We start from the raw sequence: 445,151 nt of genomic DNA, 5'->3' as shown, positions 1-445,151 counted from the left end.
GACGCCAATTGTTTCGCTCTGTCCGAGGCCGTCGACGGGGCAGGGCAGGGAGCGCGCGTGGTGTTCGGCGTCATTCTCGGCACCGGCGTCGGCGGCGGCGTCGTCGTCGACGGCAAGGTACTTACGGGACGCAATCGCATCGCCGGCGAATGGGGCCATACGCCGCTGCCCTGGATGACGCCCGAGGAATATCCCGGCGCGCGCTGTTTCTGCGGCCACGACGGCTGCGTCGAGACTTTCCTCTCCGGCCCCGGCCTCTCGCGCGAATACGCGCGGCGCGCGGGCGGGGCGGCGACGGGGCAGGAGATTGCGGAGCGCGCCGAACGCGGGGAGGCGGCGGCGCTTGCAGCGCTCGACGCCTACCAGGACCGTCTTGCCCGCGCGCTCGCCATGGTGATCGACGTCCTCGACCCGGACGTCATTGCGCTGGGCGGCGGCGTTTCCAACATCGAGCGGCTTTATGCCGGATTGCACGAACGCGTGGCGAGACACGCCTTCACCGATGCGCTCGACACGAGGATCCTGCGCAACCACCACGGCGACTCGGGCGGCGTGCGCGGCGCCGCCTGGCTGTGGCGGTGAAAGGGGCCGCCTTTCAATCTCCCGACTTGGCGTGTAAGCGAATGACGACGGCGCATCCTTCGCGCCCCTTGATCTTAGGAGCCTCCCTCGATGGGCGCCTCGGGCGACGTCGCCAACGCAACCAAGAAGCTGGCCTTCCTCTCCTCCGGCACGCCGGAGGCCGAGGAGGCGCGGCTGCGGCTCGTCGAGAAATATGGCGATGTGCCGCCGGAAGAAGCCGACTGCATCGTCGCGCTCGGCGGCGACGGGCTGATGCTGCGCACGCTGCACAGCTACATGGATTCCGGCAAGCCCATTTACGGCATGAATCGCGGCTCGGTCGGCTTTCTGATGAATCAGTATCGCGAAAGCGGGTTGCGCAAGCGCATCGCCGAGGCCAAGGCTTCGATCATCCATCCGCTGCTGATGCACGCCACCAATGTGCACGGCGATGAATTTTCCGCCCACGCCATCAATGAGGTCTCGCTGCTGCGCCAGACCTCGCAGATCGCGAAGCTGCGCATTCTGATCAACGATCAGGAGCGCCTGCCGGAACTCATCACCGACGGCGTGCTGGTGTCGACCCCGGCCGGGTCGACGGCCTATAATCTTTCGGCGAACGGCCCCATCCTGCCGCTCGACGCGCCCTTGATGGCGCTCACGCCCATCTCTGCCTTCCGCCCCCGCCGCTGGCGCGGCGCCTTGCTGCCCGACGCGGCGAAAGTGCGCATCGAAGTGCTCGAAGCGGCGAAACGTCCGGTCTCGGTCGTCGCGGACCACGACGAATTCCGTGACGTCGCTTATGTGGACGTGGAGATGGACCAGGGCGCCAATCTCGTCCTGCTGCATGATTCCGGGCATTCGCTGGAAGAGCGGATCCTGCGCGAGCAATTCGGCTATTGAGGAGCCCCGGCAAGCGTGTCCGAGATCGAACCTTTCCGGCTGCATATCTTCGTCTGCGCCAACAAGCGCGACGGCCGTCCCGCCTGTGAGGATCACGGCGCCAAGGCGGCGCTCGCCCAGGCCAAGGAGGCCCTGAACGCGCTGCCCGCCGCCGACCGCGAAGGCGTCCGCCTCTCCGCCGCCGGCTGCCTCGGCCGCTGCGCGCACGGGCCGGTGGCCGTGGCCTATCCGGCGGGGGAATGGATCAGCTATGCGTCGGCGGAGGAGCTGACGGCGTTCGTGCTCCGCGCCGTGAAGAAGGACTGAAGGGTCGCTTCACGCCGCCTCGCGCAGCTCCGCGTCGAAAGCGTCGAGGTCGATGAGCGGCGCCCGCGCTTGCGTGCCCGCAATCGCGACGGCGGGCATGACCTCGGGGATGTCGGCTTGCGCAGCGAGGCGCGCGGTTTCGAGGCGCGCCTGCTCCAAAGCCGCTTCGCGTTGGAAACGCCGCAGCAACGCTTTCAGCCGATCGAGCTCGCCGTTGTCGATCGCGGCGCAGGCGGCGAGCACATGCTCGATCAGAACCAGCGACAGCCGCGCGTCGCTGTGAGGCGCCATGGCGTGGTCGCGCTGCGCCTCGAGCGCGGCGCGAAACGCCGGGAGGAATTTTTCCGGCAGGCCGGCGCGCGCATAGAGCGCCGCGAAGCCGGCGCCGCGGAAGTCGCGCAACAGGCCCGCGACCTTCTCCTCGCGCAGGCCCGATAATTCTGTCAGCGTCGCCTCGAAGAGGTCGCGATTGCCGGAGAGAAGCGCGCGCAGGACGAGACTGGCGGTGAGCTGGCCGGAGGCGCAAAGATGCTGCACGAGTTCGCGCACGCCGCGGCGGCCGTCCTGTTCGGCGGCGTCTGCGACGATGACCACATTGGCCTTGTCGCGTTCCTCCTGCGACAGACGTTCGGCGCGCGCTTGCGTCAGCCAGCCGCAGTCGACGACGAAGGCGGAGAGGCTCGCGGCGGCGGCGTTGACGAGAGCGTTGCGCACGGTCGCCGGCAGCCAGGGCCGCGACAGCAGCGCCTCGCGCATTTCGCCGTCGTCGCCGAAACGCTCGACCATGCGGCAAAGCGAAAACGCCGTGATTTCCGCGCCAGGGTTGACTGCGAGCGAGATCGACGCCTCGCGCGCGCCGATTTCCGCCAGCGCGGCGCAGACGCTAGAGGGCACGCGGGCGCGCAGGGCGATGGCGGTTTGCGCGAAAACGTCGCCGATGGCGGCGCAGTCGATGAGTTCCGCGTCGGAGAGCAAAGGCGAGCGCGACAGGATCGGACTCGCGACGTCGGACTGATCGCAGGCGAGGGCGGAGACGAGCGCGCGCGGCGCGTCGACGGCGCTCGCCAGATTCTCGGCGAGCGCGCGGCGCACCAGCGGAGAGGAGTCCTCGGCGAGCGATGTCAACGTGAGTTCGGCTTCGCGGCGTTGCGAGGAGTCGAGGTCGGCATAGAGATAGGCGCGGGCCAGCGCCCCGGCCGCTTCCGCGCGCTGGGCGGCGTTGGCCGTCTGCGCCCAGGACAGGAAATGACGCATGATCATGGAAAGCTTCCCCGTAAACGCCACAGTCAAGGTTAAGGGATCATCTGCGTTTATGGTAAATGCGCGGTTTAAGGGCGTGTCGCCTTGCCCAGGGGCGGCGCGGTGACGCGTTCCGTTCTGGTTCTATCGGCGGACAGGCGGAAGTCCGCGATCGACGCGCTGTCGAGTGGGGCGTCGGCGCTGTTGCTGCGCCTCGGGCCGGCCGGCGGCCTGGCCCGCGACGAAGCGCGGGATTGGGCGCGGGGCTTCATCGAGGCGGCGCGCCGGCGCGATAATCGGCCCGACATCTACATTCAGATCGCCGGATTGCGGAGCGAAGACTCGGAGGAGGACGTCGCGGCCCTTGCTATTGCGGGGGTCGACGGATTTTTCCTCGAAGGCTGCGAAGGGCGTGTCGACGTCCAACAGCTCTCGGTGCGGCTGGCGGCGCGGGAGGCTGAGGCGGAGCTGGCGCCCGGCGCGCTCCGCATCGTCGCCCTCGCCGCGCAGACGCCGGCGGGCGTGTTCGCTTTGGGCGATTATGCGGGCGCCTCGTCGCGCCTCGCGGCGCTCGCCATGGACGACGCGGCGCTTCCCGCGGGCGCGGCCGCGCGGGCGATGGCGCGCACCCTGCTGGCGCTGGGCGCGGCGGCGGCCGAGGTCGGCGCGCTCGACGCCGCGCCGACGTCGCGAGGCAGCGCGCTCGAGGCCGCCTGTCAGAGCGTCCGCCGCGACGGCTTTTCCGGCCTCGTCACCGCCGCGGCCGGCGAGATTCCCGTCATCAACCGGGTGTTCGGCGGACCGTGATCGACAAATGGCCACGATCGCGCGCATAGAGGGAGCCATGAGCAACGTGAGAGTCCGAGCCGCCGGTTGGCTTCTCGTTTTGGCGCTGCCGCATGTAGCGGCTCCTGCGCTGGCGCGCAGCGGCCATCCGCCGGATCAGAATGCGCCCCCGGCGATGGCCAAGGCTCCCAATGCGGAGGGGCTCGGGACCTTGCGCCTGAGCGCGACCCTCGGGGCCGCCGATACGCAGCCCGTGCGCAGCGGCATGGTCTGGCGCGTCTTTGAGGAGGCGGTTCAGGCGGACGGGTCGCACAAGCTCGTCGCGCAATCGGAGGAGGCGACGCCGACCTTCTCGCTGCCCGACGGCGCCTATATCGTCCACGCCGGCTTCGGCCTCGCGGGCGTCACGCGGCGCGTCGCGATGGACGGGCGCCATGTTTCCGAGCGCCTGCCGCTCAACGCCGGCGCCCTGAAGCTCGTCGACATGCTGGGCGAGAGCAAAATCCCCCCGCAGCGCCTCTCGATTTCGATCTATGTGCCCGAGCGCGGCAATTCCGAAGCCAAGCTCGTTCTGGCCAACGCCAAGGGCGACGAGGCGATCTGCCTGCCGGAGGGCGCTTATCACATCGTGTCGACGCTGCTCGACACGACCCAGGGCGCGCAGGGCGGCAACAACGCCACGAACTCCGTGGTGACGGCCGATCTCAAGGTGCCGGCGGGCAAGCTGATCGAAGCCACGCTCAAACACCACGCCGCGACGATCACCTTAAAGCTCGTCAAGGCGCCGGGCGGCGAGGCGCTGGCGAATACCAGCTTCTCGATCCTCACCCCTGGCGGCGACGTCATTCGCGAGCTCATCGGCGCCTTCCCTTCGCTCGTTCTGGCGGAAGGCGAATATGTCGCGATCGCCCGCCACGAGGGAAAGACCTATCAGAACACCTTCCGGGTCCAGTCCACCAAGGACGCCGACGTCGAAGTCGTCATGAAGGACGACAAGTCGCCCGAGGAAGCGCCGCAGTAGCGCCTCGCTCACAGACTCAAAACTCTCCTGGCGCCTCGCCGGCGTGGCGCGTTGGCTCCAAGCTGGCTGCGCAACATGGCGCCGGGTGGCTCTTTGGAACTGGCGCCTTCTGTATATATTTTAATCATTGTGATTGCGATCTAATCGTTCGCTGCACAAAATTGCAGCCTCTTGGTTGCCAAATAAACAGATTAGCCAAGGATTCGCTCATGTCGTCTTTCACTTTGCGCGGCCGCGCCGCGTGTCTTGCTCTTCTGTCTTGTGTCTGCCTCGCCGCCCCGGCGACTGCGCAGGGGCGCGATCACGGCGTTCGGCGCCCAGCGCAGCAGGAACGCGATTTTTATGCGACGGTTCCTGCGGGCGACGCCCACATTACTCCCGCCGCCAGCCATGAGTGCTTCACCACCAGCAGCCCCATGGAGGCCACGAAAGGAATCCGTCACTGGAGCGGCCGCTGCTGATTGGATGAGCGGCAAAAAAGAAAGTCGGCGACGACGTCGCCGACTTCTTTGTTTTCGTTGGTCCCCGTCCGTAAGCTCAGAGCAGCGAGAAGGGGATGATCACGTCCATGTTGAACATGCCCTGCGAACGGCTCTGGCCGTTGCCGTTGGGACCATTGATGCCGCGGAAGAAGGGCGTCGTGCCGTTCACGGCGGTGTCCCAGCGGAACTCCGGACGGATGATCAAGCCGGTGATGATCGGCAGTTTCGGCAGCTCGGGGGTGATCGTCGTGCCGATCGTGAGCGCCAGATAGCTGGTGCCGACATTCGCCGGACGGAAGATGCAGGACGGGCAGAAGAAGCCGTGCAGCGCATTGATCGCGTCGAAATAGCCCGGATAGGCGGCGACGAAGAAGTTGTTGGCGTCGCGATAATATTCGACGCGGCCATTGACCTTGAAGATGTCGTTGACCTTGTACGACGCATATTGCGCGATCGCGTAGGACTCGGCGCCCTTGGGATATTGCGGGAGATAGGAGAGCGCGGTCGTCGGAAAGCCGGTCGGGGCGACGAAGTTCGGGAAGAACTGATCGTACAGGAAGTACGAATTCTGCGGAACGCCGCCGAGCGCCGAGGCCGGGTTCCAGCCGCTTTCGCGGTTGAAGGCCATGTCGGTGATGAGCGTCAGATTCTCCGTCACCTTCCAGGTGGTGGTCAGGTTGGCGTAGGTGCGGTTCGTGGAATTGGGGTTACAGACGCAGGCGAAGGGCGTGTTCGGCCAGGAAGCGATGGGCAGGCCAAATCCCGGATTGTACGGACCGCCGATCTGCTTCGGATTTTCGGGACCGGTGTGGACGATGCCGAGAATGGTCAGATTGCCGTCGAGCAGGTTGAGGCCGAAACCGCCGTGGAAGGACGGAGAGGCGTTGTTGTCGCCGGGCCAGCCGATGAAGGTGTTCACGCCGGTCGTGACGCCGGCATAGACGTCGAGCCAGTCGCGGACATGCGTCGTGGTCATGACGCCGGTGTGGAGGAAGGGCCCGAAATTGAAGATGTAGGAGTGGCTGTAGAAGAGGTTGTCCTTGGCGTACATGACTTCGGCGCCATTGTACGTCGGGAAAATGCCCGCCTTCACGTCGATGCCGCCCTGCGACAGGAAGGTCTTCCAGGGCAAATGGGCCTGAACGTTCGCCTCGAGCGGACCGATCTGGGTGTCGGTGTGCATCCAGTATTCGGTCGTCCCGGTCAGATGGTTGTAGCGCATGTCCTCGCCGAGCTGGACCTGCGCCTTGAAACCGAAGTCATAAGTGTCCGACTTCGGATCGAGCGGCCGCTGCATCGTGACCACGAGGCCGTTGAAGGTCGGCTGGTTGGCGTCCGACGTGTAGAGATGGCCCCAGTTCCACTTGTTGAAGGGCTGGTTGAAGTTCATCGCGATACCGCCCTCGACGTAACCGTCGATCGTGAGCGTATCGAGCCAGGCGGGCGGCGGCGGCGGCGGCGCTTCGGGCGCCTTCTTGGTTTTCAGATCGGCCGCCAGGGCCATGCTGGCGGCGAGGGACGCCGCGGTCACGATGGGGAGGTAGTACCACTTCATGCCAGGAACTCCGGTATCGGGAGGCGAAGACTGCACCGATAACAACGCCACCTCGGTCTTGCTTCAAGCTCATCTCGGGCGCAAATGCCTATTCCTTAGGCAAAACCGCGGGTTCCGGACATTTGTCTTCTCGAATGTGGCGCCGATGTCACATTTTGATCGGCTCCAGGAGAACTGTAACTTTCCAATTGGTTAACCATACGAGCACGAAGTCCCGCATTGCGTGTATCGCCAGGCATGGCGCCTGCTCGGAGTGATTCGGACGTCCCGCCTGCTTGCCGAAGCGACGCCGGAGTCCAACTTTCTTAAGGCGGCCGCGTTCACGACGGCTCGGAAAGAGGGGGTAAATGTCGCAGGATGAAGAAATAATCGGTCCCGACTTCGCACTTGGGATCGCTTCCGGCGAGGTTGCGGAAGGGGCGCCGATGCGGGGGCATGTCGCCGGCAAGGCCGCGATCATGGTGCGCAAGGGCGGCGAGGTCTTCGTCGTCGGCGCGTTCTGCACGCATTACCACGGGCCGCTGGCGGAGGGGCTCGTGGTCGGGGAGACGATTCGCTGCCCCTGGCATCACGCCTGTTTCAGCCTGCGCAGCGGGGAGGCCGAGCGCGCGCCGGCCTTCGACGCGCTGGCGCGCTGGCGGGTCGAGCAGATCGAGGGCATGATTTTCGCCCGCGAGCGGATCAGGACGGCGGCCCCCAAGACCGCGCCGGCGCGCGCGCCGGGGAGCGTCGTCATCGTCGGCGCGGGCGCCGCCGGCTTCGCCGCGGCGCATGCGCTGCGCGCCGAGGGCTATGACGGGGCGATCGAAATGGTCGGCGCGGACCCCGCAGAGCCCTATGACCGCCCCAATCTGTCCAAGGATTATCTCGCCGGCTCGGCGCAGCCCGATTGGCTGCCGCTGCGCGATCCCGCCTGGTACCGCGACAACCGGGTCAGTCTGCGCCTCGGGCGGCGCGTTCTTTCGCTCGATCTCGCGCAGCGCCGCATCCTGCTCGAGGGCGGCGAGGGCGTCGGTTTCGACGCCGTGCTGCTCGCGGCCGGGGCCGACCCGGTGCGACTGCCCATTCCGGGGGCGGACGCGTCGCATGTTCATTATCTGCGCAGCCTCGCCGACGCCGACCGCCTCATCGCCGCGGCTGCCGGAGCGAAGCGGGCGGCGGTCATTGGCGCGAGCTTCATCGGGCTCGAAGTCGCCGCCTCATTACGCGCGCGCGGGCTCGAGGTCCATGTCATCGCGCCCGAGGCCGTTCCCATGGCCCGCATTCTGGGGCCGGACCTCGGGGCCCATATCCGCCGGCTTCACGAGAGCCACGGGGTCGTCTTCCATCTCGAAGACACGGCGACGGAGATTGGCGCTGACGCGCTGACCTTGAAGAGCGGCGGCTCGCTTGCGGCGGATGTCGTCGCCATTGGCGTCGGCGTCCGACCGAACATCGCGCTCGCGGAAGCCGCCGGCCTCGCCGTCGACAAGGGGGTGCTGGTCGACAAATATCTGGAAACGAGCGAGCCTGGCGTCTATGCGGCGGGCGACATCGCCCGCTGGCCCGACAAGATCACCGGCGAGCGCGTTCGGGTCGAGCATTGGGTCGTGGCCGAGCGGCAGGGCCAGACCGCGGCGCGCAACATGCTCGGGCGCCGCGAGCGCTTCGAGGCGGCGCCCTTCTTCTGGTCCCAGCACTACGATCAGGCGATTTCCTACGTCGGCCATGCGCCGGCCTGGGACCGGGCGGAGCTGTCGGGCGATCCGGCGGCGGGCGATTGCGCGGTGACGTTCTATGCGGGCGGCCGCAAACTCGCCGTGGCGACGCTCGGACGCGATCTCGAAAGCCTGCAGGCGGAAGTGGCCTTCGAACGGGCGATTGGCGCGCTGTAAGAGGGTGTGCGGGGCGCGGACCAGGTCCGCGCCCTTTCCTTTATTCGAAACGGCCCGCCGCATGGCCGAGCATGGTGTAGACCTTGCCCGCGTCGCTCGTGAGCAGATCGAGCGCCTTGCCGCCGTCGCGGTCGCCGCGGCTCGTCTCGAGCAGCAGCTCCTCGAAGTGGCGCACGTAATGGTCGAGCGTCGCGCGGAACTCCGGGTCGAGCCGGTAGCGGCGACGGATCTCCTCGAAGGTCTGGTGGCCCTGCGCCGTATAGAGGCGCCGCCCGAACAGGCCGCCCTTCTCGCCGCGCTGGTAGCGCCGCCATAGTTCGGCGACGGCCGCATTGTCGACCATGCGCGCGATGTCGAGCGTCAGCCCGTCGAGCGCTCCGGCGCCGGCCCGCGCCGGACGTGGCCCGCGGCCGCTCTCGTCGCCCTCCTCGCGCGAGGCGCGGGCGAGGAGATCGCTGAGCCAGCCGCCCTGCGTGTCCCGCCCGGCGGCGACGTCAGCCGCGCGCGGCGCGGGGGCCGGCGCCGGCGCGGCGACGCGCGGGCGGGGCGGTTCGGCGCGGGGCGCTTCATAGGGGCGGCGCGGGGCCGGGGCCTGCTCGGCGACGTCATAGACGCGGCCGGAGCGCGCCACGAGGTCGGTGAGTTCGTTGAGGGCCTTCACCTGATCGCCGACGACGCGGCGCAGCGCCGAGGCCTGTTCGGCGGTTTCGCGCGGCAATTCGACCGCCCCCCGTCGCACCTCGTCGCGCGTTTCCTCGAGCTCGCGATGAATGTCCCTCGACAGCGCGCGGATCTCTTCCGCCGTCGACTGGAAGCGCGCGCTCGCGTCGCCGAAGAGGCGGTTGATCTCGTCATTGGCCTTTGTGAAGGCGGCGCGCAGCGATTCCTCGGTCTCGGCCCTCTGGCTCTCCGCGGCCGAACGGAGATCGGACAGGCGCGCCTCGACGAGCGCGGCCGTCTCGCGCGTGGTCGCCGAGAGGGCGCCGCCGACGGCTTGCGAGCGGTTCTCGATGGCGCGGAACGCTTCCTCCATCTTCGTCGTGAAGTCGGCCATGACGGTTTCGACTTCGGCGCGCTTGCCGTCGACGAGGGCCATGACGCTCTCGAGCGAGCGGCGGCGGGCGTCGAAGGCCTCGTCGAGCGCCTGCTGGCTCCTGGCGAGCTGAGCGGCGCTCTGGACGAGCGTTTCCTCGCGCTGGGTCAGCGTCTCGACGATGTCATGGGCGCTGTTGACCGTGCCGCTTGCGGCTTCGTTGATCTTCTGGACCTGGCTGGAGACGTCGCGGATCGCCGTTTGGAACTCGGCGAGCCGCGTGCCCAGCGCGCGCTCGAGCGCGACGAGATTGCCGCCCGTCTTGTCCATGATCCCCTGCAGCGAGCTGTTGGTCTGGTCGAGCTTGTCGAGCACGGTCGGCAGCTCGGCGCGGATCTTGTCGTTCATGGCGATCAGCGCGCCGATCGAGTGTTGCGCGCCGGCGTCGAGGACGGTGGTCAGCGACGCCGCCGAGCGGTCAATGGCCTGCGCCAGTTCGTCGCGCTTGTCGCCGAGATGGCGAACGATCGCCGCGCCCCGCGTCTCGATCGTGTTGGCGATCAGCTCGCCGACGCTCGTCAGCTCATGGGTCACGGCGCCGCCGCGGTCGCCCAGAGTGGCCTCGATCTGCGCCAGCCTGTCGTCGAGCGCGCTCTGGATCTGCGTCAATCGGGAGTCGAGCGCGCCGCTGATCTCGACGACGCGTTCGGTAAGGGCCTTGCCGAGATCGCCCGTGCGCGCATGCAGCGTCGTGTCCAGCGCGCGCCGCGCATCCGACAGCGTGTGGTTGATGTCCGCGAGCCGCGCCCCGATCGACTCGATGACGCCCCTGCCACGCTCGTCGATCTCCGACGAGACGGCTCCGAGGCGTTCGACGACGTTCTTCTCGAAGAGTTCGATGCGCCCGTCGAGCGTGTCGGCGAGATCCTTGGCGCGCCCGCCGAGAGTCTCGTTGATCTCCGACGCCTTGGTCGCCAAAGTCTCCGCGATCTCGGAAGAACGCGACAGCAGCACCGAATCGACGTCCTTGATCTTCTCATCGAGGCTGCGCACGACCTCGCGGCCGCCTTCGCCCATCACGCGGGCGACCTGCAGCGCGTGGCTCGCGAGCGAGGCCTGCAGCCGCTGGCCGCCGGCGCCGAGGCCGGCGTCCATCTGCTTCACGAGCGCCTCGATGCGCTCCGCCGCCTCGCGGGTGCGGGCGTCGCTGACGCTCTCGAAAGCTTCGATCTTGGTCGCCATGGCGGAGGCGATGTCGATCGCCCGGGTCTCGAGCTTCTCGACGAGTTGTTCGCCCTTCTCGCCGATCGTGTGGTCGATCACGTCGAGCTTGGCGCTCACGTCGCTTGCAAGCCTGCCGACCTCCTCGCTCAAGCGCGAGAAGGCGGAGACCGCGGTGGCGTCGAGTTCGCTGACGAGCTTGGCGCCGCGCACCGAAATCGCCTGGTCGAGCGATTCGAGCCGCGTGTCGATCTCATGCGCGAAATGACGCGAGTTGTCGCCGATGCGCGAGGCGAACTGGTCGACCTGCTCGGAGAATTTTTCAGCGAAGACGCCGCCGTTGACGCTCATGGTCTGATCCAGCGCGTCGAGCTTGGCGTCGAGCGCCTGGGTGAGCTCCTGCGATTTCTCGTCGAAGCGGTTGAGCAGGCGGTCGGACTGGGCTGCAAGGCCCTCGACGAGCTTGCCGCCGCCGGTCGTCACCGCGCCGTCGAGCGCGCTCAGCCGCGCTTCGATCTCCTCGGCGAAGTGGCGGGAATTGTCGCCGATCTGCGCGGCGAGATGCGTCGCCTGCGCCGCGATGCGGTCGACCAGCGCGCCGCCCTGTTCGGCGATGGCCTGGTCGATGGCGTTGAGCCGATCGTCGACGCTTGCGACGAATTTTTCGGTCTGGGCGCCGATGCGGGCGTCGGCGTCCTCCGTCCGCTCCGCGAGGCTTTGCACCAGCTCCGTGCCGCGGCCGCCGATGACTTCTTCGATGACCGTGAGCCGTTGCGCCACGTCGTCGGTAAGCCGCGCGGCGTGCGCGGCCACGCGGTCGGCGATCTCTTCGCCGTCGCGCAGAACGGCGCTTTCGAACTGGCCGAGCTGCTGGCCCAGCGTCGCGGTGATGCGGTCGCCGTGTTCCGCGAGGGCGACGACGACGTCCTGGCCCTGCGCGACGACGGAATTCTCGAAGGCCGCGAGGCGATCGGACAGAAGTTCGTTGAGCCGCTCGCCCTGGGTCGAGATCGCGACGACGGCGTCGCCCGCCGTCGTGGCGAAACGTTCGTGCAACCGGTCGGAATTGTCGGCGAGCGCGGCGCTCGCCTCTTCGACGACGCGGTGCAGATTTTCGCGCAGCGCGGCGCCATGCGACTCGAATTCCTGCATGGCGCGTTCGCGCGTCGTCTCCATTGTCTGCGCGACGAGCATGCCGGCCGTCTCCAGCGCGGTCAGGCGCTCGCCGAGCAGCTCGTCGACGCGATGCGCATGTTCGGCCACGATGGCGGCGACGTTGTCCCCGTGGCTCTTGACCGACTCCTCGAAGCTTCCGACTCCGGTCGCCAGCGTGCTGGCCACGCGGGCGCTTTCCTCTTCGAGGCGCCGCGCCGTTTCGGCGTTCGCCTGCTGCACGGCGTTCTCGAAGGCGCGCAGCTTTTCGGCAAGGTCCTCGCTCGACGAAAGCGATTGGTTGAGCACGCGCTCGGCGATCTCCGCGCCCTGCCGCAGGAAAGTGTCTTCGAAGGCGGCGAGCCCCCTGGCGAAGGCGGCGTTGACCTCGTCGCTCTTCGAGGAGATGCGGTCGGCGGCGTCGCCGCTGTGGCGGGCGACGGCGTCGGCGAAAGCTGCGAGACCCTCGGTGATGGCGGCGGTCGCCTGATCGCCGTGCTGCGCGACGCGCGCGGTGACCGCTTCGCTTTGGCGCAGAATGGCGTCCTCGAGCGACGCGAGGCCCACGGAGAGATTGGTCAGGGCGCGGTCGCCCTGTTCGGCGACGCGCGTTGCGGCTTCTTCGCTCTTGCGGGCGACCGTCTCTTCGAGCGTGGCGATCTGGCGGGCGAGTTCGCCCGTGGCGCGCTCGCCATGCGTCGACACGAGGCTCGCGACTTCCTCGCTCTTGTTGACGATGGCTTCTTCGAGCGCGGCGATCTGCCGCGCGAGTTCGCCGGCGGCGAATTCGCCGTGGGTGGAGACGAGCGCCGCAACCTCTTCGCTCTTGCGGGCGACGGTCTCCTCGAGCGTCGCGATCTGCCGGGCGAGCTCCTCGGCGGCGCGGCCGCCCTGCGTCGACATCAAGTCGGCGACCTGCGCGCCGCTGCGGGCGATCGTCTCCTCCAGCGCGGCGAGTTGCCGCGACAATTCATTCGTGGCGCGCTCGCCCTGGGAGGCGACGACCATGGCGACCGTCTCGCCCTGGCGAGACACGCTCTCTTCGAAAGCGGCGAGACGATCGGCGAGCAGGGCGTGCGCGCGGTCGCCTTCGGAGACGACGCGGGCGGCGATGGCCTGACTCTGCTGGAGGACCGCGTCTTCGAAGACCGAAATGCCGGTGGCGAGATTGGAGAGCGCGCGCTGCCCATGTTCCGTGACGCGGGCGGCGATCGCCTCGCTGTGGGCGCCGACCTCTTCGGTATGCGCCGCCATCGCGTGCTGGAACGCGGCGAGCCGCTCGGCGAGGGTCTCGGCCGACCGCTCGCCCTGATCGGCGAGGCGGGCGCCAAGCTCCTCGTGGCGCTGCGCGAAAGCATGTTCGAACCGGGCGACCTGATCCGATAGCGCGGCGGCGGCGTTCGCGCCGCTCTCCGTCACGCGCAATGCGATGTCCTCGCCCTGCTGGGCGACGGCGGCCTCGAGCGCCACGATGTGGCGGGCGATGTCGCGGGCGGCGCGCTCGCTCTGCTCGCTCACGCGCTCGGCGGCCTGCTGCGTGCTCTCCGAGAGCGTCGCTTGGAAGGCGGCGAGCCGCTCGCCGAGCGTGGCGTCGAGCTGGCCGCCATGTTCGGTCACCCGAGAGATCATTTCTTCGCCGCGGGTGAGCACGACGCGCTCGAAATTGCCGAGCCGCTCGGCGAGCGTCTCGTTGACGCGATCGCTATGCGCGCCGAGCGCCGAGACGGCGTAGGCCGCGAGGTCGGCGAAGCGATCCTGAATCGTCTCGCCCTGGTTGGCGAGCGCCGCGGCGGTCTCGTCGATCGTTTTGGAGAGCGACTCGCGCAGCGTCTGGCTGCGCTGCTCGAATTCCTGCTGAGTCCTGGCGTTGGCGTCGTCCATGGCGCCGAGAAGGCGCGTTTCCGCGCCCTCGAAGACGGATCGCGCCTTCTCCACCTGGTCAGCGACGCCCGTGGTGAGCCGTTCGGCGGTCTCGGCGAGCGATCGGTCGAGCGCGCCGCCGTGCGTCGTCACCGCCTCCTGAATGGCGCCGCCAGTTTCGGCGAGACGCGCGATCAGCGCGTCCCCCTGGCTGCCGACGGACTCCGTCAACGTCGTTCCCAGCGTTTCGAAGCGTTGGACGATCTCGGCGCTGCGGGCGCTGAAGTCGGACGTCGCCGCCTCGCTCGCCTTTTGCAGTTTCTCGCTGACCTCGGCGACGCCGTCCGTGAAGCGACGGCTCACATCCGCCGAGGCCCCGCCGATCTTCTCCGCCACGGCGTCGCCCGTCTCGGTCAACACGCTGATCACGCGCCCGCCATGCGAAGCGAGGGTGGATTCGAAATTGTCGCCGGCTTTCTCGAGCGACAGCTTGATCTCCTCGCCTTTCGAGCCGAGCGAGGACGTGACGCGCGCGCCCGCCGCGCTGACCGCCTCGGCGAGATGCGCCGAAGTGGCCGAGAGCTCCTGCGAGAGGGAGTCGCGGGCGCCGTAAAGCGCATTGCGGGCGTTGTCGGCGTTGACGAGAATGGCCTCGCGCTCGCGGGTCAACTCGTCGATGAGAAGGCGGATGCGGCGCTCGTTTTCCGTATAGGAGCGTTCGAGATTCGACACCTCCGTGCGCACGATCACCTCGAGCTCGCCGGCGCGCGCCAGCGCGCGTTCGATGCCGTCGCCCATCGACGCCGCCTCGCGGCGGATCGCCTGCGACAAGGAGACGACCTGCTCGGTGGCGATGGTTTCGGGCTCGATCAGGCGGATGGCGACCTCCGTCATGGAGTTGGCGATGAGCCGCATTTCATGCGCGCGCCGCGCCATCAGGCCGGTGATGAACAGAAAGATTGTCGGGCCGACCAGCGCCGCAATGGCCAAGATGGGCTTGGGCGCGAGCAGCGCGCCGTCGGCCTCGATGATCTCGCTTTGATGAAAGTAGACATAGAAAATCCAGCATACCGCCCAGAGCGCGATGGAGGCGAACGTCATCCCCATGATCGAGCGGTTGGGCGGAATTTGCAGCGCGGCGCGCAATTCGCCGACGGTGCGGCGATCGTCGTTGGCGGGCGCGATCGGCGGCCCGATGAGCGAGGCGGGCTTTGCGGGCTCGCGCGCCTCGGTCTTTCGGGACATTGATTGGGCGATGCTGGGCTGAGCGGGGCCAGGCGCCGGCTGCGGGGCAGGGGGCGTCCTGGCCGGCTCGTCGGCCTTGTCGAGGGCCGCGGTCCTGGCTGCGCTCGTCGCCGGCGCGGCGTCATCCGCCGCCGGCGGCGCGCCGAGATCGAGCGCCTCCTCGATCGCAGACAGAGCAGCCGAGGCCGCGTCCTGAATTTTGCCCGATTTCGACATTCGACGATCTCCGGGCGGCCAGCCAAGCGCAGCCGCCCTCTGCTGCGCGCCGCACGGGCGCGGAAAGGATTAACCAAACATTACAGCCCCTCACCCGCAATGGAAACACAAGCCTCAGACGTAATCGGAAACTTCGTTAACGCGGCTTTCAGGACTTACGCGCGAGGCTGAGCGTCCCGGCCTCTCGACCTTGCCGGCAGGCATGCCACATATGCTTGTAAGCTCGGCGATTTTTAGGAGCGGCAGGCGCGGGGGCAAAAGCGGAGCAACTGATGGCCAACCTGGCTGCTGTCAACCTTTCCCTCAATCACCGCAGCGGCGACCCTAACCCGCCCGAAGCCGTTCTCGATCTCGTCTGCCTGTCGCGCCAGACCTTTGGCGATCACGCGCTCGAGACGGAGCTGCTCGCCCTGTTCGAGCGGCAGGCCGCGCAGCTCGCTACGCGTCTCGCCGCGCCCCGGAGCATGGGCGACGCGGGGGCCCGCATCGATCTCGCCCATATGTTGAAAGGCTCGGCCCGGTCGGTCGGCGCCTTCGCGGTCGCCGCGGCGGCGGAAGCCTATGAGACGGCGCTGCGCGCGGGCGATCCAGGCGAGGCCGCGCTGTGCGACAGGCTTCTCTGCGAGATCGAAGCGGTGCGCGCGGCGATCGCCGATTTGCTTTAAAGGGGCCGGAAGAGGACTCAACGAAGCGGCGCGCGCCTTAGCCGCCGCCCGCGGGTTGCGCGTCTTCCCCGCTTCCCCCCGGCGCTATCCGCCTCGCAGGCCTTTCGCGCAGAGACTTGGAGAGCTGCTCCAGCGACGCCGGCTTGGTCAGATGCGCGTCGAAGCCGGCCTCTTTGGTCTTGGCGCGGTCCCGGGCTTGTCCCCAGCCCGTCAGGGCGACGAGCGTCGCCGTTTGTCCGGGGGCCGTCCGCCTGATCCGCCGCGCCGTCTCGAAACCGTCGACGCCGGGCATGGCGAGGTCCAAAAACACCAGTTCCGGCGAGAAATCCTCAACGAGGGCCACGCCTTGGGGGCCGTCATAGGCGACGCGGACGGTTGCGCCGAGACTCTCGAGAAGCAGTTTCAGACTATCTGCGACGTCTCGCTCGTCGTCGATCACCACGACCCTGGCCGCGTAAGGCGCGGGCGCGCGCTCCGCCTCGGGCGAGGGGCGCGCCGTCGCCTGCGGAGCAAGCGGGAGGGTGATGACGAATTCGCTGCCGGCGGCTGGCCCCGCGCTGAACGCCTCGATCCTGCCGCCGTGGAGTTCGACGAGCTTGCGCGAGAGGGCGAGGCCGATCCCAAGGCCGCCTGATTTGCGGTCGCCGTGGTCGACCTGCGTGAAAAGGTCGAAAACATGCGGCAAGGCGTCGGCCGGGATGCCCCGGCCGTTGTCGCGCACGCGAATGACCGCGTCAAAGCCTCGCCGTTGCGCCTCAATCTCGATCAGTCCGCCTTCCGCCGTAAATTTGGCCGCGTTGTTGACGAGATTCGTTACGGCCTGGGACAGGCGCATGGGGTCGCCGTCGACAATGAGCGGCGGATCGTCGTCGATGCGCGTGACCAGCCGGCGCCGGCCGCTCTCGATCTGCAGCAGGGTGGATTCGAGCGCGTTGCGCACGACGGCGGCGACCTCGGTCGGCTCCCTGCGCAGCTCGATCTTGCCGCTGTCGATGCGGGAAATTTCGAGGAGATCGTCGACAAGCTTGACGAGGTGGACGACCTGGCGCCCCATCATGCCGAGCAGGGCGACGTCGCGCGATCCGCTCTCCTGGGCCCTCCTCTTCAAAAGCTCCACGCCGTAACTGATCGGCGCAAGGGGGTTTCGCAATTCATGCGCGAGCGTCGCCAGAAATTCGTCCTTGCGCTTGCTGGCGGCCCGCAGCGCATCCTCTGTGCGTTTGCGTTCGGTGGCGTCGCGATTGGCCTCCAAAACGAGCTTGCGCCCGCCGGTCTGGATCAGCTGCTGCCGGCTCTCGACGCAAATCCTGCGGCCGTCCTTGCTGATCTGCTCCAATTCGCCGGCCCATTCGCCCGCGCTCAACAGCCTTGCTTCGTAATGCTCCCGGCTCGCGGGGAAGCGCGTTTGCAGCAATTGGTGGCTGGACCACCCGAAGGCTTCACCGCTGGAATATCCGTAGAGATGCTCGCATCCGCGGTTCCAGGTCTTGATCCCGCTGTCCCAGTCCCAGACGAAGATCGGGTCGAAACAAAGATCGACCAGCCGGGATTGCTGCTCGAGCGCCTCTTCCATCCGCCGGTGTTCGGTAATGTCGATGGCGACGCCGCCGGTCCCCTGGATCGTCCCGGATGCGTCCTTCATGGGGAATTTGCTGACCAGCGAATAATGCAGAACGCCGTCGGCGTGTTCGAGCGTCTCGATGGTGACGACGCCGGCGTTTCTCGCGATTGCACGCTGATCGTTGCTGCGGAACGCCTCGGCCGTCTCGGCGTCGAAGAGGTCGACGTCGGTCTTGGCGTAAATGTCTTCCAGGGGCTTTTGAAATGCGGCCTCCGCAGCCTCGTTGACGTAAACGTAGCGGCCTTCCGCGTCCTTGATCCAGGCGAGGCCGGGAAGATGGCGCATGAAGCTCGCAAAACGCGCCTCGCTTTCACGCAAGGCGTCTTCCGCGTCCTTGATTTCGGTGATGTCCGTGTTGATGCCGAACCATTTGATGATGCGCCCGCCGTCGTCCTTCAGCGGGACAGCGAGCGTATGGAACCAGCGATATGCCCCGTCATGCCGACGGATCCGAAAATCGACGGAGAGATCCTCGCCGCGCGTGTGCGCCGCGCGCCATTGCGCGGCGGTCCGCTCGAGGTCGTCCGGGTGCAGCCGGTCGAGCCATCCGTAACCGAGCTGGGCCGCTTCCGGAACGCCGGTGTAGGCGATCCACTGCGGGCTGAGATAGTCGCAGGGGCCCTCCGGCGCGCAGGTCCAGACCAATTGCGGCAACGACTCCACGACCTGCCGGAAACGCCGCTCGCTTTCGCGCAGGGCCGCGTCGCCTCTGCGCCGCTCCGAGACGTCGCGCAGGACGCCGAGAACGGCGTTGCGTCCCCGACGCCGAATGCGCCGCGCCGAGAGCTCGGCGTCCAGCCGCTCGCCATTTTTGTTGAGGATGCGCAGAGGATAGCGCTGGGGCGGTTCGGGGCCGTCGCCGACGCCCGCCTCGTAGCGGGCCGTCCAGAGGGGCAGGAACTCCGGCGCAATGACGCTTTCGAAAGGCAAGCGCTCAATCTCATGCGGCGCATGGCCGAGCATCGCCGACAGCGTCGGATTGGCGAAGACGAATCGGTCATCCTGCGCAATGAACACGCCGTCGCCGAGGGCGTCGAGCAGGGTTCGGCAAAAGGCCTCTCTTTCGTCTGCGTCGGCGCCTTGGGGCGCTTCAAGCTCCACAAGCGATCCGAAATAGCCGAGAAAGCGCCCGTCGGGCGAGAAGCGCGGCGTTCCGGCGGCGCGCGCCGCGCGATGGGCGCCGTCGGCGCGCCGCACGCCGAGCGGCAGGCGAAAGGGGGCCGGCGCCTCGGCGCTCAGCGCCTTCTCCAACCCCGCTCGATCGCCGGGATGGATCGCCTTCAGCCACCCGAGGCCGAGCGCCGCCTCCGGACTTTGTCCCGTGAACGCCAGCCAGGCCGGATCGATGAAGGTCCAGCGGGCCTCGCTGTCCGTCATCCAGCTCGCGGCCCAGACCTCGCAGGCGTCCATTCTTCTTCCCAAGCAGCTGCTCTATCGTGAAGATATCGGCGCGCCGCGCGAAGGAAAGCCCGGCCGGGCCTTCTCCGCCGTCGACGCCGACGTCACGCCTCAGAACGGGCCGATCGGGAAATATTTCAGATAGAGTTCGCCGAGCGCGCCGCGCCGGTCGAGCTTGGCGAGGGCGTAATCGAGGGCGCGGCGCAGCGGCTCATTGCCCTTCTTGACGGCGATGCCGACGCCTTCGCCGAAGAAGCGCGGATCGGTGAAGGGGCCGTCCTTGAAGACGCAGCAGCCCCCGGCTTCGGCCCCGTTGAGCCAGAACGACAGGCTGATGGCGTCGCCGAAGTGCGCCGACACCTTGCCGGTCTTGAGCGCGTTGCGGGCGAGCGCCGGCGTTTCGAAGGCCACGCGTTCGGCGCTCGGATAAAAGGTCTTGAGGAACGCCTCATGCCGCGATCCGGCGACGACCGCAACCTTGCGGTCGCCGATCGCCTCCGGCGTCGCGGCGGTCAGGGTGGTGTCGGCGAACATGGCGAAGCGGCCGGGCGTGAGAAAATAGGGGGCCGTGAAGTCCGCCTGCTTGCGGGTCTCGTCATTGATCGCGAGCGAGGCGATGACGGCGTCGGCGCTGTTGTCGTCGAGCCCGGGGACGAGCAGCTCCCAGCTGCGCCGCTGGATGGTGCAGGGCGTCTCCAGCTCGGCGCAGATCGCGCGCGCGAGATCGACGTTGTAGCCGGCGAGCTGCCCGTCGGCGAGGAGGAAATTGAACGGCGGGAAATCGTCTTCGGTGAGAAAGCGGATTTGCCGGATGCGGGAGAGGTCCGGCTTCTGCAGCGGATGATTGGGGTCGAAAAAGGACGGGACGGCCGTCTCGGCCCGCGCCGGCGCGGACCCGGCCGCAAACGCCAGCAGACAGGCGGCGAGGACGCTCAGGCGAAAACGAAGCACGGGCGCTCCCTCAAAGATAAATGCACACCCAACCGTGGGTTGCTTGCGACAAAGCCGCCGACAACTAATAGTTAAGGTTCAGCAGCATTGCGCGCCATCAGAGTTTTATTCATGTCCGAGGCGTCGGTCGACCTTTATTACGCCGAACCTTCGCTCCGGCCGCGGGAGGAGGGGCAAGGCCCCCGCCGCCGCACCCTGGGTAACGCGCCGGTAGCCCCGGTCCGCCGCGCCCCGGGCCGCGCCGAAACGTCGCCGCGTCCGCCCGCCGTCGAAATCGCCTTCCTGGCGAAATACGGCGTGCCGCTCGACGTGCTCCACTACGCGACGACTCTCGCGCGACGACAGGGGGTCTCGGCGGACGCGGCGTTGCTCGCCGAGGGGCTCGTGGCGGATGAGGTCTTCTACCGAGCGCTCGCCGACCATCTGGGCGTCCCGTTCCTCGAGGCCGGCATCGAGCTCCCGTTGGGCGCCGCCGTCGGGGCCGAACGAGGCTATGTTCCCCTGCGCGGCGAAAGCGACGGCCCGCGCTGGCTGTTCGCCCCGGTCGGCGCCGAAATTTTCAGGCTGATGAGCGTCGTCCGCGCGGCTCGGGGACGCGCGCTCTTCGCTCTGACGACGCGGACGCGGTTCATCGAGGCGCTCCGGGACGCGCTGGCGGGCGAGGTCGCGCGGGCGGCGAGCCTGTCGGTCGAGCGCGTCGACCCGCGGCTTTGCGTGCGCCGTTCGCTGCGGCGCGGCTCTCTCGCGGTCGCGACCGTCCTGCTCTGCACGGCGATCGCCTGTCTCTTCACGCCTTGGGCGGGCCCCCGTCTTCTCGCCGCCTTGCTTCTCGCAGGGGCGTTTCTAGCGGGAATTGTCCTCCGTCTCTGCGCCTCCTGGTCGAGCATTCGGGCGAGCGACCGCGAGGTCGCGATCGAGGAGGCGCAGTTGCCGGTCTATACGGTGGTGATCGCGCTCTACAGGGAGGCGGCCGTCGCCCGCCAGCTTTCACGCGCCATCGACCGCTTGGATTATCCGCGGGCCAAGCTCGATGTAAAATTCGTCGTCGAGCACGATGACGAAGAGACGCTTGCAGCCTTGCGCTCTTATCCGCCGCGCACGCCGCACGAGATCGTGGTCGCGCCGCCAGGGGCGCCGCGGACAAAACCCCGCGCCCTCAACATCGCCATGCCGTTCGCGCGCGGGTCCCTGGTCGCGGTGTTCGACGCCGAAGATCTTCCCGACGCGCGCCAGTTGCGTCGCGCCGCCGCGCACTTCCACCACGCGCCGCCCGAACTCGCCTGTCTGCAGGCGAGCCTCGTCATCGATAATGGCGGCCTCAACTGGATGACGAGGCTGTTCGCGCTCGAATACGCCGCTCTGTTCGACGTCTTCAACAAGGGACTCGCGGCGCGCCGCCTGCCGCTCTTCCTTGGCGGCACGTCGAATCATTTCCGGCTCGCGGCGGTGCGCGAGATCGGCTTCTGGGACGCCTATAACGTCACCGAGGACGCCGACCTCGGCCTGCGTCTCCTGCGCGCCGGTTACGAGCTGCGCATGTTCGACTCGCACACCTTCGAGGAGGCGCCCGCGACCTTCCGGGCGCTGGTGAAGCAGCGCGCCCGCTGGCTCAAGGGCTGGATGCAGACGGCGCTCGTGCATTGCCGCCATCCGGCGCGCTTTTTCGCCGATCTCGGGCCGCGCGGGGCTTTCGCCGTGCTCGCCATGTTCGCGAGCGGGATTATGGGGCCCCTGTTCGGGCCGCTGCTGACCGCGCGGCTTCTTTACGACGCGCTCTTCGGCGCCTTGCTCGCGCCCCGCACCGGCTTCGAGACGGCGTGCAGCGCGCTCTGGTGTTTCGTCGCCGTCTCCGGCCTCGTCTCGCTGCTGGCGCCGCTGCTGCTCGGCGCCCGTCGCCGCGGCCTCTTCGGCTTTTGCGGCGCCCTGTTCTACCTGCCGCTGTGGCTCCTGATGTTGAGCCTCGCCTGTTGGCGCGCGTTCTTCGACTTATGGCGACGGCCCTTCCATTGGGAAAAGACCGAACATGGATTGACCCTGCGCGGCAAGTCGGACGACTTCGGGGAAGACGAGCCGCCTTTCGAGGCGCTCGGCGCGCGCGGAATTGATGCGGCAGTCTTCCCGTCCGACCCCTTGGGAACCCCATTCTGGTGGACCGAGACGCCGCCGGATGACGGGGCGAGGCGAGCCGAGCCGCGCTTGACTGAGCCTCCGGCATGACGGATTCGCCCCCCTTCAGCTTCGACAAGGCTTCGGAAGCCCTGGGTCAAATCAAGGCGGCCAGATCGCTGAAGGACTTCGAGGACGTCTTTTTGAAGATCATCGGTGAGATCGGCTACCGCTATTTCGTTTTCGGCGGCATTCCCGAAGACGGAAAAAATCTCGGCGCCTGCATCGTCTCCATGCATATGCCGCAGGGATGGGACAAGCTCTATTTCGATTTGGGCTTTGTCGACGTCGACCCCGTCCTGAAGCGCTGCGTGGCGTCGCCCGATCCGTTCTTATGGGCGGACGTTGTGGCGGGGCTGAGCGTGAATTCGCCCGAATACGCCTTCATGCGCAAGGCCGAGGAGCACGGGCTGACCCATGGCGTGTGCTTTCCCGTGCATGGCGTCAACGGGCTCGAAGCGGGCGTCTCGCTCAGCGGCGGCGCCAAGGCGCCCAGCACGACGGAGATGCGCAACCTGCATCTCTTTTGCCTTTACGCCTTCAACAAGCTGAAGTCGATCGCCAAGGGCAGCGCGATCAGCGTTCCCGCGCTCACCAAGCGCGAACGCGAAATCCTGCTGTGGAGCGCCTTTGGAAAGACCAACCGGCAGGTCGCGGAGATTCTCTTCCTCTCGGAAAAGACCGTCGCCACGCATTTCAAAAAGATCATCAAGAAACTGTCGGTTCAGAACAAAGCGGAGGCCATCGCCCTCGCCTTGCGCGCCGGCCTCATCCCCGGTTAGCGGCCCCGGCGCCGCCCTTTGTCGCGCCAATCTCGCTGACGAGCCGCTTTCGATCCTGCAAGGGAATTCGCGACGCCGCCAGCACCAGCGCCTTCATGCAGGGCTCTTCCAGAAAATAAAGCAACATCATGGATTCCGCCGCCACATTGACGGCCGCTCCCAGCGCATGTCGCGCGAGCGTCATGTTTGGGCTTGGCTCGGCGTCGTCTGAAAGGTTGCTCAGCAACCGCGTGAGGGTCAACTCTACGACCGTTCGATCCTTAAGCTGCTTGTTGGCGGATGAGAAAGGTTTGGCGGGCTCGGGATTATTCATTTTCTCAGTGTGCTCTGGGCGCGGTCCGTTCAGCCGGTCCTTCGAAAAGTTCAAGGGGGCGCCAGCTGAAAAGGGCGCCGACGCATTGGTTGTGAACGGCGCTTTCGAGTTATTGGCGTCACCGCCGCTGCACGGAGTTCGGATTGTAATAGATTGTATTCAAGTCGATTTTACCATACCCGGAAAAGGGTATTTCGCGCGGCGCGCCCAGCCGCGATTCTGCGAACCTCCAAGCCTCCCGGCCTTAAAAATCAGGCGAAGAGCCACTGCTTGAGCAGGAAACCGGCGCTGAGCGCCTTGCTGTAATGCTCATGCAGCGCGGTATGGGTCAGCCCCGCGCGCGGCAGGTCGCTTTTCTTCAGGCGCCGGAAGAATGGAATGACGACATCCTCGAAATTGCCGACCGTATATTTGCCGCCGTGCCGGTCGGCGACGCGCTCCGCGACATTGGTGAAGAGCAACATCAGCGCCTTGAACAGCGCCGGATTGGCGATGTTATCGTCGATGTCGTGCAGACCCAGCCCGTGCCGGCAGGCCCGCAGATAGGCGTTGAGCACGGCATAGACCTCTTCCGGCGGCGCGCCGACGAACGCGCCCTTGATAGAGCGCAGGCCGGCATTGAAGGTGACGCGCGAGATCATGCCTTTCTTGCGCTCGGCCGGGCTGAGCAGGTTGGCGAGCGCGCTGTCCTTGCGCGTGTGAAACAGGTCGAACACATTGTGGAGCAGCGCCTCCGTCTCGCTCTCGACTTCCGAGAGGCGGCGGATGTCGAGCAGCAGCTCATTGGGCACCGGCCGCTGCTTGGTGTTGATGTCCATGAACAGGCGGCATTCCTGCGCGCGGCTGAGCCTGTTGTAAATGACGACGGGCACGCTCACCGAAGATTTGGCGAGCTTGAAGCCGTAGACGCGATGCTGGCCGTCGATGATGAGAAAGGCCTTCTTGTCCTTGCGGAACGCCAGCGCGCCCGTCTCCTTGTCGTAGGTCAGATGCGCCCGCGCCTGCGCCGAGAGCACGACGGCGCCGGGCACCGTGCCGAAGCCGGCGTCGATATAACGGGCGATGGATTTGGCGCGCTTTTGGTCGAGCAGGCGCTGGAAGCCGTCGATCGGATTGTCGACGCGGGGCTCCACCATGCATGTCTCGGCGAGCAGATCGCTCGGCAGCACGAGGGAATAAAAACGATGCTTGCCCTGGGCGACGACGAGCGCCTTTTCGCAAACCGTCTTCGCCTTGGCGCTTTCGCGGTCCGGCGACAGCGCGGCGGCGTCGTCGGCGAGGGGGGAGGAGTCGGCGAGATCGCCCTGCGGGTCCCGATCCATGTCTGTCCATCCTATCGCAGCGCGAACTTGACAGCGTTCGCGGAAGCTGACTCAGACGAATCAAAATCGGCACTCGCCGAAGGCTAGGCGCGAATTGGCGATCGAACAAGCGTTTAAGCCCGCAGCGTGAGCCAGGCCAGCCTTGGGCCTTCCTTTGGCGGCGAGGGGGATGTAGATAATGCGACAGGCGGCCCGGCGGGCTGGAGGCGCATCGCCCATGTGGTCGATCATCAGGTCGCTTCGGCGAGTGACAGGACAGCCGCTGACGCGGCGCTTCAACAGAAGATTTCGAATGAACCGTTACGAACGCACCCCCCAACCGGCCGGCGAGGCGGAAGTCGAATATCTCGACGGCGAATATCGCGTTCGCAAGCCGGGCGCCTATGTGCGCTGCGCCGTCACCGGCGAGCCGATCCCGCTCGAGGATCTGCGCTACTGGAACGTCGATCTGCAGGAGCCCTATAGCGGCCCGCACGCCAAGCTCATGAAGCTCGGGCTCAAGAAACCGGATTGAGACGCGCCCGCCGCAGCGCATCGGCGAGAACGGCCGCCAGCGCCCCGGCGTCGGCGAAGACGAGGTCGACCGGAAGGACGTCAACGTGAGGCGCATCCTTGGGCAGACGGACGGCGTCCTTCTCCGTCGTCACGAGACAAGCTTGGCTGCGGCGCGCCAACCCGGCAAGAACCGCCATATCGCGTCTGCTGAAGCGGCGATGGTCCGCGAAGGAGCGGCGCGCGACGATCTCCGCGCCGATGCTTTCCAGGCTCCGGAAAAATTTTTCCGGCCGCGCGGTTCCGGCAAAAGCGACAACCCGTAGGCCGGCGAACTTTTGCGCCGTCGGCGGCGTGAGCAACGCGGCCGGGAACGCCGGTCTTTCGGCGATCGCCGCAAGCCGAGCCCCCGCCGCGCCGTCGCCGATGACGAGCAGCGCGTCTGCGGCGTCGAACTGAGCGGCAAGCGGCGCGCGCAGCGGACCGGCCGGCAGGCAACGGCCATTGCCACCGCCGTAGTCCGCGTCGACAACGAGAAGCGAGAAATCCGGCGCGACGCGCCGGCTGTGGAAGCCGTCGTCGAGGATCAACGCCGTCGCGCCCATGTCGCGCGCCAGTTCGGCGCTCGCCGCCCGGTCGGCCCCGACGATGGTCAGACCATGGCGCGCCAGCAGCAGCGCCTCGTCGCCCGTCTCATCGACAGTGGCGGCCGCGTCAACGACGAAGGGGGCTGCGCGGATGTTGCGCCGTCCGTAGCCGCGCGTCAGCAGGGCCGGGCGCTCCCCCTGGGCCGCGAGCAGCGCGGCGAGCGCGATCACGGTGGGCGTCTTGCCGTCGCCGCCCGCCGTCGGTCCGCCGACGACGATCGTCGGCAAAACGGCGCGGGGCGCTGCGCGTCGCAGCCGCCGCTGCGCGATCGCGCCCGAGAGCGCGCCAAAAGGCGCCAGCAGACGCGCGGCCGGGCCGTCGCCGCGCCAGAAGGCGGGCGCGCGCAGCACGGCTCATCGCCCCGCAATGGCGACTTGCGCGAGGAAAGGTTCGACCGCGGCGATGATGCCGCGAGCGGCGCCGCCGAGTTTCTCCACCGTCTCGACGCCGGCGCGGCCCATGCGCCGCATGCGCGCGGGGTCAGAAAGGAGATAATGGACCGCGCGCGCCAGCGTCTCCGCGTCGGCGACGCGCGCCGCCGCCTTCGCAGCGGCGAGCTCGTTATAAACCTCGCTGAAATTGTCGACATGCGGCCCGAACAGAACCGCACAGCCGAGCTTCGCCGGCTCGATCGGGTTCTGCCCGCCCCCGGGCATAAGCGACTTGCCCATGAAAACCACGCCGGCGCTGCGGAAGACGAGCCCGAGCTCTCCCACCGTATCGGCGACATAGACGCCGATGTCGCGGCGCGGTTCGCCGTCGCGCGTGCGCAGGCCGACTGCAAGGCCGCGCGCCGCCGCGAGCTCCGCGACCGCGGCGCCGCGTTCGCGATGGCGCGGCACGACGATGGTCAGAAGCGACGGGATTTTCCGAGCAATCTCCGCATGCGCCGCAAGGATGATCTCTTCTTCGCCCTCATGGGTCGACACTGCGGCCCATACCGGACGGCCGCCGATCGCGCCGCTGAATTCGGCCAGTCGCGCCGCGTCGGCGGGGGGCGGGGGCGCGTCATATTTCAGATTGCCGGCGATGCGCACGCAGGGCGCGCCGAGCGCAATGAAGCGCGCCGCGTTTTCGGAATCCTGCGCCAGGCAGAGATCGACGCCGCCGAACAGCTTGCGGGCGGCGCCCCGCAGGCTCTGCCAGCGCTCCGCGGATTGGCGTGAAATCCGGGCGTTGGCCAGAACGAGCGCAATGCCGCGCCGATGCAGCGACGCGACCATGTTGGGCCAGAGTTCCGACTCGGCGAAGATGGCGATGTCGGGCCGCCAGTAGTCGAGGAACTGCTCGACGAATTGGGGGGCGTCGAGCGGCATATACTGGTGGAAGGAGCCGGCCGGCAGCCGTGCGGCGAGCAGCCGCGCCGAAGAGACCGTGCCGCTCGTCACCAGCACTTCCGCGCCGCGCTGAATGAACCGCTCGATCAGCGGCAGCAGGGAGAGCGATTCGCCGAGGCTCGCGCCATGCAGCCAGACGAGGCGCCCCGGCGGCCTGTCGCGCGAGGCGAGGCCGAGGCGCTCGTCGAGCCGGGCCGGGTCTTCCTTGTCGCGAGAGGCGCGCCAGTTGAGCGCGGCCCCGGCGAGGGGCGTCAAAGCGATGGTCGCCAGTCGATAGAGCTTCAGAAGCGGCATGATTCCCGTTCGTTTGACCCTGGCCGCGCCTTGCGCCAAGGCCGCGGGCGCCGGCAAAGGGGTTCCCTCCCGCCCCCGCCGAAGGGCCTCACTTATCGTGCCGAAAGCGGGCTGAATTTAGGAAAGCGCCTGCCTGCTTGTCTGATTTCAGAGCTTGTCGTGTTCCGGGTCCAGCAACTTGTAGAGGTGCACGACGAAATAGCGCATATGCGCATTGTCCACGGTCGACTGCGCCTTGGCTTTCCAGGCGGCGAGGGCGCTGTCGTTGTCTGGATAAATGCCGACGACGTCGAGCTTCGACGGGTCGCGGAAGGAAACGCCGTCGAGCGTCTCGAGCTCGCCGCCGAAGACGAGATGCAGAAGCTGCTTTTCCTGTTTCGGGGGCGTCGCATGCTTTGTCATGACCACTTTATTCCTTTCGAAACGGTCCGGGCGATGGCGAGAGTTTCCTCAATAAGCGGCTTGGGCGCGGCCACCAGCATGCCGCGTTTCGACGAGCTGCGGTTATAGGTGAGCGCGCCACCCTCCACCTCGGCCAGCGCGACCCCGGCTTCGCACAAAATGACGTCGGCGGCGGCGATGTCCCAGTCGCGGGCGTTGGGGGAAGAGATCACGAGGTCGTGACGGCCCGCGGCGATGTCGACGAGGCGCAGCGCAAGGGACGGCGTGCGCGGCGCGAGCGCGATGTTTTGGGGCAAGTCGGCAAGCCGCGCATGCAACGGACGCGGCGCGATCGCGAGCGCGCCGGCAAGCGATTCGCGAATCCGCGGCCCGAGCCGCTCGCCGTTCAAGAAGGCGCCCTGTCCGCGCGCGGCGGTGAAGGTCTCTCCCCGCGCTGGCGCGTGCACCACGCCGGCCGTCGGTCGGCCGCCTTCGATCAGCGCGATCGAGACGGCCCAGCGTTCGTCGCCCTGCGTGAAGGCGTTGGTGCCGTCGATGGGATCGACGATGACAATGCTCTCGCGCGACAGCCGCGCGTCGGTATCGGCCGTTTCCTCGGAGAGCCAGCCGGCCTGCGGCGCGAGGCGGCGCATCGCTTCGAAGAGAAAGCGGTCGACCGCGAAATCGGCCTCCGTGACCGGCGAACCGCCGCCCTTGTAGGAAATGGCCGCCGCCGTCCGCGCGCCGCGCCTGAAATAGCCCATGGCGATGTCTCCGGCTTCGCGCGCGACATCCTCCAGGCGGGACAGGAAGGCGGACAGATCGGATTGGGCGAGGGGCATCGAATGAAGCAGTAGGGGAGGCGTCGCGCGCTCGCAAGCCGGTCCGGGATGCGAATTGCCGACAATTTGAACAATCGCCTTTCCGGCTGCTTCACCCTGAGGCCGCAATCCAGTCGGAAAAGCAATGGTTTATGTGCAATTTACCGTGCTTGTTAGCAACTTGCGGCGCCTCCCCGCGCAAAACTTCGTCTCATCAGGGCGAGCGACGCCCAAGGGCAGCGGGGAGAAAGACATGTTTGACGCCGGTCATGCGAACAAAAGCGAGGAAGCGCTTTTCGTGCAGCGCGACTGGCGGGCGGATGGCGGGTCGCGCCGCGTGCGGGTGACGCTCCGCGACATTCTCATCGCGCGGCGCTTCGGCGGCGTGAAAATGAGAATCACCGTCCCGGTCCCCGCCTATCGGGGGGTGCTGCTCGAAGTCGCGGCGGGGGCGGCCGGCGCGCCGCGCTATCGCCTGCTGCTCGCCCATCGCGACCGCGATCTCGATGTGGTGCTGGGCGAGACCCAGGACAGCGCCGCGGCCGCCGCCGACTGGAAATATTGGGCCGCCTGGCTCGACTTGCCCCGCCTCGCGGCGGAGAGCGAAGACGCCGCGAAGGCCGGCGCCCGTGAAATTGCCCCGCCGCCGCGCCGCGGCGCCTCCTCGGTTCGCCGCCGGCGTCCGCGCTTCCTGGCCTTGCGCAAGGGCGGCGACGCCCGCCGCATGGCCGAGATTTTCGCCGGCGAGCGCGAGATCGCCTGCTACGAGTGAGGCGGCTTAGAGTTTCTCTTTCAGCTTCTTGGCCTCCGCCTCGACGGCGCCCCACGCGCTCTTGAGCTTGGTCATGAAGGAGCTGCTCGGCTCCTTCTTGCAGTCGTCGATAATCATGGGAACGACCTTTTCCGTTCCTTCGATGTCGACGACGCCGCCGGGCTTGCCGCTCTTGGCCTTGGCGGTCGCCCAGTAGATCACTTTCGGCTGGAAGTCGCCTTCTACGGCGAGGAACTCCTCGCAGCTCCAGTTGGAGACGGGCTTCTTGGCGTCCGCCTGCGCGGATTGAGCGCAAAAGGCGGCGACGGCCAGGACGAGATATCGCAGCTTCATGAAAGGCTCCTTCAAATCTTGTCTTTCCAAAGAGCGCGCCCGCCTCGCCAGCTCAGGCGAGCGACACGCTCATCTAATGAGTTTAGGCGCTTCGTGGCGAGATTGCACGGGAGCGGCGCTCCCGCGACGTCACGAGCCGCCTGGCGCGTCGATCTTCGTCCCCGGCTCCTCGGCAGGCGTCGTCTTCTTTTCAACCTGCCCCGATATGGTGACGCGCTCCGAAAAGGCGAAGAGCACGGTCGACAGCACGAACGTCAGATGGATGGCGATGTAATAAGTGAGGTCGCGCTCTTCGAATTTCGGCACGTCCATGAAGACTTCGAGAAGCTTGATCGCCGAGATGGCGACGATGGTGGTGAGCAGGTTGAGCTTGAGCTGCGGAAAGTCGATGCCGCCCATCCAGTTCGGCCAGCCCTCGCGCGGCGTCGCCGGCACGCCCGAGACGAAATTTTCATAGACCGAGATGGTGACGATCATGACGAGCGCGCCGGTGAGCGTCAGGTCGATGAGCCCGAGCAGCTCCAGGATGATCCTGTCTTCGGTGCTGGAGCCGATGGAGAGCAGAATGCCGAGGACGTGGCGCGCGGCGTTCACCATGAGCGCCAGCAGCCCGAGCGTCAGCATCACGAAGAAGGGCGCCAGCAGCCAGCGGGAGAGAAACAGATAGTGCTCCAGCAGGCGCTTCAGCATGTCGGCCTCTTTGGCGCGACATGCGCCCCGCGCTTATCAAACTAGGCGCGGGGCGCGAGGGGGCCATCCCAAACCGTCGTTGCGCGCGTTTCAGGAGACGACCTTGTCGAACCCCTCCCGGATGAGGTCTTCCTTCAGTTTGCGCCCGATGAAGACGAGGCGCGACTCGCGCGGCTCGTTCTCCCTCCACTCGCGCTGCAGGTCGCCGTCGAGAATCATGTGCACGCCCTGGAAGACGAAACGGCGCGGTTCGTTCTTGAAGGCGACGATGCCTTTGCAGCGGAGAATGTCCGGCCCTTCCTGCTGCACGAGCTCATTGAGCCAGGGAACGAAGCGTTCGGGATCGACGTCGCCCGGATGGCGAAGGGAGATCGACTGCATCTCCGTATCGTGGATTGCCTTCAGATGGCCATGGCTGTCGTGCTCGTGGTGGTCATGATGCGCGTGGCCATGATCATGGTGGTCGTGGCCGCATCCGGGGCCGCACGCGTGATCATGATCGTGATGGTGGTCGTGACGATCATGGTCATGGCCGTGATCATGATCATGGTCCTCGGCCTCGAGGAAATTGGGTTCGATCTCCAGAATGCGCTCGAGGTCGAAGGCGTTGCGCTCGAGCACGGCTTGGAGCGGCACATCCGCCTTCACGGCGCGATGCAGCGTGGCGTAGGGGTTGATGCCCCGGATGCGCGCTTCGATTTCTTCGAGCTCTTGCGGCGTGACGAGATCCGTCTTGTTGATAATGACAACGTCGGCGAAAGCGATTTGCGTCTTCGCTTCCGGCGCGTCCTTGAGACGGTGACTGAGCCATTTGGCGTCGGCGAGCGTCACGACCGCGTCGAGCCGGGCGGCGTCCTTTACGTCGGCGTCGACGAAGAAGGTCTGGGCGACGGGGGCCGGATCGGCGAGCCCCGTCGTTTCGACGATGATGGCGTCGAACTTGCCGCGCCGACGCATCAGCCCCTCGATGATGCGAATGAGGTCGCCCCGCACGGTGCAGCAGATGCAGCCGTTGTTCATCTCGAAGACTTCTTCGTCGGCGCCGACGACGAGGTCGTTGTCGATGCCGATCTCGCCGAACTCATTGACGATGACCGCGTAGCGGCGGCCATGCTGCTCGGTGAGAATGCGGTTGAGGAGCGTTGTCTTGCCAGCGCCGAGATAGCCGGTGATGACGGTGACGGGAATCTTGTCGCTCACGGAAACATTCCTGTGTCTGTCGAAGCCGCCTCTCCCTCCCCTGCTGAGGCAGAAGTGAGGACGCGCGCCGATAACGGTCGCGATCTACCCGTCACCGGCGCAAGCGGGAGAGGGGCGGGGAGGGGCTTAGGGCCTCAAAGCTTTGGCCAATTCTCTAACATTGTGGCGCATCATGTCGATATAATTTGCGCCGCCTTCGCCGGGGCCGGACAGCGCGTCCGAATAGAGCGTGCCGCCGATGCGGGCCCCGGTCTCCGCGGCGATGCGCTTTGCGAGCCTGGGGTCGGCGATATTCTCCAGAAACACAGCCCCGACCTGATTTTGCTTCACGGCCTGAATGATGCGAACAATGTCGCGGGCGCTGGCCTCGGCTTCGGTCGAGACGCCCTGCGGGGCGATGAAGGCCACCCCATAGCGCGCGGAGAAATAACCGAAAGCGTCATGGGTCGAGACGACCCGGCGCCTGTTCTCCGGGATTGCGCCGAGCGTGTCGACAATCTCTCTGTCGAGGGCGTCGAGCCTGACGAGATAGTTTCCCGCGCGACTCCGGTAGGCCTCGGCGCCGGGAGGATCCGCGGCGATGAGGGCGTCGCGAATTTCGCCGACGTAGATCTTGGCGTTGGCGACGTTCTGCCAGGCGTGGGGATCCGTTCCCTCTTCGCCGGCGCGCGACGTCACGCCGTTCCCGAGCGTCACGACGGTCCCCTTGCTCTTGGCCGCGGCGATGAGGCGGTCGAGCCAGCCCTCGAAGCCGAGCCCGTTGACGAAGATGACTTTCGCCTGGGCGATGCGCCGCGCGTCGGCCGGCGTCGGCTGGTAGACATGGGCGTCGCCGTCGGGCCCGACCAGGGTCGTCACGACGACGCGGTCGCCGCCGATTTCCTGAACGAGGTCTCCGATGATGGAGAAGCTCGCAACGACGGGAAGCTTCTCGGCGTCGGCTGCGGCCGGCGCCGCGAGCGTGGCGAGAAGCAGGCCCAAAATGCAGCGGCGGGTGGGCATGAAACGTTATCCTTCAAGATGCCGGCGAGGGCGCTTCAGGCGAAGCGCGCCGCCGGCGCGTCCGAAAATCAGCGAGCCGAGATAAATGAGGCCAGCGGCCAGGATGATGGCCGGGCCGGTCGGCGCGCCGGTCTCGTTGGAAAAGACCAGCCCGGCGTAAACGCAGGCCATCGCGAGGACGGCGGCCAGCGGCAGGGCGACCGACAGCTCATGCGTCCAGAGCCGCGCGGCGGCGGCGGGCAGCATGATCAGGCCGACGGCCATCAGCGTGCCGAGCGCCTGAAACCCGGCGACGAGATTGAGCACGACGAGCGCGAGGAAAAGGAAGGGGACGAATTCGCCGAATGGCGTCGTCTGGCGCAGGAAAAGCGGATCGAGCGTGTCCATGACCAGCGCGCGGTAGAAGAGCGCGAGCGCGACAAGCGTCAGCGTGGAGACGCCCGCGAGCATATAGAGCGACGCGTCGTCGAGGCCGAACACGGAGCCGAACAGCACATGCAGGAGGTCAACGCTGGAGCCCTTGAGCGACACCAGCGTGACGCCGAGCGCGAGCGAGACGAGGTAGAAGGCCGCCAGCGAGGCGTCCTCGCGCAGCGTGGTGAAGCGTGAGGCGGCGCCGGTCGCGAGCGCCACGACCAGGCCGGCGACGAGGCCGCCGAATGTCATCGCCGGCAGCGACAGGCCAGCTACGAGATAGCCGACGGCGGCGCCCGGCAAGACCGCGTGCGACAGCGCGTCGCCGGCAAGCGACATGCGCCGCAGGATCAGAAAGACGCCGAGCGGCGCGCCCGAGACGGCAAGCGCCAGCGCCCCGACGAGCGCGCGGCGCATGAATTCATAATCGAGGAAGGGCGACACGAAGATCTCAGTGAACATGCGCCGCGTCCTCGTCGCGCAGACATTCGCGCGCCTGCCTGTCATAGGCTTCGGACATGGCGCGCGCCCGCGCCAGATTGTCGGCGCAGAGCGTCCCCTGCGTCTCGCCCCAGGCGATGGGTTCGCGGGCGAGCAGCAAGGTTTGCGGAAAGGCGCGGCGCGCGAGGTCGAGCTCGTGCAGCACCGCGACCACCGTCCGCCCCTCCGTGCGCCACTGCGCGACGAGCGCGAGCAGATCCTCGGTCGTCGACTCGTCGATGGCGCCGAAAGGCTCATCGAGCAAAATCAGCCGCTGATCCTGCACAATGAGGCGCGCGAACAAAGCGCGCTGCATCTGGCCGCCGGAGAGCGTATCGATCGGCCGATCCTCCATGCCGGCCATGCCGACGCGGTCGAGGGCCGCGTCGGCGCGGACCCGCTCCGTCGCGTCGAGGCGCCCGAAGAGGCCGATCCGCCGCATCGCGCCCATGGCGATGAAATCGCGCACATTGATGGGAAAAGAGCGGTCGACCTCGATGAGCTGCGGCAGATAGGCGACCTCCCGCGCGGATAATCCTGCGCGGTCGATGCGGCCGCCGAGCGGCGGCAAGAGCCCCGCCAGCGCCTTCAAGAGCGTGGATTTGCCCGCGCCGTTGGGACCGCAGACCGCGAGCGCCGCGCCTGGCGCAATCTCGCCGTCGAGATGATGAACGGCGGGGCGCCGGTCGTAGCCCAGCGTGAGATTGACGAGGCGGACGGACCCCGGAAGGGCGGCAACGGTCAATGGAGCGCCCAATAAACTCCCGCCCAGAGGAGGGCGATGACGAAGGAGACCCCGGCCAGACGCGCGCCCGCCGAGGCCTCGAGCGGCGACAGGCGGTCCTGGCGTCGGCCGGATTGGCGCAGATGCGCATGCGCCGGACGCGTCAGCGCTTCGCCGCCGGCGTGGTCATGGGCGTGGCGATGGCCTCGGGTGGTCGCGTCGATCATGTCAAACGTTATAATATAACGCGACGCCAGAACAAGGGCCCCGGCGCTCCTGGCCTTGGCCACCATTTTTGACGCTTCGGGCGGGGGAACGACGCTTCCGCCATGGACAGGGCGCCGCGACTCTGGTATCTCCCCAGCACGGGTCAGGCGCTCCGCAAGCGCCCGGAGACCTGTTCCCTATTTGGACAGCCTGGCTCCAGACAGCCTGCCAGGCCGCCCCACAGAAAGCAGGATGGTTTCGTGCAAGTTCTCGTTCGCGACAACAATGTCGATCAGGCTCTGAAGGCGCTGAAGAAGAAGATGCAGCGCGAAGGCATCTTCCGCGAGATGAAACTGCGCGGCCATTACGAGAAGCCGTCCGAGAAGCGCGCCCGCGAGAAGGCCGAGGCCGTCCGCCGCGCCCGCAAGCTCGCCCGCAAGAAGCTGCAGCGCGAGGGTCTGCTGCCGGTGAAGGCCAAGGCCACCGGCCGCTAAATCGTATTTTTGCCGTTTGGTGAACGCTTTTTTAACGCCCTGGGCGGCAAAGAACGGACTCGTTTGGAAGCGTTGACGGACGAGAGGGTCTAAAGGCATGGGCTTTCGCCTAACGGCTTGCCGACGGGTTTTGCTCGGCGGCGCGGCGCTGTCTGTGCTTGCGCTCGGCGGCTGCGAGACGGCGAGCGGCATTCGGCCGCCGGGCCGCGGCATCGCGGAGATCGCCGACACCGACCCCAAAGCAGCCTCCGCGAATATCGAATCGCTTTCCGAAGTGATCCGGCGCAACCCCACGAGCGCGGAAGCCTATAATACGCGCGGCGTCGCCTATGCTCGCGTCGGCTCCTTTCAGGAAGCCATCGCCGATTTCACCCAGGCGACGAAGATCGATCCCAACAACGCCGCCGCCTACACCAATCGCGCGCTCGCAAGCCGTCAGGCGGGACAGAACGAGGCGGCGCGCGCCGATTTCGACCGCGCCGTTCAAGCCAATCCCAACCATGCGCCGGCCTATGTCGGGCGCGCCAATCTGTTGCGCGCGCAGGGCAATCTCGATCAGGCGCTGTCCGACCTCGACACGGCGATCCGCCTCAATCCCGAGAACGCCCAGGCTTTCCACGCGCGCGGGCTGATCTATCAAAAGCGCGGCGACAACGCCCACGCGGTCACGGATTTCGACAACGCCATCGACCGCGATCCTTTCGCGGCGGCCCCGTATCAGGCGCGCGGCGAGAGCTTCGTGGCGCTTGGCAAATATGACAAGGCGATCGAGGACTTCAACGCGGCGCTCAACGTCGACAACAAGAATTCGCTCGCCTGGGCCTGGCTCGGCCTCGCCTATGATAAGAGCGGCAATCGCGCCAAGGCGGTCGACATTTATCAGCGCGCCTTGCAGCTCGATCCGCAGCAGCAGATCGCCAAGCAGGGACTGCGCGGCGGTTAGCCGGCGGGCGCCCCTCCCCTCTCATAGGAAAGCTTTACGACGGGCCCCGCGGCGCGGCCGTCATTGTCGGCATTCATCGCTCGGCAATGACGGTCTGAGGGCCTTGCAATCAAGCCTGGGTCTTGATGCCGATGAAGGTGCCGCGCATGTCGGTATGGTAGTAGCCTTCCGTCATGCTTTTGGCGATGTCCTCGCCGAGACCGTCGAATTGCTCGAGCACCAGATCGAAGCCGGCGTCGCGGATGGTCTGGAGAAGATATTCGCGCTGTATCCAGAACGACCGCGTGTTGTCCCAGGACGACCAGCGATGCTCTTCTCTTTTGCGGAAAGAATCCTTATCGAGAAATTCGGCGAACCAGCGCCCCGGCACGCCTTCGTTTGTCGTCAGCGGCGAGAGATTATGGATCGGATGCTGGATGTCGTAGGTCGCGGCGAAATGCGTCTGAAAGATTGCGATCCGGCTCGTTAGCGAGGAAATCATCTCGATGAATTTCCGCGGCTGTTCGAGGTGATACAGCAGACCGCAGCAGAACACGCCGTCGAACTTGCCGTATTTGCGCAGGTTCCAGGCATTGTCCTTGACGAAGGTAAGATTGGGCAGATCGGTTCTCGCCTTGACGAATTTGCACGCGGCGAAGTTCGATTCCCGCACCTCGAGGCCCGTGACCGAGAAGCCCAGTCTGGCCAATTCGACCGAATATCCGCCCTCGAGGCAGCCGAGATCGGCGAGGCGAATGTTTTCCCGATCTTGCGGGAAGACAGTCGTGAGAATGCGCCGCGCGGCGACGAACCAGGGAACCTGATCCATCGGCGTTCCGTCAGGCTTCGTATAGGTTCCGTCATCGAGACGAATATTGTGCGCGGTAAAGGTCGGGACGCCGGAATCCTGGCCCTGACCGATCCATTTACGAAGACTGGAGAGTGACAATTTTTCTGCCCGCTTATTGGATTAAGTCGCCGAAACTAGCAGAGGGGCAGAGCTCGAGCAACCTGACCCCCGTCGGCGGGGCGCGGCGCAACCTTGCAGGGGGCGAAGCAACGTCTGCTATCCGCCATGTTTCTCGCGGTCGCGCTGATCCTCGCGCCATTGGCGGTAGAGTTGAATCAAAAAGGCGACGACCAGGACGATCGCCGCGCCGCCGATGGACAAACTGCGCTCGAGAGCCGCGTGGTCGAAGCCATGCAGCGTTTCAGCGACGGCGGGGTCGGTCGCGGCCATGTCCCCCGCGACCCAGCCCAGGAGGCCGGCCCCCGCCCAGACCAGCGCTGGAACCCGCTCGAGGATCTTGAGCAGGAAGCCCGCGCCAAACATCACGATCGGGACAGAGAGCGCGAGGCCGAAGACGATGAGATAGGTCGAGCCCCGCGCGGCCGCGGCGATCGCGAGAACATTGTCGAGCGACATCACGGCGTCCGCCATGATGATCGAGATGACCGCGCCCATGAGATCGGGCTTGGCCGCCACGTCCGAATGCTCGGTCTCGTCGATGAGAAGCTTCACCGCAACAAGGAGCAGAAGGAGCGAGCCGAAGACCTTCAGATAAGGAATGCTCATCATCTGCACGACGAGCAGCGTGAAGATGACGCGCAGGATCACGCCGCCGAGCGCGCCCAAGAAAACGCCCCAGCGCCGTTGCCGGACGGGCAGGCTGCGGCAGGCGAGGGCGATGAGAATCGCATTGTCGCCCGACAGCAGAATATTGATCCAGATGATCTCGAGGACTTCCCAGCTGATCGTGAGTTGCGAGTCCATGGAGTCCTTTCCCGGCTGCGGCGCGCGCCGACTGCATTAGCCTGTTTCGCCCCGGGGCGAAAGGATGCGCCTCTGTGAGCCCTTCGGCGTCTGCGGCGACGGAACATTTGCGGCGAAGATTTGTTCACTTGGCTCAGCGGACCTCGTGAAAGGTCCGGCAGTCGGTTTTGAGGAGGCGACGATGGGAATGGCGACGCAAAGCGGCAATCTGATCTCCAGCGAAAACGTCGAAGGCACGGCCGTTTATGACCCCTCCGGCAACAAGATTGGCCAAATCGATCATCTGATGATCGACAAGGTGTCGGGGGTCATTCGCTATGCGATCATGACCTTCGGCGGTTTCCTCGGGATCGGCGAAGGCGAGCATCCGCTGCCGTGGAAGGCGTTCAAATATGACACGAACCTCGGCGGTTACGTGACCAACGTCACCGAGGATCAGCTCAAGAACGCCCCCGAATATACCGATCAGAGCTGGACGGACCGTGACTGGGAGTCGCGTCTGCATCAGCATTTCGGCTCGCGTCCCTATTGGGAGGAAGGCGGCGCCGGCATGGGCTCGACGAGCACGCAGTCGGGTCGCGGAACCGACCAGACGGCCGGCTTCTGATAGACGGACCCAAGGGCAGGGCCGCCGAGAGGCGGCCCTGCTTTTGTACGCGCCGGTTTCGTCGTTGCGGAGAGACGTTCGCGAAGAAGGTTTTGCTCTAACGTAATGCGACCGCGCAGTGCTCGCGGTTGCAGATCTTTTGAACGCACTGCGACCGCGCAGTGCGCCGGTTGCAGGTCTTTTTAACGCAATGCAACCGCGCAGTGCGCCGGTTGCAGGTCTTTTTAACGCAATGCAACCGCGCAGTGCGCGGTTGCATGTCTCGTGGCTCCGGCGGAGGGCAGGGGGCCGGTCTGCAGAATTAATCAGCAGGGGCAGCGGCAGGAACCGCCGCTATAACCGTAATAGGCCGGGTAGGCCGGGTAGGCCGCGCCGTACGTGCCGCAGCCCATGGCTGGGTAGCCAGAGCCCCAATAGCCATAACCGTAGGGAGACGTGGCTGCGCCGAGCGCCAGTCCGCCGAGCAGGCCGGCGCCGAGGCCCAATCCCAGGCCGCCGCCGTAGCCCCATCCGCCATAGCCCCAGCGCCCGTAACCCCAGCCCGGACGGAATCCGCCGTAGCCCCAATGCCGGCCCCATCCGCCGCCCCAGCCATAGCGCCCCCATGCCGAGGCGGGCGTTGCGACCGCCAGCGTGCTGACGAGCATCGTGGCGGCGAGTGCGGTCGTAATCATCTTGCGTGTGTTTGTCATCGCTACGTCTCCAAGGGTTGTTGTCGGACAAAGCCCCAGGGCCACCCGTGCAACGCGAGGTCATTTTTCTTGTTCCGGCGCGTCGAAAGCTCAGAGACTGACAGCCGCCTGCCCTCGACGGGCCAGGATCGCCGCGCGCCAATGACTTGCGGCGCAGAAAATTTTTCTTGGTTTTTGCGCCTGACGCGAAGGCGCCGATCGACGCCTACGATGAGGCGCCGCGATCGAAGCTGACCTCGAGCGCGCGTCCGTCGTGTCCAGTCACGCGCGCCTCGATCATGCTGCCGGCGGGAACCTCCGGCGTATGCGCCAACGTGAAATCGGCCGCGCGCGCCATGCCGCCGCGTTCGACGAGGAGGCGCAGGGTCTTGCTCTGCTGGGCGTCGAGATGGCGCGCGAGGGCCTGTTCGCCACTTTGCCGCAGCAGCGCCGCACGCGCCTTGGCGACGTCGTGCGCAACCTGCGGCATGCGCGCCGCCGGCGTGCCGGGGCGCGGCGAAAAGGGAAAGACATGCAGATGCGTCAGGCCGCAGTCGTCGACGAGCGCGAGCGTCCGCGCAAACATCTCTTCCGTCTCTGTGGGAAAGCCGGCAATGAAATCGGCGCCGAAGACGATATCGGGCCGCGCCGCGCGCAGCCCCTTGCAGAAGCGGAGGGCGTCGCCGCGCAAATGGCGCCGCTTCATGCGCTTGAGAATGAGGTCGTCGCCAGATTGCAGCGAGAGATGCAGATGCGGGCAAAGACGCTCTTCCTCGCTGAACGCGACGAACAGCTCCTCATCCGCTTCGATACAGTCGATCGACGAGAGGCGCAGCCGGGCGAGATCTTTGACCGCGCCGAGCAGCAACCGCACGAGCCCGCCGAGCTTCAGCCCATCGGCGTCGTAGCTCGTCAGATCGACGCCGGTCAGCACGATCTCCTGCTTGCCTTTCTCGACGAGCGCGCGGGCTTGGGCGACAATTTCCTGCGGCGCCGCCGACCGGGAAGCGCCGCGCCCCGCCGGAATGATGCAGAAGGTGCAGCTGTGATCGCAGCCGTTCTGCACGGCGAGGAAGCCGCGCGTGCCCTCCTCCGCCGTCGCCGCACGCGTCGCCGGCTGTTCGGCGATGACGCGCGAGACTCCCGACATCGCTTCGAAGCTTTGGGGATCGATGCGCGCCGCGCAGCCGGCCACGACGATCTGCGCCTGCGGCCTTTCCCGATGCAGTCGACGTATAGCCTGGCGCGCCTGTCGCGTCGCTTCAGCGGTGACGGCGCAAGTATTGACGATGACGGCGTCGGCCGCGCCGGCGTGTTCACGCGCGAGCGCTTCGGAGTCGACCATATTCAGTCGGCAGCCGAAGGTGAGGGTCTCGACTGGGCGCGCCGGCGCGTTCACCTCGCCGCATCCTCGAATAGCGCGGCCGTGAGCCGCGCCTCGAATTCGAATTCCACCGGCCCGGTCATCAGCACGTGATTGTCGGCGCGCCAGTCGATCGTGAGGTCGCCGCCGGGCAGCCCCAGACGCGCGCGCCGCTCGCTCAACCCGGCGCGCACGGCGGCGACGAGCGTGGCGCAGGCCGCCGATCCGCAGGCCTGGGTGGCGCCCGTGCCGCGCTCCCAGACGCGCAGCAGAATGTCGTCGCGCGCGAGGATCTGCGCGAAGGAAATATTGGCGCGCTCGGGGAAGAGCGGGTGGCGTTCGAGCCTTCCTCCGAGCGTCTCGAGCGCGACGGCGCGCGCGTCCGGCACGAAGAACACCGCATGCGGATTGCCCATGCTGACGGCCGAAAAATGCGGCGGCGCGCCTTCGACCGGCGGGTCCAGCGCCACGGCGCGGGTGTCGGCCTGCCGCGCGAGCGGGATCTCGCGCCAATCCAGCCGCGGCTCGCCCATGTCGACGGTGAACAGCGTCTCCGCCTCGCGCCGCGTCTCGATCCGGCCGGCGTCGGTTGCGAGCAGGAGCCGCTCCTTGCCTTCCTTTGCGAGCGCATAGGCGACGCAGCGGGTTCCATTGCCGCAGGCGCCCGAACGCGAGCCGTCGACGTTGTAGATGCGCATGAAGGCGTCGTCGCCCTCGGCGCGCGGGTCGTGCACCGCCATCAGCTGGTCGAAGCGCAGGCCCGGCGCGGCCGCGATGGCGCGCGCCTCCTGCGGCGCGAGCACATGGTCGAGCCCGCGCAGGTCGAGCACCAGAATTTCATTGCCCGCGCCGTTCATGCGCAGGATCGGTCGATTGTCGAGCGGATGCGGCATCGGTCCTTCCAAAGGCGTCTCGTATATAGAGACTGCGCCGCCCAAGGGCTACTTTGACAAACGCCGCTTTGCCACGCCCACACCTCTGTCGCATTTTCGCGCGAGGAAGGCAGGCGATTCGCGGCGTGGAAGGACGCATCGAGACATGGACGAGGAACCCGGTCTGATCGACAGCTTGCGGACGCATTGGCGGTCGCTGGCGATTTTCACCTTGCTCGTCGCGACGGCGGCGATCGTGGCCGAGCGTCGGTTCGCCGCCGGGCCCGAGGAGGGGCCGGAAAAACCCGCCGCCGCCGCACCCGAGGCCGCAAAGCCAGACGCCGCCGCGCCGCAGGACGAGGCGGCGAAGCCCGCGACCCCCGACGCCGCGCCCGCCGTCGCGAGCGAGACCGTCATGGTCGACCCCCGCCCCGCAGCGGTGCTGAAGGGGCAGGGCAAATGGGAAGGCGCGGCCAAGACGCTTTCCGACGCCATCAAGAAGCTCAACGCCGCCGTCGCCAAGGCGGGATTGACCGCGAACGGCCGGACGATCGCCGTCTTCACCAAGACCGACGATACAGGTTTCACCTTCGAGGCCATGGCCCCGTTGAGCGCGGCGCCGGAAGGCAAGCCGAAGCTCGCCGATGGGGTGGAGATCGGCTCTTCGCCCTCCGGCAAGGCGATGAAATTTCAGCATCGCGGCGCCTATGACGAGATTGACGCCACTTATGAGGCGATCGCCGCCTATCTCGACGAGAAGGGGCTCGACACCAAGGATCTGATCATCGAGGAATATCTGAATGATTTCAAAGGCGAAGACGCTGAGGTCGACGTCGATATCTACGTCTTTGTGAAGTAACTGGGGAGCCTGCGCGCGATTCGGGCCAGGGAGGGGAGCGGGCGGATGCGGCCCTGCGGGGCATTGCTCGCATCTCGCGGAATCGGCTAAGCAGCAACGGCTCGGCCGAAAGGACGGCCGCGGGTCGACATCATGCGCATATTCCGACTTTTCTGCCTTTTCGCGTGCCTCGCCCTCACGGACGGCGCCGCCGAGGCGCACGCCATTGTCCTGAACTCGACGCCGCGCCCCGACGCGACGGTGAAGGGCGAGAGCATCGCGATCGAAATCCGCTTCAATAGCCGGATCGACGCGGGCCGCTCGCATATCAAGCTCGTCAAGTTGGACGGCGACGTCGTCTCTCTGCCGCTCGCCAATTCCGCCTCCGAAGACACGTTGCAAGCGACGGCGACCGGGCTCGCGCCTGGCGGCTACCGGCTGCACTGGCAGACGCTCAGCCCGGATGGGCACATCACGCAAGGCGACATACCGTTCCGGGTCAGCCGCTGACATGCAGCTGTTTATCGAAATTTACGGCTTTCTCAGCGTGGTTCTGCGCGGCTTTACCCTGGCCGCACAGTCAGTTGCGGTCGGCGGGCTCGCTTTTCTGCTGATGCTGGTCTGGCCGCTCGCCGGCGCGCTCGGCGCGTCGGGCCCCGTGCTCGAGCGCCGCGCTCTGCGGCTGGTTTTCCTCTCCGCCTGTGCGCTGCTCGCCGCTGAAGCGCTCGCGGCGGCGGCGCTCACCCTCATGCTGGCCGGCACGCTGGAAATCCCCATCGATCAGGCGGCCGAAGCGCGCGCCGTGGCGGTCGATCTCATGGCGGCGGTTCTCGGCGCGGTCATCGCGCTCGCCGCCTGGCGCGCCCGGCGCGGGGGCGGGGCCATCCGTTCGGCCGCGCCGGTGCTGGCGGCGCTACTGCTCGGCGTGCAGGCCGGCGCCACCCACGCCGTCAGCCAGTTCGAGGGCGCCGTCGCGCTCGCCGCGGCCGAACTGCTCCATATGGGCGGGGCGGCCGTCTGGATCGGCGGCATCCCCTATTTTCTGATGGCGCTCACCGACGTAACGGACCCGACCGCCCGCGCCAGCGTCGCGCGGCGCTTCTCGCTCATGTCGGTTGGGGCTGTCGCGGCGCTGCTCGCCGGCGGCCTGTTGATGGCGGTCTACTACGTCGGGACGCCGCGGGCGCTCTACGGCACCTCCTATGGCGTGATGCTCACCGCCAAGATCACGCTGCTGCTCGGCCTGCTGTTCCTCGGCGGCCTCAATTTCCTCGCCGTGCGCAAGTTGAAGAACGAGCCGGCGGGCCCGCTTCTGCGCACGCGCCGTTTCGCCGAGACGGAGATCGGCGTCGGCCTCACGGTCATTTTCTGCGCCGCGTCGCTCGCCTCGCTGCCGCCGGCGCGCGACCTCCCCAACGATCGGGCGAGTTTCGCGGAGATCGTCGACCGGCTGGAGCCGCGACTGCCGATACGGCTGGATAGTCCGGATTTCGAGGCGCTCTCCGCCGCTCTGCCGCCCGAGGCGCTGAAAAACCTGCCGCCGGGCGCCCAGCCGCCGCGCTCGCCGGCCGACATCGCCTGGTCGGAGTATAATCACCACTGGGCGGGGCTTTTCGTCGTCGCCATGGGCGTGATGGCGCTCCTGGAGCGCATGAGCCGGCGCCTCGCGCCCGTCATGCGGCACTGGCCGCTGGTCTTTCTCGGCCTCGCGGGCTTCCTGTTTCTGCGCGCCGACGAAGCGGTCTGGCCGTTGGGCCGGCTCGGCCTCATCGAGAGCCTGCGCGATCCGGAGATTGCGCAGCACCGGCTGCTGACCCTGCTCATCGTCGCCTTCGGCCTCTTCGAGTGGCAGGTGCGGCTCGGGCGCATCAAGGCGTGGTGGGCGGCTTATGTCTTTCCGATCAGCACGGCGACGGCGGCGGCCTTTCTGCTCACCCATTCGCACGCGCTCAGCAATCTCAAGGAAGAGACCCTGATCGAGATCACCCACACGCCGCTCGCCCTCGTCGGCGTCGCGGCGGGCTGGTCGCGTTGGCTGGAGTTGCGGCTCGATGGCGAGGCGAAGAAGATCGCCGGGCTCGTCTGGCCGGTGGCCTTCATCTTCGCCGGGCTGATGCTGGTGTTTTATCGCGAAGCCTGAAGGCCCGCCGAAAAATCCGTCCAGCGCTCCGACGGCGCCGCTCCGAAGGCCACGCGGAACGCCGCGTCGAAAGCCTCGCCGCTTTCCAGACCCCGCATCAGCGCGAAGAAGGCGCGGCGGTCGCTCTCGCGCAGCCAGCCGATGAAGAGCGCCGCCTGCCGATAGGCGAGACGCTGCCGGAACGTGCGCAAATCGCAGCCCGCGTCGCAGGGGGGCGCGGCGGCGAAAGGGATCGACAGGAAATTGGTCCAGGGGGACTGATCGAGAATTATCGCGTAGCCATGACGGATCGCCTCGCGCGCCTCGGCGTCGCTGACGCTCTCCGCCGCGCCGCCGTCGGAAGCCAGCACCGCGAGCCCTTCGGTGAACCAGTGCGGCGGCCGCGGCGCCTTGCGCGGCCGCCAGCCGAAGAAATGCACATGCGAGAGCTCATGCGTCAGCACGCTGGCGAGGCGGTCGCCTTCGCTCTTGCAGAGCGTTGGCGACAGCACGGCCCGCCCCGCGCGGGACACCCCGGCGACCTTGCGGTCGTTCAGCCCATTGGCGCGGGCGTAAGTCTCGAAATCGTCGTAGACGCCGACGACAGGCGGTCTTGCGAAGGGGCGCCCGTGCTCGGCTTCGATCTTGGCGACCGCGCGGAGAAGGACGGCCGCCACGGCCTCGGCGCAGGCGCGCGCCTGCGGCTCATAGTGCACCCTTGCGTCGCCGGGGAGCGCGGGGAGATCGGCGGGGTCGTTGAACTCGGCCAGCAAGGCGGCGCGCAGTTGCGGCTTTATGGCGAGCGAGAGGAGGACGGCCGCGACGAGGGCGAGGGCGGCGGAGGCGAGGATTTTGAAGACTCCCGAGAGCGTCATCCCTCGCCTCCTATGCCGCGCTTCAGTCCGAGGCGTTGTCATCCGGGCGAAATTCCAGAAGGTCGCCGGGCTGACAGTTCAAAACCTCGCAGATTTTTTCCAGCGTATCAAAGCGCACGCCCTTCACCTTGCCTGATTTCAGCAGGCTGACGTTTTGCTCGGCGATGCCGATCTGCTGCGCGAGGTCGCGCGAGCGCATCTTGCGTTTGGCGAGCATGACGTCGAGGTTGACGATGATGGGCATCAGACGATCTGCGCGTTTTCGTCGGCGATTTCGGCAGCTGTCTTTTGTATATGCGCAGTCGCGAGAAGGCCAAAGAGCAACAGGAGCAAGGCGAGATCGTTTGGAATGAGATAGACGCTCAAGATCCGCAGCTTTTGACCGGCGGGAAAATGCAGAGTGAGCAGGACGGAGAGCAACGGGCGCGTTGCAATGTCCAAAGATTGCGCGACGATGCCGAAGAGTGCGGTGCGTCGTAGCCAGAGCGCCGAATCCAGCACGAAAATGCGCCCGTCGAGATAAAGCGTGAACAGACGCCACGCGCTATAGCAGGCATAGGCGGCCAGCAGCCATATGACGAATTGCACGGCAAAGGCCGAGGCCTGCTGCCAAGGCTCGATCTGGGACAAATCTTTGTTCAGCATATGCCCATGATGGGCGTCGATGGCCGCCACGTCGCTCCAATAGGCGGCGAGGCCGTAGAGCAACCATAGTGCAAAGATCACGGCGGAAAAGCGCGTGGCCTGGCAAATCCAGCCGATGCGCCGACGCAGCGCGGTTTCCAATTCGCGGGGGGTCGGCTGAGAGGAGAGGGGAAGCGCCTCGATCATTTTGAGCCTCAGGAAGGAAGGAATGCCCGTTCAGTCCAAGTTGACACATGAATAATTTAATGTAAAGCATTAAAATATTCGTTTTCAGAATGGAGTCTGCCGATGCGATCGAGCTTGTGGCTGTCCCGATTGATATCTGGCGTCGGCCTTTTCACCCTTGCGGGCTGCATCCCGATTGCAACGCAATGGAAGCTGCGCCATTTCAACCCGGCGACCGCCGACATCGCCCAATTGCGCGTCGCCGTGCGGCCGCCGGCCTGGGCCACGGCGACGCCGGAGAGAACGGTTCTTGCCGCGAAATACGAGTTCGCTGACGGCGGCCCGGGGCGGACGCTCGACATCCATCTTCGCCGCGGAGCGCATCCGGAAGATCGCGTCGCGCTCGAGCGGCTCACGCCGGCCGCTGAGTCGCTCGTCGTCTACGAGGCGGCGGCCGCGGATCTCGTCGCTATCAGGGCCTTTCAAGCGGAAATCGGGAAAGCCGATCAGGGCGGCCGCCACGGTCGCGGCGAGGCGACGGTCGTCGGCAGCCTCGCCTGTCGAACCGCCGATATCCCGGAGGGCCCAATTCTGGTCGACGCCTATATCCACGCCAGCGACGAGCTTGGCTGGCTCCCGCTCGCTGAGGCGGCCGATCTCAAGGCGTATATGCCGGCGAACGAAAACGTCGAGGAGCGCGCGCCATTTTGCGAGAAACCGGCCGGCCGCGCGGCGCGCTGAGACGCCCCCTCTCTGTCCCTCTCCCGCGTCGACGGGGGAGGGGTGGGAAGCGGCCTTACGCCGCCTTCGCCTTCTCCATCATCTCGACGAACCGCTTGAACAGATAATGGCTGTCCTGCGGGCCGGGCGAGGCCTCGGGGTGGTGCTGGACGGAGAAGGCCGGGCGGTCGGTGAGCGCAATGCCGCAATTGGAGCCGTCGAAGAGCGAGCGGTGGGTCTCGACGGCGTTGGGCGGCAGGCTGTCGCGGTCTACGGCGAAGCCGTGGTTCATCGAGACGATCTCGACCTTGCCGGTGGTGAAATCCTTCACCGGATGGTTCGCGCCATGATGGCCCTGCGGCATTTTTTTCGTCTTCGCGCCGACGGCCAGCGCCATCATCTGATGGCCGAGGCAAATGCCGAAGGTCGGCACCTTCGCCGCCAAGAGGTCGCGGATCACGGGCGCCGCGTATTTGCCGGTCTCGGCCGGATCGCCGGGCCCGTTGGAAAGAAAGACGCCGTCGGGATTGAGCGCCAGAATCTCCCGGCTCGTGGCCGTGGCGGGCGCAACGATCACCTCGCAGCCCTGATCGGCGAGCAGGCGCAGAATGTTGCGCTTCACGCCATAGTCGATGGCGACGACGCGGAACTTCGGCTGGCCGTCGCGCGCGCCATAGCCGGCGCCCAGACGCCAGGGCGTCTCGCTCCAGTCATAGCGCTCCTTGGCGCCGACCGAGGGGACGAGGTCCATCCCGTCGATGCCCGGCCAGGCGGCGGCCTTGGCCTTGAGCGCGGCGAGGTCGAACCTGCCGTCCGGCGCGTGGGCGATGACGGCGTTGGGCATGCCGCGCTCGCGGATGAGCGCGGTCAGCGCGCGCGTGTCGATGCCGTAGAGCGCGACGATCCCGCGCTGGGCGAGCCAGTCGGCGAGCGGCGTATCGGCGCGGAAATTGGAGGGCTCGGTCACCGGCTGGCCGAAGATCGCGCCGACCGCCCCGGCGCTTTTTGCGAGGTCGACCGTCTCGATGTCCTCGTCATTCGCGCCGACATTGCCGATGTGCGGGAAGGTGAAGGTGACGATCTGCGCGGCGTAGGAGGGGTCGGTCAGGATCTCCTGGTAACCGGTCATCGCCGTGTTGAAGCAGACCTCGCCCACGGCCTCGCCCACGGCGCCGAGGCCATAGCCCTCGATCACTTCGCCGCTCGCGAGCACCAGCACGCCGGTATGCACCGGCTTCGTCCAGCCATTGTCTTGATCGAGGGTCATCGTTCCGTCCGTTGCGTTCGGCGGGCGGCCGCTATTGACAGCCGCCCGGCCGCGCGTCATGCCCGCGCTCGACGCGGGCATCCATGTCCGGTGATGTCGTCACCGCGATGCGCCGGCCCGTCGGCGTGGATGGCCGGGACGAGCCCGGCCATGACGCTTTTAAGAAATTTCACAGCCAGGTGGATGTAATCCATCCGCCCCCCAAATGGAAACCCTATGCGCGAGAAGATCACACAGGACTTGAAGGACGCGATGAAGGCGGGCGACCGCGCCAAGGTCGACGCTTTGCGGCTCATCAACGCGGCCCTGAAGGACAAGGACATCGAGGCGCGCGGCTCGGGCAAGACCCTCTCCGAGGACGACGTGCTGGCGCTTCTGCAGAAAATGATCAAGAGCCGGCAGGAATCGCTCGACATCTACGAAAAGGCCGGTCGGACCGATCTCGCCGAGAAGGAAAAGGGCGAAATCGCCGTGATTTCCGCCTATCTGCCGCAGCAGCTCTCGGAAGCCGAGGCGGCCGAAGCGGTGAAGGCGGCGATCGCCGAGACGGGCGCCGCCTCCATCAAGGACATGGGCAAGGTCGTGGCCGCGCTCAAGGCGAAATACACGGGCCGCATGGATTTCGCCAAGGCCAGCGCCGCGGTGAAGGCGGCGCTGAGCGGCTGATCAGCCCTTCAGCCAGTCGCCGAAGGCGAGCCACCAGGGCGTCGTCGAGACGATGAGGCGGAGCGGCTGCATGGCCAGAATGAAAAGCCCGCCAAAGAGATAGGCGGGGTGGACGCGCCGCCGCGACGCGAAATCGTAGACGATGCAGGCGATGACGAAGAGATCCTGAAGGCCGAAGGAGGCGAGCGGCCCGCCGAGCGCGAAGACGCCGGGAATGCGCGCGATCGCCGCGTCGAGCATGGCGATGCTCGCGAGCAGCATCAGCCGTTTGTGCGTCTCGCGGCGCTTGCGCAGCAGAAAGCCGGCGCCGGCGAGAATCGCGAAAACGGTGATGCCGAAAAAGGGCAGCACCAGGAAGGAGCGCGGATCGAGCCCCGGCGGCGTGTGGTTGGTGCGGATGGCGTGAACGGCCGCCATGACGCCCAGGACGACCATCACGGCGGCGAGACCGAAGCCCGCGAGGCCGAGCCTTTTATGCAGCGCTGGCCTGTCATTGGCGATGAGCGACGCCTGCACGAGGAAAATCACGTACCAGGACGCGAAGGCCGCGCCATGCAGATGCAGGAGCGGCGGCAGCGGCGGCGCGCCGGAGAACGTCTTGAGGAAGAAGGTCGGCGCGAAGCCGACAAAGACCGTCACGGCCATCGCCGCCGCCATGGCCGTATAAAACAGCTTGTCCTTATTCGTTGTCGAAAGCGTTGAGGATGAAGTCGCCGCCGTCATTTGCAGCCCCCCTTATGGCGCATGAACGGGCTTCACCCTAAGATGTTGCCGGCTTGAGCTGAATACGTAATCTCCCCGAGCGCGCGCCTGCTAAGCGCCTCCCCACAGGGCGTAGAAATGATGCGGCGGCCCGCGACCCGCGCCGAGGTCGAGCGCCTCCGCCGCCTCCAGCGCGCCCTCGAGCCAGACTTTGGCGGCGGCGATGGCGTCGATCAGCGGCGCGCCCTTGGCGAGGCCGGCGGCGATGGCGGAGGAGAGGGCGCAGCCCGTGCCATGGGTGTGGCGGGTCTCGATTCGGCGGCCGTGGAACAGCCTGGTTTCGCCCTCCGCGACGAGGACGTCGACCGGATCCCCCGCGAGGTCGCCGCCCTTGACCAGCACCGCCCGGGCGCCGGCCTCGATCAGCAGGCGGCCCTGCGCCGTCATGTCCGCGACGTTGCGGGCCTGCGGCGTCTCGGTGAGCGCTGCGGCCTCGAAGACATTGGGCGTGACGAGCCGGGCCAGCGGCAGCAGGGTCACGAGCAGCGCGCGCTCGAGCCCGGCGGCCGCGAGGCTCACGCCCTGGGTCGGGACCAGCACGGGGTCGAGCACGAGGTTTCGCGGCGCGTCTCCCAGCGCCGCGGCGACGGCGGCGGCGATCTCGGGCGTCGCGACCATGCCAATCTTGATGGCGTCAGGGCGAATGTCCGACATCACGGCGGATATCTGCGCCGCGACAATATCGGGCGCCAGCGGATAGGCGGCGACGACGCCGCGCGTGTTCTGCGCCGTCAGGGCGGTGATCGCCGCCATGCCGTAGCAGCGGAAGGCGGAAAAGGTCTTCAGATCCGCCTGCGCCCCCGCGCCGCCGGAAGGATCGGAGCCGGCAATGGCGAGGAGCTTCGGAATTTCGCTCAAACCGGCTCCGCTCCTCCGTCACTGGCTCAGCTGTGCAGTTCTTTCCCGCCGGGCCAGGCAGGCTCCTTCTTCTGCTCGTAGTCGCTATAGGCCTTTTTGAGGCCGCACAAGACTTCCGCCGAGGTCTCGAACATCGCCTTGAGCTGCGGCTCCTCGACTTTCTCGATATCCTCGCGCAGCCGGTTGATCGTCTCCTGGAGATGCAGGGACATGTCCCGAATGCAGTGGTGCGGGTCGCTTTCGGCTTTGTTGGTCATGGCACGGCTCGATTTGTGTCGAAGTGCGTGTTCAACCCCGGAGCCGGCGGCGGCGTTCCCCGCTCTTCTCGCGCGCGGGCGCAGGAGACAGGATTGGCGGGTTCCTCCTCTCCCGGCTTGCGGGGAGAAGTCGGGTGAGCGGCCCGGGGGTGAGCCGGGCAAGGAGGCAAGGAGGAAGAGTCGTGAGTTTGGCGCCGCGCGGCGCGCGCTCCTTTGAGACGATCGAACTCGGCGACCTGCACAGGCTGGCCTCCGTCGCGCTCGCGCGGATCGACGCCGCCTTTGCGAAGCGCCCCGCCAAGCGGGCTCTTTACGAAGGCCGTCTCCTGGGGGTCTGCCTGTGTCAGGGCGCCGCTGATCACTATGTCGACCCCGTCTCGAGCCGCGGCGTCCATGATTTCGATCTGTGGGCGTTCTTCGCGCGCCCCGTCGGCGGCAAATTATGGAACCGCAAGCCCTTCACGGCGGATTTCGGCCCGTCGAAATTCGGGCGCAGCCCGCTCGATCCGGCGCGATACGCAGGACGGCGCGTGGATGTTCTGTGGCGCGACGTCACGGTTATCGCCGAGGAGGCGCCGGCGGCGTCGCTGCGTCGCTATTTCGAGGAGCCGCGCACGGCGAGCGCGCGAGCGCTGCGGCTGAAGGCCGCCGTGCTGGTCTTGCCGGAACATTCCGCCGGCGAGGTCCTGTGGCGGCCGTAGAGCTACCCCTTCGGCAGGGTCAGCAGCCCCGCCGCGCCATCCTCCGCGCCATAGAGCAGCCGCGCGCCTTTGGCGTCCCAGGCCAGCGCGCTGATGCGGGCGTTTTTCGCTCCTTCGGCCGGCTTGCGAATGAGGATCTCCGAGCCGTCGGTGATTCGCGCGAGCATCACCAGCCCGTCGTCGAATCCGATGGCGACGACCAGCGCGCCGGGGTGGAAGGCGACGCGGGTGACCGGGACATTGGCGCGAACGCCGCATTCGCGCGGCGTCTGGCCCATCGGCCCGTCCTTGCCCGTGAACGGCCAGATGATGCAGGCGTCGGCGCCTGAGGTCGCGAGCCATTTTCCGTCATAGGACCAGGACAGGCTGCGCGTCTTGCCCGGATAGCCCGCCATGCGCATGTGCTTGCTGTCGGCGAGCCGCCAGCCATGCAACGTATTCTCCTGCATGGAGGTGATCAGAAAGCGCCCATCCGGCGAGACCGTGGCGTCGAGATGCGAGCCGCTCCAGGTCAAGACCTCGGGCTTGCCGGCGTTCGGGAACCACAGCGTCGCGCCATTGTAATGAGCGGCGGCGAGGCGATAGCCCTTGGGGAAGAAGGCGAGGCCCCGGCAGGTCGACGGCAGATCGAGCGACTTGACTTCACCCTTGGCGGAACGGGCACGGGCGTTGCGCCCCACGGACCAGGCGACGGCGCCCTCCTGGAGAGCGACCGCGTCGATCCATTTGCCCTGTTCATCGGCGAGGGTTTCCGTCGCTCCCGAGGGCCCGGTCGCGACCACGCGTCCGTCATCGCCGCCCGTGATCAGGCGGCGCCCGTCGCTCGCGGCGACCAGTATGGCGGCGTCGGGATGGGCGGTCACGAGGCGGACTTCCTCCGCTTCCCCGAGACGGATGACGCCGTCGGCCAGCGCGAAGGCCGGCGCGTCGCCGAGCCAGGCGCCGGCGACGACCGGCTGGCCGAGCGCGAGCGGCTCGACCGCGGAAGTCAGCGAAGGATAGTCGGCCAAATTTTCTCTCTCGTCAGGCGGCGTCGTCGGCCGGGGCCGCGCCAAAGCCGATCGGCACGACCGGGCGGCGCTTGCGGAACTGGCCGCGCATTACCAGAGCGAAGGCGATGGCGTCGAGCCCGGCGAGGGTCAGCCACCAGAGCTGCTGGGCCGCCGGGCCGAGCAGGCAGATGACGAAACCGGCCCCGATCCCGCCGAGCAGAAAAGGCGCAAGCGCCGGGCGGGCCTCCCCGACGAGGAGGCTCGCGCGGGCCAGCACGAGGGCCAGCGCGAGCGCGCCGACCGCGCCGAGATCGAACCAGATCTGAAAGACGAGGCTGCGCGGCGTCATGGCGGGCAGATAGCCGCCGAGCATGCCCCAGGTTGCGGCGCCGAAGCCATGGCCGAGCAGGGTGCGCCATCCGTCGCTGGCGATCATCTGACCCCAGAAGGCAAGATAGCGGAAAAAACCCTGGGCAGGGTCCGTCCAGACCGCATGGGCGCCGAGCGCAGCCAGCGGCGCGAACAAGACGATCGCCGTCATGAGACCGGCGAGGACAACCGACATGGTTCGCGCCCGGCCGAAAGCCGCGGCGAAGACCAGCGCGCCGCCGAACAACGCGGGCAGGGCGTTGGGAGCCCCCGCGAGACCGCAGGCGACGATGGTCGCAAAGCCCAGGGCGCCCGCCCAAAACCAATGGCCGCGCACGGCGAGCGCGCCCATCCCCGGCCAGACGAGCAGTGCGAGGCCGAGGCCTGCGCGACCGAGCGGGCCGACGTCGAGAATGTCCTCGACCGTATATTTGGGCGCGAGCAGCAAGGTCACCGCGACAAGCGCCAGCGCCGCCGCGCCCACGCCGATCGGAAGCAGATTGAGATTGGACGTCTTGGTGCGCAACGGCATGAGTCCCGCCGCCGCCGCGACCAGCAGCATCGTCCCCGCCGCTTTGGCGAAGCGTTCGGCCGATCCTTCGAACGGCGTCCAGATCAGCGACACGCCCGCCCATATGCCAAGCAGGAGCGCCGCCCAGACAGGCGGCGACTGGAACAAGGCGCGCAGCGAGCCGCCCGAGCCGCCGTTGGTATGGGACAGCATCGCGGAAACCAGCAGCAGCGCCGCGCCGATGGGCAAGAGGATATATACGGTCTGGCGCGCCAAAATCGGCGCGGGCAATGCGATGACGAAGAGCATGAAAACGCCGAGCCGAAGCAGGAGGCGGGCAGCCTCCTCGGCGGGGTCTTCGGCGGGTCGTCTCGAAAAGGTAATCATGCCAATCGCGCCCGTGGGGCTCTGCAATTTGTCCTTCTCTTCAGATTAGACCGATTCCACCGCGGGCAAGTGTGCTGCAGCGCAAAATTCTCACGGCGACGCCGCTTTTTGGGGAAGCTGTGTCTCTTTTGCCCATTCGTCGCGGACCGTGGGCTCTGGCTCCGAGCCGGCGCGTTCTTGCAATGCAAGGAGGCGTTCGGGCGCGAGCCGCGCCAGGGCCCAGACGGCTGCGCCGCGAATAAGCGGATCAGGGTCGTCGAGCAGCCGCTCCGCGGGCGCGGCGAGCGCCGGGTCGCCGCTGTTGCCCATGGCGATCAGCACATTGCGCAGGAAGCGCCCACGGCCGATGCGCTTGATCGGCGAGCCGGAGAAGAAGGCGCGAAATCCCGCCTCATCGAGCCGCGCGAGGTCTCCGAGCGGCGGACTTTCCAATTCAGGCCGCGCCGCAAGCTTCGCCTCCCGCGCGGTCTGCGCGAATTTGTTCCAGGGACAAACGGCGAGGCAGTCGTCACAGCCATAGACGCGGGCGCCGATGGCGGACCTGAAGGGGCGCGGAATCGGGCCTTTGTGCTCGATCGTGAGGTACGAGACGCAGCGTCTTGCGTCGAGCCGATAAGGTCCGAGAAAGGCTTGCGTCGGGCAGGCGTCGAGGCAGGCGCGGCAGGAGCCGCAATGATCGGGCTCGGGCGCGTCGGGCGCGAGGTCGAGCGTCGTGAAAATGGCGCCCAGAAACAGCCAGGAGCCGAAGTCCCGCGACACGAGGTTGGTGTGTTTGCCTTGCCAGCCGAGACCCGCGCTCTGGGCGAGCGGCTTTTCCATCACGGGCGCCGTGTCGACGAAGACTTTCACATCGCCGCCGCCCCCGCGTTTCAGCATGAAGGCGGCAAGCTGCTTGAGCCGGCCCTTGATCACGTCGTGGTAGTCGCGGTGGCGCGCATAGACGGAGATCGCGCCCGCCCCCGGGGTTGCGAGGGCGGCGAGGGGGTCGGAATCCGGGCCGTAATTGACGCCCAGCATGACGACGCTTCGCGCCTCGGGCCACAACGCCTTCGGCGCGGCCCGTCGGTCCGCGGTCTCCGCCATCCAGGCCATGTCGCCATGGGCGCCCATGTCGAGCCAAGCGCGCAGCCGCAAAGCGAGTTCGGGCGCCGCCTCGGCGGCCGTAAAGCGGCAGGCGTCGAAGCCAAGCGACAGGGCGTGGGCGCGGATCGCGCTTTCGAGGTCCATTGCGGCGAATATAGCGCGAACCGCCGTTTGCCGGCCTTCCCGAATGGCGGGCTTAGAAGTCCAGCAACGCGTAGACGGGGCCGGGCGTCATGCCCGGCGCGCGATCGGCGAGCAGCGGCCGAAAGGCGGGGCGCGACTTGATGCGCTGATACCAGTGTTTCGCCGCCTCGTCCTCATCCCACGGCGCATCGCCGACGTAATCGACGCAGGAGAGATGCGCGGCCGCGGCGAAATCGGCGTAGGACAGGCGATCGCCGGCGAGCCAGTTCCGATGGCTCGTGAGATAGCCGATATAGCGCATGTGATGGCGGATATTGGCGCGCGCCACGCGCACGAGATCCATGTCCGGCGCGCCGCCCTGCGGCGAGAAGCGCTTGTAGACTTTCTCCGTGACCAGCCAGCCCGAGACTTCCTCGAAGAATTTGACGTTGAACCAGTCGACGAGACGTCTCGTCTCGATGCGGGCGAGCTTTTCGGTCGGCAGCAGCCGATGCGGGCCGCGCCCGTCGCCATAGGCCTCGTCGAGATAGTCGGCGATGACCCCGCTCGTAACGATGGCGCCGTCGTCGTCGACGAAGACCGGCGTGCGTCCCGCCGGATCGAGAGCGAGGAATTCAGGCCGCCGGTCGAAGGGGCGTTCCTCGATCAACTCGGCGGCGACGCCATATTCGGCGAGAATCAGCCGGACAAAGCGGGAGTGCGGGCAGAGCGGGTAATGGTAAAGAAGGGGCATGAGGCCTGTTCGCGGGGGCGCGGGACGGCCGCGCTCGGGTTCTAGTAAGGTTGAACTGGACTAGCGCTCTTTTCCGCCACATGGAACCATGCGTCGGCGGAAATCGCGCGGCCACGCAACGGAGCGGTAGCAATCGAAGAACTTTGCCAAGTTTTTCTTAAGGACCGAGCCTAAAACCGCAAGCCGGCTGTTTTGCGGCCTTTATGGCGCAGCTCAAGGATAGCTCATGATTCGTCTTGTTTTCGTGGTTTCGCTCATTCTCGTCGGTTACGCTCAAGCTGAGTCCCTCAAAGATTCGGTCCCCAATGTGGCGGTCGTCGGCGAGGCGGCCGAAGACGTCGCGCCGGACCGGGCGATCCTGCGCTTTGGCGTCGTGACCGACCGTCCGACAGCCGCCGCCGCCGCCGCCGACAACGCCGCGGCCGTGACGGCGATCCTCGCCGACCTCAAGTCGCTCGGCGTCGCCGACGCGGATGTGCAGACGGAAACCGTCTCCCTCGCGCCGCTCAATCCGGACGAACGCGACGCCAAGGGCAAGCTGCGGCCGGCTCAGGGCTACCGCGCGAGCAATATGCTCACGGTCTTCGTCAAGCCGGTGGACAAGGCGGGCGACGTCATCGGCCGGGTCATCGACAAGGGGGCCAACAGCGTCGAGGGGGTCGACTACGATCACTCGAATGTCGAAGCGAAGCGGGACGACTTGCGCGCCAAGGCCGTGAAGGACGCCGAGCGCCGCGCGCGCATCTATGCGGAGGCCGCGGGGCTGCGTCTCGCGCGGGTGATCGAGATTCGTCCGCTGTCGGACGAGCAGCCGATCGCCTTCAAGGCGCGCGTCGCAGCCGCTCCGCCGGCGGCCTCCGTTCCGCTGCGGCCCGGCGCGCAGCGCATCAGCGAGCGCGTCTCGATCATCTGGGCGCTGGGGCGTTGATGAAACGGGCGGCGCTTTGCCGTGCAGATTGCGAGAAATAACAGCGCGGCGCCTAGCGGCTTGCACGCCATTCGGGCGCTGCGCTGCAGCAGTCGCGCTGTAAAATGCGTTGGGCGATAGGCAATGGCCATATCGGGCCATATCGCCCGCACATGTGAGGCCGCCCATGGCGAACGTCATTTTTTATGAAAAGCCCGGCTGCGCCAGCAACGCCAAACAGAAAGCTCTGCTGATCGCCTCCGGCCATCGGGTCGACGCCCGCGACCTTTTGCGCGAACCCTGGAGCGCATCGAGCCTCCGTCCCTTCTTCGGCGAAAAGCCGGTGCGGGAGTGGTTCAATGCGGCGTCTCCACGCGTGAAGTCGGGGGAAGTCAATCCGGATCGCGTCAATCCGCAGGAGGCGATCGTCATGATGATCCTCGATCCCGGCCTAATCCGCCGTCCGCTGATGCGCATCGGCGACCACTGCGAGTCGGGCTTCGACCCTGCCCAAGTGCGCCGCTGGATCGGACTCGAGCCGGAGGCCGAGGGGTTCACCGACCGCTGCGCCATGGACGCGGCCTGAGGCTTTCCGGGGCCAACTCTAGAACGGAACAAAGGCGACGTCTCACGGATTTCTTTTCGGAAGGGAAGCAAGAGACGAGAGCCGATGCTGCTTGAGCATATCGATTCAGAGGTCATCCGCGAGGAGAACGGCTTTTCCTTCTCCATGCGGGTCGCCGGTACGCAGCAGACAGTCCGCGTCTTCGTCTCCGACGAGGCGCTCGAGGGCGACTTCGGCGTTCCCGAAGAAGAAGACGAACTGCGCGGGCAGTTCGACTCGGACCGCCCGGAGCTCGAGTGCGTCGCCAGCGAGAAATACAGCCTCGGGCGCGTCGCCGCCGACGGCGTCGTCGCCATCACCCTCGCCGACGTGATGAAATTCATCGAATAAGCCGCTGTCCGCGCCCGAACTGTCTACACGGCCAAAAAAGCGCTTGCGTCGTAGTCTAGTCCAGCTATAGACTTTGTAAGTCTTATAGATGGAGTGGTTAGCATGGCTAAGGCTAGGGAGGGGCTTATTTCGCTTCTTCGCATCGCGATGGTCGCCGGCGTCGGTTTGGGCCTGCTTGGCGTTGCGTCGGCGCAGGCGGGGCAGACGCTGCTGAACGTGTCCTATGATCCGACCCGAGAGCTCTACAAGCAGATCAACCCGGCGTTCATCGCCGACTGGAAAGCGAAGACGGGCGAGACGGTGGAAGTCCAGGCCTCGCACGCCGGGTCCGGCGCGCAGGCGCGCGCGGTGATCGACGGTCTCAACGCCGACGTCGTGACATTGGCGCTCGCCGCGGACATCGACGCCATCGCCAGCAAGAGCGGCAAGATTTCTGCGGACTGGCAGAAGCGCCTGCCCAATAACGCGTCGCCCTATACGTCGACGATCGTGTTCCTGGTGCGCAAAGGCAATGCGAAGGGGATCAAGGATTGGGACGATCTCGCCAAGCCGGGCGTCGCGGTCATCACGCCCAATCCGAAGACGTCGGGCGGCGCCCGCTGGAACTTCCTCGCGGCCTGGGGCTATGGGCTGAAGAAATTCAATGGCGACGAAGCGAAGACCAAAGACTTCCTCAAGGCGATCTTCCGCAATGCGCCCGTTCTCGATACGGGCGCGCGGGGCTCGACGATCACCTTCGCTCAGCGCGGTCTCGGCGATGTGCTGATCGCCTGGGAAAACGAGGCTTTCCTCGCTTTGAAGGAATTCGGGCCCGACAAATTCGAGATCGTCGCGCCGAAGCTCTCGATCCTTGCGGAGCCGCCGGTTGCGGTCGTCGACGCCAACGCTGAGGCCAAGGGCAACAAGAAGCTCGCGGAGGCCTATCTCGAATTCCTCTACAAGCCGGAGGCCCAGGCCATCATCGCCAAGAATTTCTATCGCCCCGCGCATCCGGAAGCGGCCGCCAAGGAGGATTTGAAGAAGCTCCCCAAGATCGAATTGATCACGATCGACAAGACCTTCGGCGGCTGGGCCGCCGCGCAAAAGAAGTTCTTCGCCGACGGCGGCGTCTTCGACGACATCCAGAAACAAGAGCCGGCGAAGTGACCTCCCCGACCTTCGCAGGCCGTTACGCTCGGCGCTTCACAGCGCCGAGCGTAATTCCAGGTTTTGGCCTCACCTTCGGCTACACGATCCTTTACCTGGGACTCGTCGTGCTGTTCCCGCTGGCGACGCTCGTGTGGCGCTCATCGGGGCTGGGGCTCTCCGGGCTTTACCAGATCGCCACGGAGCCGCGCGTCGCCGCGGCGCTGCACACGACCTTTTTGATGTCTTTCCTGGCGGCGGTCGTCGACCTCGTCTTCGGCCTGATCGTCGCCTGGGCGCTCACGCGCTACAATTTTCCCGGCCGGCGCCTGTTCGACGCCTTCGTCGATCTCCCCTTCGCCCTGCCGACGGCGGTGGCGGGCATCTCGCTTGCGGCGCTCTATGCGCCGAACGGCTGGTTCGGCGCGCCGCTCGCGGACGTCGACGTCAAGATCGCCTTCACGCGCTGGGGCATTCTCGTGGCGCTGATCTTCATCGGTCTGCCCTTTGTCGTGCGCACGGTGCAGCCCATTCTCTCAGAACTCGAAATCGAGCTCGAAGAGGCCTCGGCCACTTTGGGGGCGTCGCGCGTCCAGACAGTCGTACGCGTTCTGCTGCCGCCGCTGGCGCCGGCGCTGCTCACCGGCTTCGCGCTCGCTTTCGCGCGCGGGGTTGGCGAATACGGCTCGGTGATCTTCATCTCCGGCAACATCGCCTATGTGTCGGAGATCGCGCCCTTGCTCATCATCGTGAAGCTCGAACAATACGACTATGCGGGGGCGACGGGCATTGCGACCATCATGCTGGCGATCTCGTTCGTCGCGCTGCTTGTCATCAATCTCGTCCAGGCTTGGAGCCGAAAGAGGTTTGGCTATGTCTGAGGCGGTGGTTTCTTCTCTCGCAGCGCCGCAGCGGCGCGCCACGGCGCGGCCTGTCACACAGGACGCGCCCTTGGCGCGTTACGCGGTGATCGGAATTTCAGTCGTCTTCCTGCTGATCTTCCTCTTTGCGCCGCTCGCCGTCGTCTTTACCGAAGCGCTGAGCAAGGGCTACGCCGCCTTTGTCGAAGTCTTTCGCGAACCCGACGCCATTGCGGCCGTAAAACTGACCCTGTTCGTCGCCGCCATCGTCGTGCCGGCCAATCTGATATTCGGATTGGCGGCCGCCTGGTCGATCGCCAAATTCTCATTTCCTGGAAAGAGCCTGCTCATCACGCTCATCGATCTGCCGTTTTCGGTGTCGCCGGTCGTGTCGGGCCTGATCTATGTCCTCGTTTTCGGCGCGCAGGGCCTGTTCGGCAAATGGCTCACGGCGCATGGCGTGCAGATCATCTTCGCCGTGCCCGGCATTGTGCTCGCCACCATTTTCGTCACCTTCCCTTTCATCGCGCGCGAACTCATCCCGCTGATGCAGGAACAGGGGACTGTCGAGGAGGAGGCGGCGCTAACGCTCGGCGCCTCCGGATTCAAGACCTTCCTCACCGTGACGCTGCCCAACGTCAAATGGGGCCTGCTCTATGGCGTCTTGCTGTGCAATGCGCGCGCGATGGGCGAATTCGGCGCCGTGTCGGTCGTATCTGGACACATTCGCGGCCTCACCAATACGATCCCTCTGCAAGTCGAGATACTTTACAATGAGTACAACAATGTCGCCGCTTTCGCTCTCTCGGTCCTTCTGGCGAGCCTTGCGCTCGTCACCCTTGGGCTCAAGACCTTCCTCGAATGGCGCCACGCTGACGCGCTCGCCGGGCGCGTCAGGCGCCATTGAGGCGCATGGCGTCGCGATTCGCATCGAAGGCGTCGAGCAGGATTTCGGCGCCTTTCCGGCGCTGCGCGACGTCAGCCTCGACATTCGGCCGGGCGAACTCGTGGCGCTGCTCGGGCCCTCCGGCTCCGGCAAGACCACGCTGCTGCGCGTCATCGCCGGACTGAACACGCCCGATCGGGGCCACGTCTATTTCGACGACAAGGATGCGACGGCGCTTACCGTGCAGGAGCGACGCGTCGGGTTCGTCTTCCAGAATTACGCGCTGTTCAAACATATGACGGTCGCGGAAAACATCGCCTATGGCCTGAAGGTGCGGCCGCTGCGCTCGCGGCCGGCGCGGCGCGACATCGCGGCGCGGGTAGAGGAGCTTCTGCGCTTCGTCCAGCTCGACGGGCTCGGCGGCCGCTATCCCGCGCAGCTCTCCGGCGGACAGCGCCAGCGCGTGGCGCTGGCGCGCGCGCTGGCGATCGAACCGCGCGTGCTGCTGCTCGACGAGCCCTTTGGCGCTCTCGACGCCCGCGTCCGCAAGGATCTGCGCCGCTGGCTGCGCGACGTGCACAAGGAGACAGGGCTCACCACGGTTTTCGTCACGCACGATCAGGACGAAGCGATGGAGCTCGCCGACCGCGTCGTCGTGCTCAACGAGGGGCAAATCGAGCAGATCGGCACCCCGGCCGAACTCTACGACCAGCCCGCGTCGCCCTTCGTGATCTCCTTTGTGGGCGAGGCAGTCGCGCTTCCGGTCATGATCGCAGCCGGGCACGTGAAGTTCGGCAATCGGGAGCTGCATATCGACACGCATGGCTTGCGCAGCGGTCCGGCGCGCGTCTTTTTCCGCCCGGCCGATATCGCCGTCGCCAGCAGCGGCCAGGGCGAGCTCGAAGGGCGCGTCGAGAGCTTGCGCCGCACGCCGGCGGGCGTGCGCGCGCGTATCGCCATCGACGGCTATGACCAGACGCTCGAGATCGATTCCCCGCTCGAAAAGGCCGCCGCGCCGGGCGACCGCGTGCCGCTCACGCTCGCCAATGCGCGTATTTTTCCGGCGCGTGAAGAAGACTATATCGACGCAGGGGAGGGCATTTGACGGCCGCCGCCGAAGCCCCTTGCGAGGAAGCCATCTCCTCGCCCGACTGGAACTCGGATCTCTATTTGAAATTCGAGGAAGAGCGGACGCGCGCCGCACGCGATCTGCTCGCGCGAATTCCTTATTGCGAAACAAGAGCCGTCTTCGATCTTGGTTGCGGTCCGGGCAACAGCACGGAATTGCTGACGCGGGGGTTTCAGGGCGCAGACATCGTCGGCGTCGACAAGTCCGACAATATGCTCGCCGTCGCCCGCGCGCGGGTGCCGGTCGCGCGCTTCATCAAGGAAGACATTGCGCATTGGCGCCCGCCCGCGTCGGCCGACGTTATCTTCGCCAACGCCACCCTGCATTTCCTGCCGGATCACCGCAGCGCGATCGAGCGTCTGGTCGAATCGCTTGGCCCCGGCGGACGACTCGCCGTGCAAATGCCCGACAATACGTTCGAGCCGTCGCATGCGGCGATGCGCATGGTCGCCGCCGACGGCCCCTGGGCGAATCGCCTCGTGCCGGTCGCCAAATCGCTCACCGTCATCGGTCAGGCGGAGGAGTATTATGATTTGCTGGCGCCGCTTTGTCGGTCCATCGACATCTGGAAGACGGTCTATATTCACCCGCTCGAAGGGCCGGATGACGTCGTCCAATGGTTCGCCGGGTCGGGCCTGCGGCCGTTTCTCGATCTGCTGAGTGCGCCGGAGAGCGCCGATTTCCTCGCACGCTACCGTGAGCGATTGGCGCAGGCCTATCCCCGGCAGCCGAACGGCAAGGTGCTGTTGCGCTATCCGCGGCTCTTCTTCGTCGTGCAAAAATAGCGGGGCGAGGGACAGAGTGTTGCTTTCCCGCAACGACGAGCAGTTAAGTTCATTTAGTCCATTAAATCGCTAGACAAGGACTTGTTCGTAGCGTTGATTTGACCTCAGTCAGGCTGGCGCCGCGGCGCGACCTCGTCGGCTGAAAGAAAACCAACAAGCGAGAATTCCTCCCATGGCAAAGTTGCGACATTTGAAACTCGGCGTGGCTGTTGCGGCTCTGGCGGTGTCGACCGGCGCTGTGCGCGCAGAGGATCAGAAGGCGTCGCCCTCTGTCGCGACGAAGACGGAGTCCGCCGCCGGGAAAGGCAAGCAGTCGGACGCGACGCGCGGCGAGGCGAAAGCGGATCAAAAAGGCGTGGCCGCCAAGGGCGACGGGGCCAACAAGGGCGACGGGGCCAACAAGGGCGACGCCGCCAAGGGCGACGCGGCGAAGGGCGACGGGGCCAAGGGCGCGGCGGCGAAGCCGGGCGACGCCAAGCCAGAAGAGAAGAAGAGCTATTACGTGCCGACGCGCGGCTATCGCCTCGAGCCGCAGCCCGACATTCCGCCTTACGTGCGCAATCTCGGCAAGACCTATCCGCAGTTCGAAGGGATAGACTGGCTCAACGTCGGCCTCGATTCGCGCGTGCGGTTCGAATATCGCCAGAACGACTATCGGCCCTGGACCGACACGACCACTTATCCGCCGACGTCGCAGCGGCGCTATTTCCCCAATTCGCTGTGGCTGTCGCGCACGCGCGTTTATCTCGGCATCCAGAATATCCTCGATCCGTTCCGCGCCGTGGTCGAGTTTCAGGATTCCCGCGCCTTCAACAGCATCTATCAGCTGCAGGGCCAGGAGATTAACCAGACTGATCTGATTTCGGCCTATGGCGAACTCTATTTCAAGGACGCCTTCGGCAAGGATCCGCGCGGCAACGATCGTCCGCTCACGGTGCGCGCCGGCCGCTTCCACTTCGAACTTCTCGACCGCCGCCTCATCGCCGAAAACGAGTTCCGCAACACGACGAATAATTTCGAAGGCTTCCGCGTCAAGGTCGGCAAGAAGGACAACGACTGGGACCTCGACAGCTTCTTCATGCGGCCGGTGGTTCGGCTGCCCTATCAGTTCGACCGGCCCGACTGGCAGAACTGGGTCTATGGCAGCGTGTTCAGCTTCCGTCGCTTCTCGGAATACGTCACCGTCCAGCCGTATTTCCTCGGCCGCACCCAATATGGCGACCCGTCCAATCCGTCGAATGCGCTCAAGACCCATCGCGAGACCTATGCGCCGGGCGTGCGCATGTATGGCGTCATCGGCAATTTCGATTACGACTTCGACATCAACAAGCAGTTCGGCTCCTTCGGGCGCCTGCAGACGGCGGCGCCTTATCTCGGCACGAACACCTCGATCCAGATCACGCCGACCTTCATCAACCAGGTCACCTCGCAAAACAGCGTCGAAGTGACGGTTCCGCACAACGCCTTGGCCTGGGGGCTGGAGCTCGGCTACACTTTCTCCGAGCACCCCTGGAAGCCGCGCATCAGCACGGTCTATGTCTATGGCTCGGGCAACGGCAGCCCGTTCAATTACTCGAACAGCAATTTCGATATTTTCTACGGCTTCAACCAGCCGTTCTCGCGCAACGACTATTTCGCCTGGAACAACATCAAGGACCCGAAGGTCCGATTGGAGTTCACGCCGGCGAAGAACCTGCAGATCGACACGGCGTTCAGCGCCTATTGGCTGGCGAGCCCGGCCAACGCCTGGGACCGCGCCAATCTGTTCGCGCCGCTCGGCAACCGGGGCAATTTCCTCGGCACGGAATTCGACATCCGCGCCCGCTACAAGCTGTCGCAGTTCATCAACATCACGGCGAGCTATGCGCGCTTCTGGCCAGGGTCGTTCACATCGAGCTTCGCGCCGCCGGTGGCGTTCCAGCAATGGCCGGCGCCTTATTCCAACGCGGCCTTCGGCGTCACCCAGACCGGCACGACCTGGGGCCTGACCTCGAAGCCGACGGACTTCTTCTATCTGGAGGCGACGGCCAACGCTTTCGGCGACGGCCAGCCGATCACCAAGGATCCGGTGACGCAGCTTTGGGGCGCGGTGGGCCCGGGCGGCAAGCCGTTGGCGCCGAGCTGGCGCGACGTCTATGTGGGCCTGAACGGCGGCGGCGCCTGGTCGAACCCGACGACGCGGACGGTGACGGGCGCGACCTCGCAGGCCGTCGCCAGCAATCCGGTCGCGGCGGCGTCGCGGCTGATGGATGGCGACAACCAGCTGGCCGGCTTCATCGGCGGCCTGCAGCTCGGCGCCAATTGGCGCTTCGATCCGGGCGTCGTGGCGGGCGTCGAGGCCGATCTGCATGGCGTGTCGGGCAACACCGACACGACGATGCAGGGCTCGGTGATCGCCGTCGGCAGGCCGACTTATGTGAACTACGGCCAGCGCACCGCGACGCTGAACTATCTCGGCACCATCCGCGGGCGGCTCGGCTTTTTGCCGACGCCGACGCTGCAGCTCTATGGGACCGGCGGTCTGGCCTATGGCGGGGTGATTTCCAATACGGCGCTGTTCACCGCGCCGAACGGCAATCCCGCGGTCTCCAATTGGACGCTGTCCAGCGCGCAATTCACCGACTCGCTTCTCGGCTGGACGGCGGGCGGCGGCGTCGAATGGATGTTCATGCCGAACTGGAGCGTGAAGGCCGAATATCTCTATTACAATCTCGGCGACGCGACCGCGACCGGCTATAACGCGCTGCGCTACACCGGCTCCAATGTCGGCCTGCCGAACGTCGCCTATAATTACGGCCTGACCACCCGCACCAAATTCGACGGCAATCTCGTCCAGGCCGGAATCAACCGACACTTCGATCTGTTCGCCGAGCAGTGAGCCGCGCGCGAGGGCCTGCGCGATCTGCGCAGGCCTCTTCGCCGCTTTAGGTCGTCTTATCCCCGAAACCGCGTTGGCGCAGAAGCGGCTCCGCAGTCGGCATCCGACCACGAAAGGACGTATAGGCGTCGGCGGCGTCCTGCCGACCGCCGGCCGCATAAATAAAGGTCTTGAGCTTCTCCGCGACATCTGCGTGGAAGGGGTCGCCCGTCTCTTTGAAGGCTTCGAAGGCGTCGGCGTCGAGCGCCTCCGCCCAGAGATAGCTGTAGTAACCAGCCGAATAGCCGTCGCCCGAAAAGATGTGACTGAAGTGCGGCAACCGATGCCGCATGACGATTTCCTCCGGCATCCGGATCTTTGCGAGACTTTCCCGCTCGAAGTCGCCGACGCTGACACCCTCTGGAAAGCTTTGGGCATGAATGTCGAGATCGACATAAGCGGAGGCGCAGAACTCCACCGTCGCGAAGCCCTGATTGAAATGCCGAGACGCGGCGATGCGCTGGAGGAGATCGTCGGGCATGGGCGCGCCGGTTTCGGCGTGCCGCGCGAACTGCTTCAGGACGGCGGGCTCGAGAAGCCAATGTTCGAAGAGCTGTGAAGGCAATTCAACGAAATCGCGCGCGACGCTTGTTCCCGAGACCAGAGGGTAAGTGACGTCGGACAGCATGCCATGCAGGGCGTGTCCGAACTCGTGGAACAACGTGCGCGCGTCGTCGAGACTCAACAGCGTCGGCTCGCCCTCCGCGCCCTTGGTGAAATTCATGACATTGACGATGATCGGCCGCACCTCGCCATCGAGCTTGTGCTGCGAGCGGAAGTCCGACATCCAGGCGCCGCTGCGCTTCGAGGGCCGCGCGAAATAATCGGCGAGAAACAGCGCCACATGACGGCCGTCGCGGTCGAGGGCCTCGAAGGCGCGAACGTCGGGATGATAGAGATCGAGCCCTTCCTGCGCGACGAAACGCAGGCCGAAAAGTCTCTCGGCGACATGGAAGGCGGCTTCGATCATCCGATCGAGCTGAAAATACGGGCGCAGCGTCGTCTGGTCGAGATCGTAAAAATCCTTGCGAACGCGCTCCGCGTAATAGCGCCAATCGTGGCCCGCCACTTCGAAGTTGGCGCCTTCCGCGTCGACGAGCGCCTGAATATTGGCGCGCTCTTCGGCGGCGCGCGCCAGCGCCGGCGTCCAGACGCGATCGAGGAGATCACGCACCGCTTCGGGCGTCTTCGCCATCGTGTCGTCGAGCTTGTAATCGGCGAAGCTCTCAAAGCCCAGAAGCGTCGCGCGCTCTTCGCGCAATTCGAGAATTTCGCGGATGACCGCAGCGTTGTCAGTCTCGCCGCCGCTTTCGCCGCGGCGCGTCCAGGCGCGATAGACGATTTCGCGCAGATCGCGGCGGGCCGAGCTTTGCAGAAAGGTTTCCGCGCTTGAGCGCGCGAGGCTCACCGCATATTTCCCCGGCGCGCCGCGCTCGATCGCGAGCCGCGCGGCCGCCGCGCGAAAATCGGGCGAAAGTCCATCGAGGTCTTCTTCGTCAAGAAGCAGCAGCCAGGCCGATTCATCGGCAAGGACATTCTGAGAGAAGCTGGTGGAGAGCGTTGCGAGCCGCTCCATGATCCCCTTGAGCCGCTCTTTCTGCTTTTCGTCGAGCCTCGCCCCCGCGCGCACGAAGTTCTTGTGCGTGAGCTCCAGAACGCGACGCTGCTCGGCCGTCAAGCCGAGGTCGGCGCGCTTTTCATGGAGCGCGTCGACGCGCGCGAACAGCGCCTTATTCATGGAGATTTCGCTCGCATGCCGCGACAGCGCGGCCGCCATCTCCCGCTCGCTCGCCTGCAACGCGGGGTTCGTGTCCGTCGCCGTGAGATTCCAGAAGACCGAGCCGACGTCGGTCAAAGTCTTCCCGGCGCGCTCCAGCGCCTCGATCGTATTTTCAAAGCTGGGCGACTCGGGATTTTGCGCGATGGCGTCGATTTCCGCCTTGTGACTGGAGAGGGCGACGTCGAACGCCGGGCTGAAGTCTTCGCTCTTGATCGCGCCGAAGGGCGGCAGTCCAAAAGGCGTGTCCCAGGTCGTCAGCAGCGGATTCGTGGAGTGCGGCATGGTCTTTCTCGGAAAGGCGCGCGCGCCTCGGGCGCGCAGGGGAAGACGTGGCGGTTTTTTTGAGGAAACTTAAAACCAGTCTTCGAAAGAAAAAGGCTCGAAGCCTTCGAGCTCCATTTCGATCGCGAAGGAAACGCCTCTGGAAATGAGCTGGTTGGCGAAGCCGATCCCGGCGACGGGCGTCGCGTGGGAGGACGACAGCTCCGCCACGGGCTCCCCTTCTATCACCGCCTGCTCCTTGCGGGCGATGCCGAGGACGCGCCCAGCCATCGGCGCCAGAACCGGAACGTCGCCGACTAAGCCGAGCGTGGCGCCGGGCTGTACGGCGGCGCCGATGGAGACATCCGCCCGGAAGAGACCAGCCGCCGGCGCGAGGACGTCGCGATGCTCGGGCGCGGCGGGCCGTCCGCGATTTTGCGTCGCCGCGCCTTTGCGACGAATGCCGCCGGGGTCGGGACCCTCGGTTTCAACGACGAGGTCGCAATCGCGACCGGGGAGGAAACCGGCTCCAAGTCCGATCGTGAGTTCGGCGTCGTCCGGGGAAGCGAGCGTTACGGGCTCTTTGTCTTCATGGACGGCGACGACGACGTCCCACGGCCAGCGCTCCAGCGCATCCGAATAGCGCCCGCGCAGGAGCGGAATAAACTCGCGCGTCCGCAGGCCGAGCTGGAATTCGGCGTTCACGTCGGCGCGCCGCGCCTCGACCCCATCGAGCAGGGCGTAGCCGTCGTACCAGGCGTCGGCGAAGCTCATCCGTCGGCGAAGCATGAAGGGCGCGGTCGCCCGGTAGAGGCTGACGGCGTAGCCCTCCGCAAAGAGGCGGCGGGCCACGGCCGAGGCCGTTTCGCCAATCCCGCAAACCAATATGCTTCTGTCGTTCGACATTGGCCGCTCCCGCCGACCCGTTACGCAATGCTACGTCATATGGGCGAAAAAGCCCACATAAGGATGCGCGTCGGACAGGCCGACGCCCGACTGCCGCCAACGGGCGCAAGGGAGCAAGTAAGGCGCCAGCGAAAGAGGCAGCCTAACGAAAACGCCCCGCCGTTACATCCACGGTCGGGGCGCCTCTTGTGTCAGCGTCTCCGCCGACTTGTCAAAAGGCTACCCGACTATTTGAGCAAAATAAAGGCGCCTGACACGTCAAAAGTCAGCCTCCCGGCGGCCGGCTGATCGCCCAGACATAAGCGGCGACGGCGGCGACGTCGGCGTCGTTCAGGTCGGCGCCGCCCCTGGGCGGCATGGGGCTTCTGAATTCCCTGGGTTGGCTCACGCCTTTGGCGATCACGTTGCGGATCGAGGCGAGGCTGCCGTCGCCCCATAGCCATTTGCCGCGCGTGAGATCGGGACCGAGCGGGGAGCCCTTGCCATTGTCGCCGTGGCAGCCCGAGCAGGTTCCGCCAGCCGCATGGCCGTTGAAGATGCGCTCGCCTTGCGCGACGTCGGCGTCGCTCGCGCCGGCCGGCGTCGGCAGCTTGCGTCCTTCCATGTGTCCGGCCTGCGGATTTGTTCCCTCCGGCGGCCCGGCTTCGCGTCCGGCGGTTTGCGCCGGCGCCGCTGGCGCCGCTTCCACCCCGGTCGTCGCGACGTCGCCATGGAAGGTGATGCGCCAGATGCGTCCGACGACGTCGTCCGAAACATAGAGCGCGCCATCCGGTCCGACGGCGACGCCGGAGGGACGATGCGCGGCGCCGCCCGGATCTTTGTGCGAACCGGCGAAACCGTCGGCGAAAACCACGTAGTCGCCCGTCGGTTGGCCGTCGGCCATGGGCTGGAACACGACATTATAGCCGCCCTGCGGGGCCGGCGCGCGGTTCCACGAGCCGTGAAAGGCGATGAAGAGTCCCCCGTCATAAGCGGTTGGAAACTGTCCGCCACGGTAGAGGGCGAGAGCGTTGGGCGCCCAATGGGCCGGGAAGGCGGCGAGCGGGCCCTGCTTCTCGGCGCAGATTCCAACGGCTTTGCCGCCATCGTCGCCATATTCCGGCGCCAGTACGCGCTTTTGCTGCGCGCCGTCGTAATAGCATTCGGGCCAGCCGTAATCGGCGCCTTGTTTCAGCTCGAGCAATTCTTCGGCAGGCAATTCCGGGCCCTGCTCGGGCCTGTAGAGTTTCGGCCAGTTTTCGGACAATTGATCGCGGCCGTGCTGCGTGACGAAGATGCGGTCGCCGTCGACGGCGATGCCCTCGCCATTGCGAATGCCCGTTGCAAACCGCTCGTTGGGCGAAAACTTCTGGTCTCGCTTCTTTGCGTCGTAGCGCCAGACGCCGGCGCGCGTTTCGAGCTCCCGGCAGGGGACGAGGCCCGGGGATTCGCGCATGCGGTTTTGCGCCTGGCAGGAATTCGTCGCCGAAGCGGAATCGAGATAGAGATTGCCCCGCGCGTCGATGGCGAAGGGATGCATGGGATGATCGCCGGTGAGCGGCAGACCGGAGACGACGGTCTCCGGCTTTCCTGACGGCGCGATCTCGCCTTGCGGAAGGCTGTAGCGCACAATCCTGTCGCCTTCTTCCGCGTAAAGCCCGCCGTCGTAAAGGGCGACGCCCGTGCCGCCGGAGCCGCCGCCGACGGGCGTCTCGCCAAAGCGTTTGACGATCTCGGCGCGGCCGTCGCCGTCGCCGTCGCGCAAGGCGACAAGGAAGCCGCCGGCCGGGGGTCGGGAGCGCCCGTAGTAGCGTCCGCTCCAGCTATTGACGTAAACGACGCCGTTCGGGGCGACCGCCATGTGGCGCGCGTGGCCGAGGCGGTCCGCGAAGATCGTGGCGCAAAAGCCGCGCGGCAGGGTCAGCCCGGCGTCGCCTCCCGGGCAGGCGGCGGCGCTCGGCGCGGCTGCTGACGGCCCCGCGGACAGCGCCAGCGCCAGGGCCGCAAACGAGACGGCGCACAAGGCGCCTGTTGAGCTTCGCCGCATGAGCGCCTCCTGCTTGTCGCGCGCCCTTTGAATTAGGGCGCCATACGGTCGCAAGGAAGCAGGCGCGGGCCTTTCCGTCAGCCTTCGCGGCGATCGAGATGCTCCCGCACCGCGATGACGACGGATCCGAACTCGGTCAGAAATTCGGGGTCGCCCCACAGGCATCGCTCCGTGGCCATGAGATAGCGCAGCTTCTCGATGAATTCGGCGTCGCTTCGGCACGGGCGCATGGCGACGTCATAGCGGGCGATGTCCTCCTCCCGGCTGGCGTTGAGAAAGCCGTCATCGTCCTCGTGCGTCGCTTCGAACTTCTCGAAGGCCGCGCGATGCGCCTTGATGACCTTGGAAAGGCCAGACGAGAGAGATGGGATCATCGGCGCGCTCCTTTCGCTGCCCCTCCCGGAATTATGGGGCGGCGTCGGACGCCCGCCGCTCTTCGGTCGCTTCACGCGCCTATTTTCTCCGAGGCGGGCGGGGCGGCGAGGTCGCGCCACAGCGACGCCAGCGCCGCCATGATGGCCGGTCCGAGGAAAAGCCCCAGCAACTGGAAACATTCGACGCCGCCCAGAATGCCGAGCAGAACCCAAAGAAAGGGGATTTTCGTCTCGCCGCCGATCAGCGCCGGGCGAACGAAATGGTCGGCGACGAAGACGACGATCGCGCCCGTGATCGCGATCATGGCCGCCTGCGCCGCGCCGACGCTCACGGCGGCGACGAGCGCCGCGACGCCGATGGCGATCGCTGCGGCGAAGGGGATCATGGCGGCGAAGGCGGTGAGCGCGCCGAGCAGGATCGGGTGCGGCGTCCGCGTGAGGACATAGCTTGCCGTCATGATCAGGCCTTCCCCGAGCGCGACGAGCACCAGCCCATTCAGCGTGCCGCGCACCGAAACGATGACCTGCCCCGCGAGGCGTTCGCCGCGCGCGCCGAAGAGTTTGCGCGAGGCCACGCGCGATTGGCCGATGACGCTCTCTCCAGAGCGGAAAAGGAAGAACAGCGTCAGCAGGCAGACGATGAACAGCATGGCGCGGCGAAAGGCGTTGGCGCCGAGGCCAGCTCCGACTTCGCGCGCCGAGGCCGTGTTCAGCTCATGGAGAAGCTCCGTCGCCCAGCCGGCGTGGGAGAGATGCGCCGCCCACCATTGAGCGACCCAGGGGCCGGCGTAGGGAAGGCGCGCGAGCTGTTGGGGAACGGGAAGCCCGGCGTCTCCCGCCGCTCGGACGTAATCGATGAGCTGACGCATTTCGACGAGCGCGTCGACCGTCAGCGTCGCGATCGGCGCAAAAATGACGACGCCGACGAGCGCCGTACACAGGAAAGCCGCCGCTTCGGCGGAGAGATGCGCGCGGCGCCGGAAGCGCAGATAGAGCGGCCACAGCGCCACCGCGAAGACGAGCGCCCAAAGCAGCGCGTGAAGATAGCCGGAAAGGACATAAACGCCGGCGGCGAGCAGCAGGACGCAAACGATGGCGGAGGCGACGGTCTGCCGCCACGACATGGGTTCAATCTGGCGCCTCGACGCCGCTTCCGCTTCCATCGCGTTCGTCCTCTGTGAATGTTCCCCCCGAAGGTCGCAGAAACGGCTTCGCTTGCCCAGCGGCGCGCTGGCGCCTGACGGACGCGCGACAGTCCATTAAACTCGGGCGCGATGGACCCGACTCCGATGGAGGAACCAGGAACCGGCGAGCCGGCCGACCCGCCGCGGCCGCGCAAGATCATTCACGTCGACATGGACGCCTTCTACGCCTCCGTCGAGCAGCGCGACAATCCGGACTTGCGCGGCAAGCCCGTCGCCGTCGGCGGCGCGCGGGAGCGGGGCGTGGTGGCGGCGGCGAGCTACGAGGCGCGGCGCTTCGGGGTTCGCTCGGCCATGCCCTCGGTCACCGCGCGACGGAAATGTCCGGAGCTGATTTTCGTCCGCCCGAGATTCGACGTCTATCGGGAGGTTTCCCTGCACATTCGCCAGATCTTCGCCGAATATACGCCGCTCATCGAGCCGCTCGCGCTCGATGAGGCCTATCTCGACGTCACCGACAATCTCAAGGGCATGTCGTCGGCGACTGAGATCGCAGAGGAAATTCGCGCCCGAATCCGCCGCGAGACCGGGCTGACGGCCTCCGCCGGGGTTTCCTACAACAAGTTCCTCGCGAAAATCGCGTCAGACCATCGCAAGCCCGACGGGCTTTTCGTCATTACGCCCCGCATGGGTCCGTCTTTCGTGGAGACGCTGGAGGTCGGCCGGTTCCATGGCGTCGGACCCGCGACGCGCGACAAGATGAATCGGCTCGGCATTGTCGCCGGCGCCGACCTCAAGGCGCAGTCGATGGCGTTCCTGGAGCGCCATTTCGGCAAGGCCGGGGGCTATTATTATTGGATTTCGCGGGGCGTCGACGCGCGTCCCGTGCGCGCCAACCGCCTTCGGAAATCCATCGGCGCGGAAAATACTTTTCTGGAGGACATTTTCGACCTGGCGGCGGCGCGGGCGGCGTTGGCGCCGATCGCCGACAAGGTCTGGCGCGCCTGCGAGAAGAACCGGATCCGCGGCCGCAGCGTCACGCTCAAAGTCAAATACGCCGATTTCCGGCTCATCACGCGCACGCGCACGGGCGCGGCGGCGGTCGCTTGTCAAAGCGAATTCGAGGAAATCGCTTTCGCTCACCTCGAACCGATCTTCCCGACCGCCAGGGGCGTGCGTCTGCTGGGCCTCAGCCTGTCCGCGCTCGAAGGGGAGGGGAGCGCTACGCCGCGTCAGCTCGCCTTCGACTTGAGCCCGGATTAAGGCGACGGCTGAGGCCTCATCCCAAAGCATGAAGCGGCGACGCGGGACGCGCCGCCGCAGGCTTGTCCTATTCTTCGAACACGCCTTCCAGCGCGTAATGGGAGATGGTCTTGCGGTTGGCGATCAATTCGTCGACCGTCGGCTCGCCCTTCAGCGCGCGCGAGATGGCAAGCTTCGTCGCCTCGTAATTGGTGCGGTAGAGATCCCTCTTGTCGAGGTTCTCGTCCGTCGCGCAGCGCGGGTCGAGCCAGATCATGATGATCATGCAGAGTTCGTTCGCCTGCGTCTTCGGAATGATCCCTTCCGCGACGCAATCGACGATGGCGTCGGCCGTCGCCGCCTGCACCACGCCGCCGAGCAGCTCGACATAGGCTTCGGACTTCACCGTCATCTTGGTGGTCATCATGGTCGCGGGGCGAACCTGCTGGTTGAGGTCGCGGATGACGAACATGCGCGGATGGCCCGCGACCTGCCCGGTCATGGCGGCGAAGGCGTGTCCGACCGGCCCCTTCACATTCCCAATCAGCACTTCCGGCATCGCGTCCGTATATTGCCCCTCCGCCGCGAGAACCGTCGCCTCGCCCGTCGCCAGCCAAATATCGCTCATGCTGCGTTCCTCATTGTTTTCCGATGCGCGCGCATAGCATTGCGCGTCGTCGCAGGAAAGCCGGCGCGGCTTCAGGGCTCCCGCGCGGCGGTCGCGGCCGCCTTGCGGCCGACGAGCGCAGCGAGCGTCGTCCGCTCGCGGTCGAGCGCGGCGAGAAGGCCGGCCTTGAGTCGCGCGACCAGTCCCGGCCCCTCGTAGACGAGCGCCGAATAAAGCTCAACGAGGGTCGCGCCCGCCTCGATCTTGGCGAGCGCGGTCTCCGGGCTGTCGATCCCGCCGACGCCGATCAGCGGAAACTGGCGTTCGACCCGCAGAAAGGTCTGCGCGAGCATATAGGTGGAGAGGGCGAAGAGCGGCGCGCCCGACAGGCCGCCGCCTTCGGAGGCTTGAGCGGCGCGCAGCGTCGCGGGCCGGGAGACGGTCGTGTTCGAGACGATCATGCCGTCGACGCGCCGCTCGCGCGCCACGCGCACAATGCCGTCGAGTTGCTGCAGAGAAAGATCCGGGGCGATTTTCAGCAGCACAGGCCGTCGCACGGCGGCGGCGTCGCGGGCCGCGATCACGCGCGCGAGAAGGTCGGAGAGCGCCCCGGGCTCCTGCAAATCCCGCAGGCCCGGCGTATTGGGCGAACTGACGTTGATCGTGAAATAGCGCGCCACTTCCGCAAAGGCCCTGACGCCCGCGACATAATCGGCGACGCGGTCCTCCGCCTCCTTGTTCGCGCCGATGTTGACGCCGACGAGGCCCGCGGGCACGCGCCGAGAGAGACGCGCCAGCGCCGGCCCGTGTCCCGCATTGTTGAAGCCGTAACGGTTGACGACGCCGCGGTCCTCGACGAGACGGAAGGCGCGCGGACGCGGATTGCCGGGCTGCGGGCGCGGGGTCAGGGTGCCGACCTCGACGAAGCCGAAACCGAAACCGAGCATGGCGTCGGCGACCTCGGCGTCCTTGTCGAAGCCCGCCGCGAGGCCGATCGGATTGGGGAAGTCGAGCCCAAAGGCGGAGACGGCGAGGCGGGGATCGTCGCTTTGGGGCGCACGCGCCGGGAGAAGCTTCAGGCCGGCGATGGTGGCGCGATGCGCGTCCTCGGCGTCGAGCAGGCGCAGAAAAGGCGAAGCGAGACGGAAAGGATCAATCATAGCAGGCCCGTGAAGTCATGGCGCCCGCTCCGCAGCGGCAGCGGCGCGACGCTTGTGACGGCGTCCAGAGACAGCGGGGCGTAGAGATGCGGGAACAGCGCGCCGCCGCGGGAGACTTCCCATTTCAGCGTCGGGCCCAACCTTTCCGCCGTGACGGCGACCAGGAGCAAATCGGTCTGCCCGACGAAATGCCTGGCGGCGGTTTCCTGGGCCTGATCCGCGGTGGAGAAATGGATGTAGCCGTCGGCGAGGTCGACGGCGGCGCCGCGATAAACGCCAACGGTCTCCGCGGCGCGCCATTCGGGCGCGGAGACGATTTTGTAGATGAGCGTCAACGTCGTTTTGCCCCTTCCGTCTCCCTCCCGCGCGAGCGCAGGAGGACGACGCGCCGTTTTCGTGTTCCGCTCTCTTCGCGCATCGGCGTCAAAGGGTTGGAGCGGGGATCACTCCGCCGCCCTGGCGCTCGCCGCCTGCTTTTCGGCCTTGCTCGGCAGGCGCGCGATCATGGCGATCAGCGCGCGGTCAGAGAGCGCCACCAGACGCTCGCCGCGATTGAGCCAGGCGACGACGTCCTCGATCGTCTCGGCGTCGGCGATCTTGGCCTCGGCGACCGCCCGATCGGCGGTGATCGCGCCGCGTTGGCGCGGCTTGCGCGTCGGCAGCCAGGCTTCGTGCAGCGCCCGCAGCTCGGGGTCGGCATGGAGGGCGGTAAGGCCGTTGACTTCGTCCTCCTCCGCGCGCCCCAGCGCCTTCGAGAGCGCCTTGCCGCGCTTGGCGATCGGCGGCGTCGTCGTCTCTTCCGGCGTGACCAGCACGCCGGCGCGGCGAAAGACGAGGCCGAGCCAGCGCTGGCTGGTGAGCCAGGAAATCGGAATGGCGAGGATGAGGCCGGCAATCGTCGGCGACATCCAGGCGACGAGCGAGGGCGAGATCAGAAGGCCCGCGACGAGACTGAGCGCGCCGAGCGCCACATGCGAGCGGTGGCGGCGCACGATGTCGATGAAGGGCACGGAGCCGTCGTCGCGACGCTGGGGATCCCAGCCGGTGTCGAAGCCGAAGACGATATGCACGACATGGCCGGTCTGGATCAGCATCATGATCGGCGCCAGCAGCGCCGACAGCACGATCTCGAACAGGGTCGAAATCAGCAACATGAAAACGCCGCCCGAGCCCCTGCGCGTCTCCGGCTCGTAGATGGCGACGAGCAGGCCGAAGAATTTCGGCGCGAGCAGAATGCCCATGGTCAAGGCGAAGAGCTCGAGCGAGCGCTCCGCGTCAAATCGCGGGAAGGTCGGGAAGAGCGCGAATTCGCTCGTGAAATATTCCGGCTTGAAATAGCTCGCCTGGAAAACGATCACGATGCCGACAAGGAGTTGCAGCAGCCACAGCGGCGATGTGAGATAACCGAAGATGCCGGTCAAAAAGTGCTGGCGAGATGCCCAGCTGAGCCCCCGCGCGAAGAGCACGCGCGCGTGCTGGAGATTGCCCTGGCACCAGCGCCGGTCGCGGATCGACAGGTCGATGAGCGAGGGCGGGCTCTCCTCATAGGAGCCGCCGAGCGTCGGCATCATATAGACCGCGTAGCCGGCGCGGCGGATCAGCGCCGCCTCGACGAAGTCGTGCGACAGAATATGGCCGCCGAACGGCGGCCGGCCGCGCAGATCCGGCAGGCCGCAGTGGCGCGCGAAAGCCTCGGTGCGGATGATCGCATTGTGTCCCCAGTAATTGCCGTCGCGCCCCATCCAGCAGGAGAGGCCCACGGCGATCACCGGCCCATAGATGCGCGCGGCGAACTGCTGCACGCGGGCGAAGAGTGTGTTGCGGTTGATGATCAGCGGCAGCGTCTGGATGATGCCGGAGTCGGGGTCGGCCTCCATCGCCGCGGCGAGGCGCACGATGGTCGGGCCGGTCATCAGGCTGTCGGCGTCGAGCACGACCATATGCGCATAGGCGCCGCCCCAGCGCGAGACGAAATCCTCTATATTGCCGGCCTTGCGGCCGACGTTCTTCTCACGCCGGCGATAGTAGATGCGCGCCTTGGGGCCGAGCCGGCGGCGGATGCCGATGAACGCCCGTTCCTCCGCGACCCAGACGTCGGGATTGGTCGTGTCCGACAGAAAGAACCAGTCGAAATGCTCGCCCAGGCCCGTCGCCTGCACGTCTTCGTAGATGGTTTGCAGCGCCGCGAAGACCCGGCTCGGCGCCTCATTGTAGATCGGCATGACCACGGCGGTCTTTTTAGCGAGCGTCGCCGGCAGCGCGGGGGCCGGCCGCTTGGAGAGAAGCGCCGCGAAGCCGACGACGGCGCTCGCGAAACTCAACGCGATCCAGGAGAAATTGAGCACGAAGAGCGCCAGCAGCGCCCATTTCAAGGTCGTGACGCCGCCGACGTCGATGACCTTGTACATCTGCCAGCCGCCGTAAACCGTCAGCGCCAGGCCGCCGCCGAACGTCACGAGACGCGCGAGCCAGGGCGTCTCCCACAGCTGCGGGGCCAGCGGTTTGCGAAACTGCCGGCTGTCATATTTGTAGAGGTTTTGCGCAGGCATCGACAGCCGCTGCTCGATGGGGGTCGGCGGGGCCGCGGCAGGGTCGATATTGTTTTGCGCCGGGGGAACGGCGTCGACGGGCGCGAGTGTCAGGGAGTCCATCTATAAAGCCAGGTTTCGCTGATCGGCTCCTCGTCCGCGTGCAGGACGAGGCGCATTTCGCAGTAGTTCTCGCCGGCCGGGTCGAGGTCGAATACAACGCGGCACGTCTTCGCCTGCGGATTGAGAAACGTGCGAACGTTGGTGGCCGATCCCGGAGAGGTGGTCAAGGCGGCCGAAAGTCGCGCGGTTTTTTGCGGATCGGCAAGAACCTCGCCCGAAAAAACGACAATAAAACGGCGTCGCTTCAGGCCCGGCAAATGACCCGCCCGCGAGTCGACGGCCGCCGCCATGGGCGGCCGGCTCGGCGGGTCCCAGCACCAGAACTGCCGATAGGCGAACGTCGCGGCGCCGCCGCCGACCAGGGGCGTCTTCGGCCGCCAATAAGCGACGATATTTTCGTTGTTCTCGGATTCGGACGGGATTTCGACGAGTTGCATCGCGCCCTCGCCCCAATCGCCGAGCGGCTCGACCCAGAGCGACGGGCGGCGCTCCCAATGCTGGTCGTCGTCCTGATAGTCCGCGACGTCGCGTTTTCTCTGCAACGCGCCGAAGCCCTTGGGATTGACGTCGACGAAGGACGAAAATTGCAGCTCCTCGCGATTGGAGACCGGCCGCCACAGCCATTCGCCCGCGCCGGTGAGCATCTGGATGCCATTGATCGCCGCCGCCATGGGCCGCAGATCGTTGTTGCGTCGCCGGGAGTCGAGGGGCGTGTGAAGCGAGGCCGCAGCGAAGCCCGCAAGCCCGTAATGATCGACGTTGGTGCGGGAAAAGAGCGTCAGCTCGGTGTCGATCAGCGTCGCCTCGCCGGGGCGCAGGGTGAAGCGATAGACGCCGGCGACGCTCGGCGAATCGAGCAGCGCGTGAATGACGAGCGCATTGTCGCCGAGCGTCGGCCTTTCGATCCAGAACATGCGGAAGGCGGGAAATTCCTCGCCGCGCGGATCGGCGGTGCGAATGGACAGCCCGCGGGCGGTGACGCCCAGATTCTGGCCAGCCGCCACGGCGCGATAAAAGCTCGCGCCCTGGAAGATCGCGAGTTCCGCCTCGCCGCCGCCGGGCGCCGCGTGGAGCACGCGAAAGCCCGAATAGCCGAGATCGGGCAGTTTCTCCGGAATCTTCAGTCCGCCATAGTCGAAACGGTTCTGGTCGTAGGCGATTTTCGTCGCGGCGCCGTTCTCGACGACGAACAGGTCGACGGCGGTCGTGAAAATATTGCCGCGGTGCAGCGGCTCGATGGAAAAACCCTTGTTCTCTCCAGTCCATAGCGCCGAGCCGGGCTTCGTCTTGATGCCGACGAACTGTTCATAGGAGAGGCTGGCGAATGGCTCGCGCAGATCGCTTGGCGGCGGCGCGTAGGGCTTGGCGGCGAGCGCGCGCGCCAGATCGACGATGAGCTGCTGGGAAAAGGGCGCTGGAGCCGGCGGGGCCGGCGGCTGGCTGGGCTGCGCCTGCGCGACAGCGGGCGCGAGGCCGGAGGCGAGAGCGCCGAAGGCCGCTTTCAAGACATCTCTTCGTTCAAACATTGAGCAACCGGGAGCGGGGTCGGGGGGCGGCTTTGTCGCGTCTTTCCTCTATAGAAGAAAATCGTGGAACCGAAAGGGCATTGTTCCGGCGCGCGGCGTTGCGGGTCGGCCCTTGCCCTTGCCCGCTCGAATCTGCAACAAACAGGCCGCCGACCGCGCGCCTTCGCCGCAACCTCGAAACCAAAGGCCCGTAATGCCGAGCCAGCGCAAAGCGCTCGCCGTCGTCCTCGCCGCGGGCGAGGGGACGCGCATGAAATCCGACCAGCCGAAAGTGCTGCATCAGGTGGCGGGACGCTCCATGCTCGCCCATGTGCTCGCCGCCGTCGCCGTCGCCGGCGTCGAATCGGTGGCCGTCGTCGTCGGCCCTGGCCGCAACGACGTGCGCGACGAGGCCTTGCGGCTCGCCCCGCATGCGCGGGTCTTCGTGCAGGCGGAGCGGCTCGGCACGGCCCATGCGGTTCTGGCCGCGCGGGAGGCGATTGCGGACGGCTGTGACGATCTTCTCGTGCTTTTCGCCGACACCCCGCTCGTCACCGGCGCGACCATCCTCGCTCTCCGTGCGGCGCTTGCGGAGGGCGCCGGCGTTGCGGCGCTGGGCTTCGCGGCGGCCGATCCCTTTGGCTATGGCCGGCTGCTGCAGGACGACTCGGGGCGCCTGCTCGCGATCCGCGAGGAAAAGGACGCAAGCGACGCCGAGCGCGCCGTCCGCTTGTGCAACGCCGGCCTCATGGCGATCGACGGCGGGAGCGCGCTCGACTGGCTCGGCCGGATCGGCGCCGCGAACGCCAAGGGCGAATTTTATCTGACCGACGTGATCGAGATCGCCCGCGACGCGGGGCGGACGGCGCAGGTCGTGCGCGCCGAGGAGACGGAAGTGCTCGGTGTCAACGACCGCATTCAGCTCGCGCAGGCGGAGGCCGTCGCCCAGAACCGTCTGCGCCGCGCCGCGATGGCGGCCGGCGTGACCATGGTCGCGCCGGAGACCGTCTTTCTCTGCGCCGACACGGCTTTCGGCCGCGACGTGCTGATCGAGCCGCATGTCGTTATCGGGCCGGGCGTCTCCATCGCCGACGGGGCGGTGATTCATGCCTTTTCGCATCTCGAGGGCGCGAGCGTCGGCGCCGGGGCGACGATCGGCCCCTATGCGCGGCTCAGGCCGGGAGCCAGGCTGGCCGAAAAGGCCAAGGTCGGCAATTTCGTGGAAATCAAGAACGCCAACGTCGCGACGGGGGCCAAGGTCAATCATCTGACCTATATCGGCGACGCGGACATTGGCGCGAACGCCAATATCGGCGCGGGAACAATCACCTGCAATTACGACGGCTTCTTCAAATACCGGACCGAGATCGGCGAGAACGCCTTCATCGGCTCCAATTCGGCGCTGGTGGCGCCGGTGAAGATCGGGGCGGGGGCCTATGTGGGGTCGGGCTCGGTCGTCACCAAGAACGTCGCCGCGGACGCCCTCGTCGTGGCGCGCGGGCGGCAAATGGAGAAGGCTGGCTGGGCGGCGTCGTTCCGCGCCGCGCAGGCTGCGAAGAAGGCGGCGAAATAGACCGCCGGTTGCAATTTCGCCGCAGCCGCGCGCTTGTTGTCGTTCCGCCGCGCGCTCCGGCGCCGGGATGGCGACGCTTTTGTGGGTTTTTTGGAGGCTGCCATGTGCGGAATCGTCGGGATTTTAGGAAAGGGCCCCGTCGCCGGGCAGCTCGTCGAGGCCCTGAAGCGGCTCGAATATCGCGGCTATGACTCCGCTGGCGTCGCCACGCTTGAAGGCGGCGGCCGGCTCACCCGCTTGCGCGCGAGCGGCAAGCTCAAAAATCTCGAGGAAAAGCTCGCAGCGACGCCGCTGGCCGGCGCGATCGGCATCGGCCATACGCGCTGGGCGACGCATGGCAAGCCGACTGAGAACAACGCGCATCCGCACGCCGCGGCCGATCGCGTTGCGGTTGTCCATAACGGCATCATCGAAAATTTCCGGGAGCTGCGCGAGGAATTGACCGGCCGCGGCCATAAGTTCGCGTCGGAGACGGATTCGGAGGTCGTGGCCCATCTCGTCGCCGAGCGGCTCGCCGCGGGCGACGCGCCGGAGGCGGCGGTCGCGGCGGCGCTCAAGCGGCTCAAGGGAGCCTTTGCTCTGGCCTTTCTCTTCGACGATCAGCCCGATTTGCTGATCGGCGCGCGGCGCGGCTCGCCGCTGGCCGTGGGCTGGAGCGCGGACGGCGCTTATCTCGGCTCGGACGCGTTGGCGCTCGCGCCTTTCGCCACCTCCATTGCTTACCTGGACGAAGGCGACTGGGTGGCGCTGCGCCGCGACGGCGCGCAATTTTTCGACGCCGCCGACATGCCGGTCGAACGCCGCCGCCTGCCGCTGACGCCGGGCTCCTTCCTGGTGGACAAGGGCAACTATCGCCACTTCATGGCGAAGGAAATCCACGAGCAACCGGAGGTCGTCGGCCGCACGCTCGCCCATTACCTCGACCTCGCGGAAGGGGTCGTGCGCCTGCCGTTCGAGTTGAATATCGATCCGAAGTCGCTGTCGCGCGTGACGATCTCGGCCTGCGGCACCGCCTTTTACGCCGGCCTCGTCGCCCGCTACTGGCTGGAGCGCTTCGCCCGCCTGTCGGTCGAGATCGACATCGCCTCGGAGTTTCGCTACCGCGATCCGCCGCTTCCCGACAACGGGCTGATGATCGTCGTCTCCCAGTCCGGCGAGACCGCGGACACGCTCGCCGCGCTGCGCTACGCCAAGGAGCATGGGCAGCACATTCTGTCGATCGTGAACGTCGAAACGTCGACCATCGCCCGCGAGAGCGACACGGTGGCGAAGACCCTCGCCGGGCCGGAAATCGGCGTCGCCTCCACCAAGGCCTTCACCTGCCAGCTCGCCGTCTTCGCCTGCCTCGCTTTGGCGCTCGGCCGGGCGCGCGGCGTCCTGACCAAAGAGCGCGAGCAAGAGCTCGTCGCCGAACTCGTCGCCGCTCCCGGCCAGATGGCCGAGGCGCTCAGTCGCGAGGCGCAGATCGAGCCCGTCGCCCGCGACGTGGCGCGCGCCTCCAGCGTCCTCTATCTCGGCCGTGGCCCCTCGTTTCCGCTCGCCATGGAGGGCGCGCTCAAGCTCAAGGAACTCTCTTACATCCACGCCGAGGGCTATGCGGCCGGAGAGCTCAAGCACGGCCCCATCGCGCTCATCGACTACGCCATGCCGGTGATCGTGCTGGCGCCGCCGGACGCGAGCCTGGAGAAGACCGTCTCGAATCTCCAGGAAGTCGCGGCGCGCGGCGGTCATCTCATTCTGATCGGCTCGCCGCGCGCCCGCGACGCGGCGGCGGCGGAGCTGGCGGGCTATATCGAGATGGCCGAGTCGGTCGCCGGTCCCTTCGCGGCCCTGGTCTACGCCGTGCCGGCGCAGCTCCTCGCCTATCACGTTGCGACGTTCATGGGCAAAGACGTCGATCAGCCCCGCAATCTGGCGAAGAGCGTCACCGTGGAGTAGGGGCGGCCCCCGTCGACGGCAGACGGGCGCCCGCCATTGACAGCGCCCCGCCCAAACTGGTCTATGCGGGGCCAATGCGGCCGCGCGGCCGCGCCAAAGCAAAGGACGTCGACCCGTTGCTCGCATCCATCCCGCCCGCCTATGTCGCCCCCTTCGAGCGGGCCTGGCGTCACCGGGAGCTGATCCGCGCCGTGGTGCGGCGCGAATTCATCTCACGCTTCCGCGGCTCGCTGCTTGGCCCCGCCTGGGCTGTGCTCTCGCCGCTCATCATGCTGCTCACCTATACGGTGCTGTTCTCCATCACCGTGCCGCAACTCTCCGCCGGCATGAGCGTGACGGAATACGCCAGCGGCATCTTCATCGGATTGATCGTCTTCAACCTCTTCAGCGAACTCGCCTATCGCGCGCCGATCCTGCTCCACGAGCATGTGAATTTCGTGAAACGCTCGATTTTTCCAAGCGAGACCATCGCCTGGACCGCGACCATTCGCGCCTTCACTTACGCCGGCGTGGCCTTTGCCGTTTACGTCGCCTTCCGACTGGTTACCGCGGGAACGCTGCCGCTGACGATCGTCTTGACGCCGCTGCTGATCGTTCCCTTCGCGCTGTTCATTTTGGGCGTGGTCTGGTTTCTCATGGCGCTCGGCGCCTTCACGCGCGACGTCGCCCATATCATGGCCTCGATCGTGCCGGTGCTCATGTTCGCGACGCCGATCTTCTACCGCCTGGAGCAGATCGACGCGATGTCGCCCTCGACAGCCTATTGGCTACGCCTCAATATTGTCGGAGATTACATAGAAATGATGCGCGCCCTGGCGCTCGACGGGCGTCTGCCGAATATTTTCGGCTATCTTATCGTCGTCGCCGTCTCCTACGCCATCTTCCTGGGCGGCTATCAGTTCTTCATGCGCTATAAATCGGTCATCGTCGATGTCATCTGAGCCCTCCATCCGCTGCGCGGGCATCGGCAAAGCCTTCCAGCTTTACGCCCATCAGAATGATCAATTGAAGCAGGTCCTCTTTGGTCTGTGGAAGAAATTCTACAGGGAAAAATGGGTCCTGCACGACGTCAATTTCACGGTAGGCAAAGGCGAGCGGGTCGGCATCGTCGGCCGCAACGGCGCGGGCAAGACGACCCTGCTGCAGATTCTGTGCGGCATCACCATGCCGACCAAGGGCGTTTTCGAGGTCGATGGCCGCATCGCGCCGATCCTTGCGCTCGGCTCCGGTTTCGACGGATTATTGACCGGGCGCGAGAACGCCCGCATCGGCGCCGCCATCCTGGGCCTGTCCCGCAAGGAGGTCGATGCGCGGATCGAGGACATCGCCGCTTTCGCCGACATCGGCCCCTTCTTCGAGCAGCCGATGCGCACCTATTCGATGGGCATGATCGCGCGCGTCGCCTTCGCGATCTGCGCCCATGCGGACGCCGACGTGCTGATCGTCGACGAGGCGCTGTCGGTCGGCGATGAAATCTTTCAGCGCAAATGTGAAAGATATATTCAGGAATTCAGCCGGACCGGCACAATCCTGATGGTCTCGCACGACCTCAACTTCCTCGAAAATCTGTGCGACCGCGTGCTTTGGCTGGAAAATGGCGTGGTCCGCGAGATCGGCGCGCCCGCCAAAATCATCGCCGATTACCGCGCCGCGATGATGTCCGGGCAGCCTGCTGTTGTTCAGGCGAGTTGACCAAAAAAAATAGCCCGGCGTGGCCGGGCTAAGTCTGGCTTGAAAGAGAGCAACGACTCGCGTCAGGCCGCCTTTCGGCTGTCTGGGCGGTCCATCTCGGCCTGCCACAGCGACAAGACCGCCAGGGCGATCGCCACGATAGAGGCCATGGTTTCGCGTCGCATCGCGTCGGGCGGGAAATCGACCTTGAACGCGCGCTCGATCGCGACCATCAAACGCGCCGCATCGAAAGACGTCATGCCGAGGGCGTAAAGATCGGCGCTCGGGGTCAGCTGCGCCGCCGGAACGTCTAGGCTCGTCTCTTCCTCGATCAAGCGCTGAATCGTTGCGAACATTTTAGCTCTCCGCGCCGCTTCCGAATTTCCATGCTGTGACGGTAATGGAGCAGAGGGCGGGAGGCTGTGCGGGGCCGCACGCGTCGCGTGGGTCTGGGATGCGCCGATCAGGCGATCGGCGCGGCGTAGCCCGGCGCCGTCGAGAAGTCTTCGACGCGCCTTGGCCTCTGGCTGTAACTCAGCCGCGCGATGAGCCAGAGCGAAACGAAAATTTCCGCAGCGAGCAAGGCCAGAAGGAGAAGCGCGAACCAGGCGTTCACGCGCAGCAGCGATTCCAGCGCCACGAGATAGACGATATGCGCCGCCGGGACGGCGACGATCGGGAGACTGCCCGACGCGCCGCGCCGCCCGGTGATATTGCCGAAGGCGAGCGTCAGCGCGATGGCCAGAAGCGTGTGGGCAAGAGCGAGCGCCGGCACGCCGAACCGCTTGGCGGCCTCCGCCATCCACTCGCCATATTGTCGGGGGTCGGCTTTCGCCGTCGTGCGATTGGCGAGGAAGGCGAGGCCGGGGAGTTCGTAAACGCCGCGCCAGCCGCGGTCGGGAAGCGCGCCGTTGCCCTGCATCGGGAGCGCCATGGCGTATTCGTCGAAGTTGGCGATGCGCACCTCGCCGCCGGTGATCGAGCGGGTCTGAATGCTGCCGTTCGAAAGCGCGATGATGACGCCGGCCTCGTTGCGGCGGAATTCCGCGCGCGCCGCGGTGATCGTTTCTTCCTGCATTTTCTCGACCGAGAGCTGCCGCAGGAAGAGGTTGGCCGCGATGTCGGGCGTAATCCAACGTTCGATATAGAGAGTCTTGCCGCCGGAAGAAAAGCTGTAGAACCGCGCCGCGTCGAGCATGCGATGATTGAGCGAATTGCGCACGACGTTTAGCACGTCCTGCATATTGCTCGCATAATGCGGCGCGACGAAATTTGCGAGGACATAGCCGAGGAAGACGATGACCGCGGCGAGGCTCAACGCCGGCCGGCAGATCGCCCAGGGCGACAGGCGCAACGCGTACATCACGGCGATCATGCCCTCGCTCGCCATGCGCGAGAATTCCAGCGCGGCGGCGACGCCGATGGCCATGGGCAAAGTGACGAAAGCCACCGTCGGCGTCACGCCGACGAGGGCCGGTATGACGAGCCCGCCGCGCACGGCGGCCGGCGGCAGCTGATACAAAAGATAAGACAGAACGACCGGAACCGAGAGCGCGAGCTGCACGACGAGCACGGAGAAGCCGACGCGCTTGAGAAGATAGGAAAACAGCAGGCGGGGCATCGCCTAAGGCTCTCTCTTCGTCGTCATCGCGCCATCCTGCCGCGTCATTTCTTGAAACGCGCCCATGCAGCCTTCGAATATTCCGTCCAGGCGGGGTCGAAGACGCCGCGCGCGGGCAGGGCGGTCGCGCCCGCCCAATGAGCAAAATAGATTTCCTTGCCCTCGTAATCGAGCGGCTTGCCGTCCTTGAAGGTCACCCCCGGCGCCTTGTAGAAGCTTTCGTGAGACGCGCCGGGCACGACATGGGGCAATAGCTCGATCTTGAGCCCGCGGCGATGGGTGACGAAATTCACGAGCGGCTGCGCGAAGAGCTGGCCGCGTTTGCGGACGTCGTGGAAAATCTCCGAATCCGCCTTCATCGTCTCGATGAAATTGGAAAGCGTCAGATATTTGTTGGACGTGACCCAGAAGCCGTCGTTGAAGAGCAGCACGTTGTCCAGGAAAGGATATTTGCTGCGCCGATCATTGTAGACGTATTCGAAGCTCGGCGAGGCGACGATGAATTCGGTTTTCCCGGCCTCGAGCCTGCCGAAGATCGGCGTGAAGTCGCGAAACAGGATCACGTCGACGTCGACATAGGCGACTTCGTCGAGCGGCAGAGCGAGCGCCTGCAGCTTGCGGAGGCGGCGGCGATTACTGTTGAAGATCCCGGGGTAGAGCTCATGGGAGAGCTTGTCGATCTCGACCGGCTCCTCGGCGACATAGGTCGCGCCATAGAGGTCCGCCGCGCGGCGGGTCATTTCGACATTGTCGTCGTAGGGGATGAGATAGAGGGGCAGCGACGAATTGGTGTCGCGGTAGCTCTCGAGGAACGGCAGCAGCCAGTCGATGATCTTGTCGTTGCCGACAATGGCGACGCCATAGCGCTTTTGCGGGGCGGCCGCGCCGGCCTCGGCGTCGGGGGCCCGCAGGGGTGGATTCGGGAGACGAAGGCTCATATAGGGGGGTGTACTTGTAAAATTCGGGCAAAAGCAAGGGGGCGGACGATTGGTCGAGATTTCCGAGGCGCCGCCGGGCGATGCGCCGCCCCTCGGCAGGCCGCTTTTGGGAAAAACGGTCGCCGTCGTGCATGCCGCCTGGCACAGTTGCGGCAGTTATCAGGTCAATGTCAGCCAGATCGCCGCCTATCGGGCGCTCGGCGCGCGCGTCCTCTCGATCGCCATGATGGACGACATTGGGGCCCCGCCGCTGAAGGGCGGCCGCTGGCCGGCCTATGTCGCCGCGACGCAGGGCGTCGGCGCCGACCGGCGGTTTTATTCCGGCGCGCCCGTTTCCGCGCTCGCGGGGCGGCTGCTGATCGACGGCTGGTGGCGGCTCATCCATGGCGATCAGGCGAGCTGGCTCGTTGAACTCGCCAAGCGCGCGCCTTTGCCGGAGGGTTTCGCGGACGAGTCGGTCGACCTCATCCACGCCAATCATTATTTTACGCTTCCCTTCGTCGAAACTTTGAAGCAGGGCCGCCGGATTCCAGTGCTGCTGGAGACGCAGGACATTCAGGCGCGCCAATATGCGCTGCGCAACAAGGGCGGTTTCTTCATCCCGCCCTATGCGACCTATGACGACATGTTGAAGATCGAACTCGATTGGATGCGCCGCGCCGATCTCTGCGTGCATCTCAACGAGGAGGAGGACCGCGACTTCCGTCGACTGCTGCCGGAGGCGAGGCATCGGCTCATCTATCCCGCCGTGCCGGAGGCGCCGCGCGCGCGCGGGCGCGACATCATCATCGTCGCGAGCGACAATTACGCCAACTATTTGAGTCTTCGCTGGTTTCTTGAGAATGTCGCGCCGCGCGCGGCGGGCGCCAAAGTCGCCATATACGGAAACGTCGACGGCGGCGTGAAGCGCCGCGATCCGGCGCTCTACGAGTCGCACCGCCCGCTGTTCAAGGGCCGCGTCGAGGATATCGGGGCCGTCTACGCCAACGCCGGCTGCGTGCTGTTGCCGACGGTTGAAGGGCATGGCCTGTCGATCAAGGCCGTGGAGGCGCTTTCCTGCGGGGCGCCGCTGGTGGCGACGCCGCTCGCTTTCCGCGGCATGAATATCGAACCTGCGGCGCTTTCCAACGTCGCGCTCGCCGGGGACGCCGCGCAATTCGCTCAATATTGGCAAGAGGCGCAGGCGCGCGCGGATCGAGGCGAAACGCCGCCGCTCGCAAGCGATACGCGGCGCCTCTACGAGGAGGCGTTCAGCCCGCAGGCCTATGCGCGCACGCTCGCCGCGGCGCTTGACACGATCACGGCATGAGCGGCTCCCCGCTCGCCGGCCGGCGCGTCGCGCTTCTGCATCCGGCCTGGCACTCCTGCGGCACCTATCGCGTCGTGCTCGGTCAGATCGCCGCCTATCGCGCCCTCGGCGCCGAGGCGTCGCCCATCGCGATCAGCACCGATCCGGGGTTTCTCCCGCAACGGCGCTGGCTATGGCGTTCCTTTCTGACCGCTACCCCCGAGCTCGAGGGGAGCCCGCGCCATCTCGGCGGCGCGCCGCTGCATGTTCTCTTCGAGCCAGGCTTTTTCAGAGGAGTCGTCTGGCCCTATCTGCATGGCGACCAGGCGGCGATCCGCCTCGGGCTCGTCTCCCGCGCGCGGTTCTCGCCGGGGGTCGAGGAGGCGGAATATGACCTTGTCCACTGCAACCATTTCTTTCTGATGCCGGCGGCGCGGCGCCTCGCCCGCGGTCGCGCGCCGATCCTTTTGGACACCCACGACCTTCAGGCGCGGCAATTCGCGCTGATCAATGAGCGCATGCCCTGGTTGCGCCCGCGCGTGACCTATGAGGAGATGCTGGCGCAGGAGCTCGCCGCCATGCGCGGCGCCGACCTTCTCCTGCATCTCAATGCGCGGGAGGCGGAGGAATTTCGCGGCCTTCTGCCCAAGAAGCGACACGCGCTGCTCTATCCGCCGACGCCGCCGGCGCCCACCGGACCGGGCGGGCCGGACATTGTGATCGTTTCGAGCGACAATACGGCCAATGTCGAGAGCCTCATTTGGTTCCTGCGCGAGGTGGCCCCCCGGGCGCCGGGCGTCGAAGTGAAGATCGCCGGCAGCGTCGCCGATGGCGTCAGGGCGCGGGCCGGCGAGCTTTATGCGGCTTACAAGAACTGGTTTCTCGGACGCGTCGCGGAGCCCGGCGCCGTCTACGCCGGCGCCCGGCTGGTTCTGCTGCCCACGATCGGCGGCACCGGCCTTTCCATCAAGACGGTCGAAGCCATGTCCAGCGGCCTGCCGCTGATCGCGACGCCGCAGGCCTTGCGCGGCATGGACGACGCAGCGCTGGCGCTCCCGGGCGTCACGATCGTCGAGACGGCCGAAGCTTTCGCCGCCGCGCTCAGCGCCGCCGCCGTCGCGCCGCCCCCTTCCGATTCGCAGCGCGCCTCGAGCGCGGCCAGGGCCTATTACGAGAGGCGTTTTTCGCTCGCCGCCTATCGGGCGGGGCTGCAAGCCCTGGCTGCGCCGCTGATGGCGGCCGTCTCGTAAACTCTCTCCCCTCGATTTCAAGCACTTGCGCGCGACTGTGACCCGGCCGCAACGCTGCCGCAAAATTGGCCAAATGGGTGGCGCCGCAGATTTCGCCTTGAAAGGTCGAGTGTTAATTTGACGACTGAGTTTTTTCGATGCTGCGCCGGGGACCGGGCGGCCTTGCTGTTGGAGAGATGATCAAATGACTTTCAAGGCTACGGTTTTTGGCGCGATCGCGTCGCTTGTCGCCGTCGGCGCCGCTGTCGCCGCGGATCTGCCCAGCTACAAGGCTCCCCCGCCGCCCCCGCCGCCGGCGGTGTTCGATTGGACGGGCTACCACTTCGGCGTGAGCGGCGCCTGGGGCGGCGGCTCCGCCGGCTACAATTCCAATATCTCCGCGCTTGGCTTCGGCGGCATCGCCGGATGGACGAACGTTCAGTCGTCCTATGACACGAGCGGCTATCTCGTCGGCTTCCAGAGCGGTTCGACCTGGCAGCTCCCCAATAATGTGGTTGTGGGCTACGAGTCGGAGTTCAACTACGCGGACGTGAACTCTAACAACGGCGGCGTATGGGGCGACACGCTGCGCAGCAATCTGCGCTGGTTCGGCGCCGAGCGCCTGCGTTTCGGCTACGCCTTCGGCCGTCTGCTGCCCTATATCACCGGCGGCCTCGCCTATGGCCAGTTGCACACCACTGGCGTTTACAGCTTCGCGGGCATTCCCTTCCCGACCTCGGTCAGCCATTGGCAGGCCGGCTGGACGGTGGGCGCGGGTCTCGAATACGCCGTTCTCAACAATATCAGCGTGAAGGCCGAATATCTCTATACGAGCCTCCAGGGCAACTTCGGCTCAAGCTTCGGCCCGCAGGCCTATCGCACCTTCGTCGGCTCGGGCTTCGACACGCATATCGCCCGCATCGGCATCAATTACAACATCAAGAACTTCGGCGCTCTGATCGGCATGCCCAACCTGGGGCTGTAAGGCTCGGACCGCCGCAGAAAATCGAAAGCCCGGCTCGCCGCCGGGCTTTTTTATTGCGCTTTTCCCGGTCTCGACGCCGCGCGCCGATGCGTTATTCTTCTGCTCATGATCCGACAGTCGCCGATCATCCCGCCCGCGGCCAATCTGGCGTTGCTCACCGAGCGCTCGCGCGAGATTTTCAGACAGCTCGTCGACAGCTATCTCGCGACCGGCGAGCCCCTCGGCTCCCGGCAATTGTCGCGTCTGCTGCCGATGACCCTCTCGCCCGCCTCTGTCCGCAACGTCATGCAGGACCTCGAGGAGCTGGGCCTGATCTATGCGCCGCACACCAGCGCCGGCCGTCTTCCAACCGAGCTCGGGCTTCGCTTTTTCGTCGATTCCATGCTCCAGATCGGCGACCTCGCCGACGCCGAGCGGGTCCGCATCCAGGCCGGCGTCGAGGCCGCCTCCAAGGATCGTGATTTCGAGGGCGTGCTGGCGGAGGCGACGAGCCTGCTTTCGGGCCTTACCCGGGTCGCCGGCGTCGTCGCCGCCACCAAGGAGAATGTGCGCCTCAAGCAGATCGATTTCGTCAGGCTCGAGCCGGAGCGGGCGCTCGCAATTCTCGTGGCCGACGACGGCACGGTGGAAAACCGCGTCATTCCGGTGTCGCGGGACCTTCCGGCGTCGGCTCTCGTGGAGGCCGCCAATTATCTCAACGCCCGCATCACCGGGCGCACGCTGGCCGAGGCGCGCGAAGGCATAGAGGCGTCGCGCCGCGCCGCACAGACTGAGCTCGACGAATTGACGGCCCGGCTCGTCGAGGCGGGGCTTGCGAGCTGGGCCGGCGCATCCGGCGAAAGCCGCCAGTTGATCGTGCGCGGACAGGCGCATCTCCTCGAGGATCTCACCGCCGCCGCCGATCTCGAACGCGTGCGCCTCCTCTTCGCCGATCTCGAAACCAAGACGGGCGTGATCGACCTTCTGGAGCGCGCCGAACAGGGCGAAGGCGTTCGCATCTTCATCGGCTCGGAGAACAAACTCTTCTCCTTGTCAGGCTCTTCTCTGGTGGCGGCGCCGCTTCGCGACAGCGAGCGTCGCATCATCGGCGCCCTCGGCGTGATCGGGCCGACGCGACTCAATTATGCGCGCATCGTGCCGATGGTGGATTACACGGCGAAGATCGTCGCCCGCGTGGTGGGCGGCGCCTGAAGAGTCGCCTGCAAAGCCAAGCTCAAGACCGCATAACCGCCGCGCCGCCAGCCGCGTCGCGATCATTTGCCGCTACGATTCGAGGCGTTAATAAGATTTACTGTGAAGCTTATGTTATTTGCGTCACAATAAGGAGCGATATCCGGCGCCCCTGTGACGGGTCGAAATTACGCGCAACCTTCTGAAAGAAGGAGCTAACAAGCGCCGTCTTCAGTATTTTTGACTTGAGCTGAGCTTATTTACATGTTGAGATTTTGCCGCAATCTTCTTCAATAAGGCGTCGAGGAGCGCTACACCCATCCGTTAGCGTATCGCGGAGGCATAAATGGACTCGCTGGATCTCGATCAGGTCGTCGACGAAATCATTCCGAGAGGCGATCAAAACTCGAAAAACCTGCGTCCGGTCGATTTGGCTCTCCGCCAGTCATTGCACGGCGGCGACGAGGCCGACGCGGCGCTTGCGCTCGTTTCCGAAGCGGCCGAGGCGATCCGCAAGCTCGAGGAGCAATCCGCTCAGGCGGTCGCGCGCGCACATAACGCCGCGAATACGGTGATGGAGAAATTGGAGCGCACGGTCGCGCGCGCCGAGCGCGCCGAGGCGGGGTTGCGCCAGGCCGAGGCGGAGATCAACGAACTTACCGCCAGCGCCATGCAGGCGCACAAGGATCTGGAGATGCTGCAATCGCTGCTGGCGTCCAGGGAAGCCGATCTTGCGGCGATGGAGCAGCGCGCGGCGTCTGCTGAAAAGCGCGCCGATGAGGCCAACGCCTCCATTCAGCGCATCGTCACCGCGATCCGCACGCAACTTCCCGTCGCCGCCAGCCTCGGCGACGGCCAGGGCGCTGACTGAGCCGCCGCCTGGCGCGCGACGACGCCTCGATCGCGCGCGCCAGTCTGCAGCATGAAAGCATGAATATTCCCCGGCCCTATCGTGACAGTCGCGACGACGAGCGCGCCTTTCACAAGATCCGGATTGCGTCGAGCGGCAGTGCTCAGACGATCAGCGACAGCGTCTTGCACGACATGGCGACGCTCGACTCGAAAAGCGCCGCTCTCCTGCAATTCATCTCCGTCGTGCTTGCCGCGCTCACCTTTTCGCTGGGCCTCGTCGATGGCGGCGCACCTTACGCACATGTCATTCGCGCGGGCGTTTTTGCCTTTATGGGCGTGTTCGGCTTCGCCGCATGGGCCGATTTGCGTTGCCTCAAGTCCATCGGCCCGGCGCGGCTGATCTATATGCAATCGGCCGAAGAATTCGAGAACGCGATGCTGACGGAGATTTCCGAGCGCCGCGACAAATATCTGCTGTCGCTGCGCGTCACCGAAATCGCCTTCATGCTGCTCGCGCTTTTCATCTTGCTCTGGGTGCTCTTCGCCGCGCGAGCGCATTCTATCTTCTAGACTTCCAACCATGGCCGAGAGCGCCGCCCGCTCCGTCCCTTTCCAGTAGGTCATAGGCCAAAAGGATAAGTATCTGGCGCTTCATGGGGTCGACCGCCCGGCAGCGGCGTCACGGCCTGCGTCTCTTCGAACCAGACATAGGCGTCGAACTGTTCTGCCAGAACAGCCTCGAAGTAATGGCTGAGGAACTCCGTATCCGGACGGTAGACGACGCCGATCGCGCGCTCGAGCATAGGTTCGCTCAAGACCTCCGCGAGAGAGCGTTTGCGCGGCTCGCGCCAATTGGTGAGCGATCGTTGGAGTCCGCTCCTGCGAAAAGCGTATTCGTAACTATCTTCGCGCGCCGGCAGCACGGTCTTGATTTCCATCGGATGGTCCCAGTCCGACGCCGCGGCGACCGAGCCGCGATCCGTGCCGAAGCCGATGAGCGCGGCGTCGTCGCCGAACGCCGTGCGGCAGAGTTCGCCAATGTTGAATTCCCCCGCCCAGCCCATCGCGGTCGCCGCTGCATTGCCAATATGGGAATTATGCGCCCAGACGACGGCTTTCGCGCCGGGTCCGCGATGCTTCAGCAGCGCCTGGAGCGTGTTGAACATGTGCCTGTCGCGCAAGTTCCAGGATTCGCGCGATCCGCGATACATCAGCCGATAATATTCTTCCGCGGCGCGCACGACTCTTGCGTTCTGCGCGGCGTCGAAAAACGCTTCGCCGTCGCTTCGCATGTAATCGAGCCGCCTGGAGAGCAGGCCGATAAGCTGCTCGGTCGCTTCGTCCTCGCAGGGCTTTTGCTGACCCCGCAGGACGGCGCGCCCGTAAATGGCGGGCGCGTCCTGCCATGGCGTGAGGCAGGCGTAGCGTCGTCGGGCGGCCTTCGCCGCCTCGGGATCGACCTGATCGAGATAGTCGACGACGGCGCCGATCGAGGCGCCGAGGCTGTAAACGTCGAGACCGTGGAAAGAGACGCGGCTTTCGGCCGGGCGTCGCGCATTGTGGTCGCGCAGCCAGTTGAGAAAGTCCATGACTTCGACATTGCGCCACATCCAGGTCGGGAAGCGGGCGAAGGCCTCGGCGGAATCGTCTTTCGGCGCATGATGGCGCACATAGCGGTCGATCCTCGCCGCGTCTGGCCAGTCGGCTTCGACGGCGACGATGGCGAAGCCGTGGTGCGCAACCAGTTCACGCGTAATGGCCGCGCGCGCCCGGTAGAACTCCGAAGTGCCATGCGTCGCCTCGCCGAGCAGCACGACGCGGGCGTCGCCGAATTTTGCGAAGAATCGTCCGAAGGCGTCGGCGCGCTCCGGGGGTGGGAGAGACTCGCTCTCGCCGATGAGGGCGTGCGTCACGGCCGAGCGGATGCTTTCACGGTTCAAGGCGGCCATCGACGTCTCCTTGAAGAAAACGCGCAAGCGTTCATTTAGGCGGACGCCTCGAAACAACCACCTTGCGCAGACTATCCGAACGCCTGCGTGATATCTGCAAGGAGATCATTGGCGTGCTCTATGCCGATCGACATGCGTATGAGCGACGGCGTAATCCCGATCTCGCGCCGCGCCTCCTCGCTCAAGCCGGAATGGACGGTTGTCGCGGGATGGCAGATGAGCGACTCCGTGCCGCCGAGGCTGACGGCGAGCTTGAAGATTTGCAGACGGTTGAGAAAGGCGAAAGCTTCCGCCTGGCCGCCGGCGACGTCGAACGAGAAAGTCGATCCCGCCGACTTGGATTGGCGCGCCATCAGCTGACGGGCCGGGTGGTCGTTTGCCAGGAGAGGCGGGTAATGCACGCGGGCGACTTTTGGATGTTCCGACAAGAAACGCGCCACGATTGCGGCGTTGGTCGCCGCACGCTCCATGCGCAGCGATAGCGTCTCGAGGGAGCGCGTCAGCATCCAGCAGGAGTGCGGATCGAGCTGCGTGCCGATGGCGCTGCGCATGGTGCGCACGGGTTTGAGATCGGCGGCCGAACCGATGATTGCGCCGCCAATGAGATCACTGTGACCTCCCACATATTTGGTGAGGGAATAGAGCGACAGATCGGCGCCATGCGCCAGCGGCGACTGGAACACGGGCCCGAGAAGCGTATTGTCGCAGCAGACGATCGGCCGCACGCCCTGACGATGTCCGATCTCCTCGGCGATCTGACGCACGAGCGCGATGTCGACCAGACTGTTCATCGGGTTTGAGGGCGTCTCGATGAAAATGATGGCGATGCGGCCTTCGGCGCTGGCGCGTTTCGCCGCGGCGCGGATATTTTCCGCGTCGAGCCCGTCGGTGAAACCCACGCCCTTGACGCCCAGAGGCGCGAGCGTTCTGGCGATAAGAACTTCCGTGCCGCCATAAAGCGGCCGGCTGTGCAGGACAATCTCGCCCGGCCGCACATAGGCGAACATCAGCGTGGCGATCGCCGCCATGCCGGAGGCGAAGACAAGCCCCGCCTCGGCCTTCTCGTGGATGGCGAGGCGATCCTCGACGATTTCGAGATTGGGATGATTGAAGCGCGAATAGACGAGTCCTGGCGGCGCGTCGGCGGGAAGCGGCTGCCGCCCGGCCATATAATCGAAAAAGTCGCGACCCTGCTCGGCCGTCTCGAAGACGAACGTCGAGGTGAGAAACACCGGCGGCTTGACCGACCCCTCGGAGAGGCTCGGGTCGTAGCCATAGCTGAGCATCAACGTTTCGGCCTGCAGCTCATGCTCGCCAATCTTGGACTTGTGATAACGCGGAGTGGCCATGTCTGGTCCTTTCCGGCTCGAGATCGGTGTGTTTGAACCAAATAAATAGCGCCGACTGCGGCAGGATCATTCGCCCGCTTCAGGGCTTGGACTTGTCCACGCGAGCGAATTGGGGCAGTTTCCCCGTCCATCCAAAGCCCCTTCGGCCCCTCCGGAAGAAACACACGATATGCAGAAGACGAGCACATCGCCGCGCGTGAAAATCGCCGCCCTTGTTTTCAGCGTGGCGATTTTTTGCGCAGCGCTCGTTGGAGTCGATCTCCTCATCTCCCGCCTTTCGCCGACCGGCGTCAATGAGCTGGATGCGCAATTGGGCTGGCGGCTCAAAAAGAACTTGATCTACAAGCGCGAAAAAACTGCGCTGAGCGGCCGCAAGTTCGACGTGACTCTGACAACTGACCCCTTCGGGACGCGAACCTACGGCGCCAATCGCGACGCCCCGGTGAAAATTCTCGTGCTCGGCGATTCCTACACAGGCGAGCCCTACGCCTCCGACGATCAGATGTGGTACGCGGCCTTCGTGCGCCATCTTGCGCGCCTGACCAATCGGCCGCTCGACGATTTCTATGTCGTCGCGGCGGCGTCGGGGGGCTATGGCACGTTGCAAAGCCTGTTGCTTTCCGACGAGGTCAAGAGTTTCTACACGCCGACGCTGCTGGTTCACCAGTTTTGCGACAATGATTTCGCCAACAACAGTTTCGAACTCGAACGGAAGTCCATCGTTCTCAATCAGTGGATGCTCAGGCCCTATCTCGCCAAGGATCGGCAAACGATCGTTTTCCACGAGGAGACGCTGGCGCGGCTCTATCGCTCGATGCTGTTTCGTTCGTCGCTCTTCGGACTTTTCGACAGGGCGCTGCAGGTGTCCCTGTCAAATCATTACGGCGGCTATCTGATGATTTCCCAGAAAGACAAGGACGCCTATTTGAAGGAACTGCGGGCCACGACCTATGATCCCGAGGCGATTGATCTGACCCGTTTTCTGCTTGCAAAAATACGCAAAAACTTCGAGTCGGCGCCGGCGTTGCTCGTCGATTGCCCCATCGAAGATTCGACTTTCAACGGTATCTGGGTCGACGTCGCAAAGGCGGCCGGCTTTGTTCCGATTACCGCGCCGTCCGATCGTCTCGTCGACGCGAGGACGCGCGGCGAAGCGGATCTCTTCGGCGCCGATGGGGCGCATCTGTCGGACCGGGGCAATGAGGAGATGGGGCGCATTCTGGCCGAGTCGGTGAAAGAGCTGGGGGTGCTCGGCGGCCAATGAGGCGAGCGGGCGCGAGGCGCGTCGCTTATTTTCGCTCAATCACAAGACAGCCGATGTCGTCGGCCTGTTCTTCGCCCTGCGCGAAATCGTCGACCGCGGTAAAGACCCGGGACATCAACGCGGCGGGCGCCAATGCCGGCTCAGCTCGAACCGTCTGCACGAAGCCGCTCTCGCCGAACTCCTCCTTCGCCGCATTCATCGCTTCGGTGACGCCGTCCGTGACGAGGATCAGTCGATCGCCCGGTTCGAGCTGCGCCTCGGCCATACGCGCGACGCAGCTTGCGTCGATCCCGAGCGCCGCGCCAGTCGACAGGAGGCGCGTGAGAGCGCCAGCTGACGAGACATGCGCCGGCGGCACATGTCCGCAATTGGCGTAGCGCAACGCGCCGGTGCGCAAGTCGAGGACGCCGAAAAAAACGGTCGCGAACATGGCGGCGTCGTTCTCTTCGCAGAGCAGGGCATTCGCGCGATTGACGATCTCGCCGACATCCTGCCGGTCGCGGCCGAGCGTTCTTAGAAGCGTGACGACAATCGAGGCGAAAAGACTCGCTGGCGTGCCTTTTCCACAGACGTCGCCGATCGCGAAGGCGAGCCTGTCGTCGTCCAGCATGAAAAAATCGTAGAAGTCGCCGCCGACCTCGCGCGCGGGCCGCATGCGCGCCGCGATCTCCATATCGGAGCGGCGGCGGTTGATCGCCGCGTCCTTGGGAAGAAGCGATTGCTGAATGAGCGCGGCGCTCGCCATTTCGTCCTCGCGGCGCCGTTTGCGGACAATCTCGGTGGCGAAGCGGCGGAAGGCCGCGGCGAAGGTCGCGAGGGCGGGCGGCGGATTGCCGAGATCCTCGAGAATGCGGCTGTCGAATTTGCGTTGCTCGAGCGCGGCGAGCGCGTTGGAATAAAGCCCGAGCGCTTCGTTGACGGCGCCGAGCTGACGGCCGAGCTGCTCCAGCGCCTTCAGCAGAAGCTCGGGCGACTGGCGCCCGAGTTCGAGAAGCTCGACGCGTCCGATCTCATAGAGGCGCACGGGCGTCGCCGCCGTCATGCTCGCCGTGCGCGGCAAGCCGGCGAGGGCGCCGATTTCGCCGATGAGCCGTGGCGCCTCCAGGATGGCGAGCGGCGCGGCGCCATAGGCCGTCTCCGCAAAAACTTGCACGGCGCCCTCATCGAGAAAGAAGGCGGAGTCGCTCTGATCGCCTTGTCGCACCAGCGTCTCGCCGGGCTGCAGGTCGAGCTTCCGTGCGCTCGCGACGAGGCTCCGGATCGCGTCGCGCGTCGCGCCGTCCAAGAGTTCGAAGGGATTCGCGCCCGGCTGCGTCATGGCTCGGCGCCTTCGATAAATTCGAGGACAACGACGTTTGCGTCTTCAAGCCGGTTGCACTCGATGCGATCGGCGAAGCGCCGGACAAGCGAGACGCCCCAACCGCCTGGCCGCGATTGGCTTAGGGACGGATCGCTCCTCCTCTCCGGCGCGTCGAGAAGATCAAAGGCTGCGCCATCGTCCTCGAGGCGCAGACGAAGCCTGTCGGGGAGGCGATCCAGAGCGATAGCCACCGCCAACAGCTCTCGCCCGCCGTGGTTCATGGCGTTGACGAGAAGCTCTTCTGCGCAAAGCTGCGCGCCGAAGGACTGCCGCTCCGTCGCGCCGAGCGCGCGCGCTTCAGAGGCGATCCAGGCGACCGCCGTCTGAATGTCTCCGGCCGCGAGGCTGAAGCCGGCGCGCCGCGTTTGAGGAGCGTCCGTCAAGACGCCTCCTGCGTTTCGGCGTCGCCGCCGATCAGGGTCGCCATGGCGAGCGAAATGAGCGCGGCGAGCGACAGGTAGAAGGCGGGCGCGAGCGGATTGCCGGTGATCTTGGTAAGGAAGACTGCGACCATGGGCACCGTTCCGCCAAAGACCGAGAGCGAGAGATTATAGCCGATCGAGAGGCCGGAACATCTTACATGCTTGGGGAAGGCCTCGACGAGAAACGCGGGGCTCGCGCCATAGCCCGACATGAACAGCGCGAAGGCGCATTGTCCAAGCAGGATGGCGCCGAGATGCGGGACGCTCATCAGCCGGAAGAGCGGCCAGGCGAAGAGCGCGAGCCCGAGGGCGCCGGCCATCAGCACGGGCTTGCGGCCGATTTTATCGGAGAGCGCGCCGGCGAGCGGCGTGAAGATCAACATGAAGAAGATCGCGATGCTGTTGAGCGTCAGCGCCGTGGAGGCGGAAAGATGCTGCTGTTCCTTGAGCCAGGTCGAGACATAGACGAAGCAGAGATAGAAACCGACGCCGTTGCCGAGCGTGAAGCCCACGACCTTGAGGATGGTGCGCCATTGCGTGCGGAAGGCCTCGAAAACCGGCGATTTGCGCGCTTCTTCGGTCTGCACGATCGCTTGATCGGGCGGCAGGCGGCGGCGAATGACGAAGACGACGAGGCCGATGAGCAGCCCCGTAAAAAAGGCGAGGCGCCAGCCCCATGAAGCGGCCGCCTTCTCCGGCAGGAACGCCATGAGCGCCGCGCCGACCGCGGAGCCGAGCAGCAGACCGCCGAGCGCGCCGAAGGGCGCGAAGCTGCCGACAAAGCCGCGCCGGCTCGCCTGCGCTTCCTCGACCAGCAGCACCATGGACGTCGTATATTCGCCGCCGACGGCGAGACCCTGCGCCAGACGCAACAGGATCAACAGGGCAGGGGCCGCGAGGCCGATCTGCGCATAGGTCGGCAGGAGCGACATCAGCAGCGTCGGGATGATCATCAATATGACCGAGCCGACGACGGCGGCGCGACGGCCGAGGCGGTCGCCGACATGGCCGAAGAGCAGCCCTCCGAGCGGCCGGGCGATAAAGCCGACGGCGAATACGCCGAAAGAGGCGATGAGCGAAACGGACGGATCGTCGGAGGGGAAGAACTGTGAGCCGATCGCGGCGGCGAAGAAGCCATAGACGCCGAAATCGTACCATTCCATCACATTGCCGGCGAGGCCGGCGATCACGGTCCGGCGCTCGGCGGCGCGCGTCTCGAGATTGACCTCATGCGCGGTGCGCGCGATCTCGCCCCCGATCAAATCCATGCGCGCGATCTGGCGGATGCGCGGCTTGACCCTTTGTAACTCCTTTGGCGTCAGAATGCGCTCGAAGACGAAACATGCGTCCGCGAGCGACGTGAGCGCGACGTCGGTCGGCGACGGGATATCGTCATTATAGAGCAAAGCGAGGATGCGCTTCTTCGCCTCCGGCCTTTCCTGCCCCTCGACCACAGGATACCGCCGCCCCTTGAGCACCCAGAGAAAGGCGTGATCGCTCTGGCGCAAGACGCCGCGCGCGCAGAGGTTGGAGAGCGCCGCCCGGCGCATCGCCGGCGCGTGGCGGGACAGGCGCGTGATCCAGCCCTGCGCGCTGAGACGCTGCGGCTCGGCGGCGATCTCGGCGAGCGCCGTATCGAGCGCCGCGTCGCCGGTGGACGCGGCGTCCACGGCGTAGACGCCGTCGAGATCCGAATCGATACGCCCGCGCAGCGCAAGATCCATCAAGGCCGCGCCGGCGATTCCACAATTGAGATAGATTTCCGGCACGCTGTCGAATTCGCCGCCGCTGTCCTCTAAGGTGAGAAGCAGAAACTCCTCGATCAGGCTGATCTGCGACACGGAGACCGGGCTCCCGGCGCGATCTACGGCTATGCTCATGTCTGCTCCTTGAAAAGAACGTCCCCCGCTGGACGACCGGCGGGGAGAGGGTCTAAAGCTACGGCGGCGTCCGATAATAAGTGCCGGTTGCATAACCGTCACCGGGGAAATGTAAAAATGGATTTGACCCATGAGCTTTCGAACGGCCTGCGCGTGGTCAGGCCGATGAGCCGTATCGACAGCGGCACGGCCGCGGCTTTCGAGGAGCAATGTGCGGCCTTGCTCGACGACGGCCCCCACAAGGTCGTGGTCGATTTTTCGCAAGTGGAATACGTCAGCTCCGCGGGGTTGAGAGCGCTCCTCATTGCGGCGAAGAAAGCAAAGTCGCTGGGCGGCGCGCTGACGCTTTGCGGTCTGCGCGGCAATGTCAAAGAGGTGATGGCGGTAAGCGGCTTCGACGTTATTCTCGGTTCGCATCCGAGCGTTCAGGAAGCTGCGGCGGCGCTCCAAGGCTAGGACTTTCCGCTCGATGACGCCGTCCGGCGCGTTACCTCTTCGAGACGATGAGGGAGAGAGGATGGACTGCGCCGGGAGTTCGCTGCTGACCGATCTTTATCAGCTGAAGATGGCCGAGGCCTATCTGACGCAAGACGTCGTCGAGACCGCCGTTTTCGAATTTTTCGTCCGCCGGCTTCCGCCGAGCCGGGGCTTTCTGGTGGCGGCGGGGCTCGAGCAGGCGCTCGCCTTTCTCGAAACTCTCAGTTTTTCCAAAGAGGATATCGACTGGCTCGCCAGCACCGGGATGTTCGGCGCAGCCTTTCTCGAGCAGCTTGCGGCGTTCCGCTTCACCGGCGACGTGCACGCCATGCCCGAAGGTACGGTCTTCTTCCCCAACGAACCCATTCTGCGCGTCACGGCGCCTCTGCCGCAGGCGCAGCTCGTCGAGACGCGGCTCATCAACATCCTGCATCTTCAGTCGCTGATCGCCTCGAAGGCGGCGCGCCATGTGCTGCTGGCGCAAGGCCGGCAGCTCGTCGATTTCGGCTTGCGCCGCGCCCATGGCGCCGAAGCCGGGTTGATGGCGGCGCGCGCGAGCTATCTCGCCGGCTATGACGGCACGGCCACAGTGCTCGCCGGCAAATGTTTCGGCGTGCCGCTCTTTGGCACGATGGCCCACTCCTTCATCCAGGCTTTCGACGACGAGAGGAAGGCTTTCGAAGCTTTTGCGGAGAGTCATCCCGACGATCTCGTGTTGCTGCTCGACACTTACGACACGGAAGCCGCGGCGCGGAAGCTCGTTGCGCTGGCGCCGGGCTTGGGCGCGCGCGGCGTAAGCGTCAAGGCGGTTCGTCTGGATAGCGGCGATCTCGTGGCTTTGTCGAAAAGCGTGCGCGCGATCCTGGACGCAGGGGGATTGAAAGACGTCCGCATTCTCGTCAGCGGGGGACTCGATGACGCGGACATTCGCGCCATCATCAAGGCGGGCGCGCCCGTCGACGGGTTCGGGATCGGCACGAGCCTCACGACCTCTTCCGATGCGCCCGCGCTCGACTGCGCGTATAAGCTCGAAGAATATGCGGGCGTGGCGCGGCGCAAACGCTCCAGGGGCAAGGAGACCTATCCCGGACGCAAACAGGTGTGGCGGCGTTTCGGACCGGACGGCGGAATGTGCGGCGACGTGATTTCGCTGGAAGACGACACGCACGAAGGCGAGCCTCTGCTGCGTTCCGTGATGCGGCAGGGCCGTCGGCTTGCGCCTACGCCGTCGCTCGCCGAAAGCCGCGCGCGCGCGAAGGAAAATCTCTCAAAGCTTCCTGTCGCCTTGCAGCGGCTCGACGCCGCCGCCACCTACTGCGTCGACATTGGCGCGGCGTTGCGGGCGTTGGTCTCCGAAGTCGATCGCCGCACGGAGGGAGGGGCGTCTTCATGACTCACAAGGTCGGCGAGAACGACGCGCTCCTCGTCGTCGACGTGCAAAATGATTTCTGCCCCGGCGGCGCGCTGGCGATTTCGAATGCCGACGAAATAATCCCGCGCATCAACAGGCTTGCCCACGCCTTTCCCCATGTCGTTCTGACGCAGGATTGGCATCCGCCCGGGCATGTCTCGTTTGCTTCTGCGCATCCCGGCCGGAAGCCGTTCGAAATCATCGACCTGTCCTACGGCGAACAAGAGCTTTGGCCGGATCACTGCGTGCAGGGAACGTTCGGCGCGGCCTTTCATCCCACGCTCGCAATCCCCCATGCCGAACTGATCATGCGCAAGGGATTTCACCGCGACATCGATTCCTATTCGGTTTTTTTTGAAAATGACGCCAGGACGCCGACGGGCCTTGCCGGCTATTTGCACGAGCGCGGCCTCACGCGCGTGTTCATCGCGGGGCTGGCCTTCGACTTTTGCGTGCGCTTTTCAGCCGAAGACGCGACGCGTCTCGGCTTCGAGGCCGTGATCGTCGAAGACGCCACCCGCGCCATCGACAGCGACGGGTCGCTCGCCCTTGCGCGCGAAAGCCTCGCCGCCTGTCGTGTCGCCTGCGTCCATGTCGAGGCGTTCGCGCGTCTTTGAGGCCTATCCTTTCACGCAGATCATGGGCCTGAGAAAGGCGACTTTCTTGGCGAGGCCCGACGCTTCCGCCGAGTCGACGACGGCCCCGACATCCTTATAGGCGCCGGGCGCTTCCTCGGCGACGCCGCGCATCGAGGGGCTCTTGACGATGATCCCCTGCGCGCGAAGGTCGTCGACGACCTGCCGGCCGCCCCACATCCGCGTCGCGGCGTGGCGGCTCATGCGCCGTCCTGCGCCGTGGCAGGCGGAGGAAAAGGCGCGCTCTTCGCTCGTCGTCACGCCCGCGAGGACAAAAGAGCCCGTCCCCATGCTGCCGCCGATGAGAACGGGTTGGCCGAAGGCCCGCAGCGTCTCGGGCAGCCGCTCGTCGCCGGGACCGAAGGCGCGCGTCGCGCCCTTGCGATGGACATAAAGATCGCGCGTCCCGCCGTCGACCGTGTGCCGCTCGACCTTGCAGGTGTTGTGCGAGACGTCGAACATCAGCGGCAGTTCCCCGTGCTGGAAAAAGCGGGCGAAGACCTGCCGCGTGAGATGGCCGATGATCTCGCGATTGGCGAGGGCGCAGTTGATGGCCGAGCGCATCGCGCCGAGATAGCGGCGCCCGAGGTCAGACTTGATCGGCGCGCAGGCGAGCTCCCGGTCGGGAAGCGCAATCCCGAGCGCCGGCGCCGAAACCGCCATCTCGCGCAAGAATTCCGTGCCGATCTGGTGGCCGAGCCCGCGCGAGCCGCAATGGATGGTGACGACGCATTCGCCGCGTTTCAATCCATAGCCCTCGGCGACGACGGGATCGAAAATGTCGACGACTTCCTGAACCTCGAGATAATGGTTGCCGGAGCCGAGCGTGCCCATTTCGCGGCGCTGACGCTTGCGCGCGAATTCGGAGACTTCGGCCGGATCGGCGTCAACGGCCCGCCCCTGCTCCTCGATGCGTAGAAGATCCTCTTCCCGTCCGAACCCCCGCTCGACGGCCCATCTGGCGCCTCCCGAGAGCATCGCCGTCATTTCCTGATCGTCCAGGCGAAGCTCGCCCTCGGCGCCAAGACCGACCGGGATATGTTCATAGAGCGCCGCCGCGAGATCATCCTGGACAGCGTGGATCTGATCCGGCGTGAGCCCCGTGAGATGGGTGCGCACGCCGCAGGACACGTCGAAGCCCACGCCCCCCGCCGAGACCACGCCGCCCTCGTCCGCGTCGAAAGCGGCGACGCCGCCGATCGGAAAGCCGTAGCCCCAATGCGCGTCGGGCATGGCGTAGGCGGCGCGCGCCACGCCGGGAAGTTTGGCGACATTGGCGATCTGCTCCAAGACCTTGTCGTCCATTTCGGAAACCAGCGTCTCGGCTGCGTAGATGATCGCCGGCGCCCGCATCCCGTCACGCGGCGAAAGCCGCCAGGCGGATTCGGACAGTTTCTCGAGTCGGGAAATATCCATTTCTGCCCCTCTCGCGCTCGCTTCCGCCTAGACGTCGACCACACATTGTGCGCGCCACTGGCCCGGCGAGTCCTCCGCCACGGCCAATTCGGTGAAAGTTGCGCCTTTGGGCTCGACAGCCGGCGCGTGGCGATCTCTCGAGACGGCTTCGCCATGAGCGCGCGCCGTCAGACGGCCCTTGCCGATTTTTATGTCGAAGGTCCCGAAAATCATCCGCCGCTCCGCCATTTCGAAGATCAGGGCGTTGAGCCAGTCGAGGAACAGCAGATCGAGGCTCGGCGCCTCCCGTTCGATCTCGACCGTCTCGGCGCCGCGCACCAGAGCGGGGTCGGTGATCGCGGCGACGAGCGCCAGCGCTCCCTGCTCGAAAGCCTGCGCCGGCGTCGCGCCGAAACCCCGGATCCCGAGGTCGGCGTCATGCGGGAAATGCTCCCAGCGCTTGCTCGGGGCGGGCGGGGAGGGGATCGCTGGCGGATCGCTCATAACGGCGCGCCTCCGGTCGCCGGAGCAATGGTCGCGCACAAAACCGGCAGGCGTCAATGCACGCCCAAGCGCTCCCGCGCGCAGCTGGAAAGCGCTCGACGCCCGCACCTGGAAAGCGCTCGAATTGCAATTTTTCTGGCTATGAATTAGCTGTCCCGCCAGCTTTTAGACGGCGGCCGTTCTGATCCCGACAGGCCGCGATCCGGGGTCCTATGCTCCATGCTTGATTTAAGAAGTCCTCTCAAAGTATTAAGCGCAATTCTCGTTGCGGCTGTTCTTGCGTGGGCTGGCTATGCATTTATCGAAGCGAACCGCCATCTTGTCCTTTACGAGGTGTTTCTCGTATTCCTTCTGTTTTCTTACTTCGTTGTTGTTCTCCGCGGCGGCTGGCGCGACGTCGCCTTGATATGCGCCTCGCTCGCCTTCGGGATCGTGGCCATCGAAGTCGTTTTGTGGCGGATGAACAATTCGCCCACCACCTTTCGCGAGAAAGGCAGTTGGGGGATCAAGGGCGAACTTGGCTTGAGTCCGATCCGACCCGGCGTCATTCATGAGAAGAAAATCGCCGCCAATGGGGACGTGATCTTCGACGTCTCCTACACGATCAAGGACGATTTGACGCGCAAGGTCGATTCGGCGCAGGGGCCGCTCGTGGCCTTCTTCGGCGATTCTTTTACCTATGGCGCGGGCGTGAACGACGGCGACACGCTGCCGCAGATTTTCGCCGATCTGACCAAGGGCGCCTATCACGTCGTCAATTTCGGGGTTTCCGGATATGGGCCGCAGCAGACGCTGCGCGCGCTGGAGACGGACCTCTATCCGGTCCTCAAGGAGAACCCGCGTCTGTTCGTCATCCAAACGGCGCCCTGGCACGCCTTCCGCACCTCTTGCAAGGCCGACAACGCCTGGTTCGGGCCGAGCTACGAACTGGAGAATGGCGAACCGGTCTATCGCGGCTCCTGCGCGTCGCGGCAGTCGACCTTCAGACGGGCGATGACGACTCTGCTGCGTTGGACGGAGGCCTATGACCATTTCATTGGTCAGCGCGAAAAGCCGGTCGAGCCTCAGGACATGGAGCTCTACATCGACATCATCGCCAGGGCGGCCGACATCGCCAAGCAGAAATACGGCGTGCCGACGATCGTTCTCTACCTGCCGGACGATCTTTCCAATCCGCGCTACCATTTGGGGCCGTCGATCACCAACGCCGTGCTCATGGAGCGGCTGCGCCAACGGGGCGTGAAGGTGGTGGATTTGATGATTGATGTGACCGCCTATCCCGGTCAGCAGCTCATCATCCCCGGCGACGGCCATCCCACGGGACTTCTCAACCGGATCTGGGGCGAGCGCCTGCGTGATTACGTGGCCTCGGAATTCACGTCCGTCGCCGCGGACGCAAAATAGGCGAGGCCCCGCATATGACCCGCTCTCTCCCCCTCAAGACCTCGGCCGCTCTCCTTCTTGCGGGAGCCGCAATTTTCGGCGTCCTCAATTTCGTGCAGCCGTCTCGCTACGTGGTTCTTCTGATCGTGGCGATCGTCTTCGCGACGTTTGTCTATTTCATCGCCATTCTGCGGGGACGCTGGCGGGACGCGGCGCTGCTCTGCGCCACGCTCGCCTTTGGCTTCGGAATCATCGAAGTCGTGTCTTTGCATCTCGGCGGCTTTGCGACCACCTACAAGGACCGAGGCAGCTGGGCGCGGGTGGGCGAGCTCGGCTGGCGGCCAGCCCGCCCGGGGCCGATCCACGAAAAGAAGATCGCGCCCAACGGCGACGTCGTTTACGACGTCGTCAACACCATCGACGAGAATCTGACGCGTAAGGTCAACTCGGCTGCGGAGGGCCCGACGGTCGCCTTTTTCGGAGACTCCATGACCTTCGGCGCGGGCCTCAACGATAATGAGACCCTGCCGCAGGCCTTCGCCGATGTGACTGACCGCCGTTTCCGCGTGCTCAATCTTGCCGTGACCGCCTATGGCCCGCAGCAGTTTCTGCGCGCGCTGGAGATCGGCGAGCACGACGCACTGCTGAAAAAGGACCCTCGCCTGTTCGTCATGCTCACCGCCCCGTGGCATGCGGGCCGGACCTCCTGCAAGGAGCGTAACCAATGGTACGCGCCGCGCTATGTCTTCGAAAACGGAGCGCCGGTTTATCGCGGCTCCTGTGCAGAGGCGGCGTCGGGCCTCTTCGGCGCCGCCCGCGCGCTGCTGCGCTCGACCGAAATGTTCCACTACTTCTTCGAATCCCGGGAGCCGCCGATCGAGGAAGCGGATGTCGATCTTTACGTCGCGGTTCTGGGCAGGGCGGGGGAGCTTGCGCGCCAGAAGTATGGCGCTGAGACCTTGATCATGTATCTGCCGGACAATGTCGCGTCGGAGCGTTACCGGCTCGGCCCCGCCTATGGAAACGACGCCATCATGGAGAAGCTTCGCGCCGCCGGCCTGCATGTCGCCGAGGTCAAGCCGATTGATCCCGCGGCGTACCCCGGCCGCCCGCTGTTCATCCCGGGCGACGGCCACCCGACGGGTCTTACGGATCACATCTGGGCCGAGCAGATCAGGGACGTTGTGATGAAGGACTTCGCCGCCGCCTGGCGGTGACGAAAGGGCGAACAAGGGCCAGCCCCGACCGTTAGGTGGGGGCGACGCGGTTCGAGTCTGACGCCGCGACGCCTCATCCTTGGGAAGAGCGCATGGCCGAGATTTGGGACGCGATCATCGTCGGCGCGGGGCCGGCAGGCCTGAGCGCCGCGCTCTATCTGGCGCGTTTTCGCCGATCGACGCTCGTCATTCACGACGGGCGCAGCCGGGCCGCCCAGATTCCGCTCACCCATAATGTGCCGGGCTGCCCGTCGGGCGTGTGTGGCGAGCGGCTTCTCTCGAGAATGACGCGCCATGCCGTTGAATATGGCGCCGCCCTCGTGGGCGCGCATGTCGAAAGCGCGTCGATCTGCGACCGCGGTTTCGCGCTTCGCTCGAACGATGGAACAGGGTGGTCATGCCGGGCGCTCGTCCTCGCCACCGGCGTCGATCAGAACGACGTGCCGATCGAAGCGCGGGCGCGTCAGGCGGCGATCGACGCCGGCGTGTTGCGCTATTGTCCGATCTGCGACGGCTATGAGCATATTGGCCAGCGCATCGCCGTCATCGGCTGCGATCGGCAAGGCGCGGGGGAGGCGCTGTTCCTTCGGCGATACTCCGCCGACGTCACGCTGATTCCCAGACGCTACGCCGATCTCGACAGCGCGATCTTGCAGAAGCTGCTCGACTCCGGCGTGCGCGTCCTCAAGGCCCCGGTCGCGCGCTTCATTTTCCGAGAGCGCGAAATGAGGCTGCAATTCCAGAACGGAGCCGGCGAAGCCCATTTCGACGTTGTTTATCCCGCGCTCGGCTTGCATCCACGCTGCAAGCTGGCGACAGAACTCGGTCTCGCCGTGGACGACGCAGGCGCTTTAGGCGCTGAATCCATATTTGGCACGAAGGTCCCGGGCCTTTACGCCGCGGGGGACGTCGTCGCCGGCCTCGACCAGATCAGCGTCGCCATGGGGCACGGCGCCATCGCGGCCACAAAAGCGCATAATTGGCTGCGGGACCAGGACGGCCAGGCGCTCGAACGCTGACCCCAGCCTATGCTTCCGGGTCAAGGGCGTCGGCGACGGCGTCCTTTTTGCGCTGGGGCAGCTGTTTCATCGTCAGGATGAAGGCCGCAAGCGCAAAGCAGATGGCGTTGGGCGCGATCAGCGCCCAGTCGCCGCGCAGGACGCCATAAGACATCCACAATGCGAAGGCGGCGACCGTCAAGACATACATCTTGCCGGAGATCGACTCTGTGTCCCTCGTCTTGATGATCTTCCAGGCTTGCGGGGCGAAGCTCGCCGTCGAGCAAATGGCGGCGGCGGCCCCAATAAAGCCAGCGACGTCCATGTCCGCTCCTTTCGGCCAATGGCGCATGAACGACAGCGGCGCGCTCGATGTTCCAGCGGCCTGGACGCTCTCGGAACCAGCGCCCGCGACATCGGTTCTGCGTTGGGGGAAGAACCTTCGAAGAGGGAGGCGGAAATGGAACGCCGCGCCATAGCAGAGCTTGTCGGGACGGCACGAGTCTATGGACCCGAGGAATTGGAGTGGGCCGTGCGCCGGCGCAGGCTGGAGCGTCTCGCGAGCGTGCTCGAGTCGACGCGCGAGCCGGTCAAGCTGTTTTCAACGATGGAATGCTATCCGAGACGGGAGCGTCTGACGCTTCGGATGGAGCATTCGCCGCTCGCAGTCGCTTACCACGATGCGCAGTTCCGCCGGGAAGGCCTGACGGGCGATAGCGTCGGCGAAGGCATGGCCTTCTTCAACTTGTCCATGCGCGAGGCGCATGCGCTGCTGTGCGATTGCGGCTACGGCGGGTTTTCGCTGCTGCGCACGCCGCTCTCCAGCCTGATCGCCCGGCGCGCAAGAAAACTTGCCGCCAAGCGCAATCTCGCCGAGTGGCGTGAATTGGCGGCCTCCTGGATGGATGCGGCGACGTCGCGCCTCTCGGCCTGGAAGAAGCACACCGCTTGATCAAGATCAGCCGATCCGCCTTGCCGCCAGCATGAGCGAAGGCTTAAAGGGCTTCCGGGAATCGCTTCCGGAGGCCTTTTTCTTTCGGTCTATTGCTAACGACTGGCGACAATTACGCTTGGCTGTCTGGGCGCTCTGGTTTTCTCTTCGAAAATGCCCTATGAAGCCGCGGTTCCGTAAAGCGGTCGGGAAACCGCCTTTGGGAGGGAAAACGAATGCGAAAGCTGTTGCTGTCGGCTTCAGTGGGTATCCTCGCTCTTGTGACATCGGGTCAGTCCTACGCGCAGAAGTGGCAGCTTACGCCGGAAGATGCCGCGAAATACGCGCCTCCTGCTCCTGCCGCGACCGCGCCTGCGCCGGCCGCCTCGACGTCGGCCGCGACGTCTTCGGACGAGCTTCTCGCTTTGCAGAAGGACCCCAAGCAGTGGGTGTCGCCGACGGGCGACTACGCCAATGTCCGCCACTCGGCGTTGAAGCAGATCACCGCCGACAATGTGGCGAAGCTGCAGCTCGCCTGGCAGTTTTCGACGGGCGTTCTGCGCGGCCACGAGGGCGCGCCGCTGGTCGTGGGCGACGTGATGTATCTGCATACGCCGTTCCCCAACATCGTTTATGCGCTCGATCTGAAGGATCCCGACCACAAGATCCTCTGGAAATACGAGCCCAAGCAGGATCCGTCGGTCGTGCCGGTGATGTGCTGCGACACGGTCAACCGCGGCCTCGCCTATGGCGACGGCAAGATCTTCCTCGCCCAGGCCGACACGACGCTCGTCGCGCTCGACGCCAAGACCGGCAAGCTCGTCTGGTCGGTGAAGAACGGCGATCCGTCCAAGGGCCAGACCTCGACCGCCGCTCCGCATGTGTTCAAGGACAAGGTCTTCGTCGGCATCGCCGGCGGCGAGTTCGGCGTGCGCGGCCATATCACCGCCTATTCGGTGAAGGACGGCAAGCAGGCGTGGCGCGGCTACTCGATGGGCCCGGACGCCGACACGCTGATCGACCCCGACAAGACCACCCATCTCGGCAAGGTCGTGGGCAAGGATTCGGGCATCTCGACCTGGCAGGGCGACCAGTGGCAGACGGGCGGCGGCACCACCTGGGGCTGGTATTCCTACGACCCGGAGCTGAACCTCGTTTATTACGGCTCGGGCAACCCCTCGACGTGGAACCCGGTGCAGCGCCCGGGCGACAATCGCTGGTCGATGACGATCTGGGCGCGCGACCTCGACACCGGCAAGGTGAAGTGGCTCTATCAGATGACGCCCCACGACGAGTGGGACTATGACGGCATCAATGAGATGGTGCTGGCCGATCAGCCGATCGGCGGCAAGACGGTCAAGACGCTGGTTCACTTCGACCGCAACGGCTTCGGCTATACGCTCGACCGCACCAACGGCGATCTGCTGGTCGCCGAGAAATACGATCCGGCGGTGAACTGGGCGACGAAGGTCGACATGGACAAGGCGTCGCCGACCTATGGGCGTCCGCTGGTCGTCGACAAATATTCGACGCAGCACAATGGCGAGGACACCAACACGCAGAACGTCTGCCCGGCGGCGCTGGGGTCGAAGGACCAGCAGCCGGCGTCCTACGACGCGGCGACGGGTCTGTTCCTGGTGCCGACGAACCACGTCTGCATGGACTATGAGCCGTTCCGCGTGAGCTATACGGCGGGCCAGCCTTACGTCGGCGCGACGCTGGAGATGTTCCCGGCGGGGCGGGTTCTCGGCGACGGGACGAACCACACCGGCAATTTCATCGCCTGGGACGCGAAGGTCGGCAAGATCGTGTGGTCGAACAAGGAGCAGTTCTCGGTTTGGGGCGGGGCGACGTCGACGGACGGCGGCGTGACCTTCTACGGGACGCTCGAAGGGTATCTGAAGGCGGTCGACACCAAGACCGGCAAGGAGCTCTACAAGTACAAGACGCCGTCGGGCATCATCGGCAACGTCATCACCTATGAGGCGGGCGGCAAGCAGTATGTGGCGGTGCTGTCGGGCGTCGGCGGCTGGGCGGGCATCGGCCTGGCGGCCGGTCTCTCCAAGTCCAACGAGGGCCTCGGCGCGGTCGGCAATTACGCCTCGCTCGCCAATTACACCGCGCTCGGCGGCGTGCTCAGCGTGTTTGCGCTGCCGAACTAAACGGCAAAGCAGGCCCGTAAACTAACAACCGGCGCTCGGCGAATTCATTCCGCCGAGCGCCGTCTTTGTAACGAGGAGAGAAAGTATGAGATCGTCGCTTTTCGGGGCGCTGGCCCTGGGCGTCATGACCTTTGTGGGAACCTCCGCCATGGCCGAGGCGCCCGGAGACCCCAAGGCCGTCAAATCGACCGACGGCAAATATTTCGACGCCAAGGGCGATCCCACCTATAACGTCGCGGCCGACGGCACGGTGGACTGGTACACCTTCTCCGGCTATCGCCGCTATCACGCCGAATGCCACGTCTGCCACGGCCCGAACGGCGGCGGCTCGACCTACGCCCCCGCGCTGAAGGATTCGGTGAAGCGCTTCAATTATGCGGAATTCGCCGGCATCGTGATCGGCGGCCGTCAGAACGGCAACAGCGTCATGCCGGCCTTCGCCGACAACAAGAACGCCGTCTGCTACGTCGACGACCTTTACGTCTATCTCCGCGCGCTCTCGACCGGCGCCATCCAGGCCGGCCGCCCGGAGAAGAAGGAAGCCCGTCCCGAGGCCTTCGCCAAGGCCGAAGCCGAGTGCATGAGCGCCAAGTAAGCAAATTGGCCCGACTGCGGCGCAGCCGCAGTCTGGCTACTCGTATAGCTGACGTTTACCGCTTTCGAATTCTTGGGCCTCGGCTCGTCAGCCCCGGTCGCTTTCTCTGATCATATGCCTGAGCATGAACCCGACGGCGTAAGAGAAAATAGCGCCGAAGAGGCCGAGAAAGGCCGAGTTTACATATTTTGGCTGGAGACCTTCGGAAAACATACGCGCGATCGATACGCCGATGAGCAAGACGAAAGGCGCGGCGATGGCGATTCCGATCCAGTAGACAATGGTCCCGATTTGTCTTGGCATTTTGGTCTCCAACCGATCCCTAAGCTTATCTGTCGAGAAGGCTTTCTCCCCAGCGCAGTTCCCGCCATTCGACGCGCTTTATCGGCCGCGCGCCGCCCCTGGCTTCGGCGGGGGCGAAACAATCTTCCAGGCGCGGATGTTATCCGATGGTCTCCAACCATGGGAGGGACGCTCATGCACGTCCAGGAAATGATCAGTGCGCACCCCGACGTAAAGGGTCAGGTCAATGACGCGCTCATCCGCTGCATCGAAGAGTGCTACGATTGCGGCCAGTCCTGCCTGTCCTGCGCCGACGCCTGCCTCGGCGAGCAAGACGTGAATCAGCTGAAGCAGTGCATTCGCCTCAATCTCGATTGCGCCGACGTCTGTTTCGCAACAGGGGCCACGGGCGCGCGGCGCACGGGCTCGAATGAAGAGCTTATCCGTTCGATGCTGGAAACCTGCGCGGTGGCCTGCCGCCTCTGCGCGGAAGAGTGTGAGAAACACGCATCTCGTCACGAGCACTGCAGGGTCTGCGCCGAATCCTGTCGGCGCTGCGAAGAAGCCTGCGAAGGCGCCGTTCGCACCATCGGCTTCCGGCATTAGCCCAGAAACGCCCAGCGGGGATGGCCTCTCTCCCGGTCAGCCCCGCATCGGGCGCCGCCCTACGTGATTCTCCCGATTGGCCTACCACGTCGACGCATGACACTCTGGCGCAAAGGCGTTGCGTTCCGGGGGGAGTTGCATCATGCGTCTTGTGCTTGTCGACCATGGCGGCGAGCGCATCCGGGGCGATTCCGCTCGCTTTGCCGCGCGCTCGCCCGAATGGGCCGAATGCACTTTCCGCGAAGTTGGCGTCGCGAAGCTCTCCTTGATGGCGGCCCGCCTGTTGGACGAGAGCGAAGGCCGGTTCAGCTGGCGCTATCAATATTCATCCTTCGGACCGGCGCGTCGCGGCGGCGGTTACGATGTCTTTTCGTGCAGCGACGACCTCGATGAGGCGCCGCCGGCGCATTTCGAGGACATTTCCAACGTCATGTGCGAGTGCTTCTACGTCGGCCACGTGCACTGCATCCCGCCTGTGATCTCGCTGCATTCGCGACGGCGCGCGGCGAAAGCCGCCCATTCCGACGGTGGCGCGCCGCGGCCTCGCGTTCACGCATCCCGGCGCTAACCGACCCTTGGCGCCGAAGGCGGGGCCGCAGCGATCTGCGGGCGGACCCGCCGCAAGGGCGTCAGACGAAAGCCCGCCGCAATCAGGCAAAGCAGAAGCAGGCCGATCAGCACCGGGGCCCTTGTTTCCGACACGCTGACCAGAATGCCGATGACGCCGATCAGAAAGGCTGCGGCGACCAAGTTCGAGAACGGCCACAACGGCGACCTGAACGCGGGAATGGGTTCGCCCTGTTCAGCGAGCCGCCGCCGGAATTTGACATGCGTGTAGAGGATGCTCAGCCAGATCAAGATGCCGATGAAGGTCACGGCCGCGGTGAGATATTCGAAGGCCTGGGCCGGCGTAAAGTAGTTCAAGCCGGCGCCCAGGAACAGAAAGACGACGGTCATCAGCATGGCGCGGATCGGAATGCCGTTCGGCGCAATGAAACTGAACCACGCGGGGGCCTGCTGCGCTTTCGCGAGCGTGTAGAGAATCCTGCCGCTGCTGAAGATTCCGCCGTTGCAGGAGGAGAGGGCCGCGGTCACGACGACGAAATTGATGAGCCCCGCCGCTTTCTCGAGCCCCATGCGTTGGAATACCTGCACGAAGGGGCTGCCGTCGACGCCGATCCGGTTCCAGGGAAAAATAGCCAGGATGACGAACAGCGCGCCGACATAAAAGATGATGATGCGCCAGACGAAGGAATTGATCGCCATCGGAATCGTCGTCTGCGGGTTTTCAGCCTCGCCGGCGGCGATGCCGATCATTTCGACGCCGACATAGGCATAAACGACCATCTGCATCGAGAGCAGGCAGCCGGCGACGCCCTCGGGGAAAAAGCCGCCTATCTGCGTCAGATTTGAAAGGCCGACAGGCCCCCATTCGCCAGGGAAGCCGAAGATAATGACAAAGAGGCCGAGCCCGATCATGACGAGAATGGTCGCGACCTTGATGAGGGCGAACCAGAACTCGAACTCGCCGAAGACGCGGGCCGTGAAGAGATTGACCATCCCCATCATCGCAATCGCGGAGAAGGCCCAGATCCATTGGCCCGAACCCGGAAACCAGTATTGCATGTAAATGCCGACCGCCGTGACCTCGGCAATCGCGATGATCGTCCAGTAGAACCAGTATCCCCAGCCGACGAGATAACCGAGAAAGGGGCTGACATAGTGGGAGGCGTAGGCGGCGAAGGACCCCGTCACCGGATGATAGATCGCCATCTCGCCCAAGGCGCGGAGGATGACGAACACCATGGCGCCGGCGATGAGATAGGCGAGAAGGATCGACGGCCCGGCGACTTTGATGGCGGAGGCGGAGCCGAGGAACAGGCCCACGCCAATCGTGGAGCCGAGCGCAAGCAGCCGCATCTGCCGCACGCCGAGACTGCGTTTGAAGCCGTCGTGATCCTGATCCATGAGCGGGTCTCTATATTTCTTGAAAGGAATAGAAAGCGTCTGGAAGCTTGGCGATTGACGCGCGCCAAAGTTCAGTCAACTTAAGCGAGCCGCGACGCGTCGGCTAGACCATACCGAGCATTGGCCGGGGGCGGAGCCGGCGACGCGCGCCAAAGCGAGGAAGCGGCCATGTTGCAGCGCAGGCTCGGAGCCCATGGTCCGATCGTCTCGGCGGTCGGCCTCGGCTGTATGGGGATGACCGATCTCTACGGGCCGGCGGATCGCGCGACGGGGCAAGCCACGATCCGAGCGGCGATCGACGCCGGCGTTTCATTGCTCGATACGGGCGACTTCTATGGCATGGGAGAGAATGAACTGCTGATCGCCGAGGCCATCAGGCCGTTTCGACGCGAGCAGATTTTACTGAGCGTCAAATTCGGCGCTTTGCGCGATCCGGGCGGAAAATGGATGGGCGTCGACGGTCGCCCGGCGGCCGTGAAGAACTTCCTCGCCTATTCCTTGAAGCGCCTTGGGGTCGATTACATCGACGTCTATCGTCCCGCGCGTCTCGATCCTTCCGTGCCGATCGGAGAGACGATCGGCGCCATCGCCGACATGGTCAAAGCTGGTTACGTGCGTTTCATCGGGCTCTCGGAAGTTGGATCGGAAACGCTGCGCCATGCAGTCGCCGTCCATCCGATCGTCGATTTGCAAATCGAGTACGGTCTATTCTCTCGCGATATCGAGACGTCCATCCTCCCGCTGTGTCGTGAGCTCGGCGTTTCGATTACCGCCTACGGCGTCCTCGGCCGCGGGCTTGTCGGCGGAAATTGGACGGCGGACCGAATGATCTCCGCCGATGATTACCGCGGCGCCGTCCCGCGTTTTCTCGGGCCGAATGTCGAGAAGAATCTCCGGCTGGTGGACACGGTCAGAGGCGTCGCCCAGGCCCACGACGCCACCGTCGCCCAGATTGCAATCGCCTGGGCGTTGTCGCGCGGCGCGGATATCGTGCCGATCATCGGCGCCAGGCGGCCGGAGCAACTCGTCGACGCGGTTGCGGCGCTGCGCGTCGAACTCGGTCCAAACGAGGTCCAGGTACTCGACGCCATAGCCGCTTCCGTTTGCGGAACGCGCTATCCCGCTGCCCAATTGGCCCATCTCGACAGTGAAAGAGGTTAGGGACCTCGTCCCTGGCGTTGATCGCGCGGCCGCAGGCGGGGGCGGATCTTTGGGAGGATACGGGAGCCCAATGAACCGCCCCACCGCAGCCGCGAGTCGCCACAGCCGCCACGCCGGCGCAGGTTACATTGCTGCGCAGGCTAGAAAGTAACGCCTCGGCCTTGCCGAAAAATTTCCCATCGGTGTCTGAACGGCCCGCGCTCGGGACGCGACGGGGCAGGAACGGCCGCGCGCGACAGCGCCGGAGCGTCGCGATTGATCGGTGAAAAGATCAAGAGAAAGATGAGCTTGGCGTTTCGCGCCCATCGCCTTTTCCGCCTCCGCTGCCCAGTCAGCATTGTTTCCGCAATATTTCAGCGCGCGGAGCCTCGGCGGCTGTCTGTGCTCGTGAGCACATCGCCGACCGCTGCGCCCGTGCGAGGCCACCGTTGGGGCTGGCCGCTTGCGAGCGGTTCGGCTGGGCGGTCCGTCGTTTCCCTCATTCGGCGGGCCGCCTTCTCTTGAAAGCGGTGCTTGGCGCTGCGGCGTCAGGAGGCGCGCGGCAGCCAGAGGTCGACCGACGTGCCTTTCCCTTCGGCGCTCCTGAGACGCATCGCGCCGCCCGACTGCGCCACGAAGTCCCGGATCATCGAAAGGCCGAGGCCTGTGCCAGATTGTCCGCTCTTTGTCGTAAAGAGCGGCTCCGCGGCGCGGTCGAGCGTTTCTTTGTTCATGCCGCAGCCGGTGTCCGAGGCGGTCAGCCGGACATAATCGCCCTTGGTCAGAGCGGGAAAATCCGGAGCCTCCTGCTCGACCCGCTCCTCGACGACCTCGATTGTAAAGGCGCCGCCACGCGGCATTGCGTCTCGCGCATTGGTCGCCAGGTTCACCAGCGTCAGCTCGAGCAGGTGCGGCTCGACCATGATTGCCGGCAGCCCGGGAGGCGCGTTCAGAACACAGACAATGTCGGGCCCCAGCGAATAATGTAAAAGCTGCCGCATGCCCTCGAGCAGCTCGGGGATAGAAACCGGCTTGGGCTCAAAATCTGTGCGCCGGGCGTAAAGGAGCAGTCGCCCGGCCAGATTTGCGGCCCGTTCTGCGGTTGCGAGGGCGTCGAGCGCATGGGCCTGGGGCTGCCCTTTCAATTGCCTCTGCAGCACGCGCAGGTTCGCCATGATGACCGCCAGCACATTGTTGAAGTCATGGACGACCGTGCTGGTGAACTGGCCGATGCTCTCCATTTTTTGCGCCTCGAAGAGTTTCGCCAACGCCTCCTTGGCTTGCGCGGTTCGCTCTTCGACCTGACGCTCGAGGTCCGAATTGAGACGGCGCAGCCGTTCTTCGCTTTCCCGCAGCCGCTCTTCGACCTTGCGGTATTCTGTAACGTCCACCTCGACGACGACGCCGCCGACGATCCGTCCTTGAGGGTCGACGATCGGAGCTGAGTTGTTGAAGAAGAAGCGTCGCTCCCCGGTCTGGAAGTGTTCGGACTGCACGAGCTCGTTGCGAACCACCTCGCCCGTTCGCAAGGTGCGGGCCATCGCCCATTCTTGCGCCGTCAGGCGTTGGCCGGAGTGCGGCCAATAGCCCACCCAATCAGAGTAGCCCTCCCAATTCGCGGTGACAGGCGGGGCCCCCCACAGATCGCGGCTGGCGGCGTTGTCACGAATGATCTTGCCATGGGCGTCTGCGATGATGACGCCAACTGGCAGCGCATCGAGCACGGCGTTGAGCATGGATTTGCTCAGCTCTCCATCGTTGTCAGCCTCGAGCTCGGTCATTTGTCTTTCTGAGTTGGTCAAGAGCATGCTTTTAAAGCAGCATAATCGGGGCGACTTGTCTGCTCACAAATGAACATAAGGCCGGGGAGCGCGGTTAACGCCTAACTAAAGGTCAGAAGTCGCACGCTGGTGGAGAATGGCTACCAATCCCTGCGCCGGTGAGCAGGAGGGCAACAATCTGCTGCGCGCCCTCCGCCCAAACGATCTGGCGTTGCTTACGCCCTATCTAGAGATCTGGTCGGGCGCTCGCGGCCAGGTCATCTACAATCCCGGCGACGACGTCACCCATGTCTATTTCCCCTGCGGCGCAAGCGTCGCCTGCTTCTTGACGCCGCTCCCGGAGGGAGAGCTTATCGAAGCCGCCCTCGTGGGCCGAGAAGGCGCGATCGGGGGCGTGGTGAGTGAAGGAAATCTTCCCGCCTTCGCCCGCGCCGAGGTGCAATCCGCGGGTCAGTTTCTGCGGATGCCGATCAAGCGGTTGGACGCGGCGAAGCGGTCTTCGCCTGCTATCCGCACCCTCTTCGCGCGCTACGCTGACTGCCTGCTCGCCCAGGTGTTTCAATCAGTCGCCTGTAACGCCGCGCATACGATCGAACAGCGAACGGCGAAATGGCTGCTCGCCGCGATGGACCGCACCGGCCAGGAGAAGCTTGCGCTCACGCAAGATCAATTGGCGGGAATGCTCGGCATTGGCCGCAGTTATCTGACCCGCGTGGTCAAACCGCTGCGGGAGAGAGGGCTGATTGATACGGGACGCGGAATGATCCGGGTGCTCAATCGCAGCGCGCTCGAAACCGTCTCCTGCGGGTGTGACGAAGCATGGCGGCGGCATTTTGGCGTCGCGCTGCGCGGCGTCTATCCCGGTCCCCGCGATTAGGGTGCGAACTCCAGAGGGTTTGGGAAAGAATGTATCAGCCGCCGAGGCGCGCGTCTGGCGCCGGACGTTTTTGCGGCGGGAACAGGCCGAGCGGATCATCGATCCACATCACCGCTATCCCCTGGCGCTCGGCATAGGACAACGCCTGCAGGAAAGCGTCCGCAACCGGCAAGCGCTCCGGAAAGGCGTCCGGCGCGGGACTTCTTCCGAACACCTCAATGGCGACCCGGGCGAAAATGGACGGCTCGGCGTTCGCGTCGCGGCGAATATGCAGGGCGATAATGGGCCCATTCGGCAGGGCGCTTCGGTGTTCGACAATCCTGATCACGCGCCTCTCCACTATCGCTTCAGCTCTTCAGGGAAATTATAGGCGGGTGGCGCGTCTGAGAAAATCGCAGAGATGATCGACGCGCGGGCCCATGGCGTCGATCCAGCCCATCAAACTTGCGACGCCATGCACGACGCCGTTCCAGACATGAAACTCGAGCTGAGCGCCAGCCGCGTCGGCGCGCGCCGCCAAAGATCTGGAATCGTCCAGCAACGGATCGAACTCGCAGGCCGCGACGTAGAGCGGCGGCAGGCCCGTCAGCTTGGCGAGTAGCGGAACCGCGAGCGGATTTCGCCGGCTGGCTTCATTTTGAAGATAGTCGTTGAGGTATCGACCCATGTCGGCGGAGCCAAGAAAATATGCGCCGCCGCCGTAGGCGCGATGGGACGGCGTTTCGAGGTCCAGGGAATAGGCGCCGTACAGCAGCGCGGCTGCGCGGATCGGGCTGTCGCCGGCGTCGCGCAGCGCGAGGCAGAGAGCGAGCGCGAGGTTGGCGCCGGCGGAGTCTCCAATGACGGCCAATCTGCTTGCGTCAACGCCGAGGGTCGATCCCTCGGACGCCGCCCAGCGGACGGCCGCGATGCAGTCGTCCAGCGGCGCGGGAAAAGGATGCTCGGGCGCGAGAGCATAGTCGACGCTCAGGCACCGAAGACCCGATCTTTGCGCGATCTGGCGGGCGAAGCCGTCATAGGTGTCGACGCTCCCCATGACCCAGCCGCCGCCGTGCAGCAGAATGACCGTTGGCGCCGGGGCGGCGGCGCCTGGATCATAGAGTCTGATCCGCGCGCGACCGCTTGGGACGCTGATCGTGCGCTCTTCGATATGCGGGAGCGCGGGGGCGCCTGCGCCGAAGAAAAAGGACAGGCTGGAATTGATCGTCCGAAGTTCGCCCGGCGAAAGCTGCGCCGGAGGGGGCAGTCCCTTCAGTCGCGCATAGATCATGCGCAGGACGTCGCGCAGTTGTGGATCGAGCGGGCGCCATGCCGGCTCGAATTGCGCGAGCCAGACGTCGGTCGCCGGTCGATCGCCTGCATCGCCGGACCAGGCGGCGCGGTCGCCCGTCGCCTTGGTCGGGTCTTGGCCTGGTGCGCTCATTCGATTCTCTTTCGCGAAAAGCATAACAACAAAATCATTAGCGGGGGTCGCGGCCTTGGACCAGGCTTTGCGTTTCTTTGCCTGGGACGCGCCAAAAACATCGCATTTACAGTAAGCGGCGATCTCGTTTAGTCCTGCTGCTCCTTCCACTAAACGCGGTGACCCTCACGTGACTATTCCCCCGATCGACCCCTGGGTCGCTGCTGGCGTTGTCTTATCGACAGCCTTGACCGACGCCGTCTATGTCTTTTTCAATGCGGCGGTGTCGATGCGCCGCCGCTATGCAGCGGCCGGCTGGAGCAGCACCTGGTACGTGCTGTCAGCCTTCGCTGTTATCAGTTATACGTCGAACTGGGCCTATGTTCTGTTCGCCGCGCTCGGCGCATGGATCGGCGGTTTCTTTTCCATCACGGCGCTCGAACGCTTTGCGCCGCTTCCGCCGCACTATCGTCGAGACAGGAAAGACTAAGTAAGTTGAAGGCGCGCGGCCTTATTTCGCTTGGCTTTGCATTTGCCAACTGTAACGGTTTTAGAGCAGAATTGAGTACATCCGGCTCCTTCGGTTTCGAAAGGATTGCCTATGAGAAATTTTTTATTGGGCGTGGTTGGTCTCACGCTCTTCGGCTTCCTTGTTTTGTGGATGCTTCCGCCGCTTCCCGGCGCCTCGCGGAAAACCGACGATGCCGAAGCTCGCGCGCCCGCGCCCGCGCCGGCGGCGACGCCGCCGACCCCACATGTTGCAGAGACTGTTGTGACTCCCGCTGTCGCGCCGCCGGCGGCTCCGATTGCGGAAAAGCCGGCGCCGATCCCGGCAGAGCCTGCCTCGCCGTCGCCGCCGACCGCAATGGACACACCCGCCGCTCCCGAGCCCGCGCCCGCGCCGTCGGTGACCCCTGCAAAGCAGGCCGCGCCCGCTTCGAGCCAAGCCCCCAAAAGCCGGATGACAAGAGAACCCGCCAGGCCGAAGCCCGCGCCGGTTGCAAGGAAGGCGACAACCGCCTCGCTTGCAAAGAAGCCTGCGCCGTCGAACCCGGGGAAAAAACCGAAAGGCCGCTGACCGCCTCGCGCTCCCGGCCCGGCGGCGACACAGAAGCGACAACCGGTTAAAGCGCTACAATGTCAACCTAAACTGGGCTAGGGAACTCCATTCACACGGGCGTCTCCTAGCAATCGAGCTTCGCCCCGAAAGCCGTTGGCTGAAAGCGTTATAGTTCTAAAATTGGAACGGTTCACCAACGCTAACGGGACAGGCACAATTGGGTTGGCGGGGATTTGCGGGCAGCAAGAGAGGCTGAACTGGAGTGGTGCGTATCGGCAGTTGCAGTCTCGGTTGGAGCGGAGTTCCCAGCGGGTTCACCGGAATAACCGGCCTCAGAGACGGTTGTATTGCGAGTTGAGCAGAAGCAACGCCACAGGTTACGACGAGAGCAATAGAAGCAAGAAAGAGTGATTTCATGACGAAATCCTCCAGGTGATGGATGATTCCAAGTTCATATAAAGGGGGGTTGTCGCCACATGTCAATTTTGATGTCGACAATCTCACCTTTTCCGAATCTGCCTTGGTGGTTTGCTACAGTTTGCCGCTGGCATCTTGATCGCATTGGCCGCTGGGTGGTGGGCGCCACCAGACTCGCAAATAACGGCGCGACGGAGCGGCAACTAAACGCGATCTACGGCTGGGCCGACGGCTCGCAAGAGTCGGCGCGCTACAGCCAAAAGGCCGACCGGAAACGACTCGTGCGGGATGGAATGGCCAAGTTCGGAGAGAACGAAACAGGGTTCTATGGAGCACCCGTCTCCCCCGTGCGGACGGGAGACCTGAAAGCAAAGTAGAATCAATGCCTGTATTTTGCATTGGTAGGCCGGGAGGGACTTGAACCCCCAACCAGTCCGTTATGAGCGGCGGAACATAAAACAAAATGGCGGAAAACAAAGGGTTTTGGCGCAATCTAATTGAGGAATGTTCCGTTTTTGGTCCCGTGTTTCTTGGGCGTTTCTTGGGCCGACGCGCTGTTGCCACCCGAACGAGTGTGCGCGTAAATACGCCCTATATCGCTGCGCTTTGGGATTTTGAATTATGAAAAGAACCGGCATTTTTATCTCGGCCGTCGCGCTAGCCGGAACCAGCACGGCGCTCGCCGCTCCCATAGATCAGGTGGCGGTTCCGGCTAGCGCACCCGCTTGCGCTCAGTCCGAGAACTTCCCGGCGGCCGACGCAATCGGCGGCATAATCCTCTTTTCCTTTATCGCGGGGCTGGCGTGGGAGCGCTGGCTCGTCCCGTTTGTGCAGCGGGCCTTCCGCGATCAGAACTGACCATAAAACGCGAAAAGCGCCCCGCGCCCGGCGCGAACCGGGGCGGGGCGGTCAATCCTTCTTCTGCCCGTCTCTGGGCGGCGGCTGCGCCAGCCTCACGACGAACATGTGCATATTGTTCACCCGCTCCTCAAGGCGGGCCTTACCGACCTCAAGCGCCGTCACATCCCGCCGCAGGGCGTCAATCTCGGCCCGCATTGGGGCATAGGTCAGCGCGACGAGCCCGGTCACGAGGAGCGACACGCCCCCGACGATGATGGTCGCCCACGGCTGCGTCAGGCACGGCTTGCGGGCTTCGATCATTTCCCCTGCCTGCATCTGATCCGCGAGAACTCTCCGGGCCCGACGCCATTGACGCCTGCCGTTGCCGAGATGGCGCCGACGCCGCAGATCACCGGCTCGACGCGGGTCGAGATGACCGCGCGCGCCGTCGCCTCGGTGCATGCATCGCGCGGCAGATCGCCGGCGCAGATCAGGATCACGACGAGCGCCCCGTTCAGCATGCCGTTAATCCAGGTGGAAAAACTTGAGGCCATCGGGCCAGACCTTGGAGACGAACCAATAGATGAACCCAGTCCCGAAGACGCCGACTGCGACGATGAACAGCTTCTCGCCGCCGGCATGGGTGCGCTGGCGAAGGCGGTGGACGAATTTAAGATCGTCCCGCAAGGCGTCGCGCTTTCTCGGGTCCTTACAATCGACGCCGAAGGTGAATTCAATCTTGTGGGCCATCGCCTCGCGCATGATCTCGGGGAGGGTGACCGATGCGAAGCGGTCCATTACGTCCTCCACGATTTCCTTTACGTCTTCCTTGGTCAAATCATTGCTCATGGTGGCGCCCCTCCCCCACACCGAAAATTAACGGTCCGTGGCGAGACTCGCCGCAACCGTCCTGAATGTCCTGTATTCTGGATGGCCAGAGACGTGCGGAGGCCGCGAACCCCCGCGCGTCTCGCTTCTTTAAGCGGCCGGAACCGGCGCCGCCGGCAATGCCGCTTCAACCGCATCGGCGAGCGCATGGGCGCGGTCGATCTCAGCCTGCACGGCATCGGAAGATTCCAGCGCCGCCAGTTTCGCTTCCATCTCGGCGTGGAACCCAAGCGCCGTGTCGCGCTGGATCTGCATCTCCCCGACCACGGCGATGAGCCGCATCACCACGTCGGTCAGGCGGGTGTTCGCCGCCTTGAGGTCGTCAATCTGGGCCATGGTTTCCGTCTCCTGCCTCTCGAGCGCGTCCAAGCGCCGGAGCACGTTGAGCCGCTGCGCCAGCGCGGCGAGGCGCGCGATCGCGGCGGCGATCATTCCTGGGCGTCCCCCGCCGGCGCATTGGCGCGCACGACGTCCTCGTAAAAGGCGACGCAGTTGTCGGCGCGGGCTTCAGCCCGAATGGCGGCGCCGCGGTTCTTGAGGGCGAAGACGCGCAGGTCCTCGCCGGTAATGACCTGGGGGAGGCCCGCCTTCTTCGCGCAGGAAGCGGCCAAGGGAGGGAGATTGGCCCTAATGACGGGCCGATCGGTCGAAACGCTGCACCCGGCGAGCGAAATCCCCATCCACAACGCAGCGGGCAGCAGGGCCATTCTTCGGCGCATCGGCCGGCTCCTTCTTTGCGATTTCAGCCTGCAGGCGATCGATCTCCGCCTGCATGGCGGTTTGCGCCTCGGCGTCGGCGGAAAGGCGGGCTCGGTCGCGCGCGGCGAGCATGGCGGCGGCCTGGACCTCTCTGGCGCGCTCTTCGAGTTGCGCGCGAAGCAGAGCGGCTTGCGCAGCCTCTTGGCGCGCCTGACAGCCCTTGGCGGCCCAGTGGTAGCCGTAGGCGACCCCGACGACGGCCGCGACGACGGGCAGGCCGAAGCGCGAGACGGCGAATTTACATGCGGCGAGGATAAACTCGATCAAAACGCCCATCAGGCGCACCTCTTCGTCAGCATGGGACAAACAGCCCCTCGGTCAGGAAGCCATGCCAATGGCTCGAGCCATCCGCGTTCAGGCACATGATGCTGGGGCGGATCGTGAGCGCGTCATCGGCGCCTGTGCGCGTCCAGCCGTTCTCGGCCGGCGGCGCGAACCGCACCCCAAAGAGCTGGCCGCATCCGCACGGGCATCGAAAGTTCATGCCGCCGATCTCTCCTGTGGCGCGGTCAGACCAGAACTTGAAGGAGCCGGCCGGCGGGAGAGGGTCGCCGAAGATGGAGTCGACTTGGACGGCGGGGACGGCTGGCATTACTCGCCGCCCTGCCATTCGCTGGGGTAGATCGGCGGGCGCTGCCCATGCGCTTCTCCGGCCATGGCGACGGGAATGGATTCCCCGTTCGGCAGCGGCACATAGGCGCTCGTGGCGCCGTCATCGAAGACAACCCCGTCGAGCACGTTCCCCGGCTCCGGGTTGTCGTAAAGCACCTGGTCGCCATAGACGCCCGTGGCGGCGTCGTCGAGGCGCGCAGCCTCAATCTGCTTCTGCGCCTTCCACAGCCACCAGCCGAGATACAGGGCCACGCCGAGCAGCGCGACGATCGCAACCACCTGCCAGTGCACCCCGAGAGTGGCCACGGTCGCTTTTCCGTCCGCAACCGACGCGGCCACACCGACGACTTGCTGCGCGGCGTCATTGGTCTGCGAGAGAAGCCCTACGGCGCCTGCGCCTGACAGGCCAATGCCGGCGATGCTGCCCTTGCTCGCTTCGGTCGCCGCGATGGTGCGCGAGCCGGCGGCGAGCAGATCCTTCCGCGTCACAACCTTGGTGCGCGCAGCCTGAAAGTGCATCCCGTCACAGGACCGACCGGACCAGCGCCCGCCCCATTCCCAGCCCTCGGCCTCGAAAGCCTTCACCACGGCGAGCGGTCCGGGCTTGCCGAAATTTGGCCGCGCGTTGCCCATGGCGTTGCGCGCTGGGTCGAGGTCGATCGCGCAGCCGTAGGAATGCATCGAAAGCGTCGCCCCGCCGCGCTTGTTGCGAAAGACAAAGGACCCCGCGAACTTGCTCGCGCCCCAGCTGTCCACGACGTCCTGCCGATGGCCAGCGGCGTCCCAGATGCGCGCGAAGACGCGGCGAATGGACTCGGCGCATTTGCGATGCACGCGGACGCCCTTGACCGGCGTGGAACCGTAATAGAGCTGGAATGGCGCGGCGACGACGACGAGGCTTTCGGCCTCCCATGCCGCGCTTGCGCGCCCGCCGGCGCCGCGCGGGTTGCCGTAGAAAAGATCGCAATCACGCTGAAGCGGCCAATTCATTTCGAACTCCGAGTTGAAGAAAGCGCGCCGCGAAGCCGCTTAAATGCCCCGCTGGCGAGCCCAGCGGGAATCCCGATCAGCGCGCCAACCAGCGCGGCCGACGCCTCATAGATCGCACCCATCTCAATCCTCCTCGGTGTAGAGGCTAAGAATCCACTCGTTGAGCGCCGCCGCGATCAGCGCGCCAAGCAGCGCAAGACCGGCGAGCAGTCCTTCGATCCTGTCGCGCGTGGAGGCGGGGACGGCGGCAACCTCGCGCCGCCCCAGCGTCTTGTTCTCAGACCGCGCGTCGATCCACTGCAGGATGATACGACGGATGTCGTCGTCCGAGACATGCGCGCGCACCGTTCGCAGATTGCGGTCGATGTCTCGGATCGAAGCGCCGTCGCGCCAAAGCGACACGACCACGCGCTCGATGATGCGACGCGAGGCCGTGCGGGGCATTACGCCACAGCGCGCTGGAAAGCGCGCACGACAAGCATGCCGGCGGCAAGAACGCACGTCGCGAAGAGTTGGAACATCCCGATATCCGCATCCATTTGCGCCTCCTATTGCCTGCGCAGCCCGATCAGGAAGGAAAGCAATACGCGCGCCGCGCTGATGGTGAAGACGACTCGAAAGTAGAAGGCGGGGGGACCGTCCGGATTAGTTCGTCGCGCCATCGAGCACGATGAATGAAAGCACCGGTTGCTCGTTATTGTTGCCGGGGTTGAAGACCGTGATCGTCGCCGAGCCGGAGCCGATCTTCACGCCGAAATAATAAAGTCCTGTCGGGCTGCCCGCGATATTGATGAGAAGCAGGCTCGTCGACTTGATCTTGTTGTTCGTCAGCACGAAGCTCTGCCCTGCAGACGAGCCCGCGCCGCTGAACAGCGTGATCTGACCCGCCACAGCGTTGAGCGTCACGCCGGTCGTGCGGCTCGTAGCCTGCGATACAGTGCCGCCGGCGCCCTGGCCGGTGATGTAGCCGAGATTGCCCTTGGCGAGAACGGACTGATCTTGCCCGATGTAGAGCGCGTCAGCAGGGGTAGCCGTCGTATTCGGCGTCGTCGCGACGACGACGCGCGAACCCTGAGCGGTCGAAGACCAATTCTCTGTCGCCTCGCCGCGCACAGAGGCCGGGTTCGTTGCATAGGCCGCGCCGCCGGATGTGTAATAGCCGGAAAACTCCATGCGGCCAACGACGTCGCTCGACACAACGGCAGTCGGGGCTGCTCCGGTTCCGTTCGCCCGTCGGGCGCGCAAAGTCGGAATGCCGCCGAAGCCGTCGACGACAAGCATCTGGTAGGCGTCGGCGTCCTTGCCCACGAGGCGCTGAATGTATCCGCTCGGCGCTGATGTCGGCGACGCCGCCGCATTGTAGTTAAGGGTGTATGGGGCCGAGAGATAGGTCTCAATCGTCGCGCCGAGGCCTCGCGCAGAAGCGAGCGAGACGTTCGCGCCATCGGCAAAGACGGTATTAAAGCCGGTAGCAATCGCGCCCATTTAAGCCTCGTCTTTTTAGATCGTGATTGAGACGGAGGAGCCCCAATTACCGGGCGTCCCGTTATTCGGAATCCAGCGCGCTTGCACTGTGACCGTTGTTCCTTGGGCCAGAACTGGCGTCTGAACCGTGAATTGTGAGATGAGGACATTGACCTGCTTCCAGGTCGTGCCGCCGTCTGTCGAATAGCGCGCGTCCCACATCAAGTTTGGATCGACAACAAGATAATCGAAATTGATTGCCGTGCCGCCGCCGTAGCCCGGCACGCCGCCGATGGCGGTTCGCTGTGCATAGTCGATCCGGACCGCATATCCGTCGTTCGTGTCGTCGTAGGCAACGGAAAGCCGCGCAACCGGAGTCGGAAGTGTTGGCGCCTTTACAACCTCGAAATTCTTCACCGGGTCGGGCGGGGGAAGCTCGTCAACATAAATGTCGTCGTGGACTTCGATCAGCTCCGCGTTCCACTCCGCGAGGCTCTCCCCTTGAGATATAGAGAGGACGCGGAATGTGCCGATGAGATCGAGCATCGCGCTATTGAGCGCCACGTATCTCTGCCCCGCTGCAAGGATGCCGCGCGCCCCGAGCCGCACGACAAGCCGCCGCCTCCTGTTCCGCCGCTTGATGTAGCGGCGGACCATGCGCCACGCCTGCGACGGAGACGGACAATATTCAAGCTGAATGTCTTCCGTCCTGCGGCCGATCTTGGCGACCGACTCTGCGTCCTGGTAGATCGGGGCCTCGATCGGCGAATAGCGCTGGCGCGGCTCGGTGTAGGTGATGTGGATGTAGTTTGTCTCTTCAGACAACGGCAGCCCGAAGTCTTGTTGGACGGCGGAGATGTCCGTGTCCGTGAAAGTCACGTTCGCCGTCTCAGCCTTCCCGATCCACATGTTGAAAAGGCCGTTTTGATCGATCCCGTAAGATCCATCACAAACAGCCATGATTTTGGCGAGCACGTCGCGTGGTTCGAGATCGAGCGAAACATTGGCGCTCATACGCGCGAATGGCTCGTAGCAGATGCCGCCGTTGCCGAAATTGCGGATGAAGCAGGCCACCAGCCTATCGCAGTCATCGGCTGCTTCCGCAATGCTCGCCCAATTGATCCCGCGGATCGCAGTCGTGCCGTTGTGGATCATGCGGTTTACGTAATCCGCCGCGATCAGCGCCGGGTTTTCGCTCCACATCCACGTCGTATTGTAAATCGAATACTCGCCGTTCTCGTGCTCCGTCTGGCCTGGGTCGCGCGGATCATAAACCGGCGCACCGCGATAGACGAAATTATACATCGGCCAGTTGTTCGGATAATACTTCTGCCGATCAGCGCCGTTATAAATAGCGGGGAACCACGCCCATGCGTAGAAGCAGGTGCAGCCTTTCCCAAGGTGATGGTCATCCCAATAGTTGAGCATACCCGCGTCGGCGATGGAAATCCCGAAATAGGAGCCGGAAGGCTGGAACTTGCTCAGCAAATAGGACTGCGCGCCCGCCGCTGTTGCGTTCTGGACTTCCACAAAGGTCAGGGGGCCGACTACCGGGCCGACGCCTGACCATTGCACCCACTTCATGCTCGATGTATTCGGACCCCAAATAGTCGTTGTTGGAACAGGGCCCATGTTGGTGGAGAAATCTAGCCAATCAACAGACTCGTCGTCGCAGGTTATAATGTCGATGCCGGTAATCGGGCCATCGCACATATAGAACCCGTAAGTCAGGCTCGTTTTCGCCGGGCCTGCCTCTTTCCAAAAACTCACGCCGGGGTTCTGGACGCGCCCGTAGGAGATGATGCGCGGGACGATGGGGTGATCGACAGTCACCTTGTAAGTCGGGGGCGGAGACTGGATCGAAATGGGCTGGTCGCCGCCGCGCTTCTTTTTCCCTGAGACATATTCGACGCCCATGCGCGCCATTGTCATGGCGAGCGCGACGGGCTGCATTCCGGGGATAAACGATGCAACCATCCCGAAGACGCCGAGGATCGGCGAAACGATTTTAGACACGCCAAGCCTTTATGATCTTCGGGTTTTTGTCGATCAGCACGCGCGAAAAGCTCCGGGTCACGAAGACATTGTTCTCGTCGAGAAGGCCAAGCAGCGGCTCGCCGCCCGGTTGGCCCACCAGCGCGACGGCGCCAGGGCAGGGTGCGCACGGATAAAGTCGGAGGCGCCGACACCAAAGGTAAGTGCCCGCCTCAACACCAAACCGCCGCCAGTCGCGCAGAATAGCCCGCATAGTCGGCGCACCTTCTACCCCGTGCTGGCGCAGCCATTGTGCTACGAAATGCGCGCAGGGGCCGCTCAGACCACATTCGCGCGCGAAGACGATCGGGCTCAAAACGTAACCACCGTTTTCTTCCAGCCGATGCGCTCGAATATCTTGTCGCCGGGGTAACGCGCCTGCTGATCGGCGTCCGAGACAAGATTGAGCGGCGGAATATGCTTGCCACCGAAGAGCGGATCGGCGGGGATGCTCAGCGTCACGGATCCAGCCCCGCCGTCGAAAGCCAAAGATGCGCTTCCCATCTGGTAAGTCTGAAGCAGGTAGGGGAGATCGATCGCCTGGGCCGTCGTCTGATCGAAGAGCAGCCAATAGACTTCGACCGTCCCGCCGAGGATCTCCGCATTGCTGTCCGCAACGGCGCGCGAGAGCGCTGAATAGAAGGACGCGTAGCCTGGCCCTTCGTTGTTCTGCATGACGCCGGAGATCGTCAGTTCCAGAGGCGCCGTTACGGCCTCCGCGCCGCATTGGACGCCGTTAACGCCGCCGAGTTGCCCGAGGCCGCGCCAGACCTGCCCTACGTTATCCGTGAACGTGTCGCCCTGGCAGAGATAGACCGTCTCGCTTTCAAGCTCCATTTTCACGCCGTAGCAGGCGCGGATCATGTGGCCGGCGAGCATCGCCTGCGCGGCGGTCGAGAAGAAAACGGCCGGTTGCGACATTACCAGCGCGCCTCAATGAAATCGAAGCTGCCGTAGCCGAGTTGTCCAAACTGGACGTCGGGGTCTGCGCCATCCGAATTTGGGTCGAGGTAGCAGAGGCAGCGCGGATCGTCGATCTCGACCTTATCGCCGCTGGCATAGGCCGCACGCGTCGGCGGCCAGATCGTCCAAGTCGTGCCGTCGATCTCCTCAAGGAGATGCAGCCGGCCGCCGAGCTCGAAATAGTCGCCGGCTACCAGCGGCGCGACCGAAGAGTTGGTCACGCTGATCTGCGTTGCGCCCGCCGAGCAGGAAGCCGCGAGCACGCAGTCATATGTGGACTCCGCGAGGTAGTAGGGCCCGGTGAAGGTCCACGTCCCGGCGCCCGTGAAACTGCGCAGCGTCGGCCGCGTGAGTCCCGCGAGGACGTAGGGGGCGTGGTAGAAATCAAAGGGGCTGACGTAGATCGGTTTCAGCCCGCCCTTCAGTGCCGCGAGCAGGGCCCTGAACTGTCGATAGCGCCGGCCTGTGAATGCCACTTCCCCGTAGCGGATGCGCCAGGAGCCGGCTGTCGAAACTATCGTCTGCGGGCGGCCGGAGAGGACCGGCGCGCCCGTCAGCGCGGGACGGTCAATGATTGCCTGCACTCGGTTCGGGCTCAGCGCGGCCGGCCAAAGTTTGACCGTGGAGTCGCGTTGCGCGGTCATTTAGGCGCGCCTCCGTTCCTGGTCCGCCATCATGCCCGGCACGCGCGATACGGCGCGGGCGATCTTCCGGTCCACAGAGATCATGATCTCGCCGTCCGACATCTGCCGCGCGCTGACTTCTACCCCCGAGGCGTTCTGGTTGATGGTGATCCGGGCGCCGCCCCCGCCGCTCATCTCGACGGGAATGCGCCCGGAGGGGACCGGGACATAAGCCTCTGGAGTCGAGCCCTCGCCGAAGAGGGCAAGCTGCGGAGAGTTGGCGACGCCGCCGCCTGCATACTTGCGCAGCGGGACAGGCCCCGCGCCCGTCATGATGCCGCCCTCGGCGAAGGGCCAAAGGCTCTTAAAAAAGTCCCAGATGCCGCCCGCAGCCTTTCCAAGGCCCTCCGCTCCGCCGAGTAGATCGCCCGCGCCAGAGACATTCACGCTCGCGGCGTTAACATTCATGGTCTGCGTCTGGACTTCCTTGCCGCCCAAACCGAACATGCTGGCGATGCCGCCGAAGATGCCGCCGACACCGCCCGTCTTATTGTCCATGCCGAACATCTTGGCGAGCGGCCCAGAGCCCGTCAGCACCGCGTCGATCGCGCTATCCCCGAAGCTGTCGAGACCCTTCTTCAGCGCGTCGCCCGGCTTGCCGCCGTGGATGATGTCCTTCAAGGCGCCGGAGACCGTTCCCGCCGCGGCGGAATAGGCTTCGTTGAAGTTCTTGACCTTCTCATTGAGCTTTTCCTGCTCCTCGCGCGCAAGGCGCAGCGTCTCGGCGAGATTGAGGACATTCTGCTTATGCTCTTTGCTGGCGTCCGCGCCGAGCTTCTCAAGCCAGTTCTCTTTCTCGATCTCCCATTGAACCTGCTTGTGCGCGTCGCCGACTGCGTTCACGAGCCGGATCTGCTGCTGGAGATCGGCAATCGTCTTGTCGTATTTCTCCTGCTCCCGCTCGGTCGCGCTCTTTCCGCCGCCCTTCTTCGTGTCAGGAAACATTGCTCGGGACGCCCCGACGCTTATGGTTCCTGGGAGAGGCGTCGCCGCCGGGCTTCCCGCCTCTGTAGGTTGCAGAAAGCCAGTGGGGGATTTCCAGTCCGGAATAAAACTGCGAAGGTAGTTGTAGAACTGGCCAGCCCCAGACACCGCATCCGCAAAGGCGGATTTGATGCCGATCCACGCCATTTGAATATCCGCCGATAGCACTTTTATGTCGGAGAAAGCGCGAAGCATCTTCTCGTCGACTTCCGCGTTAGCGGAAGCCAGTTGCCGAGAAAGAGCCTCGGCGCTTGATGCGGCCGAATCCAACGCGTCAGGGGCTTTCGTCAAACTCTTGATAAAAGAGTCCATGTTGTCGGCGAGAAGACGCCCTTGGTCTTCCCCGAGAAGGCGCTGCGCGAGATCCATTCCTTTCTCGCCGCCGAGCTTCTGCGCCTCTTGTCCAATTGCGCCAATCCACTCCCGGAACCCGCGCGCCTTGTCGATCGCAGGCAAAGCTGCGGCGTCGAATTTCTTGAAGAATTCCAGCACGTCGCCGGAATTGCGCTTGAACTGCTCGAACTGCTTCGACGCCGAGGCAAGCGCAGAGTCTGTCTCCTCAGACGTCAGGCCTGCTCCCGCTCCCACACCGCGGGCGCCGACGATCCCAGAGGTGCCGATTCCCGTTCTGCGAGCCTGAGAGCCTAAAGCGGTCAATTTGCTCTGCGCCATCGACGCGCCGACCTCGATCGCTGCGAAAGCGCCGACGGCCGCGGCGCCGAAGAGCCGCATCGGCGTAATCATGCTCGCAAGGCTGCCGCCGAGGGCCTTCAGACCCGACATGAAACCGCCCTGCCGCGAAGCAAGGATGTCAAACATCTGCACGCCCTGCTGGGCAAAGATGGTCATCGCATGCTGGCCCGAATAGAGCCCAACGGCGACGTCCTGAAGCTGGCGCGAAAAATTCACCCACTCGTGCGTGCGAAGAGCGCCCTGGTTATCGTTGAACGCCCGGGTGTGGCGCTCAGTCGCCGTCGTCAATGCCTGGAAGTGCTTCGCGGCGAGTTCCGTATTCGCCATGCCCTGCCGCTGCAACGCCACGTAGGTCCGCGCCACCTGCTCGAGCTGGTGCATGGACTTCGCCTCGGCGTCGAGAGCGCGAACCTGCTTTTCGGCAGCTTTCATCGCGCTCTCTTGAGACTTGGTGAGCGTGTCGGTTTGAGCGATTGCCCGCTCAAATCCTTCCGTCTTCGCGCGGAGGATCAGCTCATTAACGACTTGTTCCGCTGCCGCCATGCGACCCCATTCCTCCGGACTCTTGCTGCCGCGCCTTTATGCCCGAAAACAGCGCCGATACGCGCCCGACGTCTGACACGGGAATGTCCGTTTCCTTGCGTTCAGACCTAACCGCGATCTCGTGCAGGATAGCGTCGTCGATCTTGCGCAGGAGCCGAACCTCCCACGGCTCCGGGCGCACCTGCATAAGGCGCGCCCAGGCGTCTATCTCCAGATACGAAACCGGATTTATACCGAAGCCGCTATTCGATCTCGCGTCAGATAGCTCGCAATACCAAACCCACACATGCCCAAGAATGGGGGCCACAAACCTGCGGCCCTCCTCCCGAGCGAAATACGCCTCGACAGCGAAAAGGACTAACTCGCTGGCGAGGCTTTCAAGAAATTTCCACGGTCTCCGATGAAGTTGTCCACCTGCTCCCGGAGAAACGGCAGACGCGCATAGAGCGTTTTCGCATTCTCGGGGGAGAATGGGAGGGGAGCGTCTTTGACGAAGATCCCTTCCCATCCAAGCGTGCAGGCCACAAGAATATCGAGACCCTCGTTTTCGAGCATCTCCGCAGAGACCTGCGAACGCGATGTCTCCGCGGCGGCTTTGATCCGCTTGTTCGTGCGAGCGCGAACCGCGGCGCGATACTGCTCGCTGTCCATTCCGACGAGAGTAATACGAACCGGCGTTTGATCGTCAAGGGTGAGCGGGAGACCCGTCACCGGGTGGCGAACTTCCAGAACGGCGCCTTCGTTAGCGCAGCCAAACGCTTCAAAAATATCCATGTGCCCCTTCTCTTCGCTCTGGTTCTACATCCCCACGGCCGCCCCAGAAACTTAGGTCGCCGCGGTCGTCGTGATAGCGGAGTTGATTGCGATATTGAAGGAGCGACGGACGATGTTGGTCACGTTGCCGACATTGATACGCTTCGACGAAACCAACCCGATGAAGTAATTGAGTTCGTTCGTGCCGCCGCTTGTCAACTTGTTGGGTAGTTCGACCTTGAAGGCGTAGTTTTGTGCAACGCCTTCGGCGGTGATCAACTGCGCCTGGCCCGTGTCGTCGGGGCGATCGAGAACCGTCAACGCCATCGTGCCCGCGTCGCGCGGCCCCTTGCCCTTGAACGTCCGACTGTCCTGGAGTGTCGCGGCGGTGAGGATCTGCGCCTCGTCGCCGTATTCGCCGATGCTCTCGACATCGCCGATCTCCTGCCAAGTGAGTGCGGCGTATGCGGCTGCGTTGGCCGGCTCCGTGTAGACGGCGGATGTGGTGATGAAGACTTTCGCGCCAGCGGCGGAATACGGCGTGCTCATTTGGTTTTAGTCCTTCCTATTTTTCCCCGATGCTCGGTGGCGCAACATAAGCTGGGGGCCCTTACGGCGTTCCCCACTTATCCTTGAGATAGTTGTAAAGGACGGTTCGGTTCGCAGCAGAAAGGACACTGCCATACAAAGCGACTTCGCCGACTTCCGCGTTCATGAAAACGCCGGAGCCCGCTCCAATCTGATCGAATAGAGCCGCTGCGCTCGCGACAACCTGGTATGTGTCGTAAATATCCGCACCGTCCAACTCCGCTGTCGCCGTGCCTCCGGTGAGAGTCAGGATAACCACGTGGTAGGACGCCGTATCCACAACCGCGTCGGAACGCGCCTTGCCCCCAGAATTGACCCAATACAGTCTACTGTCCCCGGCCCACCAATGCGGCGCGTAACGATCCGCATTCGATGAATGGCCGAGAAGGACCACTTCCCCGGTTCCCGCCGGGCCACCATTGCGGACAACCGCAGCCAGCGTGTATGCCGACTCCACATCAATTTCGGAGGTAAGCAACATTTTTTGCGACGAGGCGGCGGTAAATCGGATCGTATCGAGACCGTTCTGCGCCGCCGCCTGTATCGTCGGGCGGTTGGCGAGCGTAGCCTGCCGCAGATGGTTGTTGTTTCCGCTCAGATCGCTCCACTGGAGAACAGCGCCGCCCGAAAGCGCGTAGTTGGTGCTGTCTGAGGACTCGAACCAAGCCAAAAGGCCCGAAATATCCCGCGGCGTTAAAACCTGCAAAACCTGCGTCGTTATCGCCAGATTAAAACCGCGACGCACGATGTTCGCCGCGGTTCCGACATTCAGCCGCTTCGACGAAACCTTCGCACAGAAATAGTTGACGTTGCTCGCGCCGGGGGTCGTCGGCAGTTCAACTTTGAACGCGAACATGCCGGGGTTCACGCCCTCGGCGGTGATAAGAGCCTGCTGGCCCGTGTCGTCAGGGCGATCGAGGCATGTCAGGGACAGGGTTCCCCCGTCCCGCGCGCCTTTAGCCTTGAAAACGCGGCTGTCCTGTAATGTCGCAGCAGTAAGGATCTGCGCGTCATCGTCATACTCACCGATACTCTCGACATCTCCGATTTCTTGCCAGGTGAGCGCAGAGTATGCGGCTATGTTGGCGGGCTCCACATACCGCGCCGTCGTGCAAATAGAGATTTTGGCGCCACCCGCGGCGTATGGCGTGCTCATCTGGGGGCGGCTCCTTTAGGTGAATTCGAACCGATACGGCACGATGACCGATCGTTTGTAATAGTTGCCGTCGTCGCGCGCCTCACTGATGCTCGGCACAAAGCACGTAACGCCGGAGAACTTCTGGCGCGAGAAGATTGCCGAGATCGTTTCGCAGATCGTCAGCCCGGGCGTTTTTCCCGATAGGATTTCCGTGGCGACGACGATACGAAACGAGCCGTTCTCCGAGTTAGAATGCGCGTAGGTAAGAGGCACGACATTCGAGACCGGAAAATAGACGCGAACCCACTTCGTCCCGTCGGAAGGCGTGAAAGCGTCTTCGTTCGTGTCGAGAATAGGCGCATCCGAGAAGTTCGCAGCCAAGCGCGCTACAACCGCATCTTCTACTGCTTTCCTCGCCATTATCTTATCTCAGCGTTACGACGATTGCCGGGTTGCGACTCGCGCGCTCCATGTCCTTCGTCCAGGTCCTTACCCCGCCGGGGATCGTCGAGACGTGGGTAAACCGGATCTGTGCGATATTGCCGAAGCGCCGACGCGCCATGTCCGCGACGACCTCGTAAACGCCGTCTGGCGCCTGCGCGGACTCGCCGCGTTCGATCTTTCGCGCGTAAGGCACGATGTTTACGAACGTGTAGGTTTCCGCGATCGGTATCTGCTCGCCGAGGTCGATCTGGACGCCATCGGCCAGGAGGATATGCGAGTCCTTATAGTGGATCGGCGGGTCCTTGATTGGCGAATGCAGCACGAGTTGCTCGCCGATCCAGCGCAGAACATCCGTTCCGAGCTCGAACAGAAAGACGATGGTTCCGTTGTTCGGATTGACCGACTCCAGCGGGGCGCCCTTGCGGCCGTCCACAATCTGGTCGTAAGGCGTCTCGTGCCCGACAACTTTCTCGTTGTGCGCTTTGGTTTCGGCCAGCGCTTTGCGCGCCATGTCCGCAATCTTCTTTTTTCGCGCCTCAACCGACAGGTTGTCCTGCACAAAAACCGAAATGTCGCGGCGGAAAACGTCCAGCCGATCGGCCATCAACGGATAACCGCTTCGACGCGCACAATCTCGTCGCCAATGTAGGGCGCCGGATATCCGAAGAGCACAACGCGCGTTTTCCCGCCGACGATCACGCGGTCCCCGTGGCGCAGAACCATGTCGGCGTCGATCGGCGTTGTGGTCGACATGATGACCCGCGAATCCCCGATCTGGAGTCCATTCCCGCCGTCGATCTCTTTGGGCGTGAAGTCTCTGATGTGCGCGCGCACGGAAATGCTCGATGCGACTGTGGGCGGGTTGCCCGGCGCGATCCGCTGGACGGTCACGGTCTGCCCGGCTTTCTGGAGCCAGCGATTGAGGCTGGCGCGCGCGGATGCGGGGGTCACAAGAGGGGCGTCCGATATGGGCTAAGCATCGCCAGAACGATCGGGGATAGGCTGGCCCAAGCCCCGCCGCCGCTTGGCGCATTCACCCAATAATCCTGCCGCCCGATCCCATCGACCGTCTCGCCGCGAAGCAACGGGTCACGCGATGAGGCGGAAACCTGCTCCTGGAGCGCGCGGATGGCCGCGAGTTTCAGATCCTGCGGCACGGTGTCGAAGCCTGCCGTGTAGGTTATGACCATCACAGCCTGCGGCCAGTCCTGAATGTTCCCGTCAGAGTCCAAGTAGTTGAGGACGCCCGCAGCCTTGTCGACTTCATAGTAGGACGAGGAGAGAGCGGCGCCGTCCTTCGTAACGCTTGAAACGGAGCCGATAAAGCGCCGAGAAAGACGAAGCTGCGCCTCGTTGCGCCGCATGCGAATGGTCTCAACCAACGTCTCCTGCCGGAGCGTCGGGGGCGTGACGCCAGCCGTAGCAATCCCGCACTCCCGCGAGATGAGATCGGAGGTTTGCAGGATGAGCGCCTCCGTCACCTGCGCAGCCCAATCGGCGCCCATTAGCTCCTCGACCTCATCCAGCGTGACGAGGGCCCGGTCCGCAGCCTCAGCCGAGATGGTGAACAAATTCGCCGCTCCTTACCAACTAATGCGATACGGTATGGACCCACTGGCCAAGGAAAGGCACTCCAATCGGTAGAGGACGCCGCTTTCTGGCTCCTCGACCTGCTCGGATGCAGGGCTTGTCCACTTGTAAGCCTGCACGCCGTCTTTGGTGATGATCTGCCGAGTCACGCCGCCGTCGAAGGACCGCACGAGTTGAACTACGCCAGAGAAAGTCCCCTCGACGGTGACATTGAACGGGCTGCCCTTGCGCGGCGTCGTCCAGGCGCTGTTGCCGGCGACCGTGAATGTGCCAGAGACTTTTGCGGTCATATCAGCCCCGTTCTTCTACAGCTGATTTTCAGATTATTAAGAGTTTGCGGCCGAGCGTGTGAAATCAGCGACTTGCTAGCGTCGCCTGTGCGAAACTGGCGCGGAAGTCAGTCGAAAGTCGCGCGTTTCTCACAGCGACAATAGCGCCTTGCGCTGTTGCTCGGCGATCAGAATTTGCGCCTTGCGGGTGAAGTGCACAAGATCGGCCGCCCGATATTCCGCCAGCATTGCGCCGAGGCTGTTCGGGTCTTCGAGCAGCGACCAAACATCGCAGACGACGACGCCGAGCGGCCACAGCGTCCGCCACATCCACGCGTTCCAGTCGAGCGCGAAGGTGCGGAACCGCGCGACGCTGGCCGGGTTGGTCGTGACCGTCGTGTCGGACCGCGGCGCGACGCCTTGCGCAATGACCATTGAACCGTCAGCGAGCGCCGCCTGCGCCATGGCGAGATAGGACGCCTTGTCGGCGGCGATCGTTGCTGCGGCGGCCACGTCACTCGCCGAGGAGGCGATCGCCAAGGCGATGCTGTTCGTCGCGCTGCCGAGCACGACGAGCTGCGGGTGGAGCTGGGTGCACCAGGCGTCTTGACCGGCCGCCATGTCGGAGACGTAGAAGCTGCCTCGGGCGTGGTTCAAGAAATAATCGGTGTCGCCGAACAGCTCCTGCGCGAGAAGCCACGCCGGGTTGCGGCGCTCGTCGTAGGAATTGGCCGAAAACGTGCGGCCGGTGTTGGGGTCGGGAGCCCAGCCGACATAGCCGGCGTCGACCGAGCAGCCCAGATGCACGGCGAACAGCTCATAGACGCGCAGACGGGCGATATCGAACGACCCGGCGCTGCCGCCGGAGGCGCCGTTTTTGACGATAATCTGCGTCGGCGTGATGTTGCTGGACGGCGTTTGCTGGCCCAGAAAAAGCTGCTTTTCCGTGCCGGAAACTGAGTCCTTGTAATGCAGATAGTAACGGATGGCGTAGGAACTTACGCCCGTCGAGCGGATTACGCAGGTGATGCGGAACCACTGCGTCATGTCGAAATTGGTCGGGTCGACGGTGATGTTCGAGACGCCAGGCGCGGCCAAGGTAATGCGGTTGTTCGGCAGGCCGATCTGCATATAGGCGAGGTTGGTCGGCGTCCCGTTGTCGGAAACCGTCACGACGCCGTAAGTATTCGTCGAGACTTTCCCTTCAAAAGTCGTGAAATACGTCTTGCCGCCACCGTCATAGGGAAAGTTGCGCGGCGAGAGCGCATAGAGATTATTGACGTTCGCGCCGTTTCCAGCGGTGATGTTGAGCGAAATGACTTCGCCGCGGACGCTCGCGGCGTCGGCGGCGGAGGTAATCGAGTTGCCGGAGCCAGGCGTCGAGGTGGTGAAGTCCGCGAGCTTGTCGAAATGGACGATGCGCCGGTTGCGGCGCGTCAGGCGGGCCAGCCGATTGTTCGGCTGAAAGGGGGGAACGAAGCCGCTTTCCCGCATGGTCAGTCCGCCTTCCAGGCCGAGAACGTCGCCGTCGAGCCGGTGACGAAGACTTGATTGATCGCCCACGGGTATTCGTAGGTACCGGCGACGGGGAATTGATGCGTGCGGCTCAGGCCGTTGGCGAAGCCAACCTTGATGTTGCCGGGGACGCTCACCTCAAAGGTCACGCGATTTCCCGGCGTGAACGTGGTCACGTCGTCGGGCGTGATGGCGACCGGGTTCCGTGCGACGTCGACCGTTGATAAAGGATAAGCGGGGTCGGTCGCAATGACCTCGGCGTGGTAGCCGCTCTGGTCCTTTAGCTTCTTCGTCGACCCACCGGCCGCCGGGTATGTGATGTCCGCCATCTCAGCCTCGCCCAATCATCCAAGTTCGAGAGGCGCGCACATCAAGCGCGCGCCGCATTTGCAGGCGCACGTCAGTCGGTCGTGCCGAGGTTGATCCAGAGGAAGGTGATCGTGCCGTTGAACTTGCCCGTGATGGTGTTGTCATGGGCGGCGTTGTCGTCGACAAGCAAGTTCAGATAGAGGTCCTTTGCCGTCCCGGTTCCGTCCAACCAGCGAGCCCCGCTTTCCGTCAGCGCGGTCGCGGCGGAAACAGCATCGACGGTCGCAAGTTTCGCGACTGCCTGCGTGGTGGACGTCTTTTGCAGAACTGAGCCTGTCTTGTTCGCGGCGTCCTGATGGTCTGTCGGGGCTTCAACGCCAAGTCCGATGTCGCCATCCCAGGTGTTGATTGCGGGGGCTGTCAGGAGCATCGTGCCGTTGATGACGGCGCCGAGGACGTTGATGGCTCCTTTCGGAAAGTCATAGACCTTCACGCCGCCATATTGTCCCTGGCCTGCCTCGTCGCCGAAGGTAAGCGGCGTGTCGACGCATGTCAGCACAGTCTTGTGCAAGATGCCATCGCCATATTCTGCCGCCGTGATAGACGCGCCATTCTTTGCCCCGACGCCAGCGCTCGTTTCGATGACACCGCCTTCTTCGATCGTGATCTTGCCGCCGGAGGCAATGACAAGTTCATCCCCTCCCTGGCGGTCATAAACCTTAGTCAGGTATGTGGCGTCGGTCATTTTCTCTGTCCTTCTGTGCTGCTGTTGGGGCTGGTTACTTCTGCGGGCCAGCCCGCAGCATGGCGTCTCTTGCGGCCTGCGCCTGGGCCTGCGTCATCGCCTCTTCGGTGAGGCGTCGCGCGCCGTTGAAGACCGCATATTTGCCGCGCCCGATGTGGCGCACGTAGATGTCGCGCGGCGGGGGCAGGCTTTCGATCATATCCGCTAGCGCGTCTTCTGCGCTTTCGGCTTGCTCGACGGACTCGAACACCTCAGCGTCATCCGGCGCAATCGATGTGATCGGGGAACCTTCTGCGTCTTGAGCGATCTCGCCCGCATCAAAGACGCGCGAGTCCAACACCTCCGCATCGGCTGGCGCAGCGGTAACGGGCTCTGGCGCGGGCGCTTTCTTGACATATCCGGCCTTTTCCAAGCCGGGAAAAATACTTTCGTCGATGTCGTGCTCTTCGCCGACGCGAACAGAAATGACGTGGATGCCGTCATGCGAAAGATCGAAAGGTTTTTTGACGACGGCCCGCATCGCAACCCCCAAAAAATGAGCGCCCCGGATTCGGCCCCGAGGCGCTGCTTAGTTCAGTCTGGATCAGAAGATCAGGCGGGCGGGTTCGCGGTCGGGGCCGAGCGCGGGTGGCCGAGGAGCCAGACGCCGGCCATGAAGATGTTGCCCGCGCCATTATCGGCCGGAGTGACGGTCACCCGGCAGTAACGCTTGTTCCCCTTGTAGCCGATCTTCCGGCACTCATTGTCGTCCGCGAACGTGAAGCTCGCTAGCGCCTCGGTGCCGATGAGGAAAGCGTCTGCGACCGCAGCGTGATCCGACAGGTTCGCGGCGTCGCCATCCTCGAACAGAACGGTGAATGTCGCGTCGGCATCGGTGTTCGCGCCAATCTGCAGGACGAAGGTCACCGACTCATAGCCGGCCGTGTCGACGATCTCGGAGACGTAGGGCGTGTTGTCCGTGCCAGCGGCGACAGGCGAAAGCCCCCGCTTCACGTCGATGTTGTTCATCAGGTCTTTGCTGGCCATCGCGGCCTCTCCTTATGAAAACGAGGAAGAGAAAGGCGGCGCCGAAGCGCCGCCATGACCCGCGATCAGGACGCGGCGATTTTGAGCTTGTTGATCGCTTCCGCCAGCGTCACCTGGCCGCCCTGCCGGCGGCGGAAGATGAAGCGCACGTTGCCGGAGGTCGCCTGCGTGTAGGGGTCGCGCAGGAACTCCATGCTGATGCGGTCGACAAGCGTATACGCGCGCGCCCAGTCGCCGAAGGCGACGGGATACGTGCCGGCGCCGATCGACGGCATGTCGGGCATCTCGACATAGGAGGCGCCGTTGATCGTGTTCGGGACGCCACTAGCGAGGCCCGGCATCCACAGATACTGGCCGTCGCCGTCCTTCAGCTTGCGGATGGCGGCGATGGTGGAGCGGTTCAGGCCCCACACGCCGTTGCGGGCATAGGCGGTCTTGATGCCGTAGAACAGCCCCAACAGGCCGTCCGCGGTGATCTGCGTCGCATGCCCGGAAACGACCTCGCCGACGCTGCCGTGCGACAGGATGCCCTGCGGCTTGCCGACACCATTGCCAGAGATGATCGCCGCGCCTTCGGCGACGGCAAACTGCTCCGCGGCCTCCATACGCAGTTCCGACTCCATGTCGAAGGCGGCGTCCTCGAGCATCTGGTTGGATATGTCGACGAGCGCGTAAATCTCGTGGAGCGGAATTTCCTCAAGTCCGTAGGCGAGGCCCGTGGTCTCAGTGCGCGTGCCCTGCTCGGCGACCCACTGCGCCGAGAAGTTCCCGGTGCGCTTCGGGACCTGGATCGACTTCATCGCGGTGTTGCGGACCCGAACCAGCGCGCGCGCAGGGCTCTGCTCCACAACGCCCTTGATGATCTCGCGGACGTATTCCAGGGGCGCAAGATAACCAGCCGTCGTGTCCGTTCCGACGCTCAGCGACTTGTATTCTGTCAGCACGTCCTCAATCGACTTGCGCTGCTCGCCGGAGAGGTTCGGGACGCCGATCGTGTGCGCCGCGACGACGGCGCGCAGCCAGTCGTTCGCACGGGCCTTCGCCTCGGCGCCAGTGTTGCGCGCCCCGCCGGGAATGCGCGCCATCGCGACCTCGATGCGGTCCGTCGCCTCCTTGACGGCCGCGGCCTGCTTCTCGGCGAGAGTGATGCGCTGGTTGAGTCCCTCGAAGCCGGAAAGCGTCTTCTCGATCTTCCCGAGCTTGTCGTCGATGAGCGGGTCGGCGGCGCCCTTCTTCTCGATCTCTTCAAGCCTGGCGTCGTTCGCGGCCTTGAACTCCTCGAACGCCTTCATCACCGGGTTGACGGCCTCGTCAATGGCCGACTTCAGTTCAGTCCCATCCATCGGGATTGTCCTTTACGATTTGAGGATATCGGCCAGCGCTTGCATGCGCTTCCGAATGTGCTCGCCTAAGTCGTCCTCATCCCGAGGTTCCGGTTGCGCCTTGAAGCCGCCAACGGCGATTGATTTGGCGGCGGCGCGTGAGAACCCTGCGTCCCGCAGAAAGTTCTCAAAGTCCCTGATCGTCTTGATTTCGTCCGCAGGCGAGGCGTCCTGCCGCGCGCTCTTAACGAAATTCAGTTTCGCAAGCGGGTTCATGGGATCGTCGACAAGCGAGACCTCGTGAAGGTTAATCTGCTTCAGATACCTCGCCGGCTCCCCGCCTTTGCCTGACCCGCGACGATATCCGCCCGGAGGAACCTGATAGCCGAAGGACATGGCTTTGATCGCTCCGAACTTGATATTCGACAGCGTATCCTTGCCGATCTGCGTGTCCGGGTTGATGCAGCCCTTTACGAGCAGCCCCTTCTTATCCTCACTGATCGAGTCAATTCGCCCGACACACCCTTTTGAGCGATCGTGGTTGTAATAGAGCGCGGGCGGGCACCCCATCGCATCGCTCATTGAGATGCTTTTCCCGAAGGCGCCCGGCTCAATAAGATCGCCGCCGCGGTCGACGTTGTTGAATACGGCCGCGTAGCCTTCAAAGGCGCCGGCGGGCAGGTCGGAGCCTTCGCTAGCGAACTTCAGTTCGAGCGGGACAGAAATGCAGCCGAGTTCCATTTTCAGCTTTCCTTTGGCGTCCAGTTCTCGTCGACCTCGGCGAAAATCTCAGGTCCGAAGCGAAGCTCGCCGCGATATGGCTCGATCTTCGACAGATCGACGTCGCCGCCGTCATAGGTGATCGTCACGTGCGGCTGATATTCGGGGAAATCCCACGATGCGCCCGCCTCGCGGATTTCATGGTGACGCCACGCCAGGCGCGACGAGGAGAAGGCCAGAACTACGGCGCCACCGTCGAATTTCTCCACCGCGCGCGGCCCGCCAGCCGGGACGATAAGCTCTTCCTCATTGAACACGTCGTCTCCCGCAAGCATCCAGTCGATCTTCGCCTTGCTGTAGGCGATCGTGACGTGGAGCTCATCGGCGGGGGCTGTGGTCTTGAAGCCTTGCGCCTTTGCCCAAGCAAGGAAGTCTTTGGCGTTGATCAGCTTGCGCGACACGTAAAGCGTGCGCGGCGTCATTGCCTTTTCGCCGCCAGTCTGATCAGCGGCTTGATCTTGCGCGGCCTGATCTCCCGGCTTGCGCCCATTCGGCGCCATGGTCGCAGGCTGCCACACCTCGTCCATTTCCGGCCGGTCGGACGGATTCCAAGCATCGTCCTCGCGGACCTCATTTGGTGTGAGCCACCCAGGATTCGAATTCGTGCCGAGCGCGGCCTGGTAGTAGCGCGTGCGCGCTTCAAGAGAGCCGCGGGTCAGTTCCGACGTGTCGATGCGGACGTGGTAGCCCTCTCTGCGCTCGTCCCTGGTCAGCAACTGTGTCTCGATCGCTGTCTTCAGCGCCTTGATCCAGCGTTGCAGCGTGTAGCGAACATGCGCATCGAAGAATGCCTCGGCGGAAGCGAAGGTCGGCGACTGATCGCCTGCATGCCCAACCATGATGGGGAAGACGCCGAGGATGCGGCAGATTTCCTCGATTTGATGCTTGCGCGTCTCAAGATGCTGCGCGTCCACGCCAGTCATCGTGAACTGATGATACTTCATCTGCCCGGAGGCGACGATCGGCTTCATCGCGTTTTGCAGGCCGGAATACGTCTCCTGAATTTGCGCCCGAAGGAGTTGCACCTGCTCCGGCGTCAGCGTCCGGCCGCCCTCCGGGGTAAACATTCCACTCGGGCGAACGCCGTTTGAATGCAGCCTCGCTTGCGACTCTTCGGTCGCGCGCGCCAGACCGATCGCCTCGCGCCCAACAAGGCTCGGGTCAATCCCCTTGAACGGGCGCCAGTTCGGCCCGGTGAGGTAGAAGACATCAGCGTCATTTACGACCGCCGAAACGCCCGTCTCGAAGCTGATGTTGAACTGTCGCCGCATGAACGGCGAGAGCACGTCAATCTCGGTGTTCTCGGGCCGGATCGGGATCAGCTCCCGCGTCTCACCGTTGACGACAACGCGGTAGGACACGCTGTTCCCGGTCGCGGCGGCGTGCATCAGGATCGTCGAGAAGAACTGGAACGAGTCCTGAAGCTCGCTCGGCCGATAGAACAGCATGTCGTAGAGCGGGTGGTCGATCGCTGGCTCCGAACCTTTCCCGCTCGGCAGGCTGCGGTAAATCTGGACAGGCAACTGCGCGACGCCATCCGCGATCACCATGACGCCGCGGAAGAACGCGGGGTTCTGGAGCGCTGTCGAAATCGAAACATCGACCCCGGACTTGGTAGGCACCCCCCATCCGCCATTGAGCGCCGCCCACATCTCAGCCGAGAAGTCGACGGCCTTCTGGTCTTCGGCGGCAGGCGCAGGAGTCGCGGACGCCCCGCCGCCGAACAGCCAGCTCAAAAATCCCATTGCGCCCTCAGATTGCGAATATTTCGATCCCGGCCGACTGCTCCGCATCGAAGCTCGCTGTCGCCGCGCCGACCGCCATGGCCAGCGAGACGAGCGGGTCAATGCGCTTGACCGCTTTGCGCTTCGAGAACCAGCGGTTCCCGAACGGGTCCTCCTCCGTTGTCGCCGAGGCAAAAGCGGATATCAGGACCGGGTTTTTCTGGATCGTGATGCGGCGCTCAAGGATCAGCGTCTCAAGCATCGCAAGCGAACCTGGCATCCAGAGGCCTTGTGGCGGCTCCTGGCCGGCGGCGCGCGCCGCCTCAACGATATCTTCTGGCGCGGCCGCGCGGCGCTTGCCGCCCTGCGGATGCTCGATCTTCCTGCAGACCGAGCCAAGGTCGTCGAGGTGCTCCTCTAGCTTCCTATAGGCGTAACGGTCATACGCAAGCCAATCGAGCAGAAACTCGGTCTCGACCTCGACGATCCGCGCCGCCACGAAGTCCAGCCTGATCTGCCGCCCGGGCGGGGCCCTGAGCCATTCCTGCTCGCGCCAGACCTCGTAGGGCGCCTTGTCCCGCAGCGCGCGCTCGGCGAGCGTGTCGCCGGGCGTCCACGTATCGCACCAGGCGTGGAACGTCGGAAGGCGCACCATCTGGACGGTCGTTGATCCGTCCTCAAGCGTCCGCTCGCGCGGCAACTCAACCTCGCCCGTCTGGCAGACATAGCCGACCGCAGTAAGATCCTGCGACCCGGACAAGTCTGCGCCGGCGCAGACGCGCTGCCCCGCGAACTGGCTCGGGTCGAAATCCTCCAAGCACTGCTCGAGCGTCCCGCGCGCCATCCACGCTCTGTCCGCGTCGGTCCACACACAGAAGTGCAGGCGCAGGATATTGTTCGCCTTGCCGGGGATCGCCTTAGCCTGGCGCACCACGCCTTCAAGGTAATCCTGCTTGAGAATGCGCCCCAAAAGCGGGTTGACCTTTGGCCAACAGGACGGGTCCTCAAGCGGCTCGTCGCCTTCATCGAGGGCGCAGACGTAAGCGAACGTGTCGTCGAACGTTTCGAGGCTGTCCTCGTCGCCGAGGTAAGACAGGTCCTCTCCGGCGAGCCCTTCGAGCAGCGGATTCCCCGCGGCCGCGCGGATGGCGTGAACGTGCTCTTCCCAGCAAACAGAGTTGCGATCGGTCCCGCTGTTTGTCGTCATCACGAGCAGCGGCTGACGCCGGAACTTGAAACCGCGCTCGAGCATCTCGATCACGGCGCCGTCCGGGTGCTCGTGCACCTCGTCGCAGAGGGCAAAGTGCGGCCGCGGGCCAGATTTTCCGCCTTCCTTCGAGATGGGCCGGAAGAACGACCCGCGTTCGAGATAGGCGAGATTCCAGACCATTGGCGCCTGGCCGGAGGGTTTAATCCGCGCCGCCAGGGCAGGGGACTGCTCGACCATCGCCACCGCGTCACGGAAAAGAACCATGGCCTGGTCCTTGTCCTTGCCGGCGGCGTAAATCTCTGCCCGGTCCTCCGCGTCGGCCACCAAGCCGTAAAGGGCAATGCCGGCGGCGAGCGGCGACTTGCCGTTCCCTTTCCCCTCCTCGTCGTAGAAGCGGCGAAATCGTCGCGTTCCGTCCGCGCGCTTCCACCCGAAGATTGAACCAACGCGGAAAGCCTGACTTGGGTCGAGTTCAAACGGCAGCCCCTCGAACTGGCCGCCGTTCAGCCGGAGGATATCCGGGAAGAAATCCAGCGCCCGCTGCGCTGCCGCAGCATCGAACCAGACACCCCGCATCGCCCCGCGCTTCAGATCGTCTAAATGGCGCTGGCATGCGTTGCGGACATGTGGCCCGGAGACAATCTCGCCGGAGAGCACGGCCTGCGCATAGGCCGAAACCGGATCAGCCGGCGGTGTATTTCGAGAGCGCGTCTTTATTCGTGTTCGGGTCTTGGTTGCCATTCACTCGCGCTCTTGCGGAAGGCGTCATCCCGAACTCGCTCGCGTATCGCACCATGTCGGCCGCCGCCTTATTTGCGATGCCGATCACAGGGTTCTGGATCACGTTTCCGTTCGTCGTCTTGATCAGAAGGCCGCCCGTCTTCTTGTCGGCCTTAGCCATCTCGCGAAGCGTGCGCTCAGCTGAAATCCACCGGCCATACGCCTGGCAGTAGGCCGCGAATGCTGATCGGTCGATGTTAGAAAGCAGTCCGAGCCGATGGAGTTCCAGTGACGCGCGGCCCCATTCCTGTTTCGCGTCATCGCACAGATCCGGCGGCATCGGTGGAATCGCCAGCTCTGGGATCGGCTCGTTAGCCGGGAGCGCGCGCTTCCCAGGGTTTCCGGTGATCAGCTTTAAGTGAGACGGAGTCGGCTTTCTTCCTCGCATGCGGGTGAATTACTCTCGGCCTATGCGTCCACGCCGTCCGGCTTTTCCATCAAGACGCTGTAGCATCCATGGATTTGCCCGAGGTCCGCCGAGAAGACCCGCCCGCGCGCTTCGAACTCCGCCCTTCGCGAGTGGAGGACATATCGGAAGAGGCGCTCACGTTGATCGGCTGATCCGGCCGGCGCCGCGCCATCACCTCGACGAAGGTTTCCCCTGTCTCCTCCAGGGTCGCGGTCTGCCCCGTGAAACTCTGCCATCTCGTCACGCCAACATCGACATAGGCTGGGTTCAGTTCGATCGCGTGGACGCAGCGCCCGGTCATTTCTCCCGCGATAATCGTGGTGCCGCTGCCGGAGAATGGCTCGTAAACAGCCTGGCCGGGCGAGGAATTGTTCTCAATCGGGCGGCGCATGCACTCGACGGGTTTTTGCGTCGAGTGCCCTGTCTCGCTCTTCTGCGGCTTATCGATCTGCCAGAGCGTCGACTGCTTGCGGCCGCCGATGTAATGGCCCGTCTTGCCTTTGCGGACGGCATACCAGCACGGTTCATGCTGGTGATGATAGTCGCCGCGGCCGATCGCGAACTGTTGCTTTGCCCAGATGATCTGAGCGCGCATCTGAAACCCGCAGGATTCAAGGCTATCGACGACCGTTCTGGCATGCAGGTCTGCATGCCAGACGTAGGCGACGTCGCCGGGGAAAAGCGCCCACGCTTCTCGCCAGTCGGCGCGCGTATCGTTCTTGACCCTCCCTACGGCGCTCGCGCCGTAGGGACGCCCATCCGCTCGATCCGCCCGGTTTCTCCAATCCGGGTCATAATCGACCCCATACGGCGGATCGGTCACCATCAGGTGCGGTTTCACGCCATTCAGCGCCTTGGCCACATCGTCGGCGCTCGTAGAGTCCCCGCAGACCAGCCGGTGGTTGCCCAGAAGCCATACGTCGCCCGGCTCGCTCACCGGCGTCGCTGGCGTCTCCGGCGTTTCGTCCGGGTTGGTTAATCCAGCGTGGCGCTCAGCGAAGAACGAAACAAGCTCCAGATCTCCAAATCCAGTCAGGCCGATGTCAAAGTCGGCAAGTTTCAGGAAATCGAACTCTTCCTTGAGGATGGCGTCGTCCCACCCACCGTTCAGCGTGAGCTTGTTGTCAGCGATCAGATACGCCCGCTTCTGCGCCTCCGTCCAACCAGCGGCCACCATCACCGGGACCTCACTGATCCCGAGCTTCTTCGCCGCCAGGACGCGCCCGTGCCCCGCGATTATGCCGCCGCCCTCGTCGACAAGCACCGGAACCGTCCAGCCCCATTCTCGGATGGAAGCCGCGATCTGCTCGATCTGCCCCTCCGAATGGGTGCGCGCGTTTTTGGCGTGCGGGATCAGTTCTGAGATATTGCGCCGCTCAACCTTGTCCGCCGGCCAATTCTGCAAAGGTCAACCTCTCCATTGCGTGGAGCCACACACAGGCTCACAGGCGCGTTTTTGTGTGGCTGCGCTATATGCACCGCACTAGGAGCTATTTCGCTTACAGGCGGCCGCGGCAGCCTCGGCGCGGGCGCCTTCAACCCCCTATGCGAATTTCGCGGCGTTGCGCGCGGCGAACCCTGGCCGGTAACGGCCCCCTTTCGGCCCCGACTTTGCAATCCCCCCCCCTATGTGGCTGCGTCAGCCAAGGGGAAGACGCGATTGCGAGCATCGAGAATGAAAGCTTCTGCTTCAGCAACCGTCGCAAAACTCTTTCTGACGACGGCGCGCCCACCTTTTTGAATGGTCGCCACGAAAGGGGATTTCCCGCTCCCAACGGGGAATACCCCGCGCACGCCAGTCTTGCTGTGCCGGCACACGCCTCTGTTTTGAACGCTCTCGGGCCGCGTTAACCAGCGCAAGTTCTTCGCCCTATTGTCGAGTTTGTCTCTATTCCGATGATCGCGCACAAATTCTGGGTAGCGATTTCCTGGCAAAACAATGTGATGCAGATAAATCCACCGCCCCCCGGATTTGCGAGCAACATACCCGCTCTTGTCCAGTCGCCACCTGTATGTGGAGAGATATGCTAATTCGTCGTCGACAATTGCTGGCGCGCCAGACCCTATTACGTTCAGTTTGATCATCACTTTCAATCCACGGGCCAGCCATCAACCCCAGTCGCCACCAGAGCGGGGGCTCCGTGGCGCTCCCGCCTGGCTCGCGCGGTCTTGCGATTGTTGCAACCACCAAGGCCGCCGGCGCCATCGCCGCCCGAGCGGGTGCAGAGGAGCTCGAGATTGTCCTTTGCCCAGTCGTGGCCGCCGTCTCGACGCTCGGCTTTGTGGTCGAGGGTGAGGCGCACGGGAGAGCCGTCGTCCTCGCGGGTCTTGCCGCAGCACTGGCAGCGGCGGCCGCGCTCGGCGATGACTTCGCGCCGCAGCGCGCGCCAACCAGGGGACAGATAGAACGGATCAGGGCGCTTCACCCGCGCCTCACCCTCTCCACGTCGGCAACCCCAACGCCCGCCAAGCGAGCGCGAGGATGAACGCGTAGACGAACCCGGCAATGAACGAGCCGAGGACTTCGGTCACTGGTATCCGCCCAGCTCAGCACGAACGTCGCGCGGCATCTCCAACCAGCCGAGCTCTGCGCCAAGCGCGAAGGCGGTCAGCACAAGGGCCAGCACGTAGGAGGCGCGGAGGAGGATGCGGAGCATCAGCGCGTCTCGATCCAGTTGGCGTGGTTGGCGGGTTCTCCCCCAACTCGGACGACCTTGCCGGCAAGGGCGAATAAGGCACCGACGAGGAGCCCGCCAACCACGCAGGTGTGAAGGAACCGTTGATCCATTGGCTCTGCCTGCATTCCCCGCTGAATAAGCGCCCGGCGGTCGCATTGCGGTCGACCAAGACGATGGAGCCGCCGGGCTTTGACCCTCGATTCAACCGAGGGTCATTGTCGGGCAGGAGGGATCAAACCTTCCCAGGCCCAACACGCGCCCCGCAGGCTTTCGCTTCGGAGCGGTCGAGTGGCGCGATCGACACGCCGGCTCGATAGGGTTCCGAGATGGCCATTGGCGCGCGACGCCAGTGACGGGGCCGGCATCACCTCGCGCTGGCCTATATCCGGCAGGCGCACGACCTCGCGGCCGGCGCGGCATCTCGAAACGTTTGATCGAGCGGCAGGTCCGTTCCCCCGCGCCTTTAACCCCGCCGACGTTCACGCCTTATGGCGTCACCTATCTTCGGGAGGCCAGGCACCCCACGACCCTTGGTGCCCCACTCCGCGCCGAAGCGCGCGCCGCTCGAAACTTGTGCCGGCGAACTCCGGCGAATACCTCGGCCGCGAGAAAAGCCGGATTTTGTGACACCGCACAAGGGCCGCCCGCGCCGCCCGCATGACACCGCAGCGCCAGCGCCGAGCGCTCTCAAAAGCCGTTGCTTGCGCTTCGCCGCCACGGCACGCCTTACGCGCTTTTCCGTCAGGATGACACGCCGTCGTGGATGAGTCCGTCGCAGATCACGCCGAACGCCCGATCAAGACGACGATAGGCCGTCTTGCGATGCTGGCAAGCCTGCTGGTGAAAGCGTGAGAACGGCTGGTTGCGGGCCTCGCACCAGAACCAGATCGATAACACCATGCGCTCATTGTCGTGGGCGCGGAGATACTTTGACGGCCATTCGAGCGCCTCGAGCATGCGGCTTATCTCAAGCCCGGTCGGCGCGCCACGATGGCGGTCCGGCAGGCGCTTCTTCAGCCGAATGCCCTCGGCCATTGCGTTGCGGTCAAACCACGAGACGTTGCGGTAAAGCCGCCAGTCGATCCAATGCGTCATCTTGCGCGACGGGCCCGCAGTCGAGATGAACCTCTCGTGCCCGCGCGCAGCCTCGACAAGGCGGGCCTCCACCTCCGCGACAGTCCAGACACGCTCGCTGCGCGCAAAGGAGGCGTCGGCCAAGAGCCGCGCTGCAGCGTCATCGGCATAACGTCCGAACTCGTCGTAATCGAAGTCGGTCATACCCCGCACGCCCCCTCGCATTCCTGCTTCCACCCCCAGTCTCCTGTTGTCGCCATGTCGGCGATCGAGAACAGGTCAGGTGGAGGCCTGAAGTCTATCTCTCCTAGAGGGCGCAAAGATCGATGCAGGAACGCTTGCCCATTCATACCAGGCCAGCCGGAGCGGATAGCTGCATCAAACTCAACGGCGTCGGCAAAGTCGTCCGGACATTCTGTCTGCAAATCCCACCATTCGCGGTCGGAGCGGAAGGGGCAGAATTTACAGGATGACCGCGGCGGCGCCGGATATTGGCGCTCCGCCATCCAGCGCAGGCAGTCGCCTCGTCGCATGTTCAATTCCACAAGCGGCCATCGAATGCGAACATACCGCAATTCCGAATCCTTCATGCGATCCATTTCGTCCGCGCTGATCCCAAGCCAACTCTCAACGGCTACGCCTTTGGGCCCACGCTGGCCTGGCGCAAGGCCAAGCATCTCCCTCAGCTTCCGCTGAATTGGCCGCGTCTTAAACTCCTTTGAGCAATGGAACGGGGCCATGCCTTTTGGCGACATGAAATATCCCGGCAACGGAGACCCGCTTAAAGTGCGCTCACCTGAAACAACCTTTAACCACAACTCTCCAAGGTTTAGTCCGTCCCTCTTCACCCGAAAAACCGGGAAGGGGAGTTGAGCCTCTAACCAGTCCAGCCATGCGTAGACCCGGCCGCTCTCCCATCCGGTATCAGCGAAGATTGCTGCATCAAGCCGTGGGAGGTCGCCTCGCGCCGACATCAAGGCAAGAGTCGATGACTGAACGCCGGCGCCGAGGCTGAGAACTTTGATCATCGCCCATGCCTCACGCCGTCGAGAAGATTCACCGCGACATTGCGCTCTGAGAGCACCGCCTCAAGCAGGCGCGCCATCATCCAGTTCGGTTCCATGCCCATCCGCCCCGCCAGTTCATACGCCGCGGCGAAGGCATCCGACGAGACCGCCAGCGAGACCGACTTTTGGCCCGGAGCTTTTGGGGCAAGCGCGATGCGGTAATCCGAGAGCATCCGGTAGACGTGGCGCTCGGAAATGTGCGCCTCGTCCGCGATCTCGCGCGCCGAGCAGCCAAGCGCCGCCAGATACGCCATGCGGGCGATCCGGGCCTTCTGGTAGGGCGGCCGGTAGCGACGCGAGCGGCCATGAAACTGGCGCTTGCCCGGCTGGTGCGCGCTCTGCGCCTCGTCGAAGATTTCAAGCTGCTCGGTCATTGCGCCCCGATCCAGTCACGCGGAAAACGGATCGGCGCCTCCCGCAACGCAAAGGCGACCTCCTGCGCGATCGGCCCGAGAATAATCGGCTCAGCGTCGGGCTTGCCGGCCGCCGGCACAGTCGCTGGCTCGCTCGCGGGGCGCTTGGGAAGCCGCCGGCGCTCGACGGTGAAGGGGCGCTTGCGGCGGGTCATTGGGCAGGCTCCAGAGCGCCCAACTCGACGAGGACGTCCCGTGGAAATTTGCAATCAGGGTGCCCCGGAGGCCACCAGCCCGGCGGCCAGCTGTGCGGGTTTTCCTTCCAGCGATTGATCAGTTCGGCCACCTTCGAGCGGCGCCATTTGACGCCCGTCTCGCGGCCGTTCCTGTCGACCAGCCGAACGATCGGGTCGGAAGGGTCGTCTGGCGGGGGTGGGGGTGATGGCGCTTTCGTCTGGGGTTTCGACGCGTATGCCTCGGCGACTGCATTATCGAACCATTTCAATCCCTTGGTTTTCGCCTTCGGCATTCTCGACCGGATGACCGAAAGGATCAAATCTGGGGGATAACCCTGCGCCAGCCAGACGGCAGCGTGCCCGGTTTCTGGCGGAATTTCCTGGCCTGCCGCCCGGTAAACATCCACGATTGCACAGCGAAGTTTCACGACAGGGTCGTCATGGCGCGCGCGGGCAGTGGATGGCTCCCTCTCAGAACTATGACTCTCTGTCTCTGACTCTGTCTCTGACTCTGGGGGCGTTGCATGTAACGTTACATTGGCGTTTCCTGTAGCGCCCTTTTTCCGTTCCCTGTGGCGTTTCACTCGCTCATTTGAAACGTCCGACGAAAACTGCCTTCCGCTCCAATTGTGTGGCCGTAACGTTTCTCCGTCACGGTCGATCAAGCCTCCGGAGACGAGGGCGTCGACCCTCTTCTTGGCGTCTTTTTCAGAAAGGCGCGTAGCGAAGGCGATATCGTCAATGCCGGGCAAAGCGCCACCGTTCCGAGAGGCAAGGCAAAGCAGGTTGATCCACATCTTAAACATGTCCCCGGAAAGCTTCTGCACCTTCGGGTCATCGAGCACGTCGTCGTATAGCCTGAACCACCTGCTCATCCCTCACCCCATCACCTTGTTGCTCATCGTCGAGCAGGACACGTCCACCCATAGGTGTGCGGTCGCCTCCGCCCCCGCTCGGTTCTTGCCGATGATGATTTCTGCTTGATGCTTGAGCGCCTCAAAGGCGTCCATGGCCGCTTGTTGCTCGTTCCTGAACTCGGGCGACTTGAGGATGTGGTGCGCCTCGCGGTGGATGAAGGCGACCACATCGGCGTCGGCCTCGAGGTCCCCGGATTCGCGAAGGTCAGCCAGATTCGGCCGCTTGTCCTCGCGGTTCTCGAGCGCGCGGTTAAGCTGGGCGAGCAGCACGACGCAGAGCCCCTCGTCCTTGGCGAGTTCGTGCAGCGCGGCTGAAATCTCGCCCACCTCGTAATGCCTCTGGCCCTTGTAGCGGTCGCTGGCTTTGATGAATTTCAGGTAATCCAGGAAGACGACGGCGAGGCGCACGCCGCGGCGCGCCATTGTCTTCTTCTCGGCGCGCACCTTGGCGGCGATCTCCGTGATGGTGGCGCGCGAGGAGACGTCGAGGGTGAGGGGCAGGTCACGAAGGCGCTTGGCGGCGTCCTCGAGGCGCCAGAGCTCCTCGTCGTCATACTTGCCGCGAACGATGCGCCCGAACTGGATTGGGCGGCTGTGGATGTAGGAGAGGTCGGAGAGATACCGGGCGGTGAGCTGGCGCTCGGTGATCTCGAACGAGAACGCCATGCAGCCGAACGGCTCCCCGCCATCGCGCCCGGCCTTGGCGCCGGCCTGCGCGACCTTAAGGGAGGACGTCACCATAAACACCGACTTGCCCATGCCAGGGCGCGCCCCGACGATCCAGAGCGTGCCGGCCTCGTAAGGGGAAAGCTTGTCGACATCGGCGAACCCGGTCGTGACGCTCTGCGATATTGCCTCGCCGCGGCGGATTCTCTCGGAATGGTCGAGGAGGTCGTTCGCGCTGGCGCCGATCGTCTTGCGCGTCGAGGCGATCTCCGCCGCGACAAGCTCGCCCGTGGCCTCGGCGAACTCCGCAACGATGCGGGCGGTCGGTGGCCCAGACGGCGCCCGGGCGGCCTCCTGCGCGTCTGCAGCGATGCGTATCAACTCCCGGCGACGCCAAGTCTCGACGATCATGTCCGCGTATTCAGCGGCCTTGTGAATGGTCGTAGCCGCGACGGCGAGGCGCGCAAGGTAGGCGGAGAGCTTGCCGATGCCTTCCGGCATTTCCACGCCGGCTAGCGCGCCGCCGAGCGAGATGTGCGAGACGGCCTTGCCGGCGGCGTTGAGCTCCAGCGCGGCGCCGTAGATGCGGGCGTGGAGATCCTCGCTGAAGTGCTTTTGGTCGAGGCGCAGGCGCAGCTCGTCGAGGCAGTCGGGATTGACGATGACAGCCCCTAGAACGGCCTGCTCGCTTTCAAGGGCGCATGGTAGGGGATCGGCAGCCGGCGGCGCGTGCATGGTCATCCCTGCCGCCCTCCGTCGCTCTTCCGCGCCCGCTTCTCGTCGGCCGCTTTCATGGCCCGCGCCACGCGATCGCGGACGGTCGTTAATTGATCAGCCAACAGATCGCATTCCTTGTTCGGCGGGAGCCTGTGCGCGCGCAGGAACGCGATGATGGAGTCGAGGGCGGAGAGTTGGGTCTGCGCTGAATGCTGCATCACGCCCGCACCTCCAGCCCGGCCTGCCGGATCACGCGCCGCGTCAATTGCCGGCAGATCTGCGCGCAGTCCCCCTTGTCCTTGGGCGAGCTCGAGAGCATGAACCACAGGTTGCGGCCCTTGTAGGCGAAGTCGAAGCGCAGGTGCTTGCGGCATGTGACCTTGACGTCCGACGCGCCAACCTCATCGAGATAGTCGAGCGTCTTCGCGACGTGCTCGCCGATCTTGCGGGGGTTCTCGATGGTGAAGTCGATCTTGCGCCGTTTGGTCATTTGCGCGCGACCTCCCAACCCTTGGCCCCGCGCTTCGCCAGCCGCTCGACCGAAAGGCGGTCGCCGGGGAACACGGCGCGCCAGTCGCGCACAGCCTGCTCGGCCTCGCGTTCGGCCTTGGCCTCGCTCTTGGGGTCGTTCCGATAGAAGGCGAAGGACGTCAGCAGCCCGTCGTCGTTGCGGATGATGCCGAGATAGACAGCTTCACTCATACGACGCCTCCCGAGATTTCGCCGCGGTCGATGCGGGCGCTCTGCGAACCGGGATCGCCCATCAGGTAGCCGGTGACGTTCCGCGGGCGGCCCACGACGACACTTTTCGGATGGCGGTTGTATTTGCGCGGAACAAAGCGCTGGGCGCGGGGTTCTGGTTGCTCGACGGCTGGCGCCGGATGGGGCGCAACTTCCGGTCCCCCGGCTTCTCCTTTTTCGAAGGAGATGGACCCGACAGGCGTCGTTTGCGTAAGCAAGCGCATTTCGGCGAGCTGTCTCGGATAACGCCTCGCCGCCGCCCTGACGGCATGTCGTATCGTTGTGTGGTCGCTTCGCTGGAAAAGCCGAGCGAGCGCTGGATACGATATCTGATTCATCGTGTAGGCGATGGCCATCGATATGTGGCGCGCCTCGATGACTTCTTTCACGTTGCTGCGGCTATCGATGTCCGCGGGAGTAATGCCGTATTGCTTCGCGACCACAGATTTTATGTGGTCGACTGGCACGTCGATCCTCGGATTGTCTCTGCGTGGCGCTCTCATCGGCCGCCTCCGACAGATTCAGGCTTGCCGGCTTTGCGATGCTTCTGCGCGAACTGGTGCATGCCGACCTTCAGAGCGAGCAAACGCCGCGCGTCAAAGCCTTCCTTTGGTTTTGGCTTGCGCGGCGGCTGTGGTCGGTAACAGACGGCCGCGTGCGCCGAGCAATACATACGGTGCTCGTCCATCGTCTCGCGGCGCTCGCCGCAGTAGAGAAAGCTCTCGTCTCTGGGGTCCCCCAAAGGGAAACGGCACGACGACAGCCGCAACTCGATCAGCGTGACGCCAGCGCCGGGTGGGGGCGGCGGCGGGGCCGCTTGCGCGAAGGCTTGCTCGATGGGCGCGAGACGCGGGGCAGGGGATGGGGCGGCGACTGGGGCTAGCTTCTTTGCGGGCGCAGGCGCCGCTTTTGTCTTGGTCGACTTTATCCCGCCCTGGCGGCCCTTGCTGCGCTCAGCAATGCCGAGGCGGTGGACTTTCGCTATCACCGCGTTCCTTGTGATCCCGCCGCCCAGCTCCTCCGCGCACTGGCTTGCGCTCAGGCCATCGGCCCATAGCTCGCGCAGCTTTTCGACTCTCTCTTCGCTCCACCCGAGGCTCATGCCAGCACCTCGCGAACGCCCTGGATGAAGACAATCGCCTTCGTCACTGCCTGGAGCGCATGACGCGCTTCGTTCACGTATTGCCCATCTCCGCCGCAATCCCGCTGCTCAAGTTCATGCGTGATGAACTCTTGCGCGCTCTTGAGGGCGTCTATCAGGTCAGCGGCGGTCTTTATCTCCGGCATCAATTACGCCCTCCAATAAAAATATTCGCGATGGCCCTCGGCGAGCTGGCGATCGACATTCGCATTCCAGACCCGCACGACGTCAGTCCGGTTCAGATACTTCGCCGCGTCGTTGATGCGTGCGAGGGACTGGTGGCCGCGGCGCCAGACTTCGTGGTCGTCGGAGTATTGAAATGTGAGGTCGTGCGCGGCGACCATCGCTTCGAACTCCGAGAGCGTAATCATCGTGTTGCTCACTCGGCGGCCTCCAGTGCGTTGAACTTGCCGGTCTCGTTGCCAAAGCACTCCCAGCCTGGCCGGCGCTCGCGCGAGAACACCTCCGCGTAAGGACCCTGGCTGTAGCTTTCGATGCGACGGTAAGACTCGTCCGGCTTGCGCGAGTGCTCCCGACGCGGGGCGATGATCAGTTCGCGCACGTCCCGGCGCAGGCGCTTCGGCGCGCCGGTCTTAAACAGCAGGCAGTCCTCGCCGTTCTTGCGAGTCGTAAAACCTTGTCCAACAAAGAAGGAGTCGCGATGCAGGAAAAGAGACTCGCCGCCGCGCTCGCAAGGAGAATGCGTCTTAAGCCAGATGAAGGCGCGTCCGGAGTAACGGACCTTTTGCTTTTTCCAGACCGGCGCGATCGCATTCCAGAACCGCTCGGCGATGGGCGATGTGATCCAGATGAAGAAATGCGCGCCGTCCGGGTGCGCGAGATCAGCGATCGGCAAGGAAGCAATCTCGGCGTCCGTCATGCGCGGATAATGCTGCGGGCGGCCCTTGGTCCCCGCGCTGAATTTCCACGGCGGGTCGAGAACCACGGCCCGATATGCGCGCCGGCGCAGCTCGCCGAATGGCCAGTCGCTCATGCCTTGCCCCTTTGCGCGAGCGCGCTTCTGCCGGCCGGCGGGTCACCCATAAGCGACGAGGAGACGTCGCGGCGCTGCATCTGCGCAGCAGCCTTGGCTTGCCGCTCAAGCCCTCTGGCCTGCGTCGTGATGGGGAACGCTGGCGGCTTCGCCGGGGCTTTCGGTTGGGGAGCGGGAGCCTGCGGCGCGCCTAGCGCCGGTCCACGCGCGGCCTTCGCAAAGTCGTCCGGCAGAGTGAGAACGAGTCCACCCGTCGTCTCGCGCCACTTCGCCTCTGTCTCAGGGCGCTCCTCGTTCGGCCACAGGGTCACGATGCCCAGGTTGAAGCGAAGCACGCCGTGAAATTCGACTGGCTCATACTGCCCGCGATCAGCATCTGGAACGATGCGAATTCCGTTGACGTTCGGCCCACCAATCTGGACGCGAAACCTTGGGCCATTACTCTTGGCCCATTCCGCTGCAGCGTGCCGGAGGACAAGCGACGCGCGAATTTTGTCGCCCTTGCCGTGACGGCCGGCGGAGCGCCCGAGACGCACGGTCGCATCTGGCTTGATGTTGCCAGGAGCAGGCTTTTCGAGGTCCTGCCAGTCGTCTTCGTCGAAGTCGGTCATTATCTTGCTCCCGGACACAGCGCCCGCTGCATATCCCAGCCCCGAAACCAGAGCGCGCGGTCAGGGTTCTTGCTGAACGGGCAATCGCCGCGGGTGAGCCCCGCGCGATAATCCTCCGCGCCGCGAAGAAGGGAGGCGGATACGCAGTGGCTCATTCTGCGGCCTCCGCAGTCTGGCCGAACATGACAAGATCTCTGGGCTGGACGCGTGCGTAATGGGCGCAGGCGTAATCCCAGAGACACGCCGCCGCTGCCTTCTCCCAGTCTGCGCAGCCATGCGGCAGATATCGCAGCGCGATCGCGCGCCGGAGCACCATGTTATTCGTCGCCTCGCGGTCCTCGCGGCGCTGCTGCGGCGTGCGCTGACCCTTGCCGCGTGTGGCGGCAGACGCCTTGCCGCAGAAATGAACTCGAGCCGTCGAAGCTGCGACCTTCTCGACGCGAACCCCGTAGCAGCCGGCTAGGGCCTGCAAGGCGCCGTGGCAGTAGATTTGGGAGAGGGCCGCGTCAGCTGACGGATAGGCGGCAGGATTGTCGGTCGACTCCACCACCACGAGGTCTGGCTTGTCGATCGCCCATCGGTCGCGAAGGAAGCAGCCCATGTTACGGGCCTGAACTTCCGCGCGGTCTTTCGCGCCACGCAGCGTCACGGCCTCGATGCGCGGCATCTGGCCCGCTAGACCAGATGCCACGCCCATTCTCTTGCCTGGATCAATCGACCACACGAGCATCTGCGCGCCCTTAGTGAACCTTGTAGCTCCCCTCGCCATCGCCGCTCACGGCTTGGCGACGACGGGAGGGCTTGCGCGCGGTCGCGTCGTCCTCGAAAGGCTCCTCGCTCAGCGGCTTGATCCCGCTCTCGATCGCCTGCGCATTCGCCTCTGCGGCGGCCTCGTCGGGGTCCTGCTGCTCGGTCTGCTCGCCGTCGAAAAGGTTGCCGACATGCTCTTGGCCGAAGATGCCGGACTCGCGGCACATGCGCACATACTCAGGGAATTGTGAAATGAAGTCCTCGCGCTTCAGTTCGTCCTGGCGCGAGAGCTTCAACATCAGGCCAAAGAGCTGGCGATGCAGGTGGCCATTCTCGCAAGCCTCCTTGATGCGCTCGCCGATCTCTCCATTGATGCTGGCGACGCGCGTCTTCTTCTGATCGGCGTCCTTCAGCAGCGCGACGAACTGCTTGGCGTTGACGAGTTTTGTGACTGGTTCTTCCGACATCGGTTTTCCTTCGGTTCAGGATCGCCCGCGCTTATCGATCCAAGGGGCTGTCTTCTGCGCGAACCTCATCAGAGCCCCAGCAGCGCGCATCAAAGCGCCGGCGACGCTCATCGCAGTAAGCGCGATATAAGTCCGGAGCCTGAAGGCGCATGGTTTCCGTGAGGAGTTCGAACTCTTCGGCGAGGCTTGCGAATTTCTCGGCGCTGTAGTTGGCGAGTCGCTCATCTTCTAAATTCTTCTGGGCTTGCGCCGCGCGGATTTTCTCAGCCACGGACGCTTTAAGGTCGCTGCATTCGTTGTAGAAGATCGCCTTGGCGGTGCGCGCTGAAATGCCAATGCGCCGCGCCGCTCTTTCAAGCCATAGCGCGCGACTATCGAAGACGGCCGGGTTGCCGGCGATCTCGATCAGGGCGTCGCGCATCTCTTTGGCAATCGCGCTCAAAACTCTGACTCCGGAAAACTTTTCCGACATCGTGGAAAATCTCCATGCCAAAACACTGGCTATGGAGACTGCTTACGTAATCACCACACTTACTAACGACACCGGAGGCCCTAATTGCCCGTCAAAGCTACTGGGCCACCATGCTGGTTACTGTGAGAACGCCGAGAGATTGTCAGACCTCTCGGCGCTCCCGCTGCACGCCCCACTTCGGGTTTTTACAGGAGATGGCCCGGCGGTTCTGTGCATAAGCCCGGAACTCTTCACCTCTCCGAGCTATCCGCGCCCGACGAGAGCGCGAATGGGTGAAACTTGCTCCCGAAAGAGGCCGAGCCCGAAGGCCCGGCCAGTCTGGGAGGAAACGCCCAAGGAGGGCACCGAAAAGACCGCACTCGACGCTGCGGCACGCGGCTTCCGGCGGGCTGCTTCAACCCCGCCGAAACTCAATCAGAACCCCGCCTCCTTCCGCCGCATCTCCTCCACGCTCTCGCGGATAAGCCGGCGGCGCGTGCGCGCGTAGACGCCGCGATGGATCAGGTTCGCCGTGTGGGCGCCAATTGCGATGCCCCAGCAGGCGGCGAAGATGAGGAAGGCGATATTGTGGATGGTCATTGAAACTGCCTCCCTGTCTCGCTTGGACAGCGGCCTTCGAGGAGTTGCTCAAGACGTTGCAGTTCACTCGGAAGCGGCTCGGCGCCGAACCTCCCCCACCTGTGGATGAGCGACTCAGCCCAGTGCCGCCAGCCCGAAGTGTCTTCGAGCATTGAGAGATGGCGTATGCGAAGCTTGTAGGCGGATCGAACCCTTCGCGCGTCGCTCCATGGGTTGTTGACCTTTCTATGAATGCTGCCGGCGCGGTTGTTCAGATCAATTGCCTCTTCAATGCAGACACCTCTTGCGAGAGCGGCGGCGAACGCGATGACTTCATCCGTCGGAAGGAACCACTCGGAATGGCTGTGCGATTTTGCGAGGCAATCGTGGATGTTTGCCTCAAGAGCGCGCGTGCCTGGTGCAGTCGCAACCAATTCGAGCTTGATCGGGGACCAGCCCATGAACGTCTTGAGCCTATTCATCGGCATTCGCGAAAAGCCGATCTTGATCGGGCCCGGTAGCCCAACGGGCTTCAAGAGGTAGACAAAGCCGGTCATTCAGCGGCCCCTTTCAGTTTCACCGAGCGCAGCGCTCCGCTTTTCAGTGCAGGCCATTGTTCAGCCAGCGCATCCAAATCCGAAGTCGGAACGCTTCGAGTTATGCGCTGGCCATCGTTCACCAGGACGATCTCCCATTGGTCGCTGTGATCGATTGCCGTCACCGATACGATCCGGCCAGGAGTGGAGGCGTGGCTCATTCTGCGGGCGCCGGGTGAAAAGGGGTCGCCTGATCGGCGCGAGCCGGCGGCGGGTAGATGTCGGGGCGGAGCTCATGACGCGGAACGCCCGTCACGCGCTCGACTTCCAGCACGCGCGCGACCGGCACGCGTCGCCATTGAGAAATCGCCTGCGGCGTAACGCCGCCGATCAGCTCAGCCAGACGAGTATTGCCCCCAACGGAGGACTTAGCCTTTTCGAGTGCCGCTTCCATGAAAGCAAAGAAAGCAAATCTTTCCGAATTTTGCAAACGAAATCTTTCGTGGATTGAAAGCTCTCCTTAAGCAATTGTTGCTTCAATGAAAACCATCGGTGAAAGGATTATTTACATCCGTTCATTGCTCCGTCTTAGCCAAGAAGGGCTGGCGGAGGCGCTTGGCGTTACGCGCGGCGCTGTCGGAAACTGGGAGTTGAACAAGCCGATCGGCAGGAAGAACCTATCGGCGCTTGCGCGGCTAGCACATTGCTCGAGTGACTGGATCGCAGAGGGGGTGGGAGACCCGCCGGCACAGCAGAACAATCAAGCATTACCGTTGCCGGTGAATGATCGCGAGGAAACCGTTGCGGTCGTCGACGGGATACTTACTGGGCTCGGATATGAGAAAGACCGAGCCTCCGAGCTAATTGCAGTGCTTCTAGAAGCTCTTGAAGCGCGGATATCTTCCGCTCGGTCTCGCGATGCGGCCCTACAAACTCGCAAAGCTTTTGCTGAAGCTCTAACGCGTGAATTTCTGAAATCAGGAAAGTTTCAATCTCGGTGAGTCTATCGCGTGGCTCAAGTTTTGGTTGATTGTCTGCTTCAGCAACGGCCGCTAAGAAACCCATCACGCGCGCCCCCATACACAAATTAGACACAATCCGCTTACGTTAAGTCCCGCCTTCGTTTTTTGGCAACTAAAAACATAGGGATGATCTTGAGATGCGTTTCGCAATCTTATGCTCAGCGCTTTTGTTATCTGCATGCGCTGGGACGCAGGTCGAGTTGACAAAATCGATGGAAGACGCTGCGAAGACAGAGATTTTGAAAGCAGTGAAAGACCCCGATTCGATCGAATTCGGCGGGCGTTTTGCGGCTGGGCACAGGCTGAACTTCACAATCCTCTGTGGTTGGGTCAACGGGAAGAACGGCTTCGGCGGCAAGACCGGCTGGACGCTTATTGGGGTAGAGTTCCCCGACAACGGCGGCGATCCCTATTTCGTCCCGCGGTCGCTTTCGACTGAAACGCAATGCGAGCTTGCCCACGCCATGCCCGAGCCGCCGGGAGTTTCAAAAGACCTGCTGACGAAGCACGGGATCGGCGGGGCCGATGCGCCCGGTCTTGCGGGGAAATAATCGCAGGAGGATGAACGGTGAAACGAGAGACAGATCGGTTCAACGCCATCGGCAAAGACGGCAAGCGCTACACCGTCATTGAGCTTCGTAAAGTCCTGACCGCAACAGCGCTTACCAGAGGAACCCGTGAGGCCGGTTTGGGGCCGCGCGAATACTTCTTACTGGACGGGCGCGATGTCGTATGGAAGAGCGACAGCGAGTTCCAGATCCTTCAGACTGATGAGATCATTCGGAAGCTCTGACGCCAAAAACTTGACCCACCCGAGATGCCCCTGGTTGTCGAAAATCCCGGCCCCCACGACTCCGTTCTGGCCTTTGACCAAGCGCCAAAGGTTCTTTGGGAGTAGGGGCAGAGCCCCCGACCTGATAGCCGCTATGCGCTGATCGTTCTCGGCGCTCATTGCCCCAACCTTCCGTTCTCCAAGCCGCCGGTCCCGCCGCGCGGCTTTTTTGTTGCCTACCCGGAGGATAGCTGGGCAGGGGAGGGGTGGCAACAAAATTGAAAGTTTCACTTTCATTTCTTATTGCGTAGTGCGGAAAGATATGCTTTCCTTACCCCCAATCGCCACCCCAACCCCGGCGATTGGAGGTCCGCATGGCCGAGACGGCGAAAGAGATTGAGAAGGAAGGCGCGGAGGCGGCGGCTGCAGCTGCGCCAGTTGAGAGCGCCCCAGAGGTTTTGAAGACGGTGAAGGGGTTTAGCAAAGACCTCACCTGCCGCGACCATCAATTTGAGATCGGCAAGACCTACACGCTGGACGGGCCCATCGAGATTTGCGCGCGTGGCTGGCACGCCTGCGAGAACCCGCTCGACATCTTCAATTATTACCCGCCGGGGCAGTCGCGTTATTGCGAGACCGAACAGAGCGGCTCCATTGCGCGCCACGACGAAGACACCAAGATCGCGAGCGCGAAAATCACGATCGGCATTGAACTGTCGATCGGCGATTTGGTTGCGCGCACGGTGAGGTGGATCTTCGACCGCGCGACGGTCGATGAGAAATCGACGGCGACGAGCGGCTACAGGGCCAACGCGGCGACGAGCGGCGAAGGGGCCAACGCGGCGACGAGCGGCGAAGGGGCCAACGCGGCGACGAGCGGCGAAGGGGCCAACGCGGCGACGAGCGGCGAAGGGGCCAACGCGGCGACGAGCGGCGAAGGGGCCAACGCGGCGACGAGCGGCTACAGGGCCAACGCGGCGACGAGCGGCAATTGGGCCAACGCGGCGACGAGCGGCGAAGGGGCCAACGCGGCGACGAGCGGCGAAGGGGCCAACGCGGCGACGAGCGGCGAAGGGGCCAACGCGGCGACGAGCGGCGAAGGGGCCAACGCGGCGACGAGCGGCTACAGGGCCAACGCGGCGACGAGCGGCAATTGGGCCAACGCGGCGACGAGCGGCGAAGGGGCCAACGCGGCGACGAGCGGCAATTGGGCCAACGCGGCGACGAGCGGCAATTGGGCCAACGCGGCGACGAGCGGCAATTGGGCCAACGCGGCGACGAGCGGCAATTGGGCCAACGCGGCGACGAGCGGCAATTGGGCCAACGCGGCGACGAGCGGCAAGCATTCGGTGGCTGCGGCTCTCGGGCGCAGATCGAAAGCGAAAGCCGGAGATGGCGGGGCTATCTGCCTCGTTTGCCGCAACGATGACGGCGAAATTCTCGCAATCCGCGCCGTCAAGATCGGGGAGGCCGGAACGAAGCCGGATACTTGGTATTCCCTCGACGCAGAAGGCAACTTCGTTGAGGCGGAGGGCGACGAATGAGCGCTCCTCACCTGATCCAACTCCTACCCCGCCCGCGCGTGCGGCGCGCGATCGACGTTGTGTCGCAAGCCGCGCTGGACGCCGCTGCGCAGCGCGCGCTGGACGAAGCTGTCGCCGCCGGCGCTGACGGGCTTGAGGACGATGGCGCCTTCTGGGCGCAGGTCGTGCGGCTGCTCGGCGAGAAGCGCCTCGTGGTCGACAGCGCGCCGCTGCACCTGCGCGCCGAGGGCGTTGCGGTCGAGTGCTCTCACAAGCTGGCGTTCCGGCCGCTGGAGTTCACGCGGGCGTTGGCGTTGCGGACGCTGCGAGAGGCGGCTTTTCGGAGGGCGAGAGGGTGATCCGGATTCCGAAGATCGACCGCCGCGAGGTGATGCGCGACGCCCATAAGCGCTTCAAGCAGGGCCAGCGCCTCAACATGGGTTGGGATTTCGCGCGCTGTCTCCGCACTGCTTGGTGTGCCGCGAAGATCAGGCAGGGCCACGCCGCCGCGTTCCGTCACGCCGACCGTCGCCGAAAGCACACCCGCGATTTCATTTTCGTTTCGTCGGCCGCAATGGCTGCGTGAATTGGAGATTAGTTATGTCTGACGGCCAAATCGCATCGTTCTTAGTCGCCTCTCCGTGCCTTGCTCTCGCCGCCGCGTGGCTCATCGGCCGAGCGTGTTTGTATCGCCCGCAGCCGGCGCCGGTGCGGGCTAAGAGGCGCGGCAGATGAAGGCCGTAATCATCGCGCAGTTCGCCATCTCCTTCGCCATCATCGGCGTGGCCGCGTGGCGCGCGCGCAGAACTGGCGACCCGCACGCGAAGCAGATCGACATGCTTCTGAAGGGCGCGGCCGTTTGGTTCGCGCTGATCCTCTTGGCGATGTGGTTCAAGATTTTCTGAGGATTGGCCCCGGCGACTCGCTCTCACTCAAGCCGGGGTCGAAGGCGGCGGGCGCTTAGGCGGACCATCAGCGCCCGCCGCTGTAACAAATCGAGAGGACCCAGCACATGCGATCGCGAGAAGAATTCCGCGAGATGAGCGGAGAGGAATACGAGCCGCCACGGCGCCGGACGCGCGGATGCTGGTGCAGGCTCGACGGCTACCCCGGCACGTGCCCCGGTCCAGAGAGCTGCCCGTATTCGGGGTTTCACGACGATGCAAACGAGGATGAGGAAAGCCCCGATGTCTGACCGCGAATCCACCCTCCGCGCCATGGCGCAATCCATCCCCGAATTCATCGACCTGAGCGACCCCGTAGCCGTCGCGCTGGCCCTCAACCACAAGGGCTATCTGGGGCGCGACATCGGCGACGCCTTGCCGCTGATCGTTGACATCGCGCGGGCGGCGCGCGGCGAGGTTGTCGAGATGAGCCGCCCGAAGACAGAGGCGCGCAATCAGATCGTCGCGATTGCTGAGACCGTCGCGCAGCTTTGAGGGGGACGGGCATGGAACACCGCACCTACGGCGAGACCAAGAACTGCAAGGGCTGCCGTTTCTGGTCTGAGATGGTCGCCATGGTCGACAACGGCGCCGTCGTCGCGCTGTGCCTCGCCAAGGATGGCCCGCATTCGTCGCGATACACCCGCGCCGGGACGCATTGCGGCCTTTGGAAAAGCGGGCACCACGGCGCCGTCGATGAGCCGCCGGATTACGGGGCGGAGACTCGGGCGCTTTATGAGCGCGAGGAAAACCCAGCCCAGCCACCAGCTTCGAACTGAAAGGAAGAACGAATGGCATTCTTTGACAAGATGCTTCTCAGCCTGCGTCCGCATTTCCATGCCTGGACGCGCCGCATGGAGATGGAGACTGAAATCCTCGCACTCATGTGCAGCCAGAAGAGGGAGTTTCTCGATCTAATCGAGGAGCGTGACGACGACAGGTTTTGGCTGACGACCAGGCTCGGCGAGGCGCTGATCGATGCCCGCGCGGCAAATACGAGGGCGAATAAAGCCTTCTGCGCTGCGCTGTTTTTCGCCGGGGTGCTTCTGATCGAAGGCCAGGCGCTCGCCCTCTGGCTTCTCAGGGAGCGTCGATGAAATTCCTCTACATCGGCGCCGCGCTCGCCTGCTTCGTCATCGCCTACATCGTAGCCCGCGCGGCATATGACTGCGCACTAGACCGCGAATATGCCCCTGCGCTCATCGGCCTTGCCATGACGCTGGTGCTTATCCTCCTCGCCGGCTTGGCGATCATCTTTCTCCTTCCCTGAGAGGCCCCATGCCAGTCCCACCAGAAGAGACCAACGCCCAGCGCCTCGCGCGCATCGACCACGAAATGGAAGTCGCGGACCATCTCCTGCCGGGCGTGTTCCCGGCGATCTGTGAGGCGCTCAGGCGGTTCACGCTGGTCTATGACGACCTTGAGTCCGCCAAGCGCCGTCTGGCGCACGAGATCGCCGGCACGCCCATCCAGCGCATCGAGCGCGCCGTGAAACTGCTCACCATTCCGGGGCCGCTGCTGGCCCGCGCCATCGCAGAAGAGGGCGAGCATTACGTCCAGCAGCTCCTGCATGACATCGGGCGCCAATGCGCGGACATCGCGAAGGCAGTTGAGGCGGCAAAGAAGGAGCCAGCCTAATGTCCGTCGCCGACCTTCTGAAAGCCGCCGCGCTGATCGACAGCATCACGAAAAACCTCGGCCTGGCGGCAGCCGCGCGCGATCTGCCTAAGCGATATGCGCGTCAGGCTGAGCAGATAAAGCTGAGCATGTCGGACGTCTCGTATTCGGAGCGCGACGCCATCCACAAGCTTGGGTCACGGGCGGTTCATATCGTCATCGCTCAGGAGCGCCAACGCGGCGAGATGGAGCGCGACGCCCTGCTCGCGAAATACGCGGCGGAACTGGAATCCTTGCGCGCGGTCCTGCCGCAGCTCGCGGCGAAGGCGTCGATCGAGTTGGGCGAGATCGCGCGGGGGTTGGCGGATGAGGCAAGGGGGCAGGTAGATGTCTGAGCAGCTTACTAACAGTCAGCAGCCGATCTACGGATGGTTCGATAGCGCGGACCAGCAAACGCCGTCTTACGATCCCCCGAGGGACGCGCCGTGCCTGTTTTGCGGTGACCCTATCAACGAGGCAGATGTGCGCACACATTGCCTTAGCCGCTACGGCGACGATCGCTCCTACTTCTACAGGACGCATCGGACGTGCGCCGAACAAGACGCCACGGGCACGGCCATGGACGGCGTCATTCTCGACATGATCGACAAAGCCGGAAACTGAAGGGCGGGCCAATGAGTGAAGGTCAACGGCAAGAGCCGTCCGAATACACCTACTATTGGTGCGAGGTCTGCGAGTTTGACACGGTCCGCAAGTCTCCAAACATCAAGGGGCCTTGCCCGATCTGCGCCGGCGACAACGGGACCGATGGCAGGATGCGCTCGCGCCCTGCAACGGACGCCGATGATCCAGTCGAGGGGCCGGATGAACGTTGGGAGGAAGCGGCCAATGAGTAGCCATAAGCAGCAGATCAGGAAGGGAAAATCATGCGAGTGAATATCTACGCCGAGGAAATGACGGATCGCATCGAGATTATCTCGAAAGAGATCGACGGCCACACATTCACAGGATGCAGGTTTTATCTAGAATTGCCGACCACCATTCGATGCGATCATGCAATGTTGCCAGGAATTAGTGAGGGCGCTGTCGGCCAGAACATTTCCGGGCCTTTTATTCACCGCCCCGGCGACGATGACAGCGCAGCCGTGACCTTCTGGGGCAAGGCGGATCTTCGCAAGGTCTTGCGCAAGGCTCTCGACGAGCTTGATCGCTTCTATGAGCAACGTGGCGTCGGGGCTCTTGTCAAAGGCCTGGAAAACATTCGAGACGCGACGGCGCCGCATTCCGTGTCGCATGCGACCGCCGTTCAAGCCCTCACCGTCTACAACCGTGATAACGGACGTCCAGCCGATGAATAGCTCTCAGCGGCGCAAGCGCGATCAGCAATTCAGGCCTCTATCCGAGCATTCCGGATGGGTATGGCCTGTGCGCTATCAGGAAGAGCACCAGTGGCGCTGGCATCAGTTCCGCCGCATGCCGATGCAAAACAGGCTCGAGCGCGCTCAATTTTTCCAATTTCGCAACAGGACGGGCCAATGAGCAGCAATCAGCAGTCGGAGAACGCGAACATGCAAAGCACGGACGCAGCGCAGGCCAGCGCGCCAGTTGAGCTGGATGGTTGGGAATGGGCGATCGTCGAAATCTTCGGCCATCGCAAGCACGCCGGTCGCACGCGCGAAGAAGAGCGTTTCGGCGCGAAGATGCTGCGGATTGACGTGCCAAAGAACGGCGATCCGGGGTCGCATGGCTGGGAGACGCTCTATTACGGCGGGTCCTCGATCTTCTCTTTCGCCCTGACCGACGAGGCGACTGTCATGCGGCTCAACAAGCCCTATGACGCGGCCGCGCGCCTGACCTATCGCGACCGCGAGGAAAGCTTCGACGACGCGGATTTTGAGGGATAGGCCGATGAGCCTTCTGCGGCCAGATCGCGCGTCGAAGGAATGGGCGAAGAAGACCGCCGACAAATACATCACGCGCAAGGGCGATGAGCCTTCAGCAGCAAAGCAAAGTAAGGCGCTTCTGGAGGACGTCGAGTTGGTGCGCGTCTTTCTTGAGAGCGGTGGAGCGCCGCCGGGCACGAATATCTTCTCAGCGTTCAAGAGGATCGCCAACAAGGCGATGGCAAAGGACTAAGCGATGGCGGTTGAAACTTTCAAAACGACAAGCCTCGGCGGCGCGGCGGCGGCCGTGGTCGACCGGCTCACGCGACCATGGCCGGTGCCGGACGGGGTTGAAACGTTCGATGCGTCAAACCGCGAGAACTGGCTCAAGATGCGCGAGAGCGACGTCACGGCCTCGGCGATTGCGTGCCTATTGGGAATTCACGATTACCTGACGCCCTATCAATACTGGGCCCGCAAGTCTGGGCTCGTCGAGGAAGAGATCGAGCAAAGCGCCGTGCTCGAGCGAGGAAACGACCTCGAGCCGATCGTTCTGAAGCACGTCGGCCGAAAGCGCCCGGAGTGGAAGGTCTGGACGCCGGGGCTCTATTACCGCGACCCGGCAGCGCGGGTCGGGGCGACGCCGGACGCTCTCGCAGTCTGCCCGGAGAAAGGCCGCGGCGTCATCCAGATCAAAACCACGGTCGATATGATCTTCCGTGACAAGTGGGTCGGCGAGGACAAGGAAGTCCTGCCGCCGCTGTGGATCTGCGCGCAGACCATTCTCGAGGCGCATTTGACCGGCGCCGAGTGGGCGGCTGTGGCGGTGATGGTCTTGAGCGGCTACGGCGCGGGGCTCGATGTCCACATCATCGAGGTTCCTATCAATCGCAAGCTTGTCGCCCGCATGTATGAGGCGGCGGCGGATTTCTGGCGCCGGGTCGCGGAGAAAGACGCGCCTGATCCGGACTATGGGCGAGACGCGCGCACGATTGCGTCGCTTTACGCCGACGACGACGGATCCGAGGCGGACCTCTCCGGCAATGAGCGCATCGTTGAAATCCTGGCAGAGCGCGCGAGCCTGAAAGAGATCGAGTCAGCCGGATCGGCCGCGGAGAAAAAGCGCAAGGCGCTTGACGCGGAGATCATCCAGCTTCTGCAAAACGCGGCGCGAGGCCGGCTGGCGGACGGAACCGTGATCGAGGCCAAGACCGTGTATCGGAAAGGCTTCACCGTTGAGCCAAGCCAATTCAGGACGGTCAAAGTGAAAGCGAAAGGATCGAGGTAATGGAAACCATCTCCGACGACGCCCTTGTGATTATCCCGCCAGATGGCGGCGCGCTGGCCGCAACGATCCCAGAAGACAAGGCGCTGAAATTTTTCACGACGCCCGGCGCCGAGCGCATCATCCTCGACGCGGCCCGGCGAGAAGTCGACGCATTTGTGGGCGACGCCAGCACGAAGAAGGGGCGAGAGGCGATTAAGAAGTTCGCCATGGATATAGTGCGCACCAAAACCTACATCGAGAGCGTCGGCAAGGCTGTTGCCGCCGACGTCAAGGACATCCCCAAAAAGGTGGATGCGAGCCGGAAACTAATTCGAGACTCGCTGGAGGCGATGGTCGAAGAAGTCCGGCGCCCGGTGGTGGAATGGGAAGAGGCGGAGCAGCAGCGCGTGAGCTACTGCAAATCCATCGTCCAGCATATCGTCGACTGCGGAAATGGATTTATCGGCGGCCAGCCGCAGCCGTTTGCTGTCCTCTTTCGAGAGCTCGAAGAGAGGGTCGAGATTTCAGAAAAGCTCGGAGAGTTCCAGGAGGAAGCGCGCCAAGCCAAAGCGGCCTCCCTCGAAAAGCTGAAATGCGCATTCGCTGAGCACCAGAAGCGCGAGGCAGAGGCTGCCGAGTTGGCCCGCCTGCGCGAAGCCGAGGCCGCCCGCAAGGCCGAGGAAGCCAAGCATGCCGAGGAGAAAGCGCGCCAGGAGCGCGAGGCCCGCATTGCCGAGGAAGCGCGCCAGAAGGCCGAGGCGGACGCCAAGCGCCGCGAAGAGGCGCTACAGGCTGAGAAGGAAGCCGCTGAGCGCCGTGCGCGCGAGGCCGAGGAGCGAGCCGAGCGCGACCGCAAGGAAGCCGCGCGCCGCGAGCAGGAGGCGGCTGAGCGGGCCAAGCGCGACGCGGAATATGCCGAGAAGCAAAGGCAGGCGCGCGAGGCCGAGGAGGCGCGCCGCCGGGAGGCGAACAAAGCGCACCGGGCGCGGGTCAACAATGCGGCTGTCGCGGCGCTGGTCGCGGGCGGGTTATCCGAATCTGCGGCGAAGGCGGCTGTGACGCTGATCGCCGCGCAGAAGGTGCCGAACGTCACGATTTCATACTGAAGGAATTGGAGATGCGGAAGACTGAATTCTTGATCCGCAGCGGAGACGATGGGCTCGAGGTTGTCGACCCGGCAACCGGCGCGACCTCTGGTCAACTGACAATCGGCGAATGCATCGAGCAAGTGCTCGGGCTGCTTGAGCCGGATAACAAGGCATATCCGATGAAAACCCCAGAGGAATGGGAGGCGCAACGCCGCGCCGCATATGAAAGGAAAAGCAAATGAGCATGGTTGAAACTGGCGAGATGGAACGCCGCATCGCCGGGCGGCTCGACGCCTCGATTGCCGGTGCGATGGAAATATCCCGTAGCGCAGGTGGCATTGCCTTCACCAACGCCGGCGAGGCGATGGAGTTTAGCAAGATGATGGCCGTCTCGCAGATCGGCGTCCGCAAGCATCTGCGCGGCAACGTCGGGGCCTGCCTCGCCATCACGGTGCAAGCAATCGAATGGGGCATGTCTCCCTTCGCCGTCGCGAACAAGAGCTATCTCGTCAATGACCAAATCGCCTACGAGTCGCAGCTCATTCAGGCGGTGATCCTGAAGCGCGCGCCCATCAAGGGGCGTTTCAAGGTCGAGTATCTCGGCGAGGGCGGCAAACGGAAATGCCGCGTCTCGGCGACGCTGAGCGATGGCGAGGTGGTCGAATACATCTCGCCGGAGTTCGACAAGATCACGCCGAAGAACTCGCCGCTCTGGAAGTCGGACCCAGATCAGCAGCAATTTTATTACAGCGGGCGCGCGCTCTGCCGCCGGCATTTCCCCGACGTTCTGCTCGGCGTCTATGACGTCGATGAGTTGCCAGACACGGCGCGCGACCCCGGCGCTGCGCGGGACATCACGCCCCCCAAAACCCTCGCCGGCCGCCTTGACGCGCTGGCGGGCGTCGCCGCCGACCCAGAGACGGGCGAGGTCATCGAAAAAGAGCACGGCGACGCTGGCGCGCAGGACGAAGGCGCGGCGCACACGGAATCGGCCGAGACGGCCGGTGATGCTGCGGCGGGGGGAGAGGCAAGAGGTGAGGCCCAGCCCGCCGCAGCGGACGATCTGTTCGCAGGGCAGTCGATGTATTTCAGGTTTGGCCACGAAGCCCATGGGCAGGGCGTTCCGCGCGATCGGGCACCGGGCGATCTCGGACCGGACGAGTGCGACGAATGGCTTGCCGGTTGGGATGCAGCCGCCAAGGCCGCCGGCGGGAAATCCAAGAAGAAGTGAGCCAGCGCGCGCCGGGGCGTCTCGGCGCGCATTTCAGCAAGAGGATTGCAATGACCGACCGCACCTTCCGCGCCTTCTTCGACCCATCGGCGCTTACGCCACGCGAGGCGGCGCTGCTCGACGCGCTGCTCGAACACGGGACGATCCCGAAGGCCGCCGCCGCAATCGGGATCACCGCCACGAGCGCGAGCGGCCGGATGGAGTTCATACGGGACAAGCTCTGCGTCAACTCGACTAAGGACGCGGTGGAGGCGTGGCGGGCGCGGAAGGTGCAGGCGGCGTGAGGGGGAGACAATGGCGACGGTAGGAATCCTAAACGTCGGGGCTGGTGACACCAAGCTCTCATTCGACAAAAACAATCCACAAGACTGCATCCGAGCTGCGCGCATCGTGAAGGACATGCTCCGCAGGGGATATGCCCTTTTAGTCGACAGCGGCAAGGCGGATGCGGATGGCCGCCCGATCTACGCCCGCGCCTATGACTTCGATGAAACCAAATACGAATACATCATCGCGGACTTCGACCCCATTTCAGCATCTCAGGACGAGCAAAATGACGCAGCAGATGAACCGGCAACAGCGGAGGGCGTTGGAGCGGAAGAGCCGCAAGCAGATGAGCCGCAGCCAAAGCTGCGGAGAGGGCGTAAGCGCGTCTCGGCCACGTCGGTCAATGCCGTCGCCGTCGCCAGATCAGCGGGCGGATGAGCGCCTAAGCGCAATTGAGGCATGCGACAATTTCGCTGGCACGCGAAACGCGTTGCGCGTCATTAGCGAGATGAAAGAACACTGGGCCGGCATCCCAATGCCGCTCGACGGACAACCGCTCGTCATCGAGCCAAAATACCCAAATGCCGAAGCGCTCAGCAAGATCGGCCAGAATGAAGATCCCGCCGAGAATTCTCGCGACATAAAGATCATTAACCGCTTCTGGTCGCAGAAGAAGGGGCGGGAGGTGGTTATCTTCAAAGAAGACGGCCGCATCGACTGGGGGACGTGCGGTGGCGTGCATTCCCTCAACCACGCCCTGCAAACGCTCGGCGCCTCTGACGCTTGGGGCATCGAGCAGGAAGCGAACGCCGTGCAGACTCTCGCTGGATTGCTGCGCCATCGCCAGTTCAAGCAATACATGCTTACCGGCAGCTTCCTTGAGAGAAGCCGGCGCAGCGGGCTTGTGTATCTTTTTCGCCGCCTACGGCCGACCGTCGCCATCCGCGATCGCGACGATGGCTCCCGCATCCTGGCCGCGCTCTGTATGCACCCGATCGGCTATTACGAGGGGTCCTGGGCCGGCGCTATGTGCCCGACCGACGACGTGATTGCACATTTGAGCCTTATGCGCGGCGACGAGGCCATGTTCTGGCGCCGCTGCAACCAGCATCCTCCATACAGGCCGGAGGCGGGACTATGACAGGGCGCACTATGACTGACCGCCAGTGCGTAGAGTCGCTCTTCTTTCCCCTTGTGATGAAGAGCATCCTCGAAAGCGCCGGCCAGCGCGACGCCGGTTACGACGCCTGCATCCGCGCACTAGACGCCGCAGCGGCGACGATCCTGCGGCGTGAGGACCAGAAGCGCCGCGCCTCGCTGATGCGGCGGGTTATGCGCCTTCACGACACGGCGACGGACCCGAACCGCAAGGACGGCGTGTCGGTGCTGAAGATCGGCATGACGATCTACTACGTCCTGCAAGCCGTGCTGGGCAGCGGCTACCTCGAGCTCGAAGAAGGGTCCGATCTCGCCCGGGCTATCTCGGCGATTATCGAGAATTTCGACGACGCGTTCGGGGAGAAGAATCTCGACGCCAGCGCGCAGAAGCAGGCGCGCCGGATGATGGAGGTGCTGAATAGGGAAGGCTATTTTTGCGGCGTGGTGTTTGAAAGGGAGGCGGCGTGATGGGGAAGATCGAATGGACGGACAGAAGCGACTGGAACCCGCTACGGGGCTGCACGCGCCTTTCTGAAGGTTGCCGTCATTGCTATGCAGAGTCGATAGCCGCGCGCTTCAGCGGCCCCGGACAGCCGTTTGATGGCTACGCCGAAAGAACCGCCAATGGCCCGCGCTGGACAGGCAAAATCAGCCTTATGGACGATCGCCTCACGCTTCCGCTCAAATGGAAGAAGCCGGCCAAGATTTTCGTCAACTCAGCCAGCGACCTGTTCTACGAGGCCGTGCCAAACGAATGGATCGACCGCGTCTTCGCGATCATGGCGCTGTGTCCGCAGCATGTCTTTCAGATTTTGACTAAGCGGCCGGCACGCATGCGATCCTTTGTCGCCAATGAAGCGACGCCCGGCCGCGTGGCGCGCGCCGTCGTCGACATGCTGATCGCCAAGAAAGTGAAGGTTGACGACGCTTGGCCGGTTAAGTCGATTGGCGACATTGATTTGCCTGACGATATAACTTTGCGCGATTGGCCGCTACCGAACGTTTGGCTCGGCGTGACGGCCGAGCGCCAGCAAGAGGCCGACGAGCGCATTCCCGAGCTGCTCGCGACGCCGGCGGCCGTGCGCTTCGTCTCGATCGAGCCCATGCTGGGGCCGGTCAATCTTTCTGACCCACTCGGCGTCGAGGAAATCACGCTCTCGTTCGGTCGACACTGGACAGAAAAGACCTGCGGCGTGAGTGCTCTCGATTGGGTTATCTGCGGCGGCGAGAGCGGCCCCGGCGCGCGACCTATGCACCCATCATGGGCACGGTCTCTGCGTGACCAATGTAAGGCGGCGGGCACGGCGTTTTTCTTCAAGCAATTCGGGGAATGGGCGCCCGCCTTCGGGGACGTCTCGAAGCCGCGCCGCGCGGTATGCCTGCATGACGGCACGTCATTCGATATTCCAGCCGGCGAGCGAGCGCGCCAGATTAATTTACTCGATCGCGCACAAATGATCCGCGTTGGCAAAAAGCGCGCCGGCGATCTCCTGGATGGCGTCGAGCACAAGGGGTTTCCGAAATGACGAATGAGGAATTGGTCGAGAAGGCGGCGCTGGCGATCTGGAAAGCCTCCGCATTAGACATCATGGGCACGCGAGACCTTGAAGCAGAGTGGCGCTCGTTCGAAGATTTCGACAAAGAGCCATACGTCCGGAAGGCCCGCGCCGTCGTCAATATGGTGCTGGAGGAAGCGGCGAAGGAGGCTGCGACATTTAGGCGCTTGAACGGGAAAGATATCGCCGCCGCCATCCGCGCCCTGAAACCGGAGCCGCCGAAATGACCAAGGAAGAACTGCTCACCGCCCTCCGCGCCGCTCCTGGGCCGAGCCGGGAGTTGGATGAGCAATTGTTGGCGCTACTGCCAGAGAAAACACTTGGTCGGGGTTCCCCTGGCTATCCGCACGGGCCGACTCACTCCCTCGACGCCGCCGCTGTTTTCCGCGCGCGGATGCTGCCGGGGTGGGGGATGACGATCACTTGGGACTCGCTTGAAAAGAGCGTCAGTTTATACGCCGAAGACGGGAGTAGAGATGAATTCGGAAGACTTTGCGTGACGGAAACATGCGCCACCGAATGCCTATCCATCGTCGCGGCTGTGGTCGCAGGGGTGATCGCGAAGGAGAAAAGCAATGTCGCCGGAGATTAGAGACGCAATCGAGAGCGCCAGGAGCGCGGGTCAGAGCGACCGTTGCCAGATAATGGGGAGGCCGGTCAAGTTACATTCGTTCGGTCGCATTCGCTCCATTGTCCTTGCCGTCATGCTCGAACTACCCGAAGAAATGACGGTGCGGGAAATTTGCGACGAACTAGGGAATGCGAACTCGCAATTCGAAGACCAAGAGTCGCGCTGATCGCACAGGAGGGGAAACGTGAAATTCTCCATAGAGCTGACCAACCCGCAGGCCGTTCAAGACTTCATAGACGAAAACCCAAGTTTGCATTCGGTCTATGAGCTAACCGGCGCAGAACTGCGTGACGCGATTACGTTTTACATTGAGCAACATATGGCTCGCGAGAAGTTCGACCCTGATGCTGAGTTCCTTTTTTACATCGACCACATCGGCAGCAACACCATTGTTGCGGTCAAACGCAGCATCCGAATTATCCAGCAATGAAGCGCGCGTTTAGGACCAAGACAAAGCCTCGCGTCGATCCAGTATATGCGGCATTGAAAGAGCGGCGGATTGAAATGAACATGAGCCAGTTGGATTTAGGCTCCGCGCTTGGGTATTCGGAGCGAACGATTAGCTCATGGGAAACAGGCGTTAGAGACCCAACGCTTAACGCACTGAGGAATTGGGCTCAATGTCTTGGCAAGCGGATAAAATTGGAGGACGCGCAATGACAGCACTGATCGCACAGGAGGGGGAAACGCATGGATAAGCGCACCGATACAAAATGGATAATTGAAGGGTTGCGCGCTTGGTCACCAATGGTTGCGGCTGGATATGAATGCCCAGCGGCAGCTTCAACAATGGACCAAGCCGCTGACCTGATAACCGCAAAGGACGCGGAGATTGAGAGGCTCACGCGGGAGAGGGATGACGCCAAGTTACTCGCTCAGAACAACCTCGATTGGTTCAATCAACTGAAATCTGATTTTGACGCCGCCATCCGCCAGCGGGACACGCTGAAGGAGGCGCTAGTGCAGTCCCGTCATTCCTTACGCAAGGACACTGGCATGGCAGTTGTGTATTGGCCGCCAATAGCCGCAGCCCTCGACGCCATCGACCAACCCGCCGACGCTGCGAAAGGAGAGAAACGTGACTGACGTAGGAACAGAGGAAAACTCTCTATGCAGGCGTGACGGGTGTTGTGGTCGACTGGAATGGGAGCCAGTCAAGGATTGCACCTGCTTTATCCGCGCGCCGTGCTGGCATTGCGAAGAAGTTAAGCTCTGGTGCCCTGAATGCAAATGGAGAGAAGGCGATGACTGACGAACTCGCTATTGACGTGAAAATCGACGACGCCTTCATGTCCGCATGGGAGGAGTTTGGAGACGACAAGTCAACGGAGTTCCTAATTACCATCACCGCTGATCGTTGTGGCGTCTCATACGGGCGCGTTGTCGATGCATTGGAGCGAATGGCGAAACTCGCGGAGGAGGAAAAGTCATGACAGACGAGCGTATTTCCAAACTTACGGCAGAGCGCGACGATTACAAGAGGACTGCCTGGGAACTTGACAACGAGTGCATACGGCTTCGCAAGGAACGCGACATCGCAGGTGCAGCAGCGATGGAGAGGATAGAAGCTCTGGCAAAAGAGGTTGCTGAATGGCGAAGCCGACCTGACGCATTACGCGCTGACAAGGCAGAAGCCGAGGCGCGCGAACTGCGGGAGTTGCTGAAAGAGGCGCGCGGCGCAATGCGCGGAATGATGGTTCAGATTGCCATGGAGTGGGGAGGTCCTGAAACGCCGAAGGAAGAAGCAGAAGACGAAGATTACGTTCTGCTCGCCCGCATTGACGCCAAGCTCACAGAGGGGGCGTAGATGGCCCATGACGACCGCACCGACAAAATCGCGAAATAGGAGCATCACATGAGCGTAGACTTTGAGCCGATCTGCAAGGGCTTCAAGCAGGACAAAAACGGCAACATCTTCCACGAGGACGGAACGCCGATAAGTGACGAGATGGTTGCCCTCGTCAAGCGTGCAAGACAAGACGGAATGCTGTTCGTTTCTGCGTGCCTTGGGGCGGCCAGCGTCGAAATGACGAACGGGAAGGTCAATTTGGTAGTTCCTGACATCCTTCTGTGCGCTCTCCCTACCATCCAAGTTCCGCTCACCAAGATTATCGACCGCATCGTTGAGTTGTGCGGGGCCGAGAGATAGCCCATGCGCCGAGCAGCGCCGACAGAACCGCAAGCGCGCCTCCTCGCGAAATTGTGGGGACACAACGACCGCATCCCGATTGGCGGCTACAACTCGCCAACGTCGCTTGCTCTATTGAAGCGAGGATGGCTCGCCCCGAACGGGATCAGGGGCAAATTCCCGAACGGGACGGAATACGAAGAGCACGTCGTCAGTGATGCTGGGCTCGTGGCGCTAGGGCGGTTTTTGGCGAAGAGAGAAGGCTGATGCGAGTCCTCGTCTGCGGCGGGCGCGATTACCGGGACCGAGAGACCTTCACAAAGGTCATGGATGCACATCACTCGTGGCATCAGTTCACGGCCGTCATTCACGGCGGCGCACGCGGGGCGGATCACGAGGCTGAAGTCTGGGCGCAAACGCGCGCGATCCCCGTGCTGAGCTTCCCGGCAGATTGGGACATGCACGGCAGGGCGGCGGGCCCGATCAGAAACCGCCAGATGCTCGAGGTCGGGCGGCCGGACATCGTAATCGCATTCGCAGGCGGGCGGGGGACTCAGGACATGGCGCGCCGGGCGCGCGCCGCGGGGATACCGGTCGTCGAGGTGGAGGGTTAGGGCGTTCCGATGGAGAAAATGGACCCGTTATCCCCGCTATCCCTAGACCAAGCGGCTGAAAACCTGTTGCACGGCCTTGTGAAGGCATCCACGCTCAGGGCTGCGGCGGCGCGCGGGGAACTTGAAATTGAGCGCCTCGGTAGGCGCATCGTAACTACGCCGGCCGCCGTTGAGGCTTGGAGGGCATTATGCCGAGACCGAGAAAGGGCGCGCGCCTCTACCTGCGCGCCCCGAGAAGGGATGGGGATGGAAAAATCACCAAGGCCGCCGCATGGGTCATCCTCGACGGAGGAAAGGAAATTGCGACAGGCTGCGGCGCTGGCGACGGCGCAGAAGCTGAAAAGCGGCTTGCCGACTACATCTCCGAAAAACACCAGCCACCGCGACGCGAGCGTGCACTTTCTCAAATCGACGTCTCGGACGTAATCAATATTTATCTCCGCGACGTCGTCGCTGGACAAGCAAACCCGAAGAAGGGCGCCGACAGTGCGATACGACTTTTGGAATTCTTCGGCGGCAGAACGTTGGATGAAGTAACCGGAGAGTTGTGCCGGGCATATGTCGGCTTTCGGGAGGGCAAGGGCCACACGATCAAGGGGAACGGCGGTGGCGCGCGGCGGGATCTGCAAGACCTCTCAGCCGCGATAAATCACCATCACCGGGAAGGGTTACACCGCGAAGAGGTGCGCGTGGCGCTCCCGCCGCGCGGGGAATCGCGCAAGCGTTGGTTGACCCGATCCGAAGCGGCCCGGCTTGCATGGGCATGCCTGACAACCAGAGAGGCGCAGGGCGCAGTCAAGACAGACCGTCGACCCCTTCGGCACTTAGCGCGCTTTATCCTGATCGGGGTCTATACAGGTTCACGCCCGGGCGCGATCCTCGGCCTGTCCTGGCACCAAGAGATCGGGCGCGGCTGGGTCGACCTCGAGCATGGGATGATCTACCGCATGGCCGAGGGCGCGCGCGCGACGAATAAGCGCCAGCCCCCCGTCCCGATCGCACCCGAGCTGCTCCGCCTGATGCGCCGGTGGGCGCGCCAAGATGGGCACCGCGGCGCCGTGGTAGCCTTCAACGGCCAGCCGATCCTTTCCGTCAAGACAGCCATCAAGCGCGCTGTGCGCCTGGCCGGGCTCGATACGGAGGTCACCGCCTACACCCTCCGCCACACAGCGGCGTCATGGCTCGTCCAGCGGGGGAGGCCATTTCCTAAGGTCGCGGCTTTCCTTGGGACCAGCGAGGCAATGATCGAAAAGCATTACGCCCATCTCTCGCCCGACCACCTCCAGGAAGAGGCGGAGGCTATCGGGCGAGCTAAGAGACGAGAGGAATTCTTGGGCGCGCGCAGCCGTTTTCGCGCCTGATCGTCTTTATTTGCCGCTCAGAAATCCCGAATATCTTTGCTGCTTCCAGCGTGGCGGCAGGGTGTTCGCAAACAGCCTTTACCGTCTCTTCGGAAAAGATTTTTTTCTTCCCACGAACCGGGTTCGCCCTCCCGCGTAATGACATGTCGCGACCGTTGTCAATATTGGTGCCAATTTCCAAATGCGCTGGATTGCAGCAGGCAGGATTGTCGCACCTGTGCCGGATAATGCCGAACGCCCGGTTTGGGATGATGCGGCCTTTGCTGATTTCGTATGCTACTCTGTGGCTAAGAACAAGGATACCAGCAACCTTGAAGCGCCCGTAACCGCCCGCCGATGCCCCTGTCCAGTTCCAGCAGCAGTCGGCGCCGCGAATATCAACATGTGACCAGAATCTAAGGCGGTCACTTTCAGACAGGATTGGCAGGATTTTCGTAGGGACAGGCATGCTCACTTGTTTCATGGGGCGAAACGTGGGTTATAGGTTACATACCTACGCAACCGGCCCACCGTCAAGTGGTTTTTACAAAATCGTATCAAATACTTGCATTGGTAGGCCGGGAGGGACTTGAACCCCCAACCAGTCCGTTATGAGCGGACGGCTCTAACCAATTGAGCTACCGGCCCCTGCGCCATTGAGCGGGCGTTACGTCCCTATACAGCAAACCGTCGGAGGGGCAATATCGCCGCGCGAGGGATGGGGACGATGAACGAAGGCGAGGCGCGGGCGGAGATCGTGGCCGGAGCTTTGGAGCTCGAGCGGCTGGGGCTCAATCACGGCTCGGCGGGAAATCTGTCTCTGCGCCTGGGCGAGGCCGCGCTGGTCACGCCGAGCGGCGTTTCCGCCCGGGACCTGCGCCCGGAGATGATCGCCCGCATGCCGCTTTCAGATGCGACCGGGGCCTATGAGGGGCCGCTGCCGCCGTCGAGCGAGTGGCGCTTTCATCTCGACGTCTATCGAGCGCGGCCGGACGTTCGGGCCGTCGCGCATATGCATTCGACCTACGCCACGACGCTCGCGACGCTGCGGCGCGAAATCCCCGCCGTGCATTACATGATCGCCGCTTTCGGCGGCCCGAGCGTGCCCTGCGTCGGCTACGCCTCCTATGGGACGGCGGAGCTGTCTCGGCTCGTGGTCGAGGGGTTGCGAGACCGAGACGGCGTCCTGCTCGCCAATCACGGCGCGATCGTCGTCGGCGACACGATGCGCAAGGCCTTGTGGCGGGCGGTGGAATTGGAGGCGCTGGCGCAGGTCTACTACCTCGGCGCCGTGGCGGGCGAGCCCGTCATCCTCCCCGACGACGAAATCCTTCGGACCGTCGAACGCTTCAAGAGCTACGGCCCGCGCGACCGTTAGCCGGCGAGATCGGGAAAGAGGGCCGAAAGGCCGCTTTCGGTCGCCGCGCAGACGCCGCGCTCCGTAATGAGCCCCGTCACATAGCGGGCGGGCGTCACGTCGAACGCCCAGTTGCGCGCCGGCGAGCCTTCGGGCGTCACTTGCACCTCCGCCACCGCGCCTTCGGCCGTGCGGCCGCTGATATGCGTCACTTCACGCGGGCCGCGCTCCTCGATCGGGATCTCCGCCACGCCGTCGGCGATGCGCCAGTCGATGGTCGAGCTCGGCAAAGCGACATAAAAGGGCACGCCATTGTCATGGGCGGCGAGCGCCTTGAGATAGGTGCCGATCTTGTTGCAGACGTCGCCGCTGCGCGTCGTGCGGTCCGTGCCGACGATGACGAGATCGACGAGGCCGTGCTGCATCAAATGGCCGCCGGCGTTGTCGGCGATCACCGTATGCGGCACGCCTTCGCTCAGGAGTTCGAAAGCGGTCAGGCTCGCGCCCTGATTGCGGGGGCGCGTCTCGTCGACCCAGACATGGAGGGGCGCGCCCGCCCGCGCCGCCTTGTAAATGGGCGCCAGAGCCGTGCCCCAGTCCACGGTGGCGAGCCAGCCGGCGTTGCAATGGGTGAGGATGTTCACCGGCTCGCCCCGCCGCCGTTCCGCCGCTGCGCGGATCAGCGCTGCGCCATGGTCGCCGATCGCCGCGCAGCAGGCGACGTCTTCGTCCGCGATCCGGCCGGCCTCTGCATAGGCCAACGCCGCCCGCTCGGCCGGCGCCGCTGAAAGCAGCAGCGCTTGGACCCGGTCCAGCGCCCAGCGCAAATTGACGGCGGTCGGGCGGGTCGCGAGCAGCGTCTCACAGGCGGCCGCAATCGCCGCGTCCGCGGGGTCGGCCGCAGCGGCGAGCGCGAGGCCGTAAGCCCCGGTCACCCCGATCAATGGCGCGCCGCGCACGATCATGTCTCGGATCGCATTGGCGGCGTCGTCCATGGTGGCGAGCGTCGAGGTCTCGAAACGATGGGGCAGGCGGGTCTGGTCGATGACGTGGACTCGCCGGCCGTCGGCGTCGAGCCATATCGTGTGGAAGTCCTGGCCGTTGATGCGCATGATTCGCCGGTCGGAAGGGGCGGGTATTTGCCCTTGTGCCTTTTGGCCCGGAACTTGTAAACGGGGCGGGCGCGGCGCACGGGCGGCGCGGTCGGCTGGGGAGCGTCCATGACCTATTGCTGCGGCATTCTGGTGCGCGACGGCATCGTGCTCGTCGCAGACACCCGCACCAACGCCGGCCTCGACAATATCGCCACCTTCCGCAAGCTGCATATTTTCGAGAAGCCGGGCGAGCGCGTGCTGCTGCTGGCGACGTCCGGCAATCTCTCCGTCACCCAGGGCGTGGTGAATTTTCTCTCAGAAGGCTTCGAGAATCCCGACACTGGCGAGGTCGAAAACGCCATGACCGCGTCGACCCTGCTCCAGGCCGCGCAACTCGTCGGCCGCGCCGTGCGGCGCGCGCGCATGGAGGCTTTCAATTCCGCCGAACAATCAGCCGGCGTCAGCTTCGACGTGTCGCTGCTGCTCGGGGGCCAGATCGCGGGCGGTGCGCCGAGGCTCTTCATGATCTACACCGCCGGCAATTGCATCGAATGCACGCCGGACACCAATTACCTGCAGATCGGCGAGCACAAATACGGCAAGCCGATCCTCGACCGCGCGGTCAACTTCGACACCGACATCTACGACGCGCTGAAGATCGGGTTGATTTCGATGGATTCGACCATCCGCTCCAACCTGTCCGTCGGTCTGCCGATCGACATTGCGCTGCTGCGCCGCGACGCGTTCCAACTCGAAGTCTCGACGCGCATCGATTCGAGCGACGAGTATTTCAGGGATTTGCGCGAGCGCTGGTCCAAGGCGCTGCGCGCCGCGCATATGGCCATCCCCGCGCCGCCCTATCGAGGCCGCGCCCCGTGACCACGCTCGCGCCCGCCGATCCGACGTCGATCGTGCGCGCGGCGGAGATTTTGCGCGACGGCGGGCTGGTCGCCTTTCCGACCGAGACCGTCTATGGCCTCGGGGCCGACGCCACGAGCGGCTGGGCGGTCGCGCGCATCTATGACGCCAAGTCGCGCCCTTCCTTCAATCCGCTGATCGCTCATGTTTCCGACATCGACGCGGCGCAGCGCGAGGCTTTGCTCCCGGAAGCGGCGTTGACGCTCGCACAGGCGTTCTGGCCCGGCCCGCTCACCCTTGTGGCGCTCGCGGCGCCAGGCGGCTCGGTGTGCGACCTCGCGCGTGCGGGGCTGCCAAGCGTCGCGCTGCGCATCCCAGACCATCCCGTAGCGATGGCGCTCATCCGCGCGTTCGGTCGGCCGATCGCGGCCCCCTCGGCCAATCGCTCGGGCCATGTCAGCCCGGTGACGGCCGCGCATGTCGCGGAAGATCTCGCGGGCCGGGTGGACATGATCCTCGACGGCGGCCGCACGGCGGCGGGGCTCGAGTCGACGATCGTCTCCTTCTGCGCGGACGCGCCCACGCTGCTGCGGCCGGGCGCGATCCCGCGCGAGAAGATCGAGAAGCTTCTGGGCCAGAAGCTCGTCGCCCCGGCGCATGCGGAGGTGACGGCCCCCGGCATGACCGCCTCGCATTATGCGCCCGACGCCCGGCTTCGACTCGAAGCCCATGAGCTCCTCGAGGGGGAGGCGGCGCTCGATTTCGGGGGCCGGCTCAGCGGCCGCGCGCCGCCTGGGACCGTGACGATCGACTTGTCCCCGAACGGCGATCTCGTGGAAGCCGCGGCCAATCTCTTCGCTTCTCTGCGTGAGCTCGACGCCCGAGGCGTCGAGAAGGTGGCGGTCGCGCATATTCCCGAACGCGGGCTCGGCGAGGCCATCAACGACCGTCTGCGCCGGGCCGCCGCCCCGAAGCTGTAGTCAGGCCGCCAAGGCCGTCGGCGCGGCCGTCCGCAGATGAAAGTCCTGCGTCACCGCGCGCGGCTCGCCCTTCCACAGGAAGGGACACTCATAGCCCCGCGCAGCGAAATCGCCGTCGCCGGCTGCGGACATTTCCACGGCGAGCCGTGTCAGGCGGTTCAAAACGGGCTCCTTCACCCAGGAAAAGAGCGCCGCCTCCGGCAGGACATCGCGCATCGCCGCCCGACGGGCGATGTTATTGGCCTCGCTCATGCGGGCCTGCCAGCCGGGCTGGGGCTCCTGCCAGTCATTGGCGACGATCGCGGGTCCGCGGTAGATCCGCGCCTCCCGCTCGGTGCGCTCGATCAGCGCCATCTCGCCGGGCCGAACGCCGGCGAGGGTGAAGAGCGTCGGCCGGCCCAGCGGCTCGCGAGCGATGAGCCGCACCGCCTCCTCGAAGGTCTCGCAGGTCTCGAAGGCGTAGCGCAGCAGATGGTCCGGCGGCCAGCCGCCTTCGAGCGACAGCGCGTCGCGCAGATTGACCGCGGCGTCCACGGCAAAGCCGAGCGGACCCCGGAGGCGACGCTTCATCGGCGCCTGGTTGATCACGGCGCAGAAGCGTCCCGGCGCCATGGCGGTCAGCACGCCCACGGCGCCCGGCCAGGTGGCGTTGTAGAATTCGCCCGCCGGCCCCGATTGCCACGCCATCTCCACGGCCTGGCCGAGCCCCTGAAACGGCCAGTCGAGCGTGCGGCGGATGCGCGGCAGGCCGTCCGCGCCCTCGAAGGCTTGGGTCGTGCAGGCGAAAAGATAGGCCATGTTGAGCGTAACGGCGCCCGGAAAGCCGAGAATTTCGGCAACATGCTCGAGCTCGGCGCGGTATTTCGACGCCGAACGGCGCAGCCAGTTCGCGGCCAGTCGATCGATCGGCGACAGGCAAATGCGCCCGAAAGGCGCGGCCTTGCCGAGGCAGGCGTCGCGAAGCGCCGCGGCGGCCTCGGTCCGCGCCCTGGCGTGAGCGATGGGGCCGCCATCGCGCAGGTCGAGGAAGGGGATCGGGTGCATCATGGCGTTCCTGTCACCGAAGCGTCATCCAAGCGATACGGATTTCACATCCGGCTGTCATAATACAGTCAAAAATAAGATAGGTTTCGGCGCGCTGCGGAAAACGCCGCTTTCCGCTAAAACTTTCGTCCCCGAGCCCGGCCGATTCGGCGGCTCCTTCCATTTCGAGACGCCAGATGTCCCACGCCGTCGCCGCCGCTTTTCTCGCGCTCGATGCTCATGCGCCCACGCTTGAACCGGTTCGGACGCTCGACCTCTTCGCCGCCGACGCCGCCCGCTTCGAGAATTTCAGCATCGGGCTCGATGATTTTCTCTTCGATTTTTCCAAGCACAAGGTCGCGCGCGAGACGATTGATCTGCTCGTCGCGCTCGCGAAGGCGCGCGATGTCGAAGCGCGACGCGACGCGTTGTTTCGCGGCGACGAGGTCAACAACACGGAACGGCGCGCGGCGATGCATATGGCGCTGCGCGATCTTTCGGGCCGGCCGCTGATTATCGGCGGCGTCGACATGCGCCCGGCGATCGACGCCGAACGCGAGAAGGTCTTCGCCTTCGCCCGCGCCATTCGCAGCGGCGACGCAAAGGGCGCGACGGGCCAGACATTCACCGATGTCGTCAACATCGGCATTGGCGGCTCGGATCTTGGCCCCGCGATGGCGGCGCGCGCTCTCTCGCCTTACGCCGATGAAGGGCTGCGCACGCATTTCGTCTCCAATGTCGACGGCGCCGATCTCGCCGATACGCTCGCGAACCTCGATCTCGCGCGCACGCTTTTCATCGTCTCGTCCAAGACTTTCACGACGCAGGAGACAATGGCGAACGCCGCCAGCGCCCGCGCGCGTCTCGTCGCGGCGCTGGGCGAAGCGGCGGTCGCCAAACATTTCGCCGCCGTGTCGACGAAACTCGACAAGGTCGCCGCTTTCGGCGTCGACCCCACTTGCGTCTTCGGCTTCTGGGACTGGGTCGGCGGCCGCTACTCGCTGTGGTCGTCGATCGGGCTTGCGCTCGTCATCGCCGTCGGACCGGAGAACTTCACCGAGTTCCTGCGCGGCGGCTGCGACATCGACGAGCATTTCCGTGCAGCGCCGCTCGATCGCAATATTCCCGTCTTGATGGGGCTGCTCGGCGTCTGGCATCGCAATGTGATGAAACGCTGCGCGCATGCGGTCATTCCCTACGACCAGCGTCTGGCGCGCTTCCCCGCCTATCTGCAACAGCTCGATATGGAGTCGAACGGCAAGTCCGTCACGCGCGACGGGCGGCTTGTCGGCCACGCCACCGGGCCGGTGATTTTCGGCGAGCCCGGCACCAACGGGCAGCACGCCTTCTTCCAGCTGCTGCATCAGGGAACCGACGTCACGCCGATCGATTTCCTCGTCGCCGCCGAGCCGACGGCCGCCGACGCCCACCACCATGCGCTGCTCTTTTCCAATTGTCTTGCGCAGGCGGAGGCGTTCATGCGCGGGCGCACGCTCGACGAGGCCAGGGCGCAATTGCGCAGGCAGGGGCTTGCCGAGGACGAAGTCGAGCGGCTCGCGCCGCACAAGGTGTTTTCGGGAGACCGGCCCTCGAGCGTCTTTCTCTATCGCCGCCTCGATCCGCGCACGCTCGGCCGCCTTGTCGCGCTCTATGAACACAAGGTTTTCGTGCAGTCCGTGATCTGGGACATCAACCCCTTCGACCAATGGGGCGTGGAGCTCGGCAAGGAGCTTGCGAACCGGCTGGCGCCGATCGTCGAGAACGCCGCGGGGCCGACGACGGGGCTGGATCAATCCACCGCCGGGCTCATTGAGTGGCGGCGCGCGCATAGGTAAGCGCGCCCGCCCCCCTGTCCCGATCAGCGGCGAGGAGTTCAGATCGCCTTCGCCACGAGAATGCTCGTGAGCGTCGGCAGCGCATTGCCGAGAAGCTCGAATCCCCCGAAGCCCGCCTGGCGCAACAGCGCTTCGATTTCCTCAACGCGGCGCGGCCGCCGCGACCCATGGCGAGCGTATAGAAGCCATAATAGGCGTCGAGCGGCTCGGCCCCTTTGACGCCCGACATCGCCTCGATGACGAGAAGCGTCGCGCCGGGCTCCAGCGCCTGGCGGATATTGCGCAAGAGCGCGAGTGCCTGCGCGTCATCCTGATCGTGAACGATGCGAATGAGGGTGACGACGTCGGCGCCCCGCGGCAGCGGATCGCGCAAGAAGTCGCCGCCGATGATGTCCGTCCGCGACAGGAGGCCGGCGGCGTCTAGCCGCGTCCGGGCGCGCTCGGCGACGGCGGGAAGATCGAGGAGGGTCAGTTGCAAATGCGGCGCGCGCGCCGCCGCCGCGCAGAGAAACACGCCCTCGCCGCCGCCGACGTCCATCAGCCGTTTGTGGCGAGAGATGTCATAGGCGTCGAGCGCCTCCTGCGCCACCATCGGCTGCGAGGCCGCCATCAGCGCGCTGTAGGGCGCAACCGCGTCGGCCTGAAGCGCCGTGGGCTGTTCGAGATCGGAATAAGGCCAATAATCGGCGAGCCGCGCGCGCTTTTCGCCCTTGAGCAGCGCCACCGGGTCGGCGAGATCGGCGTAGAGCAGGGGCTGGTGCTCGACGAGCGACAGCGCGGCGCGGTTGCCCGCAAAGGCGGCCCCGAGCTGGCCGAGCCCGTAGCGCTCGGCGCCACGCCGCTCGGCGAGATCGAGCGACGCCGCGGCGTCGAGCAGCCGCCGGGTCGCCGCGTCGGACAGGCCGAGCCGGCCGGCCAGCGCCGGGACCGTCAGCGGCCCGGCCGCCAGAACATCGAAAAGCTTCAGCCGCGCGCAGGCGAACAGCACCTGCGAATAGACGAAACCGGCCGTGAGATCGAGCGCCGCGCGGGCGCGCCGGCGGGCGATGGGCCGCGTGAACGGATTGGCGAGCGACCAGCGCTGGAAATGGGGATCAGCAATGAGGCGGTCCCGCCGCGCCCGCAATCGATCCCGCCACTCTTCAAAGAAAGGTGCCACAAAGCGCGCCATCCCGACCCTCCCGTGATTGCGCCGGAATAGCATGAGCTTTCCTGGCCCAGAAGCGGCTCCGACGTTGCAGGCGGCCGCCGCTTCCTGTAGAAGAAGACCCGGACTCGCGTCACGCGCCCGTAGCTCAGCTGGATAGAGTGCTGCCCTCCGAAGGCAGAGGTCGCACGTTCGAATCGTGCCGGGCGCGCCAGTCAAATCAATCCCTTACAGACGCGGTCGGCCGAGACCTGCCGAGGTTAGCTACCACATAGCTACCGGCAAGCATCTCTCACTAGCTATCATAGCCGATGCCGCTCGACGCAAAGTTCAGCCCCGCGAAACACTCGCGCCCGTTTTCGGCAACCGCCATCCTTCCCATTCCATCGCGCACCTGGCCCGCGATCGCGCCTGCTCTTTAGAGACACCGCGGATAGCCTCATATTCGGCAATCAGCTCCCGTTCTCTTGCTTGCCACCCGAGTGGCTGGGTGCTTCCCGACGATCATGTGGCCTGTGTGCCACAGGCAGGCTCGAACTGTGATTAAGCTTGCGGCTGCTCCACTGCATTACGTTGACTTTGTTGGGGGCGTCCTCATGCTTCGGTTCGTGGCTGGATGGGATGAGATCGAGGGATTATCTTCATGCGAAGAAACACTAACTTCAAGTCCATCGGCTTAGCGCTTGTACTCACTTGGGGTGCGACGACTGCTATGGCTGCGCCTTTAGGTTTGCCTCCGCTCAGCTTTCCGGGACAGGCGGCGGCGGGATTTACCGGGAAGACGCCCGAAGGGCTTTTCCCTCCGTCTACGCTCGATGTGCCGCAGGGGGGGCCTAAGGAGACTTTCCCCGGACAAGGGAGCAAGTTGGAGTTCCCGGGGCAGGGGCTGACAAGTGGGATTGGGAACCTTCCTCCTTGGCTCCCTACCGCGCCTTGATTCTCTGACATGGTTGAGAGATTGGTTTGATAAAAAGGAGGCGGCGCTGGGGGTCGGCGCGGCCTCTCTCGCCCTGTATTGCGACCAGGCCGCACATCCTCTGGACGCGAGCCACAGGCCGAGCAGCGCAGCCGGCGCTTTAGGGACGGGACTTAGACGGGCCCAGGCAGCCCCGCCATATCGACGCTGGCGTGATGACCGCAGGCGCAGGCGGCGGGTAGCGTCCACGACGCAAATGCCGAGGCTGCGCATGTTGGCAAGTCCACGGGTGATTGGTAGCTAAACGTCTGGCATCCTCCGGTGGCCGGCAGCGCTTCTCTTGTCCCAGGACGCTGCTTTCGGCGCTGCGCCTTGGGAGTGACGTGCGCTCAGAGAGGAGTCCGCTAGGGTAGGAACAAATAAAAGGCCGAAAAGGGAGGCCTGCTATGAGAGCCATCGTATGCGGCGGACGTAACGTCGGCAGAACGGACCCAAACGCATTGCACCTCGGTGCAGCCACCGAAATTAAAAAAGCAGGTGCTGCAAGAACCTTCGTTTTAGAGATGATGGATGAATTGCATGCCGACAGAAGTTTTTCCGAAATCATAGGCGGAAATGAGGGAGGCGCGGAACGCTTGGGTATCAGTTGGGCAGCCTCCCGGCGTATTCCGGTGAACGTCTTCGAGCGCAAAAGCCGGAGAGAAACGACAATCCACCGCAACTTAAGAATGCTGCGAGCGAGCAAGCCGGACTTGATCATCGCTTTCGGCGGAGGCGAAAGTACCCAGGTCCTCTTGAAGGAAGCCCACAAGCTTGGCGTGCCCGTTTTAGAGATCGCGTTGCCAGAATGAGAGGCTTGACGCGACTCCCGGGAGCCTTCATTCCCAACCAGACGTTCTGCCTCTAGCTCAAGCGGGCTGACTTGATGTTGCCCAATTCATTAATACTTCTACGGCACAGTTGCGGTCGGATGCGACTGGGAACTAAAATCTCCCTCCCTCATGGAGGAAAGAGACGTGGTGCGTGGGGTAGAGTTATGTCGCAAGCTGTGTGGACGGGATCACAGGCGATTGTCGTTCGGTCTTGGAAAAGCTGCACGCTTTGGTTCGTCTTCACCGCGCTTCCTGCCGCTATTGTCGTGTTCAACAAGCCTGAAATGACAGAGCAAAACCATTTCCTGGCCTGGTTGTGTGCGCTTTTCGGTTCGCAGGCATTTGTCTCCGAATTGCTCGGAATCCGTGCCGGCGGGGGGGTAATTTCGTTCCCACGGTGGCCGTTGCCGCAATTGCCGCTGGCAATTTGGCGGAGGAGCATACCGCTCGAGCACATCTCACGCACCGACTCACTCGATGCCCGTGCGGCGCGTTTTTACCTAACCTCTGCTGAGCGCGTGGATGTCGTGTTTCCCAACAATGAAAGCAAATGGCGTGTTCTCGCCTCTATAGGGAAGGCGAAAGCCGCTCGGCAGGCACGGTGAAGCTAGATTTCTGCCGCTTGGTCGTCAGGGCGTAGAGAGCGCGCTGCGCGACCCGTCGCTAAGCGGGGCGGGCGTGGCAGTCGGCCCAGATGGCCTATAAATGCGCCAAAGAAGGCCGAAGAGCCAGCCATCAAGACGATAGACGCCATACCCAGCGCGCCTGCAAAAACAAAGCAGATTGTTGTGAGCACGATGCCGGTTCTCGCAGCCTCCCAGTCGCTATCCTTCGCAACTTTATAGGTGGCGATGGCGAGAACGACGCCGGAGACGCCGAACGCCGCAGCGCCGAAGGAAAGTAGGATGGGAATCACAGGCTTTAAACGCTCCAGCTACCAAGCTGACTAAATCCAACACGATGGAAACCGCATGGCATAAATCCGCCTTCGCGGATGCGCGGCAGCGCACAGACGACGAGGCGCTACTTCATCCGCGTCCGCTGATTCATCAGCTTCGCTTTTAACGGGGCTTGCGCTGTAGAATTCCCAATCAACGTGCCCCGTCCGCTGGCTAGCACCGCCTTAAAGCGCCGTGGGTTTCCAACTCTCGCAGGATTGCCTCGCGAACTGCGCCCTCCCATTTCTTGGGCGGGTTCAAATCCGCAAGAATGCTCGCGACAATGCGCTGCGCTCGGGGGTTTTTTGCCAGTCTCGCCTCTAGCTCTTCGAGCGGCGTAACAAGTTGCCTGGGTTTTTCATCTTCGGCCATGAAACATCCACCTCGCGGAGTCAGACGCGGCGGTGAACTCTTCCCTGACAGTCCGCCAAACCCCTTCTTTCGATGTTCACATCCTAGAAAGGCGATGTTGGGACAGTCTTTTTCGCTTGAACGCCGTTTAGCAGCAGCAGTGCACGTTGCGCCGCCCGAAGGATATCAATTCAGCCGCACCCCCTCGCCCCGCGCGGACCCAGACAGCCGTGTGAACAACTCCCACGCCGCCGCCGCCTCTCGGGCCTCTTCTGCCGCTTCCTCGATGGCGTCCAGGGTCCGCGCCGACTCCCCTTGCATCACGGACTCAAGGAAATCCAGCAGCGCCTTTTTGGCATTGAACGCAGACCGGCACGCCGTCTTAAACGCCTCGCGCGCCTCAGCCGATTTGAACATGTCGCGCGCCATCAGTCGTCCCACTCATAATCATCGTAGGAGGAGCGATATCGCCCGGACATCATTCGGCGGAGGGCGCGCATAGATTCCCGTTCCATCTGGTCATGTTTGCGCTCAAGGTCCCGCGAGGTTCTGGCGGCCATTTCCTCTGCAGCTTTGCGCTGCGCCTCTGCAATGGCAACGTCATGATCAGAGACGGTCCCCGGTAGCTGGACCCGATCCCCGTATCTCTTCAAGAACCCCGCCGCGCCGGAGAGAAGCGTTCCAGCGGCCTTCATTCGTCCTTGTCGCCTCAATTGGCCCGCTTGGTAGCCACGGGCGTTCGCGGCATTCTGACCCTCTATTAGGGCGTTCTGGGCCTCATAATTCAGTTGGCGCATCTCAGTCTCGCCCGCGAATAGGGCGACGGCCTTGTTATATTCGCCTTGCTCTTCAATGCCGGCGACGGTGTTGACGTATGACGCGTCAGACGATCCGCCACCCGACGCGGCGTTAACCGCTTGCGCCCTGGACAAGGCGAGGTTCTTATCCTCAACGCGCGCCATCGCTTCACGCTGTGAACTGGCCATCGCCTGGTTGGCGGCGTCATTCAGCGCCTTGGCCTTATATTGCGAGGTCAGAACGTCATAGTAGCGCTGCGCGTCGAGGGTGCGCGCCTGTTCGTTCGCGGAGCTATAGTCGCCATAGGCGCTCAGCAAGGTGCCGCCAGCGGATATTCCCGCCGCCGCCATCGTCAGAGGGTCAAACCCCATTCTTCGCCTTCCCTTCCATCGCTCGCCGGCCAGTCTCCAGCAGGAACGCGATCTTGCGCGCCGTCTCGATGGTCAGCGCTTCGTCGCCCTTGGTTTCTATCGGCCCGCCATCCTTGCCCGTCAGTTCCACCCTCTCTGAGAACATGCCGAGGTGCTTGCCAATCTTGTCCAACGCGGCGAGCTTGTCGTGGAACTTGACCCGTATCCCGTCGCGGGTTTGGGCGACTTCCGCGATGGCAGCTGCCGTGTCGTCGTCGATCGCGGCGCTATCCAGCATCGAGACGCCGTTACTAACAGTCTCATTGCCATCCACGTCCTTGACGGCGACGCCTTCACCCCATCGGACAGCCTTCCGAATGTCGGAATAACCGATCTTCGCCAATTCAAGTAGCGTGCGCTCGATTGTGATCTCGGCGCGCTTGGCGGCGTTGGCCTGAATCTCTTGGACCCTTAGCACAACCTTAACATCGGTTAACAATCGAGAGGCGCTGGCATCCACCGCGTCTTCGTTCTCGCCCTCATAACCCGCCGCACGATAAGCCTCGCGCTGAGACGCGCCCTTGGCGATCTCTTGCGCGAAGATTTCGTGGCGAGGGTTATGCAGGACGGGCATTAGTAACCAACTGTGGCGCGTTCAGAAGCGAGCGCTGCCAGCGCTTCGAGGGCGATATTTTTGTCCGCGAGCCCGGACTTGAGAGCGACACCGTCCGATCTCACAACGCACCAGCGGCCAACCGGGCCACGCCATTTCACGCGAAGGTCGTTGCCGACGCTTCGATCCTCTTCAGATTCGCCCCTCATATCGTGACGGCTCAGCTCAACGCAGCGCGCGCCAGCATGCCAAACGTCGGCGACCAACAGATGCATCCGCCATTCGCATGAGTCGCTAGCGACAACGATCTCGTCGTAAGGCCGCAACTGCGAGACGACATGTCTCCAGAAGCCAGGATTTAGCACGTCGTCGGGTTTGATGTGCTCCTCGACCGTCGCAAAAAATTCGCTCCGCTGGCTTTCAGCGAGTTGGAAGCGGCGTTGAAGAAGGGCGGGGGCGTCATCAGTCATTCTGTCTCAGTCTCCTCGATGTTCTCGACGAACGCGCGAACGATGTTGGCGGCGTCATTATCAGCCGCGCCAATCTCTTCGGCGAGCTTCAGCCCTTCGCGCAGGTGCCAGCCCACCCGGCGAAGGGCCACGCCCGACGGATCGAGCGACGACAACGCAGCGTCAACGACGGCGGCGAGCGCAGTGGCGATTTGCTGTGTTTCATGCGGCGTCATGCGAAGAATCTTAAGTGCGCCGAGTCCAACATGCCACGTCGCTTTTGCGGCCCTTGCGGGTTATGCGGTGTTTTTCATTGACGGAAACATGATCGCTGATCAGCCGTCCGAGCCCGCGCCCTCATTGCTGGCGTTGTCCTGAGTTGCCCAGCGGATAGCACGACATTTACGCACGGCGACGAAACAAAGCTGCATTCGCGCAGTTCTATGATTATCGAGTTGTAGGAAAGCTCAGGTAGGGTCCACCTTCATAGGTTGTGGCTTCCCCTCAAATGGCTTAGGCCGTGCTCCCGCGATTCCCTCGCGGGCTTATCTGGGGGCTTCAGATAAGTTCGCACTCCGAAAATCCACTCAGACCGACAGCTGGGTTCCGTGGCCGATATCGCAGAAAAAATTCACGCAGCGATCACAAGCTGGGAGTCTTGCACGGGCGGGAAGATATCTGAACAAGGCAAGCAGATAATAGTCTCCGCCGTGCGCGCGATTGTCTACGATCCGCATCCTGGATGGCGTCTGCCCTCAGGCATGGAGCCATGGCCGACCATCGAAGAAGCCTTGGCCGAGGTGCAGCGAGACGCCATCAGCAAAATAGGGCCGGCCCTAGATCAGATCGCAGCCAAGTCTCCGGACGGCAAGACCGTCAATACCTTTGAGATGCTACATTCCTTGCATGAGATATTTCAGGTCTGGTGCCGGTTCCGGAAAGACTGACGCCGACGCCGCTATAGCCCCGCGCGGCGGAAATAAGCCGCGACACGGGTGCTGGCGCGGTCACCGCCGAGATACAGGCGCAATGCCTCCTCGTCCCCGTCGAGATGCATCGCGAGCGCCACCCTCGACACGCGCCAATGCCCCCCACCGACGCGGCGGCCGATGCGATGCACGGTGCACCAGTACTGAATCGTCCGTGGCGCAACTCCCGCCAGTCGCGCCGCCACATTGACGCGGATGGCTTCCCGAGCGTCGAAGGGGCGCAAAATGAATTCGTCATCGTCTTGCATCGCCAAGCCTATTCGCCACGGCGATGATCTGTGCGCCCACCTCCCCCTCGCTTTCGCCGTCCAGGAGCGCCTCTGCGGCCCGCGTAGCCCGGTTTCGAGCGCCCTTCGGCTTTCCAGGATTGCCGGCTTCAAAAGGACGGCCTCGCGTTTTCCCCGCGCTATTTCGCGGCGTCTCATCAACCATCGGACAAGGTTTCCTTTTTAATGTGCGCGCCGTGGATCACGTCCAGGACCGCGCCGGCGACGCCGACAGGGCGGCCATCCGTTTCGCGGGGTAGAGCGGCGCGTATCTCTGCGACCGGCGCGCCATGTTGCAGGGCAAGCGACAGAGCGACGGCAACTTCCGCTGCCCTTCTCAGCCCCGGGCTCTCAAACAATTGATTGCCAAACGCGTAGGGCAGGACAAAAGCCCGCCATCTCAGCGTTCCCCTGCCCCTCGATTTTGCTGTAGCGCGTTCTGAAGCTTTTCAGACAGGGTGGCGCGGATAAATTCACTCGGCGTCATTTGGGCCGTCCGGGCCGCTACACGGATGGCCGCGCAAAAGCCCCTCGGCGCGCGGGCGCGGATAACCTCAACAAACTTCGCGGCGTTGGTGTCGGCGGTCTGTGCTTCCTTGCGCATGATAGGAGCGTGCTACAAACCGGTGCGCGGGGCTACAAACGGACTGCAGATGCTGCGGCCTTTGCGGAGGTTGCGTTTTATACACGCGTTCCGCCTTAGCTGGTCTGCGGACAATTGGCCCTCTTGTTGCCTTCCAGGCCTCTGCAAAGCTGTGGATTTACCACAGAGATTATGCGTGAAAATACTTAACCCGTATGGACACCTATCCAAAGAGGCGCCTGTGCGTGTCCTTGCCACGGCCTACTTCCTCACCTGAAGCGCCAAAAGGCAGCTTCAATCAAGTATGGAGAATACTCATGAGGAAGCTCCTTCTTATTTCTGCGGCTCTGGTTCTTTCCACTAGCTTCGCATTTGCTCTCGATCTGACCCAGTCGCTCACGCTGAATCAGTCGATCGGCAACACCTCGAAGGGCGGCTTTGCGCTCAACAAGGCTTTCGTCGTGCAAGCGCAGGTCCCGGTCAACCAGTGGCATGGCGATCTGTCGCAGTCAGCCACCATCAGTCAGTCGATTGGCAACACTTCGAAGGGCGGCGACGCCATCAATAAGGCGACCGTCATCCAGGCGCAGGTTCCGCTGAACTTCGGCGCTCCGTGAGATAATTGCTTGCTCTCCTGGTTTGAAAAGGATCGCGGCTGACGACGGCCGCGGTCTTCTCTTCAAGGCAGCGCGCGGCCTGCCGGTCGCAATCGGCATATCAGCCGAAAATCGAGGAGCAGAAGATGAGATTTTTAACAGTCGCCGTTCTTGTCTCAATCGCAGCCGCTCAGGCGCAAGCGCAAAATGCCATCAGCGTCAAACCGAGCTTCATCGGCGTTAACTTCGGCAACAACCCGCTGCTGAGCGCCAAAGCCGGCGTGTCGTTTGGTCAGAACAACGTAGACAACACCACCCAAAACAGCGCCGTGGATTTCTATGGGGTGCAACAAGTCGCCATTGGGAAGGCGGGCAGCAATCTGAGTAATACCGCGACGGTCAACCAACAGGGCGCGTCAACTTATGCCGGTGTTGGCCAGGCAATTCGGTCCTTGCCCCCCATGCCGTCCTTGGGCGGCCCTTAATCGGCTTTCGGCTCACATAAGCTGGGCGATTGGGCGCGCTTAGTTACCTTCCAGGCTGAGCGCGGCCCCTTCAGGATCGCTGTGACGGCCGGCAACTCAATGCAATGGAATTGATAGCTAGACGCCGACGAAGTCTTCTGATGTAAGACCGAGACTGAGATGGGGCAGTCGCCATGCAGACGCGCTTGTGCTTCGACCAAATCAGACCGACGCCCAACATCGACACCGAGTGGAGCGCCTCGAAGCACGCAATTATAGCTCATTATATTGGAGGGTGGCGCAAAGGCGAGTCGCCGCTCGACGCCCTCGCACGCGCGCTGAGTATCCCCGCTGAGGACATTCTAGCGGAACTAGTCACTCATAAAGTCAAGCACGACGAACTTGACCTACTTTCTGAGTGCTTGGGAGCCGGCTGGGTTGAACGGCCGGGGCTTGATATCAGGGGAAGCGTCACCCAGGCGATCACTCTCGTTAACGAAAAGCTTGCACGCGTTCCGCCTGAGGTTCGGGGTTATTTTGGCGCGCCGAAGAAGCTTTCCGCCGCCGGCGTCGACTGGCGGCCCGGGGTTGCCGAAAGGCACTGACCGCCACCAATGTTGCGCCGTAGTTCGCACCGCTGTTCCAAGGCGCGAGGGAGCGTTACGCCCGGCGCGCGATGGAAACTGGGTTGGTCAGACACTACGGTGAGGCCGCCCCGGGACTGTATTTTGGGATGAAATACCCAACGCCCGCCAAACGCCGTCATTCACAAGACAATCAGCGTTGCAACAGCACCGATGCTTAGGAATCCGAGAAGCACGAGCAAGAAGGAATGCTTTTCCATCGGAACCTCCCTCGAAGCCGCCTCTTAGCGCGGGCGGACAGCAGGGAAATGAGAGGAACAAAGTTCTGTTCCGTCTCAGCTGTTTCTGAATCGTTGCTGGCCTTGATCAATGGTGTGTGACGCGGAGGCGGCGGGGTGGGGCGAGGGCCTGTGGAGGCCCTACCCCGAGCCGGTGTGGTGGCTTCCGAACCGTCATCTATTGGCAAAGACGGCGATATCTCGCGCAATTGCCCTGGCCAACCTCGCCCAACTCCTCTTTGTAGAGGCACGCCCGCCGTAGCTCTCGACAATCCCCACGGTAGCCGTAATGGCGAGGGTAGCTTCTATCGAATCCCGGATCTACACGTACGCCGCCGGGACCAAATTCTATCCCTGCCGAGAATGCTGGAGTCGCAAAAAGAGCCGCGGCTGCTAAAGCCAGAACATAAGGACGCATCGCCTCTCCTCCCGCGTTACCACGATATCCGCCCTAAGTGTCGCGGTCCGAAACGCCGGCAAGGGCTGAGAAGCGAGCGGGAAAAGGCCTGCGCTCTTCCGGCAGATTGCAGCTCGCAGTCCCTCGTAAGGAGGTTTCTATGCCGATCCCTGTCTGGGTCTTGCTCGGCTTTGCCGCCTGGACGTTGCTCATCCTCTTCGCGACGGTGGGCGTCTATCGCTGGACTCGCATCCTAACCGGCCGCACAGCTATCGCCGTCTGGCGCGCCGATGAGGCGCAGGGCAGCGAGTGGTATCGCAGAGCGATGCGGGCCCACATGAATTGCGTCGAGAATCTTCCGATTTACACGGCCCTCGTGGTGGTGCAACTATCGGCTCACATCTCAAGCCCGATCCTCGACGCCTTGGCGTTAACGATCCTCCTCGCCAGAGTCTGCCAGAGTACGACGCATCTGCTTTTCGAACAGACAAATATCGTCGCAGGTGTTCGCTTCGGTTTTTATTTTGTTCAGGCCTTATGCATGATCGCAATGGGCGTTCTTATCGCCATGTCTGCAGTTGCATGAAGATCAAAGTCAGCGCCAAGTTAAGCGGCGGCAGTAACGGGGGTGGCGAGCGCAAGATACGGCTCGCCTAGGTGTGATTGGGTTCCTCACCTCGGCACCGGCACGGCGGCGCGTTGGAAATACGCGAGGACAATCTCGCTCTCGCGGTCGCCTGCGAGATACGCCAGCAGCGCCTTCCGGTCGCCGTCTAGCAACATCAGGAGCGCCGGGCGACTGACCTGCCACGGGCCACCCGCGACACGCCGGCCGATGAAGTCATTCTGGCACCAGCTGCGCAACGTGCTCTCGGAGCGCCCCGCGATCCCGGCTGCCGTGCGCAGGCTGATCGCCTCTCTCTTGTCGTAGGGCACGAGGACCTTTGGCTCATCGAGCATGGTCACGCCCTCCCTACGGTGGGCGCGCAATCATCACAGCGCCAGACCTCGCGCCGATTGCCATCAGGCCACGCCAGCCGCGCAAGGCGTCCACAGGCGCACCAACGGTCGGTTACGCCATTGCGGAGCGCTTGCAGGTTTCGCCGGTCGGCTTCGCGCTGCATTGCGGCGGGAGAGAACATGGGCGCGGTTTCTGTCCCGCTTGTCCCATTTGTCCCAGCTGTCCCACTTGTCCCGGCTGTCCCACCTGGCTCCCACTGTCCCAGCGGGACAACCTGTCCCACCATCTCAAATAGCCGCGCTTGCGTTGTCCCGCTATTTTGCAAGGCTGGGACAGCGGAGTCCCTAGAAGAATATGGGGTTTTGGCGGTTTGCCCCGCTGGGACGCTCCTAGGGTTGTCCCGCTGGGACAACATAGGCTTTGCCATTGTGGCCAGATGCTTTTGAGCTAGCTCCCGGAGGCTCATTCCCGTCCTCCTTTCAGCTTGCGATCCACCGCCGACTTGGACATGCCCAGCCGCTCGGCGATCTCCCTCACCGTCGCGCCGCTCTCCTTCATGGCGCGCATTGTGTCGGCGCTGTCGTCAATCATGATCTCGCCGACGAGCCATTTGCCCTCGACAAGCCGGGCCTCGAATGGCGCGGCGGCGTCGCCCCAAAATCCACGCGCCTTCGAGTAATGGACCTCAAAGCGAGCGCCTTCGCTGGCGTCGTAATCGACGGGCCGCTTGAGAGAGATCACGCTGTCTAAAACGTCTTCCTTCCGGGAGGTTCCGCGCTGACCGCCGCCTTTGCCGGCATGGTGGACCAGAAGGACAGATTTTCCCGCCGCTCGCTGTCTCAGGCACCAAGCCTGAACCGGCCCCCAGGAGTCGGCCTCATTCTCCCGGAGGGCGCGGCAGACGGTCGAGAGATTGTCCACGATGATGAGATCAGCGTCGGCGATGACGTGATCGTAAAAGCGCTGCGCCGCCGGGTCCGCAAGGTCTGGCAGTCCGTCAGGCTGCATGTCGGCCGCAACGAGTCGGAAACCGTCCTCAGGCGCATCAAAGGCGGCTCCCTCCACAATGGCCGCATATCGGTCCTTCAACGCGCCAGCGGGCATCTCTCCGTCAATATAGACGACACGGCACGGGCGCGAGGCAGACCAGCGGAGGAACGATCCCCCGCCAGCGGTCGCATGGGCGATATTGAGCCCGACCCAGGTCTTGCCGATACCGCGCTCGGCAAAGATCATCGCTAAGCCCTTCGACGGCAGCCAGGGCGACAAGAGGAACTCGCGGGCCGGAAACTCCCGCGTCAGCAATTCTGCGCCGGTGAGCGTCACGAGGCCCTTGTGATACGCAGGAATATATCCGGCCGGCGCTTCAGGTGGCGCAACGCGGTAAGTTGGCGTCGGACGCTCTGAGCGCCACTCGACTGCGGCGTCGATGCGCGCGGGCGATGGCAACCCTGTAAGGGTGTCGGTGTAGACTGTCATTTGTTATTTCCGTTGTGGTCGGAAGGCAGCGCGGGGACAGCTTCGCGCCAGCTTGTGACGGCCATGGTCAGCGCTCGACGGCAGGTCCAGAGGCGGGCCTCGGTTGCGGCGAGGTCGGCATTGGCGGCGGCGGCAATGAGGGCGGCGCTCTCCGTCGAGAGCGCTGACGCGCATTCAAGCACCGCGTCGCAGGCCATGAGTTGAGCATTGGTCGGGGCCGGCATCGCTTCGAGGTCAAGCTTGTAATGCGCCGTCATTGTCTGGCCTCCGGAAACGCCAGATCGACGACAAGACGTGCGAAGGCGGGATCAAGCCGACAGCGGCGCGCAACATGGGCAAGGCGCAGCTGCTCGACGACGGATGCAGCCGCGTGGCCGAGTGTTTGAAAATCTGCCGAGCCTTTGGTATTCTCTGCAACGAGCACGCCGCCAAGCCGCTCGATATTGGGGTCGCTTCTCCCAGCGTCGCGCTGGGGTAGAGCGGCCCCTTTCCATGAGGGGCCAGCCATGGACTATGCGGCTGCCTTGGCGCGATGCTCGCTGGTCGAGCGGGCCACGGTGGACTTGCCGGCAACCCATTCGACGAAATCGCCCCAGCGATAGAGGGCGCGGCTGCCGTATTTTGTGAAGGTGGGGCCAGTGCCGCGCGACGCCATCGATGCGAGCGAGCTTTCAGCAACTGGAATGTTGGCCCGCTTGGCCATCTCCGAGAGTTGCGGGCGAGTAAAGAGGGTGTCGGGGTCAAACAGTGCTTCGAGCTTGGCGAGAAACGCCGATTGGTCGCCGCTTGAGATATCTTTAGCCATCGTGCCATCCTTTGCAGGAGTTATCGACGGCATCTATTTGTCACCGGGAAAGGCGTTTGTCTTCAAGGTTTTCTGCTTGCTAGTGCCATTCTGCCAGAGTGGCATTAAGTTTTCTGGCGTTCTGATAGAATGGCACCAACCCGGCGAATTATCGTCCTGGTTGCAGGCCACTCTGATCTTGGGTTTGTCTTTTTCTTTCGCTTCGCAATGCACGCGACCGATTCGCATTCCAGTAGCTTTTTGCGAATTCCGTGAGCAAAAGTCGAAGACTTGCGAAGCTCCCATCCGAGGCGCGCTGCCTCGGCAATGATGGCCTCGTCTAGCACCTCTAGGTCATTGTTGGATTTCTGAAGCTTCGCCAGCCCAGCGCGTTTCCCATCAAATCCCTTCAGGGATCGAGCGACGGCGTGGAGCGGCACCATAAATGCCCCGATCGCCATACCATTCCAGAGCAACTCATCGGCAACGAAAAGAATGTCATTTTGCCGGACCGGCGATAAAACCCTCAGCAGCGCGTCAACAGACTCAAGTGCTTTATCCAGGCAGTCGAGGTGCTTCTGGAGCCGGGCTTTCTCATCGGATTCGACGGAACTGCACTGGAGCGCCCAGTCGGATTTCTCGAACATGAAGGAACGCAGCTTGGACAATCCATCGCGCCTACGTCGCGCCGCGTCGATCAGCGCCTTTTCACTTTCGGCCTTGTTTTTTGAATAATTCGGGTCTTCCGGAGTGGCGGCTCCACTCAGAAGAGTGCCCGCGCCCATACCTCTATTCTCTGCCATCGCGAGCCCTCGCGAAGCCCAAATGGTGCGCAGGGAAGCGGGTGGGCTTTACCCGCTTGTCGGCCCGTCGGCCTATCCCTGCGCGTCTATATGGCCGTCAGGCGATATCCTGCGGCCGGTCGTCGTTAGTAACGGCAGTCTCGTCCCGGCGGCGCTTCGAGCGCTCAGACCGGCGCTTTGCGTTCACGAGCCGGAGATACTCCGCCTCGAAGAGTCGGGAGAACGCATTGTCGATAATGTTGCTGAGTTCGTCGTCAGTCTTACTGAGAACCGCGTCTCGTGCCGCGCGGGAGCAGGCGGCGACGGCGTCTTCGTCCGAACCGAGCCAGCCGTCTGTCATGACGGCGCGCATATACTCACGGAAAGTTGCGGCAATCGGCATCGAGGCCCGCGCCTTAACGCGCTCACGCCATCGCGCCTGCCGCTCTCTGTTCGTCAAAGTGTACTGCGGCCCGGTTTTGAGACAACCGACTGCGCTTATTCAGGCGGCCAAGGGTAGCTCTGCGATGTTTGCCTTGGCAACCGAAAGCTGTTCGGCTCTCACCTGATCGGGCGTTTTGTAGCCGTGCCTGGCGACGAGCCAAGTTTTGTTGTAACGCGCGGCGAATTCGATGAGCGCCACCCTGAGGTCCTCGATCGTGCGGAAGGCCCTGACCCACAACAGGTTCTCCTTCAGCGTCCGGATGAAGCGCTCGGCGACGCCATTGCCCTCGGGCTCTCGCACGAAAGAGGGCGAGGCTTCAATTCCCAGGCATTTGACCTCGGACTGAAAATCTTCCGACATGTAATTGGACCCGTGATCGTGACGCAGTCTCAATCCGCAGGCGATTTCTGGAGCGATCGCGCCGAAGCAGCGTTTCACGCCCTGTCGAACAGGCTCCAGCGCCTCGAACCGATTGGCTGATTTTGCGGCGTGAACGCCGACGACCTCCGAGTTGGCGTGTTCGACGGCGACGAACACATAAGCCTTGCCTTCATCGGTCGTAACCGTTTGTGTCATGTCGGTTCCCCACATTTCGTTGACACGATCGGTGACGATCGTGCCGTCATGCGTCTTGGCCGACGCCGACACCACTCGATGCGGCGCAAGCAATCCATGTTCGCGCATCACGCGCCGCACCCGTCGGGGACTGGCGCGCACGCTGGAGACTCGTAGCCGCGCCCATATCTTCCGGTAGCCTTCGCCATGGAATTCAGAGGCCTCGATTTCGCGACGGATGTGATCCGCCAGTTCGGCATCCGAACATGCCCCAATGGGGCCGGGTCGACGTCGGGGAGTGTCTTCAGGCGTCTCCACGCGAGATCGATACACGGTTGCCCGCGACAGGCCCCACACCCGCGTCACGCGCGACAATCCATAGATGCGACCGAAAGACAGAGAACGAGCCCGGCTCATTTCCTCGGCCTCCGGCGGGCCAAAGGGCGTTTGTTTTCCAGGACGTCAATCTTGGCGTAGAGAAGCTCGTTATCCATGGTGATCTCGCCCACCTTGGCCTTCAGCCGGGCGATCTCATCGTCGCGGTCATCCCGCTCGCGCTCTTTCAGAGCCGAGGCGGCCCCCGCCAGAGCCCGATCCCGCCATTCGGTCAGCTTCTGGATGGTGACATTGGTCTCGCGAGCCACCAGTTCCAACGGCTCTCCGCGTAGGAGGCGGGCCACGACCGCCATCTTGCGCTGAACGGAAAAACGCCGGCCCCTGGCGCTAACCTTCTCTTCCTTGGTCACTTTCAAATCTCCGGTTGCGGTTCAAATTACCGCAGCCGGCTGTCTCACCTAACCGTGCCGCACCCCACTCTGTTCGTCAAAGCCATTTGCTACCTGCCATTGTTACTAACGCGGATGTGGTGGCTGTTAGTAACGGATCAAGCCCCCGATGCTCGTTTATCCACAAGGAGAAACGGCTCGCCATGGCGAGCCGCTCAATCATGCCGGAACGACAACATGTCGCTGCGCCCGCCGTGTAATCAGCGGCTCAAGACGCGCCGCGCATACGCGTGGGCAGCGTCTTCGAAACGCGACGTTGTTCGCGCCATCCAGAGCAGCAAACGAGCAAGGCGGAGACGCTGGACGTGAAGGAACAGATCGAGGAGAGACGGGCGCTCAGTCATTGCCGCGCCTCTCCACAATCCGTTTATCGGCGGAGAAATCGCGTGGATGCAGCCAGTCGACCAGATCACACAGGAGCCCGGCGACCGCATTGGCCTCTTCCGGATTTTCGGGCAGTTGCTGGGCGATCCGCAGGGCGATTTGCCTTAGTTCGGCGAAGGACTTGGGGGTGTCCGTTTCGGTAATGGTAGCGTCAGACATCGGAAAAACCTTTCTTCACAATGGGTCAAACATGAGCACTGACGCACGACCGCAGCAGCGCCTCCGCGACTCCCCGCACGGGCAGGCAATCTTGGAGGTCCTCGTCGAGGAGATATGCAGCCTTACGCCGCGCCTCGTCGAGGGTGCGCACGGGACAGGCCGCAAGCGCTACGAGCGCAGCCGTCTCCGCAGTAGCCGCAGCATTCTCATCTTCGTGCGCCCGGTCGTCCTCGTCGAAAATCCTGTCGACGTTCGCGAGGTATTCCTGCTCTCGCGCATCCAGCTTTTCAGACGCCTGGCGAGCTAAATCAGCATCCCAACACTCCATCATCACGATGCGGCGGCGCTCCATGTGGTAAAGGCCCTTGAGCACGCTTTTGCAGACTTCACGAGTAAGGGGTTCGTAGTCGGGGAGCGCGTCTCCTAGGCCGGTGGGCACCACTGGACAAACAACGGCATCAGCACGCTTTAAGGCGGCGAGCCATGTCCGGCGCGCTTCCTTGTGCGCCTCGATAAGACGACCAAGTTCGTCTCCCTGCCACGCGAGCGACTCTGCCACGGCTGGCAGTGCGGCAATTGGCGTTGCGGCAAGGCCGGCGAGCATTGCCCGACGGCTTGGGACCTCTATTATACCCTTCGTCATGATGTAGATTCCTCAACTGGTTCGCGTCGTGACAAGGCCGGTGAGGGGCGCAATCCCTCTCCGGCCGCATCAGGCGGATGCGCCGGCCGATCCTCTGAAAGGGACGACGACGCCAGCAGGCTGCGCGTCGCCCATCAATTCTGAAATCCTGTTTGCAACCGCGTCAGCAGCGGCCAACAGCACCGCGTCGGCGTGATGCGTGTATCGAGACGTCACGGAATTTTTCCTGTGACCGATCAGCGAGGCAATCGTCAGCTCAGCAAAGCCAAGATCAGCAGCGACCGACGCGAACGAATGGCGCAGGACATGCGGCGTCACGTCCGCCGGCAGCCCGGCCCGCTCAGCAATGCGCAGCCAGACTTTATGAAAGCCAGCCATCGGTTTGTCAGGGGTCGTCGAAGAGGGAAACACAAGGTCGCCAAGGCGCGGCACTGCGCGAAGAATGTCGCAGGCGGCGTTGGGCAGCGGGCGCATCGATGATCCGGTCTTAGTGTCAGAAAGCCGGGCCGTGCGCGTCGCAAGGTCAATCTCAGACCACCGTAACGCCAGCATTTCGCCTCGACGCCAACCGGTTACCGCCAGGAACCGCGCGGCGTGGATTGCGACCGGCCATGCGCTTTCCGGCATATCGCGCAGAGCGTCGCCGAGGGCCCCATATTCGTGAGGAGAAAGCCGCCGCTCGCGCCTGCCGTCTGCTTGGCGAGCAACGCCCCGGCAGGGATTGTCCGTCCTAAGCCCTCGATTGATCGCGTAGGCGAAGATCGCGCCTAAAAGCCCAAGTGTGCGCGTGGCGGTTCCGCGCCCGCCGGTAACCCGAGCCAAGCCATGAACGCCGGTCTTTATGCGAGCGGCGGTGTCGCCATCAGTCACGGCCTCCTGAAACTTTTCAATGTCTCTCCGGGTAACGGCCGCGACCTTCATCCGGCCGAGCAGGGGGATGATATGGCGCTCGATGCGCCCCCGATCAGTGGATAACGTGCTCGCCTTCTTTGGGACCTTCCGGCGCGTCAGCAGCTTCCCGGCCTCCGCCTTCTCAAGATATTCGCGGCAGACGTCGGCGACGGTCGCAGCCTTCCGCGCCCCGATCTTTTCGCCGGCAGGGTCCGAGCCCTTGGCGACTTCCGAGAGGATGCGGCGCGCTTCGGCGCGAGCCGTGTCAGGCGTCCATGGCGCGCCGTGCCGCCCAATCGTCTGCCACCGCTGGCGACCATCGGCCGTCCGATACTTCAGAACGTAGGAAACAGCGTCGCCCTTCTGCCGGCGAGCCCCAAAGCCTGGCACAGCGCCCTTGCCATCATCCCAGACAGTCGAGCTCGGCCGAATCGTGGCGATGGATTTAAGAGTGAGCATCTCGAACGCCCTGGTAGCTAATGGAGGCTAGCAACCCCATAGCTACCACATGAAAGCAAACCTCAGCAATACCAATCAAGTCGCTTCAAAGAAAGCTACCAATGGAAGATAATGAAAAACAGTATGTTACAGACAAGTGATTTTCTTCGAGGCAGAGCGAGCAAACCCGAGCAAGAGGCGGGAACTGCCCTCCGAAGGCAGAGGTCGCACGTTCGAATCGTGCCGGGCGCGCCAAATCAAACCAGACAGCTAGAGGCAGGGGCGGCTGAGACTTGCTCAGCTTAGCCGCCACATAGCTACCTGCGAGCAGCCGACAGCCATCGTCCGGCACGCTTGCGACAAAGGCCGGCGCTAAAGGCGGCAACGCCTCCCATTGCGGCGGCAGGCCGCTAGCCGAGGGAGAAACGGCTCAAGGGCCATGTGCGCCGACGCACCGAAGTTCGCTTTTGGATGAGCTACCGTCAATCATCGAAACACGGACAGGACTGACGGAGCCGACCATGACCAAGCTGATCACGATCTTCGCGGCCTTCGCTCTGACCCTGAGCATCGGCTTCGCCAGCACGGCTTCCGCCGCTCCTGAGGGTTTCAATAACTTCGATGGCTCCGCCTGTTACTGCATGGACCCGTGATGTTTCTTTGGGAGCGAAAACGGCAAGGGGGCGTCTTCATGCGCTCCCTTTGCGCGATGTCGCAAAAGGCGAGCATCCACGGCTCGGACGCCGAGAGCTCAGCATGTTGGCAAGGTTCATGGCGGAGCCACAAGTCAACAGCGAAGTTCTTGAGCAACGCCCCTTGTCAGACGATCAGTGACAGATCCTGATGCGCGACAGAATTGTTGATCCCCAGAATGGCGACGTTCACTGTGCGGACGTCGAACGTCACGTGATCAATCGCGCGTATCGCGGACTGATAGGCCGCATCCGTGACGCTATGGGGGACGAGGATCTCCCCGCCTGTCTGCCCCGACGCATTCGCATAAGCCAGTGAAACGGCGATCTTGTTCTTGAAGGAATCCTGGCGCTCGACCGCAGCTTGGAATTCTGAAGACGACAGGCTCGCTGCGTTTGCGGGAATATCGTAACTGATCATCGCCTGCACGAATGCGCCGGCGATTTGAGCGCGTGCAGCTTGCGTGCCCAGGCCCTCGCTTCGAAGGCCTTGCAATTGGCTGGTCCAATATCGAATGCCGCCAGCGTCGCCAGCGTTCCCGCCGATGTTCGTGTATAGCGCCTCGACAAACTGAGGATCGCTCAACCTGCCGTATGTCGCGTCGAAGAAGGCGCTCTGGGTTGTGACAAACGCCTGCCCGAGCGCCTTTGCGTCTTGCGACGTCGTGCTTCCCACATGCGCGTTCGCCAATGTCACCCCGCGAGCGTCGGGTTGCTGGCGGAGATAGTCAACCCAATAGGAATAGCCGGGCATCTCAGCGGCCCGATCATAAAGGGCCGCATAAAGGCCGAGCAACAATTGCTGAGGCGTCGCCGACGCGGGGGGCGACGAGGGGGGCGCAGGAGTGAGGCTCGATGTCGCGACCGCTTGATCTCGAAATTGAAAAAACTCCACGCCGGTAATGCTGTCGCGGCCATCGCGGCCGGCGACTGCGTCGCTCACGATAAAGCCCCCCGCTCCATTCGAAGAAATTTTGTAGTCGGCGGAGTTTCCCTTGAAGACGAATGTGTCGGCGACAGGCGAGCCAATGATCGTTTCATTACCGGGAGCGCCATTGATGAATACATAATCTTCACCGGTGAGCCAATTGTAGTATTTTCCCTGTACGAACTGCCAGGCCGACATGTTCAGCGAACCGCCGCTCGTCATGTTTACGATGAAGTCCGTTCGTCCCCACGCGCCGTAGATTTGCACGTCATTGCTGATAAGGCCGGCGCCGAACTGCGAGGACGAAAAGGTTGCCTTGCCGGGCATGTCCATCGCCATCCAGTTGTAATTGATCTGCTCGAAACTATAGAAAACGGCCTGCGAGAAATCGAAGTTCTCGAGATAGCCTGGCGGCATGCCATGCCCGGCCCAAATAGCGTCTTGATTGCTGTCGCCGTAGTAAACGCCCGTGAGAACAGGGTTGAAGTTATCAACGACGGTCGTCATTTGGCTTTCTCCCACTCACGAAAGTCGTCCCGGACGCGCGTTGCTCGGACTGGCGGCGCATTGACGCATTCCGGCCACCAACTCAAAGTTGCAGTCTCCGCAAGCCGGCGACGCCGAAAAGCCGACTGCGTCACGCAATTTGGCGGCGGCGTGAGAGCGCGGGATTTCCGGGGCCGCGCGTTCGTCATAGCTTGAGCGTTGCTGGTTAGCAACACTTGGACACGATCTGCGCGCATCGCGCCGAATGCGGTTGCTATTCAGGCGGCGCTTCTCGAATATACGGCCATGCTCACGCTCGACCATCGTCGAAAGTCATGCGCCGCCGCGTTCATCGCGGTCGCTCTGGCTTTCTCGCTTGTCGTTCAAGGGGGCGTTTCCTTGCTGCTGGAGCGGGGGGGTGGTCACGCGGGCTACGCCAGGGTCGGCACCCTTTCACAGTGGGTCGCCGGCGTCAGATGCGCCAAGGACGGCTCCCAGTCGGACCTACCCACGGGCGGGCATGCGGGCGGGACGAATTGCGCCTCATGCGTGATGCCGGGCGACAAGGGCTCGGGGCTCGTCGTCGCGCCGCTTTCGGCCCTCCTGCTGGCGATTCTGCGACCGGAGAGCGCCAACCAGCCGAGTTATGCGCATGAAGACCCGCCGCTCGCATCCGGCCTTGAGGGCTGGGCGAGCACGTGGACATCCCAAGGGCCGCCTTCGACCTGATCGTCTTTCAGGCGTCGATCGAGGGAGCGCGTCTTCCGTCAACACAATCCTCCGAAACGACGGCCTTCGTCGAGCGCATGAGTTGTTCTCGGCTGCGGGGCCTGAAGATGGCTTTTCCGCAGACCCGTGAGCCCTTGCGACTCACGGAAATGGGACCGTCGTCGACGCGAAGCCTCATCGACGCTGAACCAAGCGCATCAAAACAGGCCGCTTCCCATTTGCCTGCGGGGGGGGGCCTTCAGCAAGCAGCTTTCAACCCAGGATGGACTTCAATGAAATCGACTGCCTCTCTCGCGGCGTTCGCGCTCATGCTTTCCGCTGGCGGCGCGCTCGCCGCCGACCTTCCCGCTCGCAAGGCCCCGCCGTTGCCGCCGGCGCCGCCGCCGCCGCTGTGGAGCGGTTTCTATGTCGGTTTGAACGCCGGCTACGGCTTTGGCGGCAGCAATGGCGTCACGACCGCGACGTCCGCCTGGGATCAATATGCGTCGACCTATTTCACGACATGGGCGGTTCCAAATCTGGCGGGCACATTCGGGGCGATCCAGGCCGCCAACTCGGGGCAGGGCTCGGCGAATGTGAGCGGTTTCGCCGGCGGCGCCCAGATTGGCTACAACTATCAGTGGGGTTCTAACGTGCTCATCGGCCTGGAGGCCGACATACAGGGCGCCACTATGAATGGTTCCGGGAGCTATGCGGGAGCCGCCGTCGACTCCTACCGGATGGGTAGAATGAACATGCCGCACGCCGACCGACAGGTGTTCGGCTACGGCAACGTACAGGCGTCCCTCGACTGGTTTGGCACTGTGCGCGGGCGCCTGGGTTATCTCGTCACCCCCACTCTTCTCGTCTATGGCACGGGCGGACTGACCTATGGCGGGGCTACGGTGAACGCCAATTATGTGAGCGTAACCAATTGGATCAACACGGGCATGCTGAATTACCCTTACTCGCAGACTGGGTTTGGGAGTGGAAATGCGTCGACCACGCTCGTGGGCTGGAACGCCGGCGGCGGCCTGGAATGGCTGTTTACGCCCAACTGGTCTTTGAAGGCTGAAGCGTTCTACTACGATCTGGGCAATCTCACTGTGCAGGGATATGCGAGCACGCCGGCTTCCGGGCTTCCTGCTCAAATGGGCACGGTGATCGGCGAAGCGCAGGGGCTCTTTCCCCACACGCGGGTCAACGTAAACGGCGTGATTGCTCGCGCCGGCGTCAATTACCACTTCAACTGGGGCGCTTCCGCTCCGGTCATCGCGAAATACTGACGCGCGCCACGTCGTCAGCTTACCGGAGGAGGGTCCCCCCTCTTCCGGCGACCGCCGCTGTTCGAAACCCAAACTGCTCGTCGCTGACAGATTGCGTTCTTCGGCGCGCCAGGCGGCTTTCCGCTCAGAGAGAGTGAAGCGATGTTACAAGCGCGACTCCTGACATGCAGTGCGATTGTTCTGGGCGTCGGACGGCTTGCCGTTTCGGAGGCCGTCGCCCAGACGAAGCTCCCGGATCTTTACGTTTCCGCAAGCCGGCCGACGCCCGTTCGGGCGACGACGGCGCAGCCGCCACAGCCCGTGCAGGAGACGGCGCCGATCAGCCGACCTTCGATCGTCGACGAACAGAAAATCGAGGTTCTGCGCGTCCAGTCCGAAGATGCTACGAAGCTTCTCGAGCGGACGCCGGGCGTCACCATGTATGAAGCGGGCGGCGTCTCCCGCCTTCCCGTTATCCAGGGCCTTGCGGACGATCGTGTGAAAATTCTCACGGGCGGCGTGAGCATCACTTCCGCCTGCGCCAACCATATGAACCCGCCGCTCTCCTATACCGGCTCGAATAACGTCGAGAAGATAGAGGTCTATTCGGGGGTCGTGCCCGTCAGCAAGGGGGGCGACTCCATCGGTGGGACCATCATTGCAGAGCCGAAATCGCCCGTGTTTTTGGCGCGGAGCCCCGGCGCCTCGGAGGAAAAACAGGTCGGCGGGACGATGGCGCCGTTGTTCCAGGCCGGTAAGTCGGCGCGCGGTTTAGACGTGAACATGCTTGCCTCTGGAGAAATTTCAAGCGCCTATCGCTCGAACAACGTCGGGATCAGCACGTCGGCGACGGTCAACGAGGCAATGGATCGTTTTGCCTTCCTCTATAACGGTTCTTGGGCGCGCGGCCGCAATTACAACGCAGGCGGAAACAATGCAGAGGCGTTCTCGACAGACTTCATTTCCGAGAATCATTCCGGAACCCTGGCCTATCGGGCCGACGGGCATTTCGCGTCGCTGCGCGTCGCATACGAAAACATCCCCTATCAGGGATTCGTCAATCAGCGCATGGATATGATCGGGAACCGGGGGTATCTGGCCGAGGCCAAATATAACGGAACGATCGACTGGGGCGTTGTCGACGCGCGTCTCTACTGGAATTCCACCGCGCACAAGATGGGTTTCTTGCAGGACAAGCAGCCCAACAACATGCCGATGGATACAACCGGCCTCGATTACGGCTACTCGATCAACCTCGATCACAGGATCGACGAGCGGCTCCTGTTGCGGGTAGCGAGCGAATTCCACGGCTTCAGGCTGAACGACTGGTGGGAGCCGATTCCCGGCGGCGGCGTGATGACGATGCTGGACAACACGACCTTCATGGCGCCGTTTCCGGACATCTACAGCATGAAAATGCTCATGATGACGCCCTTCACACAGTGGAACATCCAAAACGGAATGCGAAACCGCTGGAGCCATTACGCGGAGGTCGAAACCAACTGGTCGCCGCAACTCGAAACGCTTTTTGGCGTGCGCAGCGATCTGGTCTTCTCCAACGTCGGCGCGGCCCAGGCGTATGATCCCAACAATCCGACGATCATGCCCATGCTGACTTCCGGCAATCTCTGGCGCCCGGGAGAGATGCAGAATCCTGACGCGACGGCCGCCGCTCGCTTCAACCAGCAGGACCGCCGGCGTTTCGATCCGAATTTCAACATCACTGCGCAGCTGCGCTACAAGCCAACCGAAGATACGGTCTTCGAGGCCGGCTATGCCCGCAAGACTCGGTCGCCCAATCTCTATGAGCGTTACTCCTGGGGCGTAAGCTCCATGACGACGGCGATGATCAATCAGTTTGGCGACGGCAATGGCTATGTCGGCAATCTCGCCCTGCAACCGGAAGTCGCTCACACGGTTTCCGTTTCGGGCGCCTTCAAGGACAAGGAGCGCGGCATAGAGGCCAAGATCGCTCCCTATTTCAGCTTCGTGAATAATTTCATCAATGCGCAGCGCGTCAGCAGCTTCCGCTTTGGCGGCTACTACAATGCCGGTCCCTATACGTTCCAGGAACTGCAATTCGTCAACCACAGGGCCATCATCTATGGCGTCGACGCCAATGGCCGCGCCAAACTCTATGAAGAGGACACCCTCGGTCGCTTCGATCTAACCGCGCTCGTAAATTACACTTACGGCGTCGATCTGGACGCGGGCAATCCGCAGAATTGCCTCGCAACCACGGGGCAGAATGTCACCCTGCAGGACTATTACCAGGATACGCAATGCTACATTCTGACCTCGTCGCAGCGCGCAGGCGACGGTCTCTACCACATCATGCCGATAAACGCGCGCGTCGGCCTGGAACACAAATTGGGCGGCTGGACGAACACTTTTGAGGTTTACACGGTCGGCGCGAAGACGCATGTGTCGGTGCAAAGGGCGGAGCAGATGACCCCCGCTTATACGCTGTTCAACTTCCGCACCAGCTACGAGTGGCAGAATTTCAGGGTCGACTTCGCGATCGAAAATCTGACCAATACACTCTATTTTCCGGCGCTGGGCGGCTTCAACATGGCGGGCTACATGGTCTGGACGAATTACAACTACAGCCGTTTCCCCGTTCCGAGCCCTGTGCCGGGAATGGGCCGCAACGTCATTGCTGGCTTGACGGTTAAATTCTAGTGGCGAAAGGCTGACAACTTCTGCTGCCGAGGGTCGCCATTCACTCCGGCGATCGGCGTCGTAAATCCAGCGAAGCCGCCGGAGGGGTTTCAAACTCCGGCGGCTTCTTCGGTCAGCGGGTTGGTCGCAGGGGTCCGCCAGCCGATGGATGGACACTATCCCGGGCGACTACGAAGCGTATGTGCTTTGGCGCACGACGCAGGCCGCAGAGGGCGCTCAGGCGGCGCCGCGCGTGCGAACCGGGGGGAAATGCGCCGAGAGATGACGGAGACGGGGGAAAGGCCCTTGGACCGACGCGCCCTCCCTTCGCTTCTTCCCTCAAAGCCACTTCTTTCGCCACCAGCGAACGAGGCCGGTGATTGAGAGAACCACGACGCCAATCGCGAATAGGTCGTTGATCCACTTCCATTCCGACCAGAAGAACGTTCCCATGTGCAGACGCAGGATCCAGTTAATCCAGGGAACGCCTTCGTCTGGTGGTTGAGCGACTTCGAAGGACTCCAGCGAATGACCCTCTTCGTCGGTGACGAAGAACTTGTTCGAGCTCTTCCACAGCAGCCTGTCCTCGAGCTCAGTCACGTCGGTCGGCATGAACATGCCTTCCATGCCGCCCATGCCCATTTTCTTCCGTCGTTCCGCCGCGTCCGGCGGCGCAGCGGGGCGCGCCCCGCCGGGACCGGGGACGCCGAGCATGCGTGATTTCTCAGGCGCGGCGATGATCTCCTGGGCGCGGTCGTCAGGACGGATCGTGGACGGTCCCGCCATGCCATTGGCGACCAGCACCTTGTCTCCGATGCGGCGCAGCCGTGCGGCGGCGACCACCGGCCGGCCGCTCGCGTCTTCCTCGCGCGCGAAGGTCTGGCCGCCGTCCGCCGTCGTGAACATGCCGATGCGGCTGCCGATCGTGAAAACCCCCGGCGCGTCCGGATAGGCCACGATGGCCTCGATCCAGCCGTCCCAGGATTTCAACGCGAAGGCCGGCGTGAGATAGGCTTGCGGCACCTGCACCGAGCGCATCCACATCAGGAGCTCGCGGCCATGGCCGAGCAGAACGCCCGTAACCGAGAGATAGAGAAGCATCACGACCGACGCCAAGCCGACAGTCGGGCTGTGCAGGTTGAAGAGCCACTTGATCGTCGTCTTCTTGGCGGCCTTCGAGGCGCGCCCCGCTTCACGGCCCTGCGACTTCCAATATTTTGGCAGTCCCCAGTAGAGCAGCCCGGTGAGCGCCAGCAGAAACATGCCGAGGCCGCCAATGTCGTTCATGACAAGCGACGTCAGCGGATCGAAGAAGGCGCGGCCGAAATGCAGGTCGTGGACGAAGTGGATGAGGTCGACGGTCGGCGGCCGGGTCTGTTCGTCGAGCGGCGACAGCGCGATCTCTTCGATCTTGCCATCGTCTGTCCCGAAGCGCAGCACTTTCGACTTGTCGACGACGAGCAGGAGCTGGTCGGCCCGGTCGCTTGCGGCGATCGCGGTGACATGCGCGCCCGCAAGTCCCGCCGGCGCGGCGGCGGCGCCCTTGTCGGTCGAGCGATAGACGCCGTTGTCGGTCGCAAACCACAGACGTCCCCAGCCGAGAGCCGGATCGGGCGTACGCCCGAAATTTGCGGATGGTCGCCGTCGACGAAGCGAGTGGCCGTCCAACTCGCGCCGCCGTCGGAAGAGGCCCACAAACCGCGCGGGCCTCCGGCGATGCGGTTCGAGGGCGACGTCGGGTCGATCTGGTGGAAACGGACCACGTTTCGTGCGGCGAAATCCTGTAGGTCGACGGGCGTCAGCCAAGCGGGCGCCTTGCCCTGCTGCATCCAGCGCCACTCGTCGTGATCCATCAGAAAGCCGGTCACGCCGAGCGCCGCGAGCCAGCCCAGGCCGACCAGGCCCGCCCATTTGTGAATGACGAACGACCATCGGTAGAGCTTGGAGCCGCCCGCCTCTGTCTTCGGCGCGGGACGCCGGCCGGTCTCCGTCACGCCAGGGGCGTCGTCAATGGCGGACCGGCGAAAAAAGGACTCTAGAAAAGTCATGCGAGCCTCCCTCGCAACAGTGGCGAACCGCGCCGCGTCTCTTGGCGCGCGGGCGCGTTAGATCGCGCGCGTCCTGCGGCGGGCTTTTCGGTTTTGGGAGATCAGACGGCGAGCGCGGGAGGCGCGCGAGATCGGAGATCGTCCGGCGTGTCGTCGGTCACATGCCCGAGGCGGCGGGCGAAGCCACGGCGGGTCGACGCCTCATGTCGCATCAAGAAGGACGCGGTCGAAATCGCCGCGAGGCCGACGGCGTCGCTGAGCTGACAGGCGCCGCAACAGGCGCCGGCCCGTTTCGACGCGTCATTCGTCTCTTCGCCGCCAAGGCACAAGGCGTGGGCCAGCGCCGCAGACGCGGAATGTTCGACGCCGCGTTCGGGCGACTGGTGCGCAGCGCCGAGCAGGACGGCGACAAGGGTCGAGAGCGCGTAGACCGCGACCAGCCCCAGCCTGACAAATTTGAAGACGCCGCGCATACGTCGAAGCTAGGACCGCTAAGACGCAGCTGTCAAGCTAACTGTGACGTTCAAGTCACACTGCGTTTGTTTTCAGTCGAGCCTGCCGCCTCGAGCTTGACCATATTCCCCGGCGGTGGTGTTTTTCGCCAATGATGCGGAACCAGCCGGTAAAGCCATGGACAGAGACTCGCGGCGCGCTGATTGCCGGCTGCGTGGCGCTGTTCTTGGCTTTGCAGGGCTTGCTGGCGCCCCTCGCCGCCGTCGCCCACGCCGCGCGCGCGGTTGACGGCGCGTCGGTCAGTTCTCTGGTCGACTCCGAAATCTGCCATAAAGGCGACGCTGGCGATCCCTCCGAGCGCGCGCGCCACAACCCCCACGGCTGCTGCATCCTATGCCAGGCCCATGCGCGCGACGCGGCGTTCGTCACCGTCGCCGCATCGGCGTGGATCGCATGCGCGTTGATGCGTGACGCCGCGCCGCGAGCAGCCGTTTATCCCGAGCCGAAAGACGCACGGCCGAAGTCGGCCGGCTGGGCAAGCAGCTGGTCCTCGCGCGCGCCCCCTTTCTTCTCCTGAGCGCATGAGCCGCGGCGCAGGCGCGTCGCCCATTCCATTCGTTCGCACGGCCCCTCAACGTGGCCGATCAGGAGAATTACATGCACGTCCCGCACCTGCTGCGCGGCGGCGCGTCCGCCGTCGCCCTTCTTTGCGCCCTCGATTCCGTCGCCGAGGCCCAGACATCGCTTCCCACCATCAGCATCGGGCCCGCGCGTCCAGGCCTCTCGCGTCGTCCGGCGGCGGCGAGCCCCTCGACGGGGACGACTGGCTCCGGCGCTAATCAGCCTGCGCCGGAAAAAGAAATCGTCGTCGAGACCGCGACCCGCACGCAGAAGAAGGTGAGCGAGGCCCCCGGCGACCTGACCGTCTTCAGCCAGGAGTATATCCAGCGCCGCGATGCGCCGCGCCTCGGCGCGATCATTCGCGACGCGCCGGGCATCTATTCATGGGGCAACAGTCTCGGCTATGCGGCGCCCTCCGCCAATCGCGCCGGCCGCTTTTCTTTCCGCGGCATTTCGGGCCTGCAGCGCACCTTGTTTCTCTACGACGACCAGATCATGAACGACCCGATGTTCGGGTCGTTCAATTATTCGCAATATTTCATGGACGACATCGAGCGCATCGAGACGCTGCCCGGCGCATCCTCGGCGCTTTATGGCGCAAACGCCTATGCGGGCGTCGTGCGCGCCTTCAGCAAAATACCGGAAAAGCGCGAAATTCTGGCCCGAGGCGAATCGTCTTTCGGGGAGTTCTCCCGCCAGGCCGGCGACGTCATCTATCGCGATCGTTTGCCAAACGGCGTCGGATGGAGCGCGGGGGGCCGCTGGGAAGGCAGTTCCGGCTTCAGAGACAACGTCATTCAGCGCACGCTGGTCGCGCCCTACGTCGCCGGGGCCATCCCCACCGTCAACGCACAGGGGCAGCAGCTGTGGAATCTCGGTCTGCAGGGCGAGGCGAAATGGCGGACTGTCAATTCGCAGCTCAAGCTCTATTACGACTACGACAACGCGACCAAATTCGGTGCGGGGGTCAGCTATTTTCTCAGCAATTCCATGCAGGGGCTGTTCGAGAGCTATGCGCCCTATTCCAGCTATCTCGCCTATAATGCGCGCGTCTCGGGCGCGAACCGCATCACGCCGAGCGCAGTTCTCGGCGCAGGCCTCGCGTACGAATCGAATGTGATCAGCTACGGCTTTGCGAAACATCGCTTCTCCGAGGAATCGGAGATCAAGCTGAACGTCAGCAACATGGCGCGAGTCTATCGGTTCACGACGCCTTCTTCCGCGACGGGCTCCAACGCCTGGGCGCTGGGCGGAGCCGGCGTCTATAATAATTATCCGCAGAACCTGTTCAGCGCGAGCGTGCAATACACCTTCCCGGTGAAGTTCCTCCCCTTCTTCGCGCATCACCTCACGACGGGCGTGGGCACGGATCGCGGCGCCGCGACGTTTCAGGCCTATAATGTCAGCGACTGGACCAATTTCGGATCGTCGACGCTCTTCACGAGCAGCATGCAGGGGGTCTCGAATTTCGTCTGGGGCTTCGTGCAGCATGAAATCAAGGTCACAAATTGGCTGACGGCCTATCTCGGGGGCCGCGTCGACTGGTGGCATACGCATGGCGTGCGCGTCACGGGCGGCGCGCCCTACGATAATTTTCCGGGCCAGGACGTCGTAAACTTCAATCCTAAAGTTTCGCTCGTCGCCAACATGCCTTGGGAGAACGGCGTGATGCGCGCCTCCGCCGGCCGCGCCTTCCGCGCGCCGACGCTGAACGCGCTTTACGTCGACAGCACGCGCGGCAATGTGCGCAGTTTCTCCAACCCGAATTTGAAGCCCGAGACGGCCATTTCCTGGGAGGTCGGCTACGAGCAGTTTTTCAAGCAGACGGGAACCTTCGCCAAGGCGACCTTCTTCGAAAGCTGGCTCTCCGACTACAACTCCACCCGTCGCCTGCCGGCGCCGAGCATCATCCAGAACTGGTCGACGACGGTGAACACCGGCGAAGCGGTTGTGCGCGGATTCGAAATCACCGGCTCGCAGCAGATCACCGACTGGCTGACGGCCTATGTGACCTACACCAATGTTTTCGACGCCCAAACCCTCGAGGCGCCGGATCAGCCGGAAACGGTCGGCAAGCGTCTCCCGAACGCGCCGCGCAATCTGTTCAACGCCTCTCTCGAAGCCAATTATGGCGATTGGACCGGCACGCTTACCGGAAGATATACGGCTGACAGTTACGACCTTGCGACCAACGCCGACTTCGTGCGCGGCGTCTACGGCAGCTTCGACCGCTTCTGGCAGCTCGACGCCTATATCTCCTACAAGCCGACCAAATTTGCGGAGATCTACTTTGCTGGCAATAATATGCTCGGCCGCTACTATCAATTTACGATCAACCCTGGCGCCTTTTTTACGGCGGGGCTGAAACTGACCTACTGAACCGACGCAACGCATACGCGGTTGAAGACCGACAGAAGGAAGGACGCTCGGGATGCGCGCATCTGACTCCAAAAATAGAGAAAAGTTTCGAGACGGGCGCGCGTGCGCGCCGCTCGCTCTCGTCATCGCCCTGGCCGCGGGGCCGGCGCTTGCGGAGGAGGCGGCGCCGACGGGAGCGCCGCCGTCGGGCGACGCACATGCGCAGCACAGCGCGGCTGAACACGCCAAACACGCGATGCGCCTGCCGACGGGCGTCGTCAGCCTCGACGTCGTCGCGGAGGGCGGCCGGCTGCATTTACTGACGGGACGGCATGCGCAGGGCGCCACGACCATCTGGCACCAGGTCTCCGCCGACGACGGCAAGAGCTGGTCAGCTCAGACGCAAGTCGAGGGACCGTCCGGCGCCGGCGCCACGGTGACGCGCGGGTCGGACGCCCGCATCGCCGCCGTCGACGGCAAGCTCATCGCCATGTGGATGAGCCATGTCGACGGCGCGTCGCATGGCGGCGCCGGCCCGATGGTCGCTGCGCGCTCCAGCGACGGCGGCAAGACATGGACGCCGCTCGCCGGTCCCGCCGATTGGGCAAAAGGGCCGCATTCCTTCTTCACGCTCGCCTCGGACGGCAAGACGCTTCACGCGGCCTGGCTCGATAGCCGCGACGGCCCGCCGCCGGCGCCGGGCGCGCAGGGATTGCGCTACGCGTTTTCGACCGACGCCGGCGCAAACTGGTCGAAGAACGCCACGCTCGACGCCGCCTCCTGCGCCTGCTGCTGGACGACCGGCAAAGCCGACGCGGCTGGTAATTTCTACGTTCTCTATCGCGACAAGCAACCCTCAGACATGGCGATCGGCGTGGTCGAGCCCAAGACGCATCAATGGACGCGGCTGGCGACGGTCGGCGCCTTCGGCTGGGATTTCCCCGGCTGTCCGCATATCGGCGGCGGGCTGGCGATCAAGAGCGGCAAGCGGCCCGAGATCCATGCGGTCGTGGGCACGCGCAAGAAGGAGAGCGCCGGCTTCTATCACCTCAAATCAACGGACGGCGGAAAGAGCTGGTCGGAGCCGCGACGCCTCGGCGACGATACGGCGGCGCATGGCGATCTCACGCTGGGCAAGGACGGCCGTCTCGCCGCGGTATGGGACATGGTCGACCCTGACGCCGGCGACGGCAGCCTTGGCGTCTTCGCCTCGACGTCGACCGACGACGGGCTCCATTGGACGCCGGCCAAGCGGCTGTCGCCGCTGAAGATCACGGCCTCCCACCCGAGAGTCGTCGCCACGAAGAGCGGGTTTCTCGCTTTGTGGACTGAACAGCCCGGTCCCGACGAACAGCGCCTCATGATCGCGCCGATCGGCAAGGACGTCGAGCTGCGTCAGACCAACCTTCAGGCGCGCTGACTTTAGCCAGAAGGCTTCCCCCAGCCAGAAGGCTTGCGCCATTGCTGACGCGCGCGGTACGCGCCGGGCGCGCAGCCGGTCATCGCCGAAGACTTCCATGTAGGGAGGATTGCGGCGTGACCGCCAGGCGGCCTCCTCTTCGACCATGGATTTGTTCATCTGCGCTATCCAGAGTCCGCCCGGGAAAGGCGACTCTACAAGGTCTTACTGTATCCTCCGAGGCAGACCCGAGCTTCAGTCAAAACAGGACGAGCCAAGCCACGCAAATGACGCAGATGCAGGTGAGCGCGACGCCGATCAAAGCGGCCGGCCAATCCCTGTCTTTCGCCGCCTTATAGGTCGAAACAGCCAGGAGGAGGCCGGAAACCGAAAAAGCCAACACGCCAAAGATTGGCAGAGTGGAGACAGCGCGCGCCCAGAAAGGGCGGACAACCGGCGTAAGCTCTACGAAAGACATTGATTAGACTCACAGTGACCTATGCTCTCCCCTTTGCGGCGCTGTCGAACGACGCGTCCTTGCCTGCTCCAGGGGTCGTCGCATTCGGTATCAGATGCGTCCGACCCGGTCCGTATGCGGGCGCATTGCGCGAGGTTGCGCAAGCGTCGTACCTTAGACGGGAGCGCCGCGCGCCGTCCCCGGGAGTGGCGTGGGCCGGGCTATTTGCCGCTTGCGGGCGTGTGGCAATTTGCCACGAGCAATCTCAAAGAAATTGCCATGATGAAACCGTCGCGTGAGCGCTACGTGCGGTGCGCCAGCACCCAAACGCGGGCTGCGCTACGGTAACGCTTAGTGGAGCCGCGACGACGCAGCCCATTGACAAAGGCCCCACCCTTGCGCGCGGATGTTAGGTAACCCGGCGAGCGCGCTCAGGGTAAAGCCAATGCTTGGGCGCCTGCTAGGCTTTGAGCGAGGGACGCCGATAAAGCGCCATGAGTATTTACTGTGGCTTTAGACGTCATCCGATCCGGATCGGACTCTTGCGGCGGCGTCGGCAATTCTTGTCCAGGGTAGCATTGGATGCATATGCCTGTCTCTAATATTGACGCACTCTGGGTTGTAGACTGGTCGACTGATCGCGACGGGCAATGCAGCTACATTGATCCTCTTTGGCGCGAAATCACGGGCCAAAGCGCCGATTCAGCCTTGCAGGAGGGTTGGCTTGAAACGGTTTACCCCTGCGATCGCGATCAGGTAAGGGCGGAGCTGACGCGGGCGATACAATCGGAGCAGCCTTTCCAGATCGTCTTGAGGCTCAGGCGCGCGGATGGACATTTTCGCTGGGCGATGGCGGTTGGCGCGGCGAAACGCGACGAACAAGCCGCATTTATCGGCTACAACGGCTCGATCATCGACTTCCACAACCGAGTAGAAGCCGAGCAGGAGCTTGCCGAAACACGGCAACGCCTTGAAGCAATCATGAACGCCGCGCCGATCGGCCTGAGTTATTCGAGCGATCCGAGCTGCGCGTACATTACCGGCAACAAGGCGCTTTTTGCACAATTTGAAATCAATGCCCGCGACAATATTTCGGCGCTTGCTCCTGACCCGGCCGACGCCGGTCGCCGAGTTCGCTTCTTCAACCAGGGCCGCGAATTAACGGGTTCAGAGCTTCCCTTGCAGGCGGCGGTGCGCGAACGACGCGAAGTCGAACCTTTCGAAATCGACGTGCAACTGCCGAGTGGCCGTCGGTGGACGGCGGAAGCTTCCGGCGCGCCCATTATCGGGCCAGACGGCCGCCTGCTTGGCGGGGTCGCCGTCACCGTCGATATTACCGAGCGCAAGAAGCACATTGAAGCATTGCAGGGGAGTGAAAAGCGTTACCGCTTGCTCTTCGAGACGAGTCGCGACGGCATCGTCACCGTCGATCTGAGCGGCCATATTCTCGAGGCCAATCCAGCCTATCAGCGCATGCTCGGCTATACCGGCGCTGAACTCCGTCAATTGACCTATCAGGAGCTGACCCCGGCGATCTGGCGCGACATGGAGGCCGCCATCGTGCAGGAGCAAGTCCTGCCGCGCGGCGAATCCGACGAATATGAGAAGGAATACATCCGCAAGGACGGAACCGTTTTTCCGGTCAGTCTCCGCACGTGGACCGTGACCGACGACGCCGGAGTAGTTGTCGGCATGCGTGCATTTGTGCGCGACATCACCGAGCGTAAGCGCGCCGAGGAGAAGCTGCGTGAAAGCGAAAGGCTGCTGCAGGCGGTGCTCGATGGCAGCCCCGACGCAATTTTTCTCAAAGACCGAGAGAGCCGACTGCTGCTGGCCAATCCCGCGACATTCGCCGCAATTGGCAAGCCGGCCGATTTTTGCCTCGGCAAGACCGACGAGGAGGTCTTCGACAATCCAGAGGATGGGCGCGCCATCATGGCCAATGATCGCCGCATCATGGAGTCGGGGCAAACCGAGACCTTCGAGGAAACGCTGGGCACCGCTTTCGGGACCCGTTGCTATCTGACGAACAAGGCGCCTTACCGCGACGCCGCGGGCAATATTGTCGGCATAATAGGGACCGCGCGCGACATCACCGAGCAAAAAAGGGCCGAAGCGGCGTTGCGCGAGCGTGAGCAGCGGATGCGGCGTTTCTACGAGGCCGGCCTTCTAGGCGTGATCTATTGGAATGTGGCTGGAGAGGTTACGGACGCGAACGACAAATTTCTGGAGATGGTCGGCTATTCGCGCGCAGACCTTCAGGAAGGACGGATCAACTGGCGGAAAATGACGCCGCCGGAGTTCCAGTTCGTCGATGACGCCGCGATACTTGAAGCGCAAGCCGCAGGATCGAACGCCTCGCCATTCGAGAAACAGTTTTTTCACAAGAACGGCGCGCGCGTGCCGGTTATCGTCGCCGGAGCAATGTTCGACGAAACCCGTACCAATGGCGTGGCGTTCGTCCTCGATATTTCCGAGACAAAGCGGGCGGAAGCCGAGTTGCGCGAAAGCGAGGAACGCTTCCGCGTTTCCTTCGCCAACGCCGCCATAGGCTTTGCGGTGAACGCGCCAGACTTCGGTTTCCTGGACGCCAACCCCGCTTATTGTGAGCTCACCGGATATACGCTGGAGGATCTTCTCGCCCAAGACGGTTCGCAGCTCATCCAGCTCATCCATCCTGACGACCGCTCGGCCAATCTAGCCTTGACGGAGCGGATGCTCGCCGGCGAAATTCCAAGCTTCGTCGTCGAAAATCGCTACATTCGCAAATGCGGCGAAGTCATCTGGGTCCGAAAGAGCGTCTCGCTCATCCGCAATATTAACGGCGCCCCCAGGTGGATCATCACGCTCGTCGAAGACGTCACCGAGCGCAAGAAAGCCGAACAAGCCCTCCGTGCGAGCGAAGCCCGGTTGCGGCTGGCGACCGAGGCCGCAAAGATCGGCGCGTTTGACTGGGACGTCCCCGCGGGCGTGAATACTTGGACTCCGGAATTGGAGGCGATGTATGGTCTCGCGCCCGGTGAATTCGCTGGGTCGCAGGCGGCGTGGGAGCAGCTGGTTCACCCCGACGACCGCGCCGGCGCGATCGCCAAGGTCGAGGAAACGCTTGCGACCGGCGAGCCGGTTGAACACGAGTGGCGAGTCGTTTGGCGAGACGGCTCGGTGCGTTGGATCGCAGGCCGTTTCCAGGGTTTCACGGATAGCGCCAAAAGGCCCGTGCGTCTCACGGGCGTGAACATCGACATCACTGAGCGCAAACGGGCGGAATTGGCGCTACGCGAGAGCCAGCAGCAGCTGGCGCTGGCGTTGGAAGCCGGGCAACTCGGGTTCTGGGACTGGGACGTGCCCAGCGGCCGGGTTCAGTTCGGCGGTCGCTGGGCGTCCATGCTCGGCTACGATCTCGACGAGGTGGAGTCCCATGTTCGGGCGTGGGAAGTGCTCGTCCATCCCGACGATCGGGACTCTGTCGCAGCCAAGCTGATCGACCATTTGGAAGGGCGCGCCGACTTCTATGAATGCGAGCACCGCCTGCTGCACAAGGATGGCTCCTGGCGCTGGATTTTGGATCGTGGTCAAGTGGTGGAGCGCGACGCCGACCGCCGCCCGCTCCGGGCGATCGGCACACACGCCGACGTGACGGCGCGCCACGAGGCGGAAGTCGCCCTGCAAGAAGCCGACCGACGCAAGGACGAGTTTCTCGCCACCTTGGCGCATGAACTGCGAAACCCGCTCACGCCTATTCGCAACGCGGTGCACTTGCTGAAAATCAAGCATGGTTCAGAGCATCCCGAAGCGCATCTTTTTAATATGATGCAGCGTCAGGTCGATCATCTTGTCCGGCTTGTAGACGACCTGCTCGAAATCTCCCGGATCAGCCGTGGCAAGATAGAACTGCGCAAGGAGAATGTGGCCCTGGCGGAATTCTTGTCGGCTGCATTGGAAACCTGCCAGCCGCTCATCGACAAGAAAACCCATTGCGTCGTCATGAAGACCCCCGATGACCCGGCGTGGGTTTTTGGCGATCCGGTGCGTCTCTCTCAGATTGCCGCTAATGTCATCCATAACGCTGCAAAATACACGCCGCCCGGGGGGCGCCTTGAAGTCGAGGCGGCGCGCGCGGGCAACGACGTCGTTCTGCGCTTTCGCGACAATGGCGTCGGCATCAGCGCCGAGATGTTGCCGCACGTCTTCGAACTCTTCGCCCAGACAGACGGTCAAGCTCGGCTTTCCGAAGGGGGGCTCGGCATCGGGCTTGCGCTTGTGCGCAAACTCTTGGAGCTGCATGGCGGGCGAATTGAAGCGCATAGTGAAGGCGTTGGACGCGGCAGCGAATTCGTGGTTTGGCTGCCTCTCGGCACGGCGCCCACGGCCGTCACGGCGTCGACCAACGAGGCGGCGACTCGGGACAGGATGGCGGCGCGGATACTTGTCATTGACGACGACGCCGATGTTGCAGACAGCTTCGGTCTGTTGCTGGAGGGCTTGGGGGCGACTGTTCGCAAGGCTTATAGCGGTCCCGCCGGCATTGCCCTTGTCGAGACGTTCGACCCCGATCTGATCTTTATAGACGTCGGCATGCCCGCTGTGGACGGCTACGAGACAGCGCGTCGCATTCGACGTAGCAGCCGGGGGCCTCAGTTCACCCTCGTCGCGCTGACGGGTTGGGGTCAGGACGAGGATCGCCACCGCGCGAAGGAAGCGGGCTTCGATCTGCACCTCACCAAGCCGGCTTCGATCGACGCGGTGCAAGACTTGCTGAACGCTCTGCCAAGTTCAACGAGACGATAGCTCAGATAAGAGCTAAGCTTTAGCTGCGCCACGCCCGACGTGTCGCCGAAGCGGGCGGGGCGGCTCCTGGCGAGCGCAGCCGCGGCAATTAAGCAAAGATATTGGAAGGCGGCCCGCTCGATGAGGGAACGGCGGGCCGCCCCAGCCGGCCGCATAACGGCGCCAGCCCCGCGCAAACCTCCCAAAAGCGAGCCAGCGCCGATGCGCGGCGACGCACAGACGGCGCTGGGAAAGACTATTGCCGAAAGTCCTATTTGCGATCGCCAGCCATTGATTCGCCAGAGCGCATCCGCCAGACGCCCAGACCCGCCGCTCGCGCTATTTTGTAAACGGAATGAATTGTGCTGAGATAAATAAGCGGGGACCTTCCTTGCCTAGTTTGCGACATCGAGAGCGATCCTCATGAAGGTGACGATTGCGGGCGCCGGCGGCTATCTCGGAGAACACATCGTTCGGGCCGCGTTGGCCGAAGGACACGACGTCGTCGCTATGGTGCGGAGCGGGTCCAGCGCAAAATTCCCAAGCTCGGTGCGACGACTCGAAGGCGATCTGCATGAGGCCGCCTATGTCGCCGACGCGCTGGCCGACTGTGAGGCCGCGATCTTCGCAGCCGGTAGGAATTTCAAGCCGGATCTGCCGCTAGACCAATATTTGGCGCAGAATGTCGAGCTAACGAAGATATTCTTCAACGCGCTTTCACGCTCGAATCCATCGGCGCGCGTTATCTTCACCTCGTCGATGTCAGCGATGGCCGGCAGTCTCGAGCCATTGGTCTTCAACGAGACGAGCGGCCGCGCTCATGTCTGCGTCGCGCGCCTCAATGCATATGATCGGGCGAAAGTGGCCTGCGAACAATTGGCGCGCGAGGCGGGCGCCGCCGGTCGCAACGTGGTGATCCTCAATCCTGGCCTCATGCTGGGCCCCGGCGCTTCGGTAAACAGCTCAGTTTCGAGCGCCTTGCTCCTGCAATGGTTCTGTCTGAAGCGATTCCCGATCATGGTTGCGTGCGGCGGCCACAGCGTCTGCGACGTGCGCGACGTCGCGCGCGCCCATGTGGCGGCGCTCACGGAAGGCGACGGCCAATACATCCTGGGCGGAGAGAATATCGATGCGCTGCAGCTTTATGACTTGATGTCTGAGCAGACGGGGATCAGACGACCGCCGCGGGCTCCCCTTTGGCTCGTATCCGCCCTTGTAACTACTCTCGACGCAGCATCGGCCCTGACATTCGGGTGGCTGCGCAGCCCCTTGCATCGCGACTTCGTGCGCTCGCAACCCCTGTTTTATTGGGGGAACTCCGACCGCGCGACGCGTGAATTGCACTACAGGCGGCGGCCTCTGACCCAGACCATACGCGACACGATCGCAGACTTCGTGGGCCGCGGCCTCGTTCCCAGTGACCTGCGGTTTGCCGCGTCCATTACCGACGAGAACCGCGATGCGCTGCTGCTGTTCAGTGAGTTGGCGCGCCGCCATATTCACCGCACGCATCTCCTGCCGCGCTTGCCGGAGATTCTAGCAGCGTGCCGCCAGAATCACGAACTTGCCGCCGCCCTCGACACGGCCTTGTCCGGCGCTTGTTATGATCACGCACGCGGACGCTTCCACTGGACCGGCGATCGCCCCGAAGCTGCGCTCGGTCGGTTGAGGAGATTGCTCGATTATTGCTACTACGCCTCCGACGAATTCCGCGAAAGAATGAGTTGAGAATGCGCCGGGAGCGAACAGGCATTTGCATCATTGGCGCCGGCGCCGCTGGCGGCATTCTGGCCTATCGACTTGCAAGCGCCGGGCGCGACGTCCTCTCCCTCGAGCAGGGGGCCTCGATCACGGATGATTACTTCAACAATGGCCTCCCGCCGGCGCAGGACGAACACTTCGGCATTTCGCGGGAGCGATCGTGGGACGACCCGCCGAGCGACGTTTTTTTCGACGCAAATGCAAAGGCGCGCCGTCTGTATGCTTCGGCGGACATTGCCTCGACGAGCCAAGAGGCGGCGGCCGTCTTTTGCAACCGTCAGATCTTCCGGCTCAACGGCAAGCAAAATCTGTGGGGTGGCGTCGCATTGCGAATGTCGCCGCGGGACTTCCGCGCGCGTGATTTTGGCGACGGCGATTTCAACTGGCCAATCGATTACGACGATCTCGCACCTCACTATACGGAAATTGAGCAATTGATCGGCGTGTGCGGCTCACATGAGAACCTTGCCGCTCTTCCCGACGGCGATTTTCTTCCGCCGCTTCCGCTACGGCGCCCAGATGTGGCGATGCAGTCGGCAGTCCGAAGGATGCGTCGCCTTCCGCTACGGGCGATTCCAACCCGAAAGGCGATCGAGACCCGGGCCGATGCGCCGAATGTCTGTTTGCAGTGCGGCCACTGCGTGCACGGTTGCCGAACCGGCAGTATCTACAAATTCTCGAGCCGATTGCTGCCGCTCATCGAGGGACGGCGCAACTTTCGCATTGCGTACGAAACGAAGGTCTTGCGCCTGAGGCGCGCTTCGGACTCTTCGCGTATCGAAGCCGTCGAATGCCTGGACACGTCGAAACAAGAGCGCTTCGAGGTGCTGGCCGATACATTTATCGTCGCCGCTGGCGCATTGGAGACTTCCCGCCTCCTTCTCAATTCGACGGACGATGCGTGGCCAAACGGGCTCGCCAATTCCTCGGGGCTGGTCGGCTGCTATTTGCAGGACCATGTGCGCGCCCGCGCTTCCGGTTCGCTCTGGTGGCTTGGCGGCAGCAAGCCCGCCGATCCCCCCGGAATCGGCGATCACCTTCTGATCCCGCGTTTTCTGTTCGGCGCTTCCGATTTTCGTGGCGGCTTTCAGATCCAATGCGGACACATGTTGCCCTGGCTTCCATTTTATCTGGACGGCATGGCGGTTTTCCCGGCGCGCCTGAAAGACCTGCTCGCGCGTTGGCTGTTTTCCACCTATGTTGGTCTGTTCTTCATGGGCAAACCGAGCGCGCGCATCAGCAACCGCTTACGCCGAAGTAACAAATGCGACCGTTACGGCGTGCCGCAGGTCGATGTGGACTACGCCTGGAGCAACGAGGATTTGCAGATGCAGGAATCAATGCAGCTGTGGGGCCGAAAGATATTGCAAGCCGCTTTTGCGATTGGCGTCAACGCCGCGCCCGATACGCTGCCCGGTCTTGGAATACACTATGCGGGCGTCTGCCGAATGGCCGCCAACCCACATGACGGCGTCGTGGACCGCGGATGCCGCAGCTTCGACCACCCGAACCTGTACTTATGTGACGGGGGCGTCATGCCCGATCTCAGCGAGAAGAACCCGACCTTAACAATTATGGCGCTCGCCAACCGGCTGGCGGCGACCTTGTCGAGCCGTGGGGCGGACCAGTAAACCGGACGACTTAATCTGCGTCCGTTCCGATCATCTTATTCTTCACCCGTTCAAAATGCGCGGATGGATCGTAGAGCTGGACGTCCAGTTGCAACGTTGTTGCTGAAAGCTTCCCGATCGCAGAGAGCGCAGCGTAGGAGGCGACAACACGATCCCGCTGCGAAATGATCAGGTTGACGCGGGCGTTGAGCAGAGCTTGCTGGGCGTTGAGCACGTCCAGGGTGGTGCGGGCCCCCACTTTTGCTTCTTCGCGAACGCCGCGCAGCGCCGCCTCGGCAGCTTTTATCGCCAATTCATCCGTTGCGGTTTGAGACCTGGCGGTGTTGAGTTGGCCATAGCTCGAAATGACCGCCGCGCGAACGTTTCGCCTTTGTGAGTCGAAATTCAGCTTCTCGCGCCCCAGGGTTTCCTTCGCCTGCCGAATGGCGGCGTACTCCTCGCCGCGTTGGTAGAGTGGAACATCCAAGTTCAGGCGCACCGCGGCGTTGAATTCCCTCGAGTTAGGCGCTGCGAGCACCGCCTCGCGCATGGACAACAGCGAATCATATTGCTGTGAGACCTGCCCATCGAGCGAAAGCCGCGGCGCAAGATTGCTCCACGCCGCATTCACTGCGAACTCCGCCGCGTCTACTTGATGCCGAGCTGCGTCCAGGGACGGATGTGTGTTTAGGGCGAGCTCAATTGCTTCGTCGACAGATTTCGGCAGGAGCCGTTCAACCGAACTCGCGGGCTCGAGCCGTCCGGGCGGCTCTCCAATGATCTGCTCGTAAATTGCCAGGCTGTTCTTGAGCTGAGCCTGCGCACCAAAAAAATCCGAGCGGGCTTGCGCGAGCGATGCTTCCGCCTGAGCTACGTCGGTGCTGGTGAGATCCCCCTCTTGCACTTTGCGACGCGTGTAATTGAGTTGAGTTTGCAGAATTGAAATATTGTTCTTGCGCAAAGAGAGCACGGCCGTGTCGCGCAAGACATTCATGTAGGCTTTCGCTGCGTCCTGCAAGATCGACTGCTCGGAGAGATCGGCAACCGAACGTGCGGCGAAGACTCCCGATTCAGCCTGATGTACTGCGTTTTCAGTACGGCCGCCGTCGAACAGCGGCTGCGAGACGTAGACCTTCACATCCCGTGGATAGGCTGCGAAATTGGTCGAGTACGAAAAGGGCTGTCCCGTAGCAGGGTTTCTCAAGGTGACGAACTGTCCGTTAATCGGCGACCGCACTGGCGGAAAGCCGAGTTTGAGGTCAGTTCGCTGGGCCCCCGCTCCGGCCTCGAGTTTTGCAATAGGCCGAAGACCCGACCACGCGCGCGCAATGTCTTCATCTCTGATCCTTACCGTCGCTCTTTGTTGGTTTAGATCAGGATTGCTGCTGTAAACGCGCGCAAGGGCGCGCGCGATCGTTTCCGCCGGGGCGGAGCGCGGAGTCGAGACGAGAAGCGCGAGGGCGATCGCCAACGACAAGTTACGCTTCGTCGGTTTCTTCATAAATGTCCGACCTGCTAAGCTTAAGAGTGTGCAGCTGCGAAAGGATCTGGCGGTCTTGCGATAAAATGCGCCATAGCAAGGAGCAAAATACTGGCCAGAACAAGGCCACATTCCTTTGGTTCCAGTCTTACTTGAGCTTGACCGATTGAGCAGGAAAAGAGCCGCGACGAGAGATAAGTTACCATCTGTAACTCGCGGAATCACTGGCGGCGCAGCGCTCATTTTTCTCTCCAGGGGCGTCCTCTGGCGAACTGCAGTAAGCTGGTGTCGATAAGCATGGAGTGATGATTTAGTTGTGATTGCGTCGTCACAAGAGTTGGCGCATCGAATACTCAAGCTCCAGCGCTGTCGCCTAGTGATGAGTCGGTGTGCAGGCCACGCTTAGATCACACTTCTTAATAAATTGCATGTATGTTTGCATCAAAATATGTTTTCGATTAGACTGGCGTAGAGTTATACAAATGCATTTTGTGCATGAAAAATAAGCTTAGCAGCGCTCACTATCATCGTTCATTGCTTCACAGTTAGGCGTTTCGACGTTTTTCTCCCTAATTGTTGCCTGTCAAGTGTACCCGGATGCAAACGCCGTCCTGAGTTAGAATTGCTCGCCAGCGCCGGTCGCGCTTTATCTCTGAATGATTGTTTCGAGACGCTCGACGCAGACAGCCTCATTTCGAAACTGCATAAATAATTCACATCAAATAATTAAGGGGCTCAAAAATGTGGCGCCCATGGATGCAACCAAACCGAGACTTCGCGCGTTTGCGCTATGATCACGCTGCGACGCAGCATTTTTGTCCCGGAGCGTGGTGGCTTTGCCAGACTACAACGGAGCATTTCCTGATTGGAGGTTTGGATGGAAAGGAACTCCGATGACGGCTCCCACTCAAACGGCGCAAGATTCGATTCAGGTTCGAGCGTTGTCGAGAGTCCGGCTACGGAATGCCAGTTTCGCGGGACCATTCCAACTCCGCCCCGTGAGATCACCGACGGTAGTCCTCGTGAAAAACTGCTTTGCGCGCAAAAGCAGCGAGATGCGTGCCGAGAGAAGTTTGAGCGAGCCCGGTCTGCCGTCAGTTTAAGCCGCGAGATGATAGACGCGCTTGAGGAGCAGTTGAGCAGATTCTCATATATCGGTTCCGTAGTAACAGAAGAATGCGTTGCATCAATCATGAAGTCGATCGGCGGCGTAGAGCGGCCGCAGGTAGAGTTTTCACCTGAAACTATGACTGTCTGGCAGCAAATGATCGATATTGAGAAGAGGCTCGCTGCGGCAAAGAAGGCCGGCGAGATTCTTGAGAGAGAGTTGCAGGAAGCCGAGCACGCGTTCCGCGACGCAGAGGACAGAGTGAAAGGCGCTGCTATAGCTATGGCCGCGCTTGTTGTCGAACCGATCGCCGAAGAGCTTGCAGGCATAGAAACCCGAGCAGCGGTGCTGAGACGAATACTATTGGGTTACGCAGCGCTGCGTCATGCAGGCCAGTTTTTGCCTCTAAATAAGAGGGCCGCCATGTTGCTAAGGGGTCAGAAAGCCGCTCATGACCCGCAAGTCGTCGAACATTGGGGGACATTTCTAAATGAGCTCGATCGAAATGCTGACGCGTCTTTCGTCGTGAAGGAGTTCTCCTGACGGCACGTTTCTTGAAGGCGTCACCGATGGTTTGGAGAATATGGAATGGCATTAGCGAAGTCTTTTGATCGGCCCAGTAATCTCGAAACAGGTTATCGCCCGGCGCCGAGTTGCGTCCCGCGCGTCGCCGATTCGGGGGTAGCCATGGAAACGGTTCTAGCGCTCACGCCGAGCCATAAGCTCGACGCCACGATCGCCATTGCAGCCGCACGCGCTGGCGCAGTTGGAATTCTGGACCTCGGCTTCCGTCAGAACCGGTCTTCGGTCGAGAGAGAGATCGTAAGATTGAGAGACGCGATCGGCGCAGCGTCGTGGGGCGTTCGCTGGGATACGCTCGGTTTGCCCGCCCGCGGGATGGACCGGCTGGCCGAGACGCTGCCCTTCAAAGTCCCCCTGTTGCTGATCGGCGGAAGAGAGGAGCCAACAGCGGAGTTGCTCTGCGCCGCGCGACGACTTGCGGATCGCGTCGTCGTCGAAGCGAGCGACGCGAAGTCTGCTGTGATGGCTGACGCTGCGGGTTATGATGGCGTCATCGCAAACGGCAGCGAGGTTGCCGGACGCGTCAGCAAGACGGCGTCGTACATCTTGGCGCAGGAGCTTCGAGGGCTCGTTCGAATTCCTTATTGGATCAGAGGCGGCGTCGGTCCGCGTGTCGCGGCCGCCACTCTTGTAGCAGGCGCCAAGGGCTGGGTTCTCGCCGAGCAGCTGTGGCTTTCTGAGGAAGGTCCCTGGTTCCTGAGAGGAAAGAAGCTGCCGGACTTCGATGGAAGCGAATCAGTCGTTCTGGGACGAGACGACGATCTTTTCAGAATTTCCGCGCGGCACGGCAGGAGCAAGTTCAAAGAACTCGAACTGGCCTGCGCGCGCGGCGGGGATTGGCGCCAATCTCTCGAGGCGAAGCTCGCAGACGATCATGACCCGATCATCCCACTTGGACAGGACATCGCCTTGGCGGCTCCCCTTGCGCGTCGCTACGGCACGACTGGGCGGATCATTCAAGCGATTCGCTCAGGGGCCGAAGAGAGAATTCGGCAGGCGGCGGAGCTGAAGCCATTGGCGCCCGAATCCGCCCTGGCGAAGGCGCATGGCGTGCGCTACCCGATCCTACAGGGTCCGATGACTCGCGTAAGCGATGTCGCGCCTTTCGCCAAATCCGTATCAGAGGCTGACGCGCTTCCCTTCCTTGCGCTCGCCGTCATGCCGGGACCGCAAGCGAGAGAGTTGCTGCTGAAAGCGCGGGAGACCATGGGCGGAAAGCCTTGGGGCGTCGGCATGCTCGGCTTTCTTCCACTGGAATTGCGCCAGGCGCAGATGGAAGCCATCAAGGAGATCAAGCCGCCTTACGCCATCATCGCAGGCGGGCGACCCAGCCAAGCCAGGGAGATGGAGGAACTCGGCGTTAGTACGTACTTACATGTTCCTTCGCCCGCGTTGCTTCAGGGCTTCATCAACGAAGGCGCCCGAAATTTCATCTTCGAGGGCAGCGAGTGCGGCGGCCACACAGGACCACGCTCGAGCTTTATCTTGTGGGAGTCGGCGTTGGAGGTCCTCCTCGCTTCCGACGTCAAAGACCCGAGTTCGTTTCGAATTCTTTTTGCAGGCGGGGTCCACGACGAGATTTCTGCGGCCATGGTTTCGATCCTGGCGGCGCCGCTTGTCGAGCGCGGCATGGCTGTGGGCGTATTGATGGGCACGGCCTACCTCTTTACGGAAGAGGCCGTGCGATCGGGCGCCGTCACGCAGGGTTTCCAAGACGAGGCGCTGACTTGCCGAGATACTGCTTTGTTGCAGTCCGGCGTCGGCATTTATACACGATGCGCGAAGACGGCGTTCTGCGACGAATTCGATGACGCGCGGCGCAAGCTTTTGCTCGAAGGCAAGTCCGAGAACGACATCCTGATGGCGCTCGAGTTGCTCAACATCGGGCGCCTGCGCATTGCTTCGAAAGGCGTTGTCCGCAACGAGACGCCGGAAAGCGGCGGCCGCTACCGGCCTGTCGACTTGGAAACGCAGCGTCGCGACGGATTGTATATGATGGGCGAAGTGGCCCGCCTGCGCAGTCAGAAGACGACCATGGCGGCTCTCCACGAAGCGGTGACCATCGGCGCCGGTAAGGAGCTCGATGCAGCTGCGGGCGTCTTCGCCAAGCCGACGACCAGCGTGACGTCGGCGTCGGGGGAGCCGATCGCCGTTGTGGGAATGGCGTGCCTGATGCCACAGGCGAACGATGTGGAGACATACTGGCGGAACATATTGCTTGGAGTGGATACGATACGCGAAGTGCCCCCGGATCGTTGGCGCATGGAAGACTATTTCGATCCCAACCGCGGCGTCAAAGATAAGGTCTATTCTAAGTGGGGCGGCTTTCTCGAGGACATCGCATTCGAGCCGGCTGCTTTCGGCATTCCGCCCGCAAGCCTCTCCTCCATCGAACCCGTTCAGCTGCTCGCGTTGTATGTGGCCAAAAGGGCTTTGCAGGACGCCGGCTTCGACCAGAGGCCGTTCCCGCGCGATCGCACCGCGACGATCTTTGCATCTGGAGCGATGAACGATCTGGGGACTGAATATGTCTTCAGGACGCTTCTCGCGAAGTTTCTTCCCAGGGTCGAAGGGATATCGAAGGAAGCCGCCGCGCAGATCAAATCGTCGCTCTACACGCAAGACTTGCCTAACTGGACGAGCCACTCGTTTCCTGGCTTCCTGGGCAATGTCGTGGCGGGCCGAGTAGCAAACCGCCTGGATTTGCGTGGAGCGAATTTCACGGTTGACGCGGCTTGCGGCTCAGGGTTGGCCGCGCTGGAGGTCGGCGTACGGCAGCTTCGCCACCACAGCGCGGATGTCGCGCTCGTTGGGGCTGTCGACGCCACCAATGGGCCGGTCGGCTTCATGTCCTTCGCCCAAACGCTTGCTCTGTCTCCTCGCGGCCGCTGCCGCCCGTTCGACGAAAGCGCCGATGGCATCGCCCTCGGCGAGGCCATCGCGGCCGTCGTGTTGAAACGGTTGAGCGACGCCGAGCGCGATGGAGACCACATTTACGCTGTGATCAAAGGCGTTGGTTCTTCAAGCGATGGGCGCAGCCGCACATTGACGGCGCCCAGTTCACAAGGACAGGTGTTGGCGCTGCAACGTGCTTATGAGGACGCGGGCGTCGATATCGGCAGCGTCACGCTGATCGAAGCGCATGGCACCGGCACCGTGCTGGGCGACAGATCCGAAGTCGAGGCGCTGTCAATGGCGTTCCCGGCCTCCCAATCAGCGCAGAAAACCTGCGCCGTGGGCTCGGTCAAATCAATGATCGGACATACCAAGATCGCGGCAGGCCTGGCGTCGATCATCAAGGCGAGTCTCGCCCTCGATCAGCGCGTGCTCCCGCCGACGATCGGCGTCGAGCGTCCACTTCCTCAGTTCGAGCCGTCTCCATTTTACGTCAATACGGAAACGCGGCCCTGGATCACCAGGCCCGCCGACCAACCAAGAAGATGCGGCGTCAGCGCCTTCGGCTTCGGCGGAACAAATTTCCATACGGTTCTGGAGGAGTACCAGGGTGAGTACCGCGAGCACGACGCCCGCGACCTCAACCCTAGAAACGCTGAAATCTTCACGCTTTGTCGAAGCACCCGCGCCGACCTCGAGAACGCTGCAACGACTCTACTGCGCGCCGCATCCGAGACAAGTCAGCCCTCTTTGGCCCAACTCGCGTATTCTTGGCACTTGGATGAGGCGAAGGCGAGGCCGAAGAACGGAGGACAAGTATTCCATTTGTCCATCGTCGCAACGTCCGCGGACGATTTGAAGACGAAGCTTAGATCTTTCTCGGATGAGTCGAACGGCGGCAAGCCGGCGCCCGGCGTGTATTTCCGCGACAAGACGAACATCGAAGCAAGCGGCAAGGTCTGCTTTCTCTTTCCCGGCCAGGGCTCCCAGCAACTCAACATGTTGCGCGATCTCGTGACGTCGCGTCGCGCGAGCCATACGCTTTTCGAGCGAGCTGACGCTTTGCTGGAGAAGTCTCTCTCGCGACCCTTGTCGTCGTATATTTTCCCGCCGCCGGCCCTGTCGAAGGTCGAGGCGGATCGGCAGAAATCCGAACTCAATGATACGCGCATCGCTCAACCGGCTCTTGGAGTGGTCGAGCTCGCGGCTTACGATCTACTCAGTGAGTTTGGATTGCGGCCGCATTTTCTGGCGGGTCACAGTTTCGGTGAGTATGTCGCGCTATGCGTAGCGGGAGCGATGTCTCGGGAGGAGCTTATCCGGCTGTCCGAGGCGCGCGGCCGCATTTCCGCGAAGGCGGGCGGCGGCCAGAAAATGGCGATGGCCGCCGTCAACGCCGCTGAAGCGAGAGTTGCTGAAGCCATAGCAGGGCAGAGCCTGGCGGTTGAAATAGCGAGCCTCAATGCGCCCGATCAGACGATCATCGCCGGCGCCAGAGAGGCGATAGAAGAGGCGATCAAAGCGTTCGACAAGGAAAACGTGAGAGCCATGCGGCTCGCGGTGACTGCTGCATTCCACACGCAAGCGATGGGAGCCTCTTTAGGCGAGCTTGTCGACGTGCTGGACCGGATCGACGTCAAGACTCCAGCCACTCCAGTGTTCAGTAATACAATCGGCAAGCGATTTCCCGATGAGCCCCAGGCGATCAAGACGCTGCTCGGACGGCACCTGGTGGAGCCGTTGCGCTTCGTCGATGAAATACAAGAACTGTATGATGAAGGAGCGAGAGTCTTCGTCGAATGTGGGCCAGGCGTCGTGCTGAGCCGGCTTACTGATAATATTCTGGGCAAGCGCCCGCACGCAACGCTCTCTTTGGACGTCGCTGGGCGCCCGGGGTGGCAGCAGCTTGCGCATGTTCTCGCGCAATGCGTTACTCTCGGTCTTCCGGTCAATCTCGATATTTGGTTTCGAAACCGGGGTCTCGCGCCCGTTGGGCTGGAGGAGGCGCTGCAGCGCGCCCGCGCCAGCACAAATCCGCCGCAACTCGCCTGGCGAGTTAATGGGGGGCGGGCTGAACCCTGGTATGCCGCGAAGACCTCCGCAACAGGCCGAAAGCGGCACAGCGAGCTCGCGCCAGCGAAGCGCGAGGATCAGCGGCCGGAGCCTGCGCCATCCATCCCTAGCGAGAGGCCGGCAAGTAATGGCGTAATTTATAAATTTGACAGGAGATCAAAAGTGCAGACTGACGAACAGAGCCATAGGCCAGCGGCCCCGCCGCCGACGGCGCCGAATATTGCTCTGTCACCGAGCTCGTTCGGGGCAGAAGTCCAATCTAACTTGTCGAGTCTAATCGACCTGCAACGTCAGCAGCAAGAAACGCTGTGGCGCTTCATGGAGTTTCAGGAACGCCTTATGAACTCGGGGCTTTCCCACTCTTCGCCAGCAGCCTTTGCCGCTTCAGCCGCCGCAGCTTCGCTCTCAACCGAGGCGGCGCCCCTTCCAGTCCGCGCCGCGACGACATCGGAGCCTCTGCAGCGCGCCGCGGAACCCCCGGCAGCGCTCGCGAGGCGTATTGTTCCTCCCGCGCCCGTCCTCCCGAAGTTTGTTACGTCCCCCAGCAAAGTCGAACCGAAGACTCAAGTGCAGGCGCTAAATGGAACAGCGGCGCCGACCCCGGAGAGACGGGGGCCGGAGCCCGCCGTACGAACGCCAAAAGCCGCCGAGGCGCCGGCGCTGCCGCCAACCCCTCAGTTCAAAAATGATCTGATTCGCGTCGTCGCGGAACGCACAGGCTACACGGAGGAGATGCTCGATCTCGATGCGCATGTTGAAGCAGATCTGGGCATCGACTCGATCAAGCGAATCGAGATCTTCAGCGAGTTGAAGGATCACTACCCCTTTATGGAGGGACGAGATCAAGAGACGGTGTTCGAAGAGCTTTCGAACCTCAAAACCCTGAGTGCAGTCGTCGCCTGGTACGATTCACTGCGGTCAGCAGACAAGGCGGGAGGCTCTGAAACTGGAAAAAAATCTCCGACTCCGTCGCAGTCTTCGCCTGAGGCGACGGAGTCTTCAAACATGCAGGCCCTCGCGCACGACGCTCGTCGTTACGCGGTAATCCCCTTATCTGCGCCCTTGGGCGCGGATGAGCAGCAGGAACTCCTCTCCAGTGACCGCGTATTGCTTGCGATTGGCGCGCCCGAGACCATGAGCAGCCATTTCCGTGCTGCGCTGGCGGCCAGACACTGTCAGTTTGTCGAAATTTCCGCCGCTGGCGAGACCAAGATGGTTGGCGCCAATCGCGCCGAGGTCGACTTCTCTTCGATCGACGGCGTGAAGAAGCTCAGCGCATTGCTTCACGACCAAGGAAAGAGGGTCGGGGCCATCGCAAACTTCGCAATGGGTGGGGCGGAGGCGACGCAATTCGAAGCCGCGCGCCGATTATTTCTCCTGCTAAAGGCCTTCGAGTCTGATCTGAGGTCCGACAAGCGCGGGAACTGGCTTCTCAACATAACCGCGCTGGACGGACACTTCGGTCTGCGTCGCACACAGCGGTTCGGGGTTCTTCCTGCAGGCACTTTGGGCGTGGCGAAAACCGCCGCAATCGAATGGCCTGAAGTGACGGTCAAATGCCTCGACGTCGATCCCGACATTGATCCAAATAGTCTTGTCGAACATGCCATTTGTGAAATCACGAGCGGGGACCGGGCCACAGAAGTTGGCTTCACGGCGGAAGGTCGTTTCGTTCTAGACTTGAAGCCAGACAGCGGAGAAGATCAGAACCTTTCTAACCTCAGCCTCGAACGAAACTCTGTCCTGCTCGTGACTGGCGGCGCTTACGGGATCACTTCGGATATTGTTAAAGCCTTCGCGAGCAAATTTAAGCCAATCATAATTCTCACCGGCCGCAGCCGGCTGTCAGAGCCAGAGTCGCCTGAGACGACTGCGCTCAAAAACGTTGAAGATCTTCGAAAGTTCTTGATCGAAGACATGCGCGCCGGCAATCCAAAAATCAAGCCGGTGGAAATTGAGAGAGCGCTGCAGCGAATTCTCAAAAACCGCGAAATATCCAGAAATCTTTCCGAAATGCGCCTCGCTGGCGCTCGGGTGGAGTATCACTCGATCGACCTGCGCGACAAGCAGGCGTTCAGCAAATTGATCGCGTCCATCTACGAATCTCACGGACGCATCGACGGGGTACTGCACGGAGCCGGCGTCGTCGACGACAAGCTCATTCGAGACAAGCAGCTCCAGTCGTTCGACGAGGTATTCTCGACAAAGGTTGTCCCGGCGATGGTGCTGGCCGAAAATCTGAAGCCGGAAACGCTGAAATTTTTCGTGTTCTTTTCTTCTATCGCCGGACGATTTGGAAATGCCGGTCAAGCCGACTATAGCGCAGCCAATGAAGTCATTAACAAACTTTCTGGGCGTTTGCGGGTAGATTGGCCGCATGTACAAACCGTCGCAATAAACTGGGGTCCCTGGGACGGTGGGATGGTTCGACAGGAACTACGCGCATTCTTCGCCGCGAAAGACATTTATCCGATTGGTTTGGAGGAAGGGACGCAACGTTGTCTGGAAGAGTTGCAATATGGAGCCGACGGGCCGGCAGAAATTGTCGTCACCTCTAGTCTCGATGAGATCGTCAAATTGACAACGCGTTTGAAAGCGCCTGCTTCGGCGGAGCTAACGGTATAGCTGCAAAGGCAAGAAGCAGGAAAAGGAAAGCACTATGTCTCAATTTGCTCCCATTCTGACAGGGTTCACGCCAATCCGGCTCGCTGACCCGACCCCCCAAGGCATGAGCTTGGAAATTTCGGCCTACGCATTTGCGAAGTCTCAATTCCGAAAGCGGGAGCACGAGGACGGAGTCGAGTTCTCCAGCGTCTACAAAGATGTACGTCAGAAATTCTTAAATTACGCACTTCCTCAGGACGTCATCAAGCGTCGGCAACTGGTTTTCTTTCCCAAGCTTTCGGACATAAAGTTCGACAATGGGCAATTCAGCTTGAACGAACCGGAGCACGATTATCTCAAGCTGTTTGATAATTATGAAGATCTAACACCGAAGGACATCAAGGCTCGACATGGCAGCTATGCGAAAGTGGTTGGAGACTGCTTGGACGAAATGTACTCCGGCGTCGATGAAGCGCCGGACGACCTCATCCATGTCACCTGCTCCGGCTATCTCGCTCCGAGCCCAGTCGAGCGGATGGTGTCTCGCAGGGAATGGTTCAACACGACAGTAACGCACAGTTACCATATGGGTTGTTACGGGGCCTTTCCGGCGATCAAGATGGCCCATGGATTCCTTTCATCTTCCCGGTTCAGCGTAACGCCGCCAAAAGAGCGGGTGGATATCGTTCACAGCGAGCTCTTGTCCGCACATTGCGATACAGCTGAGCTCAGGGCCGAAAATATAATAACGATGACGTTATTTGCTGACGGCTTCATCAAATACTCCGTCGTGGACGAAGAATGGATAAATCAGCGTGGCCAGCCCGGGCTAAAAATTCTAGCCTTCAACGAGCATCTTCTGCCCAATTCCGCAGACGACATGACATGGGTGCCGGGCTCTACACGCTTCCATATGACGCTTTCAGTGATGGTTCCGGTCATCATCAAACAGTCGGTTCGTCCCTTCGTCGAAAACCTGTTCCGACGCATCAATCTTGATTATGAACAGGAGAGAGAGAGGCTCATGTTCGCCATTCATCCTGGCGGCCCCAAGATAGTGGAGCACATTCAGGAAAGTCTTGGTCTTACAGATGATCAGGTCGCGATCAGTCGTTCCATTTTCGTCGAAAACGGCAACATGTCGTCTGCGACGGTGCCTCATATCTTGAAGGAAATTTTAGAGGAACCTTCGATTACGCGTGGGACGCGGGTCGTCTGTCTCGGTTTTGGCCCAGGGCTAACTGCGACCGGACTTATCGTGGAAAAAGTATGACTATGGGAAAGCACGACCCGACCGATCTGACCCTCGGAGATGCGACCGCCTCCGTCGACATTTCCGGTCGTTCCCTGGTTGGCGCTTCGCCGCTCGTGAGCCGGGTGCTCGAGGCAGAACAACAAACAGGAGATTTCGAATCGGCTGGATTCGGGGCCTCGCGCATTGGAGCCCCTGACGATCTGGAACAAGAGAACTCCCCTGATGAAAGCCCAATCCTTCCATTCTTGGGGCCGGTCAAGCTTTATGAGCCGGGAAAGGCGATAAGATTCGATCGGCGACTCTGCTTGCAACGAGATCTCTATCTGGAAGATCACTCATTTGTGCACGCGCCAGGAGTAAAGCCCGCGTCATCGTGCCTGCCGGTATTACCAATGACCATGAGTCTAGAGGCGATGGCGGAAGCCGCCGCTTGCCTGGCCCCGGGGGAAGGATTGCTCGGCTTCGAGAACGTCACGGCGACTCGCTGGATCGAACTTGAAGACACTGACGCCACAAATCTCTCCTTCGCTGCGGACTTTGTTGGTCGAGACCCGTCCACGGGCATGGCGCGGATTAAGACGTCAATTTACGTCCCGGCCCAAAAGGCTCCCGCTATTGAAGCAACAGTCTTGTTCGGAAGCGACTACTGCGTTGGGCTCGATTTCGAATTCTCAGAGTTCGAGAATCCGCGGTCCTTTCCACAGTCTGGCGAGGCGCTTTACGCCGAAAGGCATATGTTTCATGGTCCAAGCTTCCAGTGCCTTCATGGCGAAATGATCGTTGCAGACAATGGCGCGATAGGCGACTTCGTGATCTTGTCATCGGAAAATCTTTTCGATTTTACGCGAAGCCCGCAACTCCTCGCGTGCCCGACTCTATTGGATGCCGTCGGCCAGTTCATCGGCGTTTGGGCTTTGGCTCATGAACGTTTCGCGTTTCCAATCGGTTTGGGTAGGCTGGAAATTTATTGCCCGACGCCACCGGTCGGCACGCTCACGCCGGTTCGGTTGGAAATTACAAACGATCAAGGAAAGATGCTCCAGGCGAATGTCGAGATCCAGGACGGCCGAGGCGGCGTCTGGATGAGGATCGCCGACTGGCGCAGTTGGAAATTCAAATGGCCTCGACGCATCGTTGACTTCCGTCGCTTACCTCATCGCTATCTTTTGAGTCGAGACGCGCCAATCGGCCCAAGTGCGCCCCAAAGCGTAATCTTGATGGTTTCGGACGAGGATTTGCGTGGTTTCGATCTCATGTTGCTCGCGCGTTATTACTTGGATGAAGTCGAATTTCAGCGTTACAAAGCCTTGAAGCGCTTTCCTGAACGCCAGCGACAGTGGCTCCTGGGGCGGGTCGTGGCCAAGGACGCCGTTCGGAAATGGGTCAGGAGCGATCTCTCTCAGGACTTTCTTCATCCGGCGGCCGTGCCTCTAAATTCCGACGATGGCGACGGACCGCCACGCGTAACCTTAGGCGCCGCGGGCGTTGCGCCGAAAATCTCTATAGCGCATTGCAATGATCGTGCGGCTGCGATAGCGCAGAGCGAGCCGGTCGGCGTGGATATTGAACAAATTAAAACCAGAGATGCAGCAGTGTTGGAAGCATTCATATGTGATCGTGAGCGGGACTTGCTTGCAGCTTTCAGTCCTGAGGAGTTCGACGTCTTGTGCACCAAATTATGGTGCGCCAAGGAGGCTGTCGCCAAGCTCCTTGGAGTTGGGATTGGAAGTTTGATGAAATCGCTCGAAGCGGTGCAGATCATGGAAAACGGGGAGATCATAATCATGGATCGGGCGCGCGCCCGCGTATATCCGGTTCAGACGTTCCGTGACGAAGATTATATCCTTGCATATGTGACGCAAGTGGCTGCTTCGGAGCAAGACGCCATGACCTGAACTATATCCAAGTTATGGAGGTAAATATGTACTTCCTGCCTGACGAAGAAATCGAGATCACTTGGATGCGGAACCCGACAAGCGAGATGTTAGAAGGGCATGCTTGGTATAATGATGCTTATTGCTTTTTCGAGTCGGAGCCGAGCGCGGATAATGAAAGAAAGCATCGGGGGATGGTCTACAAATTATACGCCTTGACGGGTCAAGCATTAGCGAACGAATTGGCCAGAGAGAAGCTCTTTGAGTTGAGCGAGGGGCCGTCTCGTTTGGCGAAGCTCGCGCCCTCGCTCGCGGTCGGTCTAGGAGATCGGCAAACCCCTGGTATCGTATTCATCGGCCGGTTTGTCGCATTGCCAAGCCAGGACCGCCGCCGAGCCGAGTCGGGCAGGCGTCTTCAATGGGCGCAAGACCGTATCGCGGACGCCATCCCGCCCGGACTGAGAGCGATTTTCTCGCGCGCGCGATCCCGTTCGCCCAAGCAAAATAAGCGCGTCGCCTGACAGAGCGGCGCGCCTCCTCAAAATATTTCTCATACGCAAGCGGTAGGTAAGGCGGTCCGATGTCATCCCGGAGTAGCGCACGGACCGTCCCCCTCGGATTCGATCGGCCCGACCGTTCGAGCAGAATCCGCCTGGGTCTGACGATATTAATTGCATGGCGTAACCTGATTCACGATCGGCTACGTTTTGCAGTCACTCTTGTCGGCATCGCCTTCTCAACTCTTCTCATCGGGATTCAGTTGGGAATGCTGTTAAATTTCATGCATACGACTTCCATAATCGTCGATCAGGCGGGCGCGGATCTATGGATTGCCGCTCCGCGCGCGCTGAGCGTTGATCTCGCAACCCCAATCCAGGAACGCAGAAGATTTCAGGCTCTTTCAGTGCCTGGAATCGAGCGGGCCGAATCGTATTTTTTGCACTTTAGCTTCTGGCAGAGGAGCGATGGTTTGCGGCAGACCGTCATCGTTATCGGGGTTGACCCAGATGCGGAGATGGGGCTTCCTCCGAATTTGGCGAAGGGTCCAAGCGTGAGAGAAGCGCTAGCCAGCCCGGACGGGGTCGTTATCGATGAGCTGTATGCGGAGAAATTAGGGGTAACCGGGCTCAATCAAGTCGCGGAAATAAACGATCGGCGCGCTCGAGTCGTCGGCTTTACCCGTGGAATGCGTACATTCACGCAATCGCCCTATGTGTTTACGTCTTTGCGAAATGGACGCCTATTTCTTCGTAAGTCGGATAATGACATTACCTATGTGCTGATAAAGCTGAAGAGCGGCGCCGATCAAAACGATGTTATTGCAAAGTTAAAGAATAAGATGCCTGATGTCGACGTTTTGACCGCGTCTGAGTTCTCGCGGCGGAGCGAGATGTATTGGCTTTTTACCACAGGCGCTGGCGCTACGATCATCGGTTCCGCGCTTCTCGCGCTGCTGGTTGGCATTGTGATCTCTGCGCAGACGCTCTACGCCAGCACCATGGATCGGCTCCCGGAATATGCGGTCATTCGAGCGATTGGCGGGCCTCGGTCATATCTTTACTCAATCGTTATCCAGCAGGCGGTAATTGGCGGAGCTTTGGGAAGCGTCCTGGGGCTGACCATTGTCGCCATCATCGTAGTTGTTGCCGAAAACCTAAGCTCCCGGCCAGAAGTTCCAATATGGCTCGGAATTCTCATCGGATGTCTTTCTATTGCAATGTGCGTCGGCGCATCCGTTGTTTCTCTTAGCAAAATAACCGCCATCGATCCGGTCAAGGTCTTCAGATGACACAGACCGTCCTCACTGCGGCGAATATTACCCATACTTACGAATTGGGCCCTCATCAGGTTACCGTGCTGCATGACATCAATATCGAGATCCGAGCTGGTGAGGTCCTGCTGCTTGCGGGACCGTCGGGGAGCGGGAAAACGACGCTTCTCCAGATCCTAGGCTGCCTTCTCAAGCCGACGTCGGGGCAGGTGATCGTCTGTGGTGAAAGGGCTTCGGGACGCGACAGCGAGGCTCTCGCGGCGCTGAGGTTGAGATACTTTGGCTTCGTGTTTCAAGCGTATAATTTGTTCCCTGTGCTGACAGCGACTGAGAACGTAATGGTGGCGCTAGACCTGCTGGGCGTCGGAAAGCAGCAAGCTATGGAGCGGGCGCGCGCCCTCTTGATAAAAGTCGGCCTGGGAGAACGGCTCGACTCATATCCTTCTCAATTGAGCGGCGGCCAGAGACAGAGGGTCGCCATAGCGAGATCCATGGCCGCCGGCCCGCCAATCTTGATGGCCGACGAGCCGACCGCGGCTCTCGATGCAGAGAGCGGGCAGAAGGCGATGCGGCTGTTTTGTGCTTTGGCGAAACAAAATCATGCAGTTGTGATCGTAACCCACGATCCACGAATTTTTCATTTGGCCGATCGTATTATACATTTAGAGGATGGCCGTATCACGCGCTGCGAGACTGCGCCCCGGCGCTGGCCGCACGAAAAGGAATCCGCCGGATGAAGCTCTCTAAAGGGACCGCGATTGCTATTGTCGTTGCCTTCTCAGCGGTAGCCTTATGGTTCGGCTTTGGAGGTACGCCCGAGGCGACGTCCGTAAACGCCACCTCGTCCAGAGCCTCCACGCCCGAGGTCACGCCGCACGTGGCCGTGGCGCCGGGTCTCATTGAGCCGTTGAACGAAGAGCGTGAGGTCGCCGCCGAAGCTAATGGGATTTTGAGAGAGGTGCGCGTCGAGGAAAACGATGAAGTGACGGCCGGCGAGGTGATCGCGATCGTGAACAACGCCGAGCAAGCCGCCCGTTTGGACTCGGCGCGCGCCGAACTGGCGCTGCGCCGGGCGGAATTGGACAAAACGGTTAACGGCGCGCGGCCCGAACAGCGGCGAGAGGCGCAGGCGGCGCTTTCAGAGGCGCATGCAGGTCTCGACTACGCTCGCCGGGAATACGACCGGCGGGCGCCTCTCGTAAAAAGCGGCGTTTCGCCGAAGGCAGTGTTGGACAAGGCCGCGTCAGATCTGGACGTAGCTAAAGCGCGGGCGGCTGCGGCGGCGGAAAAGCTTGCCGCTATTGAGGCGGGGTCCCGGAGCGAGGATATCGCCGCGGCTCAGGCTCATGTTGATCTAGCCAAAGCGAACGTTGCGCTGGCCTCGGCCTTACTGGATAAAACCCTCATCAGGTCGCCGATTTCTGGAATCGTATTGCGTCGAATGCGCTTGGGGGGCGAGTCCGTCTCTGCGACGCCTCCGACCCCGATAGCGATCGTCGGGAATATCAACGGCTTGCAGGTGAGAGCGGAGGTGGACGAGACGGACGCGGCGCGTGTCAAAGTTGGGCAACGCGTCGAAATTCTAGCGGATGCTTTTCCTGGTAAAAAGTTCCGCGGAACGGTCTATCGGGTCGCCTCCCGAATGGGCGCAAAGCAAATTCAGACTGGCCGTCCTGCGGACAAACTCGACGCCAAGATCCTTCAAGCCTTCATTCATCTTGATCCAAATGTGAGGGCGCCGATCGGCCTTCGCGTAGATGCGTATTTCTTAACTCCTGCTCCTCCTCTTGGCGAACGTCCCCTAGCAAAGCAAAGGATGTCCCATGAAAGGACCGAGGCCTCCGTGGCGGGCTCTCGCTGACTAAATGACTTAACGGTCCGGAGAGAACCGATGCAACGCGCGCAGGAAACCGTGAGGATTGTGATAAGCACGGTCTTCCAAGACGCCGGGGACGCAACCCGCGCCATCGAGATTGCGCTCGGTCTGAGAAAATACGCGCCCGCGGACATTGACTACGACATCATATTCATTTCTCGCGGCAGCCGGTTCGAGAAGAAAGTTCTCGATCTCGGGTTCAAGATTCATCACGCCGAGCCGAGAACGAAAGGCGTTGGAGAGCGCCACGATTACAAAATGACCGAAAGTAATTTTATTGGCGACAAGGCGCTCGCTAAGGCATTGATAGAGGGTGAAATTTCAGCATATCAGCGCCTTCGGCCAAATGTCGTGCTCTATGGCTTCTGGCCCATGGCGGGCATTGCCTATAGGATGCTGGAGCAAGATATTCTCGGAATCTGTTATGTACCCATTCCCCTTACGACAGAACAAATGTTGGATGTGATCAAGGAAGTTCCAGAGGACGCGCCTCTCGGAAACTTGCTTCCTCCGCCAATTCGAAAAGCCGTTTTCAGGATGGTCCCGCGAGCGATTAAGAAGCGTTGTCCGCCGTTGCGGCAACCGAATATCTTGTGGGCGGCGCGTCAGGTGGGATGGAAAAAGCCTCTCGTAAACATATTCGACCTTTTGAAAGCCGATCTCACAATTGTTAACGATTTTCCGGATTTTTATGGTTCGGGCGGTTTTTCCTCCGATATCGTATTCACAGGTCCTGTGTTTTCGCGATCCGAGAAAGACACATGCGTGGACGCTTCGATAAGGGACATATTCCAGGACTCCAGTAAGCTCAGGCTATTTTGCACGCTCGGCAGTTCCGGCCTGAAAGGCCAGTTACTGGAAATCGTCAAGGCATTCACCTTCGGTATCGGCAGAAACTGGTCGGGGGTGGTTCTTTCGCCGGAGTCCGTTTGCCCGATCGATGAGGCGAGATCGGTTCTTGGAGACAGGGAGAACGTTTATATTACGGACAAGTTTGTCCCAGCGGAAGCCGTCAATGCAATGGCGGATATCGTCATCTGTCATGGCGGGCAGGGAACGCTACAGACCGCGATCTGTTCGGGCACCCCGCTTGTCGGCGTGGCCGCCCAGGCTGAGCAATTCGTGAATCTTGCCAATATCGAAGCGAGCGGATCCGGCATTCATATTCCGAGGAGTAAATGGACCGCCGCGAACATACAGAAAGCGGTCCAGCAAATTGTTGAAAGCGAGCGCTTTGGAAAAGCTGCCAAAGACCTTGGCCAGCGCATGTCCGCCATGGACGGGCAGAGAAACAGCGCTGAAGCAATATGGCGAGCTATTGCTTTGAAACGCGCCGGCAAGGCGAGTTGTCTCGAGAACGTTCCCTAGAGGGCCTCCAAGCCGAAAGCGAAATTACAAACTTCGCAAGGCCGACAGTTACACCGTCGGCCCGCCAAAGACGGCGACGACCTGCCTTGCTGCGGGTTCAACGACAAGGATGCGGCGGCCGGCGACGATAAACTTGTAGCCGCCAAGTTTTGGCTCCTGCCGGACGAGCCTGCGAGGGAAGGTTGAGAGGCGCACGTTGGGCGGGACATGCGCGCCCACTTCGATCGGAAGCGCGTTCCCTTTCAGTTTAGCTGACCGCCAATCGCCGACTGCGGCGAAAACGGCGAGTTCGCGTTCGCGAGAAAGCTGAAAGTCTTGCCGAGCGATGTTGGATTTCTCTTCGTCGCCCTGCTCTCCAGCGAGTTCGCCTGGCGCACGTGAAGAAGGCGATGCGGCGGCTTCCGATTTCGTCCCGGGAGCCGGGGGCTTTATTTCGGAGAGAAAGTCTTTGGAAGCATAAAGAGGCGGCTCTCTCGCCGGTTCGGTGTTTTGGGCGTGTTCATGGACCTGTGCGGATGGCGGCGCGGGTTCAGACCGATTCGTGTCCGTTGCAGTGAATAAATAGGCGGCGAGCGCGAGGGCGCCGAGCTGTGCCGCAATCACGCCGAGTTGAGGGACAGTGGGGTTGCTCTCTCTGTCTCCGTCTTCGAGCGCCTTGGCCTCGAGAAGACGGGCTTGGCCTTGCTCGGCTGCGCGCTGAGCGCTTTTTGCGACCGCGGCTGCCGCGGCCGCAAAGGCAATCAGCGCATCCCGCGACGCCTGCGCGCCGCAGTCCTGAATGGCGCCATTGAAAGTGAGATTTTCGTCAATTGAACGCAGGGAAATTCTGCGACGCATCAGGTCGCGAATCGCGTCGGATATTTCTGCGTAACTTGCGCCGAGCGCGCCCACGCTGCTCACGACCAGCGTATCTCCGGCTCCTAGCCTCTTATGCGCCGCTTTGCTGAGACGCCGCGCATCGTCATCCTGTGCGCCGAGGGCCTGATCGATTGTAATGCCCATCGCTTCAGCACGGCGCCATTCGCGTGCGAGCCGTTGGCCAAGTTGAGGCGCAGGCGCTTCATAGAGGTATGTCGTCACTTCCGTTCCGGCTTTTGCAGATCGGGCTCACAACAAATAGGTTCTATGGCGCTCATGGCACGCTGTCCGTTACTTGCGGGAGGGTTGTTTTTTCTCCAGGGGCCGCGCGACGCTCAAGCGCCCTCGATTGGCAAGCTCAAGGTCTAGCTTATTCGTCTGTCCTCTTGGGCGCCCCACCCCCTCCTTTTGGGCAAAAGCGTGTCCAACGCTGGCCAAAATGGCGCCTATCGAGACCTGCGCCGGCGGGGTAGGTAGTCTTCGAAGCTTGTTGAAGCTTCCCCTCCGGAGGAATTATTAATGAAAAAACTTCTTCTCGTTTCGGCCGCTGTGGCCCTGTCCACCAACTTCGCCTTCGCCCTCGACATCAGCCAGTCGCTGAAGCTCAACCAGACGATCGGCGATACCTCGAAGGGCGGCTTCGCCCTGAACAAGTCCTTCCTCGTGCAGGCGCAGGTTCCGGTCAACAGCACCACCGGCAAGGTTTCGCAGAGCGCTGAGCTCGGCCAGAAGATCGGCGACACCTCCAAGGGCGGCGACGCGATCAACAAGAACGTCGTGATCCAGGCTCAGGTCCCGCTGAACTTCGGCGCTCCGTGAGACTTGCTCACCTCGATGCTTAAAAAGGTCGCGGTCTGAACAGGCCGCGACTTTTTCTTATGAAGCTTCCCTGCGGCGGGAGAGCGTCTTGCGAAGGCGGCTCGCCGCAAGCTGTCAACGGCGAACCGCCCCCTCCGGGCGCTTCCAATAAGAAACCCGGCGTCACAAGCTTGACATAGAGCGGCCGGCAACGCTACCGCCAAGACGGCCGCGTCACAACAGCCGCTAGCAAAAACTTTGTCGAGGGAGGCTGAACTGCCGAGCAAGACATTGCCTGTGCTGCTCAGCGTCATCGCGGGAGCGACGGATACTATTTGCTTCCTGGGTTTGAACGGTCTCTTTACGGCTCACATCACTGGAAATGTCGTGGTGTTGGCCGCCAATTTGGTCACCGGCAAACCTGCGGTGGCGTCTTATCTTCTCTCCATCCCAGTCTTCATGTTCGTACTTTATATGACGCGTATGCTGGCGATCCACTTTGAAAGGATCGGCCTTCCTCCGCTGCGGCCGCTGCTATTCATCCAACTGCTGTTTCTCGTCGCCTGCCTGGAAATCTCGGTCTTCGACGGATCTAGGCTTCATCCCCAGTCTGTCGCAATGCTCCTGGCCGGCATGTCCGCCGTTTGCGCTATGGCGGTCCAAAATGCGCTCGCTCAGATCGCGTTCAAGAAGGTCCCCTCGACCGCAGTGATGACGACCAACGTCACGCATTTCGTTCTGGACCTGACGGAGCTCGTGCACGCGCGCGACGAAGCGGATTACGCCGCCGCCCGCGACCGCGCCTTACGGACGCTGCCCGTCATCGCCGGCTTCGTCCTCGGATGTGCGCTTGGCGCGATCTACCAAGCCGCGGCAGGTTTGTGGTCGCTGAGCCTGCCGACGAGCCTCGCGCTTATCGCGCTCCTCATCGCAGAGATGTAGAGTTCTTCCACGCAAAACGCCCGCGCGAGGGCGCGGGGCGTTCTCTGCGCCAGCGGCAGGCTATCCCAGTCGCGGTCGCGATCTCGATCGCGCATGCTGTAGTCGCGATCATAATCGCGCCAGCCGGCGCGTTCATGCGCCGGCGCGATGCTCGGAAGCGCGAGAACGCCGCCCAACAACGCCGCGCAGAGGGACAGTTTACGAAGCATGCCAATTCCTCCCCTGGTGAGGTCAGTTCCATCGCGGGGAACTTCGTCCAGGACCAAATAGGGGCGATTATGGTTTTGCGAGCTCGGCGGCGCGTTCTTTGGGCGCTGTCGCGTCAGCCGCGGTCGGCGAGCCACTCCTTGGTCTGAGGACTCTGCTCGAGCGCGCCCCAGGAGACGCCGACGGCCAGGCCTGTCAGCACGATCAAAGCGATGCGAATGCGGCGAAGAACGGCCATGGCCGCGCCCCTTTCTGTCACATGCAGTTGATCGGGAAATGGCCCCGCGACGCCGCGTCGGCAAGCACGGCGCCGTCGTCCGCGAAGGGGAATGGCTGGGAGAAAGGCTCCCTCAAGGGCTAAATCGCCCAGATGCGGCCGCCTCCGGCTGGAAACGCTTGATTTCGGCGCGGCCTCGAATAGGAAGGGCGGGTGAGGCCACCAAGAGAAAAGCCCAAGATGAGTGACGAGTTCGCCAGCCTGTCCGACCTTGAAGTTCTTTCGCTGATCCATCGCGCCAATGAGGAGCTGGCGCGCCGCAAGGAGGCGCACAGGGAAAACCTTCGGGCGGACATCGAGCAAAAGCTCAGGAACGCCGGCCTCGACCTCACCGATCTCTTTCCCGAGATCGAGGGCAAGCCCGCGCGGGAAAAGAAATCCGCCGAGCGGGCGAACAGCAAGGCCGTCGCCGCCAAATATCGAAACGCCGCCAGCGGCGACACCTGGTCGGGTCGTGGCGCGCATCCGCCGCAATGGGTGAAGTCGATCCTGATCGAGCGCGGCTGGTCCATCGAGGAATTCAAGGCCTCGGACGAATTTCTGGCTTGAGCCAGCATCTGGCTTCGCCCAGGTCACACACGCCCTCCCGGCGCTTGCGCTGAGCTCGCCGGGCCGCTGCGCCCAATCGGCCGGCGACGCGCCGTCCCGCCGTTAGGTCGCTTTTTTTCCCTCCGGAAAGCCAATGATACGCGTCGAAAACGTCAGCAAGCAAAACGGATCGCAGATCCTCTTCATCGAAGCTTCGGCGGCTCTCTTGAAAGGCGAGAAGACAGGCCTCGTCGGCCCCAACGGCGCCGGCAAAACGACCCTGTTCCGCATGATGACCGGACAGGAGCAGCCCGATGAGGGCCAGGTCTCGGTCGAGCGGGGCGCCACCATCGGCTATTTCAGCCAGGATGTCGGCGAAATATCCGGCCGCAGCGTGGTGACCGAGGCGATGGACGGCGCCGGTCCGGTCAGCGCCGTGGCGGCCGAACTGAAGGCGCTGGAAGCCGCCATGGCCGACCCCGACCAGGCCGACGATATGGACGAAATCATCTTGCGCTACGGCGAAGTTCAGGGCCGTTTCGAGGAGCTCGACGGCTATGCGCTGGAAGGCCGCGCGCGCGAAGTGCTCGCGGGGTTGAACTTCTCGCAGGAGATGATGGACGGCGACGTCGGCGCTCTGTCGGGGGGATGGAAGATGCGCGTGGCGCTCGCCCGCATCCTGCTCATGCGCCCGGATGTGATGCTGCTCGACGAGCCGAGCAACCATCTCGACATCGAAAGTCTCATCTGGCTGGAGGAGTTTCTGAAAGGATACGACGGCGCGCTGCTCATGACCTCGCATGACCGCGAATTCATGAACCGCATTGTCAACAAGATCATTGAAATCGACGGCGGCGCGTTGACGACCTATGCCGGGAATTACGAGTTTTACGAGCAGCAGCGCGCGCTCAGCGACAAGCAGCAGCAGGCGCAGTTCGAGCGTCAGCAGGCGATGCTCGCCAAGGAAATCAAATTCATCGAGCGATTCAAGGCCCGCGCTTCCCACGCCGCGCAGGTCCAGAGCCGCGTGAAGAAGCTCGAGAAAATCGAAAGGGTCGAGCCGCCGCGCCGCCGCCAGACCATTCTCTTCGACTTTCCGCCCGCCCCGCGTTCGGGCGAGGACGTGGCGAGCCTCAAGAATGTCCACAAGAGCTACGGCGCGCGCCGCATCTATGAGGGTCTCGACTTTGCGGTGCGGCGGCGGGAGCGCTGGTGCGTGATGGGCGTCAATGGCGCGGGAAAGTCCACTCTGCTCCGGCTCGTCGCCGGCGCGGCGCGGCCGGACGTCGGCGAGGTGACGATCGGCGCCAGCGTTAAAATGGGTTATTTCGCGCAGCACGCCATGGAGTTGCTCGACGGCGAGCGGACGGTCTTCGAGACGCTCGAGGACGCCTTTCCGCAGGCCGGGCAGGGATCGCTGCGCACGCTCGCCGGCTGCTTCGGCTTTTCGGGGGACGACGCGGAGAAGAGGTGCCGCGTCCTGTCTGGCGGCGAAAAAGCGCGGCTCGTCATGGCGAAGATGCTCTACGATCCGCCGAATTTCCTTGTTCTCGACGAGCCGACGAACCATCTCGACCTTGCGACCAAGGAAATGCTCATTGCGGCGCTCGCCGGCTATGAGGGCGCGATGCTCTTCGTCTCGCATGACCGGCGCTTCCTCGCGGCGCTCTCCAACCGGGTGTTGGAGCTTACGCCCGAGGGGCTTCACAAGTACGAGGGCGGATATACGGAATATGTCGCGCGCACGGGCCACGAGGCGCCCGGGCTGCATTAGCGGCGAACCCTCCCCACAAGGGGGGAGGAATTCGTCGCCTTAGGCGCAAACGGCCTTCCCGCCCTCGTGCAACACGAGCCGCGGACGTCCGAGCAAGGCGTTTTCCTCTGAGCCGATGACGCGCAGAGACTGGACATGCAGCCGGCGAACCGGCATGCGTCCGAGCCAGTCGGGGTCATTGGCGGGGGCGAAGGAGCCCAGCACGAGGGAATGCGTGCGGCCGAAATGGCGCAGCGGCAGGAGCAGGACCTCCAGATCCAGCCGCGGCAGATCGCCGGCGCCGCTGCGCGCGCCCATGATCACGGGACGCGCCTCATCGGTCACGGCGGCGAACGCCGAGACGACGGCGGCGCGATCGCGCTCGTCCCAGAATTCCAGGAAGGAGCGCCCCTTTTGCTCCCCCAGCCACAAGGCGTTGATGCGGGTGCCGCACATTTTCATCGGGAAGCGGCCGGCGTGGTCGAAGTGCACGATGAACACATTGGCGAGCAGACGCCGGATGGCGGTAAATTCTATGTCGTTGCGCTCCGGCGCGAGACGGGCGCCCTTCAGGCTGCGCCAATAGTCGTGGAGTTCTTTCGAGACCAGCTGCTTCATGTCCTGCTCCTGCCCGAGCAATGCCGTCTCTTCTCGCCTCCCAAGGGTCGAAGCGGCGGCGTGGTTATCGAGGGATTACCCTGTGGCCGGAATTGTTAGCGGGCAGCTCTCACCAGACGTTTATCCGGACGACTAAAATTGTCGGCGTCTGAAGTTAAAGAGCATTCCGGCTTCGATAAATTGTCAAGCTACAGATACAACCTGCGCGGGAAGCGCCAGGCAACCAGCGTTAACTGACGCGCTTCTTCGCCCTCCGGCGCGGCGCGCCGGCCGCGAAGCGGCGCGCCGGCTCCGGGGGCGTTTCGCTCGCTTCCTGGCGCCACAGGCGGGCGTAGACGCCATTAAGGGCGAGGAGCTCGCGATGTGTCCCGCGCTCGACGATGCGGCCCGCGTGCATCACGAAGACGCGGTCGCATTCCACGACCGAGTTCAGCCTGTGCGTGACGAGCAGGATCGTACGGCGTCGTTTCAGACGATGCAGCGTCTCCGTGAGCAGCGCTTCGTTTTGGGGATCGAGCGCGCTCGTCGGCTCGTCGAGTACGAGGAAGGGCGCTTCGCTCAACAGCGCTCTGGCGATGGCGAGCCTCTGACGCTGCCCGCCGGAGAGATTCGCGCCGCCTTCGCTGAGCATGGCGTCATAGGCGTCGGGAATCGCTTCGATGAATTCCGCCGCCCCCGCCAGCGCCGCCGCCTCCTCGATGTCCGCCCGACTGGCGGCGGGACGCCCATAGGCGATATTCTCGGCGACGCTTGCCGGCAGCATGAAGGCGTCTTGCGTCACGAAGGCGAAATGCGCGCGCAGATCGGCCAACCGCACGTCGCGAATGTCGACGCCATCGAGCCGCAACGCGCCCTCGAGCGGATCGTGGAATCGCAGCATCAGCCTGAGCAGGGAGCTCTTGCCGGTCCCGCTCGGACCGACGAAGGCCGCCATTTCGCCCGGCGCGATGGTCGCGGTGAGGTCGTTCAGCACCAGGCGGCCCGGCAGATAGCCGAAGGAGAGATGGTCGAGCGTCAGTCGACGCGGCGCCGCAGGCAGCGGCCGCGCATCCGGCGCGTCCTTGATCGACTCCGGCGTATCCAGCACGAAAAACACGCGCCTTGCGGCGGCCTCGAATGTCCGCACCTTCGAGAAAAACTCGGCAAGCCATTTGAGCGGATCCCATAGCTTGCGCAAATAGTCCATGAAGATCATCAGCGCGCCGACGGTCATGCCGTCGGCCACAGGCGCGAGAAACTGGTCCCGGTAGACGAGCCAGCCGCCATAACCGAGAATGATGGCGGCGCCGAGCGACAGGATGAGGTCGCGCGCCAGCGGATAGAGCTGCTCCTGCCAATTGAGGCGCAGGAGCGCGTTCACGCTGCGCAGGACAGCTTGCTGAAAGCGCTCGAATTCAGAGGGTTCGCGGCGGAACGCCTGCGCCAGCGGCACGCGCGCCATCGCCTGCTGAATATGCGCCGTAAGGTCCGCGTCGATTTGCTTCGACTCGAGCGCGCGCTTGTGGATTTTCAAGCCGAACCGCCAGTTGCTCCACACGATCAGCGGCGCCACCGAATAGGCGGCGAAGGTGAGCGGCGGGCTGCGGGACAGAAGGATGGCGGTCATGACGGTGAGCGTGACGGCCGCGACAGACGAGCCGATGATGATGTCGATAATGCCCCACGGGCCGAAAGCGTCCGTGGTGAGGCGATAAATGGAATCGCCCTGCGGACGCGACTGGTGGTAGCCGAGATCGAGCCTTTGCAGCTTGCCGAAAAGATCGGCGCGGACGCGCGTCGTCCCCCAGTAATTGAGGTAAAAATTGATCATCATCCGGGCCATCCAGGCCGAATAACCGATGACCTGCAGCAGCAGGCCGATGATCACGAGGCCGAGAATCTGGCCAGGCCGGTCGGGCGGCAGCAAGGCTAGGAAGTAGACGTGCAGCCAGCCGGTTTTCGGCTCGTGCGTCAGGACGGTGTCGACGAGAATGGCGAGCGGCCAGGCTTCCAGCAGGCCGACGCCGACAGAGACGCCAATGAGCGCCACGAGCGTCGCGATCCAGGGCCAGTCGGGTGCAAAATAGCCGTAAGCTCTCTGATAGGCGGCGAGCTTGTTGCTCTGGCGCGGCGCGTCGGCGGTCGGGCTCATGGCGCCTTAACGCGCGAGGCCTGCAAAAGATCGGGGGCGGCGCCGTCCCGCGGCCGGCGTTTTCCCTGTTGGCGCAAGGCGAAGCGGCTTGTCAGCCCGTCAGATGTCGAGACCAAGCGTCAAATCGTCGCTTGCGCGCCGAGCTGACGCCGTTTTTCGCACGGGCTTAAGGGGCTCTCTTTTACGCAAGCCCATGTTTTTCTTGAGGGTGCAGATCGAGCCCCTCTAGGTGTTCGTACGTACTTCCCATGCTCGGCGCGCAAACGATCTAGCGCTGATCGCCTCGATGGTCTGGCGACGGGCGACCGGCGTTTCGGAGGCTGAAACGCCGGCGTCCGAGCACCCAGGCGAAAGGCCGCTCGGCACGGACAATGGCGCTGGCCGGCAGGCGGCCCTCGGGGCCCGGAACATGCGCTCGGGCGTTCGTTTCGGCAGGGGCCCGCAAGGTTCCCGAACTCCAGCGCGAGGTTGAATGGGAGGTCACTATGGCCCGCACACATGGTACGGAAGGCGAAAAAGGCTCTCAGAAGGCCAAGGGCACGATGACGGTTCAGGAAGCCGGCCGGATGGGCGGCGAGATCCGCAAGGAAGAGCTCGGCCCCGAGGGCTACTCGGAAATCGGCAAGATGGGCGGCGAGGTCCGCAAGGAGCAGCTTGGCCACGAAGGTTATTCCGAGATGGGCAAGAAGGGCGGCGAGGCCCGCAAAGAGCAGCTTGGCCCAGAAGGTTATTCGGAACTCGGCAAGATGGGCGGCGAGGCGCGTAAAGAGCAGCTTGGCCCGGAAGGCTACTCGGAACTCGGCCATAAGGGCGGCCAGCGCGTGAAGCAGCTTATCGAAGAGGGCAAGCGCGCAGAAGGCGCCGGCGAAGAGGAAGAGGAAAGCGAGACCAAGGGCCGCGGCAAACCGCGTCACTGAAGGCAGTCGCCCGACGGCGAGCGCGCTTGACTAAATGGAGAACGACATGGCGCAGCGACAGACTGGGCAGAAGCCGGGAAAATCCGGCGCAGGACAGATGACTGTCGAACAGGCCGGCCATCTCGGCGGCGAAAAAGGCGGCCAGAAGGGTGGCGAGCGCGTCAAGGAGCTCATCCAGGAAGGCAAGCGCGCCGAAGGCGCGGGCGGCGCGGGGAAGGGCGGCAAGTCGAAGTCGCGTCACTGAGCCGCCCGTTCTCGTCAACAGGAGGAGGCCATGCCGCAGAAGCGGACTGAACCGGAAAAGTCCATCAAGCGCGGTCAGATGACGGTCGAAGAGGCGGGGCGCCTCGGCGGCCACAAGGGCGGGCAGCGCGTGAAGGAGCTGATCAAGGAGGGTAAGCAAGCCGAGCGTGAGGACGCCGGCGAAGACCTCGAGAACATGGAAGACGAAGAAGAGGAGGACGGCGAAGCCTAACGCGATGGTTTCGCCGAAACGGCGAGAGGAAAAATCATGCCACAGAAACAGACAGGTTCGCAGGGTGGAAAATCGGCGCCCAAGGGGCCGATGACCGTGAAGGAAGCCGGCAAGATGGGCGGCGAAATCCGCAAGGAAGAGCTGGGGCCCGAGGGCTATTCCGAGCTCGGCCACAAAGGCGGACAGCGCGTGAAAGAGCTGATCGAGGAAGGCAAGCGCGCCGAGGGCTCGTCCGGCAAGGGCAAGAAGCACTAAAGCGGAGAAGCCTCATGCCTCGAACGACCGAAAACACGGGCGAGGGTCGCGGCAGCGGCCATAAAGGTCCCGCCAAGGGCTTCGCATTCGGCGTGGCGTCGGTGACGCAGGCGCTCCATGGGACGAGCTTCCCGATCTCCAAGGAAGATCTGATCCGCCAGCACGGCAAGGAAGAGGTCAACTGGACAAAGGACAGTTCCGAGCGCTTGGGCGACCTTCTGAAGGACGTGGACAAGGACGAGTTCCTGTCCGTCGCCGACGTTGCTTCGGCCGTCTCGGAAGCGCACAGGCAACAAGGCCAGGGCGAGGACGAGGACGAGGAAGAGTAGCGCCCTCGCTCGAGTGACCGTCGGCCAGAGGGGGGTCGGCGGGACTATCGAATTTTTCAAAGCGACCCATCGATTTATCGGGGCTGGAAACTTGACCGGGGCGAGCCCAGTTGAGATCAGCCGCGGCTCGTGGCCGTAAGTTTTTTCAGGAGGACACGGGATACATCTTGAGGGCTCCCACTAGCCGAAACGCGGCGGGCTCGCAGCCTGAAAGCAGATGGCGGCGCGGCCGCCATTTGCGCCCGCGCGTCCGAGGCGCTAAAACGCGCTCCTTCACCTACGCCAAGCGACTTACGCCGATCCGTGTCGGCGATTGAGCGCGACAGGAGCGACAAATGGTTGCGGTTACATTCCCCGACGGGGCGTCCCGTCAGTTCGAGCCCGGCGTCACGGGCTTCGACATCGCCAAGAGCATCTCCCCGTCTCTCGCCAAGCGCAGCGTCGCCATGACGCTCGACGGGGAACTCGTCGACCTCATGAAACCCGTCCAGAAGGACGCGCGAGTCGAATTCGTTTCACGCGACGATCCGCGCGCGCTGGAGCTCATCCGCCACGACGCCGCCCATGTGCTGGCGGAGGCCGTGCAGGAGCTCTATCCCGGCACGCAGGTGACGATCGGCCCGGTGATCGAAAATGGTTTCTATTACGATTTCCAGCGCGCGGAGCCCTTCACGCCCGAAGACCTGCCGGCGATCGAGAAGAAGATGCGCGAGATCATCGCCCGCGACGCGCCGATCGTGCGCGAGGAATGGGACCGCGAGCACGCCAAGACATGGTTCATCGCCAAGGGCGAGACGTTCAAGGGCGAATTGATCGACAGCATCAAGTCGGACGAGCCCTTGAGCGTCTACAAACAGGGCCACTGGCTCGATCTCTGTCGCGGCCCGCATCTGCCGTCGGTCGGCAAGATCGGCGGCGCCTTCAAGCTGATGAAGGTCGCCGGCGCCTATTGGCGCGGCGACTCGACGAAGCCGATGCTGTCGCGCATCTACGGCACGGCCTGGGCGACGCAGGAAGAGCTCGACGCCTATCTGCACCGGCTCGAGGAAGCGGAACGCCGCGATCACCGCCGCCTCGGGCGCGAGATGGACCTCTTTCATTTCCAGGAGGAAGGGCCGGGCGCCATCTTCTGGCATCCGAAGGGCTGGACGTTGTTCCAGACGCTCGTCTCCTATATGCGGCGCAAGCAGAAGGCGGCGGGCTATATCGAAGTGAATACGCCGCAGGTGCTCGACCGCGCCTTGTGGGAGACGTCGGGCCATTGGCAGACGTATCGTGAGAACATGTTCGTCACCAAGACGGACGACGAGCGCGTCTTCGCGATCAAGCCGATGAACTGCCCTGGCCACGTGCAGATCTTCAAGAACGGGCTCAAATCCTATCGTGATCTGCCGGTGAAGATCGCGGAGTTTGGCGTCGTACATCGCTACGAGCCCTCGGGCGCGCTGCACGGCATGATGCGCGTGCGCGCCTTCACGCAGGACGACGCCCATATTTTCTGCTCCGAAGATCAGATCATGGACGAGGCGCTGAAGATCAACGACCTCATCTTGACGATCTATCGCGACTTCGGCTTCGAGGACGTTGTCGTGAAGCTCTCGACGCGCCCCGAAAAGCGCGTGGGTTCGGACGAAGCCTGGAACAAGGCCGAAGCCGCGCTCGGGAAGGTGCTCGACGAACTTGCGCGCCGCGGTCTGAAGACGAGCGTTCAGGAAGGCGAGGGCGCGTTTTACGGGCCGAAGCTCGAATATACGCTGCGCGACGCCATCGGCCGTGAATGGCAATGCGGCACGACGCAGGTCGACTTCAATCTGCCGGTGCGTTTCGGCGCCTTCTACATCGGACCGGACAGCGAGAAGAAGACGCCCGTGATGATTCACCGCGCCATGTTCGGCTCGCTCGAACGCTTCACCGGCATTCTGATCGAGCATTACGCCGGCCATCTGCCGCTCTGGCTGTCGCCGCTGCAGATCGTCGTTTGTACGATCACGCAGGAGGCGGACGACTACGCCTATGAGGTCGCGGCGGTCGCGCGCAAGCTCGGACTCAATGTCGACGTCGACGCGCGAAACGAGAAGATCACCTACAAGGTGCGCGAACATTCGCACGCCAAGGTCCCGGTGCTTCTCGTCGCGGGCAAGAAGGAGGCGGCCGAGCGCACGATCTCGATGCGCCGCCTCGGCTCGCAGCAGCAGACGCAACTCGCCATCGACGAGGCGCTGAAGCTGCTGGCCGAAGAGGCGACGCCGCCGGATGTGCGAGGGTGAACGGCAAATTTTGACGATAGATGACCCAGAGGCGCTCACGTCTCTGGGTCATTCGTTTTCAGAGACGGTTGCGAGGGACAATGCAGCCTGACTACAAGCAGTGGCTGGAGAATCAGAAATACGACAGGGCGACGATATCCGCGCAGCTCCATCGCGTGGGTCGGGTCGAGAAAAATTACGGAGATCTCGACGACCATTACACCAAGGACCGTCTCGCCTCAGTGATAAGCGATTTGAAATATTCCGCCGACGACAGACGCCGGGGAAAGCCAAATCCAACGAAGATAGCTTTTGAGGGCGACGCCTATAGCAATCTTGCGTCATATCGCAACGCGATCGTTCTCTATCAGCGCTTTCGGGACGAAGCATCGCTTCCAAAGGCGCGAGCAGGCGGGGAAGAGTCTGCCGCGGACGCTGTAGGGCCGGAGCCAAGCCAGCGCTTTGGCCTCGAGCGCGACCTGCAGGCGTCGCTTCGAAAAGCGATCGAACAGCTTGAAGCCGGCCTGACAATTGTTGACGAGGGCATCGAGCGTAGCGTTGATTCCGGAAGAATTGACATCACGGCGCGCGATGCGGCCGGCAGGCTCGTTGTCATAGAACTGAAGGCCGGAACGGCTGGCCGAGACGCGATCGGCCAGATCCTCAGCTACATGGGAGATGTGAGCGCCGAGGAAGGGTCGGTCGAGGTCAGAGGCGTTCTGGTGGCGTCCGATTTCGACTCGAGAGCCGTCTCGGCCGCGCGCATGGCTCCCCGACTTAGTTTGCGGCGCTACAGCGTCGCTTTTCGTTTTCAGGAATGCTGACTGCCGCGTACGGGCAGAGCCGCCCGCGGCTTTTTCACGGATTGACGCGACGCGCGTCCCCACAGAAACGCCCCCGCGAGCAGACCCAGCGCCGCCAGAACGCCGCCGCCGCGCAAATAGGCCGGGTCGACCGCAAGAAGGCTGTCCTTCGCGCGGCGCGTGAAGCGTCCCCGCGCGCCATGATCGCTATCGTCGGGGCCAAGGAGTTCGTCCGGATCGCCGGGGCGCACGGGGTCGTTCGACAGCTGATTTTCATAGGCGTTGCGCGCCAGATAACGATCCAGCAAGCCGGGCGCGACGATCTGCCCGAGGATGGACTGCACGGTGGGCGCGCCGAGCCAGAGTTCACGGGGCGCGCGTCGCGCCTCGACGGCGCCGACAACCGCCTCGGCGACAGATTCCGGCTCATAGACAGTCCCGATCGGCTGGTGCCGATGCGCAAAATGCATATGCGACCAGTCGAACTGCGGCGTGTTCACGCCGGGGAGCTGAACCATCGTCAGACGAATGCGACTCTTGTCGTGCAGAAGTTCCGCGCGTAGCGCGTCTGTAAAGCCGCGCATGGCGAACTTTGCCGCGCAATAGGCCGATTGCAGCGGAATGGCGCGATAGGAAAGCGCCGAGCCAATCTGGACGATATGGCCCTCGTCGCGCCCGCGCATGTGGCGCAGCGCGGCCAACGTCCCGTGCACGGCCCCGAGATAGGTTACTTCGGTCACGCGCCTGAATTCCTGCGGCGTGATCACGTCGACTGGCCCGACGACCGTCTCCATCGCGTCGTTCACCCAGACATGTATGCGGCCCCACCGGGCGACGACGTCTTCGGCCGCGCCGAAGACCTCATCGGCCTTGGCGACGTCGGTGACGAGCGCAAAGGCTTGGCCGCCCGCCGTCGCGACATCGCGGGCGGCGCCGTCCAATCCTTCGGGGCTGCGCGCGAGCAGAGCCACGCGACAGCCGCGACGGGCGAATGCGACGGCGACGGCGCGGCCAACGCCGGCCGAGGCGCCCGTGACGACAATGACGGGAGGTTCGCCGTTCGAAGTCCCTGGCATCCGCCGCCCCCTTCTTGAGTTGAGCGCGCCAATTAGGTTGAGACCCGCTCCGCGGCCGACAACCGGAGCAGGGGACTTTAATGAGGCTGCGCCTTTTCCATCTCCTGCTGCTGCGCGGGGGATCGGCTCCGCACGAGTCCATAGGGCGCCAGCGGCACGGTGAGACAGATGCTCTGCGCCGGCAGCACCTCCCGCCAGTCCTGAATCAACTGCTTATAGGCGAGGCCGACGGCGCGCGGCTTGCGGTCGAGATCGTAGAGTCCCAGCGGACAGACTTTGCCGCGCGCTTCGCGCAGGGCGATGTCCCAGTCGATCTGATCGGTGAGCGAATACCAGGTGAAGCCGACGATGGGCACGCCGCTGTTTCTGACGCGCAGCACATTCGCCCATTCCTTGCGCAGCCAGCGCACCGCCTCGTCGCCGCGCGGGCCTTCGCATGTGTTGGTTTCCGTATGCATCACCGGCAGGCGGTAGCGATCGTAATATTGCCGGGTGATTTCGTTGTAGCCGAAAATTTCGCCGGACGACGTCATGGTCCCGTCGGCGGCGACGTTGTGCTCATTGGCGCCGTAATAGTCATTGCCCATGATGCAATGGCTCTTCAGGTGCCGCTGCATGAAGAAATTATACTCCTGCCGCGTCATACCGTTATCCATGAGGAAGACGAACATCTGGGAATTTACGGCGCGGCCGTAGTTGAGATCGAGCGACAGGAATCTGCGCTCGTTGAAGTCTTCGGACGGCGCGATCGCGGCTGGATTCTCGGCGTGGAAATATTCCGTCGACTCGCTTTGCACGAAGATCGCGTCGGGCCGCGCCGCGAGGATCGTGTGCATCGCCTGCACATTGGCTTTCACAATATGCTTGAGCGCCGTCACGAAGGCCCGATCCGTCGTCATCTGCTCGTTCCACCACCCATAGGCGGCCGAGAAGGTCGCGCAAACGAACATCTCGTTGATCGGCGTATAGAGTTGCACGGCGGGGAAGCGCTTGGCGAAGGCGTGGGCGTAGCGCGCGAAGAGGCGGGGGAAATCGGGATTTTGGAAATCGCCGATGAAGTCCGGCACGCCGAAGTGACAAAGATCGGCGATGGGGATGACGCCGCGCCGCTCGAGATCGCCGAACGCCAGATCGGCGAATTCCCAGTCATAGCGGTCCGGGCCGAGCCACGTCATGCACAAGGGCAGGCCATAGCGCAGCGTCTTGACGCCGAGATCCTGCACGAGGTCGAAGTCCTCGCGCCAGCGCCGGTAGTGCCCGCAAAGCTCCATCTCGTCGATTCGCGTGCGGCCGTGATGGATCGTCGGGCAGCTGTTTTCGATCCCCGTGCTGAACATGAAATGCGCCATCGTACGGTCCTCGCGTCCGCCCATGCGGATAGCTAAGGAGCGGCGCGCCGATGAACAGGCGCGCTCCACGGCCGAGCGTCAGGTTTCGCCGGGGGCGGGGACAAAGCGAGATGACCCCAGGGCCGCCTGAAGCCGGGGCCGGTCTGGCGCCAGCCTTCCGCCGCGAGATCTTTCGCGACGGCGCGGTTGAACCAGCCGTGACCGATGAGCGCCACGTCGCCCTGGAGCGCCGCCTCCCGAAGCTCATCGCAGCATATGCGCACGCGGCGGCGCAGATCGGCGCGCGCCGGCGCCAAGGCCGGGTCGAAAGCGCCGCGCGCCCGGGCGAGGGCGAGCCAGACGATCTCCGGCCATTGGCCGGGCAGGCGCGGCGCTCTGGGCGGCGCCTCGCGGTAGGAGGCGTCGACGACGTCGGCGGTGACGCCCAGCCGAGAGAGCGTCTCGGTCACGCGCCGCGCATCGCTGGCGTAGATTCTCGACACCCTCCGCAGGATCGGAATCAGCTGCGCGGGCGGGCGGGCGCAGGCCTCGATCCCCGCCTCCTCATAGGCCGAGATGAAAGCCGCGAAGGCCTGAAACGACAAAAGCCCCGACGCCTTGACGGCGACGGGGCCATGTCTGATCAGGACGATCGACGACAATCAGGCGGTCGCGCCGGCCTGCTTCTTCTCGATCTCGCGCTTGAGCGCGCGGGCGCCCTGCGACAGCTCCTCGTCGTGGGCCTTCGCCAGAAAGGCGTCGAGGCCGCCGCGATGCTCGACCGAGCGCAGCGCCGCGGCCGAAATGCGCAGGCGCACCGAGCGCGCGAGCGCGTCGGAGGCCAGCGTCACATTGACGAGATTGGGCAGGAAACGCGTGCGCGTCTTGCGATTGGAGTGGCTGACGAGATTGCCCGTCTGCACGCCCTTGCCGGTCAGCTCGCAACGCCGGGACATGGAACTTCCTTTCAAACCAGTGTAGCGCTTCCATACGTCGGGAGGGCTAAAGCCCGCACGCCGCGACGGATGGGTGGAAACGACGGAAAAAGGCTCGCCGCCCCAGCGCCGAGCCCTGTTCGCGAGCCTTATAAGAGCAAAGCCCGGCGAGCGTCAACCGGCCGGAAGGCTAAAGCCGTCGCAGGGCCGGGGAAAGCGGCGGCTGCGGCGCAATCGCCTCTAGACATTGGCCGCGTTCTGGGCTCTAAGCCTCCTCGTCGCTCCGGACGGGTCCAGGCGCGCCTGCGCCGTTCAGCCGCCCGGAATCATCGAAAATCGACAGAGCCGGAGCCTGTCCTCCCGCCGAGCCCCGCCAATTGCCCGGGGCGTCGAGCGCGAAAAGACAAAGGTTGGGGAAATTCCTATGGCCAAAGCAATTCTCCATATGCTCAGCACATTGAAGCATATGAGCCCGTTCGACGTGAACATGGCCCTGGACGCCGGCTATGACGCCGCGATTCCCTATACGAACGTCACGCTCGACGAAGTGACTGCGCTGGTGCAGGACGCCATGTTCTCCCGCGCGCCCTCGGCCGCCCTGAAGACGGGCATTTTCTTCGCCGGTCGCGACGCCGTGCTCGCCCTCGACATGCTCGAGGCGGCGCAGAAGGCGCTGCTGAAGCCCTTCGAAGTGTCGCTCTTCGCCGACCCCTACGGCTCCTTCACCACCGCCGGCGCGATGGTCGCCTGCACCGAAAAGGTCCTGCGTGAAAAGAAGGGCCGCGAGCTCAAGGGCTCCAAGATCGTCATCTATGGCGCGACCGGCGTGGTCGGCTACTCCTCGGCGGTGATCGCGGCGCTGGAAGGCGCCGCCGTCACGATCGTCGGCTACAGCGGCCTCGACCGCGTCGCCAAGCAGGCCGACGAGATGAACAAGCGCTTCAACATCAAGGTGACGCCGGCCGACGGCAGCAGCCATGAGATGGTGCGCGAGCTTTTGCTGAAGCACGAGATAGCGCTCTGCGCCGCCCGCGCCGGCGTTCAGGTTCTGTCGAAGGAAGACCTGGCGGCCGCCAAGGATCTGCTCATCGCCGCCGACGTCAACGCCGTGCCGCCGCTGGGCGTCGAGGGCTGCGGCCTGCACGACAATGGCGTCGTCATTTCCGAGCATGGCGCTCTCGGCATCGGCGCGCTTGCCATCGGCAATGTCAAATACGGCGCCGAGTCCGGCCTGTTCAAGCAGATGGTCACCTCGGACAAGCCGCTGTGCCTCGATTTCCGCCACGCCTTCGCGCTGGCGCGTCAACTCGTCTAATTCTGGCGCGCCTGCGGCCAGGCTTGGCGCGGGTGCGTGAAACTGGTTGAGTGCGCGCCGCGGAGAAACTGCGGCGCTTCTCAAGGCCGGCGCGGCATTGCGCACGGTTTATTCACAAAACGCCTGCCGCGGGGCGGGTCGTCAGGTTTCTTTGAAAGGAAACGCACATGGCTTTGATCAACAAGATGCTGGTCGGCGAGTCGCTCGTCGGCGAGGGCAACGAAGTCGCTCACATCGACCTCATCATGGGTCCGCGCGGTTCGGCCGCTGAGCTCGCCTTCGCGAACGCGCTCGTCAACAACAAGGACGGCTTCACGACGCTTCTCGCGGTCGTCGCGCCGAACCTGCTCTGCAAGCCGAACACGATTCTCTTCAACAAGGTCACCATCAAGGGCGCCAAGCAGGCCGTCCAGATGTTCGGCCCGGCGCAGCACGGCGTCGCCAAGGCGGTCGCCGACTCGGTCGCCGAGGGCGTGATCCCGGTTTCGGAAGCCGACGACCTGTTCATCTCGGTCGGCGTGTTCATCCATTGGGACGCCAACGACGACAAGAAGATTCAGGACTACAACTATCAGGCCACGAAGGAAGCCATCGCCCGCGCCGTCCGCGGCGAGCCGAAGGCCTCGGAAGTCGTCGCCAAGCGCAACGAAGCCAAGCACCCCTTCGCCCCGAATTGATTTCGGGCTCCAGCTCGGTTTTGAAGGGGAGCCCTTGCGGCTCCCCTTTTTCTTTTGCACCGTCTAGATGTCGTTAGCTCAGGAGAGCTCGAGAAATGCGCAAGTGACCGCGACCATCGGCTGGGACATTGGCGGCGCGCATGTCAAGGCGGCGCGCGCCGAAAACGGGCGGCTCGTCGCCGTCGCCCAGCGCGCCTGCGCGCCGCATCTGGGCCTCGCCCATCTCGAAGCGCCGATCCGCGAGACGCTCGTCGAGCTTGGCCCCGCCGCGCGCCATCGCGTCACCATGACGGCGGAGCTCTCGGACGCTTTCGAGGACCGGGGGCGCGGGGTCGTCTCTGTCGCAGCTGTCATTGCGCGCGAGATCGGGAACGCAGACATTATGTTTTACGCCGGGGCGCGAGGCTTCGTGTCGCGCGCCGACGTCGGCGGCGCCGCCCGTTCGATCGCCTCGGCGAATTGGCGCGCAAGCGCCGAACTCGTGGCGCGCCATTGCGACGACGCGCTTTTCATCGACATCGGCTCCACAACGACGGATCTCGTTCCGATTCGGAACGGCGTCATTGCGGCGCGGGGCGAGACCGACGCGGAGCGGCTTGTTCATGGCGAATTGGCCTACGCCGGCTTCTCGCGCGGCGCGCCCCAAGCCTATGCGACGCGGGCGCCCGTCGACGGGCGCTGGACGCCGCTCGTCAACGAGGCTTTTGCATCGATGGCGGACGTTCGGCGCGTGCTCGGCGATCTGCCCGAAGGGCAGAGCGTCGCCGATCTGTCGCCAACGGCGGATGGGCGAGGCAAGACGGCCGCGGCGTCGAGCGCCCGGCTGGCGCGGCTCGTGGGCCGCGACGACGGCGATTTGTCGGCGGCGCAAATTCGGGCCTTGGCCGATCATCTCGCCCGCGCCCAACTGCGGGCGATCGAGGACCAGATCGCCTTATTGGCGTCGCGGGAAGCCATTTCAGGCGAGATGTTGTTCGTGGGCGCCGGCGTGGGGCGCGATCTCGCCGCGCGGCTTGCGACGTCGCAAGGCCATGCCTACCGGGATTTCGCCGGCTTCGTCGAGGCGCCCGACGACCTGGCCTCATTGGCCGCCAACTGCGCGCCAGCCGTGTCGCTCGCGCTCTTGGATTATTAATGGCTCAGGATTAGCTTCGTCCTCCTTTGGGGGGCGTTTTGAAGAACTGGCATATCGTCGCGGCGGCGATGGCGGTCACCTCGGCAGGCTCTGCGCTGCTCGCGCCGAGCTTCTCTCTCCTGCCCGCGCTTCTGGCGCTCGCGGGCGTCGTCTGTGCGAATTGCGTCTTCCTGGCGGGGCGCTTCGGCGAGGCGCTGGAGCGGCCGGTCGAGTGGAGATGGCTCGCAGTCTGCGCGGGCGTCGGTCTGTCTTTGGCGGTGCTGGGCGGCGAGGGCCATCTCTTTTTTTCGAAAGATGACTGGCTCGGTCGCGACGCCGTGCTTGCCGATCTCGTGAGCCGCGCGATGCCGGCGTTCTATCGTCACGAGGGCGGCGACTTCATTCTCCGCGCGCCGCTCGGAATGTATCTCCTCCCTGCCGCTGTCGGCAGGATCGCCGGCCTTCAGGCGGCGCATTTCACGCTCGTCGGGCAGACGACGTTCCTGCTTGCCGCCTTCTTCTACGCCATCACGCTCGTCTGGCCCCGCGGCAGGCTGGCGTTCATTTTTCTGTTCGTCTTTTTCAGCGGGCTGGACAGCATCCCGGTTCTGATCAAAACGGGAGGGGCGTCGCTCTTGCGCGTCCCCGCCTTCTGGGTCGAGATCGGCTATTTTCCGCCCAATCTCTCGCAAGTGTTCTGGTGCCCGCCACACGCGCTGCCAGGCTGGTGGTTTGCTGCGCTCGCTGTGCTCTACCTGCGGCGTGAAATCGATCTTGCCGCCCTTTCCGCCGCGAGTTTGCCGCTCCTGCTCTGGTCCCCGCTCGCCTTGATGGGCGCCGCCGCAATATTTGTCCCGCTGGCGCTGCTCTCGCCTCAGGAGATCACGCGGCCGCGCTTCGCCTTCGCCTGTATGTCCGCTCTCGGGTTTCTCCCTCTTCTCGCCTATCTTGGGGCTGGCGCAGAAGGCGTGCCACATCGCCTCCAGATCTTCGAAAGCGGATTTGCCGACGAATATGTTCTGCTGCTGATCTTCGGCCTGACGCAGCTCGCCCTTGCTTTCGTATTCTGGAAAAGGCTCGACGTCTGGTTTCGGCCGCTCCTGGCCATCTCCGCCCTTCTTCTGCTGATCTCTCCGCTGTTCAATCTCGGCTACATGAACGACGCCACGCAAAGGGTCTCGATCGCTCCGCGGGCGCTGCTGGCCTTTGGCTTCGACGCGTTGCTGATCGATTTCTTTTTCGCGCGCGCATGGGCGCCGCTCGCCGCGGGCGCGCTCGTTTTCCTCATCGGCGCCATGTCGCCCGCGCTCGAACTCTACGACACGCTGACGACGCCGCGCTTCTCCATTAGCGATTGCAACCTGCTCACGGTCTATCGCAAGCACAATCACGATCGCTATCTGCCGACCTATATCGCCGCCATCGATTCCTTCCCGTCCTGGCTCTTCGCCGGCGGGCCGAAAAGCGCGCCGCTCGAAGTCGAGACGCGCCTTTGCTGGCCCGATCGCGTCTATGGCGAGAAACTCTTCAACTGGCTCAAGCCCGAGTATCGAATCTGGCTGCGCGAACCCAGACCGGAGGATCTGAGCGCCAAGTAATTAGCCTTCAGCTCGCCGCTTCATTCAGATGGGCCGCGATTTTTTCCATCACCGTGTCCCACGCTTCACGCTCGGCGTCTCCGGCCGTCTTGTCGATCGCGATCCTGAGATAGGCGATTTCGCTGTCGATTTTTTCGCGCGGCAGCCGCCCGAGGCGCGTCGCGAGAATGGCGGCTTCCAGCACCGCGGCGCGGGCGCGGTTCATGCCGAGGTAGGGGCGGTGCGACTCGGTGTGCTTCACACGGCAGAAGAAGCGCGGGCGAATCTCGTCGTCTTCGACGCGGGCGATTTCGAGTTCGGCGTGAGCGAGCGCGCAGGACAGGCGCGGGGCCGGCCAGCCTTCGATGTCGGTGAGCGGAAAGCTGCGTGTTCCGGTCACAAGCCCCGCGAAGACGCGCGCGTCATCCGTGAAGCTCGCCGTGAACTTCTTCCCGTGCTCGAGATTGAAAAGCGTTGTCGAGGGCCTGAAAGGCGCGGCGATCCAATATTCACCTTCCTCGATTAGGCCGAGCGGCGCCACATGCGGGCGCCCCTCCGGCGACAGCGTCGTGACGACGCATTCATGAATCAGAGGCATTTCCTTTTCCCTCGCCCGCCTTGCGCAGCGTGTGTCCTGCTTCCTTAAAGCGGGTCGCTTCTTCTTCGTTGATGTCCATGGCGACGCCGAAGTCGAGCGGTTCGTCCTGGCGGTAGCGCTTGCCGAGCTTGAAGGCGAGTTCCGCCTTCATCAGCTCCGCGCCGAGATAAAAGGCGTGCGCGCCGTCGTGCTCGACATTGAGATGCGGAAACAGCGCCATGGCGTCCTTTTCGACCGCGTGGAACTGTTTGGCGAATATATGCACGCCGTCCTGCGTCGTCTCGATGCGGAAATTCGAATCGCGCAGTTCGCGCGCCAACTCGGCGATCTCGGCCGGCGTCGAGGCATAGGGGCGCTTGTCGTGCACCTGCAGCAGCGCGTCGCTGTAGCCTTTCGGCAAAGCGCGGTCGGCGCGGGAGGCATACATCAGACGGCGCGCCGCGTCGTGCTCCTGCAGCGTGCGCCGCGTATGCGGGCTGACCTGCACGGTGAGCAGGTGGCGGATATGAAGCTCCGAGCAGACGCCGAGCATCGCCGCGGTAATTCCCGCGGTGTCGGCGTCGGTCAGTTCCGTGAGATTGCCGGTGCCCATCATGATCTCGGCCTCGGGCTCGCGCGCGCGCAGCTCGACATAGCGCGCGATCGAGGCCGCAAAGCCGAAGTGGATGGGGTCCAGAATGGGGTCGAGAATGAAGTCGATGCCCCGCGCACGCGCGATCCGCGCGGCCCGTTGCAGGGAATCGAGATCGCCATGCGGGCGCGGCACCAGCACCGGAACGAGAGGCGAATTGTCGGGCAGGATCGCGAGCGTCTCTTCGTCGAGGCTCAAGAGATGATCGGCGCCCGCGGCCACGGCGCGCTCGAGCTCCGCAATATTGGCCGAGTCCACTGAGACTTTCAGCGCTTCCGCCTTCAGCGCGGCGATCGTCTCTTCCATATGGTCGAAAGGCGTGTCCGGCAGGCAGCCGAGATCGATGACGTCGGCGCCGGCGCGCGCCAACTCGCGGGCCTTCCCCACGACCTCGGCGACGCTCATCTTGGAGGCGTCGACGATCTCCGCGAAAATGCGCATGTCGTAGCGCGAGAGGTCCGGCGGGACGCCGCCGCGTCCCAGATAGCCGGGGAGATCGGCGATCTCCTCTGGCCCGCGCTCGAATCGCACGCCGAATTCGTCCGAAAGAACGTCGAGATCGGCGCGGCAGCGGCCGGGGACAATGACCCGATCGGCCGCGACGGGGCGGGGCAGGCGGCGCAGGATGATGTCCTGCGTCATCAGCGCCGCGACCTTCACGCCAATGTCGTGAATACGCCACTCGCGCGCCGCCTCGCCAAAGCCCGCCACCATCCGCTCCAGGCGCGGATAGGCCAGGTGGCCGGTGAGAAACAGCAGGCGCTCGCTCATGCTCGGGCTTTCTTGAAGGGGTCCGGCCGACGTAACTTAAGTGTCGGCGCGTGGCCGGCCCACCCCTCTAGGGGACGGCGGGAAGCCCAGTCAATCGCGGCGGGCGCATGGCGAGTCTATCCCGCGCCATGGCCGGCTTGGCCATCTACGTCACGACGTCCATAGTCTTGCGGCCGTAAACGCCCGCGACAAGCGCAAGCAAGGGTGGCAGGGGAGTTGCCGGCTCACCCTTGCTCCGCCAGTTCGCGCTTGCGCCGCTCGACGGCCTCCTGCAGCGCCGCGAGGCTCTCGACGACTTGCGTGGCCTCGAAGGATTTGAGCTTGTCGGTGTTTTCGAGGTCGATTCTGCGCGGATAGACCATCACCATGCCCTTGGGGGCGCGGGTCTCGAGCTCCGGCGCGGTGTCGCAAGCGAAGACGATGGTTGGCACGCGGCATTTGCCGGCCTGGGCGAAGACATTGGTCGCCAGATTGTCGGAAATGCCGACAACGGCCTTGGCGACCGTGTTCGACGTCGCCGGGGCGACCACCAGCGTGTGATAGACGTTGTAATAGAAGCCGCCGACCGGGGCGGCGCTCGCGGTCGTGTCCTTGAAGATGCGGATCGTATCGGGGAGATTGAGGTCGTGCTTGTACATGCGCACGACTTCCGCCGCCGCCTTGCTGACGAAAAGGTCGCAATGGTCGAGCGAGCGGATCATTTCCAGACATTCGGTAAAAAAATGGCCTGAGCCGGTGAGCGCCCATCCCCAGCGCGGCGTGACGACGTTCTTTTTTGTCATGAAGCAATCTTCTTGAGTTGGACAGGCGCGCCGGGCAGGGCGCCGCCAGCCAGTAGCGCGCCCGCTGAGGCGAGCGCGCCGGGGCCGGCGACGACGACGGGCGTACCGTCGACATAGGCTGGAAAGGCCGGATCGACAACGCCGGCCGAGACGAGGCTCGCCAAAGCAGAATCGGCGCCGACGTCCACGCTCTTGATCATCAGCAAGGCCGACGCGCCGCTGCGGCGCGCGAGCCAGGCGGCGAGACTGTCGGAGGTGACGTCCCAGCCCGGCGTGATATCCGACGCAGCGCAAACCATGGCCGATGCGCGCCAGAGCGCCGGCCGGCCCTGCGCATGGGCGGCGTCGATGTCCTCGAGCGTCGCGGCGAGATCGAGGTTGTAAAGTTGCGACAGCGCGAGCGCATATTGCTCCATGGCGAGCACGGCCATGGCGTGGGCCGTCTTCTCGTCGAAGCCCAGCCGGGGCTGCGCGGCGCGCACGGCGTCGGCGAAGGGGCCGCCGCCTGAAACGATCGTCAGCCGATGCGGCCAGCGTCGCAGCGCGGCGATCCAGCGCGCGAGATTGGGCGAGGCGTGGAGGCTGCCGCCGATCTTGGCGACGAGGAGGGGCCGCGCGCCCTCGGGGGCCTCTCGCGCCATGGCGTCAGTTCGGCTTGACGCGGCGGGCGTCGGGATGACGCTCACGACGGATTTTCACGCCGACGGCGCCGGGCGCCACGTCGAGCTTTTCCACCTGCACCGTCACCGAACGCACGCGCTCGTGCAGCAGAACGCTTTCGGCCAGGCGCTCGGCGATGGTCTCGACCATGGCGATATGGCCTCCGGCGAGGATCACTTTGATCGCGTCCATGATGACGTCATAGGAGAAGACCGCGCGCATGTCGTCCGTGACGTCGACCCGGGCGACTTCGGCGTCGACGTTGAAGCGCACCCGCTGCGTATGGCCATATTCATGCGCATAGGCGCCGACTTCCATCGGCACGACATAGTCGTGCAGAAACACGCAGTCGGTCTCGTTGAGGCCCGGCGGCTCGATATAGCCCCGCGCGATCAGCGCCCATTCGGCGGCGAGCGTGTCGATCTTGTCGCGCCGCGTCGGGATCAGGTCGCGGATGAGCCGGGTGGCGCCGGCGTCGATGCCGGCGCGGCGGTCGCCATGGGCGCACAGGGCGCCGCGAAATCCCAGAACATCCGGGCCGGTGACGAGAAGCCGCGGCACGTCGGGCGGCTCCAGGGCGCCCGCGAGGCCGGCCGAGAGATTGAGCTCGCGGCACAGCCCGGTGAACTCCGAGAGCGCCCCGACCGCCATCATGTCGATGAGCCGTCCCTTGCCCTTGTGGGCGGTGTCGAGCATGGCGCCGTGGAAGCCCGCCGCCGCCAGATCGGGCAGAGACGCGAAGTCGGGGCCGAGATCGGCGAACAGAACGGCGACAATCTTGAGCCGCTGGGCGAGCGGCGACAGGGCGGCGACGATCTCGCCGGCGTCAGGCGTGAGCGGCAGGGCGAATTTGACATAGTCGACGCCGGCGTCGGCCGCCTCCTCGAAGGCGCGGCGGGCGTGCGCGACGTCATGGGGCAGATCGACCACGGCGCTCACCGGCCGGCGGCCGTCCACGGCGGCGACAATATCCGCGACCTGCGCCAGCGGCAGCGCGCCGAGCGCGCCGCGCGCCGGATCCTTGCAGTCGATGATGTCGGCGCCGTGGGCGAGGGCGATCTCCGCTTCCTCGCGCGACAGAACGCTGGCCAACATCAGGGTCATTTATCCGGACTCCAATCCTTTGCGCGCTGTCGAAACGAGGGAGAAGCGAGCGCCCCCGGCGCTGAGCCTCCATATACGGTCCGGCCGGTTCTGTGAATGCGAGGGCTACTCGATCTGCGACCCATTGGCCGCGAGCACCGCCGCCGCGAGATAGAGGGACCCGGCGATGAGCACGCGCGGCGGTTGGTCGAACCGGCGCGACGCCAGAATCCGCAAAGCTTCCTCGACGTTCGGGGCGGCGGCCGCGGCTGGGATGCCCTCGGCCCTGGCCATGGCGGCGACCTCCTCGGGCGGCCAGCTCTTGTGCTCGCCTTCGACCGGCACGGCCACGACTTCGCGCGCGAGCCCGGCAAAATGCCGTAGCAGGGCGCCGACGTCCTTGGTCGTCTGGGCGCCGCAGATCAGCGCCAGCGGGCGCGGCGCGCGGTCGTGGAATTCGGCCATGGCTTCGGCCAGCACGCGGCCGCCGTCCTCATTGTGGCCGCCGTCGAGCCAGACTTCGGCGCCCGGCGGCGCGAGATCGACGACGGGTCCGCGCAGCAGGCGTTGCAGGCGCGCCGGCCATTCGGCGCGGGCGAGCCCCTGCTCCATGGCGATCAAGGGGAGATCCGGCGCGACCGTCCGCAGCGCGGCGAGCGCGCCGGCGGCGTTTAGATGCTGGTGGCGGCCGGCGAGACGCGGCAGCGGCAAGTCGAGAAGGCCGCGCTCGTCCTCGAAGACCAGCCGTCCATTCTCCTCACGGACATGGAAATCCTGCCCTGCGACAAAAAGCGGCGCGCCGACGCGGCGGGCCTCGCGCTCCAGCACGCGCTCGGCGCCCTCGTGCTGAAAGCCGATGATCGCAGGAGCGCCCGGCTTGAAAATGCCGGCCTTCTCATAGGCGATCTTCTCCACCGTATCGCCGAGGAACTCCATGTGGTCGAGCGACACGGAGGTGACGATCGTGGCTTTCGGAGCGCGGATGACGTTCGTCGCGTCGTAGCGGCCGCCCAGTCCCGTTTCGAGCAGCAGCCAGTCGGCGGGCGTCTCGGCGAAGAGCGCGAAGGCGGCGGCCGTCGTCACCTCGAAAAAGGTGATCGGCTGGCCGCCATTGGCTTCTTCGCAGCGCTCCAGAACGGCCTTGAGCCGCGCGTCGTCGACGAGCTTGCCGCCGCCTTCCGCGCCCAGCCGAATGCGCTCGTTGAAGCGAATGAGATGCGGCGAGGTATAGACATGCACGCGCTGGCCGGCGGCCTCCAGAATGGCGCGCAGAAAGGCGATGGTCGAGCCCTTGCCATTGGTGCCCGCGACATGAATCGTCGGCGGCAGGCTGAGATCGGGACGGCCGAGCGCCGCGAGCAGCCGCTCGGTGCGCCCGAGCGACAGATCGATTTTCTTGGGATGGAGCGTGAGCAGTCGCGACAGGATCGCGTCATGCTGATCCATGGCGGCCGCGCCTCGCGTCAGGCGGCGCGGCGCGGCGGCGCCTTGGTGAAGAGGCCGCACAGGCGCGCGAGCGTCTCGCGCATCTCCTGGCGCGGCACCACCATGTCGACCATGCCGTGATCGCGCAAATACTCCGCGCGCTGGAAGCCTTCGGGCAGTTTCTCGCGGATCGTCTGCTCGATGACGCGCGCGCCGGCGAAGCCGATGATGGCGCCGGGCTCGGCGATCTGCACGTCGCCGAGCATGGCGTAGGAGGCGGTGACGCCGCCCGTCGTCGGATTGGTGAGCACGACGATATACGGCAGGCGCGCATCGCGCAGCCGCTGCACCGCGATCGTCGTGCGCGGCATCTGCATCAGCGAGAACATGCCTTCCTGCATGCGCGCGCCGCCGGAGGCGGTGAAGATGATGAAGGGGGTGCGCCGCGAGAGCGCATGTTCCGCGCCGGCGACGATCGCTTCGCCCGCGGCCATTCCGAGCGAGCCGCCGAGAAAGTCGAAGTCCTGCACGGCGACGGTGACCTGCGAGCCGTCGAGCTTGCCCGTGGCGAGAGTCACGGCGTCCTGGGCGCCGGTCTTTGCGCGATATTCCTTCAGCTTGTCGACATAGCGCTTGATGTCGCGAAATTTGAGCGGGTCGAGCGGCGTCTCGGGCGTCGGCAGCAACTCGAGTTCGCCATTGTCGAAGAGCGTCGCGAGCCGCACGTCCACGGGGCAGCGCATGTGATAGCCCGAACCCGGCACGACATAGAGATTGGCCTCGATGTCCTTGTGAAAGACGAGCTGGCCGCTCTCGGGGCATTTGACCCAGAGGTTTTCCGGGGCTTCGCGCTTGATCAGCGCCTTGATCTTCGGCGGAACGACGTTGGAATACCAGTTCATGCCCAAAGCCTCGTGAGCCAGGAAAGTGCGCCGCCGTTCTTCGCGGGGGCGGGGCTTCTCTGTGCGCCGCGCACGCCGCCCGCAATGCTCGACACAAGCGCGATCACCGCCTCGACGCTCTTGTCGGTCGCCCTGTTGTCGGGGCCGAGCGACGCCTTCAACGCCTCGACCAGCGCCGAGCCGACCACGACGCCATCGGCGTTGCGGGCGATTTCCGCGGCGTTTTCAGCGTTCTTCACGCCGAAGCCGACGGCGATGGGCAGATCGGTATGGCCTTTGATCCGCCGCACCGCGGCGCTCACGCCCGCATAATCGGCAAGCGCCGCGCCGGTGATGCCGGTCAACGAGACATAATAGACGAAGCCGGAGGTGTTTTCGAGCACCTTGGGCAGCCGCTTGTCGTCGGTCGTGGGGGTGGCGAGGCGAATGAAATTCAGCCCCGCGTCACGCGCCGGGATACAAAGCTCCTGGTCTTCCTCGGGCGGCAGATCGACGACGATCAGCCCGTCCACGCCCGCCGCCCGCGCGTCGACGAGGAAACGCGGCACGCCATAGACGTAAATCGGGTTGTAATAGCCCATCAGGACGATGGGCGTTTTGTCGTCGCCCGCGCGGAAATCGGCGACGAGCTTCAGGGTTTTCTTCAAGGTCATGCCCGCCTTGAGCGCCCTCAGGCCCGCGGCCTGAATGGCGGGGCCGTCGGCCATGGGATCGGTGAAGGGCATGCCGACTTCGATGACGTCGGCGCCGGCGGCGGGCAGGGCCTTGACGAGGGCGAGCGAGGTCGCCGGATCGGGATCGCCGGCCATGACGAAAGTCACGAGAGCGGCGCGCCCCTCGGCGGCGAGGGCGGCAAATCGGTCGTCGATACGGGTGGACATAAGAAGTTGCGGTCTTTCCGGTTCGGCGGTTGGCCCGCCCGATTTCGCTGATGGCTTAGTCCCTGGCCCGGCTCCCGTCCACTCCTTTTGCGTCCCGGTTCGGAAGCGCTGGCCTCGCCGCGGCGGCGATGCGCCTCGAGCAGACCTGCCGCCGCCATCCTCCCCCGTACGGGGAAGGCGGCCGTCGCGCGCCGGGCTGGGCCAGGGTGCGGCTTGGTGGCGGCTGCGCTAAATTGTCACTTGCGCGCCGAGCTCAACGACGCGGTCGGGCGGGATGGCGAAGAAGTCGGGCGCGCTGGAGGCCTGCTTGGTGAGCGAGACATAGAGCTTGTCCTGCCAGGGCGGCATTTCGGAGGAGGGACTCTCCTTTACCGTGCGCCGGCCGACGAAGAAGCTCGTCGTCATGACGTCATATTGGAAGCCCGCCTTGCGCATCAGGGCGAGGGCGGCCGGCGCGCGCGGGCTTTCCATGAAGCCGAAATGCAACGTGGCGACGGCAAAATCCGATGACAGCCGCTCGATTTCAAAACGTTTCCCGACCGGCACGCGCGGGCAGTTCTCGGTGCGCACGCAAAGGAGCAGCACCTGTTCGTGCAGCACCTTGTTGTGCTTGATGTTGTGCATGAGCGAGGCGGGCGCGATGTTGGGGTCGTTGGTCAGAAAGATCGCCGTGCCGGGCGCGCGCATCGGCTTCGATTTCTCGAGCATGGGAATGAGCTCCATGATCGGTATCGAATCGCGGTGAGTCTTCTCGTTGAGAAGCCGCGTGCCGCGCACCCACGTCCATATGACGATCATCGAGCAGCCGCCGAGCGCCACCGGGACCCAGCCGCCGTCGACGATTTTCAAGAGATTGGCTGTCAGGAAGGCGCCGTCGACCGCAAGAAACGACGCGATGACGAGGAGGCTCGTCCAGAGCGGCCATTTCCAGTGATAGCGGACGACGACGAAGGCCAGCGCCGTCGTCACGACCATGGTCCCGGTCACCGCGATGCCATAGGCGGAGGCGAGCGCCGAGGAGCTTCTGAAGGCGATGACGAGCAGCAGCACGCCCAGGAGCAGCAGCCGGTTGACACGCGAGATGTAAATCTGCCCTTCCTGCATGGCCGAGGTATGGGTGATGTCGAGGCGCGGCAGAAGCCCGAGCTGGATCGCCTGGCGGACGATCGAAAAAGCGCCGGTGATCACCGCCTGGCTGGCGATGACGGTCGCCGCCGTCGCCAGCAGCACCAGCGGCAGCAGCGCCCAGTCGGGCGCGAGCAGGAAGAAGGGATTGGCGACGGTCTCCGGCCGCGACAGCATCAACGCGCCCTGGCCGAGATAATTCAGGAGCAGCGCGGGCAGCACGAAACAGAGCCACGCCGCCTGGATTGGGAAGCGTCCGAAATGGCCCATGTCGGCGTAAAGCGCCTCCGCGCCCGTGACGCCGAGAAAGACCGAGCCGAGAACGGCGAAGCCGAGCCAGCCGTGCTCCAGGAGGAAGCTCACGCCCGAACGTGGGTCGAAGGCCGTGAGCACCTGCGGCGCGTCGGCGATATGCATCGCGCCGAGCCCGCCGATGGCGGCGAAGAAGGCGACCATGATCGGCCCGAAGAAGCTGGCGACGCGCGCCGTGCCGTGACTTTGCACCCAGAACAGGCTGATGAGGATAACGAGCGTGATCGGCACGACGTAATCGCTGAAGCGATGGGTCACGAGTTCGAGGCCCTCGACCGCGGACAGGACAGAAATCGCCGGGGTGATGATGGCGTCGCCGGAGAAGAGCGCCGCGCCGGCGACGCCCAGGAGAAAGATGGCGGCGGACCTGCCGCCGACAGACGATTCGGCCAGCGCCATCAGCGACAGCGTGCCGCCTTCGCCACGGTTATCGGCGCGCATCAGGAACAGAACATATTTGAGGGTGACGGTGAACAGCAGGGCCCAGATCAGCAGCGAGATCGCGCCGATCACCGCCTCCTCCGTCAGCAGGTCGGCCTTCACGCTATGGGAAAGCGACTCGCGCAGCGCATAGAGCGGGCTCGTGCCGATGTCGCCGAAAACCACGCCGATTGAACCGAGGATCAGTCCGGCCGATGAATGTCTGGCATGCCCCGAATCTGTCGCGGCGTCGTCCGTCGCCTGGGCCCCGATCCGTTCATGTTTCATCGTGACGCTCCGCTGGAACTCGAACCCGTGACCGCGGGATTAACTAATTTCGGCGCAGGCGGCGCGCGTGCAAAAATCGTGGTCGCGCCCCTAATTCCCGAGCCGCGCTTAAGCAGCAACAACATCTCCACGCGATGAACGGCTTAATCCGTAGACCGCTTCATTGCGACAATTTACAAGGAGCGCGTCCCGCCTCAGATCGTGACCTGCGCGCCAAGCTCGACGACGCGGTCGGAGGGGATCGAGAAAAAGTCCGTGGCGTTCGCCGCCTGCTTCGTCAAGGCGACATAGAGCTTGTCCTGCCAGACGGGCATCTCGGACGCCGCGCTCTCCTTGATTGTGCGCCGGCCGAGGAAGAAGCTCGTCGTCATGATGTCATATTTGAAGCCCGACTTGCGCATCAGCGCCAAGGCGGCCGGCACGCGCGGGCTTTCCATGAAGCCGAAATGCAGAACGGCGCTGGCGAAGTCGTCGGAGAGCTTCTGCAGCTCGAAGCGCTTTTCGGGCGCAACGCGCGGGCGGTTCTCGGTGCGCACGCAGATGATCAGCACGCGTTCGTGCAGCACCTTGTTGTGCTTGATGTTGTGCATGAGCGCCGCCGGCGCCACCTTGGGATCGCTGGTCAAAAAGATCGCTGTTCCCGGCACCCGGGTCGGTTTCGATTTCTGCAGCATGCCGATCAGATCCATGATCGGAATAGAGTCGCGATGGGTCTTTTCCGCAAGAAGCCGCGTGCCGCGCACCCAGGTCCACATGACAATCATCACGCAGCCGCCGAGCACCAACGGCACCCAGCCGCCCTCCTTGATCTTGAGCATGTTCGCGGCAAGGAAGGTGAATTCGACGATGAGGAAGGAGGCCGCGAAGACGATCGCGAGCCAGAGCGGCCAGCCCCATTTGCGCCAGGCGACGATAAAGAGCAATGAGGTGGAGAGCACCATGGTGCCCGTGACGGCGATGCCATAAGCGGAAGCGAGCGCCGACGAGCTCTTGAAGGCGATGACCAGGAGCAGCACGCCGACCAGCAGCAGGCGATTAATGCGGCCGATGTAGATCTGGCCTTCCAGCATCGCGGAGGTGTGGGTGATTTCGAGGCGCGGCAGCAGCCCGAGCTGGATCGCCTGCCGCGAGAGCGAAAACGCGCCGGTGATGACCGCTTGCGCCGCGATCGTCGTCGCCAGGGTCGAGAGGATGACGAGCGGCAGCAGCAGCCAGTCGGGCGCCATCAGAAAGAATGGATTGCCGACCGCCTCCGGCCGCGACAAAACCAGCGCCCCCTGGCCCAGATAATTCAAGAGCAGCGCCGGCAATACGAAGAACAGCCAGGCGAACTGGATCGGGCGGCGGCCGAAGTGGCCCATGTCGGCGTAAAGCGCCTCGACGCCCGTGACCGCCAGAAAAACGGAGCCGAGCACGGCGAAGCCGAGCCAGCCATGGGTGAGGAGAAAGACGACGCCGCGGCGCGGATCGAAAGCCCCGACCACCTGCGGCGCGTCGGCGATATGCGACGCGCCGAGCACGCCGAGCGTGAGGAAAAACACCAGCATTATCGGCCCGAACAGGGCGGCGACCCGCGCCGTGCCGTGGCTTTGCACCCAGAACAGCGTCACCAGAATGAAAATGGTGATCGGCATCACATATTCGCTGAAGCGATGCGTCACCAGTTCGAGGCCCTCAATGGCGGAGAGCACCGAGATCGCCGGCGTAATCATCGCCTCGCCGGCGAATAACGCCGCGCCGCCGACGCCGAGCAGGAAGGCGATTCGCGTCTGGCGGCCGAGCGCCGTCTGCGCCAACGCCATCAGCGAGAGAATGCCGCCTTCGCCGCGGTTGTCGGCGCGCATGACGAAGAAAATATATTTGATCGTGACGGTGAAAATCAGCGCGAAGATCAATAGCGAGATCGAGCCGATAACGCCTTCTTCCGTCAATGCGTCGGCCTGCGCCTCATGGGCGAGCGACTCGCGTAGAGCGTAAAGCGGGCTCGTGCCGATGTCGCCGTAAACGACTCCGATCGAGCCGACGATGAGACCGAGAAATCCCCCCTTGCCGTGCTCATGCCCCTGTTCATGATGGCCGGCCGCTCCTGCGGCGGCGCGCGGCTCCGCCCCCATCTGCTGGGTCATAAAGCGTTCCTTTTGGAAAAACAGTCGGGCGCGTCGCAGGACGCGCGAGGGGGGAGGGGCCGCTCGACGACAAGCTTCCGGGCAAACACGGACAAAGCCCTCTCAGCGCGAAAGGGCGTCCTTCCGCAAACGGAGCGGCCATATACGCTTTTTTGGGCAGGATGAGAAGGCCGAGTTTTGCGCCGCAAAATCGTTTAGGCTCGCCGTCGCGCGGCGGGACGCCCAACCTATCTTCTGAAGGGGCGCGCAGCAGGGGAGGGAGCCGCCATGACGCAAGGGTCTCGAGAGGAAGGCTTTGCCGCCGCGGCGGGCGCGATTTCGGCCCATGTCGTTCACACCAGCGCCGAGGGACTGGAGGCCGGTCTCGCCACTCTGCCCAGCGGCTCCCCGGCCTATTACGCGCTGCCCGAGGGCGGCCGGGATCTGCCGGTGGTTCTGGTGGCGCAGGAAATCTTCGGGCTGCACGAACATATTCGCGACATCGTCCGCCGTTTGGCCAAGCTCGGCTATTTCTCTGTCGCGCCCGACTATCTCATTCGCTACGGCGACCCCATGGCGGCGCCTGACGTCGACGCGATCCGCGCCATTGTCGCCCGCGCCCCGGACCCGGAAACGATGGCGGTCTTCGATGAGGCGCTGGCCTTTGCGGAGAGTCGCGACGCCGACCCGAAGCGCGCAGCGATCACCGGCTTCTGCTGGGGCGGCCGCATCGCCTGGCTCTACGCCGCGCATCGTCCGGAGCTTGCGGCCTGCGTTCCCTGGTACGGCCGTCTCGACGGCCCGCACACGCAAGAGCAGCCGCGCTGGCCGATCGACGTCGCGGGGGAAATCAAGGTCCCGACGCTCGGCCTCTACGGCGGCGCGGACCCCAGCATTCCGCTCGACCTGGTGCAGCAGATGATGCAGCGGCTCGCCGAAGCGGGCGCGCCGGCGGACATCATGGTCTATGACGACGCGCCGCACGGCTTCTTCGCCGATTACCGAGCGAGCTACCGGGAGCAGGAGGCGAAAGACGCCTGGGGGCGGATGCTCGCTTGGTTTCGGGCGTATGGGGTCGGCTGACGCGTTTTTTTAGAAATCGCTCGCCAATCCCTTGACCTCCCAGTCGCCGTAGCGGGCGGGATCGAGCCCGCCGCGGCCGCCGAGCTCCTCCGGCGGTCGATCGGCGGCGGCGGCTCGCCGGCGCGCTTCGGCCTCGGCCAGCGCGCGCCGCGCGGCGGGGGACAAACGGCGATCCGCTTCGGGCGCCGCTGCAGGTTCTTTTGTTTTTGCTGTCTCGGACATGGCTACCACCGAGGTTCTCGCCCGCCGACGCCGGCTTGTGCTATGATTTCGCCAGACGGGGCAGCGGAGACGGCCGCTTGAGCGATAGTAGATCATTCCGCGGGCGGCCGAAAACAGGGCGTCAATCGACAAGGCAGGGTTTCGTTCCGGCGGAAGCCGCCCGCGAGGCGGAGGCCGCGAAGATTCCTGGCCTTCCGGCGCGCCTCGCCGCCGCGGCGATTATCGCCGACGTGGCGCAGGGCGGGCATCGCCTGGATGAATGTTTCTCCCCACAGGCCGTGCCGAGCCGTCTGACGGGCCTCGACGCCCGCGACGTCGCGCTGGCGCGCTCCATCGCCACTGTCGCGCTGCGCCGCCTCGGCGTCATTCGCCATGCGCTGGCTGCGCTTCTGGAGACGGGTCTGCCGCGTCAGGCCGGCCGGCTCGAATTCACGCTGATCGCCGCAGCCGCACAGCTTCTCTTCCTCGACGCGGCCGACCATGCGGCGATCGACCTCGCGGTCCGGGCGACCAAGCTCGAACCGAAGACCAGCCCCTATTCGGGACTGGTCAATGGCGTGCTGCGCAATCTGCTGCGCCGGCGCGAAGAGTTTCTGGAACTCGCGGCGAGCGGCGATTTCGATAGCCCCGCCTGGCTCCTGCAGCGCTGGCGCAAGCATTATGGCGAGGAGACGGCCCGCGCCATCGCCGCCATGCACATGCGCGAGCCGCCGCTGGATCTGTCGGTCAAATCCGATCCGGAAGACTGGGCCGAGCGCCTCGACGGCGTCGTGCTGCCGACCGGCTCCGTGCGGCTGCGCACGCATGCGCCCATCACCGAACTTCCCGGCTATGACGAAGGCGAATGGTGGGTGCAGGACGCGGCGGCGGCGCTGCCCGCGCGACTCCTCGCCCCGAAGCCAGACGAACGCATCCTCGACATGTGCGCCGCGCCGGGCGGCAAGACGGCGCAGCTCGCTCTGGCGCGCGCCCATGTGGTGGCGCTCGACCGTTCGGCCGAGCGTCTCAAGATCCTCGCGGCCAATCTTGCGCGCCTCGGGTTGCGCGCCGACGTCGCGGTCGCCGACGCGACCGGCTATCAGGCGCAGCCCTTCGACGCCATTCTCATAGACGCGCCCTGTTCGGCGACCGGCACGGCGCGCCGCCATCCCGACGTGCCCTGGACCAAGAAGCCCGGCGACATCGACGCGCTCGCCGCGTTGCAGACGAAAATGCTCGCTCGCGCCGCATTGCTCACGAAGGCGGGCGGGCGCATCGTCTATTGCACCTGTTCGCTCGAGCCGGAGGAGGGCGAGCAGCAGATCGCAAGCTTCCTGCGGCGCAATCCAGACTTTCGGCGTGAGCCGGTAAAGTCCGAGGACGGCGTCCCGGCGGAATTCGTCAACCGCGACGGCGATCTGCGCACGCTCCCCTGCTATTGGCCAAATGACGACGCTCGACTTGCCGGCATAGACGGGTTTTTCGCGGCGCGGCTCGTACGACAGGCCTGATCCGCAACTTACTCGCCCACCGCGGCGAGGGCGACCTGCTGAGTCGCGCAGGCCCCGAGCAGCGCGTCGAGCGCCTCGAGCTCCGCGGGCTTGGTGAGATGCCGGTCGAAACCGGCTGCGCGCACCCGCGCGTCCACCTGGTCTTTTCCCCAGCCGCTGAGCGCGACCAGGAGGATGTCGCGGCCCCTGGGCAAAGCGCGAATGCGGCGCGCGGTCTCAAAACCGTCGAGGCCGGGCATGCCGAGGTCGAGCAGGACAATTTCCGGCTCGAATTCCACGACGCGCGCAAGCCCCGTCTCTCCGGAATAGGCCGCCTTGGCGACCGCTCCAAGCTCTCCAAGCAGCGCAGCGAAACTGTCGGCCACATCCCTCTCGTCGTCGATGACAAGGGCACGGCGCGCTTCCCGCGCTGGCGCGCGCCTGGGCGCCGCAGGGCGCGCCGCTTCCCCGGGCGCCGCTGGCAAACGGACGACGAAGACGCTGCCGCAGCCGACGCCGTCGCTTTGCGCCTCCACTGCGCCGCCATGCAGATGCAAGAGGGTGCGCACCAGCGCGAGACCGATCCCGAGCCCGCCTTTCGCGCGCCCGAGGGTCCTGTCGACCTGCGCGAAATAGTGGAAAATATGTGGAAGCATGTCCGGGGGAATGCCGACGCCCGTGTCTCTGACCGTGACGACGACGTCATTCTCGCGTCTTTCGGCGGCGAGGGAGATCGTGCCGCCATGTTCGGTGTATTTGGCGGCGTTGTCGAGCAGATTGGTAAAGACCTGGGTCAGTCGAACGACGTCGCCGTCGACAGTAAGGGGTACGCAGGGGAACTCCGCCTGCAGCGCGTGACCGCCCGCCTGAATAGCGGGTTGCGCCGTCTCAATGGCGTGCCGAAGGACCTGGCGGAGGTCGATCGCTCCTTTCTTCAGTTCGATTTTCCCGCGCGAGATGCGCGAGAAATCCAGAAGCTCGTTGACGAGGCGAATCAAGTGCTCGACCTGGCGTTCGGCCATGGCGAGAAGGTCCTTGTCGCGCTGACGCGTCAAAGCCCCGTCGTGGCGCAAGACGTAAATGACGTTGCGAATCGGCGACAAGGGATTGCGCAGCTCATGCGCCAGCGTGGCGATGAATTCGTCCTTGCGCCGGTCCGCCGTTCTCAGCGCCTCCTGGGCGCGTTTGCGTTCGGTGATGTCGCGCACGAAGGCGCGCACGCCGACGACGTTTCCCTGTCCGTCGTGGATGGGCCAGGAACGCACGCTAACGGGGAAGACCGAGCCGTTCTTGCGTATGCACTCCTTCTCGTATTCGCCGGAGTCGCCGAGGGGCAGAATGCGCTCTCGCATGATGCGCTCATCGGCGTCCCGCCAGCTTTCAGGCGTAAGGTCGTGACACCCCATCGTCCGTAATTCCTCGAGCTCATAACCGAACATCGAGACGAAAGCCGCATTGGCGTCTTGTATTCTTCTATCCAAATCGATCGTCACGATGCCGTCCCGGCTGGTCTCGAACAATCGACGGTACCGCTCCTCGCTCTCGCGCAGCGTCTCGTTGGTTTCTTCCCGCAGGAGGCTGCGGGTGCGTCCGATTTCGGCTGCGACCAGCGTGCGCTGTCGCGCGCCATACCACCCGACCCCGAGTGCGAAGACGAAGCCGAACGCTATGAAAACCACGACGCGCAGAACATCGGCGTCGGCGCCGATTTGAAGCGAACCCCGCGGCTCGAGGAAGAAGTATGCGCCGCTGATCGCGGCGAGAATCGTGCTCAAAGCGCCGGGGGCCGGCCCCGCGACGACCGTCGTCAGAATAGCCAAGAAAAAGTAGAGGATAAAAGGGCGTTCGGCGAAGATGCCGCCGTAGAAATAAGGAACGGCGGTGCCGACGGCCGCGGCCAGGACCGCGACGGCGTAGGGCGCGGCGATGTGGCGCGCGCGATGAGCGAATGCGTTCTTCAAAATCGGGCTCGCGGTCCAGGCCCGCGCGCCAACGCGGCCCTGCATCAACAAGGACTATTCCAAAAAAGCCTGATAGGACCAGGTCTTGGCAGTTTTGAGGCGCCGGATCAACGCGCCGCGAAAGGCGAGAACGCTTCGACGACGTCGCGGTAGACTTGCCGCTTGAAGGGCACGATGAGATCGGGAAGAGTCTCGAGCCTCTCCCATCGCCAGTCGTCGAACTCGGGCTTGTGGCCGCCGCCGCCGGGGGCGTGAATGTCAATTTCGCTGTCGACCCCGAGAAAACGCAGGGCGAACCAGCGCTGCGACTGGCCGATGTATTTGCCGCTCCAGCGCTTCTTGGCGTCCGGGGGCAAGTCGTAGGAGAGCCAGGCCGGCGCTTCGGCGAGAAATTCGACGCTGGAGACGTTCGTTTCCTCGTAGAGCTCGCGGATCGCCGCTTGGAACGGCGTTTCGCCCTCGTCGATCCCGCCCTGCGGCATCTGCCACATATAGGGTTCGGCCACCTGATCGAAGGCGCCCTTGGCTTTCCGATGGCCGACGAAAACGAGGCCCTGCGCGTTGAACAGAGCGACGCCGACACAGGGGCGGTAGCGCGTGTCCGGCGCGTTCATCGGGTGTCGCTCGCGGCGGCCGCGGCGCTGCGCGGGGCCAGGGCGGCGGATACCGGGACGAGCGCAACGCCGCGGCGCTCGAGATCGCGCGCGAAAGGCGCGATTCTCGCGATCGCCGCCGAGCTGGCGTTGGCGAAGCCGATGGCGACTCCCTTCTCACGCGCGACGGCCTCCAGCCGCGCCAGGGCCGCATCCATGGCCTGCGGCGCGCCGCGCGCGTCGACGACAATGTCGACCTTCGCGTAAGGGGCCGCCAATTTCTTTGCGATTCCAGCGGCTTGCGACTGCGGAGACAGCCCGTCGTCGAGATAGAACAGCCCGCGCCGGGCGATCTCGCCCAATGCGACAGACATGGCCGTCTCATCGGCCGTGAAGCGTCCGCCAAGATAATTCATGACGCCAGCATAACCCGCAAACCGGCTCATCAGCCAGTCCAGATCGTCCGCGCCGCCGTCGCCTGCGCCAGTGACGAGCGTATGCGGCCCCGGGTTGTTTTGCGGATAGTCGAAAGGCTCCATCGGCGCCTGCAACAGGGCTTCATGGCCGCGCCCGCGGGCCTGCGCGACGAGGCGATTGAGCTCAGCGCCATAGGGCGCGAAGGCCAGGGTCACGTCCTCGGGAAGCTCTTCGATCGCCGCCTGCGAGGATTGCGGATTGAGCCCCACGCCGCCGACGACGATCGCCAGGCGCGGCGCGCCGGCCTTGAGCGCCGCGCGGGCCACGAAGGGGCGGGCGTAGACGTCCATCGGCCGCGCCCCGTCGTCCCCGATCTTTGGCAGCAGACCGTAGCGGCCCTTTTCGGTCACCCGGCGATCCGGCGCGGGCGCGAGCCGCGCGCCGGAAGCGGGTTCGACGCGGATGATTCGGGCCGACCCGGCCTCGCCGCGGCGGGTGACCTTGACGCCGGAAACGAATTCCATGTCCGCGGCGGCGTTGTCCCCTTGTGGGGTTTCCGACGGGCGCACGGCGGCCGGCGGCGGCGCGCCAGAGGGCGGGTCCGGCGCGGGCTCGATTCGGGCGAGGGCGTAGGGTTGCCCCCCGCCCGGATCGACGGGAGCAAGGTAGAGCGCGGCGACGCCCCCCGCCATGAGGGCGCTGGCGGCGAGGGTAAGCGGCGAGCCGCGCAAGGCGCGCGCCCGGCGCGGCGGTCTCGGCTTGCCGCCAAGCGGCGCGTTCAATTCGTCGGTCATCGGGGCGCCCGCTCGCGGTTCAAGGCGAAAGCCTTTGGCGAATCAGCGCCTATTGTGAAGTTTCAGCCTGGTCCCGTCGAGCCTGGGGGCGCTCAAGCGCCGAGCACGCCGTCGGCTTCCATCAGCTCCAGCAGCATGCCTTCGCGCAGCCCGCGATCGGCGATTCGGGTGCGCGTCGCTGGAAACATCTCGCGGATGGCCTCGAAAATCGCACAGCCCGCGAGGACGAGATCGGCGCGCTGCGGACCGATGCAGCCGTTCGCCACGCGCTCGTCGAAATCCATGGCGCGCAGCCGCTCGATCGCCCGCGTCGCCTCGGCGTCGCTCATCCACAGCCCGTCGACGCGCCAGCGATCGTAGCGTTCGAGCCCGAGGTGCACGCCCGCGAGCGTCGTCACCGTGCCGGAGGTGCCGAGAAGATGGAAGCGCGAGCAGCGGGCGATCTCTGCGGTTTCGTCGACGAAATGGACCAGGGCCGCACGCGCGTGCTCTTTCATGGCCGCGAAGGTGCGGGCGTCGACCAGCCGGCCGCCAAAATGCTCGGCGAGCGTCACCACGCCGAGCTCCAAAGAGGTCCAGCTGTGCAGCTCGCGGGCCTCGCCGGAAACGGGCGAGCGCGTGAGCCAGACGAGCTCAGTCGAGCCCCCGCCGATGTCGAACAGGAGCACGCTGGCCGCGTGGGGGTCGGCGAGCGAGCCGCAACCGCGGGCCGCGAAGCGCGCCTCGGTTTCCCGGTCGATGACCTCGAGCTCGAGGCCGGTGCGCTCGCGGACGCGGGCGACGAACTCCTCGCCATTGGCGGCCCCCCGGCAGGCCTGGGTGGCGACGAGCCTGGCGCGCGTGACGCTCCGCGCCTCCATCTTGGCGCGGCAGACGTCGAGCGCGGCGATGGTGCGCTCGATGGCGGCTTCGCTGATTCGCCCGGCGCGGCCGAGGCCCTCGCCGAGCCGCACGATCCGCGAAAAGGCGTCGACGACGCGGAGAAAATCGGAATTGCGGCGGCGCGGCCGACGTTCGGGGCGCGCGATGAGCAACCGGCAATTGTTCGTTCCGAGGTCGAGCGCCGCGTAAGTATGGCCGGGCCAGGTGGCCGAGGGACCCGGGCCGGCCGCATCCGCGGCCGCGACACGGGCCTGCGTCCGTGTCGCCACCATTGCCTCCAGACCTGGCTCCGCACGCGCGGGCCGCTCGGTCCCTGCCAAGTTCATGCTCCCGCGATAACCGGTTTCTCGCGCCTTCGCCGCTCGCGCGACCCCATTCGCGTCACTATCCTAAATGCAGGATTGCGGACCCGCCCGCAAGGGGCCGCCCGCCCGGGCTTGGCTCTTGGTCCGGCGGCGCGATCCCGCGGCGGGGCGGTTGACAGCGCGCGCGGCTCTCTCTAGATCACGTCTCGCTTCGGCGCAAAAAGCCGAACCCGTTGGGGGATAGTTCAACGGTAGAACAGCGGACTCTGACTCCGTTAATCTTGGTTCGAATCCAGGTCCCCCAGCCAGCTAACCCCCTGATTTCCTGTGTCTCCGCCAGTCGTGCGGCAAACCTCGTGACTGGGCGATGAGACGCGCGGCGTCAACTCGACCGGGTGCTGACTGGCGAGGATGGCCCAGCTAGGACAGGCGCAGCAGCACAGCGAGATAATCCCGTCGTAGCCACAGCCGTGCAGCATCGCTTCAACTCTGTCGTCGTGGCCAGCCTTCTCCGTCGTTTTCACCGATGCGTAGGCTTTCACTCCGACGGTAGGGCTCGTCGGAAATACGAGATCTGGATTCATTCTCTTGGCGTCGCTCTTGATCAGCTCGACGACCTTGGCACTGCGCATTTAACGTTGTCGCGTCCCCGCTCGTCATTCGAAGTGCATCTTGCTCCTTGACGGCCGCAGGTCGAACTGGGTTTTCGACTCGGCCCGCGCCCGCCTTAACATCTTTTATTTGTATAGAACGCGGTTGGCGGGCTTGTGCTGGATTCCGAATCGCGCCGAAGCGTTTGAGATCAGATCGAAGCCTTCACTCCCGACTAGGAAGCCCGCGCAGATGAAAACCCGAAGAACCGCGAGTTTGCCGACGTTGAAAAACACTTTCAAATTTGGCCATCAACGCAGCGCCCGCGAAATTCATATAATCGAGCAGTAGAATCGCGGCGGAACTGCCCTTGTGTGATGCAGAAGCTCCAGCTCGCCCATGCTCCTGAACCATCGCTGCGGATCCAAGACGTAACCTTGATCCGCTCGAGCTCCCCGGCTCGGTAACATGCGAGAGGCTTTCCCTGCTCGTCGGCAAAGCGAGAATCCCGCTTCCCGCGCAGCATCAACCAAAACCGGGAACCTTGTGCAATTCGGTGAGCGCGCAGCGATAGTTCCGCTTTGAACGCTTATGTGGCGATCGTCAGCACGCTCTGTATGTGCGAATGGCGTGGTTGGTTGACGCCCTTATCTTGTCTCAAAGGAGAGGGATATTTTTTTTGTTGATTCGCACGCAATCTTCGCTCCAAACGCTGACGCGCTTTTGCATAAGCAATGGTCCCATGATGACAGGCGATATTATGAAGACGATAGCCGGGGCGTCGCGGGTCGCCGAACGATCTATCGGCCACGCTGCTGTCGGCGACGCGCGGACGCGGCTGCAAATCCCTTCCCCTCCAATAAAGGGCCGCCTGACATGAGCGAGGACCGGCGGAAACTCTATGACATCTTGGTCGTCTGTGCGTTGCGATATGGCTTGACCCAGGACAGCCGCTTCGCCTTGGCTGCGCTCGTGACCTATCGAACCTTGCACAAGGTCCTGAGGCCCGAAGCAATGGACTACGTCGAGGGTAAGCTGACCGAGCTTCGGGACAGAGCTGTCGCGACGATGCCGCCCCGAAGCAGGGCTGACGACAGCTACGTCGCGCTCGCCGCCTTTATTCGATCAATGGGATTAGCAGAGGCGCTCAAGGGCGAGAGTACGATGCAGTTTGACGATCACAGAGCAAAGATGGGCCTGCGCCAGTTGGCGCCAGAGCTTGCCAAAGCCATCGAGACTTGTGACCTTCGAGGCGTTCACAAGTTCTCGAAACCAGAATACGCGACATAAGCCACAACGGGATCATCCCACGCCCCCGGCGGTCGGTTGTCGGCCGCGCCAGGGAAGTCATGCTCATCGCCTCGTGGGCGGGGTTAAATGCGAGAAAGACGATGGCGGAAGAAATAGAATATTACCGGGGCCACCGGTTGGAAATACGGACGTTCGGGCCTGGGTGGATCGTCTTTATTTATCCTCCCGGCGACATGTTTGCCTGCAAAGAACCTCCCTCGACGCGCGAATCGAATCAACGCAGCGAAGTGGTGACCCAAGCCAAAGCTCTGGTCGACGGCTTTTTCCCGCCAAGCGTCGCTTGCAACGCGCTGTCCTTCTCCGGCGAGCGAGAACAAACCTTAGCCACGACGAGGGCCAGCGAGATGAAAGCGACATTCATCGAAAAAGCAGGTGGCAATTAAACGACGCGAGACGAAGGCCGCTTGGCGCGAGTCGGCGCGAAGGCATACAAAAGAGCAAGGCTGCCCCAGGCCGAATTGCATCTTCGCGACACGATCTGCGCGCCATGAAAGATGACAAGGCGCCGCTCGAAAGATTTCCGAGCGCACTCAAATCACCAACGCAATTGCGATTGGACACGACCGGATTGATTCTTCAAATCTCGACATTCGAAGTATTTCTTTGCCTTCCGCGCGCTCGACGAAGGGTCGCGTGCGTCCCCGATGCATCGCCCACAAATCAGAATTGGCGTTTGCGACACAATTTAAGCCTCGAAGACAAGGCGTTAACACTCAGTTAACCATATCGAGGCGAAACTCTTCTATCCCGTCGAGAGTCGGACATGACACAATCTTTCGCTCAGCACATCCGATTTCGAGGCCTGTCCTTTCCTCTTCTCGCGCTCGAGCCGGAAGCGCCGGTCCCCGACTGGATCGTCCGGCTCGACGAATATTTGGCGCGCTTCCCGGTGTCGTTCGCCAAGAAGCCGATCGTCGTCGACGTGTCGAAACTGAGCATCGGGCGCGCCGATTTGATGGCGTTGGTAGAATCCCTGTCTCGGCGACGCATTCGCATCATAGGCCTTTCAGGCTTAGATTCGTCGTGGGCGTCGGATGATCTTCCTCCAATCCTGAGCTGCGGTCGCGCCCCTGCAACCGTCGGCAAACCAGGCCTCGCAACTTCAAGCGACGGGACCTCCGGTGCGATTGCTCGAGAGGAACCGCTCGGCTTCGACGAGACGGCCGAAACTCGAAACGGACCGCAGGCGGAACAAAGACGTTCATCGCCCGACTATGCTGGCGCCCCCGCGGCGGTCGTCGCGCCGCTTGTCGTAGAAGAGCCGGTGCGCTCCGGACAATCTATCGTTTGCAGGAACGACGTGACGGTGATCGGTTCGGTCGCCTGGGGCTCCGAGGTCGTCGCCGGCGGATCGATCCATATTTACGGAACCGCACGCGGACGAGTCATGGCGGGGGCCTACGGCGACGCGCGCGCCCGCATTTTTTGCCGCCGGCTCGAAGCCGAACTCATAGCCGTCAACGGCGTCTATATGACGGCGGAAAAAATTGACGCGAATCTCGTCGGCCAGGCCGTCCAAGTTTGGTTGGAGGACCAGAAGATCAGAATCGCAAGGTTTGACTGAGAGGCGCAACACATGCCCAAAGTTGTGGTCGTTACCTCCGGTAAGGGAGGCGTTGGAAAGACGACGTCAACCGCCGCTCTCGGAACCGCTCTGGCCCAAGCGGGCCAGAAGGTCGTCGTTGTCGATTTCGACATTGGCCTGCGGAACCTTGATCTCGTGATGGGCGTGGAGCAGCGCGTCGCCCACGACCTCATTAACGTGATGCAAGGCGACGCGAAGCTGAACGATGCGCTGATCCCTTGCGCAGACCTTAACAATTTGCATCTCCTGCCAGCCTCGCAGACGCAGGACAAGGATGCCCTCACAGAATCCGGCGTGCGCCGCGTCGTCGACGAGCTGCGCGAGCAATTCGACTGGGTTATTTGCGATAGCCCGGCGGGAATCGAAGTTGGGGCTACTTTGGCGATGCGCTTCGCGGACATCGCGGTCATCGTCACCAACGCCGAAGTTTCTTCGGTGCGCGATTCCGATCGAATTGTTGGCCTGCTCGACGCCAAGACCGAACGCGCCGAGAGAGGCGAGCAACTCGAGAAGCATTTGCTGCTCACACGCTATGACGCCGGCCGCGCCGCCCACAGAAACATGTTGAGCGTCGACGACGTCGTCGAGATTTTGGCCCTCCCGCTTCTCGGCGTCGTGCCTGAAAGCGAAGAGGTTTTATCCGCTTCGAATCTCGGCTCACCCATCACGCTGCATAAGCCCGCGAGCGCTCCAGCCCGCGCCTATGCTGAGGCCGCGCGGCGGTTGTGCGGCGCCGGCACAGCTTTCGATACCCCCACAAAGAGGCAGGGTCTCCTTGGCAGATTGTTAGGTCGGAGGGCGGCATGAGTGACACCTCGGCGTCGATCGCGCGCGGGCGCCTGCAAACAATCTTTGCACGCGAGCGGAACACCCCAACCGAGGAGCCGCCCATCGTTGGCGGCGCGCAACAGCAGGCTCTGTCCGCACCGATCGAGCATGTCCCGGTCGTCCCGGACGAAAATGACGTGAAGCCCTCGGGCTGCGAGGATCCTTGCGCTCGCGAGATCGAGGTCAAAAATCAAAAGTCGGCCGAGCCACCGGAGATCGCGCCGTTGCAGAGCGCACTTCCGCCATCGACCGGAGCGGCTGCGGCCGAAACGATCAGTCAACCGATCGCTGCGTCGGCAAACATGGGTGGAGCATTTCATTCACAACTTTCCTTGCTCTCAGCTGCTGCGGTAATTCTCGTCATGGGGGGTGCGGCATGGTGGCTCAATAAGAGCGAAGCGACGACGGTCTCGCCCGAGACAGCGTTTTCGGCGCAATCGGAAAGGATATCGCCTCCGCCTCTCGATGAACCTGTTCCGACGAAAGCGAGCGAAGCGGCCGTAAGCCCGTCGAAAGGCGCCGTCGCAACGCCTGCTAAGCCGGCGTCGTCGCCCTCGTCGTCAGAACTTGTGGCGCGGGGAGAGCAAGGCCACGCGACGCCAGTGCAGCCCATGACTCGCAGCCTCGATAGCGGCGAGCAGATGAAGGTTCAGAGCAACAAGGAAACCCTCATTCCCGCCTTCAGCGTCGAGACAAGACTCGCTGATTTTTTAAAACAGGAGTCAGTCGGTTCCAGCGAATTCGATCTCGATAAGATTGGCTTTGGCCCGACGAGCGCCATATTGACCCCCGCGTCTGCTGAGCAGTTGCAAAATATTGCGAATATTTTGGCGCAGCGACCGAAGCTCAGAATTTCCGTGAACGCCTATGTCGACGGATTCACAAAAGGAGCGCCGGGCTTAAAGCTCTCGAGGGCTCGCGCGAACAGCGTCATTCGCGCGCTGTCGCGCAGCGGCTACAAATCGCACATAACCGCCCAGGTAGTCAGACGCGATCGCGTCGAACGCTCAGGCGATGCAACGGAAACCAGTGGGCAAGGGCAGCGCGTTTCGCTTACCGTCACAAAGTGAGATGAGACTCGCGGCAAAGGCGGCCGCGTGAATGAGCCTATCCGCTCTAATCAACGCGGGTTAGTGAAATTGCCTTGAAACAGTGTCTCGAAAAACCCACGAGGAGGTGGACTTTCGATTTCAGTTGGAGGCGCTTGTTCGGTGGCCGCCTCCTGCTCGCCTTCAATCTTCCTTTTCTTGTTTGAAGCGAGCTTAACCTTCCTGGGCTTGGAGTGCTTGATCAAACCGGTGGGTGTTTCATCGACTGATAGTTTGGCTTGCTCATCGGCAGCCGAAGCTTGGCTCGCTTTCGGGGCTTCCTCTATCTCTGTGGGTGTCTTATGGACACGCATGTGCCGGACGTGTTCATTGGGTGGATCGTCGACTGCAATCGTCAGAGCCGGGGCTGCTTGCACAGGGTTTTGGCTGACGACCACCTTCGGGCTGAAGGTGGTCGCGCAGGCAAAGCCTACTATTCCACCAATCACAAAAACACCGAGGTATTTTTGCATTTTGCTCTTTCCAATTTGAACTCTGTGACTCGCCTTTCGTGAAGCGGGGGAGAGCTCGACTGGAAAATCATAAATTATTCTATGCCAGGAGCGAACAGGGCATCGACGAGACGGTGAACGGAAGCTTAATCAGGTTGGCTTGGCAGTCCGAACCTCTTTCTGACTTGCAACAAGAACCTGCTCGCTGCGATGCAGCCATGTCCGACACGCGCATACTCCAATTGGACCTATCAGCGGATGCCGATCAGATCAATTACGCTGAGCCATGGCGCTAGCGGCGCCTCCGATCGGGGTTGCGTCGTACTTTCCGCACTGGATCAGTTTCAGCCTGATCATTGCCCTGAACCGTGCCCGCTCCGAGGCAGCAGCAGCAGGCCGTCTCGGTCACGAGACTTGATGAGAGTTGCTGAAATCAAGGTTTCTCGTCAATAAACGGTTTGTAGCTGTAGATGCGCACTGCGGGATAGATCCTTCGTCCCAACGGGGCTGCACCCCATCGTACTGCCCTCTGCGGAGGTACGATTATTATGCCTCCCTGTGGCAGCCAGAGTCGTGCCGATGGCGCTAGAACAGTCGGATTGAATCCGAACTGAGCGAAGCCTTGTGCCGCGACAGCTGTAGGCGTTACTAAAAGCGCCAGCGTCAAAACGGTTGGTTTGAGAGTAGTCATTGGCCTTTGCCATCACGGGGCCGCTATTTGGCCAGGAAGAACAATTATGATGGCGCGGAACTCATCGAATGACAGACATCTGAGGTTGTGGGCTTAGCAGCTTAAGTCCGATAAGGGAGCATCGCTCCGCGTAGCGAAAGCGGGCGGTGGTCTCTTTGCCCCCCATACACCCAGCCTCATGCAGTTATTGATCAAAGCGCTTGCGGGGGAGGATCACGAGTTGAACTGCCACGGCGTGGGCTGTGCGACGCCGCCCAAAGGTCCACCAAACCAAAAGTCTACCGATAAGCGTCAAAGCCGTTTCGCTCCAGTCATAGAGGGACTGCACAGGGTGCATCTACCGGCATCGTACCTCTGCGCCTTTCACAACCGCGCTAACTCTTCTCACTATCGAGGGGGGAGGGGAGGAGACGATGGCGGACAAGAATAGGGTCGGTTTAGTCGGAGCCGCGCTGCTCGGAGGATGGCACCTCGTGTGGTCGGTCCTGGTCGCCACAGGAGTTGGTCAGGCGATCTATGACTTCATCCTGTGGGCGCACATGATCCGTCTTAGCATCGTGATCGGGCCTTTCAATCCTTCGGCGGCAGCGACACTCGTCCTGATGACAGCTGTGTTCGGCTATGTCATCGGCTACACCGGCGCGTGGGTGTGGAACAGGATGCAAGCGCGAAGTGAAGGATCAATACGCTAGCGAACGCGAACCGATATCGGCCTCGCTCTCAAGCCCATGTCGAGTGCCTTGCTGAGGCTTGCTCGGACGGGGTTCTTCACCTTGGCAGCCAGGGTTGAACCGGTAGCGCTTGACAGAAACCGGCCGCTCAGTTGGGATGATCGCGTGCAGTGCCTAAAGCAAGTAGACGGCCCTCAGCCCAGGGAGGTTCGAATGGGATGGCTCATTCCAATTTGCATGCTGGCTATGGTCATAATTCTCGCGGTGACCCTAACGCGCCTCTAAACCAGGGCGTGGCCCTATGTTTGCTCAAAGCAGATCGTCAACGGTCGCCCCTCGCAATTAGCAACTCGGCCCCGGGGCATGTTGCGATTTTTTGCCGCTGTGCTCAGCAGGCTCTGTGGAGAGGCCACGTCTCTTTGTTGCAGCGGATCGCATCTGCGTCATGCAATTAATTACGAAAGGACTCTTGCGGTAAGAAGGGAACGCGAATGAACCATAAGCATCGGACAGCTCTGCATGCCTTGTTTTCGCACCCTATGAGCAGCAATATCGATCCGCAGATCGTCAAATCATTGCTGGAAGAACTTGGCGCTGAAGTCACCCATAGCCGGCACAACCATTTGTTGGTCACGTTGAATGGCGTCGCACATGGGTTTCACGACACCCACCATAGCCTTTCAAAAGACGAGGTTGCAGCCCTGCGTAAATTCCTTGCAGAGGCCGGCATCGATCCTATTCGCGACTACCCACTGTGACGCTGCTTAAGCAGAAGTGTAGCTGGCTAAGGTGTTTGTCTTCCTTTTTCAGGCAAACCCCGGCAGGCTTGCGAGCCTTGTTTCGTGCGGACGTGACAAAGAGCGCAGCAATCTTGCTCTCGTCGCGCCGGCTGTCTTGCTCATTGCAAGCACGCTGGAACCCTTCCGACGCGAGCGCGCGAGCGGCGGACTTCAATCTCTCTTGAGAACGGCGAGAGGCCGGGTAAGCCTCCTGACTGAAAATTTTACCTGACCTAGCCAGGTTAATTCCTCATGATAACATCGAAATCGCCATTTGTGACGATGGCGAAAAAAATAGGTGGATCATGAAGAATTTGTCCGCTGTGCTTTGCGCCGCAATTCTTTCGGCCTCGTTATCTTCGGTAGCTACGCCTGCTTTGGCGTTGGGCGGCTGCGGTCCAAACGGGCACCGCAATGCGTGGGGTTATTGCGTGTTCGGCGGCCAAAATCAGGATTGGTGCCTCAGAAGGACCGGCCATCCAGCCACTCGCATGCCAAACGGCACGCTTCGTTGTTTCAGGTGAGCAGTTTCCCCGAAGCTTAAGCCAAGCTGAAGTGGCGCACAGGCGGTCGCTGTCGACAACCTTTGAACCACTTCTCCGCGAGGTTCGCGCTGTGGGCGCTCCCGGCAAGGACCTCGCGCGTATCGGGCTCCGGCGCCTGGTTGGCCTAGAAGCAATGGGCCGAGGCCGGCGCACAAGTTCGCAAGGGCGAGGTCGCCACATGCAAAGATTGCCACGAGATCGGAATCAGTCGCTGCAACCGGGCCGGCATTTACGAAGTCACAAGGAACGCGACCTATTCTGGCCCCAATAATGGGGGCAGTTAACCGAAGCCGTTGCATGAAGCTAGAGGGTGACATGAACTGGATCAATCGCCTCTTCGAGTTTTTCTCCTTCGCATTTGTTCCGGCCTCAGCCGTTATCGTTACGGTCGAACGGAACGAACGGGATAAAGTGCTCGGCCTGCTGCAGGATTACATTAAGTCCGAGGGTGGAATTGACGAAGTGAGGCGGCGCTTTGAAAGCGCCGGCTTCATCGGCAAGGTGCGTTCCTGGGATTCAGATCGCCCCCTCCCCATCAACTCCGTCGAGGCGTTGCAGCTCATGGGCTGGAGGGACCTCCGCAAGATGGCAGAGAAGGCGGAAATGCCCGTTGATCGAGCGCGCGAGCTATTGGCTGAACTGCTGCCCATCGCCGTCAAACGAGCCTTTTCGAAATAAGCGCTCGGTAAATAAGGCTACCCGTTCCGTGGCTCGCTCCTGTATGGAACCGAGCCACAATTCAAGCGGGCGCGTGGCTCGTTAAAAATATGGGTGGTCTGTAAAGGCTCGAGCTTGCGCGGCGCATCAAAGAAGGCGCGGACCTCAGGCGGAATGACTCGGAGCTTTTCGTTGAGCACCGATATTGCGAGGGCGACGCTTTCGGTGATGTTAAGCCCCGACAAGTCGCCCCAGTCTTCGCCGAGACAGGCTGAAAAGTGATCAAGTTCGTCGGCCGCGGAGTCGGTCGACTCTAATTGAATATTGTGCGTCGAAACGCCGAGAGCCCGGGCGAGGGCGTCGAGCGGCGACTCGCCCTCGCGCCACCCGCCGACGTGATAAGCTAAAATAGCGCGTTTAGAGTTGCGCCATTCGTGCTCGTGATGTGGCCAATCTGATTTGAACATGGCCCCCACCTCCGCACGCCATCGTCAGTGTCCTGCGTCCATTTATCGGCCCGCCGGGGTCAACTAGGGTTGACCGGATGGCAAAGGAGGCAAAGACTCAATGTGCTGGCCAACGCCCGTGTAGCTTTGGTTCCCGACTTGAGTGACCGTCGTATCGTTGCTGAGCGAGCTTCCTGCCTTGCCAATGGCGACTTGTTGGACGCCGTAGAAATTGACGAGGCTGGTCTGGGTGGCGTTGTCGGTGTTGTGTTGCCCCAGCGACACGCCGGCCTTGGCGCTCAAGAGCGGGTTGTTGCCGAAGTTGACGCCGATGAAGCTCGGCTTGACGCTGATGAAGTCGCCCGCGTGCGCCTGGCCCAGGCCGATGCAAGCAAGGACGGGAATAAGCCAATATTTCATTCGTCTATTCCCTTGCGTCGTCAATGGCGACGACAGGTCGCTTCAGTATTTTTGGAGATGCGATCGCGGCCGATGTGGCCGCGATCACTTCAAGACCGCAGAGCTATTCTCACGGAGCGCCGAAATTCAGCGGAACCTGAGCCTGGATAACCGTGCCCTTGTTGATGGCCGTGCCACCCTTCGACGTGTCGCCGATGCTCTGGCCAACGTCCAACTTCTGCGTAATGTCGCCGTGGCCGGGGTTGACCGGAACCTGCGCCTGCACGATGAAGGCCTTATTGAGCGCGAAGCCGCCCTTCGAGGTGTCGCCGATCGTCTGGTTCAGCTTCAGCGACTGGCTGATGTCGAGACCGCCTGCCAGAGCGAAGGTGGTGGAAAGGGCCAGAGCGGCCGAAACGAGAAGCAGCTTTTTCATAAAAGAATCCTCCGGGCTTCAAAGAAGCTACGTTTCTTAGCTTCTGCTAGGAATTTTATCTCCGCTCCGTGGAAGAGCTAGACGCCTCTTTGGCTAAATTCGGATTACCCTGCGGGGTCGGGAGGGCGCCCAAATTGGGTAAGTATTTTTCCTAGGTGGTTACCGCGCGCGCCTCGCCGGATGGGTGCGCTGCGTAGTTCGTAGTTCTACGAATTCACGGGCAGGCGCTTGGTCGCTTAACTGACGGGGTTTCAGTATAAATTGCATCTCCGGCCGTGAGCGGTCTGCCCGACAAGAGGGCGGGCCGCTCATGTGCAGCGCGTCAACCGTGAGCGCCATCGCTGGCCTCGTGGCTGCTTCGGTTGGCGTCGCTCGTTTAGCTTGGCCTCCTCACATGCGCAGATGTGCTTCGGCGCTCGAGTTTGGGCTACATGTCAAGGAGGGGCGTTACCCCGCGCTTACTTCAAACGAACGCACGACGCATAGGCTCCTACCCGGTCGTTTTCTCCTGCGGGCGAGACGCGCAGCCGGATATCCTTGTTCGGCCCCTTATAGATTTCCGCGAAGGGTTGAGCTTTTCCGCCGTCGCGCGTGCTGGCCCAGGCGCCGGTGATTCCGGTGATGTAGCATCGCACATCATTGGCTTGGTCGGACGGCGCGAGCTGCACATCCGACGTGGAAAGGACCTCGGTCGCTGCAAACGGCGGCGACCACGCGGCGCATCCGTTTGTCCAGGATTCGCCGGTCATGGGTCTGAGTCCGGAGGGCGGCGCGTGCTCCTGCAGCAATGCGATTTTGCCGGCCGTCTCGAAGACGTGGAGCTTGTCAGGACGCTTGTCTGCATTGGCGATCGCAACGTTGCCGATAAAACCCGACAATACGTTTGCTGACGCCGCGCCGGTGACGGTGGCGTCGATGTTTTGCGCCAGGCGAGAGCCATCGGGATCGAAAACAATGAACATGTTTGCGTAGCAGTTCTTCGGGTCTGGAACCGAGGCAATCTGATTGTAATTGACACATTCGGCCGTTCCGCCCGGCGGCGCGGTGGCTGGTCCACCGGTGGGATCGACGAAGGCGCGCCACTTCCACTTGCCGCCGTCGGCGTAGATGCGGGCGAATCCGCCGCGATAATTGGCGTCGCCAATCGGGATTTCGGACTTCGTCGTTTGCCAAAACGGTCCATGTAACGTACGCCAGTAGCAGAATCCAAGCGGACAGTCCCCGCTTGGCGCGCAGGCGCTGAGGTCGCCGCCGGTGTCGCTGCGGCTCGACGTCGGCTCCGTTTGGGTGGCGCCATTGATGACGATGCCGCCTGAGGGCGGTTGTGCGCAGGCGGCGGTCAGCGCGTCCTTATGCTTGGCGTAAGACGCGTTGTTGCCAGGATTGCTCGGCGGCATCGTGAATTTGATCGCCTTGGGCAGGATGATCGAACAATAGCCCGGCGTCGCCGTCGAAACCTCGGGGAAACGGCGGCCCGGAGGCCTGTCGTGACAGGAGGAGCAGGAACTCTCGCCTGAAGTCAACGTGATTCCCTGCAGAGCGTTGGTCGGCCCGGGGTTTTGCGGCCAGCTCGGATGAACCAGCGGTTCCAGCCAAGTCTTGGGAATGATTTTGGAACCCAGATCCATCGGCTCTGCGGGATGCACGATGTAGGGATTTTCTCCGGCGTGACAGTCTGTGCAAACGCCTCCCGTGCCGCCCTGCAGGTCGGCCCCGCCAGCAAAGCCCGATATCGAAACAGGCGTATTTTTTGGAATATCATATTGCTGCTTGTTGCGTTGGTTGTCCCAATAGCAGGATTTGCTTGTGTCGACGCCAAGACAGATGATCCCGAGAAGGCTGATCGTGTCGCCCGCCGATCTCGGCAAAGCGAAGCAAACGCCGCGGGGCGACTCGCTCACGATTGCGAACAGTTCCGCTTCGATGCCGCTGCTGATGAACTTCATGTTTAATTTGCCGCGCGATTGCCAATTTGGACTTCCCCAATCCGACGGCAGCGGCACGCCCGACTTGCGGCATTCCTCCAGATAGCTTGCTCCCCCGGCATTCGTTGCGGCGTAAAAAGTCAGCAGATTTTGACGCCTGAGATAATCAAAGAACTCCTTACGGATTCCGCCCGAAGGCGGGTCCTTCGTCTCAACTCCATCATCCGTTATCCGCACGAAACGCGCCAGCAGGGCGGCGTTCTTGCTGGCTAAAAACGGCGCCTCCCGCTGTTCTGCCGCATCGATGAAGCGCGCGATCAGCGCGGCGTTGGCCAGGATGTCTTCAGACTGGGACCGGGATTTGAATTCGTTCAGGCCGCGCTGGGCCGCGATGAATTCGCCGCGCCGCCGCTCGTCCATCAAACCGTATAATTTCTTGAGGTAAAACCTCTGCGCGTCGATGACGGCCTCGGGCGACGGATTGATTTCTTCCCCTTCGTGATTGAAAATCGCGCCATGCCCCACAGTTGCGATCGGGTCGCTTTCCGCAACCCGCCATGCGCTGATGTCTTCCGAAACTTCCTGGCTTTTTTCTTTCTCGCAGCCTGCGATTGACAGCGCGAGCAACAGGATCGCGAGCAATTTGTTCATGATGACCCTCGAAATCAATGTGCGCTAAGTCTGCGCAGCTTGCACTTAGTCCGCTCGCTTTTCTGCCAACGTGTCCGAGCCGCTTTCGAAGCCGCGAGCTTTTCTCTTAGCCATAGTGGCGGCGGCGTAATGCAATGAAATATTGGGTTACAAGAGCAATTTCACCCTGGGACCTTAGCCGATTCCGCGTATCTGAACTCGCAGATCTTAATCATTACGATTGTTATCGGGGTCGCCCGGCGCACGCAGCGCAGGCTAGACGTAGCGTTCCGATGTCGCACAAGCGGCCAATAAACCCATCGGCTAGGAGTCATCAAAAGCGCAAATGTCGGCGAGTGCAAGCGCCTTATCAAAAGGCCCAGTCCGCGCGTTGCACATCCCTGGCGTGACGACGACACATCGGATCGCCAGAGGTCCCGCCTCTTGCCGATGCTTTCGCTCTTTTCGGTATAGCCCCCACTGGCTTGCTGCCGGCCGCTGTGCTTCCCACAAGGGCTGCGACTACGGCTCTCTAACGTTCCCTGAACCCGCCCGTCGTTTCCGACAGTCACGACTCAACGATGCATTTTATCCGGGACTGCAGGCGGCAGCATTTTGTTTGGAACCTGCATTTGATTGGGAAGCGGCAGCGGCGCCAGATGATCGGGAATTATAGGCGACGACGGCGCCGTCGTCGCTGCGGGACACCACCAAAGCGACGGCGCTGCTCTGCACAAAAATGGCTGTGTCTTGGCTGCAAAGGCGCTTATCGCGTCGATCAAGGCAACGGCCGCTACCAAGAAAGCCGTCAAAGCCGCCATCTTGGCTGTCAGACTCTTCGATCCTTGAGAGGCAGAAAGATTGTCTGGCAAATTCATTGACTTTAAACTCCAGCGGGCGCTCGGGAATGATTGGATCCTATGCTACTGCATTTTACTAGTTTGCAGAATGATGATCCATTCCTCCGATGGCGGCGACACCGCTTGCCTCACGCCCGACAGGAGGGAGTCCGTCTGACCTGCCTCGGGCGAAGGATAATGCTTGGCATCCGCTGCGGTGCGTCCACATGGCTAATTGACTGTCGGTCCACGAAGTCCGAAAGTTCGGCATGCTCCGTGCTCCCGTCGCCGATTCCGTGCTTGGGTCCATTCTCGTCGCCGTCATCCTCGGCGGGGTGATGCTGGTGCTTCTCTACCTATGAATGGCCAAGACGAACGAGTCATCTCGTCTTGCACAACCATTCAGGCCTTCCGCGCCGCTTCCGGATATGACATCCTTTGCGGATGATCATCCGAGACGAGATCAGCTACGCCATCATGCTGTCTGTGCTTGTCGCAGCGCTGGCGATCATTCTGTGGATCGCGAACGGCTGAAGGCGCTCCGAAGGCCAATTGCAAAATAAAGACGGCTCGGCCTGGTGATCTGTGCGGGCGCGCTTTGCATCGGGCCGAGTTAATTCAACGGACACGATCTAGAAAAACTCGCGAAATATCGCTGAGGCTCCGTTGTGTAACAATGCTTGCGGTTGAGTTATTTCCGCGTCGTAGCGGCCGGGGGAGGCAAGAACAGCTGGAAACGCCAAGTTAAGTCTCCCTTCACTGAATAGTGGATTCCTGATGTAAGCTGGGGCCCTTTGGAGCTTAGTCCCATGATGAAGGCTAGACGCTCACTCCGCATCGCTCGAATCTACGCCGCCTATGCGCTCCGGCGTCTGATTGGTTTACCGGATATGCTGGCCGCAGCCATGGAGAAGCACGCCCGCGGCGATTAGCAGAGCAGGAACGCCCCGTCGATGAGTACGGTCGGGGCGTTTTGACGGCGTTCAAACTGCCACAATCCGCATCGCTGCGAGGATCATCAGCAAAAATGCCTCCAGGGTGACGGCCAGGGCTATGACTTGTTCCGACATGGCAAGCTCTCAGGCAAGCGAGGGACCCCCTGAGAGCTAATGCAAGAAATCTCGTTCAGTTCCAGACAGTTGATGAAATAAAAAACAAAAGCGCCCGCGCCTGTCCATCCCAGGTCGCGGGCGTCTTGTGTCGTCGCCCCTTTCTCCGACTCATGCTCCCGCGCCAGAAGTCATGGCGCCCGACGCTGCATGCGCGTGCGGCGGCGCACCTCCAACTGGTTCGGGTTCGACTACTCTCAGACCATCGAACGAGAAGACAGAAATGAGGGAGCCGACCATGACCAAGCTGACCACTATCGTCGCCGCCATCGCTCTGACCCTGAGCATCGGCTTCGCCAGCACCGCCTCCGCGGCTCCCGAAGGCTTCAACAATTTTGATGGCGGCGCCTGCTACTGCATGGACCCGTGATCTCGATTGCTGTGGGGGTAACCGGCAAGGGGGCCGCTCAATGCGCCCCCTTTTGTATAGCGCCGAGATCACACGACATGGCTCGGCGCGAGGCGGCATTCCGTCGCGCCGCTTTCTATTTGGATCGTGGCGTGATGGATGCAAAAGCGACGATCGAGCTCTCGCGCGACGTCCGCCAGAAGCGGGTCGTCCAATCCGGCGTGTGGACGCACGAGATGCGCCGTCAATGCGGTTTCCGTCGTGCTCATGCCCCAGATGTGGAGGTCGTGGACTTCGGTGACGCCGGGCAGGCCTGCCAAATAGGCTTCCACCGCGGGTCGGTCTATTCCTGCCGGGACGGCGTCGAGCGCCAGATTGAGCGCATCGCGCATCACGCCCCAGCCGCTCCAGAGGAGGACGACAGCGACTGCGACGCTCGTTACGGGGTCGAGCCATAACCATCCCGTTTGACCAATAAGCAGCGCGGCGATGACGACGCCGAGCGACACCGCGGCGTCCGCCGCCATGTGCAGGAACGCGCCCTTGATGTTCAGGTCCTTTTCGCGACCGCGCATGAACATCAGCGCCGTCGCGGTATTAATGGCGATCGCGATCGAAGCGACCCAGAGCACGGTGCTGCTTGCGACGGGCGGGGGGTCGGCGAGCCGTTGCGCAGCTTCGACGAGGAGGCCGCCCGTGGCCACCAGCAGCAGGGAGGCGTTGCCAAGCGCCGCCAAAATCGATGCGCGCCGATAGCCGTAAGTGCGGGAGGCGCTCGGCTGGCGTGTCGCGAGCCAGGATCCGCCCCAAGCGAGGAGCAGCCCCAATACATCGGAAAGATTATGGACCCCGTCCGAGATCAGCGCGAGGGAATTCGACAGAAAGCCAAAAGCCAGTTCCGCAAGCACGAGCGCGAGATTGAGCGCGACGCCGAGAGCGAAGGCGAAATCATAGCCTCGCGGCGCGTGGGCGTGAGCCTCATCATGGCGGCGATGGTCGTGCGGCATCTCTATCGTCTAGCATCCTTCCACTGTTTCGCAGCAAAGGCGTCAATATACCCCGGGCATCAGCCGATAGGTGCGGGCGCGATAGGCCCGATAGGCGTCGCCGAAATGGTCTTCGAGCAGCGCCTCCTCGGAATGGATGCGCGCGATCAGCGGCGGGATGAACAGCGCCGTCAGCGCCACCCCCGCCAGCGAACGGAAGGTCAGCCCCCAGCCGAGCATCATCACGATAAGGCCCAGATAAGAGGGATGGCGAATGACGCCGTAAAGCCCGCCGGTCTCCAGCGTATGCCCCGGCTGGATCGCCACCAATCCGCTGAAGCGACGGCCGAGCACGAAAGTCGGAGCGAGGCGCAGAGCGCCGCCGGCGGCAAACAGCAAGACGCCAAGCCAGCGCACGCTATCGCCGTCAATCACCAGAAAGTCGTGGCGATCGGACCATGCCGGCAGCCAACCGGACAACAGTCCGATGATCAGAAAGGGGATGAAGATCCAGCGGTTGCTGCGATCTTCCCGCTCGCCTGTCCGCAGGCCTGCTTCGCTAAAGGAGCCGGCGACGGCGAGCGCGAAGCCGATCATCACGAGCGCGACGCGCGCCGGATGGGCGAAGAAGGCCGCGAGCCCGCCCCAGCCGAGAACCGCGAGGCCAAACCAGAGCAGCGACGAGAGGAGAATGATGAAGAGAAGGGCGGGCTTCGGCATGTTCGGCTCTCAACCATTCGCTTATCCGCGGGCGCTACGGCCAGGCCAGGGCGTTAAACTAATGCATGGCGGCCAAAGGCTGGTTGAGCGGAATATCCACCTGGAACCCAGCGCCATGGTCGGGCAATGTTTCGATCTTGACGGTCCAGCCATTCTGTTCGCAAATCGATTTGACCGCCGCGAGCCCAGCTTCGGACGGGATTTGCGACAGGGTTTGAAGCGAAGCGCTCGGTCCGTCCTTACCAACATCGCGCCCGCCAATCGCCAGCCGGATGCGATTATGTTCTTTGTTCAGCACCGCCGAAATGTTGATCTGAGGCGCGGCGGGCCTGCGCGCGACAGCCATAGATCTCTCGATGAGATTGCCGACGAGGCGCATGAATTGGTTGCGGTCAGCTTTTATCGTCAGATCGACCGGGACATTATTGGCGATCTTTACGCTGGCGTCGCCTTGCTGCGCGAGCTTTGCAATAATGAGATCGATTTCGCTTCTGAGATGAATAAATTCCAGATTGAGAATGGCGGAGGCTTCCAGGCTGTATTCCATCAGCGCGCCGACGAGCCGCTCGGCCCGCGACGCCGAGTCGAGCGCAATCTCGCCTGCGTTTGCCGCCGCCTTTGCGTCGCCCTGCGCCAGAGCCGTCGTAACGGCGTCGCAGCAGGACGCGATCATGCGTAAACGATCGCGCAAGTCGTGGGTGGCGAGATAGGCGAATTTCGAAACGCGACGCTTGGCCTCCTCGAGCTGGCTGCCTCGAAAAAGCAGCTCCAGCTCAGTCTGCTTGTATTTTGTGATGTCGAAGATGGTGACGGACAGATACGACGCCGCATCGGTCTCGATCCGGGATGTGCCGACGCGTAAGGTCAGCTCGTCGCCTTGCTTCGTTCGGCCTTTGATCTCCTCATTGTCTCCGACGATCCTCCGCCCCGGGAAATAGCGTCGAGGCACAGCAAGATTGCGATCTTTCGGGGACTTGAAAATGACGTCCACCGGCTTGCCCACCAATTCGCCCGGTGAGTAGCCGAACAAAGTTTCGGCGGCCCGATTGGCGAAGACGACGGCGCCTTCGCGGTCGACGAGCAACCGACTTGCGAAAGAGCTGTCGATCATCAGTCGGAGCCAGGAGTAGCCCTCGTCCATGTCGCGGGTCCCGTTTTCACACAGGGAAAACGTAGCTTTCGCCACGGTGTTTTCAACCGTTCGACGGCGTTAAACGCGTGTTTGGCTGCTGCTCTGAGCGGCGCGCGCGGTAGGTTATCAGCCAAACATGCGGCGGCTTCTGGGGCGTTTTGGAGAGCAGGGGCGCCACGAAGCTTCCCGGCTCGGCTTGCCTAACGGTAAGAGCGCCTATTTGTCGGCTTCGCAACACAGTGCGAAGCCTTGTACTCTATTGACAGGCTTTCCGCTGGGGCAGGGCAGGGCAGGGCATTGGCCTGCGACGCCGACGCTGCACACCCTGAATAAGGCGCGTCATTCGCGTAGACGCGGCGGCCTGATCCTCTGCTCCTTACGCCGGCGTGTCTGCTGGCCTGCTATTTGCAGCGATCGTGTCCATCTGCGTCTCGAAAAGGCGGCGGCGATGGCGTTCACCTCTATCTGTCACACAAGCGACGTGGCTGAGGGCGGCATGGGCCTTTTTCATGCCGGTAAGAAAAGCGTGCTCCTGGTTTGGCCCACGGGGGGTGAGCTCAAGGCCTTTCGTGGGCGCTGTCCGCATGCGGATATGCCGTTGACCGACGCGACGTTCAACGGGAAGACCGTTACCTGCCCGCTTCATCAATGGGGTTTCGACGGCGTCAGCGGCAAATGCGTGACGCATGTGGTTCGCAACGCCCTTCATCCCTACGACTTGCGCATTGAAGGCGATCAGATTCAGGTCGACGTTGGACCGATCAAGCCAGCACGTTCGCCGGCGGGCGTCACCTCCGCTTAGAAGATCAGGGCGAAGCCAGGAACGACGGCGGACAGGATGAATATTGAAATAGCAAGAGGCGATGTCGAAGCGTTGATCGCGCGTTTTCCTTCTCAGGAAGGCCTCGCCGCGCAACTGCGCTTCAGCGACCGAGTGGAGGTCAATCTATCGCATCTCTCCAGCGAGCAACTGGATTTCCTTGAAGAACGCTACCGGCGCGCGGGGCCAGAATTGCGCGCTCGCGCGGCGCAGCTCGCGACCTTGCGGGGCGCGTTGGCGACCGAGGGCGTCCGGTTCGAAGCCGGCGATCTCGAGGACGCGCTGCCTGCCTTGGTCAGATATCTGACAGTGGCGCCGATCCATGGCTGGCTGTTCACCGCAAACGTCACCACCAAGGCGTTGCCATATGTGATTGCGCGCATCGATTACGTGCCGGCGTCGAACGACGAAGCTGGAAAGATTCTGATCGAGTTGAAGGCCAACGCCAAGGGAACGCTCCAGTCGAGTCTCATCCGCATCATGGCGGGGGACATCAGCGGCCGCACGATCAGCGAGGTTCTCGCGGCGAAGGGATTCCTGCGCGAGACGCCGCAACTCGTCGAGGCCTTCGAAGCCGCGAGTGCGACCTATTTCGAGTGGCGCTCCCGATATGGCCAGCAATTCAGCGGCAAAGGCATCGGATTTCACGCCGAGGACCCGAGTGCGACGCATCGGGACACGGATTGGGCGCGTAAGGATATTGTGGTCCTGTCGACGAGCGGCGCCGACGCGCGCCTTGTCAATGATGAAGGCGTGCTCTCGAACCGCAGTCTGACGCTCGAGGCGCCGGGAGACATTCTGGGCCATTTCCTGCGCAAAGCCGGCAAGAGCAATCGCTTCGCAGCGGAGGACGAGATCGCGGAACTGCGCGGCCATATACCGGAGGGCCTCTTCACGCGCATTCCGGTCCATCCGTACATCTTGATGTTCCATCTCGATCTGCACCAGCATCTTTGGGTGCATGTCGATGAAATGCAGCCTTACCGCTATCAGCCAGAGCTCAAGGACAAGCTGGTGCTTCCGCCCGAGCAGACGGACCTGATCGACATTCTCACGGCGGAGATGGATCTGCTGATGGATGACATCGTGAAGGGGAAGTCGGGCGGAACTACCGTGCTGTGCGCCGGGCCGCCCGGAGTCGGCAAGACCCTGACGGCGGAAGTCTATTCTGAAATCATCCAGCGCCCGCTCTATCGCGTGCACTCGGGTCAGCTCGGGCTCAATGTCTCGACCATGGAGACGGCGCTCAAGGAGGTCCTCACGCGCGCGCAGCGCTGGGGCGCGGTCATGCTGATCGACGAGGCGGATGTCTATATCCGGCGGCGCGACGACAATATGGCGATGAACGCCGTCGTCGGCGTTTTCCTGCGGGTGCTCGAATATTTCAACGGCTTGCTCTTCCTCACCACCAACCGGGTCGACGACATCGACGAAGCCATCGTATCCCGCTGCATCGCCTTGATTCGTTATTATCCACCCGACGAGGAAGCCCGACGCCGCATCTGGCGCGTCATGTCGGATCAGTTCGCACTCGGCCTGGATGACCGGATCATCGACGCGCTGGTGCGCGCATTCCCCGAGGCGACAGGGCGCGATATCAAAGGTCTGACGAAGCTGGTCGCCAAATTCTGCCACCATAAACAGGTTCCGCCGGACCTGAGCGTCTTTCGACGTTGTGCGATCTTTCGTGGTCTCGATATGGCCGCAACGGACAGGAGAACCGATGCGGCGGCCTGACGCCGCTCGAACCAATCGCCGCTATCTTTGCCTGCTAACGAGCGCTTCGCCACATCGTGGAGGTGAGCGGCGCGCCGGGAAGCGTCGGAAAGGCGCTCTTGATGAGATCAAAGCCGAGTTTGAGATAGAGCGCGACTGTCCGGGCGTCCTGCGTTTCCAGATAGGCCGGCCATCCGTTCGCGTCGACTTCTTCGAGCAATTTGCGGGCTAGGATCGCCCCAATGCGGGCCCCGGCGCGACCGCCGAGAAAGTAGCCATGGCAATGCGGCTGTTTCGGCCGCAGGCGATCGAGCGTGGCCTGGATGCGGTACAGTTTGAATAGGCCCAGGGGATCACGGCAGGCGATGCGGAGATAATCCGGGAGGCCCCGCAAGGCGCGGCGGGTCGTCATCGGATAGGCCCCCGGCGGGTACCACAAAAGGACGCCGACAATATCGTCCGCAACCGCGACGTCGACGCGACCGAAAATCAACGCGTCCTCGACGATGGGGCGAAAAAGCCGGCGCAAAATCGCGCGTCTTGACGCGACGCGGGGAAAGGCGAAGTCGAAAAGCGGATGGTTTTGGAAGGTATCGGCAAGTAGAAGGATCACGTCGCCCTTGCGCGGGTCGGCGGGCGTCAGCCGCCGGATATCCAGATTAGAAATGCTCGCCTCCGCATCTTAAGATCGACCATCAACTTCGCCAGGACAATACGAAGCCGAGAACGGGTTCGTAATACGTGATCCTACCTAGTCCCGCGCGGTCCGCCCAACGACGGCGGCGCGCATGATCCATCCTGCAACTCTACCACCCAAGAATGAAAATTTCGATCAGGGCAAGAGCGTAGAGGAGCGCCACCGCGCCCATAACCGTTTTTTGGTTCATCATCGCCGCCTCCTCGATCAGATCGCTGAGATCTGTGATTTCACGCCGCCTGACGCTCCTTCGGTCCAACCCAAAAGCGCTTGAGCTCGGAGCGCCGCAGAACGTCGAACGCGACGACGCGGCCGATCACCTCCGGACCGAGGAATCGGATGAGATCATTCGCCCCGGAGACGGTCTTGTTGTCGACGCTTAGAATAATATCCCGCGTCATCAGGCCCGCTTCCCAGGCGGGGCCGTCGGGTTCGATGCTGATGATCGAGGCGCCCAGCTCCTGTCCGATGCCGAGCCGCAGCGCGATCCGACGCGGCACCGAGACCGTGGCGGCGGCGACGCCGATATGACCCCGTCGCACGCGACCATGCTGAAGAATCTCGCTCATGACGAATTCCGCCGTGTTGGACGAGACCGCGAAGCAAATCCCCTGCGCCGCTCGAATGATGGCGGTGTTGACGCCGACGACCTCGCCGGCGGTGGTGATCAACGGCCCGCCCGAATTTCCCGGGTTGAGCGCCGCGTCGGTCTGGATGACGTCTTCGATCTGACGTCCCGTTCGCGCAGCGAGGCTTCGACCGAGCGCCGATATGACGCCGACCGTTACGCTCGCCTCGAGGCCGAGAGGGTTTCCGATCGCCAACACCAGCTGGCCGCGCTTGAGGCGCGTCGAATCACTGAGTCTCGCGGCCGGCAAAGCCGCGCTCTCGTCGATGCGCAGCAAAGCGAGGTCCGTGTCGGGATCGTCGCCGAGGACGCGGGCCGAGAGCGCGCGCCCCTCCATCGTCGAAGCTTCCACGCGGCGGGCTCCGTGGACGACATGGCTGTTGGTCAAGAGCAGGCCATCTGGGGAAACGATCACGCCAGAGCCGGAGCCCGCCCGCTCGGCCCCGCGACGCACGTCAATTCGAACGACCGACGGCGAAACGGCCTCGACGGCGTCGCTGAGCATTCTCGAATAGGGATCGAGCCCGTTGGTCACGTTTCGCTCTAGCCTTTAACCGAGCTCCCCAGCTTGGCGTCCAAGGTGATCTCAGCGTTGAGGAGCTTCGATACCGGACAGTTCGTTTCAGCGGTTTTGGCCATCTCGACAAAAGCCGCCTCGTCGAGCCCCGGCACGCTCCCCCGTAGAGTCAAAGCTGAGCTTCGAATGCGGAAGCCTTGTCCCTCCGGCTCGAGCGTCACCGCCGCTTCCGTGTGTAATTCATCAGGCGTATGGCCGGCCGTCTGAAGCAGAAAGGCGAGCGCCATTGTGAAGCAGCCCGCATGCGCGGCGGCGATCAGTTCTTCCGGATTTGTCCCGCGTTCGTTCTCGAAACGCGTCTTGTAGGAATAGGGCGTATGCGAGAGCACGCCGGAATCGGTCGTCAGCTCCCCGCGGCCATCTTTGCCGGCGCCGCGCCAGACGGCTTGTGCTCTGCGGATCATGGGCCTCTCCTGCTTCGCGAAAACCGGCCCGTTGGTAGAATTTATGTGGACCGTCCAAGACAGTCAGAAGGCTCCAATTATTGTTGCAGACCCTGGAGGCAAGGCGGCGCCGGGCGGGGGGCAGGCAAGGCCATGCGCGCGTTTCTGTGGATGGCGCGCGGACGCGGTCCGTTGGGCAATTTGCCCGACATCCTGCCGATGAGGCGCGGTCGTCTTGGCGTTTCAGCCGTTCACTGATCTAATCATGGCGTCCTGACACTATTTGACGGCGGCGCCCATGCGGCTGATCTTCCGACTGGTTCTGCGTCTCACCGCGATTGCGCTCGCGTGTCTGGTTCTCACCGCAAGCTTCGTGATGGTCGACGCGCACAAGGCGATAGAGGCGGAAACGACGGCCTCGGCGGAGCGCGTCGCTCATGGGCTCGAGAATTTGTTCTGGCGCGCGATTTTGTGGCGCGCGACGATGCGGCGCGACAATGTCCTCCCGACGCCTGACTGGGAATCCTTTTCGACTCTCCGCCTCATCTCCCCGGGCGTGTGCATCTCTTACGCCCCGGCGGGGGATACGCCGCGCACGCTCTGCAGCCAGACCGAAAACGTTGGCTCGGCGGCGCCGCCATGGTTCTCCGACCTTTACGAAAGCGTTTTCGGCGCACCGGGCTCGGCGACGCGCCTCTTAACCGTGCGCGCGCCGGATACGGGCGTCGTCGTGGCCAGAGCTGATCCGCAAGCGGCGATTCGCCAGGCCTGGCGTCAGATTTCCGTCGTGCTCAGCGTCGCCGCGACGATGGCCTTCGGCATCTGCGTTCTTTCGGGGATCGCCATCTGGCAGGCGCTTGCGCCAACGAGAGCCATCGTCGATGGACTGCGCAAGCTTGGAGAAGGGGACTATCGCCACCGAATCGCTGTGTTCACCAAGGAGGAATTCGGCCTGATCGCCGCGGCCGTCAACGACCTTGCCGAACGTCTTGCGCAGACGACGGCCGAGCGGGTTGCGCTGACCAAGCGGCTGTTCGAGGTTCAGGAAGACGAGCGCCGCGCGCTTGCGCGCGATCTGCACGACGAATTCGGCCAGTGTCTGACGGCCATGATCGCCTTTGCGGCGGCGATCGAGTCTGGCGCGAAGGATCGGCCGGACCTGGCGGAAGACGCCCGCGCCATCGCGAAAGTCGCCAAACGTATGATGGCGTCATTGCGGGAGACGCTTGCGCGACTGCGGTCGCAGGATTTGGAGGAGCTTGGCCTTGAAGCCTGCCTCTTGCGCCTCGCCGCCAGCTGGAACGCGCGGACCGCTCCCAAGGCTGTTGTGCAACTCGGCCTCGTGGGCGATCTCGGGGCCTTGCCGATTTCGGTTTCGACCAGCGTCTACCGAATCGCTCAGGAATGTCTGACGAACGCCATGCGCCATGGCGCGCCGAAAGAGATTCACTTGCGCGTTGAGCGCGCCGGCTCGGATGAAGACGCCGTCTCCCTGGTCGTCGAGGACGACGGAGGCGGCGATCCGCAGAAAATCCACGCCTCCTCGGGGCGCGGCATTCTCGGCGTGCGCGAGCGGATCGCCGCTTTTGGCGGAAGCCTGTCGATCTGCAGCGCTGCGCGCGGCGTAAGGATCTCCGCGCGCATCCCCTGCGCGACCAGCCGATTGGTGGAAGCGTGAGCACGACCCGAATTCTTCTTGTCGACGATCATCCGATTGTGCGGGAGGGCTATCGACGCCTGCTGGAGCGCCAGCCGGGGCTGTCGATCGTCGCAGAAGCGGACACGGCGGCCACGGCCTATCAGGCTTACAAAGCAACGTCGCCCGATCTGGCGCTGATGGATCTCTCCTTGCCGGGCGTCGGCGGGCTCGAGGCGATCCGGCATATTCGGCAATGGGACAAAGGCGCGCGCATCCTCGTTTTCACCATGCATAGCGCGGCGGCTTTCGCGCTCAAGGCTTTCGAAGCCGGCGCATCCGGCTATGTGACGAAAAGTAGCGACGCCGCTGAGCTCGTCCGCGCGGTGACGATCGTCGCCCGGGGCGGTCGGGCCTTGAGCGACGACGTCGCCCGCGAAATCGCCGCTGAGCGGCTGGGCGACGGCGTCGCGCTCGCGAGCGAACTTGGGCCGCGTGAAACTGAGATCTTGCGGCTCGTGGCGTCTGGCCGCACCACGGAAGAGATTGCCGCGCTTCTCCATCTCAGCGCCAAGACGGTGCAAAACTACCACTATCAGATCAAGTCCAAGATCGGCGCGCGCACCGACGCGCATCTTGTCTGGCTGGCGATGGGCGCTGGCCTCGTCGAGCGCGACAGCGCCGTCTGATCTGATCTTGCAGGCCTGTTGACGTTCATCCGCGCGCGCAGGCGATTTGCCCAGGCGAGATCAGGCGCCGCGCCCAGGCGCGCTTCGTCGCTTCGGCGTTACGCTCTCTTTGGATGTGACGAAGTCGCGTCGAAGGGGAGGGCAAAATGCCGATGACTTCTACTTTTCAGGGGCTGCTGCGGGCGTTGGCGGCTGGGGTCATGGCGTTGGCGACGGCTCCCTCAGTGGGGTTAGGCGAGAATGCCCGTCCGATCCAACTTGCCGTCTTCGCAATGGAGCTCGACGATTTCAGCGCTGGCGGCCCCCTTGCCGGAGAAAGCCCGGCGGAAACCGCGCGGCTCGAGCGCATGACCGATCTGGCGCGCGAACGCCTCGCCAGCTCAGGGCTATTCGAAATCATCGATGGCCGTGCGTCGCGCCATGAGATGGCCAAGGAGCATTGGCTGCGAAAATGCAACGGCTGCGAGGCCGACGCCGCCCGCGACCTCGGCGCCGAAATGTCCTTCATCGGCTTCTATCGTAAGATCAGCGTGATGGAGCAAAATCTCGAATTTCGAATTCGTGACGCGCGCAGCGGGGAATTGCTGAATGTCTCGCAGACCGACTTGCGCGGAGAAACCGACGAATCATGGAGCCGCGCGCTGAAGTTTCTGATCAGATATGCGCTGGTGGAGCCGGAGCTGCGCCGCCGGTCGGCCGGAAGTCGGCGGGAAACGCCGCCGCTTTGAGGCGAGTGAGCTGTTCAGCAAAAGCTGAGTAGTTTTGTACTGCTAAGCGTTCGCTCGACCGTATCCTTTACAATAGAGGTGAAACCGCGTCCTTTACAATAAGAATCAAGATAGGGGGTGGTGGTTGTCACGTTCTGGCCTGACGCATAATCGTCTGTTTTCTCTTAGCTTCGCCGCAAGAATTGAAAAGGCGGTCGCACCTGGAGCCTCCCGTCCGCTATTGTAAGCGGGGCCAAGAGTCCTACGCACCCGCGAGAGTTTGACGTGCAGCTTTTTGATGCGTTGTGCTTATTGTCCTTGTGTAAAATATCCTGTAAAGTGAGATTATTAGCAGGTGGAGGATGTCATGAAAGTTTATTTGAGATACGGCCTTCTTGCCGTCGCGCTATCAATGGTCGCCGTGCCGTCTGCCGCTGAGGCGGCGCCGTTTGGGGGATTCTTGGGCTGGATTCTGCGGCCGATCTTCGTCCGTTTTCCTGGTCACCTCCCCAATCCGTTTCCTGGTAACCCGCCGGGAAATTTCCCGCCGCCCGGCCCGGGTTGCTGGTTCCGCAACTGTCCATCGCCGAACTGAGCACGGACAGGCGCGATACAGAGCCGATGTTATGCGCGAACTCCTGCCGGATGGAGTTCGCGTTTTTTTCTCTAGCACGGCGTCTGTCAGGGCCGGCGGACGACTTGGTGGCGCGTGAGGCGGGTCAACGGCCAGCCAATGCATTAGCGTGGCAATAAATTTTTGTTTTTGCGAGTAACGGGAGTACGTGCCGCGAGATTAGATGCTAGTCTGAAAACCGCGACGGCTTTTTTTAGTATTTATATGTCGCGCCAAGCGTAAGCTGATTGCGGTCATAGGTGTTGCCGACAAGGCTGGATATTTGGGAAAAATAATTGTACTCGAACCTGGCGTCGAGATTCCGCCAGATTTCATAAGAAACGTTCAGGCCGGCCTGCCAATAGCGATAGTGACTTGGATTGGCGTCCTTGACGTATTTGAAATCCAGATAGCCGCCGAAAACCGACGTCCGCCAGCTGCGTGATAAGGCGTAGTCGATCCTTACTTGCGACAGGAAGGCCTTTGCAGGGCTCCCAAGGACATTGCCGGTCGTTGGCATGAAGGCGTCTTGAATATATTGCGTGGCGAGAGCCGATATCGTCCACGCCCGTGTCGGGCTCCAAGAGGCGCTCCCCCCAATGACAGGCATCTCGACCGACTTGTATCGCGCCCCCTGATAGAATTGCTGCTGAAACCCGGCATAGACCTCGCCGCGCAACAAACGTTCGCCAGTTTCACGGTCCTCGCCCCGGTCAACCCCCAAACCCGCAACGGCCCGATAGCCATGCGCCGAAAAATCGGATGTGCCGAACGGCGTGGTGAACGGCGGGATTCCCTGGGAGAAGTCAGGTGCCGTGAAATTGTAAAAATCGCGAATGCTGCCAGAACCCTCGGAGAAGACGTAGAACGAGGGGATCAACCGGTAGCCGACCCGAGCAGTAACCCAGTTGACGAAATCGTGGCGCCGACTCGAGGCGTAATAAGCGACCCGCGGATTGATCGGCTCGAAATCCAGTAGCGCGGTATTGAGGCTCGCGCCGACGAACAGACGGTCGAAGCTCTTGAGCGCGGCGACGGACCCGGTCAGCACGTTCCACTTTTGCAGATCGCGTTTCCTGCCCAAAGACGATGCCGTCGATATCGGCAGCACGCCCAAGCCGCTCTCACCAAACAGAAACGCGCCAGAGCCATAGACGCTGGTAAAGTGATCCGCTTGCCCCTGGAACTTGACAAGTAAGTCTCGTCTCACTTCCCAGACATGGGAGAGACCCAGCTGCCCATTGATCAGATTGTAATTATTGACATCCGGCACCAGCGTGAGATCGCCGGAGCCATAGACCTTGGTTCGATGCATGCCGGTGTCGCGAATGGCGACAAACCTCGGCTGCAGACGTATTCCTGCGGCGGCGATGGGCTTGACGCTCGAATAATAGATATTGTCACTATAGGTCGCGCCGACGGTCATCTCGCCCGACAACATCCAGCCCGCGAGCGACACCCCATGATAGTTGCGGGTCGGCCGACGCCGAATTCTATGGGCGAAAGGGGTCGGCGCGAGAAGACTGAGCGTGTCTTCCTGGTAGCCAAATGCTGAAAAGCCGCTTCCGGAGCTCACCTGCGGCAAAATGACAGTCTGCGCCGCGCCATCGCGTATCGATAGCGCAGCACAAAAAAAAGCTAGGACGCCAAAGCGACGCCGATGTGATCTTTTTGCAAACACGCAACCTACCATGCGCAAATGAGAAAAGCTTAACTAATCATATGGCGTCCATGCTCTAATCCGTGATTCTTGCCAAACTTTGGCGGGAGATATTCGAAGCGCGCGTTCTGCACAAGACGTCTCCGCGAACCTAAAAATATCGCTCAGGCAAGCGAACGACGTCTCCGGGATAGACCAGGATCTTCGGAGATCTCGGACATTCGCGATAGCCCGTGTCGCCGAGACGCTGAATGAGAACCCGCGTTTCACTAGCGCGATAGGTGTGGCCCCCGGCGACCGCGACGGCGCTTTCGACGTTGAGCCCGCCCTGATAGGGGTACTCGCCAGGCTTTTCGACTTCTCCGAGCACGTAGAACGGCTTGAACGACGCAATGTCGACAGTGACCTTGGGGTCAATGACATATTGCGCCCGGCGCAGCCGCTCGGTGAGCAGCCGTTCAAGTTCGGCCTTCGTCATCCCGGCGACTTGCACGGTTCCAACGAGCGGCAGCGACAGGCTGCCCCCGGGGTCCACGAAATAGTCGCCGGTCAATTGCGCTTCGCCATAGACGGTGACATGCAGTCTGTCGCCAGCCCTTACCTCGATTGGTCCTGTGGCGCCGCCAGGCCCGATCTGATGCGACTCAATCCCGACGCAGGGCTCCGTGCTCATCTCGATAGTGTCGCAGCCCGCCAGACTCCCTGCGAGCAAAAAGCTCAACAGTATAGAATGCGTCTGTCTGAACGATCTAAAGCTCAACGATAAACACTCCAAATGGAATTCGCAATTTCTAATAATGCCACGCCCTCTTGCCCGCAAGTCATTTAGCCTGCAACGATAAAAGCGCGCTACTTCTCACAAGCGTTATAGTTAGCCATTGGTAAGACTGAGCGCCGCGCCGTCGGCGGTATCCAAAATCCACGAATCGCCGCCCTCGAGCACGACGGCTGTTAGTACATTCGTCGCGTAAGCGCCGGTGTCGGCGTTAATGCGGTTCGGCAAAATCTCGACAGTCGGAACGGCATTGTGCCCATGAACAATCGTTTTGCCGAAACGCTCGGAGGCGCCAAGAAACTCGTCTCTTATCCACAGCAGATCTCGCGGGTCTTGCTGATCGAGTGCAACCCCCGGGCGGACGCCCGCATGGCAGAAAAAATACTCCCCAAGCGTATAAGAGAGGCACGTTTGCTCTAAAAATTCCCGGTGCAGATCGGGAAGGTTGTGGCGCAGACGATCCTGCGCGGCTTTGAACCCCCGACCCCGCATGACCTCTGTAACTTCGACATTATAAGAGGCGAGAGTCTCGACGCCGCCGAAGTGGCGCCACTTATCTAAAACGCTCTCATCCTCGAGAAACTGAAGCATGACCGCTTCGTGATTGCCGCGGAGCGGGATGAAAGACGTCGGGAAGTTGTTCGACGCCAAGCGGTCGATCACGGTCGCGGAGTCCGGACCCCTGTCCACGTAATCACCCAGGAAGATCGTGAGCACGCTCTCGCACGGTCTTTCGATCACGTCTCGCCATATTTGCTCCGCGAGACACTCCAATAAATCCGCCCGTCCGTGGATGTCGCCGATCGCATAGACCCGGCAGCCGGCAGGCAGAAAGCTTTGATCCGCTCCCCCCGCTTGGCGTTGCTGACCTCGAAACAGCCGCCATGCCGATGGAAGCAGGTTGGCGGCGCCGCCAACGTCAAATTTGAAGCGTCGCAGATTTTGCAGCAAGGCATCGGCGCCCCAGGAGAAACGGAAAGCGTCGTCGGGCGAGGGGTCGATCGGAGTGGAGCGGTCCGGAAAGCCGATCATGTGAATAGCCTTGAACGAATGCATAAGCATTATACGGAGGATCCTCGCTCCGGCAAGCGCTTGGCGCGTCGCTCGCGTGTAAATAAATAAGAGCGCACGGCGCCTCTCCTCACGAGCTGGGAACTATTCAAGTCGCATCACTTGACCTTAGCAGAAGCTTGTCGCACGAAGTGATTTATGTCAATCGGCTCATTTGCTAACGAGGTAAGTAGTTTTACGTAAGCCTCTCCAGCGCCGAAAAATAGGCCGAAGGCATTTTCATATTGTGGCGCCACAGAGCGGCTGGCCTGTAATTTGTATCATTGCGGAACTGCAACATGGGTTGCGCGCTGGCGCTGACTATGCAACTCTAACTTATTGTGTACTGCGGCCCGGTTTTGAGACAACCGACTGCGCTTATTCAGGCGGCCAAGGGTAGCTCTGCGATGTTTGCCTTGGCAACCGAAAGCTGTTCGGCTCTCACCTGATCGGGCGTTTTGTAGCCGTGCCTGGCGACGAGCCAAGTTTTGTTGTAACGCGCGGCGAATTCGATGAGCGCCACCCTGAGGTCCTCGATCGTGCGGAAGGCCCTGACCCACAACAGGTTCTCCTTCAGCGTCCGGATGAAGCGCTCGGCGACGCCATTGCCCTCGGGCTCTCGCACGAAAGAGGGCGAGGCTTCAATTCCCAGGCATTTGACCTCGGACTGAAAATCTTCCGACATGTAATTGGACCCGTGATCGTGACGCAGTCTCAATCCGCAGGCGATTTCTGGAGCGATCGCGCCGAAGCAGCGTTTCACGCCCTGTCGAACAGGCTCCAGCGCCTCGAACCGATTGGCTGATTTTGCGGCGTGAACGCCGACGACCTCCGAGTTGGCGTGTTCGACGGCGACGAACACATAAGCCTTGCCTTCATCGGTCGTAACCGTTTGTGTCATGTCGGTTCCCCACATTTCGTTGACACGATCGGTGACGATCGTGCCGTCATGCGTCTTGGCCGACGCCGACACCACTCGATGCGGCGCAAGCAATCCATGTTCGCGCATCACGCGCCGCACCCGTCGGGGACTGGCGCGCACGCTGGAGACTCGTAGCCGCGCCCATATCTTCCGGTAGCCTTCGCCATGGAATTCAGAGGCCTCGATTTCGCGACGGATGTGATCCGCCAGTTCGGCATCCGAACATGCCCCAATGGGGCCGGGTCGACGTCGGGGAGTGTCTTCAGGCGTCTCCACGCGAGATCGATACACGGTTGCCCGCGACAGGCCCCACACCCGCGTCACGCGCGACAATCCATAGATGCGACCGAAAGACAGAGAACGAGCCCGGCTCATTTCCTCGGCCTCCGGCGGGCCAAAGGGCGTTTGTTTTCCAGGACGTCAATCTTGGCGTAGAGAAGCTCGTTATCCATGGTGATCTCGCCCACCTTGGCCTTCAGCCGGGCGATCTCATCGTCGCGGTCATCCCGCTCGCGCTCTTTCAGAGCCGAGGCGGCCCCCGCCAGAGCCCGATCCCGCCATTCGGTCAGCTTCTGGATGGTGACATTGGTCTCGCGAGCCACCAGTTCCAACGGCTCTCCGCGTAGGAGGCGGGCCACGACCGCCATCTTGCGCTGAACGGAAAAACGCCGGCCCCTGGCGCTAACCTTCTCTTCCTTGGTCACTTTCAAATCTCCGGTTGCGGTTCAAATTACCGCAGCCGGCTGTCTCACCTAACCGTGCCGCACCCCAACTCTAACTTATTGTTACTACGGCTCACTTTAAGGCTAAACATGTTAAAAACCGATCTGAGCTCGCAGGATGGTTTCTCGCTTGCCGAGGCTCATTGCGCTCTTTCCGAGCATAAGAAGATATGTCCCTATAACCACGTCGCCGCACTTGTTGTTCTCGACGCGGTTGCAATCGCTATCGTCGGCATTGTCGCAACCTGGTTCATCGGCTTCGCCCGCGACAGCGCGATGGAGCTGCAGCAATGGCAGATCTTCGCCATGACATTTGCGATCCTATTGCAGTTCAACACGGCGAAAGCGGTCGGCGCTTATGACGTCGACAAAGCGTTTGATCTCACGCCGTCAGTGAAGGCGTCCATTTGCGCCCAAGTGACGACCTTCGCCATGCTGGCGGTTGCAGCGGCGGCGGCAAAACAGGCCGGACACTATTCGAGGCTCTGGTTTTTCACCTGGGCGCTCGGCAGCGTGCTATCTGCTCAGGCTCTGCGCGCCTTTTTGGCAAAACGCTTCTACAATAGGATCGACGCTGGCCACCATATGAGCCGCGCCATGTCGATTGGCGTGGGCGGCGCGCCAATCGAGCGTGATGACATCGAGTTCGCCACGCAAAAGAAGGTGCGGGTCATCGTCGAACGGCGTCTCCAAAGCCACCATGATCTCGCGGCGCTGTCCAAGACCATTTCCGAACGGCAGATCGATTGCCTGTTCGTCTCCGGACCTTGGGAGGCGATCCCCGAGATCGCCTCAGCGCTCAGCTCGCTCAAACACCTCTCGGTAAGAATACTTATTCTCCCCCGCGAAAAAGCCCTGTCGACTATCCTCGACGCTTCGCTCTTCGATGGGGATCGCCTCGCGCTTTGCGTCAGTAATCAGTCGATCGCCGGTTGGGGGCTTTGGCTCAAGCGCGTAGAAGACATCTTTATTGCAGGCGTGGCGCTCGCTTTGCTGACGCCCTTGTTCATCCTCGTGTCCTTGGCGATCAAGCTCGAGAGTCCCGGGCCGGTGTTTTTTCGGCAGACGCGCGTTGGCTTCAACGGCGAAAGGTTCCAGCTGTGGAAGTTTCGGTCGATGTATGTCGAAGCCACGGACCCGCACGCGCAGATTCAGACCGCGAAGGGCGACAAGCGCGTGACCCGGGTGGGCCGCCTTATTCGCCGCCTGAGCATCGATGAACTGCCCCAGCTTCTCAATGTCATCGAAGGCGACATGTCGATCGTGGGGCCAAGGCCGCATGCGCTCGCGACCAAAGCCGAGAACCTCCAGCTCGAGGACGCTTTCGACGATTATGCCGCGCGTCACCGCGTCAAGCCGGGAATTACTGGCCTCGCGCAGGTAAGCGGTTTCCGTGGCGAACTGACCAGCCTGGAGAAACTACGCCGCAGGATCGACTACGATCTCGACTACATCAAACACTGGAGCCTTTGGCTTGATCTCCAGATCATCACTAAGACGGCGGTCATCGTCTTGTGGGACAAGAACGCTTACTGATAGAAAGATCCTCGAGACGAAAAGGGGCGCTTTCGAGGGACCTCCGCGTGAAGATGCGCAAAAACGACCGGATGCGTGCATGCCTAGTAGCGTAACTTTGGCGGAACTCTCTGCGGCCTCTCCGGCGTCATCCATGACCGCAGAGCGCTCATTCGACCGCAAGCTGTTTGCGGCCTTGATATTCGGCCTCGCCTTCGCGCCCTTCTGGTTGGGCTCCAACCGCCCGATCGCTTGGGGCGTAAATGCGATCTACTATGGTTCGCTCGCCATCCTTTATGAGGCCGCGCTGCTCTGGAGCGGCAGAACCCATCCCGTCGCCTTGCGCCGCATTTGGTTTCCCGCGCTCGCTTTCATGAGCGTCGTCGTCTGGTCGCTGCTGCAGACTGCGCCCTTTATGCCGGAGAGCTGGCGTCACCCGATCTGGCGCATGGCGAGCGACGCGCTCGGCGAACCGATTGCCGGCGCGATCAGCGTCAACCCCGACCTGACCGTTCTGGCGGTGACGAGGCTTTTAACCTGCGGCCTGGTGTTTTGGTTGTCATTGCAGCTCTGCCGCTCCGAGCGCCGCGCGCGCGCCATGGTCAAGGGAATCGCCCTGATTGGTCTCGGCTACGCGGTCTACGGGATCCTCGCCTTCTTTGTTTGGCCGGACACCATTCTCTGGTTCGACAAGGAGCATTATCGCGACTCGCTGACGTCGACGTTCGTGAATCGCAATTCCTACGCGACCTACGCCGGAATTGGCTTGATCTGCGCATTGGTCTGCTCCCTGCGCGCCTTCGAGCGTTCGTCGGCCCCAGCCGGTGTTAATGCTGGCCAACGGATTTTGGCGCTAGTCGCAGCTGCCTTTGGTTCAGGGGGGTGGTGGACGGTTTGCGCCTTCATCCAAGGCGCTGCGCTTGTTCTTAGTGGCTCACGTGGGGGAATTGCTTCCTCTCTAGCAGGCGTGATCGTTTTCATGGCTCTTGTAGCATTCCGTGGACGGACGGCGCAAATGACTTCAAACGCGGTTCTCCTGAGCGCAGTCACATTGATCGCTACGGTGTTCGTCGTCTACGGAGGTTTCCTCGGAGAGAGATTGAGAATCGATGGGTTATATTCCGAAGATCGGCTCACGGTTTATAAACTTTCCTTGTTAGCAATAACGGATGCCCCATGGCTCGGAACCGGTTACGGTGCCTTTCAGGATGTGTTTAAGATGTATCGTGACAGTACATTGCCTCCGCTTCTCTTTTGGGACAGGGCACATAACACATACATTGAATTACTGCAGGGCTTAGGAATCCCTGTCGCGCTTCTGTTTGTCATTGCTGGCGGGGTTATGGTGAAATTCTGTGCAACGAGTGCACTGAAAAAAAATGATCGAATGCTAGCGCCTCTGGCGGCAACCGCCGTGAGCGCCGTGGTCAGCTTGCATGCCTTTGTGGATTTTAGCCTGCAGGTTCAGGCGATAGCGCTAACCTGGTCAGCATTGCTGGGAGCAGGAATCTCGCAGTCGGTCTCCCTAGGCGGCCTGGAACGGCGGGAGTGGAGTCAGAAGGGCTCGTCTTGGGTTGAAAACCAAAGATCTTAGGGGCGGGTTCTCCCCTTACGCTTCCGCTCGTCGGAGAACAAAACTACCAGCTGACCGTGTCGGTTTTTAACCCATAGAGACAAAGCTGACGGAATTGAAAAATGAACAATCCTCTTCTAACGCATAAGCTAGCGGGTCCGGGCCCAATGAGCCTGGCTGATAAAGTTGACCTCCGAGAAATACAGGATTTTTTTTGGCGCCGCTGGAAGAATATAATGTTGGTGGCCGCAGTGGTGGTTGCTGTTTCGGTCCTCGTATTGATGACCATCCAACCCCGCTACACTGCAACTTCGCAAGTTTTTCTTCAGCCACGAAAGGAGAAGATTCTTGGCAATGATCAGCTTGTCGCGGAGCTCAACCTCGAAAGCAGCAACGTTGACAGTCAGGTTTCGGTTATCCAGTCAACGGGTCTCCTTCGCCGCGTCGTGGAGAAAGAAAATCTCGTCTCAGATCCAGAGTTCACCGAGGTTGGGTTTTTCGCGCGAATTTCGGGTTTTTTTGAAGGAGAGGCCCCAGACAACGGAGTGGCCCAAAAAGCTAGCAAGGATGAAATACCCCCGCAGGTTGCTCGCACCATAAAGGGCTTTCGTGATGCAATTGATGTTTCCCGTGTCAACCGGACTTATGTCCTTTCCATCTCGGTCACTTCGAAGGAGAAAGTGAAGGCCATGCATCTGGCCAACGCGATTGCGAATGCCTTTGTGGAGGATCAGGTCGAGGCGCGATACGAAGCTGCAAGACACGCTGCAGTTTGGCTTAGCGAGCGCATCGAAGAGTTGCGAGAACAAGTGCGAAAATCTGAAGAGGATGTAGCTAATTTTCGGCGGGAACATAATCTTGTGGCAACGTCTAGCGAGGGAAAGACGACTGTCACAGAGCAACAGCTTTCGGAGCTAAACGAGAAATTGATCATAGCTCGAGCGGACGTGGCTGAGAGGCGCGCCAAGTACGAACAGGTAAAAAAAGTTGTCACAGGAGGGGGAGATATACAAGGAATACCTGACGTCGTTCGCTCCGATGTGATTACGAGGTTGCGTGATCAAGAGGCTGAGGTCGCCCGTAGAGAGGCCGATCTGTCAGCCCGATATGGACCACGTAATCCAGCGTTGATCAATGCGCGGGCAGAGCACCGTGATATTGAGCGCTCGATAACCGCTGAGGTTAAGAGAATTTTGCTCAATTTGAGAAACGACTACGAGGTTGCTGAGGCTCGAGAAAGATCCCTCGAATTTAGCCTTAATGAAGCTACTGGCAAGACGGGCATAGATAATAACGTTGGTGTAAGATTAAGAGAGCTGGAAAGAATCAATGCGGCAAACAAAGCAATATTCGAAAGCTTCTTAGCACGGTCGAAGATTACGCAAGAACAGTCCGGCTTAGAGGAGCGCGAAGCAAGAGTGATTTCACCTGCAACGAAGCCTTCGAAGCCGTCCTATCCGAAGAAAGGCTTGTTCCTTGGTTTGGCCGCCGGTTTAGGGATTATCCTCGGAATTTTTGGTAGCGTCGCGCTGGACCGCCTTAATCCAGGTTTTGCAGCTGCAAGGGAGATCGAAGAAAAGCTAGGTTTTCCCGTGCTAGCCTCCGTGCCATTGCTAAACGAGAAGGATCTGCGGATAAATGATAGATCAGTCGATTCCGTCGATTTCGTTCAAATAAAGCCTCTATCCCGATTCGCTGAGGCGGTCCGTGCGGTTCGCGTTGGCATCCAGATCGCGGACGTTGACGTGCCCCCAAGAGTAATTCTTGTAACCTCTTCAATCGCCAGCGAAGGCAAATCCACGTTGGCGCGCTGCATTGCCGCCTCTGCCTCAAAAAGCGGACAAAGCGTGTTGCTTATTGATGCCGATATGAGACATCCATCAAACAGTAGATTTTTTGACCATGGCAATACAAGCGGGCTGATGGAGGCGCTCACTGATGCGCTACCACTTGCAAATGTGATTTCGCAAAAAAGCGGATTCTTTTTTCTGCCGGCGGGCGGCAAATCACAGAACCCGCCGGATATATTGGGTTCCGCGCGCATGAAAAATCTCATCGAAGAGGCTAAGGCGCGCTTCAGTTTGATCATCATAGACTCCCCTCCAGTTGAGCCTGTGATAGACGCGAAGGTTTTGGCAAACGTTTCCGATAAGGTTGTATTTGTGGTGCGTTGGCAATCAACCCCCCGAGAAGTGGTCGCTCGAAATCTGGAGGTCTTCAATAAAGCAAGACTTATCGCTGGGCTCGTATTAACTTGCATAGATGAGCGTAAGACCTCAAGGTACGGAGCTTATGCGTATTACCCTGCCCGGTATTACGGCAAATATTATGAGAACTAGGATGGGCGATGCGACTGAAAAATCGCTAATGCTGACTATATCGGCTTTAACTTTCATGGCTGGAATTATGACAGTTAGCTCTCTGATAAGCGACTCTTCCAAGACGGAATTCCCGATAAGTTCTCCTGGCGTCGGTGCAGCATCGACAGCTGACGAAGATCGCCTGAGGGAGAAATTGAAATCGAGGCCTGCCTCTGGCATTGACTGGCTAAGGTTAGCCGAGGTTCGGTTCAATCGACTGGGCATGGATGATCTAGCGCGCTCGGCTCTCCAAATGTCGGAGCTCACTGAGCCCAAAGAGATCGATTCAATTGTAGGTCGTATATCGTTTTTCTTTTCAATGTGGGAAGCTTTGCCTCCCAAAAAACAAGCATATGCCCTGAGTGAGCTGACCGCGTCTTTGCCTTCGATGTACCCTGAGCATGTTCAACTGATACGCGTTTCGTTGCAAAATATGCCTCCGGCATCCCGACAAGTGATCAGAAAGAGACTAATCGTGCAGGGCGGAGAGCAGCCATGGATGAATGCACTTGGATTCTAAGTTTTGTAGCAAGGAAGGAAAGCTAAGCGATAGTTCAGGGTGGGAGCGTTTGATGTATCAAGATCGCGCCGAGGAGGGTGAAAAGCTCGCCGTCGTAAGTAAATGTTCCAGCAAGATATTGATCTACGCAATAAATTTCGCCCCAGAAGTTATTGGCTGTGGCAAATACACGGGTGAACTCGCCCAGTATTTAGCCTCGCGTGGTCACGAAGTCGAGGTCGTCACAGCGCCTCCCCACTATCCTGGTTGGTATGTAAGAAAGCCATATCGATCTTTTCGCTACATAAAGGAAACAATTGCTGGGCCGATCAATATAACCCGTTGTCCAATGCTTATGAAAAGAGACGGCGGTGGGATCTGGCGTTTGCTCGCACCTTTTTCGTTTGCTATCTCTGGAGCGGCGGCTGTCGCACTGCGGGTACTCTCCTTTGAGCCAGACGTCGTGCTGTGCGTCGAGCCAACACTGTTTGCTGCGCCTGTGGCCCTGCTAATCTCAAAGATAAAAAGGGCCAAGTGTGTTCTGCATGTTCAAGACCTTGAGGTCGATGCCGCTTTCCAGGTCGGTCATTTGAGAGGCAAACATATACGCTGGATTGCACTTTCAATCGAAAGGACATTACTGCGAGGATTCGATAGAGTTATCACTATATCAGAGGCTATGCGAACCCAGCTTATCAAGAAGGGTGTTCCCCCATCCCGGGCAGCTGTTGTTCGGAACTGGGTAGATACAGATAGGATAAAACCCCTCGATAGAAATCTACCCAATCAATACCGCACGCAGCTCGGTCTGGATAGCCAAAAGTTCGTTGCACTCTACGCCGGAAATGTAGGCCCAAAACAGGCGCTAGATGTGGTGATCGCTGCCGCACGCAGACTTCGCGAGCAAAGGGGAATCCACATTGTAATCGCTGGCGAAGGCCCATCAAAACGCAGCCTTGCCGACGCCAGTCGCGGCCTTCCAAACGTATCGTTTTTGCCTCTTCAACCGCCAGATTGCTTGAATGAGTTGCTGGGGATGGCGGATCTGCATTTGCTGCCGCAGCAGAAAGGAACGTCCGAGCTGCTCTTACCTTCAAAGCTTGGCCCGATGTTAGCCAGTGGACGACCAATCGTTGCAACTGTTGATCCTGGAAGTGAGTTGTTCCAAATTCTGACTGGTATCGCCTTGACCAGCCCACCTGGCGACGATGCTGCTCTTGCAGAGACCATTCGTAAAGCAAAAAGCCAAGATCATGAAAGGAGAGTTGAAAGAGGTGTTTTACTCGCGAAGACTCTAGCCGGTTCGCACCTGTTACCGATACTAGAGCAAGAAGTAGTCCATGCTGCATACACAAATTGCCGAAGCTAAGGGAGATCCACATTAAGAACCTCCAGAAATACCTATTAGCGCTGTCGAAACCTTCATTCTGGCCCGCGATAGTCAGGGGCGTAATTCCGGCCGTGGAGCACACTGATGCAATACGTCGGCTTGCTCCGAAGACATTGATCGATGTGGGTGCCAATAAGGGGCAGTTTTCTCTTCTCGCTCAACATCTGTTTCCAGCGATAGATATATTCGCATTTGAGCCGTTAGAAAGTGAACGGCTCAAGTACCTTTCCGTTATTCGAGGCAAAGCTAATTTATATCCTATTGCGCTGGGAGCTTCCTCCGGAAGAGACAATTTTTTTGTAGCTTCTCGAGCGGACTCGTCATCTCTGCTTAGGCCCGGAGCCGGGCAGAGCAGCGCCTATGGCGTCTCGTACAAGACTAAAATCCAAGTGCAGATAGCTCGACTGCCAGATGTTATTTCTCTCCAAAACATGCAGAGGCCAATACTAACAAAGCTGGATGTACAAGGCGGTGAACTTAACGTGTTAAAAGGAGCACAAGACGTCCTTTCTTTTATTGACGCTATTTACTGTGAAGCTTCATTCGTCGAGCTTTACGAAGGACAACCTCTCGCGAGCGAAATAATCTGCTACTTAGCGAACCACTCTTTTGTTTTGACGGGTGTATTCAACCAGTCAATCACGCGGAGGTACGGGCCCACACAAGCGGACTTTCTTTTTCAGCGGTCCAACAGCAATCTGCAGGCTTGAGTGATCAACATGACCGTGGATAGCATTCCGAAAGTCGTATTTATTGGTCAGCTCCCACCTCCGGTGTACGGAATGGCGATAACGACACAACTTTTAGGAGAGGCTTTACAGGCGACTTGTCACTTGGAAATCGTGCGGGTGAGCGGGATAAATACCAATATCCGGCTTCTGTTTCATCTATCCCGTGTTGTTCGCGTTCTTAGATCCATTTCCGTATTGATTCGGACTGCAGCGACCTCCAAGGAAAGCAGAATTGCCGTCATTGGATGCGATGGTGGCCTCGGGCTTGGTTATCTTCTGACGCAAGTTGTTTTTGCGCGTCTGCTCGGTTATACCATTTACATACACCATCATAGTTACAATTATATTGACACTGAGCGAAGATTGATGAGCGCTGTCCTCGCCGCAGGAGGAAACAACCTAGTTCATGTTTTCCTCGCAGCGGAGATGGCGCAGGCTTTTGTGAATCGCTATTCCAAACCCGCCAAGGTTTTAGTATTTTCAAACGCAGCACATTGGCCAAGCTGCGAGCCACGCGATCGTAGGACAAAAGAAAGGCCCTTCACGCTTGGGTTATTGAGTAACCTTGATGCTTCCAAAGGTCTTTTCAAGTTCGTTGAGCTGTTTCAAGCCCTGAGATCGGCAAACCTCGAAATCCGAGCAGTGCTGGCTGGTCCCATCAAAGATCGTGTCGAGCGCGCTTTGGTGCTCGCTGCAATCGACAAAGCAGACGGTTACCTCGAGTGGCGCGGCCCGGTATACGGCTCTGCTAAAGAGAATTTCTTTTCAGATATTGATCTCTTCGTTTTTCCAACCTGCTACGAAAACGAGGCCGAACCCAACGTTTTGCATGAAGCCATGGCCCGGGGGATTCCGGTTGTGGCTTATCGTCGCGGTGCAATTGGAAGCCAAGTCCAGGACGGTGGACTCGTCGTACCTCGGGAGCAGGATTTCGTCAGCTCCGCGCTTGAGTATATATTTAGTATACATTCTAATCCTAACCTGTACCGTCTTCTTAGCCAAAGGGCGCATGCTATCTTTGAAGAAAACAGGACAACTTCGAGTCGCATTCTGCATTCCCTATTGCAATTGGAGCCTCTGCTCGTAGTCCCAGAGCGAGCGAGAATATAGAGGAACAAGACCGTGCTGCCACTTTTCCTTCTGGCGATTGAATTGGCTTTGCTTTTGCGAAGCTCCCGAAATAAGGCGCTTCTCCCTTTTCCACAAGGAGTCATGCTTTATTTCATCGTTGGCCAATTAACATATGAAGGGGTTCGTGCAGGTCTCCTTGAATCCCAATTTCTTTACACTTGGTCCTCTATGTCTTTTGCCCAAAGCGGTGATTATGTCCAGCTGCTGTTTTTTAGTATGTTTATGTTAGTTTTTTTACTAAGTCTGGGAATTCGCATCGATAGGGGCTCGCTTACCTCAGCACGAGTGGACGTACCAGTTGTTTTGGTCTTATTTAGTATTGTGATCGTATATTCTTACCAAATTCTGCACGCTTCCTTGTTTAAGGATGGAACGCTTTGGTTCACAAGCGAATATTTACTACAGAAATCGCCCGAGGCACTCTGGCAAACTTGGTACTCCGGAATTCTAGCGAGTGCGTTTGGTCCAATGGGTATGCTGACTATCATCTCGGCGGGAGTATTTTATAGGGCCGGTCACCGGAAAGCTTGCTTGTTTCTCTTTCCCGCCATCATATGGTTCTTCCTCTTCGAATTGAGTGCACACTCACGTATTTGTGCAATGTTTTTATTCATCGCAGCTTTCGCGACTCGCATCGCATCGCCGCAGGGAACCAGGCTTCTATCTCTTGGTTTTGTAGCATTGGGCTATCTGACGATTTTGTCGGTCCTTGGGGGGCGAGCAAGCTACCGCCACGGGATTTCCAGCCTCGGCGAATACTTCGACAACGCGCTTGTGGGCTACAATGATGTGGGGCTTTTTGGGCCAGTCATAAATTTGGCCGAAGGAGTATTTAGTACAGCAGAGCTGTTCTCTAGAGAAGCGGTTTTTGCCGCCTCTTACAAAATTTTATCCTTTTCCCCTCTGCCCTCGTTTATGGACGGCTTCAATGATTTGAGGGATTCCGCCATGGTTCGCTTGCACGAATACGTCCCTATGGGGGCGGTGCAAGAGACATACTACTTCGGAACCATTTTTGTGGTTCTATACTTCGCGACAGCGAGCCTAGCCGCACGCCTGAACTTAATCCAGCTTAGCAGACACATGTCTTTGGCGGGCATGTTCAACAATATTTTGGTAGCTGGAGCTTGGTATATGGGTCTAGCCTACCCTTGCCGCACTGTGTTTAGGTTCTTCATGGTGAGCATTTTTGCAACGATCTTTATAGAAATATATCGTTCCATGAAATCTCGCAGCGTCGAACTTGTCGGGGGTGAGGTCTCAGTAACGGATTTGGAGGTAAATCACCCTGTAAGAAGCGATCTGAGGTCGTTACTGCCAAAAGAGTACATGTGACGGCGGAGAGAGGCATGAAAAAGGAAACTGCGCGTAAGATTTATCCAGAGATAGGGGCGGGGGGGTTTTCGGGCCGTGACGGAACCGTTGCATTTTATACGAGAGTCGATGCCTTACTGAAACAGTCCGACACTGCGCTTGATTTGGGTGCTGGGCGCGGGGCCTTTTTTTATGATGATGACGTACCGTTTCGGAGAAGGCTCCGACTTCTTAAGGAAAGATGTCAAAAGGTGATCGGTTTAGATATATCTAATGAAGTACTCGAAAACCCGAGCCTTGATGAAGCTCATGTAATTGGGCCCGACCTCCTGTTTCCTATCGGCGACAACTCGGTCGATCTCATTATCTCCGATTGGACGTTTGAGCATGTCAGCAACCCGAGTGCATTTGTAAGTGAAGTGAGCCGTGTGTTGAAGCCGGGAGGATGGATATGCGCGCGGACGCCAAACCTGTATGGTTACATTTCGGTAGCTAATCGAATTGTGCCACAGAGGCTACACAAGAGTGTTTTGAGGGTGGCGCAGCCTGATAGAAAGGACAAAGATGTCTTTCCGACTGTTTACAGATTGAATACTAAGCGGGATCTACGGAGGGTGTTTGCTGAAGAGAACTGGCATCTGATTGCTTTCCACTGGGAGAGCGAGCCAGCATACATGGGAAACAGTTTTTATCTGAATAAGGCTGCCGACCTTATGCTTAAATGGTTGCCCGAGAGCTTGTGGTCTACCATTTTCGTATTTGCTCAGAAATTGCCTTAGCTACACGCATGAGATATATCGGACTCCTACAAAAAAAATCCGCCTATTCCACCGTCTTGCTGTCGGGGATGGTGGCTAAAGTTGCTGGGTTCCTCAACCAGATCTTTTCAACCTATCTGCTAGCCGAAGCGCTTGGTGAGCAGGGGCTGAAGCTCCAAATGTTTGCACTCTCCTTCGTCGGTTGGTTTTACTTGTCTTTATTCGGAATGAGCACGTCGCTTCCGGCTTTGCTTGTGAAGGAGCAGGAAAAACCTGACTCCCGGGAGAGGTATATTCAAAGTGCCTTTTTGGCCGCATCTGTTTGTGCGTTGGCAACGTTGACGATTGCGCTTTTGTCAAAAGCGTTGATTACGTCTCCAACCGTTGCGCAAGCACCCATCGTCGCTGCGGCAACGTGTAATGCTTTACTCTTATTTTTCTCCCTGTCCGAACAGATTTTCCTGGTAGACCACAAGGCTTCTCAGTTCAATCTCCTGAACGCATTCGGTACAGCCGTTAGTCTTTTTGCAACGTTTATACTAACGTTGACAAAAGGTGGATCTTCTGCGTTTGTCGTAGCCTATTATGTAGGGATGTTGCTTCCAACCGCGGCAGCTGGATGCTTTGTCCTCTTTAATCTTTCTCTCGTAAAAGTGCCGAAACTTTCGGAACTCCATATTTTTTTCAGTCGACTACTCTCTGTTGGCGGATACGGCCATGGATATGGGCTGGCATTGTATTGTAAGACGCAGGCGCCCCTGATGATTTTGGACTTTCTCGGGAGGTCCGAGGAAATTGCTTCAGTTGGGATGGGACTGCGCTTCTCTACTCTGATGTATAGTTCCGCATCTATCTTTTTTCCCGTCTTCTTTTCGGGAGTTGCTGATGCACTGCGGCGAGCGGACTTTAGCTTATACGGTAGAATTATTTTCGCGGCCTTAACACTATGGGTGGGCCTGTTAGTTGGGATCTGGGCGCTTTTTGCCTCCTATGGCTCATTAATATTTGAGCTTTGGACAAGAGGTAGTGTCTCCATTGACTACGCGGGGTGTCTCGCGATCGCGCTGTTTTCTTCTTCCTTGCTTGGACAATATTTACTTTTTGCGGTAACGACTCCGGATTTGATTGTCACAGAGCGTTTGCGGTGGCTGTTCTGGATAGAGGCTTTTCTAGTACCACTTTTTGGAGCCATAGGCGCGCATTTCTACGGTGGGGTAGGGCTGTTTGTTGCGATGAGCAATCTCGTGCTTGTTTCGACAATTGTCACGATTTTGACTATGTTAAGTTGCCGTAAGCTAGGAGGCTGAAATTCGTGGAGAGCCAGATGATCCGTGCGGTAGTGCAAGTGCCATTGTTCTTTTTACCATGGCCTTTAAGAAGACGCTTATTATGCATGCTTTTTAATTATCGTTTGGCTGAAAGTTCGAAAATTGGAATTTCTATTGTCTGTGCTACGAGCGTTCAGATGGAAAGGGGCTCGAGGATTGGTCATTTCACCATCGTGAAGGGCCTTCGCCGGGTGTTGATGGAAGAGTGCGCGTCTATAGGAAATCTAAATTGGATTACAGGATTACTTGATCGCACGTCGTTTTTTAAAGACAACGAAGAGCGTAGTTCGACTTTGATTGTTAAGAAGCATGCTGCAATCACGAATCGACACTTTATTGATTGCAGCGACTTGGTCTCGATTGGGGAATTCTCAGTTTTGGGTGGCTGGGGCAGTCAGATCTTGACACACGGAATCGACATTCGCGCGTCTGCGCAGCGAGCTTCGCCGGTTTTCATAGGTGCCTATTGTTTCGTTGGCACGCGGGCTGTTTTGCTGAAAGGCTCTAAGCTTCCGGATTTCTGTGTGTTGGCGGCAGGTTCCACTCTCCACAAACCGGAGACGGAGAGGTTTTGGCTTTACAGCGGAGTTCCTGCAAAGGCTGTCCGTCAACTGGACCCGGAGTGTGCGTATTTTCACCGTAGAGAGGGGTTCGTAGCTTAAAGGCGATGCTCGTAAAGTTGGTCCGAACGTGGAAAGAAGCTCTCAGAATAGGGAAATAGTATGGTTCGCGTATCTCGACGCTTTTTAACTCGCTGGCTAAGCGCATGTATCGGTATCTTACCCGAATCCCTGTTAGCCACCGAGGTCGAAATGCCGAAATCAGGGGATCAGGAGGGGGCCCCCTTGCAAGAGATATTCGTCGCCGCTAGTGGATATGATGATACGCGGACCATAAATCAAGCTCTGGCTGTTGCGGGACAAGCACACCTCCGATTTGGGCCCGGGATATTTTACTATAACGGCGGGGAACGAGCTAATTTTTCGGGGTCTAAATTTGCAATAAGTGGTTCGGGATCAGGATCTTCGGTAATCCAGCTGGGCGAAAATAATTACTTTCTATATACAGAGCGCCCAGTCGGCTCTTGTCTCTTCGAAGGTCTTACAATTCGTGGAGGGCGCGGAGCCTTTTTCTCAGATTTTCGGGGAGTGAACGTCACCGGTAAAAAAGTGTTCCAGAACAACCGTTTCGAGGATTATCGGGAATGCGCGATTCAGAATAACGGCCATGATGAACCGTACTGGCTGATAGACGCAAATGTATTTAGTGCAGCGAATTCAACGCACACGATCGGAGTTGCTTTATCCAGATTTTGCGACAACTCACTGATCACCCGCAATTCCTTCCTCAAAAACCGGGTGCATCTGAAGTTGAGGAGTGCGGGGGTTTCCTGCATGGTTCATGACAATGACTTTCTATTTTTCGACCGAGGCGATCCTCTATACCCTAGGAGTTCAATTTGGTTAGTTTTACATGAAAGTAGGGTAAATGCTGGGGTGGGTTTTGTGGCGTCCCATAACAAATTTGGGAATGAGGGCCAATCTCCGGAAGATTGCAGAATTTTATTCGCTTCGGAGGTTTCGTCTTCTGGTGCGTGTAACGGAGCGTTGAGTCCGGATTTAGCGAATAGCGTACTGGGCTATGCCGACGGTCACATCTTTCTGAGTAATAAGGTTTCAGGGGGGCCGGCGGTGCCATTCCTATACTCAACAACCCCTAATTTGCGAAGCATTAAAATCTGCCTAAACAGTTTTGATGGAACGCCGCCGTCTGAAATAATCAAATTTAAAGAAGCGCCTCGCCCGGATCCATTTAATCAGACCAACTTAGTTGCCCTTAACACTTTTGGCGCTCACGGTGTTAATTCGCCCGCACCTCTAGTTTCTGAAGCTCAGGGCATTGCGACAGTACTGGATCCTAACGGCATCTTCGAAACCGATCCAAGATTTTGTCACGGTTGGCTGGGTGGAGGGGATGCCACTGGTTCATCTATCGTTCTGGATAGCGCTGCAGATGGCTTTGCTATTGCAAATGGTGTGGATTCAACCTCTCAACATTCGAGTGTTCCAGATGCGCTTGGTCAGAATGATGCCTCTTGCGTGCAGCCGGGATCGGGATGGCGAGTGATTCTGTCTAAGGATGCCCCAGAGATTCGATTAGGGGATCCCGCTTGGATCGAATTCGACCTCACGCGCTATGGGGTTATCTGCGCTGATGTCATTGACGCAGCGTTGTTCTCCGACGGAGACGTTTGCTGGCAGCGGGTCTTGAGGGTTCCGGCAAACGGGTGGCGTCGGTTTCGCTTCTTATTCGTTTTTGGAAGTCCGGTGAATCAAATTCGCCTATCGTTTGCAAACCGCGATGGCGGTGGCCAGGGGGGGTTTGCGGTGGGGCGGGTCAAGATTTATCATTCTCGGGAACCGATGAACTTCTCCGACCAACGCGCTGAAGACATCAGTTTTTCTAATTTGCCGACTTCGCCAGAGAGGCTTCCACCCGGTAGGATTTGGGTTGATGAAACCAACGGCAACATCTTGCGTCGCAAATGACCAAGCGCGCGCTTGTGACTGGCGTTACCGGGCAGGATGGCGCCTATCTTTCGCAATTTCTGCTCGAAAAGGGCTATGAAGTGCATGGCGTGGTCCGCCGCTCGTCGCATCGCGGCGTCGAGGACCACCGTCTGCGCTGGCTCGGCATCAGCGGCAAGCTGCATCTGCACGACGCCGACTTGATCGACCTGTCGAGTCTCCTGCGCACCATCGAGGACGTCCGTCCCGACGAGATCTACAATCTCGCCGCGCAGTCCTATGTCGCCTCCTCCTGGCGCCAGCCGATCCTGACCGCCAATGTCACCGCCGTGGGCGTGACCAACATGCTTGAGGCCATGCGGCTCGGCGCGCCGGGCGCGCGCTTCTATCAGGCCTCCTCTTCGGAGATGTATGGGCTCATTCAGGAGCCGATGCAGAACGAGAAGACGCCCTTCTATCCGCGCTCGCCCTACGCCGTCGCCAAGGTTTACGGCCACTGGATCACGGTGAACTATCGCGAGAGCTTCGGCCTGCACGCCTCCTCCGGCATTCTCTTCAATCATGAGAGCCCGCTGCGCGGCGTCGAATTCGTCACCCGCAAGGTCACGCGCGGCGTGGCGCAGATCAAGCTCGGCCAGGCGAGCGAGCTGCGGCTCGGCAACATCGACGCCAAGCGCGACTGGGGCCACGCCAAGGACTATGTCCGCGCCATGTGGATGATGCTGCAGCAGGAGAAGCCCAACGACTATGTGGTGGCGACGGGCGTGACGACGACGGTGCGCGACATGTGCCGCATCGCCTTCGATCACGCCGGCCTCGACATGGAGAAGCATCTCGTCATCGATCCCGCCTTCTTCCGCCCGGCGGAAGTCGACGTGCTGCTCGGCGACTCGAGCAAGGCGCGCAAGGTTCTGGGCTGGGCCCCGGAAATCACCCTCGATCAGATGATCCGCGAGATGGTGGACGCCGACCTTCAACGCAGAACTCCCGCCTGCCCCGATTTTGCGATTAGCATCAAATAAGCGCAGTATCTGATATATAGCCGTAGTGGTGCTTTGGGTCGGCTGCTTCTTGAAGGTCGATGCCAGCTATTCCAAGTTGTGTAGTGTTTTTTCCGTTTGGAAGCCTGAGCGTTTGCTTTAAAGTCGTCCTGGTGTGTGCAGAGCGAAAAGGGGATAGTATAGATGCAGGAGATACTGAGACAAATCGCTCGCAGCTCTATCAAGCGGTTTCCCCCACTATACCGTCAGGTGAACCGGCTACGTGGATGGAGAATCCACGACCCCGATACGAGCATCCGTTACATGCACGTGGGTGGTAACAAGGGCGTACATAATTACGGGGCTTGGGTTGTGCCTGTTGGGTTGTTACACGCAGAATCGGTAGTTTATTCATTCGGGGTAGGTGAAGACATTTCCTTTGATAAGGAAATAATCGAAAAGTTTGGGTGTAAAGTTTATGCGTTTGATCCCACGCCGAGTGCTGCCATGTTCGTCGCCAGGTATGGGCCTGATCCGCGTTTTGTATTCGAGGAAATCGGGCTAGGGTCTCTGGATGGATTCGCCTGCTTTTCTGCGCCTAAGAAAGGAGATCCATCGTACTCGAAAGTAATAACGTCGAACGCAGAAGAAAATGTCCATAAGTTCCCGGTAAGAAGGTTGTCTACAATTATGAAGAATAACAACCACTTGGAGATTGACCTTCTTAAGATGGATATCGAAGGGTTCGAATACGAAGTAATTGATGACTTGATATCTAGCAAGTTATTTCCAAGCTATATACTTCTTGAGTTTCATCACTTCCAACGAAGGGACGCGAATGCAACGCGCGCGTCTGTGTCGAAACTGAGAGATTGCGGATACGGAATATTCTGGGTTAGCGATTTGGGGGCAGAGTACGGCCTTTGCAGGCTCTGATTAAAGATAATTTGTCCAAGACTCGGCCTGCGCGAGACGATGCATTGGGATCCCTTCGACAGCCCGATCCATGTCTTTCGCGCGAAGAGGGCGGACCGCAGTAACCATCCGCCCAGACCCGCGCGTTAAGCTGGGCGCGATTTTTTGGCGGCTGGCTTTCGAGACCAACGTTTGGCGAGAGCGGCAACGCCCGCTTTAAGCGGTTCTGGGTCGAAGTCTTTAGATGCCGTAATGGCCCGGCCCTGAGCTGGGCGGAGGGGTGGTTGTCCCCCGTATGATGGTGAAACGGGGTCCTGGTTTGGCGCCAGGCCCCAAGCATCGCAGGACGGAGGACAACCATGGATCATTATGCTGGAATCGACGTCTCTTTGGAATTCTCGAGCGTCTGTATTGTGGATGCGAAAGGGAAAATTATGAAGGAGGCGAAGGTCGCGAGCGACCCGGATGCGCTCGTGGCGTTTTTCAGGAATCTTGGCTTTCCGGTAGCGCGGATTGGGCTTGAAGCCGGACCTCTGTCGCAGTGGCTGCATGCCGGATTGAGCGCGGCCGGTCTTGAAACCGTTCTTCTGGAGACCCGGCACGTGAAAGCTGCGCTCTCGGCGATGACCGTGAAGACCGACCGTAAGGACGCGCGCGGCATCGCCCAACTGATCCGGATGGGCTGGTTTCGGCCGGTTCACTGCAAATCGAGCGGTTCACAGGAGGTGCGAGCTCTGCTCGTTGCTCGCAAGCAACTGCTTGGAAAATTGCTCGATGTGGAGTTCAGCATTCGTGGCATTCTTCGCGGGTTTGGGCTGAAAATGGGCGCGGTGACGCGTAACGGCTTCGACGCGCGGGTGCGCGAGTTGTGTGTGGGCCAGGCGATGTTGGAGCGGATCGCGGGAGCGATGCTCGCGGCGCGCGCCACCCTACGGACAGAATATTCGAATCTGCATAAAGCCATGCTGGCGATCGTCCGCGCCGACGCTGTTTGCCGCCGGCTGATGACCGCGCCGGGCGTGGGCGCGCTGGTGGCGATTACGTTCAAAACGGCGATCGACGATCCGACGCGGATCAAGAAATCCAAGGCTGTCGGCGCATTGTTCGGACTGACGCCGAGGAAATACCAATCGGGAGAAACCGACATCACGGGCGGCGTGAGCCTGGTCGGCGACGAGATGGCGCGCACCGCGCTCTACGAAGCGGCCAACGCGCTATTGTCTCGAGTTACACGTTTCTCGGCGCTGAAGCGCTGGGGAATAGACGTCGCCAAACGGCGGGGCGTGAAACGGGCCAAAGTCGCCGTGGCGCGCAAGATCGGGGTGATCTTGCATCGGATGTGGGTCGACGAATCGAGTTTCCGCTGGACGAAAGAAGGAAGGGCGCCGCAACTCGTCCATGCGTAAACTGGAGCGAAGCGCGATTTTGAAGCTGACCTGACAAGGTCCGCTTCGTCAGAGGTCCCGTCGCCGGGACGACGGAATCGGTGAAGCCGGAGATCGGGCCGTAGCCATCTTGCGATGGACTACGCGTAGTTAGAAAGGCTCGCCGTTTCCTCTTATGGCATAATGTGGCGGCTTCGCGCCGACCACGGACGGAAGCAAGAGACCGGCGACGAAGACAAGGAAACCAGTCCACCAGCGCCGCGTTCGATGCGGTGCCGAGAGATGGGCGCTCACGCCTTGCGCCATAGATTGGGGAAGTTGATACGCGGGACTTGACTTCACGCGGGCCATTACGGAAGCCTGATCTATTCACGACGATAGGCGTTTGCGTGGGTTTTTGTGAGAGGCTGATTTCGGGCGCGCGACGGCATTCGTCTTTTTCGGTAAGCGTACACCCGGCACCGTTCACTCGGTGGGCTTGAAATTCCAGGGCATGAGCGCCTCGATGTTCTTGTTGGGCCATCGATCGGCGATTCGTTCGAGGGTCTGCTGGGCCCAGGCGTAGGGATCGACGCCGTTCATTTTGCAAGTCTGAAGCATGGTGGCGATGGAAGCCCACGTCCGTCCGCCGCCAGTGGACCCGGCGAAGAGTGAGTTTTTACGCGTTATGGCCGTCACCCGTTCATTCTGCCCATGTCGGGCAGCAGTTGGAAGTCCATTACCGGTGGCACCCGTATTTTGGCAGCAAGGTTGCTGTCCGCCGTGTCGAGCAGCGAGCAACTGGGCAATTTCTTCAGGTGCTGGGTCCAGCCGGCGTTGTGATCTCGATGGCGGGGTGGATGCTTGATCCCGTCATCTGCGCCGGAATGACTTTTGGCGGCCCGCGCGTCGATCTCGCCGCACTCGTCGAGCTGAAGCGACTGTTGATTGGTGCGATCAATCCCGCACGGTGCCGGAGCGATGTTGCGATCGTTCCGGAGGAAGGCAATGCAATCTCCCAAAGCGTCGGCGGTGGAGCCGGCTCGGCAGCTGACCCTGATATTCGACAACAACAAGCTGGAAAGGCTGGGCTCCGCGGAGCGGGACAAGATCATTTCGGCGTTGGCTCAGATCCTCATGCAGGCTGCCGGCCTCAGCGTAGAGGAGCTTGACGATGACAAGCGCTGAAATGATTCCCGCGGTCATCCTCAGTAAGCGTTCAGCCGGCGCCATTCTGGTGGCGAGCGGCGTGGAAGTGGTAGCGGTTGGACATGGATAGCAACATCTATGTCTACGCCTATGCGCAGAACTGACACGAACCAGTTCATCGAGGTCCGCGCGGAACGTCTCGAAGGAGCGCCGGTCGGAGAACGCCGACGGTGGTCGGAGGACTTCAAGGACCGAGCGATCGCCGCGTCGCTGGAGCCCGGCACGAATGTCTCGGCGCTGGCGCGTTCGCTGGATATCGCGCCGTCGCAACTTTTCGGGTGGCGTCGCGCTGCCGCTCTGCGGGCGGAAAAAATCGATCGCCAGGCGCCGGCGGAGCCGCGTGCGGCAAAGACGCGGCGCGTGGAGATAGAAATCGGCGGCGCGGTCGTGCGGGTGAACGCGGACATTTCGGAAGCCGACCTTCGCCGCCTGCTGCGCGCGGTGCGTGAGGCATGATCCCGCCGGGCGCACGGGTGCTGTTGCGGGCGGCGGCCGTGGATTTCCGTAAAGGTCCAGAAGGATTGGTTTCGGCGATGTCCCGAACGATGTTGAAATAGGAGGAGCGGCGTTGCTGACCTTGAGCTTGTAGGCTCGGGGTGCTGATTCCACAGAAGGAAAGCAACGCCATGAACCAAGCTATCACATCGACGGCGATTCCCGCGAGCGCCTGGAAGGCGCAGGCGCTGGCCAACATGACGGCGAGTTTCGAGAGCTTCTGCCTTGTCTCGGGCATGGAGGCGCTGGCCGAGATGATGGAGAGCGACGCGACGGCGGCCTGCGGCCCTCGGCATGGGCGCGGCAAAGGGCGACGGGCGCATCGCTGGGGTAAGACGAGGGGCCAGATCGGTTTCCATGGCGGCAAGGTGGAGATCGACCGTCCGCGTCTGCGCGGATTTGACGGCAAGGAGTTGGCGCTACCCAGTTGGGAGGCGGCGCAAGCCGAGGATTGGCTTGGCAAATGGGCGATGAACCAGATGCTGATCAATGTCTCGACGCGCAGGTTCAAGCGTTCGGTCCGGCTGCCCGAGGGCGACGTTCCGGCGCGTAACGGGTCCGGCCTGTCGAAATCGGCGGCGTCGCGGCGGTTCGTGGCGCTGTCGGCGGCGCGGCTGCGGGAATGGATGGCGCGGGACCTCTCCGCCCTGGATTTGTTGGTGATCCAGATCGACGGCGTGCGCATGGTCGAGGACATGACCCTCGTGGCGGCGCTCGGCGTTGACGCAAGCGGCGACAAACATCCGCTCGGGCTGGTGGAGGGCGCGACGGAAAACGCAGCGACCGTGCAGGCCTTGATCGACAATCTCGTCGAGCGCGGGCTCGATCCCGCTGTTCCTCGCCTGTTCATCATCGACGGCTCCAAAGCGCTCGCCAAGGCGATCCGGGCGACCTTCGGGCGCGAGGCGGCCATTCAGCGCTGCCAGATCCACAAGGCGCGCAACATCCTGGACCGGCTGCCGAAATCCATGCATGCGTCCGTTCGCCGGGTGCTGCGTCAGGCATGGGAGATGAATGACGCCTCGAAGGCCGAGAAGCTATTGCGCAACCTCGCCCGGCGCCTTGAAAAGGACTGGCAAGGCGTTTCCGCCTCGATCCTCGAGGGGCTCGACGAGATGCTGACCGTCACGAGGCTGGGTCTGCCGCCTGAGCTGCGGCGATCGCTCGCGTGCACGAACATGATCGAAAACGTGATGGGGACGTTGCGGCGCGTCTGCCGGAACGTGAAATACTGGCGATCCCCGTCGATGGCTCTCCGTTGGGCGGGCGCAGCCATGCAAGAAGCCGCCAAGGGCTTTCGGCGGCTCAAGGCTCACAAGCAGCTCCCGATCCTGAGGGCGGCGCTCTCCGCCCGAAAGCTGAACGTCACTTCAGCCAGCTCAACTCTTGCTGATGCCGCGAGGGCAGCATAGTCTTTCAACCAGCGACGCCCGCTGCTCGCTTTTCAACAGCAAGCGGGACATCCCCTTGGTTTCACTGGTTCGGGATGCCGGGGCCGATCCGTTCGATGGCTCCCTCTATGTTTTCCGAGCGAAAAGAGCCGACCGGATCAAGATCGTGTGGTGGGACGGTTCGGGCCTTTGTCTTTTCGCCAAGCGCCTCGAGCACTCGCATTTCTGCTGGCCGACAGCGGGGAGCCACGAGGTTCGTCTGAGCTACGCGCAAGTCATGGCGCTGGTCGAAGGACTCGATTGGCGACGGGTTCGGGCTGTGGACGTACGAGCGCCGCAGAGCGCAGGCTGACCTTAGAAAAGACGTGCCGGAAGCGTTGAAAAACCCAGAAAATGCGGGACTTTCAGCGACGAAAGCGGTACCTTACGCAACATGATCGAGCGCTTCGACGAGCTTCCTGACGACGTTGACGAACTGAAGGCGCTGGCGCGCGATGCCTTGGCGCGCGTCGATCGTTCAGAGACCGACGCGCAGGCATTCCGTTCGCAAACATTGAGCCTGACGGCGAAGGTCGAGGATCTCACGCAAACGAATGCGGCGGCGAAAGACGAGATCGATCGGCTGACTTCGATCATCAAGACGCTTCATCGCGACCGCTTCGGGAAGCGCTGCGAAAAGCTCGGCGCCGACGACGCCGAGCAACAAAGCTTCGTGTTCGAGGAAGTCGAAACCGGGCTCGCGGCAATCGACGCGCGGTTGGCCGCGAAGGCGGACTCCAAGCCGCGCAAGACGCCTCGCGACAAGCCACGGTTTCCCTCGCATCTGGAGCGGGTCGAGGAAGTCATGGAGCCTGAGATTCCCGATGAGCTCCAAGGCAAGGAGCGAGTCGAGATCGGGCGGGAGGAGAGCGTCAGGCTCGATGTCGTGCGCGCGCGTTTCCGGCTGATCGTGACGATCCGGCCGAAATACGCCTACAAGGACCCCGCCGTAATCCTGCAAGCGCCGGCGCCCGAGCACATCGTGGAAGCCGGCTTGCCGACGGAAGCGCTGCTCGCGCAAGTCGCGGTGTCGAAATACGCCGATGGGCTGCCGCTCTACCGCCAGGAGGCCATCTACGTTCGCGACGGCGTTGAGCTGGGACGCTCGCTGATGGCGCAATGGATGGGCGCGGTGGGTTTCCACTTCGAGCCGCTGGCGGCGCATGTGCTCGCGCGCATCCGCGAGGGCGAACGGATCTTCGCCGACGAAACGACGCTGCCCACGTTGAGCCCTGGCGCCGGGAAGACCAAGACGTCATGGTTGTGGGCCTATGCGCGGGATGATCGGCCATTCGGAGGCGCGGGACCGCCGATGGTCGCCTACCGGTTCGAGGAGAGTCGATCCGGCGATTGCGCGGCGCGCCACCTGGGCGATTATCGCGGCATTCTACAATGCGACGGCTATGCAGGGTATCGCAAGCTCGCGGGCGCTCCTCATTCCAACAGCCTGCGTCTGGCCGGATGTTGGGCCCATCTGCGCCGCCGGTTCTTCGACCTTCACGCCAACGGCGAGTCGGTCATCGCGACGGCGACGGTCGAACAAATGAAGCAATTGTGGGCCGTCGAGGAGGAAGTGCGCGGTCAGCCGCCACAGGCGCGTCTGGCGGCGCGAAGGGCGACATCGGTCGACATCGTGCAAGCATTGTTCGACCTCTGGGAGCGCGAGCTGCCGCGCATCTCAGGCAAATCGAAATTGGCTGAGGCGATCCGCTATGCTCGTTCGCATCGAGCGGTCCTCGGCCTCTTCCTCGACGATGGCCGCGTGGAAATCGACTCCAATATTGTCGAGCGGGCGATCAGGCCCCAGGCCATTACGCGCAAGAACTCACTATTCGCCGGGTCCGCTGGCGGCGGACGGACGTGGGCTTCCATCGCCACCATGCTTCAGACTTGCAAAATGAACGGCGTCGATCCCTACGCCTGGGCCCAGCAGACCCTCGAACGAATCGCCGATCGATGGCCCAACAAGAACATCGAGGCGCTCATGCCCTGGAATTTCAAGCCCACCGAGTGAACGGTGCCGGGTGTACGCTTACCATCCTCAAGAAGAAAGCTGTCGTCTATGTTCGTCAGTCGACGCAATCGCAGGTGATGACCAACCTGGAGGGCAAGCGCCGCCAATATGATCTGGTTGATGTCGCCCGCCAACACGGTTTCGTGGATGTTGAAGTCATCGACGACGATCTCGGCCGGTCGGCGAGCGGAACGGTGGCGCGCCCCGGCTTTGACCGCTTGGTGGCATGGCTGTGCGCCGGGAAGGTCGGCGCTGTCTTGTGCTTCGATGCTTCCAGGCTCGCGCGAAACGGTCGCGATTGGCATCATCTGCTTGAATTGTGTGGGCTTGTCGAAGCCCGCGTCATTGATGGCGAGGGGGTCTATAACCCGTGTCGCCCCAATGATCGCTTACTCCTTGGCATGAAAGGCAGCATCAGCGAGTTCGAACTCGGCGTGCTACGCACCAGGATGTTGGACGCCGCCCGGTCCAAGGCCAGCAGGGGCGAGCTTCGCTTGTCGGTTCCCTTCGGCTACATCTGGCACCGGGAAGCAGGGCTTGGCCTTGATCCCGATAGATCGACGTCTCCAGGAGGTCATTCGCCTCGTCTTCGCCCGCTTTCGTGAACTCGGCAGCGCGCGCCAGGTTCTGCTCTCGATGAAAGCCGATCATATCCACTTCCCACGTCCCTCAGAGGAGGGCCGCATGACGAGCTTCGACTGGACGCCTATCCGCTACCGCAATGTGATCGCCGTTCTCAAGAATCCCTTCTACGCCGGGGTCTACGTTTATGGGAAAAGTGAGAAACGCACCTCCATTGTCGACGGAAGGGCGCGACGGAGCTACGGGCATGGCAAGCCGATCGGGACATGGGAGGTGATGATCAAGGATCATCACGAAGGCTATATCCAGTGGGCGGAATATGAGCGCAACCAGAAGCAGCTCGCCCTCAACAATTACGGCCATGCCGGAGGCGCGAAGTCTGGCCGGGGCGGCAAGGCGCTTTTGTCAGGCGTCATGACTTGCCGTCGATGCGGACGGCGACTGAGCGTCGCATATACGGGCAATCCTCAGAGTCGGCCGGTATATCGCTGTGACAAACAAAACCTTATGATGGGGCTGCCACGGTGCATGACCTTCGGCGGCCCGCGGGTCGATGCGGCTGTCTCCCGGGAGTTGTTGCTGGTGGTGGAGCCAATGGCGATTGCGGCGGCTTTCGAGGCGGAGCGGATGCACCGGGAACAACAGGAAGACCAGCAACGCATCTTGGACATGGAAATGCAGCAGGCTCGCTATGAGGCAAGTCTGGCCGAGCGCCGTTATGCGGCCTGCGATCCCGACAATCGTCTCATTGCCGCGCAACTAGAAAAAAGCTGGGAGACGGCGCTGCGGCGTGTCCGCGAACTGGAGATGCGCCAGCCCGCGGAACGGCCATCAGCCCTCGAGGTCGACCCGAGCGCCTTCACGAACCTGGCGGATAATCTGTCGGCAGCATGGCATGCGCCGAACGTAACGATGCGTGCCCGACAACAACTGCTGCGGACATTGATCGCCGACGTCATCGTCGATGTCGACGACGACGCGCGCGAGGTCGTGCTGACGATTTATTGGCGTGGCGGTCAGCATTCCGAACTGCGCGTCCGTAAACCACGGGCTGGCGAGCACGGTTGCGCGACGACAGAGGACGCTTTGGCGGTCATGCGAAGCATGGCCGGTCGCTGGTCGGACGAGCATATCGCCGCGTCGCTCAATCGAATGGGCATGCCCACAGGCCAAGGCAAAACCTGGACAGCGCATCGCGTTGCTTCCGTTCGACGCGTGCGTCGAATCCATGCCTATCGATCGGCGGAAAAGGACGGCGAATGGCTCACCATGAGGGAGGCGGCAAAGCTGTTAGGCGTCACACACCATACGATTCGGCGCCTGATCAAAACGGGTGTCCTTCCTGCGGTGCAGGTTGTCGCCGGAGCTCCTCATCAAATACGGGCCGAGGACTTGGCGTCGGACCCGGTGAAGATGGCGGTGGCCCGTAAAGGTCGCCCGTGTCGCGCTGTTGACGCGGGCACGCTTCCAATGTTTCCAGACACTTAAAGAAAGGGCGCACAATGACTCACGCATCGCCTGGGGCCTGATTGCCCGCTCGACAATGTTGGAGTCGATTTCGACGCGGCCATCGTCGAGGAAGAGCCCGAGGACCGCTCGATGCGAACGGGCATAACGGATCGCTTCGGCCAATTTCGATTTGCCGGAGATGCGTGGCAGCTCGCGCTCCCAGAGATCGAACAACGCCTGCACGATGTCGCTCGATGTCGCCCTTCGCGCCGCCAGGCGCGCCTCTGGGGGCTGACCGCGCACCTCTTCCTCGACGGCCCACAATTGCTTCATTTGTACGACCGTCGCCGTCGCGACGAACGATTCGCCGTTGGCGTGAAGGTCGAAGAACCGGCGGCGCAGATGGGCCCAACATCCGGCCAGACGCAGGCCGTTGGAATGCGGAGCGCCCACGAGCTTGCGATATCCCGCGTAGCCATCGCATTGCAGGATGCCTTGATAATCGCCAAGGTGGCGCGCCGCGCAATCGCCGGATCGACTCTCCTCGAACCGGTAGGCGACCATCGGCGGTCCTGCGCCTCCGAAAGGCCGGTCATCCCGCGCATAGGCCCACAACCATGATGTCTTGGTCTTCCCGGCGCCAGGGCTCAACGTGGGCAGCGTCGTTTCGTCGGCGAAAATCCGCTCACCCTCGCGGATGCGCGCGAGCACATGAGCCGCGAGCGGCTCGAAGTGGAAGCCGACCGCGCCCATCCATTGCGCCATCAGCGAGCGTCCCAGCTCAACGCCGTCGCGAACGTAGATGGCCTCCTGGCGGTAGAGCGGCAGCCCATCGGCGTATTTGGACACCGCGACTTGCGCGAGCAGCGCTTCCGTCGGCAAGCCGGCTTCCACGATGTGCTCGGGCGCCGGCGCTTGCAGGATTACGGCGGGGTCCTTGTAGGCGTATTTCGGCCGGATCGTCACGATCAGCCGGAAACGCGCGCGCACGACATCGAGCCTGACGCTCTCCTCCCGCCCGATCTCGACTCGCTCCTTGCCTTGGAGCTCATCGGGAATCTCAGGCTCCATGACTTCCTCGACCCGCTCCAGATGCGAGGGAAACCGTGGCTTGTCGCGAGGCGTCTTGCGCGGCTTGGAGTCCGCCTTCGCGGCCAACCGCGCGTCGATTGCCGCGAGCCCGGTTTCGACTTCCTCGAACACGAAGCTTTGTTGCTCGGCGTCGTCGGCGCCGAGCTTTTCGCAGCGCTTCCCGAAGCGGTCGCGATGAAGCGTCTTGATGATCGAAGTCAGCCGATCGATCTCGTCTTTCGCCGCCGCATTCGTTTGCGTGAGATCCTCGACCTTCGCCGTCAGGCTCAATGTTTGCGAACGGAATGCCTGCGCGTCGGTCTCTGAACGATCGACGCGCGCCAAGGCATCGCGCGCCAGCGCCTTCAGTTCGTCAACGTCGTCAGGAAGCTCGCCGAAGCGCTCGATCATGTTGCGTAAGGTACCGCTTTCGTCGCTGAAAGTCCCGCACTTTCTGGGTTTTCAACGCTTCCGGCACGTCTTTTATAGGGTCAGCCTGCGCTCTGCGGCGCTCGTACGTCCACAGCCCGAACCCGTCGCCAATCGAGTCCTTCGACCAGCGCCATGACTTGCGCGTAGCTCAGACGAACCTCGTGGCTCCCCGCTGTCGGCCAGCAGAAATGCGAGTGCTCGAGACGCTTGGCGAAAAGACAAAGGCCCGAACCGTCCCACCACACGATCTTGATCCGGTCGGCTCTTTTCGCTCGGAAAACATAGAGGGAGCCATCGAACGGATCGGCCCCGGCATCCCGAACCAGTGAAACCAATCCTTCTGGACCTTTACGGAAATCCACGGCCGCCGCCCGCAACAGCACCCGTGCGCCCGGCGGGATCATGCCTCACGCACCGCGCGCAGCAGGCGGCGAAGGTCGGCTTCCGAAATGTCCGCGTTCACCCGCACGACCGCGCCGCCGATTTCTATCTCCACGCGCCGCGTCTTTGCCGCACGCGGCTCCGCCGGCGCCTGGCGATCGATTTTTTCCGCCCGCAGAGCGGCAGCGCGACGCCACCCGAAAAGTTGCGACGGCGCGATATCCAGCGAACGCGCCAGCGCCGAGACATTCGTGCCGGGCTCCAGCGACGCGGCGATCGCTCGGTCCTTGAAGTCCTCCGACCAACGTCGGCGTTCTCCGACCGGCGCTCCTTCGAGACGTTCCGCGCGGACCTCAATGAACTGGTTCGTGTCAGTCCTGCGCATAGGCGTAGACATAGATGTTGCTATCCATGTCCAACCGCTACCACTTCCACGCCGCTCGCCGGCAGAATGGCGCCGGCTGAACGCTTACGGTTTATGGGCAGACGGTCGAAAAGGACGGGATCGGGAGAATCAGTTCGCACCGAAGCGCCTCGAGCGCGCGTAAGCGTGACGGACCCGATCTGCGCACTTTCCATAAGGGCTCGCGGCGTGTGAAGGCCGCATAACGAAGCCGGACACACGACAGCGCTCGACCACATGCTCAGTGACCGAAATAAGATTTCGCTTGCATTCGTGGGGGCAATGGTATGGACCCCGCCCTTGGCCTAGGCTGGGATGTCGAACTGTCACTCGCAGAGCAGGAGACGACCATGCACATCGTCCGTATCGGCCTCGATCTCGCGAAATATGTCTTCCATCTTCACGGTGTTGACGAACGCGGCAAAGTCGTTTTGCGTAAGACTTTACGCCGCCCGGCCGTTGCGCCCTTCTTCGCGAATCTTCCGCCCTGCATTGTTGGAATGGAAGCCTCGAACGGCGCGCATTATTGGGCCAAGACGTTCTTCGAGCTTGGGCATGACGTTCGATTGATCAGCCCGCAGTTCGTCACGCCATACGTAAAATCCAACAAGAATGATCGGAATGACGCCGAGGCGATCTGTGAAGCAGTCGGCCGTCCGAACATGCGGTTCGTTCCGGTCAAATCCGCCGAACAGCTGGCGATCCAGGCTATTCATCGGATTCGCAGTCGTCTAGTCGCCAATAGGGTTAGACTTGTGAACCAGATCCGCGGCCTACTCGGCGAGCACGGCGTCGTTATTGCGCAGGCCATCGGCAATCTTCGGCGCACTTTGCCGCGGATCGTCGACGAGGAAGCAACGGTCTGAACAGCATTGTTCGGGAGTTGATCGGCGAATTGCGGGAGGAATTGATCGACCTTGATAAGCGGGTCGCAATTTACGATCGCAAAATCCGGGAATTGTATCGAACAAGCGAAGCATGTCAGCGCCTCGGCATGGTCGAAGGAATTGGACCTATTACTGCGACAGCGCTGGTCGCAGCGGCTGGCGATGCAAAATGCTTCAAGAATGGACGACAGTTCGCGGCATGGATCGGACTTGTCCCGAGACAACGATCGAGTGGCGGCCGATCGCGGCTGCTCGGCATCAGCAAACGCGGCGACCGATATCTTCGCACCTTGCTTATCCACGGCGCACGCGCCGCCTTGGGCCGGATACGAGGGAAGCAGGATCCGAGAAGCCTTTGGCTGCTCAAAGCGCGCGAACGCCATCATCCAAATGTCGTCGCCGTCGCGCTCGCCAACAAGAACGCTCGGATCGCATGGAGCTTGCTCGCCAGCGGCATGAACTACGATCAGCGTCTAACCGTCAGCTCGGCCTAACCGCAGCTAAGCATCCGGGAAACAGACAACCAAGGAGATTCCCACCAGCAATTGCAACGATTGGCAGTGATGGCGAAACGGTCACTCCGTCGCTTCCCGAACCTGATGTGTGGACCGGCATGGCGAGAGCCAATGCCTTGGGGGCATTGAGGTGGAAGCGCGCGAAAATCCATCGAGGCTCGCGGCAAGAACTTTTTCGGCCGCATCATGAAGCCGGATATACGTCAGCAGTTGTGACCGAAAGTCGGAACTGTCAAAGCCGTTGCAATCGGGCGGGGTCCATATACGTCCACACACGGTGCGACCGGGACACGCCGATTGGCTGTGGATGTCGTTACCTTTACAGTTGACCTGGGATCAGGGGGATGGCGTTGTGCCTCATGAGGAGCGACGCCGATGATGATCGAGGACCAGCTTCGAGAGCGGCTCAAGAAGGTCGAGGCGCTGTATTTCGGCTCGACGAGCACGGGCAAGCGCGAGGCGGACTTCATAGCCCTTTTCGAGCAAAAATTGCGAAAGATAGGCGCCATCCTGCCCGGTAACGCCAGTCACAAGCGCGCGCTTGGTCAATTCATCTCCTCAATGCCAAACGAGATAAGCAATGCGAGAGGGTAGGCATGCGTGAGCCGCAACCGCCGCAAATCCATCGAATTGGTTAGAAGAAAAAAGAAGTGGCGCTTCTATGCAGCCTTAACTCCAGCATGCGCTACCCAATTTGACAGAAACCATGCATATGTTCGCGCGATCCCCTGTTCGAGGCTGATCTCCGGTTTCCAGCCTAGTTCTCGGATCCGACTAGAATCCATCAGTTTGCGGGGCGTGCCATCAGGTTTAGTTGTATCAAACACAATATGTCCTTCGTAACCCACGCTCACAGCAACCAATTTCGCAAGTTCTCCGATCGAAATCTCCGAACCGGCGCCGCAGTTTATGTGTTCATATTCATCGAACTTATCCAAACAAAAGAGAACGCCTCGCGCTAGATCATCTACGTGGAGAAATTCTCGCAGCGGCTTTCCTGTCCCCCAGACAACTACTTCCCCGGTTCCCTCGATTCTCGCTTCATGGAACTTCCGTATGAGCGCAGGCAGAACGTGGCTTGTATTGAGGTCGAAATTATCATTTGGCCCATAGAGGTTGCACGGCATAACGGATATGTAACGCCGTCCATATTGTTTTCTATAAGCTTGGCAGAGTTTGATTCCCGCGATCTTTGCGACCGCATACCACTCGTTGGTTGGCTCGAGCGGGCCAGTCAAAAGCGATTCTTCCTTTATAGGCTGAGGTGCAAATTTCGGATAAATGCATGAAGACCCCAAGAACACGAGGCGATCTATTCCTGCTTGATGCGCTGAATGGATAATATTGGTTTCAATGGCAAGGTTATCGTAGATGAAATCCGCCGGAAAACTATCATTCGCAGAGATCCCACCGACTTTTGCAGCGGCAAATAATATCGCGTCAGGCTTGTTCTGCTTGAGCCAAACCTCGACAGCAAGTTGGTTGCGGAGGTCAACAATGGATCGATCGACCTCAAGAACGTCGTCTCCGCGTCCCTTCAATTGGCGCACAAGAGCGGAGCCAACCATGCCCTTATGACCGGCCACCCAAACGCGCTTTTTGCTCATTACAGTTCCCCTCAAAAAGAATTGCTTTTAGTTCTCTATTGTCCCGAACCAACTACGGCTCGTCAAGGGTGAGAAGTCTCTGCCTCTTGCAGCTGACCACGTACGTAGCCAAAGCGTACAATATCGTCCTTGCCGAGATAGGAGCCCGTCTGCACCTCGATGAGCTCGAGATCGATCTTGCCCGGGTTGGTGAGCCGGTGTTTGCAGCCGATCGGCAGATAGATCGACTCGTTTTCGTGCACCAGATGCAGCTCCTCGTCGCGGCCGACCTCGGCGGTGCCGCGCACGACGATCCAGTGTTCGGCGCGGTGGAAATGCTTTTGCAGGGACAGCCGCTCGCCCGGCTTCACGACGATGCGCTTGACCTGATAGCGCTGGCCCTCGTCGATCGCCTGATAATAGCCCCAGGGCCGGAAGATGCGCTTGTGCTCGCCGGCTTCGCGGCGGTTCTGCGTCTTGAGCTGGTCCACGAGCTGCTTCACCCGGTCGCCATGTTCGTGGTTGAGCACGAGCACGGCGTCCTGCGTCGTCACCACGATGACGTCATTGACGCCGACGACGGTGGTCAGAGTGTCCTCGGAGCGGACATGGACGTTCGAGGCGTCCATCACGACGCCCTGGCCGCGCACCGAATTGCCGAATTCGTCGCGCTCGGACAATTCCCAGACCGCGCGCCAGGTGCCGACGTCCGACCAGCCGATGTCGGCGGGGATCAGCGCCGCTTTGTCGGTCTTCTCCATCACCGTGTAGTCAATGGACTTTTTCGGCGCGCGGGCGAAGGCCTCGGCGTTGAGCACGCAGGCGCCGAGATCCTTGCTCGCGCCGTCGATCGCCGCCTCGGCGGCTTCGGCGATGGCGGGCTCGAAACGCGCGATCTCGGCCTGCATTACATCGGCGCGGAAAATGAAATTGCCGCTGTTCCAGTAATAGCCGGCGTCGATGTAGCGCTGCGCCGTCTCGGTCCGGCTTTTCGACGAAGGCGTCGAGCTTGAGCACTTCCCCGCCCGGATGGATCGGCGCGCCGGGCTGCAGATAGCCGTAGCCCGTGGCCGGGTGGTCCGGCTTGACGCCGAGCGTGACGATAAAGCCCTCGGCGGCGGCCTCTCCGGCCTTCTTGCACAATTCGGCGAGGCCGGCGCGGTCGCGCACGACATGGTCGGCGGCGAGCACGACGACGACCGTCTCGGGCGCGCGGCGCGCGGCGAGGCCGGCGGCCACGGCGACGGCCGGGCCGGAGTCGCGGCGCGAGGGTTCGAGGACGATGTCGGCCTCGGCGCCGATCTGGCGCAGCTGGTCGGCGATGAGGAAGCGATAGTCCTTATTGGAGATGACGATCGGCGTCTCGAAGGCCGGATCCGCCAGCATGGCGATGGTGGTCTGGAAGGTGGAGCGCTCGCCGACGAGCGGGATGAACTGCTTGGGCAGGGTCTCGCGCGACTCGGGCCACACCCGCGTGCCCGAACCGCCGCACATGATGACCGGCTCGCGCAGCCGATCGCCAATTGCGGTCAAATTGGCCGCATATTCCGCCGGCGCGCGCCCGCTCGGCGGGGCGCCATCTCGATCGCCTGGATACAAGCGTACGTTGCTTGCGAAAAAGGAGGGGGTTCCGGCTTGTGATCTTTCCCATCCGGTTGCGGCGCATACCTAAAGGGAAGCGCGATAACGCAAGTTACCGAGTCTTCATGGGCGTTATGAATCGTAGCAAATCATCATGCGAGGACAATGACCGGCGTTCCGATGGCGACGCGCGCATAAAGATGGGCGATGTCTTGGTTGATCATGCGAATGCACCCCGACGAAACGTTCGTTCCAATGGTTTCGGGCTCGGTGGTGCCGTGAATCCGGTAGCCGAGATCGCGGCCTTCGCCAAAAAGATACATGGCCCGGGCGCCAAGGGGACTGCGTGGGCCCCCTGGAACCCCGAGGCCGCGGGGGGTAGGCTGCAATTCAGCGACAATTTCTGGCGTTCGACTGACCATTTCCGACGGCGGGATCCAGTCAGGCCAGTCGCGCTTCATGTTTATGCGGGCGTCGCCAGACCAGGCGAACCCGTCGCGACCCACTCCAACGCCATAACGCGTCGCTTTGCCGATCTCTTCCACGAAATAGAGGTGTCGGGTCGCGGTATCGACAACGACCGTGCCTGGGCGCTCAGGACCGTTAAAGGCGACGGTTTGGCGAAGAAAGACCGGGTTGGCTTTCCGGTAATCAAACCCTCGGATTGCAAATCGCTCTCCCGGATATTCATTATAGATCGCCTTGTAGTCAGGGCGCGCCAGCGTGACGTCAAGAGGACGGCTGGAGGGGGCGCCCGTGCAGCCTGTGAGCGCCCCGGCGCCCGTAACGAGGGTGCCCGAGCAGAACTTGCGGCGGGTGATCATTTTTACGTCTCAACGATGGAACCTAGCCAAAGGCTCGGCGATCCCGGTTAACAATCATTTGACGAGGTCGCTTATACGAGCGGCCTAAGAAGAGAGACCAGCGCAATCTCCCGCCAGCTTTCTTGGCGAATGCGCCGGGTGAGATGGTTAGAGGCCTCTTCTGAAGCCGGCACAAGAGCGATCCACATCTGAATGCGTCTTATTGTCATCGCGCGCTTGTCATGAAAACAGCAGACTGCGAAGCTCGCGTCAAAGGCAGTATCGAGCGGGCGCGCCAGAATAGGAGCGCGCGCAGTAGATTCATAAGTCCAATCTCAGAAGCGATAACTTTATGTCGCCGCATTAGCCGAAACGCGGCCGCCGCGCTGGCAAATACCAGCGCGAGCCGCACAGTTAAGCGCGACCGCACGCATGGCACGGTCTCACATAGCCGGGCTCGAGCGACTGAGGAACCGCTTTCTACTCGCGGGAGAAGCCTGCCATTCCTACAAGCCGCATCGGGAAAATAACGATCAGGCTCAGTAGGATCAGCATGACGGTCGCGGCCGGAAACAGGTACGCCGCCAGCGCGAAGCAAATCGCCAAACCCCCCAAAACTTGTCTGGACTTCTCTGTGCGGTATTCGAGCCTCCTCGCCAGCTGCGCGGTAGACTGCACCCAGAGGCGTAGCGGATCGGCTTGGTCAGCCATGAACACAATTTCGATGCGGTCGTTAGGGGGAGTCGCCACGTGTTTCTCTCCTGCTCGCGCCGCATCATCACAAGGCTAGCAGATTCGCATGACCTCAGCGACTTCGAGCTTGGCCGACGGCCGTGGCCGAGGCGATGTCATCGAAGGACTGCGCCATTCGCTCCCAAACTCCGAGGAGGCGACGGGCATATGCGCCTCTCACGCGGGACCGCTCTCGGCGGTCTTGTCGTGATTGCACTCGCTCTAGATGATCAGAAGCGAGCCATACAAGCGGCGGCAAAAATGATTCGACTGGAGAAAGTCAGCAAATCTTATGGGGAGCTCCGGGTCATTGACGACGTTAGCCTGGCTATAAGACGCAGCGAGACAACAGTGTTAATCGGGCCCTCTGGATCGGGAAAATCCACGCTGCTGGCGTTGATGACAGGGCTGGAATGGCCCGACCGCGGGGCGATCACGATCGACGCCTGTCCGCTCACGCCTCGGTCGGCGCTCCGACTGCGGCGGCGTATGGGCTACGTCATCCAGGATGGCGGACTGTTCCCTCATCTCACTGCCCGCCAGAATGTCGAGCTCATGGCGAAGGAGGCCAGCTGGCCGGCGGAAAAGCGCCGTGAGCGGTTGGAGATGTTGTCCACCCTCACGAAAATCCCATCGTCCGTTCTTAACCGTTACCCCTTGGAGTTATCGGGGGGGCAGCGCCAACGTGTTTCCCTCATGCGGGCGCTGATGCTCGACCCTGATATCCTTCTAATGGATGAGCCCCTCGGCGCGCTTGATCCTATGATCCGAGCCGACCTGCAGGACCAACTCAAGACCATCTTTCAGAATCTGGCAAAGACTGTCGTGCTCGTCACGCACGACCTTGGCGAGGCGGCGTTCTTCGGGGAGACAATCATACTCGTGCATCAAGGGCGGATCGCTCAGCAGGGGCAATTCCACGACCTGGTCGAGCATCCGATAGAGCCCTTCGTCAGCCGGTTTATTCATGCGCAACTGCCGCGCCTTTCGATGTTCAATAGGCAGGCCCGCAACTCTAGAGGGCCGCGCGCGTGAAACGACGCGGAAGGAAATTCCTGCTTCTCCTTTGTCTCGCTGCGATACCGGGTTCGCTTGACGCGAGTCGCGCCGAAGAAGAAATTCGCATCGGCTCCAAGAAATTTACCGAGTCGGTGATCCTTGCCGACATAGCCTCAAAACTCGCGGGCTCGATCGGCGCAACCGTAATCCATCGTCAAGAACTCGGTGGAACAAGGCTGTTGTGGGGGGCCTTGCTGGCGGGCGAGATCGACGTCTACCCAGAATACACCGGAACGCTCATGGGCGAGATGTTCGCGCGTGAAGGCGTCCGCGATCAGGCGTCGCTTGGCCAGGCGCTTGCCAAGCGTGGGCTCCTCATCAGCCGCTCGCTCGGCTTTAGCAACGCCTACGGTCTGGGCATGGCGGCGGGCCGAGCGGAGCTATTGAGAATCTCCAAGATCTCAGATCTTGCCCGTCATGCGTCGCTGCGTTTCGGGCTGAGCGATGAATTCCTCAGTCGGGCAGACGGTTGGCCTGCTGTCCAGGCGACTTACGGCCTGAGCGCCGCGGACGTCCGCGGATTGGACCACGACATTGCTTACAAAGGACTGGCCGAGGGTGCAATCGACGTAATGGACGTATACCGGACCGATCCCGAAGTAGAGTACTACGGCGTTCGAACCCTTGACGACGATTTGCACATTTTTCAGGAGAGTACGGCCATCCTTCTCTATCGGGCCGACCTCCGCCAGCGCGCGCCAAGGGCGCTCTCGGCTATGCTTCGGCTCGAGGGTCGCATCGACCAACAGTTAATGATCGGCATGAATCGCGCCGCGAAGGTCGACCGACGCTCAGAAAGCGAGGTGGCGGCTCAATTCTTGGCCGCAAATTTCTCATTGATCGATACGCAACCTTTAGAAGGTTTAACAAGACGACTTGTTCGTCGCACCATCGAACATCTAAAGCTTACCACCATCTCGCTTGGCGCGGCGATTCTCGTCGCCTTGCCGCTAGGCGTCATCGCCGCGAGGCGTCCAGTCCTCGGTCGAGCGATCCTGGCGGCGGCGAGCATTGTTCAGACAATCCCTTCGCTTGCGCTTTTAGTGTTCATGATCCCAATACTAGGCATTGGCCCGGGGCCCGCCATCGCCGCGCTATTTCTTTACAGTCTGTTACCGATCATCCGGAACACAGCGACGGCGTTGCAGGACATCCCCCCTTCCATCCGCATTTCCGCAATCGCGCTCGGCCTGACGCCTCGCCGGCGCCTAACGCTCATCGAGCTTCCGATGGCTTCGCCAGCAATTCTAGCCGGCATGAAAACGGCCGCAGTGATCAATGTTGGCGCTGCGACGCTTGGCGCCTTAATTGGAGCCGGAGGCTACGGCCAGCCGATTTTTACCGGCGTGCGACTGGATAATTTTGGTCTGATCCTCGAAGGCGCCGTGCCAGCGGCGCTGCTCGCACTTCTCGTGCAGGGGCTGTTCGACCTCGCCGAGCGTTATTTAACTCCCCGCGGGTTGCGTCTCAAGCCACCGGTCTGATCCTGGACTTGCTTCGCGTTAGGGATAGCATGTTCGCCAGGTTCAGACCTGCCGTCGGCTGATCGAGGCGAGCGGACGCTGTCCGCCCGAAGATGTTGGTGGGCCTTGGAGCTAGGCGGAAATGTCGGAGCCAACCGGCGACAAAGCGCATGAGCGCCACGCCGAAATCTGCGAGTGGCTCGGAAGCGCGTTCGATCCTGAAGACTTCGACCCAGAACCGCTCAAAGCGGACGTTGCCGCTCTCGCCCTCTCACCGGATGCTTACATCGCAAGGAGCGCTCCTAGCGGTCTTCTTAATATTGCCCATGGCGAGGCGCCGAATAGGCCCGTAATCGGGCTACAAGCCGCGTGGGTGGGCGAAAGGCGGCGGGGTTACCCTCGGGGGTAGTGGGGTTGACCATAGCCAAGCCCTTAGCATCACGAGGCCGGGCGCAGCAAGGTAACCGGCACGTCCACGAACAGATCCATTGGCGCTCGGTCCTTAGTGCGATGAGGAGCGTGATAACCACTCTGTATTGCCGCCAGTGACCCCTTGAAAATCAGTTTCGACGCCAACAACAATCCGATCCGTGACCTGCCAATTATAGCCCACCTGGCCTCCACCGACGAAACCAGGCTTCTTTGTCCAAGCAAATCCCGCTTGAGGAACCGATGCAAAAGCGGTTGAGTAAGGGAAATTCCCCGGCGCCAGTCGGGACCAATCCACAGTTGCGGGGGCGTTGCCGTTACTCCAAAGACCTCCCGCGTTCAGACCCACGTAAAACCCGGTCCAGGTCGGGAGCGGCGCGAGTTGTGTTCCCCTGGGGCCAGTGAGTTCGTCGCCATAAGCAAAGGGGACACCCAGGAGGACCAAAAATATCAAGGCGGCAGAAATCTTAGTCACTCGGTGCTTCCGGGAAATGCCTAGCTTATCAATTTTCGTCCGATCTTTTCCTTGTTGAAATTCTTACGGGTAATTTAGGCCCCACTGTGGCGACCGGGTTGTTGATTGCCTAATTCCATCCATGATCTGACCATCCCCCAGTAAATTGATTCGCGTTGATGTGCGTTTCCACTGCAGAGGACTTGCCATATAGCGGAGTTATCGAAAGCTTGGGTTTGGGCAAGCTATCAGGGTGTGGTGCAGGACAACAGCACAAAGGGAGCGGCCCAAGCACAGGTCCAAGGTTTAGCTGAAGATCGGGTCGTGCCGTTCAGAGCGATCACGAACTTTCGGAGCAATGCGATGGATCGAGATACCGCGGAAGCCAGAACAAAATTCGGACTAGCGATTGCGGCTTCGATACTGATCGGGGCGTTTTTCAAGCTCATCGCTTTGGCGCTGTTCTTGATCGCCGTCCTCTTAATTGTATCTGGCAAGGAACCACAAAAAACTCGGGAATTCCTCGCAGGCGTTCCAGGCGGTAACTACGTCATCAAGGCACTGGCCCGCGTGGATGAGTGGATTTCGTAAGGATGGCTCAAGTCATCCCGAGAACTGAGCAATGACGAAAGCCGGCGCTTCCGGCCCTTAGATTGCGCCGGTGTTTATATCGAATTCATTTTGTTACTGCAGTTAGGTCGAGCTCATGAAGAAATTGAAAGAGCGTGTGTCTCAATTCATCGCAGACCGATTCCCTGACGAGGAGGTTCCCGTTGAAGCTTTGTGCCAAGACAAGAATGGAACGTATGTAATCCCTTACGCATGCTGCCGCTTTGATGAAGAATGGCGCAATTTCGACACCGACGAAACGGTGACCGCCACTATCATAGGTTGGCGTCCAATTTCCGAAAAGCCACGGTACCGGCCTCTGCGAAAAAAGTAAATGAAAGCAAATGAATCCGTTTTTCAGGGCGTCGAATCAATCTCTCTACCTCTTGTCTCGTCGCTTCAAAGACCTTGGCTCGCGTGCCGTCGCGAATAATGCCGAAGCCGATGTTCTCTTCGCCGATGCAGCGAATGCCCAGCTGCTCCTTGACGCGGATGGCCGCGATATTTTGGAAAGGCCTTTTGAAGAGGATCCGCTTCAAGTTGAATTTGTTCATAAAAATCAGGCGAGCTCTTGGGTAAGTGAACCTTGTAATGCCCTTTTCACGATCCCAGTTGTGTGCATGGAATACGCCATAATCGCCCTCAATGAGTGGCGATATCGCATGGTTGCCGATTGCGGCGCCTTCCGAGACGGCTGCGTCCTGTCAGAGGCCGCAAATTTGGGGAAAGTTGCATCCAAGCCGGAGACATCCGGCGACTCCCGGTTACAGGGGCGGGGCATCTTGCAACAAATTCTCGCCTTGGTTGCACTATTCATGTCGACAAACGAAGGTGATGCAACGCATTCTCACGTCAGCCCGCCATGAAGTCAAAAACGCTCCTCCTGCGCATCCCGGCCATTTGGGTCATCTGGGGGAGCATTCTATCGCCTGCCCAATCCCTGCAGTCCCTGCCTACCATCGAGATCAGGCGGGGACCGGCGGGCAACCCGAGCCTGCGGAGAGTCCCAGGCGGCCCGCCACAGAAGCCAGCCGCCGCGGCCCAGGCGAAGCCCATTGCACAGCCTCCGCCTGTTCAACCGTCAGGCACGGGCGAGCGGCCTCCCGCCATAGAAAAATTCCAGATCCCGAACTCCGTTTCGAGCGTCACACGAGCTCAGATCGACCGACAGGTAAACGTCGTCGATACGGAAGATGCGCTGAAATACATGCCGAGCCTCGCGGTCCGCAAACGCTTCAACGGCGATACGCAGGCTCCGCTCCAGACCAGAACCTGGAGTTTCAATTCGCCCGCGCGCAGCCTGGTGTATGTGGATGATCTCCTGATCAGCAATCTGATGTCGAACGAAACGCTCACCGGCGCGCCCCGCTGGGGAGTTGTGTCGCCAGAGGAGATCGAGCGGATCGACTTTCTATACGGTCCTTACTCTGCCCAGTATCCCGGAAATTCGATGGGCGGCGTTCTTCTCATCACCACCCGAACGCCGGAAAAGCTCGAAATTTCGGTGCGTAACACCACGAGCGTGCAGGATTTTTCACTTTACGGCACTTCACGGGCATTCACGACAAACGCCACCAATTTCTTCATTGGAGACAGGGTCAACGATTTTGCCTGGTCCCTCTCGGGCAACTGGCTGGGGGGCGCCCAGCCCCCCCAGATCATGGTGGTCGCGCAGCCCACGAACACATACCCGTATCCGGGAGCGTTCTTCGCCTTGAACAGGTTTGGTTTGCCTGCACAGGTCCTCGGGAGCGCGGGAGGGCTCGACGGCAATCAGCTTTCGGGCCGATTCAAGGCCTCGTACGATCTCTCGCGTGACGTTCGCGCAACCTACTCAGTCGGACTTTGGTCGAACGATGGAACATCCCGGCCCGAGAATTACCTGACGCTTGGGCATGTCCCCTATTTTGGCCCGAGCCCTTTGCCGAGCCCGCCAGGCCTCGGACCGGTCGCTTTTCTGACTTTCGGCAGCGGCTATTTCCGCACGCAGGAGAAGTTGTTGACGAATTCCGCCGCCATAAAGTCGAACAGTGGCGGCCTTTTCGACTTCGAATTATCGGGATCCAATTTTTCGGTGCTTCAGTTCGACCAGATCAGCCCCTTCTCAGCGGCGTATCCCTACGGGGGCTATACGTCCAATGGAAAGGACTTGCGGTTTGGCGGGACCTATTGGTCGCTTCTCGACCTGAAGGGCATTTTACGCCCCTCCATCGACGCGCTGAAAGATCATAATCTGAGTTTTGGCCTCCATGGCGACCAGGTGCATTTCAGCAACCCGGTTTATCTGACCACGAATTGGCCTGCGGGCATGTTCTCGTCCTACGGCGTAACAGCGACGCGGAGCAGCGGCACGACCAGGACACAAGCGCTGTGGTTTCAGGACGCCTGGTCGATTAACCCCGAAACCAAACTGACCCTTGGGTTGCGCGCGGAGACCTGGAAGGGCTCCGACGGATTGACGCAGACGATCGGCAATCTGACGAGCACGGGTCTTCCGGCAAATCTGAGTCTCCAGCGACTGGCGCCGTCCTATCAACCAGTCACAAGCTATGCGAGACTTTCGCCCAAAGCCTCATTCGAACGCGCGTTGGCCCAGGACTGGTCAATTGCCGGAAACATCGGCGTCGCCAATCGCTTCCCTACGCCGCGGGAGTTATATGGCCTGAACAGCGCCGTCACGTCCGGTTTTGACGTCATTCCCAATCCGACCTTGCGGCCCGAAGTGGCCCTCACCAAAGAAATCGTTTTCAAGCATGATCGCCAGGGAGGAGGAACCATTCGCGCCTCCTTCTTCGACGAAGAGGTTCGCGACGCCATGATCGCGCAGACAGCCCCTCTGGCCGGAACGTCTCAATTGAGCCTCACAGTGAAGAACGTCGAGCGCGTTCGCAACAGTGGCGTCGAGCTTGCCATCAATAAAGATAACTTTTTTCTGGAAGGTCTCGAGCTTGCCGCGAGTGCGACCTGGGTGAAATCGAGAGTGATCTCGTTTCCCGACTGGTCTCCGAGCGTGGCGTGGCCGCGGTCGCTCTCCGAATTGTTGCGCAACCCTGGCAACATGGATTTCTGGTGTTATTCGGTCGCCGGAAAAAATCTTCCCTATGTTCCCGAATGGAAAGCAAACCTGGTCGCTACCTACCGCCCGGACGACCAATGGTCATTCACGTTCGGCGCGCGCTACCAGAGCAACATGTCGACGACTTTCTCCAATAACGACTTTGTTCATAATGTATACCAGTCGTTGGATGGTTTTTTCGTCGCTGACGTCAAGGCGCGACTGAAGCTCGATCAGTCGACCGCTCTGGATTTCGGCATCGACAATATCGGAAACTACAAATACTTCATCGTCAATCCGATGCCCCAGCGCACATTCTATCTCGCCCTGAGCCACCAGATTGGCGGCAATAGCGCTTTGACCCGGACCGCGCCCTAGAGAAAGTTGCGGGCAAGTTGGTCGCCGCCCTTGAACGTGGTTATGACGGCCTCCGCATCAGCGGCAGCACCTTTTCGCTGGCGCGGGACGATTGGGAGTTTCGTGCGCTATGAGGCGGCGATCGACCGCATCGTCAGACATAAGCGGATTCTCGCGATGTGCGCCTATTCGCTGCAGAAGTGGAGCATGAGCGAAATCTTCGACGTCATCGCAACGCATGATTTCGTCCTCGCCAAGGAAGACGGCCGTTGGCGGGCGTCCAAGAGTTTCTCCCGCGAGCGGATCGAGCAAGGTCTGAAAGAGAGTGAAGCTCGCCTGCGCGCCACCCTCGAAGGCGTCTGCGACGGCGTCATCACCACCGATGAGTAGGCGCCATCGTGTCAACGAATCCGGCGGCCATGCGGATCTTTGGATATTCGCTTTGGGATGCCTACCAGCGACGACACGACACTGCGCTGTCTCAAACGACGAGTAAAGGCGCGCGGCTCAGAGGAGACGGCGCGCGTCGTAGGCGTCGACGACTGGGCTTGGCGCAAAGGCTCGACTTACGGGACCATCATCGTGGACCTGGAGCGACGGGAGGTGCTCGATCTATTTCGCGAACGCGCCGCAGGCATGACCGGGACTGGCTCAAGCGGCATCCTGGCGTCGAGATTGTCAGTCGCGATCGCTGCGGTTCATTTGCCCAAGGGGCCGACGAAGGCGCGCCGCAGGCACGGCAAATAGCCGACCGTTTTCATATCCTGCAGAACCTGCGGGAGGCCGTTCAGGCGCAACTCGGCCGCGCATCAGGGTTTTCCGCACGTCCATTGTTGCCGGCAGACGGCGAGGAGGTCGCCAGCGTGAGAGACAAGCACGGCGGCGCTGAGCACCGCCGCCTCACCAGGGTAGCGAATGAGCGTTCAAGGCAAGCGGTTTTCGGGCGGGTTCGCGCGCTCCACAAGGAGGGGAGAAATGTGATGGAGATCGCGCGCCAGACGGTTTCGATCGCCGCGTCTCCGCGGCATTTCGAAGAATATCTATCGCGTCGCTGGTCGGAAGGTTGCGTGCGCGGCCGGCGCCTGTTCCAGGAGATCAGAGCACGCGGTTACACAGGCAGTTTCTCAAATCTCGAACGGCTGCTGGCGAAGTGGCGCAATCCGAGATCCAGGACTGTAAAGACCACATCGACTGTTTCGAATCCGCGACCCGTCGATCCCGCGACTGGACGCTCGATCTCACCGATCGTCGCCGCCGCGCTCTGCATCAAGCCGCGTGGGCTGTTGACCGTTAATCAAGCTGCAAAAGTCGAGTCTATGAAAGAGGACTGGCCAGAGCCGTGGAGCAACGGCCAGACAGAAGGACAGATCAATCGCCTGAAGGCACTCAAACGAACGATGTATGGACGAGCAGGGCCAGAGCTCTTCCGGGCCCTGCTTCCTGTGTAGCAATCACTGCAACAGGAATTGAGGAAGACCCATTAAAGGTGAGAATATCGACCAAGCGTGTTCTCACGTTTAATGGCTTTTTCGATTCGGAATCGGAAATTCTCAAGCCAAGATGGCCCCTGACAGCCTGCTAAGGCGATATGTTCTGCCCCATCGCTCTTCCGAGTCTGATGCTCTCGGACAAACCCCGATCTTCCGGGTAATAGAAGCAGGTGTCAGCGATTTGCAGCCCGTCGATCGGCGTCCGGACAGGCGGGATACGCGCTGCAAACCCTGTCGTGCAAACAGGCTGAGCGTAACGTAATCGGCCGACATGCGAGGCGCAAACATCTTCGCGCTGTATTTCAGGATTTACGCGCTGCAGGTATGAGAGGGCTTCGCCGAGGAGCTCATCGTCTGACCAGCTAAACTTGGGGTGATCTGTAGGCATATAATACGGAATATAAACGACAGTGTTTTCCAAGTCTCTCAGGTTCGAGAACTCGACGAATCCTGGGATCTCTATTCCCGGTTCCGAAACGTTAACCCAGAAGTGAGGCGTCACTGAGCGACTGAGCAGGAAAACAAGGCAGCAAACGCCGATGTTCTTGATGCTGCGGTAGCGCGCGAGCAAGTCTTCGGGAAGGTCAGGGACGAGATCTGGAACCAAAGGTATGGGCGCGGTGCAAATAACCGCGTCCGCTCGGAGCGTTCCATGCGGGGTCCTCACGCCGACCACTCGGCCTGCTTCTGTCATCACCCTTTCTGCAGGGCAGGAACATTTTATCTGACCGCCGAGAGCTTCTATTCCTTGCCGCAGCGCATTCACCAGAGTCTGGCTACCACCTTCTATATGCCCGAGCTGCTCACTAAAGATTGACTTCCTCGACTTTCCCAGCCGTTTGATTCTTGTCCATATCCATGCTGCGGAAATGTCATCGGCGTATCGGTAGAATTTGTAGTGGAATAGCGGTCGCCATAGTCGATCATAAACATCGGATCCACACCAGCCTTCGATCCAGGTTCGGGCCGGCTCGTTTTCGAGTGCCGGCCAATTCCTTCTGCGGATCGAGACAAATGCGAACAACGCGTATCTCAATCGAGAAATCAAGCTGACCTCAGGAAATTTCAGCAAGGACAATGGATCGCCCCAGGGGTGCAGACGCCCCCCCGTAAAATACCCCATGGTCGTGCGCTTCCACCGAATTTTATCTCCGATTCCAAGCTCTTCCATGAGCTGGAAAGTCGGCGCGTCGGACTTACACACAAAATGATAGAAGCGCTCAATCGAAAGACCGCTCAGGTCGAAATGAGCCGCCATTCCGCCCGGCTCGGGCGCTGCTTCCAGAACCTCGACACTATGGCCTTCCGTCGCCGCCTGATAGGCAGCCGCCAAGCCCATCGCGCCGGCTCCAATAATAATTACTTTAGACATTCGAGACCTACAGGACAGAAGATGGACATATCCGCCAGCTACGACTGCTAACGCTCCGCGATCGTCCCCGTGCGGGCAAAGGAGAGTTTCTTGTGTCCGAAATACGACGTCACAGCGGAACTTGATAGGCCGATAAAATGCGCCGTCAGTTCCGGATAGAACGTTACGTCGAAAAACGGCCAGACGAGCCTCACGAGGCCAACGGCTACGATCCACGTTTGAACGAGCGACGCGGCGTTTACGATCGCAAAACGCGTAAACTCGGAGGCAACGGGTCTTCCCGTCGGTTCAAACACGAAAAGTTTCGTCAGCGTGTAGGCGGTCGTCATCCCACACAAATGCGACAAAGCAACCGCCGCCTCAAAGTAAGTTACCAAAGAAAATAACGCGCGCGACGCAAGATTGACGGGAACAGACAGGCCAGCAGCCGCGACGAACTTGACGAACTGCGACCGTTCGCCTGCAAGGTCCCGGATGACTTTTTTGAAAGGCACTGCGCACCCAATCATATTCTGAGCCGGTTGAAGATCCAGGTTGGGGCAAGGCGTATAATCAACATAATCCACCCCCAAAATGAAGGAGCGTATACGATCGGGCCTCCACGCTCGGCGCTCCTTGCGATGATCCGGGCGACATCCTCCGGACGAGACCAGAGGAAACCTTTTTTTTGAAATGCCTCGGTCATGGGTGTATCCACTAAACCCGGCTTCACTACCACGGCGCGAGCGCCCGTTGGCGCCAATTTGTGAGCAATTCCCTCAACGAGGCATGCGAGACCGGCTTTTGTCGCGCCATAGACGAAGTTTGATTGACGCCCGCGATCGCCAGCTACAGACCCCAAGACAATGAGCGTTCCGGAACGCTGCTGCTCCAAAATACGGCTGGCTGCAAGCGACCAGGCGATGGAACTCGTAAAATTCGTGGCGACTAAGCGCTCAATGGCCTTCTGGTCTTGTTCCAGTATCTCCTTATCTCCGAGAGCGCCATAGGCCAAGAGCAAGAGGTCAAGTCGGCCGAGCGTCTTGACCATTTTTTGAAGCTCGTCCCTCGCATTGGCCCGGACGCAATCAATGCTCACGATCGACGTACTCTTAGCCCCCCTGACGCTCAAATCTTGAGCGATCGCTTGAAGACGCGCCGGGTCCCGCGCGACCAGCACGAAGTTCGCGCCGGCTGCCGCCCAAATGCGAGCCGTGGCTTCTGCGATCGCAGACGTGGCACCGAGGACAATGATATTTCTCGCTCTCACGGTCATGAAGCTGCTCGTCGCCAGAAATCTGAACTCATGGCAGGATCTGTGGCCTTGCTGAATTCTTCCCACCTGGGGAAGGACTGACGAAATAATCGCGCCGGCATGCGCCCGTCCTTAGCCGGGTAGAGTGCGCCATGGAACTCCTGTACGATCTGGTCAAGACGGGCGAGCGCCTCGAGAGTATCTCGCCCACGGTTGGGAAAGTCGATCGCCAGGGTAGCGCCCTCCCGAGGAAAGGACAGGAGCCCTGGGGAGGCGAGCGCCCCGAAAGTTTTCAGGACAGCAAGGAAAGAGGCGCCCCCGCTCCTGGTAATTTCGCTCAGCATATGCGGGATCGCCGGACGAGCTTCCCCTTTGGGGATGACGCATTGATATTGCAGCATGCCGCTGCGGCCATATAGCCGATTCCAATGCAAGACAGAGTCTAGCGGATAAAAGAACGGGGCGTAATGGAGCCGAGACTTCCTCTTTCGTTTTTGCAGATGGTAATAGACCTCGTTGAATGCACCGATCGAGCGAGTGTTCAGCAAGGAAGACGGCGCTTCTATAGGTACGGTCTTCCAAGTTTCGTCCTTATGAGGGATGAGCGAGCCGGTTGTCGACCAATTGCCCCGCGTGAAAATTCCTCGACCGATCTTCGAGCCCTTTGAAACGCAATCGATCCACGCGACCGTATGTTCGAAATTCCCGACGCTTTCCGCGGAGAGCGCCCAAAACTCTTCCAGATTTTCAAAAGGCAGGCACTCAACGTCAACGTGGGCGGCGGCTATTCTGGCAAGATCGAGCTCGACCCATTCGATGACTCCGGTCAGGCCGAGCCCACCGATTGTCGCCGAGTACAGCGCAACCTCCGACGCCGGCGTAACCGTCAATCTCCCCCGGTCGCTCCGAAGCAGACCTATCGCCCGCACATGGCGGCCGATTGAGCCTGCGCTATGGTGGTTTTTGCCATGCACGTCATTGGCGACAGCGCCGCCAAGCGTAACGAAGCGCGTCCCGGGCGTCGTGGGCAAAAACCAGCCGCTCGGCACGGTAAGTTGGAGAATATCGGAAAGGACTACCCCCGCTTCGGCCCGCAGAACGCCCTTTTTGGCATCGAAAGAAATGAAGCGATCAAGACCGCACATATCGATGAGCGAGCCATCGCTATTGAGACAAGAGTCACCGTATGATCGCCGTCGCCCAATCGCAAGCTTGGACGAAGGAAGGCCGACGAGGCCGGGCAATTCAGAAAAAAAATGCGGACGAACGACGCGCTGCCTCCGGCGGACGACTCTACCCCACGAGCAATAATCGTCACGATCGATGAGGGGAGGAGAGCTCACAATCTTATCTCTTCTACGCCACCGCTGCGGCAAAAATCAGAACCATCATCGCCCCATAAATTAGGCTGACACGGTCCTTGAGCGCAAATGCGACCGGGTCATCTTGGAGCTCCCCCCGGTGAGCAAGCAGCCAAATCCTCCCCAGCCAAAGGAAGATGATCACGGGGAAACCCCAGAGAAAATTCGGATTTTTATAGTAACCAACGGGAAAGGCATCCTCGACGAGATAGATTACCATGATAAGAACTGTGGCGATCATCGCGCCGACGCCGAGCGCGAGAAGAAGGGGACCGTCACTCGCGTAGTACCCCCTCCCCGGCGTCTTTCGATGCCCATGTTCAACCATGCGCGCGATTTCCGTTTGCCGCTTAGCAGTCGAAAGGGAAAAGAACAGGAACATCGAGAAGACCAGCAGCCACATCGAGAAAGGCACATCAGCCACGACCATGCCCAAACCGAGGCGCAATGAAAACAACGCGGCGAGAACGAAGACATCTATCAACGGCTCGCGTTTGAGCCGCCACGAATACAACAGGCTAATGCAAAGGTACACCAGGAGCATCAGCGCGCAGGATTGTCCAATTGCAAGGCCGATCGAAAAAGCCAGAACCGCTCCGCCAGCCATCAGACCCACCCCTGTCGCGATAGGGAGTTCGCCGTTGGCAAGAGGCCTGTGCCTCTTGGACCAATGCTTTCGATCGTCAGCGAGATCCAGCAGATCGTTGAGGACGTAGGTGGAGGACGCCAGGAGGCTGATGGCCAAAAAGCATCCCAGTGCGTATAACCACGCTGATGCGTCCGCTACCTTGCCTCCCAAGATGAGGGGCACAAATATCAGAGCGTTTTTGGCCCATTGATGAACTCGCAGTCCGCGACGCAAAGAGTTCAAACCAAGCCGCTTAGCAGGCACTGTAGCGAAGAGTTCGGTGCGTTCGCTGATCTGTTTCTGCAACGTCGTCGATCGCCTCGTCAGAATCGCGGCCGAGGCGACGGTCCAGACATCGAGATCGGACGCGGAATTACCCGCATAGATAAACCCCTCAGGGAAGCGCCTTGCAATTTCCTTTGCCTTGGCGGATCGATCGAGACTGTTCCCGCTGTCCGCCAAAACGAGCACATTACTAACAAAAACGAACTGCTTCTGCAATTTTGAATTTAATGGGACATTCGAGCTTGTGACGATAACGACCTCGCGGCCTCGACTGGCTTCCTCCGCCGCCAGCGCGACCAGATCTTCGTTGATAGGCAGACTTGTCGCCTCGTCATCCGAGAGCGCAGAGGAGATCGATTGCTTCAGCGTCCTTCGGTTCCTGAGGAGCCAATAAGGAAGCCTCCAAGCGGGGTGGCGCTTCAAAAAGAATAAAATCGACTCATGGTGGATCGCCGTTGCGAACAGCGTTTCAATGTCTAACACCAAGGGGATGGAGACATCGTGAGGTATACTATCAACCGCTCGACGAACATCGGAACCATGGACTGAAAAGGTCATGTAGTTGGGGCCTATTGACATGCGGAAGTCGATTTAAATTGAGCTGTATCAGAGGCACAATTAAGATCAAAGTCCCTAAATCCCAAATATATAGCCAAGATAAAGGCTCATTGGCGCTTGTATCGCCAGCGTGTGGTCGCTAATAAATAAAGCCACAGCCCAAGCAGCGGGATCCGGATCGTTTCATCTGAACCGGTGTGGGCAGGTCGATATAAAAGGAAAGATCGTGAATTTCCTGCCAAAACAGACTCGTATTGAGTTCTTGATAAGAATGGCGGACGCAAGTCTCGCTCGGTTTGGCTCGATTTTCTTGACGATAGGACTTTTGCCGTTCCTTGCCTTCACGTTTTCATCTTTGTCGATACGTCCTTTATGGAACGACGAACTATTCACATATTACATCGGCTCCTTGGCATCGCTCTCGGAGGTCTGGCAGGCTCTTGCCACGGGTGGCGAGCAGATGCCGTATTTCTACTACATCATTATGTGGAATGTCTTACATTGGTTCGGCGCCAGTGAGGTGACTGTACGATTGCCGTCATTCCTCGGATTTCTGGTCGGACTGTCGTCGATCTTCTTTGTCCTTCGTCGCCGAATTGGTCCCTCCTACGCAGCCATTGGAGCCATGTTGCCAGCGGCGACTGGATTTGCTTCATACCTTAGTGAGGGACGGCCCTACGGACTTTTAGTTGGCTTCACAGGCCTTGCCCTTTGCGCATGGCAAGCGGCTGGAGACCCAAAGTGGCGTCGCCCTGCTCTTTTGTTATTGACGGTCTCGCTTTTTGTGTTGCCAGGGATTCACTACTTTGGCGTCCTGATCCTTCCGATCCTCGTTCTAGGCGAAGCTTTGCGCGAACGTTCCTCGCACGCCTTCGACCTAGCAGTGATCGCGGTGCTTTTTCTCGCGCCCCTAGCCTCCTTGGGCCTGAATCTCCCCTTGTTGTTCATAAGCGCGAAGGAAAATGTTGGAACCTTTTGGGCCTCGCGAGGATCCTTGGCCGACGCCGCTTATGTCGTAAGGGTTGCTTACATCAGCGCGTGGAGCGCGCCCATACTTGCTATGAGCTGGCTGGTCCCGTTAGCGATCAGGGGCTGGCTCAGGGAGCCCTATAGCGAAGAAATACGGCCCGCAAACCCACTTCCTCCTGCAGAATGGGCTATTGCAATAGGAGCGTCGCTTCTGCCATTCTTGGGCCTGATTGTCACCTACGTCGTGAAGGGCGCGTTTGTCGATCGCTATTTCATCCAGATGATATTCGGCGTAAGCATCATCACGGCGACCATCCTCTCGATATGTTTTTTGCCGTTTGGTAGGAACGGCTCCTTCGCCAAAGCCAGCGCCATGAGCGTCGCTGTATTCCTTGCGTTAGCCGGCTGGCAAATCCTCAAGGAAGCTAAAGCTAAGCGTAACGAGCTTGCTGCTGCGGTTGATATCCTCCAGTCCGACACGGACGCATCAATACCTATTGTGTCCTGTGAAACGCATAAGTTTCTCGAGCTTAGCCATTATGCCCAAGCGCCCATCAAGGACCGTCTCGTCTATCTCAGCAATCGCGAATACGCGAGCCGCTGGCTTGGCGTTACAAGCGTGGAAAAAGGCATGTATCGCCTTGTCGGTCCCTGGTTCCGGACGAACGTAGCGGATTATGACCAATTCCTTAGAGATCATCGAAAATTTTTGTTGTTTTGTGACGCATCGGGTGCGTGGGTTCATGAACAGCTCGCTAGCGAGGGGTGGTCGTTCGAGCTCAGGAAGAAAGCGACGCTATTCAATCTGTTTGAAGTGCGCAAAGAGAGTTCGAACTAAACCTACCTGTCTGCATTTATACTAGGACGTAAACTCATAAACGGCGCGGTCGGGATTCCCGAATCCACAGTGGCGTGATTCAAGCTCCTTGAAGGAGCTTTGCCATGGCCCGTTATGAGCTGACCGATTTCGAGTGGAAGGCGAACGAGCCGCACCTCCCCAACAAGCCCCGTGGCGTCCCGCAGGTTGATGACCGGCGTGTTCTCAACGGCATTTTCTGGTTGTTGCGCTCGGCGCGCCGTGGGGTGACTTGCCAGAGCGCTATGGTCCACGCACGACGGTCTACAATCGGTTCAACCGCTGACGGATGGCCGGCGTCTGGGATCGTCTGATGGACGCGATCGTCAAGGCGCATGAGGGCGATGTGCAGATGATCGACAGCTCCGTTGTCCGCGTGCATCAGCAAGGCGCGACGGCAATAAGGGCGCGAAAGCTGCAAGCGATAATCGATGTTTGGGGGCGCTCCCGAGGTAAGCGTCCGACACGTGCCGTCAGGGGCTTGCGAAGTTCCAGGGCATGAGTGCGTCGATGTCTTTGTTGGGCCAACCGGCGGCGATCCGCTCGAGCGTCTGTGTCAGCCATGCGTTGGGATCAACGTCGTTGAGACGCGCGGTTGCCAAGAGCGATGCGATTGTCGCCCAGGTGTCGCCGCCCGCCTCTGACCCCGCGAACAGCGCATTTTTACGCGTGATGGTCTGCGGCCGGATTGCGTGCTCCACGCTGTTGTTGTCGAGCTCGACGCGGCCGTCATCAAGAAAGCATCGGAACTCCGTCCTGCGAGTCAGGCCGTATCGGATCGCCTCCGCAAGTTTGGATTTTCCGGAGATTTGCGCCAGCTCGGCTTCCCATTGAGTCTGAAGCTCGTCAACAATCAGCGTCGAGGCCTGGCGGCGAACGTCACGACGGGTTTGCGGATCGCAACCTCTGATCTGCTCTTCGACCGCCCATAGGTCCGCCATGCGCTCGACCGTTAAGGTCGCCGTCTGCGAGACCCCCGCGATATGGAGTTTGTAAAACTCCCGGCGCAGATGCGACCAGCAGCAGGCAAGCGTCACCGGTCCGCCTAGCCGGTCGGGCTCCGCAAGTCGGCGATAGGCCGCATAGCCGTCGCACTGAAGGATGCCGCGCCAGCCTGCCAGATGCCGTTCGAGGCGCTCCGCACCGCGGCTGTCCTCAAAGCGGTAGACGACGATCGGCGGCCCGGCGCCGCCCCAGGGCCGGTCGTCTCGCAGATAGGTCCACAAATAGCCAGTCCGCGTTCGGCCCCGTCCGGGCGCAAGCACCGGCAGGGTTGTCTCGTCGGCGAAGATTCTGTCACCAGCCCGGATGAGCTGAAAGAGACGTTCGGCCAGCGGCTCGAGGTGGAACCCGACATGCCCCATCCAGCCGGCCATGAGATTGCGCCCGAGTTCGACCCTCTCGCGCGCGAAGATCGCCTCCTGGCGGTAGAGCGGCAATCCATCGGCGTATTTGGAGACGGCAATGGTGGCCAGAAGTCGCTCCGTGGCGATCCCGGCCTCGATCAAGCGAGCGGCCGCCGGCGCCTGGATGACGCTCTCGCGGCATGCCGTGCAGGCGTATCGGGGGCGGCGCGTCACGATCACGCGGAACTTTGGCGCGGTGACGTCGAGGCGTTCGGTGACGTCCTCCCCGATCTTTACCCGCGCACAAGCGCCGCAGGCGCACGTCAGCGGATCCGGCTCGATGACTTCCTCAATGCGCTCCAGATGCGCCGATAGCGGACGACGGCCGCCGGATTTATGAGCCGCTTTTGGCCGAAGGTTTTCCAGTTTGGCCTCGACCGCGCCAAGCCCCGTCTGCACTTCTTCGAAGGAGAAGGCGTATTGGCTCTCGTCAAGCTTCTCGGAGCTGCGCCCGTAGGTCGCGCGTTGAATGGTTTTCAACAGAAGATGCAGGCGTTCGATCCGCGCCTGCGCCTCGGTGCCCGCCGCTTTCAGCGCCGCGACTTCCGCCTGGAGAGACGTGCGAAAGCCGCATGTCGGCGATCATCGCCTCCAGCGCCGCGGGGTCGTCCGGGAGGTCGTGCAGGTCGCCGTCCATGCTCTAAAGACAAGCATAAAACCGGCGATTTGTGGCGCCCCTTTCTTCTCCCTGAATCACTATGCCGCATCTTCAGCGGACGCTCGTCGGCCGTGTTCGGGGCGCGCTGCGAACCCGTGTCCAATCCATGCCCTCGACGAGGGCCGTAAGCTGGGAAACGGACATATGGATCGTTCCCGACATGAGCTTCGGCCAGCAGAAACGATCTGTCTCCAGTCGCTTGGCGAACAGGCACAGGCTCGTGCCGTCCCACCAGATAATCTTCACGCGATCGGCGCGCTTGGCTCGAAAGACGTAAAGGGCGCCCCCGAAGGGATCGCCGCCAGCGTCGCGCACGAGCGACGCCAGCCCGTCCGGGCCTTTGCGAAAATCGACCGGTGTCGTCGCCAGAACAATACGAGCATGTGGAGGGATCATGCCAGGCGTGCCGCGCGAAATGAGCTCGACCACCCGTTTTGTCGGCACACAGGGGCCGATGCGCAGGATGACGCCCCCCGGCCGATGTTGGCGCGAACAGCTAGCCGATTGGCTGCTGCAGCCTTATTAGGAATAAGCCTAGTACCTGGCGTTTGGCGAAACGAAGCCAGTTTACGAGCAGCGCGCCGGAGCCGCTATTATTCTCTCGCGCCTGCCAGACGGGTCTGCTTGCTTTCGATGCTGATCATTCAGTCAATGGAAAAGCCGACCCGGCGGCGCGACGTCGAGGCGCGACAAACTGCGTTATCGACCCTTGCCATTTGAGCCTTCGGTAAAGAGAGGAACGCCGATCTCGAATGCGTGAACGACGAGCGGGAAGGAAGTAGTGGGCTTTAGCTCTACTGCTGGTTTTCTGAGGAGATGCACGCGCCGAAGGTCTAAGCGGCGCGGCGACGGTCCTCCACAGAGCGTTTTGAAAGAGCCAATGACTTACTGGAATGCCCCTAATGCTTGACTTGTTCAACCCGGGCCTCGTCTATTGCATTCGCCCAAAATCCGACGTATTTGCGTCTCTCCCCCACATGTCGCCGGACGCATCTGGGGAAGGGGCAGGACGAAGCAAATTCGGAAGGACGGATTATGCGCAAGGCTCTTGTTTGTGGGGCAGGCGGCTTTATTGGCGGTCATCTGGTCAAGCGCTTAAAAAGTGAAGGTTTTTGGGTCCGCGGCGTCGACCTTAAATTCCATGAACACGCCGAAACCTGCGCCGATGATTTTCTTATCGGCGATTTGCGGGACCAGGATTTTTGCCGCGACGTCGTCGACGGCTATTTCGACGAGGTCTACCAGCTCGCCGCCGATATGGGCGGCGCCGGCTATATTTTCACCGGCGATCATGACGCCGACGTCATGCACAATTCAGCAACAATCAATCTCAACATGCTGGACGTGTGCATGAAGCGAAACATCAAGAATGTGTTTTACTCGTCCTCCGCCTGCATCTATCCGGCCTATAATCAAGAAGATCCCGACAATCCGAACTGCGCTGAAGCTTCGGCTTACCCGGCCGCGCCGGACAGCGAATATGGCTGGGAAAAACTGTTCAGCGAACGTCTCTATCTCGCCTATAACCGCAACTACGGCATGCGCAACAGGGTCGCTCGCTACCATAATATTTTCGGCCCCGAGGGCACCTGGGACGGCGGAAAGGAAAAATCTCCTGCGGCGATCTGCCGCAAAGTCGCGCGCGCCATGGACGGCGACGAGATCGAGATCTGGGGAGACGGCAAGCAAACGCGCTCGTTCCTCTACATCGACGAATGTCTCGAGGGAACGTTGCGCATTGCGCGGTCGCCGGATTTCGAGGGACCGGTGAATATCGGCTCCGAAGAGATGGTGTCGATCAACCAGCTCGTCGACATTGTCGCCGATATCGCCGGCAAGCGCGTCGGAAAGAAGCATGTGCCCGGTCCGCTCGGGGTGCGGGGACGCAATTCCGACAATCGGCTCGTGAAGGAAAAACTCGGCTGGGCGCCGTCGCAGCCGCTGCGTAAAGGGCTCGAGGTCACCTATCGATGGATCGAGCAGCGCGTGCGCAAAAATAGTCCGGCTTAAACACAGTAAACGCCGCCGACAGGAGTTTTTATCAATCCCTGTCGGCGTCGTCTCGTGCCGGCGGCCGCGACGCAGATGGGCGCGGCGCCGTGTGCGGATGCGCGACAAAGCCTCATTATCTGACTCATAATCCGAAGAATCGCCATTTCCTCCTGCGGGGACGCCTAGGCCGATTTCGTTGCGCCCTTTCAGCTTTCGCACGCGTCGCGCGCGGCGACGCCGGAGCGCGGGATTTTGCATCGCTGGCGCAGGATGCTACGGTTGAAAGCCGCATTGGCGACCGTTAACGTTTCGATCCAAATGGCTGATATCCAAGGCGCGTCTGAAGAGCCCGCCGGTCTTTTGCAAAGCGATAAGATCTCGCGTCCGGCGCGCCTGGCGGTCGCCGCGTGCGTCGTCGCCATCGTCGTTCTGTCGCTCGTGCCCTACGCCGAGCGGCCCGAGACCGGCATGCCGAAAGAATTCGAGCATTTCATCGCCTATGCCGGCGCTGGATTTTTTCTGCCGCTGGCGGCGTCGTCGCTTCGCCAGCGCCTTCTCGGATGGTCGTGCCTTGCGGTGGCGAGCGGCGTCCTCGAAGTCGCCCAGCAGTTGTCGCCGGGGCGCACGCCCAGTTTGAGCGATGCGCTGGCGAGCGCGAGCGGCTTGACGGCGGGGGTGTTGTTCGGGGCGCTTGTCGCGCGCATCGCCGCCGCACATATCGCGCGTCGCCCGATGGCGGCGATCGCCGCGGCCGCGGCGGTCCAGAAACTGCGCGAGTTAGGAAAGAAAGCCTAGCGCGCGCTATTCTGGCGGAAGCCAATTGAGGGGCGGCGCGTCAGGTCAAAGGCATGCGCGATAAGGCGCAATAGCGCCAATCGTGCGCGAATGTCGATCCCGAATAACCCAGCTTTGCGCCAAGCGCGGTCGACGGCGCCGCTGCGGGAGCCCAGCCGGCGACGGCCGTTGGGCTCATCCGCCCCTTATAATAAGCGCATGGCCGCCGCCGCGACCGCGAGCATAATGGAAAAAGTCGGTAAGCACGACGCGGATCGTTGCGGTCTCTCGGTAGCTTTCTCTCGCCGCAGGGTGGCGGAGATCAAGCGCAGGCTCCACCAGCACAGCCCGGCCGGCGCAAAGCAACGACGCATCGTAACGCTAGCGCCTCCATTCGCCGGTCTAAGTTTCTCCAATCTTCATGGTAAGAAATGAAAAGCACGGCGTCGGGGTTTACATGCGCCGACGCCCAGCGACGTCTCTTGACCGCAGCAGCAGGGGTCGCCGCCTTGAGCAAGAAATAATTTCAGAAGACCAAGGAGCTGGAGATGCGACGTTCTTTGATCCTGATTGCTTTATTCCTTGACCCGCCGGCGACGTCAGCGGCAGCGCAAAGCAACCAGCCTGGAACGCATATATTCGGTTCCGAAGCCGGCTGCCGCGCGAGTGGGAAAGTCAGCGACATGATTTGCAGCAATGCGGCGCTCAACGCCGAAGCTGAGTTTCGCGAGAAGGCGCCGCGCTTTTCCTCGCGTCCCGAATGCGAAAGGATGTTTCGGCAGGGGTGCAGCGTCGGCATAAGCGGCGCCGCCGGCTGGGCAGGCAAGAAAAGCGGGATTTATTTTCATCCCAGACAAACGGGTTTTGCCGTGGAGGTCCGATCCAATCAGAGCATCACCGTTTCGCCGCTCATCGCCGGCAACATCGTCAGGTTCGGCGCGAGAAGCGCATTAAGCCGCGACCTGCACATCGACTATCGCGCCACGCAAGTTCGATATGCGGCTCCCTTCGGCGGCGCCCTGGAAAGGGGAGGCGGCGGGCCTGGGGGAGCTCTTCCGCCGCGCCCGCCGATGGATCCGAATTTCGATTGTTCTTCGGTCATCGAGCCCGATGGAAAAGACGCTTCGACGGCCTGTTATCCGGCGCCGAAGCGGTGAAACGCGCATTGTTCAACAATTGACGATTCGGACCGCGCGAAAATTCCGCAATCGCCTGGCCAATCCCATAAACAACACGCGATTTTCGCATATTGCAGAGGCGCGCCTCCGCCTTTACCCAAGGCATTGCAAGGGGCCAACGCCCTGGACAGCGTCGGAAAAACTTCTCCCAGTTCGGCGCTTGGGCGATTGGCGACGAACGAAAGGCGTCTCATGTCCACGACGGCGGAGCTCGAAGCGCTCCTCATGCAGCGATCGCTGACCGATCCGCAGCTCTTGGCCGCGGCTGAAGCCGCCGCCGATTTTCGTATTTTGCCGGACGCGACAGTGATCAAGATCGGCGGGCAGAGCGTCATCGATCGTGGCCGCGCCGCCCTCTTCCCTCTCGTCGACGAGATCGTCGCTGCGCGCAAAGCGCATAAGCTGCTCATCGGAACCGGCGCCGGCACAAGAGCTCGGCATCTCTATTCGATTGCGGCGGGGCTCGGCCTGCCGGCGGGCGTCCTGTCGCAACTCGGAGCCTCCGTCGCCGATCAGAACGCGGCGATGCTTGGTCAACTCCTCGCAAAGCACGGGGTCTCGGCGGTCAACGGCGCCGGGATGTCTGCAGTGCCGCTCTATCTCGCCGAGGTCAACGCCGTCGTCTTCAGCGGCATGCCGCCGTATAATCTCTGGATGCGTCCTGCCGCCGAGGGCGTCATTCCCCCTTACCGCACCGACGCCGGATGCTTTCTGCTTGCCGAGCAGTTCGGCTGCAAGGCCATGATCTTTGTGAAGGATGAGGACGGGCTTTATACGGCGAATCCGAAAACTGCAAAGGACGCCAAATTCATTGCAAGGATTTCGGTCGACGAGATGAAGGCGCAGGGCCTGCACGATTCGATCCTCGAATTCCCCGTGCTCGACCTCTTGAAGGCGGCGCGCCACGTTCGCGAGGTGCAGGTCGTGAACGGCCTGGTTCCGGGCAATCTGACCCGCGCGCTCGCCGGCGAACATGTCGGCACCATCATCACCGCGAGCTGAAGAAAGACGGCCATGACCGACACGGTTAACAGCATCAAGCATGTCGCCTCGCCGCTCGCGCGCCAGACCCTTCTCGACAGCGACCTCACCCGTCCGGTCGCCGGCCGGCGTCCGATCCGGCTGCTTCCTTGGCTTCATGTCGTCAAGATCGGCGGCCGGTCCATCATGGATCGCGGCGCGGAGGCGATCCTTCCCGTCGTGGAGGAGCTGCGTAAACTCCTGCCCGAGCATCGCATGCTCATATTGACCGGCGCAGGCGTGCGCGCGCGCCATCTCTACGGCGTCGGTCTCGACCTCGGCCTGCCCGTGGGATCGCTTGCGCCGCTCGCCGCGAGCGAAGCAGGCCAGAACGGCCACATCCTCGCCTCGCTGCTCGCCCCCGAGGGCGTCTCCTATGTCGAGCATCCGACGATCGCGAGCCAGCTCGCGATCCATCTCACCGCCGCCCGCGCGGTGGTGGGGAGCGCTTTCCCGCCCTATCACCACCATGAGTTCCCGACGTCCCGCATTCCGCCACACCGGGCCGACACGGGCGCCTTTCTCGTGGCGGACGCGCTCGGCGCGGCCGGTCTGACGATCGTGGAAGATGTGGACGGGGTGTATACGGCCGATCCGAAAGGCCCCGAGGGTCAGCAGGCGCAGCTCGTGCGCGAGACGAGCGCCCCCGATCTCGCGAAGGTCGAGGGCTCTCTGCCTTTCGACCGCGCGCTTCTCGATGTGATGGCCACGGCCCGCCACCTCGAGCATGTGCAGATCGTCAACGGCCTCGCGCCCGGCCGGCTCACAGCCGCTTTGCGGGGCGAGCATGTGGGAACGATCATTCACACCAGCGCGGCGAAGGCATAGGGCGATCCACAAGAGGTGGATCGGCGGAGAGCCCGTATCGCGCGGCGACAGGCGTGTAAGCGAAGCGTCGCCTTGGTCATAGCTTGAACGTGACGATGTTTGCGCGGGCGCCTTGCCAAGCCATCCCGAACAAGGCAGCCGGAACAACGAACCCTGTTACGCTGGGCGACGCTCTACCGCTCGAGCGAATGCGTGCAAGCCGAAGTCACGGGCAATGGATCCTCGAGGTCACACCGGTCTCTGGCGCGAGATTTTCCAGCGCCGTCGCGGCAAAGGCGGCGACAGCGCCCTTGTCGCGGGCCAGAGGCCCTACCTCTAATCTCTACCCGGTGATTTTAATGGTGGGCGCACAAGGGCTCGAACCTTGGACCCGCTGATTAAGAGTCAGCTGCTCTACCAACTGAGCTATGCGCCCGTCCGTCGGCGTCACGACGCTCTCGGAACGGGGGAGCGAATATCAAATGCCGATCCCCCTGTCCAGCGCCGTGTTGCCCGACGGAACCAATTTTCCCGACGGGAGGCTGGCCGAGCCTATTTCTGGGCCGGCCAGCCGTGGATCGCGCGGACTCTGGTGACGAGGTCGGCCCAGGGGCCCTTGTAAGCGTTCCCGGCCTGGGCCGTCGGCGCCGATTGCTTCTTCTCACAAATGTCCTTGGCCCCCGCGGACTTGGGGCCGTCCACGAAAAAGTAGATCACGTTGAGGCGCAGGGTCGAATAATACTGGTCGAGCACCGTGCCGCGCTTCAGCGCATTCGTGCCCCACACGGTCGTCTTGCGATCCTCCGGCGCAGCCGAGGGCTTGAAGCCATAGCCATAATCGCCTTCGCCGCGCAAAAGGTCGAAGCGGACATAGCAGAGCGCGCCCTTGGGCTGCTCATCCTTGAAGACGAGTTCGCGCGTCGCCACGGCGTCCTGGTCGTTGTAGCGAACGGTGGCGTCGACGGGGAAATGCCAGACATCGACTTTCTCGAAGTATTTCAGGAGGTCCGCTTCGTCGGGATCCTCGGCCGCGGCGGCCGTCACGGCCGAGAGCGCCACGGCGGCGGCGATGGCGACGAGCCGACTGCGCGAGATGAAACTGCCCATATTCAATCCTCTCAGGCGCCCGGACGGCGCCCCGCTAGGCAGGTGGGAAGCGCGGCGGCGGCCCGCAAGGTCTGCGACATTTGCGCCCGGGCGCGGTTTTTTGTCCTGCCTGCGAATAAGGCGCGCGCTGCCGGCGCCGGTGATTTGGGCGCACTGCGAGTGAGTTAGCCCGCTTGTTCCCATTGAGGTTTCGGCGGGCGGAAAAAGCCGCCGCCGCGTCTTCCCTCGCGCGCAAAAGCGCGCTAGCAGTTTGAGGGAAATAACAGCACGAGATTGATTATGTCGCGGAAGAAAATCGCTCTGATCGGCGCCGGCAATATCGGCGGAACGCTCGCTCATCTCGCCGGTCTGAAAGAACTGGGCGATATCGTGCTCTTCGACATTGTTGACGGGGTGCCGCAGGGGAAGGCGCTGGACCTCGCGCAAGCGTCGCCCGTTTCGGGCTTCGACGCCGATCTCGCCGGCGCTTCCGATTACGCCGCCATCGCCGGGGCGGACGTCGTCATCGTCACCGCCGGGGTTCCGCGCCAGCCTGGCATGAGCCGCGACGATCTGCTCTCGGTCAATCTCGGCGTCATCGCCAAGGTGGGCGCGGGCGTGAAGCAATATGCCCCCAACGCCTTCGTCATCTGCATCACCAACCCGCTGGACGTCATGGTCTGGGCGCTGCAGAAAGCGTCCGGCCTGCCGACGAACCGCGTGGTCGGCATGGCCGGCGTGCTCGATTCGGCCCGCTTCCGCTACTTCTTGTCGGAGGAGTTCAAGGTCTCGGTCGAGGACGTCAGCGCCTTCGTGCTCGGCGGCCACGGCGACGACATGGTGCCCTCGGTGCGCTATTCGACGGTCGGCGGCGTGCCGCTGCCGGACCTCATCGCCATGGGTTGGACCAGCCAGGCGCGCATCGACGCCATTGTCGACCGCACGCGCAAGGGCGGCGGCGAGATCGTAGGCCTGCTCAAGACCGGCTCCGCCTATTACGCTCCCGCCACCTCGGCCATTGCGATGGCCGAAAGCTACCTCAAGGACAAGCGCCGCGTGCTGCCCTGCGCGGCCTATCTCAATGGCGAATATGGGGTGAACGGGCTCTATGTCGGCGTGCCGGTCGTCATCGGGGCCAATGGCGTCGAGAAAGTCATGGAAATCAAGCTCGACGCCGCAGAACAGGCGATGTTCGACAAATCCGTGAACTCCGTGAAGACGCTGATTCAGGCGGCCAAGGGTCTCAACCCGGCTTTCGCCTGACAGCAAGAGATGGTCTCTTCGGACATGGCGGGTCTTCGGATATGGCGCGGCGGCGGCGGCTCTTCGCCGATTGCGGCGCCGATCGTCGATATCCGCGCCCGGCGGGGACGGGGGCGCTGATCCAAACTTTGCTGAAAGTCACGGCTGCGCTTATACTTGCGCATCTCTAGGAAGCCGGACCCGATGTCGAAGCACACAATTGACGACCTGCTCAAAGGCAATGAGCAGTTCGTGTCGGAAGAATTCTATCCCCACGCGGCGTATTATCAGGCCATCGCCAAGCGGCAGTCGCCGAAGGTTTTGTGGATCGGCTGCTCCGATTCGCGCGTCAGCGAAGACGTGATCACGGGCTCGCGACCCGGCACCATGTTCGTCCATCGCAACGTCGCCAACATCATCGCCTTCAACGACGTCAACGTCGCGTCGATCATCGAATACGGCGTGGTCCATCTGAAGATTGAGGACATTATCGTCTGCGGCCACACGCGCTGCGGCGGCATTGCGGCGATCGAGGACGGCGTTCACGAAAACTACATCGCCGACTGGCTCTGCATCGCGAGCGGCGCCAAGGACGCCGCCGACCGCATCGCCCGCGAGAAACATCTGTCGCGCGAGCAAAAGCTCGAAGTGCTGACGGCGGAGAACGTGAAACTGCAGATCAAGCATTTGAAAAGCCTCGCCATCATCCGGAACATGCACGCCGGCGGCCCGCTGCCGCGCATCCACGGCTGGCTCTACCGGGTCGAGTCGGGAAAGATCGACGTGCTGGTCGACGGGCGGGCCGGGCACGAAGCGGGATGAGCGGCCGCGCCTTGGTCGAAACGACGCAACGGCTGCAACGCCCCCGCGACCTCCCGTCCGCTTGACGCCGCCGCCCCGCCATGGCCATTAGGCCGCAAGCCCCGCCGTTTCTTGCTTCGAGGGAGAGCCCACCGCATGAATATCCACGAATACCAGGCCAAAGCCATTTTGCGCGAGTTCGGCGCGCCCGTAGCGGCCGGCGTGCCGGTGCTCAAGGCCGAAGAGGCGGCCGCCGCCGCCAAGCAGCTTCCGGGTCCGGTCTATGTGGTGAAGGCGCAGATTCACGCCGGCGGCCGCGGCAAGGGCAAATTCAAGGAAGAGAAGGCCGGCCCGCAGGGCGGCGTGCGCATCGCCAAGTCGATCGAAGAGGCGGAAGCCTTCGCGAGGCAGATGCTCGGCGCGACGCTCGTCACGCTGCAGACCGGCGAGGCCGGCAAGCAGGTCAACCGCCTCTACATCGAAGACGGCGCCGCGATCGACAAGGAATTCTATCTCTCCATGCTGATCGACCGCGCGACCTCGCGCATCGCCTTCGTCGTCTCGACGGAAGGCGGCATGGACATCGAGACCGTCGCCCATGACACGCCCGAGAAGATCGTCACTTTCTCGGTCGATCCGGCCACCGGCCTGATGCCGCATCACGGTCGCCGCGTCGCCGACGCGCTCAATCTCAAGGGCGATCTCGCCAAGCAGGCGGGCGACCTGGTCGAGAAACTCTATGCCGCGTTCGTCGCGAAAGACATGGAGATGCTCGAGATCAATCCGCTGATCACCACCAAGGACGGCAAGCTGCGCTGCCTCGACGCCAAGGTGAGCTTCGAGAACAACGCCCTCTATCGCCATCCCGAACTCGCCGCGCTGCGCGATCTCTCGGAAGAGGACGAGAAGGAGATCGAGGCGTCGAAATACGACCTCGCCTATATTTCGCTCGACGGCAACATCGGCTGCATGGTCAACGGCGCCGGCCTCGCCATGGCGACGATGGACATCATCAAGCTCTACGGCGCCTTTCCGGCGAACTTCCTCGACGTCGGCGGCGGCGCCACGACCGAGAAGGTGACCGCGGCGTTCAAGATCATCACCGCCGACCCGAACGTGAAGGGCATCCTGGTCAATATCTTCGGCGGCATCATGCGCTGCGACACCATCGCCGAAGGCGTGATCGCGGCGGTGCGCGAAGTTGGGCTCAAGGTGCCGCTGGTCGTGCGCCTCGAAGGCACCAATGTCGAACTCGGCAAGAAGATCATCAGCGAGTCCGGACTCAATGTGATCCCGGCTGACGATCTCGACGACGCCGCGCAGAAGATCGTCAAGGCGATCAGCTAACGCTCACGTTCTGAAGGGGGACGACGCGTCCCTCAAACGCTTCATCGCCCTTGCCCTGTACGCGGCCTCTTCAACGGCTGCACGCCAGGGCGAGGGCTGTAGTTTTTCAGGGGTCTGGCGACGATTGCCCCGGCCGACAATCATTGCGTCGGGACTCGCCTTGCGCTGCGAGCGCAAAACCGCCATCTTTAACCGCGAATCTCCTGAACTCCGGCCACTCGTCCTGGCGGAACGGCCGCGTCTGCCGCAGGCCGCGTCGCCTCTTTTCTAGGAAAGCGCCTGTGCTTCAACTCGTTCGCCCGCTCGCCATCTTCTCTCGCGGCGTCAGGCGCCGGCTGCCGCTTCGCACGACGGCGGTCGCGGCCGTTTTCGCGCTATCCTGCGCCTTGCCCGGGTCCAGCCACGCGACGGCCCGGGAAGGAACCCTGTCGGTCCCGCGGCCCTTCGAGGTCGGAACGAGCCTGTCGGGCAATTACCTCGCCGCCATTGTGGCCGGCGCCGAGCGGGACACGCTCGCCGCTTCGACGTTTTTCCGCGAGGCGCTGCGCGACGATCCGAACAATCAGGACCTGATCGACCGCGCTTTCGTCGCAGCGCTCTCCAACGGCGCCATGGCGGAGGCCGTCGCCTTGGCGCCACGCGTGCTCGCGCATGACAAGGGCAACGGACTCGCACACCTGACCAAGGGCGTGGATCTCTTCAAGAATCGCCGTTACGCGGCGGCGCGCGCGGAACTCGCCAAGGGCGGCGGCGACCGTCGCCGCGACATCACGACGACCCTGCTCACCGCCTGGACCTACGCCGGCGCCAAGGATACGCGCAAGGCGCTGCAGACTCTCGACGCGCTCAACGAGGACATTTTCGTCGTCTTCCGGGATTACCACGGCGCGCTGATCGCCGATCTCGGCGGCGACAAGGCGGAGGCGGAAAAGCGCTTCAAATCCGCCTATGCGGCGGAGCGAAACACGCTGCGTCTGGTCGACGCCTACGCCCGCTTCCTCGCGAGCCGCGGCCAGCGCGAGGACGCGAAGAAGCTCTACGAAACCTTCAACGAGGTGGCGCCCGGCCACCCGATCGTGGTCGCCGCCATTGCGGCGCTCAACGAGGGCAAGCCGCTGCCGCCTTTTGTGCGTACAGCGGATGACGGCGCGGCCGAAGCCCTCTACGGGCTCGGCGCCATCGGCGGCCGGCAGGGCGACGAACTCGCCTCGCTCATCTATCTGCGCCTGTCGCTCGCTCTCGCGCCGGAGAACGCCCTCGCGATCTTGACGCTGGGCGACGTCTATGAGCGCATGAAGCAGCCGGAGATGGCGATCGATCTTTACGACAGCGTGCCCAAGGACAGCCCGCTGCGCGTCAACGCCGATATTCAGGCGGCGCTGATTCTGGAGACGCTCGGCAAATCGAAGGAAGCGACGGACCATCTTTCCGCGGTCGTCGCCGCCAATCCGAAGAACCAGGAGGCGCTGACGGCGCTCGGCAATCTGCAGCGCTCGCGCAAGCTCTATGGCGACGCGGCCGCGACCTATTCGCGCGTGATTGCGCTTCTCCCCAAGGACGAGAAGAGCCAGTGGCTCCTCTATTATTATCGCGGCATCGCCAATGAGCGCCGCAAGGACTGGAAGGCGGCGGAAGCCGATCTCAAGAAGGCGCTGGAGCTCAATCCGGATCAGCCGCTGGTGCTCAATTATCTCGGCTACAGCTGGGTCGATCAGGGTGTCAACGTCGACGAGGCGTTCAAGATGCTGCGCCGCGCCGTCGACTTGCGGCAACGCGACGGCTATGTCGTCGACAGCCTTGGCTGGGCCTATTACCGGCTCGGCCGCTACGACGACGCCGTGCGCGAGCTCGAGCGGGCGATCGATTTGAAGCCGTCGGATCCGGTCATCAACGACCATTTGGGCGACGCTTATTGGCGCGTGGGCCGCAAGCTCGAAGCGCAGTTCCAGTGGAACCATGCGCGCGATCTGAACCCCGAGCCCGAAGACCTGCCGAAGATTCTCGACAAGATCAAGAATGGCCTGAAGGATCAGCCGGAGGTCGCCAACGCCACGGGCAAGACGGGCGGATAGACGGCGACGTTTTTTCCGCGCAGGCTGCGGGTGACGTCGTCATGCCCGGCCCTGGGCCGGGCGTCCCTCGCCGGGGGATGAGCCCGGCCATGACGAGGCGAGGGAATTACGCGCTCTTTTCTCCCGCCATCTTCATCACAAGCGCCCACTCCGCATCCGTCACCGGCTGGACCGACAGACGCGAGTTATTGACCAGCGCCATTTCCGCGAGACGCGGCTCGGCCTTGATCTGAGCGAGCGTCACCGGCTTGGCGAGCGGCTTCGCCGCCTTTACGTCGACCATGCCGAACTTGCCGGTCTCGTCGGTGTGGTCGGGGTAATATTCCTTGATGATCTCGACGATCCCGACGATCGCGCGCTCGTCGTTCGAGTGATAGAAGAAGGCGCGCTCGCCCTTCTTCATCGCCATGAGATGCTTCTTGGCGAGATGGTTCCGCACGCCGTTCCAGAACGTGCCCTTCGCGCCTGCGGCGACCTGCTGGTCCCAGGACCAGGTCGAGGGTTCGCTCTTGAGAAGCCAGTGCGCCATCTAGAGCGCCGCGCCGACGACGCGCTTCCAGGCGCGCAACTCGACCCGTTCGAACAGACCGGCCTGCGCATAAGGGTCCTCGGCGAGCAGGGCGCGCGCCGCGGCCTCGTCGGGACAGTCGAGGATCAGCATGGAGCCCACGGGCGTCTCGCCGTCGAGAAAGGGCCCGCCGAGCTTCACTTGCGCCGCATGCGTCTCCAGGAAGGCGAGGTGGGCGGCGCGGGTCGAGAGGCGCAGATCGACATGACCCGGCTTGTCCTGGCAAAGGGCGACGAAGAGCAAGGTTTCAACCTCGTGGCGAACGTGACGTTGCGACCCTTGTCCCAAAGCCTCGCCGCCCGGTCAAGCGACCTACTCGACCCGTTCCGGCGTGGTTTCCGCGAGTTCCGCGACGCGCGTTCCGAAGTCCGTTAGAGTTTCCCGCAGCGCCACGACATCCGCCTGAGACGCCGGCTCGCTTGTCGCGGCGGTCCCGCCATTGCGCCGCTGATGCGCGCGTTCGGCGCGCAACGCCTCGACCGCGCCGTGAAGCATGGCGTTGTCGGCGCGCGTGGCTTCGAGCCTGTCCGCCGCGCTGCGCGCCTCGTTGCGCGCCAGCCGCAGGGCGTTTTCGAGAGAATCGGCCTCGTTGCGCCGGCGCTCCTGCTCGGCGGCGAGTTCGGCGCGGGTCTCGTCGCGCTCCTTCAAGAGGGCGGCGTATTCGCGCTGTGCGGTCTCGAGCTCGTCGTTCTTGTGGGCAAGATGCTTGGCGAGCCCCGGCGTGCGCGCGGCCTCGGCGGCGACGCGCTCATAGTCCTGTTTCAGCGCTTCGAGCTCACGCTGCAGACTGGCGTTTTGTTCGTGCAACGCGCCAATCTTCGCTTCATGGGCGACGACCCTGGTCGATTGCGCCTCTTTCTCGCGGCCGAGCTCTTCCTTGTCGGATTCGAGAAGGCGCAGACGCTCGACGTCGCGGTCGGCGCGCTCGGTCATTTCGATCAGGGCGAGTTCGGTCGAGCGCAGGAGATCGGTGCGCTCGGCAAGGACCTTCTGCGCCTCGCCCAGCGCCACCGCCATGTCGCGGTTGTCGGCCTCGGCCTTCTTGAGCTGCGCTTCGGCCTGCGCGACGCGCGATGCGTGGCGGCCGATGGCGGCGAGATCGAAGGCCTTCGAGGCCTTCACCGCCTCTATCTCCTGCTCCATCCGGCGCTCGCGTACGGCGAATTCCGCGCGCAGCAGGTCACGCTCGGCGATCACCTCCTCCATGGACATGGGGGCGAGCATTTGCAGCCGGCGCATCGACAGGCGCATGGCGCGCCGCCAGAAGGCCGGCAGAAACAGAAGCGTGATCAGCCCGGCGACGAGAAAGCCGAGCGCGAAATACATTGCCTGTTCAATCAAGACGCCAACCTCGCGCCGCCGTGCGCCCTATTCGCCTGCGGGACGCGCGCGAGAGTGCCACGACTGGCCGGCGAAATCAAAAAATCAACGGCTCAGATTTAGCTTAAGACTCGCCCAGGCCGCTGGCGGCGCGCCCTCTCTTCGCGCCCGGGCGCGGAGCGGTCCTTCGTCTCAGAACGGGTTCCAGGTCGAATCCGGGGTAAATTTCAAATAGCTCAGCGCGAGGCCGAGTCGCGCGCCGAGGCCTGCGCGCACCGGCATGACCACGACCTCTTCATTGTTGAGCGCGGTGAAGCCCAGGCCGCCGACGAGATAGGCCGAGCCGTTGACGCCCGCATAGCGGCGGTAGATCGCCTCCACGTCCGGAAGATTGTAGACCAGCATCATCGTGCGGTCGCCGTCGGCGCCGGCGTCGAGGCCGATGGAGGGACCCTGCCAGAAAACCGGCTTCTGGCCCGCGTTGCGGGTGAACATCTTGCCCTCGCCGTAGCGTAGCCCGCCGACAAAGGCGCCGCCGGCCTCCTGGCCGAGAATATAGGCGTTGGGGCGGCCCCATTTCTTATTGGCCTGCTCGAGGCCTTCGGCGAGCCCGCGCGAAATGGAGCCGAAGAAGCGGTGGCCGTTCTCGACGATTTCGCCGCTCGTAAAGGCCTCGGGTCTTTGATTGGCGCGCGCCAGGCCGGGCAGGGCGGCGCAGGCGGCGGCCGAGGCTGCAAAGCGAAAGAGATCTCGGCGGGACGAGGGACGATGCCAGGCGCTCATGATCGCTTGAAACTCCAATACGCAAACGGTGGCGGGCCGAGTGACGGATCGGCGCGGAATGCGGCCGTCGCGCGGCGCCTCGGCGTCGCGGCGGCGCCGGACGTCACGCATGGCGGAAGAGTCGCGCAGCGTCGTTAATAAAGCGTTGCGACCGCAGGATCGCCCCAGGAAATGAAGGGGCCGTTGCGGTAGTTTGCGGCCGCCTTGTTGTAGAGAAGCGGCGCGCCCGCCGGATCGAGCGTCACGCCGCCCGCCACGCGGAGGATCGCGTCGCCCGCGGCGGTGTCCCACTCCATGGTGGGGCCGAAACGCGGGTAGACGTCGGCCGTCCCCTCGGCGAGGGCGCAGAATTTCAGCGACGATCCGACCGACTTGCGCGCCGCGACGGGAAGGCGCGCGACGTAGGCCGCCGTTTCGGCGTCGAGATGCGATTTAGAGACGAGCGCGGTGAGCCCGTCCTCGGGCGCTTTGCGCGTGCGCAGAAGCCGCCAGTCTTGCGGCGCCGGCAGGCGGCCGCCAGGCGCGGCGTCGGCCACGAAGCTGTCAGCGCCGGCGAACCAGACTCGGCCCTGCGCCGGCGCCGCCACCGCCCCCGCGGCCGGCGCGCCGTCGACGATCAGAGCGACATTGATGGTGAATTCCGAGCTGCGCGCGAGGAACTCGCGCGTGCCGTCGATGGGATCGACGAGCAGAAAGACGCCGCCATGGGCCGCGCTTGTCCCGCGCGCGGCGCTTTCCTCGGCGACCGCAGCCAGCCCCGGAAGCGCGCGGGCCAGGGCGGCCAAAAGATACTCCTCGACGCGCTGATCCGCCTCGGTGACCGGAGAATGATCGTCCTTGAGGCGCGAGGCGATTTGCGGCCGCGCCAGCACGTCCATCGCCAGCGCGCCTGCGCCGGCGACGAGCTCGCCAAAAAGCCGCGCGAGGCGCCGGCGCTCGGCGGGAGGCGCGTAATCGTCGATCATGCCCGCTCTTTCAAGCTTTGTTTACGAACATAGGGCGCGCAATTTGCAATCCGCGCGGCCGCGGTTACCCTTGCACAAGACGAAATACAGTGATTCGTCGCAAGCGTGCCTGTTCGCGTTACGCAGCAAAGATCCTTGATTGTCTTCTCACCAGCAAGCGGCGCCGCGCGCCTCCGGGATTGCCTTATGACCAACTTCTCGCTCGACGCTCTCGATCTCGCGGCCTTGCTGTCGTCGCGAGTCTGCCACGACGTGATTTCACCCGTCGGCGCGATCGTCAACGGGCTCGAAGTGCTGGAGGAGGAGAAGGACGCCGAGATGCGCGGCCATGCGCTGGCGCTCATCAAATCCTCCGCCAATGAGGCGTCGGCGCGCCTTCAGTTCTGCCGCCTCGCCTTCGGCGCCGCCGGCTCCAAGGGGGCCTCGATCGACACCGGCGACGCGGAGCTCGTCACCCGTCAGCTTCTCGCCGATGAGCGCACGCAGCTCAATTGGAGCGTGCCGCGCGTTCTGATGTCCAAAAACAAGGTAAAGCTGCTGCTCAATCTTTGCCTGCTCGCCGACGCCGCCATCCCCCGCGGCGGCGTGATCTCCGTCTCCTCGACGGGAGCGGACGACTCCATTTCCTTCAAGGTCGAGGCGCGCGGCGTCAATGCGCGTCTGGCGGCGCATCTTCCGGCGCTTCTCGCCGGCGAAGCGGAGGACAGCGCCATCGACGCCCGCGCCATCCAGCCCTACTACACGGGTCTCGTCGCAAAGGCATGCAATCTCGCCATCACAGTCGCGACCGAACCGGAGCTCATCAGCATCGAAGCCCGGCCGGCGGCCGCCTCGGACGAGGTGGAAGCGCCGCAAAGCGCTGTCGCGTAACGGTTCGGGTTCCGCTTCTTTAACCGGCCTGCGCCGATACTGCGCGCATCGCCGCGAGATGCGCGGCGGCAGGGGCGCGCCAGATGAAACAGGTCCTCGTGGTCGACGATTCGCCTGTGGTGCGAAAAGTGGCCCGTCGAATCCTCGAAGGCGTCGATCTGCGCACGCGCGAGGCGGCGGATGGCGAGAGCGGTCTTATCGCATGCGAAGAGCGAATGCCCGACGCGATACTGCTCGACTGGAATATGCCCGGCGCCGACAGCGTAGAATTTTTGCGCGCGCTTCGCCGGATGCCGGGCGGCGAGATCCCAAAGGTCGTCTTTTGCACGTCTGAGAACGACGTCGGCCGTATCGCCCGCGCCCTGCGCGCCGGCGCCGACGGATACATGTTGAAGCCCTTCGACCAGGACCGTTTGCGGTCGAAGTTTTGGGAGATGGGAATCGTCTTGACGCTTCGGCGCTGACGCCCCCTTGCGCGTCACGAAGACGACCCTGAGCGGCTTCTCAACGGGGCGCTGAGGCCCTCATCCAAAGGCCAACAAAGCGCGCGTCTCAGCAGGAGGCGGGAAAAAGGGCTCCTGCCGTGTTACGCCGTGATGCGCTCGTCGGCCTCGTTCGGCTCACGCAGCACATAGCCGCGACCCCAGACCGTCTCGATATAATTGCGGCCGTCGCTGGCGTTGGCGAGCTTCTTGCGCAGCTTGCAGATGAAGACGTCGATGATTTTGAGTTCCGGCTCGTCCATGCCGCCGTAGAGATGATTGAGAAACATCTCCTTGGTCAGCGTTGTGCCCTTTCGCAGCGAGAGCAGCTCCAGCATCTGATATTCCTTGCCGGTCAGATGCACGCGCACGCCGCCGACTTCGACGGTCTTCTGGTCGAGATTGACGATGAGGTCGCCGGTGGTGATGACCGACTGCGCATGGCCCTTGGAGCGACGGACGATGGCGTGGATGCGGGCGACGAGTTCGTCCTTGTGGAAGGGCTTCGTCAGATAGTCGTCGGCGCCGAAGCCGAGGCCCTTCACCTTGTCCTCGATTCCGGCGAGGCCGGATAAAATCAGAATGGGGGTCTTTACCTTGGCGACGCGCAGCGAGCGCAAAACCTCATATCCCGACATGTCGGGAAGGTTCAGATCCAGCAGGATGATGTCGTAGTCGTAGAGCTTGCCGAGGTCGATGCCTTCCTCGCCGAGATCCGTCGTATAGACATTGAAATTTTCGGATTTGAGCATGAGCTCGATGCTTTGAGCCGTCGCGCTGTCGTCCTCGATCAATAAAACGCGCATGTTGGGTCCCCACCGAGCTCCATTAATCAACGACACGGCGCCGTAGCGGGCGCGCATCGGCCGCACGCCAGCCCCCTGGCCTGCGACTCTTCCCGTCTAGTTTCCGACGGTAAGCGGAATTGGTTAATAAACCTTCACTTGCGCCCGCACTGCCGCCCAAAGTCTTAAGCTTGGGCCCAGGGCGAGTAACGCGCGAGACGCAACTGGGTCGAACGGGCGACTCGGGTCCGCGATCGCGAATCAGTCGCCACAATCCATCTATACGCCCTCGTGAGTCGCGGGCGCAAAGACAAAAATATTCAATACGGGGAACTACGTGCCGTCTTCACCTAAGAGATTGCCGGGCTACGCGGTTTCCTAAATCGTCGCGCTCACCCTGGACGATGCGGTCGGGCGTTCGGGCCGGCCTTCTCGAGCGGGTCGACGACGCCCGCCGGCGTCTTGGTCTGAAGGCCGACGACGGTGATGGAGCCATCGCTCGGCCCGGGCAGATCGAGCTGGCTTTTCTAGGGCAGGGGAGCGCTGACAATGAGGCGCCAGGCGAGGGCGCCGGGCTGGGTCGCGGGCCCCGAGAGGGGCGTCGTGATGAAGCCGTGTGAGGGCGCAGCGCACACCTTGACCTCAGGCGTGAGCCGCCGGACAAATGGCGCGAAAGGCTAAAGGCGCGTCATTGACTTGCGCTGAGCCTTTCTCCTATATGCGTCGCGCGGCGCTGCTCCGAGAGGGGCGGCGTCCATCTGTTTTGTCGCCTCGGCGTCCTGACGCCCGCGCGCGTTTGGCGCGGAAAGGATCGGCGGGGCAAGGAAGACGGGCCGAGGCCTAAAAGGCTTCAGCATCGCCAGCGGAGACGTTTCGTGAAGAGAACTTATCAACCCAGCAAAATCGTGCGCAAGCGCCGTCACGGCTTCCGCGCGCGCATGGCCACCGTGGGCGGCCGCGCTGTCATCGCCGCGCGTCGCGCTCGCGGCCGCAAGCGCCTCTCGGCCTGACCCGGCTCGGCGGAACGACGGAAAAGGCGGACGCCCAGATGACGACGGACGTTCCCGCCGAACCGCGGACGTTGACGAAAAAGCCGACGCGCCTGCGTCGACGCCAAGACTTCGTGCGTGCGTCGAAAACCGGCGCGCGCTTTTCGGCGCGTGCGTTTACCCTCCAGATGGCGGGCCGCGACGCGACGGAAGAAGAATCAGCGGCCGAGGCCCGTTTCGGCTTCACCGTGACCCGGAAGGTCGCGGGAGCCGTCGGGCGCAACCGCATCCGCCGTCGCCTCAAAGAGGCGCTTCGCGTCAGCGGAGACCTTGGCGCGCGGCCCGGCCGCGATTACGTGTTTGTCGCCCGGCGGGGGGCGCTCGACGCGCCCTTTGCCGAAATCGTCACACAAATGGCCGAAGGATTCGCGCGGCTCGACGAGCGCCACGCTGCGAACCAACGGCGCAAACAGAAAGACAGGCCTGCGGCGTCATGACCGAAAACACCAAGAACATGCTCATGGCCGCGGCGCTCTCGCTGATCTTCATCGGGCTGTGGGATTATTTCTACGCCTTCCCCGAGTTCGAGCGGCAGAAGCAGGCGCAGACCCAGCAGATGAAATTGGCGAAGGCGCCCAAGCTCGGCGCGCCCGAGCAGGCCGGGGGCGTCGCTGCGCCCGCGACGCCCGCCGTGCGCACGCGCGAGGAGGCTCTGGCGCTGAGCCCGCGCGTGACGATCGACACGCGGTCGATCGCCGGCTCCATCGCGCTCAAAGGCGCCCGCATCGACGACGTCTCGCTCAAGCACTATCGCCAGACGGTCGACCCGACGAGCCCCATCATCACTTTGCTGTCGCCGGAATATGGGCCGAGCCCGTATTTCGCCGAGATGGGTTTCGTGACCGGCGAGACGGAGAACGCGCCCGCGCTGCCGACGACGGAAACGCTGTGGACGGCCGACTCTGACAAGCTCACCTCCGGCAAGCCGGTGACCCTCACCTGGGACAATGGCCAGGGCCTCGTCTTCAAGCGGGTGATTTCGGTCGACGACGAATATCTCTTCACCGTCAAGGACAGCGTCGAGAACAAGGCGGGCAGGCCCGTCACGCTGTACAACTATTCGCGCATCAACCGCATCGGCCGTCCGCCGTCCTCCGGCTACGCCATCCTTCACGAGGGCTTCACCGGCGTCATCGGCGACAAGGCCGAAGAGCTCAACTACGACAAGATCGAGAAAGAGCCCGACGCCACCAAGACCTTCAAGGGCGTTGGCGGCTGGGTCGGCCTCACCGACAAATATTGGGGCGCCGTGGTCGCGCCCGACCAGAACGCCTCGATCGAGGCCCGCTATGTCGCCATGGGCGGCGCCACCAAGACCTATCAGGCCGCGACCGTCACCGAGCCGAAGACGATCGAGCCCGGCGCGACCGCCGAGACGACGGCTTATGTCTTCGCCGGCGCCAAGGAAGTCGATACGCTCGACGCCTATAAGGCGAACCCGGGCCTGAAGCGCTTCGACCTCCTCATCGACTGGGGCTGGTTCTATTTCATCACGCGGCCGATGTTCCGCCTGATCGACTTCCTCTATCGCGTGCTCGGCAATTTCGGCCTCGCGATCCTGGCGGTGACGGTTATTGTGAAGCTCGCCTTCCTGCCGCTCGCCAACAAGAGCTACAAGTCGATCGCCAAGATGAAGGAGATTCAGCCCAAGATCAAAGAGCTGAAAGAAAAATACGGCGACGACAAGCACAAGTTCAACATGGAGCAGATGGAGCTCTACAAGCGGGAGAAGGTCAATCCCGCGAGCGGCTGTCTGCCGGTGCTGTTGCAGATTCCGGTGTTCTTCTCGCTCTATAAGGTGCTCGTGGTCACGATTGAGATGCGCCACGCTCCCTTCTTCGGCTGGATCAAGGACCTCTCGGCGCCCGACCCCACGAATATCTTCAACCTGTTCGGCCTGCTGCCCTTCGATCCGACGCACGTCGCGATTTTCGGGCCGTATCTGGCGCTGGGCGTGTGGCCGCTGGTGATGGGCGTCACCATGTGGCTGCAAATGAAGATGAATCCCGAGCCAACCGACGAAATCCAGCGCACCATGTTCGCCTGGATGCCGGTGATGTTCACCTTCACCATGGGCAGCTTCGCCTCCGGCCTCATCATCTACTGGTCGTGGAACAACCTGCTCTCCATCATCCAGCAGGGCGTCATCATGAAGCGCGCCGGCGTGAAGTTCGAATTGTGGGACAATCTCCGCAAGACTTTCGGCATGGCGTAACATTCAAGCGGCCGGGACGACCTCCCGGCCGCAAGGCTTTTCAAGCAGACGATGACCGACGAGCCCGATTTTTTCGAGGACGGCCGCATCCTCTTCGCCGGCCCTTGCGAATTCATTTTCGCGAGCGCAAAGGCCGGCGATCTGCCGCCGCTGGGCCCGCCGGAGATCGCCTTTGCGGGCCGCTCCAATGTGGGCAAGTCGTCGCTGCTCAACGCGCTCACCAACCGCAAGACGCTCGCGCGCGTCTCTCATACGCCGGGGCGCACGCAGCAACTCAATTTCTTCGCGCTCGGCGGCGCGCCTGGCGCCGAACGTTTGCGCCTCGTCGATATGCCGGGCTATGGCTATGCGGCGGTCGGCAAGGAGAAGGTCGCGAGCTGGGGCGTGCTGATGCGCGACTATCTGAGGGGCCGCGCCTCGCTCACCCGTGTCTTCGTGCTGATCGACGGACGCCGCGGCGTGAAGCCGGTCGACGCCGAGATGCTGGATCTTCTCGACCAGTCCGCCGTTTCCTATCAGGTCGTCCTGACTAAGCATGACGAGCTGAAGGCCGCCGAGCGGGAGAGCGTCCTCGCGGCGACCGTCGAGGCCCTGGCCAAGCGCCCGGCCGCCTTTCCAGACATTCTCTTCACCTCGTCGCATACTGGGGAGGGGATCGCCGCGCTGCGGGGGGCCGTGGCGAAGCTGCTCGCCGAACGAGGGGCTTGAATATGAAGGTTCGAACGGGCTAGTTCGCACCGCCCTCTCCCAGCCCTCTCCCGCGATGCGGGAGAGGGAGGCGCTAAACCGTCAGGACGCCTCATGACCACGCACCCCGCCGACAGCGCGCTCGAACAGGCCCGGATTCTGATGCAGGCGCTGCCGCATATGCAGCGCTACGACGACGCCATTGTCGTTGTGAAATACGGCGGCCACGCCATGGGCGACGACGAGGTGGCGCGCGACTTCTCGCGCGACATGGTGCTGCTCGAACAGTCCGGCGTGAACCCGGTGGTGGTGCATGGCGGCGGGCCGCAGATCGGGGCCATGCTGAAGCGACTGGGCGTCGAATCCCGCTTCGCCGACGGCTTGCGCATCACCGACGGCGAGACCATGGGCATTGTCGAGATGGTGCTCGCCGGCGCCATCAACAAGCAGATCGTCGGCTACATCAATGCGGTGGGCGGCCGCGCCATTGGCCTCACCGGCAAGGACGGCCGCATGGTCACGGCCAAGAAACTCGAGCGCCCCGACGGCGTCGATCTGGGTTATGTTGGCGAACCCGACAAGGTCGACACGACGGTGCTCGACCAGGTGCTCGGCCGCGAGCTCATCCCGGTGCTGGCGCCGGTGGCGCAGGGGCCGGGCGGCGCGAGCTTCAACGTCAACGCCGACACTTTCGCCGGCGCCATCGCCGGCGCCCTCGGCGCCAAGCGCCTTTTGTTCTTGACCGACGTGCCGGGCGTGCTCGACAAGGAGAAGAAGCTCATTGAGGAGCTCAAGGTCGCCGACATTCCGGGCCTCATCGCCGACGGCACCATTACGGGGGGCATGATCCCGAAGGTCGAAACCTGCATGTACGCGATCGAGCGCGGCGTCGAAGGCGTCGTTATCCTCGACGGCAAACTGCCGCATGCGGTGCTCGTGGAGCTGCTCACCGATCACGGCGCGGGCACGCTGATCACGCGGTGAAGAAACCATTGGCCCCTCACTTTGACGCTCCACCCGCAAGCGGGGAGAAGGCGCTCAAGGACCGCTTCGCGCATATCGACACATGGGTGTTCGATCTCGACAATACGCTCTATCCGCAGACAGCCGACCTCTGGCCCAAGATCGACGCGCGCATCACGCTTTTCATGATGCGGCTTTTCGGCCTCGACGCGATCTCGCTACGGGCGCTGCAGAAGCATTATTACTTGCGCTACGGCACGACGCTGCGCGGGCTCATGATCGAGCACGATATCGACGCGGAAGTGTATCTGAAATTCGTGCACGACATCGACCGCTCGTCGCTTGCGCATAATCACTCGCTCGCCGAGGCGATCGCCGCGCTGCCGGGCCGCAAGCTGATCCTCACCAATGGGTCGCGCCATCATGCGATCGAGACCGCCAAGCAGCTCGGGATCGATCATCTCTTCGAGGACATATTCGACATCATCGCCGCCGATTTTATCGCCAAGCCCGAGGAGGCCGCTTACGAGCGCTTCTTCGCCCATCTCAAAGTCGACCCCGAACGCGCCGCGCTCTTCGAGGACCTTCCCCGCAATCTCATCGTGCCCCATGCGCGCGGCATGACGACGGTGCTGGTCGCGCCAGCGGTGGGGGAGGAGGTTGAACGCGAGGCCTGGGAGATCGCGACGGGCGAGGAGCCGCATCTGGATTTTGTGACGAATGATCTCGTCGGGTTTCTGGAGGCGCTGGCCAGGTGACAGGCTCCGGTTGACTCCCCCCGCCGTACCCCTACAACCAGCCGAGCTTTTTCACTTCGCACGGAACGTTCATGCCGCACACGGGACTCGAGACCCTCATCACCGCCGCCTTTGAAGACCGGGCCAACATCAATACGGAAACCCAGGGCGACATCCGCCGCGCCGTCGACAGCGCGCTGCGCCTGCTCGATTCCGGCAAGCTGAGGGTGGCCGAGAAGATCGAAGGCGAGGAGGGGCCTCAGTCCTGGAAGGTGAATCAGTGGCTCAAGAAGGCCGTGCTGCTCTCCTTCCGCCTGAATGACATGTCGGTGATCCCGGGCGGCCCCGGCGGCGCCACCTGGTGGGACAAGGTGCCCTCCAAATTTTTGGGCTGGGGCGCGGCCGAGCATACGGCGGCGGGCTTCCGCTCCGTGCCGGGCGCGATCGTGCGCCACTCGGCCTATGTGGCGCCGGGCGCGATTCTCATGCCCTCCTTTGTCAATCTCGGCGCCTATGTCGACGCCGGGACCATGGTCGACACCTGGGTGACGGTCGGCTCCTGCGCGCAGATCGGCAAGAATGTCCATCTCTCGGGCGGCGTCGGCGTCGGCGGCGTGCTGGAGCCCCTGCAGGCCAATCCGACGATCATCGAGGACGACTGCTTCATCGGCGCGCGCTCGGAAGTGGTCGAGGGCGTCGTCATCGGCAAGGGTTCGGTGCTGTCCATGGGCGTCTTCATCGGCGCTTCGACCAAGATCATCGACCGCGCGACCGGGAAGGTTCATGTCGGCTTTGTGCCGCCTTATTCGGTCGTCGTATCGGGGAGCCTTCCCGGCAAGCCGCTGCCCGACGGAACGCCCGGACCGTCGCTTTACTGCGCCGTGATCGTGAAGACGGTCGACGCACAGACGCGCTCCAAGACCGGCATCAATGAATTGCTGAGGGACTGATGGCGATCGATCGCGAGCGCATCCGCTTTCTCTACCGCACCGAGCAGGGGCGCATCGACCGCGCAACCTGGCTCAAAGGCGCGGGCGCGCTCGCGGCGATCCTCGCGCCCTTCTTTCTCGTCTGGCTTGCGCTTGCGCCCTACACGGATCACGATCTGGCGAGAGACCCCTTCTTCATGCCGATGACGGCCGTCGCTTACGCCTTCGTCATCTTCTATTCCTTCGTGATCCTGCTCCTGGCGGTGAGCTATGTGAATCTTTCCGCCAAGCGCTTTCGTGACCTCGGCCGCGCCGCGCCCGTCGCCTTCGCCGGTCTCGCGCCGCTCGTCGCGCTCATCGCCGGCGCGACGCATTGGCTGCAACCGCGCGTCGCCGAAGTGATGCCGCGCTTTTGGGTCTGGGGCGTGGACGCGGCGCTTGTCGCCGTGGTCGCCTGGAGCTTCTACGAGTTGGGATTGAAAGACCACGCCAACGCTTGAGCAGAGGGCCTTCTGCGCATGTCAGTCTCTCGCGCCGTTTCGCTCACCCGCGATCTCATCCGCTGCCCGTCGATTACGCCCAAAGACGCAGGCGCGCTCGATGTGGTGGCGCGCGCTCTGCAAACCGTTGGCTTCGAGACTCATCGGCTGACGTTCTCCGAGCCCGGAACGTCGGACGTCGATAATCTCTTCGCCAAGATCGGGTCCGGCGCGCCGCATCTCGTCTTCGCCGGCCATACCGACGTCGTGCCCACGGGCGACGTTTCGCGCTGGAGCCGCGATCCCTTCGCGGCCGAGGTCGTCGACGGCGCCATCATCGGTCGCGGGGCAAGCGACATGAAGGGCGCGATCGGCGCCTTTCTCGCCGCGACGCTCGCCTTCGTCGAACGCCACGGCCCGCCGAAAGGAACGCTCTCCTTCCTTATCACGGGCGATGAGGAAGGCCCGTCGATCAACGGAACAGTGAAGATGCTCGACTGGGCGCTGGCGCGGGGCGAGAGGTTCGACCACGCCATCGTCGGCGAGCCGACCAATGTTTCGAGCCTCGGGGATACGATCAAGATCGGCCGGCGCGGTTCGATGAATGGAAGGATTCGCGTCTCCGGCAAGCAGGGCCATGTCGCCTATCCGCATCGCGCCGACAATCCCGTGCCGACGATCGCACGGATCGTCGCGGCCCTGTCGTCGCATGACTTCGATTTCGGGACGACGCATTTCGATCCGACGAATCTCGAAGTTTCCTCGATTGACGTCGGTAACCCGGCCGTGAACGTGATCCCCGGCGAGGCGCGCGCGCAGTTCAACGTGCGCTTCAACGACGCCTGGACGCTCGAGACTTTGCGTGACCGTATTCGCGACGTCGTGAGGGAAGCGGCAGGGGAGGCGCGCGTCGATGTCGAATTCATGCCGAGCAACGCCGTGTCCTTCATCACCCAACCGGGCGAGTTCACCGGACTCGTGGCGCGCGCTGTGGAGGAAGTGACGGGAATGACGCCGGAACTGTCCACGAGCGGCGGGACGTCGGACGCCCGTTTCATCACCCGCGCGTGCCCGGTGGTGGAGTTCGGCCTCACGAATGAGACAATCCACGCGGTCGACGAAAACGCCTCCATCGCGAACATCGACGCGCTGGCCGCGGTTTATCACCGAATATTGGAAGCCTACTTCCTGCGCCCCCGTTCTTGAGAGCGACGTTGCCGCTAATTGAAGCGGCGAGGATCGCCCAGCCTCTCGGCGCGAGGGCTCCGCAGCAGCTCGAGCTTGCGCGGCGCGTCAAAAAACGCTCGGACTTCGGAGGGAACTTCCGCGAGTTTTTCGCTAAGCAGCGAAATGGCGAGAGCGACGCTCTCTTCGATGTTGAGCCCCGGCCGATCGATCCAGCCCGTGTCCAGACAGGCGGACAGCTGATGGAGTTCGTCGCGCTCAACGGTCCGGTCGGTCGCTTCCAACACGGTGGTTTCCGCTTCGACGCCGAGGGCGCGCGCAAGAGCGTCGAGCGGCGACTCGCCCTTGCGCCAGCCTCCAACGTGGTAGGCTAAAATGGCGCGTTTCGAACTGCGCCATTCACGATCGATACGACCCCAGTCAGATGTGAACACGGCCTATCCCACACGCCGCCATTACGCTGTCTTCTTGTGGCGTCGATCGCCCTTATTCAACTGATCAGGGCTGGCCCAAGCCCGGCAGCGGGGGCAAGGATTCGATGTGCTGGCCGAGACCCGTGTAGCTTTGATTGCCGACCTGGGTGACGCCGGCGTTGTTCGACTGCGAGCTGCCGGCTTTGCCGATGGAGACCTGCTGCACGCCGACAAAATTGGTCAGGCTATTCTGCTTGACGTCGAGGTCGTTGTGCTGGCCGAACTGCACGCCCGCGACGGCGCTCAGCAGCGGGTTGTTGATGTTGACGCCGATAAAGCTCGGGCTGACGCTGATGAAGCTTCCGAGCGCCTGCGCCTGCGCCTGAGCGGCTCCAGCGCACAACAGAACTGGAATAAGCAGAAATTTCTTCATTTTACGCTCCGCTCTCTATTCCGCCGCCTCGGCGACGACGACAGGCAGGGACGCGGTCGCGCCCTACATTGAGATCGCGGCCGTCGCCGGCCGCGACTCGGTGCTAGGACTAATTGCTCGAGCGGCAATTATCAGGGGGCGCTGAAGTTCAGCGGAACCTGGGCCTGGATCACGACGGCCTTGTTCTTGGCTTCGCCGCCCTTGGTGGTGTCGCCGATCGACTGGGCGATGTCGGCCTTCTGCGTGACGTTGCCCGACGTCGTGTTCACGGGAACTTGCGCCTGCAGAACGAAAGCCTTGTTGAGGGCGAAGCCGCCCTTCGAGGTGTCGCCGATCGACTGGTTCAGCTTAAGCGACTGGCTGATGTCGAGCGCGCACGCAAAGCTGGTGGAGAGGGCCAGAGCGGCCGAAACGAGAAGCAGCTTCTTCATGAATAATCCCTTCGGATTTAAGGAGAAGCTCCGATTGCGAGCCTCCACGCGTGGTCTTAGCGCGGGGCCGCAAACGCCGATAGGCGCCAATTTGGCTCGCCGGATGTCACCCAAGCGGGTGAAGGACGGCGCCATATTGGCGTACGTAGATGCGCGTAGCGTCGGGCGGGTTGAGCGATGACGCGCGCCCCGCCGCCATGCAACTTTCCTGCCTCGGCGTGGCGGCTGGCGACGGCGGATCGTCGCGCTTCGCCGATTGTGATCAGAAATGCCGCAGAATAGGCGCTTTCAAGGGTTCCTTAACTGACGTACTCTGACGATTGGACAGATATGTATTTGGGTGAAGTCATGAAGCTTTCGCTGCACAAAGTCCGAACCGTGACCGTAGCTGTCGTCAGCGCGGTCATCGCAGGACTGGGCGGCTGCAATGGGATGCCCGGCGATGGGGCGAGCATGGCGTCGCCGGATCAGCCACAGACAGCTGCCGCCAAAGTCGAGAGCCGCGTTGTCGCCGCCTCCAAACCCGGCGGCCCGAGCTACATGATCGGGCCGATGGATGTCGTGCAGATAACCGTTTTCAAAGCGCCTGATCTTTCCAGGGCCGTGCCGGTCGCAGAGGACGGCACGATCAATCTTCCCCTGATCGGCGCCACTCCTGCGGCAGGCAAGACCTCAGCGGATCTGGAGCGCGAGATCCAGAAACGCCTCGACGCTGGTTATATGCGGTCGCCGCAAGTCACCGTCGTCGTGACGGAATACAACAGCCGCCGCGTCACCGTGGAGGGCGCGGTGAAGACGCCGGGCGTGTACCCGCTGCGTGGGCGGGACACGCTCGAGCAGGCGATTGCGAAGGCGGGCGGCCTCGACCGGAACATGGCCTCGGATAGTGTCACCGTTTTTAGAAATGTGGACGGCCAGAGGAGCATGATCCCCTATGATCTCGCCGCTATCCGCAGTGGACAGGCCGACGATCCCGAAGTCGCGCCCGGAGACGTGATCGTTGTTGGCGATTCCGCCCTCAAAGTCGGCATGTCTTACTTCCAGCAATTGAACCCGGTTGGGCAGACGGGCTTGTCGGTCGGGCAACAGGTCGCAAGATAAGGCGGGCGAGAAGGGCGCGTTACTCGACCGTCACGCGCACTGGCCGTGATGCGACCGGCGCCAACGCCAGCCGCGCCTGAATGCGGTGCGCGCCGGCCGTCATCGGCCAGAAGACGGTCTCATCCGCCTGCGCCACCGCGACAGGCGCGCCGTCGACGGTCCACACGATCTGCGAATTGGCGGCGCCGTTGGCGAGTTTCAGCGCGAGCTTGTTGAGCGCCGCCGGCTGCTCCGGGTTGCGCCACACATGCATATTGTGTTCGGGCGTGGCGATCACGAGAGCGCCCGAGTCTGCTGAAACCGCATCGTCCAGATGCGCCAGCGTCGACGCATTGGGCGTGGCGGCGATTTCTTCCGGCTTTACCCATTCGCGCAAGGAAAGCGGGCAGGCGGGACCCGAGTCGACGCGGCAAAGATCGACCGCGACGCGCCCCGGCGGCGGCGGAAAGGTCTCGGGCGCAATCTCCCCCGGCCGCGCGCCATGCAGCCCCGCCATCAGCGCATGGGCGAGACGCGCGGCCGAATTGGCGCCGGCGAGGCCGCGCATGCCGCTGGCGTCGGCGCGCCCGATCCAGACGCCGACGATGTATCTATTGGAGAAGGCGAGGGTCCAGGCGTCGCGATAATTCTGCGAGGTGCCCGTCTTCACAGCGACGGCGAAAGGATATTCCAGCGGACCGTAACGCGGGAAGGACGGGAGACGCGCCTGTGGGTCAGAAAGGAACGAGGTGACGAGCCGCGCCGTATCGATGGACATCACGCGACGCGGCGGGCCTTTTCGTTCATCCGCGGCAAAGGAAAGGTCTCGCATGACGCCGTCGTCGGCAAGCGCCGCGTAAGCGCGCATCAAATCCTCGAGCCGCGTCGGAAGGGCGCCGATCGCCATCGAAATTCCGAAGCTCTCCGCCGGCGCATCGAGATTGTGCAGTCCGAGTTCGTGGAGGAAGTCGAAATTTGCGAGAAGTCCCACCCGCCGCAGGAGGTTGGTCGCGGGCACATTGCGGGAATTGGCGAGCGCCTGCCGCGGCGTCATCGGACCGAGGTAAAGTCCGTCGGCGTTGGCGACGCCGGAGGCGCCTTCGGGCATGTCCTGGAGGAGATCGGTCGGCTTCAGCGCGCCCCGCTCCAGGGCGAGGGCATAGACGAACGGCTTCAGCGTCGAACCCGGCGAGCGCATCACCCGCGTGAAATCGAAGGCGCCGGCGCGCGGATCGTCGTAATCGGCGGATCCGACGTCGGCGATGACGGCGTTGGACCCGCGCTCGGCGACCATCACCGCAACCTGCCGCGCGCCCGCGTGACGGAAGATCGACAGATAACGCCGTGCAAGCCGCATGGTCTCGCCTTCGACGACGAGGTCGATCGTCGCGTGGATGCGCGGATCGTAACGGGAGGCCGCGCGCACGCGGCCCTCGCGCGCCAGACGCTCGTAGCGCAAGGCGAGATGCAGCGCCTCGGGACGGCGCTTCGCCGCGAATGGGCGCATGGCCGCGAGTTCGCGTCGGGCCAGTTCGCCTTGCGTGGCGTCGAGCGCGCCGTCCTTTTCGAGCTGGTCGATCGCATAGCGCGCGCGGGCCACGGCGAGCTTCAGGCCGCTTGCGCGCGTGAGGTTCATGCGGCCCGGCGATTGCGGAATGGCGGCGAGCAGCGTCGTCTGCGCCCAGGAGAGATCGTCGATCGGCCTGTCGAAATAAAGGCGCGCGGCATGCGCGACGCCATGGCTGCCGAGCCCATAGGGCGCGAGACGCAGATAATGGGCGAGCGTCGCCTCCCGCCCGTATTTCGTGACGAGGAGAAGGCCGGTCGCCGCCTCGCGCAACTTGTTGAGCAGCGTGCGGGGACGGGGCGCCTGCATGCGCGCGACCTGCATGGCGATGGTGGAGGCGCCTTCGGCGCGTCGGTCGTGCGCGACATTGTTCCACAAGGCGCGCAGCACGGCGCGGGGATCGACGCCCGGATGCAAGGAGAAGCGGCGGTCTTCGAGAATGAGCGTGGCGCGCGCGACGCGCTCGGGAATTCTTTCGAGCGGCCAATAGCCGTAATCGATGCGCTTGCCTTCCCGCGCGTCATGCGTCGCATGTCCGATCTGCGTGAGATAGGCGCCGTTGCGGTCGTAGACGATCGGCGTCGCCGGCGGCGCACGAAGATCGGCGCCGTCCGCGGCGTCCCTGAAGAGCAGAGCTCCGCCGCACAGCGCCGCCGCCGTCGCGGCGCAGGCGGCGATGAGCGCAACTCTGCTCATTCGCGCTTTTCTCATGGCGCTTTGGCGATCTCCACCCGGGCGCCCGCGCTCGCGCCGCGAACGCCTTTCTTATACATCGTCTCCGCCGTCGCGGGCGGCTGCGTGTAAGCGCCCGCCGTTTGCGCCTTGAGGCGGAAGGCGAAGCGGTAATTGCCCTTGGGCAGCAAGTCGTAAGCGTAGAGCACGCGGTCGTCGCCATAGGAGACCCATGTCGGCGCGAGCGTCGGGGCGCTCGACGGCTGCGCTTCGGCGGGCGCCGTGGCGATATTGGGATTCAAGGGGTCATAGCCCGCCGCGAGCGGCAGAGAGATTGCAACATAAGTGCGATCTTCCGGGTTCACGACCTCCGCCGTCTCCTCGATGACGTCGCCCTGCGCGACGCGGATCACGCTATCGGCGGCGTCGAGCTTTTGCGGCGCCTCGCCGTTCTTCACGCGCCAGCTCTGCCGCGTGACGACGAAGCCCTCGCTCGCGGCTTCGGCTTTGGCGCCGGGCTCCGCCGGCATGTAGCGCGTCTCGACAAGCGCCACGAGCGGCGCGTTGGACGTGTTGGAGATGGTCAGCGGCGCGTCGGTCTCGCTCATGTGACGCGCGACAGGATTATTGGCGTCGATCGTCATCGTCTGCGGCGCGCCGCCTTGCGCGAAGGCGACGTTGAGCGGCGTCACCGGTCGTCGCCAGCCTTCAGCGAGCGCTTCGATGGCGCTGGCGTTGGCGTTGGTCGTGCCCCAGCCGTCGCCGTCGCCGAGACGCAGCAGCGCGTCGCGCAGCGCCGGCGCGCGCGGGTCGGCGGGCGCGGCGAGGGCGGCGGCGCGCAACATTTCAGCGAGGTTGCGCGTCTCTGAGGGCAGGATCAACTCCGAGGCGCGTTCGCCCGCCTGTCCGGCGTAGACCTGCGCGCCGTTGCGGCTTGCAAATTTCACGCGCCCCCACATCGTTTCCATCAGGGAGGCGAGAATGCGCTGATCGGCGTCCGGCAGCCGCGCCGCCGCCGCCGCGAGCTCGGCGACGCTTTCATTGGGCAGGAAATCGGCGCGGCGCGCGAATTCGGCGACATAGGACTCGTCGAGCTTGCCGCCTTCCGCGAGCGCCGCGAGCGCCGTCGCGCGTTCGCGCAACTCTTCGCCGCCGAGCAGGCGCGCGTAATCCGAACGCAGGGAGAGGCGCAGAATATTGGCGAGGCGATCGCGCAGCGTGGCGTCCACCGGCTCGCCGGCGCGTTCGGCGCGCGCGAGGAAGGCGTAGGACCAGGCTGTCAACAGCACATTGCCGCGCGCCCGCGGCCAGAAGGCGACAAGCCCGTCGCCGTCGACCGACTGCTCGATCTGCTGCGCCGTGCTGCGCACGCTCGCGGAGACGCGGTCCTGCAATCCCGCGGCTGCGAGGATTGGCGCGAAGCCCTTCAGCGACAGAGCGGCGCGCGACAAGGCAAGCCGCTGCTCGGTGCAGCCGTAGGGATAATCCACGAGCATATTGAGACCGGCGACGAGTTTGACGATCGCAGGATCGGCCGCGACGACGATGTCGCGGGAAAAGGTTTTCGCGCGCATCGGGGCGCCGACGGCCGCAAGCGTCTTGGTCTCGCCGGGGGCGATTTCGACGACCTCGTAGCGCGCCGCCGGCTCACGGTCGGGCTTCACCGGAAGGTCGATCTCGACCGCGTCGCGGGCGTGATCGGCGTCGCGCTCGATTCGGAAATTTATCTTTGCGCTGTCCTGCAAGGACGCCGGCGCGTCGGCGCTTAGATCGACGCGCACCGGACGGTTCGGCGGCCATTCGATCTTGCGGCTGCTCTCGCCCGCGAGTTTCAACGCGGACGCCGCGATCGCCGCCTTGCCGGCGCCGCCCGGTCCCTCGACGATGCGCGCCACGAGGCCGATGTCGAAGGCGTCGCCGGGACGAATGAAGCGCGGCAGCGCGGGCTGGGCGACGAGGTCCTGTCGGATGAGCATTTCGCCGCCCGCCGCGCCGAAGCGATCCGGGCCGCTCACCGCCTTCGCGCGCAGCTTGAACACAGTGAGCGTATCGGGAAGCGTGAATTTGATCTTGGCGACGCCGTTGTCGCCCACCTTCACGCTCGGAAGATAGATCGGCACGGGCGTGAAATTCTTGCGTACGGAAATATTATTCTCTGCGCCCCATTCCTGCAGCTCTTCGTCGCCGCCGGCGATCTCTTCGAGCGGAATGACTCCGAAGGCCATGTTGCGCGTGTCGCGCGCCGCCATCTTCGTTTCACGCGCGACGATGAAATCCGGCAGCGGATCGAGCGGGCGCTCCTTGGCGAGCGACAGCACGGCCTGGTCGACGAGCCAGAAAGTCGCTTCGCCCGCAAGCGGCTTGCCGGCGTCGTCCGTCAGGCGCAGCGCCACTTCCACTTCCTGGCCGGGCCGCGCCTTGCCGGGATGCTCCAGTTTGACGTTGACGATGTTCTTGACGGGCGTCACCTCGATCCATTTCGTCGCCGCGATGGTGACCGGTTTGCCCTGGTCGAAATTCGCGGAGGGCTGCGGGGCGCTGTTCTCCAGCCGCCCGCGCATGATCAAGAAGTGGACGGCGAGCTTCGGCAATTGCTCCTTCTTCACCGTAAGCGGGAAGCGGCCGAAGCCATTGTCGATGTCGACGAAGCTGTAGTCGTAGACGCCGTTGGGCTGCTCCACGATGGCGAGGGCGCGCGCCTTCTGGAAGGGCGACTGAATGACGAGCGTCGCCGTTTCGCCGGGCGCATATTTCTCCTTGTCCGTGGTGATCGTGGCCGACTGCGCGGGCGGACGTGCGAATGTCACGGGCGTGTCGCCGCCGACGAAGAAGTCGACGCTGACCTGCTGCCGGCGCTTCAGGCGGTCATAGGCTTCGAGCTGCACGAGATAGACGCCGGCGCTCTTTGTTTCGAGCGCGATTTTCTGCGCCTCCTTGGCGCTGGCGACCTTCTGCTCGAAGACCGTCTCGTCCTGCACCTGCGTGACATATTTCGCCGCGCCTTGGGCGAAGTCGCTCGCCTGCAACGTCGAAATCCAGTTGCGCTTGATGAGGCGCAGCGTCATCTCGAGGCCCGTGACGCTCTCGCCCTTGCCGTCCACGGCGATGATTTCGGGCGTGACAGCGCCGGGCCGTTCGACATAGCGCGGCGTTTTCACGCCGAGCACGAAGGGCGGCAAGGCGATGACGTTTTGCACATTGCGCACTTCAACGCCGTCGTCGCCGGTGACGGTCGCCTCGATCGAATAGCGGCGCGGCTGCGCGGTCGGTTCGATCGTGGTGTCGAAGGTCATGCGCGCGGCGCCGCCGGCGTCGGTGCGCTGGTCGCGCTCGAGCACGGCCGTCGATTTGAACTTGCCGTCGCCGGAGAAGCGCGCATCGGTCGAGAACAGGAACCCCTCGCGGTTCGGCGGCGTGAAAACATGCGGGAATTGCGCCGCGCGCCATTTCACCGGACGATCCGCCGCGAGCCCGCCCGCGAAATAGCGGGCGAGCAGATCGACGTCGAAGGTCGTATCGAGCGCCACCGTCTGCGGCGCGTTGAGCACGACCTCGAAGGTCGGCAGGCGATAGGCTTCCTTCTTGAACGTGAATGTCCCACAGGACGTATCCTGCGCCACCTCCGCGCCTTCGCCCTCGGCGGCGTCGGCGGCGTCATCCTTCTCGGCCTTCTTCGCCTTGGGCGCGTCGGGCTCGAATTTGACCGAATAGTCGCCGGTCGCCGGCGTCTGCGCGTCGAATTTGTGATAGAAGCCGCCCGCCGCGTCGAGCTTCACCGGGATGCGCCATTCCTGATTGTTCGGCCCCGTGACGACGAGCGCGCCGCCGGTCTTCGCGAGGCTGAGCGCGCCGCCCTTGTAGCTGCGCACGAAGCCCTTGATATGCGCCGGCTCCTCGGGCCGGTAGATCGGCCGCTCCGAGAAGATGTGGCAGAGCGTGCGCGCTTTCTCTTCGCGCGGCGTATCGGTCTCGGAGACCCAGGAGAGCCACGCCGCCTCCGGCTTCGACCAGAGTTCCCTGGCGTATTCGGACGGCGCGCTGTCGGGATCGATGACGAGCGTATCGAGCCCTTTACTGACGACGACGCGGCGCAGCTCGCCGTCGCCGCGCTTGATCGGCGACCAGGAGAAGAAGCCGTTCTCGTCCGTCGTTCCCGTCGCGAGCGTGATGAATTTGTCGTCCTTGACGCCCTCGACGCGAACTTGCGCGCCGCTCACCGGCTGCGCCGTCGCGAGCGAGGTGACGGCGAAGCGCACGCGCGTCGGCTCCTCTATCGCCGAGAGCGAGAGGTCCGTGACCTGAACGCGCAGCCATTTGCGCTTGTCCTGATCGACCGCGCGCAGGCCGACAAGATAGGTTCCTGGCTGCTCGCGCCCGCCGATGCGCGCGAAATCTTCCTTCAGATCGACGCCGAATTTCGCATCGGCGCCATTGCGCTTGATCGGCAGATCGACGAGCCGCGAGACGGCCGGCGACCCCAATGTCTTGATGCGCGCCTTGATCGCCTCGGCTTCGATATTGCCGCTCTCCGCCCAGCGCGCGGGCTCATTGCCGGGAAGCGGCGGCGCCTCGGCGTCAATCGTTTCGACGCCCTGTTGCGGGAACGGCCAGAAATCTCGCGCGAGCGGATCAATGGCGTGGATGCGAATATCGGCGCGGTCGTAGCCGCGGCCGCGCAACGGCAGGAGCTGCGCGCCAAATCGCTCGGCGAGGCCATAGCCCGCGTCCCACTGCAAAGCGGGAATGTCGCGCGTGAAGGCGAAGCGCTGCGAGAAGGCTCCCGCCAATGCGCGCCCGTGACCGTCTTTCATCGCGCCGGGCGCGACGGTGAGTTCGTAGACCGTGTCGGAGAGGAATTTGCCGCCGATCCTGAGATGATTGCCGTCGGCGTCGACGGCAAGGTCGTCGACGGGCGGCGTGATCCGCAAGGCTTCGCGCGCCCGCAAAATGTCGAGCGTTTCAGGCTGCGCGTTGAAGGAAAGAGACAGCCGGCGCTTGTTCGCCGCGGCATAGGTCGAGGCGACGTCGCCGCCTTCCTCCTCGCCGCTCTCGGGCGCCGGGGCGAATCCATTGGCCGCGCAGCGCAGCACGCCGCCGAGATGCGTATCGTCCCAGCCGCGCCCGCAGCTGGCCTCCGTAACGGCGAAAGGCAGAGCGGTGCGGATGCGCAGCTCGTATGTTTCGTCGTCGAGACCGGGCTCGTCGGAGAGCTTCAGACGCAGAATGGCGACGCGGCCGTCCGCGATGCTGTCGCGCAGCCGCAAGACATAAGTCTGTTCTTCGCCGCGCGCGCCGCGTTCAAGCGGCCGAATATCATAGGCGGAAGGGCTGAGCATCTGCCCGCCCTGCGGCGAGACGCCCGGCGCCGGGCGCAGCTCCACGGAGACAAGGCGCGAGAGCGCCGCCGCGTCGATCGGCTGTGCGAAGGTGAGCGCGATCTGCGTCAGTTCTGGCGTCGGCTCGGCGTCGGCCGCCGGATTGGTGGAGGAGGGCGTCGGCAGCAGCGCCACGAGCTTGCGCTCGTCGCCGCCGCTCCTGACGCTCACGCGCGCAAGCGGCGTCCACGCCTCGGCCGGGCGAAACTGCAAGGCGCGTGGGCCGATCCAGCGCCAGTCGCCCGCGGGCTGCGGGGTGATCGTCGCGTATTTCGTGGGCGTATCCTCAGGCCCGCCGGCCTTGGGGCCGACGTCGCCGGGGAAGAAGATGGTGAGCGGATCATAGGCGCGCAAAAAGCGGTCAGGCGCGATGCGCGCGCCATCGGCGCGCTGCGCGCGATCGAAGACCGGCGGCGCCTCGGCGCGCGAGGGCGTCGCAAAGGAAAAGGCCGCGCACAGGCAAAGCAGCAAAGTCTTCTTCATCGCAGCAACTTTCATCCGTGAACCAGCGTGCTTCCGCGTTTCCCTCTCCCCGCGCGCGGGGAGAGGGAAGAATGGCGCAATCGAGCGACAGACCTGTCTTTCATTTGCTCTTCTTCATCCCAGCCTTGTCGAGCAGCTCGGCGACCACCTCTTCCGGCGGCGCGGCGGGCGGGGGCGACAGGCCGACGATCGCGACGCGAAGGGTCGTCGCGCCGGCGTCGGCCGGCGCGCGCGCTTCGAGGAAATAGCGGCCGGGCGCAAGCTTTGCGACCTGATTGACGCCCTCGGCCAACGTCTTGCCGCTCGCGTCCATGAGACGCGCGCTGACGCGGTCGGGTTCGGCGCGCACGCCGACGCCGATCTCGCCGTCGCGCTTCGTCTCAAACGCGAAGAGCGCGCTGGCGCCGGAGGGGACCGCGATGGCGTCGTTCACCCCCTCATGCGCCTCGATCACCGGCTGCGCCGCGAGGTCGAGCGCGCCGCTGAGCGCGCCGTCATGCGGCGCATAGAGTTCGAGCGTCGCCTCGCCCGCCGCCACATAGTGACGGAATTCGACGCCGGCGGGGAAAGCGAACGTCTCGCGCTTGCCGTTCTGGGTGAAGGAGAGCAGCGCCGGCGCGCCGCTCGAAACGCTCAGCATGACGGGCGCGCCTTGTTTGATCGCGAAGCGCGCGGCGGCGCCGTCGAGCGTCACACGTTGGGGAAGCGCCAGCGCGCGCGCCGCCGCCTGCGGCCAGGGCGCGACGCCGCCGCGTTCGATCCAGGCGGCGACGAGGCCGGGCTTGTAGTCGAGAGTGACCTCTCCCGGGCCGTCGAGCGCGAGGTCGCGTCCCCGCAGCACGCGTCCGCTGGTCGAGACGACGGTCGCGTCGGCGCCGATGACGATCAGGCGGTCGTTGGGCTGCGCGTCGAGGGGCAGCGCGAGCTGGCCGGCGGCGCCGAAGAATCGTTTGAGCGCGGTCTTGGCGTCGAGCTTCATACTGGCGTCGGGCGCGCGTGCGATCCGGACGGGCAGGGGCGTCGCCGTCATATTGACGAGCAGCACGCGCGATCCCGCGCCATGAAGGACGCGCGAGACCGCCGCGCCGTCCCCCAAGACGCCGGTTTTTCCCACAAAGGCGGCGAGCCCTCCGGCAAGGTCGAGCGCGAGCGGGCCGTCGAATTTCGCCATGTCGACGGGCTGCGCGCTCATCGGCGGCACGAGGCCGGCGAAACTGGCGCCGCCGCTGACGGCCGCGCGGTTTTCGACGTCGATCGCGGAGAGCGCGGCGCGCATCGCGGCGGGGCTGCTGGCGTTCCATGCCTGCGGCGCCGCATCGCCTGCAAGGGCGAGCGCGGCGCCGTCGGCGACGCCCATCCCGGCGCCCGAGTCGATCGCCGGCTGCGCGAAGGTCGAGCGCGCGAGCCAGAGCCGCGTCTTGCCGCGCGGGGCGCCGAGCGGCGGCAGAACGGCGCGGTCGCCCTCGCCAAGATCGAGCGCGACGGCCTCGCCGAGCCAGTCGAAGGCGGCGACATGGGCCTTCGCCTTGCAATCGCGCGCAACGAGCCAGAGCGTCGGCGACTGCGGCGCCAGCACGCCGGCGCGCGCCGGGCGCAACAGCCGGCCCGCCGCCGAGCCCGCAAAGACGCCCGCCGGGGCGGTGACGTCGACGAGCGCGGCGTTGGGCGCATCGACCCGCGCGACGCAGAGCGGCGGCGCGATGTCTCCTTGTGGGTCGAATGAAATTTCGCCCGCGCGCTGGGCGCGTCGCTCAATCGCGCGCGCGGCGACCTCGATTGGCTCGTGGCCGCCGCCCAGCGGCCAGACAGTTACGCGCCACGCGTCCTTGTCGCTGGCGGCGGGCCAGGCGGCGACGGGCGAAAGGCCGCGCGCGACGCCGATCATGCGCCAGACGCCGTCGGCGCCGCGCCGCTCGATCGACAGCGCGACTTCGCTCGCCGATTGCGCGGCGACGAGGGCCAGCGCGTCGCCGGCTATCGCCGGCAACATGAGACGCTGCGCCTCGCCGCCGGACAAAACCGTCGCGCCGGTCGCGGCGAGCGTCGGTCCATCCTTCTCGTTCAGCGCCGCCAGACGAACCTCGACGCCGCTTTCCGCCTCCGCTTCTTCGGACTCGCCCGCCGCGGCGCTCTCCTCCGAGGCCGCGGCCTCGCTCGTCTCTTCCTCGCTGTCCTGCGCCGCTTCTTCCCGGTCGCCGTCCTGGCTTGCATCCTGCGAGACAGGCGCGCGCGTCGCGGCGAGCGCCTCCAGCTCCAGTCGATAGGCGCCGGCCGGCAGACGGCGGGCCAGCGCGACATTCCAGTCATTGGCGCGCGGCTCCAGCCGCTCCACGACGTCGCCCGCCGCCGTCTTCAAGACGCCGATCGTTTCCTTGTCGCCGAAGCTCGAAAGGTCGACGACGCTTTCATGCGCGAGACTGAAGTCGAGCCGCGCCGGCAGGTCGACGCGCTTCGGCGCGCCCGGCTGCAACTGCGGGGAGGACAGCATGATTTCGTAATCGAGCCGGTCGTCATGAGCGAGGCTGCGCGCCTCGATGCGATAGTCGCCCGCCGCGAGCCTGCTCTTGAACGGCCGGTCGCCGACGACCTTGCCGATCACCTCGTCGCCTTTCAGCACCTCTCCAATCATGCCTTCGCCGATCGAAAGCTCCACGTCGGAGTCTCCCGCGAGCACAAAAGGCCAGACGTCCGGCGCGCGCGGCGCGTCCTTCGCCTGCGGCTCGCGCCACTGCAGCTTCCGACTCGCCTCGAAGGGCAGGGGATGCGGACCATGTCCTTCGAGCGTCGGCGGCGGAACGATGGGGGCGAGGCGCGCGATCATGCGCGCTTCCACGTCTTCCGGGCTCACCACAAGTCGATAGGCGCCCGGTTCGAGATGCAGCGTCTTGCGCCGGAAGGAGCCGGGCGCCGTCAGCGGCCAGCCGTCGGCGTCCTCGAGCCGGGCGCGCCACTCCTGCGTCAAACTCGCGAGCGCCAGCCGATAGTCGCCGGCGCGCGTGATCTCGATCGGAACCAAGGCGCCCTTGCCCGGCGCGAGCGTCGCGCGCGCTTCGCCCGCGTCGACGATTTTGGCGGTCGACGTCAGCGTCGCCGGGGCGACGGAAAGGCCGAGATGGCCAGCGGACTCTTTCGCCGTGACGGCGGCGCGATAGGCGCCGGCGCGCAGATAGGCCGTCACCAGGCCGTTGTTGCCCGGCCCATTGGCCTCGCCCTCGCCGAGCTTCGGCGAGACCGCCGCGCCGACGCGCAGCGCCGTCTTCAGCCGGCCAAGCGTTTCGACGCGATAGAGACCGCCTTGGGCGACGTCGAAAGAGAGGCTCCTCGTTTCGTCGCGCGCCAGATCGAAAAAGGCCGGCCGGCCCGCCGAGGCGCGCGGCCCCTTCGCGGCGGCGGCTTGCGGGCTCGTCTCAAAGGCGGAGGGCGGCAGATACATCAATCCCAGCGCGCGCGCTGCGGCGGGAGGCGCGATTTTCACCGTGACGAAGCGCTGGTCGTTTTCCGTCTTCTCTTCCGCGAAGGCGAGCGGAATATCTGCGCCGCTCTCGTCGCGCGCGGCGACTTTGCCGTCTTTCGGCAGGCGCAGGGGCAGCGCGATCTCCTGCCCGGCCGACTGACGCAGGGGGAGCGGCTCTTTGTCGAGCGTCGCCGGCAGGGCGACGACCCGCGGGCCGGTGAGAAGCCCCGGCGCCGTGTTGGCGAGAATAAGATAGGCGCCGTCGCCTTCGAGAGTCTGCTTGCCAAAGGAAAGGGACGCGCGCGACGGCAGCGGCGCCGGCGCAGACACCGCGAGACCAGGCGCGCCGAGCGTGAGGTCGACCACGCCGGCCCGATCGCCCAAGGGCTCGAGCGTCAAGAGATAATAGCCCGCGGCAAGGTCGTAGCGGCCGCCTTCCCGGCCGACGCGCGGCGGCGCCAGCGACCCCAGCGCCGGCTCGATCGCGGCGCGCAGCTTGACGCCCTTGGCGTCGATCGCAACGGGTCCGTCTTTCGTCGCCTCGAATAACAGCGACACCGGGCCGAGCAGATTGAATTTGCCGCGCCACGCCTTGCCGGCGCCGATGCGCGGCAGGTCCGAGGCGATGACGCGCGTCTTGCCGTCCCTTTCAATGCGCGCGAGGAGGGCCGTCGCGGGCGGATCGTCGCCGCCGTCTCCCGCCACCTCGAGCGAGACGAGATGCGGCCCGGCCGCCTCGAAAGTCTCGCGATTGGATTGGCGCATCGCACGCAGCGTATAAGCCTGGCCTTCATAGCCCGAGACGTCGATCCGCGCTGGCGCGGTCCCGTCGCTCGCGAGACGCAGCGTGGCGACGGGCGCGCGGCTGGCCTTGCCGATCGTCGCCATGTCGCGCCCCGCGCCTCGCCGCGCGTCTATGCGCGCGGGCGCCTGCTCGGGCAGCTCCAGGCGGAAGCTGTCGTCGCGTGCCGGCGCCTCGTAGCGCGCGGCGCCGAAGGGACCGATGACGCCTTTGGCCACGCCCGCCGCGAGCAGCGCCGGCTCGGCAAGACGCAGCAGGAAGGGCTGCGCGCCGGCGCCGTCCGACCAGACGAGCTTCTCGCCGCCATAGGCCGTGACGACATAGCGGCCGGGCGCGACTTTCCCTTCTAGTCGCAGCCGGTTCATCGAACGGCCCGGCTGCGTTTCAACCGTGGTGCGCTCGAAAAGAAGTTCGACGAGCGCGCCGTCGGCGTCCCACAGGCGCAGGTCCTGAAGGGCGCGGCCGACCGCTTCGAGATAGACGGGGCCGTCGCTTTTGACCTCCAGCGCATAAGAGCGCTGCTGCAGGTCGCCCAACTCGCCGCGCGCAATGACGTTCGGCGTCAGCGCCGGCCGCGTCGTCTCCACCTCGGCAAAGGGCTCGACGCTGACCGTCGCCTTGCCGGTCGCGCCCTTCACCGCGCCGATGCGCAGCTTGTAGACGCCCTTGTCGAGCAAGGCGTCGATGCGGCCGTCGCGCAATCCGGCGGCCCCCGAGGAGTCGAGGGGGCCCGCGATCATGTCCACCAGTTCGATGCGCGCGCCCGTCGAGCTTTTGGCGCGGATCGCGTAGCGCCCCGCGGCGGGGATGGTCAGCAGCGTCGCGCCCTCGCGGTCGAGGGCCAGCTCTTTCGGCGAGATTACGACCCCGCCGCTTGTCTGCATCTCCGGGACCGCGGTCTTCGCGAAGGAATTAGTGGGGAAAAACAGCGAGGCCGCGCCGGCCGCCAAAAGGGAGAATGCAAGTCGCCGCATGAAAACACCCTGGAGAGGACAGGCGCGCCAGCCTGCCATCGACATTAGGGCGCGCTCATCGCAAGAGTCGAGGGCGCTCGGCCGCTTGTCCCCGATCGCCATATGCGTCTCCTTGCCGACGATTTCCACCCGTGGAATTTTCTTTTAGACTGCGCCCGCTTCGTCGAATTTGCGCTGGCGCACGCGCCGCGCGCAGGGGGTGCCATGCGGCGGTCTTTTTTATGTGTGTTGGCCTTTCTTGCGTTCGCCGCTTTTTCGGGCGCCGCCCTCGCCGAGATTCTTACCCTCCATGCGCCTGTCGAATTGCGCACGCGGCCGACGGTCAGATGCCCGGTGACCGTCATCGCCCCGGCCGATACGGATCTCACCATATTGGGGGACGGTCGCAACTGGATCCCGGTGGCGCTGAACGGCGAACGCTTCTTCGCGTCGCGGGCGGAGCTCGTGAACGCCTCTCCAGCCCCCGCGCCCGGCCCCGACCCGACCTGTGATTATGGCTATCCTTATTCGGGAAGCGGGCTGTTCTTCGCGCGGCCGCTTGCGCAATTTCGCCACGGACCGCTTGGATTCCTGCTCGGAACGCATCGTTTCTATCCGTGCTGAAAAGTCCGAAAGTCGGTCCGCTGGCGACTGCGACATAAACGCGCGAAGGCGCGTTCTTCCTTTGCGTGAAATCTGTCGCAAATCGTAAGCGCTATCCGCAACCGCCGGCGCGGCTAGGATGATCGGCGTTCGATTTTCTTGATCTGTGACAATTCCGCGCAGAGGCCGAAGTGCGCGCGTGTAATTGATTGAAGTCAAATTTCTGTTGCTATTGCGCTGTACAATGCCGAGTGTGAATCGAAGTCGCGCTGGGGCGACTTTGTCACATTTTTCCGGCGCCAGCGTAATTCTCGCGTCTGCAAGAAAAGAACCTCCAGAGGACAGAATCATGGAGCGTCCCCCTCTCATCGCGAAACAAATGACCTTCAGCGAGAAATCGCTAAGCGCGATCTTCGTCGCCCTTGCGCTTGCGACGGGCTATATCGCGACAAAAGCCTATACGCCGGCCTTCGCCTTCCACGCGGCGCTGTTCTCTCTGGGCTCCATCGGCGCCGTCGTCGCCATCCTGCTGCGCTATCGCGCGCGCGGGCCGCAACTGCCGCCGCTCACAATAGACGGGCGGCCGAACTATAACTACGGACCGATCAAATTCGCGTCGATCGCCTCGCTGTTCTGGGGCGTCGCGGGGTTCATCGTCGGACTGTATCTGGCGCTGGAGCTCGCTTATCCCGCCTTCAATCTCGACCTGCCCTGGATCAATTTCGGCCGCCTGCGGCCGCTGCACACCTCGGCGGTGATCTTCGCTTTCGGCGGCAATGTGCTGCTGGCCACGTCCTTCTACGTCATGCAGCGGACGAGCCGGGCGCGCATCGCGGGCGATCTCGCGCCGTGGTTCGTCATCCTCGGCTACAACTTCTTCATTGTCATCGCCGGCACGGGCTATCTGCTCGGGGTCACGCGCGGGCACGAATACGCCGAGCCGGAATGGTACGCGATCCTGTGGCTCGTCGTCGTCTGGGTCACCTACCTGCTCGTCTATCTTTTCACGCTCGCGCGGCGTCAGGAGCCACATATCTACGTGGCGAACTGGTTCTACCTGTCCTTCGTGGTGACGGTCGCCGTGCTGGTGCTCGGCAACAACGCCGAGATCCCGGTGTCGATCTTCTCGCCTCAGTCGGTCATCGTCTGGGCCGGCGTGCAGGACGCCTTGATCCAGTGGTGGTACGGCCATAACGCCGTGGGCTTCTTCCTCACCACCGGCTTTCTCGGCATCATGTATTACTTCATTCCCAAGCGCACCGGGCGGCCCATCTACTCCTACCGACTGTCGATCGTGCATTTCTGGTCGCTGATCTTCCTCTACATCTGGGCCGGCCCGCACCACTTGCTCTATACGGCGCTGCCCGATTGGGCGCAGACCCTCGGCATGGTGTTCTCGGTCGTGCTGTGGATGCCCTCCTGGGGCGGCATGATCAACGGCCTGATGACGCTCTCCGGCGCATGGGACAAGCTGCGCACCGATCCCGTGCTGCGCATGCTGGTCGTCTCGGTCGCCTTCTACGGCATGTCGACCTTCGAGGGTCCGCTCCTGTCGGTGAAGGCGGTGAACGCTCTGTCGCATTACACCGACTGGGGCATCGGCCATGTGCATTCCGGCAGTCTCGGCTGGGTGGCCTTCGTGTCCTTCGGCGCGCTCTACTGCCTCATTCCCTGGATCTGGAACCGGCAGCTCTATTCGCTGAAGCTCGTCAACTGGCACTTCTGGATTTCGACGATCGGCATCGTCTTCTACATCACGTCGATGTGGGTCGCGGGCATCATGCAGGGTCTGATGTGGCGCGCCTACACCCCGCAAGGCTTCCTCGAATATTCCTTCGTCGAGACCACGGAGGCGCTGCATCCCGAATATGTGATCCGCGCCATCGGCGGCGGGCTGTTCGTGATCGGCGCGCTGATCATGGTCTACAACATCTACCGGACGCTCGCCTCGCCAGCCGCGGAAAGCGCGCTCGCCCCGTCGCCCCTGCCTGCCGAGTGAGGATAGGAAACCATGTCGCAATCCTCTCAACACGCACCCGCCGGCGGCGGGTTCCAGAAGATCCTCGAAACCAATTCGATCCTGCTCATCGTCGGCATTCTGCTGCTCGTGTCGGTCGGGGGCATCGTCGAAATCGTACCGCTCTTCTACCTGAAGAACACGATTGAGAAGGTCGAGGGCGTTCGTCCCTACACGCCGCTCGAGCTTGCGGGCCGCAACATCTATGTCCGCGAGGGCTGCTACACCTGCCATTCGCAGATGATCCGCCCGCTGCGCGACGAGGTCGAGCGCTACGGCCATTATTCGCTCGCGGCCGAAAGCATGTATGACCACCCGTTCCAATGGGGCTCGAAGCGCAACGGCCCGGACCTTGCGCGCGTCGGCGGCAAATATTCCAACGACTGGCAGCGCGATCATATGCGCAGCCCGCAGTCGGTGGTGCCGTCCTCGATCATGCCGGGCTATCCGTTCCTGGCCTCGGCGCCGCTCAAGGCCGAGCATCTCGCCGAGCAGATGCGGCTCCTGCGCGTCGTGGGAGTTCCCTACAGCGACGAGCAGATCGAGAACGCGCAGGCCGATCTTCTGGCGCAGAACGGCGCCGACTCGGCGGCGGCGGCCGAGATGCAGAAGCGCTATCCGAACGCCGTCCTGAACGATTCACCCGCCAAGGGCGGCGTGACCGAAGAGGACGCGCTCATCGCCTATCTGCAACACCTCGGCGTCTCCGTGGATTTCAAGCTCTACGAAGACAAGGCCAACATCAGGTGATCCCATGAACGCCTCAGCGGCCGAAGCCTTATCGACCTATGAGTATCTGCGCGCGCTCGCAGCCTCCTGGGGCCTGATCTTCTTCGGCTTCATTTTTCTCGGCGTCGTCGCTTACGCCTTCTGGCCCTCGCGGCGGAAGCAGTTCGAGCAAGACGCCCAAATTCCCCTTCGGGAGGACGACGATGTCTGAGGACACGTTTGACAAAGGCAAGATTAAAATCGACGAAGTCAGCGGCACGCCGACGACCGGCCACGAGTGGGACGGCATCGAGGAATTGAACACGCCGCTGCCGCGCTGGTGGGTGTGGACCTTCTGGATCACCATCGTCTGGGGCGTCGGCTACACGATCGTCTATCCCGCCTGGCCGACGTTCTCCGGCGGCACGCAGGGCGTCACCGCGTGGCATTCGCGCGATCAGGTTGCGGCAGAGGTCGCCGATCTGCAGACTCTGCGCGGCCCCGTGCTCGACAAGATCAAGGACGCGCCGCTCGACAAGATCGAGTCCGACCCCGACCTGCTCGCCGCGGCGCGCACTGTCGGCAAGGTGGCTTTCGCCACCAATTGCGCCTCCTGCCATGGCGCCGGCGGGCAGGGCGCCAAGGGCTACGCCAATTTGAACGACGACGACTGGATCTGGGGCGGCAAGCTCTCCGACATCCAGCAGACGATCGAGCATGGCGTGCGCTGGGACGCCGACAAGGCGACGCGCGCCTCCGCCATGCCGGCCTTCGGCCGCGACGGGCTTTTGACGCCGGAGCAGATCTCCGTCGTCGCCGACCATGTGCGCACCTATGCGGAAACGCCGGACTCGGACGCGCCGACGGCGGAAGGCGAGAAGCTTTACGCCGAGAATTGCGCCGCTTGCCATGGCGTCGAAGGCAAGGGCAATCCGGAGCTCGGGGCGCCGGCGCTTTATGACCAGGTGTGGCTCTACGGCTCCGACAAGCCGTCCGTCGTCGCCCGTATCGCCAATGGCGGCGGCGCCGTGATGCCGGCCTGGAAGGACAGGCTCGACGACACGACAATCAAGGCGCTCGCCGTCTATGTGCACTCGCTCGGCGGCGGGCAGTAGGGGGCGGCCATGAGGCCCCTCCCTGCCCGTCGGCGCGATGAGCGCTCTGGATAAAGGCCCGCATGGACTCCCTCTCCCGCGACGCGGGGGAGGGTTGGGGTGGGGGAGCTAAGGAACAGTAGAAGACAATGTCCAGCGCAGACACACAGCACTCGCTCTTGGACGAACCCCTCGTCGAAGCGGCGCATCGCATCTATCCCAAGAAGGTCGACGGACATTTCCGCCGGATCAAATGGGGCATTCAATTCGCGACGCTGGCGATCTACTATTTTCTGCCTTTCGTGCGCTGGGACCGCGGCCCGAATGCGCCCAGCCAGGCGGTGCTGGTCGACTTGCCGCATCGGCGCTTTTATTTCTTCTTCATCGAGATCTGGCCGCAGGAAGTCTATTACGTCACCGGGCTGCTGATCCTTGCGGCGCTGACATTGTTTCTCATGAACGCCGTCGCCGGCCGCATCTGGTGCGGCTATATGTGTCCGCAGACGGTGTGGACCGATTTCTATATGACGACGGAGCGCTGGATCGAAGGCGACGCCCGCGACCGCATGAAGCTCGACAATGGTCCGCTTACCGTCGAAAAAGTCCGTAAGAAAATCTCAAAGCATTTCGTCTGGCTGCTCATCGCCTGGTGGACGGGCGGCGCCTGGGTGCTCTATTTCGCCGACGCGCCGTCGCTCGTCTATCGGCTCGCGACCTTCCAGCCGGGCGCCGGCGAAGCCTATCTGTGGATCGGCATCCTCACCTTCACGACCTATATCTTCGCCGGCTGGATGCGCGAGAAGCTCTGCCTGCACGCCTGTCCCTGGCCGCGCATTCAGGCCGCGCTCACCGACGAATATGCGCTGAACGTCACCTATCGCTATGACCGTGGCGAGCCGCGCATGTCGTTGAAACAGGCGACTGCCGCGCGCGCCGCTGGCGCGCCATCAGGCGATTGCGTCGATTGCGGGCAATGCGTCGCGGTCTGTCCGACGGGCGTCGATATTCGCAAAGGCGCCCAGCTCGGCTGCATCCAGTGCGGCCTTTGCATCGACGCCTGCGACGCCATCATGGAGAAGATCCATCGCGCGCCACGGCTTATCGGCTATGACACGGAAATGAACCTCAAGCGGCGCGAATGCGGCGAGCAGCCGGTCTTCAAGCCGCTGCGCGTGCGCACCCTTTTCTACGCAGTGCTCATTTTGGCGATCGGCGGCTTCATGTCGGCGACGCTGGTCACGCGCGGCGACATGCACGTCAGCGTGCTGCATGATCGCAACCCTCTTGCGGTGCGGCTCAAAGACGGCGGCGTGCGCAATGGCTATACGCTGCGCTTTTCCAATAAGAAGCCTGAATTTCGGCGGTTCACGCTCGCCGTCTCTGGCGTCGCCGGCGCGCAGACGGAGGTTGTCGGCGTGGCTCCCGACGCCAGGGGCAACGTCGTGATCGACGTCGGGCCGGATCAAACCCGCGAAGCGCGCGTTCTCCTCTCGACCCACGGCCTGGCCGCTGCCAAGGGACAGGCCCCTGTCCTCTTCACCGTGACCGACGCCGGCGACGGCGCCGCGGTCGAGGTGAAGGACGTGTTCATTTCGCCGTGAGGTCCGACGATGAGCCTGGTCATGAGCAAGAAAACTCCGTTCGAGCCCGATCGCTTCTCGGACTATGAGGCCGGCGGCAAGCCGCTCACCGGCATGAAGGTGCTGGCGATGATCGTCGGCTTCTTTCTCTTCGTCTTCGTCGTCGACGGGGTGATGATCTACAAGGCCGTGAAGACCTTCTCGGGCGAGGTGACGCCGCATCCTTATGAGCGCGGTCTCGCTTATAATCGGGAGATCGCGCAGGCCCGCGAGCAGGCTGCGCGCGACTGGAAGGTCGACGTGCGGCTCGCGCGCCTTCCGGCCGGCGAGACGGAGATTCGCGTCATTGCGAGCGACAGCACGGGCGCGGAGGTGTCGGGCGTGGAGATGACCGCGCTTTTCGCCGCCCCGGCCGATCTTGCAAAGGACGTGCGCGTGAGGCTCGCGCCCGTCGCGCCCGGCCGCTATGCTGGCAGGGCGGCCTTGCCCAAGGGCCAGCGCGACCTCGTGCTCACGGCGGCGCGCGGGGGCGAGGAGGTCTTTCGCTCCAAGAATCGGATCGACGTGGAGTAGGGCGTCGCATGAGGGGGCTCGCATGACCGTCGCATTCGACTATGAGGGTCTCGTCGCAAGAGGCGAGGACGGCGCGCAGCGTTTCGAGGCGGCGATCGACGGCATGACTTGCGCCGCCTGCATCGGCGAGATCGAGCAGGGCCTTTCCGATCTGCCGGGCCTGGAGCGGGTGCGGGTGAATTACACGAACCGCCGTTTGCAGCTCGAATGGCGCGATGACTCCTTCGATCTTCCGACGGCGTTCGAGCGCCTGCGGCGCATGGGTTATACGCTGCATCCTTTCGAATTGGCGGAGAGCGAACGCGCCGAAATCGAGACTTCGCGCTGGCTGTTGCGTTGCCTGGCCATCGCCGGCTTCGCCGCCATGAACATCATGATGCTTTCCGCGGGCATTTGGGTCGGCGAGGGCGGCGGGGACATCGACCCTGCGACGCGCGATCTGTTCCATGGCGTCTCCGCGCTCATCGCCTTGCCCGCGGCGGCCTTCGCGGGCCAGCCCTTCTTCAGGAGCGCTTTCGCCGCCTTGCGCGTGGGTCGGCTCAATATGGACGTGCCCATCTCGCTCGGCGTGCTGCTCGCGCTCGGCATGTCCGTCTATGAGACGCTCACGCACGCCGAGCACGCCTATTTCGACAGCGCGACCATGCTGCTCACCTTCTTGCTGCTGGGCCGCTTCCTCGATCACGCCATGCGCCGCAAGACGCGCGCCGTCGCCGCCAATCTCGCCGCCCTGCGCGCGCCGCTCGCCTGCCGCCTCGGTCCCGACGGCGCCGAGACTCTCACCCCGCTCGCCAAAATCGAGCCGGGCGATCTCGTTCTGACGCGCCCCGGCGAACGCGTGCCGGTCGACGGCGTCATCGAGCGCGGCGCCTCCGAGATCGACGAAAGCCTCATCACGGGCGAAACCGCGCGCCGCGCCGTCACGGCCGGCGATCAGCTCTACGCCGGCAGCATGAATTACGACGGCGCGCTGGTGCTGCGCGTGGCGGCGGCGAGCGGCGCCACGCTGCTCGACGACATCGAGCGTCTGCTGGAAAAGGCGACAAACGCCCGCTCGCGCTATGTGCGCCTCGCCGACCGCGTATCGCGGCTTTATGCGCCGATGGTTCATGTCGCGGCGCTGTCGACCGCGTTGTTCTGGCTCTGGCGCGGGGCGAGCCTCCACGACGCGCTCGTCACCGCCATTTGCGTGCTCATCATCACCTGTCCTTGCGCGCTGGCGCTGGCCGTGCCGGCGGTGCAGGTCGTGGCGAGCGGCGCGCTGTTTCGCGCCGGCGTCCTGCTCAACAGCGCCGACGCCATAGAGCGGCTGGCCGAAGCCGATACGATCGTCTTCGACAAGACCGGCACGCTGACGGCGCCCGAGCCGCGCGTCGTCAACGCCAGCGAATTCGATGTCGAACTCCTCGACCTCGCCGCGCAACTCGCTCGGGCGAGCAGCCACCCGCTGGCGCGCGCGGTCGCGCATGAGCGGCCAAGCGGCGCGGCGCTGGAGGCGCGGGAGGAGCATGGGCAGGGAGTCTGCGCCCTCGTCGAGGGCGCCGAGTCGCGCCTCGGGTCGCCGCGCTTCTGTGGCCTCGAGCAGGAGGCGGCTCGGCTCGGCGCGCTCGATCCGGACGTGTCGCTCGTGGCCTTTCGGCATGGCGACCGGCGCGCGCTCTTCCAGATCCGGCAGGCCCTGCGCAGCGACGCCGCCGAAACGGTCGCCGCGTTGCAAGCGCGGGGCTTCGCCGTTGAGATCCTCTCCGGCGACCGCGTCGCGGCCGTGGAGAAAATAGCGCAGGCGCTCGACGTCTCGGCATGGGCGGGCGCGCTGAAGCCGGCGGACAAGGTGGCGCGGCTCGAGGCGCTCCGCGCGCAGGGGCGCAAAGTGCTGATGGTCGGCGACGGATTGAACGACGCGCCGGCGCTTGCCGCGGCTTACGTCTCCGTCTCGCCGATCGACGCCACGCAAATCACCCAAGCCGCAGCGGACGCGGTCTTTCTGGGCGAGCGTCTCGCGCCGGTTCTGACGACGCTCGACATCGCCCACAAGGCGCGCGGCCTGATGCGGCAAAATCTGGCGCTGTCGGTCATCTACAATGTCTTCGCGGTGCCGCTGGCCATGGCTGGCATGCTGACGCCGCTGATCGCCGCGGCGGCGATGTCGGGCTCCTCCATTCTCGTCACGCTCAACGCCTTGCGCGCCGGGCGTGCGGCTGCGGCCCCGCTCGAGCCCTCCCTCGCTTCGCGCGCGAGCGGGCGGCTCGCGGATAGCGTTCGGAAAGGGACGCCGGAGCCTGTCATCGGGCCAGCCGAATGACCGTGCTGCTTTTCCTCATCCCGCTGGCCCTGGCTCTCGGCCTCGCAGCCCTCGCGGCTTTTATGTGGTCGTTGCGCAGCGGCCAGTTCGACGATCTCGACGGCGCGGCGCATCGTGTGCTGATGGACGACGACGTCGACGAGGCGAAGAAATGAACCTTCGCGAAAACAGCGCCTCGGATGTCGTCACCCTGGCAGGCCCTCCAAGCGAGCTGAGTTGCGACGCCTCGTCAGTCGACGACGGCTCCGACGCGGCGATGCGCGTCGGCGCGCTTTATTGCGCCTGTCCGGCGTCGCTCACGCGCGCCAACGTCACCGACAACCGGCTAACTCTCGCGCTCGGCTTCGGCCTGGCGGTGCTGGCGCAGGCGCTGGTTCTCACGGCGCTGCCCGAACAGAGCCGCTTGATGGCGCCGAGCGTGGAGCGCATCGGCTGGCCTTTCGCGCTACTGCTCGTCGGCGCCGCCCTTGCGAGTTTTCCCGCAGCGCTGCTCGTCGACGCCTTTGGGCGGCGCGCGGCCTTCAGTCTCGGCGCCAGTCTCGGCGTCGCGGGCGGCGCGCTCTCAGCCTTCGCCATCGCCAAATCCAATTTCTTCGGACTGTGTCTGGGCGCCTTCTGGCTCGGCCTGGCGCAGGGCTTCGCCCTGTTCTACCGCCATATCGCCGCGCAGGGGTCGGCGCGGGGCGGGCTCGTCGTGCTTGGCGGCGGCGCCGGCGCGGCGCTGGCGGCGCCTGTTGTCGTCTCTTTGGCGCCCGAGCCCGGCGCGACCCTGCTCGCGGCCGCCGGCCTGCACGTCGTCGCGCTGGGCCTCGCCGTACGCATGCCGCACGTTGTCGCGCCTGACTCGGCGGCGCCCGCGCCTGCGCCCATTTCGCGCCGCTTCGCGCTCGCGACGCTCGCCGGAGCGGTGGCCTGGTTCGTCATGTCGGCCGGGATGCTGCATGGGCCGTTGACGCTCGCCGTCTGTGCGGCGGCACCGGCCTTCATCGGCGGAGCCATGGGCTGGCATCTCTTTTCGATGTACGGCCCCGCGGCGCTCGCAGCTTCTCTGCCCGGCCTGTTCTCAACAGCGCCGACGCTCGCCGCCGGCCTTGCGGTCATGGTCGGCGGCGCGGGCGCGGTTTACGCGGGGCTTTCGATCGCGAGCGTTACGCTCGGACTCATTGCGATCGGTCTCGGCTGGGGCGCGGTGAATGTCGCGGCGCTGCGTCTCTTGCATGAAGGCGCGCGTCCATCGCGCGCGGCGCTGGCGCTGCACGACCTCTGCCTGCTGGGCGCGGCGGCGGCGGGCGCGTTGCTCTTTTGAGGTCCGCGCTGCTACGCTGACCGAGGCGCAAACATCAGCGAGAGTCCGCAGTGCAAATTCATTTCCTCGGCGCGGCGGGAACCGTCACCGGCTCCCGCTATCTGCTCGAAAGGCAGGACACACGCCTTCTCGTCGATTGCGGCCTGTTTCAGGGCCTGAAAAATCTTCGCCTGCGCAATTGGGCGCCTTTCCCGGTGAAACCGAAGACCATCGCGGCGGTGCTGCTGACGCATGCGCATCTCGACCATTCCGGCTATCTGCCGGCGCTGGCGCGCGACGGTTTCGATGGACCCATCTACTGCTCGAAGGCGACGCGTGAACTCTGCAAAATCCTGCTCGCCGACAGCGCGCGACTGCAGGAGCAGGACGCCGAATACGCCAATCGCCGCGGCTTTTCGAAACATCATCCCGCTTTGCCGCTCTACGATTCGCAGGACGCCCGTCGCGTGCTGCGGATGTTTTCCTCGCTTTCCTTCGCCGACAGTCACGATCTTCGGGAAGGCCCGGTTTTGCGACTGCATCGCGCGGGGCATATTCTCGGCGCCGCCTCGCTCGAAGTGAACTGGAGAGGCCGGCGGATCGTCTTCTCGGGCGATCTCGGCCGTTACGACGATCCGCTGACCGTCGATCCCGAGCCGATCGACGGCGCGCACTATCTCATCGTCGAGTCGACCTATGGCGATCGACCGCATGATCGACGCGACCCCAAGGAGGCGCTCGGGAGCGTCGTTGAAAAGACAATTCGCCGCGGGGGCACGGTGATCGTTCCGGCCTTTGCGGTGGGGCGCGCGCAGATGCTGCTTTATTATCTCGAGCAGCTGAAAGCGTCGGGCCGCCTCGCCAATGTGCCAATTTATCTGAATAGTCCGATGGCGGCCGAGGCGAGCGAATTGTTCGTGCGTTATGGCGACGACCAGAAGCTTTCGGACGAGCAGCGGCGACGCGCCTGCGCGGTGGCGAAATATGTTCAGTCAGTCGAGGAGTCGAAGGCGCTCAACGATGACGAGACGCCCAAGGTGATCATTTCGGCGAGCGGAATGGCGACGGGGGGCCGCGTGCTGCATCACTTGAAGAAATGCCTCCCGGACCCGCGCAACACGATCCTCTTCTCCGGTTTTCAAGCGGCGAGCACGCGCGGCGCGGCGCTGGTCTCTGGCGCCGACAGCGTCAAGATTCACGGCGAATATGTCCCCGTGCGCGCCGAGGTCGAGAACTTAACGATGTTGTCGGCGCATGCAGACGCCGACGGCATTCTGCGCTGGCTGCGCAATTTCACTAATCCGCCGCGCATGACCTTCGTCACGCATGGCGAGCCGACAGCCGCCGATACGCTGCGGCGCCGGATACAAGACGAACTTGGATGGCGCTGCGTCGCGCCGGAACAGCTCGAGCGCGCGACGCTGTCTTAAGACCCGAAGCGCGCGAGCTGCACTTGCGGCGGCTCCGTGCCGGTGTCGCCGAATTTCGCGCGGTAGACGACGAAATTCTCCATCACGCGCTGCACGTAATTGCGCGTTTCGGTGATCGGGATGCGCTCCACCCAGTCGATCGGATCGACGTTGGGCTTACGGGGATCGCCATAGGCGTCCATCCACTGCTTCACGCGCCCGCCGCCGGCGTTATAGGCCGCGAAAGTGAGGAGATAAGCGCCTCTGTATTCGCCGAGCAGCGTGCCGAGATGCGCCGCGCCGAGCCTGGCGTTGAAGGCGGGCTCTTTCACCATGCGCGCGGCGTCGAATGCGAGGCCATGCTGATAGGCCGTATGCCGCGCGGTCGAGGCGATCATCTGCATCAGCCCCATGGCGCCGGCGGAAGACACGGCCTTGGGATCGAAGGCGCTCTCCTGCCGCGCGATCGCATAGACGACCGAACGCGAGGCGGAATTCGGAAGCGCGTCGAAATTCGGCACGCCATAGGAGGGAAAGGCGACGTCGTCGAGCGGAATGCCGCGATAAGACGCGCTCTTGCCGAAAATCAGCGACATCTTCGCGTCGCGCTGGCTGGCGATCGCTTCGCCGAGCGCGGCGATCTGCCGGACGTCGGCCATGTTTTTCGTCGCCTCGAGGGCGAGCGGCGCGGCCACGTCCTTGTCGCCCGTCGCGAGCAACAGCTCGACGACGCGCACGGCTTCGTGGCGCTCGTGATCTCGCGCGACGGCCGGGGCGGGGCGCAGCGGCTGGTCGTCGCCGCCTAGCTTGGCGCTCGCCAGCTGACCGTAGAAGGTGGTCGAATGGGCGGCGGCTTGACGATAGAAATCGCGCGCCTTCGCGTCATCGTCCGGCGTGTGATAGGCCTCTGCGGCGCGGGCGCGCCAATAAAGCGCTCGCGATTTTTGCAGCGGGGTCTCCGCGACCTGACCCAGCGCTGCGAAATGCCTTGCGGCGCGTGACGGATCGTCCAGAAAGCGCAGCGCAATCCAGCCCGCCATGAATTCGGCTTCGACCTTGTTGCTCGTCGACTCGGCGCCATGTTGCGACGCGATGAGATAGGCGGTGTCGGCGTCGCCCGTATCGAGCAGCTTGCGCGCGGTCTGGCGCCGTTCGGCCCACCAGGCGTCGCCGTCGACCACTTTCACCGGATCGGTCGGCGCCTTGCGAAACAGCGCGCCCGCCTCGGCGAATTTCTTGGCGCCGTTCAGACTGCGGATGCGCGAAAAAAGCAAACCCGGGTCGTTCTGGAGCGACGGCGGCACGGAAGCGAAAAGCTTCTCGCCGCCGGCTCCGTTATTCGCCGCCGCACGGGCGCGGGCGAGAGCCGCGACATCCTTGCCGGCGAGTTCGGCGGCGCGCAGGGCGAGCACATTCTTGCCGGCGTAAAGCAGACGGTCGGCGCGATATTTGTGATCCTCGGCGGTAAGCAGCGCGCCGAGTTCCTTGTAGAACTGGTTCTCGAAACTTTGGCCGAGATCCTCTTCGCGCCAGGCCTCTCGGGCGAGCGCGCCGGCGGTCTCGAAGTCGCCGTCGCGCGCCAGCGCGCGGGCCAGCGCAAATTTGCCATAGGCCGTCTGCGGCTTGGTTTCGGCGAACCAGCCCTTCACGACCCGGTCCGGGTGGTGTTCCGCGACGAGGGCCTCTTCGGCGCGGCGACGGAGCCAGTCCGCGGCCGGCCAATCCGGATGCGCCGCGAGAAAGGCGGTGATGCGCTTGAAGCCCGCCTCGTGGGAATGGAGTTTGAGTCCGACCCAGCGCGCGGCCGTGTCCGCGAGATTGGTCTGCAGATTGGCCGCCGCCTCTTCGCCGCTCGCGAAGTCGCCGGCGCGGAAGGCCGCCAAAGCGGGGTAGAAATTCTCGAAGTCCGGCCCGAGAAGTTTCGACGGGTCGGTCGCGTTCGGCGCAGCGGCGCGCGGCCATCCGTCCGGCGGCGTATAACGCGCGAGCGGGGACAGGCCCGCGTCGTCCTGCCCAAACAGGGAGATTTGCGGCGGATGCGCCGCCTCGGTGTGGGGCGGCTCGCCGGTGACCAATCCGCGCACCGTCTCCTCGAGATTGCCGACGCGCGCGCGCCAGGCCCCGACGCTGAACGGAACATGCGGAACGATGTTGGCGTATTCGCGCCGCGCTTCCCCATCGCCCAGATCGTCAAAGCCCGTGAAGGCGGGCGTGATCAGGGCGATCGCGGCGGCGGCGGCCAGGAGCTTGAGGCGCATCGAAACCCGTGGAGGCAAGGTCATCGCGTTTCGTTTCCGTCTTCAGAGGCTGGACCTTATTCATTTACGAAGCGTTAACCAAGGCGTCGCCGTAGCGCCCTGCCTGACGCGCCCCAACTCGCCTAGGTGGGGCTTTTCTCACAAGCCCCCAGCGGCTATGAAAGACCCGTCTATGATACGGGCGCGAATACGGCGGCTGTGAGGCGTAAGGAAGTTCCTGATTCTATGAGCAACAAGCCGATTTTTCATGGGTCGATCACGGCTCTCGTCACGCCTTTCGCCAATGGAGAGGTCGATTACGACGCGCTCCACGCGCTCGTCGACTGGCAAATCGAGCAGGGAACGCATGGGCTTGTTCCCGTCGGGACGACGGGCGAAAGCCCCACTCTGAGCCATGAAGAACATGGCCGCGTCGTCACGGAAACCATTCGGGCGGCCAAGGGGCGCGTCCCCGTCATCGCCGGCGCGGGTTCGAACAATACGCGCGAGGCCATCGCCCTTGCGGGTCACGCCGAGCGCGCCGGCGCGGACGGACTGCTGATCGTCACGCCCTATTACAACAAGCCCAATCAAGAAGGGCTCTATCTGCATTTCAAGGCGATCAACGACGCGGTGTCGATTCCGATCGTTATTTACAACATCCCGCCGCGCTCGGTGATCGACATGAGCGTCGAGACGATGAAGCGTCTGTCGGAGCTCAAGAATATCGTCGGCGTGAAGGACGCGACCGGCAATATCGGCCGCATTTCGCTGCAACGCGAGGCGATGGGGCCGGACTTCATCCAGCTTTCGGGCGACGACCTCACGGCGCTCGCCTGCATGGCCGCGGGCGCGCATGGCTGCATTTCGGTCGTCTCCAATATCGCGCCGCGCCTGTGCGCCGATCTGCAGAACGCCTGTCTTGCCGGCGATTACGCCAAGGCGCTGGAAGTTCAGGACCGGCTCGTGCCGCTCCAAGTCGCGACCTTCCTCGAGGCGGGCGTCACAGGCGCGAAATATGGTCTGTCGCTGCTCGGGAAGGCGCGCGAAGAGGTGCGTCTGCCGCTCGTGGTCTCGACGCAGCCCACCAAGGACCGCATTCGCGCCGCCATGATCCGCGCCGGCCTGCTGCCGGCATAGAGCTTTCGACGCGTCGTCGCCGGGAATCAGTCTTCGCTCGAAAGCTCTAGGAACGGGCCGTGGCCGCTAAGCAGGAGCCGAATCACAAGGTTGTCGCCGACAACCGGAGGGCGCGCTTCAATTATGAGATCGGCGAGACCTTCGAGGCGGGGCTCGCCCTGACCGGGACGGAAGTCAAGTCGCTGCGCACCGGCAAGGCGACAATCGCCGAGAGCTACGCCCATGTCGACAGGCATGGCGAGGCTTGGCTCGTCAACGCCAATATTCCCGAATATCTCTCCGGCAACCGTTTCAACCACGAGCCGAAGCGACCGCGAAAACTATTGCTGAAGTCCCGCGAGATCGCGAAGCTCGCGCAGGCGGTCGAGCGCGAGGGCATGACCATCGTGCCGTTGAAGCTCTATTTCAACGCCAGGGGACGCGCGAAACTCCAAATCGCGCTCGCGCGCGGCAAGAAGATCCACGACAAGCGCGAGGTCGAGAAGAAGCGCGATTGGAGCCGGGAAAAGGGGCGGCTCATGCGCGAGAAAGGTTAGTTTCGGCCGGCAAGGACGCCTCGGAGCGCAAAAAAGCCCGGCGAGGGCCGGGCTTTTGGACTCTCGAAGCAGAGGAGCCTTATTCTTCGTCTTCTTCGCTATGCACGCCGGCCGGGGCGGGCGCGGGCATTTGCGGACGGCTGGGGCGCTCCTGGTAGCGCTGCATACGCTCGGCGCGTTCGCCAGGATCACGGCCGATCTTCCCGACCAGATGGATGAGGTCGATGAATTCATCGGCCTGGCGCCGCAGTTCGTCGGCGATCATCGGAGGCTGCGTGGTGATCGTCGAGATCACCGAGACGCGCACGCCCTTGCGCTGCACGGCCTCGACGAGCGAACGGAAGTCCCCGTCGCCCGAGAACAGAACCATGTGGTCGATATGCTCGGCCATCTCCATCGCGTCGACGGCGAGCTCGATGTCCATATTGCCCTTGACCTTGCGGCGGCCCAGCGAGTCGACGAACTCCTTGGTGGGCTTCGTCACGACAGCGTAGCCGTTGTAATCGAGCCAGTCGATCAACGGGCGGATCGAGGAATACTCTTGATCCTCGATCAAGGCCGTATAATAGAACGCGCGTATAAGTCGCCCCTTGGCCTGAAACTCGCGCAGGAGGCGTTTGTAATCGATGTCGAAGCCAAGCGACTTGGCCGTGGCGTAGAGATTAGCGCCGTCAATAAATAACGCAATACGTTCGATATCAGCCATTTTATTCTCGCGTTCGTTATGTAGGTCGCCTTCGCCCGAGCTCTCGGCCTTGGGCCCGGCGCCGGCGCGTTCAACCCTGTTGAAGCGGCCTTGACTGCCGACAAACCATCGCCGGTTTCATTTTGGAAAGGCGCCTTTGTCGGAACACGGACGCCGCAGCGTCACGACCGGTAGATTGCGCCGATGTGCCGCAACGTCAAGAGCAACCCGAGCTTTAAGCAGACAATACTTTGTTAAATTTCCGATAAGTTGATGGTTTACCGCTCAATATGGGCAACCATAACCCGGCGTGGGTTCGTCAAAAGCCCAGTTCGCGATTGATCTGTCAACCATATTGGTATAACTGCCTTCGTTTCCCCTCGGACAGGAGCTGTGGACAGATGGCGCGCGTCACCGTCGAAGACTGTATCGACAAAATTGAGAATCGATTCGATCTGGTTCTTCTTGCGGCTCATCGCGCCCGGCTGATCTCCTCCGGCCAGCCAATTCTCGTGGATCGCGACCGCGACAAAAACCCCGTGGTGGCCTTGCGCGAGATCGCCGAGACGGCGCTGTCGCCGGGCGATCTGTCGGAGGATTTCATCCATTCTCTGCAGCGCCACGTCGAAGTCGACGAGCCGGAGGCCGAGGCTGCGCCCGCCCTTACCCCTGCCGCTGGCGCCGACCTCGAGGGCGAGACGCAGTTTGACCGCATGACCGAGGAAGACCTTCTGCGCGGCCTCGAGGGACTTGTGCCGCCGGCCGAGGTCGAGGAAGACGGCGAGTAAAAGCCATTGGCGATGCGGTCTCCCCTTGGAGACCGCGGCAAAGCTGCGCTACAATTCGGGTCAATTCCCAGCGGCCTGACGTCGCCCGCCCGCTCCGCGCCGCTCGGATGCGAGGGCCGCGTCGGCCGCGCTATCCTGTCGTGGCGTTTAAGCGCATGATGCGTCAATACGAGCTTGTCGAGCGGGTTCGCAAATACAACCCGAACGTCGACGAGGATTTGCTGAACCGCGCTTACGTCTACGCGATGAAGGCGCATGGCCAGCAGACGCGCGCTTCCGGCGACCCCTATTTTTCCCACCCTCTCGAAGTCGCCGCCATCCTGACGGATCTCAAGCTCGACGACGCGACCATCGTCGCCGCCGTGCTGCACGACACGATCGAAGATACGGAGACGACGCGAGAGGAGATCGATCGCCTGTTTGGCGAGCAGATCGGCCGGCTCGTGGACGGCCTCACCAAGATCGAGAAACTCGACCTCGTTTCCAAACAGGCCCGCCAGGGCGAGAATTTCCGAAAGCTGCTGCTCGCCGTCGCCGAAGACGTGCGGGTGCTGCTCGTCAAACTTGCCGACCGCCTGCACAACATGCGCACGCTGCATTTCGTGCCGCAGGAAAAGCGCGCCCGCATCTCGCAGGAGACGCTCGACATTTATGCGCCGCTCGCCGGGCGCATCGGCATGCAGCGCCTGCGCGAGGAATTGGAGGGGCTCGCCTTCCGGCATCTGATGCCCGAGGCGCATCAGACGATCGAGCAGCGCCTGCACGAGCTGCGCACGAAAAATGGCCGCATCATCAAGAAAATCGAGGACGAGCTGAAGCGCGAATTCTCCGATCGCGGGATAGAGGCGGCGGTGACCGGGCGCCAGAAGACGGCCTATTCCGTCTGGCGCAAGATGGAGCGCAAATCCATCTCCTTCGAGCAGCTCTCCGATATCTTCGGTTTCCGCATCATCGTCGGCACCGTCGAGGACTGCTATCGCGCGCTCGGCGTCGTGCACGCCAAATGGCCGAACGTGCCGGGCCGCTTCAAAGATTATATTTCGACGCCCAAGCAGAACGACTATCGCTCGATCCACACCACCGTGATCGGACCCGGCCATCAGCGCGTCGAGCTTCAGATCCGGACGGCCGAGATGCATGAGATCGCCCGTTTCGGCATCGCCGCCCATGCGCTCTACAAGGATGCGACGGGCGACGAGGGGCGCGAGGAGCTCGCCAAGGAAAGCCGCGCCTTCCGCTGGCTGCAGGAGACGCTCGATCTGCTGGCGCATGGCGACAGTCCCGAAGAGTTTCTCGAGCATACCCGGCTCGAGCTGTTCCAGGATCAGGTGTTCTGCTTCACGCCCAAGGGCGGCCTCATCGCCTTGCCGCGCGGCGCGACGCCGATCGATTTCGCCTACGCCGTCCACACCAAGCTCGGCGATTCGGCTGTGGGCGCCAAGATCAACGGCCGCGTCGCGCCGGTCTTGTCTCAATTGCAGAATGGCGACGAAGTCGAGATCATCCGCGCTGAAGGCCATGTGCCGCCGGCCGCCTGGGAAGCCGCTGTCGCGACCGGCAAGGCGCGCGCCGCGATCCGCCGCGCCACGCGCGAGGCGGTGCGGCAACAATACGCCGGGCTCGGCCGCCAGATCGTCGAGCGCGCCTTCGAGCGCGCGGGCCGCGCTTACTCCGACGACAGACTCAAGGGCGCGCTTACCCGTCTCGCCCGGCCCTCGATCGACGACGTTCTGGCCGCGGTGGGGCGTGGCGAAATCTATTCCGGCGACGTGGTGAAGGCGGTCTACCCGGACTTCACGGAGGAGCGCAAAGCCGCGCAGGCGCCGATGGCGCCGGGCGAACCGGGCTGGTTCGGCGTCAAGGCCAACGCCAATGTCGTCTTCAAGGCGCCGGGCGCGGCGGGCGACGGGGACCCGGGCGCCATTCCCATTCGCGGCTTGCGCGGCGACGCGCCGGTGCGCTTCGCGCCGGAGGGCGGCGCCGTGCCGGGCGACCGCATCGTCGGGATTTTCACGCCCGGCGAGGGGATCACGATTTATCCGATCCAGTCGCCTTCGCTCACCGCCTTCGACGACCAGCCCGAGCGCTGGCTCGACGTACGCTGGGACATCGATCCGGAAAAGCCCGCTTTGTTCCCGGCGCGCATCGTCGTCACGGCGATCAACGAGCCGGGCACGCTCGGCGCCCTGGCGACGCTGATCGGCGAAGCGCGCGCCAATATCGACAATATCCGGTTCAAGGCGCAGTCGCCGGATTTCCGCGAGATGACCTTCGATCTCGAGGTCGCCGACCTCAAGCATCTGACCGACGTGGTCGCCAAGCTGCGGGCGAGCGCGCTGGTGAGCAAGGTCGAGCGGGTGATCGGGTAGTCGGCCTTAGCCGAGCAGTGCGATCGACAGGCTTGAACCGCCCCCCTCCGTGCAGGCGCTTGTTAGAAGCTCGCGTTTCGAAGGACCAGGGCGCGTCTGGCTAGCGCCTCCGGCATGACAAGCGTCCCCTCGCTGCGCTATGACGCGCCATGACTACAAAACCCCTTCGCCTCGGCGTCAACGTCGATCACGTCGCCACCATCCGCAATGCGCGCGGCGGGCCGCGTCCCGATCCCGTTCGCGCGGCGCTCCTCGCCATTGAGGCGGGCGCCGACGGGATCACCGCGCATCTGCGGGAAGATCGCCGCCACATCACCGACGCCGACATGGCCCGTCTCAAGGCCGCGATCTCCAAGCCGCTCAACTTCGAAATGGCCGCCACCGGGCAGATGCTTGACATCGCCCTGGCCACCGCCCCGCACGCGGTCTGTCTCGTGCCCGAAAAGCGCACCGAGCGCACGACAGAAGGCGGCCTCGACGTGATCGGCGGCCACGATTATCTCGCCCCTTATGTCGATCAGCTGACGCGCGGCGGCGTCCGCGTGTCGCTCTTCATCGAGCCGTCGCCGGAGTCGATCGACGCCGCCGTCTCGATCAAGGCCCCGGTCGTCGAGTTGCATACGGGGGCCTGGTGCCACGCCGTGGAAGTGGGCGATCTGACGCTGGCGGATCGTGAATTTGCGCGCGTGCAAGAAGCCGCGGCCTATGCCGGGGGGCGCGGGCTCGAAGTCCACGCCGGCCACGGCCTCGACTACGACACCGCCCGGCGGGTCTCGGCGCTGCCGCAGATCGTCGAGATGAACATCGGCCATTTCCTCGTGGGCGAGGCTGTCTTTGTCGGCCTCGCCGAGGCGATCCGTCGGATGCGCCAGGCGATGGAAGAGGGGCGGGCGGCGGCGGGCTGACGGGTCCGGGCCTGGGAAGCCCGGATCGGGCTTACCCGGTAACCGCTTGTCCAGGCCACTGGTTCTCATCTGGGCGACGCCGTGCTAAGCGGGGTCTCGGGGCGGATTCTGGCCGCCGCCAAGGTCAAGGAGCAGTCGGCTTGAGCAGGAACGTCCCGGTGGCACAGAAGCAGGAAGAGGGCGGAGTTCTCGAGACCATCAAGGTCATCATCCAGGCGCTGGCCATTGCGCTCGTCATCCGCACGCTGCTGTTTCAACCCTTCAATATCCCATCGGGCTCCATGATCCCGACGCTGCTGATCGGCGACTATGTCTTCGTTTCGAAATACGCCTATGGCTATTCGAATTATTCGATGCCTTTCGGCCCCAATGTTTTTTCCGGCCGCGTGCTGGCCTCGCCGCCCAAGCGCGGCGACGTGGTGGTGTTCAAGCTGCCGCGCGACAATGAGACGGACTACATCAAGCGCGTGATCGGCCTGCCCGGCGACCGCATTCAGATGATCGAAGGGCGCCTTTACATCAATGGCGTCGTCGTGCCCCGCGAGCGGATCGCGTCGGCGGAGACGGAGAATAGGGAAGGGCGCGAGGTTCCGGTCGCGACCTATAAGGAAACGCTGCCGGGGGACGCCCAGCATCCGGGCGTCGAGCACACGATCATCGAGATCGAAGACGATTACGGGATGAACGACAATACGGGGCTCTTCGTGGTGCCGCCGGACCATTATTTCATGATGGGCGACAACCGCGACAACTCGACCGACTCGCGCATCGCGCCGGAGAGCGGCGGCGTCGGCTACGTCCCCTTCGTCAACCTCGTCGGCCGGGCCGAGATCATCTTCTTCTCGGTCAGGAAAGATGAGTCGGCGCTCGCCTTCTGGCGCTGGCCGTGGTCCGTGCGTTGGAGCCGTCTGTTCAAGTCGGCGCATTGAGCGGGCGCGCCATGGCGCGAGGCAAGCCCGATCTTGCGGCGCTCGAGGGGCGCGTCGGGCATGAATTCACGGACAGGGACCTGCTTCGCTGGGCGCTCACCCATGTCAGCGCCGCGCCGCGGCGGCCGGATTCCTACGAACGGCTGGAGTTTCTTGGCGACCGCGTGCTCGGCCTCGCCGTCGCGCATATGATCTACGAAAGCTACCCTGCCGAGAGCGAGGGCGAACTTTCGCGCCGCCTGGCCGCGCTGGTGCGCAAGGAAACCTGCGCCGAGGTCGCCGAGCTCTGGGGCGTCGGCCCCTATATGCGCCTCGGCGAGGGCGAGGCGCAGACCGGCGGGCGCAAGAAGCGCGCAATCCTCGGCGATATTTGCGAGGCGATCATCGGCGCGGTGTTTCTCGACGGCGGAACGGCGGCCGCCGAGCGTGTGGTGCGCGCCGCTTTCGGCCCTAAAATGCGCGAGGCGGGGCGCAATCTGCGCGACGCCAAGACTGCGTTGCAGGAATGGGCGCAGGCGCGCCGCCTTGCCCCCCCGCGCTATCGGCTGGTGGCGCGCAGCGGACCGGATCACGCGCCGTCCTTCGAACTCGCGGTTGAAATCGAGGGGTTCGAGGGGGCGACGGGGGCCGGTTCGTCGAAACGCGCCGCCGAACAGGCGGCCGCGGCGGCCTTCATGGCGCGCGAGGGCGTAGAGGAGTAGGTCTCCTCGCTCCATCGCTGGCCCGCGAAGGGGGAGACGCTGCGGTAATAGAATTGGAAGAGCCAGTGAGCGACGCTAACGCCATGGAACATGAAACGCGCTGCGGCTTCGCGGCGCTGGTCGGCGCGCCCAACGCCGGCAAGTCGACGCTGCTCAATCAGCTCGTCGGCGCCAAGGTCTCCATCGTCTCGCGCAAGGCGCAGACGACCCGCGCGCTGGTGCGCGGCATCGCCGTCGATGGGCCGGCGCAGATCGTGTTGGTCGACACGCCCGGCATTTTCAAGCCAAAACGCAGGCTCGACCGCGCGATGGTGGCGAGCGCGCTCTCCGGCGCGGCGGATGCGGACGTCATTGCGCTGCTCGTCGACGCGCGCAAGGGCCTCGACGAGGAAGTCGAGGCGATCCTCGAGCAGCTCGCCGAGGCGAGGGCGCCCAAAATCCTCGTCTTGAACAAGATCGACGTCGTCGCCCGCGAAAAGCTGCTGGCGCTGACGGCGAAGCTCAACGAGCGCCAGAAATTCGAGGAAACCTTCATGGTCTCGGCGCTCACCGGCGACGGGGTGGACGATCTGCGTCATGCGCTCGCGAGGCGGATGAAGCCCTCGCCCTGGCTCTATCCCGAAGACCAACTCTCCGACGCGCCGCTGCGCCTGCTTGCAGCCGAGATCACCCGCGAACAGATCTACGAGCGCCTGCACGACGAACTGCCGTATCAAAGCACGGTCGAGACCGACTCCTGGACCAATCAGAAGGACGGCTCGGCGCGGATCGAGCAGACGATCTATGTCGCCCGCGACGGGCAGAAGCGGATCGTCATCGGCGAGGGCGGGCGCACCATCAAGGCGATCGGGCAGGCGGCGCGCCGCGAGATCGCCGAGGCCGCCGAGCAGCCGGTGCATCTTTTCCTTTTTGTCAAGGTAAGGGAAAACTGGGCGGAGGACCCGGAGCGATATCGCGAAATGCGGCTCGACTTTCCCAAGGGCGAATAGGCTTTCCCATGGCCAAGAAGCACAAAGTTCTGACCGTCTACCGCTATCTCACCGGCCCCGACGACGCGGCCTTCTGCCACCGCGTCACGGAGGCGCTGAGCAAGGGCTGGAGCCTCCATGGCGGGCCGACGTTGACCTTCGACACGGCGCAAAATCGCGTGATCTGCGGTCAGGCGATCGTCAAGGACGTGGAGGGGATCGAGTACAGCCCCGAGATGAAGCTGTCCGAGCAGTAACGCCGCGTGAGGCGAGGCGCACGACGAGGATCGTCGACCCCGCCCCTATCCCCTTCTCCGCAAGGGTGACGGGATTAGATTGTCGTCGTTGAAGGGCGCGCCATGGAATGGCAGGACGAGGGCCTCGTCATCGGCGTCAGAAAACACGGCGAGACCTCCGTGATTCTGGAGCTGATGACTCGCGCGCATGGCCGCCATCTCGGCGTCGTGCGCGGCGGCCGGTCGAAGGCGATGCGTCCAGTCCTGCAGCCCGGAAATCTGGTGGCCGCCAATTGGCGGGCCCGGCTCGAGGATCATCTGGGCGTCTTTTCCGTCGAGCCGCTCGCCAGCCGGGCCGCGCGTTATCTGGATCGGGGCGCAGCGCTGCATGGCGTCGCCGCGCTGACGGCGCTGCTGAGGCTGCTTCCGGAACGCGATCCTCAGGAGGAAATCTTCGACATGGCGAACGCCATCGCCGCGGGGCTCGATTCGGCGGACGCCGCGGCGCCGTTGATGGCCCGCTTCGAGCTCTCTCTGCTCGCGGCGCTCGGCTTCGGTCTCGACTTGCAGAGCTGCGCCTTGACAGGCGCGCGCGAAGGGCTCGCCTTTGTCTCGCCGAAGTCGGGCCGCGCCGTCAATCGCGACGCGGGCGCGCCGTGGAGCGCGCGGCTCCTGCCTTATCCGCGCTTTCTGCAGGATGCGTCAGAGGCCCCCTCAGTCTCGGAGATCGTCGACGCTTTCCGTCTGACCGGCTATTTTTTGACGCGCGACGTGCTCGCGCCGCGCAGCGTCTCCATGCCAGCCTCGCGGGCGCTCTATCTCGAAGCGCTCGGCGGGGAGACTTAGCGAAGCGCGTCGCAGATGACGCGTGATTCGTGATTCGTCACGCCATATCCCTCATCCGTATCGACGAGGATCTCGCGACACATCGCCTGCATCGCGGTTTCTTCCTGCGATTGCCCCTGATGGGCGCTCCGGAGGGCTGCATTGTTATTTGCAACCTTCTTGTTTTCCAGCGCCAGAGCGGCGCCGGCAATGAGCGCCGCGCCAAGAACCACAAGAATTCTGAGGGTTGATGGCATGTCGGAAACCAAAGGAAATGTAAGAGGAAAGCGCTCGGGCGAGCAGGAACGGCGCTGTGGAGGCCTCCTTTTTAAGGAGCGGCGTGAATCGCCGCAAGCGATAATCACGACAATTCGCGCCAAAAAATATTGTTTACATTGTTAATGCCGGCGCGCGCTTGCGCCTGCCGCCCGCAGCCCATAGGAAACGCAGGCGAAAGAAACAGGAACGGATCGGAATGGCGCAGAAAGGCGGTTCGGCGGGGAAGGGCAGGGACGGCGGCGGCGAGAGCGTGGTGACGCCCGTCGATCTGCGCGAGGCGCTCGAGGAGCGCTATCTGCGCTACGCGCTCTCGACGATCACTGACCGCGCGCTGCCCGACGCGCGCGACGGCCTGAAGCCCGTGCATCGGCGCATTCTCTACGGGATGCATGTGCTGCGGCTCGACCCCGGCGCGCCGTTCAAGAAATGCGCCAAGATCGTCGGCGACGTGATGGGCTCCTACCACCCGCATGGCGACCAGGCGATCTATGACGCGCTGGTGCGGCTCGCGCAGGATTTCTCGTCGCGCTATCCGCTCGTCGACGGACAAGGAAACTTCGGCAATATCGACGGCGATTCGGCCGCCGCCTATCGCTACACGGAAGCGCGCATGACCGCCGTCGCGCGCGCCCTTCTCGAGGGCATCGACGAGGACGCGATCGACTTCAAGCCGAATTACTCCGGCGAAGAAAAGGAGCCGGTGGTTCTGCCGTCCGCGCTCCCCAATATGCTCGCCAATGGCGCGCAGGGCATCGCGGTCGGCATGGCGACCTCCATTCCGCCGCATAATCTTGCCGAGCTCTGCGACGCCGCGCTCTATCTCATCTCGCATCGCGGCGCGACGAGCGAGCAATTGCTCACCTTCGTGCAGGGGCCGGACTTTCCGACCGGCGGCGTGATCGTCGACAAGCGCGCGGAGATCGTTGAGGCCTATCGCACCGGCCGCGGCTCCTTCCGGGTGCGCGCCCGCTGGACGCGGGAAGAACTGCCGCGCGGCGGCTGGGTCGCCGTCGTCACGCAGATACCCTATGGCGTGCAGAAGTCGCGGCTGATCGAAAAGCTCGCCGAGCTGATCGCCGAGCGCAAGCTCCCCCTCGTCGCCGACGTGCGCGACGAATCGGCGGAGGACGTGCGCATCGTCTTTGAGCCGCGCACGCGCGCCATCGATCCGGCGCTGATGATGGAGACGCTCTTCAAGCTCTCCGAACTCGAGAGCCGTTTCAGCCTGAATATGAATGTGCTGGTCGACGGCGTCACCCCGCGCGTCGTCTCGCTCGACGAAGCACTGCGGCAGTGGCTCGACCACCGCCGCGCCGTCTTGCAGCGCCGTTCGCGCCACCGGCTCGCGGCGATCCTGCGCAGGATCGAGCAGTTGGAAGGCATGGTCATCGTCTTCCTCAATCTCGACGAGGTGATCCGCATCATCCGCGAGGAGGACGACGCCAAGGGCGAGCTGAAGAAGGCGTTCAAGCTTACCGATCTGCAGGTCGATTACATCCTCGACACGCGGCTGCGCTCCTTGCGCCGGCTGGAAGAGATGGAGCTGCGTCGCGAGCTCGACAACCTCTCCAAGGAGCGCGTCGACCTCGAGGCGCTGCTCGCGGACGACGCCAAGCAGTGGAAGGCGATCGCGAGCCAGGTGCGCGAGCTCAAAAAGCTCTATGGCCCGACGACGCCCGTCGGCAAGCGCCGCACCACTTTCGAAGACGCGCCCGCGACCGTCGATCTCGATCTCGCGGAGGCGATGATCGAGCGCGAGCCGATCACTGTCGTCGTCTCGAAAAAGGGCTGGATTCGCGCCCTCAAAGGCCATGTGCAGGATTTGTCGTCGCTGCAGTTCAAGAGCGACGACGCGCTGGACACGTCCTTTTTCGCGCAGACGACCTCGAAGATTCTGGCGCTCGCGACGAACGGCAAGGCCTATACGCTCGACGCGTCGAAACTGCCGGGCGGGCGCGGCCATGGCGAGCCGATCCGGCTCTACGCCGACGTCGACGAGGGCGCGGAGCTCGCGCGCGTCATGCCGCATCGCGGCGGGGGCTCGCTGCTGATCGTCGCCGACGACGGGCGCGGCTTCGTCGTCGCGCAGGACGATCTTCTGTCGTCGACCAAGAAGGGCAGGGCCGTTCTCTCCGTCGATCCGCCGGCGCGGCTGAAAGTCGTGACCGAGGCCGAGGGCGACCATGTCGCGATCATTGGCGAGAACAGAAAGCTTCTGGTTTTCCCGCTGGAAGAGGCGCCGCGCATGGCGCGCGGCAAAGGCGTGCGCATGCAGCGCTACAAGGACGGCGGCGTCTCGGACGCCAAGGTGTTTGCGCTCGCCGACGGGCTGACGTGGACGGACTCCGCCGGCCGCGTCTTCACCGTGGCGGCGGCGGAGCTTTCCGAATGGATGGGCCACCGCGCCGAGGCGGGGCGGCTGCCGCCGCGGGGGTTCCCGAAGAATAACAGGTTTGGAGGGTGAGCGCAGGGCTGCCTTATCGCCTCGTCTTGACCCCACCCGACCCCGCTACGCGGGGCCACCCTCCCCGTAAAGGGGAGGGATTGAGAGCGGCGAGAGCGACGCCAAGGAATTTCGAACCGGTCGATTAGTCTCGGGCTGACCGACGCGACGCGACGTTGAGTAAGGCGCCTTCGGGCTACGACGGTTTCGCGAAATTCGGGATCTTGAACCCGAGCTTCCCCTGCCGCCACAAGGTGAAGGCGACCGCGCCCCCCACGATCGCGAAAACGCCAAAGCCGATGTAGAGGTAGAACTCCTCGTCGGTGATCAGACCCACCGAAAACGGATGCCGCCCCTCGTAGCTCCTGGCGCCGTCGTCGCTCGTCAGTTTGACGTAGAGCACGTAATTGCCGGCCTGCCGGAAGTCCTGATCGAAATTCACCATGCCGTTGGGAAATTTCTGCAAGGGCAGGCGGCTGACGGCGTCGGCGTCGGGATCGGCGGCGCCGCTTTCATCCTTGGCCCGCAGCACGCGAATGTCCCAGGTCATGTCGCGCAGCTCATTGTCGGCGGCGTCGAGCACGATGACCGAGGCGCCGATATCGGGCAGGGCGGCGCATTCGCGGTCGACGCTTTTCTTCGGCTGCATCGCCACGAATTTCATCGATTTCGTCCCAAGCGCGATGGGACATTCGGGATCGTAATAGTGCCAGCCCGCGGCCTGCGCGTCGCGCGGGGCGACGCCCGCGGCCAAAAGAAAGGCGAAAGCCGCCAAGCCGATCAGTCGTTTCTTCACCTTTAAAGCCCCGTCCTCGTGTCCGACGCCGCATCCAATACCGCGAGCATCTGGTCCATGGCCAGAGCCGGCTCCGCACATTTCGAATCGCCGACGATCCGCGCCGGCACGCCCGCTACCGTCTTGTTCGCGGGCACGGAATCGAGCACCACCGAGCCCGCCGCGATCATGGCGCAGCGCCCGATCTCGATATTGCCGAGAACTTTCGCCCCCGCCCCGATCAGGACGCCGCGCCTGACCTTCGGATGGCGGTCTCCGCGCGACTTGCCGGTGCCGCCGAGCGTCACGCCATGCAGCATCGAGACGTCGTCCTCGATGACGCTGGTCGCGCCGATGACGACGCCGGTGGCGTGGTCGATGAACACGCCTTTGCCGATCCGCGCGGCGGGGTGAATGTCGGTCTGGAAAATCTGCGAGGACAGGCTCTGCAGCGTGAGGGCGAAATCGCTGCGCCCGTTCATCCACAGCCAATGGGCCAGACGGTAGCTCTGCAAGGCGTGGAAGCCCTTGAAATAGAGCGCCGGCTCCAAGAGCCGCGTGCAGGCCGGATCGCGTTCGAGCACGGCGAGAAGGTCGGCGCGGAACGCCTCGAGAATCGCCGGCGAGCGGGCGAGGCAGGCGTCAAAGGCCTGTTTTATGGCCGCATAAGGGGCCTCGGGCCGGTCGAGGCGCTGGGCGACGCGATGCGTGACGACCCCTGCAACCGAATCCTGGGCCAGAATCGCCCCATGGACAAAACCGCCAAGCTCCGGCTCGCGCCGCAGCACGTCCTCCGCCTCGAGCCGCAGCCGGGCGAGCAAGGGGTCGAATTCGATCACGGACGCAGTTTTCTCGCGCGGGTCGGCGGCCATCGTGCTCCTCCTGCGCCGCTATATAGCGGTTCGGCCGCCGTCGCGCATCAGGGCCGTTGGGCCAGGAATTCGAGCGCCGCCTGTTTGTAGATGCGGTCCCCGACCGCCCGGTTGTGGTCGCGGCCGGGGATGTCGACGAGGCGGACGTTGCGAAACAGCGGCTCGAGCGGGGCGGGGTCCCCGGCGACGTCGTCGCGCGTGCCGACGCAGATCAGCACGGGGCATTCGATCCGCGCGAGAAGCGCCGGATCGATCGTCTTGCGCGCGCCCCGCACGCAGGCGGCGAGCGCCTTGAGATCGCTTCGGGTCGATTCGGCGAAGCCGCGGAAAATCTTCATCATGGGCGTATCGACGTCCTCGATCCGCTCGGCCTCCATAGCCTCGGCGAGGCCGCCGGGGAGGCCGGCCTCCTGGACCAGATATTGGCCGATGCCGCCAAGAATGAGCGAGCGCACCCGCTCGGGTCTCGTGAGGGCCAATACAGTTCCGATCCGGCCGCCCAGCGAGTAGCCCATCACGTCGGCGCGGGCGATGGAGAGGTGATCGAGCAGATTGGCGACGTCCTGGGCCATCAGATCGAGCGTATACTGAGCGGGATCGTAAAGCTTCTGCGACCGGCCGTGACCCCGGCTGTCGAAAGCGATCACGCGGCGGCCGTCCTCGGTCAACGTCTTGACCCATTGGGTAAAAAGCCAGTTGACCGCGTGCGTGGAGGCGAAACCGTGGATGAGAACGATCGGCTCACGCCGGTCTTCGCTGAGAGGCTCGAAATCCGAATAGGCTATCTCGACGCCATTCGAGACGAAAGTTTCCATCGCAAATCCTGTGTGACAGCTTTTTAATTAAAGGCTCACGCAAGCCGTGCAAGGCGCGCGGCCCCAAAAATAACGGCACTTGCCATTCGCCTCGCTTGTCGCTAAACGGTGGCCAGTCGCAGCGCCGCGGCCCCGACGGGCCCCTCAAAGCGCACGCGGCGGGCGCCCGTAGCTCAGCTGGATAGAGCACCAGACTACGAATCTGGGGGTCAGAGGTTCGAATCCTTTCGGGCGCGCCATTCCCGAACAAGCAGAGAGAAGCGCGGACGGGCTGGTCGCCTGCTCCGTCCTCGGCGCCAGCACAGGCGTCCGACAGGTAATGCCCGTCCTCCGGTCGCGGCCTACCCAGCGGTCGCTCGACCTTCAAGCCGAAACCCGCGGGTTCCCCTTAGCCAGTGGTGTGCGCCGCCGCATCTACATGCGCGGCTGCGCGAGCTACCGTCAGATCATCGAAACAAGGACCGCACCGAGGGAGATGACCATGACTAAGCTGATCACGATCTTCGCCGCCATCGCTCTGACCCTGAGCATTGGTCTCACGAGCTCCGCTTCCGCGGCGCCGGAAGGTTTCAACAACTTCGATGGCAGCGCCTGCTATTGCATGGACCCGTAAGGCGATTTCGCGCGGGCGGAAAGCAGACCAAAGGGGGCCGTCCATGGCCCCCTTGTTTTTTGGCTGAGCGGTCCCGGTCAGCTCTCTCGGCTCCGCGAGTCCGAGGCGGCGCAGCTGGCAGCTTTCTCGAACGACACCCGTTAGACCGCCATGATCCGAGACACGGCAAGGATCATGAGCAGAAAGGCCATCAGAGTGACGGCAAGGGCCATCGATTGGTCCGACATGGCGAGCTCTCGATCGGAAACGGCGACCCGCCGTGATCTAGCGCGGCGGGAAGCGAGTGGGAGGGCGCCTGCAGTAAGAAAAAGCCCTCCAGCGTTTGTGCAATAAGAAGCGCCGAAACGCCGCGATCCATGATCGCGGCGTTTCAATTGATCGGCGCGAAGGCCGATTGTCTAGTAAGTCGCGACGATCGGCGGCGGCGCGGCGGCGTATGTGCGGCGACAGCTGAAGACGGTGTCCAGTTGGCTGAAGATGCCGCCGTCAGCCGGGGTCGCGCCATAATACGCGTATGCCGCAGCCTGTGGGTCGTAAACAGGCGCGGGCGCGCTCACGATAACACGGTGGCGCGCGCTGGCCGCGCTGGCCGATACCGCCAGCGCAACGGCGACCAACAAGAGCGTTAATTTGGAATGCGCCATTGCATCTACTCCATACGTCATCCAGCCTCTCAATCGATGTAGGGCGCGTGTGGGCGTCAGGCTGCAAAAAACTGTGAGGGCGCGGCGGGCGTGCGCTTGCATGTGCGCGACGCCCGCGCCGCGAAGCTAGAATGTTTCCCGATACAGCAATAAAAACGCGCCCCCGGCCATGAAAGCGATCGGCCACACGATCCCGGCAACCCGGCTCAGCGACGATGCGGGCAGACGAATTTCCAGCCATCGGGCAATCGCCGCGATCACGCCGATCAGCGCAACAGGCGTATGGCTGATCTCGATCAGCACTTCTTCCTTGCTGTCGGTATGGCCGTAGTGAGTCAGCAGGAACGCCGCGGCGGCCGCGAGCGTCAGCGGAAAGACATAAGACGGCCACTGCGACTTAAATCTTTGCAGCTGCACGCGCCATTCATATATCGCGAAGGCCGCAATCAGCGCGATCATGAACTTATGCTGCGCAATCCTCGGCGTCGCCAGACTTTCGAAAAATCCGATCTTGCCGAGCGGCCATGCGTCTTCATCGGCCACGACGAAGAGATAGCCCGCA

447 protein-coding genes, 6 tRNA genes and 10 pseudogenes (2 of these 463 cut by a window edge) are annotated in these 445,151 nt (G+C 63.0%); 237 read left to right on the top strand and 226 right to left on the bottom strand.

Annotation, left to right across the window (positions count from 1 at the left end; all coding sequences use genetic code 11):
- The 3 genes from ACETII_RS04295 to ACETII_RS04285 all read left to right on the top strand — a co-directional run.
- A protein-coding gene (locus tag ACETII_RS04295) for an ROK family protein (RefSeq protein ID WP_472787256.1) crosses the window boundary here: on the top strand, positions 1–582 show its 3' portion. 327 nt of this gene lie to the left of the window's left edge; the window shows 582 of its 909 coding nt (coding positions 328–909); its start codon lies off the left edge, out of view; its stop codon occupies positions 580–582.
- 90 nt (positions 583–672) lie between these two features.
- Positions 673–1,464, top strand: a complete 792-nt coding sequence (locus tag ACETII_RS04290; RefSeq protein ID WP_363349676.1) for an NAD kinase — start codon at positions 673–675, stop codon at positions 1,462–1,464.
- A gap of 15 nt (positions 1,465–1,479) precedes the next feature.
- The gene (locus ACETII_RS04285) at positions 1,480–1,770 is read left to right on the top strand and encodes a (2Fe-2S) ferredoxin domain-containing protein (protein WP_363349675.1); all 291 of its coding nucleotides are present in this window, start codon (positions 1,480–1,482) and stop codon (positions 1,768–1,770) included.
- A gap of 9 nt (positions 1,771–1,779) precedes the next feature.
- Here the strand turns inward: ACETII_RS04285 and ACETII_RS04280 are convergent, their stop codons facing one another.
- Entirely contained in the window at positions 1,780–3,030 is a 1,251-nt protein-coding gene (locus ACETII_RS04280) for a DUF2336 domain-containing protein (protein WP_472787255.1), read from the bottom strand.
- A 102-nt stretch (positions 3,031–3,132) separates the two neighbouring features.
- On the opposite strand from ACETII_RS04280, the gene ACETII_RS04275 reads away from it, so the two are divergent.
- Positions 3,133–3,816 (top strand): aldolase/citrate lyase family protein, encoded by a 684-nt coding sequence (locus ACETII_RS04275; protein WP_472787254.1) that lies wholly within the window; start codon positions 3,133–3,135, stop codon positions 3,814–3,816.
- 37 nt (positions 3,817–3,853) lie between these two features.
- On the top strand, positions 3,854–4,816 hold the full coding sequence (locus tag ACETII_RS04270; RefSeq protein ID WP_472787253.1) for a hypothetical protein: 963 nt from the start codon (positions 3,854–3,856) through the stop codon (positions 4,814–4,816).
- Between the two features lie 537 nt (positions 4,817–5,353).
- Here ACETII_RS04270 and ACETII_RS04265 read toward each other — a convergent pair.
- Positions 5,354–6,853 carry an outer membrane beta-barrel protein gene (locus ACETII_RS04265; protein WP_363349671.1) on the bottom strand — a complete coding sequence of 500 codons (1,500 nt, stop codon included), beginning with the start codon at positions 6,851–6,853 and terminating at the stop codon, positions 5,354–5,356.
- A 347-nt stretch (positions 6,854–7,200) separates the two neighbouring features.
- Between ACETII_RS04265 and ACETII_RS04260 the strand changes: the two genes are divergently transcribed.
- Positions 7,201–8,727, top strand: coding sequence for an FAD-dependent oxidoreductase (locus tag ACETII_RS04260; protein ID WP_472787252.1), 1,527 nt, complete (start codon positions 7,201–7,203; stop codon positions 8,725–8,727).
- A gap of 40 nt (positions 8,728–8,767) precedes the next feature.
- On the opposite strand, the gene ACETII_RS04255 is transcribed toward ACETII_RS04260, so the two are convergent.
- Positions 8,768–15,454: an apolipoprotein A-IV repeat region-like domain-containing protein gene (locus ACETII_RS04255; protein ID WP_472787251.1), complete on the bottom strand. Its 6,687-nt coding sequence runs from the start codon at positions 15,452–15,454 to the stop codon at positions 8,768–8,770.
- Between the two features lie 272 nt (positions 15,455–15,726).
- On the opposite strand from ACETII_RS04255, the gene ACETII_RS04250 reads away from it, so the two are divergent.
- On the top strand, positions 15,727–16,119 hold the full coding sequence (locus tag ACETII_RS04250; RefSeq protein ID WP_363349668.1) for an Hpt domain-containing protein: 393 nt from the start codon (positions 15,727–15,729) through the stop codon (positions 16,117–16,119).
- Between the two features lie 37 nt (positions 16,120–16,156).
- On the opposite strand, the gene ACETII_RS04245 is transcribed toward ACETII_RS04250, so the two are convergent.
- The gene (locus ACETII_RS04245; protein WP_472787250.1) at positions 16,157–19,117 is read right to left on the bottom strand and encodes a PAS domain S-box protein; all 2,961 of its coding nucleotides are present in this window, start codon (positions 19,115–19,117) and stop codon (positions 16,157–16,159) included.
- Here ACETII_RS04245 and ACETII_RS04240 point away from each other — a divergent pair.
- The gene (locus ACETII_RS04240) at positions 19,086–19,283 is read left to right on the top strand and encodes a hypothetical protein (RefSeq protein ID WP_472787249.1); all 198 of its coding nucleotides are present in this window, start codon (positions 19,086–19,088) and stop codon (positions 19,281–19,283) included. The genes ACETII_RS04245 and ACETII_RS04240 overlap by 32 nt on opposite strands.
- Here the strand turns inward: ACETII_RS04240 and ACETII_RS04235 are convergent.
- The gene (locus tag ACETII_RS04235) at positions 19,250–20,089 is read right to left on the bottom strand and encodes a transporter substrate-binding domain-containing protein (RefSeq protein ID WP_472787248.1); all 840 of its coding nucleotides are present in this window, start codon (positions 20,087–20,089) and stop codon (positions 19,250–19,252) included. The two genes, ACETII_RS04240 and ACETII_RS04235, sit on opposite strands and share 34 nt — an antisense overlap.
- 111 nt (positions 20,090–20,200) lie before the next feature.
- Between ACETII_RS04235 and ACETII_RS04230 the strand changes: the two genes are divergently transcribed.
- Together ACETII_RS04230 and ACETII_RS04225 are read left to right on the top strand one after the other, a co-directional pair.
- Positions 20,201–22,306 (top strand): glycosyltransferase family 2 protein, encoded by a 2,106-nt coding sequence (locus tag ACETII_RS04230; protein ID WP_472787247.1) that lies wholly within the window; start codon positions 20,201–20,203, stop codon positions 22,304–22,306.
- Positions 22,303–23,037 (top strand): LuxR family transcriptional regulator, encoded by a 735-nt coding sequence (locus ACETII_RS04225; protein ID WP_363349664.1) that lies wholly within the window; start codon positions 22,303–22,305, stop codon positions 23,035–23,037. Before ACETII_RS04230 ends, ACETII_RS04225 begins: the two co-directional genes overlap by 4 nt.
- Here the strand turns inward: ACETII_RS04225 and ACETII_RS04220 are convergent.
- Positions 23,024–23,350 carry a hypothetical protein gene (locus ACETII_RS04220; RefSeq protein ID WP_472787246.1) on the bottom strand — a complete coding sequence of 109 codons (327 nt, stop codon included), beginning with the start codon at positions 23,348–23,350 and terminating at the stop codon, positions 23,024–23,026. The genes ACETII_RS04225 and ACETII_RS04220 overlap by 14 nt on opposite strands.
- A gap of 251 nt (positions 23,351–23,601) precedes the next feature.
- Positions 23,602–24,672 carry a DGQHR domain-containing protein gene (locus tag ACETII_RS04215; RefSeq protein ID WP_472787245.1) on the bottom strand — a complete coding sequence of 357 codons (1,071 nt, stop codon included), beginning with the start codon at positions 24,670–24,672 and terminating at the stop codon, positions 23,602–23,604.
- Between the two features lie 292 nt (positions 24,673–24,964).
- Here ACETII_RS04215 and ACETII_RS04210 point away from each other — a divergent pair, with 292 nt between their 5' ends.
- Positions 24,965–25,186 (top strand): DUF2093 domain-containing protein, encoded by a 222-nt coding sequence (locus tag ACETII_RS04210; protein ID WP_341105493.1) that lies wholly within the window; start codon positions 24,965–24,967, stop codon positions 25,184–25,186.
- On the opposite strand, the gene lpxK is transcribed toward ACETII_RS04210, so the two are convergent.
- From lpxK to ACETII_RS04190, 4 genes are all read right to left on the bottom strand, one after another.
- Positions 25,170–26,162, bottom strand: a complete 993-nt coding sequence (lpxK, locus tag ACETII_RS04205) for a tetraacyldisaccharide 4'-kinase (protein WP_472787244.1) — start codon at positions 26,160–26,162, stop codon at positions 25,170–25,172. The genes ACETII_RS04210 and lpxK overlap by 17 nt on opposite strands.
- A gap of 3 nt (positions 26,163–26,165) precedes the next feature.
- On the bottom strand, positions 26,166–27,443 hold the full coding sequence (locus ACETII_RS04200; protein WP_472787243.1) for a 3-deoxy-D-manno-octulosonic acid transferase: 1,278 nt from the start codon (positions 27,441–27,443) through the stop codon (positions 26,166–26,168).
- Positions 27,444–27,590: 147 nt separating this feature from the next.
- Positions 27,591–27,845 (bottom strand): DUF4170 domain-containing protein, encoded by a 255-nt coding sequence (locus ACETII_RS04195; RefSeq protein WP_363349659.1) that lies wholly within the window; start codon positions 27,843–27,845, stop codon positions 27,591–27,593.
- Positions 27,842–28,666: an inositol monophosphatase family protein gene (locus ACETII_RS04190; protein WP_363349658.1), complete on the bottom strand. Its 825-nt coding sequence runs from the start codon at positions 28,664–28,666 to the stop codon at positions 27,842–27,844. Before ACETII_RS04190 ends, ACETII_RS04195 begins: the two co-directional genes overlap by 4 nt.
- Before the next feature lie 232 nt (positions 28,667–28,898).
- Between ACETII_RS04190 and ACETII_RS04185 the strand changes: the two genes are divergently transcribed.
- Positions 28,899–29,417 (top strand): DUF6101 family protein, encoded by a 519-nt coding sequence (locus tag ACETII_RS04185; RefSeq protein WP_472787242.1) that lies wholly within the window; start codon positions 28,899–28,901, stop codon positions 29,415–29,417.
- Between the two features lie 6 nt (positions 29,418–29,423).
- Here the strand turns inward: ACETII_RS04185 and hdeA are convergent, their stop codons facing one another.
- The 7 genes from hdeA to ACETII_RS04150 all read right to left on the bottom strand — a co-directional run bounded on the left by hdeA (position 29,424) and on the right by ACETII_RS04150 (position 34,487).
- Positions 29,424–29,750, bottom strand: coding sequence for an acid-activated periplasmic chaperone HdeA (hdeA, locus tag ACETII_RS04180; RefSeq protein WP_472787241.1), 327 nt, complete (start codon positions 29,748–29,750; stop codon positions 29,424–29,426).
- Between the two features lie 129 nt (positions 29,751–29,879).
- A complete protein-coding gene (locus ACETII_RS04175) occupies positions 29,880–30,440 on the bottom strand; it encodes a YqhA family protein (RefSeq protein ID WP_363349655.1) in 561 nt (186 codons plus the stop codon).
- A gap of 90 nt (positions 30,441–30,530) precedes the next feature.
- Complete coding sequence (locus ACETII_RS04170) at positions 30,531–31,640, bottom strand: CobW family GTP-binding protein (protein ID WP_472787240.1); 1,110 nt, start codon at positions 31,638–31,640, stop codon at positions 30,531–30,533.
- Between the two features lie 126 nt (positions 31,641–31,766).
- Complete coding sequence (locus ACETII_RS04165) at positions 31,767–32,642, bottom strand: metal ABC transporter substrate-binding protein (protein ID WP_472787239.1); 876 nt, start codon at positions 32,640–32,642, stop codon at positions 31,767–31,769.
- Positions 32,643–32,648: 6 nt separating this feature from the next.
- Positions 32,649–33,518, bottom strand: a complete 870-nt coding sequence (locus ACETII_RS04160) for a metal ABC transporter permease (RefSeq protein WP_363349652.1) — start codon at positions 33,516–33,518, stop codon at positions 32,649–32,651.
- The gene (locus ACETII_RS04155) at positions 33,508–34,281 is read right to left on the bottom strand and encodes a metal ABC transporter ATP-binding protein (protein WP_472787238.1); all 774 of its coding nucleotides are present in this window, start codon (positions 34,279–34,281) and stop codon (positions 33,508–33,510) included. Before ACETII_RS04155 ends, ACETII_RS04160 begins: the two co-directional genes overlap by 11 nt.
- On the bottom strand, positions 34,278–34,487 hold the full coding sequence (locus ACETII_RS04150; protein WP_472787237.1) for a hypothetical protein: 210 nt from the start codon (positions 34,485–34,487) through the stop codon (positions 34,278–34,280). Before ACETII_RS04150 ends, ACETII_RS04155 begins: the two co-directional genes overlap by 4 nt.
- Before the next feature lie 240 nt (positions 34,488–34,727).
- Between ACETII_RS04150 and rpsU the strand changes: the two are divergent.
- Both rpsU and ACETII_RS04140 read left to right on the top strand, forming a co-directional pair.
- Positions 34,728–34,946, top strand: a pseudogene (gene rpsU / locus ACETII_RS04145) (30S ribosomal protein S21); the annotation flags it as partial.
- 112 nt (positions 34,947–35,058) lie between these two features.
- On the top strand, positions 35,059–35,904 hold the full coding sequence (locus ACETII_RS04140; protein ID WP_363349649.1) for a tetratricopeptide repeat protein: 846 nt from the start codon (positions 35,059–35,061) through the stop codon (positions 35,902–35,904).
- Positions 35,905–36,013: 109 nt separating this feature from the next.
- Here the strand turns inward: ACETII_RS04140 and ACETII_RS04135 are convergent, their stop codons facing one another.
- Together ACETII_RS04135 and ACETII_RS04130 are read right to left on the bottom strand one after the other, a co-directional pair.
- Positions 36,014–36,832: a class I SAM-dependent methyltransferase gene (locus ACETII_RS04135; protein ID WP_363349648.1), complete on the bottom strand. Its 819-nt coding sequence runs from the start codon at positions 36,830–36,832 to the stop codon at positions 36,014–36,016.
- A 117-nt stretch (positions 36,833–36,949) separates the two neighbouring features.
- Complete coding sequence (locus tag ACETII_RS04130) at positions 36,950–37,657, bottom strand: TerC family protein (RefSeq protein ID WP_472787236.1); 708 nt, start codon at positions 37,655–37,657, stop codon at positions 36,950–36,952.
- A gap of 187 nt (positions 37,658–37,844) precedes the next feature.
- On the opposite strand from ACETII_RS04130, the gene ACETII_RS04125 reads away from it, so the two are divergent.
- Entirely contained in the window at positions 37,845–38,264 is a 420-nt protein-coding gene (locus tag ACETII_RS04125; RefSeq protein WP_363349646.1) for a PRC-barrel domain-containing protein, read from the top strand.
- 305 nt (positions 38,265–38,569) lie between these two features.
- Here the strand turns inward: ACETII_RS04125 and ACETII_RS04120 are convergent, their stop codons facing one another.
- The 3 genes from ACETII_RS04120 to dapF form a co-directional block, all read right to left on the bottom strand.
- The gene (locus ACETII_RS04120) at positions 38,570–38,956 is read right to left on the bottom strand and encodes a hypothetical protein (RefSeq protein ID WP_363349645.1); all 387 of its coding nucleotides are present in this window, start codon (positions 38,954–38,956) and stop codon (positions 38,570–38,572) included.
- 205 nt (positions 38,957–39,161) lie between these two features.
- On the bottom strand, positions 39,162–40,334 hold the full coding sequence (locus ACETII_RS04115; RefSeq protein ID WP_472787235.1) for a MiaB/RimO family radical SAM methylthiotransferase: 1,173 nt from the start codon (positions 40,332–40,334) through the stop codon (positions 39,162–39,164).
- Complete coding sequence (dapF, locus tag ACETII_RS04110) at positions 40,331–41,191, bottom strand: diaminopimelate epimerase (RefSeq protein ID WP_472787234.1); 861 nt, start codon at positions 41,189–41,191, stop codon at positions 40,331–40,333. The genes ACETII_RS04115 and dapF overlap by 4 nt, the downstream gene beginning before the upstream one ends.
- A 145-nt stretch (positions 41,192–41,336) precedes the next feature.
- Here dapF and ACETII_RS04105 point away from each other — a divergent pair, with 145 nt between their 5' ends.
- From ACETII_RS04105 to ACETII_RS04095, 3 genes are all read left to right on the top strand, one after another.
- Complete coding sequence (locus tag ACETII_RS04105) at positions 41,337–42,029, top strand: GyrI-like domain-containing protein (protein WP_472787233.1); 693 nt, start codon at positions 41,337–41,339, stop codon at positions 42,027–42,029.
- 132 nt (positions 42,030–42,161) lie between these two features.
- The gene (locus ACETII_RS04100) at positions 42,162–42,518 is read left to right on the top strand and encodes a copper resistance CopC family protein (protein ID WP_363349641.1); all 357 of its coding nucleotides are present in this window, start codon (positions 42,162–42,164) and stop codon (positions 42,516–42,518) included.
- Position 42,519: 1 nt separating this feature from the next.
- Positions 42,520–44,148: a copper resistance D family protein gene (locus ACETII_RS04095; protein ID WP_472787232.1), complete on the top strand. Its 1,629-nt coding sequence runs from the start codon at positions 42,520–42,522 to the stop codon at positions 44,146–44,148.
- On the opposite strand, the gene ACETII_RS04090 is transcribed toward ACETII_RS04095, so the two are convergent.
- The 3 genes from ACETII_RS04090 to ACETII_RS04080 are packed head-to-tail and all read right to left on the bottom strand — an operon-like array spanning position 44,133 to position 45,833.
- Positions 44,133–45,002, bottom strand: coding sequence for a hypothetical protein (locus ACETII_RS04090; protein ID WP_472787231.1), 870 nt, complete (start codon positions 45,000–45,002; stop codon positions 44,133–44,135). The two genes, ACETII_RS04095 and ACETII_RS04090, sit on opposite strands and share 16 nt — an antisense overlap.
- Positions 45,003–45,024: 22 nt before the next feature.
- Positions 45,025–45,246, bottom strand: coding sequence for a helix-turn-helix domain-containing protein (locus ACETII_RS04085; RefSeq protein ID WP_472787230.1), 222 nt, complete (start codon positions 45,244–45,246; stop codon positions 45,025–45,027).
- Positions 45,246–45,833: a DUF2975 domain-containing protein gene (locus ACETII_RS04080; protein WP_472787229.1), complete on the bottom strand. Its 588-nt coding sequence runs from the start codon at positions 45,831–45,833 to the stop codon at positions 45,246–45,248. Before ACETII_RS04080 ends, ACETII_RS04085 begins: the two co-directional genes overlap by 1 nt.
- 102 nt (positions 45,834–45,935) lie before the next feature.
- On the opposite strand from ACETII_RS04080, the gene ACETII_RS04075 reads away from it, so the two are divergent.
- Positions 45,936–46,553: a hypothetical protein gene (locus ACETII_RS04075; RefSeq protein ID WP_472787228.1), complete on the top strand. Its 618-nt coding sequence runs from the start codon at positions 45,936–45,938 to the stop codon at positions 46,551–46,553.
- A gap of 55 nt (positions 46,554–46,608) precedes the next feature.
- Here ACETII_RS04075 and carA read toward each other — a convergent pair whose 3' ends face one another.
- Positions 46,609–47,799: a glutamine-hydrolyzing carbamoyl-phosphate synthase small subunit gene (gene carA / locus ACETII_RS04070; protein WP_472787227.1), complete on the bottom strand. Its 1,191-nt coding sequence runs from the start codon at positions 47,797–47,799 to the stop codon at positions 46,609–46,611.
- A 216-nt stretch (positions 47,800–48,015) separates the two neighbouring features.
- Between carA and ACETII_RS04065 the strand changes: the two genes are divergently transcribed.
- On the top strand, positions 48,016–48,465 hold the full coding sequence (locus ACETII_RS04065) for a GatB/YqeY domain-containing protein (protein WP_363349634.1): 450 nt from the start codon (positions 48,016–48,018) through the stop codon (positions 48,463–48,465).
- On the opposite strand, the gene ACETII_RS04060 is transcribed toward ACETII_RS04065, so the two are convergent.
- The 3 genes from ACETII_RS04060 to ACETII_RS04050 all read right to left on the bottom strand — a co-directional run bounded on the left by ACETII_RS04060 (position 48,466) and on the right by ACETII_RS04050 (position 50,342).
- Positions 48,466–49,188 (bottom strand): hypothetical protein, encoded by a 723-nt coding sequence (locus ACETII_RS04060; RefSeq protein ID WP_472787226.1) that lies wholly within the window; start codon positions 49,186–49,188, stop codon positions 48,466–48,468. It lies immediately after the preceding gene.
- 90 nt (positions 49,189–49,278) lie between these two features.
- Positions 49,279–50,085 (bottom strand): bifunctional hydroxymethylpyrimidine kinase/phosphomethylpyrimidine kinase, encoded by an 807-nt coding sequence (gene thiD / locus ACETII_RS04055; RefSeq protein ID WP_472787225.1) that lies wholly within the window; start codon positions 50,083–50,085, stop codon positions 49,279–49,281.
- A 26-nt stretch (positions 50,086–50,111) separates the two neighbouring features.
- A complete protein-coding gene (locus tag ACETII_RS04050; RefSeq protein ID WP_363349631.1) occupies positions 50,112–50,342 on the bottom strand; it encodes a hypothetical protein in 231 nt (76 codons plus the stop codon).
- Between the two features lie 182 nt (positions 50,343–50,524).
- Here ACETII_RS04050 and ACETII_RS04045 point away from each other — a divergent pair, with 182 nt between their 5' ends.
- Complete coding sequence (locus tag ACETII_RS04045; protein ID WP_363349630.1) at positions 50,525–51,043, top strand: hypothetical protein; 519 nt, start codon at positions 50,525–50,527, stop codon at positions 51,041–51,043.
- 2 nt (positions 51,044–51,045) lie between these two features.
- On the opposite strand, the gene ACETII_RS04040 is transcribed toward ACETII_RS04045, so the two are convergent.
- The 4 genes from ACETII_RS04040 to ACETII_RS04025 form a co-directional block, all read right to left on the bottom strand.
- Entirely contained in the window at positions 51,046–52,053 is a 1,008-nt protein-coding gene (locus tag ACETII_RS04040; RefSeq protein ID WP_472787224.1) for a WD40 repeat domain-containing protein, read from the bottom strand.
- 13 nt (positions 52,054–52,066) lie between these two features.
- Complete coding sequence (locus ACETII_RS04035; protein WP_472787223.1) at positions 52,067–53,302, bottom strand: hypothetical protein; 1,236 nt, start codon at positions 53,300–53,302, stop codon at positions 52,067–52,069.
- Between the two features lie 90 nt (positions 53,303–53,392).
- On the bottom strand, positions 53,393–54,529 hold the full coding sequence (gene queG / locus ACETII_RS04030; RefSeq protein WP_472787222.1) for a tRNA epoxyqueuosine(34) reductase QueG: 1,137 nt from the start codon (positions 54,527–54,529) through the stop codon (positions 53,393–53,395).
- Positions 54,530–54,581: 52 nt separating this feature from the next.
- Complete coding sequence (locus tag ACETII_RS04025) at positions 54,582–55,262, bottom strand: glutathione S-transferase family protein (protein WP_363349626.1); 681 nt, start codon at positions 55,260–55,262, stop codon at positions 54,582–54,584.
- Positions 55,263–55,488: 226 nt separating this feature from the next.
- Here ACETII_RS04025 and ACETII_RS04020 point away from each other — a divergent pair, with 226 nt between their 5' ends.
- The 9 genes from ACETII_RS04020 to ACETII_RS03980 all read left to right on the top strand — a co-directional run bounded on the left by ACETII_RS04020 (position 55,489) and on the right by ACETII_RS03980 (position 64,787).
- A complete protein-coding gene (locus ACETII_RS04020; protein WP_363349625.1) occupies positions 55,489–56,190 on the top strand; it encodes an SIMPL domain-containing protein in 702 nt (233 codons plus the stop codon).
- A 166-nt stretch (positions 56,191–56,356) separates the two neighbouring features.
- Entirely contained in the window at positions 56,357–56,755 is a 399-nt protein-coding gene (locus ACETII_RS04015; protein ID WP_472787221.1) for an ArsC/Spx/MgsR family protein, read from the top strand.
- Positions 56,756–56,839: 84 nt separating this feature from the next.
- Positions 56,840–57,124 (top strand): DUF1488 family protein, encoded by a 285-nt coding sequence (locus ACETII_RS04010; protein WP_363349623.1) that lies wholly within the window; start codon positions 56,840–56,842, stop codon positions 57,122–57,124.
- A gap of 147 nt (positions 57,125–57,271) precedes the next feature.
- On the top strand, positions 57,272–58,270 hold the full coding sequence (locus ACETII_RS04005; protein WP_363351195.1) for a sulfate ABC transporter substrate-binding protein: 999 nt from the start codon (positions 57,272–57,274) through the stop codon (positions 58,268–58,270).
- Positions 58,267–59,130, top strand: coding sequence for a sulfate ABC transporter permease subunit CysT (gene cysT, locus ACETII_RS04000; RefSeq protein ID WP_363349622.1), 864 nt, complete (start codon positions 58,267–58,269; stop codon positions 59,128–59,130). The genes ACETII_RS04005 and cysT overlap by 4 nt, the downstream gene beginning before the upstream one ends.
- On the top strand, positions 59,123–60,016 hold the full coding sequence (gene cysW, locus ACETII_RS03995) for a sulfate ABC transporter permease subunit CysW (RefSeq protein ID WP_472787220.1): 894 nt from the start codon (positions 59,123–59,125) through the stop codon (positions 60,014–60,016). Before cysT ends, cysW begins: the two co-directional genes overlap by 8 nt.
- On the top strand, positions 60,012–61,100 hold the full coding sequence (locus tag ACETII_RS03990) for a sulfate/molybdate ABC transporter ATP-binding protein (RefSeq protein WP_363351193.1): 1,089 nt from the start codon (positions 60,012–60,014) through the stop codon (positions 61,098–61,100). Before cysW ends, ACETII_RS03990 begins: the two co-directional genes overlap by 5 nt.
- A 32-nt stretch (positions 61,101–61,132) precedes the next feature.
- The gene (gene tam, locus ACETII_RS03985; protein WP_472788214.1) at positions 61,133–61,909 is read left to right on the top strand and encodes a trans-aconitate 2-methyltransferase; all 777 of its coding nucleotides are present in this window, start codon (positions 61,133–61,135) and stop codon (positions 61,907–61,909) included.
- A gap of 172 nt (positions 61,910–62,081) precedes the next feature.
- Entirely contained in the window at positions 62,082–64,787 is a 2,706-nt protein-coding gene (locus ACETII_RS03980) for an alginate export family protein (protein ID WP_472787219.1), read from the top strand.
- A gap of 46 nt (positions 64,788–64,833) precedes the next feature.
- Here the strand turns inward: ACETII_RS03980 and ACETII_RS03975 are convergent, their stop codons facing one another.
- The 5 genes from ACETII_RS03975 to ACETII_RS03955 all read right to left on the bottom strand — a co-directional run bounded on the left by ACETII_RS03975 (position 64,834) and on the right by ACETII_RS03955 (position 71,336).
- Entirely contained in the window at positions 64,834–66,888 is a 2,055-nt protein-coding gene (locus tag ACETII_RS03975) for a M3 family metallopeptidase (protein WP_472787218.1), read from the bottom strand.
- A gap of 69 nt (positions 66,889–66,957) precedes the next feature.
- The gene (locus ACETII_RS03970; RefSeq protein WP_472787217.1) at positions 66,958–67,773 is read right to left on the bottom strand and encodes a hypothetical protein; all 816 of its coding nucleotides are present in this window, start codon (positions 67,771–67,773) and stop codon (positions 66,958–66,960) included.
- 265 nt (positions 67,774–68,038) lie between these two features.
- Positions 68,039–69,799 carry a PQQ-dependent sugar dehydrogenase gene (locus tag ACETII_RS03965; RefSeq protein WP_472787216.1) on the bottom strand — a complete coding sequence of 587 codons (1,761 nt, stop codon included), beginning with the start codon at positions 69,797–69,799 and terminating at the stop codon, positions 68,039–68,041.
- A 77-nt stretch (positions 69,800–69,876) separates the two neighbouring features.
- A complete protein-coding gene (locus ACETII_RS03960; RefSeq protein ID WP_363349616.1) occupies positions 69,877–70,173 on the bottom strand; it encodes a hypothetical protein in 297 nt (98 codons plus the stop codon).
- 71 nt (positions 70,174–70,244) lie between these two features.
- On the bottom strand, positions 70,245–71,336 hold the full coding sequence (locus tag ACETII_RS03955) for an AI-2E family transporter (RefSeq protein WP_472787215.1): 1,092 nt from the start codon (positions 71,334–71,336) through the stop codon (positions 70,245–70,247).
- Between the two features lie 126 nt (positions 71,337–71,462).
- On the opposite strand from ACETII_RS03955, the gene dinB reads away from it, so the two are divergent.
- Complete coding sequence (gene dinB, locus ACETII_RS03950) at positions 71,463–72,578, top strand: DNA polymerase IV (RefSeq protein ID WP_472787214.1); 1,116 nt, start codon at positions 71,463–71,465, stop codon at positions 72,576–72,578.
- A gap of 67 nt (positions 72,579–72,645) precedes the next feature.
- On the opposite strand, the gene fae (ACETII_RS03945) is transcribed toward dinB, so the two are convergent.
- The 5 genes from fae (ACETII_RS03945) to ACETII_RS03925 form a co-directional block, all read right to left on the bottom strand.
- Positions 72,646–73,185, bottom strand: a complete 540-nt coding sequence (gene fae, locus ACETII_RS03945) for a formaldehyde-activating enzyme (protein ID WP_472787213.1) — start codon at positions 73,183–73,185, stop codon at positions 72,646–72,648.
- Positions 73,186–73,256: 71 nt separating this feature from the next.
- Complete coding sequence (locus ACETII_RS03940; RefSeq protein WP_472787212.1) at positions 73,257–74,324, bottom strand: quinone-dependent dihydroorotate dehydrogenase; 1,068 nt, start codon at positions 74,322–74,324, stop codon at positions 73,257–73,259.
- Positions 74,321–74,659: a DUF952 domain-containing protein gene (locus ACETII_RS03935; RefSeq protein ID WP_472787211.1), complete on the bottom strand. Its 339-nt coding sequence runs from the start codon at positions 74,657–74,659 to the stop codon at positions 74,321–74,323. Before ACETII_RS03935 ends, ACETII_RS03940 begins: the two co-directional genes overlap by 4 nt.
- Positions 74,660–74,767: 108 nt before the next feature.
- Positions 74,768–76,975 (bottom strand): glucans biosynthesis glucosyltransferase MdoH, encoded by a 2,208-nt coding sequence (gene mdoH, locus ACETII_RS03930; protein WP_472787210.1) that lies wholly within the window; start codon positions 76,973–76,975, stop codon positions 74,768–74,770.
- Positions 76,963–78,501, bottom strand: a complete 1,539-nt coding sequence (locus ACETII_RS03925) for an OpgD/OpgG family glucan biosynthesis protein (RefSeq protein WP_472787209.1) — start codon at positions 78,499–78,501, stop codon at positions 76,963–76,965. Before ACETII_RS03925 ends, mdoH begins: the two co-directional genes overlap by 13 nt.
- 193 nt (positions 78,502–78,694) lie before the next feature.
- Here ACETII_RS03925 and glmU point away from each other — a divergent pair, with 193 nt between their 5' ends.
- The 4 genes from glmU to ACETII_RS03905 all read left to right on the top strand — a co-directional run bounded on the left by glmU (position 78,695) and on the right by ACETII_RS03905 (position 83,683).
- Complete coding sequence (gene glmU, locus ACETII_RS03920) at positions 78,695–80,053, top strand: bifunctional UDP-N-acetylglucosamine diphosphorylase/glucosamine-1-phosphate N-acetyltransferase GlmU (RefSeq protein WP_472787208.1); 1,359 nt, start codon at positions 78,695–78,697, stop codon at positions 80,051–80,053.
- Positions 80,054–80,155: 102 nt separating this feature from the next.
- Entirely contained in the window at positions 80,156–81,991 is a 1,836-nt protein-coding gene (glmS, locus tag ACETII_RS03915; protein ID WP_472787207.1) for a glutamine--fructose-6-phosphate transaminase (isomerizing), read from the top strand.
- Between the two features lie 116 nt (positions 81,992–82,107).
- Complete coding sequence (locus tag ACETII_RS03910) at positions 82,108–82,932, top strand: ABC transporter permease (protein WP_363351190.1); 825 nt, start codon at positions 82,108–82,110, stop codon at positions 82,930–82,932.
- The gene (locus ACETII_RS03905; protein WP_472787206.1) at positions 82,922–83,683 is read left to right on the top strand and encodes an ABC transporter ATP-binding protein; all 762 of its coding nucleotides are present in this window, start codon (positions 82,922–82,924) and stop codon (positions 83,681–83,683) included. The genes ACETII_RS03910 and ACETII_RS03905 overlap by 11 nt, the downstream gene beginning before the upstream one ends.
- 62 nt (positions 83,684–83,745) lie before the next feature.
- Here ACETII_RS03905 and ACETII_RS03900 read toward each other — a convergent pair whose 3' ends face one another.
- From ACETII_RS03900 to ACETII_RS03890, 3 genes are all read right to left on the bottom strand, one after another.
- Positions 83,746–84,018 (bottom strand): phosphopantetheine-binding protein, encoded by a 273-nt coding sequence (locus ACETII_RS03900; RefSeq protein WP_472787205.1) that lies wholly within the window; start codon positions 84,016–84,018, stop codon positions 83,746–83,748.
- A 107-nt stretch (positions 84,019–84,125) separates the two neighbouring features.
- Entirely contained in the window at positions 84,126–85,283 is a 1,158-nt protein-coding gene (locus ACETII_RS03895; protein WP_363349604.1) for an LptF/LptG family permease, read from the bottom strand.
- A 44-nt stretch (positions 85,284–85,327) separates the two neighbouring features.
- Positions 85,328–86,221, bottom strand: coding sequence for a hypothetical protein (locus ACETII_RS03890; protein ID WP_472787204.1), 894 nt, complete (start codon positions 86,219–86,221; stop codon positions 85,328–85,330).
- Positions 86,222–86,270: 49 nt separating this feature from the next.
- Between ACETII_RS03890 and ACETII_RS03885 the strand changes: the two genes are divergently transcribed.
- From ACETII_RS03885 to ACETII_RS03860, 6 genes are all read left to right on the top strand, one after another.
- On the top strand, positions 86,271–87,530 hold the full coding sequence (locus ACETII_RS03885) for a glycosyltransferase (protein ID WP_472787203.1): 1,260 nt from the start codon (positions 86,271–86,273) through the stop codon (positions 87,528–87,530).
- Complete coding sequence (locus ACETII_RS03880) at positions 87,527–88,759, top strand: glycosyltransferase (RefSeq protein WP_472787202.1); 1,233 nt, start codon at positions 87,527–87,529, stop codon at positions 88,757–88,759. Before ACETII_RS03885 ends, ACETII_RS03880 begins: the two co-directional genes overlap by 4 nt.
- Positions 88,760–88,943: 184 nt before the next feature.
- Positions 88,944–89,723, top strand: coding sequence for an outer membrane protein (locus ACETII_RS03875; RefSeq protein WP_363349600.1), 780 nt, complete (start codon positions 88,944–88,946; stop codon positions 89,721–89,723).
- Positions 89,724–89,828: 105 nt separating this feature from the next.
- Entirely contained in the window at positions 89,829–90,914 is a 1,086-nt protein-coding gene (gene hrcA, locus ACETII_RS03870; protein ID WP_472787201.1) for a heat-inducible transcriptional repressor HrcA, read from the top strand.
- Positions 90,915–91,239: 325 nt separating this feature from the next.
- On the top strand, positions 91,240–91,764 hold the full coding sequence (locus tag ACETII_RS03865) for an ABC transporter permease (RefSeq protein WP_363349598.1): 525 nt from the start codon (positions 91,240–91,242) through the stop codon (positions 91,762–91,764).
- A gap of 59 nt (positions 91,765–91,823) precedes the next feature.
- A complete protein-coding gene (locus tag ACETII_RS03860) occupies positions 91,824–92,315 on the top strand; it encodes a hypothetical protein (RefSeq protein ID WP_363349597.1) in 492 nt (163 codons plus the stop codon).
- A gap of 50 nt (positions 92,316–92,365) precedes the next feature.
- Here the strand turns inward: ACETII_RS03860 and ACETII_RS03855 are convergent, their stop codons facing one another.
- Together ACETII_RS03855 and ACETII_RS03850 are read right to left on the bottom strand one after the other, a co-directional pair.
- Entirely contained in the window at positions 92,366–93,694 is a 1,329-nt protein-coding gene (locus ACETII_RS03855) for an erythromycin esterase family protein (protein WP_472787200.1), read from the bottom strand.
- Positions 93,695–93,765: 71 nt separating this feature from the next.
- Entirely contained in the window at positions 93,766–95,043 is a 1,278-nt protein-coding gene (locus ACETII_RS03850; protein WP_472787199.1) for a cystathionine gamma-synthase family protein, read from the bottom strand.
- Positions 95,044–95,212: 169 nt separating this feature from the next.
- On the opposite strand from ACETII_RS03850, the gene ACETII_RS03845 reads away from it, so the two are divergent.
- Entirely contained in the window at positions 95,213–96,307 is a 1,095-nt protein-coding gene (locus ACETII_RS03845) for a hypothetical protein (RefSeq protein WP_472787198.1), read from the top strand.
- 25 nt (positions 96,308–96,332) lie between these two features.
- On the opposite strand, the gene ACETII_RS03840 is transcribed toward ACETII_RS03845, so the two are convergent.
- From ACETII_RS03840 to ACETII_RS03830, 3 genes are read right to left on the bottom strand one after another with little or no spacing between them, the layout of a single operon-like run.
- The gene (locus ACETII_RS03840; protein WP_472787197.1) at positions 96,333–97,625 is read right to left on the bottom strand and encodes a PP2C family protein-serine/threonine phosphatase; all 1,293 of its coding nucleotides are present in this window, start codon (positions 97,623–97,625) and stop codon (positions 96,333–96,335) included.
- A complete protein-coding gene (locus ACETII_RS03835) occupies positions 97,622–98,050 on the bottom strand; it encodes an ATP-binding protein (protein ID WP_472787196.1) in 429 nt (142 codons plus the stop codon). Before ACETII_RS03835 ends, ACETII_RS03840 begins: the two co-directional genes overlap by 4 nt.
- Positions 98,047–99,969, bottom strand: coding sequence for an MFS transporter (locus ACETII_RS03830; protein WP_363349591.1), 1,923 nt, complete (start codon positions 99,967–99,969; stop codon positions 98,047–98,049). The genes ACETII_RS03835 and ACETII_RS03830 overlap by 4 nt, the downstream gene beginning before the upstream one ends.
- Positions 99,970–100,086: 117 nt before the next feature.
- Between ACETII_RS03830 and ACETII_RS03825 the strand changes: the two genes are divergently transcribed.
- From ACETII_RS03825 to pncA, 3 genes are all read left to right on the top strand, one after another.
- Positions 100,087–100,425, top strand: coding sequence for an STAS domain-containing protein (locus tag ACETII_RS03825; protein WP_363349590.1), 339 nt, complete (start codon positions 100,087–100,089; stop codon positions 100,423–100,425).
- A 61-nt stretch (positions 100,426–100,486) separates the two neighbouring features.
- Positions 100,487–101,839 carry a nicotinate phosphoribosyltransferase gene (locus ACETII_RS03820; RefSeq protein ID WP_472787195.1) on the top strand — a complete coding sequence of 451 codons (1,353 nt, stop codon included), beginning with the start codon at positions 100,487–100,489 and terminating at the stop codon, positions 101,837–101,839.
- Positions 101,836–102,474: a bifunctional nicotinamidase/pyrazinamidase gene (gene pncA / locus ACETII_RS03815; RefSeq protein ID WP_472787194.1), complete on the top strand. Its 639-nt coding sequence runs from the start codon at positions 101,836–101,838 to the stop codon at positions 102,472–102,474. Before ACETII_RS03820 ends, pncA begins: the two co-directional genes overlap by 4 nt.
- Positions 102,475–102,477: 3 nt before the next feature.
- Here pncA and ACETII_RS03810 read toward each other — a convergent pair whose 3' ends face one another.
- Together ACETII_RS03810 and ACETII_RS03805 are read right to left on the bottom strand one after the other, a co-directional pair.
- Complete coding sequence (locus tag ACETII_RS03810) at positions 102,478–103,908, bottom strand: RtcB family protein (protein WP_472787193.1); 1,431 nt, start codon at positions 103,906–103,908, stop codon at positions 102,478–102,480.
- Positions 103,909–103,935: 27 nt separating this feature from the next.
- A complete protein-coding gene (locus ACETII_RS03805) occupies positions 103,936–104,391 on the bottom strand; it encodes an archease (RefSeq protein WP_363349586.1) in 456 nt (151 codons plus the stop codon).
- 333 nt (positions 104,392–104,724) lie between these two features.
- Between ACETII_RS03805 and ACETII_RS03800 the strand changes: the two genes are divergently transcribed.
- From ACETII_RS03800 to ACETII_RS03790, 3 genes are all read left to right on the top strand, one after another.
- Positions 104,725–105,795 carry an SGNH/GDSL hydrolase family protein gene (locus ACETII_RS03800; protein WP_472787192.1) on the top strand — a complete coding sequence of 357 codons (1,071 nt, stop codon included), beginning with the start codon at positions 104,725–104,727 and terminating at the stop codon, positions 105,793–105,795.
- Positions 105,796–105,809: 14 nt separating this feature from the next.
- Positions 105,810–106,991, top strand: a complete 1,182-nt coding sequence (locus tag ACETII_RS03795) for a hypothetical protein (protein ID WP_472787191.1) — start codon at positions 105,810–105,812, stop codon at positions 106,989–106,991.
- A 92-nt stretch (positions 106,992–107,083) separates the two neighbouring features.
- Complete coding sequence (locus ACETII_RS03790) at positions 107,084–108,010, top strand: NAD(P)/FAD-dependent oxidoreductase (protein ID WP_472787190.1); 927 nt, start codon at positions 107,084–107,086, stop codon at positions 108,008–108,010.
- A gap of 7 nt (positions 108,011–108,017) precedes the next feature.
- On the opposite strand, the gene ACETII_RS03785 is transcribed toward ACETII_RS03790, so the two are convergent.
- Positions 108,018–108,314 (bottom strand): SemiSWEET family sugar transporter, encoded by a 297-nt coding sequence (locus ACETII_RS03785; protein WP_363349580.1) that lies wholly within the window; start codon positions 108,312–108,314, stop codon positions 108,018–108,020.
- A 135-nt stretch (positions 108,315–108,449) separates the two neighbouring features.
- Between ACETII_RS03785 and ACETII_RS03780 the strand changes: the two genes are divergently transcribed.
- The 3 genes from ACETII_RS03780 (at position 108,450) to ACETII_RS03770 (ending at position 111,677) form a co-directional block, all read left to right on the top strand.
- A complete protein-coding gene (locus ACETII_RS03780; protein WP_472787189.1) occupies positions 108,450–108,941 on the top strand; it encodes a hypothetical protein in 492 nt (163 codons plus the stop codon).
- A 215-nt stretch (positions 108,942–109,156) separates the two neighbouring features.
- A complete protein-coding gene (xoxF5, locus tag ACETII_RS03775) occupies positions 109,157–111,082 on the top strand; it encodes a lanthanide-dependent methanol dehydrogenase XoxF5 (RefSeq protein WP_363349578.1) in 1,926 nt (641 codons plus the stop codon).
- Between the two features lie 85 nt (positions 111,083–111,167).
- Complete coding sequence (locus ACETII_RS03770) at positions 111,168–111,677, top strand: c-type cytochrome, methanol metabolism-related (protein ID WP_405044841.1); 510 nt, start codon at positions 111,168–111,170, stop codon at positions 111,675–111,677.
- Positions 111,678–111,764: 87 nt separating this feature from the next.
- Here ACETII_RS03770 and ACETII_RS03765 read toward each other — a convergent pair whose 3' ends face one another.
- Positions 111,765–111,980 (bottom strand): hypothetical protein, encoded by a 216-nt coding sequence (locus ACETII_RS03765; protein ID WP_363349577.1) that lies wholly within the window; start codon positions 111,978–111,980, stop codon positions 111,765–111,767.
- Between the two features lie 174 nt (positions 111,981–112,154).
- Between ACETII_RS03765 and ACETII_RS03760 the strand changes: the two genes are divergently transcribed.
- A complete protein-coding gene (locus ACETII_RS03760) occupies positions 112,155–112,565 on the top strand; it encodes a four-helix bundle copper-binding protein (RefSeq protein ID WP_472787188.1) in 411 nt (136 codons plus the stop codon).
- 142 nt (positions 112,566–112,707) lie between these two features.
- Positions 112,708–113,133, top strand: a complete 426-nt coding sequence (locus ACETII_RS03755; RefSeq protein ID WP_363349575.1) for a hypothetical protein — start codon at positions 112,708–112,710, stop codon at positions 113,131–113,133.
- Here ACETII_RS03755 and ACETII_RS03750 read toward each other — a convergent pair.
- Positions 113,130–114,533 (bottom strand): amino acid permease, encoded by a 1,404-nt coding sequence (locus ACETII_RS03750; RefSeq protein WP_472787187.1) that lies wholly within the window; start codon positions 114,531–114,533, stop codon positions 113,130–113,132. The genes ACETII_RS03755 and ACETII_RS03750 overlap by 4 nt on opposite strands.
- 168 nt (positions 114,534–114,701) lie before the next feature.
- On the opposite strand from ACETII_RS03750, the gene ACETII_RS03745 reads away from it, so the two are divergent.
- Entirely contained in the window at positions 114,702–115,694 is a 993-nt protein-coding gene (locus ACETII_RS03745; protein WP_472787186.1) for an aldo/keto reductase, read from the top strand.
- 527 nt (positions 115,695–116,221) lie between these two features.
- On the opposite strand, the gene ACETII_RS03740 is transcribed toward ACETII_RS03745, so the two are convergent.
- Positions 116,222–117,454: an ATP-binding protein gene (locus ACETII_RS03740; protein ID WP_472787185.1), complete on the bottom strand. Its 1,233-nt coding sequence runs from the start codon at positions 117,452–117,454 to the stop codon at positions 116,222–116,224.
- Between the two features lie 136 nt (positions 117,455–117,590).
- On the opposite strand from ACETII_RS03740, the gene ACETII_RS03735 reads away from it, so the two are divergent.
- Positions 117,591–118,331 (top strand): Crp/Fnr family transcriptional regulator, encoded by a 741-nt coding sequence (locus ACETII_RS03735; RefSeq protein ID WP_363349571.1) that lies wholly within the window; start codon positions 117,591–117,593, stop codon positions 118,329–118,331.
- A gap of 34 nt (positions 118,332–118,365) precedes the next feature.
- Here the strand turns inward: ACETII_RS03735 and ACETII_RS03730 are convergent, their stop codons facing one another.
- Positions 118,366–118,659: a hypothetical protein gene (locus ACETII_RS03730; protein WP_363349570.1), complete on the bottom strand. Its 294-nt coding sequence runs from the start codon at positions 118,657–118,659 to the stop codon at positions 118,366–118,368.
- Between the two features lie 36 nt (positions 118,660–118,695).
- Positions 118,696–119,754 carry an alpha/beta hydrolase gene (locus tag ACETII_RS03725; protein WP_472787184.1) on the bottom strand — a complete coding sequence of 353 codons (1,059 nt, stop codon included), beginning with the start codon at positions 119,752–119,754 and terminating at the stop codon, positions 118,696–118,698.
- A gap of 169 nt (positions 119,755–119,923) precedes the next feature.
- On the opposite strand from ACETII_RS03725, the gene ACETII_RS03720 reads away from it, so the two are divergent.
- From ACETII_RS03720 to ACETII_RS03710, 3 genes are all read left to right on the top strand, one after another.
- A complete protein-coding gene (locus tag ACETII_RS03720) occupies positions 119,924–120,223 on the top strand; it encodes a hypothetical protein (RefSeq protein ID WP_472787183.1) in 300 nt (99 codons plus the stop codon).
- A gap of 1,046 nt (positions 120,224–121,269) precedes the next feature.
- Positions 121,270–121,587: a hypothetical protein gene (locus tag ACETII_RS03715; RefSeq protein ID WP_472787182.1), complete on the top strand. Its 318-nt coding sequence runs from the start codon at positions 121,270–121,272 to the stop codon at positions 121,585–121,587.
- 244 nt (positions 121,588–121,831) lie between these two features.
- Positions 121,832–122,068 carry a hypothetical protein gene (locus ACETII_RS03710; protein ID WP_472787181.1) on the top strand — a complete coding sequence of 79 codons (237 nt, stop codon included), beginning with the start codon at positions 121,832–121,834 and terminating at the stop codon, positions 122,066–122,068.
- 51 nt (positions 122,069–122,119) lie between these two features.
- Here the strand turns inward: ACETII_RS03710 and ACETII_RS03705 are convergent, their stop codons facing one another.
- The 60 genes from ACETII_RS03705 to ACETII_RS03410 form a co-directional block, all read right to left on the bottom strand.
- The gene (locus ACETII_RS03705) at positions 122,120–122,371 is read right to left on the bottom strand and encodes a hypothetical protein (protein ID WP_472787180.1); all 252 of its coding nucleotides are present in this window, start codon (positions 122,369–122,371) and stop codon (positions 122,120–122,122) included.
- A complete protein-coding gene (locus ACETII_RS03700; protein ID WP_472787179.1) occupies positions 122,368–122,571 on the bottom strand; it encodes a hypothetical protein in 204 nt (67 codons plus the stop codon). Before ACETII_RS03700 ends, ACETII_RS03705 begins: the two co-directional genes overlap by 4 nt.
- A gap of 4 nt (positions 122,572–122,575) precedes the next feature.
- The gene (locus ACETII_RS03695) at positions 122,576–122,899 is read right to left on the bottom strand and encodes a hypothetical protein (RefSeq protein WP_472787178.1); all 324 of its coding nucleotides are present in this window, start codon (positions 122,897–122,899) and stop codon (positions 122,576–122,578) included.
- A 129-nt stretch (positions 122,900–123,028) separates the two neighbouring features.
- Positions 123,029–123,370 (bottom strand): hypothetical protein, encoded by a 342-nt coding sequence (locus tag ACETII_RS03690; protein WP_472787177.1) that lies wholly within the window; start codon positions 123,368–123,370, stop codon positions 123,029–123,031.
- Positions 123,367–123,549: a hypothetical protein gene (locus ACETII_RS03685; protein WP_472787176.1), complete on the bottom strand. Its 183-nt coding sequence runs from the start codon at positions 123,547–123,549 to the stop codon at positions 123,367–123,369. The genes ACETII_RS03690 and ACETII_RS03685 overlap by 4 nt, the downstream gene beginning before the upstream one ends.
- 16 nt (positions 123,550–123,565) lie before the next feature.
- On the bottom strand, positions 123,566–124,003 hold the full coding sequence (locus ACETII_RS03680) for a hypothetical protein (protein ID WP_472787175.1): 438 nt from the start codon (positions 124,001–124,003) through the stop codon (positions 123,566–123,568).
- On the bottom strand, positions 123,990–124,289 hold the full coding sequence (locus tag ACETII_RS03675) for a ubiquitination-like system serine protease family protein (protein WP_472787174.1): 300 nt from the start codon (positions 124,287–124,289) through the stop codon (positions 123,990–123,992). The genes ACETII_RS03680 and ACETII_RS03675 overlap by 14 nt, the downstream gene beginning before the upstream one ends.
- Entirely contained in the window at positions 124,289–125,299 is a 1,011-nt protein-coding gene (locus ACETII_RS03670) for a M15 family metallopeptidase (RefSeq protein ID WP_472787173.1), read from the bottom strand. Before ACETII_RS03670 ends, ACETII_RS03675 begins: the two co-directional genes overlap by 1 nt.
- 123 nt (positions 125,300–125,422) lie before the next feature.
- Positions 125,423–125,743, bottom strand: a complete 321-nt coding sequence (locus ACETII_RS03665; protein ID WP_472787172.1) for a hypothetical protein — start codon at positions 125,741–125,743, stop codon at positions 125,423–125,425.
- A gap of 201 nt (positions 125,744–125,944) precedes the next feature.
- Complete coding sequence (locus ACETII_RS03660; RefSeq protein WP_472787171.1) at positions 125,945–126,784, bottom strand: hypothetical protein; 840 nt, start codon at positions 126,782–126,784, stop codon at positions 125,945–125,947.
- A gap of 15 nt (positions 126,785–126,799) precedes the next feature.
- Complete coding sequence (locus ACETII_RS03655) at positions 126,800–128,779, bottom strand: hypothetical protein (RefSeq protein WP_472787170.1); 1,980 nt, start codon at positions 128,777–128,779, stop codon at positions 126,800–126,802.
- Positions 128,772–129,113, bottom strand: a complete 342-nt coding sequence (locus ACETII_RS03650; RefSeq protein WP_472787169.1) for a hypothetical protein — start codon at positions 129,111–129,113, stop codon at positions 128,772–128,774. Before ACETII_RS03650 ends, ACETII_RS03655 begins: the two co-directional genes overlap by 8 nt.
- Positions 129,110–129,718, bottom strand: a complete 609-nt coding sequence (locus ACETII_RS03645) for a hypothetical protein (RefSeq protein ID WP_472787168.1) — start codon at positions 129,716–129,718, stop codon at positions 129,110–129,112. Before ACETII_RS03645 ends, ACETII_RS03650 begins: the two co-directional genes overlap by 4 nt.
- Complete coding sequence (locus ACETII_RS03640; protein WP_472787167.1) at positions 129,718–130,404, bottom strand: hypothetical protein; 687 nt, start codon at positions 130,402–130,404, stop codon at positions 129,718–129,720. The genes ACETII_RS03645 and ACETII_RS03640 overlap by 1 nt, the downstream gene beginning before the upstream one ends.
- Positions 130,405–132,552: a phage tail length tape measure family protein gene (locus ACETII_RS03635; protein ID WP_472787166.1), complete on the bottom strand. Its 2,148-nt coding sequence runs from the start codon at positions 132,550–132,552 to the stop codon at positions 130,405–130,407. It lies immediately after the preceding gene.
- 85 nt (positions 132,553–132,637) lie between these two features.
- Positions 132,638–132,970 carry a phage tail assembly chaperone gene (locus ACETII_RS03630; RefSeq protein WP_472787165.1) on the bottom strand — a complete coding sequence of 111 codons (333 nt, stop codon included), beginning with the start codon at positions 132,968–132,970 and terminating at the stop codon, positions 132,638–132,640.
- Positions 132,971–133,020: 50 nt separating this feature from the next.
- Positions 133,021–133,437: a hypothetical protein gene (locus ACETII_RS03625; protein ID WP_472787164.1), complete on the bottom strand. Its 417-nt coding sequence runs from the start codon at positions 133,435–133,437 to the stop codon at positions 133,021–133,023.
- A gap of 51 nt (positions 133,438–133,488) precedes the next feature.
- A complete protein-coding gene (locus tag ACETII_RS03620) occupies positions 133,489–133,965 on the bottom strand; it encodes a phage tail tube protein (protein ID WP_472787163.1) in 477 nt (158 codons plus the stop codon).
- Between the two features lie 61 nt (positions 133,966–134,026).
- Positions 134,027–135,160 carry a hypothetical protein gene (locus ACETII_RS03615; RefSeq protein ID WP_472787162.1) on the bottom strand — a complete coding sequence of 378 codons (1,134 nt, stop codon included), beginning with the start codon at positions 135,158–135,160 and terminating at the stop codon, positions 134,027–134,029.
- Positions 135,161–135,175: 15 nt separating this feature from the next.
- Positions 135,176–135,562: a phage tail terminator-like protein gene (locus ACETII_RS03610; protein ID WP_472787161.1), complete on the bottom strand. Its 387-nt coding sequence runs from the start codon at positions 135,560–135,562 to the stop codon at positions 135,176–135,178.
- 4 nt (positions 135,563–135,566) lie between these two features.
- Complete coding sequence (locus ACETII_RS03605; RefSeq protein ID WP_472787160.1) at positions 135,567–136,190, bottom strand: hypothetical protein; 624 nt, start codon at positions 136,188–136,190, stop codon at positions 135,567–135,569.
- Positions 136,190–136,537 carry a hypothetical protein gene (locus ACETII_RS03600; RefSeq protein WP_472787159.1) on the bottom strand — a complete coding sequence of 116 codons (348 nt, stop codon included), beginning with the start codon at positions 136,535–136,537 and terminating at the stop codon, positions 136,190–136,192. The genes ACETII_RS03605 and ACETII_RS03600 overlap by 1 nt, the downstream gene beginning before the upstream one ends.
- Entirely contained in the window at positions 136,534–137,157 is a 624-nt protein-coding gene (locus ACETII_RS03595) for a hypothetical protein (protein ID WP_472787158.1), read from the bottom strand. Before ACETII_RS03595 ends, ACETII_RS03600 begins: the two co-directional genes overlap by 4 nt.
- Positions 137,158–137,169: 12 nt before the next feature.
- Positions 137,170–137,466, bottom strand: a complete 297-nt coding sequence (locus ACETII_RS03590; RefSeq protein ID WP_472787157.1) for a hypothetical protein — start codon at positions 137,464–137,466, stop codon at positions 137,170–137,172.
- A 129-nt stretch (positions 137,467–137,595) separates the two neighbouring features.
- Positions 137,596–139,008 (bottom strand): hypothetical protein, encoded by a 1,413-nt coding sequence (locus tag ACETII_RS03585; protein ID WP_472787156.1) that lies wholly within the window; start codon positions 139,006–139,008, stop codon positions 137,596–137,598.
- A complete protein-coding gene (locus ACETII_RS03580) occupies positions 138,942–139,289 on the bottom strand; it encodes a hypothetical protein (protein WP_472787155.1) in 348 nt (115 codons plus the stop codon). Before ACETII_RS03580 ends, ACETII_RS03585 begins: the two co-directional genes overlap by 67 nt.
- 71 nt (positions 139,290–139,360) lie before the next feature.
- On the bottom strand, positions 139,361–140,014 hold the full coding sequence (locus ACETII_RS03575; protein WP_472787154.1) for a hypothetical protein: 654 nt from the start codon (positions 140,012–140,014) through the stop codon (positions 139,361–139,363).
- A 34-nt stretch (positions 140,015–140,048) separates the two neighbouring features.
- Positions 140,049–140,534, bottom strand: a complete 486-nt coding sequence (locus tag ACETII_RS03570; RefSeq protein ID WP_472787153.1) for a hypothetical protein — start codon at positions 140,532–140,534, stop codon at positions 140,049–140,051.
- A 71-nt stretch (positions 140,535–140,605) separates the two neighbouring features.
- Positions 140,606–141,040 carry a hypothetical protein gene (locus ACETII_RS03565; protein ID WP_472787152.1) on the bottom strand — a complete coding sequence of 145 codons (435 nt, stop codon included), beginning with the start codon at positions 141,038–141,040 and terminating at the stop codon, positions 140,606–140,608.
- Between the two features lie 65 nt (positions 141,041–141,105).
- Positions 141,106–142,383, bottom strand: coding sequence for a phage major capsid protein (locus tag ACETII_RS03560; RefSeq protein WP_472787151.1), 1,278 nt, complete (start codon positions 142,381–142,383; stop codon positions 141,106–141,108).
- 12 nt (positions 142,384–142,395) lie between these two features.
- Positions 142,396–143,103 carry an HK97 family phage prohead protease gene (locus ACETII_RS03555; protein ID WP_472787150.1) on the bottom strand — a complete coding sequence of 236 codons (708 nt, stop codon included), beginning with the start codon at positions 143,101–143,103 and terminating at the stop codon, positions 142,396–142,398.
- A 2-nt stretch (positions 143,104–143,105) separates the two neighbouring features.
- The gene (locus ACETII_RS03550) at positions 143,106–144,887 is read right to left on the bottom strand and encodes a phage portal protein (protein ID WP_472787149.1); all 1,782 of its coding nucleotides are present in this window, start codon (positions 144,885–144,887) and stop codon (positions 143,106–143,108) included.
- Positions 144,888–144,894: 7 nt separating this feature from the next.
- A complete protein-coding gene (locus tag ACETII_RS03545) occupies positions 144,895–146,817 on the bottom strand; it encodes a terminase large subunit (protein ID WP_472787148.1) in 1,923 nt (640 codons plus the stop codon).
- Positions 146,759–147,136 (bottom strand): phage terminase small subunit P27 family, encoded by a 378-nt coding sequence (locus tag ACETII_RS03540; RefSeq protein ID WP_472787147.1) that lies wholly within the window; start codon positions 147,134–147,136, stop codon positions 146,759–146,761. The genes ACETII_RS03545 and ACETII_RS03540 overlap by 59 nt, the downstream gene beginning before the upstream one ends.
- A gap of 157 nt (positions 147,137–147,293) precedes the next feature.
- Entirely contained in the window at positions 147,294–148,670 is a 1,377-nt protein-coding gene (locus tag ACETII_RS03535; RefSeq protein WP_472787146.1) for a site-specific DNA-methyltransferase, read from the bottom strand.
- 221 nt (positions 148,671–148,891) lie between these two features.
- The gene (locus tag ACETII_RS03530) at positions 148,892–149,350 is read right to left on the bottom strand and encodes an HNH endonuclease (protein ID WP_472787145.1); all 459 of its coding nucleotides are present in this window, start codon (positions 149,348–149,350) and stop codon (positions 148,892–148,894) included.
- A 5-nt stretch (positions 149,351–149,355) separates the two neighbouring features.
- Positions 149,356–149,691, bottom strand: a complete 336-nt coding sequence (locus ACETII_RS03525) for an HNH endonuclease (protein ID WP_472787144.1) — start codon at positions 149,689–149,691, stop codon at positions 149,356–149,358.
- Between the two features lie 102 nt (positions 149,692–149,793).
- Positions 149,794–149,922, bottom strand: coding sequence for a hypothetical protein (locus ACETII_RS03520; protein ID WP_472787143.1), 129 nt, complete (start codon positions 149,920–149,922; stop codon positions 149,794–149,796).
- 762 nt (positions 149,923–150,684) lie between these two features.
- Positions 150,685–151,221, bottom strand: coding sequence for a hypothetical protein (locus ACETII_RS03515; RefSeq protein ID WP_472787142.1), 537 nt, complete (start codon positions 151,219–151,221; stop codon positions 150,685–150,687).
- On the bottom strand, positions 151,218–152,045 hold the full coding sequence (locus ACETII_RS03510; RefSeq protein WP_472787141.1) for a hypothetical protein: 828 nt from the start codon (positions 152,043–152,045) through the stop codon (positions 151,218–151,220). Before ACETII_RS03510 ends, ACETII_RS03515 begins: the two co-directional genes overlap by 4 nt.
- Positions 152,042–152,458, bottom strand: a complete 417-nt coding sequence (locus ACETII_RS03505; RefSeq protein ID WP_472787140.1) for a hypothetical protein — start codon at positions 152,456–152,458, stop codon at positions 152,042–152,044. Before ACETII_RS03505 ends, ACETII_RS03510 begins: the two co-directional genes overlap by 4 nt.
- On the bottom strand, positions 152,455–152,652 hold the full coding sequence (locus ACETII_RS03500; protein ID WP_472787139.1) for a hypothetical protein: 198 nt from the start codon (positions 152,650–152,652) through the stop codon (positions 152,455–152,457). Before ACETII_RS03500 ends, ACETII_RS03505 begins: the two co-directional genes overlap by 4 nt.
- Entirely contained in the window at positions 152,649–153,548 is a 900-nt protein-coding gene (locus tag ACETII_RS03495) for a hypothetical protein (RefSeq protein WP_472787138.1), read from the bottom strand. Before ACETII_RS03495 ends, ACETII_RS03500 begins: the two co-directional genes overlap by 4 nt.
- A gap of 3 nt (positions 153,549–153,551) precedes the next feature.
- A complete protein-coding gene (locus ACETII_RS03490; RefSeq protein WP_472787137.1) occupies positions 153,552–154,997 on the bottom strand; it encodes a replicative DNA helicase in 1,446 nt (481 codons plus the stop codon).
- Positions 154,994–155,194, bottom strand: a complete 201-nt coding sequence (locus tag ACETII_RS03485) for a hypothetical protein (RefSeq protein ID WP_472787136.1) — start codon at positions 155,192–155,194, stop codon at positions 154,994–154,996. The genes ACETII_RS03490 and ACETII_RS03485 overlap by 4 nt, the downstream gene beginning before the upstream one ends.
- Positions 155,191–155,463: a hypothetical protein gene (locus tag ACETII_RS03480; protein ID WP_472787135.1), complete on the bottom strand. Its 273-nt coding sequence runs from the start codon at positions 155,461–155,463 to the stop codon at positions 155,191–155,193. The genes ACETII_RS03485 and ACETII_RS03480 overlap by 4 nt, the downstream gene beginning before the upstream one ends.
- A complete protein-coding gene (locus ACETII_RS03475) occupies positions 155,460–155,675 on the bottom strand; it encodes a hypothetical protein (protein WP_472787134.1) in 216 nt (71 codons plus the stop codon). Before ACETII_RS03475 ends, ACETII_RS03480 begins: the two co-directional genes overlap by 4 nt.
- Complete coding sequence (locus tag ACETII_RS03470; protein WP_472787133.1) at positions 155,672–156,217, bottom strand: helix-turn-helix domain-containing protein; 546 nt, start codon at positions 156,215–156,217, stop codon at positions 155,672–155,674. Before ACETII_RS03470 ends, ACETII_RS03475 begins: the two co-directional genes overlap by 4 nt.
- A complete protein-coding gene (locus ACETII_RS03465; protein ID WP_472787132.1) occupies positions 156,214–156,816 on the bottom strand; it encodes a GcrA family cell cycle regulator in 603 nt (200 codons plus the stop codon). Before ACETII_RS03465 ends, ACETII_RS03470 begins: the two co-directional genes overlap by 4 nt.
- On the bottom strand, positions 156,813–157,001 hold the full coding sequence (locus ACETII_RS03460; RefSeq protein WP_472787131.1) for a hypothetical protein: 189 nt from the start codon (positions 156,999–157,001) through the stop codon (positions 156,813–156,815). The genes ACETII_RS03465 and ACETII_RS03460 overlap by 4 nt, the downstream gene beginning before the upstream one ends.
- A 3-nt stretch (positions 157,002–157,004) precedes the next feature.
- The gene (locus ACETII_RS03455) at positions 157,005–157,238 is read right to left on the bottom strand and encodes a hypothetical protein (RefSeq protein WP_472787130.1); all 234 of its coding nucleotides are present in this window, start codon (positions 157,236–157,238) and stop codon (positions 157,005–157,007) included.
- A complete protein-coding gene (locus ACETII_RS03450) occupies positions 157,235–157,849 on the bottom strand; it encodes an MT-A70 family methyltransferase (RefSeq protein WP_472787129.1) in 615 nt (204 codons plus the stop codon). The genes ACETII_RS03455 and ACETII_RS03450 overlap by 4 nt, the downstream gene beginning before the upstream one ends.
- Positions 157,846–158,460 (bottom strand): hypothetical protein, encoded by a 615-nt coding sequence (locus ACETII_RS03445; RefSeq protein ID WP_472787128.1) that lies wholly within the window; start codon positions 158,458–158,460, stop codon positions 157,846–157,848. The genes ACETII_RS03450 and ACETII_RS03445 overlap by 4 nt, the downstream gene beginning before the upstream one ends.
- Before the next feature lie 151 nt (positions 158,461–158,611).
- Positions 158,612–159,151 (bottom strand): hypothetical protein, encoded by a 540-nt coding sequence (locus tag ACETII_RS03440; RefSeq protein ID WP_472787127.1) that lies wholly within the window; start codon positions 159,149–159,151, stop codon positions 158,612–158,614.
- A 49-nt stretch (positions 159,152–159,200) separates the two neighbouring features.
- The gene (locus ACETII_RS03435) at positions 159,201–159,677 is read right to left on the bottom strand and encodes a hypothetical protein (protein ID WP_472787126.1); all 477 of its coding nucleotides are present in this window, start codon (positions 159,675–159,677) and stop codon (positions 159,201–159,203) included.
- 31 nt (positions 159,678–159,708) lie between these two features.
- The gene (locus ACETII_RS03430; RefSeq protein WP_472787125.1) at positions 159,709–160,149 is read right to left on the bottom strand and encodes a hypothetical protein; all 441 of its coding nucleotides are present in this window, start codon (positions 160,147–160,149) and stop codon (positions 159,709–159,711) included.
- 414 nt (positions 160,150–160,563) lie between these two features.
- A complete protein-coding gene (locus ACETII_RS03425) occupies positions 160,564–160,728 on the bottom strand; it encodes a hypothetical protein (protein ID WP_472787124.1) in 165 nt (54 codons plus the stop codon).
- Positions 160,725–161,264, bottom strand: coding sequence for a GIY-YIG nuclease family protein (locus ACETII_RS03420; RefSeq protein WP_472787123.1), 540 nt, complete (start codon positions 161,262–161,264; stop codon positions 160,725–160,727). The genes ACETII_RS03425 and ACETII_RS03420 overlap by 4 nt, the downstream gene beginning before the upstream one ends.
- Positions 161,261–161,464, bottom strand: a complete 204-nt coding sequence (locus ACETII_RS03415; RefSeq protein ID WP_472787122.1) for a hypothetical protein — start codon at positions 161,462–161,464, stop codon at positions 161,261–161,263. The genes ACETII_RS03420 and ACETII_RS03415 overlap by 4 nt, the downstream gene beginning before the upstream one ends.
- Complete coding sequence (locus ACETII_RS03410; RefSeq protein WP_472787121.1) at positions 161,461–161,697, bottom strand: Cro/CI family transcriptional regulator; 237 nt, start codon at positions 161,695–161,697, stop codon at positions 161,461–161,463. The genes ACETII_RS03415 and ACETII_RS03410 overlap by 4 nt, the downstream gene beginning before the upstream one ends.
- Before the next feature lie 85 nt (positions 161,698–161,782).
- On the opposite strand from ACETII_RS03410, the gene ACETII_RS03405 reads away from it, so the two are divergent.
- From ACETII_RS03405 to ACETII_RS03225, 37 genes are all read left to right on the top strand, one after another.
- On the top strand, positions 161,783–162,244 hold the full coding sequence (locus ACETII_RS03405; protein WP_472787120.1) for a helix-turn-helix domain-containing protein: 462 nt from the start codon (positions 161,783–161,785) through the stop codon (positions 162,242–162,244).
- Between the two features lie 269 nt (positions 162,245–162,513).
- Entirely contained in the window at positions 162,514–162,816 is a 303-nt protein-coding gene (locus ACETII_RS03400; RefSeq protein WP_472787119.1) for a hypothetical protein, read from the top strand.
- 17 nt (positions 162,817–162,833) lie between these two features.
- Complete coding sequence (locus ACETII_RS03395) at positions 162,834–163,058, top strand: hypothetical protein (protein WP_472787118.1); 225 nt, start codon at positions 162,834–162,836, stop codon at positions 163,056–163,058.
- A gap of 353 nt (positions 163,059–163,411) precedes the next feature.
- Positions 163,412–164,581, top strand: coding sequence for a DUF7666 domain-containing protein (locus tag ACETII_RS03390; protein ID WP_472787117.1), 1,170 nt, complete (start codon positions 163,412–163,414; stop codon positions 164,579–164,581).
- Positions 164,578–164,919 carry a hypothetical protein gene (locus tag ACETII_RS03385; protein WP_472787116.1) on the top strand — a complete coding sequence of 114 codons (342 nt, stop codon included), beginning with the start codon at positions 164,578–164,580 and terminating at the stop codon, positions 164,917–164,919. The genes ACETII_RS03390 and ACETII_RS03385 overlap by 4 nt, the downstream gene beginning before the upstream one ends.
- On the top strand, positions 164,916–165,146 hold the full coding sequence (locus tag ACETII_RS03380) for a hypothetical protein (protein ID WP_472787115.1): 231 nt from the start codon (positions 164,916–164,918) through the stop codon (positions 165,144–165,146). The genes ACETII_RS03385 and ACETII_RS03380 overlap by 4 nt, the downstream gene beginning before the upstream one ends.
- A 145-nt stretch (positions 165,147–165,291) precedes the next feature.
- Positions 165,292–165,465, top strand: coding sequence for a hypothetical protein (locus ACETII_RS03375; RefSeq protein WP_472787114.1), 174 nt, complete (start codon positions 165,292–165,294; stop codon positions 165,463–165,465).
- 282 nt (positions 165,466–165,747) lie between these two features.
- Complete coding sequence (locus ACETII_RS03370) at positions 165,748–165,999, top strand: hypothetical protein (protein WP_472787113.1); 252 nt, start codon at positions 165,748–165,750, stop codon at positions 165,997–165,999.
- A gap of 11 nt (positions 166,000–166,010) precedes the next feature.
- On the top strand, positions 166,011–166,283 hold the full coding sequence (locus tag ACETII_RS03365; RefSeq protein ID WP_472787112.1) for a hypothetical protein: 273 nt from the start codon (positions 166,011–166,013) through the stop codon (positions 166,281–166,283).
- 12 nt (positions 166,284–166,295) lie between these two features.
- Positions 166,296–166,601 (top strand): hypothetical protein, encoded by a 306-nt coding sequence (locus ACETII_RS03360; RefSeq protein WP_472787111.1) that lies wholly within the window; start codon positions 166,296–166,298, stop codon positions 166,599–166,601.
- Complete coding sequence (locus ACETII_RS03355) at positions 166,598–166,774, top strand: hypothetical protein (RefSeq protein WP_472787110.1); 177 nt, start codon at positions 166,598–166,600, stop codon at positions 166,772–166,774. The genes ACETII_RS03360 and ACETII_RS03355 overlap by 4 nt, the downstream gene beginning before the upstream one ends.
- Before the next feature lie 8 nt (positions 166,775–166,782).
- A complete protein-coding gene (locus ACETII_RS03350) occupies positions 166,783–167,142 on the top strand; it encodes a hypothetical protein (protein ID WP_472787109.1) in 360 nt (119 codons plus the stop codon).
- On the top strand, positions 167,142–167,516 hold the full coding sequence (locus ACETII_RS03345; protein ID WP_472787108.1) for a hypothetical protein: 375 nt from the start codon (positions 167,142–167,144) through the stop codon (positions 167,514–167,516). The genes ACETII_RS03350 and ACETII_RS03345 overlap by 1 nt, the downstream gene beginning before the upstream one ends.
- A gap of 127 nt (positions 167,517–167,643) precedes the next feature.
- The gene (locus ACETII_RS03340; RefSeq protein WP_472787107.1) at positions 167,644–167,784 is read left to right on the top strand and encodes a hypothetical protein; all 141 of its coding nucleotides are present in this window, start codon (positions 167,644–167,646) and stop codon (positions 167,782–167,784) included.
- A gap of 11 nt (positions 167,785–167,795) precedes the next feature.
- Positions 167,796–168,017 (top strand): hypothetical protein, encoded by a 222-nt coding sequence (locus ACETII_RS03335; protein ID WP_472787106.1) that lies wholly within the window; start codon positions 167,796–167,798, stop codon positions 168,015–168,017.
- 36 nt (positions 168,018–168,053) lie between these two features.
- Positions 168,054–168,479 carry a hypothetical protein gene (locus tag ACETII_RS03330; RefSeq protein ID WP_472787105.1) on the top strand — a complete coding sequence of 142 codons (426 nt, stop codon included), beginning with the start codon at positions 168,054–168,056 and terminating at the stop codon, positions 168,477–168,479.
- A 177-nt stretch (positions 168,480–168,656) separates the two neighbouring features.
- On the top strand, positions 168,657–169,025 hold the full coding sequence (locus ACETII_RS03325; protein ID WP_472787104.1) for a hypothetical protein: 369 nt from the start codon (positions 168,657–168,659) through the stop codon (positions 169,023–169,025).
- A 4-nt stretch (positions 169,026–169,029) separates the two neighbouring features.
- On the top strand, positions 169,030–169,257 hold the full coding sequence (locus ACETII_RS03320; protein WP_472787103.1) for a hypothetical protein: 228 nt from the start codon (positions 169,030–169,032) through the stop codon (positions 169,255–169,257).
- A 3-nt stretch (positions 169,258–169,260) separates the two neighbouring features.
- The gene (locus tag ACETII_RS03315; protein ID WP_472787102.1) at positions 169,261–170,292 is read left to right on the top strand and encodes a YqaJ viral recombinase family nuclease; all 1,032 of its coding nucleotides are present in this window, start codon (positions 169,261–169,263) and stop codon (positions 170,290–170,292) included.
- Positions 170,292–171,377: a hypothetical protein gene (locus ACETII_RS03310; RefSeq protein ID WP_472787101.1), complete on the top strand. Its 1,086-nt coding sequence runs from the start codon at positions 170,292–170,294 to the stop codon at positions 171,375–171,377. The genes ACETII_RS03315 and ACETII_RS03310 overlap by 1 nt, the downstream gene beginning before the upstream one ends.
- A gap of 11 nt (positions 171,378–171,388) precedes the next feature.
- A complete protein-coding gene (locus ACETII_RS03305; RefSeq protein WP_472787100.1) occupies positions 171,389–171,601 on the top strand; it encodes a hypothetical protein in 213 nt (70 codons plus the stop codon).
- On the top strand, positions 171,598–172,590 hold the full coding sequence (locus ACETII_RS03300; protein WP_472787099.1) for a recombinase family protein: 993 nt from the start codon (positions 171,598–171,600) through the stop codon (positions 172,588–172,590). Before ACETII_RS03305 ends, ACETII_RS03300 begins: the two co-directional genes overlap by 4 nt.
- Positions 172,591–172,640: 50 nt before the next feature.
- Entirely contained in the window at positions 172,641–172,874 is a 234-nt protein-coding gene (locus tag ACETII_RS03295; protein WP_472787098.1) for a hypothetical protein, read from the top strand.
- A gap of 10 nt (positions 172,875–172,884) precedes the next feature.
- Positions 172,885–173,295, top strand: a complete 411-nt coding sequence (locus ACETII_RS03290) for a hypothetical protein (protein WP_472787097.1) — start codon at positions 172,885–172,887, stop codon at positions 173,293–173,295.
- A 52-nt stretch (positions 173,296–173,347) separates the two neighbouring features.
- Positions 173,348–173,998: a hypothetical protein gene (locus tag ACETII_RS03285; protein ID WP_472787096.1), complete on the top strand. Its 651-nt coding sequence runs from the start codon at positions 173,348–173,350 to the stop codon at positions 173,996–173,998.
- An 11-nt stretch (positions 173,999–174,009) separates the two neighbouring features.
- The gene (locus ACETII_RS03280; protein WP_472787095.1) at positions 174,010–174,483 is read left to right on the top strand and encodes a hypothetical protein; all 474 of its coding nucleotides are present in this window, start codon (positions 174,010–174,012) and stop codon (positions 174,481–174,483) included.
- Positions 174,483–175,541 (top strand): phage Gp37/Gp68 family protein, encoded by a 1,059-nt coding sequence (locus tag ACETII_RS03275; RefSeq protein WP_472787094.1) that lies wholly within the window; start codon positions 174,483–174,485, stop codon positions 175,539–175,541. The genes ACETII_RS03280 and ACETII_RS03275 overlap by 1 nt, the downstream gene beginning before the upstream one ends.
- Before the next feature lie 11 nt (positions 175,542–175,552).
- Positions 175,553–175,798: a hypothetical protein gene (locus tag ACETII_RS03270; protein WP_472787093.1), complete on the top strand. Its 246-nt coding sequence runs from the start codon at positions 175,553–175,555 to the stop codon at positions 175,796–175,798.
- Positions 175,795–176,163, top strand: coding sequence for a hypothetical protein (locus ACETII_RS03265; RefSeq protein WP_472787092.1), 369 nt, complete (start codon positions 175,795–175,797; stop codon positions 176,161–176,163). The genes ACETII_RS03270 and ACETII_RS03265 overlap by 4 nt, the downstream gene beginning before the upstream one ends.
- Before the next feature lie 223 nt (positions 176,164–176,386).
- Positions 176,387–176,632 (top strand): hypothetical protein, encoded by a 246-nt coding sequence (locus ACETII_RS03260; RefSeq protein ID WP_472787091.1) that lies wholly within the window; start codon positions 176,387–176,389, stop codon positions 176,630–176,632.
- Positions 176,629–176,862, top strand: coding sequence for a helix-turn-helix transcriptional regulator (locus ACETII_RS03255; RefSeq protein WP_472787090.1), 234 nt, complete (start codon positions 176,629–176,631; stop codon positions 176,860–176,862). Before ACETII_RS03260 ends, ACETII_RS03255 begins: the two co-directional genes overlap by 4 nt.
- A 30-nt stretch (positions 176,863–176,892) precedes the next feature.
- Positions 176,893–177,288: a hypothetical protein gene (locus tag ACETII_RS03250; RefSeq protein ID WP_472787089.1), complete on the top strand. Its 396-nt coding sequence runs from the start codon at positions 176,893–176,895 to the stop codon at positions 177,286–177,288.
- 158 nt (positions 177,289–177,446) lie between these two features.
- Entirely contained in the window at positions 177,447–177,635 is a 189-nt protein-coding gene (locus ACETII_RS03245) for a hypothetical protein (RefSeq protein WP_472787088.1), read from the top strand.
- A complete protein-coding gene (locus tag ACETII_RS03240; RefSeq protein ID WP_472787087.1) occupies positions 177,632–178,009 on the top strand; it encodes a hypothetical protein in 378 nt (125 codons plus the stop codon). Before ACETII_RS03245 ends, ACETII_RS03240 begins: the two co-directional genes overlap by 4 nt.
- 48 nt (positions 178,010–178,057) lie before the next feature.
- A complete protein-coding gene (locus tag ACETII_RS03235) occupies positions 178,058–178,351 on the top strand; it encodes a hypothetical protein (RefSeq protein WP_472787086.1) in 294 nt (97 codons plus the stop codon).
- Between the two features lie 245 nt (positions 178,352–178,596).
- Positions 178,597–178,944 carry a DUF2493 domain-containing protein gene (locus ACETII_RS03230; RefSeq protein WP_472787085.1) on the top strand — a complete coding sequence of 116 codons (348 nt, stop codon included), beginning with the start codon at positions 178,597–178,599 and terminating at the stop codon, positions 178,942–178,944.
- A gap of 188 nt (positions 178,945–179,132) precedes the next feature.
- Positions 179,133–180,305 carry a tyrosine-type recombinase/integrase gene (locus ACETII_RS03225; protein WP_472787084.1) on the top strand — a complete coding sequence of 391 codons (1,173 nt, stop codon included), beginning with the start codon at positions 179,133–179,135 and terminating at the stop codon, positions 180,303–180,305.
- Here ACETII_RS03225 and ACETII_RS03220 read toward each other — a convergent pair.
- Together ACETII_RS03220 and ACETII_RS03215 are read right to left on the bottom strand one after the other, a co-directional pair.
- On the bottom strand, positions 180,256–180,753 hold the full coding sequence (locus tag ACETII_RS03220; protein ID WP_472788213.1) for an HNH endonuclease signature motif containing protein: 498 nt from the start codon (positions 180,751–180,753) through the stop codon (positions 180,256–180,258). The two genes, ACETII_RS03225 and ACETII_RS03220, sit on opposite strands and share 50 nt — an antisense overlap.
- A gap of 102 nt (positions 180,754–180,855) precedes the next feature.
- Positions 180,856–180,932, bottom strand: a tRNA-Ile gene (locus ACETII_RS03215).
- A 79-nt stretch (positions 180,933–181,011) separates the two neighbouring features.
- On the opposite strand from ACETII_RS03215, the gene ACETII_RS03210 reads away from it, so the two are divergent.
- Entirely contained in the window at positions 181,012–181,662 is a 651-nt protein-coding gene (locus tag ACETII_RS03210; RefSeq protein WP_472787083.1) for a class II aldolase/adducin family protein, read from the top strand.
- Here ACETII_RS03210 and mtnA read toward each other — a convergent pair.
- The gene (mtnA, locus tag ACETII_RS03205; RefSeq protein ID WP_472787082.1) at positions 181,659–182,753 is read right to left on the bottom strand and encodes an S-methyl-5-thioribose-1-phosphate isomerase; all 1,095 of its coding nucleotides are present in this window, start codon (positions 182,751–182,753) and stop codon (positions 181,659–181,661) included. The two genes, ACETII_RS03210 and mtnA, sit on opposite strands and share 4 nt — an antisense overlap.
- A 108-nt stretch (positions 182,754–182,861) precedes the next feature.
- Between mtnA and ACETII_RS03200 the strand changes: the two genes are divergently transcribed.
- Positions 182,862–183,614 (top strand): proteasome-type protease, encoded by a 753-nt coding sequence (locus ACETII_RS03200; protein ID WP_363349564.1) that lies wholly within the window; start codon positions 182,862–182,864, stop codon positions 183,612–183,614.
- Positions 183,611–184,573, top strand: coding sequence for an L-threonylcarbamoyladenylate synthase (locus ACETII_RS03195; RefSeq protein ID WP_472787081.1), 963 nt, complete (start codon positions 183,611–183,613; stop codon positions 184,571–184,573). The genes ACETII_RS03200 and ACETII_RS03195 overlap by 4 nt, the downstream gene beginning before the upstream one ends.
- Here the strand turns inward: ACETII_RS03195 and ACETII_RS03190 are convergent, their stop codons facing one another.
- The gene (locus ACETII_RS03190; RefSeq protein ID WP_472787080.1) at positions 184,574–185,620 is read right to left on the bottom strand and encodes a C45 family peptidase; all 1,047 of its coding nucleotides are present in this window, start codon (positions 185,618–185,620) and stop codon (positions 184,574–184,576) included.
- A gap of 173 nt (positions 185,621–185,793) precedes the next feature.
- On the opposite strand from ACETII_RS03190, the gene pgi reads away from it, so the two are divergent.
- Complete coding sequence (gene pgi, locus ACETII_RS03185) at positions 185,794–187,431, top strand: glucose-6-phosphate isomerase (RefSeq protein WP_472787079.1); 1,638 nt, start codon at positions 185,794–185,796, stop codon at positions 187,429–187,431.
- Here pgi and ACETII_RS03180 read toward each other — a convergent pair.
- Positions 187,403–188,602 (bottom strand): methyltransferase, encoded by a 1,200-nt coding sequence (locus ACETII_RS03180; RefSeq protein WP_472787078.1) that lies wholly within the window; start codon positions 188,600–188,602, stop codon positions 187,403–187,405. The two genes, pgi and ACETII_RS03180, sit on opposite strands and share 29 nt — an antisense overlap.
- Before the next feature lie 113 nt (positions 188,603–188,715).
- On the opposite strand from ACETII_RS03180, the gene ACETII_RS03175 reads away from it, so the two are divergent.
- The 3 genes from ACETII_RS03175 to ACETII_RS03165 all read left to right on the top strand — a co-directional run bounded on the left by ACETII_RS03175 (position 188,716) and on the right by ACETII_RS03165 (position 190,971).
- Positions 188,716–188,792, top strand: a tRNA-Arg gene (locus ACETII_RS03175).
- 1,148 nt (positions 188,793–189,940) lie between these two features.
- Positions 189,941–190,345 (top strand): hypothetical protein, encoded by a 405-nt coding sequence (locus ACETII_RS03170; RefSeq protein ID WP_472787077.1) that lies wholly within the window; start codon positions 189,941–189,943, stop codon positions 190,343–190,345.
- A 185-nt stretch (positions 190,346–190,530) separates the two neighbouring features.
- Positions 190,531–190,971: a hypothetical protein gene (locus ACETII_RS03165; protein ID WP_472787076.1), complete on the top strand. Its 441-nt coding sequence runs from the start codon at positions 190,531–190,533 to the stop codon at positions 190,969–190,971.
- 870 nt (positions 190,972–191,841) lie between these two features.
- On the opposite strand, the gene ACETII_RS03160 is transcribed toward ACETII_RS03165, so the two are convergent.
- From ACETII_RS03160 to ACETII_RS03140, 5 genes are read right to left on the bottom strand one after another with little or no spacing between them, the layout of a single operon-like run.
- Positions 191,842–192,084: a hypothetical protein gene (locus ACETII_RS03160; protein WP_472787075.1), complete on the bottom strand. Its 243-nt coding sequence runs from the start codon at positions 192,082–192,084 to the stop codon at positions 191,842–191,844.
- Positions 192,084–192,824: a WH2 domain-containing protein gene (locus ACETII_RS03155; RefSeq protein WP_472787074.1), complete on the bottom strand. Its 741-nt coding sequence runs from the start codon at positions 192,822–192,824 to the stop codon at positions 192,084–192,086. The genes ACETII_RS03160 and ACETII_RS03155 overlap by 1 nt, the downstream gene beginning before the upstream one ends.
- Positions 192,814–193,437 (bottom strand): terminase small subunit, encoded by a 624-nt coding sequence (locus tag ACETII_RS03150; protein ID WP_472787073.1) that lies wholly within the window; start codon positions 193,435–193,437, stop codon positions 192,814–192,816. Before ACETII_RS03150 ends, ACETII_RS03155 begins: the two co-directional genes overlap by 11 nt.
- Positions 193,437–193,886, bottom strand: a complete 450-nt coding sequence (locus ACETII_RS03145) for a hypothetical protein (RefSeq protein WP_472787072.1) — start codon at positions 193,884–193,886, stop codon at positions 193,437–193,439. The genes ACETII_RS03150 and ACETII_RS03145 overlap by 1 nt, the downstream gene beginning before the upstream one ends.
- Positions 193,883–194,101, bottom strand: a complete 219-nt coding sequence (locus ACETII_RS03140; RefSeq protein ID WP_472787071.1) for a hypothetical protein — start codon at positions 194,099–194,101, stop codon at positions 193,883–193,885. The genes ACETII_RS03145 and ACETII_RS03140 overlap by 4 nt, the downstream gene beginning before the upstream one ends.
- Before the next feature lie 372 nt (positions 194,102–194,473).
- Between ACETII_RS03140 and ACETII_RS03135 the strand changes: the two genes are divergently transcribed.
- Positions 194,474–194,812 carry a hypothetical protein gene (locus ACETII_RS03135; protein ID WP_472787070.1) on the top strand — a complete coding sequence of 113 codons (339 nt, stop codon included), beginning with the start codon at positions 194,474–194,476 and terminating at the stop codon, positions 194,810–194,812.
- 11 nt (positions 194,813–194,823) lie between these two features.
- Here the strand turns inward: ACETII_RS03135 and ACETII_RS03130 are convergent, their stop codons facing one another.
- Together ACETII_RS03130 and ACETII_RS03125 are read right to left on the bottom strand one after the other, a co-directional pair.
- Entirely contained in the window at positions 194,824–195,102 is a 279-nt protein-coding gene (locus ACETII_RS03130) for a helix-turn-helix domain-containing protein (protein ID WP_472788212.1), read from the bottom strand.
- Between the two features lie 418 nt (positions 195,103–195,520).
- A complete protein-coding gene (locus tag ACETII_RS03125) occupies positions 195,521–195,724 on the bottom strand; it encodes a hypothetical protein (protein ID WP_472787069.1) in 204 nt (67 codons plus the stop codon).
- A gap of 296 nt (positions 195,725–196,020) precedes the next feature.
- Here ACETII_RS03125 and ACETII_RS03120 point away from each other — a divergent pair, with 296 nt between their 5' ends.
- The 4 genes from ACETII_RS03120 to ACETII_RS03105 all read left to right on the top strand — a co-directional run bounded on the left by ACETII_RS03120 (position 196,021) and on the right by ACETII_RS03105 (position 198,608).
- Positions 196,021–196,320 carry a hypothetical protein gene (locus ACETII_RS03120; protein WP_472787068.1) on the top strand — a complete coding sequence of 100 codons (300 nt, stop codon included), beginning with the start codon at positions 196,021–196,023 and terminating at the stop codon, positions 196,318–196,320.
- 125 nt (positions 196,321–196,445) lie between these two features.
- The gene (locus tag ACETII_RS03115; protein ID WP_472787067.1) at positions 196,446–196,784 is read left to right on the top strand and encodes a hypothetical protein; all 339 of its coding nucleotides are present in this window, start codon (positions 196,446–196,448) and stop codon (positions 196,782–196,784) included.
- 173 nt (positions 196,785–196,957) lie between these two features.
- Positions 196,958–197,368 (top strand): hypothetical protein, encoded by a 411-nt coding sequence (locus ACETII_RS03110; RefSeq protein ID WP_472787066.1) that lies wholly within the window; start codon positions 196,958–196,960, stop codon positions 197,366–197,368.
- A gap of 814 nt (positions 197,369–198,182) precedes the next feature.
- Positions 198,183–198,608: an MAPEG family protein gene (locus ACETII_RS03105; protein ID WP_472787065.1), complete on the top strand. Its 426-nt coding sequence runs from the start codon at positions 198,183–198,185 to the stop codon at positions 198,606–198,608.
- Between the two features lie 86 nt (positions 198,609–198,694).
- Here ACETII_RS03105 and ACETII_RS03100 read toward each other — a convergent pair whose 3' ends face one another.
- The 3 genes from ACETII_RS03100 to ACETII_RS03090 all read right to left on the bottom strand — a co-directional run bounded on the left by ACETII_RS03100 (position 198,695) and on the right by ACETII_RS03090 (position 200,719).
- The gene (locus ACETII_RS03100) at positions 198,695–198,982 is read right to left on the bottom strand and encodes a hypothetical protein (RefSeq protein ID WP_472788211.1); all 288 of its coding nucleotides are present in this window, start codon (positions 198,980–198,982) and stop codon (positions 198,695–198,697) included.
- Positions 198,983–199,445: 463 nt separating this feature from the next.
- Complete coding sequence (locus tag ACETII_RS03095; protein ID WP_472787064.1) at positions 199,446–200,462, bottom strand: AAA family ATPase; 1,017 nt, start codon at positions 200,460–200,462, stop codon at positions 199,446–199,448.
- Positions 200,459–200,719: a hypothetical protein gene (locus ACETII_RS03090; protein WP_472787063.1), complete on the bottom strand. Its 261-nt coding sequence runs from the start codon at positions 200,717–200,719 to the stop codon at positions 200,459–200,461. The genes ACETII_RS03095 and ACETII_RS03090 overlap by 4 nt, the downstream gene beginning before the upstream one ends.
- Here ACETII_RS03090 and ACETII_RS03085 point away from each other — a divergent pair.
- Positions 200,719–200,940 carry a hypothetical protein gene (locus ACETII_RS03085; RefSeq protein WP_472787062.1) on the top strand — a complete coding sequence of 74 codons (222 nt, stop codon included), beginning with the start codon at positions 200,719–200,721 and terminating at the stop codon, positions 200,938–200,940. The two genes, ACETII_RS03090 and ACETII_RS03085, sit on opposite strands and share 1 nt — an antisense overlap.
- Positions 200,941–200,973: 33 nt before the next feature.
- On the opposite strand, the gene ACETII_RS03080 is transcribed toward ACETII_RS03085, so the two are convergent.
- The 7 genes and pseudogenes from ACETII_RS03080 to ACETII_RS03050 form a co-directional block, all read right to left on the bottom strand.
- Positions 200,974–201,267, bottom strand: a complete 294-nt coding sequence (locus ACETII_RS03080) for a hypothetical protein (RefSeq protein ID WP_472787061.1) — start codon at positions 201,265–201,267, stop codon at positions 200,974–200,976.
- A gap of 104 nt (positions 201,268–201,371) precedes the next feature.
- Entirely contained in the window at positions 201,372–202,031 is a 660-nt protein-coding gene (locus tag ACETII_RS03075; RefSeq protein WP_472787060.1) for a hypothetical protein, read from the bottom strand.
- A 115-nt stretch (positions 202,032–202,146) separates the two neighbouring features.
- Positions 202,147–202,431 (bottom strand): hypothetical protein, encoded by a 285-nt coding sequence (locus ACETII_RS03070; RefSeq protein WP_472787059.1) that lies wholly within the window; start codon positions 202,429–202,431, stop codon positions 202,147–202,149.
- A 99-nt stretch (positions 202,432–202,530) separates the two neighbouring features.
- Positions 202,531–203,780, bottom strand: a pseudogene (locus tag ACETII_RS03065) (IS3 family transposase).
- 369 nt (positions 203,781–204,149) lie between these two features.
- A complete protein-coding gene (locus ACETII_RS03060; RefSeq protein WP_472787058.1) occupies positions 204,150–204,356 on the bottom strand; it encodes a hypothetical protein in 207 nt (68 codons plus the stop codon).
- Between the two features lie 25 nt (positions 204,357–204,381).
- The gene (locus tag ACETII_RS03055) at positions 204,382–204,999 is read right to left on the bottom strand and encodes a hypothetical protein (protein ID WP_472787057.1); all 618 of its coding nucleotides are present in this window, start codon (positions 204,997–204,999) and stop codon (positions 204,382–204,384) included.
- 69 nt (positions 205,000–205,068) lie between these two features.
- Positions 205,069–206,349 carry a tyrosine-type recombinase/integrase gene (locus tag ACETII_RS03050; RefSeq protein WP_472787056.1) on the bottom strand — a complete coding sequence of 427 codons (1,281 nt, stop codon included), beginning with the start codon at positions 206,347–206,349 and terminating at the stop codon, positions 205,069–205,071.
- Between the two features lie 156 nt (positions 206,350–206,505).
- On the opposite strand from ACETII_RS03050, the gene ACETII_RS03045 reads away from it, so the two are divergent.
- Positions 206,506–206,583, top strand: a tRNA-Ser gene (locus ACETII_RS03045).
- Positions 206,584–206,849: 266 nt separating this feature from the next.
- Positions 206,850–206,981 carry a hypothetical protein gene (locus ACETII_RS03040; protein ID WP_363349559.1) on the top strand — a complete coding sequence of 44 codons (132 nt, stop codon included), beginning with the start codon at positions 206,850–206,852 and terminating at the stop codon, positions 206,979–206,981.
- 166 nt (positions 206,982–207,147) lie between these two features.
- On the opposite strand, the gene ACETII_RS03035 is transcribed toward ACETII_RS03040, so the two are convergent.
- Positions 207,148–208,455, bottom strand: a complete 1,308-nt coding sequence (locus ACETII_RS03035; protein WP_472787055.1) for a DUF4214 domain-containing protein — start codon at positions 208,453–208,455, stop codon at positions 207,148–207,150.
- A 198-nt stretch (positions 208,456–208,653) separates the two neighbouring features.
- Between ACETII_RS03035 and ACETII_RS03030 the strand changes: the two genes are divergently transcribed.
- The 3 genes from ACETII_RS03030 (at position 208,654) to ACETII_RS03020 (ending at position 213,089) form a co-directional block, all read left to right on the top strand.
- Complete coding sequence (locus tag ACETII_RS03030; protein ID WP_472787054.1) at positions 208,654–209,163, top strand: hypothetical protein; 510 nt, start codon at positions 208,654–208,656, stop codon at positions 209,161–209,163.
- Between the two features lie 272 nt (positions 209,164–209,435).
- A complete protein-coding gene (locus ACETII_RS03025; RefSeq protein ID WP_472787053.1) occupies positions 209,436–210,428 on the top strand; it encodes an outer membrane protein in 993 nt (330 codons plus the stop codon).
- Between the two features lie 141 nt (positions 210,429–210,569).
- The gene (locus ACETII_RS03020; protein ID WP_472787052.1) at positions 210,570–213,089 is read left to right on the top strand and encodes a TonB-dependent receptor; all 2,520 of its coding nucleotides are present in this window, start codon (positions 210,570–210,572) and stop codon (positions 213,087–213,089) included.
- A 318-nt stretch (positions 213,090–213,407) separates the two neighbouring features.
- Here ACETII_RS03020 and ACETII_RS03015 read toward each other — a convergent pair whose 3' ends face one another.
- Entirely contained in the window at positions 213,408–214,736 is a 1,329-nt protein-coding gene (locus ACETII_RS03015; protein WP_472787051.1) for a PepSY-associated TM helix domain-containing protein, read from the bottom strand.
- Between the two features lie 481 nt (positions 214,737–215,217).
- A complete protein-coding gene (locus ACETII_RS03010) occupies positions 215,218–215,589 on the bottom strand; it encodes a DUF2946 family protein (RefSeq protein ID WP_472787050.1) in 372 nt (123 codons plus the stop codon).
- 131 nt (positions 215,590–215,720) lie between these two features.
- Here ACETII_RS03010 and ACETII_RS03005 point away from each other — a divergent pair, with 131 nt between their 5' ends.
- The 3 genes from ACETII_RS03005 to ACETII_RS02995 all read left to right on the top strand — a co-directional run bounded on the left by ACETII_RS03005 (position 215,721) and on the right by ACETII_RS02995 (position 219,968).
- Positions 215,721–216,146, top strand: coding sequence for a hypothetical protein (locus ACETII_RS03005; RefSeq protein ID WP_472787049.1), 426 nt, complete (start codon positions 215,721–215,723; stop codon positions 216,144–216,146).
- Between the two features lie 80 nt (positions 216,147–216,226).
- Positions 216,227–218,569, top strand: a complete 2,343-nt coding sequence (locus tag ACETII_RS03000; RefSeq protein WP_472787048.1) for a TonB-dependent receptor — start codon at positions 216,227–216,229, stop codon at positions 218,567–218,569.
- Positions 218,570–218,621: 52 nt separating this feature from the next.
- The gene (locus tag ACETII_RS02995) at positions 218,622–219,968 is read left to right on the top strand and encodes a sialidase family protein (RefSeq protein ID WP_472787047.1); all 1,347 of its coding nucleotides are present in this window, start codon (positions 218,622–218,624) and stop codon (positions 219,966–219,968) included.
- A 238-nt stretch (positions 219,969–220,206) separates the two neighbouring features.
- Here the strand turns inward: ACETII_RS02995 and ACETII_RS02990 are convergent, their stop codons facing one another.
- Entirely contained in the window at positions 220,207–220,425 is a 219-nt protein-coding gene (locus tag ACETII_RS02990) for a hypothetical protein (protein WP_363349548.1), read from the bottom strand.
- 567 nt (positions 220,426–220,992) lie between these two features.
- Here ACETII_RS02990 and ACETII_RS02985 point away from each other — a divergent pair.
- The 3 genes from ACETII_RS02985 to ACETII_RS02975 all read left to right on the top strand — a co-directional run bounded on the left by ACETII_RS02985 (position 220,993) and on the right by ACETII_RS02975 (position 228,563).
- Positions 220,993–225,192: a PAS domain S-box protein gene (locus ACETII_RS02985; protein ID WP_472787046.1), complete on the top strand. Its 4,200-nt coding sequence runs from the start codon at positions 220,993–220,995 to the stop codon at positions 225,190–225,192.
- Positions 225,193–225,594: 402 nt separating this feature from the next.
- A complete protein-coding gene (locus ACETII_RS02980) occupies positions 225,595–226,899 on the top strand; it encodes an NAD-dependent epimerase/dehydratase family protein (RefSeq protein WP_472787045.1) in 1,305 nt (434 codons plus the stop codon).
- A gap of 365 nt (positions 226,900–227,264) precedes the next feature.
- Positions 227,265–228,563 carry a GMC oxidoreductase gene (locus ACETII_RS02975; RefSeq protein WP_472787044.1) on the top strand — a complete coding sequence of 433 codons (1,299 nt, stop codon included), beginning with the start codon at positions 227,265–227,267 and terminating at the stop codon, positions 228,561–228,563.
- Between the two features lie 10 nt (positions 228,564–228,573).
- On the opposite strand, the gene ACETII_RS02970 is transcribed toward ACETII_RS02975, so the two are convergent.
- Positions 228,574–230,265 carry a TolC family outer membrane protein gene (locus ACETII_RS02970; RefSeq protein WP_472787043.1) on the bottom strand — a complete coding sequence of 564 codons (1,692 nt, stop codon included), beginning with the start codon at positions 230,263–230,265 and terminating at the stop codon, positions 228,574–228,576.
- An 868-nt stretch (positions 230,266–231,133) separates the two neighbouring features.
- Between ACETII_RS02970 and ACETII_RS02965 the strand changes: the two genes are divergently transcribed.
- The 9 genes from ACETII_RS02965 to ACETII_RS02925 are packed head-to-tail and all read left to right on the top strand — an operon-like array spanning position 231,134 to position 247,428.
- Positions 231,134–231,673, top strand: coding sequence for a hypothetical protein (locus ACETII_RS02965; protein ID WP_472787042.1), 540 nt, complete (start codon positions 231,134–231,136; stop codon positions 231,671–231,673).
- Positions 231,674–231,718: 45 nt separating this feature from the next.
- Positions 231,719–239,305 carry an SDR family NAD(P)-dependent oxidoreductase gene (locus ACETII_RS02960; RefSeq protein WP_472787041.1) on the top strand — a complete coding sequence of 2,529 codons (7,587 nt, stop codon included), beginning with the start codon at positions 231,719–231,721 and terminating at the stop codon, positions 239,303–239,305.
- Positions 239,306–239,339: 34 nt separating this feature from the next.
- On the top strand, positions 239,340–240,557 hold the full coding sequence (locus ACETII_RS02955) for a 3-oxoacyl-[acyl-carrier-protein] synthase III C-terminal domain-containing protein (RefSeq protein WP_472787040.1): 1,218 nt from the start codon (positions 239,340–239,342) through the stop codon (positions 240,555–240,557).
- A gap of 2 nt (positions 240,558–240,559) precedes the next feature.
- Positions 240,560–242,434 carry a 4'-phosphopantetheinyl transferase superfamily protein gene (locus ACETII_RS02950; protein WP_472787039.1) on the top strand — a complete coding sequence of 625 codons (1,875 nt, stop codon included), beginning with the start codon at positions 240,560–240,562 and terminating at the stop codon, positions 242,432–242,434.
- A 26-nt stretch (positions 242,435–242,460) separates the two neighbouring features.
- Positions 242,461–242,934, top strand: a complete 474-nt coding sequence (locus tag ACETII_RS02945) for a hypothetical protein (RefSeq protein ID WP_472787038.1) — start codon at positions 242,461–242,463, stop codon at positions 242,932–242,934.
- A 59-nt stretch (positions 242,935–242,993) separates the two neighbouring features.
- Entirely contained in the window at positions 242,994–244,202 is a 1,209-nt protein-coding gene (locus ACETII_RS02940; RefSeq protein ID WP_472787037.1) for an ABC transporter permease, read from the top strand.
- A complete protein-coding gene (locus ACETII_RS02935) occupies positions 244,199–244,921 on the top strand; it encodes an ABC transporter ATP-binding protein (RefSeq protein WP_472787036.1) in 723 nt (240 codons plus the stop codon). The genes ACETII_RS02940 and ACETII_RS02935 overlap by 4 nt, the downstream gene beginning before the upstream one ends.
- Positions 244,918–246,045, top strand: a complete 1,128-nt coding sequence (locus ACETII_RS02930; protein ID WP_363349537.1) for an HlyD family secretion protein — start codon at positions 244,918–244,920, stop codon at positions 246,043–246,045. Before ACETII_RS02935 ends, ACETII_RS02930 begins: the two co-directional genes overlap by 4 nt.
- Before the next feature lie 30 nt (positions 246,046–246,075).
- A complete protein-coding gene (locus ACETII_RS02925) occupies positions 246,076–247,428 on the top strand; it encodes a glycosyltransferase (protein ID WP_472787035.1) in 1,353 nt (450 codons plus the stop codon).
- 48 nt (positions 247,429–247,476) lie between these two features.
- On the opposite strand, the gene ACETII_RS02920 is transcribed toward ACETII_RS02925, so the two are convergent.
- Positions 247,477–248,328, bottom strand: coding sequence for a DUF1236 domain-containing protein (locus ACETII_RS02920; RefSeq protein WP_472787034.1), 852 nt, complete (start codon positions 248,326–248,328; stop codon positions 247,477–247,479).
- Positions 248,329–248,805: 477 nt separating this feature from the next.
- On the opposite strand from ACETII_RS02920, the gene ACETII_RS02915 reads away from it, so the two are divergent.
- The gene (locus ACETII_RS02915; protein WP_363349534.1) at positions 248,806–249,105 is read left to right on the top strand and encodes a hypothetical protein; all 300 of its coding nucleotides are present in this window, start codon (positions 248,806–248,808) and stop codon (positions 249,103–249,105) included.
- 276 nt (positions 249,106–249,381) lie between these two features.
- A complete protein-coding gene (locus tag ACETII_RS02910; protein ID WP_472787033.1) occupies positions 249,382–250,026 on the top strand; it encodes a YoaK family protein in 645 nt (214 codons plus the stop codon).
- Positions 250,027–250,348: 322 nt separating this feature from the next.
- On the opposite strand, the gene ACETII_RS02905 is transcribed toward ACETII_RS02910, so the two are convergent.
- Positions 250,349–250,471: a hypothetical protein gene (locus ACETII_RS02905; protein ID WP_363349532.1), complete on the bottom strand. Its 123-nt coding sequence runs from the start codon at positions 250,469–250,471 to the stop codon at positions 250,349–250,351.
- A gap of 219 nt (positions 250,472–250,690) precedes the next feature.
- Between ACETII_RS02905 and ACETII_RS02900 the strand changes: the two genes are divergently transcribed.
- The gene (locus ACETII_RS02900; RefSeq protein ID WP_472787032.1) at positions 250,691–251,059 is read left to right on the top strand and encodes an H-NS histone family protein; all 369 of its coding nucleotides are present in this window, start codon (positions 250,691–250,693) and stop codon (positions 251,057–251,059) included.
- A gap of 133 nt (positions 251,060–251,192) precedes the next feature.
- Positions 251,193–252,812, top strand: coding sequence for an ABC-F family ATP-binding cassette domain-containing protein (locus tag ACETII_RS02895; protein WP_472787031.1), 1,620 nt, complete (start codon positions 251,193–251,195; stop codon positions 252,810–252,812).
- A gap of 39 nt (positions 252,813–252,851) precedes the next feature.
- Here the strand turns inward: ACETII_RS02895 and ACETII_RS02890 are convergent, their stop codons facing one another.
- Together ACETII_RS02890 and ACETII_RS02885 are read right to left on the bottom strand one after the other, a co-directional pair.
- Complete coding sequence (locus ACETII_RS02890; RefSeq protein ID WP_363349529.1) at positions 252,852–253,409, bottom strand: PAS domain-containing protein; 558 nt, start codon at positions 253,407–253,409, stop codon at positions 252,852–252,854.
- A gap of 229 nt (positions 253,410–253,638) precedes the next feature.
- Entirely contained in the window at positions 253,639–255,540 is a 1,902-nt protein-coding gene (locus ACETII_RS02885) for an ABC transporter ATP-binding protein (protein WP_472787030.1), read from the bottom strand.
- A gap of 371 nt (positions 255,541–255,911) precedes the next feature.
- Between ACETII_RS02885 and ACETII_RS02880 the strand changes: the two genes are divergently transcribed.
- From ACETII_RS02880 to ACETII_RS02850, 7 genes are all read left to right on the top strand, one after another.
- A complete protein-coding gene (locus ACETII_RS02880; protein ID WP_472787029.1) occupies positions 255,912–256,457 on the top strand; it encodes a KGG domain-containing protein in 546 nt (181 codons plus the stop codon).
- 46 nt (positions 256,458–256,503) lie between these two features.
- Entirely contained in the window at positions 256,504–256,701 is a 198-nt protein-coding gene (locus ACETII_RS02875; RefSeq protein ID WP_472787028.1) for a hypothetical protein, read from the top strand.
- 30 nt (positions 256,702–256,731) lie between these two features.
- Positions 256,732–256,932 (top strand): hypothetical protein, encoded by a 201-nt coding sequence (locus tag ACETII_RS02870; protein ID WP_363349525.1) that lies wholly within the window; start codon positions 256,732–256,734, stop codon positions 256,930–256,932.
- A 36-nt stretch (positions 256,933–256,968) separates the two neighbouring features.
- Complete coding sequence (locus ACETII_RS02865; protein WP_363349524.1) at positions 256,969–257,187, top strand: hypothetical protein; 219 nt, start codon at positions 256,969–256,971, stop codon at positions 257,185–257,187.
- A 14-nt stretch (positions 257,188–257,201) separates the two neighbouring features.
- Positions 257,202–257,516, top strand: a complete 315-nt coding sequence (locus tag ACETII_RS02860) for a DUF5789 family protein (RefSeq protein ID WP_363349523.1) — start codon at positions 257,202–257,204, stop codon at positions 257,514–257,516.
- 335 nt (positions 257,517–257,851) lie between these two features.
- Complete coding sequence (gene thrS / locus ACETII_RS02855) at positions 257,852–259,783, top strand: threonine--tRNA ligase (RefSeq protein ID WP_472787027.1); 1,932 nt, start codon at positions 257,852–257,854, stop codon at positions 259,781–259,783.
- A gap of 80 nt (positions 259,784–259,863) precedes the next feature.
- Positions 259,864–260,586 (top strand): endonuclease NucS domain-containing protein, encoded by a 723-nt coding sequence (locus ACETII_RS02850; protein WP_472787026.1) that lies wholly within the window; start codon positions 259,864–259,866, stop codon positions 260,584–260,586.
- Here the strand turns inward: ACETII_RS02850 and ACETII_RS02845 are convergent.
- The 4 genes from ACETII_RS02845 to rpmB form a co-directional block, all read right to left on the bottom strand.
- Positions 260,574–261,641: an SDR family oxidoreductase gene (locus ACETII_RS02845; RefSeq protein WP_472787025.1), complete on the bottom strand. Its 1,068-nt coding sequence runs from the start codon at positions 261,639–261,641 to the stop codon at positions 260,574–260,576. The genes ACETII_RS02850 and ACETII_RS02845 overlap by 13 nt on opposite strands.
- A 77-nt stretch (positions 261,642–261,718) precedes the next feature.
- Entirely contained in the window at positions 261,719–262,990 is a 1,272-nt protein-coding gene (locus tag ACETII_RS02840) for a family 1 glycosylhydrolase (RefSeq protein WP_472787024.1), read from the bottom strand.
- A 32-nt stretch (positions 262,991–263,022) separates the two neighbouring features.
- Complete coding sequence (locus ACETII_RS02835) at positions 263,023–263,631, bottom strand: histidine phosphatase family protein (protein ID WP_472787023.1); 609 nt, start codon at positions 263,629–263,631, stop codon at positions 263,023–263,025.
- The gene (gene rpmB / locus ACETII_RS02830) at positions 263,632–263,925 is read right to left on the bottom strand and encodes a 50S ribosomal protein L28 (RefSeq protein ID WP_472787022.1); all 294 of its coding nucleotides are present in this window, start codon (positions 263,923–263,925) and stop codon (positions 263,632–263,634) included.
- A gap of 403 nt (positions 263,926–264,328) precedes the next feature.
- Here rpmB and ACETII_RS02825 point away from each other — a divergent pair, with 403 nt between their 5' ends.
- The 4 genes from ACETII_RS02825 to ACETII_RS02810 all read left to right on the top strand — a co-directional run bounded on the left by ACETII_RS02825 (position 264,329) and on the right by ACETII_RS02810 (position 268,608).
- Positions 264,329–265,219 carry an NAD(P)-dependent methylenetetrahydromethanopterin dehydrogenase gene (locus ACETII_RS02825; RefSeq protein ID WP_363349516.1) on the top strand — a complete coding sequence of 297 codons (891 nt, stop codon included), beginning with the start codon at positions 264,329–264,331 and terminating at the stop codon, positions 265,217–265,219.
- Between the two features lie 167 nt (positions 265,220–265,386).
- Positions 265,387–265,896, top strand: a complete 510-nt coding sequence (gene fae, locus ACETII_RS02820) for a formaldehyde-activating enzyme (protein ID WP_341104053.1) — start codon at positions 265,387–265,389, stop codon at positions 265,894–265,896.
- A 103-nt stretch (positions 265,897–265,999) separates the two neighbouring features.
- The gene (locus tag ACETII_RS02815; protein ID WP_472787021.1) at positions 266,000–267,031 is read left to right on the top strand and encodes a hydantoinase/oxoprolinase family protein; all 1,032 of its coding nucleotides are present in this window, start codon (positions 266,000–266,002) and stop codon (positions 267,029–267,031) included.
- Between the two features lie 38 nt (positions 267,032–267,069).
- Positions 267,070–268,608: a hypothetical protein gene (locus tag ACETII_RS02810; RefSeq protein ID WP_472787020.1), complete on the top strand. Its 1,539-nt coding sequence runs from the start codon at positions 267,070–267,072 to the stop codon at positions 268,606–268,608.
- 7 nt (positions 268,609–268,615) lie between these two features.
- Here ACETII_RS02810 and ACETII_RS02805 read toward each other — a convergent pair whose 3' ends face one another.
- The 10 genes from ACETII_RS02805 to ACETII_RS02760 form a co-directional block, all read right to left on the bottom strand.
- On the bottom strand, positions 268,616–269,185 hold the full coding sequence (locus ACETII_RS02805; RefSeq protein WP_472787019.1) for a DUF447 domain-containing protein: 570 nt from the start codon (positions 269,183–269,185) through the stop codon (positions 268,616–268,618).
- On the bottom strand, positions 269,169–270,587 hold the full coding sequence (locus tag ACETII_RS02800) for a DUF6513 domain-containing protein (protein ID WP_472787018.1): 1,419 nt from the start codon (positions 270,585–270,587) through the stop codon (positions 269,169–269,171). Before ACETII_RS02800 ends, ACETII_RS02805 begins: the two co-directional genes overlap by 17 nt.
- Positions 270,588–270,811: 224 nt before the next feature.
- The gene (locus tag ACETII_RS02795) at positions 270,812–271,369 is read right to left on the bottom strand and encodes a flavoprotein (protein ID WP_363349511.1); all 558 of its coding nucleotides are present in this window, start codon (positions 271,367–271,369) and stop codon (positions 270,812–270,814) included.
- Entirely contained in the window at positions 271,366–272,010 is a 645-nt protein-coding gene (locus tag ACETII_RS02790) for an amino acid kinase family protein (protein WP_472787017.1), read from the bottom strand. Before ACETII_RS02790 ends, ACETII_RS02795 begins: the two co-directional genes overlap by 4 nt.
- Before the next feature lie 4 nt (positions 272,011–272,014).
- Positions 272,015–273,133 (bottom strand): (5-formylfuran-3-yl)methyl phosphate synthase, encoded by a 1,119-nt coding sequence (locus tag ACETII_RS02785; RefSeq protein ID WP_472787016.1) that lies wholly within the window; start codon positions 273,131–273,133, stop codon positions 272,015–272,017.
- A gap of 105 nt (positions 273,134–273,238) precedes the next feature.
- Positions 273,239–274,558 carry a bifunctional folylpolyglutamate synthase/dihydrofolate synthase gene (locus tag ACETII_RS02780; RefSeq protein WP_363349508.1) on the bottom strand — a complete coding sequence of 440 codons (1,320 nt, stop codon included), beginning with the start codon at positions 274,556–274,558 and terminating at the stop codon, positions 273,239–273,241.
- A 17-nt stretch (positions 274,559–274,575) separates the two neighbouring features.
- On the bottom strand, positions 274,576–275,439 hold the full coding sequence (gene accD / locus ACETII_RS02775) for an acetyl-CoA carboxylase, carboxyltransferase subunit beta (protein ID WP_363349507.1): 864 nt from the start codon (positions 275,437–275,439) through the stop codon (positions 274,576–274,578).
- The gene (trpA, locus tag ACETII_RS02770; protein ID WP_363349506.1) at positions 275,436–276,320 is read right to left on the bottom strand and encodes a tryptophan synthase subunit alpha; all 885 of its coding nucleotides are present in this window, start codon (positions 276,318–276,320) and stop codon (positions 275,436–275,438) included. Before trpA ends, accD begins: the two co-directional genes overlap by 4 nt.
- A 228-nt stretch (positions 276,321–276,548) precedes the next feature.
- Positions 276,549–278,465, bottom strand: a complete 1,917-nt coding sequence (locus ACETII_RS02765; RefSeq protein ID WP_472787015.1) for a potassium transporter Kup — start codon at positions 278,463–278,465, stop codon at positions 276,549–276,551.
- A 194-nt stretch (positions 278,466–278,659) separates the two neighbouring features.
- The gene (locus ACETII_RS02760) at positions 278,660–280,591 is read right to left on the bottom strand and encodes a potassium transporter Kup (protein WP_363349504.1); all 1,932 of its coding nucleotides are present in this window, start codon (positions 280,589–280,591) and stop codon (positions 278,660–278,662) included.
- A gap of 267 nt (positions 280,592–280,858) precedes the next feature.
- Between ACETII_RS02760 and ACETII_RS02755 the strand changes: the two genes are divergently transcribed.
- Positions 280,859–281,653 (top strand): dienelactone hydrolase family protein, encoded by a 795-nt coding sequence (locus ACETII_RS02755; protein WP_472787014.1) that lies wholly within the window; start codon positions 280,859–280,861, stop codon positions 281,651–281,653.
- Between the two features lie 9 nt (positions 281,654–281,662).
- Here ACETII_RS02755 and ACETII_RS02750 read toward each other — a convergent pair whose 3' ends face one another.
- Complete coding sequence (locus ACETII_RS02750; protein WP_363349502.1) at positions 281,663–281,875, bottom strand: DUF1674 domain-containing protein; 213 nt, start codon at positions 281,873–281,875, stop codon at positions 281,663–281,665.
- Between the two features lie 77 nt (positions 281,876–281,952).
- Here ACETII_RS02750 and ACETII_RS02745 point away from each other — a divergent pair, with 77 nt between their 5' ends.
- A complete protein-coding gene (locus ACETII_RS02745) occupies positions 281,953–283,365 on the top strand; it encodes an RsmB/NOP family class I SAM-dependent RNA methyltransferase (protein ID WP_472787013.1) in 1,413 nt (470 codons plus the stop codon).
- Between the two features lie 8 nt (positions 283,366–283,373).
- Here ACETII_RS02745 and ACETII_RS02740 read toward each other — a convergent pair whose 3' ends face one another.
- From ACETII_RS02740 to ACETII_RS02725, 4 genes are all read right to left on the bottom strand, one after another.
- Entirely contained in the window at positions 283,374–285,305 is a 1,932-nt protein-coding gene (locus tag ACETII_RS02740) for a hybrid sensor histidine kinase/response regulator (protein ID WP_363349500.1), read from the bottom strand.
- A gap of 107 nt (positions 285,306–285,412) precedes the next feature.
- Positions 285,413–285,919: an RNA pyrophosphohydrolase gene (locus ACETII_RS02735; protein ID WP_363349499.1), complete on the bottom strand. Its 507-nt coding sequence runs from the start codon at positions 285,917–285,919 to the stop codon at positions 285,413–285,415.
- Entirely contained in the window at positions 285,916–287,109 is a 1,194-nt protein-coding gene (locus tag ACETII_RS02730) for a divergent polysaccharide deacetylase family protein (RefSeq protein WP_472787012.1), read from the bottom strand. The genes ACETII_RS02735 and ACETII_RS02730 overlap by 4 nt, the downstream gene beginning before the upstream one ends.
- Positions 287,110–287,201: 92 nt before the next feature.
- Positions 287,202–288,263 carry a Ppx/GppA phosphatase family protein gene (locus ACETII_RS02725; RefSeq protein ID WP_472787011.1) on the bottom strand — a complete coding sequence of 354 codons (1,062 nt, stop codon included), beginning with the start codon at positions 288,261–288,263 and terminating at the stop codon, positions 287,202–287,204.
- Between the two features lie 267 nt (positions 288,264–288,530).
- Here ACETII_RS02725 and ACETII_RS02720 point away from each other — a divergent pair.
- Positions 288,531–288,604, top strand: a tRNA-Gln gene (locus ACETII_RS02720).
- On the opposite strand, the gene ACETII_RS02715 is transcribed toward ACETII_RS02720, so the two are convergent.
- A complete protein-coding gene (locus tag ACETII_RS02715; RefSeq protein ID WP_472787010.1) occupies positions 288,572–288,928 on the bottom strand; it encodes a hypothetical protein in 357 nt (118 codons plus the stop codon). The genes ACETII_RS02720 and ACETII_RS02715 overlap by 33 nt on opposite strands.
- A gap of 835 nt (positions 288,929–289,763) precedes the next feature.
- On the opposite strand from ACETII_RS02715, the gene ACETII_RS02710 reads away from it, so the two are divergent.
- The 5 genes from ACETII_RS02710 to ACETII_RS02690 all read left to right on the top strand — a co-directional run bounded on the left by ACETII_RS02710 (position 289,764) and on the right by ACETII_RS02690 (position 293,681).
- Positions 289,764–290,177 carry a hypothetical protein gene (locus ACETII_RS02710; RefSeq protein ID WP_472787009.1) on the top strand — a complete coding sequence of 138 codons (414 nt, stop codon included), beginning with the start codon at positions 289,764–289,766 and terminating at the stop codon, positions 290,175–290,177.
- A 59-nt stretch (positions 290,178–290,236) separates the two neighbouring features.
- Positions 290,237–290,581, top strand: a complete 345-nt coding sequence (locus ACETII_RS02705) for a hypothetical protein (RefSeq protein WP_472787008.1) — start codon at positions 290,237–290,239, stop codon at positions 290,579–290,581.
- Positions 290,582–290,961: 380 nt separating this feature from the next.
- Entirely contained in the window at positions 290,962–291,762 is an 801-nt protein-coding gene (gene minC, locus ACETII_RS02700; RefSeq protein ID WP_363349494.1) for a septum site-determining protein MinC, read from the top strand.
- Positions 291,763–291,774: 12 nt separating this feature from the next.
- The gene (gene minD / locus ACETII_RS02695) at positions 291,775–292,590 is read left to right on the top strand and encodes a septum site-determining protein MinD (RefSeq protein ID WP_472787007.1); all 816 of its coding nucleotides are present in this window, start codon (positions 291,775–291,777) and stop codon (positions 292,588–292,590) included.
- Complete coding sequence (locus tag ACETII_RS02690) at positions 292,587–293,681, top strand: OmpA family protein (protein ID WP_472787006.1); 1,095 nt, start codon at positions 292,587–292,589, stop codon at positions 293,679–293,681. The genes minD and ACETII_RS02690 overlap by 4 nt, the downstream gene beginning before the upstream one ends.
- Positions 293,682–293,731: 50 nt before the next feature.
- On the opposite strand, the gene ACETII_RS02685 is transcribed toward ACETII_RS02690, so the two are convergent.
- Positions 293,732–294,172: a hypothetical protein gene (locus ACETII_RS02685; protein WP_472787005.1), complete on the bottom strand. Its 441-nt coding sequence runs from the start codon at positions 294,170–294,172 to the stop codon at positions 293,732–293,734.
- A gap of 1,083 nt (positions 294,173–295,255) precedes the next feature.
- Between ACETII_RS02685 and ACETII_RS02680 the strand changes: the two genes are divergently transcribed.
- From ACETII_RS02680 to ACETII_RS02665, 4 genes are all read left to right on the top strand, one after another.
- Entirely contained in the window at positions 295,256–295,534 is a 279-nt protein-coding gene (locus ACETII_RS02680) for a hypothetical protein (RefSeq protein WP_363349490.1), read from the top strand.
- 470 nt (positions 295,535–296,004) lie between these two features.
- On the top strand, positions 296,005–296,271 hold the full coding sequence (locus ACETII_RS02675; RefSeq protein ID WP_472787004.1) for a hypothetical protein: 267 nt from the start codon (positions 296,005–296,007) through the stop codon (positions 296,269–296,271).
- A 326-nt stretch (positions 296,272–296,597) separates the two neighbouring features.
- Positions 296,598–296,816, top strand: a complete 219-nt coding sequence (locus ACETII_RS02670) for a GCG_CRPN prefix-to-repeats domain-containing protein (protein ID WP_472787003.1) — start codon at positions 296,598–296,600, stop codon at positions 296,814–296,816.
- Between the two features lie 336 nt (positions 296,817–297,152).
- Positions 297,153–297,515: a hypothetical protein gene (locus ACETII_RS02665; protein WP_472787002.1), complete on the top strand. Its 363-nt coding sequence runs from the start codon at positions 297,153–297,155 to the stop codon at positions 297,513–297,515.
- Positions 297,516–297,532: 17 nt separating this feature from the next.
- On the opposite strand, the gene ACETII_RS02660 is transcribed toward ACETII_RS02665, so the two are convergent.
- The 5 genes from ACETII_RS02660 to ACETII_RS02640 form a co-directional block, all read right to left on the bottom strand.
- Positions 297,533–297,961 (bottom strand): hypothetical protein, encoded by a 429-nt coding sequence (locus ACETII_RS02660; RefSeq protein WP_472787001.1) that lies wholly within the window; start codon positions 297,959–297,961, stop codon positions 297,533–297,535.
- Between the two features lie 63 nt (positions 297,962–298,024).
- Positions 298,025–298,360 carry a hypothetical protein gene (locus ACETII_RS02655; RefSeq protein ID WP_472787000.1) on the bottom strand — a complete coding sequence of 112 codons (336 nt, stop codon included), beginning with the start codon at positions 298,358–298,360 and terminating at the stop codon, positions 298,025–298,027.
- A 109-nt stretch (positions 298,361–298,469) separates the two neighbouring features.
- Complete coding sequence (locus tag ACETII_RS02650) at positions 298,470–298,775, bottom strand: hypothetical protein (RefSeq protein ID WP_363349484.1); 306 nt, start codon at positions 298,773–298,775, stop codon at positions 298,470–298,472.
- Between the two features lie 458 nt (positions 298,776–299,233).
- The gene (locus ACETII_RS02645) at positions 299,234–301,342 is read right to left on the bottom strand and encodes a hypothetical protein (RefSeq protein ID WP_472786999.1); all 2,109 of its coding nucleotides are present in this window, start codon (positions 301,340–301,342) and stop codon (positions 299,234–299,236) included.
- 563 nt (positions 301,343–301,905) lie between these two features.
- Positions 301,906–302,208 (bottom strand): hypothetical protein, encoded by a 303-nt coding sequence (locus ACETII_RS02640; protein WP_472786998.1) that lies wholly within the window; start codon positions 302,206–302,208, stop codon positions 301,906–301,908.
- A 1,308-nt stretch (positions 302,209–303,516) separates the two neighbouring features.
- Here ACETII_RS02640 and ACETII_RS02635 point away from each other — a divergent pair.
- On the top strand, positions 303,517–303,648 hold the full coding sequence (locus tag ACETII_RS02635; protein ID WP_472786997.1) for a hypothetical protein: 132 nt from the start codon (positions 303,517–303,519) through the stop codon (positions 303,646–303,648).
- A 68-nt stretch (positions 303,649–303,716) separates the two neighbouring features.
- On the opposite strand, the gene ACETII_RS02630 is transcribed toward ACETII_RS02635, so the two are convergent.
- The 3 genes from ACETII_RS02630 to ACETII_RS02620 are packed head-to-tail and all read right to left on the bottom strand — an operon-like array spanning position 303,717 to position 306,474.
- Positions 303,717–304,634, bottom strand: a complete 918-nt coding sequence (locus ACETII_RS02630) for a cation diffusion facilitator family transporter (RefSeq protein WP_472786996.1) — start codon at positions 304,632–304,634, stop codon at positions 303,717–303,719.
- Positions 304,635–304,676: 42 nt separating this feature from the next.
- Positions 304,677–305,333, bottom strand: coding sequence for a methyltransferase family protein (locus tag ACETII_RS02625; RefSeq protein ID WP_472786995.1), 657 nt, complete (start codon positions 305,331–305,333; stop codon positions 304,677–304,679).
- Positions 305,334–305,391: 58 nt separating this feature from the next.
- Complete coding sequence (locus ACETII_RS02620) at positions 305,392–306,474, bottom strand: PAS domain S-box protein (protein WP_472786994.1); 1,083 nt, start codon at positions 306,472–306,474, stop codon at positions 305,392–305,394.
- 439 nt (positions 306,475–306,913) lie between these two features.
- Here ACETII_RS02620 and ACETII_RS02615 point away from each other — a divergent pair, with 439 nt between their 5' ends.
- Together ACETII_RS02615 and ACETII_RS02610 are read left to right on the top strand one after the other, a co-directional pair.
- Positions 306,914–307,267 (top strand): Rieske (2Fe-2S) protein, encoded by a 354-nt coding sequence (locus ACETII_RS02615; RefSeq protein ID WP_363349475.1) that lies wholly within the window; start codon positions 306,914–306,916, stop codon positions 307,265–307,267.
- 36 nt (positions 307,268–307,303) lie between these two features.
- Positions 307,304–309,022, top strand: a complete 1,719-nt coding sequence (locus tag ACETII_RS02610; RefSeq protein WP_472786993.1) for an AAA family ATPase — start codon at positions 307,304–307,306, stop codon at positions 309,020–309,022.
- A 34-nt stretch (positions 309,023–309,056) separates the two neighbouring features.
- Here ACETII_RS02610 and ACETII_RS02605 read toward each other — a convergent pair whose 3' ends face one another.
- The 3 genes from ACETII_RS02605 to ACETII_RS02595 all read right to left on the bottom strand — a co-directional run bounded on the left by ACETII_RS02605 (position 309,057) and on the right by ACETII_RS02595 (position 311,307).
- Complete coding sequence (locus tag ACETII_RS02605; RefSeq protein WP_472786992.1) at positions 309,057–309,614, bottom strand: hypothetical protein; 558 nt, start codon at positions 309,612–309,614, stop codon at positions 309,057–309,059.
- Positions 309,615–309,928: 314 nt separating this feature from the next.
- A complete protein-coding gene (locus ACETII_RS02600) occupies positions 309,929–310,861 on the bottom strand; it encodes a S1C family serine protease (RefSeq protein WP_472786991.1) in 933 nt (310 codons plus the stop codon).
- A gap of 8 nt (positions 310,862–310,869) precedes the next feature.
- Positions 310,870–311,307 carry an OsmC family protein gene (locus ACETII_RS02595; RefSeq protein ID WP_363349471.1) on the bottom strand — a complete coding sequence of 146 codons (438 nt, stop codon included), beginning with the start codon at positions 311,305–311,307 and terminating at the stop codon, positions 310,870–310,872.
- Positions 311,308–311,584: 277 nt separating this feature from the next.
- Here ACETII_RS02595 and ACETII_RS02590 point away from each other — a divergent pair, with 277 nt between their 5' ends.
- From ACETII_RS02590 to ACETII_RS02580, 3 genes are all read left to right on the top strand, one after another.
- Positions 311,585–312,964 carry a sensor histidine kinase gene (locus ACETII_RS02590; RefSeq protein ID WP_472786990.1) on the top strand — a complete coding sequence of 460 codons (1,380 nt, stop codon included), beginning with the start codon at positions 311,585–311,587 and terminating at the stop codon, positions 312,962–312,964.
- Positions 312,961–313,611 carry a response regulator gene (locus tag ACETII_RS02585; RefSeq protein WP_472786989.1) on the top strand — a complete coding sequence of 217 codons (651 nt, stop codon included), beginning with the start codon at positions 312,961–312,963 and terminating at the stop codon, positions 313,609–313,611. The genes ACETII_RS02590 and ACETII_RS02585 overlap by 4 nt, the downstream gene beginning before the upstream one ends.
- Positions 313,612–313,757: 146 nt before the next feature.
- Entirely contained in the window at positions 313,758–314,339 is a 582-nt protein-coding gene (locus ACETII_RS02580) for a DUF3280 domain-containing protein (RefSeq protein ID WP_472786988.1), read from the top strand.
- An 806-nt stretch (positions 314,340–315,145) separates the two neighbouring features.
- On the opposite strand, the gene ACETII_RS02575 is transcribed toward ACETII_RS02580, so the two are convergent.
- From ACETII_RS02575 to ACETII_RS02560, 4 genes and pseudogenes are all read right to left on the bottom strand, one after another.
- The gene (locus ACETII_RS02575; protein WP_472788210.1) at positions 315,146–316,507 is read right to left on the bottom strand and encodes an outer membrane beta-barrel protein; all 1,362 of its coding nucleotides are present in this window, start codon (positions 316,505–316,507) and stop codon (positions 315,146–315,148) included.
- A gap of 235 nt (positions 316,508–316,742) precedes the next feature.
- Positions 316,743–317,264 (bottom strand): polysaccharide biosynthesis/export family protein, encoded by a 522-nt coding sequence (locus tag ACETII_RS02570; protein ID WP_472786987.1) that lies wholly within the window; start codon positions 317,262–317,264, stop codon positions 316,743–316,745.
- Between the two features lie 198 nt (positions 317,265–317,462).
- Complete coding sequence (locus tag ACETII_RS02565; RefSeq protein ID WP_472786986.1) at positions 317,463–318,398, bottom strand: metallophosphoesterase family protein; 936 nt, start codon at positions 318,396–318,398, stop codon at positions 317,463–317,465.
- Between the two features lie 400 nt (positions 318,399–318,798).
- A pseudogene (locus ACETII_RS02560) lies at positions 318,799–320,048 on the bottom strand (IS3 family transposase).
- Between the two features lie 102 nt (positions 320,049–320,150).
- Between ACETII_RS02560 and ACETII_RS02555 the strand changes: the two are divergent.
- The 15 genes from ACETII_RS02555 (at position 320,151) to ACETII_RS02485 (ending at position 338,488) form a co-directional block, all read left to right on the top strand.
- Positions 320,151–321,596 (top strand): exopolysaccharide biosynthesis polyprenyl glycosylphosphotransferase, encoded by a 1,446-nt coding sequence (locus ACETII_RS02555; RefSeq protein ID WP_472786985.1) that lies wholly within the window; start codon positions 320,151–320,153, stop codon positions 321,594–321,596.
- A gap of 133 nt (positions 321,597–321,729) precedes the next feature.
- Entirely contained in the window at positions 321,730–323,169 is a 1,440-nt protein-coding gene (locus tag ACETII_RS02550; protein ID WP_472786984.1) for an O-antigen ligase family protein, read from the top strand.
- Between the two features lie 101 nt (positions 323,170–323,270).
- On the top strand, positions 323,271–325,487 hold the full coding sequence (locus ACETII_RS02545) for a GumC family protein (RefSeq protein WP_472786983.1): 2,217 nt from the start codon (positions 323,271–323,273) through the stop codon (positions 325,485–325,487).
- Between the two features lies 1 nt (position 325,488).
- Positions 325,489–326,028 carry a hypothetical protein gene (locus ACETII_RS02540; protein ID WP_472786982.1) on the top strand — a complete coding sequence of 180 codons (540 nt, stop codon included), beginning with the start codon at positions 325,489–325,491 and terminating at the stop codon, positions 326,026–326,028.
- A gap of 52 nt (positions 326,029–326,080) precedes the next feature.
- Positions 326,081–327,376 (top strand): WcaI family glycosyltransferase, encoded by a 1,296-nt coding sequence (locus ACETII_RS02535; protein WP_472786981.1) that lies wholly within the window; start codon positions 326,081–326,083, stop codon positions 327,374–327,376.
- Positions 327,377–327,468: 92 nt separating this feature from the next.
- On the top strand, positions 327,469–328,107 hold the full coding sequence (locus ACETII_RS02530) for an FkbM family methyltransferase (RefSeq protein ID WP_472786980.1): 639 nt from the start codon (positions 327,469–327,471) through the stop codon (positions 328,105–328,107).
- A 9-nt stretch (positions 328,108–328,116) separates the two neighbouring features.
- Complete coding sequence (locus ACETII_RS02525) at positions 328,117–329,238, top strand: glycosyltransferase family 4 protein (protein WP_472788209.1); 1,122 nt, start codon at positions 328,117–328,119, stop codon at positions 329,236–329,238.
- Positions 329,239–329,250: 12 nt separating this feature from the next.
- Positions 329,251–330,594 carry a hypothetical protein gene (locus ACETII_RS02520; protein ID WP_472786979.1) on the top strand — a complete coding sequence of 448 codons (1,344 nt, stop codon included), beginning with the start codon at positions 329,251–329,253 and terminating at the stop codon, positions 330,592–330,594.
- 14 nt (positions 330,595–330,608) lie between these two features.
- Positions 330,609–331,352: a class I SAM-dependent methyltransferase gene (locus ACETII_RS02515; RefSeq protein WP_472786978.1), complete on the top strand. Its 744-nt coding sequence runs from the start codon at positions 330,609–330,611 to the stop codon at positions 331,350–331,352.
- Between the two features lie 8 nt (positions 331,353–331,360).
- A complete protein-coding gene (locus ACETII_RS02510; protein ID WP_472786977.1) occupies positions 331,361–332,638 on the top strand; it encodes a hypothetical protein in 1,278 nt (425 codons plus the stop codon).
- 17 nt (positions 332,639–332,655) lie between these two features.
- Entirely contained in the window at positions 332,656–333,321 is a 666-nt protein-coding gene (locus tag ACETII_RS02505; protein WP_472786976.1) for an acyltransferase, read from the top strand.
- Positions 333,322–333,807: 486 nt separating this feature from the next.
- Complete coding sequence (locus tag ACETII_RS02500; protein WP_472786975.1) at positions 333,808–335,208, top strand: hypothetical protein; 1,401 nt, start codon at positions 333,808–333,810, stop codon at positions 335,206–335,208.
- The gene (gene gmd / locus ACETII_RS02495) at positions 335,205–336,209 is read left to right on the top strand and encodes a GDP-mannose 4,6-dehydratase (protein WP_472786974.1); all 1,005 of its coding nucleotides are present in this window, start codon (positions 335,205–335,207) and stop codon (positions 336,207–336,209) included. Before ACETII_RS02500 ends, gmd begins: the two co-directional genes overlap by 4 nt.
- Before the next feature lie 162 nt (positions 336,210–336,371).
- Positions 336,372–337,103 carry an FkbM family methyltransferase gene (locus ACETII_RS02490; RefSeq protein WP_472786973.1) on the top strand — a complete coding sequence of 244 codons (732 nt, stop codon included), beginning with the start codon at positions 336,372–336,374 and terminating at the stop codon, positions 337,101–337,103.
- Positions 337,104–337,441: 338 nt separating this feature from the next.
- A complete protein-coding gene (locus tag ACETII_RS02485; protein ID WP_472786972.1) occupies positions 337,442–338,488 on the top strand; it encodes an IS110 family RNA-guided transposase in 1,047 nt (348 codons plus the stop codon).
- 444 nt (positions 338,489–338,932) lie between these two features.
- Here the strand turns inward: ACETII_RS02485 and ACETII_RS02480 are convergent.
- Together ACETII_RS02480 and ACETII_RS02475 are read right to left on the bottom strand one after the other, a co-directional pair.
- Positions 338,933–339,148 (bottom strand): annotated as a pseudogene (locus ACETII_RS02480) (transposase domain-containing protein); the annotation flags it as partial.
- A complete protein-coding gene (locus tag ACETII_RS02475) occupies positions 339,142–339,561 on the bottom strand; it encodes a hypothetical protein (protein WP_472788219.1) in 420 nt (139 codons plus the stop codon). The pseudogene ACETII_RS02480 and the gene ACETII_RS02475, both read right to left, overlap by 7 nt.
- A 172-nt stretch (positions 339,562–339,733) precedes the next feature.
- Between ACETII_RS02475 and ACETII_RS02470 the strand changes: the two genes are divergently transcribed.
- The 6 genes and pseudogenes from ACETII_RS02470 to ACETII_RS02445 all read left to right on the top strand — a co-directional run.
- Positions 339,734–340,111, top strand: a complete 378-nt coding sequence (locus ACETII_RS02470; RefSeq protein ID WP_472786967.1) for a transposase — start codon at positions 339,734–339,736, stop codon at positions 340,109–340,111.
- Between the two features lie 170 nt (positions 340,112–340,281).
- The gene (locus tag ACETII_RS02465) at positions 340,282–341,562 is read left to right on the top strand and encodes an IS256 family transposase (RefSeq protein WP_472785725.1); all 1,281 of its coding nucleotides are present in this window, start codon (positions 340,282–340,284) and stop codon (positions 341,560–341,562) included.
- Positions 341,543–341,893, top strand: a complete 351-nt coding sequence (gene tnpB / locus ACETII_RS02460) for an IS66 family insertion sequence element accessory protein TnpB (RefSeq protein WP_472788208.1) — start codon at positions 341,543–341,545, stop codon at positions 341,891–341,893. Before ACETII_RS02465 ends, tnpB (ACETII_RS02460) begins: the two co-directional genes overlap by 20 nt.
- An 81-nt stretch (positions 341,894–341,974) precedes the next feature.
- A complete protein-coding gene (tnpC, locus tag ACETII_RS02455; RefSeq protein WP_472786971.1) occupies positions 341,975–343,594 on the top strand; it encodes an IS66 family transposase in 1,620 nt (539 codons plus the stop codon).
- Positions 343,591–344,199 carry a recombinase family protein gene (locus ACETII_RS02450; RefSeq protein ID WP_472786970.1) on the top strand — a complete coding sequence of 203 codons (609 nt, stop codon included), beginning with the start codon at positions 343,591–343,593 and terminating at the stop codon, positions 344,197–344,199. Before tnpC (ACETII_RS02455) ends, ACETII_RS02450 begins: the two co-directional genes overlap by 4 nt.
- A pseudogene (locus ACETII_RS02445) lies at positions 344,132–345,514 on the top strand (recombinase family protein); the annotation flags it as partial. The gene ACETII_RS02450 and the pseudogene ACETII_RS02445, both read left to right, overlap by 68 nt.
- Here ACETII_RS02445 and tnpC (ACETII_RS02440) read toward each other — a convergent pair.
- The 3 genes from tnpC (ACETII_RS02440) to ACETII_RS02430 form a co-directional block, all read right to left on the bottom strand.
- The gene (tnpC, locus tag ACETII_RS02440) at positions 345,467–347,107 is read right to left on the bottom strand and encodes an IS66 family transposase (RefSeq protein ID WP_472786969.1); all 1,641 of its coding nucleotides are present in this window, start codon (positions 347,105–347,107) and stop codon (positions 345,467–345,469) included. The pseudogene ACETII_RS02445 and the gene tnpC (ACETII_RS02440) overlap by 48 nt on opposite strands.
- Positions 347,108–347,187: 80 nt before the next feature.
- The gene (gene tnpB, locus ACETII_RS02435) at positions 347,188–347,532 is read right to left on the bottom strand and encodes an IS66 family insertion sequence element accessory protein TnpB (protein WP_472786968.1); all 345 of its coding nucleotides are present in this window, start codon (positions 347,530–347,532) and stop codon (positions 347,188–347,190) included.
- Positions 347,529–347,906, bottom strand: a complete 378-nt coding sequence (locus ACETII_RS02430) for a transposase (RefSeq protein WP_472786967.1) — start codon at positions 347,904–347,906, stop codon at positions 347,529–347,531. Before ACETII_RS02430 ends, tnpB (ACETII_RS02435) begins: the two co-directional genes overlap by 4 nt.
- Positions 347,907–348,262: 356 nt before the next feature.
- Between ACETII_RS02430 and ACETII_RS02425 the strand changes: the two are divergent.
- Positions 348,263–349,293 (top strand): annotated as a pseudogene (locus ACETII_RS02425) (IS110 family RNA-guided transposase).
- Positions 349,294–349,671: 378 nt separating this feature from the next.
- Here ACETII_RS02425 and ACETII_RS02420 read toward each other — a convergent pair.
- From ACETII_RS02420 to ACETII_RS02400, 5 genes and pseudogenes are all read right to left on the bottom strand, one after another.
- On the bottom strand, positions 349,672–349,845 hold the full coding sequence (locus ACETII_RS02420; protein WP_472788207.1) for a GDP-mannose 4,6-dehydratase: 174 nt from the start codon (positions 349,843–349,845) through the stop codon (positions 349,672–349,674).
- 128 nt (positions 349,846–349,973) lie between these two features.
- Positions 349,974–350,921, bottom strand: coding sequence for a GDP-L-fucose synthase (fcl, locus tag ACETII_RS02415; RefSeq protein WP_472786966.1), 948 nt, complete (start codon positions 350,919–350,921; stop codon positions 349,974–349,976).
- Between the two features lie 62 nt (positions 350,922–350,983).
- A pseudogene (locus ACETII_RS02410) lies at positions 350,984–352,394 on the bottom strand (mannose-1-phosphate guanylyltransferase/mannose-6-phosphate isomerase).
- A gap of 239 nt (positions 352,395–352,633) precedes the next feature.
- On the bottom strand, positions 352,634–353,305 hold the full coding sequence (locus ACETII_RS02405; RefSeq protein ID WP_472786965.1) for a L,D-transpeptidase: 672 nt from the start codon (positions 353,303–353,305) through the stop codon (positions 352,634–352,636).
- A gap of 459 nt (positions 353,306–353,764) precedes the next feature.
- Entirely contained in the window at positions 353,765–354,034 is a 270-nt protein-coding gene (locus ACETII_RS02400; RefSeq protein ID WP_472786964.1) for a hypothetical protein, read from the bottom strand.
- 243 nt (positions 354,035–354,277) lie between these two features.
- On the opposite strand from ACETII_RS02400, the gene ACETII_RS02395 reads away from it, so the two are divergent.
- From ACETII_RS02395 to ACETII_RS02365, 7 genes and pseudogenes are all read left to right on the top strand, one after another.
- Complete coding sequence (locus ACETII_RS02395) at positions 354,278–355,051, top strand: ATP-binding cassette domain-containing protein (RefSeq protein ID WP_472786963.1); 774 nt, start codon at positions 354,278–354,280, stop codon at positions 355,049–355,051.
- Positions 355,048–356,559 carry an ABC transporter permease/substrate-binding protein gene (locus ACETII_RS02390; RefSeq protein ID WP_472786962.1) on the top strand — a complete coding sequence of 504 codons (1,512 nt, stop codon included), beginning with the start codon at positions 355,048–355,050 and terminating at the stop codon, positions 356,557–356,559. Before ACETII_RS02395 ends, ACETII_RS02390 begins: the two co-directional genes overlap by 4 nt.
- Before the next feature lie 1,117 nt (positions 356,560–357,676).
- Positions 357,677–358,012, top strand: coding sequence for a hypothetical protein (locus ACETII_RS02385; RefSeq protein ID WP_472786961.1), 336 nt, complete (start codon positions 357,677–357,679; stop codon positions 358,010–358,012).
- A 362-nt stretch (positions 358,013–358,374) separates the two neighbouring features.
- A complete protein-coding gene (locus ACETII_RS02380; protein WP_472786960.1) occupies positions 358,375–358,896 on the top strand; it encodes a hypothetical protein in 522 nt (173 codons plus the stop codon).
- Positions 358,893–361,463, top strand: a complete 2,571-nt coding sequence (locus ACETII_RS02375; protein WP_472786959.1) for a TonB-dependent receptor — start codon at positions 358,893–358,895, stop codon at positions 361,461–361,463. Before ACETII_RS02380 ends, ACETII_RS02375 begins: the two co-directional genes overlap by 4 nt.
- 102 nt (positions 361,464–361,565) lie before the next feature.
- Entirely contained in the window at positions 361,566–361,832 is a 267-nt protein-coding gene (locus ACETII_RS02370; protein WP_472786958.1) for an MEDS domain-containing protein, read from the top strand.
- Positions 361,833–361,861: 29 nt separating this feature from the next.
- Positions 361,862–362,224 (top strand): annotated as a pseudogene (locus ACETII_RS02365) (transposase); the annotation flags it as partial.
- Positions 362,225–363,020: 796 nt separating this feature from the next.
- Here the strand turns inward: ACETII_RS02365 and ACETII_RS02360 are convergent.
- From ACETII_RS02360 to ACETII_RS02340, 5 genes are read right to left on the bottom strand one after another with little or no spacing between them, the layout of a single operon-like run.
- Complete coding sequence (locus tag ACETII_RS02360) at positions 363,021–364,304, bottom strand: NAD(P)/FAD-dependent oxidoreductase (RefSeq protein ID WP_472786957.1); 1,284 nt, start codon at positions 364,302–364,304, stop codon at positions 363,021–363,023.
- Between the two features lie 47 nt (positions 364,305–364,351).
- Positions 364,352–364,798: a GtrA family protein gene (locus ACETII_RS02355; RefSeq protein WP_363349428.1), complete on the bottom strand. Its 447-nt coding sequence runs from the start codon at positions 364,796–364,798 to the stop codon at positions 364,352–364,354.
- Positions 364,799–364,809: 11 nt separating this feature from the next.
- Positions 364,810–365,559, bottom strand: coding sequence for an SDR family NAD(P)-dependent oxidoreductase (locus ACETII_RS02350; RefSeq protein ID WP_472786956.1), 750 nt, complete (start codon positions 365,557–365,559; stop codon positions 364,810–364,812).
- Positions 365,556–366,881 (bottom strand): FAD-binding oxidoreductase, encoded by a 1,326-nt coding sequence (locus ACETII_RS02345; RefSeq protein ID WP_472786955.1) that lies wholly within the window; start codon positions 366,879–366,881, stop codon positions 365,556–365,558. Before ACETII_RS02345 ends, ACETII_RS02350 begins: the two co-directional genes overlap by 4 nt.
- Before the next feature lie 13 nt (positions 366,882–366,894).
- Positions 366,895–368,370 (bottom strand): UbiA family prenyltransferase, encoded by a 1,476-nt coding sequence (locus ACETII_RS02340; RefSeq protein WP_363349425.1) that lies wholly within the window; start codon positions 368,368–368,370, stop codon positions 366,895–366,897.
- Positions 368,371–368,596: 226 nt separating this feature from the next.
- Here ACETII_RS02340 and ACETII_RS02335 point away from each other — a divergent pair, with 226 nt between their 5' ends.
- Both ACETII_RS02335 and ACETII_RS02330 read left to right on the top strand, forming a co-directional pair.
- The gene (locus ACETII_RS02335; protein ID WP_472786954.1) at positions 368,597–370,177 is read left to right on the top strand and encodes a hypothetical protein; all 1,581 of its coding nucleotides are present in this window, start codon (positions 368,597–368,599) and stop codon (positions 370,175–370,177) included.
- A gap of 104 nt (positions 370,178–370,281) precedes the next feature.
- A pseudogene (locus ACETII_RS02330) lies at positions 370,282–370,649 on the top strand (IS5 family transposase); the annotation flags it as partial.
- A gap of 19 nt (positions 370,650–370,668) precedes the next feature.
- Here ACETII_RS02330 and tnpC (ACETII_RS02325) read toward each other — a convergent pair.
- Positions 370,669–372,238: pseudogene (gene tnpC / locus ACETII_RS02325) on the bottom strand (IS66 family transposase).
- A gap of 72 nt (positions 372,239–372,310) precedes the next feature.
- Positions 372,311–372,655 carry an IS66 family insertion sequence element accessory protein TnpB gene (gene tnpB / locus ACETII_RS02320; RefSeq protein WP_472786953.1) on the bottom strand — a complete coding sequence of 115 codons (345 nt, stop codon included), beginning with the start codon at positions 372,653–372,655 and terminating at the stop codon, positions 372,311–372,313.
- A gap of 639 nt (positions 372,656–373,294) precedes the next feature.
- Here tnpB (ACETII_RS02320) and ACETII_RS02315 point away from each other — a divergent pair.
- The 5 genes from ACETII_RS02315 (at position 373,295) to ACETII_RS02295 (ending at position 378,051) form a co-directional block, all read left to right on the top strand.
- Positions 373,295–374,269 (top strand): NAD-dependent epimerase/dehydratase family protein, encoded by a 975-nt coding sequence (locus ACETII_RS02315; protein ID WP_363349422.1) that lies wholly within the window; start codon positions 373,295–373,297, stop codon positions 374,267–374,269.
- A gap of 300 nt (positions 374,270–374,569) precedes the next feature.
- Positions 374,570–375,046 (top strand): VanZ family protein, encoded by a 477-nt coding sequence (locus ACETII_RS02310; RefSeq protein ID WP_472786952.1) that lies wholly within the window; start codon positions 374,570–374,572, stop codon positions 375,044–375,046.
- A 539-nt stretch (positions 375,047–375,585) separates the two neighbouring features.
- Positions 375,586–376,182, top strand: coding sequence for a DUF1190 domain-containing protein (locus ACETII_RS02305; RefSeq protein WP_472786951.1), 597 nt, complete (start codon positions 375,586–375,588; stop codon positions 376,180–376,182).
- A 213-nt stretch (positions 376,183–376,395) separates the two neighbouring features.
- Entirely contained in the window at positions 376,396–377,205 is an 810-nt protein-coding gene (locus ACETII_RS02300; RefSeq protein ID WP_472786950.1) for an amino acid kinase family protein, read from the top strand.
- A 12-nt stretch (positions 377,206–377,217) separates the two neighbouring features.
- Complete coding sequence (locus tag ACETII_RS02295; protein WP_472786949.1) at positions 377,218–378,051, top strand: amino acid kinase family protein; 834 nt, start codon at positions 377,218–377,220, stop codon at positions 378,049–378,051.
- A gap of 339 nt (positions 378,052–378,390) precedes the next feature.
- On the opposite strand, the gene ACETII_RS02290 is transcribed toward ACETII_RS02295, so the two are convergent.
- Positions 378,391–378,466 (bottom strand) — tRNA-Lys (locus tag ACETII_RS02290).
- A gap of 116 nt (positions 378,467–378,582) precedes the next feature.
- The gene (locus ACETII_RS02285; protein WP_472786948.1) at positions 378,583–379,137 is read right to left on the bottom strand and encodes a hypothetical protein; all 555 of its coding nucleotides are present in this window, start codon (positions 379,135–379,137) and stop codon (positions 378,583–378,585) included.
- A 279-nt stretch (positions 379,138–379,416) separates the two neighbouring features.
- Here ACETII_RS02285 and mdh point away from each other — a divergent pair, with 279 nt between their 5' ends.
- The 4 genes from mdh to ACETII_RS02265 all read left to right on the top strand — a co-directional run bounded on the left by mdh (position 379,417) and on the right by ACETII_RS02265 (position 384,578).
- The gene (gene mdh, locus ACETII_RS02280) at positions 379,417–380,379 is read left to right on the top strand and encodes a malate dehydrogenase (protein ID WP_472786947.1); all 963 of its coding nucleotides are present in this window, start codon (positions 379,417–379,419) and stop codon (positions 380,377–380,379) included.
- 183 nt (positions 380,380–380,562) lie between these two features.
- Positions 380,563–381,180 carry a carbonic anhydrase gene (locus ACETII_RS02275; protein ID WP_363349410.1) on the top strand — a complete coding sequence of 206 codons (618 nt, stop codon included), beginning with the start codon at positions 380,563–380,565 and terminating at the stop codon, positions 381,178–381,180.
- 135 nt (positions 381,181–381,315) lie between these two features.
- On the top strand, positions 381,316–382,506 hold the full coding sequence (sucC, locus tag ACETII_RS02270; RefSeq protein WP_363349409.1) for an ADP-forming succinate--CoA ligase subunit beta: 1,191 nt from the start codon (positions 381,316–381,318) through the stop codon (positions 382,504–382,506).
- A 281-nt stretch (positions 382,507–382,787) separates the two neighbouring features.
- The gene (locus ACETII_RS02265; protein ID WP_405044834.1) at positions 382,788–384,578 is read left to right on the top strand and encodes a tetratricopeptide repeat protein; all 1,791 of its coding nucleotides are present in this window, start codon (positions 382,788–382,790) and stop codon (positions 384,576–384,578) included.
- A gap of 106 nt (positions 384,579–384,684) precedes the next feature.
- On the opposite strand, the gene ACETII_RS02260 is transcribed toward ACETII_RS02265, so the two are convergent.
- The 5 genes from ACETII_RS02260 to ACETII_RS02240 all read right to left on the bottom strand — a co-directional run bounded on the left by ACETII_RS02260 (position 384,685) and on the right by ACETII_RS02240 (position 388,214).
- Positions 384,685–385,107, bottom strand: a complete 423-nt coding sequence (locus tag ACETII_RS02260) for an EVE domain-containing protein (RefSeq protein WP_472786946.1) — start codon at positions 385,105–385,107, stop codon at positions 384,685–384,687.
- Entirely contained in the window at positions 385,108–385,389 is a 282-nt protein-coding gene (locus ACETII_RS02255) for a YciI family protein (RefSeq protein WP_363349407.1), read from the bottom strand.
- A gap of 69 nt (positions 385,390–385,458) precedes the next feature.
- Positions 385,459–386,487, bottom strand: coding sequence for a hypothetical protein (locus ACETII_RS02250; protein WP_472786945.1), 1,029 nt, complete (start codon positions 386,485–386,487; stop codon positions 385,459–385,461).
- A 171-nt stretch (positions 386,488–386,658) separates the two neighbouring features.
- On the bottom strand, positions 386,659–387,249 hold the full coding sequence (locus tag ACETII_RS02245; RefSeq protein ID WP_363349405.1) for a DUF1134 domain-containing protein: 591 nt from the start codon (positions 387,247–387,249) through the stop codon (positions 386,659–386,661).
- A gap of 134 nt (positions 387,250–387,383) precedes the next feature.
- Positions 387,384–388,214: a 3'(2'),5'-bisphosphate nucleotidase CysQ family protein gene (locus ACETII_RS02240; protein ID WP_472786944.1), complete on the bottom strand. Its 831-nt coding sequence runs from the start codon at positions 388,212–388,214 to the stop codon at positions 387,384–387,386.
- 186 nt (positions 388,215–388,400) lie between these two features.
- On the opposite strand from ACETII_RS02240, the gene chpT reads away from it, so the two are divergent.
- Positions 388,401–389,084, top strand: coding sequence for a histidine phosphotransferase ChpT (gene chpT / locus ACETII_RS02235; RefSeq protein ID WP_363349403.1), 684 nt, complete (start codon positions 388,401–388,403; stop codon positions 389,082–389,084).
- An 83-nt stretch (positions 389,085–389,167) separates the two neighbouring features.
- Positions 389,168–389,548, top strand: coding sequence for a response regulator (locus ACETII_RS02230; RefSeq protein ID WP_472786943.1), 381 nt, complete (start codon positions 389,168–389,170; stop codon positions 389,546–389,548).
- 122 nt (positions 389,549–389,670) lie between these two features.
- Here the strand turns inward: ACETII_RS02230 and ctrA are convergent, their stop codons facing one another.
- Positions 389,671–390,372, bottom strand: coding sequence for a response regulator transcription factor CtrA (gene ctrA / locus ACETII_RS02225; protein WP_363349401.1), 702 nt, complete (start codon positions 390,370–390,372; stop codon positions 389,671–389,673).
- 854 nt (positions 390,373–391,226) lie between these two features.
- Between ctrA and rpmH the strand changes: the two genes are divergently transcribed.
- The 9 genes from rpmH to dapE all read left to right on the top strand — a co-directional run bounded on the left by rpmH (position 391,227) and on the right by dapE (position 398,616).
- Positions 391,227–391,361, top strand: coding sequence for a 50S ribosomal protein L34 (gene rpmH / locus ACETII_RS02220; RefSeq protein ID WP_165052887.1), 135 nt, complete (start codon positions 391,227–391,229; stop codon positions 391,359–391,361).
- Positions 391,362–391,399: 38 nt separating this feature from the next.
- On the top strand, positions 391,400–391,837 hold the full coding sequence (gene rnpA, locus ACETII_RS02215; RefSeq protein WP_363349400.1) for a ribonuclease P protein component: 438 nt from the start codon (positions 391,400–391,402) through the stop codon (positions 391,835–391,837).
- A complete protein-coding gene (gene yidC, locus ACETII_RS02210; RefSeq protein WP_363349399.1) occupies positions 391,834–393,615 on the top strand; it encodes a membrane protein insertase YidC in 1,782 nt (593 codons plus the stop codon). Before rnpA ends, yidC begins: the two co-directional genes overlap by 4 nt.
- Before the next feature lie 51 nt (positions 393,616–393,666).
- A complete protein-coding gene (gene yihA, locus ACETII_RS02205) occupies positions 393,667–394,323 on the top strand; it encodes a ribosome biogenesis GTP-binding protein YihA/YsxC (protein ID WP_472786942.1) in 657 nt (218 codons plus the stop codon).
- Positions 394,324–394,416: 93 nt separating this feature from the next.
- Entirely contained in the window at positions 394,417–395,286 is an 870-nt protein-coding gene (argB, locus tag ACETII_RS02200) for an acetylglutamate kinase (protein ID WP_472786941.1), read from the top strand.
- Between the two features lie 8 nt (positions 395,287–395,294).
- Entirely contained in the window at positions 395,295–396,023 is a 729-nt protein-coding gene (locus tag ACETII_RS02195) for a pyrimidine 5'-nucleotidase (protein ID WP_472786940.1), read from the top strand.
- 71 nt (positions 396,024–396,094) lie between these two features.
- Complete coding sequence (gene dapD, locus ACETII_RS02190) at positions 396,095–396,952, top strand: 2,3,4,5-tetrahydropyridine-2,6-dicarboxylate N-succinyltransferase (RefSeq protein WP_472786939.1); 858 nt, start codon at positions 396,095–396,097, stop codon at positions 396,950–396,952.
- Positions 396,952–397,431, top strand: a complete 480-nt coding sequence (locus tag ACETII_RS02185; protein WP_472786938.1) for a hypothetical protein — start codon at positions 396,952–396,954, stop codon at positions 397,429–397,431. The genes dapD and ACETII_RS02185 overlap by 1 nt, the downstream gene beginning before the upstream one ends.
- Positions 397,432–397,449: 18 nt before the next feature.
- A complete protein-coding gene (gene dapE / locus ACETII_RS02180) occupies positions 397,450–398,616 on the top strand; it encodes a succinyl-diaminopimelate desuccinylase (protein WP_472786937.1) in 1,167 nt (388 codons plus the stop codon).
- A gap of 14 nt (positions 398,617–398,630) precedes the next feature.
- On the opposite strand, the gene ACETII_RS02175 is transcribed toward dapE, so the two are convergent.
- The 3 genes from ACETII_RS02175 to ACETII_RS02165 all read right to left on the bottom strand — a co-directional run bounded on the left by ACETII_RS02175 (position 398,631) and on the right by ACETII_RS02165 (position 399,872).
- Positions 398,631–399,029 (bottom strand): hypothetical protein, encoded by a 399-nt coding sequence (locus tag ACETII_RS02175; RefSeq protein ID WP_363349392.1) that lies wholly within the window; start codon positions 399,027–399,029, stop codon positions 398,631–398,633.
- Between the two features lie 64 nt (positions 399,030–399,093).
- Positions 399,094–399,441 (bottom strand): hypothetical protein, encoded by a 348-nt coding sequence (locus tag ACETII_RS02170; protein WP_363349391.1) that lies wholly within the window; start codon positions 399,439–399,441, stop codon positions 399,094–399,096.
- Between the two features lie 131 nt (positions 399,442–399,572).
- Positions 399,573–399,872, bottom strand: a complete 300-nt coding sequence (locus ACETII_RS02165) for a hypothetical protein (protein ID WP_363349390.1) — start codon at positions 399,870–399,872, stop codon at positions 399,573–399,575.
- Positions 399,873–400,208: 336 nt separating this feature from the next.
- Between ACETII_RS02165 and ACETII_RS02160 the strand changes: the two genes are divergently transcribed.
- Positions 400,209–400,973, top strand: coding sequence for a polysaccharide biosynthesis/export family protein (locus ACETII_RS02160; protein WP_472786936.1), 765 nt, complete (start codon positions 400,209–400,211; stop codon positions 400,971–400,973).
- Positions 400,974–400,992: 19 nt separating this feature from the next.
- On the opposite strand, the gene ACETII_RS02155 is transcribed toward ACETII_RS02160, so the two are convergent.
- The 3 genes from ACETII_RS02155 to ACETII_RS02145 form a co-directional block, all read right to left on the bottom strand.
- Positions 400,993–403,215 carry a transglycosylase domain-containing protein gene (locus ACETII_RS02155; protein ID WP_472786935.1) on the bottom strand — a complete coding sequence of 741 codons (2,223 nt, stop codon included), beginning with the start codon at positions 403,213–403,215 and terminating at the stop codon, positions 400,993–400,995.
- 11 nt (positions 403,216–403,226) lie between these two features.
- Complete coding sequence (locus ACETII_RS02150) at positions 403,227–409,049, bottom strand: alpha-2-macroglobulin family protein (RefSeq protein ID WP_472786934.1); 5,823 nt, start codon at positions 409,047–409,049, stop codon at positions 403,227–403,229.
- A gap of 100 nt (positions 409,050–409,149) precedes the next feature.
- Complete coding sequence (locus ACETII_RS02145; protein ID WP_472786933.1) at positions 409,150–414,279, bottom strand: hypothetical protein; 5,130 nt, start codon at positions 414,277–414,279, stop codon at positions 409,150–409,152.
- Between the two features lie 204 nt (positions 414,280–414,483).
- Between ACETII_RS02145 and ACETII_RS02140 the strand changes: the two genes are divergently transcribed.
- From ACETII_RS02140 to ACETII_RS02090, 11 genes are all read left to right on the top strand, one after another.
- Positions 414,484–414,882 carry an SH3 domain-containing protein gene (locus tag ACETII_RS02140; protein WP_472786932.1) on the top strand — a complete coding sequence of 133 codons (399 nt, stop codon included), beginning with the start codon at positions 414,484–414,486 and terminating at the stop codon, positions 414,880–414,882.
- Positions 414,883–415,210: 328 nt separating this feature from the next.
- A complete protein-coding gene (gene ccoN, locus ACETII_RS02135; RefSeq protein WP_472786931.1) occupies positions 415,211–416,860 on the top strand; it encodes a cytochrome-c oxidase, cbb3-type subunit I in 1,650 nt (549 codons plus the stop codon).
- A gap of 12 nt (positions 416,861–416,872) precedes the next feature.
- Positions 416,873–417,628: a cytochrome-c oxidase, cbb3-type subunit II gene (gene ccoO / locus ACETII_RS02130; RefSeq protein ID WP_363349383.1), complete on the top strand. Its 756-nt coding sequence runs from the start codon at positions 416,873–416,875 to the stop codon at positions 417,626–417,628.
- A gap of 4 nt (positions 417,629–417,632) precedes the next feature.
- Positions 417,633–417,818 carry a cbb3-type cytochrome oxidase subunit 3 gene (locus tag ACETII_RS02125; protein ID WP_363349382.1) on the top strand — a complete coding sequence of 62 codons (186 nt, stop codon included), beginning with the start codon at positions 417,633–417,635 and terminating at the stop codon, positions 417,816–417,818.
- Positions 417,811–418,701: a cytochrome-c oxidase, cbb3-type subunit III gene (gene ccoP / locus ACETII_RS02120; protein ID WP_472786930.1), complete on the top strand. Its 891-nt coding sequence runs from the start codon at positions 417,811–417,813 to the stop codon at positions 418,699–418,701. The genes ACETII_RS02125 and ccoP overlap by 8 nt, the downstream gene beginning before the upstream one ends.
- Positions 418,702–418,829: 128 nt before the next feature.
- A complete protein-coding gene (gene ccoG, locus ACETII_RS02115) occupies positions 418,830–420,281 on the top strand; it encodes a cytochrome c oxidase accessory protein CcoG (protein ID WP_472786929.1) in 1,452 nt (483 codons plus the stop codon).
- Positions 420,282–420,302: 21 nt separating this feature from the next.
- Positions 420,303–420,833, top strand: coding sequence for a FixH family protein (locus tag ACETII_RS02110; RefSeq protein WP_472786928.1), 531 nt, complete (start codon positions 420,303–420,305; stop codon positions 420,831–420,833).
- 22 nt (positions 420,834–420,855) lie between these two features.
- Positions 420,856–423,135: a heavy metal translocating P-type ATPase gene (locus ACETII_RS02105; RefSeq protein ID WP_472786927.1), complete on the top strand. Its 2,280-nt coding sequence runs from the start codon at positions 420,856–420,858 to the stop codon at positions 423,133–423,135.
- Positions 423,132–423,290, top strand: a complete 159-nt coding sequence (gene ccoS / locus ACETII_RS02100) for a cbb3-type cytochrome oxidase assembly protein CcoS (RefSeq protein WP_363349377.1) — start codon at positions 423,132–423,134, stop codon at positions 423,288–423,290. Before ACETII_RS02105 ends, ccoS begins: the two co-directional genes overlap by 4 nt.
- Positions 423,287–424,441: an MFS transporter gene (locus tag ACETII_RS02095; RefSeq protein WP_472786926.1), complete on the top strand. Its 1,155-nt coding sequence runs from the start codon at positions 423,287–423,289 to the stop codon at positions 424,439–424,441. Before ccoS ends, ACETII_RS02095 begins: the two co-directional genes overlap by 4 nt.
- A 50-nt stretch (positions 424,442–424,491) precedes the next feature.
- Entirely contained in the window at positions 424,492–425,850 is a 1,359-nt protein-coding gene (locus ACETII_RS02090; protein ID WP_472786925.1) for an MBL fold metallo-hydrolase RNA specificity domain-containing protein, read from the top strand.
- Here ACETII_RS02090 and ACETII_RS02085 read toward each other — a convergent pair.
- Complete coding sequence (locus ACETII_RS02085) at positions 425,847–428,111, bottom strand: lytic transglycosylase domain-containing protein (RefSeq protein WP_472786924.1); 2,265 nt, start codon at positions 428,109–428,111, stop codon at positions 425,847–425,849. The two genes, ACETII_RS02090 and ACETII_RS02085, sit on opposite strands and share 4 nt — an antisense overlap.
- Positions 428,112–428,312: 201 nt before the next feature.
- Here ACETII_RS02085 and dapA point away from each other — a divergent pair, with 201 nt between their 5' ends.
- Both dapA and smpB read left to right on the top strand, forming a co-directional pair.
- Positions 428,313–429,206: a 4-hydroxy-tetrahydrodipicolinate synthase gene (dapA, locus tag ACETII_RS02080; protein WP_472786923.1), complete on the top strand. Its 894-nt coding sequence runs from the start codon at positions 428,313–428,315 to the stop codon at positions 429,204–429,206.
- Positions 429,207–429,265: 59 nt separating this feature from the next.
- Complete coding sequence (gene smpB, locus ACETII_RS02075; protein WP_363349372.1) at positions 429,266–429,742, top strand: SsrA-binding protein SmpB; 477 nt, start codon at positions 429,266–429,268, stop codon at positions 429,740–429,742.
- Between the two features lie 79 nt (positions 429,743–429,821).
- Here smpB and ACETII_RS02070 read toward each other — a convergent pair whose 3' ends face one another.
- A complete protein-coding gene (locus ACETII_RS02070; RefSeq protein WP_363349371.1) occupies positions 429,822–430,448 on the bottom strand; it encodes a LabA-like NYN domain-containing protein in 627 nt (208 codons plus the stop codon).
- Positions 430,449–430,828: 380 nt separating this feature from the next.
- Between ACETII_RS02070 and rpoZ the strand changes: the two genes are divergently transcribed.
- The 8 genes from rpoZ (at position 430,829) to recO (ending at position 438,169) form a co-directional block, all read left to right on the top strand.
- A complete protein-coding gene (gene rpoZ / locus ACETII_RS02065; protein ID WP_363349370.1) occupies positions 430,829–431,215 on the top strand; it encodes a DNA-directed RNA polymerase subunit omega in 387 nt (128 codons plus the stop codon).
- 155 nt (positions 431,216–431,370) lie between these two features.
- The gene (locus tag ACETII_RS02060) at positions 431,371–433,584 is read left to right on the top strand and encodes a RelA/SpoT family protein (protein WP_472786922.1); all 2,214 of its coding nucleotides are present in this window, start codon (positions 431,371–431,373) and stop codon (positions 433,582–433,584) included.
- Positions 433,585–433,733: 149 nt separating this feature from the next.
- Complete coding sequence (locus ACETII_RS02055; protein WP_472786921.1) at positions 433,734–434,489, top strand: pyridoxine 5'-phosphate synthase; 756 nt, start codon at positions 433,734–433,736, stop codon at positions 434,487–434,489.
- Between the two features lie 158 nt (positions 434,490–434,647).
- Positions 434,648–435,418, top strand: a complete 771-nt coding sequence (gene lepB / locus ACETII_RS02050; protein ID WP_363351177.1) for a signal peptidase I — start codon at positions 434,648–434,650, stop codon at positions 435,416–435,418.
- Positions 435,419–435,429: 11 nt separating this feature from the next.
- Positions 435,430–436,119 (top strand): ribonuclease III, encoded by a 690-nt coding sequence (gene rnc, locus ACETII_RS02045; RefSeq protein ID WP_363349367.1) that lies wholly within the window; start codon positions 435,430–435,432, stop codon positions 436,117–436,119.
- An 83-nt stretch (positions 436,120–436,202) separates the two neighbouring features.
- The gene (gene era / locus ACETII_RS02040; protein WP_363351175.1) at positions 436,203–437,108 is read left to right on the top strand and encodes a GTPase Era; all 906 of its coding nucleotides are present in this window, start codon (positions 436,203–436,205) and stop codon (positions 437,106–437,108) included.
- Positions 437,109–437,116: 8 nt separating this feature from the next.
- The gene (locus ACETII_RS02035; RefSeq protein ID WP_363349366.1) at positions 437,117–437,344 is read left to right on the top strand and encodes a DUF1737 domain-containing protein; all 228 of its coding nucleotides are present in this window, start codon (positions 437,117–437,119) and stop codon (positions 437,342–437,344) included.
- A 102-nt stretch (positions 437,345–437,446) separates the two neighbouring features.
- A complete protein-coding gene (recO, locus tag ACETII_RS02030) occupies positions 437,447–438,169 on the top strand; it encodes a DNA repair protein RecO (protein WP_472786920.1) in 723 nt (240 codons plus the stop codon).
- Here the strand turns inward: recO and ACETII_RS02025 are convergent.
- On the bottom strand, positions 438,166–438,528 hold the full coding sequence (locus tag ACETII_RS02025) for a hypothetical protein (RefSeq protein ID WP_472786919.1): 363 nt from the start codon (positions 438,526–438,528) through the stop codon (positions 438,166–438,168). The genes recO and ACETII_RS02025 overlap by 4 nt on opposite strands.
- Positions 438,529–438,623: 95 nt before the next feature.
- Between ACETII_RS02025 and parC the strand changes: the two genes are divergently transcribed.
- Entirely contained in the window at positions 438,624–440,891 is a 2,268-nt protein-coding gene (gene parC / locus ACETII_RS02020) for a DNA topoisomerase IV subunit A (protein WP_472786918.1), read from the top strand.
- Positions 440,892–441,066: 175 nt separating this feature from the next.
- Here parC and ACETII_RS02015 read toward each other — a convergent pair whose 3' ends face one another.
- Genes ACETII_RS02015 through ACETII_RS02005 form a run of 3 tightly spaced genes read right to left on the bottom strand, consistent with a single transcriptional unit; the run spans position 441,067 to position 443,332 of the window.
- Positions 441,067–441,666: a hypothetical protein gene (locus tag ACETII_RS02015; protein WP_472786917.1), complete on the bottom strand. Its 600-nt coding sequence runs from the start codon at positions 441,664–441,666 to the stop codon at positions 441,067–441,069.
- Between the two features lie 2 nt (positions 441,667–441,668).
- Positions 441,669–442,517, bottom strand: a complete 849-nt coding sequence (gene cysE, locus ACETII_RS02010) for a serine O-acetyltransferase (RefSeq protein WP_472786916.1) — start codon at positions 442,515–442,517, stop codon at positions 441,669–441,671.
- Between the two features lie 47 nt (positions 442,518–442,564).
- Positions 442,565–443,332 (bottom strand): alpha/beta fold hydrolase, encoded by a 768-nt coding sequence (locus tag ACETII_RS02005; protein ID WP_363349360.1) that lies wholly within the window; start codon positions 443,330–443,332, stop codon positions 442,565–442,567.
- A gap of 162 nt (positions 443,333–443,494) precedes the next feature.
- Here ACETII_RS02005 and ACETII_RS02000 point away from each other — a divergent pair.
- Positions 443,495–443,571 (top strand) — tRNA-Arg (locus ACETII_RS02000).
- A 242-nt stretch (positions 443,572–443,813) separates the two neighbouring features.
- On the top strand, positions 443,814–443,945 hold the full coding sequence (locus ACETII_RS01995; RefSeq protein WP_472786915.1) for a hypothetical protein: 132 nt from the start codon (positions 443,814–443,816) through the stop codon (positions 443,943–443,945).
- Positions 443,946–444,343: 398 nt separating this feature from the next.
- Here ACETII_RS01995 and ACETII_RS01990 read toward each other — a convergent pair whose 3' ends face one another.
- Both ACETII_RS01990 and ACETII_RS01985 read right to left on the bottom strand, forming a co-directional pair.
- Entirely contained in the window at positions 444,344–444,589 is a 246-nt protein-coding gene (locus ACETII_RS01990) for a hypothetical protein (protein WP_472786914.1), read from the bottom strand.
- Positions 444,590–444,715: 126 nt separating this feature from the next.
- Positions 444,716–445,151, bottom strand: the end of a protein-coding gene (locus ACETII_RS01985) for a CopD family protein (protein WP_472786913.1). The gene runs 1,193 nt beyond the window's last position; the window shows 436 of its 1,629 coding nt (coding positions 1,194–1,629); its start codon lies off the right edge, out of view — the gene reads right to left on this strand; it ends in the stop codon at positions 444,716–444,718.

Source organism: Methylocystis sp. NC52PC (genome assembly GCF_055698645.1).
The sequence above is the reverse complement of the archived record's forward strand: the minus strand, read 5'-3'. Positions and strand labels throughout refer to the sequence as shown.

Excerpts from the sequence above, each read along its gene's own strand:
- ACETII_RS02870 (WP_363349525.1), top strand. The coding sequence starts at position 256,732 with ATGCCGCAGAAGCGGACTGAACCGGAAAAGTCCATCAAGCGCGGTCAG.
- ccoG (WP_472786929.1), top strand. The coding sequence starts at position 418,830 with ATGTCCAGCGCAGACACACAGCACTCGCTCTTGGACGAACCCCTCGTC.
- ACETII_RS03615 (WP_472787162.1), bottom strand. The coding sequence starts at position 135,160 with ATGAGCACGCCATACGCCGCGGGTGGCGCCAAAATCTCTATTTGCACG.
- ACETII_RS03670 (WP_472787173.1), bottom strand. The coding sequence starts at position 125,299 with ATGAATTGGCCGCTTCAGCGTGATTGCGATCTTTTCTACGGCAACCCG.
- ACETII_RS04175 (WP_363349655.1), bottom strand. The coding sequence starts at position 30,440 with ATGCTGAAGCGCCTGCTGGAGCACTATCTGTTTCTCTCCCGCTGGCTG.
- ACETII_RS03300 (WP_472787099.1), top strand. The coding sequence starts at position 171,598 with ATGAGCATGGTTGAAACTGGCGAGATGGAACGCCGCATCGCCGGGCGG.
- ACETII_RS03060 (WP_472787058.1), bottom strand. The coding sequence starts at position 204,356 with ATGTCTGACGCTACCATTACCGAAACGGACACCCCCAAGTCCTTCGCC.
- ACETII_RS02935 (WP_472787036.1), top strand. The coding sequence starts at position 244,199 with ATGACACAGACCGTCCTCACTGCGGCGAATATTACCCATACTTACGAA.
- ACETII_RS04215 (WP_472787245.1), bottom strand. The coding sequence starts at position 24,672 with ATGGATCGGGACCCGCAGGGCGATCTCGCCGACTCCTCCCCCCTCGCC.
- ACETII_RS03555 (WP_472787150.1), bottom strand. The coding sequence starts at position 143,103 with ATGGAACTCGGCTGCATTTCTGTCCCGCTCGAACTGAAGTTCGCTAGC.
- ACETII_RS04065 (WP_363349634.1), top strand. The coding sequence starts at position 48,016 with ATGCGCGAGAAGATCACACAGGACTTGAAGGACGCGATGAAGGCGGGC.
- ACETII_RS04160 (WP_363349652.1), bottom strand. The coding sequence starts at position 33,518 with ATGTTCACTGAGATCTTCGTGTCGCCCTTCCTCGATTATGAATTCATG.
- pgi (WP_472787079.1), top strand. The coding sequence starts at position 185,794 with ATGTCCCACGCCGTCGCCGCCGCTTTTCTCGCGCTCGATGCTCATGCG.
- ACETII_RS04075 (WP_472787228.1), top strand. The coding sequence starts at position 45,936 with ATGCGATCGAGCTTGTGGCTGTCCCGATTGATATCTGGCGTCGGCCTT.
- ACETII_RS02070 (WP_363349371.1), bottom strand. The coding sequence starts at position 430,448 with ATGGCTGATATCGAACGTATTGCGTTATTTATTGACGGCGCTAATCTC.
- ACETII_RS04100 (WP_363349641.1), top strand. The coding sequence starts at position 42,162 with ATGCGCATATTCCGACTTTTCTGCCTTTTCGCGTGCCTCGCCCTCACG.
- ACETII_RS03465 (WP_472787132.1), bottom strand. The coding sequence starts at position 156,816 with ATGAGCCTCGGGTGGAGCGAAGAGAGAGTCGAAAAGCTGCGCGAGCTA.
- ACETII_RS02590 (WP_472786990.1), top strand. The coding sequence starts at position 311,585 with ATGCGGCTGATCTTCCGACTGGTTCTGCGTCTCACCGCGATTGCGCTC.
- ACETII_RS03110 (WP_472787066.1), top strand. The coding sequence starts at position 196,958 with ATGCAGACGCGCTTGTGCTTCGACCAAATCAGACCGACGCCCAACATC.
- ACETII_RS03845 (WP_472787198.1), top strand. The coding sequence starts at position 95,213 with ATGCAGAAGACGAGCACATCGCCGCGCGTGAAAATCGCCGCCCTTGTT.
- ACETII_RS04245 (WP_472787250.1), bottom strand. The coding sequence starts at position 19,117 with ATGACGGACAGCGAGGCCCGCTGGACCTTCATCGATCCGGCCTGGCTG.
- ACETII_RS02300 (WP_472786950.1), top strand. The coding sequence starts at position 376,396 with ATGTCCACGACGGCGGAGCTCGAAGCGCTCCTCATGCAGCGATCGCTG.
- gmd (WP_472786974.1), top strand. The coding sequence starts at position 335,205 with ATGACCAAGCGCGCGCTTGTGACTGGCGTTACCGGGCAGGATGGCGCC.
- ACETII_RS02630 (WP_472786996.1), bottom strand. The coding sequence starts at position 304,634 with ATGCCGCACGACCATCGCCGCCATGATGAGGCTCACGCCCACGCGCCG.
- ACETII_RS04265 (WP_363349671.1), bottom strand. The coding sequence starts at position 6,853 with ATGAAGTGGTACTACCTCCCCATCGTGACCGCGGCGTCCCTCGCCGCC.
- ACETII_RS02055 (WP_472786921.1), top strand. The coding sequence starts at position 433,734 with ATGACTACAAAACCCCTTCGCCTCGGCGTCAACGTCGATCACGTCGCC.
- ACETII_RS03645 (WP_472787168.1), bottom strand. The coding sequence starts at position 129,718 with ATGTCGCAACCGGCCGTTTTCTTCTCGACCGCCGCGCAGGCGATGCTC.
- ACETII_RS02095 (WP_472786926.1), top strand. The coding sequence starts at position 423,287 with ATGAACCTTCGCGAAAACAGCGCCTCGGATGTCGTCACCCTGGCAGGC.
- ACETII_RS02110 (WP_472786928.1), top strand. The coding sequence starts at position 420,303 with ATGAGCAAGAAAACTCCGTTCGAGCCCGATCGCTTCTCGGACTATGAG.
- ACETII_RS03190 (WP_472787080.1), bottom strand. The coding sequence starts at position 185,620 with ATGATGCACCCGATCCCCTTCCTCGACCTGCGCGATGGCGGCCCCATC.
- ACETII_RS03220 (WP_472788213.1), bottom strand. The coding sequence starts at position 180,753 with ATGCCTGTCCCTACGAAAATCCTGCCAATCCTGTCTGAAAGTGACCGC.
- sucC (WP_363349409.1), top strand. The coding sequence starts at position 381,316 with ATGAATATCCACGAATACCAGGCCAAAGCCATTTTGCGCGAGTTCGGC.
- ACETII_RS03550 (WP_472787149.1), bottom strand. The coding sequence starts at position 144,887 with ATGGGATTTTTGAGCTGGCTGTTCGGCGGCGGGGCGTCCGCGACTCCT.
- ACETII_RS02860 (WP_363349523.1), top strand. The coding sequence starts at position 257,202 with ATGCCTCGAACGACCGAAAACACGGGCGAGGGTCGCGGCAGCGGCCAT.
- ACETII_RS02900 (WP_472787032.1), top strand. The coding sequence starts at position 250,691 with ATGAGTGACGAGTTCGCCAGCCTGTCCGACCTTGAAGTTCTTTCGCTG.
- ACETII_RS03180 (WP_472787078.1), bottom strand. The coding sequence starts at position 188,602 with ATGGCGCGCTTTGTGGCACCTTTCTTTGAAGAGTGGCGGGATCGATTG.
- tnpC (WP_472786969.1), bottom strand. The coding sequence starts at position 347,107 with ATGATCGAGCGCTTCGGCGAGCTTCCTGACGACGTTGACGAACTGAAG.
- ACETII_RS04080 (WP_472787229.1), bottom strand. The coding sequence starts at position 45,833 with ATGATCGAGGCGCTTCCCCTCTCCTCTCAGCCGACCCCCCGCGAATTG.
- ACETII_RS02635 (WP_472786997.1), top strand. The coding sequence starts at position 303,517 with ATGACCAAGCTGACCACTATCGTCGCCGCCATCGCTCTGACCCTGAGC.
- ACETII_RS02765 (WP_472787015.1), bottom strand. The coding sequence starts at position 278,465 with ATGAAACATGAACGGATCGGGGCCCAGGCGACGGACGACGCCGCGACA.
- xoxF5 (WP_363349578.1), top strand. The coding sequence starts at position 109,157 with ATGCGAAAGCTGTTGCTGTCGGCTTCAGTGGGTATCCTCGCTCTTGTG.
- ACETII_RS02675 (WP_472787004.1), top strand. The coding sequence starts at position 296,005 with ATGAACCATAAGCATCGGACAGCTCTGCATGCCTTGTTTTCGCACCCT.
- ACETII_RS02550 (WP_472786984.1), top strand. The coding sequence starts at position 321,730 with ATGACCGCAGAGCGCTCATTCGACCGCAAGCTGTTTGCGGCCTTGATA.
- ACETII_RS02140 (WP_472786932.1), top strand. The coding sequence starts at position 414,484 with ATGCGGCGGTCTTTTTTATGTGTGTTGGCCTTTCTTGCGTTCGCCGCT.
- ACETII_RS04085 (WP_472787230.1), bottom strand. The coding sequence starts at position 45,246 with ATGCCCATCATCGTCAACCTCGACGTCATGCTCGCCAAACGCAAGATG.
- ACETII_RS02465 (WP_472785725.1), top strand. The coding sequence starts at position 340,282 with ATGAACCAAGCTATCACATCGACGGCGATTCCCGCGAGCGCCTGGAAG.
- ACETII_RS02845 (WP_472787025.1), bottom strand. The coding sequence starts at position 261,641 with ATGCCAGGGACTTCGAACGGCGAACCTCCCGTCATTGTCGTCACGGGC.
- ACETII_RS02470 (WP_472786967.1), top strand. The coding sequence starts at position 339,734 with ATGTCTACGCCTATGCGCAGAACTGACACGAACCAGTTCATCGAGGTC.
- ACETII_RS04095 (WP_472787232.1), top strand. The coding sequence starts at position 42,520 with ATGCAGCTGTTTATCGAAATTTACGGCTTTCTCAGCGTGGTTCTGCGC.
- ACETII_RS03280 (WP_472787095.1), top strand. The coding sequence starts at position 174,010 with ATGACTGACCGCCAGTGCGTAGAGTCGCTCTTCTTTCCCCTTGTGATG.
- ACETII_RS03225 (WP_472787084.1), top strand. The coding sequence starts at position 179,133 with ATGCCGAGACCGAGAAAGGGCGCGCGCCTCTACCTGCGCGCCCCGAGA.
- ACETII_RS02925 (WP_472787035.1), top strand. The coding sequence starts at position 246,076 with ATGCAACGCGCGCAGGAAACCGTGAGGATTGTGATAAGCACGGTCTTC.
- ACETII_RS04210 (WP_341105493.1), top strand. The coding sequence starts at position 24,965 with ATGAACCGTTACGAACGCACCCCCCAACCGGCCGGCGAGGCGGAAGTC.
- ACETII_RS03880 (WP_472787202.1), top strand. The coding sequence starts at position 87,527 with ATGAGCGGCTCCCCGCTCGCCGGCCGGCGCGTCGCGCTTCTGCATCCG.
- pncA (WP_472787194.1), top strand. The coding sequence starts at position 101,836 with ATGACTCACAAGGTCGGCGAGAACGACGCGCTCCTCGTCGTCGACGTG.
- ACETII_RS02800 (WP_472787018.1), bottom strand. The coding sequence starts at position 270,587 with ATGAGCGAGCGCCTGCTGTTTCTCACCGGCCACCTGGCCTATCCGCGC.
- ACETII_RS02735 (WP_363349499.1), bottom strand. The coding sequence starts at position 285,919 with ATGAACGCGCCGGACACGCGCTACCGCCCCTGTGTCGGCGTCGCTCTG.
- ACETII_RS02535 (WP_472786981.1), top strand. The coding sequence starts at position 326,081 with ATGTATCAAGATCGCGCCGAGGAGGGTGAAAAGCTCGCCGTCGTAAGT.
- ACETII_RS03675 (WP_472787174.1), bottom strand. The coding sequence starts at position 124,289 with ATGCCAGCCGTCCCCGCCGTCCAAGTCGACTCCATCTTCGGCGACCCT.
- ACETII_RS02165 (WP_363349390.1), bottom strand. The coding sequence starts at position 399,872 with ATGAAGAAGCTGCTTCTCGTTTCGGCCGCTCTGGCCCTCTCCACCAGC.
- ACETII_RS03310 (WP_472787101.1), top strand. The coding sequence starts at position 170,292 with ATGGAAACCATCTCCGACGACGCCCTTGTGATTATCCCGCCAGATGGC.
- queG (WP_472787222.1), bottom strand. The coding sequence starts at position 54,529 with ATGGACCTCGAAAGCGCGATCCGCGCCCACGCCCTGTCGCTTGGCTTC.
- ACETII_RS03660 (WP_472787171.1), bottom strand. The coding sequence starts at position 126,784 with ATGGGCGCGATTGCTACCGGCTTTAATACCGTCTTTGCCGATGGCGCG.
- ACETII_RS03145 (WP_472787072.1), bottom strand. The coding sequence starts at position 193,886 with ATGACTGATGACGCCCCCGCCCTTCTTCAACGCCGCTTCCAACTCGCT.
- ACETII_RS02705 (WP_472787008.1), top strand. The coding sequence starts at position 290,237 with ATGCTCATCGCCTCGTGGGCGGGGTTAAATGCGAGAAAGACGATGGCG.
- ACETII_RS02690 (WP_472787006.1), top strand. The coding sequence starts at position 292,587 with ATGAGTGACACCTCGGCGTCGATCGCGCGCGGGCGCCTGCAAACAATC.
- ACETII_RS02985 (WP_472787046.1), top strand. The coding sequence starts at position 220,993 with ATGCCTGTCTCTAATATTGACGCACTCTGGGTTGTAGACTGGTCGACT.
- ACETII_RS03725 (WP_472787184.1), bottom strand. The coding sequence starts at position 119,754 with ATGAGCGCACCAGGCCAAGACCCGACCAAGGCGACGGGCGACCGCGCC.
- ACETII_RS02240 (WP_472786944.1), bottom strand. The coding sequence starts at position 388,214 with ATGATCGACGATTACGCGCCTCCCGCCGAGCGCCGGCGCCTCGCGCGG.
- ACETII_RS03855 (WP_472787200.1), bottom strand. The coding sequence starts at position 93,694 with ATGGCCGCCTTGAACCGTGAAAGCATCCGCTCGGCCGTGACGCACGCC.
- ACETII_RS02185 (WP_472786938.1), top strand. The coding sequence starts at position 396,952 with ATGGCGATCGATCGCGAGCGCATCCGCTTTCTCTACCGCACCGAGCAG.
- ACETII_RS03820 (WP_472787195.1), top strand. The coding sequence starts at position 100,487 with ATGGACTGCGCCGGGAGTTCGCTGCTGACCGATCTTTATCAGCTGAAG.
- ACETII_RS01990 (WP_472786914.1), bottom strand. The coding sequence starts at position 444,589 with ATGGCGCATTCCAAATTAACGCTCTTGTTGGTCGCCGTTGCGCTGGCG.
- ACETII_RS03125 (WP_472787069.1), bottom strand. The coding sequence starts at position 195,724 with ATGCGCAAGGAAGCACAGACCGCCGACACCAACGCCGCGAAGTTTGTT.
- ACETII_RS02950 (WP_472787039.1), top strand. The coding sequence starts at position 240,560 with ATGGGAAAGCACGACCCGACCGATCTGACCCTCGGAGATGCGACCGCC.
- ACETII_RS03975 (WP_472787218.1), bottom strand. The coding sequence starts at position 66,888 with ATGCCGCACTCCACGAATCCGCTGCTGACGACCTGGGACACGCCTTTT.
- ACETII_RS02005 (WP_363349360.1), bottom strand. The coding sequence starts at position 443,332 with ATGGAAACTTTCGTCTCGAATGGCGTCGAGATAGCCTATTCGGATTTC.
- ACETII_RS03160 (WP_472787075.1), bottom strand. The coding sequence starts at position 192,084 with ATGGCGCGCGACATGTTCAAATCGGCTGAGGCGCGCGAGGCGTTTAAG.
- ACETII_RS02620 (WP_472786994.1), bottom strand. The coding sequence starts at position 306,474 with ATGGACGAGGGCTACTCCTGGCTCCGACTGATGATCGACAGCTCTTTC.
- ACETII_RS02660 (WP_472787001.1), bottom strand. The coding sequence starts at position 297,961 with ATGTTCAAATCAGATTGGCCACATCACGAGCACGAATGGCGCAACTCT.
- ACETII_RS02405 (WP_472786965.1), bottom strand. The coding sequence starts at position 353,305 with ATGATCACCCGCCGCAAGTTCTGCTCGGGCACCCTCGTTACGGGCGCC.
- ACETII_RS02975 (WP_472787044.1), top strand. The coding sequence starts at position 227,265 with ATGTCGCCGCGGGACTTCCGCGCGCGTGATTTTGGCGACGGCGATTTC.
- ACETII_RS02885 (WP_472787030.1), bottom strand. The coding sequence starts at position 255,540 with ATGAGCCCGACCGCCGACGCGCCGCGCCAGAGCAACAAGCTCGCCGCC.
- ACETII_RS03830 (WP_363349591.1), bottom strand. The coding sequence starts at position 99,969 with ATGAGCATAGCCGTAGATCGCGCCGGGAGCCCGGTCTCCGTGTCGCAG.
- ACETII_RS03170 (WP_472787077.1), top strand. The coding sequence starts at position 189,941 with ATGAGAGCCATCGTATGCGGCGGACGTAACGTCGGCAGAACGGACCCA.
- ACETII_RS02905 (WP_363349532.1), bottom strand. The coding sequence starts at position 250,471 with ATGGCCGTTCTTCGCCGCATTCGCATCGCTTTGATCGTGCTGACAGGC.
- ACETII_RS02540 (WP_472786982.1), top strand. The coding sequence starts at position 325,489 with ATGGGCGATGCGACTGAAAAATCGCTAATGCTGACTATATCGGCTTTA.
- ACETII_RS03265 (WP_472787092.1), top strand. The coding sequence starts at position 175,795 with ATGACCAAGGAAGAACTGCTCACCGCCCTCCGCGCCGCTCCTGGGCCG.
- ACETII_RS02310 (WP_472786952.1), top strand. The coding sequence starts at position 374,570 with ATGGCTGATATCCAAGGCGCGTCTGAAGAGCCCGCCGGTCTTTTGCAA.
- ACETII_RS03960 (WP_363349616.1), bottom strand. The coding sequence starts at position 70,173 with ATGATCCCATCTCTCTCGTCTGGCCTTTCCAAGGTCATCAAGGCGCAT.
- era (WP_363351175.1), top strand. The coding sequence starts at position 436,203 with ATGGAACATGAAACGCGCTGCGGCTTCGCGGCGCTGGTCGGCGCGCCC.
- yihA (WP_472786942.1), top strand. The coding sequence starts at position 393,667 with ATGACCGACGAGCCCGATTTTTTCGAGGACGGCCGCATCCTCTTCGCC.
- ACETII_RS02245 (WP_363349405.1), bottom strand. The coding sequence starts at position 387,249 with ATGAGCGCCTGGCATCGTCCCTCGTCCCGCCGAGATCTCTTTCGCTTT.
- minD (WP_472787007.1), top strand. The coding sequence starts at position 291,775 with ATGCCCAAAGTTGTGGTCGTTACCTCCGGTAAGGGAGGCGTTGGAAAG.
- ACETII_RS02125 (WP_363349382.1), top strand. The coding sequence starts at position 417,633 with ATGAACGCCTCAGCGGCCGAAGCCTTATCGACCTATGAGTATCTGCGC.
- ACETII_RS03295 (WP_472787098.1), top strand. The coding sequence starts at position 172,641 with ATGACCGACCGCACCTTCCGCGCCTTCTTCGACCCATCGGCGCTTACG.
- ACETII_RS04050 (WP_363349631.1), bottom strand. The coding sequence starts at position 50,342 with ATGACCAACAAAGCCGAAAGCGACCCGCACCACTGCATTCGGGACATG.
- ctrA (WP_363349401.1), bottom strand. The coding sequence starts at position 390,372 with ATGCGCGTTTTATTGATCGAGGACGACAGCGCGACGGCTCAAAGCATC.
- ccoN (WP_472786931.1), top strand. The coding sequence starts at position 415,211 with ATGGAGCGTCCCCCTCTCATCGCGAAACAAATGACCTTCAGCGAGAAA.
- carA (WP_472787227.1), bottom strand. The coding sequence starts at position 47,799 with ATGACCCTCGATCAAGACAATGGCTGGACGAAGCCGGTGCATACCGGC.
- ACETII_RS03005 (WP_472787049.1), top strand. The coding sequence starts at position 215,721 with ATGATGCGGAACCAGCCGGTAAAGCCATGGACAGAGACTCGCGGCGCG.
- ACETII_RS03575 (WP_472787154.1), bottom strand. The coding sequence starts at position 140,014 with ATGACCGACGCCACATACCTGACTAAGGTTTATGACCGCCAGGGAGGG.
- ACETII_RS03705 (WP_472787180.1), bottom strand. The coding sequence starts at position 122,371 with ATGATCGAAGCCCGCAAGCCGTGCCTGACGCAGCCGTGGGCGACCATC.
- ACETII_RS04220 (WP_472787246.1), bottom strand. The coding sequence starts at position 23,350 with ATGAATAATCCCGAGCCCGCCAAACCTTTCTCATCCGCCAACAAGCAG.
- ACETII_RS03100 (WP_472788211.1), bottom strand. The coding sequence starts at position 198,982 with ATGCTCGATGAGCCAAAGGTCCTCGTGCCCTACGACAAGAGAGAGGCG.
- ACETII_RS03765 (WP_363349577.1), bottom strand. The coding sequence starts at position 111,980 with ATGCCAAGACAAATCGGGACCATTGTCTACTGGATCGGAATCGCCATC.
- ACETII_RS02395 (WP_472786963.1), top strand. The coding sequence starts at position 354,278 with ATGATTCGACTGGAGAAAGTCAGCAAATCTTATGGGGAGCTCCGGGTC.
- ACETII_RS02485 (WP_472786972.1), top strand. The coding sequence starts at position 337,442 with ATGGATCATTATGCTGGAATCGACGTCTCTTTGGAATTCTCGAGCGTC.
- ccoO (WP_363349383.1), top strand. The coding sequence starts at position 416,873 with ATGTCGCAATCCTCTCAACACGCACCCGCCGGCGGCGGGTTCCAGAAG.
- ACETII_RS02510 (WP_472786977.1), top strand. The coding sequence starts at position 331,361 with ATGAGATATATCGGACTCCTACAAAAAAAATCCGCCTATTCCACCGTC.
- ACETII_RS03715 (WP_472787182.1), top strand. The coding sequence starts at position 121,270 with ATGTCAATTTTGATGTCGACAATCTCACCTTTTCCGAATCTGCCTTGG.
- ACETII_RS03970 (WP_472787217.1), bottom strand. The coding sequence starts at position 67,773 with ATGTCGAACGACAGAAGCATATTGGTTTGCGGGATTGGCGAAACGGCC.
- ACETII_RS03095 (WP_472787064.1), bottom strand. The coding sequence starts at position 200,462 with ATGACAGTCTACACCGACACCCTTACAGGGTTGCCATCGCCCGCGCGC.
- ACETII_RS03570 (WP_472787153.1), bottom strand. The coding sequence starts at position 140,534 with ATGCGGGCCGTCGTCAAAAAACCTTTCGATCTTTCGCATGACGGCATC.
- ACETII_RS02850 (WP_472787026.1), top strand. The coding sequence starts at position 259,864 with ATGCAGCCTGACTACAAGCAGTGGCTGGAGAATCAGAAATACGACAGG.
- accD (WP_363349507.1), bottom strand. The coding sequence starts at position 275,439 with ATGAACTGGTATTCCAACGTCGTTCCGCCGAAGATCAAGGCGCTGATC.
- ACETII_RS02285 (WP_472786948.1), bottom strand. The coding sequence starts at position 379,137 with ATGGGCAGTTTCATCTCGCGCAGTCGGCTCGTCGCCATCGCCGCCGCC.
- ACETII_RS02275 (WP_363349410.1), top strand. The coding sequence starts at position 380,563 with ATGTCGAAGCACACAATTGACGACCTGCTCAAAGGCAATGAGCAGTTC.
- ACETII_RS03105 (WP_472787065.1), top strand. The coding sequence starts at position 198,183 with ATGCCGATCCCTGTCTGGGTCTTGCTCGGCTTTGCCGCCTGGACGTTG.
- ACETII_RS02995 (WP_472787047.1), top strand. The coding sequence starts at position 218,622 with ATGCGCGCATCTGACTCCAAAAATAGAGAAAAGTTTCGAGACGGGCGC.
- ACETII_RS03805 (WP_363349586.1), bottom strand. The coding sequence starts at position 104,391 with ATGAGCGATCCGCCAGCGATCCCCTCCCCGCCCGCCCCGAGCAAGCGC.
- ACETII_RS03540 (WP_472787147.1), bottom strand. The coding sequence starts at position 147,136 with ATGCCGCCGGATCTGTGCGATGACGCGAAACAGGAATGGGGCCGCGCG.
- ACETII_RS02555 (WP_472786985.1), top strand. The coding sequence starts at position 320,151 with ATGTTAAAAACCGATCTGAGCTCGCAGGATGGTTTCTCGCTTGCCGAG.
- ACETII_RS02430 (WP_472786967.1), bottom strand. The coding sequence starts at position 347,906 with ATGTCTACGCCTATGCGCAGGACTGACACGAACCAGTTCATTGAGGTC.
- ccoS (WP_363349377.1), top strand. The coding sequence starts at position 423,132 with ATGACCGTGCTGCTTTTCCTCATCCCGCTGGCCCTGGCTCTCGGCCTC.
- ACETII_RS04090 (WP_472787231.1), bottom strand. The coding sequence starts at position 45,002 with ATGACGCTCTCGGGAGTCTTCAAAATCCTCGCCTCCGCCGCCCTCGCC.
- fcl (WP_472786966.1), bottom strand. The coding sequence starts at position 350,921 with ATGAGCAAAAAGCGCGTTTGGGTGGCCGGTCATAAGGGCATGGTTGGC.
- ACETII_RS03255 (WP_472787090.1), top strand. The coding sequence starts at position 176,629 with ATGAAGCGCGCGTTTAGGACCAAGACAAAGCCTCGCGTCGATCCAGTA.
- ACETII_RS03150 (WP_472787073.1), bottom strand. The coding sequence starts at position 193,437 with ATGCCCGTCCTGCATAACCCTCGCCACGAAATCTTCGCGCAAGAGATC.
- cysW (WP_472787220.1), top strand. The coding sequence starts at position 59,123 with ATGTCTGAGGCGGTGGTTTCTTCTCTCGCAGCGCCGCAGCGGCGCGCC.
- ACETII_RS02565 (WP_472786986.1), bottom strand. The coding sequence starts at position 318,398 with ATGATCGGCTTTCCGGACCGCTCCACTCCGATCGACCCCTCGCCCGAC.
- ACETII_RS03625 (WP_472787164.1), bottom strand. The coding sequence starts at position 133,437 with ATGGATATTTTTGAAGCGTTTGGCTGCGCTAACGAAGGCGCCGTTCTG.
- ACETII_RS03755 (WP_363349575.1), top strand. The coding sequence starts at position 112,708 with ATGCGTCTTGTGCTTGTCGACCATGGCGGCGAGCGCATCCGGGGCGAT.
- ACETII_RS02380 (WP_472786960.1), top strand. The coding sequence starts at position 358,375 with ATGAATCCGTTTTTCAGGGCGTCGAATCAATCTCTCTACCTCTTGTCT.
- ACETII_RS02840 (WP_472787024.1), bottom strand. The coding sequence starts at position 262,990 with ATGGCGCATTTCATGTTCAGCACGGGGATCGAAAACAGCTGCCCGACG.
- hrcA (WP_472787201.1), top strand. The coding sequence starts at position 89,829 with ATGATCCGACAGTCGCCGATCATCCCGCCCGCGGCCAATCTGGCGTTG.
- ACETII_RS02875 (WP_472787028.1), top strand. The coding sequence starts at position 256,504 with ATGGCGCAGCGACAGACTGGGCAGAAGCCGGGAAAATCCGGCGCAGGA.
- ACETII_RS03025 (WP_472787053.1), top strand. The coding sequence starts at position 209,436 with ATGAAATCGACTGCCTCTCTCGCGGCGTTCGCGCTCATGCTTTCCGCT.
- ACETII_RS02640 (WP_472786998.1), bottom strand. The coding sequence starts at position 302,208 with ATGAATTTGCCAGACAATCTTTCTGCCTCTCAAGGATCGAAGAGTCTG.
- ACETII_RS03695 (WP_472787178.1), bottom strand. The coding sequence starts at position 122,899 with ATGAGCAATGATTTGACCAAGGAAGACGTAAAGGAAATCGTGGAGGAC.
- ACETII_RS02580 (WP_472786988.1), top strand. The coding sequence starts at position 313,758 with ATGCCGATGACTTCTACTTTTCAGGGGCTGCTGCGGGCGTTGGCGGCT.
- rnc (WP_363349367.1), top strand. The coding sequence starts at position 435,430 with ATGGCGCGAGGCAAGCCCGATCTTGCGGCGCTCGAGGGGCGCGTCGGG.
- ACETII_RS03315 (WP_472787102.1), top strand. The coding sequence starts at position 169,261 with ATGGCGGTTGAAACTTTCAAAACGACAAGCCTCGGCGGCGCGGCGGCG.
- ACETII_RS02060 (WP_472786922.1), top strand. The coding sequence starts at position 431,371 with ATGATGCGTCAATACGAGCTTGTCGAGCGGGTTCGCAAATACAACCCG.
- ACETII_RS03795 (WP_472787191.1), top strand. The coding sequence starts at position 105,810 with ATGACCCGCTCTCTCCCCCTCAAGACCTCGGCCGCTCTCCTTCTTGCG.
- ACETII_RS03785 (WP_363349580.1), bottom strand. The coding sequence starts at position 108,314 with ATGGACGTCGCTGGCTTTATTGGGGCCGCCGCCGCCATTTGCTCGACG.
- ACETII_RS03520 (WP_472787143.1), bottom strand. The coding sequence starts at position 149,922 with ATGCTCCGCATCCTCCTCCGCGCCTCCTACGTGCTGGCCCTTGTGCTG.
- ACETII_RS03875 (WP_363349600.1), top strand. The coding sequence starts at position 88,944 with ATGACTTTCAAGGCTACGGTTTTTGGCGCGATCGCGTCGCTTGTCGCC.
- ACETII_RS04020 (WP_363349625.1), top strand. The coding sequence starts at position 55,489 with ATGATTCGTCTTGTTTTCGTGGTTTCGCTCATTCTCGTCGGTTACGCT.
- glmU (WP_472787208.1), top strand. The coding sequence starts at position 78,695 with ATGCCGAGCCAGCGCAAAGCGCTCGCCGTCGTCCTCGCCGCGGGCGAG.
- ACETII_RS02670 (WP_472787003.1), top strand. The coding sequence starts at position 296,598 with ATGAAGAATTTGTCCGCTGTGCTTTGCGCCGCAATTCTTTCGGCCTCG.
- ACETII_RS03475 (WP_472787134.1), bottom strand. The coding sequence starts at position 155,675 with ATGAGTGAAGCTGTCTATCTCGGCATCATCCGCAACGACGACGGGCTG.
- ACETII_RS03665 (WP_472787172.1), bottom strand. The coding sequence starts at position 125,743 with ATGCCCCGCACGGCCTCGCGTCGCATCATCGAGCGCGTGGTCGTGTCG.
- ACETII_RS02340 (WP_363349425.1), bottom strand. The coding sequence starts at position 368,370 with ATGACCTTTTCAGTCCATGGTTCCGATGTTCGTCGAGCGGTTGATAGT.
- ACETII_RS02945 (WP_472787038.1), top strand. The coding sequence starts at position 242,461 with ATGTACTTCCTGCCTGACGAAGAAATCGAGATCACTTGGATGCGGAAC.
- ACETII_RS03750 (WP_472787187.1), bottom strand. The coding sequence starts at position 114,533 with ATGGATCAGGATCACGACGGCTTCAAACGCAGTCTCGGCGTGCGGCAG.
- ACETII_RS03090 (WP_472787063.1), bottom strand. The coding sequence starts at position 200,719 with ATGACGGCGCATTACAAGCTTGACCTCGAAGCGATGCCGGCCCCGACC.
- ACETII_RS03605 (WP_472787160.1), bottom strand. The coding sequence starts at position 136,190 with ATGGCCGATCGGCTGGACGTTTTCCGCCGCGACATTTCGGTTTTTGTG.
- dapE (WP_472786937.1), top strand. The coding sequence starts at position 397,450 with ATGTCAGTCTCTCGCGCCGTTTCGCTCACCCGCGATCTCATCCGCTGC.
- ACETII_RS03790 (WP_472787190.1), top strand. The coding sequence starts at position 107,084 with ATGGCCGAGATTTGGGACGCGATCATCGTCGGCGCGGGGCCGGCAGGC.
- ACETII_RS03510 (WP_472787141.1), bottom strand. The coding sequence starts at position 152,045 with ATGATCAAAGTTCTCAGCCTCGGCGCCGGCGTTCAGTCATCGACTCTT.
- ACETII_RS03810 (WP_472787193.1), bottom strand. The coding sequence starts at position 103,908 with ATGGATATTTCCCGACTCGAGAAACTGTCCGAATCCGCCTGGCGGCTT.
- ACETII_RS02785 (WP_472787016.1), bottom strand. The coding sequence starts at position 273,133 with ATGACCCTGATGTTGGCCAGCGTTCTGTCGCGCGAGGAAGCGGAGATC.
- ACETII_RS03035 (WP_472787055.1), bottom strand. The coding sequence starts at position 208,455 with ATGACGACCGTCGTTGATAACTTCAACCCTGTTCTCACGGGCGTTTAC.
- ACETII_RS03955 (WP_472787215.1), bottom strand. The coding sequence starts at position 71,336 with ATGGAAGCGGAAGCGGCGTCGAGGCGCCAGATTGAACCCATGTCGTGG.
- ACETII_RS04035 (WP_472787223.1), bottom strand. The coding sequence starts at position 53,302 with ATGATTACCTTTTCGAGACGACCCGCCGAAGACCCCGCCGAGGAGGCT.
- ACETII_RS02980 (WP_472787045.1), top strand. The coding sequence starts at position 225,595 with ATGAAGGTGACGATTGCGGGCGCCGGCGGCTATCTCGGAGAACACATC.
- ACETII_RS03010 (WP_472787050.1), bottom strand. The coding sequence starts at position 215,589 with ATGCGCGGCGTCTTCAAATTTGTCAGGCTGGGGCTGGTCGCGGTCTAC.
- fae (WP_472787213.1), bottom strand. The coding sequence starts at position 73,185 with ATGAGCGATATTTGGCTGGCGACGGGCGAGGCGACGGTTCTCGCGGCG.
- ACETII_RS03120 (WP_472787068.1), top strand. The coding sequence starts at position 196,021 with ATGAGGAAGCTCCTTCTTATTTCTGCGGCTCTGGTTCTTTCCACTAGC.
- ACETII_RS03445 (WP_472787128.1), bottom strand. The coding sequence starts at position 158,460 with ATGACCGACTTCGACGAAGACGACTGGCAGGACCTCGAAAAGCCTGCT.
- ACETII_RS03545 (WP_472787148.1), bottom strand. The coding sequence starts at position 146,817 with ATGGCAACCAAGACCCGAACACGAATAAAGACGCGCTCTCGAAATACA.
- minC (WP_363349494.1), top strand. The coding sequence starts at position 290,962 with ATGACACAATCTTTCGCTCAGCACATCCGATTTCGAGGCCTGTCCTTT.
- ACETII_RS04010 (WP_363349623.1), top strand. The coding sequence starts at position 56,840 with ATGCTGCTTGAGCATATCGATTCAGAGGTCATCCGCGAGGAGAACGGC.
- ACETII_RS02625 (WP_472786995.1), bottom strand. The coding sequence starts at position 305,333 with ATGCCGAAGCCCGCCCTTCTCTTCATCATTCTCCTCTCGTCGCTGCTC.
- ACETII_RS03320 (WP_472787103.1), top strand. The coding sequence starts at position 169,030 with ATGAGCCTTCTGCGGCCAGATCGCGCGTCGAAGGAATGGGCGAAGAAG.
- ACETII_RS04130 (WP_472787236.1), bottom strand. The coding sequence starts at position 37,657 with ATGGACTCGCAACTCACGATCAGCTGGGAAGTCCTCGAGATCATCTGG.
- ACETII_RS03165 (WP_472787076.1), top strand. The coding sequence starts at position 190,531 with ATGTCGCAAGCTGTGTGGACGGGATCACAGGCGATTGTCGTTCGGTCT.
- ACETII_RS03435 (WP_472787126.1), bottom strand. The coding sequence starts at position 159,677 with ATGTCGGAAGAACCAGTCACAAAACTCGTCAACGCCAAGCAGTTCGTC.
- ACETII_RS02730 (WP_472787012.1), bottom strand. The coding sequence starts at position 287,109 with ATGACCGACGAATTGAACGCGCCGCTTGGCGGCAAGCCGAGACCGCCG.
- ACETII_RS03890 (WP_472787204.1), bottom strand. The coding sequence starts at position 86,221 with ATGAGCCTTCGTCTCCCGAATCCACCCCTGCGGGCCCCCGACGCCGAG.
- hdeA (WP_472787241.1), bottom strand. The coding sequence starts at position 29,750 with ATGAAGCTGCGATATCTCGTCCTGGCCGTCGCCGCCTTTTGCGCTCAA.
- ACETII_RS04280 (WP_472787255.1), bottom strand. The coding sequence starts at position 3,030 with ATGATCATGCGTCATTTCCTGTCCTGGGCGCAGACGGCCAACGCCGCC.
- ACETII_RS03200 (WP_363349564.1), top strand. The coding sequence starts at position 182,862 with ATGACCTATTGCTGCGGCATTCTGGTGCGCGACGGCATCGTGCTCGTC.
- ACETII_RS02155 (WP_472786935.1), bottom strand. The coding sequence starts at position 403,215 with ATGAGCAGAGTTGCGCTCATCGCCGCCTGCGCCGCGACGGCGGCGGCG.
- ACETII_RS03895 (WP_363349604.1), bottom strand. The coding sequence starts at position 85,283 with ATGCCCCGCCTGCTGTTTTCCTATCTTCTCAAGCGCGTCGGCTTCTCC.
- ACETII_RS02780 (WP_363349508.1), bottom strand. The coding sequence starts at position 274,558 with ATGGATCAGCATGACGCGATCCTGTCGCGACTGCTCACGCTCCATCCC.
- ACETII_RS03020 (WP_472787052.1), top strand. The coding sequence starts at position 210,570 with ATGTTACAAGCGCGACTCCTGACATGCAGTGCGATTGTTCTGGGCGTC.
- ACETII_RS03365 (WP_472787112.1), top strand. The coding sequence starts at position 166,011 with ATGGAACACCGCACCTACGGCGAGACCAAGAACTGCAAGGGCTGCCGT.
- ACETII_RS02610 (WP_472786993.1), top strand. The coding sequence starts at position 307,304 with ATGAATATTGAAATAGCAAGAGGCGATGTCGAAGCGTTGATCGCGCGT.
- ACETII_RS02655 (WP_472787000.1), bottom strand. The coding sequence starts at position 298,360 with ATGAAATATTGGCTTATTCCCGTCCTTGCTTGCATCGGCCTGGGCCAG.
- ACETII_RS04270 (WP_472787253.1), top strand. The coding sequence starts at position 3,854 with ATGAGCAACGTGAGAGTCCGAGCCGCCGGTTGGCTTCTCGTTTTGGCG.
- ACETII_RS03275 (WP_472787094.1), top strand. The coding sequence starts at position 174,483 with ATGGGGAAGATCGAATGGACGGACAGAAGCGACTGGAACCCGCTACGG.
- ACETII_RS03565 (WP_472787152.1), bottom strand. The coding sequence starts at position 141,040 with ATGGCCAGCAAAGACCTGATGAACAACATCGACGTGAAGCGGGGGCTT.
- ACETII_RS03040 (WP_363349559.1), top strand. The coding sequence starts at position 206,850 with ATGACCAAGCTGATCACGATCTTCGCGGCCTTCGCTCTGACCCTGAGC.
- ACETII_RS03940 (WP_472787212.1), bottom strand. The coding sequence starts at position 74,324 with ATGATTGATCCTTTCCGTCTCGCTTCGCCTTTTCTGCGCCTGCTCGAC.
- ACETII_RS02350 (WP_472786956.1), bottom strand. The coding sequence starts at position 365,559 with ATGACCGTGAGAGCGAGAAATATCATTGTCCTCGGTGCCACGTCTGCG.
- ACETII_RS03230 (WP_472787085.1), top strand. The coding sequence starts at position 178,597 with ATGCGAGTCCTCGTCTGCGGCGGGCGCGATTACCGGGACCGAGAGACC.
- ACETII_RS02035 (WP_363349366.1), top strand. The coding sequence starts at position 437,117 with ATGGCCAAGAAGCACAAAGTTCTGACCGTCTACCGCTATCTCACCGGC.
- ACETII_RS02880 (WP_472787029.1), top strand. The coding sequence starts at position 255,912 with ATGGCGCTGGCCGGCAGGCGGCCCTCGGGGCCCGGAACATGCGCTCGG.
- ACETII_RS02515 (WP_472786978.1), top strand. The coding sequence starts at position 330,609 with ATGAAAAAGGAAACTGCGCGTAAGATTTATCCAGAGATAGGGGCGGGG.
- ACETII_RS03505 (WP_472787140.1), bottom strand. The coding sequence starts at position 152,458 with ATGACCGAGCAGCTTGAAATCTTCGACGAGGCGCAGAGCGCGCACCAG.
- ACETII_RS04185 (WP_472787242.1), top strand. The coding sequence starts at position 28,899 with ATGTTTGACGCCGGTCATGCGAACAAAAGCGAGGAAGCGCTTTTCGTG.
- dapA (WP_472786923.1), top strand. The coding sequence starts at position 428,313 with ATGAGCAACAAGCCGATTTTTCATGGGTCGATCACGGCTCTCGTCACG.
- ACETII_RS02755 (WP_472787014.1), top strand. The coding sequence starts at position 280,859 with ATGACGCAAGGGTCTCGAGAGGAAGGCTTTGCCGCCGCGGCGGGCGCG.
- dinB (WP_472787214.1), top strand. The coding sequence starts at position 71,463 with ATGGAGGAACCAGGAACCGGCGAGCCGGCCGACCCGCCGCGGCCGCGC.
- ACETII_RS03325 (WP_472787104.1), top strand. The coding sequence starts at position 168,657 with ATGAGCAGCAATCAGCAGTCGGAGAACGCGAACATGCAAAGCACGGAC.
- ACETII_RS03735 (WP_363349571.1), top strand. The coding sequence starts at position 117,591 with ATGGCTACCAATCCCTGCGCCGGTGAGCAGGAGGGCAACAATCTGCTG.
- ACETII_RS03450 (WP_472787129.1), bottom strand. The coding sequence starts at position 157,849 with ATGAGCGACTGGCCATTCGGCGAGCTGCGCCGGCGCGCATATCGGGCC.
- ACETII_RS03335 (WP_472787106.1), top strand. The coding sequence starts at position 167,796 with ATGAGTGAAGGTCAACGGCAAGAGCCGTCCGAATACACCTACTATTGG.
- ACETII_RS03860 (WP_363349597.1), top strand. The coding sequence starts at position 91,824 with ATGAATATTCCCCGGCCCTATCGTGACAGTCGCGACGACGAGCGCGCC.
- ACETII_RS04240 (WP_472787249.1), top strand. The coding sequence starts at position 19,086 with ATGAAGGTCCAGCGGGCCTCGCTGTCCGTCATCCAGCTCGCGGCCCAG.
- ACETII_RS03345 (WP_472787108.1), top strand. The coding sequence starts at position 167,142 with ATGTCCGTCGCCGACCTTCTGAAAGCCGCCGCGCTGATCGACAGCATC.
- ACETII_RS02965 (WP_472787042.1), top strand. The coding sequence starts at position 231,134 with ATGATAGACGCGCTTGAGGAGCAGTTGAGCAGATTCTCATATATCGGT.
- ACETII_RS03360 (WP_472787111.1), top strand. The coding sequence starts at position 166,296 with ATGGCATTCTTTGACAAGATGCTTCTCAGCCTGCGTCCGCATTTCCAT.
- ACETII_RS03080 (WP_472787061.1), bottom strand. The coding sequence starts at position 201,267 with ATGGCTAAAGATATCTCAAGCGGCGACCAATCGGCGTTTCTCGCCAAG.
- ACETII_RS04140 (WP_363349649.1), top strand. The coding sequence starts at position 35,059 with ATGGGCTTTCGCCTAACGGCTTGCCGACGGGTTTTGCTCGGCGGCGCG.
- ACETII_RS02375 (WP_472786959.1), top strand. The coding sequence starts at position 358,893 with ATGAAGTCAAAAACGCTCCTCCTGCGCATCCCGGCCATTTGGGTCATC.
- ACETII_RS02970 (WP_472787043.1), bottom strand. The coding sequence starts at position 230,265 with ATGAGCGCTGCGCCGCCAGTGATTCCGCGAGTTACAGATGGTAACTTA.
- ACETII_RS03355 (WP_472787110.1), top strand. The coding sequence starts at position 166,598 with ATGAAATTCCTCTACATCGGCGCCGCGCTCGCCTGCTTCGTCATCGCC.
- rnpA (WP_363349400.1), top strand. The coding sequence starts at position 391,400 with ATGACGACGGACGTTCCCGCCGAACCGCGGACGTTGACGAAAAAGCCG.
- ACETII_RS04120 (WP_363349645.1), bottom strand. The coding sequence starts at position 38,956 with ATGACAAACACACGCAAGATGATTACGACCGCACTCGCCGCCACGATG.
- rpmB (WP_472787022.1), bottom strand. The coding sequence starts at position 263,925 with ATGTCCCGGCGTTGCGAGCTGACCGGCAAGGGCGTGCAGACGGGCAAT.
- ACETII_RS03825 (WP_363349590.1), top strand. The coding sequence starts at position 100,087 with ATGGATTTGACCCATGAGCTTTCGAACGGCCTGCGCGTGGTCAGGCCG.
- ACETII_RS04250 (WP_363349668.1), top strand. The coding sequence starts at position 15,727 with ATGGCCAACCTGGCTGCTGTCAACCTTTCCCTCAATCACCGCAGCGGC.
- ACETII_RS03640 (WP_472787167.1), bottom strand. The coding sequence starts at position 130,404 with ATGACCGCGCAACGCGACTCCACGGTCAAACTTTGGCCGGCCGCGCTG.
- ACETII_RS02230 (WP_472786943.1), top strand. The coding sequence starts at position 389,168 with ATGAAACAGGTCCTCGTGGTCGACGATTCGCCTGTGGTGCGAAAAGTG.
- ACETII_RS04005 (WP_363351195.1), top strand. The coding sequence starts at position 57,272 with ATGGTCGCCGGCGTCGGTTTGGGCCTGCTTGGCGTTGCGTCGGCGCAG.
- glmS (WP_472787207.1), top strand. The coding sequence starts at position 80,156 with ATGTGCGGAATCGTCGGGATTTTAGGAAAGGGCCCCGTCGCCGGGCAG.
- ACETII_RS02960 (WP_472787041.1), top strand. The coding sequence starts at position 231,719 with ATGGCATTAGCGAAGTCTTTTGATCGGCCCAGTAATCTCGAAACAGGT.
- thrS (WP_472787027.1), top strand. The coding sequence starts at position 257,852 with ATGGTTGCGGTTACATTCCCCGACGGGGCGTCCCGTCAGTTCGAGCCC.
- ACETII_RS03470 (WP_472787133.1), bottom strand. The coding sequence starts at position 156,217 with ATGAGAGCGCCACGCAGAGACAATCCGAGGATCGACGTGCCAGTCGAC.
- mdh (WP_472786947.1), top strand. The coding sequence starts at position 379,417 with ATGTCGCGGAAGAAAATCGCTCTGATCGGCGCCGGCAATATCGGCGGA.
- ACETII_RS04190 (WP_363349658.1), bottom strand. The coding sequence starts at position 28,666 with ATGCCCCTCGCCCAATCCGATCTGTCCGCCTTCCTGTCCCGCCTGGAG.
- ACETII_RS03430 (WP_472787125.1), bottom strand. The coding sequence starts at position 160,149 with ATGTCGGAAAAGTTTTCCGGAGTCAGAGTTTTGAGCGCGATTGCCAAA.
- ACETII_RS03530 (WP_472787145.1), bottom strand. The coding sequence starts at position 149,350 with ATGATCAAACTGAACGTAATAGGGTCTGGCGCGCCAGCAATTGTCGAC.
- ACETII_RS02915 (WP_363349534.1), top strand. The coding sequence starts at position 248,806 with ATGAAAAAACTTCTTCTCGTTTCGGCCGCTGTGGCCCTGTCCACCAAC.
- ACETII_RS03515 (WP_472787142.1), bottom strand. The coding sequence starts at position 151,221 with ATGACCGACTTCGATTACGACGAGTTCGGACGTTATGCCGATGACGCT.
- ACETII_RS02615 (WP_363349475.1), top strand. The coding sequence starts at position 306,914 with ATGGCGTTCACCTCTATCTGTCACACAAGCGACGTGGCTGAGGGCGGC.
- chpT (WP_363349403.1), top strand. The coding sequence starts at position 388,401 with ATGACCAACTTCTCGCTCGACGCTCTCGATCTCGCGGCCTTGCTGTCG.
- trpA (WP_363349506.1), bottom strand. The coding sequence starts at position 276,320 with ATGTCCACCCGTATCGACGACCGATTTGCCGCCCTCGCCGCCGAGGGG.
- recO (WP_472786920.1), top strand. The coding sequence starts at position 437,447 with ATGGAATGGCAGGACGAGGGCCTCGTCATCGGCGTCAGAAAACACGGC.
- ACETII_RS03900 (WP_472787205.1), bottom strand. The coding sequence starts at position 84,018 with ATGTTCGCAACGATTCAGCGCTTGATCGAGGAAGAGACGAGCCTAGAC.
- tnpB (WP_472786968.1), bottom strand. The coding sequence starts at position 347,532 with ATGATCCCGCCGGGCGCACGGGTGCTGTTGCGGGCGGCGGCCGTGGAT.
- ACETII_RS02145 (WP_472786933.1), bottom strand. The coding sequence starts at position 414,279 with ATGCGGCGACTTGCATTCTCCCTTTTGGCGGCCGGCGCGGCCTCGCTG.
- ACETII_RS03115 (WP_472787067.1), top strand. The coding sequence starts at position 196,446 with ATGAGATTTTTAACAGTCGCCGTTCTTGTCTCAATCGCAGCCGCTCAG.
- ACETII_RS03070 (WP_472787059.1), bottom strand. The coding sequence starts at position 202,431 with ATGCCGATTGCCGCAACTTTCCGTGAGTATATGCGCGCCGTCATGACA.
- ACETII_RS04150 (WP_472787237.1), bottom strand. The coding sequence starts at position 34,487 with ATGATCGACGCGACCACCCGAGGCCATCGCCACGCCCATGACCACGCC.
- ACETII_RS03420 (WP_472787123.1), bottom strand. The coding sequence starts at position 161,264 with ATGACCGGCTTTGTCTACCTCTTGAAGCCCGTTGGGCTACCGGGCCCG.
- argB (WP_472786941.1), top strand. The coding sequence starts at position 394,417 with ATGACCACGCACCCCGCCGACAGCGCGCTCGAACAGGCCCGGATTCTG.
- ACETII_RS03580 (WP_472787155.1), bottom strand. The coding sequence starts at position 139,289 with ATGGCGGACATCACATACCCGGCGGCCGGTGGGTCGACGAAGAAGCTA.
- ACETII_RS04060 (WP_472787226.1), bottom strand. The coding sequence starts at position 49,188 with ATGACGGCGGCGACTTCATCCTCAACGCTTTCGACAACGAATAAGGAC.
- ACETII_RS04125 (WP_363349646.1), top strand. The coding sequence starts at position 37,845 with ATGGCGACGCAAAGCGGCAATCTGATCTCCAGCGAAAACGTCGAAGGC.
- ACETII_RS04165 (WP_472787239.1), bottom strand. The coding sequence starts at position 32,642 with ATGCCCACCCGCCGCTGCATTTTGGGCCTGCTTCTCGCCACGCTCGCG.
- ccoP (WP_472786930.1), top strand. The coding sequence starts at position 417,811 with ATGTCTGAGGACACGTTTGACAAAGGCAAGATTAAAATCGACGAAGTC.
- ACETII_RS03925 (WP_472787209.1), bottom strand. The coding sequence starts at position 78,501 with ATGTTTGAACGAAGAGATGTCTTGAAAGCGGCCTTCGGCGCTCTCGCC.
- ACETII_RS03490 (WP_472787137.1), bottom strand. The coding sequence starts at position 154,997 with ATGACCATGCACGCGCCGCCGGCTGCCGATCCCCTACCATGCGCCCTT.
- ACETII_RS04015 (WP_472787221.1), top strand. The coding sequence starts at position 56,357 with ATGGCGAACGTCATTTTTTATGAAAAGCCCGGCTGCGCCAGCAACGCC.
- ACETII_RS02895 (WP_472787031.1), top strand. The coding sequence starts at position 251,193 with ATGATACGCGTCGAAAACGTCAGCAAGCAAAACGGATCGCAGATCCTC.
- tnpC (WP_472786971.1), top strand. The coding sequence starts at position 341,975 with ATGATCGAGCGCTTCGACGAGCTTCCTGACGACGTTGACGAACTGAAG.
- ACETII_RS02360 (WP_472786957.1), bottom strand. The coding sequence starts at position 364,304 with ATGTCTAAAGTAATTATTATTGGAGCCGGCGCGATGGGCTTGGCGGCT.
- ACETII_RS02715 (WP_472787010.1), bottom strand. The coding sequence starts at position 288,928 with ATGCGCAGTGCCAAGGTCGTCGAGCTGATCAAGAGCGACGCCAAGAGA.
- ACETII_RS03635 (WP_472787166.1), bottom strand. The coding sequence starts at position 132,552 with ATGAAAGCTGCCGAAAAGCAGGTTCGCGCTCTCGACGCCGAGGCGAAG.
- ACETII_RS03290 (WP_472787097.1), top strand. The coding sequence starts at position 172,885 with ATGGCGACGGTAGGAATCCTAAACGTCGGGGCTGGTGACACCAAGCTC.
- ACETII_RS02865 (WP_363349524.1), top strand. The coding sequence starts at position 256,969 with ATGCCACAGAAACAGACAGGTTCGCAGGGTGGAAAATCGGCGCCCAAG.
- ACETII_RS04290 (WP_363349676.1), top strand. The coding sequence starts at position 673 with ATGGGCGCCTCGGGCGACGTCGCCAACGCAACCAAGAAGCTGGCCTTC.
- ACETII_RS03700 (WP_472787179.1), bottom strand. The coding sequence starts at position 122,571 with ATGCTGAACGGGGCGCTCGTCGTGATCCTGATCTGCGCCGGCGATCTG.
- ACETII_RS02315 (WP_363349422.1), top strand. The coding sequence starts at position 373,295 with ATGCGCAAGGCTCTTGTTTGTGGGGCAGGCGGCTTTATTGGCGGTCAT.
- ACETII_RS02665 (WP_472787002.1), top strand. The coding sequence starts at position 297,153 with ATGAACTGGATCAATCGCCTCTTCGAGTTTTTCTCCTTCGCATTTGTT.
- ACETII_RS02595 (WP_363349471.1), bottom strand. The coding sequence starts at position 311,307 with ATGATCCGCAGAGCACAAGCCGTCTGGCGCGGCGCCGGCAAAGATGGC.
- ACETII_RS02570 (WP_472786987.1), bottom strand. The coding sequence starts at position 317,264 with ATGAGCACGGAGCCCTGCGTCGGGATTGAGTCGCATCAGATCGGGCCT.
- ACETII_RS03690 (WP_472787177.1), bottom strand. The coding sequence starts at position 123,370 with ATGATCGCCGCCGCGATCGCGCGCCTCGCCGCGCTGGCGCAGCGGCTC.
- ACETII_RS03075 (WP_472787060.1), bottom strand. The coding sequence starts at position 202,031 with ATGGGCGCGGGCACTCTTCTGAGTGGAGCCGCCACTCCGGAAGACCCG.
- ACETII_RS04195 (WP_363349659.1), bottom strand. The coding sequence starts at position 27,845 with ATGACAAAGCATGCGACGCCCCCGAAACAGGAAAAGCAGCTTCTGCAT.
- ACETII_RS03210 (WP_472787083.1), top strand. The coding sequence starts at position 181,012 with ATGAACGAAGGCGAGGCGCGGGCGGAGATCGTGGCCGGAGCTTTGGAG.
- ACETII_RS02930 (WP_363349537.1), top strand. The coding sequence starts at position 244,918 with ATGAAGCTCTCTAAAGGGACCGCGATTGCTATTGTCGTTGCCTTCTCA.
- ACETII_RS02760 (WP_363349504.1), bottom strand. The coding sequence starts at position 280,591 with ATGACCCAGCAGATGGGGGCGGAGCCGCGCGCCGCCGCAGGAGCGGCC.
- ACETII_RS03745 (WP_472787186.1), top strand. The coding sequence starts at position 114,702 with ATGTTGCAGCGCAGGCTCGGAGCCCATGGTCCGATCGTCTCGGCGGTC.
- ACETII_RS03250 (WP_472787089.1), top strand. The coding sequence starts at position 176,893 with ATGGATAAGCGCACCGATACAAAATGGATAATTGAAGGGTTGCGCGCT.
- mdoH (WP_472787210.1), bottom strand. The coding sequence starts at position 76,975 with ATGGACTCCCTGACACTCGCGCCCGTCGACGCCGTTCCCCCGGCGCAA.
- ACETII_RS03425 (WP_472787124.1), bottom strand. The coding sequence starts at position 160,728 with ATGACCATCCACAATATCGCCTTCCTCATCTTCGCCGCCTGCTGGGGC.
- ACETII_RS03350 (WP_472787109.1), top strand. The coding sequence starts at position 166,783 with ATGCCAGTCCCACCAGAAGAGACCAACGCCCAGCGCCTCGCGCGCATC.
- ACETII_RS02295 (WP_472786949.1), top strand. The coding sequence starts at position 377,218 with ATGACCGACACGGTTAACAGCATCAAGCATGTCGCCTCGCCGCTCGCG.
- rpoZ (WP_363349370.1), top strand. The coding sequence starts at position 430,829 with ATGGCGCGCGTCACCGTCGAAGACTGTATCGACAAAATTGAGAATCGA.
- ACETII_RS02545 (WP_472786983.1), top strand. The coding sequence starts at position 323,271 with ATGAACAATCCTCTTCTAACGCATAAGCTAGCGGGTCCGGGCCCAATG.
- ACETII_RS02990 (WP_363349548.1), bottom strand. The coding sequence starts at position 220,425 with ATGTCTTTCGTAGAGCTTACGCCGGTTGTCCGCCCTTTCTGGGCGCGC.
- ACETII_RS04200 (WP_472787243.1), bottom strand. The coding sequence starts at position 27,443 with ATGCCGCTTCTGAAGCTCTATCGACTGGCGACCATCGCTTTGACGCCC.
- tnpB (WP_472788208.1), top strand. The coding sequence starts at position 341,543 with ATGCCGCGAGGGCAGCATAGTCTTTCAACCAGCGACGCCCGCTGCTCG.
- dapD (WP_472786939.1), top strand. The coding sequence starts at position 396,095 with ATGCCGCACACGGGACTCGAGACCCTCATCACCGCCGCCTTTGAAGAC.
- ACETII_RS03055 (WP_472787057.1), bottom strand. The coding sequence starts at position 204,999 with ATGACGAAGGGTATAATAGAGGTCCCAAGCCGTCGGGCAATGCTCGCC.
- ACETII_RS03980 (WP_472787219.1), top strand. The coding sequence starts at position 62,082 with ATGGCAAAGTTGCGACATTTGAAACTCGGCGTGGCTGTTGCGGCTCTG.
- ACETII_RS03245 (WP_472787088.1), top strand. The coding sequence starts at position 177,447 with ATGACTGACGAACTCGCTATTGACGTGAAAATCGACGACGCCTTCATG.
- ACETII_RS03965 (WP_472787216.1), bottom strand. The coding sequence starts at position 69,799 with ATGCGGCGAAGCTCAACAGGCGCCTTGTGCGCCGTCTCGTTTGCGGCC.
- mtnA (WP_472787082.1), bottom strand. The coding sequence starts at position 182,753 with ATGCGCATCAACGGCCAGGACTTCCACACGATATGGCTCGACGCCGAC.
- ACETII_RS04260 (WP_472787252.1), top strand. The coding sequence starts at position 7,201 with ATGTCGCAGGATGAAGAAATAATCGGTCCCGACTTCGCACTTGGGATC.
- ACETII_RS03410 (WP_472787121.1), bottom strand. The coding sequence starts at position 161,697 with ATGGAAGCGGCACTCGAAAAGGCTAAGTCCTCCGTTGGGGGCAATACT.
- ACETII_RS03850 (WP_472787199.1), bottom strand. The coding sequence starts at position 95,043 with ATGGCCACTCCGCGTTATCACAAGTCCAAGATTGGCGAGCATGAGCTG.
- ACETII_RS02170 (WP_363349391.1), bottom strand. The coding sequence starts at position 399,441 with ATGAAGAAATTTCTGCTTATTCCAGTTCTGTTGTGCGCTGGAGCCGCT.
- ACETII_RS02750 (WP_363349502.1), bottom strand. The coding sequence starts at position 281,875 with ATGTCCGAGACAGCAAAAACAAAAGAACCTGCAGCGGCGCCCGAAGCG.
- ACETII_RS03840 (WP_472787197.1), bottom strand. The coding sequence starts at position 97,625 with ATGACGCAGCCGGGCGCGAATCCCTTCGAACTCTTGGACGGCGCGACG.
- ACETII_RS02680 (WP_363349490.1), top strand. The coding sequence starts at position 295,256 with ATGGCGGACAAGAATAGGGTCGGTTTAGTCGGAGCCGCGCTGCTCGGA.
- ACETII_RS03710 (WP_472787181.1), top strand. The coding sequence starts at position 121,832 with ATGAAAAGAACCGGCATTTTTATCTCGGCCGTCGCGCTAGCCGGAACC.
- ACETII_RS03415 (WP_472787122.1), bottom strand. The coding sequence starts at position 161,464 with ATGAGCCACGCCTCCACTCCTGGCCGGATCGTATCGGTGACGGCAATC.
- fae (WP_341104053.1), top strand. The coding sequence starts at position 265,387 with ATGGCTTTGATCAACAAGATGCTGGTCGGCGAGTCGCTCGTCGGCGAG.
- ACETII_RS02150 (WP_472786934.1), bottom strand. The coding sequence starts at position 409,049 with ATGAAGAAGACTTTGCTGCTTTGCCTGTGCGCGGCCTTTTCCTTTGCG.
- ACETII_RS03305 (WP_472787100.1), top strand. The coding sequence starts at position 171,389 with ATGCGGAAGACTGAATTCTTGATCCGCAGCGGAGACGATGGGCTCGAG.
- ACETII_RS03140 (WP_472787071.1), bottom strand. The coding sequence starts at position 194,101 with ATGACGCCGCATGAAACACAGCAAATCGCCACTGCGCTCGCCGCCGTC.
- ACETII_RS03480 (WP_472787135.1), bottom strand. The coding sequence starts at position 155,463 with ATGACCAAACGGCGCAAGATCGACTTCACCATCGAGAACCCCCGCAAG.
- ACETII_RS02725 (WP_472787011.1), bottom strand. The coding sequence starts at position 288,263 with ATGGTGGCGACACGGACGCAGGCCCGTGTCGCGGCCGCGGATGCGGCC.
- ACETII_RS02490 (WP_472786973.1), top strand. The coding sequence starts at position 336,372 with ATGCAGGAGATACTGAGACAAATCGCTCGCAGCTCTATCAAGCGGTTT.
- ACETII_RS03740 (WP_472787185.1), bottom strand. The coding sequence starts at position 117,454 with ATGACCGAGCTCGAGGCTGACAACGATGGAGAGCTGAGCAAATCCATG.
- ACETII_RS04225 (WP_363349664.1), top strand. The coding sequence starts at position 22,303 with ATGACGGATTCGCCCCCCTTCAGCTTCGACAAGGCTTCGGAAGCCCTG.
- ACETII_RS02955 (WP_472787040.1), top strand. The coding sequence starts at position 239,340 with ATGTCTCAATTTGCTCCCATTCTGACAGGGTTCACGCCAATCCGGCTC.
- yidC (WP_363349399.1), top strand. The coding sequence starts at position 391,834 with ATGACCGAAAACACCAAGAACATGCTCATGGCCGCGGCGCTCTCGCTG.
- ACETII_RS03000 (WP_472787048.1), top strand. The coding sequence starts at position 216,227 with ATGCACGTCCCGCACCTGCTGCGCGGCGGCGCGTCCGCCGTCGCCCTT.
- ACETII_RS03375 (WP_472787114.1), top strand. The coding sequence starts at position 165,292 with ATGAAGGCCGTAATCATCGCGCAGTTCGCCATCTCCTTCGCCATCATC.
- ACETII_RS02685 (WP_472787005.1), bottom strand. The coding sequence starts at position 294,172 with ATGCAAAAATACCTCGGTGTTTTTGTGATTGGTGGAATAGTAGGCTTT.
- ACETII_RS02890 (WP_363349529.1), bottom strand. The coding sequence starts at position 253,409 with ATGAAGCAGCTGGTCTCGAAAGAACTCCACGACTATTGGCGCAGCCTG.
- ACETII_RS03620 (WP_472787163.1), bottom strand. The coding sequence starts at position 133,965 with ATGAGCACGCCGTATTCCGCCGCTGGCGCGAAAGTCTTCATCACCACA.
- ACETII_RS03390 (WP_472787117.1), top strand. The coding sequence starts at position 163,412 with ATGGCCGAGACGGCGAAAGAGATTGAGAAGGAAGGCGCGGAGGCGGCG.
- ACETII_RS03460 (WP_472787131.1), bottom strand. The coding sequence starts at position 157,001 with ATGCCGGAGATAAAGACCGCCGCTGACCTGATAGACGCCCTCAAGAGC.
- ACETII_RS03560 (WP_472787151.1), bottom strand. The coding sequence starts at position 142,383 with ATGGATGGGACTGAACTGAAGTCGGCCATTGACGAGGCCGTCAACCCG.
- ACETII_RS03155 (WP_472787074.1), bottom strand. The coding sequence starts at position 192,824 with ATGGGGTTTGACCCTCTGACGATGGCGGCGGCGGGAATATCCGCTGGC.
- tnpB (WP_472786953.1), bottom strand. The coding sequence starts at position 372,655 with ATGATCCCTCCACATGCTCGTATTGTTCTGGCGACGACACCGGTCGAT.
- ACETII_RS03780 (WP_472787189.1), top strand. The coding sequence starts at position 108,450 with ATGGAACGCCGCGCCATAGCAGAGCTTGTCGGGACGGCACGAGTCTAT.
- ACETII_RS02650 (WP_363349484.1), bottom strand. The coding sequence starts at position 298,775 with ATGAAAAAGCTGCTTCTCGTTTCGGCCGCTCTGGCCCTTTCCACCACC.
- cysE (WP_472786916.1), bottom strand. The coding sequence starts at position 442,517 with ATGGCCGCCGACCCGCGCGAGAAAACTGCGTCCGTGATCGAATTCGAC.
- ACETII_RS02475 (WP_472788219.1), bottom strand. The coding sequence starts at position 339,561 with ATGATCTTGTCCCGCTCCGCGGAGCCCAGCCTTTCCAGCTTGTTGTTG.
- parC (WP_472786918.1), top strand. The coding sequence starts at position 438,624 with ATGGCGCAGAAAGGCGGTTCGGCGGGGAAGGGCAGGGACGGCGGCGGC.
- ACETII_RS03385 (WP_472787116.1), top strand. The coding sequence starts at position 164,578 with ATGAGCGCTCCTCACCTGATCCAACTCCTACCCCGCCCGCGCGTGCGG.
- ACETII_RS03760 (WP_472787188.1), top strand. The coding sequence starts at position 112,155 with ATGCACGTCCAGGAAATGATCAGTGCGCACCCCGACGTAAAGGGTCAG.
- ACETII_RS03050 (WP_472787056.1), bottom strand. The coding sequence starts at position 206,349 with ATGCTCACTCTTAAATCCATCGCCACGATTCGGCCGAGCTCGACTGTC.
- ACETII_RS02085 (WP_472786924.1), bottom strand. The coding sequence starts at position 428,111 with ATGACCTTGCCTCCACGGGTTTCGATGCGCCTCAAGCTCCTGGCCGCC.
- ACETII_RS02940 (WP_472787037.1), top strand. The coding sequence starts at position 242,994 with ATGTCATCCCGGAGTAGCGCACGGACCGTCCCCCTCGGATTCGATCGG.
- ACETII_RS03370 (WP_472787113.1), top strand. The coding sequence starts at position 165,748 with ATGTCTGACCGCGAATCCACCCTCCGCGCCATGGCGCAATCCATCCCC.
- ACETII_RS03495 (WP_472787138.1), bottom strand. The coding sequence starts at position 153,548 with ATGAGCAGGTGGTTCAGGCTATACGACGACGTGCTCGATGACCCGAAG.
- ACETII_RS02525 (WP_472788209.1), top strand. The coding sequence starts at position 328,117 with ATGACCGTGGATAGCATTCCGAAAGTCGTATTTATTGGTCAGCTCCCA.
- ACETII_RS01995 (WP_472786915.1), top strand. The coding sequence starts at position 443,814 with ATGACTAAGCTGATCACGATCTTCGCCGCCATCGCTCTGACCCTGAGC.
- ACETII_RS03235 (WP_472787086.1), top strand. The coding sequence starts at position 178,058 with ATGAGCGTAGACTTTGAGCCGATCTGCAAGGGCTTCAAGCAGGACAAA.
- dapF (WP_472787234.1), bottom strand. The coding sequence starts at position 41,191 with ATGCCGCATCCGCTCGACAATCGACCGATCCTGCGCATGAACGGCGCG.
- ACETII_RS03770 (WP_405044841.1), top strand. The coding sequence starts at position 111,168 with ATGAGATCGTCGCTTTTCGGGGCGCTGGCCCTGGGCGTCATGACCTTT.
- ACETII_RS02805 (WP_472787019.1), bottom strand. The coding sequence starts at position 269,185 with ATGCCTCTGATTCATGAATGCGTCGTCACGACGCTGTCGCCGGAGGGG.
- ACETII_RS03130 (WP_472788212.1), bottom strand. The coding sequence starts at position 195,102 with ATGCAAGACGATGACGAATTCATTTTGCGCCCCTTCGACGCTCGGGAA.
- ACETII_RS03865 (WP_363349598.1), top strand. The coding sequence starts at position 91,240 with ATGGACTCGCTGGATCTCGATCAGGTCGTCGACGAAATCATTCCGAGA.
- ACETII_RS03240 (WP_472787087.1), top strand. The coding sequence starts at position 177,632 with ATGACAGACGAGCGTATTTCCAAACTTACGGCAGAGCGCGACGATTAC.
- ACETII_RS03905 (WP_472787206.1), top strand. The coding sequence starts at position 82,922 with ATGTCATCTGAGCCCTCCATCCGCTGCGCGGGCATCGGCAAAGCCTTC.
- ACETII_RS04230 (WP_472787247.1), top strand. The coding sequence starts at position 20,201 with ATGTCCGAGGCGTCGGTCGACCTTTATTACGCCGAACCTTCGCTCCGG.
- ACETII_RS02790 (WP_472787017.1), bottom strand. The coding sequence starts at position 272,010 with ATGGCGCGAGAGGCCCCCGAGGGCGCGCGGCCCCTCCTCGTCGCCAAG.
- ACETII_RS04025 (WP_363349626.1), bottom strand. The coding sequence starts at position 55,262 with ATGCCCCTTCTTTACCATTACCCGCTCTGCCCGCACTCCCGCTTTGTC.
- ACETII_RS04105 (WP_472787233.1), top strand. The coding sequence starts at position 41,337 with ATGGACGAGGAACCCGGTCTGATCGACAGCTTGCGGACGCATTGGCGG.
- ACETII_RS03500 (WP_472787139.1), bottom strand. The coding sequence starts at position 152,652 with ATGACCCGCCGCAAGCGCCCCTTCACCGTCGAGCGCCGGCGGCTTCCC.
- ACETII_RS02825 (WP_363349516.1), top strand. The coding sequence starts at position 264,329 with ATGGCCAAAGCAATTCTCCATATGCTCAGCACATTGAAGCATATGAGC.
- ACETII_RS02505 (WP_472786976.1), top strand. The coding sequence starts at position 332,656 with ATGATCCGTGCGGTAGTGCAAGTGCCATTGTTCTTTTTACCATGGCCT.
- ACETII_RS02710 (WP_472787009.1), top strand. The coding sequence starts at position 289,764 with ATGAGCGAGGACCGGCGGAAACTCTATGACATCTTGGTCGTCTGTGCG.
- ACETII_RS02105 (WP_472786927.1), top strand. The coding sequence starts at position 420,856 with ATGACCGTCGCATTCGACTATGAGGGTCTCGTCGCAAGAGGCGAGGAC.
- ACETII_RS02260 (WP_472786946.1), bottom strand. The coding sequence starts at position 385,107 with ATGGCGCACTGGCTTCTCAAGAGCGAACCCTCGACCTGGTCCTGGGAC.
- ACETII_RS03610 (WP_472787161.1), bottom strand. The coding sequence starts at position 135,562 with ATGGCGAGGAAAGCAGTAGAAGATGCGGTTGTAGCGCGCTTGGCTGCG.
- ACETII_RS04255 (WP_472787251.1), bottom strand. The coding sequence starts at position 15,454 with ATGTCGAAATCGGGCAAAATTCAGGACGCGGCCTCGGCTGCTCTGTCT.
- ACETII_RS03405 (WP_472787120.1), top strand. The coding sequence starts at position 161,783 with ATGAAAACCATCGGTGAAAGGATTATTTACATCCGTTCATTGCTCCGT.
- ACETII_RS03590 (WP_472787157.1), bottom strand. The coding sequence starts at position 137,466 with ATGACCGCAAAAGTCTCTGGCACATTCACGGTCGCCGGCAACAGCGCC.
- ACETII_RS02795 (WP_363349511.1), bottom strand. The coding sequence starts at position 271,369 with ATGACAAAAAAGAACGTCGTCACGCCGCGCTGGGGATGGGCGCTCACC.